Origin of the sequence: Stenotrophomonas sp. NLF4-10, from assembly GCF_022359915.1 — a bacterium.
GTDB classification, from domain to species: Bacteria; Pseudomonadota; Gammaproteobacteria; order Xanthomonadales; family Xanthomonadaceae; genus Stenotrophomonas; species Stenotrophomonas daejeonensis.
The window spans coordinates 1,126,097-1,574,467 of sequence record NZ_JAKSEE010000003.1 but is presented as its reverse complement, the minus strand read 5'-3'; the positions used below and the strand labels follow the sequence as shown (position 1 = coordinate 1,574,467).

General features: G+C 68.4%; 413 protein-coding genes, 6 tRNA genes and 4 pseudogenes (2 of these 423 only partly in view). 193 read left to right on the top strand and 230 right to left on the bottom strand.

The features are described 5' to 3' along the window. The 4 genes from MIC98_RS07480 to MIC98_RS07465 all read right to left on the bottom strand — a co-directional run. Positions 1–205, bottom strand: partial view of an adenylosuccinate synthase gene (locus MIC98_RS07480; protein WP_239736688.1) — the start only. Its footprint begins 1,088 nt before the window's first position; the window shows 205 of its 1,293 coding nt (coding positions 1–205); it begins with the start codon at positions 203–205; its stop codon lies off the left edge, out of view. Between the two features lie 222 nt (positions 206–427). Further along, on the bottom strand, positions 428–1,417 hold the full coding sequence (locus MIC98_RS07475) for an LLM class flavin-dependent oxidoreductase (RefSeq protein ID WP_239736687.1): 990 nt from the start codon (positions 1,415–1,417) through the stop codon (positions 428–430). A gap of 198 nt (positions 1,418–1,615) precedes the next feature. Further along, the gene (locus MIC98_RS07470) at positions 1,616–2,362 is read right to left on the bottom strand and encodes a sulfurtransferase (protein WP_239736686.1); all 747 of its coding nucleotides are present in this window, start codon (positions 2,360–2,362) and stop codon (positions 1,616–1,618) included. A 19-nt stretch (positions 2,363–2,381) separates the two neighbouring features. Then, positions 2,382–2,747, bottom strand: coding sequence for a DUF6164 family protein (locus MIC98_RS07465; RefSeq protein WP_239736685.1), 366 nt, complete (start codon positions 2,745–2,747; stop codon positions 2,382–2,384). Between the two features lie 62 nt (positions 2,748–2,809). On the opposite strand from MIC98_RS07465, the gene MIC98_RS07460 reads away from it, so the two are divergent. Together MIC98_RS07460 and MIC98_RS07455 are read left to right on the top strand one after the other, a co-directional pair. Beyond that, positions 2,810–3,241 (top strand): FKBP-type peptidyl-prolyl cis-trans isomerase, encoded by a 432-nt coding sequence (locus MIC98_RS07460; RefSeq protein WP_239736684.1) that lies wholly within the window; start codon positions 2,810–2,812, stop codon positions 3,239–3,241. Next, positions 3,225–4,472, top strand: a complete 1,248-nt coding sequence (locus tag MIC98_RS07455) for a TIGR03862 family flavoprotein (protein ID WP_239736683.1) — start codon at positions 3,225–3,227, stop codon at positions 4,470–4,472. Before MIC98_RS07460 ends, MIC98_RS07455 begins: the two co-directional genes overlap by 17 nt. A 144-nt stretch (positions 4,473–4,616) precedes the next feature. Here the strand turns inward: MIC98_RS07455 and MIC98_RS07450 are convergent, their stop codons facing one another. From MIC98_RS07450 to MIC98_RS07435, 4 genes are all read right to left on the bottom strand, one after another. Continuing rightward, positions 4,617–6,239 (bottom strand): FMN-binding glutamate synthase family protein, encoded by a 1,623-nt coding sequence (locus MIC98_RS07450; RefSeq protein ID WP_239736682.1) that lies wholly within the window; start codon positions 6,237–6,239, stop codon positions 4,617–4,619. Positions 6,240–6,264: 25 nt separating this feature from the next. After that, complete coding sequence (locus MIC98_RS07445; protein WP_239736681.1) at positions 6,265–7,554, bottom strand: nucleotide sugar dehydrogenase; 1,290 nt, start codon at positions 7,552–7,554, stop codon at positions 6,265–6,267. 23 nt (positions 7,555–7,577) lie between these two features. Next, positions 7,578–7,664: transfer RNA gene (locus tag MIC98_RS07440), tRNA-Leu, on the bottom strand. A 95-nt stretch (positions 7,665–7,759) separates the two neighbouring features. Further along, positions 7,760–8,173 (bottom strand): group III truncated hemoglobin, encoded by a 414-nt coding sequence (locus MIC98_RS07435; protein ID WP_239736680.1) that lies wholly within the window; start codon positions 8,171–8,173, stop codon positions 7,760–7,762. A 171-nt stretch (positions 8,174–8,344) separates the two neighbouring features. On the opposite strand from MIC98_RS07435, the gene MIC98_RS07430 reads away from it, so the two are divergent. After that, complete coding sequence (locus tag MIC98_RS07430) at positions 8,345–8,635, top strand: hypothetical protein (protein WP_239736679.1); 291 nt, start codon at positions 8,345–8,347, stop codon at positions 8,633–8,635. A gap of 44 nt (positions 8,636–8,679) precedes the next feature. Next, a complete protein-coding gene (locus MIC98_RS07425) occupies positions 8,680–9,732 on the top strand; it encodes a 4Fe-4S dicluster domain-containing protein (RefSeq protein ID WP_239736678.1) in 1,053 nt (350 codons plus the stop codon). Positions 9,733–9,743: 11 nt separating this feature from the next. Here MIC98_RS07425 and MIC98_RS07420 read toward each other — a convergent pair whose 3' ends face one another. From MIC98_RS07420 to uvrB, 12 genes are all read right to left on the bottom strand, one after another. Next, positions 9,744–10,769: a TraB/GumN family protein gene (locus MIC98_RS07420; protein WP_239736677.1), complete on the bottom strand. Its 1,026-nt coding sequence runs from the start codon at positions 10,767–10,769 to the stop codon at positions 9,744–9,746. 231 nt (positions 10,770–11,000) lie between these two features. After that, a tRNA-Pro gene (locus MIC98_RS07415) sits at positions 11,001–11,077 on the bottom strand. Between the two features lie 67 nt (positions 11,078–11,144). After that, complete coding sequence (locus tag MIC98_RS07410) at positions 11,145–11,501, bottom strand: MerR family transcriptional regulator (RefSeq protein ID WP_057640814.1); 357 nt, start codon at positions 11,499–11,501, stop codon at positions 11,145–11,147. Next, positions 11,482–11,781 (bottom strand): integration host factor subunit alpha, encoded by a 300-nt coding sequence (locus MIC98_RS07405; protein WP_054657702.1) that lies wholly within the window; start codon positions 11,779–11,781, stop codon positions 11,482–11,484. Before MIC98_RS07405 ends, MIC98_RS07410 begins: the two co-directional genes overlap by 20 nt. Positions 11,782–11,808: 27 nt before the next feature. Then, a complete protein-coding gene (gene pheT, locus MIC98_RS07400; protein WP_239736676.1) occupies positions 11,809–14,187 on the bottom strand; it encodes a phenylalanine--tRNA ligase subunit beta in 2,379 nt (792 codons plus the stop codon). 76 nt (positions 14,188–14,263) lie between these two features. Beyond that, positions 14,264–15,259 carry a phenylalanine--tRNA ligase subunit alpha gene (locus MIC98_RS07395; protein WP_239736675.1) on the bottom strand — a complete coding sequence of 332 codons (996 nt, stop codon included), beginning with the start codon at positions 15,257–15,259 and terminating at the stop codon, positions 14,264–14,266. Between the two features lie 290 nt (positions 15,260–15,549). Further along, positions 15,550–15,909 (bottom strand): 50S ribosomal protein L20, encoded by a 360-nt coding sequence (gene rplT, locus MIC98_RS07390; RefSeq protein ID WP_003484828.1) that lies wholly within the window; start codon positions 15,907–15,909, stop codon positions 15,550–15,552. A gap of 10 nt (positions 15,910–15,919) precedes the next feature. Beyond that, positions 15,920–16,117 (bottom strand): 50S ribosomal protein L35, encoded by a 198-nt coding sequence (rpmI, locus tag MIC98_RS07385; RefSeq protein WP_010342861.1) that lies wholly within the window; start codon positions 16,115–16,117, stop codon positions 15,920–15,922. 317 nt (positions 16,118–16,434) lie between these two features. Next, positions 16,435–16,959, bottom strand: a complete 525-nt coding sequence (infC, locus tag MIC98_RS07380; protein ID WP_239738080.1) for a translation initiation factor IF-3 — start codon at positions 16,957–16,959, stop codon at positions 16,435–16,437. Between the two features lie 65 nt (positions 16,960–17,024). Next, positions 17,025–18,929, bottom strand: a complete 1,905-nt coding sequence (gene thrS / locus MIC98_RS07375) for a threonine--tRNA ligase (RefSeq protein ID WP_239738078.1) — start codon at positions 18,927–18,929, stop codon at positions 17,025–17,027. A 370-nt stretch (positions 18,930–19,299) separates the two neighbouring features. Beyond that, positions 19,300–19,374, bottom strand: a tRNA-Val gene (locus MIC98_RS07370). A 112-nt stretch (positions 19,375–19,486) separates the two neighbouring features. Continuing rightward, a complete protein-coding gene (gene uvrB, locus MIC98_RS07365) occupies positions 19,487–21,505 on the bottom strand; it encodes an excinuclease ABC subunit UvrB (protein ID WP_239736674.1) in 2,019 nt (672 codons plus the stop codon). 160 nt (positions 21,506–21,665) lie between these two features. Here uvrB and MIC98_RS07360 point away from each other — a divergent pair, with 160 nt between their 5' ends. Beyond that, positions 21,666–22,217 (top strand): GspH/FimT family pseudopilin, encoded by a 552-nt coding sequence (locus MIC98_RS07360; protein WP_239736673.1) that lies wholly within the window; start codon positions 21,666–21,668, stop codon positions 22,215–22,217. Positions 22,218–22,290: 73 nt separating this feature from the next. Beyond that, positions 22,291–22,367, top strand: a tRNA-Asn gene (locus MIC98_RS07355). Between the two features lie 127 nt (positions 22,368–22,494). Here MIC98_RS07355 and MIC98_RS07350 read toward each other — a convergent pair. The 6 genes from MIC98_RS07350 to MIC98_RS07325 are packed head-to-tail and all read right to left on the bottom strand — an operon-like array spanning position 22,495 to position 28,967. Next, positions 22,495–22,914, bottom strand: a complete 420-nt coding sequence (locus tag MIC98_RS07350) for a type IV pilin protein (RefSeq protein ID WP_275584482.1) — start codon at positions 22,912–22,914, stop codon at positions 22,495–22,497. A gap of 5 nt (positions 22,915–22,919) precedes the next feature. Further along, the gene (locus MIC98_RS07345; RefSeq protein ID WP_239736672.1) at positions 22,920–26,360 is read right to left on the bottom strand and encodes a PilC/PilY family type IV pilus protein; all 3,441 of its coding nucleotides are present in this window, start codon (positions 26,358–26,360) and stop codon (positions 22,920–22,922) included. Between the two features lie 11 nt (positions 26,361–26,371). After that, positions 26,372–26,899, bottom strand: coding sequence for a PilX N-terminal domain-containing pilus assembly protein (locus MIC98_RS07340; protein ID WP_239736671.1), 528 nt, complete (start codon positions 26,897–26,899; stop codon positions 26,372–26,374). Further along, positions 26,896–27,915 carry a prepilin-type N-terminal cleavage/methylation domain-containing protein gene (locus tag MIC98_RS07335; protein WP_239736670.1) on the bottom strand — a complete coding sequence of 340 codons (1,020 nt, stop codon included), beginning with the start codon at positions 27,913–27,915 and terminating at the stop codon, positions 26,896–26,898. The genes MIC98_RS07340 and MIC98_RS07335 overlap by 4 nt, the downstream gene beginning before the upstream one ends. Beyond that, on the bottom strand, positions 27,912–28,424 hold the full coding sequence (gene pilV, locus MIC98_RS07330; protein WP_345772154.1) for a type IV pilus modification protein PilV: 513 nt from the start codon (positions 28,422–28,424) through the stop codon (positions 27,912–27,914). The genes MIC98_RS07335 and pilV overlap by 4 nt, the downstream gene beginning before the upstream one ends. Positions 28,425–28,445: 21 nt before the next feature. Next, complete coding sequence (locus MIC98_RS07325; protein WP_239736668.1) at positions 28,446–28,967, bottom strand: GspH/FimT family pseudopilin; 522 nt, start codon at positions 28,965–28,967, stop codon at positions 28,446–28,448. Between the two features lie 110 nt (positions 28,968–29,077). Between MIC98_RS07325 and MIC98_RS07320 the strand changes: the two genes are divergently transcribed. After that, the gene (locus tag MIC98_RS07320) at positions 29,078–30,121 is read left to right on the top strand and encodes a histidine kinase (protein ID WP_239736667.1); all 1,044 of its coding nucleotides are present in this window, start codon (positions 29,078–29,080) and stop codon (positions 30,119–30,121) included. An 82-nt stretch (positions 30,122–30,203) separates the two neighbouring features. Here the strand turns inward: MIC98_RS07320 and ppnN are convergent, their stop codons facing one another. The 5 genes from ppnN to grxD form a co-directional block, all read right to left on the bottom strand. Continuing rightward, positions 30,204–31,601, bottom strand: a complete 1,398-nt coding sequence (gene ppnN / locus MIC98_RS07315) for a nucleotide 5'-monophosphate nucleosidase PpnN (protein WP_239736666.1) — start codon at positions 31,599–31,601, stop codon at positions 30,204–30,206. A 107-nt stretch (positions 31,602–31,708) separates the two neighbouring features. Beyond that, the gene (locus MIC98_RS07310; RefSeq protein WP_239736665.1) at positions 31,709–34,924 is read right to left on the bottom strand and encodes a TonB-dependent receptor; all 3,216 of its coding nucleotides are present in this window, start codon (positions 34,922–34,924) and stop codon (positions 31,709–31,711) included. Between the two features lie 215 nt (positions 34,925–35,139). Next, on the bottom strand, positions 35,140–35,733 hold the full coding sequence (locus MIC98_RS07305) for a YhgN family NAAT transporter (protein WP_239736664.1): 594 nt from the start codon (positions 35,731–35,733) through the stop codon (positions 35,140–35,142). After that, positions 35,730–36,482 carry an SDR family NAD(P)-dependent oxidoreductase gene (locus MIC98_RS07300; protein ID WP_239736663.1) on the bottom strand — a complete coding sequence of 251 codons (753 nt, stop codon included), beginning with the start codon at positions 36,480–36,482 and terminating at the stop codon, positions 35,730–35,732. Before MIC98_RS07300 ends, MIC98_RS07305 begins: the two co-directional genes overlap by 4 nt. Then, positions 36,479–36,799: a Grx4 family monothiol glutaredoxin gene (grxD, locus tag MIC98_RS07295; protein WP_239736662.1), complete on the bottom strand. Its 321-nt coding sequence runs from the start codon at positions 36,797–36,799 to the stop codon at positions 36,479–36,481. The genes MIC98_RS07300 and grxD overlap by 4 nt, the downstream gene beginning before the upstream one ends. Positions 36,800–36,916: 117 nt before the next feature. On the opposite strand from grxD, the gene MIC98_RS07290 reads away from it, so the two are divergent. Then, the gene (locus MIC98_RS07290) at positions 36,917–37,495 is read left to right on the top strand and encodes a superoxide dismutase (RefSeq protein ID WP_239736661.1); all 579 of its coding nucleotides are present in this window, start codon (positions 36,917–36,919) and stop codon (positions 37,493–37,495) included. A gap of 295 nt (positions 37,496–37,790) precedes the next feature. Here the strand turns inward: MIC98_RS07290 and MIC98_RS07285 are convergent, their stop codons facing one another. Then, positions 37,791–38,933, bottom strand: coding sequence for a 5-(carboxyamino)imidazole ribonucleotide synthase (locus MIC98_RS07285; protein WP_239736660.1), 1,143 nt, complete (start codon positions 38,931–38,933; stop codon positions 37,791–37,793). After that, positions 38,930–39,433 (bottom strand): 5-(carboxyamino)imidazole ribonucleotide mutase, encoded by a 504-nt coding sequence (gene purE, locus MIC98_RS07280; protein ID WP_239736659.1) that lies wholly within the window; start codon positions 39,431–39,433, stop codon positions 38,930–38,932. Before purE ends, MIC98_RS07285 begins: the two co-directional genes overlap by 4 nt. Before the next feature lie 59 nt (positions 39,434–39,492). On the opposite strand from purE, the gene MIC98_RS07275 reads away from it, so the two are divergent. The 4 genes from MIC98_RS07275 (at position 39,493) to MIC98_RS07260 (ending at position 42,074) form a co-directional block, all read left to right on the top strand. Next, entirely contained in the window at positions 39,493–39,762 is a 270-nt protein-coding gene (locus MIC98_RS07275; protein WP_239736658.1) for a Trm112 family protein, read from the top strand. Next, positions 39,762–40,634, top strand: a complete 873-nt coding sequence (nadC, locus tag MIC98_RS07270) for a carboxylating nicotinate-nucleotide diphosphorylase (protein ID WP_239736657.1) — start codon at positions 39,762–39,764, stop codon at positions 40,632–40,634. The genes MIC98_RS07275 and nadC overlap by 1 nt, the downstream gene beginning before the upstream one ends. A 76-nt stretch (positions 40,635–40,710) precedes the next feature. Beyond that, on the top strand, positions 40,711–41,613 hold the full coding sequence (locus MIC98_RS07265) for a DUF2272 domain-containing protein (RefSeq protein WP_239736656.1): 903 nt from the start codon (positions 40,711–40,713) through the stop codon (positions 41,611–41,613). A gap of 110 nt (positions 41,614–41,723) precedes the next feature. Beyond that, entirely contained in the window at positions 41,724–42,074 is a 351-nt protein-coding gene (locus MIC98_RS07260) for a DUF3301 domain-containing protein (RefSeq protein ID WP_057640833.1), read from the top strand. 214 nt (positions 42,075–42,288) lie between these two features. Here the strand turns inward: MIC98_RS07260 and MIC98_RS07255 are convergent, their stop codons facing one another. From MIC98_RS07255 to MIC98_RS07230, 6 genes are all read right to left on the bottom strand, one after another. Continuing rightward, entirely contained in the window at positions 42,289–42,729 is a 441-nt protein-coding gene (locus tag MIC98_RS07255; protein WP_239736655.1) for a ClpXP protease specificity-enhancing factor, read from the bottom strand. 78 nt (positions 42,730–42,807) lie between these two features. Next, positions 42,808–43,443, bottom strand: coding sequence for a glutathione S-transferase N-terminal domain-containing protein (locus MIC98_RS07250; RefSeq protein WP_057640625.1), 636 nt, complete (start codon positions 43,441–43,443; stop codon positions 42,808–42,810). Positions 43,444–43,596: 153 nt separating this feature from the next. Next, positions 43,597–44,340 (bottom strand): cytochrome c1, encoded by a 744-nt coding sequence (locus MIC98_RS07245; RefSeq protein ID WP_239736654.1) that lies wholly within the window; start codon positions 44,338–44,340, stop codon positions 43,597–43,599. Continuing rightward, on the bottom strand, positions 44,333–45,595 hold the full coding sequence (locus MIC98_RS07240; RefSeq protein WP_057640623.1) for a cytochrome bc complex cytochrome b subunit: 1,263 nt from the start codon (positions 45,593–45,595) through the stop codon (positions 44,333–44,335). Before MIC98_RS07240 ends, MIC98_RS07245 begins: the two co-directional genes overlap by 8 nt. 2 nt (positions 45,596–45,597) lie before the next feature. Continuing rightward, positions 45,598–46,218, bottom strand: a complete 621-nt coding sequence (petA, locus tag MIC98_RS07235; RefSeq protein ID WP_057640622.1) for a ubiquinol-cytochrome c reductase iron-sulfur subunit — start codon at positions 46,216–46,218, stop codon at positions 45,598–45,600. A 183-nt stretch (positions 46,219–46,401) separates the two neighbouring features. Beyond that, positions 46,402–47,322 (bottom strand): lytic transglycosylase domain-containing protein, encoded by a 921-nt coding sequence (locus MIC98_RS07230; RefSeq protein ID WP_239736653.1) that lies wholly within the window; start codon positions 47,320–47,322, stop codon positions 46,402–46,404. Between the two features lie 136 nt (positions 47,323–47,458). On the opposite strand from MIC98_RS07230, the gene miaB reads away from it, so the two are divergent. Continuing rightward, positions 47,459–48,916, top strand: coding sequence for a tRNA (N6-isopentenyl adenosine(37)-C2)-methylthiotransferase MiaB (miaB, locus tag MIC98_RS07225; RefSeq protein WP_239736652.1), 1,458 nt, complete (start codon positions 47,459–47,461; stop codon positions 48,914–48,916). A gap of 241 nt (positions 48,917–49,157) precedes the next feature. On the opposite strand, the gene MIC98_RS07220 is transcribed toward miaB, so the two are convergent. Genes MIC98_RS07220 through MIC98_RS07205 form a run of 4 tightly spaced genes read right to left on the bottom strand, consistent with a single transcriptional unit; the run spans position 49,158 to position 52,890 of the window. Next, complete coding sequence (locus MIC98_RS07220) at positions 49,158–50,246, bottom strand: ABC transporter permease (RefSeq protein WP_239736651.1); 1,089 nt, start codon at positions 50,244–50,246, stop codon at positions 49,158–49,160. Next, positions 50,243–51,166 carry an ABC transporter ATP-binding protein gene (locus tag MIC98_RS07215; protein WP_239738076.1) on the bottom strand — a complete coding sequence of 308 codons (924 nt, stop codon included), beginning with the start codon at positions 51,164–51,166 and terminating at the stop codon, positions 50,243–50,245. The genes MIC98_RS07220 and MIC98_RS07215 overlap by 4 nt, the downstream gene beginning before the upstream one ends. A gap of 40 nt (positions 51,167–51,206) precedes the next feature. After that, positions 51,207–52,169 carry an HlyD family efflux transporter periplasmic adaptor subunit gene (locus MIC98_RS07210; protein ID WP_239736650.1) on the bottom strand — a complete coding sequence of 321 codons (963 nt, stop codon included), beginning with the start codon at positions 52,167–52,169 and terminating at the stop codon, positions 51,207–51,209. After that, positions 52,162–52,890: a TetR/AcrR family transcriptional regulator gene (locus MIC98_RS07205; protein ID WP_239736649.1), complete on the bottom strand. Its 729-nt coding sequence runs from the start codon at positions 52,888–52,890 to the stop codon at positions 52,162–52,164. Before MIC98_RS07205 ends, MIC98_RS07210 begins: the two co-directional genes overlap by 8 nt. A gap of 161 nt (positions 52,891–53,051) precedes the next feature. On the opposite strand from MIC98_RS07205, the gene MIC98_RS07200 reads away from it, so the two are divergent. From MIC98_RS07200 to MIC98_RS07170, 7 genes are read left to right on the top strand one after another with little or no spacing between them, the layout of a single operon-like run. Then, complete coding sequence (locus MIC98_RS07200; RefSeq protein ID WP_239736648.1) at positions 53,052–54,038, top strand: PhoH family protein; 987 nt, start codon at positions 53,052–53,054, stop codon at positions 54,036–54,038. Then, the gene (ybeY, locus tag MIC98_RS07195) at positions 54,035–54,520 is read left to right on the top strand and encodes an rRNA maturation RNase YbeY (protein WP_239736647.1); all 486 of its coding nucleotides are present in this window, start codon (positions 54,035–54,037) and stop codon (positions 54,518–54,520) included. The genes MIC98_RS07200 and ybeY overlap by 4 nt, the downstream gene beginning before the upstream one ends. Before the next feature lie 49 nt (positions 54,521–54,569). Next, positions 54,570–55,139, top strand: coding sequence for a hypothetical protein (locus MIC98_RS07190; RefSeq protein ID WP_057640890.1), 570 nt, complete (start codon positions 54,570–54,572; stop codon positions 55,137–55,139). A 58-nt stretch (positions 55,140–55,197) separates the two neighbouring features. Next, a complete protein-coding gene (locus MIC98_RS07185) occupies positions 55,198–56,076 on the top strand; it encodes a transporter associated domain-containing protein (protein WP_239736646.1) in 879 nt (292 codons plus the stop codon). A 29-nt stretch (positions 56,077–56,105) separates the two neighbouring features. After that, positions 56,106–57,278, top strand: coding sequence for a DUF4105 domain-containing protein (locus MIC98_RS07180; protein ID WP_345772171.1), 1,173 nt, complete (start codon positions 56,106–56,108; stop codon positions 57,276–57,278). Between the two features lie 14 nt (positions 57,279–57,292). After that, positions 57,293–58,300, top strand: coding sequence for a magnesium and cobalt transport protein CorA (locus MIC98_RS07175; RefSeq protein ID WP_057640888.1), 1,008 nt, complete (start codon positions 57,293–57,295; stop codon positions 58,298–58,300). A 29-nt stretch (positions 58,301–58,329) separates the two neighbouring features. Further along, positions 58,330–59,622 (top strand): Xaa-Pro peptidase family protein, encoded by a 1,293-nt coding sequence (locus MIC98_RS07170; protein WP_239736645.1) that lies wholly within the window; start codon positions 58,330–58,332, stop codon positions 59,620–59,622. Positions 59,623–59,692: 70 nt separating this feature from the next. On the opposite strand, the gene MIC98_RS07165 is transcribed toward MIC98_RS07170, so the two are convergent. The 6 genes from MIC98_RS07165 to MIC98_RS07140 form a co-directional block, all read right to left on the bottom strand. Further along, positions 59,693–61,060 (bottom strand): NAD-dependent succinate-semialdehyde dehydrogenase, encoded by a 1,368-nt coding sequence (locus MIC98_RS07165; protein WP_239736644.1) that lies wholly within the window; start codon positions 61,058–61,060, stop codon positions 59,693–59,695. A gap of 149 nt (positions 61,061–61,209) precedes the next feature. Further along, positions 61,210–62,055: an ABC transporter permease subunit gene (locus tag MIC98_RS07160; protein ID WP_239736643.1), complete on the bottom strand. Its 846-nt coding sequence runs from the start codon at positions 62,053–62,055 to the stop codon at positions 61,210–61,212. Then, entirely contained in the window at positions 62,052–62,963 is a 912-nt protein-coding gene (locus MIC98_RS07155; protein ID WP_239736642.1) for an ABC transporter permease subunit, read from the bottom strand. Before MIC98_RS07155 ends, MIC98_RS07160 begins: the two co-directional genes overlap by 4 nt. After that, positions 62,960–64,084, bottom strand: coding sequence for a polyamine ABC transporter ATP-binding protein (potA, locus tag MIC98_RS07150; protein ID WP_239736641.1), 1,125 nt, complete (start codon positions 64,082–64,084; stop codon positions 62,960–62,962). Before potA ends, MIC98_RS07155 begins: the two co-directional genes overlap by 4 nt. A gap of 212 nt (positions 64,085–64,296) precedes the next feature. After that, positions 64,297–65,421 (bottom strand): polyamine ABC transporter substrate-binding protein, encoded by a 1,125-nt coding sequence (locus MIC98_RS07145; RefSeq protein WP_239736640.1) that lies wholly within the window; start codon positions 65,419–65,421, stop codon positions 64,297–64,299. A gap of 150 nt (positions 65,422–65,571) precedes the next feature. After that, entirely contained in the window at positions 65,572–66,960 is a 1,389-nt protein-coding gene (locus tag MIC98_RS07140) for a glutamine synthetase family protein (protein ID WP_057640881.1), read from the bottom strand. A gap of 129 nt (positions 66,961–67,089) precedes the next feature. Here MIC98_RS07140 and MIC98_RS07135 point away from each other — a divergent pair, with 129 nt between their 5' ends. From MIC98_RS07135 to MIC98_RS07125, 3 genes are all read left to right on the top strand, one after another. Then, positions 67,090–68,382, top strand: coding sequence for an FAD-binding oxidoreductase (locus tag MIC98_RS07135; RefSeq protein WP_239736639.1), 1,293 nt, complete (start codon positions 67,090–67,092; stop codon positions 68,380–68,382). Positions 68,383–68,446: 64 nt separating this feature from the next. Beyond that, positions 68,447–69,748 carry a diguanylate cyclase gene (locus MIC98_RS07130; protein ID WP_239736638.1) on the top strand — a complete coding sequence of 434 codons (1,302 nt, stop codon included), beginning with the start codon at positions 68,447–68,449 and terminating at the stop codon, positions 69,746–69,748. A 107-nt stretch (positions 69,749–69,855) separates the two neighbouring features. After that, entirely contained in the window at positions 69,856–70,317 is a 462-nt protein-coding gene (locus MIC98_RS07125; protein ID WP_057640878.1) for a bacteriohemerythrin, read from the top strand. An 82-nt stretch (positions 70,318–70,399) separates the two neighbouring features. Here MIC98_RS07125 and MIC98_RS07120 read toward each other — a convergent pair whose 3' ends face one another. Further along, a complete protein-coding gene (locus tag MIC98_RS07120; protein WP_057640896.1) occupies positions 70,400–70,603 on the bottom strand; it encodes a dodecin family protein in 204 nt (67 codons plus the stop codon). 102 nt (positions 70,604–70,705) lie between these two features. Between MIC98_RS07120 and MIC98_RS07115 the strand changes: the two genes are divergently transcribed. From MIC98_RS07115 to hemE, 4 genes are all read left to right on the top strand, one after another. After that, a complete protein-coding gene (locus MIC98_RS07115; protein WP_239736637.1) occupies positions 70,706–71,248 on the top strand; it encodes a shikimate kinase in 543 nt (180 codons plus the stop codon). Continuing rightward, complete coding sequence (aroB, locus tag MIC98_RS07110; protein WP_239736636.1) at positions 71,245–72,354, top strand: 3-dehydroquinate synthase; 1,110 nt, start codon at positions 71,245–71,247, stop codon at positions 72,352–72,354. The genes MIC98_RS07115 and aroB overlap by 4 nt, the downstream gene beginning before the upstream one ends. Before the next feature lie 171 nt (positions 72,355–72,525). Then, the gene (locus MIC98_RS07105) at positions 72,526–72,777 is read left to right on the top strand and encodes a WGR domain-containing protein (RefSeq protein ID WP_057640875.1); all 252 of its coding nucleotides are present in this window, start codon (positions 72,526–72,528) and stop codon (positions 72,775–72,777) included. A 38-nt stretch (positions 72,778–72,815) separates the two neighbouring features. Beyond that, on the top strand, positions 72,816–73,889 hold the full coding sequence (gene hemE, locus MIC98_RS07100) for a uroporphyrinogen decarboxylase (RefSeq protein WP_239736635.1): 1,074 nt from the start codon (positions 72,816–72,818) through the stop codon (positions 73,887–73,889). Positions 73,890–74,034: 145 nt separating this feature from the next. Here hemE and MIC98_RS07095 read toward each other — a convergent pair whose 3' ends face one another. From MIC98_RS07095 to prmB, 8 genes are all read right to left on the bottom strand, one after another. Next, the gene (locus tag MIC98_RS07095) at positions 74,035–74,700 is read right to left on the bottom strand and encodes a phosphoribosylanthranilate isomerase (RefSeq protein WP_057640873.1); all 666 of its coding nucleotides are present in this window, start codon (positions 74,698–74,700) and stop codon (positions 74,035–74,037) included. Beyond that, on the bottom strand, positions 74,697–75,470 hold the full coding sequence (gene truA / locus MIC98_RS07090; protein ID WP_239736634.1) for a tRNA pseudouridine(38-40) synthase TruA: 774 nt from the start codon (positions 75,468–75,470) through the stop codon (positions 74,697–74,699). Before truA ends, MIC98_RS07095 begins: the two co-directional genes overlap by 4 nt. Before the next feature lie 40 nt (positions 75,471–75,510). Further along, positions 75,511–75,870, bottom strand: a complete 360-nt coding sequence (locus tag MIC98_RS07085; RefSeq protein ID WP_239736633.1) for a VOC family protein — start codon at positions 75,868–75,870, stop codon at positions 75,511–75,513. A 10-nt stretch (positions 75,871–75,880) separates the two neighbouring features. Then, positions 75,881–77,701, bottom strand: a complete 1,821-nt coding sequence (locus MIC98_RS17030; RefSeq protein WP_275584479.1) for a FimV/HubP family polar landmark protein — start codon at positions 77,699–77,701, stop codon at positions 75,881–75,883. Positions 77,702–77,889: 188 nt separating this feature from the next. Continuing rightward, positions 77,890–78,915, bottom strand: a complete 1,026-nt coding sequence (locus MIC98_RS07075; protein WP_057640869.1) for an aspartate-semialdehyde dehydrogenase — start codon at positions 78,913–78,915, stop codon at positions 77,890–77,892. Between the two features lie 82 nt (positions 78,916–78,997). Further along, on the bottom strand, positions 78,998–80,011 hold the full coding sequence (locus tag MIC98_RS07070) for a D-glycerate dehydrogenase (RefSeq protein WP_239736632.1): 1,014 nt from the start codon (positions 80,009–80,011) through the stop codon (positions 78,998–79,000). After that, positions 80,004–81,107, bottom strand: a complete 1,104-nt coding sequence (aroC, locus tag MIC98_RS07065) for a chorismate synthase (protein ID WP_239736631.1) — start codon at positions 81,105–81,107, stop codon at positions 80,004–80,006. Before aroC ends, MIC98_RS07070 begins: the two co-directional genes overlap by 8 nt. Beyond that, positions 81,104–82,030, bottom strand: coding sequence for a 50S ribosomal protein L3 N(5)-glutamine methyltransferase (gene prmB, locus MIC98_RS07060; protein WP_239736630.1), 927 nt, complete (start codon positions 82,028–82,030; stop codon positions 81,104–81,106). Before prmB ends, aroC begins: the two co-directional genes overlap by 4 nt. Before the next feature lie 156 nt (positions 82,031–82,186). Between prmB and MIC98_RS07055 the strand changes: the two genes are divergently transcribed. Both MIC98_RS07055 and asd read left to right on the top strand, forming a co-directional pair. Further along, positions 82,187–82,834, top strand: a complete 648-nt coding sequence (locus tag MIC98_RS07055; protein WP_239736629.1) for an SCO family protein — start codon at positions 82,187–82,189, stop codon at positions 82,832–82,834. Further along, positions 82,831–83,673, top strand: a complete 843-nt coding sequence (asd, locus tag MIC98_RS07050; RefSeq protein ID WP_239736628.1) for an archaetidylserine decarboxylase — start codon at positions 82,831–82,833, stop codon at positions 83,671–83,673. The genes MIC98_RS07055 and asd overlap by 4 nt, the downstream gene beginning before the upstream one ends. 45 nt (positions 83,674–83,718) lie before the next feature. Here the strand turns inward: asd and hflX are convergent, their stop codons facing one another. The 7 genes from hflX to rlmE all read right to left on the bottom strand — a co-directional run bounded on the left by hflX (position 83,719) and on the right by rlmE (position 90,444). After that, positions 83,719–85,029, bottom strand: coding sequence for a ribosome rescue GTPase HflX (gene hflX, locus MIC98_RS07045; RefSeq protein ID WP_057640863.1), 1,311 nt, complete (start codon positions 85,027–85,029; stop codon positions 83,719–83,721). A gap of 14 nt (positions 85,030–85,043) precedes the next feature. Next, positions 85,044–85,319: an RNA chaperone Hfq gene (gene hfq, locus MIC98_RS07040; protein ID WP_057640862.1), complete on the bottom strand. Its 276-nt coding sequence runs from the start codon at positions 85,317–85,319 to the stop codon at positions 85,044–85,046. An 85-nt stretch (positions 85,320–85,404) separates the two neighbouring features. Then, positions 85,405–86,358 (bottom strand): tRNA (adenosine(37)-N6)-dimethylallyltransferase MiaA, encoded by a 954-nt coding sequence (miaA, locus tag MIC98_RS07035; RefSeq protein WP_239736627.1) that lies wholly within the window; start codon positions 86,356–86,358, stop codon positions 85,405–85,407. After that, on the bottom strand, positions 86,358–87,254 hold the full coding sequence (gene folP / locus MIC98_RS07030) for a dihydropteroate synthase (protein ID WP_239736626.1): 897 nt from the start codon (positions 87,252–87,254) through the stop codon (positions 86,358–86,360). The genes miaA and folP overlap by 1 nt, the downstream gene beginning before the upstream one ends. Further along, entirely contained in the window at positions 87,254–87,433 is a 180-nt protein-coding gene (locus MIC98_RS07025; RefSeq protein ID WP_057640859.1) for a hypothetical protein, read from the bottom strand. The genes folP and MIC98_RS07025 overlap by 1 nt, the downstream gene beginning before the upstream one ends. 396 nt (positions 87,434–87,829) lie before the next feature. Continuing rightward, complete coding sequence (ftsH, locus tag MIC98_RS07020; RefSeq protein WP_239736625.1) at positions 87,830–89,752, bottom strand: ATP-dependent zinc metalloprotease FtsH; 1,923 nt, start codon at positions 89,750–89,752, stop codon at positions 87,830–87,832. 56 nt (positions 89,753–89,808) lie between these two features. Beyond that, on the bottom strand, positions 89,809–90,444 hold the full coding sequence (gene rlmE, locus MIC98_RS07015; protein ID WP_211258184.1) for a 23S rRNA (uridine(2552)-2'-O)-methyltransferase RlmE: 636 nt from the start codon (positions 90,442–90,444) through the stop codon (positions 89,809–89,811). A 59-nt stretch (positions 90,445–90,503) separates the two neighbouring features. Here rlmE and yhbY point away from each other — a divergent pair, with 59 nt between their 5' ends. Further along, positions 90,504–90,809: a ribosome assembly RNA-binding protein YhbY gene (gene yhbY / locus MIC98_RS07010; RefSeq protein ID WP_057640609.1), complete on the top strand. Its 306-nt coding sequence runs from the start codon at positions 90,504–90,506 to the stop codon at positions 90,807–90,809. A gap of 16 nt (positions 90,810–90,825) precedes the next feature. Beyond that, on the top strand, positions 90,826–91,209 hold the full coding sequence (locus MIC98_RS07005) for an Mth938-like domain-containing protein (protein WP_239736624.1): 384 nt from the start codon (positions 90,826–90,828) through the stop codon (positions 91,207–91,209). 121 nt (positions 91,210–91,330) lie between these two features. On the opposite strand, the gene MIC98_RS07000 is transcribed toward MIC98_RS07005, so the two are convergent. Genes MIC98_RS07000 through surE form a run of 4 tightly spaced genes read right to left on the bottom strand, consistent with a single transcriptional unit; the run spans position 91,331 to position 94,209 of the window. Then, positions 91,331–92,116: a peptidoglycan DD-metalloendopeptidase family protein gene (locus MIC98_RS07000; protein WP_239736623.1), complete on the bottom strand. Its 786-nt coding sequence runs from the start codon at positions 92,114–92,116 to the stop codon at positions 91,331–91,333. Next, complete coding sequence (locus MIC98_RS06995) at positions 92,095–92,709, bottom strand: YqaA family protein (RefSeq protein WP_057640606.1); 615 nt, start codon at positions 92,707–92,709, stop codon at positions 92,095–92,097. The genes MIC98_RS07000 and MIC98_RS06995 overlap by 22 nt, the downstream gene beginning before the upstream one ends. A 31-nt stretch (positions 92,710–92,740) precedes the next feature. Next, positions 92,741–93,433: a protein-L-isoaspartate(D-aspartate) O-methyltransferase gene (locus MIC98_RS06990; protein WP_239736622.1), complete on the bottom strand. Its 693-nt coding sequence runs from the start codon at positions 93,431–93,433 to the stop codon at positions 92,741–92,743. Further along, positions 93,430–94,209 (bottom strand): 5'/3'-nucleotidase SurE, encoded by a 780-nt coding sequence (gene surE, locus MIC98_RS06985; protein ID WP_057640604.1) that lies wholly within the window; start codon positions 94,207–94,209, stop codon positions 93,430–93,432. The genes MIC98_RS06990 and surE overlap by 4 nt, the downstream gene beginning before the upstream one ends. 176 nt (positions 94,210–94,385) lie before the next feature. On the opposite strand from surE, the gene MIC98_RS06980 reads away from it, so the two are divergent. Continuing rightward, on the top strand, positions 94,386–94,925 hold the full coding sequence (locus MIC98_RS06980; RefSeq protein WP_239736621.1) for a Smr/MutS family protein: 540 nt from the start codon (positions 94,386–94,388) through the stop codon (positions 94,923–94,925). 256 nt (positions 94,926–95,181) lie between these two features. Here the strand turns inward: MIC98_RS06980 and truD are convergent, their stop codons facing one another. The 8 genes from truD to MIC98_RS06940 form a co-directional block, all read right to left on the bottom strand. Continuing rightward, positions 95,182–96,213: a tRNA pseudouridine(13) synthase TruD gene (truD, locus tag MIC98_RS06975; protein ID WP_239736620.1), complete on the bottom strand. Its 1,032-nt coding sequence runs from the start codon at positions 96,211–96,213 to the stop codon at positions 95,182–95,184. Then, a complete protein-coding gene (ispF, locus tag MIC98_RS06970; protein WP_057641428.1) occupies positions 96,210–96,710 on the bottom strand; it encodes a 2-C-methyl-D-erythritol 2,4-cyclodiphosphate synthase in 501 nt (166 codons plus the stop codon). Before ispF ends, truD begins: the two co-directional genes overlap by 4 nt. A gap of 52 nt (positions 96,711–96,762) precedes the next feature. Further along, positions 96,763–97,461 carry a 2-C-methyl-D-erythritol 4-phosphate cytidylyltransferase gene (gene ispD, locus MIC98_RS06965; RefSeq protein WP_239736619.1) on the bottom strand — a complete coding sequence of 233 codons (699 nt, stop codon included), beginning with the start codon at positions 97,459–97,461 and terminating at the stop codon, positions 96,763–96,765. Further along, the gene (ftsB, locus tag MIC98_RS06960) at positions 97,458–97,808 is read right to left on the bottom strand and encodes a cell division protein FtsB (RefSeq protein ID WP_057641430.1); all 351 of its coding nucleotides are present in this window, start codon (positions 97,806–97,808) and stop codon (positions 97,458–97,460) included. Before ftsB ends, ispD begins: the two co-directional genes overlap by 4 nt. A 6-nt stretch (positions 97,809–97,814) precedes the next feature. Beyond that, positions 97,815–99,107: a phosphopyruvate hydratase gene (gene eno / locus MIC98_RS06955; protein WP_057641431.1), complete on the bottom strand. Its 1,293-nt coding sequence runs from the start codon at positions 99,105–99,107 to the stop codon at positions 97,815–97,817. 219 nt (positions 99,108–99,326) lie between these two features. Then, entirely contained in the window at positions 99,327–100,160 is an 834-nt protein-coding gene (gene kdsA / locus MIC98_RS06950; protein ID WP_239736618.1) for a 3-deoxy-8-phosphooctulonate synthase, read from the bottom strand. A 188-nt stretch (positions 100,161–100,348) separates the two neighbouring features. Then, positions 100,349–102,013, bottom strand: a complete 1,665-nt coding sequence (locus tag MIC98_RS06945; protein ID WP_239736617.1) for a CTP synthase — start codon at positions 102,011–102,013, stop codon at positions 100,349–100,351. 132 nt (positions 102,014–102,145) lie between these two features. Then, a complete protein-coding gene (locus tag MIC98_RS06940) occupies positions 102,146–102,403 on the bottom strand; it encodes a hypothetical protein (protein ID WP_057641476.1) in 258 nt (85 codons plus the stop codon). Between the two features lie 157 nt (positions 102,404–102,560). On the opposite strand from MIC98_RS06940, the gene parE reads away from it, so the two are divergent. Together parE and MIC98_RS06930 are read left to right on the top strand one after the other, a co-directional pair. Beyond that, entirely contained in the window at positions 102,561–104,450 is a 1,890-nt protein-coding gene (gene parE / locus MIC98_RS06935; protein ID WP_239736616.1) for a DNA topoisomerase IV subunit B, read from the top strand. A gap of 341 nt (positions 104,451–104,791) precedes the next feature. Further along, entirely contained in the window at positions 104,792–106,279 is a 1,488-nt protein-coding gene (locus tag MIC98_RS06930; protein ID WP_239736615.1) for a peptidase S10, read from the top strand. Between the two features lie 87 nt (positions 106,280–106,366). On the opposite strand, the gene MIC98_RS06925 is transcribed toward MIC98_RS06930, so the two are convergent. Then, positions 106,367–107,488: an inorganic phosphate transporter gene (locus MIC98_RS06925; protein WP_239736614.1), complete on the bottom strand. Its 1,122-nt coding sequence runs from the start codon at positions 107,486–107,488 to the stop codon at positions 106,367–106,369. A gap of 142 nt (positions 107,489–107,630) precedes the next feature. After that, positions 107,631–108,257 (bottom strand): DUF47 family protein, encoded by a 627-nt coding sequence (locus tag MIC98_RS06920; protein WP_239736613.1) that lies wholly within the window; start codon positions 108,255–108,257, stop codon positions 107,631–107,633. A gap of 273 nt (positions 108,258–108,530) precedes the next feature. Between MIC98_RS06920 and MIC98_RS06915 the strand changes: the two genes are divergently transcribed. Together MIC98_RS06915 and MIC98_RS06910 are read left to right on the top strand one after the other, a co-directional pair. Continuing rightward, on the top strand, positions 108,531–109,844 hold the full coding sequence (locus MIC98_RS06915) for a hemolysin family protein (protein ID WP_057641438.1): 1,314 nt from the start codon (positions 108,531–108,533) through the stop codon (positions 109,842–109,844). Continuing rightward, positions 109,828–110,481 (top strand): exopolysaccharide biosynthesis protein, encoded by a 654-nt coding sequence (locus MIC98_RS06910; RefSeq protein WP_057641439.1) that lies wholly within the window; start codon positions 109,828–109,830, stop codon positions 110,479–110,481. The genes MIC98_RS06915 and MIC98_RS06910 overlap by 17 nt, the downstream gene beginning before the upstream one ends. Before the next feature lie 114 nt (positions 110,482–110,595). Here the strand turns inward: MIC98_RS06910 and MIC98_RS06905 are convergent, their stop codons facing one another. Together MIC98_RS06905 and hflK are read right to left on the bottom strand one after the other, a co-directional pair. After that, the gene (locus MIC98_RS06905; protein WP_057641440.1) at positions 110,596–111,459 is read right to left on the bottom strand and encodes a protease modulator HflC; all 864 of its coding nucleotides are present in this window, start codon (positions 111,457–111,459) and stop codon (positions 110,596–110,598) included. Between the two features lie 143 nt (positions 111,460–111,602). Beyond that, positions 111,603–112,565, bottom strand: a pseudogene (gene hflK / locus MIC98_RS06900) (FtsH protease activity modulator HflK); the annotation flags it as partial. A 131-nt stretch (positions 112,566–112,696) separates the two neighbouring features. Between hflK and MIC98_RS06895 the strand changes: the two are divergent. Together MIC98_RS06895 and pilH are read left to right on the top strand one after the other, a co-directional pair. Beyond that, positions 112,697–113,692 carry a YhdH/YhfP family quinone oxidoreductase gene (locus MIC98_RS06895; RefSeq protein WP_239736611.1) on the top strand — a complete coding sequence of 332 codons (996 nt, stop codon included), beginning with the start codon at positions 112,697–112,699 and terminating at the stop codon, positions 113,690–113,692. A gap of 96 nt (positions 113,693–113,788) precedes the next feature. Continuing rightward, positions 113,789–114,172 (top strand): twitching motility response regulator PilH, encoded by a 384-nt coding sequence (gene pilH, locus MIC98_RS06890; RefSeq protein ID WP_239736610.1) that lies wholly within the window; start codon positions 113,789–113,791, stop codon positions 114,170–114,172. A 159-nt stretch (positions 114,173–114,331) separates the two neighbouring features. Here pilH and MIC98_RS06885 read toward each other — a convergent pair whose 3' ends face one another. Beyond that, positions 114,332–115,228, bottom strand: coding sequence for a DnaJ C-terminal domain-containing protein (locus tag MIC98_RS06885; protein ID WP_057641444.1), 897 nt, complete (start codon positions 115,226–115,228; stop codon positions 114,332–114,334). Positions 115,229–115,432: 204 nt separating this feature from the next. Between MIC98_RS06885 and MIC98_RS06880 the strand changes: the two genes are divergently transcribed. Both MIC98_RS06880 and MIC98_RS06875 read left to right on the top strand, forming a co-directional pair. Continuing rightward, a complete protein-coding gene (locus MIC98_RS06880) occupies positions 115,433–115,915 on the top strand; it encodes a peroxiredoxin (protein WP_239736609.1) in 483 nt (160 codons plus the stop codon). Positions 115,916–115,943: 28 nt separating this feature from the next. Continuing rightward, a complete protein-coding gene (locus tag MIC98_RS06875) occupies positions 115,944–116,522 on the top strand; it encodes a ferritin-like domain-containing protein (protein ID WP_239736608.1) in 579 nt (192 codons plus the stop codon). Between the two features lie 118 nt (positions 116,523–116,640). Here MIC98_RS06875 and pbpC read toward each other — a convergent pair whose 3' ends face one another. The 6 genes from pbpC to prpB form a co-directional block, all read right to left on the bottom strand. Next, entirely contained in the window at positions 116,641–118,998 is a 2,358-nt protein-coding gene (pbpC, locus tag MIC98_RS06870; protein ID WP_239736607.1) for a penicillin-binding protein 1C, read from the bottom strand. Between the two features lie 79 nt (positions 118,999–119,077). After that, positions 119,078–123,955 carry an alpha-2-macroglobulin gene (locus MIC98_RS06865; RefSeq protein WP_239738072.1) on the bottom strand — a complete coding sequence of 1,626 codons (4,878 nt, stop codon included), beginning with the start codon at positions 123,953–123,955 and terminating at the stop codon, positions 119,078–119,080. A gap of 223 nt (positions 123,956–124,178) precedes the next feature. After that, a complete protein-coding gene (gene prpF, locus MIC98_RS06860; protein ID WP_239736606.1) occupies positions 124,179–125,363 on the bottom strand; it encodes a 2-methylaconitate cis-trans isomerase PrpF in 1,185 nt (394 codons plus the stop codon). 106 nt (positions 125,364–125,469) lie between these two features. Beyond that, entirely contained in the window at positions 125,470–128,085 is a 2,616-nt protein-coding gene (gene acnD / locus MIC98_RS06855) for a Fe/S-dependent 2-methylisocitrate dehydratase AcnD (protein WP_239736605.1), read from the bottom strand. A 193-nt stretch (positions 128,086–128,278) separates the two neighbouring features. Beyond that, positions 128,279–129,436, bottom strand: coding sequence for a 2-methylcitrate synthase (prpC, locus tag MIC98_RS06850; protein ID WP_239736604.1), 1,158 nt, complete (start codon positions 129,434–129,436; stop codon positions 128,279–128,281). A gap of 162 nt (positions 129,437–129,598) precedes the next feature. Beyond that, positions 129,599–130,483, bottom strand: coding sequence for a methylisocitrate lyase (gene prpB, locus MIC98_RS06845; RefSeq protein WP_239736603.1), 885 nt, complete (start codon positions 130,481–130,483; stop codon positions 129,599–129,601). 104 nt (positions 130,484–130,587) lie between these two features. Between prpB and MIC98_RS06840 the strand changes: the two genes are divergently transcribed. Then, positions 130,588–131,826, top strand: coding sequence for a citrate synthase family protein (locus tag MIC98_RS06840; protein ID WP_239736602.1), 1,239 nt, complete (start codon positions 130,588–130,590; stop codon positions 131,824–131,826). Between the two features lie 109 nt (positions 131,827–131,935). Further along, entirely contained in the window at positions 131,936–132,922 is a 987-nt protein-coding gene (gene bla, locus MIC98_RS06835; protein WP_239736601.1) for a subclass B3 metallo-beta-lactamase, read from the top strand. Between the two features lie 253 nt (positions 132,923–133,175). Here bla and MIC98_RS06830 read toward each other — a convergent pair whose 3' ends face one another. The 3 genes from MIC98_RS06830 to pdxH are packed head-to-tail and all read right to left on the bottom strand — an operon-like array spanning position 133,176 to position 135,621. Then, the gene (locus MIC98_RS06830; protein ID WP_239738071.1) at positions 133,176–133,973 is read right to left on the bottom strand and encodes a cobalamin-binding protein; all 798 of its coding nucleotides are present in this window, start codon (positions 133,971–133,973) and stop codon (positions 133,176–133,178) included. A gap of 31 nt (positions 133,974–134,004) precedes the next feature. Then, positions 134,005–134,961, bottom strand: a complete 957-nt coding sequence (locus tag MIC98_RS06825; protein ID WP_239736600.1) for a hypothetical protein — start codon at positions 134,959–134,961, stop codon at positions 134,005–134,007. Between the two features lie 60 nt (positions 134,962–135,021). Further along, the gene (gene pdxH, locus MIC98_RS06820; RefSeq protein ID WP_239736599.1) at positions 135,022–135,621 is read right to left on the bottom strand and encodes a pyridoxamine 5'-phosphate oxidase; all 600 of its coding nucleotides are present in this window, start codon (positions 135,619–135,621) and stop codon (positions 135,022–135,024) included. Between the two features lie 42 nt (positions 135,622–135,663). Here pdxH and MIC98_RS06815 point away from each other — a divergent pair, with 42 nt between their 5' ends. Next, on the top strand, positions 135,664–136,494 hold the full coding sequence (locus MIC98_RS06815) for a kinase (RefSeq protein WP_239736598.1): 831 nt from the start codon (positions 135,664–135,666) through the stop codon (positions 136,492–136,494). A 159-nt stretch (positions 136,495–136,653) separates the two neighbouring features. Here the strand turns inward: MIC98_RS06815 and MIC98_RS06810 are convergent, their stop codons facing one another. Genes MIC98_RS06810 through MIC98_RS06800 form a run of 3 tightly spaced genes read right to left on the bottom strand, consistent with a single transcriptional unit; the run spans position 136,654 to position 139,026 of the window. Next, positions 136,654–136,935 carry a DUF4282 domain-containing protein gene (locus MIC98_RS06810; RefSeq protein WP_057641458.1) on the bottom strand — a complete coding sequence of 94 codons (282 nt, stop codon included), beginning with the start codon at positions 136,933–136,935 and terminating at the stop codon, positions 136,654–136,656. 34 nt (positions 136,936–136,969) lie between these two features. Beyond that, the gene (locus MIC98_RS06805; RefSeq protein ID WP_239736597.1) at positions 136,970–137,284 is read right to left on the bottom strand and encodes a hypothetical protein; all 315 of its coding nucleotides are present in this window, start codon (positions 137,282–137,284) and stop codon (positions 136,970–136,972) included. Positions 137,285–137,310: 26 nt separating this feature from the next. Then, positions 137,311–139,026: an ankyrin repeat domain-containing protein gene (locus MIC98_RS06800; RefSeq protein WP_239736596.1), complete on the bottom strand. Its 1,716-nt coding sequence runs from the start codon at positions 139,024–139,026 to the stop codon at positions 137,311–137,313. A 195-nt stretch (positions 139,027–139,221) separates the two neighbouring features. Between MIC98_RS06800 and MIC98_RS06795 the strand changes: the two genes are divergently transcribed. Continuing rightward, positions 139,222–141,837: a tetratricopeptide repeat protein gene (locus tag MIC98_RS06795; protein ID WP_239736595.1), complete on the top strand. Its 2,616-nt coding sequence runs from the start codon at positions 139,222–139,224 to the stop codon at positions 141,835–141,837. Between the two features lie 76 nt (positions 141,838–141,913). Here the strand turns inward: MIC98_RS06795 and MIC98_RS06790 are convergent, their stop codons facing one another. Next, positions 141,914–143,203: an MFS transporter gene (locus tag MIC98_RS06790; RefSeq protein WP_239736594.1), complete on the bottom strand. Its 1,290-nt coding sequence runs from the start codon at positions 143,201–143,203 to the stop codon at positions 141,914–141,916. 270 nt (positions 143,204–143,473) lie between these two features. Here MIC98_RS06790 and MIC98_RS06785 point away from each other — a divergent pair, with 270 nt between their 5' ends. Further along, a complete protein-coding gene (locus MIC98_RS06785) occupies positions 143,474–143,908 on the top strand; it encodes a PepSY domain-containing protein (RefSeq protein ID WP_239736593.1) in 435 nt (144 codons plus the stop codon). Positions 143,909–144,084: 176 nt separating this feature from the next. Here the strand turns inward: MIC98_RS06785 and dapA are convergent, their stop codons facing one another. Beyond that, positions 144,085–144,984, bottom strand: a complete 900-nt coding sequence (gene dapA / locus MIC98_RS06780) for a 4-hydroxy-tetrahydrodipicolinate synthase (RefSeq protein WP_239736592.1) — start codon at positions 144,982–144,984, stop codon at positions 144,085–144,087. 153 nt (positions 144,985–145,137) lie between these two features. Between dapA and MIC98_RS06775 the strand changes: the two genes are divergently transcribed. The 3 genes from MIC98_RS06775 to MIC98_RS06765 all read left to right on the top strand — a co-directional run bounded on the left by MIC98_RS06775 (position 145,138) and on the right by MIC98_RS06765 (position 148,629). Continuing rightward, on the top strand, positions 145,138–145,992 hold the full coding sequence (locus MIC98_RS06775) for a plasmid replication/partition related protein (RefSeq protein ID WP_239736591.1): 855 nt from the start codon (positions 145,138–145,140) through the stop codon (positions 145,990–145,992). A 277-nt stretch (positions 145,993–146,269) separates the two neighbouring features. Continuing rightward, positions 146,270–147,343 (top strand): DUF5671 domain-containing protein, encoded by a 1,074-nt coding sequence (locus tag MIC98_RS06770; RefSeq protein WP_239736590.1) that lies wholly within the window; start codon positions 146,270–146,272, stop codon positions 147,341–147,343. 62 nt (positions 147,344–147,405) lie between these two features. After that, positions 147,406–148,629 carry a DUF445 family protein gene (locus MIC98_RS06765; protein WP_239738069.1) on the top strand — a complete coding sequence of 408 codons (1,224 nt, stop codon included), beginning with the start codon at positions 147,406–147,408 and terminating at the stop codon, positions 148,627–148,629. Between the two features lie 191 nt (positions 148,630–148,820). On the opposite strand, the gene rlmKL is transcribed toward MIC98_RS06765, so the two are convergent. Both rlmKL and MIC98_RS06755 read right to left on the bottom strand, forming a co-directional pair. Next, positions 148,821–150,962: a bifunctional 23S rRNA (guanine(2069)-N(7))-methyltransferase RlmK/23S rRNA (guanine(2445)-N(2))-methyltransferase RlmL gene (gene rlmKL, locus MIC98_RS06760; RefSeq protein ID WP_239736589.1), complete on the bottom strand. Its 2,142-nt coding sequence runs from the start codon at positions 150,960–150,962 to the stop codon at positions 148,821–148,823. Positions 150,963–151,194: 232 nt separating this feature from the next. Beyond that, positions 151,195–151,722 (bottom strand): YqiA/YcfP family alpha/beta fold hydrolase, encoded by a 528-nt coding sequence (locus MIC98_RS06755; protein WP_239736588.1) that lies wholly within the window; start codon positions 151,720–151,722, stop codon positions 151,195–151,197. 50 nt (positions 151,723–151,772) lie between these two features. On the opposite strand from MIC98_RS06755, the gene MIC98_RS06750 reads away from it, so the two are divergent. Beyond that, the gene (locus tag MIC98_RS06750; RefSeq protein WP_239736587.1) at positions 151,773–152,375 is read left to right on the top strand and encodes an N-acetylmuramoyl-L-alanine amidase; all 603 of its coding nucleotides are present in this window, start codon (positions 151,773–151,775) and stop codon (positions 152,373–152,375) included. A 46-nt stretch (positions 152,376–152,421) separates the two neighbouring features. Here the strand turns inward: MIC98_RS06750 and MIC98_RS06745 are convergent, their stop codons facing one another. From MIC98_RS06745 to MIC98_RS06735, 3 genes are all read right to left on the bottom strand, one after another. Further along, complete coding sequence (locus MIC98_RS06745; RefSeq protein WP_239736586.1) at positions 152,422–153,327, bottom strand: sulfurtransferase; 906 nt, start codon at positions 153,325–153,327, stop codon at positions 152,422–152,424. Beyond that, positions 153,324–154,127 (bottom strand): CoA pyrophosphatase, encoded by an 804-nt coding sequence (locus tag MIC98_RS06740; protein ID WP_239736585.1) that lies wholly within the window; start codon positions 154,125–154,127, stop codon positions 153,324–153,326. The genes MIC98_RS06745 and MIC98_RS06740 overlap by 4 nt, the downstream gene beginning before the upstream one ends. 312 nt (positions 154,128–154,439) lie before the next feature. Further along, the gene (locus tag MIC98_RS06735; RefSeq protein WP_057641471.1) at positions 154,440–155,141 is read right to left on the bottom strand and encodes an FKBP-type peptidyl-prolyl cis-trans isomerase N-terminal domain-containing protein; all 702 of its coding nucleotides are present in this window, start codon (positions 155,139–155,141) and stop codon (positions 154,440–154,442) included. Positions 155,142–155,310: 169 nt separating this feature from the next. Between MIC98_RS06735 and MIC98_RS06730 the strand changes: the two genes are divergently transcribed. The 5 genes and pseudogenes from MIC98_RS06730 to MIC98_RS06710 all read left to right on the top strand — a co-directional run. Continuing rightward, positions 155,311–156,093, top strand: coding sequence for an enoyl-CoA hydratase-related protein (locus MIC98_RS06730; RefSeq protein ID WP_239736584.1), 783 nt, complete (start codon positions 155,311–155,313; stop codon positions 156,091–156,093). Between the two features lie 11 nt (positions 156,094–156,104). Next, on the top strand, positions 156,105–156,455 hold the full coding sequence (locus tag MIC98_RS06725) for a hypothetical protein (RefSeq protein WP_239736583.1): 351 nt from the start codon (positions 156,105–156,107) through the stop codon (positions 156,453–156,455). 80 nt (positions 156,456–156,535) lie between these two features. Beyond that, positions 156,536–157,171, top strand: coding sequence for an endonuclease III (gene nth / locus MIC98_RS06720; RefSeq protein WP_239738067.1), 636 nt, complete (start codon positions 156,536–156,538; stop codon positions 157,169–157,171). A gap of 67 nt (positions 157,172–157,238) precedes the next feature. Next, a pseudogene (locus MIC98_RS06715) lies at positions 157,239–157,340 on the top strand (endonuclease III); the annotation flags it as partial. Positions 157,341–157,407: 67 nt separating this feature from the next. Continuing rightward, a pseudogene (locus MIC98_RS06710) lies at positions 157,408–157,506 on the top strand (endonuclease III); the annotation flags it as partial. Between the two features lie 228 nt (positions 157,507–157,734). Here the strand turns inward: MIC98_RS06710 and MIC98_RS06705 are convergent. After that, a complete protein-coding gene (locus tag MIC98_RS06705) occupies positions 157,735–158,991 on the bottom strand; it encodes a porin (protein ID WP_057641473.1) in 1,257 nt (418 codons plus the stop codon). A 255-nt stretch (positions 158,992–159,246) separates the two neighbouring features. On the opposite strand from MIC98_RS06705, the gene pstS (MIC98_RS06700) reads away from it, so the two are divergent. The 6 genes from pstS (MIC98_RS06700) to phoU all read left to right on the top strand — a co-directional run bounded on the left by pstS (MIC98_RS06700) (position 159,247) and on the right by phoU (position 165,279). Further along, positions 159,247–160,260 carry a phosphate ABC transporter substrate-binding protein PstS gene (gene pstS / locus MIC98_RS06700; RefSeq protein ID WP_057641474.1) on the top strand — a complete coding sequence of 338 codons (1,014 nt, stop codon included), beginning with the start codon at positions 159,247–159,249 and terminating at the stop codon, positions 160,258–160,260. A gap of 378 nt (positions 160,261–160,638) precedes the next feature. Next, positions 160,639–161,721, top strand: a complete 1,083-nt coding sequence (gene pstS / locus MIC98_RS06695) for a phosphate ABC transporter substrate-binding protein PstS (RefSeq protein WP_239736582.1) — start codon at positions 160,639–160,641, stop codon at positions 161,719–161,721. Between the two features lie 64 nt (positions 161,722–161,785). Then, entirely contained in the window at positions 161,786–162,754 is a 969-nt protein-coding gene (pstC, locus tag MIC98_RS06690; RefSeq protein ID WP_239736581.1) for a phosphate ABC transporter permease subunit PstC, read from the top strand. Continuing rightward, complete coding sequence (gene pstA, locus MIC98_RS06685; protein WP_239736580.1) at positions 162,754–163,626, top strand: phosphate ABC transporter permease PstA; 873 nt, start codon at positions 162,754–162,756, stop codon at positions 163,624–163,626. The genes pstC and pstA overlap by 1 nt, the downstream gene beginning before the upstream one ends. A 32-nt stretch (positions 163,627–163,658) precedes the next feature. Further along, positions 163,659–164,489 carry a phosphate ABC transporter ATP-binding protein PstB gene (gene pstB / locus MIC98_RS06680; protein WP_239736579.1) on the top strand — a complete coding sequence of 277 codons (831 nt, stop codon included), beginning with the start codon at positions 163,659–163,661 and terminating at the stop codon, positions 164,487–164,489. A gap of 76 nt (positions 164,490–164,565) precedes the next feature. Continuing rightward, complete coding sequence (phoU, locus tag MIC98_RS06675; protein ID WP_239736578.1) at positions 164,566–165,279, top strand: phosphate signaling complex protein PhoU; 714 nt, start codon at positions 164,566–164,568, stop codon at positions 165,277–165,279. A 357-nt stretch (positions 165,280–165,636) separates the two neighbouring features. Here phoU and rlmB read toward each other — a convergent pair whose 3' ends face one another. Further along, positions 165,637–166,380, bottom strand: coding sequence for a 23S rRNA (guanosine(2251)-2'-O)-methyltransferase RlmB (gene rlmB / locus MIC98_RS06670; protein WP_239736577.1), 744 nt, complete (start codon positions 166,378–166,380; stop codon positions 165,637–165,639). 217 nt (positions 166,381–166,597) lie between these two features. After that, positions 166,598–169,054, bottom strand: coding sequence for a ribonuclease R (rnr, locus tag MIC98_RS06665; protein ID WP_239736576.1), 2,457 nt, complete (start codon positions 169,052–169,054; stop codon positions 166,598–166,600). 99 nt (positions 169,055–169,153) lie between these two features. Here rnr and MIC98_RS06660 point away from each other — a divergent pair. Continuing rightward, a tRNA-Leu gene (locus tag MIC98_RS06660) sits at positions 169,154–169,238 on the top strand. A 187-nt stretch (positions 169,239–169,425) separates the two neighbouring features. After that, positions 169,426–169,510: transfer RNA gene (locus MIC98_RS06655), tRNA-Leu, on the top strand. Between the two features lie 264 nt (positions 169,511–169,774). Here MIC98_RS06655 and MIC98_RS06650 read toward each other — a convergent pair. The 4 genes from MIC98_RS06650 to MIC98_RS06635 are packed head-to-tail and all read right to left on the bottom strand — an operon-like array spanning position 169,775 to position 174,480. Then, on the bottom strand, positions 169,775–171,349 hold the full coding sequence (locus MIC98_RS06650; protein WP_239736575.1) for a DHA2 family efflux MFS transporter permease subunit: 1,575 nt from the start codon (positions 171,347–171,349) through the stop codon (positions 169,775–169,777). Between the two features lie 11 nt (positions 171,350–171,360). Further along, positions 171,361–172,542, bottom strand: coding sequence for an HlyD family efflux transporter periplasmic adaptor subunit (locus MIC98_RS06645; protein ID WP_057641657.1), 1,182 nt, complete (start codon positions 172,540–172,542; stop codon positions 171,361–171,363). A gap of 10 nt (positions 172,543–172,552) precedes the next feature. Then, the gene (locus tag MIC98_RS06640; RefSeq protein ID WP_239736574.1) at positions 172,553–174,040 is read right to left on the bottom strand and encodes an efflux transporter outer membrane subunit; all 1,488 of its coding nucleotides are present in this window, start codon (positions 174,038–174,040) and stop codon (positions 172,553–172,555) included. Next, positions 174,037–174,480 (bottom strand): MarR family transcriptional regulator, encoded by a 444-nt coding sequence (locus MIC98_RS06635; protein ID WP_239736573.1) that lies wholly within the window; start codon positions 174,478–174,480, stop codon positions 174,037–174,039. Before MIC98_RS06635 ends, MIC98_RS06640 begins: the two co-directional genes overlap by 4 nt. A 199-nt stretch (positions 174,481–174,679) precedes the next feature. On the opposite strand from MIC98_RS06635, the gene parC reads away from it, so the two are divergent. Beyond that, positions 174,680–176,923, top strand: coding sequence for a DNA topoisomerase IV subunit A (gene parC, locus MIC98_RS06630; protein ID WP_239736572.1), 2,244 nt, complete (start codon positions 174,680–174,682; stop codon positions 176,921–176,923). A 342-nt stretch (positions 176,924–177,265) separates the two neighbouring features. After that, entirely contained in the window at positions 177,266–177,922 is a 657-nt protein-coding gene (locus MIC98_RS06625; protein ID WP_239736571.1) for a thiopurine S-methyltransferase, read from the top strand. A gap of 167 nt (positions 177,923–178,089) precedes the next feature. Here MIC98_RS06625 and bfr read toward each other — a convergent pair whose 3' ends face one another. Then, positions 178,090–178,578 (bottom strand): bacterioferritin, encoded by a 489-nt coding sequence (bfr, locus tag MIC98_RS06620; RefSeq protein WP_239736570.1) that lies wholly within the window; start codon positions 178,576–178,578, stop codon positions 178,090–178,092. A gap of 148 nt (positions 178,579–178,726) precedes the next feature. Here bfr and MIC98_RS06615 point away from each other — a divergent pair, with 148 nt between their 5' ends. From MIC98_RS06615 to MIC98_RS06605, 3 genes are all read left to right on the top strand, one after another. Further along, positions 178,727–181,147 (top strand): penicillin acylase family protein, encoded by a 2,421-nt coding sequence (locus MIC98_RS06615; protein ID WP_239736569.1) that lies wholly within the window; start codon positions 178,727–178,729, stop codon positions 181,145–181,147. A 147-nt stretch (positions 181,148–181,294) separates the two neighbouring features. After that, on the top strand, positions 181,295–181,558 hold the full coding sequence (locus tag MIC98_RS06610) for a type II toxin-antitoxin system Phd/YefM family antitoxin (protein WP_057640017.1): 264 nt from the start codon (positions 181,295–181,297) through the stop codon (positions 181,556–181,558). Between the two features lie 13 nt (positions 181,559–181,571). Continuing rightward, positions 181,572–182,033: a type II toxin-antitoxin system VapC family toxin gene (locus MIC98_RS06605; RefSeq protein WP_057640018.1), complete on the top strand. Its 462-nt coding sequence runs from the start codon at positions 181,572–181,574 to the stop codon at positions 182,031–182,033. A 105-nt stretch (positions 182,034–182,138) separates the two neighbouring features. Here MIC98_RS06605 and MIC98_RS06600 read toward each other — a convergent pair whose 3' ends face one another. The 9 genes from MIC98_RS06600 to map all read right to left on the bottom strand — a co-directional run bounded on the left by MIC98_RS06600 (position 182,139) and on the right by map (position 195,516). Next, positions 182,139–182,564: a Rid family hydrolase gene (locus MIC98_RS06600; RefSeq protein ID WP_239736568.1), complete on the bottom strand. Its 426-nt coding sequence runs from the start codon at positions 182,562–182,564 to the stop codon at positions 182,139–182,141. Positions 182,565–182,627: 63 nt separating this feature from the next. Next, on the bottom strand, positions 182,628–184,322 hold the full coding sequence (gene asnB / locus MIC98_RS06595; RefSeq protein WP_239736567.1) for an asparagine synthase B: 1,695 nt from the start codon (positions 184,320–184,322) through the stop codon (positions 182,628–182,630). Positions 184,323–184,525: 203 nt separating this feature from the next. Beyond that, positions 184,526–187,501: a GGDEF domain-containing protein gene (locus tag MIC98_RS06590; protein WP_239736566.1), complete on the bottom strand. Its 2,976-nt coding sequence runs from the start codon at positions 187,499–187,501 to the stop codon at positions 184,526–184,528. Positions 187,502–187,546: 45 nt separating this feature from the next. Continuing rightward, positions 187,547–188,674 (bottom strand): succinyl-diaminopimelate desuccinylase, encoded by a 1,128-nt coding sequence (gene dapE / locus MIC98_RS06585; protein ID WP_239736565.1) that lies wholly within the window; start codon positions 188,672–188,674, stop codon positions 187,547–187,549. Between the two features lie 91 nt (positions 188,675–188,765). After that, positions 188,766–189,125, bottom strand: coding sequence for a Spx/MgsR family RNA polymerase-binding regulatory protein (locus MIC98_RS06580; protein WP_239736564.1), 360 nt, complete (start codon positions 189,123–189,125; stop codon positions 188,766–188,768). Between the two features lie 16 nt (positions 189,126–189,141). Beyond that, complete coding sequence (locus MIC98_RS06575; protein WP_239736563.1) at positions 189,142–191,046, bottom strand: CocE/NonD family hydrolase; 1,905 nt, start codon at positions 191,044–191,046, stop codon at positions 189,142–189,144. Between the two features lie 35 nt (positions 191,047–191,081). Further along, positions 191,082–192,080, bottom strand: a complete 999-nt coding sequence (gene dapD / locus MIC98_RS06570; protein WP_239736562.1) for a 2,3,4,5-tetrahydropyridine-2,6-dicarboxylate N-succinyltransferase — start codon at positions 192,078–192,080, stop codon at positions 191,082–191,084. Then, positions 192,080–194,728: a [protein-PII] uridylyltransferase gene (locus MIC98_RS06565; RefSeq protein WP_239736561.1), complete on the bottom strand. Its 2,649-nt coding sequence runs from the start codon at positions 194,726–194,728 to the stop codon at positions 192,080–192,082. The genes dapD and MIC98_RS06565 overlap by 1 nt, the downstream gene beginning before the upstream one ends. Next, positions 194,725–195,516, bottom strand: a complete 792-nt coding sequence (gene map, locus MIC98_RS06560) for a type I methionyl aminopeptidase (protein WP_239736560.1) — start codon at positions 195,514–195,516, stop codon at positions 194,725–194,727. Before map ends, MIC98_RS06565 begins: the two co-directional genes overlap by 4 nt. A 316-nt stretch (positions 195,517–195,832) precedes the next feature. Here map and rpsB point away from each other — a divergent pair, with 316 nt between their 5' ends. From rpsB to MIC98_RS06475, 17 genes are all read left to right on the top strand, one after another. Beyond that, positions 195,833–196,636: a 30S ribosomal protein S2 gene (gene rpsB / locus MIC98_RS06555; protein ID WP_057640028.1), complete on the top strand. Its 804-nt coding sequence runs from the start codon at positions 195,833–195,835 to the stop codon at positions 196,634–196,636. 129 nt (positions 196,637–196,765) lie between these two features. Beyond that, entirely contained in the window at positions 196,766–197,647 is an 882-nt protein-coding gene (gene tsf / locus MIC98_RS06550) for a translation elongation factor Ts (protein ID WP_057640029.1), read from the top strand. A 160-nt stretch (positions 197,648–197,807) separates the two neighbouring features. Beyond that, a complete protein-coding gene (locus MIC98_RS06545) occupies positions 197,808–199,313 on the top strand; it encodes a GGDEF domain-containing protein (RefSeq protein ID WP_239736559.1) in 1,506 nt (501 codons plus the stop codon). A 109-nt stretch (positions 199,314–199,422) separates the two neighbouring features. After that, positions 199,423–200,151, top strand: a complete 729-nt coding sequence (gene pyrH / locus MIC98_RS06540) for a UMP kinase (RefSeq protein WP_057640031.1) — start codon at positions 199,423–199,425, stop codon at positions 200,149–200,151. Positions 200,152–200,304: 153 nt separating this feature from the next. Then, complete coding sequence (gene frr / locus MIC98_RS06535) at positions 200,305–200,862, top strand: ribosome recycling factor (RefSeq protein WP_239736558.1); 558 nt, start codon at positions 200,305–200,307, stop codon at positions 200,860–200,862. Positions 200,863–200,877: 15 nt separating this feature from the next. Beyond that, entirely contained in the window at positions 200,878–201,639 is a 762-nt protein-coding gene (gene uppS / locus MIC98_RS06530) for a polyprenyl diphosphate synthase (protein WP_239736557.1), read from the top strand. Continuing rightward, the gene (locus tag MIC98_RS06525) at positions 201,636–202,460 is read left to right on the top strand and encodes a phosphatidate cytidylyltransferase (RefSeq protein ID WP_239736556.1); all 825 of its coding nucleotides are present in this window, start codon (positions 201,636–201,638) and stop codon (positions 202,458–202,460) included. The genes uppS and MIC98_RS06525 overlap by 4 nt, the downstream gene beginning before the upstream one ends. A 1-nt stretch (position 202,461) precedes the next feature. Beyond that, positions 202,462–203,658 (top strand): 1-deoxy-D-xylulose-5-phosphate reductoisomerase, encoded by a 1,197-nt coding sequence (locus MIC98_RS06520; RefSeq protein ID WP_239736555.1) that lies wholly within the window; start codon positions 202,462–202,464, stop codon positions 203,656–203,658. Between the two features lie 26 nt (positions 203,659–203,684). After that, positions 203,685–205,034, top strand: a complete 1,350-nt coding sequence (gene rseP / locus MIC98_RS06515; protein WP_239736554.1) for an RIP metalloprotease RseP — start codon at positions 203,685–203,687, stop codon at positions 205,032–205,034. A gap of 71 nt (positions 205,035–205,105) precedes the next feature. After that, positions 205,106–207,571, top strand: coding sequence for an outer membrane protein assembly factor BamA (bamA, locus tag MIC98_RS06510; RefSeq protein WP_239736553.1), 2,466 nt, complete (start codon positions 205,106–205,108; stop codon positions 207,569–207,571). Positions 207,572–207,830: 259 nt separating this feature from the next. Then, positions 207,831–208,853: a UDP-3-O-(3-hydroxymyristoyl)glucosamine N-acyltransferase gene (lpxD, locus tag MIC98_RS06505; RefSeq protein WP_239736552.1), complete on the top strand. Its 1,023-nt coding sequence runs from the start codon at positions 207,831–207,833 to the stop codon at positions 208,851–208,853. After that, the gene (gene fabZ, locus MIC98_RS06500) at positions 208,850–209,308 is read left to right on the top strand and encodes a 3-hydroxyacyl-ACP dehydratase FabZ (RefSeq protein ID WP_057640039.1); all 459 of its coding nucleotides are present in this window, start codon (positions 208,850–208,852) and stop codon (positions 209,306–209,308) included. Before lpxD ends, fabZ begins: the two co-directional genes overlap by 4 nt. Positions 209,309–209,327: 19 nt before the next feature. Continuing rightward, positions 209,328–210,119, top strand: coding sequence for an acyl-ACP--UDP-N-acetylglucosamine O-acyltransferase (gene lpxA, locus MIC98_RS06495; RefSeq protein WP_239736551.1), 792 nt, complete (start codon positions 209,328–209,330; stop codon positions 210,117–210,119). Positions 210,120–210,172: 53 nt separating this feature from the next. Beyond that, positions 210,173–211,402 (top strand): lipid-A-disaccharide synthase, encoded by a 1,230-nt coding sequence (gene lpxB / locus MIC98_RS06490; RefSeq protein WP_239736550.1) that lies wholly within the window; start codon positions 210,173–210,175, stop codon positions 211,400–211,402. 14 nt (positions 211,403–211,416) lie between these two features. Then, complete coding sequence (locus MIC98_RS06485; protein WP_239736549.1) at positions 211,417–212,094, top strand: ribonuclease HII; 678 nt, start codon at positions 211,417–211,419, stop codon at positions 212,092–212,094. Positions 212,095–212,285: 191 nt separating this feature from the next. Then, positions 212,286–215,873: a DNA polymerase III subunit alpha gene (gene dnaE, locus MIC98_RS06480; RefSeq protein ID WP_239736548.1), complete on the top strand. Its 3,588-nt coding sequence runs from the start codon at positions 212,286–212,288 to the stop codon at positions 215,871–215,873. Positions 215,874–215,950: 77 nt separating this feature from the next. Further along, positions 215,951–216,910, top strand: a complete 960-nt coding sequence (locus MIC98_RS06475) for an acetyl-CoA carboxylase carboxyltransferase subunit alpha (RefSeq protein ID WP_239736547.1) — start codon at positions 215,951–215,953, stop codon at positions 216,908–216,910. 137 nt (positions 216,911–217,047) lie between these two features. Here the strand turns inward: MIC98_RS06475 and MIC98_RS06470 are convergent, their stop codons facing one another. Further along, positions 217,048–217,500, bottom strand: a complete 453-nt coding sequence (locus MIC98_RS06470; RefSeq protein WP_239736546.1) for a CopD family protein — start codon at positions 217,498–217,500, stop codon at positions 217,048–217,050. Positions 217,501–217,559: 59 nt separating this feature from the next. Here MIC98_RS06470 and MIC98_RS06465 point away from each other — a divergent pair, with 59 nt between their 5' ends. Next, positions 217,560–218,156, top strand: coding sequence for a class I SAM-dependent methyltransferase (locus MIC98_RS06465; RefSeq protein ID WP_239736545.1), 597 nt, complete (start codon positions 217,560–217,562; stop codon positions 218,154–218,156). A gap of 199 nt (positions 218,157–218,355) precedes the next feature. After that, positions 218,356–219,672: a polyhydroxyalkanoate depolymerase gene (phaZ, locus tag MIC98_RS06460; protein WP_239736544.1), complete on the top strand. Its 1,317-nt coding sequence runs from the start codon at positions 218,356–218,358 to the stop codon at positions 219,670–219,672. 112 nt (positions 219,673–219,784) lie between these two features. Here phaZ and MIC98_RS06455 read toward each other — a convergent pair whose 3' ends face one another. Both MIC98_RS06455 and MIC98_RS06450 read right to left on the bottom strand, forming a co-directional pair. Further along, positions 219,785–220,759 (bottom strand): sensor domain-containing protein, encoded by a 975-nt coding sequence (locus MIC98_RS06455; protein ID WP_239736543.1) that lies wholly within the window; start codon positions 220,757–220,759, stop codon positions 219,785–219,787. Further along, entirely contained in the window at positions 220,759–221,121 is a 363-nt protein-coding gene (locus MIC98_RS06450) for a PadR family transcriptional regulator (protein ID WP_057641695.1), read from the bottom strand. The genes MIC98_RS06455 and MIC98_RS06450 overlap by 1 nt, the downstream gene beginning before the upstream one ends. 158 nt (positions 221,122–221,279) lie before the next feature. Between MIC98_RS06450 and MIC98_RS06445 the strand changes: the two genes are divergently transcribed. After that, the gene (locus MIC98_RS06445; protein ID WP_057641694.1) at positions 221,280–222,188 is read left to right on the top strand and encodes a peptidylprolyl isomerase; all 909 of its coding nucleotides are present in this window, start codon (positions 221,280–221,282) and stop codon (positions 222,186–222,188) included. Positions 222,189–222,311: 123 nt separating this feature from the next. Then, complete coding sequence (locus MIC98_RS06440) at positions 222,312–222,605, top strand: hypothetical protein (RefSeq protein ID WP_239736542.1); 294 nt, start codon at positions 222,312–222,314, stop codon at positions 222,603–222,605. Positions 222,606–222,775: 170 nt separating this feature from the next. Here MIC98_RS06440 and MIC98_RS06435 read toward each other — a convergent pair whose 3' ends face one another. Both MIC98_RS06435 and MIC98_RS06430 read right to left on the bottom strand, forming a co-directional pair. Next, on the bottom strand, positions 222,776–223,555 hold the full coding sequence (locus MIC98_RS06435) for a DUF4349 domain-containing protein (protein ID WP_239736541.1): 780 nt from the start codon (positions 223,553–223,555) through the stop codon (positions 222,776–222,778). Continuing rightward, positions 223,555–223,911 (bottom strand): GFA family protein, encoded by a 357-nt coding sequence (locus MIC98_RS06430; RefSeq protein ID WP_239738065.1) that lies wholly within the window; start codon positions 223,909–223,911, stop codon positions 223,555–223,557. Before MIC98_RS06430 ends, MIC98_RS06435 begins: the two co-directional genes overlap by 1 nt. A gap of 104 nt (positions 223,912–224,015) precedes the next feature. Between MIC98_RS06430 and MIC98_RS06425 the strand changes: the two genes are divergently transcribed. From MIC98_RS06425 to MIC98_RS06370, 12 genes are all read left to right on the top strand, one after another. Then, on the top strand, positions 224,016–225,818 hold the full coding sequence (locus tag MIC98_RS06425; RefSeq protein ID WP_239736540.1) for a DUF885 domain-containing protein: 1,803 nt from the start codon (positions 224,016–224,018) through the stop codon (positions 225,816–225,818). 210 nt (positions 225,819–226,028) lie between these two features. Beyond that, positions 226,029–226,562, top strand: a complete 534-nt coding sequence (locus MIC98_RS06420; protein ID WP_239736539.1) for a DUF2812 domain-containing protein — start codon at positions 226,029–226,031, stop codon at positions 226,560–226,562. Between the two features lie 70 nt (positions 226,563–226,632). Continuing rightward, positions 226,633–226,890: a DUF1737 domain-containing protein gene (locus MIC98_RS06415; RefSeq protein WP_239736538.1), complete on the top strand. Its 258-nt coding sequence runs from the start codon at positions 226,633–226,635 to the stop codon at positions 226,888–226,890. 203 nt (positions 226,891–227,093) lie between these two features. Beyond that, a complete protein-coding gene (locus tag MIC98_RS06410; RefSeq protein ID WP_239736537.1) occupies positions 227,094–227,279 on the top strand; it encodes a hypothetical protein in 186 nt (61 codons plus the stop codon). 214 nt (positions 227,280–227,493) lie between these two features. Further along, entirely contained in the window at positions 227,494–227,958 is a 465-nt protein-coding gene (locus MIC98_RS06405; RefSeq protein ID WP_239736536.1) for a GNAT family N-acetyltransferase, read from the top strand. Positions 227,959–228,002: 44 nt separating this feature from the next. After that, positions 228,003–228,464, top strand: coding sequence for a GNAT family N-acetyltransferase (locus MIC98_RS06400; RefSeq protein ID WP_239736535.1), 462 nt, complete (start codon positions 228,003–228,005; stop codon positions 228,462–228,464). Positions 228,465–228,569: 105 nt separating this feature from the next. Continuing rightward, the gene (locus tag MIC98_RS06395) at positions 228,570–228,785 is read left to right on the top strand and encodes a hypothetical protein (protein ID WP_239736534.1); all 216 of its coding nucleotides are present in this window, start codon (positions 228,570–228,572) and stop codon (positions 228,783–228,785) included. 68 nt (positions 228,786–228,853) lie between these two features. Further along, positions 228,854–229,330 carry an OsmC family protein gene (locus MIC98_RS06390; RefSeq protein ID WP_239736533.1) on the top strand — a complete coding sequence of 159 codons (477 nt, stop codon included), beginning with the start codon at positions 228,854–228,856 and terminating at the stop codon, positions 229,328–229,330. A gap of 10 nt (positions 229,331–229,340) precedes the next feature. Continuing rightward, the gene (locus MIC98_RS06385; RefSeq protein ID WP_239736532.1) at positions 229,341–229,730 is read left to right on the top strand and encodes a hypothetical protein; all 390 of its coding nucleotides are present in this window, start codon (positions 229,341–229,343) and stop codon (positions 229,728–229,730) included. Continuing rightward, positions 229,684–230,172 (top strand): hypothetical protein, encoded by a 489-nt coding sequence (locus MIC98_RS06380; RefSeq protein WP_239736531.1) that lies wholly within the window; start codon positions 229,684–229,686, stop codon positions 230,170–230,172. Before MIC98_RS06385 ends, MIC98_RS06380 begins: the two co-directional genes overlap by 47 nt. 188 nt (positions 230,173–230,360) lie before the next feature. Beyond that, entirely contained in the window at positions 230,361–230,789 is a 429-nt protein-coding gene (locus tag MIC98_RS06375) for a hypothetical protein (RefSeq protein WP_239736530.1), read from the top strand. Positions 230,790–230,959: 170 nt separating this feature from the next. Continuing rightward, positions 230,960–231,430 carry a hypothetical protein gene (locus tag MIC98_RS06370; RefSeq protein ID WP_239736529.1) on the top strand — a complete coding sequence of 157 codons (471 nt, stop codon included), beginning with the start codon at positions 230,960–230,962 and terminating at the stop codon, positions 231,428–231,430. A 224-nt stretch (positions 231,431–231,654) separates the two neighbouring features. Here MIC98_RS06370 and MIC98_RS06365 read toward each other — a convergent pair whose 3' ends face one another. Together MIC98_RS06365 and MIC98_RS06360 are read right to left on the bottom strand one after the other, a co-directional pair. Next, positions 231,655–233,508 (bottom strand): ABC transporter ATP-binding protein, encoded by a 1,854-nt coding sequence (locus MIC98_RS06365; protein WP_239736528.1) that lies wholly within the window; start codon positions 233,506–233,508, stop codon positions 231,655–231,657. 181 nt (positions 233,509–233,689) lie between these two features. Further along, positions 233,690–235,240, bottom strand: a complete 1,551-nt coding sequence (locus MIC98_RS06360; protein ID WP_239736527.1) for a serine hydrolase — start codon at positions 235,238–235,240, stop codon at positions 233,690–233,692. A 209-nt stretch (positions 235,241–235,449) separates the two neighbouring features. On the opposite strand from MIC98_RS06360, the gene MIC98_RS06355 reads away from it, so the two are divergent. Next, positions 235,450–236,364 carry a DMT family transporter gene (locus MIC98_RS06355; RefSeq protein WP_239738062.1) on the top strand — a complete coding sequence of 305 codons (915 nt, stop codon included), beginning with the start codon at positions 235,450–235,452 and terminating at the stop codon, positions 236,362–236,364. A gap of 85 nt (positions 236,365–236,449) precedes the next feature. Here the strand turns inward: MIC98_RS06355 and MIC98_RS06350 are convergent, their stop codons facing one another. From MIC98_RS06350 to MIC98_RS06340, 3 genes are all read right to left on the bottom strand, one after another. Then, on the bottom strand, positions 236,450–237,172 hold the full coding sequence (locus tag MIC98_RS06350; protein WP_057641683.1) for a pseudouridine synthase: 723 nt from the start codon (positions 237,170–237,172) through the stop codon (positions 236,450–236,452). Positions 237,173–237,218: 46 nt separating this feature from the next. Continuing rightward, entirely contained in the window at positions 237,219–238,886 is a 1,668-nt protein-coding gene (locus tag MIC98_RS06345; protein ID WP_239738060.1) for a GGDEF domain-containing protein, read from the bottom strand. 153 nt (positions 238,887–239,039) lie between these two features. Then, positions 239,040–240,983, bottom strand: a complete 1,944-nt coding sequence (locus MIC98_RS06340) for a DEAD/DEAH box helicase (RefSeq protein ID WP_239736526.1) — start codon at positions 240,981–240,983, stop codon at positions 239,040–239,042. 160 nt (positions 240,984–241,143) lie between these two features. Here MIC98_RS06340 and MIC98_RS06335 point away from each other — a divergent pair, with 160 nt between their 5' ends. From MIC98_RS06335 to MIC98_RS06325, 3 genes are all read left to right on the top strand, one after another. Beyond that, positions 241,144–241,635, top strand: a complete 492-nt coding sequence (locus tag MIC98_RS06335; protein WP_057641680.1) for a sigma-70 family RNA polymerase sigma factor — start codon at positions 241,144–241,146, stop codon at positions 241,633–241,635. A 10-nt stretch (positions 241,636–241,645) separates the two neighbouring features. Continuing rightward, a complete protein-coding gene (locus tag MIC98_RS06330) occupies positions 241,646–242,302 on the top strand; it encodes a serine/threonine protein kinase (protein ID WP_239736525.1) in 657 nt (218 codons plus the stop codon). Positions 242,303–242,367: 65 nt separating this feature from the next. Continuing rightward, entirely contained in the window at positions 242,368–242,589 is a 222-nt protein-coding gene (locus tag MIC98_RS06325) for an RNA-binding S4 domain-containing protein (RefSeq protein ID WP_239736524.1), read from the top strand. Positions 242,590–242,724: 135 nt separating this feature from the next. Here MIC98_RS06325 and ubiM read toward each other — a convergent pair whose 3' ends face one another. Continuing rightward, positions 242,725–243,906: a 5-demethoxyubiquinol-8 5-hydroxylase UbiM gene (ubiM, locus tag MIC98_RS06320; protein ID WP_239738058.1), complete on the bottom strand. Its 1,182-nt coding sequence runs from the start codon at positions 243,904–243,906 to the stop codon at positions 242,725–242,727. An 80-nt stretch (positions 243,907–243,986) separates the two neighbouring features. Next, complete coding sequence (locus MIC98_RS06315) at positions 243,987–245,114, bottom strand: hypothetical protein (protein ID WP_239736523.1); 1,128 nt, start codon at positions 245,112–245,114, stop codon at positions 243,987–243,989. Between the two features lie 133 nt (positions 245,115–245,247). Here MIC98_RS06315 and MIC98_RS06310 point away from each other — a divergent pair, with 133 nt between their 5' ends. The 3 genes and pseudogenes from MIC98_RS06310 to MIC98_RS06300 all read left to right on the top strand — a co-directional run bounded on the left by MIC98_RS06310 (position 245,248) and on the right by MIC98_RS06300 (position 248,661). Next, positions 245,248–246,753, top strand: coding sequence for a DNA-3-methyladenine glycosylase 2 (locus tag MIC98_RS06310; RefSeq protein ID WP_239736522.1), 1,506 nt, complete (start codon positions 245,248–245,250; stop codon positions 246,751–246,753). Positions 246,754–246,836: 83 nt separating this feature from the next. Further along, positions 246,837–247,304 (top strand): annotated as a pseudogene (locus tag MIC98_RS06305) (methylated-DNA--[protein]-cysteine S-methyltransferase); the annotation flags it as partial. Between the two features lie 106 nt (positions 247,305–247,410). Continuing rightward, positions 247,411–248,661 carry an ectonucleotide pyrophosphatase/phosphodiesterase gene (locus MIC98_RS06300; protein ID WP_239736520.1) on the top strand — a complete coding sequence of 417 codons (1,251 nt, stop codon included), beginning with the start codon at positions 247,411–247,413 and terminating at the stop codon, positions 248,659–248,661. Between the two features lie 427 nt (positions 248,662–249,088). Here the strand turns inward: MIC98_RS06300 and MIC98_RS06295 are convergent, their stop codons facing one another. Together MIC98_RS06295 and MIC98_RS06290 are read right to left on the bottom strand one after the other, a co-directional pair. Then, positions 249,089–249,271, bottom strand: a complete 183-nt coding sequence (locus tag MIC98_RS06295) for a 30S ribosomal protein THX (protein WP_239736519.1) — start codon at positions 249,269–249,271, stop codon at positions 249,089–249,091. Between the two features lie 111 nt (positions 249,272–249,382). Next, a complete protein-coding gene (locus tag MIC98_RS06290; protein ID WP_239736518.1) occupies positions 249,383–249,793 on the bottom strand; it encodes a MerC domain-containing protein in 411 nt (136 codons plus the stop codon). Between the two features lie 137 nt (positions 249,794–249,930). On the opposite strand from MIC98_RS06290, the gene MIC98_RS06285 reads away from it, so the two are divergent. The 4 genes from MIC98_RS06285 (at position 249,931) to MIC98_RS06270 (ending at position 255,632) form a co-directional block, all read left to right on the top strand. Then, positions 249,931–252,132 (top strand): TonB-dependent receptor, encoded by a 2,202-nt coding sequence (locus tag MIC98_RS06285; RefSeq protein WP_239736517.1) that lies wholly within the window; start codon positions 249,931–249,933, stop codon positions 252,130–252,132. Between the two features lie 137 nt (positions 252,133–252,269). After that, positions 252,270–252,830: a TetR/AcrR family transcriptional regulator gene (locus MIC98_RS06280; RefSeq protein WP_239736516.1), complete on the top strand. Its 561-nt coding sequence runs from the start codon at positions 252,270–252,272 to the stop codon at positions 252,828–252,830. Beyond that, positions 252,827–254,479: an MFS transporter gene (locus MIC98_RS06275; protein WP_239736515.1), complete on the top strand. Its 1,653-nt coding sequence runs from the start codon at positions 252,827–252,829 to the stop codon at positions 254,477–254,479. Before MIC98_RS06280 ends, MIC98_RS06275 begins: the two co-directional genes overlap by 4 nt. Before the next feature lie 139 nt (positions 254,480–254,618). Next, entirely contained in the window at positions 254,619–255,632 is a 1,014-nt protein-coding gene (locus MIC98_RS06270) for an HlyD family secretion protein (RefSeq protein WP_239738056.1), read from the top strand. Between the two features lie 144 nt (positions 255,633–255,776). Here the strand turns inward: MIC98_RS06270 and MIC98_RS06265 are convergent, their stop codons facing one another. The 3 genes from MIC98_RS06265 to MIC98_RS06255 form a co-directional block, all read right to left on the bottom strand. Continuing rightward, the gene (locus MIC98_RS06265; protein WP_239736514.1) at positions 255,777–256,265 is read right to left on the bottom strand and encodes a transcriptional repressor; all 489 of its coding nucleotides are present in this window, start codon (positions 256,263–256,265) and stop codon (positions 255,777–255,779) included. 16 nt (positions 256,266–256,281) lie between these two features. Next, a complete protein-coding gene (gene gltX, locus MIC98_RS06260) occupies positions 256,282–257,685 on the bottom strand; it encodes a glutamate--tRNA ligase (protein ID WP_239736513.1) in 1,404 nt (467 codons plus the stop codon). Between the two features lie 117 nt (positions 257,686–257,802). Further along, positions 257,803–258,243, bottom strand: coding sequence for a copper chaperone PCu(A)C (locus MIC98_RS06255; RefSeq protein ID WP_057639606.1), 441 nt, complete (start codon positions 258,241–258,243; stop codon positions 257,803–257,805). A gap of 37 nt (positions 258,244–258,280) precedes the next feature. Between MIC98_RS06255 and MIC98_RS06250 the strand changes: the two genes are divergently transcribed. From MIC98_RS06250 to MIC98_RS06235, 4 genes are all read left to right on the top strand, one after another. Then, positions 258,281–259,063 (top strand): enoyl-CoA hydratase/isomerase family protein, encoded by a 783-nt coding sequence (locus MIC98_RS06250; protein ID WP_239736512.1) that lies wholly within the window; start codon positions 258,281–258,283, stop codon positions 259,061–259,063. 158 nt (positions 259,064–259,221) lie between these two features. Beyond that, entirely contained in the window at positions 259,222–260,121 is a 900-nt protein-coding gene (gene tesB / locus MIC98_RS06245) for an acyl-CoA thioesterase II (protein ID WP_239736511.1), read from the top strand. Between the two features lie 3 nt (positions 260,122–260,124). Further along, on the top strand, positions 260,125–260,607 hold the full coding sequence (locus MIC98_RS06240) for a DUF2007 domain-containing protein (RefSeq protein WP_239736510.1): 483 nt from the start codon (positions 260,125–260,127) through the stop codon (positions 260,605–260,607). A gap of 198 nt (positions 260,608–260,805) precedes the next feature. Next, positions 260,806–261,996: a sigma-70 family RNA polymerase sigma factor gene (locus tag MIC98_RS06235; RefSeq protein ID WP_239736509.1), complete on the top strand. Its 1,191-nt coding sequence runs from the start codon at positions 260,806–260,808 to the stop codon at positions 261,994–261,996. A gap of 159 nt (positions 261,997–262,155) precedes the next feature. Here the strand turns inward: MIC98_RS06235 and MIC98_RS06230 are convergent, their stop codons facing one another. After that, on the bottom strand, positions 262,156–262,722 hold the full coding sequence (locus MIC98_RS06230; protein WP_057639611.1) for an EF-hand domain-containing protein: 567 nt from the start codon (positions 262,720–262,722) through the stop codon (positions 262,156–262,158). Between the two features lie 150 nt (positions 262,723–262,872). On the opposite strand from MIC98_RS06230, the gene MIC98_RS06225 reads away from it, so the two are divergent. Further along, the gene (locus tag MIC98_RS06225) at positions 262,873–263,619 is read left to right on the top strand and encodes an arginyltransferase (protein WP_345772153.1); all 747 of its coding nucleotides are present in this window, start codon (positions 262,873–262,875) and stop codon (positions 263,617–263,619) included. A 93-nt stretch (positions 263,620–263,712) separates the two neighbouring features. Then, positions 263,713–264,915 (top strand): endonuclease/exonuclease/phosphatase family protein, encoded by a 1,203-nt coding sequence (locus tag MIC98_RS06220; RefSeq protein ID WP_239736507.1) that lies wholly within the window; start codon positions 263,713–263,715, stop codon positions 264,913–264,915. A 219-nt stretch (positions 264,916–265,134) separates the two neighbouring features. Here the strand turns inward: MIC98_RS06220 and purT are convergent, their stop codons facing one another. After that, a complete protein-coding gene (purT, locus tag MIC98_RS06215; protein ID WP_239736506.1) occupies positions 265,135–266,319 on the bottom strand; it encodes a formate-dependent phosphoribosylglycinamide formyltransferase in 1,185 nt (394 codons plus the stop codon). Positions 266,320–266,436: 117 nt separating this feature from the next. Here purT and MIC98_RS06210 point away from each other — a divergent pair, with 117 nt between their 5' ends. The 9 genes from MIC98_RS06210 (at position 266,437) to MIC98_RS06170 (ending at position 272,426) form a co-directional block, all read left to right on the top strand. After that, a complete protein-coding gene (locus MIC98_RS06210; RefSeq protein ID WP_239736505.1) occupies positions 266,437–267,303 on the top strand; it encodes an SPFH domain-containing protein in 867 nt (288 codons plus the stop codon). Positions 267,304–267,437: 134 nt separating this feature from the next. Then, positions 267,438–267,728: a hypothetical protein gene (locus MIC98_RS06205; protein ID WP_239736504.1), complete on the top strand. Its 291-nt coding sequence runs from the start codon at positions 267,438–267,440 to the stop codon at positions 267,726–267,728. Beyond that, positions 267,725–267,904, top strand: a complete 180-nt coding sequence (locus MIC98_RS06200) for an Arc family DNA binding domain-containing protein (RefSeq protein ID WP_239736503.1) — start codon at positions 267,725–267,727, stop codon at positions 267,902–267,904. Before MIC98_RS06205 ends, MIC98_RS06200 begins: the two co-directional genes overlap by 4 nt. Next, positions 267,901–268,083, top strand: a complete 183-nt coding sequence (locus MIC98_RS06195) for a DUF4177 domain-containing protein (RefSeq protein WP_057639618.1) — start codon at positions 267,901–267,903, stop codon at positions 268,081–268,083. The genes MIC98_RS06200 and MIC98_RS06195 overlap by 4 nt, the downstream gene beginning before the upstream one ends. 1 nt (position 268,084) lies before the next feature. Further along, on the top strand, positions 268,085–269,380 hold the full coding sequence (locus tag MIC98_RS06190) for an alpha/beta fold hydrolase (protein ID WP_239736502.1): 1,296 nt from the start codon (positions 268,085–268,087) through the stop codon (positions 269,378–269,380). After that, positions 269,377–270,174 carry a CPBP family glutamic-type intramembrane protease gene (locus MIC98_RS06185; protein WP_239736501.1) on the top strand — a complete coding sequence of 266 codons (798 nt, stop codon included), beginning with the start codon at positions 269,377–269,379 and terminating at the stop codon, positions 270,172–270,174. Before MIC98_RS06190 ends, MIC98_RS06185 begins: the two co-directional genes overlap by 4 nt. Before the next feature lie 21 nt (positions 270,175–270,195). Continuing rightward, positions 270,196–270,726 carry a PH domain-containing protein gene (locus MIC98_RS06180; RefSeq protein WP_239736500.1) on the top strand — a complete coding sequence of 177 codons (531 nt, stop codon included), beginning with the start codon at positions 270,196–270,198 and terminating at the stop codon, positions 270,724–270,726. A 145-nt stretch (positions 270,727–270,871) separates the two neighbouring features. Then, positions 270,872–271,672 carry a M15 family metallopeptidase gene (locus MIC98_RS06175; protein WP_239736499.1) on the top strand — a complete coding sequence of 267 codons (801 nt, stop codon included), beginning with the start codon at positions 270,872–270,874 and terminating at the stop codon, positions 271,670–271,672. Beyond that, positions 271,665–272,426 carry a DUF6508 domain-containing protein gene (locus MIC98_RS06170; RefSeq protein ID WP_057639623.1) on the top strand — a complete coding sequence of 254 codons (762 nt, stop codon included), beginning with the start codon at positions 271,665–271,667 and terminating at the stop codon, positions 272,424–272,426. Before MIC98_RS06175 ends, MIC98_RS06170 begins: the two co-directional genes overlap by 8 nt. Positions 272,427–272,685: 259 nt before the next feature. Here MIC98_RS06170 and MIC98_RS06165 read toward each other — a convergent pair whose 3' ends face one another. The 5 genes from MIC98_RS06165 to MIC98_RS06145 all read right to left on the bottom strand — a co-directional run bounded on the left by MIC98_RS06165 (position 272,686) and on the right by MIC98_RS06145 (position 277,058). Beyond that, positions 272,686–273,360, bottom strand: coding sequence for a DNA-3-methyladenine glycosylase (locus MIC98_RS06165; RefSeq protein WP_239736498.1), 675 nt, complete (start codon positions 273,358–273,360; stop codon positions 272,686–272,688). 7 nt (positions 273,361–273,367) lie between these two features. Next, positions 273,368–273,739 (bottom strand): DUF423 domain-containing protein, encoded by a 372-nt coding sequence (locus MIC98_RS06160; RefSeq protein WP_057639625.1) that lies wholly within the window; start codon positions 273,737–273,739, stop codon positions 273,368–273,370. 145 nt (positions 273,740–273,884) lie between these two features. Further along, the gene (locus MIC98_RS06155; RefSeq protein ID WP_239736497.1) at positions 273,885–275,018 is read right to left on the bottom strand and encodes an SRPBCC family protein; all 1,134 of its coding nucleotides are present in this window, start codon (positions 275,016–275,018) and stop codon (positions 273,885–273,887) included. Positions 275,019–275,220: 202 nt separating this feature from the next. After that, positions 275,221–275,862: a response regulator transcription factor gene (locus tag MIC98_RS06150; protein WP_057639627.1), complete on the bottom strand. Its 642-nt coding sequence runs from the start codon at positions 275,860–275,862 to the stop codon at positions 275,221–275,223. Beyond that, the gene (locus MIC98_RS06145; RefSeq protein WP_057639628.1) at positions 275,859–277,058 is read right to left on the bottom strand and encodes a sensor histidine kinase; all 1,200 of its coding nucleotides are present in this window, start codon (positions 277,056–277,058) and stop codon (positions 275,859–275,861) included. Before MIC98_RS06145 ends, MIC98_RS06150 begins: the two co-directional genes overlap by 4 nt. Positions 277,059–277,198: 140 nt before the next feature. On the opposite strand from MIC98_RS06145, the gene MIC98_RS06140 reads away from it, so the two are divergent. The 5 genes from MIC98_RS06140 to MIC98_RS06120 are packed head-to-tail and all read left to right on the top strand — an operon-like array spanning position 277,199 to position 280,173. Next, positions 277,199–277,789 (top strand): GNAT family N-acetyltransferase, encoded by a 591-nt coding sequence (locus MIC98_RS06140; RefSeq protein ID WP_057639629.1) that lies wholly within the window; start codon positions 277,199–277,201, stop codon positions 277,787–277,789. Between the two features lies 1 nt (position 277,790). Beyond that, a complete protein-coding gene (gene minC / locus MIC98_RS06135; RefSeq protein ID WP_152979474.1) occupies positions 277,791–278,540 on the top strand; it encodes a septum site-determining protein MinC in 750 nt (249 codons plus the stop codon). 32 nt (positions 278,541–278,572) lie between these two features. Continuing rightward, the gene (gene minD / locus MIC98_RS06130) at positions 278,573–279,382 is read left to right on the top strand and encodes a septum site-determining protein MinD (RefSeq protein ID WP_057639631.1); all 810 of its coding nucleotides are present in this window, start codon (positions 278,573–278,575) and stop codon (positions 279,380–279,382) included. Positions 279,383–279,384: 2 nt separating this feature from the next. After that, positions 279,385–279,645: a cell division topological specificity factor MinE gene (gene minE, locus MIC98_RS06125; protein WP_057639632.1), complete on the top strand. Its 261-nt coding sequence runs from the start codon at positions 279,385–279,387 to the stop codon at positions 279,643–279,645. A gap of 42 nt (positions 279,646–279,687) precedes the next feature. Continuing rightward, positions 279,688–280,173, top strand: coding sequence for a hypothetical protein (locus MIC98_RS06120; RefSeq protein ID WP_239736496.1), 486 nt, complete (start codon positions 279,688–279,690; stop codon positions 280,171–280,173). Between the two features lie 305 nt (positions 280,174–280,478). Here the strand turns inward: MIC98_RS06120 and MIC98_RS06115 are convergent, their stop codons facing one another. Then, positions 280,479–281,750 carry a HAMP domain-containing sensor histidine kinase gene (locus MIC98_RS06115; protein WP_239736495.1) on the bottom strand — a complete coding sequence of 424 codons (1,272 nt, stop codon included), beginning with the start codon at positions 281,748–281,750 and terminating at the stop codon, positions 280,479–280,481. Further along, on the bottom strand, positions 281,747–282,439 hold the full coding sequence (locus MIC98_RS06110; protein WP_057639669.1) for a response regulator transcription factor: 693 nt from the start codon (positions 282,437–282,439) through the stop codon (positions 281,747–281,749). Before MIC98_RS06110 ends, MIC98_RS06115 begins: the two co-directional genes overlap by 4 nt. A 254-nt stretch (positions 282,440–282,693) precedes the next feature. Here MIC98_RS06110 and MIC98_RS06105 point away from each other — a divergent pair, with 254 nt between their 5' ends. The 6 genes from MIC98_RS06105 to MIC98_RS06080 all read left to right on the top strand — a co-directional run bounded on the left by MIC98_RS06105 (position 282,694) and on the right by MIC98_RS06080 (position 290,845). Continuing rightward, positions 282,694–284,328 carry a glycosyltransferase family 39 protein gene (locus MIC98_RS06105; protein ID WP_239738054.1) on the top strand — a complete coding sequence of 545 codons (1,635 nt, stop codon included), beginning with the start codon at positions 282,694–282,696 and terminating at the stop codon, positions 284,326–284,328. Positions 284,329–284,500: 172 nt separating this feature from the next. Next, a complete protein-coding gene (locus tag MIC98_RS06100) occupies positions 284,501–285,232 on the top strand; it encodes a phosphatase PAP2 family protein (RefSeq protein WP_239738052.1) in 732 nt (243 codons plus the stop codon). Next, entirely contained in the window at positions 285,229–286,884 is a 1,656-nt protein-coding gene (locus tag MIC98_RS06095; RefSeq protein ID WP_239736494.1) for a phosphoethanolamine--lipid A transferase, read from the top strand. The genes MIC98_RS06100 and MIC98_RS06095 overlap by 4 nt, the downstream gene beginning before the upstream one ends. Before the next feature lie 142 nt (positions 286,885–287,026). Then, positions 287,027–289,027, top strand: a complete 2,001-nt coding sequence (locus tag MIC98_RS06090; protein ID WP_239736493.1) for a M2 family metallopeptidase — start codon at positions 287,027–287,029, stop codon at positions 289,025–289,027. A 90-nt stretch (positions 289,028–289,117) separates the two neighbouring features. Continuing rightward, positions 289,118–289,516 carry a hypothetical protein gene (locus MIC98_RS06085; protein ID WP_057639636.1) on the top strand — a complete coding sequence of 133 codons (399 nt, stop codon included), beginning with the start codon at positions 289,118–289,120 and terminating at the stop codon, positions 289,514–289,516. 351 nt (positions 289,517–289,867) lie between these two features. After that, on the top strand, positions 289,868–290,845 hold the full coding sequence (locus MIC98_RS06080) for an IS110 family transposase (protein WP_239736138.1): 978 nt from the start codon (positions 289,868–289,870) through the stop codon (positions 290,843–290,845). Between the two features lie 51 nt (positions 290,846–290,896). On the opposite strand, the gene MIC98_RS06075 is transcribed toward MIC98_RS06080, so the two are convergent. The 4 genes from MIC98_RS06075 to cysD form a co-directional block, all read right to left on the bottom strand. Next, positions 290,897–294,022, bottom strand: coding sequence for an efflux RND transporter permease subunit (locus tag MIC98_RS06075; protein WP_239736492.1), 3,126 nt, complete (start codon positions 294,020–294,022; stop codon positions 290,897–290,899). Beyond that, positions 294,019–295,089 (bottom strand): efflux RND transporter periplasmic adaptor subunit, encoded by a 1,071-nt coding sequence (locus MIC98_RS06070; protein WP_239736491.1) that lies wholly within the window; start codon positions 295,087–295,089, stop codon positions 294,019–294,021. The genes MIC98_RS06075 and MIC98_RS06070 overlap by 4 nt, the downstream gene beginning before the upstream one ends. Before the next feature lie 396 nt (positions 295,090–295,485). Continuing rightward, complete coding sequence (cysN, locus tag MIC98_RS06065; RefSeq protein WP_239736490.1) at positions 295,486–297,366, bottom strand: sulfate adenylyltransferase subunit CysN; 1,881 nt, start codon at positions 297,364–297,366, stop codon at positions 295,486–295,488. Next, the gene (gene cysD, locus MIC98_RS06060; protein ID WP_239736489.1) at positions 297,366–298,277 is read right to left on the bottom strand and encodes a sulfate adenylyltransferase subunit CysD; all 912 of its coding nucleotides are present in this window, start codon (positions 298,275–298,277) and stop codon (positions 297,366–297,368) included. The genes cysN and cysD overlap by 1 nt, the downstream gene beginning before the upstream one ends. A 192-nt stretch (positions 298,278–298,469) precedes the next feature. Between cysD and MIC98_RS06055 the strand changes: the two genes are divergently transcribed. The 3 genes from MIC98_RS06055 (at position 298,470) to MIC98_RS06045 (ending at position 302,873) form a co-directional block, all read left to right on the top strand. Beyond that, positions 298,470–300,314: an assimilatory sulfite reductase (NADPH) flavoprotein subunit gene (locus MIC98_RS06055; RefSeq protein WP_239736488.1), complete on the top strand. Its 1,845-nt coding sequence runs from the start codon at positions 298,470–298,472 to the stop codon at positions 300,312–300,314. A 76-nt stretch (positions 300,315–300,390) separates the two neighbouring features. Then, positions 300,391–302,133, top strand: coding sequence for an assimilatory sulfite reductase (NADPH) hemoprotein subunit (gene cysI, locus MIC98_RS06050; RefSeq protein ID WP_345772152.1), 1,743 nt, complete (start codon positions 300,391–300,393; stop codon positions 302,131–302,133). Then, positions 302,130–302,873: a phosphoadenylyl-sulfate reductase gene (locus tag MIC98_RS06045; protein WP_239736486.1), complete on the top strand. Its 744-nt coding sequence runs from the start codon at positions 302,130–302,132 to the stop codon at positions 302,871–302,873. Before cysI ends, MIC98_RS06045 begins: the two co-directional genes overlap by 4 nt. A gap of 24 nt (positions 302,874–302,897) precedes the next feature. Here the strand turns inward: MIC98_RS06045 and MIC98_RS06040 are convergent, their stop codons facing one another. The 4 genes from MIC98_RS06040 to MIC98_RS06025 form a co-directional block, all read right to left on the bottom strand. Further along, positions 302,898–303,338: a BLUF domain-containing protein gene (locus tag MIC98_RS06040; protein WP_239736485.1), complete on the bottom strand. Its 441-nt coding sequence runs from the start codon at positions 303,336–303,338 to the stop codon at positions 302,898–302,900. Between the two features lie 79 nt (positions 303,339–303,417). Then, positions 303,418–305,478: a TonB-dependent copper receptor gene (locus tag MIC98_RS06035; RefSeq protein ID WP_239736484.1), complete on the bottom strand. Its 2,061-nt coding sequence runs from the start codon at positions 305,476–305,478 to the stop codon at positions 303,418–303,420. 74 nt (positions 305,479–305,552) lie between these two features. Then, positions 305,553–305,933, bottom strand: coding sequence for a DUF2946 family protein (locus MIC98_RS06030; RefSeq protein ID WP_239736483.1), 381 nt, complete (start codon positions 305,931–305,933; stop codon positions 305,553–305,555). A gap of 191 nt (positions 305,934–306,124) precedes the next feature. Beyond that, a complete protein-coding gene (locus MIC98_RS06025) occupies positions 306,125–307,108 on the bottom strand; it encodes a LysR family transcriptional regulator (RefSeq protein WP_239736482.1) in 984 nt (327 codons plus the stop codon). A 176-nt stretch (positions 307,109–307,284) separates the two neighbouring features. On the opposite strand from MIC98_RS06025, the gene cysG reads away from it, so the two are divergent. From cysG to MIC98_RS06010, 3 genes are all read left to right on the top strand, one after another. Then, the gene (cysG, locus tag MIC98_RS06020; RefSeq protein WP_239736481.1) at positions 307,285–308,730 is read left to right on the top strand and encodes a siroheme synthase CysG; all 1,446 of its coding nucleotides are present in this window, start codon (positions 307,285–307,287) and stop codon (positions 308,728–308,730) included. Between the two features lie 21 nt (positions 308,731–308,751). Then, a complete protein-coding gene (gene cysK, locus MIC98_RS06015; RefSeq protein WP_239736480.1) occupies positions 308,752–309,711 on the top strand; it encodes a cysteine synthase A in 960 nt (319 codons plus the stop codon). A gap of 302 nt (positions 309,712–310,013) precedes the next feature. Beyond that, on the top strand, positions 310,014–310,595 hold the full coding sequence (locus MIC98_RS06010) for an O-acetyl-ADP-ribose deacetylase (protein ID WP_239736479.1): 582 nt from the start codon (positions 310,014–310,016) through the stop codon (positions 310,593–310,595). An 81-nt stretch (positions 310,596–310,676) separates the two neighbouring features. Here the strand turns inward: MIC98_RS06010 and MIC98_RS06005 are convergent, their stop codons facing one another. The 6 genes from MIC98_RS06005 to MIC98_RS05980 form a co-directional block, all read right to left on the bottom strand. Beyond that, positions 310,677–311,681: a class I fructose-bisphosphate aldolase gene (locus MIC98_RS06005; RefSeq protein WP_239736478.1), complete on the bottom strand. Its 1,005-nt coding sequence runs from the start codon at positions 311,679–311,681 to the stop codon at positions 310,677–310,679. A gap of 252 nt (positions 311,682–311,933) precedes the next feature. Beyond that, entirely contained in the window at positions 311,934–313,400 is a 1,467-nt protein-coding gene (gene pyk, locus MIC98_RS06000; protein WP_239736477.1) for a pyruvate kinase, read from the bottom strand. 222 nt (positions 313,401–313,622) lie between these two features. After that, positions 313,623–314,267, bottom strand: coding sequence for an HAD hydrolase-like protein (locus MIC98_RS05995; RefSeq protein ID WP_239736476.1), 645 nt, complete (start codon positions 314,265–314,267; stop codon positions 313,623–313,625). Further along, positions 314,264–315,439: a phosphoglycerate kinase gene (locus MIC98_RS05990; RefSeq protein WP_239736474.1), complete on the bottom strand. Its 1,176-nt coding sequence runs from the start codon at positions 315,437–315,439 to the stop codon at positions 314,264–314,266. The genes MIC98_RS05995 and MIC98_RS05990 overlap by 4 nt, the downstream gene beginning before the upstream one ends. A 153-nt stretch (positions 315,440–315,592) precedes the next feature. Next, positions 315,593–316,966: a DUF3999 domain-containing protein gene (locus tag MIC98_RS05985; RefSeq protein WP_239736472.1), complete on the bottom strand. Its 1,374-nt coding sequence runs from the start codon at positions 316,964–316,966 to the stop codon at positions 315,593–315,595. After that, positions 316,963–319,671, bottom strand: coding sequence for a DUF2339 domain-containing protein (locus MIC98_RS05980; protein WP_239736470.1), 2,709 nt, complete (start codon positions 319,669–319,671; stop codon positions 316,963–316,965). The genes MIC98_RS05985 and MIC98_RS05980 overlap by 4 nt, the downstream gene beginning before the upstream one ends. A 343-nt stretch (positions 319,672–320,014) precedes the next feature. Here MIC98_RS05980 and MIC98_RS05975 point away from each other — a divergent pair, with 343 nt between their 5' ends. Then, on the top strand, positions 320,015–321,148 hold the full coding sequence (locus MIC98_RS05975) for a PepSY-associated TM helix domain-containing protein (protein ID WP_239736467.1): 1,134 nt from the start codon (positions 320,015–320,017) through the stop codon (positions 321,146–321,148). Then, positions 321,145–321,330 carry a hypothetical protein gene (locus MIC98_RS05970; protein WP_239736465.1) on the top strand — a complete coding sequence of 62 codons (186 nt, stop codon included), beginning with the start codon at positions 321,145–321,147 and terminating at the stop codon, positions 321,328–321,330. The genes MIC98_RS05975 and MIC98_RS05970 overlap by 4 nt, the downstream gene beginning before the upstream one ends. Before the next feature lie 545 nt (positions 321,331–321,875). Here the strand turns inward: MIC98_RS05970 and MIC98_RS05965 are convergent. The 15 genes from MIC98_RS05965 to MIC98_RS05895 all read right to left on the bottom strand — a co-directional run bounded on the left by MIC98_RS05965 (position 321,876) and on the right by MIC98_RS05895 (position 335,631). Continuing rightward, positions 321,876–322,121, bottom strand: a complete 246-nt coding sequence (locus MIC98_RS05965; RefSeq protein WP_015476670.1) for a DUF2274 domain-containing protein — start codon at positions 322,119–322,121, stop codon at positions 321,876–321,878. Then, the gene (locus MIC98_RS05960) at positions 322,118–323,392 is read right to left on the bottom strand and encodes a TrbI/VirB10 family protein (protein ID WP_015476671.1); all 1,275 of its coding nucleotides are present in this window, start codon (positions 323,390–323,392) and stop codon (positions 322,118–322,120) included. The genes MIC98_RS05965 and MIC98_RS05960 overlap by 4 nt, the downstream gene beginning before the upstream one ends. Positions 323,393–323,394: 2 nt before the next feature. Further along, positions 323,395–324,387: a P-type conjugative transfer protein TrbG gene (trbG, locus tag MIC98_RS05955; RefSeq protein ID WP_015476672.1), complete on the bottom strand. Its 993-nt coding sequence runs from the start codon at positions 324,385–324,387 to the stop codon at positions 323,395–323,397. Then, entirely contained in the window at positions 324,384–325,088 is a 705-nt protein-coding gene (trbF, locus tag MIC98_RS05950) for a conjugal transfer protein TrbF (protein WP_005304512.1), read from the bottom strand. The genes trbG and trbF overlap by 4 nt, the downstream gene beginning before the upstream one ends. A 12-nt stretch (positions 325,089–325,100) precedes the next feature. Then, the gene (gene trbL, locus MIC98_RS05945) at positions 325,101–326,486 is read right to left on the bottom strand and encodes a P-type conjugative transfer protein TrbL (RefSeq protein ID WP_015476673.1); all 1,386 of its coding nucleotides are present in this window, start codon (positions 326,484–326,486) and stop codon (positions 325,101–325,103) included. After that, positions 326,483–326,803 (bottom strand): hypothetical protein, encoded by a 321-nt coding sequence (locus MIC98_RS05940; protein ID WP_015476674.1) that lies wholly within the window; start codon positions 326,801–326,803, stop codon positions 326,483–326,485. The genes trbL and MIC98_RS05940 overlap by 4 nt, the downstream gene beginning before the upstream one ends. Before the next feature lie 12 nt (positions 326,804–326,815). Further along, positions 326,816–327,541: a P-type conjugative transfer protein TrbJ gene (trbJ, locus tag MIC98_RS05935; RefSeq protein WP_239736463.1), complete on the bottom strand. Its 726-nt coding sequence runs from the start codon at positions 327,539–327,541 to the stop codon at positions 326,816–326,818. Continuing rightward, positions 327,538–329,991 (bottom strand): conjugal transfer protein TrbE, encoded by a 2,454-nt coding sequence (gene trbE / locus MIC98_RS05930; protein WP_239736449.1) that lies wholly within the window; start codon positions 329,989–329,991, stop codon positions 327,538–327,540. The genes trbJ and trbE overlap by 4 nt, the downstream gene beginning before the upstream one ends. Before the next feature lie 15 nt (positions 329,992–330,006). After that, positions 330,007–330,279 (bottom strand): VirB3 family type IV secretion system protein, encoded by a 273-nt coding sequence (locus tag MIC98_RS05925; RefSeq protein WP_003291752.1) that lies wholly within the window; start codon positions 330,277–330,279, stop codon positions 330,007–330,009. Further along, entirely contained in the window at positions 330,276–330,659 is a 384-nt protein-coding gene (locus MIC98_RS05920) for a TrbC/VirB2 family protein (RefSeq protein WP_003103996.1), read from the bottom strand. Before MIC98_RS05920 ends, MIC98_RS05925 begins: the two co-directional genes overlap by 4 nt. Beyond that, complete coding sequence (gene trbB / locus MIC98_RS05915) at positions 330,656–331,708, bottom strand: P-type conjugative transfer ATPase TrbB (RefSeq protein WP_015476677.1); 1,053 nt, start codon at positions 331,706–331,708, stop codon at positions 330,656–330,658. Before trbB ends, MIC98_RS05920 begins: the two co-directional genes overlap by 4 nt. Beyond that, positions 331,705–332,169, bottom strand: coding sequence for a ribbon-helix-helix protein, CopG family (locus MIC98_RS05910; RefSeq protein WP_003111089.1), 465 nt, complete (start codon positions 332,167–332,169; stop codon positions 331,705–331,707). Before MIC98_RS05910 ends, trbB begins: the two co-directional genes overlap by 4 nt. Then, complete coding sequence (locus MIC98_RS05905) at positions 332,166–334,175, bottom strand: conjugal transfer protein TraG (protein WP_015476678.1); 2,010 nt, start codon at positions 334,173–334,175, stop codon at positions 332,166–332,168. The genes MIC98_RS05910 and MIC98_RS05905 overlap by 4 nt, the downstream gene beginning before the upstream one ends. 236 nt (positions 334,176–334,411) lie before the next feature. Beyond that, on the bottom strand, positions 334,412–334,690 hold the full coding sequence (locus MIC98_RS05900; protein WP_015476679.1) for an EexN family lipoprotein: 279 nt from the start codon (positions 334,688–334,690) through the stop codon (positions 334,412–334,414). Next, the gene (locus MIC98_RS05895; RefSeq protein ID WP_015476680.1) at positions 334,687–335,631 is read right to left on the bottom strand and encodes a LysR substrate-binding domain-containing protein; all 945 of its coding nucleotides are present in this window, start codon (positions 335,629–335,631) and stop codon (positions 334,687–334,689) included. Before MIC98_RS05895 ends, MIC98_RS05900 begins: the two co-directional genes overlap by 4 nt. Positions 335,632–335,843: 212 nt before the next feature. Between MIC98_RS05895 and MIC98_RS05890 the strand changes: the two genes are divergently transcribed. The 13 genes from MIC98_RS05890 to MIC98_RS05830 all read left to right on the top strand — a co-directional run bounded on the left by MIC98_RS05890 (position 335,844) and on the right by MIC98_RS05830 (position 348,990). Further along, positions 335,844–336,452: a TetR/AcrR family transcriptional regulator gene (locus MIC98_RS05890; RefSeq protein WP_015476681.1), complete on the top strand. Its 609-nt coding sequence runs from the start codon at positions 335,844–335,846 to the stop codon at positions 336,450–336,452. Positions 336,453–336,519: 67 nt separating this feature from the next. Continuing rightward, positions 336,520–336,939 (top strand): hypothetical protein, encoded by a 420-nt coding sequence (locus MIC98_RS05885; RefSeq protein ID WP_015476682.1) that lies wholly within the window; start codon positions 336,520–336,522, stop codon positions 336,937–336,939. 27 nt (positions 336,940–336,966) lie between these two features. Beyond that, a complete protein-coding gene (gene hlyD / locus MIC98_RS05880) occupies positions 336,967–338,007 on the top strand; it encodes a secretion protein HlyD (RefSeq protein ID WP_041711865.1) in 1,041 nt (346 codons plus the stop codon). A gap of 1 nt (position 338,008) precedes the next feature. Then, positions 338,009–339,781, top strand: coding sequence for an ATP-binding cassette domain-containing protein (locus tag MIC98_RS05875; protein ID WP_015476684.1), 1,773 nt, complete (start codon positions 338,009–338,011; stop codon positions 339,779–339,781). Continuing rightward, on the top strand, positions 339,778–340,947 hold the full coding sequence (locus MIC98_RS05870; protein ID WP_015476685.1) for an ABC transporter permease: 1,170 nt from the start codon (positions 339,778–339,780) through the stop codon (positions 340,945–340,947). Before MIC98_RS05875 ends, MIC98_RS05870 begins: the two co-directional genes overlap by 4 nt. 4 nt (positions 340,948–340,951) lie before the next feature. Further along, positions 340,952–342,070: an ABC transporter permease gene (locus MIC98_RS05865; RefSeq protein ID WP_015476686.1), complete on the top strand. Its 1,119-nt coding sequence runs from the start codon at positions 340,952–340,954 to the stop codon at positions 342,068–342,070. Continuing rightward, complete coding sequence (locus tag MIC98_RS05860) at positions 342,067–343,605, top strand: efflux transporter outer membrane subunit (RefSeq protein WP_015476687.1); 1,539 nt, start codon at positions 342,067–342,069, stop codon at positions 343,603–343,605. Before MIC98_RS05865 ends, MIC98_RS05860 begins: the two co-directional genes overlap by 4 nt. Positions 343,606–343,625: 20 nt before the next feature. Further along, on the top strand, positions 343,626–343,835 hold the full coding sequence (locus MIC98_RS05855) for a DUF2892 domain-containing protein (protein WP_239736446.1): 210 nt from the start codon (positions 343,626–343,628) through the stop codon (positions 343,833–343,835). Between the two features lie 7 nt (positions 343,836–343,842). Next, positions 343,843–345,252 carry an MBL fold metallo-hydrolase gene (locus MIC98_RS05850; RefSeq protein ID WP_239736443.1) on the top strand — a complete coding sequence of 470 codons (1,410 nt, stop codon included), beginning with the start codon at positions 343,843–343,845 and terminating at the stop codon, positions 345,250–345,252. Then, the gene (locus MIC98_RS05845; protein WP_041110943.1) at positions 345,252–346,118 is read left to right on the top strand and encodes a TIGR00730 family Rossman fold protein; all 867 of its coding nucleotides are present in this window, start codon (positions 345,252–345,254) and stop codon (positions 346,116–346,118) included. The genes MIC98_RS05850 and MIC98_RS05845 overlap by 1 nt, the downstream gene beginning before the upstream one ends. Beyond that, entirely contained in the window at positions 346,115–347,314 is a 1,200-nt protein-coding gene (locus MIC98_RS05840) for a lipid A deacylase LpxR family protein (RefSeq protein WP_041110945.1), read from the top strand. The genes MIC98_RS05845 and MIC98_RS05840 overlap by 4 nt, the downstream gene beginning before the upstream one ends. A gap of 48 nt (positions 347,315–347,362) precedes the next feature. Next, entirely contained in the window at positions 347,363–347,824 is a 462-nt protein-coding gene (locus MIC98_RS05835; RefSeq protein WP_275584478.1) for a cytochrome C, read from the top strand. Positions 347,825–347,833: 9 nt separating this feature from the next. After that, positions 347,834–348,990 (top strand): IS3 family transposase gene (locus MIC98_RS05830; RefSeq protein WP_239734866.1). Its coding sequence is split into 2 segments (ribosomal slippage): positions 347,834–348,074 and positions 348,074–348,990, totalling 1,158 coding nucleotides; the frame shifts between segments, so codons are not numbered across the junction. Between the two features lie 336 nt (positions 348,991–349,326). Here MIC98_RS05830 and MIC98_RS05825 read toward each other — a convergent pair. Beyond that, positions 349,327–349,677, bottom strand: a complete 351-nt coding sequence (locus MIC98_RS05825) for a DUF2958 domain-containing protein (protein WP_015476702.1) — start codon at positions 349,675–349,677, stop codon at positions 349,327–349,329. Positions 349,678–349,995: 318 nt separating this feature from the next. Here MIC98_RS05825 and MIC98_RS05820 point away from each other — a divergent pair, with 318 nt between their 5' ends. Next, positions 349,996–350,289 carry a helix-turn-helix transcriptional regulator gene (locus tag MIC98_RS05820; protein WP_015476703.1) on the top strand — a complete coding sequence of 98 codons (294 nt, stop codon included), beginning with the start codon at positions 349,996–349,998 and terminating at the stop codon, positions 350,287–350,289. A gap of 70 nt (positions 350,290–350,359) precedes the next feature. Here the strand turns inward: MIC98_RS05820 and MIC98_RS05815 are convergent, their stop codons facing one another. The 4 genes from MIC98_RS05815 to MIC98_RS05800 all read right to left on the bottom strand — a co-directional run bounded on the left by MIC98_RS05815 (position 350,360) and on the right by MIC98_RS05800 (position 355,530). After that, positions 350,360–350,674: a DUF736 domain-containing protein gene (locus MIC98_RS05815; protein WP_014646114.1), complete on the bottom strand. Its 315-nt coding sequence runs from the start codon at positions 350,672–350,674 to the stop codon at positions 350,360–350,362. Between the two features lie 756 nt (positions 350,675–351,430). Then, positions 351,431–353,473 (bottom strand): ParB/RepB/Spo0J family partition protein, encoded by a 2,043-nt coding sequence (locus MIC98_RS05810; protein ID WP_239736439.1) that lies wholly within the window; start codon positions 353,471–353,473, stop codon positions 351,431–351,433. Positions 353,474–353,552: 79 nt separating this feature from the next. Next, complete coding sequence (locus MIC98_RS05805) at positions 353,553–354,380, bottom strand: DUF932 domain-containing protein (RefSeq protein ID WP_239736437.1); 828 nt, start codon at positions 354,378–354,380, stop codon at positions 353,553–353,555. A gap of 763 nt (positions 354,381–355,143) precedes the next feature. Beyond that, the gene (locus MIC98_RS05800; RefSeq protein ID WP_239736434.1) at positions 355,144–355,530 is read right to left on the bottom strand and encodes an ATPase; all 387 of its coding nucleotides are present in this window, start codon (positions 355,528–355,530) and stop codon (positions 355,144–355,146) included. Positions 355,531–355,912: 382 nt separating this feature from the next. Here MIC98_RS05800 and MIC98_RS05795 point away from each other — a divergent pair, with 382 nt between their 5' ends. Genes MIC98_RS05795 through MIC98_RS05775 form a run of 5 tightly spaced genes read left to right on the top strand, consistent with a single transcriptional unit; the run spans position 355,913 to position 360,878 of the window. After that, positions 355,913–356,104 (top strand): type II toxin-antitoxin system RelB/DinJ family antitoxin, encoded by a 192-nt coding sequence (locus tag MIC98_RS05795; RefSeq protein WP_015476707.1) that lies wholly within the window; start codon positions 355,913–355,915, stop codon positions 356,102–356,104. A gap of 28 nt (positions 356,105–356,132) precedes the next feature. Further along, positions 356,133–357,425, top strand: a complete 1,293-nt coding sequence (locus tag MIC98_RS05790; protein ID WP_015476708.1) for a DUF2130 domain-containing protein — start codon at positions 356,133–356,135, stop codon at positions 357,423–357,425. A 5-nt stretch (positions 357,426–357,430) separates the two neighbouring features. Beyond that, complete coding sequence (locus tag MIC98_RS05785) at positions 357,431–358,759, top strand: SIR2 family protein (RefSeq protein WP_201765468.1); 1,329 nt, start codon at positions 357,431–357,433, stop codon at positions 358,757–358,759. Further along, positions 358,740–360,644: an ATP-binding protein gene (locus MIC98_RS05780; RefSeq protein ID WP_015476710.1), complete on the top strand. Its 1,905-nt coding sequence runs from the start codon at positions 358,740–358,742 to the stop codon at positions 360,642–360,644. The genes MIC98_RS05785 and MIC98_RS05780 overlap by 20 nt, the downstream gene beginning before the upstream one ends. Before the next feature lie 24 nt (positions 360,645–360,668). Continuing rightward, positions 360,669–360,878: a KTSC domain-containing protein gene (locus MIC98_RS05775; RefSeq protein WP_015476711.1), complete on the top strand. Its 210-nt coding sequence runs from the start codon at positions 360,669–360,671 to the stop codon at positions 360,876–360,878. A gap of 22 nt (positions 360,879–360,900) precedes the next feature. Here MIC98_RS05775 and MIC98_RS05770 read toward each other — a convergent pair whose 3' ends face one another. The 6 genes from MIC98_RS05770 to gap form a co-directional block, all read right to left on the bottom strand. Then, a complete protein-coding gene (locus tag MIC98_RS05770) occupies positions 360,901–361,203 on the bottom strand; it encodes a DNA-binding transcriptional regulator (protein ID WP_015476712.1) in 303 nt (100 codons plus the stop codon). Further along, positions 361,187–361,516, bottom strand: coding sequence for a type II toxin-antitoxin system RelE/ParE family toxin (locus MIC98_RS05765; protein ID WP_239738051.1), 330 nt, complete (start codon positions 361,514–361,516; stop codon positions 361,187–361,189). The genes MIC98_RS05770 and MIC98_RS05765 overlap by 17 nt, the downstream gene beginning before the upstream one ends. Before the next feature lie 14 nt (positions 361,517–361,530). Beyond that, a protein-coding gene (locus MIC98_RS05760; RefSeq protein ID WP_239734866.1) for an IS3 family transposase occupies positions 361,531–362,687 on the bottom strand; the annotation gives its coding sequence in 2 pieces (ribosomal slippage) (positions 361,531–362,447 and positions 362,447–362,687; 1,158 coding nt in all). A 105-nt stretch (positions 362,688–362,792) separates the two neighbouring features. Beyond that, on the bottom strand, positions 362,793–363,110 hold the full coding sequence (locus MIC98_RS05755) for a hypothetical protein (RefSeq protein ID WP_157883313.1): 318 nt from the start codon (positions 363,108–363,110) through the stop codon (positions 362,793–362,795). Then, positions 363,107–364,306, bottom strand: a complete 1,200-nt coding sequence (locus tag MIC98_RS05750; RefSeq protein WP_239736431.1) for a site-specific integrase — start codon at positions 364,304–364,306, stop codon at positions 363,107–363,109. Before MIC98_RS05750 ends, MIC98_RS05755 begins: the two co-directional genes overlap by 4 nt. Positions 364,307–364,607: 301 nt before the next feature. After that, the gene (gap, locus tag MIC98_RS05745) at positions 364,608–365,609 is read right to left on the bottom strand and encodes a type I glyceraldehyde-3-phosphate dehydrogenase (protein ID WP_057639944.1); all 1,002 of its coding nucleotides are present in this window, start codon (positions 365,607–365,609) and stop codon (positions 364,608–364,610) included. Between the two features lie 241 nt (positions 365,610–365,850). On the opposite strand from gap, the gene MIC98_RS05740 reads away from it, so the two are divergent. Next, positions 365,851–366,495, top strand: a complete 645-nt coding sequence (locus tag MIC98_RS05740; protein WP_239736429.1) for an OmpW family outer membrane protein — start codon at positions 365,851–365,853, stop codon at positions 366,493–366,495. Between the two features lie 146 nt (positions 366,496–366,641). Then, positions 366,642–367,463, top strand: a complete 822-nt coding sequence (locus tag MIC98_RS05735; protein WP_239736427.1) for a S1/P1 nuclease — start codon at positions 366,642–366,644, stop codon at positions 367,461–367,463. Between the two features lie 165 nt (positions 367,464–367,628). Here MIC98_RS05735 and MIC98_RS05730 read toward each other — a convergent pair whose 3' ends face one another. Genes MIC98_RS05730 through MIC98_RS05720 form a run of 3 tightly spaced genes read right to left on the bottom strand, consistent with a single transcriptional unit; the run spans position 367,629 to position 369,836 of the window. Then, positions 367,629–368,195 carry a hypothetical protein gene (locus MIC98_RS05730; RefSeq protein WP_239736424.1) on the bottom strand — a complete coding sequence of 189 codons (567 nt, stop codon included), beginning with the start codon at positions 368,193–368,195 and terminating at the stop codon, positions 367,629–367,631. A gap of 2 nt (positions 368,196–368,197) precedes the next feature. Further along, complete coding sequence (locus tag MIC98_RS05725) at positions 368,198–369,478, bottom strand: TonB family protein (RefSeq protein WP_239736422.1); 1,281 nt, start codon at positions 369,476–369,478, stop codon at positions 368,198–368,200. Beyond that, entirely contained in the window at positions 369,468–369,836 is a 369-nt protein-coding gene (locus MIC98_RS05720; protein ID WP_057639959.1) for a BlaI/MecI/CopY family transcriptional regulator, read from the bottom strand. Before MIC98_RS05720 ends, MIC98_RS05725 begins: the two co-directional genes overlap by 11 nt. A 117-nt stretch (positions 369,837–369,953) precedes the next feature. Between MIC98_RS05720 and MIC98_RS05715 the strand changes: the two genes are divergently transcribed. Then, the gene (locus tag MIC98_RS05715; RefSeq protein ID WP_239736419.1) at positions 369,954–371,906 is read left to right on the top strand and encodes an acetyl-CoA hydrolase/transferase C-terminal domain-containing protein; all 1,953 of its coding nucleotides are present in this window, start codon (positions 369,954–369,956) and stop codon (positions 371,904–371,906) included. Between the two features lie 53 nt (positions 371,907–371,959). Here the strand turns inward: MIC98_RS05715 and MIC98_RS05710 are convergent, their stop codons facing one another. Together MIC98_RS05710 and MIC98_RS05705 are read right to left on the bottom strand one after the other, a co-directional pair. After that, on the bottom strand, positions 371,960–372,874 hold the full coding sequence (locus MIC98_RS05710) for an arginine deiminase-related protein (protein ID WP_239736416.1): 915 nt from the start codon (positions 372,872–372,874) through the stop codon (positions 371,960–371,962). A 32-nt stretch (positions 372,875–372,906) separates the two neighbouring features. Beyond that, positions 372,907–373,962, bottom strand: a complete 1,056-nt coding sequence (locus MIC98_RS05705) for an ornithine cyclodeaminase (protein WP_239736414.1) — start codon at positions 373,960–373,962, stop codon at positions 372,907–372,909. Between the two features lie 135 nt (positions 373,963–374,097). Here MIC98_RS05705 and MIC98_RS05700 point away from each other — a divergent pair, with 135 nt between their 5' ends. Beyond that, on the top strand, positions 374,098–374,517 hold the full coding sequence (locus tag MIC98_RS05700; RefSeq protein ID WP_057640165.1) for an Lrp/AsnC family transcriptional regulator: 420 nt from the start codon (positions 374,098–374,100) through the stop codon (positions 374,515–374,517). Positions 374,518–374,690: 173 nt separating this feature from the next. On the opposite strand, the gene tkt is transcribed toward MIC98_RS05700, so the two are convergent. The 13 genes from tkt to MIC98_RS05635 form a co-directional block, all read right to left on the bottom strand. After that, entirely contained in the window at positions 374,691–376,697 is a 2,007-nt protein-coding gene (gene tkt / locus MIC98_RS05695; RefSeq protein WP_239736411.1) for a transketolase, read from the bottom strand. Between the two features lie 195 nt (positions 376,698–376,892). Further along, positions 376,893–378,173 (bottom strand): dicarboxylate/amino acid:cation symporter, encoded by a 1,281-nt coding sequence (locus MIC98_RS05690; protein ID WP_239736409.1) that lies wholly within the window; start codon positions 378,171–378,173, stop codon positions 376,893–376,895. A gap of 159 nt (positions 378,174–378,332) precedes the next feature. Continuing rightward, positions 378,333–379,982 carry a BatD family protein gene (locus MIC98_RS05685; RefSeq protein ID WP_239738049.1) on the bottom strand — a complete coding sequence of 550 codons (1,650 nt, stop codon included), beginning with the start codon at positions 379,980–379,982 and terminating at the stop codon, positions 378,333–378,335. 11 nt (positions 379,983–379,993) lie between these two features. Continuing rightward, entirely contained in the window at positions 379,994–381,784 is a 1,791-nt protein-coding gene (locus tag MIC98_RS05680; RefSeq protein WP_239736407.1) for a VWA domain-containing protein, read from the bottom strand. Next, complete coding sequence (locus MIC98_RS05675) at positions 381,781–382,779, bottom strand: VWA domain-containing protein (RefSeq protein ID WP_239736404.1); 999 nt, start codon at positions 382,777–382,779, stop codon at positions 381,781–381,783. The genes MIC98_RS05680 and MIC98_RS05675 overlap by 4 nt, the downstream gene beginning before the upstream one ends. After that, positions 382,779–383,264, bottom strand: a complete 486-nt coding sequence (locus MIC98_RS05670) for a DUF4381 domain-containing protein (protein ID WP_239736401.1) — start codon at positions 383,262–383,264, stop codon at positions 382,779–382,781. The genes MIC98_RS05675 and MIC98_RS05670 overlap by 1 nt, the downstream gene beginning before the upstream one ends. Next, positions 383,228–384,130, bottom strand: coding sequence for a DUF58 domain-containing protein (locus MIC98_RS05665; RefSeq protein WP_239738046.1), 903 nt, complete (start codon positions 384,128–384,130; stop codon positions 383,228–383,230). Before MIC98_RS05665 ends, MIC98_RS05670 begins: the two co-directional genes overlap by 37 nt. 95 nt (positions 384,131–384,225) lie before the next feature. Beyond that, a complete protein-coding gene (locus MIC98_RS05660; RefSeq protein ID WP_239736399.1) occupies positions 384,226–385,236 on the bottom strand; it encodes a MoxR family ATPase in 1,011 nt (336 codons plus the stop codon). Positions 385,237–385,338: 102 nt separating this feature from the next. After that, positions 385,339–387,216: a type IV pilus secretin PilQ family protein gene (locus tag MIC98_RS05655; RefSeq protein WP_239736397.1), complete on the bottom strand. Its 1,878-nt coding sequence runs from the start codon at positions 387,214–387,216 to the stop codon at positions 385,339–385,341. Positions 387,217–387,235: 19 nt separating this feature from the next. After that, positions 387,236–387,769, bottom strand: coding sequence for a pilus assembly protein PilP (locus MIC98_RS05650; RefSeq protein WP_239736394.1), 534 nt, complete (start codon positions 387,767–387,769; stop codon positions 387,236–387,238). Then, positions 387,766–388,446, bottom strand: coding sequence for a type 4a pilus biogenesis protein PilO (pilO, locus tag MIC98_RS05645; protein WP_239736391.1), 681 nt, complete (start codon positions 388,444–388,446; stop codon positions 387,766–387,768). The genes MIC98_RS05650 and pilO overlap by 4 nt, the downstream gene beginning before the upstream one ends. Continuing rightward, complete coding sequence (locus tag MIC98_RS05640; RefSeq protein WP_239736389.1) at positions 388,443–389,180, bottom strand: PilN domain-containing protein; 738 nt, start codon at positions 389,178–389,180, stop codon at positions 388,443–388,445. The genes pilO and MIC98_RS05640 overlap by 4 nt, the downstream gene beginning before the upstream one ends. Beyond that, on the bottom strand, positions 389,180–390,238 hold the full coding sequence (locus tag MIC98_RS05635; protein WP_057640170.1) for a pilus assembly protein PilM: 1,059 nt from the start codon (positions 390,236–390,238) through the stop codon (positions 389,180–389,182). Before MIC98_RS05635 ends, MIC98_RS05640 begins: the two co-directional genes overlap by 1 nt. Positions 390,239–390,456: 218 nt before the next feature. Here MIC98_RS05635 and MIC98_RS05630 point away from each other — a divergent pair, with 218 nt between their 5' ends. Together MIC98_RS05630 and MIC98_RS05625 are read left to right on the top strand one after the other, a co-directional pair. Beyond that, complete coding sequence (locus tag MIC98_RS05630) at positions 390,457–392,883, top strand: penicillin-binding protein 1A (protein ID WP_239736387.1); 2,427 nt, start codon at positions 390,457–390,459, stop codon at positions 392,881–392,883. An 81-nt stretch (positions 392,884–392,964) separates the two neighbouring features. After that, positions 392,965–393,591, top strand: a complete 627-nt coding sequence (locus tag MIC98_RS05625; protein ID WP_239736385.1) for a hypothetical protein — start codon at positions 392,965–392,967, stop codon at positions 393,589–393,591. Positions 393,592–393,731: 140 nt separating this feature from the next. On the opposite strand, the gene MIC98_RS05620 is transcribed toward MIC98_RS05625, so the two are convergent. The 9 genes from MIC98_RS05620 to MIC98_RS05580 form a co-directional block, all read right to left on the bottom strand. Continuing rightward, on the bottom strand, positions 393,732–395,009 hold the full coding sequence (locus MIC98_RS05620) for a citrate synthase (protein WP_057640150.1): 1,278 nt from the start codon (positions 395,007–395,009) through the stop codon (positions 393,732–393,734). Between the two features lie 338 nt (positions 395,010–395,347). Further along, positions 395,348–395,590 carry a type B 50S ribosomal protein L31 gene (locus MIC98_RS05615; RefSeq protein WP_054657059.1) on the bottom strand — a complete coding sequence of 81 codons (243 nt, stop codon included), beginning with the start codon at positions 395,588–395,590 and terminating at the stop codon, positions 395,348–395,350. Between the two features lie 83 nt (positions 395,591–395,673). Continuing rightward, the gene (locus MIC98_RS05610; protein ID WP_239736381.1) at positions 395,674–396,615 is read right to left on the bottom strand and encodes a nucleoside hydrolase; all 942 of its coding nucleotides are present in this window, start codon (positions 396,613–396,615) and stop codon (positions 395,674–395,676) included. A gap of 149 nt (positions 396,616–396,764) precedes the next feature. Further along, a complete protein-coding gene (recG, locus tag MIC98_RS05605) occupies positions 396,765–398,876 on the bottom strand; it encodes an ATP-dependent DNA helicase RecG (protein ID WP_239736379.1) in 2,112 nt (703 codons plus the stop codon). Between the two features lie 9 nt (positions 398,877–398,885). Then, on the bottom strand, positions 398,886–399,269 hold the full coding sequence (locus MIC98_RS05600; protein WP_057640147.1) for a RidA family protein: 384 nt from the start codon (positions 399,267–399,269) through the stop codon (positions 398,886–398,888). A gap of 305 nt (positions 399,270–399,574) precedes the next feature. Beyond that, on the bottom strand, positions 399,575–401,734 hold the full coding sequence (locus MIC98_RS05595) for a bifunctional (p)ppGpp synthetase/guanosine-3',5'-bis(diphosphate) 3'-pyrophosphohydrolase (RefSeq protein ID WP_239736378.1): 2,160 nt from the start codon (positions 401,732–401,734) through the stop codon (positions 399,575–399,577). A 123-nt stretch (positions 401,735–401,857) separates the two neighbouring features. Further along, positions 401,858–402,157 carry a DNA-directed RNA polymerase subunit omega gene (gene rpoZ, locus MIC98_RS05590; protein ID WP_057640145.1) on the bottom strand — a complete coding sequence of 100 codons (300 nt, stop codon included), beginning with the start codon at positions 402,155–402,157 and terminating at the stop codon, positions 401,858–401,860. Between the two features lie 177 nt (positions 402,158–402,334). Beyond that, complete coding sequence (gmk, locus tag MIC98_RS05585; RefSeq protein ID WP_057640144.1) at positions 402,335–402,946, bottom strand: guanylate kinase; 612 nt, start codon at positions 402,944–402,946, stop codon at positions 402,335–402,337. Between the two features lie 85 nt (positions 402,947–403,031). Continuing rightward, positions 403,032–403,892: a YicC/YloC family endoribonuclease gene (locus tag MIC98_RS05580; RefSeq protein WP_239736377.1), complete on the bottom strand. Its 861-nt coding sequence runs from the start codon at positions 403,890–403,892 to the stop codon at positions 403,032–403,034. A 172-nt stretch (positions 403,893–404,064) separates the two neighbouring features. Between MIC98_RS05580 and rph the strand changes: the two genes are divergently transcribed. The 7 genes from rph (at position 404,065) to MIC98_RS05545 (ending at position 412,600) form a co-directional block, all read left to right on the top strand. Beyond that, on the top strand, positions 404,065–404,790 hold the full coding sequence (rph, locus tag MIC98_RS05575) for a ribonuclease PH (RefSeq protein ID WP_239736376.1): 726 nt from the start codon (positions 404,065–404,067) through the stop codon (positions 404,788–404,790). Beyond that, positions 404,787–405,386 carry an RdgB/HAM1 family non-canonical purine NTP pyrophosphatase gene (gene rdgB, locus MIC98_RS05570; RefSeq protein WP_239736375.1) on the top strand — a complete coding sequence of 200 codons (600 nt, stop codon included), beginning with the start codon at positions 404,787–404,789 and terminating at the stop codon, positions 405,384–405,386. The genes rph and rdgB overlap by 4 nt, the downstream gene beginning before the upstream one ends. Positions 405,387–405,394: 8 nt before the next feature. Continuing rightward, entirely contained in the window at positions 405,395–406,618 is a 1,224-nt protein-coding gene (gene hemW, locus MIC98_RS05565) for a radical SAM family heme chaperone HemW (RefSeq protein WP_239736374.1), read from the top strand. Between the two features lie 71 nt (positions 406,619–406,689). After that, positions 406,690–409,137 carry a DUF1631 domain-containing protein gene (locus tag MIC98_RS05560; RefSeq protein WP_239736373.1) on the top strand — a complete coding sequence of 816 codons (2,448 nt, stop codon included), beginning with the start codon at positions 406,690–406,692 and terminating at the stop codon, positions 409,135–409,137. Beyond that, positions 409,134–409,481: a PilZ domain-containing protein gene (locus tag MIC98_RS05555; RefSeq protein WP_239736372.1), complete on the top strand. Its 348-nt coding sequence runs from the start codon at positions 409,134–409,136 to the stop codon at positions 409,479–409,481. Before MIC98_RS05560 ends, MIC98_RS05555 begins: the two co-directional genes overlap by 4 nt. Before the next feature lie 81 nt (positions 409,482–409,562). Then, entirely contained in the window at positions 409,563–410,906 is a 1,344-nt protein-coding gene (gene pepQ / locus MIC98_RS05550) for a Xaa-Pro dipeptidase (protein WP_057640138.1), read from the top strand. After that, on the top strand, positions 410,903–412,600 hold the full coding sequence (locus tag MIC98_RS05545; RefSeq protein ID WP_239736371.1) for a tetratricopeptide repeat protein: 1,698 nt from the start codon (positions 410,903–410,905) through the stop codon (positions 412,598–412,600). Before pepQ ends, MIC98_RS05545 begins: the two co-directional genes overlap by 4 nt. 75 nt (positions 412,601–412,675) lie before the next feature. On the opposite strand, the gene MIC98_RS05540 is transcribed toward MIC98_RS05545, so the two are convergent. The 5 genes from MIC98_RS05540 to MIC98_RS05520 form a co-directional block, all read right to left on the bottom strand. Beyond that, positions 412,676–412,924, bottom strand: coding sequence for a hypothetical protein (locus MIC98_RS05540; protein WP_057640136.1), 249 nt, complete (start codon positions 412,922–412,924; stop codon positions 412,676–412,678). Beyond that, positions 412,921–414,267: a TFIIB-type zinc ribbon-containing protein gene (locus MIC98_RS05535; protein WP_239736370.1), complete on the bottom strand. Its 1,347-nt coding sequence runs from the start codon at positions 414,265–414,267 to the stop codon at positions 412,921–412,923. The genes MIC98_RS05540 and MIC98_RS05535 overlap by 4 nt, the downstream gene beginning before the upstream one ends. Before the next feature lie 21 nt (positions 414,268–414,288). Then, positions 414,289–415,440 (bottom strand): SPFH domain-containing protein, encoded by a 1,152-nt coding sequence (locus MIC98_RS05530; protein ID WP_057640134.1) that lies wholly within the window; start codon positions 415,438–415,440, stop codon positions 414,289–414,291. An 87-nt stretch (positions 415,441–415,527) separates the two neighbouring features. Next, the gene (locus tag MIC98_RS05525) at positions 415,528–416,085 is read right to left on the bottom strand and encodes a TlpA disulfide reductase family protein (protein ID WP_057640133.1); all 558 of its coding nucleotides are present in this window, start codon (positions 416,083–416,085) and stop codon (positions 415,528–415,530) included. Further along, positions 416,082–417,356 carry a YihY family inner membrane protein gene (locus MIC98_RS05520; RefSeq protein ID WP_239736369.1) on the bottom strand — a complete coding sequence of 425 codons (1,275 nt, stop codon included), beginning with the start codon at positions 417,354–417,356 and terminating at the stop codon, positions 416,082–416,084. The genes MIC98_RS05525 and MIC98_RS05520 overlap by 4 nt, the downstream gene beginning before the upstream one ends. Positions 417,357–417,433: 77 nt before the next feature. On the opposite strand from MIC98_RS05520, the gene wrbA reads away from it, so the two are divergent. The 4 genes from wrbA (at position 417,434) to ybaK (ending at position 419,409) form a co-directional block, all read left to right on the top strand. Then, entirely contained in the window at positions 417,434–418,027 is a 594-nt protein-coding gene (gene wrbA / locus MIC98_RS05515) for an NAD(P)H:quinone oxidoreductase (RefSeq protein ID WP_239736368.1), read from the top strand. Then, positions 418,024–418,359 (top strand): DUF2069 domain-containing protein, encoded by a 336-nt coding sequence (locus MIC98_RS05510; RefSeq protein ID WP_239736367.1) that lies wholly within the window; start codon positions 418,024–418,026, stop codon positions 418,357–418,359. Before wrbA ends, MIC98_RS05510 begins: the two co-directional genes overlap by 4 nt. Before the next feature lie 89 nt (positions 418,360–418,448). Next, the gene (locus MIC98_RS05505; protein WP_239738043.1) at positions 418,449–418,934 is read left to right on the top strand and encodes an asparaginase domain-containing protein; all 486 of its coding nucleotides are present in this window, start codon (positions 418,449–418,451) and stop codon (positions 418,932–418,934) included. A gap of 1 nt (position 418,935) precedes the next feature. Continuing rightward, positions 418,936–419,409, top strand: a complete 474-nt coding sequence (gene ybaK / locus MIC98_RS05500) for a Cys-tRNA(Pro) deacylase (RefSeq protein WP_239736366.1) — start codon at positions 418,936–418,938, stop codon at positions 419,407–419,409. 238 nt (positions 419,410–419,647) lie between these two features. On the opposite strand, the gene MIC98_RS05495 is transcribed toward ybaK, so the two are convergent. Then, the gene (locus MIC98_RS05495) at positions 419,648–420,745 is read right to left on the bottom strand and encodes a branched-chain amino acid aminotransferase (RefSeq protein ID WP_239736365.1); all 1,098 of its coding nucleotides are present in this window, start codon (positions 420,743–420,745) and stop codon (positions 419,648–419,650) included. 63 nt (positions 420,746–420,808) lie between these two features. Continuing rightward, positions 420,809–421,360, bottom strand: coding sequence for a putative Fe-S cluster assembly protein SufT (sufT, locus tag MIC98_RS05490; protein WP_057641735.1), 552 nt, complete (start codon positions 421,358–421,360; stop codon positions 420,809–420,811). Between the two features lie 107 nt (positions 421,361–421,467). Here sufT and MIC98_RS05485 point away from each other — a divergent pair, with 107 nt between their 5' ends. After that, positions 421,468–421,893, top strand: coding sequence for a hypothetical protein (locus MIC98_RS05485; RefSeq protein ID WP_239736364.1), 426 nt, complete (start codon positions 421,468–421,470; stop codon positions 421,891–421,893). Between the two features lie 277 nt (positions 421,894–422,170). Here the strand turns inward: MIC98_RS05485 and MIC98_RS05480 are convergent, their stop codons facing one another. Continuing rightward, a complete protein-coding gene (locus tag MIC98_RS05480) occupies positions 422,171–423,625 on the bottom strand; it encodes an NAD(P)(+) transhydrogenase (Re/Si-specific) subunit beta (protein WP_239736363.1) in 1,455 nt (484 codons plus the stop codon). Beyond that, the gene (locus MIC98_RS05475) at positions 423,622–423,930 is read right to left on the bottom strand and encodes an NAD(P) transhydrogenase subunit alpha (RefSeq protein ID WP_239736362.1); all 309 of its coding nucleotides are present in this window, start codon (positions 423,928–423,930) and stop codon (positions 423,622–423,624) included. Before MIC98_RS05475 ends, MIC98_RS05480 begins: the two co-directional genes overlap by 4 nt. 136 nt (positions 423,931–424,066) lie before the next feature. Here MIC98_RS05475 and MIC98_RS05470 point away from each other — a divergent pair, with 136 nt between their 5' ends. From MIC98_RS05470 to MIC98_RS05460, 3 genes are read left to right on the top strand one after another with little or no spacing between them, the layout of a single operon-like run. Next, positions 424,067–424,606, top strand: coding sequence for an RNA polymerase sigma factor (locus MIC98_RS05470; protein WP_239736361.1), 540 nt, complete (start codon positions 424,067–424,069; stop codon positions 424,604–424,606). Beyond that, positions 424,603–424,959, top strand: coding sequence for a hypothetical protein (locus MIC98_RS05465; protein ID WP_239736360.1), 357 nt, complete (start codon positions 424,603–424,605; stop codon positions 424,957–424,959). Before MIC98_RS05470 ends, MIC98_RS05465 begins: the two co-directional genes overlap by 4 nt. A 5-nt stretch (positions 424,960–424,964) precedes the next feature. Beyond that, a complete protein-coding gene (locus MIC98_RS05460) occupies positions 424,965–425,372 on the top strand; it encodes a DUF3106 domain-containing protein (protein ID WP_239736359.1) in 408 nt (135 codons plus the stop codon). A 375-nt stretch (positions 425,373–425,747) separates the two neighbouring features. Here MIC98_RS05460 and MIC98_RS05455 read toward each other — a convergent pair whose 3' ends face one another. The 3 genes from MIC98_RS05455 to MIC98_RS05445 all read right to left on the bottom strand — a co-directional run bounded on the left by MIC98_RS05455 (position 425,748) and on the right by MIC98_RS05445 (position 429,725). After that, complete coding sequence (locus tag MIC98_RS05455; protein WP_239736358.1) at positions 425,748–426,176, bottom strand: hypothetical protein; 429 nt, start codon at positions 426,174–426,176, stop codon at positions 425,748–425,750. After that, complete coding sequence (locus MIC98_RS05450; protein WP_239736357.1) at positions 426,173–427,261, bottom strand: NAD(P) transhydrogenase subunit alpha; 1,089 nt, start codon at positions 427,259–427,261, stop codon at positions 426,173–426,175. The genes MIC98_RS05455 and MIC98_RS05450 overlap by 4 nt, the downstream gene beginning before the upstream one ends. A 157-nt stretch (positions 427,262–427,418) precedes the next feature. Then, the gene (locus MIC98_RS05445; RefSeq protein WP_239736356.1) at positions 427,419–429,725 is read right to left on the bottom strand and encodes a DUF1631 domain-containing protein; all 2,307 of its coding nucleotides are present in this window, start codon (positions 429,723–429,725) and stop codon (positions 427,419–427,421) included. Positions 429,726–430,024: 299 nt separating this feature from the next. Between MIC98_RS05445 and MIC98_RS05440 the strand changes: the two genes are divergently transcribed. The 4 genes from MIC98_RS05440 to MIC98_RS05425 are packed head-to-tail and all read left to right on the top strand — an operon-like array spanning position 430,025 to position 432,889. Continuing rightward, positions 430,025–430,600 (top strand): nitroreductase, encoded by a 576-nt coding sequence (locus tag MIC98_RS05440; protein ID WP_057641744.1) that lies wholly within the window; start codon positions 430,025–430,027, stop codon positions 430,598–430,600. Then, complete coding sequence (locus MIC98_RS05435) at positions 430,597–431,535, top strand: 5'-3' exonuclease H3TH domain-containing protein (RefSeq protein WP_239736355.1); 939 nt, start codon at positions 430,597–430,599, stop codon at positions 431,533–431,535. Before MIC98_RS05440 ends, MIC98_RS05435 begins: the two co-directional genes overlap by 4 nt. Further along, positions 431,532–432,083, top strand: a complete 552-nt coding sequence (locus MIC98_RS05430) for an NUDIX hydrolase (RefSeq protein WP_057641746.1) — start codon at positions 431,532–431,534, stop codon at positions 432,081–432,083. The genes MIC98_RS05435 and MIC98_RS05430 overlap by 4 nt, the downstream gene beginning before the upstream one ends. Continuing rightward, positions 432,080–432,889: an N-formylglutamate amidohydrolase gene (locus MIC98_RS05425; protein WP_239736354.1), complete on the top strand. Its 810-nt coding sequence runs from the start codon at positions 432,080–432,082 to the stop codon at positions 432,887–432,889. Before MIC98_RS05430 ends, MIC98_RS05425 begins: the two co-directional genes overlap by 4 nt. Positions 432,890–433,084: 195 nt before the next feature. Here MIC98_RS05425 and pip read toward each other — a convergent pair whose 3' ends face one another. The 4 genes from pip to MIC98_RS05405 all read right to left on the bottom strand — a co-directional run bounded on the left by pip (position 433,085) and on the right by MIC98_RS05405 (position 441,428). Then, positions 433,085–434,026, bottom strand: a complete 942-nt coding sequence (gene pip, locus MIC98_RS05420; RefSeq protein ID WP_239736353.1) for a prolyl aminopeptidase — start codon at positions 434,024–434,026, stop codon at positions 433,085–433,087. Positions 434,027–434,089: 63 nt separating this feature from the next. Then, positions 434,090–437,023: a ligand-binding sensor domain-containing diguanylate cyclase gene (locus MIC98_RS05415; RefSeq protein ID WP_239736352.1), complete on the bottom strand. Its 2,934-nt coding sequence runs from the start codon at positions 437,021–437,023 to the stop codon at positions 434,090–434,092. Between the two features lie 117 nt (positions 437,024–437,140). Beyond that, the gene (locus MIC98_RS05410; protein ID WP_345772150.1) at positions 437,141–440,302 is read right to left on the bottom strand and encodes an efflux RND transporter permease subunit; all 3,162 of its coding nucleotides are present in this window, start codon (positions 440,300–440,302) and stop codon (positions 437,141–437,143) included. A gap of 4 nt (positions 440,303–440,306) precedes the next feature. Further along, complete coding sequence (locus MIC98_RS05405; RefSeq protein WP_239736351.1) at positions 440,307–441,428, bottom strand: efflux RND transporter periplasmic adaptor subunit; 1,122 nt, start codon at positions 441,426–441,428, stop codon at positions 440,307–440,309. Between the two features lie 100 nt (positions 441,429–441,528). On the opposite strand from MIC98_RS05405, the gene MIC98_RS05400 reads away from it, so the two are divergent. The 3 genes from MIC98_RS05400 (at position 441,529) to MIC98_RS05390 (ending at position 444,361) form a co-directional block, all read left to right on the top strand. Continuing rightward, positions 441,529–442,194: a TetR/AcrR family transcriptional regulator gene (locus MIC98_RS05400; RefSeq protein ID WP_239736350.1), complete on the top strand. Its 666-nt coding sequence runs from the start codon at positions 441,529–441,531 to the stop codon at positions 442,192–442,194. Between the two features lie 130 nt (positions 442,195–442,324). Further along, complete coding sequence (locus MIC98_RS05395; RefSeq protein WP_239736349.1) at positions 442,325–442,972, top strand: protein-L-isoaspartate O-methyltransferase; 648 nt, start codon at positions 442,325–442,327, stop codon at positions 442,970–442,972. Positions 442,973–442,993: 21 nt separating this feature from the next. Beyond that, positions 442,994–444,361 (top strand): TolC family outer membrane protein, encoded by a 1,368-nt coding sequence (locus tag MIC98_RS05390; protein ID WP_057641927.1) that lies wholly within the window; start codon positions 442,994–442,996, stop codon positions 444,359–444,361. 134 nt (positions 444,362–444,495) lie between these two features. On the opposite strand, the gene waaA is transcribed toward MIC98_RS05390, so the two are convergent. Then, positions 444,496–445,782: a lipid IV(A) 3-deoxy-D-manno-octulosonic acid transferase gene (gene waaA / locus MIC98_RS05385; RefSeq protein WP_239736348.1), complete on the bottom strand. Its 1,287-nt coding sequence runs from the start codon at positions 445,780–445,782 to the stop codon at positions 444,496–444,498. 122 nt (positions 445,783–445,904) lie between these two features. Here waaA and MIC98_RS05380 point away from each other — a divergent pair, with 122 nt between their 5' ends. Then, complete coding sequence (locus tag MIC98_RS05380) at positions 445,905–446,846, top strand: LpxL/LpxP family Kdo(2)-lipid IV(A) lauroyl/palmitoleoyl acyltransferase (protein WP_239736347.1); 942 nt, start codon at positions 445,905–445,907, stop codon at positions 446,844–446,846. A 34-nt stretch (positions 446,847–446,880) separates the two neighbouring features. Here the strand turns inward: MIC98_RS05380 and MIC98_RS05375 are convergent, their stop codons facing one another. Together MIC98_RS05375 and MIC98_RS05370 are read right to left on the bottom strand one after the other, a co-directional pair. Further along, complete coding sequence (locus tag MIC98_RS05375) at positions 446,881–448,197, bottom strand: O-antigen ligase family protein (RefSeq protein WP_239736346.1); 1,317 nt, start codon at positions 448,195–448,197, stop codon at positions 446,881–446,883. Further along, positions 448,178–448,371, bottom strand: the end of a protein-coding gene (locus MIC98_RS05370) for a glycosyltransferase (protein WP_239736345.1). Its footprint extends 919 nt past the window's final position; 194 of the gene's 1,113 nt are visible here — the last part of the coding sequence; its start codon lies off the right edge, out of view; its stop codon occupies positions 448,178–448,180. Before MIC98_RS05370 ends, MIC98_RS05375 begins: the two co-directional genes overlap by 20 nt.

The window sequence follows — 448,371 nt, the reverse complement described above, 5'->3', positions numbered from 1 at the left end:
TCAGGCACAGCGCGCCGTCGCGCAGGATGCCGGACGGGATCAGGTGCAGCACGGTCTTCTTGCCGTTGATGACCAGGGTGTGGCCGGCGTTGTGGCCGCCCTGGAAACGCACGACCGCACCGATTTCTTCGGTCAGCAGATCGACGATCTTGCCCTTGCCTTCATCGCCCCACTGGGCGCCGAGAACAACAACTGATTGACCCATGACGGGTGACTCCTGTTTGGCTGCGGCCATCGGGGCCGCGGATGGGTAGACCGTGGCCGGGGCGGAGCCGGCGCGGTTGGCGGCCCCATCGGGGGGCGGCCGGCGCAGGCAGGGCCCGGACACGGAAAAAGCCGGCGGGGTCACCCCACCGGCTTTGCGAGATTATCCGGGTTTTCCGCGGCAGCCGCCAGCGCGGCCGGGCCGCGGTTCAGCCAGCCGTCGTCAGTGCCGCGACTGCCACGCCCGCATCGCCAGCTCGAAGGAACGCAGCCGCGCGGCGTGATCGAAGACGTTGGCGGTGATCATCATCTCGTCCGGGCGGTGGCGCGCGGCAAATGCCGCCAGCCCCTCGCCGACCTGCGCCGCATCGCCCAGCACGGTGCAGGCCAGCGCCCGCTCCACGCTGGCCTTCTCGTGCGGCTCCCAGAACGCCTCGATGTCGTCCACCGGCGCCGGGATGCGCCCCGGCCGGCCGCGCCGCAGGTTCACGAAGCTCTGCTGCTGGGTGGTGAACAGCCGCCGCGACTGCGCTTCCGATTCGCTGGCCACCACGTTCAGCGCGAGGATCACCCAGGGCTCGGCCAAACGCGCCGAGGGGCGGAAATCACGGCGATACAGCGCCACCGCCTCGTCCATCGCATCCGGGGCGAAATGCGAGGCGAATGCGAACGGCAGGCCCATCGTCGCCGACAGGCGCGCGCTGAACAGGCTGGAGCCGAGCAGCCACACCGGCACCTCGACACCCGCCCCCGGCACCGCCTGCACACCCTGCCCTGGCTGCGCCGGCTCGAAGTAGTGCAGCAGTTCGGCCACATCCTGCGGGAACTGGTCGGCGCTGTCGAAATAGCGGCGCAGGGCCCGCGCGGTGGGCTGGTCGGTGCCCGGCGCCCGGCCCAGGCCGAGGTCGATGCGCCCCGGGTACAGCGAGGCCAGCGTGCCGAACTGCTCGGCCACCTGCAGCGGCGAATGGTTGGGCAGCATGATGCCGCCGGCACCGACGCGGATGGTGGAGGTGCCGCCGGCGACGTGGCCGATCAGCACCGAGGTCGCCGCGCTGGCGATGCCCGGCATGTTGTGGTGCTCGGCCAACCAATAGCGGCGGTAGCCCCAGCGCTCGGCATGGCGGGCCAGGTCGAGCATGTTGGCGAAGGCCTCGCGGGGCGTGGCACCTTCGCAGACCGGGGCTAGGTCGAGGATGGAAAGGGGGATCATGCGGTGGTTTCCGGCGGACGTCGGAAACGACATGGGGTCCGCCGGGGCGTTTCCCAGCCATCCGGAACGGCCATCACCCGGACACTGTTTTCCGCGGTGGTTCCACCCTCGCCCACGGGGGCAATGCTCTCGCAGGTGCCGGGCTTGCCCGGCACAGGGGCATTACCGGGAGAGCCACATGCGGGGCAAGCCCCGCATCTACGGAGTTGCTGCGTCCACCAGCGGCTGCAACTGCGGGTCCAGCGCCACGCGCTCGTCGAACACGAAGCAACGACCTTCGTAGCCTTCGCCGCCGACGTCCTCGAAATAACCGAGGATGCCGCCGTCCAGCTGCAGCACGTTGTCCATGCCGTCGTTGCGCATCCACAACGCGGCCTTCTCGCAGCGGATGCCACCGGTGCAGAAGCTGACCACGGTGGCATCGGCCAGCCCGGCGCGGTGCGGTTCCAGCGCCGCCGGCAGGTCGGTGAACCTGGCGATCGGCAGGGTCAAGGCGCCGGCGAAGGTGCCGTGCGCGAACTCCTGCTCGTTGCGGGTGTCGAGCATCACCACCCGCCTGCCATCGTCGTCATGGCCCTGCCGCAGCCAGCGCCGCAGCGTGGCCGGGGCCACGGCCGGGGCGCGCGGATACTCCAGCGGCTGGCCGTCGTCGCGGCGGAAGCTGATGATCTCCTGCTTGACCTTGGCCTTGAGCCGCGCGAACGGCTGCATCCGGCTGTGGCTGTGTTTCACCCGCATGCCGGCGAAGCGTTCGTCTGCCTTCAGTTCGGCATAGAACGCCTCGATGCCCTCGCTGCCGCCGGCCAGGAACAGGTTGATGCCCTCGCCCGCGACCAGGAGGGTGCCGCGCAGTTCCAGCGCCTGCGCCCGCTCCAGCAGCCGGGCGGCCAGCGCTTCGGCATCGGCGATGGAAACGAAGTGGTAGGCAGCGGTATTGACGATCATGCCGCCATTTTACCTGCACTCAGCCACGCAGCAGCACGAACGGCAGCAGCACCAACGCCGCCGCCGCGAGCATGCCCAGCAGCATGGCGAGCACGTACAGCGGCCGCCGGCGGAACAGCGTGGCGAAGGTTTCGGCGGTGCCGTCGCGCAGCCCGGCTTCGCGCTCGGCGCGCACGCGCTGCGAGCGCTCGCGCTGGTAGGCGTCCATCAGCGCCTTCGCGCGCGGGTGGTCGCCACGCTCGCGCAGCCAGATGCCACCGAAGGAAATGCCCCACGGGCTGGGTTCGGTGCGGTACCAGGCGATGCCGTTGCGGTCGAGCAGTTCGCCGACTTCGCGGCTTTCGTCTTCCTCGACGTTGCGCAGGTTGAGCAGCAGTTTGGCCATGCCGCCATGATACCCGCAGGCGATGCGCTACCCTTGCGTGTTTCGTATCCGTGAATACCGCCATGCGTCGTCTTTTCGCCAGCTTGCTGCTGTCCCTGTCCCTTGCCGGCTGCACCCCGCCCGGCCCGCCGCCGGGAGGCAGCATCGCGGCTTTCGAGCGCATCGACACCGTGCCGGGCAACGGCGCCGAGGCCGTGCCCGGCAGCAAGGTCACCGTGCACTACACCGGCTGGCTCTACGACGAACGCGCTGCCGACAGGCACGGCGAGAAGTTCGACAGCTCGCTGGGCCGCGACCAGCCGTTCACCTTCAACCTCGGCGAGAAGCAGGTCATCCGCGGCTGGGACGAGGGTGTGGCCGGCATGAAGGTCGGCGGCAAGCGCACGCTGCTGATCCCGGCCGAGTACGGCTACGGCAACCGCCGCACCGGCCCGATCCCGGCGGGCTCCTCGCTGGTGTTCGACGTCGAACTGCTCGATGTCCAGCCCCGCTGAAACCCGTCCCACGGGAAAGCGCGTCGCGGTGATCGGCGGCGGCCCGGCCGGGCTGTTCGCCGCCGAACGCCTGCGTGGCGCCGGGCTGTCGGTCGATCTGTACGAGGCCAAGGGCTCGCCGGGACGCAAGTTCCTGATCGCCGGCAAGGGCGGGCTGAACCTCACCCATTCCGAACCGCGTCCCGGGTTCGACGCCCGCTACCGCGAGCGTGAGGCGGCGGTCGCCGGCTGGCTGGACGGGTTCGACGCCGACGCGCTGCGCCGCTGGGCGCAGGGGCTGGGCGTGGAGACCTACGTGGGCAGCTCCGGGCGCGTGTTCCCGCTGGACCGCAAGGCCGCGCCACTGCTGCGCGGCTGGGTGCGGCGCTTGAAGGAACAGGGTGTGCGCTTCCACGTCCAGCACCATTGGCTGGGCTGGAATGACGATGGCAGCCTGCGCATGCGAACCGCCGCCGGCGAAACCGCCGTGCAGGCCGACGCCACCGTGCTGGCACTGGGCGGCGGCAGCTGGCCGCAACTCGGCTCCGATGGCGGCTGGGTGGAGGCGCTGCGTACACGCGGCGTCGAAATCGCACCGTTGCAAGCGGCCAACTGCGGTTTCGACATCGACTGGAGCACGCACTTCCAGCAGCGCCACGCCGGCAGCCCGCTCAAACCGATCATCGCGCATTGGCGCGACGCACATGGCACCGCGCATACATTGCAAGGCGAATGTGTGGCCAGCGGATACGGCATCGAAGGCAGCGTGATTTATGCCATCGCCGCCGATCTGCGCGAGGCGATCAACCGTGATGGCCACGCGATGCTGGAACTGGACCTCGTCCCCGGCCGCGAGCTGCAACGCCTGCACGCCGACCTCGCACGCCCGCGCAAAGGCCGCAGCTTCGGTGAACACCTGCGCCGCGCCGCCGGTGTGGATGCGGCCAAGGCTGCGCTGGTATTCGAAATACTCGGCAAGGACGCCGGCAACGACCTGGATGCGGTGGCGCGCACGCTCAAACGCCTGCCGCTGCGCCTGCTGCGCCCGCGCCCGATGAGCGAGGCCATCAGCACCGCCGGCGGCGTGCGGCTGGAGGCGATGGACGCGCGGCTGATGCTGCGTGCCCTGTCCGGCGTGTTCTGCGCCGGCGAAATGCTGGACTGGGAAGCCCCGACCGGCGGCTACCTGCTGACCGCCTGCTACGCCAGCGCCCTGCGTGCCGCCGAAGGCGCGGTCGATTGGCTGCGGTGAGCGCATCCCCATGGATGCGGGGGGCCTGCCCCGCATGAAGCGTTCCCGGTGAAGCCTCCGCACTGTCCGCTCGCCCCGCACGAAGCTTCACCGGAAAAGCCTCCGTACGGGGCGAGCCCCGTGCCTACGACTCCTGCTCGGGCCTCAGCACAGCTTGGTTCCCCGCAATGCCGCGATCCGCGGCGGCGGGCCGAACGAGTCGCTGCGCGCATCCGCCCAGTATTCGCGGAACACCGCATGCTCGGGCACCCGGTCCAGCAGCTCGCCGGGGGCCAGGTAGCGGTACAGCGTCGCCATCGAGCGGATCTCGGTGGGCGAGACGCGGCGCAGGATGTGCTCGGGCCCGAGTTCGGAAGGATGCTGCAGCCCGGCCGCCCCCAGCAGGTCGCGCAGCGCGCGCAGGGTGTTGTCGTGGAAGCTGGCCACGCGGTGCGCCTTGTCTTCCGGTTCCAGGTGCTTCCAGCGGCTCGGGTCCTGGGTGGCGATGCCGGTGGGGCACTTGTCGTTGTGGCAGCTCAGCGACTGGATGCAGCCCAGCGCGAACATGAAGCCGCGCCCGGCATTGCACCAGTCCGCGCCCAGCGCGATGGTGCGGGCGATGTCGAAGGCGCTGGTCACCTTGCCGGCGGCGCCGATGCGGATGCGCTCGCGCAGGTTCAGCCCCACCAGCGTGTTGTGCACCAGGATCAGGGCTTCGTTCATCGGCACGCCGACGTGGTCGATGAACTCGGCCGGCGAGGCGCCGGTACCGCCCTCGGCGCCATCGACCACGATGAAGTCGGGCAACAGGCCAGTCTCGTGCATGGCCTTGGCGATGCCGAACCATTCCCACGGGTGGCCGATGGCGAGCTTGAAGCCGGTCGGCTTGCCGCCGGACAGCTCGCGCAGCCGCGCCACGAACTGCAGCAACCCCACCGGCGTGGAGAACGCCGAGTGTTGCGCCGGCGACACGCAGTCCACGCCCATCGGTACGCCGCGGGTAACCGAGATTTCCGCACTGACCTTGGCCGCCGGCAGCACCCCGCCGTGGCCGGGCTTGGCGCCCTGCGACAGCTTGACCTCGATCATCTTCACCTGATCGTGGTTGGCGTTGGCGACGAAGCGCTCCTCGCTGAAACCGCCCTGCTCGTCGCGGCAACCGAAATACCCCGAGCCGATTTCCCACACCAGGTCGCCGCCATGCTCGCGGTGGTAGGGCGAGATCGAACCCTCGCCGGTGTCGTGGTAGAAGCCGCCCAGCTTCGCGCCCTTGTTCAGCGCGCGGATGGCGTTGGCCGACAGCGAGCCGAAGCTCATCGCCGAGATGTTGAACACGCTGGCCGAGTACGGCCTGGCGCAGCCGGCGCCGATCACCACCCGGAAATCATGGTCGGCGGCGTGGGCGGGCGCCAGCGAATGGTTGATCCATTCGTAGTCCACCGCATAGGCGCTGCGCAGCGTGCCGAACGGCACCACGTCCATCACGTTGCGCGCACGCTGGTAGACCAGCTGCCGCTGCTGGCGCGAGAACGGCACGTCGTCCAGGTCGCTCTGCACGAAGTACTGGCGGATCTCCGGGCCGATGGATTCCAGCCCGTAGCGGAAGTGCGCCAGCACCGGGTAATTGCGCCGCAGCGTGCTGCGCCGCTGCAGCATGTCCCACGTGCCCAGCAGCGACATCGCGCCGAACAGGCCCACGCCCCAGTACCAGGCGGGCCAGTGCAGGGCCAACGCCAGCGAGACCGGCAACAGGACCAGGGCCAACACGTAAACCAGATAGCGATGCATTGCCGTCCTCTTGCGATTGCGGAAATTACAGGCGGTCGTCCACAACGTGGCGCGGCCATGCCGACTTCACGTCGTAGACCACCATGTCCGGCACGCCCAGCGCGCGGATCCGGGCCTCGTCGAACGCGCGGAACTGGCGGTGCGCCACGGCCAGCACCACCGCGTCGTAGTGGTTCTGCGCGGGCGCGTCGCACAGCGCCACGCCGGATTCGTGCGCGGCCTCGGCCGCATCGGCCCACGGGTCGAACGCATCCACCGCCGCGCCCTGCCCGGCCAGCAGCCGCACCAGGTCCAGCGCGCGGCTGTTGCGCAGGTCCGGGCAGTCCTCCTTGAAGGTGACGCCCAGCACCAGCACCTTCGCGCCGCGCAAAGACTTGTTCCTGCCTTCCAGCAACACGCGCACGCGTTCGACCACGTGCGCGACCACGCGGTTGTTGACCTGCCGCGCGGTGTGGATCAGGTCCGGGTGGTAACCGACGCTCTCGGACTTGTGCAGCAGGTAATACGGATCGACGCCGATGCAGTGGCCGCCGACCATGCCCGGCCGGAACGGCAGGAAGTTCCACTTGGTGCCGGCCGCTTCCAGCACGTCCAGCGTGTCGATGCCGAGCCTGTCGAAGATCAGCGCCAGCTCGTTGACCAGCGCGATGTTGACGTCGCGCTGGATGTTCTCGACCACCTTGGCCGCCTCGGCCACGCGTAGCGACGGCGCGCGCCAGGTGCCGGCGGCGATGATGCGCCGGTACAGCGCGTCCACCGCCTCGGCCGCCTCCGGCGTGGAGCCGGAGGTGATCTTGCGGATGTCCGGCAGCCGCCGCTGGCGGTCGCCCGGATTGATTCGCTCGGGGCTGTAGCCGCAGTAGAAATCGATGTTGAAGCGCAGCCCGGAGCCCTGCTCCAGCAGCGGCACGCAGACTTCCTCGGTGGTGCCGGGGTAGACCGTGGATTCGTAGACCACCAGGTCGCCGCGCTTGAGCGCGCCGGCGATCAGCCGGCTGGCACCACGCAACGGCTCCAGGTCGGGTTGCTCCCAGGCGTCGATGGGCGTGGGCACAGTGACGATGAAGACGTTGCACTGCGCCAGCTCGGCGGGATCGGCGCTGTAGCGCAGCCCGGTGGCGGCAGCCAGTTCGGCATCGGCCAGCTCCAGCGTGCGGTCATGGCCGTTGTGCAGCTCGGCCACGCGCGCCACGTCGATGTCGTAGCCCAGCACGTCCAGCACCTTGCCGAATTCCACCGCCAACGGCAGGCCCACGTAGCCCAGGCCGATGATGGCGATGCGCGGCGCAGTGGCTGCGGTGATGTCGGCGCTCATGCCATCCCTTCGTGGTTGCGAACTGGTGCCCGGAGCCGGAATCGAACCGGCATGGCCTCGCGGCCGGCGGATTTTAAGTCCGATGCGTCTACCAGTTTCGCCATCCGGGCATCACGATAGCGTGCCTGATCGGCGCGCGCTTGTGAATCGCGCCTCTCCCGTGGCGGCATGCGCGCCCCCACTTCCCCGGCCATCGCCGCCACGTTCACCCCAGCATCTGCAGGCTAGGCCAGCGCGACATCTGGAAGCGCCGCCAGAAATTCTCCGCGATGCGTTCGGCGGCGTCATCGGCCAGCCGCTGCATCGGCGGGTTGCCCAGCTCGGCGGTGGTCTGCCGGAACAGGACCAGCCAGCGCTCGAACAATTCCTCGCGCAGCTCGTCGATCACCATGTGCTTCTGCACCGGCGCACCGCGGAAACGCCGCGTGCCGCGCAGCAGGGCCGACCAGAAATCGACCAGGTGCAGCATGTGCTCCTCCCAGTCGTGGACATGGGCCTCGAACACCGGCCCGAGCATGTCGTCCTCGCGCACACGGCCGTAGAAGCGCCGCACGAGGCGGTCGATCTCCTCCTCGCTGCACAGGTCGAGTGCCGGCTGCGGCAGGCGTTCTTCATTCATTCGCGGTTCCTCGTTGCACGGGCTGCGCGTGCCGGCTGCGGGTACTTGATCCAGATCAAGGCCCGCCATCGCGGGGCCACCTAGTCTGGCGGCGCGGCACTCCCGCACCGCCGACGTTGCCGCAGCGGCAGCCTTGCCATTGTACGCCCCGTGCCCGTTCCGGACGCTCGCATGAACGACCCCGACAACCCCGTTCGCCCACGCCTGCTTCCGGTACAACGGCTCGGCGCGGTGCTGTGGCCGAGCTTCTTCCTCGCGGCCATCGGATCGGTGCTGTTCTTCGCCTTCGTCGACCCGCTGGAACTGCAGCGCATCAGCTTTCCCGGCCACGCCATCAGCCGCGAATTCGGCTACAGCGTCGGCTTCCTGCTGGCATGGCTGGGCGCTTTCCTTGGCTGCGGCACCACCGCGCTGCTGCTGAACCCGCCCGACCACCTCGACGGCGAGCCACCGCTGGAATGACGACGCCACGGCCGGTCATTGATTCCGTCACCATCGCGCCATCCATGCACAACGACACGGCGCGGCACCGGCAGACCCTGCGCCTGTCCGCGATGCTGCTGATGCTGGGCCTGTTCCACGGCCTGCCGTGGCTGCGGTGGAATGGCATGCCGCTGTTGCTGTTCGACATCGACGCAAGGCAGCTCCACTTCTTCGGCCTGCAACTGCGCCCGGAAGGCATGTTGCCGCTGCTGTGGCTGGCATTGGCGGCAGTCGCGGCGCTGTGCCTGGTCACCAGCATCGGCGGCCGGCTGTGGTGCGGTTACGCATGCCCGCAAACGGTGCTCACGCGGCTGCACCGCGGGCTGCAACGCTTGTTCACCTTCAAGGGTGCCCCGCGCTGGCTGGCCGCAACCATGCGGCACGCGGCGTGGGCGCTGGTGGCGGCGTGGACCGGCATCACCTTCGTCGGCTACTTCGTGCCGATCCGCGAGCTGGTCGGCGGGCTGTACCCGTTCACGCTCAGCGGCTGGGAAACGTTCTGGATCGGCTTCTACGCACTGGCCACCTGGGCCAACGTGCTCTACCTGCACGAACAGGTCTGCACCTACCTCTGCCCGTACAGCCGCGTGCAGCCGCTGCTCACCGATGCCCTCACCCCCACCCTGCACTACGACGCACGGCGCGGCGAACCCCGTGGCCCGCGCGCGCCCGGCAACGGCAGCGTGATGCAACGCGCACGTGGGCTGCTCGACCCGATGACCGCGCGCGACTACGTGTTCCGTGCCTCGCACCCGACCAGCGCCGGTGCCCGCGCCACCTTCAAGGACACGCACCTGGGCGACTGCACCGATTGCGGCGATTGCGTGCACGCCTGCCCCATCGGCCTGGACATCCGCAACGGCCCCACCACCTCGTGCATCGAATGCAATGCCTGCATCGACGCCTGCGACGCCAGCATGCAGCGCAACGCCTTTCCCGAAGGGTTGATCCTGCGCACCAGCAGCGCACGCATCAACCAGCTGCCGCGCACCGGCATGCGCACCAAACCGCTGCTGTTCGCCGCATTGTCGCTGCTGTTCCTGACGTTGGCGGCGGCGGGACTGGCATCGGCCTGAGGCAGCCCCCATCAGGGAGCGTCCACCTCACAGCCACGCGCCTGCAACCGCGCCAGATAACCATCCTCCGCCAGCAGGTCATCGACCGGCAGCACCGCAAACGTTTCGTCGTTGTCATGCAGCGCCTGCTCGGCGACCTCCAGCCAGTGCTGCCGCACCTTTTCCCGCAGGTTGCCGTAACCGTGGTCGCGCGCATAGCCGGACTCGGCAAACGCCTGCATGCAGGCGCCATCGACATCCTCCAGCGGCAGTCGGCGCAGGGCCTCGACATCGCCCACCGCCCAGGCATTGGCACGCTCCACCAGCCTCGGCAGGTCATGCTCCACCGATGCCAGCGTCCGCTCGAAACAGGCGGTGTCGTCCATGCCGCCGGCACGGAACTCACGAATCGCGGCCTTCGGGTCGTCGATGGTGAACTTCAATCGGGTCGCGGTGGGTTCGATACCGGCCGCCTTGAACGCCCGTTCCAGCACCGACCACAGCACGGGCTTCTGCCCGAGGCCAATGGACTTGATCGCCGCCGCACGCAGCTTCTCCGCCGCGATCATCGGCCGCTTGCGCTCGATGCCGCCGTCCCGGCCAAGGTAACGGCGTTTCTGTACCTGCCAGCGTGCGTACAATCCGGCAGGCAGCACGTCCTCAAGACTGGCCCCGCCCTCGTTGCGCGTCGCCTTCCACATTGCCGGCGCCAGCCCCAGCATCCCGAAGAAACCGACATCGGCATGCAACGCGAACGAAGGCGGCGACAGCACCTGCTGCGAGCGTGCGATGGCCGCTTCCACCTCGCCCGATTGCCATTCGATCCCGTCGGGCAACGGTCGGACCGTACCGAGCACCCACATCACGTGCCCGTCCTTGCTGATCTTCCACAGCCCGGGACCCGGCTGCGCACCGTGCACCACCAGCGTTTCCAGATCGCGGATGGGCGCCGCATCAGCCGCCACCACAACCGCCGGCGGCTCTTCCCTTGCCCATGCGGACATGCTCACCACCAGCAACAGACAAGCTGCCAGCCGACTCCATTCCATGCTGCGCATGCGCCTTCTCCGTGACTCCGCGAAGGCGCGACATTAGCCATTTCCCCGGGCATCCGCGTTAGCGAATCGTTGGCTCGCGCGGCATGTTGACTGTCAGGCTGCAGGCACAAGAAACCACCGGGAGCAGTTTTTGACATCGCTTGTCGATGGCCCGAAGGGTTGCCGCCACGGATGGCGGCAACAAAAAAGCCCACACTGTGAAGCGCAGGCTTTCTGTTGTTTCCCAGCAAGTGGTCGGGACGGCCGGATTCGAACCGACGACCCTCTGCCCCCCAGGCAGATGCGCTACCAGGCTGCGCTACGCCCCGATCTCTGCTGCAACCCGCCGGCACGCCGGCGGGCTGGCGATTATAGCGGCTTTGTGCGCGGAAGTGTTCAGCGCCGCAGCAGCTGCAGCACTTCTTCCAGTTCCATCCGCACCTGCCGGATGATCTGGTTGCTCAGCGCCGACTCCTGCCGCGCGCCCTCGCCTTCCAGCTGCAGGCGCGCGCCGCCGATGGTGTAGCCCTGTTCGTACAGCAGGCTGCGGATCTGCCGCACCATCAGCACGTCATGGCGCTGGTAGTAGCGGCGGTTGCCGCGGCGCTTGGCCGGCTCCAGGCTCGGGAACTCGGTCTCCCAGTAGCGCAGCACGTGCGGTTTGACGTCGCACAGCTCGCTGACCTCACCGATGGTGAAATAGCGCTTGGCCGGAATCGGCGGAAGTTCGCGGTTACTGCCCGGATCCAGCATATGCCTCCACCCGCTCCTTGAGCTTCTGGCCCGGACGGAAGGTGACCACCGTGCGGGCGGAAATCGGAATTTCCTCGCCGGTCTTGGGGTTGCGGCCCGGGCGCTGGTTCTTGCGCCGCAGGTCGAAATTGCCGAAACCGGACAGCTTCACCTGGCGTCCCTGCTCCAGGGCATCGCGCAGCACGTCGAAGAACGCATCGACGAACTCCTTGGCCTCACGCTTGTTCAGGCCGACCTCGTCGAACAACCGGTCCGCCATCTCCGCCTTGGTCAATGCCATGCCTGCCTGTTCCCTGTCGCTTCCGCCTCAACCCCGGATCCTGGCGCCGTGCTCGCGCTCGACTGCAGCCACCACCGAGGCGACCACGGCTTCCACATCGCGGTCCGTCAGAGTGCGCGAGGTGTCCTGCAAAATCAAGCCCATAGCCAGACTCTTGAAACCCGGTTCGACGCCCTGGCCGACGTAGCGGTCGAACAGCACCACCTCGCGCAGCAGGCCGCCAGCCGCTTGGCGGATGGTGGCCGACAAGGCCCCCCATTCCACCGGCTCGGCCACCACCACGGCCAGGTCGCGGCGCACCGCCGGGAAGCGCGACAGCTCGCCGGCACGCGGCAGGCTGCGTGCGGCCAGCGGCTCCAGGTCCAGCTCGAACGCCAGCACCTCCACGTCGATGTCGATCATTGCGGCCAGGCGCGGGTGCAGCTGGCCGATCCAGCCGATGCGCCGGCCATCGCGGCAGACGTCGGCCGAACGTGCCGGGTGCGCGAACGGATGCTGTGCGGCGCGGAATTCCAACCGCGCGCCGGAGGCCGCGGCCAGCGACTCCAGATCACCCTTCAAATCGTGGAAATCGACCTTGCGCGTCTTGTCGCCCCATTGCAGCACGGCGGCGTCGCCGCACACGGCGGCGGCCACGCGCACGGTTTCGCATGGCGCTTGCCCGGCTTCGCCCTGCTGCGCGAACACGCGGCCCAGCTCGAACAGGCGCACGCGCCCGGCCTGGCGCGCGACGTTGCGGCCCAGCGTGGCCACCAGCCCCGGCAACAGCATCGGCCGCATCACCGCCAGTTCCGCCGACAGCGGGTTGGCCAGCGCGACGCGGCCGTCCTTCAGCTCCCACTGGTCCAGCAGACCGGCATCGACGAAGGCGTAGTTGATGGTTTCCAGCAGGTCACGCGCCACCAGTTGGCGGCGCACGCTCAGGTCGTCGAGGCGGGTTTCGCTGGGCATCGCGATGCGCGCGGTGCCTCCCGGCAGCGTGGTCGGGATCTTCTCGTAGCCGTGGATGCGCGCCAGTTCCTCGATCAGGTCCTCTTCGATGGCGATGTCGAAGCGGCGGCTCGGCGCGGTGACGCTCCAGCCCTCGCTCGTCGCCGCGACCGCCATGCCCAGCGCACGCAGGATGCGCTCGACCTCGGCATCGTCGATGCGGATGCCGAGCACGCGTGCGATCCGCGCACGGCGCAAGGCAATCGTCGCCGCCTTCGGCAGGTCGGCCTCGCGTACCGCTTCGGTGACCGGCGACGGCGTGCCGCCGGCCAGCTCCAGCACCAGCGCGGTGGCGTATTCGATCGCGGTGCGCGGCAGCTGCGGATCGACGCCGCGCTCGAAGCGGTGGCCGGCATCGGTATGCAGGCCCAGCTTGCGGCCACGGCCCATGATCGCGGCCGGGGCGAAGTGCGCCGCTTCGAGGAACACGTTGCCGGTGGCATCGGTGACGCGGGTGTCGAAACCGCCCATCAGGCCGGCCAGGCCGACCGGACGATCCGCGTCGGTGATCAGCACAAAGCTGTCGTCCAGCGCGGCATCACGGCCGTCGAGCAGCCTGAGGGTTTCGCCATTGCGCGAGCGGCGCACGCCGATCTCGCCCTTGAGCGTGTCCAGGTCGTAGGCGTGCATCGGCTGGCCCAGCTCCAGCATCACGTACTGGGTGATGTCCACCAGCAGCGACACCGGGCGCACGCCGCTGCGGCGCAGGCGCTCGGCCATCCACAGCGGCGTCGGCGCGGCGGCGTTGACGCCCTCGATCACGCGGCCGAGGTAGCGCGGCGCTTCGGCACCGGCATTCAAGCTGATGGACAACTCGCGGCTACCCACCGCGGCCACCGACTCCGCGGCGAACGGCTTTACCTCGCTGCGGGTGGCCGCGGCCACGTCGTAGGCGATGCCGCGCACGCTGAAGCAGTCGGCACGGTTCGGCGTGAGCTTGATCTCGATGCTGGCGTCGGGCAGGCCGAGGTACTCGACCAGCGGCGTGCCGACCGGGGCGTCATCCGGCAGTTCCAGCAGGCCGGAAGCGTCGTTGTCCAAACCGAGCTCCTTGGCCGAACACAACATGCCGTTGGACTCGACGCCACGCAGCTTGGCCGGCTTGATCTTCAATTCGCCGATCTGCGCGCCGACCATCGCCAGCGGCGCGACCAGCCCGGCGCGCGCGTTCGGTGCGCCGCAAACGATCTGCAACGGCTCGCCCTGTCCGGCATCGACCTTGCACACCTGCAGGCGGTCGGCCTCCGGGTGGCGCACCGCTTCGACGATGCGTGCCACCACCACGTGCTGCAGGCCATCGCCCAGCGCGGTGACGTCTTCGACTTCCAGGCCAATGGCGGTCAGCACCGCGCTCAGTTCGTCGCGCGAGGCCTCGGTGGGGACGTGGCTGCGCAGCCAGCTTTCGGAGAATTTCATCGTCGTTCGATCCGTTGTGCGGGCCGGCGCCCGCCGTGTGTATGCCTGTGGAACCCGCTGTCGCCCGCGCCGCGCGTCAGGCGAACTGGCGCAGGAAGCGCACGTCGTTGTCGAAGAACGCGCGCAGGTCGTTCACGCCATAGCGCAGCATTGCGAAGCGTTCCACGCCCAGGCCAAAGGCGAAGCCGGTATGGCGCTCCGGGTCGATGCCGCAGTTGCGCAGCACGTTCGGATGCACCATGCCGCAGCCCAGCACTTCCAGCCAGCGGGTGCTGCCGTCGGGCTGCTGCCAGGCGATATCCACTTCCGCGCCCGGCTCCACGAACGGGAAGTAGCTGGGGCGGAAGCGCATCTCGAAATCGCGCTCGAAGAAGGCGCGCACGAACTCACTCAGCGTGCCCTTCAAGTCGGCGAAGGTCGAATGCTCGTCCACCAGCAGGCCCTCGACCTGGTGGAACATCGGCGAGTGGGTCTGGTCGCTGTCGCTGCGGTAGACCTTGCCGGCGGCGATCATGCGCAGCGGCGGTGCGTGGTCGTCCATGTAACGCACCTGCACGCCCGAGGTGTGGGTGCGCAGCAGGCGGCCGTCGCCGAAGTAGAAGGTGTCGTGCATGGCGCGCGCCGGGTGGTGCGGCGGGAAGTTCAGCGCCTCGAAATTGTGCCAGTCGTCCTCGATCTCCGGGCCTTCGGACAATTCGTAGCCGAGCCGGCCGAAGATCTCGGTGATGCGTTCCAGCGTGCGCGTGACCGGGTGCAGGCCGCCACGGCCGCCATCGCGGCCTGGCAGGGTGACGTCGATGCGCTCGGACGTCAGCCGCGCATCCAGCGCCGCGCTTTCCAGCAGCGCCTTGCGCTCGCTCAGCGCGGTGGAGACGGCATCACGGGCACGGTTGATCGCCTCGCCCGCCGCCTTGCGCTCCTCGGCCGGCAATGCGCCCAGCTGCTTGAGCTGGGCGGTGATGCTGCCGCTCTTGCCGAGCAGGGCCACGCGCAGGTTTTCCAGCGTTTCCGGGTTCTGCGCCGCGGCCACATCGGCCAGCGCCTGTGCGGTCAGGGATTGGATGTCACTCATGGATCGACGGACCTCGGATCGGTTTGCCTCGTCACATTCCCGACGGAGCCCAAGCCCCTCTCCCATCGGGAGAGGGGTTGGGGTGAGGGGCAACGGGGTCCCGATGGCGCGGACGTCATGGACTCCGATCCCCCTCATCCGCCCTTCGGGCACCTTCTCCCGAGGGAAGAAGAGAGCAGCAAGGCTTTGATGCTGAACCACAAAAAGAAATGGGGAAGGACTTGCGCCCTTCCCCATGCATTGTCTCATTCACCACCACCGCGGGTGAACCGCGCCGGCAGCGGAAGGACTTATGCCGCCAGCGCGCCCTTGGCCTTCTCGGCCAGCGCGGCAAAACCGGCCGCGTCGTGCACGGCGATGTCCGCCAGCACCTTGCGGTCCAGGGTGATGCCGGCCTTGAGCAGGCCGTTCATGAAACGGCTGTAGCTCAAGCCGTTGATGCGGGCAGCCGCGTTGATGCGGGTGATCCACAGCGAACGGAAATTGCGCTTCTTCTGCTTGCGGCCGATGTAGGCGTACTGCTGCGCCTTGATGACCGCCTGCTTGGCGACGCGGAAGACCTTGCGGCGGGCGTTGTAGTAGCCCTTCGCCAGGGTCAGGATTTTCTTGTGGCGGCGGCGCGCCTGCACACCACGCTTTACTCGTGCCATGTGTCAGTCCTCAGAGGTAGGGAAGCATGCGGTCCAGACGGCCTGCGTCTTCTGCGCGGACGTGGTTCGTCTGACGCAGGTTGCGCTTCCGCTTGGTCGCCTTCTTGGTGAGGATGTGGCTACGGTTGGCATGGCCGGCCTTGTACTTGCCGGAGGCGGTCTTGCGGAAACGCTTGGCCGCCGCCCGGTTGGTCTTGATCTTGGGCATTGCGTATGTCCTTGATTGGGTCTTTTGTCACTGGCCGGGCGGTGTTTCACGGGCTTTGCGACTGCGTCGCCAAGCACACGAACCACGCTTTCCATCCTTGCCCCTTGCCGGTTTGAAGCCCACGCTCCCGATGGAGGCAGGCAGGTCCTGGGTGTCGCAAACAGCAAACCCGGCAGAACCGGGCCGCCCATTATGCCTGCCGGGCCTGGCACTTGCAAATGCAGGCCAGCGGGCTGCCCGGGCAAGGGCACAAACAAACGGGGAGGAGGCCTTCGCCCCTCCCCGCCTGGTGAAGCCACGGCCATGCGGCCGCGGGCTTACTTCTTCTTCGGCGCGATCATCATGACCATCTGCCGGCCTTCCAGGCGCGGGCGCGACTCGATCACGATGTCCTCGCCCAGGTCCGCCTCGATCCGGCTGGCCATCTCGCGGCCCAGCTCCTGATGGCTCATTTCGCGGCCACGGAAGCGGATGTTGACCTTGATCTTGTCGCCATCCTCAAGGAAACCGCGCATCTTGCGCAGCTTGATCTGGTAGTCGCCCTCGTCCGTGACCGGACGGAACTTCACTTCCTTGATCTCGACCTGGCGGGTCTTCTTCTTGGCCTCGTTGGCCTTCTTCTGCATCTCGAACTTGAACTTGCCGAAGTCCATGATCTTGCAGACAGGCGGGTCGGCCTGCGGCTGGATCTCGACCAGGTCCAAATCCTCGTCCTCGGCCATCGACAGCGCTTCGTCGCGCGACATCACGCCGATCATTTCGCCGTCGCTGCCGATCACGCGCACGCGCGGCACGCGGATTTCGTGGTTGCGGCGATTCTGCTTGTTGTCAGGGGTACTGATATTGCAATCTCCGGATGGAATCGAACCGGCCCCGGCGGATCATCCGCGGGGCCGGGGCTTGGTGCTTACTGCCGGTGCTCGGCCCGCAGGCGTTCGACGAAAACCGGCAGCGCCATGCTGCCCAGATCCTCGCCCGAACGGGTTCGTACCGCGACCGCGCCGTTTTCCTTCTCGCGGTCACCGACGACCAGCAGGTAGGGCACCCGCTGCAGCGCATGCTCGCGAATCTTATAGCCGATCTTCTCGTTCCGCAAATCGGCCACCACCCGGAAGCCTTGCTCCGCAAGGGTTTGCCGCACCTGGCTGACGTAATCGGCCTGCGCGTCGGTGATGTTGGCCACCACCACCTGCACCGGGGCCAGCCATGCCGGGAAGGCGCCGGCGTGGTGCTCGATCAGGATGCCGATGAAGCGCTCCATCGAGCCGACGATGGCCCGGTGCAGCATCACCGGGTGCTTGCGCTGGCTGTTTTCATCCACGTATTCCGCGCCCAGCCGGCCCGGCATCATGAAATCCACCTGCATGGTGCCCAACTGCCACGTGCGGCCGATGGCGTCCTTGAGGTGGTATTCGATCTTCGGGCCGTAGAACGCGCCCTCGCCCGGCAGCTCCTGCCACTCCACGCCGGAAGCGCGCAGGGCCGAACGCAGCGCGTCCTCGGCCTTGTCCCACGTGGCGTCGTCGCCAAGGCGGGACTCCGGGCGCAACGCAATCTTGATCTGGATGTCCTCGAAGCCGAAATCCGCATAGACCTTGAGCGCCTGCTCGTGGAAGGCACGCACCTCGGATTCCACCTGCTCCGGCGTGCAGAACACATGCCCGTCGTCCTGCGTAAAACCACGCACGCGCAGGATGCCGTGCAGCGCGCCGGACGGCTCGTCACGGTGGCAGGAGCCGAACTCGCCGTAGCGGATCGGCAGGTCGCGGTAGCTGTGCAGCCCCTGGTTGAAGACCTGGATGTGGCCCGGGCAATTCATCGGCTTCACCGCATAGGTCCGCTTCTCGGACTCGGTGAAGAACATGTTGTCCTTGTAGTTGTCCCAGTGGCCGGACTTCTTCCACAGCTCGACGTCAAGAATCTGCGGGCAGCGCACCTCGCCGTAGCCGGTATTGCGGTACACGCGGCGCATGTGCTGCTCGACCACCTGCCACAGCGCCCAGCCCTTCGGGTGCCAGAACACCAGGCCCGGCGCCTCCTCCTGCAGGTGGAACAGGTCCTGCTGCTTGCCGATGCGGCGATGGTCGCGCATCTCGGCTTCCTCGATGCGCTTGATGTAGGCGTCGAGCTGCTTCTTGTCGGCCCATGCGGTGCCGTAGATGCGCTGCAGCTGCTCGTTCTTCGCATCGCCGCGCCAGTAGGCGCCGGAAATGCGGGTCAGCTTGAACGCCTTGAGGAAGCGCGTGTTCGGCACGTGCGGGCCGCGGCACATGTCCACGTATTCCTGGTGGTAGTACATGCCCATCGCGGTAACGTCCGCCGGCATGTCCTCGATCAGCCGCAGCTTGTAGTCCTCGCCGCGGGCCTTGAATATCTCGACGACCTCCGCGCGCGGCGTCATCTTCTTGATGACGTCGTAGTCCTGCGCGATCAGTTCGCCCATGCGCTTCTCGATCGCCGCCATGTCCTCCGGCGTGAATGGGCGCTCGGACCAGATGTCGTAATAGAAGCCTTCGGCGATGACCGGGCCGATCACCATCTTCACGTCCGGGTACAGCTGCTTGACCGCATGGCCGACCAGGTGCGCGCAGGAATGGCGGATGATCTCAACGCCCTCCTCGTCCCTGGCGGTGATGATGCGCAGGCTGGCATCGTGGTCGATCACGTCGCTGGCATCGACCGGCACGCCATCGACCGTACCGGCGATGGTGGCCTTGGCCAGCCCGGCGCCGATGGACTGGGCCACGTCCATGACGCTGACCGGATGTTCGAACTGACGGACGCTGCCGTCGGGGAGGGTGATGTTGATCATGTCGGTATCTGCGTTGCTGGCAGGAGTGGCGTGGCCACGGCGGGTCATTGGCGACCGGCTCCGTCGTGGGCTGCCCCGTTCCTGCGCATGTGAAAATCAAAAGGCGCCGCAAGGGCGCCTTTTCGGGGGCCTGCGGGAGCGGTCAGCGATGGGCGATGGTAGTGCTCATGTCGCACGCTGGGCCGGCGTTTCCGCGGGCCACCTTGTCTGCCGGGATATCGGGGGCGATGGTAAACCAATTCCGGCCATTGCGCCCCTGCGGATACCGGCTGCGCGCCGACGCAACCATCCCTGCCCGGTGGCGGTGTCGCCAATGCCAAAACGAAAAACCCGGCTTGGAAGCCGGGTTTCGGGGCCACTCCGTCCGGAGTGGTGGGCGGTACAGGGTTCGAACCTGTGACCCCTACCATGTCAAGGTAGTGCTCTACCGCTGAGCTAACCGCCCTTCGCGCCGCGGCGAGTTGCTCGCTGCGAGGGCGCGTATCTTAGTCCAGCTGTTCTGGCAGGACAATAGGGTTCCGTGAATTTGTTCGCGGGCCGGTTCCCGCGCGCCAGCCTCATCCCAGGCTGGCCTCCTTCAGCTGCCGGATCCGGTCGCGCACGCGGGCGGCATCCTCGAACTCCAGGTCGCGGGCGTGCTGGTACATCTGCTGTTCCAGTGCCTTGATCCGCGCCGCCAGCTGCGCCGGGTCCAGCACCGCGTAATCGGCCTCGACCTCGGCGACACGCCGGGCAGCCTTGCCCTTCCCGCCCGGCCGGGACGCCGATTCCTCGTGTGCACCCTCGAGGATGTCGGTGATCGGCCGCGCCACCGACTTCGGCACGATGCCGTGTGCTTCGTTGTATTCGACCTGCTTCTGCCGGCGGCGGTCGGTTTCGTCGATCGCCGCCTGCATCGAGCGGGTGATCCGGTCGGCATAGAGGATCGCCTTGCCGCGCAGGTTGCGCGCGGCGCGGCCGATGGTCTGGATCAGCGAGCCGGTGGAGCGCAGGAAGCCCTCCTTGTCGGCATCGAGGATCGCCACCAGTGACACCTCGGGCATGTCCAGTCCCTCGCGCAGCAGGTTGATGCCGACCAGCACGTCGAACTTGCCCAGGCGCAGGTCGCGGATGATCTCCACGCGCTCCACGGTATCCACGTCCGAGTGCAGGTAGCGCACGCGGATGCCGTGCTCGCCGAGGTAGTCGGTGAGGTTCTCGGCCATGCGCTTGGTCAGCGTGGTGACCAGCACGCGGTCGCCCATCGCGATGCGCGCGTTGCACTCGCTCATCAGGTCGTCGACCTGCGTTGCCACCGGGCGGATTTCCACCTGCGGGTCGATCAGCCCGGTCGGGCGCACCACCAGCTCGGTGATGTCCTCGCCGGACTCGCGCAACTCATACGGCCCCGGCGTGGCCGAGACGTAGATGCTGCGTGGCGAACGCGCCTCCCATTCCTCGAAGCGCAGCGGGCGGTTGTCCAGCGCCGACGGCAGGCGGAAGCCGAATTCCACCAGCGTCTCCTTGCGCGAACGGTCGCCCTTGTACATCGCGCCGATCTGCGGAATGGTCACGTGCGATTCGTCGATCACCAGCAGCGCGTCCGGCGGCAGGTAATCGAACAGCGTCGGCGGCGGCTCGCCGGCGGCCTTGCCGGTGAGGTGGCGCGAGTAGTTCTCGATGCCGCTGCAATAGCCGACCTCGGCCATCATTTCCAGATCGAACTGCGTGCGCTGCGCCAGCCGTTGCGCTTCGACCAGCTTGTTCTGCGCGTACAGAATCTCCAGGCGTTCCTTCAGCTCGGCCTTGATCGTCTCGATCGCCGCCAACACCCGCTCGCGCGTGGTGGCGTAGTGGGTCTTCGGGTAGATGGTGTAGCGCTGCATCTTGCGCAGGCTTTCGCCGGTGAGTGGATCGAACATGCTGATCTGCTCGACCTCGCCGTCGAACAGCTCGATGCGCACCGCCTCGCTGTCCGACTCAGCCGGGAACACGTCAATCACCTCGCCGCGCACGCGGAAGGTGCCGCGCTGCAGTTCGTATTCGTTGCGGGTGTACTGCAGTTGGGTGAGGTGGTTGATCAGGTCGCGCTGGTCGATGCGCTCGCCCTTGGACAGGATCAGGCGCAGCGACAGGTAGTCTTCCGGCGCGCCCAGACCATAGATCGCCGACACCGTGGCCACCACGATGGCATCCGGGCGCGACAGCAGGGTCTTGGTCGCGGCCAGCCGCATCTGCTCGATGTGCTCGTTGATCGAGCTGTCCTTCTCGATGAAGGTGTCCGAGGACGGCACGTAGGCCTCGGGCTGGTAGTAATCGTAATAGCTGACGAAGTACTCCACCGCGTTGTGCGGAAAGAACGCCTTGAACTCGCCATACAGCTGCGCCGCCAGCGTCTTGTTCGGCGCCATCACCAGCGTCGGCCGCTGCACCTGCTGCACGACGTTGGCGATGGTATAGGTCTTGCCCGAACCAGTGACGCCCAGCAGCGTCTGCTTGGCGATGCCGGCCTCGAAGTTGGCGACGAGCTTCTCGATGGCAGCCGGCTGGTCGCCCGCGGGCGAATAGGGGGAGACGAGCTGGAAACGGTCGGACATGGCGGCACGGACAAGGTTGACTGGCAAGTATAGCCATCGCATGGATGACGACTGCCTGAGCGGGTTCCTTACATTGCGGCAGCCCGAGAGCCGACATTCCCCGCCCGTGGCAGGGGGGGAAGATGCTGGCGTGGCCCTTCACGGAACAGGAAGGAAAAACATGGCAAGGATGCCAACCACCCCACCCAACCGGCATGCCGGCATCACGCTCGTGGAAGTGATCGTCTGCGCCTGCGTGCTGTCGATCACCGCTGCCATTGCAGCACCGTCCATGGCCAACCTGGTCGAGCGCCAGCGTGCCACCGCCGCCAACCACAGCCTCATCACCCACCTTGCACAGGCGCGCATGACCGCTATCACCCGGCGCGTGCCTGTCATCCTCTGCCCCTCCCACAGCGGCAGCACCTGCAATGCAGACACGAACTGGGGCGATGGCTGGCTGCTGTTTCTCGATCGCGATGGCAACCGCCAACCCGATCACCCGAACGACATCGTGCTGGTGGACAATGCGCCCATCTCAAGCCATATGAAACTGACGAGCACCGCCGGGAGGAAGCATGTCCGCTACCTCCCGGACGGCCGCAGCCCCGGAACGAACCTGACAATCTCCATCTGCAACAAGAAAGGCGAACTGCTGACCGCAGTGGTCGTCAACAACACCGGCCGCGCACGCAGCACCCGCCCGCGCACGCCCACCACCTGCCCCAACTGACATGCATTCCGGCTGGAACACCCCGCCACAAGGCTTGCGCCCTGTGTCGGCACTACGTAGAATGCGCGTCCCCGCCCGAATAGCTCAGCCGGTTAGAGCACTTGACTGTTAATCAGGGGGTCGTTGGTTCGAGTCCAACTTCGGGCGCCAAAACACCGAGGGCTTGCGATCATTCGCAAGCCCTTTTTCATTCTCCGGAGCCACGCAACCCGGTGATGTCATTCAGGCAACATGCCAAGCCCGTGAGGCAGGAAACCCCACCTCACGAACTGCTTGATTACCAACACTCGGCAACGGTGCCGGACCCGCTCTTGCCGCGCACACCCTGGGCATTCAGGGTCAAGGTTCCACAGCTCGAATCCGGCTGGCGGCTGGTTGGAACGGCACGGATCGTGTAGCTGCGCGCCGCCACCGCTCCGTCAAAACCCACGACATAGAAATTGGCCAGGTTGGCCTCGCACGCGGGGGCAGCCGCCCCCACGTAGGTGAGATTGGTCGTGTAATGGCGCTCCATGAGCTGCGCATGCTGTTGCAGGCATGCTGCCACGGCCGCTCGCCGGGACTTGATGACATACCGCTGGTAGCTGGGATACGCAATGGAGGCCAGGACCGCGATGATGACCACCACGATCATTATCTCGATCAAGGTAAAGCCTGCCTGGCCTTTTTTCCGCTGCATCCGATTCATCAAATCCATGAGATTCAGCCCCCCCTCTTGATTTCGCGCCAGGAAACCCGGCCAAGGTTGCGGATGTCGTTGCACTTCAGCGTTCTCACTTCACCATTCGAGCCCGTCACGGTTACCAAGCAGGGATCTTCAGGCTCACCACCACCCACCAAGTCAGGCATGGTCGGCATGCCAACCCCTGTATCCACCGAGCCAATGGGCACATCCTTGCCACCACTGGTCAGCACATCATCCTTGAAGCCGCCATCCTTGTTCACATCGAAGAACGATGTGAACAGACTGGTGCCAGTGAAAGCATCCAGCGCATTGATGTAACCACGACCATCGGACTGACACGCACTGGCGGTGGGAATGGCGCTGGCAGTTATCAATGCCGTCTGCCTGCCATCACTCAGCAACTGTGCATCGGTAACGATACGCTCACCTTCGGGCAAATTTGCCGGGGGCGTCAGCAAGTCCAGATACCACCCCTTGGAAGATGCTGGCAAATTCTCGTTATCCTGAAAAGAGCGCACAGGCATACCGTTACGCGTACCAGCCACTATCGTGTTGCGCTTGGTGAGATTGGCATTGACACCATTACGTACCAGTGTGGTGCCATCATCAACGAAGCCATACATGCTCTGCACATCCATGTTCTCCATGTCACCCGTGGTCAACAGACGGCCGGTACCAAAAAACAACCAAGTCCTGTAAGTCGTTGGATGCATCGCCAAGGTCAATGCACCGGTAATCGGCTGACGCACCACGGTGCCATCGGCCTTGACATAACTGGCAGAGAAGATCGGATTACCACTGTTGGCAAGCCCCCAACCGGCGGCCAATCCCCCACTCAAATCGAACTTCCAGACATTACCCAGCATGTCACCGGCATACACGTAATCCAGCGTGCCATTGCCATCGGCATCCCAGCCCGTAGGAGCCGACAAGCCATTGGAATCGGCATGATCAAGGACGGACGACCCTGAACCGGTGTCGATCTTCTTGATCAAATTTCCAGTCTCCAGGTTATAGGCGAGCAAAACGGCATGACCATTACTACTATTGACGCCGTTACTGACGATCAACGCGGTGACGCCGTTATTTAGCTTGGCTATGATTGGCCGGCTCTGCACCAGCCCCATGTCCGCATCGGAACCGGTGACCTCCCACTTAAACTGGCTTTGGTTGAAGCTCGCCGGATTGGTCACATCCAACACGAACAGCCCCTTGCCCCCCTTGCCCAGCCCAGCCACCAGCAAGTTCTTGCTTGGCGTCTGCGTACGAGTGGATACCACGATGGGGCCATCGACGAAATAACGGTGAGTGTAATCCGGGCGGCTGAGGCTGCCCAAGTCGGCCCAACTGATGCCATTGGGTATGAAACCGAAGAGCTCGACGCCTGTATCCGCATTGATGGCGTGCAACATGCCGTCGTTGGCCCCCACATACAGCGTGTTCGTATCGGCCACATGGGCCGGCGAAGAACCCACGACATCACCCAGCAGATGTTTGCGGTTGCGCAGGGTGCCGCCATTTGCGGCCTCCAAGGTCCTCGCCCCAGCCAGATAGGCAGCGTTGTCGGCACCGGTGACGGGGTAATTGATGATGCCTGTACGCGTCAGTGCAGCCAGCTGACCGGCCGTAGCATCGGCCGGAAACGCTCCGGTGGAAGTGAACACCTTGCGGTTGGTGGCAGGAATTTTCCCTGACGCCTCCCACGACGGAGTAGTGCCTACGCCATCACTGGTCAGCGGGTAGGCAGCCACCTCACCTTCCCAGACACCGGGGACATACTTGGCCTGGAACACCCTGGAGCCGGCATTGAGTGTTGCCGAGTTGTTGCTGACGTTGGAGAACGATCCTGTGCGGCCAGTAATGTCCGCCAGCGCCGTGGTCAGCCCGTTGACAAAGGCCTCCGGATCCGCGGCCGAGACAAAATTGCCACGACTATTGACTGCCGCATGCAGCAAATCATCGATGCGGTCACCATCCTCCGCATCCATCGGATTGGGCCAACCGCTGAAATTGGCTGGCACCTCGGCCACCGAGCCATAACCGGTGGTGCCGGCCAAACCCAACGAAATACCAAAGGTCACCATGTGCTGCCAGAACGCAGGATCCTTTTCGCCAGCGCGAACATTATTATCCAGATCGGTGCGCAAATCGTTCTTCCAATAGCGCATGGCCACATCGGCCAAGGTATTGGAGTTGCCACTCGCATACGGGGCACTCGGTTCGTAGCTGTAACTCGTTCCATCCGTCCCGGTGATCGTGGCGCCGCTGCTGTTGTCCTGCTCGCCAACATCGATATCGAGATTGTTCCAGTAACCATCGGTGGTCAGGATGGTGAAGTTCTGCCGGCACGACAACTGGTCACTCACGACCCCCGGGCCATAGGGACCCGTGGTCGCATTGGAAGAAAAATATTTCCCGGCATCATCAAGCGCCTTGTGCAACGGCGTACCGTTGTAACCAATGGTGCCATACAGGCGCTGGTACCACCGGGTACGATTATTGTTGTCGCCACCAAGACCATTGGGATTGTCAAACAGCCCCTGATTGTTCCCTACCGGGATTGGCACTGCCTGATTTGGCCAATTGCCGTTGGTTTCCGCACCATTGCGCCCCCAAATGGTACGAAAGCCAACGCGCACATTGCTTCCCAATTGGCTGAAGGCCAGACCGGCTCCCGCCTTGGCCGATTTCATGCGCGTGCGGTGGTAGGAAAACCAAGTGGCGTAATTGGTCCGCTCATCTGCCTCGCTGCGGCCCGTGGGCGTGACGTACTCACAACTTCCCCAGTCACTCGACTTCGTTCCACAATCCCTGTTCGCCTCCCCTCGCACACGAGTGCCATAGCGTGAGCGCACCACTCTGCCATCGGTGTGAATTTGGTAGCGATAAACCTCACTGCGATCGGTAACCAACGTGGTCGCCGTGGAAATGGGGACGTAGAAGGTCTGCGTACCACCGCAAACCTCGGTACCCTTGTCCATATCGGCGGACGTGGCATTGTTGTTCCTATTGTAGGAACGGCAACTATTATCCTTGGCCAGGTCGATGGTCTTGCCCGAAGCAAGATTGAAATCACCGTAGACCGCGTTGTAGCTGGTACCTCCGGTCATCAAGGTGCCATCCGGATTGACCCACGCGGTATAGGTGCGACGAGGATCGTAATAAACCGTGTTGTTCACATAGGTCTGCCTGTCCCACGAACTGGCGTTATCCACCGACTTGGTGATATCGCGCGACGGCATGCCCTCGAACGCCATCGAGCCGGAATCATCGATGATGAACAGGATATTCGGCGGCACCCGCGCGCCGGTAGTCAGCGGATCGGTCGGCAAGGTAATGCCGGCGTTTGCCGGAGACACCATCAACGTGATGCCAAAGGCCACCAGCATGGGCAGGACACGCGGGGACACATGACGATGCGGGACTGGCAACGAATTGGGGAATGGAGGCATGCGCATGGCGGGTTTCCTCACTGGATGTTATAGGTGGTCTGGAGCAAAACGGCAGAGCGGCCGTCGTCATCCGAAATGGCGGTAATGCGGAAACGCGGAACCAGGCACAGCGCATCGACCGGAAGCTTGCGATCGCAAGATGGCCAGGCCGGGGTCATGCCCATGTATTCGACGATATACCTCGCATCCGGCATCGGGGTATTGTCATCGGCAAGGTCATTACTGGCAGCCCGCCAACCGTTGAAGCCGGTATCCAGCCAGCGGTCGGCAGCCGTGGGATCCGGCAAGCTGCACACGCCATCGCTGCAGCCGTTGGCCGGCACCGAGGAAACCGCAGTTGCCCTTGCAAGCGCTTCACCTTGGCGCAATGCTGATTCGACGGCCTGGAAGCCAAGACTGCGGTCGTAGAGGTTGGCGGTCATGCGCTCTTCCATCGTGGTCCCGCGCAATACCGCCAAGCCCATCACCGTCATCAGCAGCAACAGGATCAACACGACGAGCAGCGAGGCGCCCTGCTGCCGCCCAAAGGGAGCAAAGGTATTCATGGGTTGCGGTTCCGCAGGCTGACGACGTGGATCAACTGGCGCTGGATGGTCTGGCCATTGGGGCCAACGCGATCATTACCGGCCAAGGTGAGGGTGATGCGCGCGGAAGTGACACTGCCCCAGTTCCCTCCTACCGCCGCGCCCCCCTGATAGACGCTCTGGCCATCGACCAGGTACAGGACGCTCAGGTTGGACACGCCCTCGGCCACTTCCTGTGTGGCAACGTTGCCATTGGCGGTGGCGACTTGCTGGTACAGCGAGGGCCCATTGCCTCCATTGCCGATGTACCAACGTGACACGCGCAACCGTGCCAGCACCGATACCGACTCGCTACCGGCAACGGCACCTGGGCTGTAGTTGAAGTTGCTGACACCATCGACATTGAGGCCGATGCGAGCATTGCCGGGCGTACCCGCACTGACTGCATGGGAAATATTGGTGCCGGTGCCATCGACCGATGACACCTGGAAGATGGAGGCTTGCTTGCCGTTGCAGACCAGTGCCAAGTCGCCAGCGCCGATACCGTGGTTGCCGCTGTTGACGGAAAAGGTGGCACCGGCTGTGTCATGCGCACTGACCGTGACCACATTGTCGTCGGCGCTGAACAGTTGCAGGGCCTCGGTACCTGCAACCCGCTGGCCGGCACCCGTGCCGGTGACCAGTCCAGCAGCCGCTTCGCCGGCGCCATAACCACGGAAAGCATCCCCCCAGGACTGGATGTTGCTCCACCAGTTGCTGCCGAAGTTGTTGAGCACATTGGCCACAGGCAGGTTGTTGACGCAGGGATTGCCGGCAGCTTCGCGCAAATCACGTGACATCAACTCGAAGGCGACGCGCGTGCCCTCCTGCAGCCGCCCCACGCCCTCCGTGGCGCGATAGACCTGCCGGTTGGAAAGAAAGATGCCAACGGCAGCCCCCACCACCAGCAAGCCGATGAGCATGGCGACCATCAATTCGATCAGGCTCAAACCCGCCTGCTGACGCACATGCTGGCGTCGGATATTTTTTGCCGTCATAGCTGCACCTTGGTTCGGAAAGTCCTTGCCGTACTGCCCGCCACCCTTTGTCCGGCCGCCGCATCGCTGGCATGGCTTTCATCCCAGCGCAAACCGATATCGCAAATACCCGTGGCGGCGTTGCAACTGATGCTGCCGCAGCCGGAATTCACATCGGCAGCATCCAGCCCCAGCGCGGTGCGCCAGCCATTGATCCAAGCGGTGGTGTCTGCGGCAGCAAGCGAGCCGGCCCCCGGGCCGGTACAGATGAAGCCGCCGGTGTTGTATCCACCTGCCAGCGCCGTATCGCGGTTGGCCCGCATGGCTTCCAGCGCCGCATAGGCCGAAATGACCGCTTGACTGCGTTCCAGCGACCCTTGGCTGTTGCGCAATGCCACGGTTTGCATGGCGGCAATGCCCAGCAATCCGATGGCCATGACCAATACCGCAACCATGACCTCGATGAGGCTCATGCCCTGCTCGCTTGCCGGGCGACGATACAGCCTGCGCCCACGGGAATTCTGATTCACCTGAACCACCTCGTTCCGTTGTCAGGGGCAGGCGCCGGATGCCTGCTGGATGGAAACACGGGAGCCACTGGCCAATTGCACCACCCTCTGGTTGTCGGGCGGGCGGGTCGTGTCGATGCAGACCGTGACATTGGCAGTGGCCAGCAGGCCACTGCCGTCGCGGGCCAGCCCGTCGGCGCTGAAAGTGACGTCGTTGACATCCGCGCTGATCGCCGCCCTGCCATTGCCCGAGAACTGCCTGAGAACCGCATTGTTCCGGGTAGCCAGCACGATGGACCGGGACCAATCGCTGCCGGAACAGGCAGCACCGTCGGCAGAGGGACACAGCGTCACCGGGCCATTCAGGCGCACCGCCTCTGAACGCGCGTATTGGATGACTGCCACCAATTCATTGGCTTGGGAAGTCAAACGATCACGATTGATGAGCGCGGAAAAGCCGGGCACGGCAATGGCCATCAGGATGGCCAACACCGCCACGGTCACCATCAACTCCAGCAAGCTGAAGCCGCGCGCACGCCCGGTGCCGCTTTTCATCCACTGCATGGAGTCCCCCACCTCGGTTTCGATCCCTGTACGCTAATGAAACCCCGCATGCAATCACCAGTACACGCCGACAAACGGCAGCATTCCAGCCACCAGCGGCTCCCGACTCCATGCCTCTCCCCACCGACGCCCACACAACCGAGCGTACCCGCCCCCCTCTGGAAGTGTTGTGGCAGTCGTCCACACTCATTTTCATAGTGCTGGCCGGCGAGCTGCTGGCGGTGATTCTGGCACTCGCCCCAGGTATCGCTGGGAGCCGTTGGGTGCACTTCGGCCTGACCTCCCTGTTGATCCAGTGGATCAGCCTTCTGACCCTGGGCGTACTTGCCGTGTTGCGCCGTTCACTAGGCATGCTACGTCCCCTGGGCGTGGCCTATTTCACGCTCGCCACCTTGCTGGTGACCACCAGCGGCGTGTGTTCGCTGGTATGGCTGTTGCTGCACCGGCAGCTGATGCTGCCCCATGAAGCCTGGCGCGCATTGTGGCTTCAGTTCAGTGGTATTGCCTTGGCCGTGGGCTTGATCGGCGTGGCGATCTTCCGCAGCTACTGGAATGCACGACAACTGGCCATACATGCCAAACAGGCGGAACTGGAGGCGCTGCAGGCACGCATCCACCCCCATTTCCTGTTCAATACGCTGAATACAGGCGCCGCGCTGGTACACGAGCAGCCGGAAAAGGCCGAGCAATTGCTGCTGGACCTGGCCGACCTGTTCCGCGCCGCACTGGCGGGGCCAAGCCTGATTTCCCTGCATGAAGAACTGCTGCTGGCGCGTCGCCATGCCGAAATCGAGCAACTCCGTTTCGGTCCGCGCATGCGTGTCGAATGGGCATTGCCGGAAGTGCTGCCCGACTTGCCGGTGCCCACGCTGTCAATCCAACCGCTGGTCGAGAACGCGATCCATCATGGCGTGGAGCCCTCCACCACAAGCTGCCTGCTGCGTATCGCCGTGGAATCCAACCCCACGCAAGTACGGATCAGCGTGAGCAACGATCTTCCCGCGCCTCCCGCATCCACGCGCGCCGGGCATGGCGTGGGCCTGCGCGCGGTGCGCGAGCGCGTGACAGCAATGGGGGGGCGCGTGGAAACACGCGCCGATGATGGGCGATATCAGGCGACCATCACGTTCGTCACTCACCACGAAGTGCGGTAGGAGCGCAGCTTGCTGCGCGATGAAACTTTCCCGGTGAAGCCCATCGCGCAGCAAGCTGCGCTCCTACGGGTTGCCCGTTCCCTCAGGTCACCACCTGGTAACAGGGGCGATACTCGCCGGAAATCTTCATCCGGCGCTGCTCGACGAAGGCACGCAGCAATGCATCCAGCGCCTGCATCATGTCCGGGTCACCGTGGATCTTGAACGGGCCGAATTCCTCGATGCGGCGCATGCCATCTTCCTTGACGTTGCCAGCGACGATGCCGGAGAACGCGCGGCGCAGGTCGGCGGCCAGTTCCGGGGCCGGGCGGCCGTGGTGCAGGTCCAGCGCCGCCATCGCCTCGTGGCTGGGCACGAACGGCTGCTGGTAGTCCGCGGGAATCTCCACCGACCAGTTGAAGAAGAACGAATCCTTGTGCGCCAGCCGGTACTCGCGCACGCGCTTGATGCCCTGCGTCATCCTGCGCGCCACCGTCACCGGGTCGCCGATGATGATCTCGTAGCGGCTGGCCGCCTGCTCACCGAGGGTCAAGCGGATGAAGCGATCGATCTGCTCGAAGTACGGCGCGGCGATGGCCGGGCCGCTGAGGATCAGCGGGAACGGCAGCGCCTTGTTCTCCTCGCGCAGCAGGATGCCCAGCAGGTACAGGATTTCCTCGGCCGTGCCGACGCCACCGGGGAACACGATGATGCCGTGGCCCATCCGCACGAATGCCTCCAGGCGCTTCTCGATGTCCGGCATGATCACCAGGTGGTTGACGATCGGGTTCGGCGACTCGGCGGCGATGATGCCCGGTTCGGTGATGCCGATGTAGCGGGTGTTGGCCTTGCGCTGCTTGGCATGGGCGATGGTGGCGCCCTTCATCGGCCCCTTCATCGCACCCGGGCCGCAGCCGGTGCAGATGTCCAGGCCGCGCAGGCCCAGCTCGTAGCCGACCTGCTTGGTGTAGAGATATTCGTCGCGCGAAATCGAGTGCCCACCCCAGCACACCACGAGGTTCGGTTCGCTGGGCTGCAGGATGCGCGCGTTGCGCAGCACGCCGAACACGGCGTTGGTAATGCCTTCCGAAGTCTCCAGATCCGAGGCGTATTCCGGGCCCAGCTCGATGGCCATGTAAGCCAGGTCCCGCACCACCGAGAACAGCAGCTCCGAGATGCCGCGGATGATCTCGCCATCGACGAAAGCAACCGCCGGCGCATTGCTCAGGTCGATGCGGACGCCGCGGTCTTGCTGGGCGACCTGGATGTCGAAATCCGGGTAGAGGTCGCGCGCGGCACGCGGGTCGTCCGAGGCGCTGCCGCTGGTCAATACCGCCAGCGCGCAACGCCGCAGCAGTTCATGCATGCCGCCGCTGGAAGCGTCCCGCAGCCGCGCGACTTCCGCCCGCGACAGCACGTCCAGCCCGCCGCGCGGGTAGATCCGCGCATCCTGTACCGGCAGCGCCCTCGCTGCCGTTTCTTCTTTGCTCTTCATTTCCATGATCGTTTCCGGTTCACAACTGGTCGAATGTAGCGCTGCCCCCATGAAAAGGAAAACGGCCGGGTTGCCCCAGCCGTTTTCAGGTTCAGCGCTGATCCGTCAAGGCATCAGAACTCGTAACGCAGGGTCAGCATGGCCGACCAGCGCGAAACCACGCGGGACGGGTAGCCGGAGTTGTAGTCGTAGTCGACCAGGTTCTGCGGCGCGTTCTTTTCCAGGTTGTACACGTAGGTACCATCCGGATTGACCGCGCTCAGGCCGGCCAGATAACGGGTATCGAAGCCGCCAACGTTCTGGGTGATGCCCCAATCCTTGTTGAGCATGTTCAGGAAGTTGTAGATATCCAGGCGCAGGATCGACTTGTGCTCCCGGAAGAAGCCCGGCAGCTCCTGCTGGATGGCCACGTCGAACTGGTTCACCCACGGATTCCGGGCGCCATTGCGGTTGGCGATGGTGCCGCGGCGGGAGGCCAGGTACGGATCGGCATCGATGCGGGCCTGGAACTTGGCGATTTCCTCGGCGGTGGCGTCACGCGAACCGTTGACGTAGCTGACCTTGGAATCATTCAGCAGCGGGATGTACGCCGGATCCTGGTAGATGCCGTCGCCATTCGGGTCGCCATCGACAATCCAGGTGTACGGCAGGCCGTCATGACCGTTGTAGAAGCCGGTGAAGCTGGTCTTGTAGTTGCCGAAGAACGCATGTTCCCAACCCAGCGACAGCTTGACCGAATTGCGGATTTCGCGGGTGGCGGTGCCGGCGAATTCCTCGTTCGGGTTCAGGCGCGACACGTACTGGTAGCTGGACCAGGCCTGCGAGCTGGTATCCGAGCCCACTTCCGTGGCCTTGGTGTAGGTATAGGACAGGTTGCCGTACCAGCCGTTGGACATCGGCTTGTCCAGCGAGAAGGTCACCGCGGTGGAGGCGCCCTTGTCGGAGTTGGTCAGCACGGTCGAGTTGGTGGCGAAGCCCGGCTTGGCGCCGCAGTTCTTGGTGTTGCCCGGGGTGCACCAGTAGCTGTCGCGGCCGTCGGCCAGCTGGCCTTGGGCCTCGCCGATGTTCAACGCGTTGTAGAACACCGCATCCTTGTTCTTCAGGTACTGGACTTCCACGGTACCCACCAGGCCCCACCACGGCAGTTCCTGGTCATAGCCCAGGCTCACCTTCCACACGGTCGGCAGCTTGAAGTCCGGGTCGATGCTGTCCATCTGGGCGGTGCCCGAGGCGGTCGCATTGTCGGGGAACGGCTGGTCGAACGCATCCGGGCTGAACGGGTATTCCCCGTTGTTCTTGACGCAGTTGCGGATGTCGACGTCGGCCCGCGAGGCGCAGAACGAGGTCGAGGTCATGCCGTTGTTCTGGTACGGGTTGGCCAGCCACACGAACGGCGGGACGCTCTGGAACAGGCCGATGCCGCCCCGCAGCTGCGAGTAACGCTCGCCGTCGAAGGTGTAGTTGAACGAGAAGCGCGGCAGCACGACCTTGTTGCTGCTGCCCAGCTTGTAGTTGTTCGGGAAACCGAAGGCTTCCTCGAAGCCCGGCTTCGCCGGCGGCGCGGCATCGGCCTTCGGAATGTTCACGCGCACGCCGTAGGTCATCGACAGATTGTTGTTGACCTGCCACGTATCCTGCAGGAACGGGCTGATCTGGCTGAACTTGATGGCTGCGGCGGTATCGGCCTCGCTGAACCCGCCGATCGGGCGACGCACGTCGTAGCGGTAGTAGTTGCCGGTACGGAAGTCCTCGATGCTGTCGAACGTGTACACGCCATGCAGGTCGCGGCCGTACAGGTTCAGAGCGTCGGTATCCTGGTAGTCGAAGCCACCCTTGATGGTGTGGTCGCCTGCGTAGTAGGTGCCGAAGATCGAGGCCGTGATCTTCTTGGTCTCGATCGCATTTTCGTGGCGGTTGCGGTCTTCGCCCAGGCGCACGCCGTTGCCGGCGCCGGACGAGCTGCCGGCGAGGCCGACGTTGATGGTCGGCAGGTTCTGCGAGGCACCGGCGATCTGCTCGAACTTCTGGTAGCTGACCTTGGCTTCGGTCGAGAAATTCTCGGTCCAGTCGCTGAACAGCTGCAGCGAGGTGTTCTTGGTGGTGCTGTTCTTCTGGAACCAGCGGCTGGTCAGGATTACCGAGTTGGCATTGCTGTCATACGGCTGCGGCAGCGATTCTTCGGTCTGCTGGTAGGTCAGGCTGGCGCGGTGGTAGTCGCTGATGTTCCAGTCGATCTTGCCCAGGTAACGCTTGGTTTCCAGGTTGACGCCGGCCGCACCGTAGGTACCCGGATCGAAGCCCCAGACGTTCTTGGCGATGTCGATGACTTCGTTGATGTCGGCCTGCGAGACGATCCCGTTGGTGAAGCCGTCCGACGACGCGGCGCCACCGAAGTTGGTGATCTTCTGCTCTTCGTACGAACCGAAGAAGAACAGGCGGTCCTTCAGGATCGGGCCACCCAGGGTGAAGCCCTTGGTGGTGTCCTTGTCGAAGGCCGAGTAGTCCTTGCCATCGCGCGAACCGACCATGTCCTTGGCGTCCTTGTAGACGTAGTACACCGAACCATGGAATTCGTTGGTGCCCGACTTGGTGACGGCATTGACCGCCGCGCCGACGACGTCCTGCGAGACATCGAAATCGCTGACCTTGATGTCATAGGCGGCAATGGTGTCCACCGAGATCGGCGAACCGGTGTACGGCATGCCGTTGGCGTTCAGGCCGAACGGGTCGCCCTGCGACAGGCCGTCCACGGAGATGCTGTTGTAGCGGTTGTTGACGCCCGCAACCGAGATCGCGCCGGTGGCCTGGTCGGTCACCGTGACGCGCGGATCGAGGCGAGCAACGTCGTCGAGCGAGCGGCTGCCCTTCGGGGCCAGCTCCAGCTTGCGGCCATCCACCGAGGTACCCACGCCCTTGTTGTCCGAGCTGAAGACGTTCGGGACGGCGGCGGCAACCACGGTCACGCCTTCCAGCGAGGTGATGTCGCCTGCCAGCGCCGCATTGACGGTGTTGACCTGGTTCAGCGACAGGTACACGCCGTCTTCGGTCCTGGTGCCTTCGCCCGGCTTGGTGATGGTGATGGTGTACGGACCACCCACGCGCAGGCCGCGCGCGTTGTAGCGACCCGAGGCATCGGTCATGGCGCGGCTGACCGTGCCCGACTCGGTGTGGGTGATGGTGACTTCGGCACCGGCCACCGGCGAACCGCCGTTGTTGGTGACAAGGCCGCCGACGCCGGCAGAGGTGCTCTGGGCAAAGGCGGGGGCGGCCGCAAGGGCCGCGACAAGACCAAGGGCGAGCTTGGACATCCGGATACGGGGATGATTCATGGGTAGCCTCGATTACGAGTTGGCGATTGGAAAAAAACGCGATCCATCAGCCCCGGGATCAACCGGGCGCCTGATCGGCTTGAATCTGAGGTGCCTTCCGTCAGCGGTTTCGGTCGCAACGGTTAACATCAGATTAACACGTTAGGTGACGAATATGACGGGAGCATGACCGTCTTCCCACGGCGTAACAAAAAGCACTTTTCCGAATCAATGACTTACGGCAGCGACACCAGATAGGCGCCGACGCCATCGAGCAGCATCTGCACCGAGATGGCCACCAACAGCATGCCCATCAGCCGCTCCAGCGCGGTCAGCGCACGGGCGCCCAGCAGCTTGTAGAGCAAGGTGGCCGACATCAGGATCGCCGCCGTGGCGCCCCACGCCAGCAGCAGCGCCAAACTCCATTCGCCCAGCCGGCCCGGCTCGTTGCTGCCCATCAGCATGACCGCGGCCATGCCCGACGGCCCGGCGATCAGCGGGATCGCCATCGGCACGATGAACGGCTCGCCGTCCGGCACCGCGCCCATCAGCCCTTCCGGCCTGGGGAAGATCATGCGGATACCGATCAGGAACAGCACGATGCCGCCGGCGATGGCCACCGACTCCTGGCGCAGGTGCATTGCCTCCAGCGCGTACTTGCCGAACCACAAAAAGCCCATCAGCACCGCCAGCGCGATCAGCAGCTCGCGCACCAGCACCACGCGCTGGCGCCCGGCCGGCAGCGGCTTGAGCAGGCTGAGGAACACCGGGATGTTGCCCAGCGGGTCGAGGATCAGGAACAGCAGCAGCGCGGCGGAAAGGACGGTCACGCCAGCAGGTCCCGGACCTGCCCGCGCCATGCGGCGCCCCCGGCGGACAGCAGCTGCACGCAGGCCTCGGCATAGGCGGCCGGTTCGACCGGCGCAAAGTCGTTCTCGTGGGTATAGGCGCGCGCGCGCAGGTGGGTGCGCATCGGTCCCGGCTGCACGCCGCTGACCCGCACCGGGCTGTTGCGCAGTTCATGGTGCAGCGTGTCGATCAGGCCCCGCAGCCCGTGCTGGGCAACGCCATACCCTCCCCAGTAGGCCTGCCCGACCCGCTGCGGGTCGTCGAGGGCGAACACCACGGCCGCGTCTTCGCGCCGGCGCAACAGCGGCAGGCAGGCCTGGGTGAGCCAGGCGCGGGCGGTGAGGTTGACGTGGATGGCGCGGGCGAACGCCGCCGGGTCGCCCAGCTCGAACGGCGTCAGGCCGGCAAAATCGGCGGCGCAGTGCAGCAGGCCGTCCAGCCGGCCGACCTCGCCCTCCAGCCGTTCGGCCAGCGTGGCGTAGTCGTCCGGGCCGGCACCTTCCAGATCCAGCGGGTACAGCAGCGGCTCGGGGCCGAGCTGCGCCGCGCTGTCGTAGACGCGGTTGAGCTTGGCGATCTTGCGCCCGAGCAGCACCACCGTGGCGCCGGCGGCGGCGCAGGCACGGGTGGCGGCGGCGCCCAGGCCACCGGCGGCGCCGGTCACCAGCACCACCCGCCCGTCCAGCGCCCCGGCCGGCGGGGCGTCCTGCATCGTCGGCTGTGCGCTCATGCCTGCCCCGCCTCGGCGACGATGCGCTTGAGCTCGCCCGACTCCAGCAGTTCCAGCAGGATGTCGCAGCCACCGATCAACTCGCCGTGCATGAAGAACTGCGGGAAGGTCGGCCAGTTGGAATAGCGCGGCAGGTTGGCGCGCACTTCCGGCAATTCGAGCACATTGACCGTGCGCAGGTTGCTGGCGCCGGCGGCCAGCAACGCCTGTACCGCGCGGCTGGAATAGCCGCACATCGGGTATTGCGGCGTGCCTTTCATGAACAGTACCAGCGGGTGCTGTTCCACCTCGGCCTGTATTTGCTCCATCACCGCCATCCGGTACTCCTGCTGCTGCGAAAGAACGGCCCGCCGTGGTCGGCTAGACTCTGCGGGGTTGATGATTGTAAGCCGAGCCGGCCAACTCCCGGCGCTTCGCCCCGAAAGAAACGGACCATGCCCGTCGAACTGCCCGACCTGCCCTACCCCCGCACCGCCCTGCAGCCGCACCTTTCGGCCGAGACGCTGGACCTGCACCACGGCGGCCACCACCGTGCCTACGTGGATGCCCTCAACGCGCGCATCGCCGGCACCGAGCTGGACGGGCTGCCGCTGGAGGACATCGTCCGCGGCAGCCAGGGCAGCCTGTTCGAGGTGGCCGCGCAAGCCTGGAACCACGCCTTCTTCTGGCAGTGCCTGCACCCGCGCGCCGGCGGCGAGCCGCATGGCGCGCTGGCCGAGCGCATCACCCGGCAGTTCGGCGACGTGCAGAAGCTGCGCGAGGAGTTCAACCGCGCCGCGCTGGCGGTGTTCGGCTCCGGCTGGTGCTGGCTGGTGCAGCACCCGGACGGCCGCCTGGCCATCGCCACCACCCGCAACGCGAATACGCCGCTGACCGGCGACAGCACGCCGCTGCTGGCCTGCGACCTGTGGGAACACGCCTACTACACCGACTACCAGAACGACCGCGCGCGTTACCTGCAGGCGTTCTGGAAGCTGGTGAACTGGGATTTCGTCGGCGCGCAGTTGCAGTGACTGCACTCGTGGATGCGGGGCTTGCCCCGCATGAAGCGTTACCGGTGAAGCCCGTGCCGTTGTAGCGACGGGGCTTGCCCCGTCGGGGCCTTGCCGGTGAAGCCCCGTGCCGGGCAAGCCCGGCACCTACGTGCAGCCACGGTGAGGCGGCTTATGTAGATGCGGGGCTTGCCCCGCATGGGGCTTTCCCGGTGAAGCCATGTGCCGGGCAAGCCCGGCACCTACGGTCATGGGGCTTTCCTGCAACGCCCTGTCGCGACTCACGTCGCTCCTACGGCCGGCTGCCGTGGTTGGCTCAACCGCGCAGCACGCGGACCACCGGTTCGACCTGCGCCTGCCGTCCCAATGCATTGCCGATACGCTCCAGCGCATCGGCCAACGCCACCGCATCGTCGGCGCGCAGGTTGGCATGGCCGACCTTGCGGCCTTCGCGCGGCTGCTTGCCGTAGTCGTGCCAGTGGCCGGCCGGCTCGGCCAGCACCGCATCGGCATCGGGCATCGCCCCGATCCAGTTCAGCATGCAGGCCCTGCCGAGCACGCGGGTATCGCCCAGCGGCAGGCCCAGCACCGCGCGCAGGTGGTTCTCGAACTGCGAGGTTTCGGCGCCGTCGCTGGTCCAGTGGCCGGAGTTGTGCACGCGCGGCGCCATCTCGTTGGCCAGCAGTTCGTCGCCGCGACAGAACAGTTCCAGCGCGAACACGCCCACGTAGTCCAGGTGCTCGGCCACGCGGCGGGCGTAAGCGATGGCGGTGTCGTGCTGCGCGGCCGTCGCCACGGCCGGGGCCAGGCTGGCCGACAACACGCCGTCCACATGCCAGTTGCCGGTCAACGGCCAGGCGCGGAACTCGCCATCGCGGCCACGCACGGCCACCACGCTGACTTCGCGGTCGAAGGCGACGAAGCCTTCGAGGATCAGGCCGGTCGTTTCGACCTGCGCCCCCAGCGCCTGCCATGCGGCATCGACGTCGGCCGCGCCGCGGATGCGGAACTGGCCCTTGCCGTCGTAGCCCAGGCGGCGGGTCTTGAGGATGCACGAGGTGCCGAACCCGGCCACCTTCGCCGCCAGTTCGTCGCGGCTGCGGATATCGGCGAACGGCGGCAGCGGGATGCCCAGCTCGCGGAACAGGGTCTTCTCGCTGAGCCGGTCCTGCGCCACGGCCAGCGCCGCCGGGTTCGGGAACACCGGCTTGCGCTCGGCCAGCCAGCGCGCGCTGGCCGCCGGCACGTTCTCGAAATCGAAGGTGACCACGTCCACCTTGCCGGCAAATTCGGCCAGCGCGTCCAGGTCGTCGAACGCCCCCACCTGCAAGGGCGCCAGTTGCCCGGCGCAGGCGTCGGCGGCCGGGTCGAACACCACGAAACGCAGGCCCAGCGGCGCGCCGGCCAGCACCATCATGCGGGCCAGTTGCCCGCCCCCCAGGATGCCTACCGTGGTCATTGGCGCGGGTCGTCCGCGGCCATCACGTCGGCGGTCTGGCGCGCGCGGAAGGCCGCCAGCGCCCCGGCGATCGCCGGTTGTTCCGGTGCCAGCATCGCCGCGGCGAACAGCGCCGCATTCGCGGCGCCGGCATTGCCGATGGCGAAGGTGGCCACCGGGACGCCGGCCGGCATCTGCACGATCGACAACAACGAATCCATACCGTTCAGCGCCTTGGACTGCACCGGCACGCCCAATACCGGCACCGCGGTCTTGGCCGCGAGCATGCCCGGCAGGTGCGCGGCGCCACCGGCGCCGGCGATGATCGCGCGCAGCCCGCGCGGGCCGGCTTCATCGGCATAGGCGAACAGCACGTCCGGCGTGCGATGCGCCGACACCACCTTCACTTCGTAGGGAACGCCCAGCGCGTCGAGCTTCTGCGCCGCATGCTGCATGGTCTCCCAGTCGGAGCGGGAACCCATGACGATGCCGACGAGCGGCATGGGGGAATTGGGGGTCATTGGCCGTCACCTGCTGCAAAGACGTATTCTAGCCGCCTTCCACGCAAGACCACGACCCGATGGACCGCAAACTGCTCGACCTGCTCGTTTCGCCCGACACCCGCCAGCCGCTGGCCCTGCTGGACGGCGCCGGACTGGAAACGTTGAACGCGGCCATCGCCGCCGGCGGCGTCGTTCGCGCGGACGGCAGCACGCAGGCGCAGCCGCTGCGCGAGGCGCTGGTCACCCGCGACCGCAAGCAGGTGTTCCGCGTCGAGGACGGCATCCCGGTGCTGCTGGCCGAGGAGGCCATCGCCACCGCGCAGATCGACGGCTTCGCGGGCAAGTGATGCCGCCGCGACCACCGGCCGCGCCGCCGCAGGAACAGGTCGACGCCGACGTCGCCCGCGCCCTGGCCGAGGACCTCGGCAGCGGCGACGTCACCGCCGCACTGCTGCCCGACGCCGCCGACTGCGCCTACCTGCTGTGCAAGCAGGACGCGGTGATCGCCGGCCGCCCGTGGTTCGACGCCACCCACCGCGTGCTCGACCCGCAGGTGCGGATCGACTGGCGGGTGCGCGAAGGCGACCACGTCGGCGCCGGCACCGTGCTGGCCACGTTGCAGGGCCGCAGCCGCGCGCTGGTCAGTGCCGAGCGTACCTCGCTGAATTTCCTGCAGACGCTGTCGGCCACCGCCACCACCACCGCGCGATACGTCGCGGCCGTGGCCGGCACCAGGGCGCGCATCCTCGACACCCGCAAGACCCTGCCCGGCCTGCGCGTGGCGCAGAAGTACGCGGTGCGCTGCGGCGGCGGCGACAACCACCGCATGGGCCTGTTCGACACGGTGATGCTGAAGGAAAACCACATCCGCGCCGCCGGCTCGCTGGCCGCCGCGGTACGCGCCGCGCGCGCGCAGCAGCCCACCCTGCCACTGGTGGTGGAAGTGGAAGACCTCGAACAGTTGCAGCAAGCCCTGGCCATTGGCTGCGAGCGCATCCTGATCGACGATTTCACCCCGGCGATGCGCCGCGACGCGGTGCGCATCGTTGCCGACCTCGCTCCCGAAAAGCGCATCCCGCTGGAGGTCTCTGGCAGCGTCGGGCTGGACGGCCTGCGCGCGATCGCCGAAGACGGCGTGGACTGCATTTCCATCGGCGGCCTGACCAAGCACGTGCAGGCCATCGACCTGTCGCTGAAGCTGGGGCCGCCACCGGGCTGATGCGCACAGCCGCGCATGCACGCACCATCGCGCCGCGCCCGTTAGGATGCACCGGCCTCCAGGTTTGGAATACGACGTGTTCCCACGCTTTCTGTCCTGCTGTTTCCTGCTGTTGCTGCCCTTCGCCGCACATGCGCTGGAGGTCTGCGACCTCCCGCCACGCCATGGCACCAGCCGGACAGCGCAAGCCATCGTCCGCACCGCCTGCAACGAACACCGGCTGTGGCAGCGCGCCTTCATCGACCGCGATGGCCGCATCGCCCACCTCGGCACCACCGAAGCGGAGAACGAGAACCTCGCCGACGATGGGCTCGTCGCCTGGCAGCGCGTGGCCGGCTACTGGCGCGAGAGCGGCACGCTGTCGGCAATGGCGGCCCATCCCGGCGCACAGAGCTGCCTTGCCCCGCCCGGCGAGCGCGCCACCGACAACGACTGCCGCGCCTTCCTGCTCGACAACCCGTGGTCGGCCGCCTTCGTCGCCTGGGTGATGACCCGCGCCGGCGTGCCCGGCTTCCTGCGCTCGCCGCGCCACATCGACTACATCCGCGCCGCCTACGGCGGTGGCGCCGGCGCCATTCCGTACCGCTTCGGCGACCCGGCAACGGACAAGCCCGCGCCGGGCGACCTGTTGTGCTTCCTGCGCGACCGCGACGGCGTCCTGAGCCATGCGGGACTGGTGCAGGCACTGGCGGCCGGCCGTACCGACCGCTGGAAGTCGCATTGCGAAGTGGTCGTCGCCGCCAATCCCGGGGGCGACCGCACCCTGTACCTGATCGGCGGCAACGTCGCCAACACGGTCATCATGCGCAAGCTGCCGCTGGAACGCACCGGCAGGCTCGACCTGCCCCCGCTCCCGGCAAGCGGGCCGGAGCCGCAACCGGGATGTTCCCCCGGCCGCGAGGAAGCCTGCGACTTCAACCGGCAGGACTGGGCGGCGCTGCTGAAGCTGTCCGTCCCCGAGCCGGCAGAAACTCCGTAGCATCCCGGGACATCCGGCGGACACCCGCATGCCCCAGGCCGCGTCTGTACCGGACCGGGCTGCATCCCCGCATGGTTCCGCTTCGCCGCGCCGCCGCCTAAAGTAGCGCCATGCCCACCCTGCTGCTCCTGATGATCTTCGGCGCCCTTGCCTATGCCTTCTGGGATTTCTCCCGGGCAGCGGCCGAACGCGCCACCGAACTTGGCCGCAATGCCTGCCAGGCCGCCGACGTGCAGTGGCTGGACCAGAGCGTGCATGCCACCGGGCTGCGCCTGTGCCGCCTGCCCAACGGCTGGCTGGGCTTCGAGCGCACGTTCCGGTTCGACTATTCCCATGACGGCATCGAGCGCCACAGCGGGCGCATGGTGCTGCGCGGCCGCGAGCTGGTCGCATTCGTCGGCCCGGCCAGTGCCCGGATCAGCACGCTGCGCCAGGGCACCGAAGAAGCCGAAGACGTGTAAGTGCCGGGCTTGCCCGGCACGGAGCTGTACCGGGAGAGCTTCATGCGGGGCAAGCCCCGCATCTACGTGGCGCGCGTGGGCCGTTGCTCGTTCGTGGATATCCGTAGGTGCCGGGCCTGCCCGGCGCGGGGCCTTCCCGACAATGCGCCATGCGGGGCAAGCCCCGCATCCACGCCCCAATGAAAACCGCCGCCTTGCGGCGGCGGTTCCCGGCTTACTTAACCACCCGCAGGAACGGGCGCTTGCCCGAAGGCGCGGGCGGCTCCGGCGGTGCGCTCGGTGGCGGCGTGTCGTCATCGTCCGGCGCCGTGTTGTCCGTACCGGGCAGGTCGTCCGGCAGCGCCATGCCCTGTCCCGTCTCGCGCGCATATACCGCCAGGATCGCGGCGATCGGCACGCTCACCGGAAAGCTGATGCCGGAGAAGCGCGCGGTGAAGCTCACCCCCTCGTTGTCGATGTGCAGGCGCATCACCGCCCGTTCGGCGATGTTGAGTACCACCCGTTCGTCCTTGACCGCGCTGGCCGGCACCTGCACGCCCGGCACGCCGGCGTCCACCATGATGTGCGGGGTCATGCCGTTGTCGTTGATCCACTCCACCAGTGCCCGCAACAGGTACGGGCGGTGGCTGCTCATGCGGAAAGTTTCTTCACTCATGCGGCAAGTCTACGCGTCTCGGATACGCGATCACCGCCCGCAGGCGGTGATCGTCAAGTCTGCATACAGCCGCTGGGATCAGGCCGGCAATTCGCGCAGCTTCTTTTCCTGGTCGGTGAGGCTGCGGATGAAACCCGGGTTGCGGAAGATGCGGTTGCCGTAATCCTCGATGGCCTTGCCGTCCTTGGGCAGCGGGATGCCCAGCGCTTCCAGGCGCCAGACGATCGGCGCCATCGCGCAGTCGGCCAGGCTCATTTCCGGGTTGAGGAAGAACTTGGAGGCCTTGAACAGCGGCACCGACTGCGCCACAAGCTCCTTCAGGCGCTTGCGCGCGGCCTCGGCCTGGGTCTTGTTGCCCAGCTGGATGGCCTGCACCTGCGGCACCCAGTCATGCTCGATGCGCAGCATCGCCAGCCGCAGGCGCGCCCGCGACAGCGGGTCCACCGGCATCAGCGGCGGGTGCGGGTAGCGCTCGTCGAGGTACTCGCTGACCACCGAGGCGGCATACAGCACCAATTCGCGCTCGACCAGGGTCGGCACCGAATGGTAGGGGTTCAGGTCGATCAGGTCTTCCGGCGGATTCTGCGGATCGACCGGGACCAGGTCGTAGGTGACGCCCTTGGCGGCCAGCACCAGCCGCACCCGATGGCAGAGGACGTCATCGTTGGCAGAGAACAATGTCAGGGTATTTCGCATGCGCACACTCGCTGCCATCAAGGACTCTCCAGCAGCCGGAATGCTCCGGCCTCACGGCGCCGCCCGCCCATTGCCGGCGGCCGCCAAGGTGTACCGAGTGTGCAGCCAGCGGGCGCGGATGCCAAGCGTTTGCCCGTCCCGCGCCCGTGCACGCCCCGGTTCACCCGTGCATCAATGCACGTCCTTCCAGTATTCGTTCTTGAGCAGGTAGGCCAGGAACGCCAGCAGCGCCAGGAACAGCACCACCCACACGCCCATGCTCTGCCGCTTCAGCACCGCCGGCTCGCCGGCATATTCGAGGAAATTGGTGATGTCGCGGACGGTCTGGTCGTACTCGGCCGCGCTCACGCTGCCCGGGCTGGTGACGACCAGCCGCTCCGGGTGGCGCTCGCCGGCCACGTCGGGCTCGCCGAACTCGGCATGCTGCAGGCCCTGCAGCTCCCACAGCGGGTTGGGCATGGAAGCGTTGGGGAACAGCTTGTTGTTCCAGCCCAGCGGACGCGATTCGTCCAGGTAGAACGACTTGAGGTAGGTGTAGATCCAGTCGGTGCCACGCACGCGGGAGATCAGGCTCAGGTCCGGCGGCATCTTGCCGAACCACTTGTCGCCCTGTTCCTTGGACATGGTCACGAGGATCTGCTCGCCGACCTTGGCGCCGGTGAAGTTCAGGTTCGCCATCACCTGGTCTTCGCTCAGGCCGAGGTCCGAGGCCATGCGCGAGTAACGCAGGTACTTGAGCGAGTGGCAGCCCGAGCAGTAGCTCATGTAGGCCTGCGCACCGCGCTGCAGCGATGCCCGGTCGGTCAGGTCGTTGCCGGCCTGCTGCAGCGAGCCGCCGCCCGATGCCAACGCGGCGGTGGAGAACAGCAACGCGGTGCCGGCGGCAGCCAGCAAGGCAAACCATTTCTTAGTCATGCGTCGTCACCCGTTCCGGCACCGGCTTGGTCTTGTCCAGCTTGGTCCACACTGGCATGGTCAGGAAGAAAAGGAAGTAGTACCCGGTCAGGAAGCGGCCGATGATGGTCTCCACCGGGTCGGTGCCAGGGCCGGCGCCGATCTTGCCCAGCCACACGAAGCTGATGGCGAAGGCGAACAGCAGCACCTTCGACAGCACGCCACGGTAGCGGTACGACTTGACCTTGGCGCGGTCCAGCCACGGCAGCGCGAACAGGATCGCGATCGCGCCGAACATCACCAGCACGCCGCTGAGCTTGTGCGGCACCACGCGCAGCATCGCGTAGTACGGGGTGTAGTACCACACCGGCTTGATGTGCTCGGGCGTCACCAGGCGGTTGGCCTCGGTGAAGTTGTCGTGCTCGAGGAACCAGCCGCCGAACGCCGGGGCGAAGAAGATGATGAAGGCGGCGATGCCCATCATCGCGAACACGTAGAAGGTGTCCTTCACCGTGTAGTACGGGTGGAACGGCACGCCGTCGGCCGGCGCGGTCGGCGACCAGCGGTTGCCCTTCGGGCCCTTCTTGATCTCCACGCCGTCCGGGTTGTTGGAACCCACCTCGTGCAGCGCGCCCAGGTGCAGCACCACCAGCAGCAGCAGCACCAGCGGCAGCGCGATCACGTGCAGGGCGAAGAAGCGGTTCAAGGTGGCGTCGGACGGCAGGTAGTCGCCCATGATCCACTCGGTCAGGCCGTTGCCGATCACCGGGATCGCGCCGAACAGCGAGATGATGACCTTCGCGCCCCAGAACGACATCTGGCCCCACGGCAGCACGTAGCCCATGAAGGCCTCGGCCATCAGCACCAGGTAGATCAGCATGCCGAGGATCCACACCAGCTCGCGCGGCTTGCGGTAGCTGCCGTACATCAGCCCGCGGAACATGTGCAGGTAGACGACGATGAAGAACAGCGAGGCGCCGGTGCTGTGCATGTAGCGGATCAGCCAGCCCCACTCGACGTCGCGCATGATGTACTCGACCGAGGCGAAGGCTTCCGCCGCGCTGGTCTTGTAGTGCATCGTCAGGAAGATGCCGGTGACGATCTGGTTGACCAGCACCACCATCGACAGCACGCCGAAGATGTACCAGATGTTGAAGTTCTTCGGCGCGTAGTACTCGGACATGTGCTTCCGGTACATCGGCATCAGTGCCGGGGCGCGTTCGTTGACCCAGTCCATCACGCCGTTGGCAGCGCGAACGAGGATGTTGTCAGCCATGATTATGCTGCCCCCTGCGGATCGACACCGATGATGATGGTGTTGTCATCGGCATAGTGATGCGCGGGCACGACCAGGTTGGTCGGCGCCGGCACGCCCTGGAACACGCGCCCGGACATGTCGAAGCGCGACTTGTGGCAGGGGCAGAAGTAGCCGCCCTTCCATTCCGGGTCGTACGGCTCGGGCTTGATCTCGGCGGCCATTTCCGGCGAGCAGCCCAGGTGGGTGCACAGGCCGACCAGCACCGAGATTTCCGGCTTGATCGAGCGGAACTCCGGGTTGCCCTTGAGCACGTAGGCCGGCTGCTGGTCGAGGTTGCCCGACTGCGGGTCGCGCAGGCGGTTGTCCAGGGTGGGCAGTGCGTCGAGGATCGCCTTGGAGCGCTTGACGATCCAGATCGGCTGGCCGCGCCACTCCAGGACTAGGCGCTGGCCTTCCTGCAAGGCGCTGATGTCCGCGGTCACCGGCGCGCCGGCCAACTTGGCACGGGCGCTGGGATTCCACGACTTGATGAAAGGAACCGCCGCGAAACCGGCACCGACCGCTCCAACCACAACCGTGGTGGCGGTCAGAAACCGCCGACGCCCGGCGTTGACTGGATCGTTTACCCCATCGTTGGCCATCCGGCACTCCGACTCATTGACTTTAGGTAGCTTGAGGCTGCCAGCGGCCGGGGTCCGTGAACCTTCGACCGCCACTTATCTGAACCGCTCCCGAGTTTAGCTGAACGCATGCAGCCCAGACAATGCGCTCAAACAACCACCCGGTTTTCCATCACGGCGATCCGCAATATGCGGCCCATCGCCTCACTGGTGCGACCTCAGCTCGCTGCGGTAACGCTCGGCCAGCTGCGCCACGCGCTTCACGTAGTACTGCGTCTCGCTGTAGGGCGGCACGCCGCCGTGCCGGGCCACCGCGCCCTCGCCGGCGTTGTAGCCGGCCGCGGCCAGGGTCAGGTCGCCATTGAAACGGCGCAACAGCCAGGCCAGGTACTGCACGCCGCCACGAATGTTCTGCGGTGCGTCATAGGCATCGGCGACCCCGAAGCGGCGGGCCGTCGCCGGCATCAGCTGCATCAACCCCTGCGCGCCGGCACGGCTGAGCGCGGTCGGGTTGTAGGCCGACTCGGCGTGGATCACCGCCCGGACCACCGCCTCTTCCACGCCGAATTCGCGCGCCGCGGCGGCGATCTCGTGCTGGAAAGCGGTGGTGTTCAGGCGCACCGTGCCGAAGTTGACGCCGTTGTTGGCGCCGCAGGCATAGCAGCGCTCGATGTAGCTGTAGCGGATGGTGCGCACTTCGCCGAGGCTGGCCACCTGCGCCGGCCGGGCGCTGGTGTAATGGCGCACGCCGTCCTTCATGTAGGAATAGACCTGCCCGCTGACCACGCGCTGTGCGGGGCCGGTACGCGCCGGGGCCGGCGGCGCACTGACGGCGATGGCGGAAGGGGCGATGCTGGCGGCGGTGGCCTTCGCGGCCGATGCGGCTGCATCGGCAGGCGGCGGCGGGACGACCGGAGCCGGAGCCGGCGGCGGCACCCGCGGCCTCGAAGCCGGGGTTGACGCACGGTAGTTGCTGACCACGCTGCAACTGGCACCGCGGATGCGCTTGCTGACGTAGTTGGAAACCCCGTCGGCGCCGACGCACTTGTACAGGGTGCCCGCGCTGGCCGGCATTGCCGCCAACGAAGCGATCAACAATCCCCCGAGCCCCAATGCAGTCTTCATTGCGGCCGCGAGTGTCCCAGTTTCCCGGCATGAATGCCAACCCGCCGGCGCCAGTTGGACGCGCCACCGGTACAATCGCCCCCTTCGCCGCAGCCCGCCGGGCTGCCTGCCCGCCCACCCGTCTGGAATAAGCACCATGCCCGGGACGCCAGCTTCCCCTTTGCCGACAACGGCCGGCCCCGCCGTGCCCGCCCCCGCCACCACGCCCGCCGCCGGGCTGGTTCCCCTGCCGGGCCTGCGACGAAAAGTCGCAGGTCAGGTGCGCGGCAAGCTCTACATAAAGACCCACGGTTGCCAGATGAACGAGTACGACTCGGCCAAGATGGCCGACGTGCTGGCCGAGCACGAGGGGCTGGAGCTTACCGACAACCCGGAAGAAGCCGACGTGGTGCTGGTCAACACCTGCTCGATCCGCGAGAAGGCGCAGGAGAAGGTGTTCAGCCAGCTCGGCCGCTGGAAGGAGCTGAAGGCCGGCGGCCGCGAGGTCATCATCGGCGTCGGCGGCTGCGTCGCCTCGCAGGAGGGCGAGGCCATCGTCAAGCGCGCGCCGTATGTCGATCTGGTGTTCGGCCCGCAGACCCTGCACCGCCTGCCCGAGCTGATCCGCGCCCGCCGCGAGCAGAACCGGCCGCAGGTGGACATCAGCTTCCCCGAGATCGAGAAGTTCGACCGCCTGCCCGAGCCGCGCGCCGAGGGCCCCTCGGCATTCGTGTCGATCATGGAAGGCTGCTCCAAGTACTGCTCGTTCTGCGTGGTGCCCTATACCCGCGGCACCGAGGTCAGCCGCCCGTTCGAGGACGTGGTGGTCGAGTGCGCGCAGCTGGCCGCGCAGGGCGTGCGCGAGATCAACCTGCTCGGGCAGAACGTCAACGCCTATCGCGGGCCATATGGTGATGGGGAACTGGCAGACCTGGGGCTGCTGATCCGCACCATCGCCGAGATCGACGGCATCGGCCGCATCCGCTTCACCACCTCGCATCCGCTGGAGTTCTCCGACTCGCTGGTGGACGCCTACCGCGACGTGCCCAAGCTGGCCAACTACCTGCACCTGCCGGTGCAGGCCGGCAGCGACCGTGTGCTCAGCGCGATGAAGCGCGGCTACACCGCGCTGGAGTTCAAGGCCAAGATCCGCAAGCTGCGCGCGGTGCGCCCGGACATCTCGATCAGCTCGGACTTCATCGTCGGCTTCCCCGGCGAGACCGAGGCCGACTTCGAGAAGACGATGAAGCTGATCGAGGACGTGGGCTTCGACCAGAGCTTCTCCTTCATCTATTCGCGCCGCCCGGGGACGCCTGCCGCCGACCTGGAGGACACCACCTCGGAGGCCGAGAAGCACGCGCGGTTGTCGCGCCTGCAGGCACACATCAACGAGTACGCCGCCGGCATCTCGAAGAAGATGGTCGGCAGCGTGCAGACCGTGCTGGTCGAGGGCCCCTCGCGCAAGGACGCCAATGAGCTGACCGGCAAGACCGAGAACATGCGCTCGGTGAACTTCCCCGGCCACCCGCGCCTGGTCGGCCAGTTCGTCGACGTGGTCATCACCGAGGCGTTGAGCAACTCGCTGCGCGGGCGGGTGGTGACCGACCAGGCTTGAATCGCGAGCTTGGCTCGCTCCCACATCCGTAGATGCGGGGCTTGCCCCGCATGGAGCTTCCCCGATAAAGCCCCGCACCGGGCAAGCCCGGTGCCTACGAGAGGCGCTCGTACCGACCTTCGTCGCGGTCAATTTTTCACCACGCGACCCAAACCCTTGCCGCACCTGCCCCGCACGCGGTTATCCACAACTTCGTCGCGCGCGCATCCACATGCGATGTGGAAAACCCCTTGTCGCCCGATCAGTCCAGCCGCTTGCGGAAACGCAGGATCGCCCCGGCCATCATCACCGCGCTGAAAGCCAGCAGCGCCAGCGCGTCCGGCCACAACTCCCACAGGCTGGCGCCGCGCAGCATCACGCCGCGGATCAGGCGCAGGAAGTGGGTCAGCGGCAGCACTTCGGCCAGCCATTGCACCGGGCGCGGCATGCCGGCGAACGGGAACATGAAGCCGGACAGCAGGATCGACGGCAGGAACAGGAAGAAGGTCATCTGCATCGCCTGGAACTGCGATTGCGCGCGGGTGGAGATCAGCAGGCCCAGCGCGAGGTTGGCGACGATCAGCAGGGCGGCGGCGACGAACACGTCCAGCAGGCTGCCACCCAGCGGCACGTGGAACAGCCACGTGCCCAGCGCCAGCACCATGCTGGTCTGCACCAGCCCGACGACCACGTAGGGAACGACCTTGCCGACCATCAGCTCGGCGCTGGTCAGCGGCGTGGCGATCAGCAGCTCCATGTTGCCGCGCTCGCGTTCGCGCACGATCGCCACCGCGGTGAACAGCACCATCGTCATGGTCAGGATCACCCCCACCAGTCCCGGCACGATGTTGGCCGCCGAGCTGCGCTGCGGGTTGTAGAAGCCGACCACGCCGATGCTGCCGGCCGCCAGCGGATTGAAGCCGCTGCCATCCAGCGGCATCCGCGCCAGCTGCGCCGCCGCGCTCTGCACCGCGTTGTCGCTGCCATCGACAAGGATCTGCAGGGCTTCGCGGCCTTCGGTGCGGCGCCGCTCGTAATCGGGCGGGATGACGATGCCGATGCTGATTTTCCCGCGCCGCATCGCCTCCAGCAGTTGCTGCGGCGTTTCCGCCTCCAGTACGGGCGTCACCACGCCGGTGGCTACGATGTCGCGCGCCAGCATGCGCGAGGCCGAGGTGCGGGCCTGGTCGGCGAAGCCGGCGGACAGGTCGCGCAGGTTGGTGTTGATCGCATAGCCGAACAGCAGCAACTGCATCACCGGGATGCCGATGATCATCGCCAGGGTGATGCGGTCGCGCCGCATCTGTCGCACCTCCTTGGCCATCACCCCGAGCAGGCGCCGCAGCTTCATGCGTCCTCCCCGGCGGCATGCCGGCGGCGGGTGGTGGCGACGAACACGTCTTCCAAGCTGGCGGGTTGCGGATGGATGCGGGCGGCGATGCCTGCCGCGCGCAGCGCATCGGCCAGGGGCGCTTCGCTCCCCTCCTCGGCCAGCAGCACGCGCAGGCTGTTGCCGACCTGCGCCACGCTGGCAACGCCCGCGCAGGCGGACAAAACATGCGCCGCCTGTCGCGGCAGCTCGGCCTCGACTACCAGCGCGCGCCCGGCCAGTCGCGCAGTGAGTTCGGCCGGCGTGCCATCGGCGACCAGCACGCCGCGGTCGAGGATGGCGATGCGGTGGCAGCGCTCGGCCTCGTCCATGTAATGCGTCGATACCAGCAGCGTGGTGCCGGCATCGGCCAGCTCGAAGAGCTTCTCCCAGAAATCGCGGCGCGATTCGGGGTCCACCGCGCTGGTGGGCTCGTCGAGGAACAGCAGTTCGGGCTGCTGGATCACCGCTGCGGCCAAGGCCAGGCGCTGCTTCTGGCCGCCGCTCATGGTGCCGGCCAACTGCTTCTGCCGGTCCTGGAAATGGTATTGCTCGACCAGTTCGTCGATGCGCCGGCGCGCCGGCGCCCTGGGCATGTCGTGCACGGCGGCGAGGAATTCGAGGTTCTCGCGCACGCTCAGGTCGTCGAACAGCGAGAACTTCTGCGTCATGTAGCCGATGCGGCTGCGCAGCGCCTCGGCCTGTTCGGGAATGCGCAGGCCCAGCACGTCGATCTCGCCCGCGCTGGGCGTGAGCAGGCCGCACAACATGCGGATGGTGGTGGACTTGCCCGAGCCGTTCGGGCCGAGGAAGCCGTAGACCTGCCGGCGCGGCACGTCCAGGTCGACGCCATCCACCGCGGTGAGTGCGCCGAACCGCTTGCTCAGGCTGCGCGCGCGGATGGCGAGATCGTCGGCGAGGTCGTCCGCCATCGCGGCATGCTCAATGCGCGGCATCGGCCACGACCTGCACCGGCGCGCCCACCGGCAGCATGGCCGCGTCCTTGCCGAGACTGATTTCGGCCAGGTAGCTCAAGCGCTCGGCGTCCTGCCCGGTCAACGCGAAATACGGGGTGAACACCGGCTCGCTGCGGATCATGCGCACGCGCCCGGCGAACACCTGTTCCGTCGCTTGCCCCTGCACCTGCACGCGCAGCGTGTCGCCCACCTGCACGCGGTTGCGCAGCGCCTGCGGCAGGTAGACGCGCGCATAAGGCGCCTCGCCGACCAGCAGGACCACCAGTGGCGCGCCCGCGGCCGGCTGGTCGCCGAGCTTGTACGGCAGGCTGTCCACCCGGCCGGCGCGCGGCGCGACCAGCGCCAGCTTGTCCAGCGACACCGTCTGCGCTGCCGCGCTGGCTTCGGCCGATGCCACGGCGGCCTCGCCCTGCGCCACCTGCTCGGAACGGCTGCCGTGCAGCAATTCGGCCAAGGCCGCCTCGGCCTGCCGCACCTGCGCCTGCGCGCTCTGCGCGGCGGCGCGGGCACGGTCCAGCTCCGCCGCGGCGACCAGTTGCCGCGGGGCCAGCGGTTGCAGGCGCGAATGGTAGGCCTGCGCTTCGCGCGCCTGTGCCTGCGCGGCGGCCAGGGCGGCGCGGGCCTGGGCGATGTCTTCCGCACGCGGGCCGTGGCGCAGTTCCGACAACGCGGCGCTGCGTTGCGCCGTTTGCGCCTGCAGTGCCGCCAGCTGCGATGCGGTGTGCGTCGGTTCGAGTTGCAGCAGCGGTGCGCCCGCGGCGACCTGCTGGCCTTCGCGCACGTCGATCCGCACGATGCGCTCCGAAGCCGGCGCCGGCAGCGTCACCCGGTCCCATTCCAGCGTGCCCAGCGCCTGTGGCGGCTGCCGCGAACAACCGGCCAGCAGCACGGCCAGCAACGCCGTGGCGGGGATGCATCGATCAGCCATGTTCCAGCTCCAGTCCCTGCGTCAACAATGCCAGCGCATGGCGTTGCACCACGTCGGCCCCCAGTTCGCCCGTGCCGAACAGCTGCTGCCAGATCGGCGCACTGGCCAGCGGGAACATCGTCAGCCCCACCATCGACACCACCATCAGGCGCGGGTCCAGCCGCGGATTGAGCTGCTCGGCCCGTTGCGCCGCCGTGAAACGCTCGGCCAGCAGCTGTGGCAGCAGCGGGCCGATCCGTTCGATCATCACCTCGCGCAATGCACCGCCTTCGCAGAGGATTTCGCGCACCCACAACGTCGGCAGCCACGGATGCGCGGCCACCGCGCGGGTGATGCCGTTGACGAAGGCGGCCACCAGCGCGGCCACGTCGTCGCCTGCCTCGCCCACCCCGGCATGCACCTGCGCCATCACCGGCCACAGCCGCTCGGCCACCACCGCCTGCTGCAGTTGCAGCTTGTCGCCGAAGTAGTAATGCACCAGCGCCGGCGTCACCCCGGCGCGGCGGGCGATGTCGCGCAGCGAAGTGGCACTTATGCCCCGCGCGGCGAAGCAGGCCAGCGCCGCGTCCAGCAGCCGTTCGCGCAGGTCGACGGCATCGGCGGTGGGCCGCCGCCCCGGCGTGCGCTTGCGCGGGGAGCGGGCAACGGGTTTTGCCGGTGCTTCGAGCGGGGCCGCCGCGCGTCTGCCCGGGCCGGAGGTCGTGGGTGTGGATCGCTTCATCGCATCATTTAATTCAATGAACAATTAAATTTCAATGATCGAAAATGAGCCCTGTTCATGGATACGCACCGCCCTGCCTGAGGGGCCACGGCGGAAGTGAGACAATGCCGCCTGCGCGCCGCGGCATTGATACCGTGCGCACCGGCACCATCTCCTTGCCCATGACCGCCATCACCCACCACGACTTCACCCTGGAACCGGCCGACAACGAACGCCTGGCCAACCTTTCCGGCCCGTTCGATGAACACCTGCGCCAGATCGAACTGGCACTGGGCGTGGAGATCGCCAACCGCGGCCACGTATTCCGCGTCAGCGGCCCCGGCAGGACCGCCGCCGAAGCCGAGAAGCTGCTCGAGGCGCTATATGCCGAGGCCGGCGAAACCGTGTTCGACAGCCACGCCATCCACCTGCGGCTGAACCGCGCCAACGTCGCGCAGGTGGCCGAACGCGCCTACGAGGCACAGGAAGTGGCGATCAAGGTCAAGCGCGGCACCGTGCGCGGGCGCGGCGCCAACCAGTCCAAGTACCTGCACCAGATCGCCACCCACGACATCAACTTCGGCGTCGGCCCGGCCGGCACCGGCAAGACCTTCCTTGCCGTGGCGATGGCGGTGGAGGCGTTGAACGAATCGCGCGTGCAGCGGCTGATCCTGGTGCGCCCGGCGGTGGAAGCCGGCGAGAAGCTCGGTTTCCTGCCCGGCGACCTTTCACAGAAGGTCGATCCCTACCTGCGCCCGCTGTACGACGCGCTGTACGAGATGCTCGGCGTGGAAAAAGTCGCCAAGCTGCTGGAAAAGAACGTCATCGAGATCGCGCCGCTGGCCTACATGCGCGGGCGCACGCTCAACGATGCCTTCGTGATCCTCGACGAGGCGCAGAACACCACCATCGAGCAGATGAAGATGTTCCTGACCCGGCTCGGCTTCGGCTCCACCGCGGTGGTCACCGGCGACCTCACCCAGACCGACCTGCCCAAGCATGTCAAGTCCGGCCTGCGCGATGCCATCGAGGTGCTGCGCGGCGTGGAGGGCGTGAGCTTCACCTTCTTCGAATCGCGCGACGTGGTGCGCCACCCGCTGGTGGCGCGCATCGTCAGCGCCTACGACCACCGCGACCTGCAGCGGGTCAAGCCCGGAGCGGAAGAATGACAAAAGGCCCCGTGCAACTGGACGTCGCCGTCAGCTATGCCCTGCCCCGCGCCGGGCTGCCGGCGGCGGCGAGTTTCCGCAAGTGGGTGGCGGCGGCGCTGGCCGGCCGCATCCGCGAGGCCGACCTGGCCATCCGCCTGGTCGATGCGAAGGAAGGCCAGGCGCTGAACCACCACTACCGCGGCAAGGACTACGCCACCAACGTGCTCAGTTTCCCCGCCGAGCTGCCCGAAGGCCTGCCCAAGGGCGTCAAGTTCCCGCTGCTGGGCGACCTGGTGATCTGCGCGCCGGTGGTGGCGCGCGAGGCCGCCGAACAGGGCAAGCCGCTGCGCGCCCACTACGCGCACCTGACCGTGCACGGCGTGCTGCACCTGCTGGGCTGGGACCACGAGGACGACAGGGAAGCCGAGGCGATGGAGCAACTGGAGCGCGAGATCCTCGCCGACCTCGGCATCGCCGACCCGTATGCCGGCGAGCGCTGAGCGCGTCCCCGCATTTTCCTTCCTGCCGCCTGATCCGGACGCCAGACCGATGAAAAACCTCTTCTTCCCCCTCGCCCTGCTCGCCGCCCTGCCGGCCACGGCCCGGGCCGAACCGGCCATCGACCTGCCGGCGCTGATCGAGTGCCGGCAGAGCGTCAGCGAGTTCACCGCGCTGGCGCCGATCGCCGCCGACCCGCTCAAGGCGGTGGCGCTGGGCTGGCGGCCGCTGCCGCAGGGCAACCTGTTCATGAACGAGTACGTGCTGAACGAGCCCATCAGCGTGTTCGGCCGCCGCGCCGACCACATCGCGATGGCCGGCGCCAGCATCGTCGCCCTGCTCGACCTGCCCGACCCGCACCCGCTGGCCGACGAACTGAAGCTGGAAACCGGCTACGACGCCGACGGCAAGTTCATGGCCGGGCGCGAGCTGGTCAGCCGCGACGTGGTCGATGCCGAAACCGGCGAGCCGATGATCGAATCGGTGATCCTGAGCGTGTCCAACGTCAAATCGCACCCCGGCAAGACCCTGGCCGGCTGCACCTACAGCCTCGACCTGCCGGCCGAGGACGAAGCGCCGGATGCCGCGTCAGGCGCGGCCAAGGCCACGCCGCCGGCCTGAACGGCCTCCTGCTAGACTTCCCGCCACCGCCCGCGCACCGGGCGCAACGACCGAAGCAATGTCCGAAGACGACAGTAGTACCGCGCCGGAACCTGGCGAGAAGAAGCGCAACTGGCTCGAACGCCTGAGCGCGGCCTTTTCCGGCGAACCCCACACCCGCGACGAACTGGTGGCCGTGCTGCAGACGGCCCAGCAGGACGGCCTGATCGCCGCCGATACCCTGCGCATGATGGAAGGCGCCATCGCGGTGGCCGAGCTGACCGTCGGCGACGTGATGATCCCGCGCTCGCAGATGGTGTCGCTGCCGGCCGAACGGCCGTTCCCCGAACTGATGGAGCAGGTGGTCGAGTCCGGCCACTCGCGCTTCCCCGTGCACGGCGAGAACAAGGACGACGTGCTCGGCATCCTGCTGGCCAAGGACCTGCTGCGCGGCGCCCTCGCCGATGACCGCCACGGCAGCCTGCACGAACTGCTGCGGCCGGCGGTGCTGATCCCCGAGTCGAAGAAGCTCAACGTGCTGCTCAAGGAGTTCCGGCTCTCGCGCAACCACATGGCGATCGTGGTCGACGAATACGGCGGCGTGGCCGGGCTGGTCACCATCGAGGACGTGCTGGAGCAGATCGTCGGCCAGATCGACGACGAGCACGACGAGACCGAGGACCATACCGCGCAGATCGCGATACAGGCCGACGGCCGCTACGTGGTCGACGCGCTGACCGCGATCGAGGACTTCAACGAGCGTTTCGGCGCGACCTTCTCCGACGACGACTACGACACCATCGGCGGGCTGGTTACCGAGGCCACCGGCCACCTGCCCGAGATCGGCGACGAGCTCACCCTGGACCGCTTCGTGTTCCGCGTCGCCCGCGCCAACGCGCGGCGGGTGCAGGCATTCCACGTCACCGTGCTGCCGCCCGACACCCGGGATGACGAGTGAACGCCCGCCTGCACCGCCTGCTGCCGTGCCTGTTGCTGCTGGCCACGCTGTTCGCCGGCAACGCCTGCGCCGCCGATGACGACGCCGCGCCACGCATCGGCGTGGTGACGATGCAGCCGGGCGAGGTGTTCTTCGAGCGCTTCGGCCATGACGCGCTGGTCGTGGCCGACCCGGACGGCAGCCGCGCCACGTCCTACAACTTCGGCTTCTTCGATCCTTCCGAAACGGATTTCGTCGGCAACTTCGTGCGCGGGCGGATGATGTACTACCTCGTCGCACTGCCGCTGGAGGAAGACCTGGCCCAGTATCGCGACGCCGGGCGCGGCGTCTCCATCCAGTGGCTGGACCTGCCGCCGCCGCAGGCGCGGGCACTGGCCGCCGACCTGGCCGAGCGCGCGCGCCCCGAGAACGCGCGCTACCGCTACGACTACTTCACCGCCAACTGCTCGACGATGGTGCGCGACGCGCTCGACCGCGCGATGGGCGGCAGCCTGCGCGCGCAGCTGGCCGGCCGTTCGCGCGGCAACAGCTACCGCAGCGAGGCGGTACGGCTGGCCTCGCCGTCGCCGTGGATGTGGCTGGGCTTCGACCTCGGGCTGGGGCCGTGGGCCGACCGGCCGCTGTCGCGCTGGCAGGAGGCGTTCGTGCCGATGCGGCTGGCCGACGGCCTGCGCGAGGTCCGCAACGCGGCCGGCCAGCCGCTGGTACGCGACGAGCAGGAACTGCTGCCGCAGCGCCTGCCGCCGGAACCGGCCGAACAGCTGCGGCCGTGGTGGCCTTGGCTGCTGCTCGGTCTTGCCGGCGCCGGGCTGGTTTTCGCCGCGCGCGGCCGCCGCCGCGTGCTGGGCGGCTTCGCGTTGCCGTTCTGGCTGTTCTGCGGCGGCGCCGGCCTGCTGCTGGCCTGGCTGTGGGGCTTCAGCGAGCACCGCGCCGCCTGGGCCAACCGCAACCTGCTGCTGCTCTGCCCGCTGGCGCTGGCGCTGCTGCCCGGCGCATGGCGCCTGCTGCGCGCGCGCCAGCCGGGGCGCTGGTTCGCGCGGCTGCTGTGGGCGGTGGCCGCCATCGCCACGCTGTCGCTGCCGCTGCACTGGCTGTCGCTGCAGGCGCAGTTCAACATGCAGTGGATCGTGCTGCTGCTGCCCGTCCACCTGGCATTGGCGCTGGTGCTGGGCCGGCGCGGCTTGGCGGCCGGCACCGGCTGAGGCACGATGCCGGCATGGAAACCGGCACCGCTTCGTCCTCCAGCAACCCGCCCTGCGTCATCAACTGCATCTGCTACGACGCCGCCGGCAAGCCGCGGCCGATCGCGCTGGACGACATCGGCGAAACCCTGCGCGATCAGGCGCAGGGTTTCGTCTGGATCGGCCTGTACGAGCCGGACGATGCGGTGCTGGCCAAGGTGCAGGAGGAGTTCGGCCTGCACGACTTGGCCATCGAGGACGCCCTCAAGGCCCACCAGCGGCCCAAGGTGGAGGTCTACGGCGACTCGCTGTTCGTGGTGGTGCAGACCGCGCAGGTGCTGGACGAGCGCATCCATTACGGCGAAACCCATGCCTTCCTCGGCGCGCGCTACCTGGTGACGGTGCGCCACGGCGCCTCGATGTCGTATGCCCCGGTGCGCGCGCGGCTGGAACGCGAACCGGCACTGCTGGCGCTGGGGCCGTCGTTCTGCCTGTATGCGGTGCTCGACGCCATCGTCGACAACTACCTGCCGATCACCGACAGCTTCCGCGACACCCTGGATCTGCTGGAGAAGGACATCTTCGCCGAGAGCTACCGGCGCCGCACCGTGGTGCGCCTGTACGAACTCAAGCGCGAGCTCAACAAGATGCGGCTGGCGGTGGCGCCGCTGCAGGACGCGCTGGCGCAGTTGCAGCGCAACCCGGCGCAATTGCTGCACGAGGAGGCGCGGCTGTACCTGCGCGACGTGCAGGACCATGCCGCGCGCGTCAACGACGCCATCGACACCCTGCGCGAAATGCTCGGCACCGCGCTGAGCGTGAACCTGTCGCTGGTCACGCTGGCGCAGGGCGAAACCGTCAAGCGGCTCGGCGCCTGGGCCGCGCTGCTGGCCGCGCCGACGCTGGTCACCAGCTGGTACGGCATGAACTTCGCCGACATGCCGGAGTTGGCCGGCCGCTACGCCTACCCGTTGCTGATCGTGGTGGTCGGCGCGGCCTGCGTGGTGCTGTACCGGCTGTTCAAGCGTTCCGGCTGGCTGTAGCGCCCTGTCTTCCACACCGGGAAACCCACATGCAAACCGCCCCCCCCCACCCGCGCCGCCGCTTCCTGCGCAACACGCTGGCGCTGGGCGCCGCCCTGCCCCTGCTCGGGCAGGCGCGGGCCGCCAATGGCAACGACGACCGCGCCGACGCCGCACTGCCCACCTCCATCCGCGCCCTGCAACCGGTCGCGCAGCGGGTGGTGCCGATCACCGTCGCCGAGCGCGCGCAGCGCCTGGCGCGGGCGCAGCAGTTGATGGACGAACAGCGCATCGACGCCGTGTTCATCGGCGCCGGCAGCTCGCTGACCTATTTCACCGGCATGCACTGGTGGAACAGCGAGCGCCTGACCGGCGTGATCCTGCCGCGCAGCGGCGCGCCGGTGTACGTCACCCCGGAGTTCGAGCGCGGCCGCACGCTGGAGCAGATCAAGTTCGGCGACGACGTGCGCGGCTGGCAGGAGGACGAGGACCCCTACGCGCTGGTCGCGCAGGTGCTGCGCGGCTTCGGCGCCGGCAGCGGCAGCGTCGGCATCGAGGAAACCGTGCCGTTCTTCCGCAGCAAGGGGATCATGGATGCGCTGCCGCACGCGCGCTTCGTCGATGCCTGGCCGGTCACGGCCGGCTGCCGGCGGATCAAGAGCCCGGCGGAAATGGCGCTGATGCGGCTGGCCAACCAGACCACGCTGGCGGTGTACGAGGCGGTGTGGAAGGCGCTCGCGCCGGGCATGACCGAGGGCGACATCGCCGCGCTGGTCGCCGCCGCCTACGCCCGCACCGGGCTGCGCGGCAGCGCCGACGTCAACATCGGCAAGTACACCGCCTCGCCGCACGGCTCGGACGCGCCGCAGCGCCTGGTCGAAGGCACGCCGGTGATCTTCGACGGTGGCTGCCGGGCCGACGGCTACACCAGCGACATCACCCGCACCGTGGTGCTGGGCCAACCCGGCGACGACATCCGCCGCGTGTTCGACATCGTGTTGCAGGCGCAGACCGCCGCGCTGGAGGCTGCGCGCCCCGGCGTGGCGATGGAGGCGCTGGACGCGGCCGCGCGCAAGGTCATCACCGACGCCGGCTACGGCCCGGACTACCGCTATTTCAGCCATCGCCTGGGCCACGGCATCGGCATGGACATGCACGAGTGGGACTACCTGGTACGTGGCAACAAGCACCTGCTGGAACCGGGCATGACCTTCAGCGACGAGCCCGGCATCTACATCCCGGAAAAGTTCGGCGTGCGGCTGGAGGACATCCTGCACGTCACCGCCGATGGTGCCGAGCTGCTGACGCCGCAGAGCCCGTCGATCGACCATCCCTTCGGTTGAACCGTAGATGCGGGGCTTGCCCCGCATGCGGCTTCACCGGGAAGGCCCATGTACGGGGCAAGCCCCGTATCTACGCCACATAGATGGTCTTGATGTTGGTGAACTCGCGGATGCCGTGCTCGGCCAGCTCGCGGCCGAAGCCCGAGCGCTTGCTGCCGCCGAACGGCAGGCGTACGTCGCTCCTGACCACCGCGTTGACGAAGGCCGCGCCGCATTGCAGCTGCGCGGCGACCTGCTCGCCGCGCGCGGCATCGCGCGTCCACACGCTGCCGCCGAGGCCGAAGCCGGTGTCGTTGGCCACCCGCACCGCCTCGGCCTCGTCCTTCACCCGCAGGATCGCCGCCACCGGACCGAACAGTTCCTCTTCATAGGCCGGCATGCCCGGCGCCACGTGGTCGAGGATCGATGCCGGATAACCGGCGTGGCTGCCGGCAATAGGCTCGCAGCCCAGCAGCACCTTGGCGCCCTTGTCGATGCTTTCGCGCACCTGCCGGTGCAGCCCGTCGCGCAGGTCGGCGCGCGCCATCGGCGCCAGCGTGGTGGCCGCGTCCCGCGGGTCGCCGTACACGCGCGCCTTCGCCGCCTCGACGAAGCGCTGCACGAAGGCGTCGGCGATGGCTTCGACCAGCACGAAGCGCTTGGCGGCGATGCAGGTCTGGCCTGCATTGTCGAAGCGCGACTTCACCGCCGCCGCGACGGCCACGTCGAGGTCGGCATCGTCCAGCACCACGAAGGCATCGCTGCCGCCCAGCTCCATCACGCACTTCTTCAGCTGGTCGCCGGCATTGGCGGCGATCGCGCGCCCGGCGCGTTCGCTGCCGGTCAGCGTCACCGCCTTGACCCGGCGGTCGCGCAGCACCTCGGCGGCCTGCTCGTTGTCGATGTGCAGCACGTCGAACACGCCGGCCGGCACGCCGGCATCGGCCAGCACCGCGGCGATCAGGTCGGCGCAGCCGGGCACGTTGCTGGCGTGCTTGAGCAGGGCGACGTTGCCGGCCATCAGCGACGGCGCCAGGAAGCGGAACACCTGCCAGACCGGGAAGTTCCACGGCATCACCGCCAGCACGCAGCCGATCGGCTGGTAGACGACATGGCTGCGCTGCGCCTCGGTCGGGATCGCCTGCGGCGCGAGATAATCGGCGGCATGGTCGGCGTAGTACTCGCAGGCCGCCGCACTCTTCTCGATCTCGCCCAGCGCCTCGCCGCGCAGCTTGCCCATCTCGGCGGTCATCGCGTGCTGGATGTCGTCGCGGCGCGCGCGCAGCCCGGCGGCGACCTTGCGCAGCAGGGTGTCCCGCTCCGGCAACGTCATCGCCGACCAGGCAGGGAACGCCGCTTCGGCGGCGGCCAGGCGCCGCTCGATGGCGGCCGCGTCCATCAGCGCGATGGTGCGCCCGGCGCGGCCGGTGAAGGGATCGACTGTTTGGTACGAAGCCATGTCGGCACACCTGCATCCATCGAAGGCCCGCAGGATAGCGCCGGCCATGTTGCGATTGCGTCGACTGCGTGCGTGCCGTGCAAGCCCGGCACCTGCAAAGCAGCACGTAGATGCGGGGCTTGCCCCGCATGAAGCTCGACGCGCCTCACTCAGCCGTTGTCCTGCAACGCCAGCTGCATGTCGCGCTGGCGGCGCTTCTCGGCGCGCGCGGAAATCCACCAGCCCAGCACCGCCACCAGCGACACCGCCAGCACCAGCAGGCTGGCCAGCGCGTTGATCTTCGGGCTCACGCCCATGCGCACCGAGGCGAAGATCTTCATCGGCAGCGTGGTCGAGCTGGGGCCGGCGACGAAGCTGGCGATCACCACGTCGTCCAGCGACAGGGTGAAGGCCAGCAGCCAGCCGGACAGCAGCGCCGGGGCGATGATCGGCAGGGTGACCAGGAAGAACACCTTGACCCGGTTGGCCCCCAGGTCCATCGCCGCCTCTTCCAGCGAGCGGTCCAGCTCCTGCAGGCGCGAGGACACCACCACCGTCACGAAGGAAAGGGTGAAGGTGACGTGCGCGATCCAGATCGCCACCACGCCCTTGGACGGCAGCCCGAACAGCCCGCCCATCGCCACCAGCATCAGCAGGATCGACAGGCCGATGATGACCTCGGGCATCACCAGCGGCGCGGTGACCAGCGCGCCGAACACGCTCTTGCCGGGGAAGCGCCGGAAGCGGGTCATCGCCATCGCCGCCAGCGTGCCGAGTACCATCGCCGCGGTGGCGGTCCAGAACGCCACCTTCAGGCTGATCCACGCCGCCTCCAGCAACTGCCGGTCGCGGAACAGCTCGCCGTACCACCTGGTGGAGAAACCCGCCCATACCGTCGCCAGCCGCGAGGAATTGAACGAGTACAGCATCAGCAGCAGGATCGGCAGGTACAGGAAGGCGAAGCCGAGCAGCAGCACGCTCCAGCCCAGCCAGCGGTGGTTGCGCACCATGCTCATGCCAGCTTCCCTTCCAGCTCGCGCTGCTGGAAGCGGTTGAAGATGACGATCGGGACCAGCAGCAGGAGCAGCATCACGATCGCCACCGCCGAGGCCAGCGGCCAATCGCGATTGTTGAAGAACTCGCCCCACAACACCCGGCCTATCATCAGCGTGTCCGGGCCGCCGAGCATCTCCGGGATCACGAACTCGCCCACCGCCGGGATCATCACCAGCATGCAGCCGGCGACGATGCCGCCGCGCGACAGCGGTAGGGTGATGCGCACGAACGCCTGCCACGGCTTCGCGCCGAGGTCGTAGGCCGCCTCCAGCAGGCGGTGGTCGAGCTTGACCAGGTTGGCGTACAGCGGCAGCACCATGAACGGCAGGTAGCAGTAGACGATGCCGATGTAGGCGGCCAGCGGGGTGTAGAGGATGCGCAGCGGCTCGTCGATCAGGCCCATGCCGATCAGTGCGCGGTTGACCAGGCCGTTGCTGTCGAGGATGCCGATCCACGCATACACGCGGATCAGGAACGAGGTCCACGATGGCAGCACCACCAGCATCATCGCGATGTTGCGCGCCGACGGCGACATGCGCGCGATCACGTAGGCCATCGGGTAGCCGATCAGCAGCGTCAGCAGGGTCGAAATGACCGCGATCCTGATCGAGCTGAGGTAGGCGACCACGTACTGGCTGTCGGTCAGCAGTTGGGCATAGTTGCCGAGGTTGAGCTTGACGCTGAACGCGTTGTCCACGTATTCGACGATGGACGTGTACGGCGGCATCGCCACGGCCATCTTCGCGAACGAGATCTTCAGCACGATCAGGAACGGGATGGCGAAGAACAGCAGCAGCCACAGGTAGGGCGCGCCGATCACCGCCGCGCGGATGCCGGGCAACCAGCGTTTGGCGGCGGGCGCGTTCATGCGGTCAGCACCACGCCGTCGTTGTCGTCCCAGCTCACCCATACCTCGTCGTTCCAGGTGATGCCGTCGCTGTCCCAGCGCTTCATGTTGGCGAAGTTGGACATGATCCTGGCGCCGCTGGGCAGGCGCACGTGGTACACGGAATGGCTGCCGAAATAGGCGATGTCCTCGACCACCCCGCGCGCCTTGTTGGTGTCGCCTTCCGGCTCGTCCTTGCCGATGTGCACCTTCTCCGGGCGCAGCGCGAACGCCACCGGCTGGCCTTCGTAGCAGGTGATGCCGTGGCCGACGTAGATCGGCGCCGGGAAATCGGCGGTGCGCACGGTGACGTATTCGGGCAGGTCCTCGTCGATCACGCCCTCGATCAGGTTGACCGAGCCGATGAAGCCGGCGACGAAGCGGTTGGCCGGCTGTTCGTAGATGTCGTCGGGCTTGCCGATCTGCTGGATCCAGCCCTGGTCCATCACCGCGATGCGGGTGGCCATCGTCATCGCCTCTTCCTGGTCGTGGGTGACCATCACGCAGGTCACGCCCAGCTGCTCGATGATGTTGACCAGCTCCAACTGCATCTTCGAGCGCAGCTTCTTGTCCAGCGCGCCCATCGGCTCGTCCAGCAGCAGCAGCTTCGGCCCCTTGGCCAGCGAGCGTGCCAGCGCCACGCGCTGCTGCTGGCCGCCGGAGAGCTGGTGCGGCTTGCGCTTGCCCAGTTTCTGCAACTGCACCAGCTCCAGCATCTCGCCGACGCGGCGGGCGATGGCGTCCCTGGCCATGCCGTCCTGCTTCAGGCCGAAGGCGATGTTCTGCTCCACGGTCATGTGCGGGAACAGCGCGTAGGACTGGAACATCATGTTGATCGGCCGCTCGTAGGGCGGCAGCGTGCCGATCGGCTGCCCGTCGAGCAGGATTTTTCCCTTGGTCGGCGTCTCGAAGCCGGCCAGGCAGCGCAGCAGGGTGGACTTGCCGCTGCCCGAACCGCCGAGCAGCGCGAAGATCTCGCCCTTGCGCACGTCGAGGTTGACGTCATCGACGGCGATGAAGCCGTCGAACTCCTTGCGCAGGTCGCGGATGGACAGGTAGCCGGGCTCGCCGGTCAGGGCGGCGGTGGGCGCTTCAACGGGCATCGGTGGCTCCGCGTGGAAAGTAGGCCGGGGCCACGCCCCCGGCGCCTTGGCATGGCAGGTCGGAATTCCCTTCTCCCTCCGGGAGTAAGGTGCCCCGAAGGGGCGGATGAGGGTTCGGGACGAAGCCTCGCATGGCTGGACATCGGGAGGGCTTCGCCCCGACCCTCACCCCAACCCCTCTCCCGCAGGAGAGGGGCTTCAAAGCCGGCGGGTCACCGGCCTGTCTTGATCTCGGTCCACAAGCGCGTATAGAGCTTGTCCACGTCCGGCGGGTTGATCGCGTAGGTGAACATCTTCGCCGCCACCTCTTCCGGCGGATAGATGGTCCTGTCCTCGCGGATCGCCTCATCCACCAACGGCGTGGCCGGCGTCACCGGGTTGGCGTAGTGGGTGACGTTGGTGTTGTTGGCCGCCACCTGCGGTTCGAGCAGGTAGTTGATGAACGCATAGGCGTTCTCCGGGTGCTTGGCGTCCTTCGGGATCGCCAGCATGTCGAACCACTGCGGCGCGCCCTCCTTCGGGATCGAATAGGCCACTTCCACGCCATTGCCGGCCTCCTCGGCGCGGTCGCGGGCCTGGATGATGTCGCCCGACCAGCCCACCACCAGGCAGGTGCTGCCGTTGGCCAGCGAACCGACGTACTGGCTGGAGTGGAAGTTCTGCACATAGGGGCGGATCGACTTGAGCAGGTCGGCGGCCTTGCCGATCGTGGCCGGGTCGGTGCTGTGCGGGTCCTCGCCGAGGTAATGCAGGGCGATGGGAATCATGTCCGAAGGCGTGTCGAGGAGGGTGACGCCGCAGTCCTTCATCTTGCCGATGTTCTCCGGCTTGAACACCAGGTCCCAGCTGTTGGCGATGTCGGTGCTGCCGCCGAAGCGTTCCTTCAGCTTGGCCACGTTGTAGCCGATGCCGGTGGTGCCCATCATGTACGGCACGCCGTACTTGTTCTCCGGGTCCTGCCCGGCGATGCGCGCCATCACCCCGGCGTCGAGGTTGGCGAGGTTCGGGATCCTGCTCTTGTCCAGCGGCAGGAACACGCCGGCCTGGATCTGGCGGCCGAAGAAGTTCAGCGTCGGCACCACGATGTCGTAGCCGCTGTCGCCGGTGAGCAGCTTGGTCTCGACCATCTCGTCGCTGTCGAACACGTCGTAGGTGACCTTGATCCCGGTCGCCTTCTCGAAGTTCGGGATGGTGTCCTCGGCGATGTAGTCCGAATAGTTGTAGACGTTGAGGACCTTGGCCTCGCCGCCCTCGGCGCCCGCGGCGCCGTCCTGCGTGCCGCCGCAGGCGGCGAGCAGGGAGGCGGCGACGGCGGCGGTCAGGATGCGCAGATTCATGGATTCTCCAGGGATGCGGGAGCGGCCAAGGGCCGGTGGGTGGGCATTGTCACATGGGGGACCGGTAGGAGCGACGTGAGTCGCGACGGGGTTTTGCCGGCAAGGCTTCGGTCGCGACTGGCGTCGCTCCTGCAAAAGCAAAAGCCGGCTTTACACATTGAGCAGCAGGAACTCGCGCTCCCACGAGCTGATGACGCGGAAGAAGGTTTCGTATTCCTTGCGCTTGACCGAAACATAGGCGCGGCAGAAGCGCTGGCCCAGCAGCGCCTGCAACGGCTGGCAGCCTTCCAGCCCATCCAGCGCCTCGCCCAGCGAGCGCGGCAGGTCGTAGCCCGGTGCCTTGGCGTTGCCGCTGACCGGCTCGCCCGGCTGCAACTGCTCGCGGATGCCGAGCAGGCCGCAGGCCAGGGTGGCGGCCATCGCCAGGTAGGGATTGGCGTCGGAACCGGCGAAGCGGCTCTCCACGCGGCTGTTCTCGGCGCTGTCGATCGGCACGCGCAGGCCGCAGGTGCGGTTGTCGAAACCCCACTCCACGTTGCTCGGCGATACCTCGCCGAACACCAGCCGGCGGTAGGAATTGACGTTCGGGGCGAAGAACGCCATCGCCATCGGCACGTACTTCTGCAATCCACCCAGGTAGTGCATGAACAGCGGGCTGTAGCCGCCCTCGCCTTCGCCGGCGAACACGTTGGCGCCGTCGCTGGCGCGCAGCAGGCTCTGGTGGATGTGCATCGCGCTGCCCGGCTCGGTTTCCATCGGCTTGGCCAGGAAGGTGGCGTAGACGCCGTGGCGCATCGCCGCCTCGCGCATGGTGCGCTTGAACAGGAACACCTGGTCGGCCAGCGCCATCGCGTCGGCATGGGTGAAGTTGACCTCCAGCTGCGCCGCGCCGGATTCGTGGATCAGCGTGTCCACGTCCAGCTTCATCGCGTCGCAGTAGTCGTACATCAGGTCGAGGATGGGGTCGAACTCGTTGACCGCGTCGATCGAGTACGACTGCCGCGCCGTCTCCGGGCGCCCGGAACGGCCGGCCGGCGGCAGCAGCGGGAAATCCGGGTCGGTGTTCTTCTGCACCAGGAAGAACTCCACCTCCGGCGCCACGATCGGGGTCAGCCCCAGTTCGTCGTAGGCGGCCAGCACCCGCCGCAGCACGTTGCGCGGGGCCAGTTCGTGCGGCTGGCCGTCGCGGGTATGGCAGTCGTGGATGACCTGCGCGGTGGGGTCGGTGGCCCACGGCACCATGCGCACCGTGTCCGGGTCCGGGCGCAGCACCATGTCCGAATCGGCCGGCGCCACCAATTCGTAGTAGTCGTCGGGGAAGTCGCCGGTGACAGTGGTGGCGAATATGCCCTCGGGCAGGCGCGTGCCGTAGTCGTGGCGGAACTTGTCGGCCGGGATGATCTTGCCGCGCGCGTTGCCGGTGATATCCGGCACCAGGCACTCGACCTCGGTGATGTTGCGTTCCTTCAACCAGCGCAACAGGGCGCTGCCTTCCTGCACGGCGGGGACGGTCTTGCGGTTGCGCGGGCGCGGCTTCATGACGGTTCCGTTGCGTTTCCGTGGCAGCCGGCGACAGGGTGGCCGTGGCGATGCCGGGCACGATGATTGCGCTGGCACGCTACCGCCGCGGTGACGTTTAGGCAACAACACCGCGGCTACACTCCGCGCATGCCCGACGCCCCCGCCCGGCCCGATCATCCGCCCAGCTGGTACGCGGCCAGCCTGCCGCCATCGGCGCTACGCGCACCGCTGCAAGGCGCAACCCGCGCCGACGTGGCGGTGCTCGGCGCCGGCTACACCGGGTTGACCGCCGCGCTGGCGCTGGCCGAAAAGGGCTACCGGGTGACGGTACTGGAGGCCGCGCGCGTCGGCTGGGGCGCCTCCGGCCGCAACGGCGGGCAGGCGCTGGCCGGCTATGGCTGCGACCTGCGGGTACTGGAGGCGCGGCTGGGTGCGGCCGATGCACGGTTGCTGTTCGACTTTTCCCGCGACGGCCTGCGCATGCTGAAGGAACGCATCGCCCGCCACCGCATCGACTGCCATTGGCGCGACGGCCACGCCAACGTGGCGATCCGCCCGCGCCAGCAACGCGCCCTGCGCGCCGACACCGAACGGATGGCGCAGCGCTACGACTACCCGCTGCAATGGTGGGACCGCGCGCAGCTGCAACGGCAACTGGCCAGCGAACGCTACCTCGGCGCGCAATACGACCCGGCCGGCGGCCACCTGCATCCGCTGGCCTATGCGCAGGGGCTGGCCCGCGCCGCCGAGGCGGCGGGCGTGGTCGTGCATGAGCAATCGCCGGTGACGCGGCTGCAACACGGCCCGCGGCCGGTGCTGCACACCGCATGGGGCCGGGTCGATGCCGACTTCGCGGTGCTGGCCGGCAACGCCCTGCTGCGGGGCATCGCGCCGGAGCTGGAGACGCGGATGATGCCGGTCGGCACCTGGATCGGCGCGACCCCGCCCCTCGGCGCCGAACGCGCGCACGCCCTGATCCGCAACGACATGGCGGTGGCCGACGTGAACTGGGCGCTGGACTACTTCCGCCTCAGCCACGACCACCGCCTGCTGTTCGGCGGGCAGGCCAGCTACTCGGCGCTGCCGCCGCCGGGCCTGCGCACGGCGATGCTCCGGCGCATGCGCAGGGTGTTCCCGCAGTTGGCCGACGTGGGGCTGAATCATCTGTGGGGCGGCTGCATCGATATCACCCGCAACCGTGCCCCGCACTGGGGCCGGCTCGCGCCCAACGTCTATTTCGCGCAGGGCTTCTGCGGCCACGGCGTGGCCAGCACCGGGCTGGCCGGCGAGGTCATCGCCGCCGCCATCGCCGGCCAGGCGCAGCGGCTGGACGTGTTCGAGCGCATCGGCCACCGCCGCTTCCCCGGCGGGCCGGCGCTGCGCATGCCGCTGCTGGTGGCGGCGATGAGCTGGTACAAGCTGCGCGACCGGCTATGGTGAACACCCGGCTGAAGAATCGGCGCCAGCTGCCGCTATCCACAGGTTGAGAACTCCCGCGCCTGCCATGTCTCCCTACCCGCACGCCACGCCGACGCTCACGCCGCTGCCCCAGCGCATCCTGCTGGTCGAGAACTCGCGCACCTTCACCACGATGCTGCGCGAGGCCATCGAGCAGCGCCTGGAGCTGCCGGTCAGCGTGGCCACCACGCTGGCCGAGGCCGGCGAACTGCTCGACCGCGAGGACGGCTGGTTTCTGGTGCTGACCGGGCTGGTGCTGGCCGACGGCGACCGCGACCAGGTGGTGGAGTATTTCGTCGGCCGCGGCCTGTCCACCATCGTGGTCAGCGGCGTCTACGACGAGGACCTGCGCAAGCGCGTGCTGCAGCAGGACATCATCGATTACGTGCTGAAGAACACCCCCGGCAGCCTCGACTACCTGGTCTGGCTGGTGCAGCGGCTGGAACGCAACCGCCGCATCGCCGCGCTGGTGGTGGACGACTCGCCGTCGGCGCGCGGCTACGCCGCCTCGCTGCTGGGCCTGTACGGCTACCAGGCCATCCAGGCCGGCGACGGCCCCTCCGCATTGCAGGCGCTGGAGGCCAACCCGGCCATCCGCCTGGTGGTGGTGGACCAGGAAATGCCCGGCATGGACGGGGTGGAACTGACCCGCCGGCTGCGCACCCTGCGTGCGCGCGACAAGGTGGCGGTGATCGGCATTTCCGGCAATTCCGACCCCTCGCTGATCCCGCGCTTCCTCAAGAACGGCGCCAACGACTTCCTGCGCAAGCCGTTCTCGCGCGAGGAATTCTTCTGCCGCATCTCGCAGAACGTGGACCAGTTGGAGCTGATCGGCACCCTGCAGGACCTGGCCACCCGCGACTTCCTCACCGGCCTGCCCAACCGCCGCAACTTCCTCGAACAGGCCACGCACCGGCTCGAAGGCCACGCACCCGGCGACGGCAGGCTGGCCGTGGCGATGCTGGACATCGACCACTTCAAGCACATCAACGACAGCCACGGCCACGAGGCCGGCGACCAGGCCCTGCGCGCGGTGGCCGCGGTGCTGCACGCCTACACACGCCCGCGCGACATCAGCGCCCGCTTCGGCGGCGAGGAATTCTGCCTGCTGCTCAACGGGCTGGACGAGGACGCCTGCGCCGCGCACCTGGAGCAGTTGCGCGCCGCCATCGCCGCGCTGGAAGTGCCGCTGGGCGAACACACCCTGCGCATGACCGTCAGCATCGGCGCCTGCCACCTGCAGGCCGGCGGCAACACCCTGCACGAACTGCTGGGCGAGGCCGACCGCCAGCTCTACCTGGCCAAGGCCGGCGGCCGCAACCGCGTGCACATCGCGGCCACGCCCTGAGCGGCCCGGCAAGCTGAATCGCCGCAACCGGCCGTTGATCCTGATCAACGCCGCGCGCCGCCATCGCCCCTAGAGTCCCGCCCGAAACACAGGGCGGAGAAACAACGATGGCACTACTGGTATGGCAGGACGACCTCAACACCGGCGTGGAGGTCATCGACCACCAGCACATGCGCATCGTGGAAATGCTCAACCACCTGCACGCGGCGCAGAAGAGCATGCAGCGCATCGCCGTCGGCGAGGTGATCGACGAGCTGATCGACTACACCCTGTCGCACTTCGCCTTCGAGGAAGAACTGATGGAGGAAGCCGGCTACGCGTTCTGCGCCGCGCACAAGCGCGTGCACGAGGTGTTCATCAAGCGCGTCTCCGAATACCGGATGCGCTTCGAGGCCGGCGAGGACATCACCGACGAACTGCGCAACATGCTCTCGCGCTGGCTGTTCAACCACATCCGCGGCGACGACAAGGCCTATGCCGAACAGGTCAAGCGCCACCTGAACAAGTTCGCCCGCGAGCACGAGGAAGGCGGCTGGCTCGGCCGCACGCTCAAGCGCCTGTTCCACTGACCCACGCGGCGGCGGCGCCGGCCGCGATGGCGTTGCGCCCGGCGGGCGCCATCGCGGCGGACGCCTCCGCCACGCCCGGTATTCACTCGACCAGGAAGGTCACCCGCATGTTCACCCGCCACTCGGTGACGTTGCCCTGCGCGTCGGTGACCGCCTTGGTCTCGTTGACCCACGCGCCCTGGATGCCCTTGACCGTCCCGGCCACCTTCTTCAAGCCACCGCGGACCGCGTCCTCGATGCTGGTCGTGGACGACGCGCTGACTTCGATGATCTTTGCCACTGACATGATTGGCTCCTCGTTGGTTGCACCACGAACCATTCGTGGCAGCCCGCAGCATGGCCGCAGCCGTGTTAAAGCATTGACACGAGGTGCTAGCATCGCAGCGCAATGAACCCCGCCCCCAACCTCATCCTCGTCGGCCCGATGGGCGCCGGCAAAACCAGCATCGGCCGTCGCCTGGCCGAGCGCTTCGGTCTGGAATTCGTCGACGTCGACCAGGCCATCGTCGAGGACGTGGGCAGCGGCATTCCCGCCATCTTCGAGAACGTCGGTGAGCACGGTTTCCGCGCGCACGAGAAGCGCGTGCTGGCCGCCCTGCTCGAACGCGGCGGGCAACTGGTGTCCACCGGCGGCGGCGCGGTGCTGGACGCCGGCAACCGCCAGCGCATCCGCAGCCGCGGCTTCGTGGTCTGGCTGCGCGTTGGCGTACCCGCGCAGTTGCAGCGCCTGCAGCGCGACAAGTGCCGCCCGCTGCTGCAACGCGAGGACCGCGAACAGGTATTGCGCGACATGGCCGCGCTGCGCGACCCGCTGTACCGCAAGGTCGCCGACCTGATCCTCGATACCGACGCCCACTCCCCCGTCGAAGCCACCGCGCAATTGGTGGTGCGCGTGGCCGCGCAGTGGCAGAACCCGGAATTCTCCGCATGAACGCATCCCCGCGCAGCGTCGCCATCGGTGGCGAACGCCCGTATTCGATCCACATCGGCCCCGGCCTGCTGGGCGACGCCGGCCTGCTCACCGCCGCCCTGCGCGGCCGCCACGTGCTGCTGGTCAGCGACGACACCGTGGCGCCGCTGTACCTGCAAGGTGTGCGCGAGACCCTGCAGGCCGCGCGCCCGCAGCTGAAGATCGGCCAGTACCTGATCCCCGCCGGCGAGGCCTCCAAGACCCTGCACAATTTCGGCGGCGCGATCGACGCGTTGGCCGCGCTCGGCGCCACCCGCGACGCCTGCGTATTGGCGCTGGGCGGCGGCGTGGTCGGCGACCTGGCCGGCTTCGCCGCGGCCTGCTGGATGCGCGGCGTCGATTGCGTGCAGCTGCCCACCACCCTGCTGGCGATGGTGGATTCCTCGGTCGGCGGCAAGACCGCCGTCGATATTCCGCAAGGCAAGAACCTGGTCGGCGCCTTCCACCCGCCGCGCGCGGTGATTGCCGACACCGGCGTGCTGCGCAGCCTGCCCGCGCGCGAACTGCGCGCCGGGCTGGCCGAGGTCATCAAGTACGGCTGCATCCGCGACCCGCTGTTCTTCCAGTGGCTGCAGGCCGAACGCGCCGCACTGCTGGCCGGCGACGATGCCGCGCTGGCGCAGGCCATCGCCCGCAGCTGCGAGCACAAGGCCGAGATTGTCGAACGCGACCCGCTGGAGAAGGGCGAGCGCGCCCTGCTCAACCTCGGCCACACCTTCGGCCACGCCATCGAGACCGCGCAGGGCTACGGCGCGCCGGGCAACGACAACCTCAACCACGGCGAAGCGGTGGCGGTGGGCATGGTGCTGGCGGCAAGGCTGTCGGCGGCGCTGGGCATGGCCGATGCCGCCGATACCGAACGCCTGCGCACGCTGCTGCAGGCGTATGGCCTGCCCACCGCGATCCCCGCCGGACTGGCGCCGGAAACCCTGCTGCAACACATGCGTCTGGACAAGAAGAACATCGCCGGCCGCCTGCGGCTGGTGCTGTGGCGCAGCATCGGCAAGGCCGAGGTGGTGCCCGACGTGGACGAGGCCGCGGTGCTGGACGTGCTGCGCGGTGGCTGACTGACGCCATGACCGGGTAGTGCCGGCCGCTGGCCGGCAGTCGTAGGTCGGGGCTACGTCCCCGACGCTTCGGCATCCGGCGCAAAACGTCGGGGACGTAGCCCCGACCTACGGCAGACATGGCCTGCCCGGATCCCGCCGATGCAACCCGCAGCGGCTACAATCGGCAGCATGCGCGTCTACCTGCAGCAGCCGCCCAGCGGCAACGAATCCCCCCGCTACGTGCAGCTCTCGCTGATGCCCGACCTGCTAGGCGGCTGGGAACTGCTGCGCGAAACCGGCCAGACCGGCGGCCGCTCGCAACTGCGGCGCGAGCTGTTCCTGCAGCAGGACGAGGCCCGCCACGCCTTCGAGAAGGCGCGCGACACCCAGATCAAGCGCGGCTTCCAGGTGGTGTTCACCAGCGGCGAACCGCATCCCTGACCGGCCCTGCAAGGCCGGCCCCGTTCCAAGGAGTACCCGTGACCAGCCCCCTTCGCAACGACCGCTTCCTGCGCGCCCTGCGCCGCGAGCCGGTGGACTGCACCCCCGTCTGGCTGATGCGCCAGGCCGGCCGCTACCTGCCGGAATACCGTGCCACCCGCGCCAGCGCCGGCAGCTTCCTGGGCATGGCCAAAAACCCGGAAATCGCCTGCGAGGTGACGCTGCAACCGCTGCGCCGCTTCGACCTGGACGCGGCCATCCTGTTCTCCGACATCCTCACCGTGCCCGATGCGATGGGCCTGGGCCTGTATTTCGCCGACGGCGAAGGCCCCAAGTTCCACCATCCGGTGCGTGATGCCGCGGCCATCGCCAAGCTGGCGGTGCCGGACATGGAAACCGAACTGCGCTACGTGATGGACGCGGTGCGGCTGATCCGCCGCGAGCTGGACGGCAAGGTACCGCTGATCGGCTTCTCCGGCAGCCCGTGGACGCTGGCCTGCTACATGATCGAAGGCGGCGGCAGCAAGGACTACGCGCGGATCAAGGCGATGGCGCTGAACGAGCCGCAGGCGCTGCACAAGCTGCTGGAGGTGGTGACCGACGCGGTGATCGCCTACCTGTCGGCGCAGCGCGCGGCCGGCGCGCAGGCGCTGCAGGTGTTCGACACCTGGGGCGGCGTGCTGGGGCCGGCGATGTACCGCGAGTTCTCGCTGCGCTACCTCAACCGCATCGCGCATGGACTGGAGCGCGGCGAAGGTGCCGGCCGCACCCCGCTGATCCTGTTCGGCAAGGGCACCGGCCAGTACGTGGCCGAGCTGGCCGCCAGCGGCGCCGAGGGCGTCGGCGTGGACTGGACCATCACCCTGGAAGACGCTGCGCGCGCGGCCGGCGGCAAGGTCGCGCTGCAGGGCAACCTCGACCCGGCCACGCTGTATGGCTCGCCCGAAGCCATCACCGGCGAGGTGGGCAAGGTGCTGGACAGCTACGCCGCCGGCAACGGCGGCTCGCGCGAGGGCCACGTGTTCAACCTCGGCCACGGCATGTCGCCGGACATGAACCCCGAGCACGTCGCCGTGCTGGTCGATGCCGTGCACCGCCACAGCCGCCGCTGAAAACCCGCTCCCACGTAGATGCCGGGCTTGCCCGGCACGGGCTTCACCGGGAAGGCTCCATGCGGGGCAAGCCCCGCATCCACGGTGATCGCGGATCAATCGACATTCGTCCCGCCTGCATGGGCGGGACGACGCGCGGCAACGCCTAGATCGGTTCGTCCGGCGCTTGCAGGTCCGCGCGCCGCACTTCCTCGACGAAGCGGCGCATCTTCTCGCCGTCCTTCAGGCCGGGCTCCGACTCGATGCCGCTGGACACGTCCACGCCCCACGGGCGGGTGGCGACGATGGCGTCGAACACATTGTCCGGGCGGATGCCGCCGGCCAGCAGGAACGGCCGGTGCAACCCGCCCGGCACCTGCGACCAGTCGAAGGTCATGCCGCTGCCGCCGCTGCCGCCCGGCGCATGGCTGTCCAGCAGGAAGCCGGCCGCCTGCGGGTGCGCCTGCTGCAGCTCGCGCGCGGCGACGTCTTCGGCCCCGCCCATCGCCACCGCCTTCAGGTAGGGCATGTTGAACGCACGGCAGAAGGTGTCGTCCTCCTCGCCGTGGAACTGCAGCAGGTCCGGCCGCACCGTGCGCATCACCTCGCGCACCTCCTCGCGGCTGTTGTTGCGGAACAGCGCCACCACGTCGACCAGCGGCGCGACCGCCAGGCGCATCGCGCGCGCCTCGGCCGGCGCCACCCGGCGCGTGCTGCCGCGGGCGAAGACGAAGCCCACCGCGTCCACGCCCAGCTCGCCGGCCAGGCGGATGTCGCCGGCGCGGGTCATGCCGCAGAACTTGATGCGGGTACGGAACAGGACGCGGCTCACAGGGTCACCTCCGCCGGCAGTTGCCACTGGTCGGGATACAGCGGGCCGACGAACACCAGCCCCTGCGGCGGCGCGGTCGGGCCGGCGCGGTTGCGGTCGCGCAGGGCCAGCACCTCGCCGATCCAGCCTTCGGGTTTCTCGCCGGCTCCCACCAGCAGCAGCGAGCCGACGATGTTGCGCACCATGTGGTGCAGGAAGGCATTGGCCTGCACCTCCACCTCCACCACCTCGCCGTGGCGGGTAACGGCGATGGACTGCAGTTCGCGCCGTGCATGCAGGGCCTGGCACTGCACGCTGCGGAACGAACTGAAGTCGTTCTCGCCCAGCAGCGCCTGCGCGGCGCAGTGCATCGCCCCGGCGTCCAGCGCGCGCCGCTCCCAGCTCAGCGTCTGCCGGTACAGCGCCGGGCGCACCTGGCGGTTGAGCAGGCGGTAGCGGTAGCGCCGCGCCCGCGCCGAGAAGCGCGCGTGGAAATCATCAGCCACCGGCACGCACCAGCGCACGCACACCGACGGCGGCAGCCGCGTGGTGGTGCCCAGCGTCCAGCCGCGCGGGTCGCGCACGGCGTCGCTGTCGAAATGCACCACCTGGCATTCGCCATGCACGCCGGCATCGGTGCGGCCGGCGCAGACCACGCTGACCGGCGCATCGGCGACGGAGGACAGCGCCTCCTGCAAGGTCGCCTGCACGCTGGGGCAACCGCTTTCGCCCAGTTGCTGCCAGCCCTTGTAGTCGCTGCCGTCGTATTCCACGCCCAGCGCGTAGCGCATGTTCGAACCTCTGATCGTTGCGTGCCGTGGCGGCGGGCGGTCAGTCGCTTTCGCGCTCGGACCACACCGCCAGTTCGTTGCCGCCGGGCTCGACGAACTGGAAGCGGCGGCCGCCGGGAAACGCAAATACCGGTTTCACCACGGTGCCGCCGTGCGCTTCCACCGCGGACTGCACCGGCGCCAGCTGCGCCGCATACAGCACGACCAGCGGCGCGCCCGTCTCGCTGGTGGCCGGGTTGCCGCGAAAGAAGCCCCCCTGCAGTTCGCCGTCGTCGAAGGCGACGTAGTCCGGGCCGTAGTCCTCGAACCGCCAGCCGAACGCCTGTTCGAAAAAGCGCTGGCTCGCGGCCGGGTCGCGCGAGCCGAACTCCACGTAGTCGATGCGGCCCTCGCGCTTCATCGTCCCCGCCTCAACCCAGCCGCGCCAGCAGTTCCAGCGCCTCGTCGCGGGCCTTCGGGTCGGCGCCGGTCACCACTTCGTTGAGCAGCGTGCGCGCGGTTTCCGCATCACCCAGGTCCAGGTAGGCGATGGCCAGCTCCAGCCGCTCGCGGCCGGCAGGTGCCGGGTTGAGCGGGGCGACCCGGGCCATGCTGTCCACGACCGCCGCGGGGCGCGGCGGGGCGGCGGCTTCCGGGGCCGTCTCCGCGACGCCGCCGGTCGGGCGCGAGGCCTCGAACAGCAGCACCGGCGGCTGCGGTTCGTCCTGCTCCGGTGCGGCCTCGGCGGCGGGGGCCGGCTGCGACCAGAACGGGGCCGCTTCGGCCTCGGGTTCGGGCGATGTTTCCTCGACCGCTTCGTGCTGCTCGTCGTCCAACGCCTCGTCCACGGCCGGCTCGGCCGCCGGCATCGCCAACGCGAAACTCGGCGTCGGCCGCGCGCCACGCGCGGCCGGCGGCAGCGGCGACGGCTTGCGCCGGCGCGACAGCCACCACCCCGCACCGGCCAGCAATACCAGCACCAGGCCCAGCCATGCCCACGGCATCGACGCCGGGGACTCCTGTTTGGCCGCATCGGCCAGGCGTTGCTGCGCGGCGGCCAGGTCCGAGTCCTTCATCTCGATCAGCGATTGCTGCTGCTCCTGCAGCTTTTCCAGCGCGGCGACGCGCTCGCGCAGTTCCTGCAGTTCGGCATCGCGCGTGGCGACGTCTTCCCGAGCCTGCCGCAGTTGTTCGTTTGCCGCCATGTCACCCTCGCCACCGGCATCGAGCCCGGTCATCGTTCCTGCGCTCTGCTGCCCCCCGGCCACGGCCGGGGCGATCTCCAGCCGCGCGCCGCTGGCCACTGGCGCCGCGCCCGCGTCGCCGCCGCTGGCCGTTGCCGTACCCGCCACTTCCGGCTGCGGAATCGGCGCGCGCGCTTGCCGCCACTGCGCGGTGTGTTCGCGCACGATGGCGCGCGCCTCGGCGGCGCTGACCTGCTCCAGCTCGTCCTGCCCCGGCACGCGCAGCACCGCGCCCTGCCGCAGCAGGTTGACGTTGCCGCGGATGAACGCGTCCGGGTTGGCGCGCAGCAGCGCGAGCATGGTCTGGTCCAGCGAATGGCCGTTCTCGCGCGCCAGTTCGCCAGCAATCCGCGACAGCACCTGCCCCCGCTGCACCGGCGCCAGTTGCCCATCCACACGCGTCGCCGCTGGCGCCGGCATGGGGGCCGGCGGCGCCATTGCCGGCGTGGCCGGCTGGGCCTGCACCGGCGAGGTCGGGACCGGAGCCGGGGTTTCGGCGGGTTCGGCCGGCAGCGGCTCCGGCTCGCGCACGATCAGGTTGTCCGGCGTCGCCGGTGCCTCGACCACCGGTTCGGCGACGGCCGCCGCCGTTTCCGGCGCGGACACCAGCGCCGAGTATTCGCGCACCAGCCGGCCCTGCCCCCAATCGACCTCGATCAGGAAGCCGACCGCCGGCACCTGCACCGGCGTGGCGCTGGTCACCCGCACCACCGCCCGCCCTTGCGCATCCTGGGCGAAGGCGAACTGCAGCTCGCTGACCAGCCCCTCCGGGGGCGCCAGCCCGACCCGCTCGAAGGTGGCCGGCGAGGCCAGCCCGACGCGGGCGTTGGCCAGCTCGTCCGGGTCGCTGGAAATCACCGGGATCTCGGCCAGCAGCGGCTGGCCCGGCCGGGAGAGCACGCGGATGTTGCCCAGCCCCAACGCCATCGCGGCGCTGCTGGACAGCATCAGCAGCAGCGCGAGCACCGTTTGTATCGGGCGCATCGCGCCCTTGCCCCGTGGTTTCATGCGGCGAACTATAACGGCAGACCCGGATTTGGAATACCGCACAGGCACGCAGCCGGCATCGGTGGGTGTGTCGAGAGCGGTGGGTGCCGACCCTTGGTCGGCACTGCCGGCCCGGTTGCGGCAATGTTCCGGCGTCGTGCGGCGCCCGACCACCGGCCGGGCGCCGCCAAGCGCCTGTCAACCGCCTGTCAACCGCCGTTGGCGACCAGCTCGGCCAGCTGCACCGCGTTCAATGCCGCGCCCTTGCGGATGTTGTCGGCCACCACCCACAGGTTCAGGCCGCGCGGATGCGAGAAATCCTCGCGGATGCGGCCGACGTATACCGGGTCGGTGCCGGAGGCATGGGTCACCGGGGTCGGGTAACCGCCGGCCTTGCGCTCGTCCACCACCTTCACCCCCGGCGCGGCGGCCAGCAGTTCGCGTGCCTGCTCGACGCCGATCTTGGTCTTCGTCTCGATGTTCACCGCCTCGGAGTGGCCGTAGAACACCGGCACGCGCACCGCGGTGGGGTTCACCTGGATGCTGTCGTCGCCGAGGATCTTGCGGGTTTCCCACACCAGCTTCATCTCCTCCTTGGTGAAGCCATTGTCGAGGAATTCGTCGATGTGCGGGATCAGGTTGAAGGCGATCTGCACCGGGAACTTGCCCGGCTCGATTTCCTGGAAGCCCAGCAGCTGCGCGGTCTGCTTGCCCAGCTCCTCCATGCCGCTCTGGCCGGCGCCGGACACCGACTGGTAGGTGGCCACGTTGATGCGCTCGATGCCGTATTCGCGATGGATCGGCGCCAGCACCGGCATCAGCTGCATGGTCGAGCAGTTGGGGTTGGCGATGATGCCGCGCGGGCGGTTCTTCGCCGCTTCCGGATTGACCTCGGACACCACCAGCGGCACGTCGTCGTCGTAGCGGAACGAGGACGAGTTGTCGATCACCACCGCGCCGGCGGCGGCGAACTTCGGCGCATATTCCTTCGAGATGCCGCCACCAGCGGAGAACAGCGCGATCTCGACGCCGGCCGGGTCGAAGCTGGCCAGATCCTCGACGGTGATCTTTTCGCCATTGAATTCGACGGTGTTGCCGGCCGAACGGGCCGAGGCCAGCACCGACAGCTTGCCGACCGGGAACCTGCGCTCGGCCAGGATGGCCAGCATGGTCTGGCCGACCGCGCCGGTGGCGCCGACGACGGCTACGTGGAAACGACGGGCTTCATTGCTCATGGGGAGTTCTCGAAAGGGGGGAGAGGGAGGACACGCGTCGGGCCAGGTTCGGGGAACCTCCGGCAGGACAACCGGAAGCTCCCTATCGTTTTTCGGTTTTGCCGCCGGCGATGGCGTTGAGCGCATTGGCGGGACGGCCGGCGTCCGCGCCGATGCCCAGCCCGGCCAGCAGGTTGTCCACCGCCACCTGCACCATCGCCCGGCGCGTGGCCAGCGAGGCGCTGCCGATGTGCGGGGTCAGCACGATGTTGCGCAGGGCCAGCAGCTCCGGCCGCACCGCGGGTTCGTTCTCGTAGACGTCCAGCGCCGCCGACGCCAGCCGGCCGCCGGCCAGCGCCTCGGCCAACGCCAGCTCGTCGACGATGCCGCCGCGGGCGATGTTCACCAGCGTGGCGGTCGGCTTCATCTTCGCCAGCGCGGCGGCGTCGATGACGTGGTGGTTCTGCGCGGTGTATGGCAGCACCAGCAGCAGGTGGTCGGCGCTGGACAGCAGTTCGTCGAAACCGGCGTAACGCGCGCCGACGTCCCGCTCCGTTTCCTGCGGCAACCGCGAGCGGTTGTGGTACAGCACCTTCATGCCGAAACCGTGGTGGCCGCGGCGGGCGATGGCCTGGCCGATGCGGCCCATGCCGAGGATGCCCAGCGTGCTGCCGTGCAGGTCGGCGCCGAGCATGGTGGTGAACGACCACTGCCCCCAGTTGCCCTCGCGCAGCCAGCGGTCGGATTCGACGATGCGCCGTGCCGCCGCCATCAGCAACGCGAAGCCGAGGTCGGCGGTGGTCTCGGTGAGCACGTCGGGGGTGTTGGTGGCGACGATGCCCGCCGCGCTCAATGCCGCAAGGTCGAGGTTGTTGTAGCCGACGCCGATGTTGGCGACGACCTTCAGTGCCGGCGCATTGGCGATTTCCACCGCGCCGATGCGTTCGTTGAGGGTGACCAGCGCGCCGTCGGCGCCGGACAGGTGCGCCGCCAGCGCGGCGCTGTCATGCGCGGTGACAGCGGGCGTGGCGACCACGTCGCAGTACGCGGCCAGCTGCGCGACGGTGTCGTCGAACAGCGGCTGCGATACCCAGACGCGGGGCCGGCGCTCAGCCATCGAGGCTTCCGGGGATGCGCGGGGAAACATCGCCGACGTCGCCGCACTGCGCGCGGTGGCGCAGCGCCTGGTCCATCAGCACCAGCGCCAGCATCGCCTCGGCGATCGGGGTGGCGCGGATGCCGACGCAGGGATCGTGGCGGCCGGTGGTGATGACGTCGACCGGGTTGCCGGCCACGTCCACCGTCGCGCCGGGCAGGCGCAGGCTGGAGGTGGGCTTGAGCACCATCGAGGCGACGATCTGCTGGCCGGTGGCGATGCCGCCGAGGATGCCGCCGGCATGGTTGGACTGGAAGCCTTCGGGCGTGATCAGGTCGCGGTGTTCGGTGCCCTTCTGCGCGGCGCTGACGAAGCCGTCGCCGATCTCCACGCCCTTGACCGCGTTGATGCTCATCAGCGCCGCGGCGATCTCGCCGTCGAGCTTGCCGTAGATCGGCTCGCCCCAGCCCGGCGGCACGCCGTCTGCGACCACGTTGACGCGCGCGCCGACCGAATCGCCGGACTTGCGCAGCGCATCCATGTACGCCTCCAGCTCCGGCACCTGCGGTGCGTGCGGCCAGAAGAACGGGTTGTCCTCGACCGCGCTCCAGTCGAAACCGGCCGGGGTGATCTCGCCCAACTGCGACAGCCAGCCGCGCACGCTCACGCCATGGCGTTGCTTCAGCCACTTCTTGGCGATGACGCCGGCAGCCACGCGCATGGTGGTTTCGCGCGCCGAGGAACGGCCACCACCACGCGGGTCGCGGATGCCGTACTTCTGCCAGTAGCTGTAGTCGGCATGGCTCGGGCGGAACTGCGCGGCGATGCTGCCGTAGTCCTTGCTGCGCTGGTCGGTGTTGCGGATCAGCAGCGCAATCGGGGTGCCGGTGGTGCGGCCTTCGTAGACGCCGGACAGGATCTCCACCTCGTCGGCCTCGCGCCGCGCCGAGGTGTGGCGGCTCTTGCCGGTGGCACGCCGTTGCAGGTCATGGGCGAATTCCTCCGGCGCGATCTCCAGCCCCGGCGGGCAACCGTCGACCACGCAGCCGATGGCCGGCCCGTGCGATTCGCCGAAGGTGGTGACGGTCAGCAGCCTGCCGAAGGAATTGGAGCTCATCGCTGCGCCGCCAGCTCGGCGATGCGCGCGTGGTGGGCACGCAGCTCGGCGGCCTCGACCGCGAAGATGCCCATCTGCCCGACCTTGAACTCGATCCACGCCAGGTCCAGCTCCGGCAGCAGGCGCGTCACGTGCTGCTCGCTGTCGCCGACCTCGCAGATCAGCAGGCCGTCCTCGGTGAGGTGGTCGGGCGCGTCACGCAGGATCTTCAGCACCAGGTCCAGGCCGTCGTCGCCGGCGCGCAGCGCCAGTTCCGGCTCGTGCGCGTATTCGCGCGGCAGCGCGTCGGTCTCGTCATTGGTGACGTAGGGCGGGTTGGTGACGATCAGTTCGTAGGTGCGGCCGGCCAGCCCGTCGAACAGGTCGCTCTTGACCAGCTCGACGTTGTGCGCGAGCAGGCGTTCCTTGTTCTCGGCGGCCAGCGACAGCGCGGCGTCGTTGATGTCGCTGCCGTCCACCTGCCAGTTCGGATGATGATGTCCCATCGCGATGGCGATGCAGCCCGAGCCGGTGCACAGGTCCAGCGCGCGGGTGACCTCGCGCCCGGCCAGCCACGGCTCGAAGCCCTCCAGGATCAGCTCGGCGATCGGCGAACGCGGCACCAGCGCGCGCGCATCGCTCTTGAAGCTCAGCCCGGCGAACCACGCCTCGCCGATCAGGTAGGCGGCCGGCACGCGCTCGGCGATGCGGCGCTCGAACAGCGCCAGCACCTGCAGTTTTTCGTCGCCCAGCACCCGCGCCTGGCCGTAGGCCGGGCCCAGGTCCGGCGGCAGGTGCAGCGCGTGCAGCACCAGGCTGGTGGCTTCGTCCAGCGCGTTGTCGTAGCTGTGTCCGAAGGTCAGGCCCGCGGCGTTGAAACGGCTGGCGCCGTAGCGGATCAGGTCGATGATCGTGTGGAGTTCGGCGGCCGCCTGGGCAGTCATGGGGATACGGAAAGGCTTGAATGGACTGCGATTATAGGCACGCACCCGGTATATTGAGCGCCGGTTGCAGCCGAAACTTCGGCAATCGCCCGGCATCCTGCCCGCACCGCCACGCACCGGCGCCACCCCACCGCCCCCGCCACGGAGAATCGGCCCATGTTCAACCGCAATACCGGCATCGTCCTGGCCATCGCGCTGGCGGCGGCACTGGGCCTGCTGCTGGCGCAGAAGGTGTTCGGCCCGGCCGGCGCAGGCAAGCGCGACACCGGCTCGATCATCTTCTACCCCACCCCGCGCGCGCTGCCGGATTTCAGCCTGAGCCAATCCGACGGCACCCGCCTGATCCCCGGCGAGCTGCGCGGGCACTGGACGCTGGTGTTCCTCGGCTTCACCTCCTGCCCCGACGTGTGCCCGACCACGCTGGCCGAGCTGGCGCGTGCGCAGAAGCAGTGGGAAACCATCCCCGAAAGCCTGCGCCCGCGCGTGGTGTTCGTCTCCGTGGACCCCGAGCGCGACACCCCGGCGCGGCTGGGCGAATACGCCCACGCCTTCCACAAGGACACCCTCGCCGCCACCGCCGACGTGCCGTCGCTGGAGCGCTTCGCCACCCCGCTCGGCCTCGTGTTCCAGAAGGCGCCGGGCAAGAACTTCAAGGCCAACCCGAACGACTACAGCATGGACCACTCGGCCAGCATCGCCGTGCTCGACCCCGAGGGCCGGCTGGCCGGACTGATGCGCCCCCCGTTCGACCCGCAGGCCATCGCCCGCGACCTGACCAAGCTCACCGGAAAATCCGCTCCATGACCCTGCTGACAACGCTTACCTACGCGCTGCCGCACCGCCTGCTGTCCTCGCTTGCCCGCTCGCTGGCCTATTCGCAAAACCCGCGCATCTCGCGCTGGCTGATCGACACCGTGACCCGCAAGTTCGGCGTCAACCTCGCCGAAGCCGCCGACGCCGACCCGCGCAGCTACGCCAGCTTCAACCGTTTCTTCACCCGTGCGTTGAAGCCCGGTGCGCGCGTGGCCGACGCCGACCCGCGCACGCTGCTGATGCCCGCCGATGGCCGCATCAGCCAGCTCGGCCCGATCGAGGACGGCCGCATTTTCCAAGCCAAGGGCCAGTCGTTCACCGCCGCCGAACTACTCGGCGACGCGGCCGCTGCCGAACCGTTCGCCGACGGCCTGTTCGCCACCGTGTACCTGTCCCCGCGCGACTACCACCGCGTGCACATGCCGTGGACCGGCACCCTGCGCGAAACCGTGCACGTGCCGGGGCGGCTGTTCAGCGTCGGCCCCGCCGCGGTGGCCGGGGTGCCGCGCCTGTTCGCCCGCAACGAACGGCTGGTATGCCACTTCGACACCGATTTCGGGCCAATGGTGCAGGTGATGGTCGGCGCACTGCTGGTCAGCGGCGTGGAAACGGTATGGAGCGGCGAGGAAATCCCGGCCTATGGCGACCGTATCACCCGCAAGGACTGGCGCGGCAAGGGCATCACCCTGGAAAGGTTCGCCGAGATGGCGCGCTTCAACTACGGCAGCACCGTGATCGTATTGCTGCCGCCGGGCGTGGCGGCATTCGACCCGGCGCTGAAAGCCGAAAGCCCCGTGCAACTGGGCCAGCGGCTGGCGACACTGCAATAAACCCGTAGGAGCGCACCAAGGTGCACTCCTACGGATTGCGGTTGCTCACCACTCCGGCTCACGCTCCGGCAGCAGCGCGCGGATCACCTGCCCATCGGCGCCGGCGGCCAGCTTCTCGGCTTCGGCGATGGGGATGTCCACTTCGACCAGCCAGCCTTCCTCGTCGGCCTGTTCGCTGCGGATGACCTCCAGCTGGTGCAGGCGCGAGCGCAGCCGCCCGGCTTCGGGCGGCAGGCGCACGCTGCCGGTGACGTGCTGCAGGCCCAGGCGCTTGCCCAGCACCGATTGCAGCAACTCCAGCCCGCGGCCGTCGCGCGCAGAAATCCATACCCGCTCGCGGCGGGCCTCGTCCGGCACGCCGTCCTGCGCGTCGTGGCGCACGTCGGCACCTTCGATGCGGTCGATCTTGTTGAATACCAGCAGTTGCGGCAGCTCACCGGCACCCACCGCCTCCAGCACCTCGTCCACCTGGGCGATGCGTTCCTCGCGCAGCGGGTCGGCGGCATCGACCAGGTGCAGCAGGAAATCCGCCTCGCGCGCTTCGCTCAGGGTGGAGCGGAACGCGGCCACCAGTTCGTGCGGCAGGTCGCGGACGAAGCCGACGGTGTCGGCCAGCATGGCGTTGCCGCCGGGCAACGCGATGCGGCGCACGGTCGGGTCGAGGGTGGCGAACAGCTGGTCGGCGGCATAGGCGCCGGCACCGGTCAATGCGTTGAACAGGGTGGACTTGCCGGCATTGGTGTAGCCGACCAGCGCCACCCGCGGCATCTCGCTGCGCACGCGCGCGCGGCGCATCTGGGTGCGCTGCACCTCCACCTTTTCCAGCCGCTTCTGCAACTGCTCCACGCGCTTCTGCAACAGGCGGCGGTCGGTTTCCAGCTGGGTCTCGCCGGGACCGCGCAGGCCGATGGAACCGCCGCGCTGGCGCTCCAGGTGGGTCCAGCCGCGTACCAGCCGGGTGGCGAGGTGGCGCAGCTGCGCCAGCTCCACCTGCAGCTTGCCTTCATGGCTGTGCGCACGCTGGGCGAAGATGTCCAGGATCAGCCCGGTGCGGTCGATCACGCGCCGTTCGAGGAAGCGTTCGAGGTTGCGCTCCTGCACCGGGGTGAGCGGGTGGTTGACCAGCACCAGGTCGGCGCCGGTCGCCTCGGCGGCCGCCTTCACTTCGTCCAGCTTGCCGCTGCCGATCAGGGTCGAGGGATTGGGACGGTCGATGCGCGCGGTCACGGTGGCCGCGATGCCGGCGCCGGCCGAGCGGGCCAGGTCGGTGAACTCTTCCAGCACATCCTCTTCCAGCCGGCCGAAGTGCGGCTGGATCAACAGCGCGTGTTCGCCCTTCTTCGAACGGTCAAACACGCGCCACGTCCTGCTTATTCGTTGTCGTCATCGCCTGCCTGGCCGTTGTCCGCCGACTGCACGTAACCACCGCCCGGCCCGACCTTGACGTTGCGCGCCGGCACCACGGTGGAAATGGCGTGCTTGTAGACCATCTGGCTGACGGTATTGCGCAGCAGCACCACGAACTGGTCGAACGACTCGATCGTGCCCTGCAGCTTGATGCCGTTGACCAGATACACCGACACCGGCACCCGCTCGCGGCGCAATGCGTTCAGAAAAGGATCCTGCAGGGATTGCCCCTTGGACATGTCAACTCCTCGTTATTGTTCTTATGGGCCGAAGCAGCTCCCCCCGCCGCTCCGGAGTGCCGATGGTACACCGCCGCACGTCCGCTCACCTTGCCAGAAACAGCGAAACCGCCTCGCGCAGGCGCGGCATGTCGCCGGCCGGATCGAACCAGCGCGCGTCCAGCTCGCCGCGCAGCCAGGTGAGCTGGCGCTTGGCCAACTGCCGGGTGGCGAAGATGCCCCGGTCGCGGAACTCGGCGGCACTGCCCTGCCCGTCGAGGAACTGCCACGCCTGGCGGTAGCCGACCGCGCGGATGGCCGGCAGGTCCAGCGGGTTTTCCACCTCGGCCATCCGCGACAGTGCGCGCAGGCGGCGCACCTCGTCGAGGAAGCCCTGCGCCAGCATCAGGTCGAAACGCGTTTCGATGCGCCGGTGCAGCACCGCACGCTCGGCCGGCGCCAGCACCAGCTTCAACACGCGCGCCGGCAGGCGGGCGAGGCCGGGCTGCGCCTGCCAGTAGCTGATCGGCTTGCCGGTCAGGCGATGCACTTCCAGCGCACGCTGGATGCGCTGCGGATCGGTGGCGTGGATGCGTTTGGCTGCCACCGGATCGATTCGCGCCAGTTGCGCATGCAGTGCCGGCCAACCATCGGTATCGGCCTCGGCGCTGATCTGCGCGCGAATGGCCGCATCGGCTTCCGGCATCGGCGACAGACCTTGCAGCAACGCACGGAAATACAGACCGGTGCCACCGGCCAGGATCGGCAGCTTGCCGCGCGCGACGATGCCGCGCACCGCCGCGGCCGCATCGCTGGCGAACTCGGCGGCCGAATAGGCCTGCCACGGGTCGCGCAGGTCCAGCAGGTGGTGGGCGATGCCGGCGCGCTCGGCCATGTCCGGCTTGGCCGCGCCAATGTCCAGCCCGCGGTACACCAGCGCCGAGTCGACGCTGACGATTTCACCGCCATGCGCCTGCGCCAGCTCGATGGCCGCCGCGGTCTTGCCCGAGGCGGTCGGGCCCATCAGGGCAATCGCCAGCGGGCGGGTATCGGCCGGCATCAGTCCTCGTCCGGCCAGCGTGGCATTGCAGGCTGGTCGATACGTGGCGCCGGCACCGCGTCGAGCGCGGCCAGCACCTTGAGCGCATCGATCGTGGCGGCCACGTCGTGCACGCGCACGATCTTCGCCCCGCGCTGCACCGCCAGCAGGTGCGCGGCCACGGAACCGGCCATGCGTTCGCCGGCCACCGCACGCCCGGTGGCCTCGCCGATGCAGCGTTTGCGCGACAGGCCCGCCAGCAGCGGCACGCCCAGCGCCAGCAGCTTTTCCTGCGCCGCCAGCAGCGCGAAGTTCTGCGCGGTGTCCTTGTTGAAGCCGTAGCCGGGATCAGCCACCAGCCGGGCGCGGGCGATGCCGGCCATTTCCGCGGCGAAGATGCGCTCGGCCAGGAAGCGCTGCACCTCGCCGGCCACGTCGTCGTAAGCGTGCGCCATGCCGGCATCGTGCGGGCCGCCCAGCGCGTGCATCAGAACCACGGCGGCACCGGAACCGGCCACCACCTCCAGCGCGCCGGGTTGGCGCAGGGCCTGCACGTCGTTGACCATGCCGGCGCCGGCGGCCAGCGCCGCGCGCATCACCTCGGGCTTGCAGGTATCGACGCTGACCGGCACGCCGGTACGCGCCACCAGTGCCTCGATCACCGGCACCACGCGCTCGATCTCCTGCTGCGCCGACACCGGCGCGGCGCCGGGGCGGGTGGACTCGCCGCCCACGTCCAGCAGGTCGGCGCCCTGCTCCACCAGCGCCAGCCCGTGGGCGATGGCCGCGTCGGTATCGAAATGCAGGCCGCCGTCGGAGAACGAATCCGGGGTGACGTTGACGATGCCCATCACCCGCGGCCGGTCCAGCCGCAACAGGCGGCCCGCGCAATCCAGTACCGGGGAAGTATCGAACATCAGCGTTTGCTCCTTGCGCGGATGGCGGTGCCGACCAGGCTCAACACCACGCCCAAGGCGATACCGAGGAGGATGCCGGTCAGGTAATGGCCGGTTTTCATCGCGAAGGCGACGCCGGCCACGGTGGCGATCACCATTTCGGGGATGTGGGTGGAAGTGTTGGGCGAAGGCTGGTTCATGGGTACGAAGGTTGCTGCGTGATCAGGAGATTTTCTACCGGGCGACAAAATGCAAGATTAAAGCCCCTCTCCCTGCGGGGTGAGAGGGGCAGCTTGCGAACCACCGGTTCGCTGCCCCTCGAACGCCCTTGCGCCAGCGCAAGGGCCGGGGCGCAGAGCGGGGGTTGGGGTGAGGGGCGAACGGAGTACAGGTGGTTAACCATCATGGACTTCGTTCGCCCCTCATCCGCCCTTCGGGCACCTGCATTCGGCACATCCCTGTGCCTCACCCTTCGGGCGGCTTCGCCGCGCAGCCCGGCAGTCCTGCCGGGCTGTCTCCCGCAGGGAGAAGGAATCGACATGAAAGCAAACGGGCCGGAAAATCCGGCCCGTTCCATTTCATCGCAGCGGCAGGATTCAGTGCTGCCCGGCCGGATCGCTGATCGGCGCGACCGGATGCTCGTCGCCCCCCTTGTCGCTGTCCGACGGGTCGCTCTTGGGCTTGTCCACCCAGCCGGCCGGCGGTTCGGGCTTGCGCCCTTCCATGATCGCCTTGACCTGCTCGGCGTCGATGGTTTCCCACTCCAGCAGCGCGGCGGTCATCGCCTCGACGATGTCGCGCTTGTCTTCCAGGATGCTGCGCGCGACGTGGTACTGCTCGTCGAGGATGCGGCGGATCTCCGCGTCCACCTTCTGTTGAGTGGCCTCGGAGATGGTCTTGCTGTGCATGCCATAGCCGCCTTCGTCGTCGGCATAGACCATCGTGCCGAGCACGTCGGACATGCCGTACTTGGTGACCATGCCGCGGGCCAGCTTGGTGGCGCGCTCGAAGTCGTTGGAGGCGCCGGTGGACATCTGCCCGACGAAGATCTCCTCGGCGATGCGGCCGCCGAACAGGATCGCCAGCTCTTCCAGCATGCGGTCCTTGTACTTGCTGATGTGGTCGTGCTCGGGCAGCTGCCAGGTCACGCCCAGCGCCCAGCCGCGCGGCATGATCGTCACCTTGTGCACCGGGTCGGCCTTGGGCAGGGTCATGGCGACCACCGCATGGCCCGACTCGTGGTAGGCGGTGTTGCGGCGCTCGTCCTCGCGCATGACCATGCTGCGGCGCTCCGGACCCATGTAGATCTTGTCCTTGGCGTCCTCGAAGTCCTGCATGCCCACTTCCTGCTTGTTGCGGCGTGCGGCAAACAGGGCGCCCTCGTTGACCAGGTTGGCAAGGTCCGCGCCGGAGAAACCCGGGGTACCGCGCGCCAGCACTTCCGGCTTGACGTCGTCGGCGGCCGGCACCTTGCGCAGGTGCACGCGCAGGATCTGCTCGCGGCCCTTGATGTCGGGCAGGCCGACCATGACCTGGCGGTCGAAGCGGCCCGGACGCAGCAGCGCCTTGTCGAGCACGTCGGGGCGGTTGGTGGCGGCGATCACGATCACGCCCTCGCCGCCCTCGAAGCCGTCCATCTCCACCAGCATCTGGTTCAGGGTCTGCTCGCGCTCGTCGTGGCCACCGCCCATGCCGGAACCGCGATGGCGGCCGACCGCGTCGATCTCGTCGATGAAGATGATGCACGGCGCATGCTTCTTGGCCTGCTCGAACATGTCGCGCACGCGGCTGGCGCCGACGCCGACGAACATCTCCACGAAATCCGAGCCGGAGATGCTGAAGAACGGCACCTTGGCTTCGCCGGCGATCGCGCGCGCCAGCAGGGTCTTGCCGGTGCCGGGCGGGCCGACCATCAGCACGCCGCGCGGGATCTTGCCGCCAAGCTTGGTGAAGCGCGACGGGTCGCGCAGGAACTCGACCAGCTCGCCCACTTCCTCCTTGGCCTCGTCGCAGCCGGCGACGTCGGCGAAGGTCACCTTGATCTGGTCCTCGCCCTGCAGCTTGGCCCGCGACTTGCCGAAGGACATCGCGCCCTTGGCGCCGCCGCCACCGCCCTGCATCTGCCGCATCATGAAGATCCAGAAACCGATCAGCAGCAGCACCGGCAGGAACTGCAGCGCGATGCTCCAGAAGCTCGGCCCGGTGGCCGGCTTCATGCGCACGATGTCGACCTTCTTGGTGTACAGCTGGTCGATCAGCTTCTCGTCGCGCGGCGCGTACAGCGAGCCCTCGGTGCCGTCGTTGCGCCGGTAGCGGATGGCGTTGGTGGTCAGGGTGGTGTCGTCGGTGAACTCCACCGACTTGATCCGCCCGGCGTCCACTTCCTGCAGGAACTGGGTGTAATTGCTGGCGTCGCCGACGGTCGGCGTGCCGCCGCGCGGGGCGAAGCTCTGGAACACCACCATCAGCACGACGGCGACAACCACCCATAGCAGGAGGTTCTTGGTCAGGTCGTTCATCCTCATCGGCTCCGGTGTTCCTCTGGCTTTCTGACGCGATTCGTATGGGGTCGAGCTTACTTTATCTGCGCGCGCTTGCTCTGGCCCAGGGCATAAACCTCGGGTGAACGCTTGCGCGAGGCCTCCGGCTTGCGGATCACGACCTTGTCGTAGCGGCGGCGCATCTCCCGCACGTAGTCGTCGAAGCCGACGCCCTGGAACAGCTTGATCAGGAACGCACCACCCGGCTTGAGGTGGTTATCGGCAAAATCCATTGCAAGTTCAGCCAGATGCATCATCCGCGGCTGGTCCACCGCGTCCATGCCACTCTTGTTGGGGGCCATGTCCGACAAAACAAGGTCCACCGGCTGGTCGCCGAGCATGGCCTCGAACCGCGCCAGCACCTCGTCCTCGCGGAAATCGCCGTGCAGGAACTCCACCCCGGCCAGAGGCGGCATCTCCAGGATGTCCAGCGCCAGCACCCGGCCGGTATCGCCCATCTGTCGCCGTACCTGCTGCGACCAACCGCCCGGCGCCGCGCCCAGGTCGACGACCACCATGTGCGGCTTCAGCAGGCGGTCGCGTTCGAGCAGCTCCTCCAGCTTGTAGGCCGCGCGCGAACGCATGCCCTCGGCCTGCGCCTTCTTCACGAAGGGGTCGGAAAAATGCTCCTTCAACCAGCGTTGACTGCTCTTGCTGCGGGACATCGGCAATGGGGCTCTGAGGGGCCGGCATGATACCCTGAACCCCCTTGATGACCCGTAAACCCTGCATGTCCATCGTCCTCACCCCGGCCCAGAACCGATTCCTGCGCGGCATGGCCCACGACCTGAAAGCGCTGCTGCAGATCGGCGGCAAGGGGGTCACCCCCGCCTTCCTGGCGGAACTGGACGAGGTGCTGGAGCGCCACGAACTGATCAAGGTGAAGGTGGCCGCGGAAGACCGCGAAGCGCGCGAGGCGATGGTGGACGAACTGGTCCGGACCAGCGGCGGCGCACTGGTGCAGCGCATCGGCCACGTCGCCGTGCTGTACCGCCCGGCGAAGGAAAAGCGCCAGATCATCCTGCCGCGCAACTGAGCGGCCGGGGCACGCCATGCAGCTGAGCCGCGAACTGCCCGACTACACCTACAGCCTGCGCGCGGCCAGCGGCCGGCAGGCGCGGGTCAACGACCTGCTGCTGACCCGCAGCTTCCTGCTCGCCCCCGATCAACTGGTCGAGGACTGGCCGGTCACCTCGGCCCGGCAGCTGACCGTGGGCGACCTCGCCCCGGTACTGGAGCAGAACCCGGCGGTGTTCATCCTCGGCACCGGCGAGCAGCAGGTGTTCCCGCCGGCGGAAATCATGGCCGCCTGCCTGACCCGCGGCATCGGCATCGAGGTGATGAACAACGCCTCGGCCGCGCGCACCTTCAACGTGCTGGCCAGCGAGAACCGCCGCGTGGTGGCGGCGTTCATGCTCGAAGCGGGCGGCGGCTGAGGCCATGCCGTCGGGGGCGTAGCCCCGACCTACTCACCCGGTGAAGGCAATCGTAGGCATGGGGCTTGCCCCATGCGGGTTTTCCCGGCGAAAGCCCCGCAACCCACGCAGCTACCGGGCCTTATTTCTTCGGCAGGTAACCCAGCGGGTCCACCGGCTTGCCGTTGTAGCGGATCTCGAAGTGCAGCATGTCGCGGGTGGTGCCGGTGCGGCCCATTTCCGCGATCTGCTCGCCGGCCTTGACGCTCTGGCCCTCGTTGACCAGCCGCTTGCGGTTGTGGCCGTAGGCCGACAGCCACTGGTCGTTGTGCTTGATGATGATCAGCTCGCCGTAGCCCACCAGCCCCGCGCCGGAATAGACCACCACGCCCGGCCCGGCCGCGCGCACGCTGTCGCCACTGGCACCGGCGATGTCGATGCCCTGTTTGGTGGTTTCGCCGGCGGCGAAACGCCCGACCAGCACGCCGTCGGCCGGCCAGCGCCAGCCGATGCCGCTGTTGACCGGCGCCGGGGTCGCCGGCGCCGGCGTCCGTGCGGGAGTCGCCGTGGTGCCGCCGACCGCCGGCCGCGTGGCAGCGGTGCCGCTGCCCGGATACAGCCGCAACGACTGCCCCGGATAGATGGTGTAGGGCGCGGACAGGCCGTTCCAGGCGGCCAGGTCGGCCGGGGTGATGTTGTGCAGGCGGGCCAGCGCATACAGCGTGTCGCCGCGGCGCACCACCGCGGTCTGCCCCGGCTTGGGCACCGAGGTGCGTGGCGTGGTCCTGGATGCCGACGAAGCGGCGCCCGTCGGCTTGACCACCGTGGCGGTGCCACATGCGGCCAGGGTCACCGCCAGCGACGCTGCCAGCGTGTTGCGGATTGCCTTGGACATCAGGTCTACGCTCATGCGAATTTCGCCCTCCATATCAACCAGCCCGCCAGCAGGGCGACCAACGCGGTCGCCACCCAGCCCAGCGGTTCGATCCAGCGCCGCAGCGCTTCGGCCGCGCGCGCGCCGCCGAAGCGGATCACCGCGGCCAGCAGGTAGACCCGCTTGCCGCGCCCGACCAGCATGCTCAACACGTATTGCGGCAGCGGCACGCCGACGATACCGGAAGCCCAGGTGAATACCTTCATCGGGATCGGCATGAACCCGCCCAGCACCAGGAAGGTGAACACCGCCCACGGCGACTCGGCCATCTTCGCCTGCAGGGTGGCGATGCCCGATTCGATCGCCGGCAGCATGCCCAGCATCGCGAACAGCGGCTTGAGCGCCTCGAACGCGTAATGCCCCAGTGCGTAGCCCACCAGCGCACCCAGCATCGAGGCGGCCAGGCTCATCGTCGCCAGGCGCCAGCCCTTGCGCGGCTGCGCCACGCACATCGGCATCAGCATTACCTCGGGCATCACCGGGAAGATGATGGCCTCGACGAAGCTGAGCACGGTCAGGTAGGTGGGCGCGCGCTCGTGGCCGGCCCAGTACAGCGCGCGGTCGTACAGCGGGCCGAAAATCTTCATCGTCAATGCGTTCCCGTACCGTTGCGCGCGTTCAATCCAGCATGCCCGACAGCAACGGCACGAAGCTGACCGGGGCCAGTTCCTCCTGCACGATGCCGCCGTCGGCCTGCCGGGTGAGCTGCAGCAGCGCCTGCCCGCCGGAGCCGCCCACCGGCGCCACCAGCCGGCCGCCGATGGCGAGCTGTTCGATCAGCGCATCGACCAGCGCCGGCGCGGCGGCGGTGACCACGATCGCGTCATAGGGGCCATGCTCCGGCCAGCCGATGCGGCCATCGTCGTGCTTGCTGCGGACGTTCATGCCCAACTGCCGGAAGCGCTTGCGGGCCTGCCGCAGCAGGTCGCCGATGCGCTCGACGGTGAACACCTCCAGCCCCAGCGCAGCCAGGATCGCGGCCTGGTAGCCGGAGCCGGTACCCACCTCCAGCACGGTCTTCGGCGCAACCGCCAGCACCGCCTCGGTCATCCGCGCCACCACCCACGGCTGTGAGATGGTCTGGCCGTGGCCGATCGGCAGCGCGGTATCCTCGTAGGCGCGCGAGGCCAGCGCTTCATCGATGAACAGGTGGCGCGGCACCATCCGTATCGCGTTGAGCACGTTCTCGTTGCCGATGCCGCCACCGCTGTGGGCGCCGTCGCGCAGGCGCTCGACCAGCCGGTCGCGCACCCGCTGCGAGGTCATGCCGCTGCCGACCGCCTCGGGGGAAAGACGCAGGCGTGGCGTCATGCCGGCCGCCCCAGCGTCGCCGACAGCCCGCCCACCCAACTGGCGACCTTTTCCAGCGCTTCGTAGCGGGTCAGGTCCACCTGGATCGGGGTGATGGAGACGTGGCCGCTGCGCACGGCATGGAAATCGGTGCCGGGCCCGGCATCCTGCTCGGAACCGGCCGGGCCGATCCAGTAGACGGTGTTGCCGCGCGGGTCGGTGGCGGGGATGCAGCCCTCGGCCCGGTGGCGGTTGCCCAGCCGGGTGACCTCGAAGCCGCGGATTTCCTCCCATGGCAGGTCCGGCACGTTGACGTTGAGGATGGTGTCGGCCGGTAGCGGGTCGGCCTTCAGCCGCGCCACGATCGCCACCGCCGCGCGCGCCGCGCTGCGGAAATTCTTCGCCTCGTGCCGGTGCGTGACCAGCGACACCGCCACCGACGGCAGGCCGAGGAAGCGCCCTTCCATCGCCGCCGACACGGTGCCGGAATAGATCACGTCGTCACCGAGGTTGGCGGCATCGTTGATGCCCGAGACCACGATGTCCGGCTCGTGCTCCAGCATGCCGGTCAGCGCCAGGTGCACGCAGTCGGTGGGCGTGCCGGCCACCGCGCAGGTGTAGTGGTCGATCCGGCGCAGCCGCACCGGCCGGTCGAGGGTGAGGGAATTGCTGGCGCCGGAGCGGTCGCGGTCCGGGGCCACCACGGTGACCTCGTGCCCGGCCGCGCGCAGCTCGTCGGCGAGCATCCTGATGCCGGGGGCGTCCACGCCGTCGTCGTTGCTTACAAGTACGCGCATTGAAGACCTGAATCGGTGAATCGATGGCGGCGCCCTCCTGCCTCGCCGCCTGCTGCCGTGCCGGTGGTGCATGGAGCACCGGCCGGCCCGACCGTGATTGCCCATGATACCGGAATGCGCCACCCGGCTCCCCCGCGATGGCGGCGGCGCGCGGGCGCACGCGTTACGCTGTGCCCATGTCAGACCCGCAGGACGAAGACGATGGCGCCCTGTTCCGCGCCGCCATCGGCGCAGTGACGCCATTGCGCAAGGTGGAAACGCCGGCCGTCGAAAAGCCGCGCCCGAAGCCGCGCGCGCGCATGGCCGAGCAGGACGAGGCGCAGGCACTGGGCGAGTTCGCCCGGCTGCTGCATTCGAGCGCGCCGCTGGAAGCCGGCGACGTCGCCAGCTACCGCCGCGACAACCTGCCGCCGCGCATGTTCCAGCGCCTCAAGCGCGGCCAATACTCCGTGCAGGACGAACTGGACCTGCACGGCGCCAACACCGTGCAGGCCGAGCAGTTGCTGCGGCAGTTCCTGCTGGAGGCGCACGACCACGGCCATGGCTGCGTGCGCATCATCCACGGCAAGGGCCTGCAGGCCGACGGCGGCGTACCGGTATTGAAGAACCTGGTCGACCGCCTGCTGCGCCAGCGCAACGACGTGCTGGCCTTCCATTCGGCCCCCGCCGCGCAGGGCGGCACCGGCGCGGTGCTGGTGTTGCTGGCGCAGCGCTGATCCGTGCACCGCACATGCTCCGTAGGCCGGGGCTACGCCCCCGGCGCTCTGGAATGTAAAACAACAGGCCTTGCGCAGCCCGTCGGAGCGCCGGGGGCGTAGCCCCGGCCTACCCTCGTCCCAGCGGGGGCCACTTCGGGGCTTGCCGATGAAGCCATGTACCGGGCAAGCCCGGCACCTGCAAAGGCGCCCACATCTTCCGTAGATGCGGGGCTTGCCCCGCATCCACGACCCATGTCGTCGCCACCACGAGCGGCTATGGACGTTGGGCTTCAACCACGCTGCCCAGTTCGTGCAGCACCGCAGTGGCGTAGCACCCGGGTGGCAATGCGAAGGACAGCTCCAACGCGTCGTCCTGCAACCATGCGTGCTGCATCGATGCCGGGCGCAGCCGCAGGGCGCGGCGTTCCTGCTTCAGGTCGGCCTGTTCCAGCCCCACGCGCAATGCCAGCGCCTGCTCGTCGGCCAGTGCCGCCTGCTCCAGTTCCAGTGCCTTGCCGGTGCTGCGCAGCTCGCCCGCGCCCCACAAGGGTCCGCTGGGATGGATGTCGAAACGCGCCAGCCGCTCGGCCAGCGCGTCGTTCATCGGCTCTGGGCCGAAGACCGAGCGGCTGCCGTCCAGCATCCACACCTCTCCATCCAGCGCGACATCCCAGCAGCCCTGCTCCACCCGCGCGGCCAGCACCCGGTTGAACAACGCCGAACGCGCGGCGGACAGCAGCATCGAGCGCTGGTCCCTGCGCATGCGGCGGCCGGCGAACATCTGCAACGCGGCCGGCACGTTGCCGCCGTCGCGGCCGAAGCGCTGTTCGCCGAACCAGTTGGGCAGGCCGCGCGCGGCAATCGTCCGCAGGCGTTCGTCGATTGCCCCGCGCTCGCCCTGCACTTGCCGCAGTACCAGCCTGAAACGGTTGCCGGCCAGCGCGCCACGTTGCAGCTTGCGGTTGTGCCAGGTCGAGGCGAGCACGTGGATTTCGTCCGATTCCAGCAGCGCCAGGTCGGGCGCGACGCGCTTGGGCAGGTGCACGCTGAAGCGCTGCGTGGTCACCGCATGGCGATCCTTCTGCCCGGCGTAGCTGACGCCCATCTCCGCCACGCCGGCCCATTGCGCCAGCCGCTTCGCGACGGCCACGGTATTCGCGCCGCGCTTGCGGATCTCCAGCAGCAGGTGCTCGCCCTCGCCGCTGGCCTCGAAGGCCGGCAGTTCGTCCACCTGGAAGTCCTCCGGTACGCTGCGGATGACGGCATCCAGCAGCGGCGCGCCGAACGCCAGCGGCAGTGCGGTCATGCCGCCACCAACAGCACCACCGCCTGCGCGGCGATGCCTTCCTCGCGGCCGGTGAAGCCCAGCTTTTCGCTGGTGGTGGCCTTGACGCTGACCCGGTCCGGTTCCACGCCCAGCAATTGCGCCACTTTCCCGCGCATCGCCAATGCATGCGGACCGACCTTGGGCCGTTCGCAGATCACGGTGACGTCGGCATTGCCCACCTGCCAGCCGCGTTCGCGCAGCAGGCCGTTGCAATGGCGGACGAAATCGCTGCTGTCCGCACCCTTCCAGCGCGCGTCACTGGGCGGGAAATGCTGGCCGATGTCGCCCAGCGCCAGCGCGCCGAGCATGGCATCGCACAGCGCGTGCAGGATCACGTCGCCGTCACTGTGCGCCAGCACGCCGCAGCGGTGCGGTACGCGCACGCCGCCGAGCATTACGTGGTCGCCCTCGCCGAAGGCATGGACGTCGTAGCCCTGTCCTATGCGGATGGGCGGAAAAGGAGCGGAGGCATTCATCGCGGTCGTGTACGTCATGTCGGGCCCGGCATTCTCGCACCGGGCGGAGGAATCAGCCGCCGCGGCGCGACAGCTCGAATTCGAAGCGGGCCAGGTCGGCCGGCGTGGTGACCTTGAAGTTGCATTCGTCGCCCTCGACCAGCAGCGGGCGCGCGCCCTGCCGCTCCATCGCCATCGCCTCGTCGGTGACCGCGATGCCGGCGCCGGTCGCATCGAGCAGGGCCCGGGTCAACTGGTGGCGGCGGAACAACTGCGGGGTCAATGCGCGCCACAGGCGCTCGCGCGGCTCGGTGCGGTCGATGCCGCCGTCATCGCCGGCGCGCTTGAGGGTATCGCGCACCGGCGCGGCGAGGATCGCGCCGACCGGGTCGATGCGCCCCACTTCCAGCAGGCGCCCGAGGTCGGCCGCTGGCAGGTTCGGGCGTGCGGCATCGTGCACCAGCACGAAGTCGTCGGCGCGCACGCTGTCCGGCAATGCCTGCAGCCCGGCCAGCACCGAGTCGGCGCGGGTGGCGCCGCCGGTGCAGGTCAGCACCGGCTTGCCGGCAAGTTCGGTCCAGCCGGGCCAGTCGGCGTCGTTTTCGGCGATGGCGACCATCACCCCGGCCACGCCCGCGTGCGACAGCAGGGCGTCCAGCGTGTGCGCCAGCAGCGGTTCGCCCGCCGCCAACAGGTACTGCTTGGGCAGCGGCCCGCCGAAGCGGGTACCGCGCCCGGCAGCCGGCACCACCGCCCACACCTGCGTGCTCACGGCAACGGCTCCGTCGTCGCGGCACCGTGCGCGCCGCTGCCGGCCGGCGCCGGCGCTGCGACCGGCGCGTCCTCGACCACGCGGTAGAACTTCTCGCCGGGCTTGATCATGCCCAGCTCGCTGCGCGCGCGTTCCTCGATCGCGGCCTCGCCTTCCTTCAGGTCCTTGACCTCGGCGGCGAGCGCGTCGTTGCGCTGCTGCAGGCCTTCGTTGTCGCGCTTCTGGTTGGCGACCTGGGCCTCGAGCATCATCACCTCGCCCGAGTTGCCCGGGCCGAACCAGAAGCGGTACTGCAGGCCGGCCAGCAGTACCGCCAGCACCAGCAACAGCCAGCGCCAGTTGCGCATGGGCCGTCAGCGCTTGAGCGAGACGAACGCGTCACGCCCGGCGTAACGCGCGCCGGCGCCGAGGGCTTCCTCGATGCGCAGCAGCTGGTTGTACTTGGCCACCCGATCGCTGCGGCACAGCGAGCCGGTCTTGATCTGGGTGGCGGTGGTGGCCACGGCGATGTCGGCGATGGTGGTGTCCTCGGTTTCGCCCGAGCGGTGCGAGACGATCGCCGCGTAGTGCGCCTTGTCGGCCATCGCGATGGCCTCCAGCGTCTCGCTCAGGGTGCCGATCTGGTTGACCTTGATCAGGATCGCGTTGGCGGTGCCCGACTCGATGCCCTCGGCGAAGATCTTCGGGTTGGTGACGAACAGGTCGTCGCCGACCAGCTGCACCTTGCCGCCGATGCGCTCGGTCAGCAGCTTCCAGCCGGCCCAGTCGTTCTCGGCCAGGCCGTCCTCGATGGTGATGATCGGGTACTGCGCGCTCCAGTCGGCGAGGAAATCGACGAACTGCTCGGAGGTCAGGCGCTTGTTCTCGCCGACCAGGTTGTACTTGCCGTTCTCGTAGAACTCGCTGGAGGCCACGTCCAGGCCCAGCAGCACGTCCTCGCCGGCGGTGTAGCCGGCCTTGCCGATGGCTTCGAGGATGGTGTCCAGCGCCTCGACGTTGCTGCGGAAATCCGGGGCGAAGCCGCCCTCGTCGCCGACCGCCGTGCTCAGCCCGTGGCCCTTCAGCACCGACTTCAGCGAGTGGAAGATCTCGGTGCCGGCGCGCAGCGACTCGCTGAACGAGGTGAAGCCGACCGGCAGCACCATGAATTCCTGGAAGTCGACGTTGTTGTCGGCATGCGCGCCGCCGTTGATGATGTTCATCATCGGTACCGGCAGCGACGGCGTGGCGCCGGTCATGCCCGCCAGGTACTGCCACAGCGCCTGCTTCCTCGACGCGGCGACCGCATGGGCGGCAGCCATCGACACGCCCAGCAGTGCGTTGGCGCCGAGGCGGCCCTTGTTCTCGGTGCCGTCGAGGTCGATCAGGCGGCGGTCCAGCCCGGCCTGGTCGGCGGCGTCGAAGTCCTTCAGCGCAGTGGCGATGGCGCCGTTGACGTTGGCCACCGCGTCGCGCACGCCCTTGCCCAGGTAGCGGGTCTTGTCGCCATCACGCAGTTCCACTGCCTCCTTGGTGCCGGTGGAGGCACCCGAGGGCACCGCGGCGCGGCCGAACGAGCCGTCGGCCAGGGTAACTTCGGCCTCCAGCGTGGGGTTGCCGCGGCTGTCGAGGATTTCACGGGCGTGGATCTTGGCGATATTGGTCATGGTCGGCAGGATGGACTCGTAGGGGACGGAATGTGAAACCGCCCCGCAGTTTAAACGATGCACCAGCAGGCGCGGCGCGTTGCTTGCGGCTGAAAGCGCCGGGGTAGTGCCGGCCGCTGGCCGGCATCTGCATGAATGCTGGAAATGCGAGGTTGCCGGCCAGCGGCCGGCACTACCGTGAAAACCAATGGCCCGCGCGGGGCGGGCCATTGTTCGGGTTCAGAGCGTGGTTTCGAGAAACCCGTTTTTCTTGGTGATCGAATCCAGCGCCAGCAGGGTTTCCAGCAAGGCTTCCATCTTGCCCAGCGGCCACGCATTGGGGCCGTCGGACAGGGCCTTGGACGGGTCCGGGTGGGTTTCGGCAAACAGGCCGGCCACGCCCACCGCCACCGCCGCGCGCGCCAGCACCGGCACGAACTCGCGCTGGCCGCCGGAGCTTCCGCCCTGCCCGCCCGGCAGCTGCACCGAGTGGGTGGCGTCGAACACCACCGGGCAGCCGGTGTCGCGCATCACCGCCAGCGAGCGCATGTCGCTGACCAGGTTGTTGTAGCCGAAGCTGGCGCCGCGCTCGCAGACCATGATGTCGGCATTGCCGGTGGACTTGGCCTTCTCGACGACCGGCTTCATGTCCCACGGCGACAGGAACTGGCCCTTCTTGATGTTCACCGGCTTGCCGGCGCTGCACACCTTCTTGATGAAGTCGGTCTGGCGCACGAGGAAGGCCGGGGTCTGCAGCACGTCCACGACCGAGGCCACCTCGTCCATCGGCGTGTATTCGTGCACGTCGGTCAGCACCGGCACGCCGATCTGCTTCTTCACCTCGGCCAGCACCTTCAGCCCTTCCTCCATGCCGGGACCGCGGAAGCTGGTGCCGGAGGTGCGGTTGGCCTTGTCGAAGCTGGACTTGAAGATGAAGTTCATCCCCAACTTGCCGGTGATCTCCTTGAGCTGGCCGGCGACGTCGAGCTGCAACTGCATCGACTCGATCACGCACGGGCCGGCGATCAGGAACAGCGGCTGGTCCAGGCCGACTTCGAATCCGCAGAGCTTCATTCAACTACCTCGTGATTGAAGCCTCTCTCCCATTGAGAGAGGTTCGGGACAAGTGAAGCCCCTCTCCCACCGGGAGAGGGGTTGGGGTGAGGGGAAACGAAGTCCGGATGATTCAAACATCATGGACTACGCCGCACCCTCATCCGCCCCTTCGGGGCACCTTCTCCCGGAGGGAGAAGGAAAAAGCATCAGGCCCGCGCTTCCTTCAGCAACTTGCCGCCGGCCTTCTTCTCGCGCGCCGCGCGGATGAAACCGATGAACAGCGGGTGGCCGCCGCGCGGGGTGGACAGGAATTCCGGATGCGCCTGGCAGGCCAGGAACCACGGGTGCACGTCGCGCGGCAGTTCCACCACCTCCACCAGCGTGTCGTCCATCGACTTGCCGGAGATCACCAGCCCGGCATCCTCCAACTGGGTGCGGTAGCGGTTGTTGAACTCGTAGCGGTGGCGGTGGCGCTCGGCCACCACGTCCTTGCCGTACAACTCGCGCGCCAGCGTACCCGGCTTCAGCCGTTGCTCCTGCAGGCCCAGGCGCATGGTGCCGCCGAGGTCGGACTTCTCGTCGCGCTTCTCGACCTCGCCGCTGGCGGTGCGCCATTCTGTGATCAGGCCGATCACCGGGTGCGGCGTCTGCCGGTCGTTCTCGGTACTGTTGGCGCCGTCCAGCCCGGCCACGTGGCGGGCATGGTCCACCACCGCCGCCTGCATGCCGTAGCAGATGCCGAAATACGGCAGCTTGTGCTCGCGGGCATGGCGGGAGGTGAGCACCTTGCCCTCGAAACCGCGGTCACCGAAGCCACCCGGCACGAGGATGCCGTCGACGCCGTCCAGCGCGGAAAGGTCCGAGCCTTCCAGTTCCTGCGCTTCCAGCCACTTGAGGTTGACCTTGGTGCGCTGGCGCAGGCCGCCGTGCTTGAGCGCCTCGCCCACCGACTTGTAGGCGTCCTGGTGATCGACGTACTTGCCGACCACGGCGATGGTGACCTCGTCCAGCGGGTGCAGCGCCGCATCCAGCACCGCCTCCCACTCGGACAGGTCGGCCGGGCCGGCCTTGTCGGCGAGCTTGAGCTGGTTGACGACGATATCGTCCAGGCCCTGCGCATGCAGGCCCATCGGCACGCGGTACAGCACGTCCACGTCCGGCACGCTGATCACCGCGCGCTCGGAGACATTGGTGAACAAGGAGATTTTGCGCCGCTCCGAATCGGGGATGGCCTGCTCGGAACGGCACAGCAGCACGTCCGGCTGGATGCCGATCGAGCGCAGTTCCTTGACCGAGTGCTGGGTCGGCTTGGTCTTCAGCTCGCCGGCGGCGCCAATGTACGGCACCAGCGTCAGGTGCATGAACAGCGCCTTCTCCGGGCCGCGCTCGGTGCGCACCTGACGGATCGCCTCCAGGAACGGCAGCGATTCGATGTCGCCGACGGTGCCGCCGATCTCCACCAGCGCCACGTCGAAGCCCTGGGTGGCCTCGTCGATGCAGCGGCGGATTTCGTCGGTGATGTGCGGGATCACCTGCACGGTGGCGCCGAGGTAGTCGCCGCGGCGCTCCTTGCGGATCACGTTCTCGTAGATGCGCCCGGTGGTGACCGAGTTCCTGCGGCTCAGCCGGGTGTGGACGAAGCGCTCGTAGTGGCCCAGGTCCAGGTCGGTCTCGGCACCGTCGTCGGTGACGTAGACCTCGCCGTGCTGGAAGGGACTCATGGTGCCCGGATCGACGTTGATGTACGGATCCAGCTTCATCATCGTGACCTTCAGGCCACGCGCCTCGAGGATGGAGGCCAGCGACGCGGCGGCGATGCCCTTGCCAAGCGAGGACACCACGCCGCCGGTAACGAAAATAAGGGGGGTCATGGCTCACTTGCCTCCCGGAAAGCCCTAGTTTAAAGGTTGTCGCGCGAACACCCAAGCGCGGGATGCGGCGACCTCAAAAAAAAGACGCCCCGGCCAGCGCCGGGGCGTCCATCCACCATCGGGAAACCCGCGTCAGCGACGCTTGCGGGCTTCCTCTTCTTCCTCTTCCTCGCGCGGGGCCGGCTGCTCGCCCCGGGCCTTCTGCTGCGCGGCGGCCGCGGCACGGCGCCGGGCCTTCTGCTCGGCCTCGGCCTTCGCCTTGTCGGCGGACGCATCCTGCGCGGCTTCGGCCGTCTTGCCCTTGTTGGCGGCGCTCTGCGCCATCACCAGCGGTACCGCCACGACGGCGGCGGCGGCCACTGCCCAGGCCAGCAATTTCGACGATTTCATCATCATCCTCCGGGTTCGCACCGGCGCACGGGGCCGGTTGCATGCCTCTCGACCGGTGCAGGATACCCACGCCCGCCCCTCCCGGCACTGAATGCCCGGCGTGCAAATTCCGCCGGCAGACCGCAAACTTGCCCGTCGCACTGCCTCATCGAGATACATGAACGCCCGCTACAACGCCGCCGACATCGAAGTCCTCTCCGGCCTGGACCCGGTCAAACGCCGTCCCGGCATGTATACCGACACCACCCGCCCGAACCACCTGGCGCAGGAGGTCATCGACAACTCGGTGGACGAGGCGCTGGCCGGGCACGCGAAGACCGTCGAGGTCGTCCTGTTCAAGGACGGCAGCTGCGAGGTCAGCGACGACGGCCGCGGCATGCCAGTTGACATCCACCCGGAGGAAAAGATCCCCGGCGTCGAGCTGATCCTCACCCGGCTGCATGCCGGCGGCAAGTTCAGCAACCGCAACTATACCTTCAGCGGCGGCCTGCACGGCGTCGGCGTGAGCGTGGTCAACGCGCTGTCCACGCTGGTGGAGATCCACATCAAGCGCGAGGGCAACGAGCACCGCATCACGTTCCGCGACGGCGACCGCGCCAGCCCGCTGGAAGTGGTCGGCACGGTGGGCAGGAAGAACACCGGCACCCGCCTGCGCTTCTGGCCCGACCCGAAGTATTTCGACACACCGAAGTTCAACCTGCGCGCGCTGCGCCACCTGCTGCGTGCCAAGGCGGTGCTGTGCCCCGGGCTGACGGTGAAGCTGACCGACGAGGCCACCGGCGAAACCGAGAGCTGGCATTACGAGGACGGCCTGCGCGATTACCTGAAGGCCGAGCTGGGCGAACGCGAGATGCTGCCGGCCGAGCTGTTCGTCGGCAGCCTGAAGAAGGAAACCGAAGTCGTCGACTGGGCCGTGGCCTGGCTGCCGGAAGGCGAGCTGGTGCAGGAGAGCTACGTCAACCTGATCCCCACCGCCCAGCACGGCACCCACGTCAACGGCCTGCGCACCGGCCTGACCGAGGCGCTGCGCGAGTTCTGCGACTTCCGCAACCTGCTGCCGCGCGGGGTCAAGCTGGCGCCGGAGGACGTCTGGGACCGGGTGTCGTTCGTGCTGTCGCTGAAGATGACCGACCCGCAGTTCTCCGGCCAGACCAAGGAGCGCCTGTCCTCGCGCCAGGCCGCCGGTTTCGTCGAGGGCGCCGCGCACGATGCCTTCAGCCTGCTGCTGAACCAGAACGTGGAGGTCGGCGAGCGCATCGCCCAGATCGCCATCGAGCGCGCCAGCGCGCGGCTGAAGACCGAGAAGCTGGTGGTGCGCAAGAAGGTCACCCAGGGCCCGGCGCTGCCCGGCAAGCTGGCCGACTGCATTTCGCAGGACCTGTCGCGCACCGAGTTGTTCCTGGTGGAAGGTGATTCGGCCGGCGGCAGCGCCAAGCAGGCGCGCGACAAGGACTTCCAGGCGATCCTGCCGCTGCGCGGCAAGATCCTGAACACCTGGGAAGTGGCTTCCGGCAGCGTGCTGGCCTCGGAGGAAGTGCACAACCTGGCCATCGCCATCGGCTGCGACCCGGGCAAGGAGGACATCTCCGGCCTGCGCTACGGCAAGATCGTGATCCTGGCCGACGCCGACTCCGACGGCCTGCACATCGCCACCCTGCTCTCGGCGCTGTTCCTGAAGCACTTCCCGGCGCTGGTCGATGCCGGCCACGTGTTCGTGGCGATGCCGCCGCTGTTCCGCGTGGACGTGGGCAAGCAGGTGTTCTACGCGCTGGACGAGGAGGAAAAGCGTTCGCTGCTGGAGAAGATCGAGCGCGAGAAGGTCCGCGGCCAGGTCAGCGTCACCCGCTTCAAGGGGCTGGGCGAGATGAACCCGGCGCAGCTGCGCGAATCCACCATCCACCCGGATACGCGCCGGCTGGTGCAACTCACCGTGGACGACGACGAGCAGACCCGCTCGCTGATGGACATGCTGCTGGCGAAGAAGCGCGCGTCGGATAGAAAGGGGTGGCTGGAGAACAAGGGCGATCTCGCCTCCCTGGAGGTTTAACCTCGGCTATTCACCGCCATCAGCCGTGGCGACGGCGCAGGCATGGCTACCCCGGTGGGGACCCCTTGGCGCGGCTTCGCTGGAAGTCTGATCCCGGCCATTCGAGCACGAGATTTACGTAGATGCGGGGCTTGCCCCGCATGGGGCCTTCCCGGCAAACCCCGTGCCGGGCAAGCCCGGCACCTGCGGGAGGCGGGGTATCCACGGCATGCGGAATTGATTTCCCCGCAATCGGGCGAGGAGCCTTGAATCCTCCCGTACATGCCCGGCATGGCTTTACGCACATCCGGCCGATCAGGATCGCGGTCTAGCATCGGGCATCCCTTCACCCGGTGCCTTCCATGCCACTGCTACGCAACCTCGCCTTTGCCGGCGCCCTGGCGCTTGCCACACCCGCCGCCTTCGCCGCCGACAAGCCCGAAGGCGAAGACAAGGCCGCCGCAACCGCCCCCGCCCCGCTACCGGCCGATGCCTCGGTGCGCCAGAGCATGCGGCTGGAAGGCCGTACCCTCGACTACACCGCCACCGTCGGCTCGCTGCCGGTGCGCGACGCGCAGGGCAAGGTCATCGGCGACGTGGTGTTCACCGCCTACACGATGCCCGGCAAGGACCGGCCGGTCACCTTCGCCCTCAACGGCGGCCCCGGCGCCTCCTCGGTCTACCTGAACCTCGGCGCGATCGGCCCGCAGGTGGTCGCCTTCGGCAGCGAGGGCGACAGCGCCTCGGCGCCGGCCACGCTGCACGACAACCCCGGCACCTGGCTGGATTTCACCGACCTGGTGTTCATCGACCCGATCGGTACCGGCTTCAGCCGCTCGCGCATTCCCGACGACGAGGCCAGGAAGCAGTTCTTCACCCCCACCGCCGACGTCGAATACCTGTCACGGGTGGTCTACGACTGGCTGCTGAAGAACCAGCGCCTGACCTCGCGCAAGTACCTGGCCGGCGAGAGCTACGGCGGCTACCGCGGCCCGCGCATCACCCATTACCTGCAGACCCGGCTGGGCGTGGCGATGAACGGGCTGGTGCTGGTCTCGCCGTACCTGAGCCCGACGCTGGAGGACAACAGCGACGTCTCGCCGATGGCATGGCTGCAGACCCTGCCCTCGATTGCCGCCGCGCACCTGGAGCGCCAGGGCCGGCTCACCGACGAGGCGATGCGCGAGGTGGTCGAATACACCCGTGGCGACTACGCCACCGCGCTGATGAAGGGCCGCTCCGACCCGCAGGCGACCGAGGCGATGATCCGCAGGGTCACCGAACTGACCGGGCTGGACCCGGTGTTCGTGCGCCGCGCCGGCGGCCGCCTGGAGACGCAGGCCTACCTGCGCGAGGTATTCCGCGACAAGGGCACGCTGGGCAGCCGCTACGACTCCAATGTCACCGCCTTCGACCCGTTCCCCACCGATCCCGAGCAGCGCGCCAACGACCCGCTGCTGGACAGCATCATCGCCCCGACCACCACCGCGATGGTGGATTTCGTCACCCGCGTGGTCGGCTGGAAGGTCGACGCCCGCTACAACGCGCTGAGCTACGAGGTGAACCGGCTGTGGGACCGCAACGGCGACCTGCGCGCCGGCGCGGTCACCCAGCTGCGCCAGGCCGTGGCCATCGACCCGCGGCTGCGGGTGCTGATCGCGCACGGCTGGAACGACCTGTCGTGCCCGTTCATGGGCTCGATCCTGACCGTGGACCAGATGCCGAGCATGGGCGAGGACCCGCAGCGGGTGCAGGTGCGCGAATACCCCGGCGGGCACATGTTCTACAGCCGCGCCGACAGCCAGGCCGCGTTCCGCCGCGACGTGCAGGCGATGTACCAGCGCAACTGAGAAATCGCCGGCCACCGGCCGCCGCCTCTCCAACGCAAAGGCCCGCCGTCTCCGGCGGGCCTTTCTTCATGCGTTCCGGAAGGGCGGTCAGGTCCAGCCGGCCATCTCGAACAGGCGCAGGGCGAAATAGCCGCAGGCACCGGCCGCCGGGATGGTCAGGATCCACGCCCAGACGATGCGCTCGATCACGCCGATGCGCAGCGACTTCGGGTTCTTGGCGAAGCCCACGCCCATGATCGCGGTGGAGATGCTGTGGGTGGTCGACACCGGCATGCCGAAATGCGCGGCCAGGGTCAGGATCGTCGCCGAGCTGGTTTCCGCGGCGAAGCCGTGGATCGGGTGCAGCTTGACCATCTTGTGGCCCAGGGTCTTGATGATCTTCCAGCCGCCCGAGGCGGTGCCGGCGGCCATCACCACCGCGCAGGTCAGCACGATCCACATGGCGATGCCGTCGCCGCCGTGCGCGTCCGGGTGCATGAACGCCAGCCACGACGGCAGGTCGTCCAGCGCGCCGGTGGCCTCGGCGCCGATCAGGGTCATGGCGATGATGCCCATCGTCTTCTGCGCGTCGTTGTGGCCGTGGGCGAAGCCCATGTAGGCGGCCGAGGCGATCTGCGCCTTGCCGAAGAAGGCGTTGACCCAGCGCGGCCGCGCCAGCCGCCGCAGCACGCCGCCGACGCGCGCCATGCCGGCGATGATCGCCCACAACAGGCACATCACCACGATGCCGAGCGCGAAGCCGGCGATCGGCGAGGTGATCATCGGCACGAACACCTTCCACAGCAGGCCCTTGTTCTGCGCCCAGTTGCCGAGGTTCTGCGACCAGATCAGCGCGTCCCAGTTGTTGTGCGCGGCGGCCAGGCCGGCGCCGCACAGGCCGCCGATCAGCGCGTGCGAGGACGAGGACGGCAGGCCCTTCCACCAGGTGATCAGGTTCCAGACGATGCCGCCGAGCAGCGCACACAGGATCACCTGCGGGGTCACGTCGACCACCTCGGCGTTGAGCAGGCCGTTGGCGATGGTCAGCGCCACAGCGGTGCCGGTCAGCGCGCCGATCAGGTTCATGCCCGCGGCCAGCATCACCGCCCAGCCGGGCGAGAGCACCTTGGTCGCCACCACGGTGGCGATGGAGTTGGCGGTGTCGTGGAAGCCGTTGATGAACTCGAAGACGAGCGCGGCCAGCACCACCACCAGCACTAATGTCAGCATCGCGATTGCCCCCTTGAGTCAAGGGGGCAGGCCCGCCGCCCTGCGGCGGGACGGGGGATGTGGAAGTACGGCCTGCGGGTACCGGCACAGCCGGTGCCCTTGCCGCCGAAGCCGGAAATGCCCGAGAACCCCATCATGGCGATCACGAATTCTTCAATACGATCTGGTAGACCACCACGCCGGCCTCGCGGCAGCGGTCGATGGCCTTTTCCAGGATCTCGAAGAACTCCTTGAGCAGGAACATCTGCAGGTGGTCCAGGCGCCCGGAATAGATTTCCCGGTACAGCTCCAGCATCAGCCGGTCGGCCTCGTTCTCCAGCGCGCGCAGCTTCTCGTTCATCGCCGTCATCCGGTCGATGTTCATGTGGCGCAGGTCCTTGACCATCTCCACCACCACGTCGGCGGCCTGCTCCAGCATCGCCGCGCGCGGGGCGAAGTCGATCTGCGCCAGGTGCTGGGTGGCCAGCGAGTAGCGGTCGGCGAACTTCTCGATCTGCTTGGGGATCTTGTAGAGGGCCGAACCCAGCGCCTCGATGTCCTCGCGCTCGATCGGGGTCATGAAGCTGTCCACCAGCGCCTGGCTGATCTTGTCCGAGGCCGCGCGCTCGCGCAGGCGGGCCAGCTTGAACGCGTCCAGCGCCGGCTGGCGGTCGGCCTCGCGCATCATCGTGTGCAGCGCCTTGGCGCCGTCGGCGGCAGCCTGGGCGGCCTCGTCGAGATAGGTGTAGAACTGCTTGCCGGAGCCGAAGATCGTCTGCAATGAAAACATGGGGAACCTGTTCGCCGTCGCGGAAGGGGCGGCATCGAGGGGGAATTATGACGGCTGAATGACCGCTCGGGTATTCCCGGCGTCCCGTCCCCATACACATGAATGGGCGGTTGCCGGCTCCTCACGACGGTTTGCTAAGATGCGCCGGCGCCCGTGCGGCGCAGCCTATGGACGACGACCCTTATCCCCCCCCGCCGCGCCAGGCCCCGTTTGCCGGTCCCTGCCGCCCGCGCCAGCCCTTCCCCTCCCCGCCACCAACCCGGGGAGTGACCCGTGCTTGAGTTCCTGATCGTCCTCGCCCTGATCCTGCTCAACGGCTTCTTCGCCATGTCCGAGATGTCGGTCATGACCTCGCGCAAGAGCCGGCTCAAGCAGATGGCCGCCTCCAGCAAGCGCGCCGCGCGCGCGCTGGCGCTGTCCGAGCGCCCGGAGAACTTCCTGTCCACGGTGCAGATCGGCATCACCCTGATCGGCATCCTGACCGGCGTCTACGGCGGCGAATCCATCGGCCTGCGGATTGCCGACTGGCTGCGCCAGGTAGCACCCGGCTTCACCTATGCCGATGCCACCGGCAAGGTGCTGGCGGTGGCGCTCATCACCTACCTGACGCTGATCTTCGGCGAACTGCTGCCAAAACGGCTGGCGATCACCCGTTCGGAGGACATCGCCGGCGTGGTCGCGGTACCGATGGGCTGGCTGGCGCGCATCGCCGCGCCGGGCGTGTGGCTGCTGTCACGCTCCACCCAGCTGATGCTGCGCCTGCTGGGGCTGGGCAAGAGCGAATCGGCCACGGTCAGCGAAGAGGAAATCCGCATGCTGGTGGCCGAGAGCCACGAGGCCGGCGTGATCGACAGCCACGAGCGCGACATGATGAACCGGGTCATGCGCCTGGGCGACCGCACCGCCGACAGCCTGATGACCCCGCGCAACCGCATCGCCTGGCTGGACACCACCGCCGATGCGGGGAAGAACCTGGAAACCATGCGCGAGCACGCGTTCTCGCGCTACCCGGTGTACCGCGGCAACGACCAGGACATCGCCGGCATCCTCGAGGTGAAGACGCTGGTCACGCACGGGCTGGACGGCATCGGGCCGTCGATGTTCGCCGGCCTGCGCGAGACCCTGTACGTTTCCGAATCCACCCACGCGATGAAGCTGCTGGAGATCTTCCGCGAAGAACACCAGTCGATGGCGCTGGTGGTGGACGAATACGGCGAGATCCAGGGCCTGGTGACGATCAGCGACCTGATGGGCGCGGTGGTCGGCCGCCTGCAGGCGGTGGAGAACACCGACGAGGACGCGCTCGTGGTCACCCGCGAGGACGGCTCGCTGCTGGTGGACGGCTCGCTGCCGGTCGACGACCTGCGCGAGCTGATGGAAGGCGCCGAGCTGCCCGACGCCGAGGAAGGCGACTACTACACCCTGGCCGGCATGTGCATGCACAGCTTCGGCCGCATCCCGCGCGCCGGCGAATACTTCGACTGGGCCGGCTGGCGCATCGAGATCGTCGACCTGGACGGCGCCCGCATCGACAAGCTGCTGCTGCGCAGGCTGCCGGAAGAAGACACCGATGACATCGTCGACTGAGCCGCAAGGCGACGCCGGCCGCTACCGCAACGAGGGTATCCGCACGCTGCTGGCGATGTTCGAGCACGGCGACCCGGAGCAGCACCAGCCGGTGGGGCAGATCCTGCACGGCCTGCGCGAAGGCGCGTTCGGCGTGTTCCTGTTCGTCGCCATCCTGCCCGCGTTCATCCCGATCCCCGGCATCGGCGGCGCGGTCAGCGGCCCGCTGGTGCTGCTGATCGGCGCGCAGATGATGTGCGGGCTGTCGCGCCCGTGGGTGCCCGGCTTCATCGCCCGGCGCGGGCCGAAGCGCGGCACCATGCAGCGCTTCCTGGGCCGGATCGACCGTCCGCTGCGGCTGCTGGACCGCCTGCTCAGGCCGCGCCTGCCGGCGCTGGTGTGCCCGCTGCCGGCACGCCTGTTCAGCGGCGTGCTGTTGCTGCTGCTCGGCGTGCTGCTGTCGCTGCCGATCCCCTTCACCAACTACCTGTTCGGTTTCCAGCTGCTGCTGTTCGCGCTGGCGCTGATCGAGCGCGACGGCGTGCTGATGCTGTTCAACTGGCTGGCCGGCATCGCCGCGGCGGCCTTCTTCGGCCTCGGCTCGGGGCAGTTGCTGGGTCAGCTTTCAACGCTGTACCAACGCTGGAGTGGCGGCTGACCCCTGCAGGAGCGCTCGTAGGAGCGCACCTTGGTGCGCGATGGAGCTTTCACGGTAGAGCCCCATCGCGCACTGAAGTGCGCTCCTACGACGACGGCAAGAGCCGCCGTTCCGTCAGCGGTCGTTCTTCAGGTACTGCAGGAACGGATCGTTCTTGTCGAGCACGATCACGCCGTTGCCGTCGGTCATCGAGCCGCGGTAGGCCTCCAGGCTGCGGTAGAACGCGTAGAACGCCGGGTCGGCCGAGCCGGCCTTGCCGTAGATCGCCGCGGCCCGGGCATCGCCCTCGCCGCGCAGCTGCTGCGCGTCGCGCTCGGCCTCGGCCACCAGCACGGTGCTCTCGCGGTCGGCCTGGGCACGGATGGTCAGCGACTGCTCCTCGCCCTCGGCGCGCAGCTTGGCCGCCTCCTGCTTGCGCTGGGCGCGCATGCGTTCGTAGACGTCGGTGATGACCTGGCTGTCGGTGGGCAGGTCGATCTGCTTGATGCGCAGGTCGACGATCTGCATGCCCAGCGTCCCCACCGCCTCGTTGATCGCGGTGAGCTGGTTGGCGATCAGCTCGCTGCGGTCGCCGGACACCAGCTGCTGCAGGGTGCGCGAGTTGATCTGGTTGCGCAGCGAGTCGGTGATGATCGGCGCCAGCCGCGCATTGGCGACCTTGCCGTCGCCGCCGGTGGCGCGGTAGTAGGCGCGCACGTCGGAGATGTAGCCGATGGCGAAGAAGTCGACGCTGACGTCCTTCTGCTCGGCGGTGAAATAGCGCGCCGGGGCGGTGTCCAGCACCTGGAAGCGGCGGTCGAACACCCGCACCGTCTCCACCAGCGGCACCTTGAAGTGCAGCCCGGGCTTGATGTCCGCGCGCACCACCTTGCCGAGGTTCAGGACCATCGCGGTCTGGTCCTCGCGCACCACGTAGACCGAGCCCATCAGGCCCAGCAGCACCACGACCAGCAGGCCGATAACAAGGGAGTTCTTCATCGGCCGGCCTCCTGACGCGTTGCCGAGCGCGAAACCGTGCGGTCCGCGTTGCGAATGCTGTCGGTGATGCCCGGCAGCGCCGGCACCATTGCTTCGGGCGCCGGCTGCGCCGCATTGCCACCCGGTTTGGCGGCATCGGCCGGCATCGGCACGTAGATCAGCTGGCGGCCATCGCCGCCGATGACCTTGCGGTTCTCGGCCAGCACCTGCTGCACGGTTTCCAGCCACAGCCGCTTGCGGGTGACTTCCGGCGCATTCCGGTACTCGGCCTGCAGCAGGCTGAAGCGGCTGGCGTCACCCTCGGCGCGGGCGATCACCGCCTGCTTGTAGCCCTCGGCGGTGGTGCGGGTGCGCGAGGCCTGGCCGCGCGCCTCCGGCACCACCTTGGCGGCATAGGCCTGGGCCTCGTTGATCAGCCGTTCCTTGACCTGCTGGGCGCCGTTGACCTCGTCGAAGGCCGGCTTCACTTCCTCCGGCGGGCGGGCGTCGGGCAGGGTCAGGCCGGTGACCGACAGGCCGGTGCGATAGGCCTCCAGCGAGGCCTGCAGGCGCTGCTCGGCGGCGGCGGCCAGCGGGCCGCGGTTGTTCAGCACGGTGTTGAGGTCGGCGCGGCCGACCTGCTCGCGCACCGCGCTCTGCGCCGACTGCTCCAGCACCTGGTCGGCATCGACCGAGCCGAACTTGTACAGGCGCGGGTCGTCGACCCGGTACTGCACGTTCAGCGAGACGTTGACGATGTTCTCGTCGCGGGTCAGCACCGGCACCTGGCTGCTGAAGGTCTTGATCTGGGTGGCGTTGACCTTGGTCACCGACTCGATCGGCCACGGCAGCTTGAAGTTCGGGCCCGGCTGCAGGATGCGCGAGAACTGGCCGAAGCGCAGCACCACGCCGCGCTGCTGTTCGCCGATCAGCTGGAAGCTGGAGAGCAGCACCAGCAACGCCAGCGCCACCAGCACCCAGCGCCATGCGCCACCGTCGAACAGGTCGCGCAACGGGCCGGGCAGGCCGCCCCATCCGCCGCCGTTGCCGCCTCGTGGCCGGCGCGCGCCGCGCCGGTTGTCGGCGGGGCCGTCTTTGCCATTGCCGCCAGGTGTGTTCCAGGCCATGCATGCTCCATCTGTCAGGGCCGGGTGCGGGACAACCGGCCGTCAATCGAATCCCGATTCTACTAGATGGGGCAAGACCTGCCGTTTCGCAACGGTTATCTTGATCGGCCCGCTTCCGCGCAGGCAACGCCATGACCGCCACCCCGTCCTTCCCCGCCTTCCGCATCCACAACGACGACGCCGGCTACCGCGCCGGCATCGAGCAGGTAACGCTGGACCAGCTCGACCCCGGCGAGGTGGTGGTACGCGCGCGCTGGTCGTCGGTGAACTACAAGGACGCGCTGGCCGGCACCGGCCAGGGCAAGATCCTGCGCCGCTTCCCGCTGGTGGGCGGCATCGACGTGGCCGGCGAGGTGGTGGCCTCGACCGACCCGGCATTCCGCGAGGGCGACGCGGTGCTGGTCACCGGCTGCGGCCTGAGCGAAACCCGCGACGGCGGCTACAGCCAATATGTGCGGCTGGAAGCGAAGTGGGTCATCCCGCTGCCGGCCGGGCTGTCGCTGCGCGAGGCGATGGTGCTGGGTACCGCCGGCTTCACCGCGGCGCTGGCGCTGCTGCGGATGAAGGACAACCGGCAGGCGCCGGAGCACGGCCCGCTCGCCGTGACCGGCGCCACCGGCGGGGTCGGCTCGCTGGCAGTGGACATCTTCAGCCGCGCCGGCTTCGAGGTGCATGCGATCAGCGGCAAGACCGGAGCAAAGGAGTACCTGACCACGCTGGGCGCCACGCAGGTGCTGGGCCGCGAGGCGCTGGCCACCGCCCGGCCGATGGAGTCGGCGCGCTTCGGCGGCGGCCTGGACAACGTCGGCGGGCCGATGCTGACCAGCCTGCTGGCGCAGACCGCGCCCTACGGCAACGTCGCCTCGGCCGGGCTGGCCGCCAGCGCGCAGCTGGACATGACGGTGATGCCGTTCATCATCCGCGGCGTGTCGCTGCTGGGCGTGGCCTCGGCCGGCACCGCGCGCGACATCCGCGAGCAGGTCTGGCAACACCTGGGCGACGACTGGAAGCCGCGCCACCTGGACACCGTGTGCACCCGCGAGGTCGGGCTGGCCGAACTGCCGGACGTGTTCGCCACGATGCTGGCCGGGCAGTCGTTCGGCCGCACCGTGGTCAGGATCGACTGAAGCCGGTTGCGCGCAGCGTGACGCAAGCGGCTTCACGCCGCCACGGCGGCGGCCTACACTGCCCGGATTCTTGGGGAAGAATTCTTGGGGAGAACCATGGCACGCATCCTGATCGTCGATGATTCGCCATCGCAGTTGCTGGGCATCCAGCGCATCGTCGAAAAACTCGGGCACGAGACCTTCACCGCCACCGATGGCGCGGCCGGCGTGGAAGCGGCCAAGGCGGTGCTGCCCGATCTGGTGCTGATGGACGTGGTGATGCCCAACCTCAACGGTTTCCAGGCCACCCGCACGCTCAAGCGCGAGGCCAGCACCACCCACATCCCGGTGGTGCTGGTGACCACCAAGGACCAGGACACCGACCGCCTGTGGGGCATGCGCCAGGGCGCCAAGGCCTACATCACCAAGCCGTTCTCGGAGAGCGATCTTTCCGAAGTGATCGCGCGGGTGTTCGAGGGCAGCGAGCCACCGGCCGCCTGACCCGTACGGACGGGCTGATCCTGTAGATGCGGGGCTTGCCCCGCATGAAGCTTTCCCGGGAGAGCCCCGTGTGGGGCATGCCCCACACCTACGCAGCCGTGGGTCGGGGCTACGCCCCCGACGCGTCCGGCCCATCGCCATCGGGGCCGTAGCCCCGACCTACACCTTCTCGCCGAAGGCCTTGGCCAGCGCGCGGTAGGCCTTCTGCTGCGCTTCGTTGGTCGCCACCGGCGCGACGACCTCCAGTTCCACGATCTGGTCGCCATCGGGCTTGCCCGGCAGGCCGCGGCCGCGCAGGCGCAGCTTGCGGCCGCTGTCCGAGTCGGCCGGCACCTTCAGTTCCACCGCCCCGCCCAGGGTCGGCACGCTGATGCCGGTACCCAGCGCGGCCTGCCACGGCGTCACCTGCAGGGTGTAAAGGATGTTGCGGCCATCGACCTCGAACTGCGGGTGCGCGGCGTATTCCACTTCCAGCATCAGGTTGCCGCCGCCGCTGCCCTGCCCGGCCAGCCGGATCACCTGCCCCGGGCGGATGCCCTTGGGCACGCGCACGTCCAGCTGGCGGCCATCGACGTTGATGCGCAGCGAGTCGCCGGCGTAGGCGGCCTCCAGCGGTACCGACAGTTTGGCGCGGGTGTCGCGCGGCGGCTGCGGGCCGGCGCTGCCGCCGAAACCGTCGAAGCCGCCCCGCGCGCGGCCGCCGCGCTGGCGCGCGAACAGGCTCTCGAAGAAGTCGCTGAAACCGCCGCCGGCGCCACCGCCGCCGAACACCTCCTCGAAGTCGAAGCCCTGCCCGCCACCGAAATCCGGCGGCGCCTGGAACTCCTCGCCGGGCCGGTAGCCGCGCGCGCGCAGCTGGTCGTAGGCCTGGCGCTTGGCCGGGTCGCGCAGCGCCTCGTAGGCTTCGTTGACCGCCTTGAACTGCTCCTCGGCGCCGGCTTCCTTGCTCACGTCCGGGTGGTACTTGCGCGCCAGCCGCCGGTAGGCGGTCTTGATCTCGGCGTCGCCGGCCGTGGGTTCGACGCCCAGCGTCGCGTAGTAATCCTTGAATTCCATCCAGACACCTTTCGGAAAAGTCGGGTCGATCGCCCCGCGACGATGGCCGCCACATGTTCGGCAGGCACAGGAGTGCCATTCTAGCGGTCGCGGCGCCGGCCTCGCCCCCATGCCGGGAAATGCTGCGTGAAGGCGGTCTTTTCAAGCCGTTGACGCCACCCTTGCACCCGACTACTAGACTGCACCCAGACCCAGGAGCCCCCCATGACCATCCACGTCGGCGACACCATTCCGGAAGTGACCCTCAAGCGCATCCGCGAGGGCATGGAAACCATCGACACGCACGCCCTGTTCGACGGCCGCAAGGTGGTGCTGTTCGCCGTGCCCGGCGCGTTCACGCCCACCTGCTCGGCGCGCCACCTGCCCGGCTTCGTCGAGCACTTCGAGCAGTTCCGTGGCCGCGGCATCGAGGTGTACTGCATGGCGGTGAACGACCCGTTCGTGATGCAGGCCTGGGCGCAGGCGCAGTCGGTGCCCGATGGGCTGCAGATGCTGTCCGACGGCAACGGCGACTTCACCCGCGCGCTGGGGCTGGAAATGGACGCCAGCGGCTCGGGCATGGGCATGCGCTGCCGCCGCTTCGCGCTGTATGCGGAGAACGGCACCGTCCGCGCCATCCATGTCGAGGAGCCGGGCAAGTTCGAGGTGTCCTCGGCCGAATACATGCTCGCCCATCTCCCCGAATAGCGATTCCCGACCCAAGGAGCAGCCAGCCATGAGCAAGCCCTCTCCCACCAGGACCACCGCCAAGGCCACCGGCCCGGCCGGCATCAGCGACCGCAGGACCCTGCGCGCCAATGCCCGCAAGCGCATCGAGGACGGCGCGGTCACCCCGACCTACAGCGCCGACCGTACGGCGGTGGTCAAGCTGCTCAACGACGCGCTGGCCACCGAGTGGGTGTGCGTGCTGCGCTACTACCGCCACTACTACATGGCCAAGGGCATGCTCGCCGACGCGGTGAAGGCCGAGTTCCTGGAGCACGCGCAGCAGGAGCAGGCCCACGCCGGCATGCTGGCCGAGCGCATCGTGCAACTGGGCGGCGAACCGGACTTCGACCCGGACACGCTCACCGCGCGCTCGCACGCCGAATACAAGGAAGGCGGCAACCTGCGCGACATGGTGCGCGAGAACCTGGTCGCCGAGCGCATCGCCATCGACAGCTACCGCGAGATGATCAACTTTATCGGCGACAAGGACACCACCACCAAGCGCATCCTCGAACACATCCTCGCGCAGGAGGAGGAGCACGCCGACGATTTCGCCGACATGCTCGAGGGCTGGATCGGCGAGTAGCAACGCCGCCGCCAACGAATGCTTTCGTAGGTGCCGGGCTTGCCCGGCACGGAGCCGTTCCCATCACCGGCCACGGAAAGCGTGCGGGGCAAGCCCCGCACCTACGGCGCCGCGCCGCTCAACGCACCACGCGGAAGCGCACCCGCGTCCACGCGCCATCGGCGGCCAGCGCGGTGAGCACGTGCTCGCCCGGTTCGTCGAAGTCGCGCACGAAGCCGCGCGCGCCCTGGGTCTGCGCGATCCAGCGCCCGTCCAGCAGCCATTCCACCGTCGCCTCGCTGCCCAGCGCGCGCAGTTGCAGGCGCGGGCCATGCGTGGCGCCGGGCGCGCGCGCCAGCGTGGCGCGGTCGTTGAGGCCATCCACGTGCAGCACGCCGTCGTTGCCGCGTTCGTCGGGCGGGCACCCCGGCGCCAGCGGCGGCAGGCGCTGTGCCTGCCGTTGCGCCTGCGACAACCACGGCGAGGCCAGCGCCGGCCAGCGCGCCAGTTCGCGTTCGGCGCGTTGCGCATGTCCCTCGCATCCAGCCGATACCCGCAACCCGCTGCGCGCATCGACCTCGAAACGCACGCGGCCCGACTGCCACAGCCGCGCCTCGCGCTCGGCGAAGGTGGGCGGCACCGCCTCGTCCAGCACCAGCGCCTGCATCCGCCGCTGGCACATGGCCGGCGGCGTTTGCGCGGCGGCGATGCCCAGCGGCCAGCACACCTCCACCTCGCCGACGCTGGCCGGCATCGCGCGCGCGGCGGCGTCGCCGGGCTGGCGCGGCAGGCTGTCGATCACCTCGAACATCAGCGGCAAGGCGGTGACCGCACCGTACTGGCCGGGCAGCGGCGTGCCGTCCGGCCGCCCTACCCACACCCCGACGGTGTAGCGGCGGGTGCCGCCGATCGCCCAGGCATCGCGGTAGCCGTAGCTGGTGCCGGTCTTCCACGCCACCGGCGGGCGCCCGCCGGTATCGAAGGTGCCTGCGCCGTAGCCGGGGCGCGGATTGGATTCGAGGATGTCGCGCACGATCCACGCCGCGCCCGGCGACATCAGCCGGCGTTCGACCAGCGGGTCGTCCGGGGTATAGCGCACGCGGCCGGCGATACCCTCGCGGTTGAGCGCGGCGAAGGCGCCGACCAGATCCTCCAGCCGCGCGCCGGTGCCGCCGAGGATCAGCGCCAGGTTCGGCTGCGTGCCACGCGGGAAGCGCAGCTTGATGCCGGCGTTGTTCAGGCGCGCGGCGAAGCGTGATGGGCCAACGCGGTCGAGCAGGTCCACCGCCGGCACGTTCAACGACAGCCGCAGCGCGGTGGCCGCGCCCACCGGGCCGTTGAACGCGGCGTCGAAATTGCCCGGGCGGTAGCCGCCGAAGCTCTGCGGCGCATCGACCAGCAGGCTTTCGGAATGGATCAGGCCGTCGTCCAGCGCCATGCCGTACAGGAACGGCTTGAGCGTGGAGCCCGGCGAGCGCCACGCCTGCACCATGTCCACGTGGCCCAGCCGTTGCTTGTCGCCGAACGCGACCGAGCCGACGTAGGCACGCGCCTCCAGCGTGGCGTTGTCCATCACCAGCAGCGCGGCGGAGGTGCGCTCGGGCAGTTGCGAGAAATACGCGGCCACCCGTTCCTCCAGCGTGCGTTGCAGGCCGCTGTCGAGCGTGGTTTCGATATGCGCCGCGCGCGGCTGTTGGCTGCGCAGCCGCTGCGCCAGCAGCGCCGCATGCAGCGGTTGCCGCAGCGAGCGCGTCACCACCGGCTCGATGCGCGCGTCGGCTACTTCCTCGGCCGGCCACACGCCGAGTTCGGCCATGCGCGCCAGCACCTTGTCGCGGGCTTGCCGCGCGGCTTCCGGGTGGCGGTCCGGGCGCAGCCGGCTGGGCGATTGCGGCAGCACCGCCAGCAGGGCCGCCTCGGCGTGCGACAACCGCGCCGCCGGTTTGCCGAGGTAGGCCCAACTGGCCGCCTCCACGCCTTCGATGGTGCCGCCATAGGGTGCGCGTTCCAGGTACAGGTCGAGGATCTGCGTCTTGCTCAGGTGCGCTTCCAGCTGCAGCGCGCGCAGCACCTGCTTGAGCTTGCCCCACGGCGTGCGCGTGTGCGGGTCGAGGATGCGCGCCACCTGCATGGTCAGGGTGGAACCGCCGGAGACGATGCGGCGTTCGCGCAGCATCTGCTTGCCAGCGCGCAGCAGCGCCCACGGGTTGATGCCGGGGTGGCGCCAGAACCAGCGGTCCTCGTAGGTCAGCAGCGCCTGCAGGTACAGCGGGGAAATGGCGTCCGCATCGGCCGGGTAGCGCCACACGCCCTCGGCATCGGCGAAGGCGCGCAGCGGGGCGCCGTCGCGGGCGACGACCAGGGTGCTGGTGTCGCGCGATTGCGGCAGTGGTGGCGGGAAGGCGAGGTCGAGGACCAGCAGCAGCGTCAGCAGCGCTGCCGTGCCCCAGCGCAGCCAGGGCAGGAAGCGGGACAGAAGCCGGGGCTTTGCCTGCATTTCCGCATGATGGCTGCGTTCGCCCCTCACCCCAACCCCTCTCCCGGTGGGAGAGGGGCTTTTCTCCCGCGCCCTGTCGTCATGGCTGCACGACGGTGATCGTGCTCGGGTTGGAGCGCCCCACGCCACGCAGCTCGGGGCGGTACATGTCCTCGGCCAGCGGCGGCGGCACGGTGTAGGTGCCGGGGGTGACCGCGCGCACGAGGTAGAACACACGCGCGGTGCGGCCGCGGCGCAGGTTCAGCGCGGTCACGTAGCGGTCGTCGCGGAACTCCTCATGGCGGGCGTCGGCTTCGCCGGAGCGGTCGCTGACCCGGATGCCGTCCACCACCACGTCGGCCCACTGCTTCGCATCGCCGAGGTTGAAGTTCTCGATCTCCAGCCCGGCCGGCAGCAGGTCGGTCAGCAGCGCGTCGGGCATGGCGGTGTTGGCGGTGACGCTCAACCGCACGATCAGCGCCTCGCCTTCCTTCAGCGGGCGCGGCGTCCACGGCTTGCCGTCGGTGGTGTACCAGGCGCGCTCGATGCCGATCACGCTGTTGTCCGGCGCCGGTGCCTGCCGCGGGATGCCGGCCACTTCCAGGCTGGCGAACATCGGCGCCTGCCCCTGCGGCGCGAAGCGCACGCCCTGCGCCAGCTGCGCGGCATCGAACACGCGCGCGAACGCCTTGCGCTCGCCGATGGCCTCGCGCTCGCCACCCACCGCCAGTTCGCCGGATACCAGCTTCTTCTGGTCGGCCATCAACGCCTTGCCCAGCCGCGCCAGCGCCACCTTCTCCTGCGTGCTCAGCCACAGCCAGCCGCTGTTGCGGCGCGCATCCAGCTCGCGGCCCAGCGCGACCGCGCGGGCGTCGTAGGCGGGCTTGGACAGGCCGCGTTCGTGCAGCAGCGCGATCATCAGGGCGTCATCGCGCAGCCGGCTGCCGTAGTCGCCGAAGTACGCCGGGCGGTCGCTGCCGTCCCTGGCGAAGCCGGCGGCGATGGCGGCCTGCCCGCGCTTGCCGTCGCCCTGCAACGACAAGGCCATGCCCAGGTGCACCAGCGACAGGCCGGTGACCGCCTTGTCGCGCTCGTTGTCGTACAGCGCGCGCAGCGTACCCAGCGGGGCGCGGTTGACGCGGGCCAGCACGTAGCCCGAATACGCCTGGTTGGCGAACTTCAGCGCGTCGCGGCGATCCTGCCCGTAGAACTGGTTGCCGCCGCTGAGCAGGTCCTCGCTGATCCGGTTCAACGCCTTCTGCAGCACGGTGTCCGGCACCGCGAAACCGGCGTCCTTGGCGTCGAGCAGGAACTCGGCGATGTACGGGGTCAACGCCGGGTTGACGTAGTCGTCGTTGCCCCACATCGAGAAGTTGCCGTTGGCCACCTGCATCGAGGCCAGCCGCCCGAACGCGCCCTCCATGCGCTCGCGGCGGGCCTTGGCGTCCAGCCCGTCGGCACCGAGCATCGTCGAAGTGGCTTCGTCCAGCAGCAGCGCGGCATAGCCCTTGCTGGTGGTCTGCTCGGCGCAGCCGTAGGGGTAATTCAACGCGCCCTGCAGGGCGCTGGCGAACGGGATCGGCGGCAACGCGCTGACCAGCATGCGCGCGTTGACCGAGCCGGCCATCAGCCCGCTGGCGGAACCGCTGTCCAGCGTGACCGGCGCCAGCGGGTCGAGCGTGCGGGTCTGCGCACGCAGCACCTGCGGCCATGCCGCGCGCACCGGCAGGTCGTAGCGGCGGTCGACCTTGAAGCCGTTGCCGTCCACGCGCACCCGCACCTTGGCGACGGTATAGCCCTCCTGCGCGTTGAGCGGGAAGCTCAGGGTCTGCTTGGCATCGGCTGCCAACTGCACCTTGCGAGAGGCTTCGCCGATCGCCAGCGGGCCTTCGCCATCCACGCGCACGCTGAATTCGCCCGGCTTGCCGGTGAAGTTCTGCACGTCCAGCGTCACCGTGCTGCGGTCGCCCGGCGCCATCACCCGCGGCATGCTGGCCTCGGCCAGGATCGGCGCGCGCACCAGCGTCTCGACGTCGCGGTTGCCGTAGCGGTCGTCCGCATACACCAGCGCCGAGACGCGCAGCGTGCCGTTGAAATCCGGCACCGGCAGCTCGATGCGGGCATTGCCCTTGGCGTCCAGCTTCACCGGGCCGGAGAACAGGTCCACGGTCTGCACCCTCGCGGTCGGCCGCTTGGCCTGCGGCAGCGCCTGCAAGGCCATGTCGCCGCCGAACTTGAGCTTGCCGCTGTTGCCCTCGAAGCTCTCGATGACGCGGCCATAGATATCGTAGGCATCCACGCCCAACCGCCGTTGCGCGAAGAAATGCGCAGGGGCATCCGGCACCGGGAAGCGGGTGATGTTGAGGATGCCGACATCGACCGCCGAGACGGTGACGTGCGCCGGCTTGCCGGCCAGTTCCGGCACGCTGACGGTCACGGCCATCGGTTGCTCGGGACGCATCTGCTTCGGCGCGACCAGGCCCACCTCGACGCGGCGGTTGCCACGTTCCATCGGCACGTGCGCCACGCCCACCGCGCGTGCGGGGGTGATCCTGCTCGGCGCGCTGCCGCCGCGGAACACCAGCGCGGTGACGTAGACGTCGTGCCGCTCCCAGTCCTGCGTGACCGGGATCTCGAAGCTGCTGCCGGGCTTGGCCTCGATGTCCTGCACGTACAGCATCTTGTCGCTTTCGACCATCAGCACGCCGCGGCCGGCGTGCGGCGGGGTCAGCGTCACCTTGAGCGTGTCGCCGGCCTTGTAGCCGGTCTTGTCCAGCGCCAGCTTGACCTTGTCCGGGCGCGCGTCGAGGCCGCGGTTGTCGTCGTTCCAGCTCCAGCCGGCGCGGAACGGGTAGCGCATGGTCAGGCCGGTGGCCGGGTCGAACACGTCGACGCGGTACTCGCCCCACTCCACCGGGAAATCGAATTTCGCCGACGTCTCGCCGGCGTCGAGGGTGCGGGTTTCCTTGTTCTCGAAGCGGCGGGTGAAGTCGTAGTCCCAGCGGTTGTCGTTGAAGCTCCAGTGGTAGTCGCGCAGTTCGCGCACCAGGGTGACCTTCAGCCCCTTGGCCGGCTGCGGCTTGCCGTCGGCATCCACGCGCAGCAGCTCGAAGCGCGCGTTGGCATTGGCGTCGGCGCCGTCGGCGTCGCTGAACAGCGGGCGCACCGCGACCAGCGCCGGCGCCGGCCACAGCACGCGCTTGAGCGTGCGGGTGACGGTGCGGCCGCCGGTCTCGTAGACGCTGCCGGACACCACCGCCGCCACCGGCGTGCCCTTGCCGGTTTCCTCGGGCAGGGCGATGTCCTGGCGCAGCTTGCCGTCCTTGGGCAGGGTGGTATCGATGACGTCGTTGGCTTCGCGCGGCAGCTCCACGGTGGGGTCGCCGAAGAACCAGCCGGCCATCGACTCGACCGGGTGCTGCTCCACCGCCACCGCCAGCCGTGCGGTGAAGCGGTTGCCGTCGGCCGGTGCGCCGTACAGGTAGGCCGCATCGGCCTGCAGTTTCAGCGGCTCGCCGGGCTTGAGCGTCTTCTGCGCGCTGTCCAGGTCCAGCTTCATGCGCTCGGGCAGGAACTCCTCGATGCGCAGGGTCATGCCCTGCACCGCTTCCTTGCTGGCCGGGTCGGTGCGGAATTCCACCTGCCAGCGGCCGGTCGGCGCCTCGGCGGGAATGGCCTGCTCGAACGCGAAATAACCCTGCTCGCCCGGTTGCAGCCGGGTTTCGCGGAACACCTTGCCGTCGGGCTGCTTCAGGCGCAGGAACACTGGTTGTGCCTTGACCGGCTTGCCGTCGTTGTCGCGCAGCAGCGCCGACACGCGCACGGTCTCGCCGGGGCGGTACAGGTCGCGGCCGGACCAGGCGAACACGTCGAACCACGCGTTCTGGCGCCCGGCCACGGCGAATTCGCTCAGGTCCAGCGCCGGCTGGTTGAACGGCAGCATCGTGGTATCGCTGCCGCTGGCGGCCACCAGCACGTGGCCGGCGTCGAGCGTGTAGTTCAGCAGCGCGTTGCCGTTGGCGTCGGTCTGGCCCTTGAGGATGGTCTCGCCCTTGGCGTCGATGACCCGCAGGTCCACCTTCTTCGCCGCCGCGCCGCTGGCCAGCGAGGCGGTGTGCACGAACAGCGTGTCCTTGTAGGCGCGGGTGTGCAGGCCGATGTCGCTGACGGTGAAGAACGCGGTGTCGTACTCGTTGTCGAAGCTGCCGGTGCGCTTCATCACCGCGAAGTACAGCCCCGGCTGCTGCAGTTCCTTGACGTCCTGGATCGGCAGGTAGGTCAGCATCCGCTCGTTGGGCTTGCCGCCGAGCACGAAGCGGTTGACGTAGACCGGCTCGGCCAGCTGCGAGATCGGCGTGTGGTTGCCGTAGTCGCTGTCCAGCTCCCAGCTGCCGCGGCGGCCGCCGCGCTGGTACTGGCTGAAGAACGCCGGCAGGTTCTTTTCGGTCACCCGCAGGAACTCGACGTCGACCTCGGGCACGTTCACCGACACCACCGGCAGGCCGCGGCTGTCGCGCGCCGGCAGCACGCTGCCCTGCGAGGCGAAGCCGGCCGCGGGCGTCAGTTCGCCGGTGAACACCTGCTGGCGCACCTCCTTGCCGAGGCGGCTGCCGTCGGCGGCGAGCAGGTCGGCCGACACGACCAGGGTGTAATCCTTTGCCGCCTCGACGTAGGGGTAGCGCAGGGTCTTGCCGTCGTCGGACAGCGACCAGCTGCTGTCCTCGGTGCCGACCTTCTCCTCGAAGCGCAGCAGGTTGTCGAAGTCCTGGGTACCGACCAGCGGCCGGGAGAACTCCACCGCCAGCGCCAGTTCGCCGCCCTTCTGGTCCGGCCAGGTGCGCACCAGCGCGAATCCCTTGACCTCTTCCTGCTTGGCCTGGATCGCCTCGCCGCTGGCACCGGGGAGCTGGCCGGTTTCGTTGCGTTTGCAGCCGGCCACCAGGGCCAGCGCCGCCAAGGCGACCATTGCCCAGCGCATGGGCTTCCACTTCCTGTTGTTCATGGCGTTCTCCGATGGACGCCTGAAGTATAGGGAAGCGAGAGAACCGTAGCTGCGGGGCTTGCCCCGCAGGGGGTTTGCCGCGCATGCCCCGTGCCGGGCAAGCCCGGCACCTACGGGTTGGTTTCGCCGCGAATGCCCTGCGCTTCCTCCCTTTCGCGCAGCGCAAAGGGAGAGGAGGCAAGCAGCACTCGTTAGTGGGTCAGCCCTGCGGCACCCGCACCGCGCCTTCCATCAGCACCCGTGCCGAGCGCGACATCACCGCCTTGGTCACGGCCCACTGACCATCGACCTGCGCCACCGCCGCGCCCACCCGCAAGGTACCGGAGGGATGGCCGAAGCGCACCGCCTCGCGGGTGCCTCCGCCGGCGGCGAGGTTGACCAGCGTGCCGGGGACGGCCGCCGCCGTGGCGATGGCCACCGAGGCCGTACCCATCATCGCGTGGTGCAGCTTGCCCATCGACATGGCGCGCACGTTGAGGTCGATGTCGCCGGCCCCGATGCTCTTGCCGCTGCTGGACACGTAGGGCTTCGGCGGCGCGACGAATGCCACCTTCGGCGTGTGCTGGCGCTTGAGCGCCTCTTCCGGCGTTTTTATCAGCCCCATGCGCAGCGCGCCGGCCACGCGGATGGTTTCCAGCTTCGCCAGCGCCGCCTTGTCCTCGTTGATCGCCGGTTGCAGCTCGGTGCCGTCGTAGCCGATATCGGCGGCGTTGACGAACACGGTGGGAATGCCGGCGGTGATCATCGTCGCCTTCAACGTGCCGATGCCCGGCACGTCGAGATCATCGACGAGGTTGCCGGTGGGGAACATGGAGCCACCCTCGTCTTCGCCGTCATCGGACGGGTCAATGAACTCCAGCACGATTTCCGCCGCCGGGAAGGTCACCCCGTCCAGCTCGAAGTCACCGGTTTCCTGCACCTGCCCGTCGCGCACCGGCACATGCACGAGGATGGTCTTGCCGATGTTGGCCTGCCACACGCGCACGGTGACGGTGCCGTCGCGCGGAATGCGTTCGGCGGGAATGAAGCCGTTGGCGATGGCGAACGGCCCCACCGCGGTGCTGAGGTTGCCGCAGTTGCCCGACCAGTCCACGAACGCGGTGTCGATGGACACCTGCCCGTACAGGTAGTCCACGTCGTGGTCCGGCACCGAGGCCGGGGCGACGATCACGCACTTGCTGGTGCTCGACGTCGCCCCGCCCATGCCGTCGGTGTGCTTGCCATAGGGATCGGGCGAGCCGATCACCCGCATCAGCAGCGCGTCGCGCGCCGCGCCGGGTATCTGCGCCGCTTCCGGCAGGTCTTCAAGCCGGAAGAACACGCCCTTCGACGTGCCGCCACGCATGTAGGTGGCGGGAATCCTGAGTTGCGGCGCATGTTTCATGTTCGTCTCCTTGTTCCCTATAGGAGCGACGTCAGTCGCGACAGAGGGATTTACCGGGAAAGCCCTGTCGCGACTGACGTCGCTCCTACAGGAAGGGGCAGCATGATCAGATGGCGCTGGCTTCGAGGAAATCCTGCGCGAAGCGCTGCAGTACGCCGCCGGCCTCGTAGGTCGCCACGTCGTCGTCCGAATCCAGCCGACAGGTCACCGGCACCTCCACCGTGCTGCCGTCCCTGCGGTGGACCCGCAGGGTCAGGTCGGCGCCCGGCCGGCGCTCGCCGACGACGTCGTAGGTCTCGGTGCCGTCGATGCCCAGCGTGTTGCGGTCGGTGCCGGGCTTGAACTCAAGCGGCAGTACGCCCATGCCGACCAGGTTGGTGCGGTGGATGCGCTCGAAGCCTTCGGCGACGATGGCTTCCACGCCGGCCAACCGCACGCCCTTGGCCGCCCAGTCGCGCGAGCTGCCCTGGCCGTAGTCGGCGCCGGCGATGATGATCAGCGGCTGCTTGCGCTGCATGTAGGTTTCGATCGCCTCCCACATGCGCATCACCTTGCCTTCCGGCTCCACCCGCGCCAGCGAGCCCTGCTTCACGCTGCCGTCGTCGTTGCGCACCATCTCGTTGAACAGCTTGGGGTTGGCGAAGGTGGCGCGCTGTGCGGTGAGGTGGTCGCCGCGGTGGGTGGCGTAGGAATTGAAGTCCTCCTCCGGCAGGCCCATCTTCGCCAGGTATTCGCCGGCGGCGCTGGAAGCCAGGATCGCGTTGGACGGCGAGAGGTGGTCGGTGGTGATGTTGTCCGGCAGCACCGCCAGCGGGCGCATGCCGGTGAGCGTGCGTTCGCCGGCCAGCGCGCCTTCCCAGTACGGCGGGCGGCGGATGTAGGTGCTCTGCGGCCGCCAGTCGTACAACGGGCTGGCCTTGCGGCCATGCTCGACGCGCACGTTGAACATCGGGTCGTAGACGCTGCGGAACTGTTCGGGCTTCACCGATGCCTTCACCACCGCGTCGATCTCGGCGTCGCTCGGCCAGATATCCTTCAGCCGCACCGCGTTGCCATCGGCATCCACGCCCAGCACGTCCTTCTCGATGTCGAAGCGCACGGTGCCGGCGATGGCGTAGGCGATTACCAGCGGCGGCGAGGCCAGGAACGCCTGCTTGGCATAGGGATGGATGCGGCCGTCGAAATTGCGGTTGCCCGACAGCACCGCCACCGAGTACAGGTCGCGCGCGATGATCTCCTGCTGGATCTTCGGATCGAGTGCGCCGCTCATGCCGTTGCAGGTGGTGCAGGCGAAGCCGACGATGCCGAAGCCCAGCTGTTCCAGCTCGGGCAGCAGGCCGGCCTCTTCCAGGTACAGCTGCACCGCCCTGGAACCGGGCGCCAGCGACGACTTCACCCACGGCTTGCGCAGCAGCCCGCGCGCGTTGGCGTTGCGCGCCAGCAGGCCGGCGGCGATCACGTTGCGCGGGTTGGAGGTGTTGGTGCAGGAGGTGATGGCGGCGATGATCACCGCACCGTCGGGCATCAGGCCCTGCGCTTCCTCGTCCTTGCCGCTTGCCAGCTTGGCCTCGTCGGCGACGCCGCGCTCGGCCAGGTCGGACACCGGCAGGCGGCGGTGCGGGTTGCTCGGGCCGGCCATGTTGCGCACGACGCTGGACAGGTCGAACTCCAGCACGCGCTCGTACTGCGCGGTAGCCAGCGCATCGGCCCACAGGCCGGTGGTCTTCGCGTAGTGCTCGACCAGTTGCACCTGCGCTTCCTCGCGGCCGGTCAGGCGCAGGTAGTCGACGGTCTGCTGGTCGATATGGAACATCGCCGCGGTGGCGCCGTACTCCGGGCACATGTTGGAAATGGTGGCGCGGTCGCCGATGGTCAGCGCCGAGGCGCCCTCGCCGAAGAACTCCAGCCACGCGCCGACCACGCGCTCGGTGCGCAGAAATTCGGTCAGCGCCAGCACCACGTCGGTGGCGGTGATGTTCGGCTGCGGCCTGCCGGTCAGCTTGACGCCGACGATATCGGGCAGGCGCATCCACGAGGCGCGGCCGAGCATCACGTTCTCCGCTTCCAGCCCGCCGACGCCGATGGCGATGACGCCCAGCGCATCGACATGCGGGGTGTGCGAATCGGTGCCGACGCAGGTATCGGGGAACGCCACGCCGTCCTGCACGTAGACCACCGGCGACATTTTCTCCAGGTTGATCTGGTGCATGATGCCGTTGCCGGGCGGGATCACGTCCATGTTCTCGAAGGCCAGTTTGGTCCAGTCGATGAAGTGGAAGCGGTCCTCGTTGCGGCGATCCTCAATGGCGCGGTTCTTGGCGAACGCATCCGGGTCGAAACCACCGCACTCCACCGCCAGCGAGTGATCGACGATCAGCTGCACCGGCACCACCGGATTGACCTTGGCCGGGTCGCCGCCCTTGTCGGCGATGGCGTCGCGCAGGCCGGCCAGATCGACCAGCGCGGTCTGGCCGAGGATGTCGTGGCAGACCACGCGCGCCGGGAACCACGGGAAATCCAGGTCGCGCTTGCGTTCGATCAGCTGCTTGAGCGACTCGGTCAACATGGCCGGGTCGCAGCGGCGCACCAAGTTCTCGGCCAGCACCCGCGAGACGTAGGGCAGCGTGGCGTATGCACCGGATTGGATTGCATCGACGGCGGCCTGCGCGTCGAAGTAGTCCAGCGTGGTGCCGGGGAGGGATTTGCGGTGCTGGCTGTTCATGGCTGGCTCGAAAAGCTGGGAGTTGGGAATGGAGCGGTGGCCCGCTTTTCCTTCTCCCTTCGGGAGAAGGTGGCGCGAAGCGCCGGATGAGGGTGCGGGCGAAGCCTTGTGCAATCGAACATCTAGAAGGCTTCGCCCCTACCCTCACCCCAACCCCTCTCCCGGCGGGAGAGGGGCTTTCAAGCTTCAAGCATCAAGCGCGCTTGTCGATCGGCACGAACGCCTGGTCTTCCGGCCCGGTGTAGTTCGCGCTCGGGCGGATGATCTTGCCGTCGATGCGCTGCTCGATGATGTGCGCGCTCCAGCCGGCGGTGCGGGCGATGACGAACAGCGGGGTGAACATCGCGGTCGGCACGCCCATCATGTGGTAGCTGACGGCGCTGAACCAGTCCAGGTTCGGGAACATCTTCTTGATGTCCCACATCACCGATTCCAAACGCTCGGCGATGTCGTACATCTTCATGCTGCCCTGCTCGGCCGACAGTTCGCGCGCGACCTCCTTGATCACCTTGTTGCGCGGGTCGGACACGGTATAGACCGGGTGGCCGAAGCCGATCACCACTTCCTTGGCGGAAACGCGCGCCTTGATGTCGGCCTCGGCCTCGTCCGGCGTCTCGTAGCGCTTCTGCACCTCGAACGCCACTTCGTTGGCGCCGCCGTGCTTGGGTCCGCGCAGCGCACCGATGCCGCCGGCGATGCACGAATGCATGTCGCTGCCGGTGCCGGCGATGACGCGGCAGGTGAAGGTGGAGGCGTTGAACTCGTGCTCGGCGTACAGGATCAGCGAGGTGTGCATCGCCTTGACCCACGATTCCGGTGGCTGCTCGCCATGCAGCAGGTGCAGGAAATGGCCGCCGATGGAGTCGTCGTCGGTCTCCACGTCGATGACGCGACCGTTGTGGCTCCAGTGGTACCAGTACAGCAGCATCGAACCGAGGCTGGCCATCAGCTTGTCGGCGATGTCGCGCGCGCCGGGGTGGTTGTGGTCGTCCTTCTCCGGCTGCACGCAGCCCAGCACCGACACGCCGGTGCGCATCACGTCCATCGGGTGCGCCGACGGCGGCAGCTCTTCCAGCGCCGCCTTGACCGCCGCCGGGATGCCGCGCAGCGACTTCAGCTTGGCCTTGTAGGCGCGCAGTTCGGCGCGGGTCGGCAGCTTGCCGTGCACCAGCAGGTGGGCGATTTCCTCGAACTCGCTGGTGTTGGCCAGGTCGAGGATGTCATAGCCGCGGTAGTGCAGGTCGTTGCCGGAACGGCCGACCGTGCACAGCGCGGTGTTGCCGGCGGCGGTGCCGGACAGGGCGACGGATTTCTTCGGCTTGAAGCCGGGGGCGGTGGTGGATTCAGACATGACATGAACCTCGGTGTAGTCAGGTTTTTTGAAGCCCCTCTCCCATCGGGAGAGGGGTTGGGGTGAGGGGCGGGCGGAGTCCTGATCGTTCAGACGCTTCCACTTCGTTCGCCCCTCATCCGCCCTTCGGGCACCTTCTCCCGGAGGGAGAAGGGAACAGGCTTACTTCTTCGCGGCGAACAACGCATCCAATTGCTGCTCGAACGCGTGGTAACCAATGCGGTCGTACAACTCCTCGCGCGTCTGCATCGCCTCCACCACGCCCTTCTGGTGGCCGTCGCGGCGGATCGCCTCATACACGTTCTCCGCCGCCTTGTTCGCGGCGCGGAACGCCGACAGCGGGAACAACTGGATGGCGACGCCGGCCGAGGCCAGCTCGTCGCGCGTGAACAGCGGGGTCTTGCCGAACTCGGTGATGTTGGCCAGCACCGGCACCTTCACCGCATCGACGAAGCGGCGGTAGGTGTCCAGGTCGTAGGCGGCCTCGGCGAAGATGCCGTCGGCGCCGGCCTCGACGCAGGCGATGGCGCGCTCGATGGCCGCGTCCACGCCGTCCACCTGGATCGCATCGGTACGCGCGATCAGGAAGAAATCCGGGTCGGTCTTGGCATCGGCGGCGGCCTTCACCCGGTCCACCATCTCGCCCTGGGTGACGATCTCCTTGCCCGGGCGATGGCCGCAACGCTTGGCACCCACCTGGTCCTCGATGTGGCAGGCGGCCGCGCCAGCCTTGATCAGCGACTTCACCGTGCGCGCGATGTTGAACGCGCTGGGGCCGAAGCCGGTGTCGATGTCCACCATCAGCGGCAGATCGCAGACGTCGGTGATGCGGCGCACGTCGATCAGCACGTCTTCCAGCGTGTTGATGCCCAGGTCCGGCAGGCCCAGCGAGCCGGCGGCAACGCCACCGCCCGACAGATAGATGGCCTTGTAGCCGGCGCGCTTGGCCAACAGCGCGTGGTTGGCGTTGATCGCGCCGATCACCTGCAAGGGTTTCTCGGCGGCGAGGGCGGCGCGGAAGTGGGCGCCGGCGGAAGAAAGGCTCATGGCTTGGCTCCTGATCGGGCGGCGACGGCGGGGCCGTTCCGCGATGGCGCACAATCTGGCACCATCGCACGCATTGATCAATCTTGATTCAAAAAATCAACATATTGAATACGCCACCTGACCCCACCGACCCGGAACTGATCCCGGCCAGCGACGCCTGCGCCCTGCTCGGCATCAGCGCGGCCACCCTGTACGCCTACGTCAGCCGCGGCCAGCTCAGCTCGCGCCCCGGCCCCGACCCGCGCAGCCGGGTCTATCTGCGTGCGGAAGTGGAACGGCTGGCACAGCGCAAACGCGCTGGTCGCGGCGCGGCGCGCGGGGCGGCGCAGAGCCTTGACCGCGGCCTGCCGGTGCTGGAGACACGCATCTCGCTGATCCGCCCCGACGCGCCCTATTACCGTGGCCGTTCGGCGGTCGCCGCAGCGCGCGGCGGCGCCACGCTGGAAGACATCGCGCGGCTGCTGTGGGAGTGCGAGGAACAGGATCCGTTCGCGGCGACGCCGCCCAACGCGTGGCCGCAACGCATCGCCACGCTGGCACTGGACGCCACGCTGCCGCCGCTGGAACGGACGATGGCCTGCATCCCGCTGCTGGCGCTGGAACAGCGGCAATCACTCAACGCCGCGGCCCCGGTGCGGCGCGAAGTGGCCGCGCTGCTGCTGCGGCAGAACGCCGCGCTGCTGGTCGGCACCCAGCCCGACGCGCGCCCGGTGCATCGCCTGCTCGCCGACGCATGGCGGCCGGGCGACGCCGGTTTCGCCGAACTGCTGCGCTCGGCGCTGGTGCTGTGCGCCGACCACGAACTGAACGTGTCGGCCTTCGCCGCGCGCGTGGTCGCCTCCACCGGCGCGCACCTGCACGCCACGGTCAGCGCCGGGCTGGCCGCGCTGTCCGGCCCGCGCCACGGCGGCGCCACCGCGCGCGCGCATGCGCTGCTGCTCGATGCGCAGGCCAGCGGCAAGCCGGCCGCGTTCATCGCCGAACGCTGGCGGCGCGGCGACGACCTGCCCGGCTTCAACCACCTGCTCTACCCCGATGGCGACCCGCGTGGCGCCGAGGTGCTGCGCCAGTTGCGCGAACTGCGCGGCGGCACGCCACGCATGCAGCACGTCGAAGCGGTGCTGGCGGCCACCGCCGAGCACAGCGGCCAGCCCCCCAACATCGACGGCCTGCTGGCGGCGATCTGCTACGTCCACGAACTGCCGGCCGCGCATGCGCTGGTGATGTTCGCCACCGCGCGCCTGACCGGCTGGTTGGCGCACGCGCTGGAACAGCAGGCACTGGGCACCCTGATCCGCCCCCGCGCGCGCTACACCGGGCTGGCGCCGGGCCGGCCCCTGTAGCCTGCGAGGCATTCATCCAGCTCATGGCTGGGCCCGGTTTTTCGCGTTGGTGCCGGCACACGGGCCCTCCATACACTCCTGCGCTTGCCGGGAGAGACAAGAGATACCGATGACGACTTCGCCTGCACTACCGAACCGCATGACCCGCCGCCTGCCGGGCATCGCCGCCCTCGCCGCCACCGTGGCCCTGGCCGCCTGCCAGGCCGGACCACGCCAAACGGCCTCCGCACCGGACGCGACAGGGCCAACGCATGCCGGTGGCACCACTGCCGCAATCCCGGCCTGCCCCGCAGACGCAACGGTGATGGAAGGCTGGAATGACCGCGCGCCGCCACGGCGCATCTTCGGCAACACGTGGTATGTCGGCACCTGCGGCCTGAGCGCGTTGCTGGTGACCTCGGACCGCGGCCACATCCTGATCGACGGCGCCACCGAGGCGGCCGGGCCGCTGATCGAAGCGAACATCCGCGCGCTCGGCTTCGACCCGAACGACGTGGAGTACCTGCTGAACTCGCACGAGCACTACGACCACGCGGCCGGTCTGGCCTACCTGCAGGGCGTCACCGGCGCCACCCTCCTCGCGCGCGAACCCGCCGTCGCCACCCTGCACAGTGGCCGCAGCGGGCGCGACGACCCGCAGCAGCTCGAACCGCATCCGGCCTTACCGCCGGTGCCGTGGGTGGAGGCCATCGGCGATGGCGACGTCGTCCGGGTCGGCCCACTGGCGCTGACAGCCCATGCCACGCCCGGCCACACGCCCGGCGGCACCAGTTGGACATGGCGTTCCTGCGAGGGCACGCGCTGCCTGGACATGGCCTATACCGACAGCACGAGCGCGATTTCCGACCACGCATACCGCTACCTCGACCACCCGGCGATGGTCGCCGCGTTCCGCCGTGGACTGGACACGCTGGCCGCGCTGCCCTGCGACATCCAGATCACCCCGCACCCGCTGGCCGCGGACCTGTTCGACCGCCTGCAAGGCACGCCCGGCAAACCGCTGGTCGATGCCGGGGCCTGCGAACGCTACGCCCGGGCCGGGCGCGCCAATCTGGAGAAAAGGCTGGACGATGAAACCCGCGGCCTGAAGCCGTGAGGCGACGACCACCCAACCCGTAGGAGCGCACCTTGGTGCGCGATGGGTTTTACCGGGAAAGCTCCATCGCGCACCAAGGTGCGCTCCTACGGGCGCTGCTGCGCTCAACGCTGAACGATGGCCGCGATCGCCTGCACATCATCCGGTCAGCGCCGCCAGCCCCGGCCACAGGCATCGACCAGCATCCCGTAGATGCGGGGCTTGCCCCGCATGAGGCTCTACCGGCAAAGCCCGTGCGGGGCAAGCCCCGCACCTACGGCTTCCGCTGCGCCCAGCGCTGGATGATGGCCGTGATCGCCTGCACGCCATCGGTCAACGCCGCCGGCCCCGGCTGCAGGATGATCGGCGACTTGACCTCGTGCAGCTCGCCGTCGCGCACCGCGTTGATCGCCGCCCAACCCGGCCTTGCCGCCACCCGTTCGGGGCGGAACTTCTTGCCGCACCATGAGCCGATGATGATGTCCGGGTTGCGCGCGACCACCGGGTCGCCGTCGGCGAGGATGCGCGCCTTCGCCAGCGGTTCGCGCGACAGCTCGGGAAACACGTCGATGCCGCCGGCGATCTCCACCAGCTCGGCGCCCCACTGGATGCCGGTGATGATCGGCTCGTCCCACTCCTCCACGTAGACGCGCGGGCGCCGCGGCAACCGCGCCGCCTGCGCGGCGATGGCGTCCAGCCCGCGCTGCAGTTCATCGGCATAGGCTTCGGCGCGCGCGGCCACGCCGACCAGCGCGCCGAGCCGGCGGACGTAGTCGAGGATGCCGGCGACGCTGCGGTGGTTGGCGATCCACACCTCCACCCCGCGGCGGATCAACTCGGCGGCGATGTCGGCCTGGATGTCGGAAAAACCGATCGCCAGGTCGGGCTGGAGCTTGAGGATTTCCTCCACCTTGGCGCTGGTGAAGGCGCTGACCTTCGGCTTCTCGCGCCGCGCCTGCGGCGGGCGCACGGTGAAGCCGCTGATGCCGACGATGCGATCCTGCTCGCCCAGCGCGTACAGCGTTTCGGTCGGCTCCTCGGTCAGGCAGACGATGCGGCGCGGGCCGGTCATGGCGCCCACGCGGCCACCGCACCGGCCGCCATCAATGCTGCTCCCGCGCCGATTGGATCAATCGCTGGCGCGCGGTATTGCCCGGCACGGCGATATGCAGCGAGGGGTCGAACTCGCGGCCAATTGCCACGCTGTCTTCCGGCACCCAGATTTCCAGGCGGGTGGAGGAATAGCTCGACGGCAGGTAGCGCACCCAGTAGCCATCCGGGTGCCGCGACCAGCGCCCGGCCGGCACCGCCTGGCTGCCCTCGCCCACAGGCGCCATCCCGGCCAGCACCGCCACCTGTTCGATCTGTGCGTAGCTGCCGCCCGCCGAACCCAGCATCGAGCGCAGCTGCGCCTCGGCCTCCAGCACTTGCCGCAGCTGCGGCGAAGCGTGCTGCATCAGCGCCTGCACCGCCTTCTCGCGCAGCATGTCGAACGCCGCCCCGCGCATCCACGCCGCGTATTGCTCCGGCGACAGCAAGCTGGCGGCCGCACGCTGCAGCTGCGGGCTCATGTCCTGCAATCTGGTACGCGCCAGGATGGCCCACAGCAGCAACTGAATATCGCGCTGCTCGATTTCCGGGTGCTGCACCGAATTGCGCACGATGGCGGTGACCAACTCCCGCCCCTTGCCCAGCGGCGGCGCGTACAGGTAACCCTCGCCACCGCCCGGCCCGTAGGTGCCGGCGTGCAGGCAATAACTTTGCACCTGCATGCCGTAATACCCGGGCTGCAACAACAGCGACGCCTGCGCCGAGGTGCGCAGCGAAGCCAGCGGTTGCACCGGCGGCAACTGCACGTCGTCGCGCGAAGGGTCGGCATACACTGCATCGGCCAGCGAGGTGGTGATGACACCCTCACCCTTGCCCTGGAGCAGGGCCGCGGGGTTGCCCACCTTGTCCAGCAGGCTCCCAAACCGCAACTGGGCCTGCGCCGATGCCGACAGCATCAACGTGGCGACGGCCAACAACGGAAGCAAACGAAAACGGACAGTCTTGCGCATGACAACTCCATTCATCATCGGACAGCAAAAGGAAAAACCGCGCAGGCGCGCGGCGGCGGCTCACGGATAGAGCAACCGCTTGCTCCATGCGCCGGCCGCATCGGCCTCGTAGCACCAGCGCTCGTGCAGGCGGAAGTTGGCGCCGTACCAGAACTCGATGCGCCGCGGCACCACGCGGATGCCGCTCCACCCGTCCGGGCGCGGCACCTCGCGGCCCTCGAACTGTGCCTCGAAATTCCGCAGGCGCTGCTCGAACTCCTCGCGCGAAGCCAGCGGCTGCGACTGCACCGACGCCCACGCGCCGATCTGGCTCATGCGCGGCCGCGTGGCGAAATAGGCATCGGCCTCGGCCTCCGCCACCAGTTGCGCGTCGCCTTCCACCCGCACCTGGATGCCGGCCTCGCGCAGGCTGCGCCACAGGAACAGCAGCGCCGCCTGCCGGTTCTCGTGCAGCTCGCGGCCCTTGCGGCTGTGCAGGTGGGTGTAGAACACGAAACCACGCTCGTCGAAGTCCTTGAGCAGCACGGTGCGCGCCGATGGCCGGCCGTCGGTGTCGGCGGTGGCCACGGTCATCGCGGTGGCGTCGATCTCCTTGCCGGCCTTGGCCTCCTCGAACAACTGGGCAAAGGTCGAAAGCGCTTCTGCGTACAGGTCGGTCATGGTTCCGGTTCGATGGAGCGGGATTCGGGCTATTGTCGCGCGATGAAGCCCCCATCGCACCCCGCCGGTTTCGCGCAGGCACTGGTCGCCGAGGCGCTGGACGCGACGCTGGCGCTGCGCGTCGGCCACGTGCCGGTGCTGGGCATCAGCGGCCTGCAGGGCACCGGCAAATCCACGCTGGCGGCGCAGGTTGCCGCATCGGCCGCGGCACGCGGATTGCGCGCGGCGACCGTCTCGATCGACGATTTCTACCTGCCCCGTTCGGAACGCCAAGCGCTGGCCCGCGACGTGCACCCGCTGCTGGCCACCCGCGGCCCGCCCGGCACGCACGACCTCGCCCTGGCGTTGCGCACGCTGGACGCCCTGCGCGCCGGCGAAGCAATCGCGTTGCCGCGCTTCGACAAGCTGGCCGACGAACGCCTGCCGCAGGCGCAATGGCCACGCAGCGACGTCCGTGCCGACCTGGTGGTGTTCGAAGGTTGGTTCCTCGGCACCCCCGCCGAGGACGAGCCGGCACTGGACGAACCGGTCAACGCGCTGGAACGCGACGAGGACAACGGCGGCGAATGGCGCCGCTGGTGCAACCGCACCCTGGCGCGCGACTACCCGGCACTGTGGGCGCGCATCGACACCTTGTGGTTCCTGCAACCGCCCGGTTTCGAGGTGGTGCCGCAGTGGCGCTGGCAACAGGAACAGGGCCTGCGACAGGCCTCCCCCGGCCGCACCGGCATGAACCGGGCGCAGGTGGAGCACTTCGTGCAGTTCTACGAACGCATCAGCCGGCAGGCGCTGCGCACGCTGCCGGCCATCGCCGGGCGCGTCGTCGCGCTGGATGCGCGGCGGCAGCCATTGCCCGCAGCCCTTCCACGATGAACCGCCGGCGCCCCGATCCACCCGGCATCAGCGGCCATGCCTGCCGGAAAGCGGAATCCGCCCATGCGCCCCATGCCTGCAAGTCTCCCGATGGCCACCGGGCCGGAACGAGGGCCGCGCCCGCGCGCCGCCCTCCGCCGATACCCGAAGGCGGCTGCCTCACGGCTTCCTGCGGATGTCCTGCAGGGCCTCGTTGATCTTGAACAGCACGATCATGATCTCGCAGTAGATGCGCGCCACCAGCACGCCGAGGATGACTACGAACGGCGAGACCACCAGCATGCCGAACCCGGCCCAGCCGTTGTAGCGGAACATGCCGAAGGCAGTGACCACCGTGCTCAGGCCGCCCAGCACGGCGGCGGCCAGCAGCAGCCAGTAGATGAAGGTGATGATCTTCGGCGTGACCATCGAGTCGAAGAAAAGCAATTCGCGTACGTTCATGGTGGTGTCCCCCTTGTCCGGTCGTTGGTGGTCTTCACTGCTTCCTGCACATCGTGCCGAACAGCATGCCGCCGTCGATGCAGCCCTGCTCGTCGATGCGGAAGGCCTGCGTCTGCCCGCCCTTGCCGCCGGTGATGTAGACCTTGCCGTCCTTGACCTCGTACTTGCCGACCATGGTGTTGCCCATCATGTCCAGCTCCACTTCGCCGTTGCCCTTGAAGGTCATGATGGTTTCCCACTTGCCGTTGACGGAATGGCCGTACTCGCCGGCAAAGCCGTTGCCGCATGCGGCAAGCACGGAAACCAGCAGCACGGCGACGGTGTTTCTCGCAAAGCGTTTGATAGTCATGCGGATGCTCCGGTTGGTTGAGGAAATCACGGTTGCGCCGGCCTGGCCTGCTGTTCGATCACCCGCACCACGTCGATCAGGCCGTGGCGCACGGCCAGGTCGCGCAGGGTCACCGGCTGCCCGTCCCAGTCCAGCGGGGCGTTGGCGTCGGCGCCGGCTGCCGCCAGCAGCGGCAACACGTCGGCGACGAAATCGCCGCGGATGTTGTAGCGGTTGGTTTCGTCCAGGAATACCCAGTGCACGGCCTTGGTATCGCCGGGGCCGGGGCCGTCTGCGCGCGCGCCGGCGGCGAGGACCGCCTTGACCAGGTCGACGCGGCGCGACTTCAGCGCCCGCACCAGCGGCGTCCAGCCTTCAGCGTCGGCGGCGTTGATGTCCGCGCCCGCCTTGGCAAGCGCCGCCAGCAAGTCCACCCGCGTCTGGCGCTGCTCGTCAGCGCCGCGGCCGAACACGTCGCCCCTGTCGTCCAACGAACCGACGTTCAACAGGTAATGGAGCGCGTTGCGCCCTTGCCGATCCACGACCCCGGCTTTCGCGCCCTGGGCCAGCAAGGCCCGCAATTGCGCCGGCGTGCAGACGTAGGCCGGGCTGCTTCCCGCATCGGGGCGGTAGCGCCGGGCGCAGCGCAACAGGCGCGTGGTGCCCTCGCTGTCGGCCTGATCGATGTCCGCGCCTTTTTCCAGCAGCAGCGGCAACACCGCGTCGTCGGCGAACACCACCGGATAGGTCCAGGTGTGCAGAGGGAAATCGTAGGCGCGTCGGCGGCCATAGGCCGGGCCGCCGTCGCAGCAATCCGCCGGCAAGGCATCGCTCAACTTGAGCTTGCCCTCGCCCAGGTAGAAGGCCACCACCTGCGGATCGGGGCGCGTCAGCGCCGATATCCACGCCTCCAGCAATTCCACCGGCACCAGGCCATCGGGCCCGTAATGCAGGGTGACGCTGTCATCGCCAATTTTTTCCAGCCACATGCCGGTCTTGTTGCCGTCGGCGCCGTAGCTGCCCGCTTCCATCAGGCGGCCATCCTCGGCCCAGGCTTCATGGCGGCCAACGGGTTTGCCGTCGGCATACTCTCCGCGGCGGGCGGGCTTGCCGCTGGCGTACCAGGCTTCCTGCAAGCCCTGCTGCTTGCCGCCACGGTAGCGGGCATGCTCCACCAGCGTGCCTTCCGGCGTCCAGGTCTGCTTGTCGCCATCCAGGACACCAGCCTTCCAGGACGCCTGCTCGACCAGCGTGCCCTCGGGCGTCCATTCCTTCTGTTCGCCGTCGTTCCGGCCCTCGGCATCGAACTTCGTCTCGGCCACCAGCTTGCCGGTTTCGCAATCCCAGCTCCTTCGCAGTTGCTCCGTTCCCTTGCGGCTGTACTCGGTCAGCGAGCGGCGCTCGCCGTTCTCGCACCAGCTTTCCGAATCGCCGGTGTGGCGCGTGCCGTCCTTTTCGTCCCAGGCCACCTTCTCGCGGCTTCGCGGCTTGCCGTTGTCGTAGAACAATTCCTGCACACCCTGCTTGCGCCCGTCGCGCATCTGCGCGCGGAACACCACCTGCTCGCCCCTGCGCCCCACCACCACCCCGGAAAACGGTTCGCCATCCACCAGGTAGGGGCGGTCGACCCTGTGCGAGGTATTGATCCGGTAGACCTCGTCGCTGGCCCCGCCATTCCTCGGCAGGGTGATTTCATGCTCCTTCGCGCACGCGGCCAGCAGGGAAACGGCAACGGCGGTGACGACAAGTCTTGCGGCTTTCATGCACGTGGCTCCTCGGCGACGGGACGGGGCGATGCTGGGCACCGGCCTCGCCCCAAGTCCTCACGCCACTTTCAAGAAACCTTCAAGGCATTCAACGCCCTCACGCACGGCCTTTCGAATCAACAACTTGAACTTCAACCCGGGATCCGGAGCGGTATTGCCCCTCGCCGTCCGCGCCGCCCATACTCCGGTCACATGAACACTTCCTATACGCCGCCCACCACCCTGTACCGCTGGCGTTTCGGCCCGGTGGAGTACGACGAGGCCCAGCGCGAACTGCGCATCGCCGGGCTGGCGGTGGAAATGGAGAACCGGCCGCTGGAAGTGTTGTCGCTGCTGTTGCGCCACGTCGGCGAGGTGGTGACCAAGCAGGAACTGTTCGACCAGGTCTGGGTCGGGCGGCCAACGGTGGATCACGTGCTGTCCACCGCCGTAGGCAAGTTGCGCAAGGCACTGGAGGCGGCCGGCGAGGCACGCATCGTCACCGTGCCGCGTATCGGCTACCGTTTCGACGGCCCCATGGAGCGGGTCACTGTGGGCCAGCGCACCGCCAGCGGGCTGGAACTGGTCGCCGGACAGGCGGTGCCGGAGCGTCCCCATTTCCTGCTCGAACGCCTGCTCGGCCGTACCCTCGGCAGCGAGGTCTGGCTGGCGCGGCACCCGCGCAGCCGCGATGGGCGGGTGTTCAAGTTCGCGCTGGACGGCGAGCGGCTGTCCTCGATCAAGCGCGAGGCCACGCTGGCGCGGGTATTGCGCGACAGCCTCGGCGAGCGCGACGACCTGGCACGGGTGCTGGACTGGAATTTCGAATCGCCACCCTTTTTTCTCGAATGCGAGTACGGCGGGCAATCGCTGCCCGAGTGGGCCGAGCAGGACGGCAGACTGGCCGCGTTGCCGCGCCAGCAGCGGCTGCAACTGTTCCTGCAAATCGCCGACACCGTAGCCGCTGCGCACGGCGTGGGCGTGCTGCACAAGGACCTCAAGCCCTCCAACGTGCTGGTGGCCGCACAGGGCGAAGGCTGGCGCACGCGCCTGACCGACTTCGGCAACAGCCGCCTGCTGCACCCGGAACGGCTGGCAGAGCTGGGCATCACCTCGCTGGGCCTGACCACCACCCGCACCGACACCTCCGGCACGCCGCTGTACCTGGCCCCGGAACTGATTGCCGGGCAACCGGCCAGCATCCGCAGCGACTTGTATGCATTGGGCGTGGTTCTCTACCAGCTCGTGGTCGGCGACCTGCACCAACCGCTGGCGCCGGGCTGGGAGCGCGCGATCGATGACCCTCTGCTGTGCGAAGACATCGCTCGCGCCACCGACCTGGACCCCGCCCGCCGCCACGCCAGCGTGGCCGAGCTGGCGCAGCAATTGCGGCAACTGGAAACACGTCGCTCCGAACAACAACGACAGCAGCAGGCCGAGCGCGATGCCGCTGCGCTGCGGCAGGCGCTGGAACGTACCCGCGCGCGGCGACCATGGGTGGTCACCGCCTTCGCCACGCTGGTGCTCGGACTGGGTTTCAGCCTGTATTTCTGGCGGTACAGCGAACAGCAGCAACGCATCGCCAAGCAACAGCGCGACATTGCCGAAAAACAGGCGGCGCGGGCCGAGGCAGTGGTCGCATTCCTCAGCAACGACCTGATTGGCATGGTCGCGCTTGGTGGCGCCGCCTTCCAGGGCAACCCCACCATCAAGGACATGCTGGACGTGGCTTCCCGGAAAATCGACTACAAGTTCGGGCGCGACCCGGCAACCAACGGCAGTATCCACGCCGCGCTGGGGCAATCGTGGGGCGCGCTGGGTAATGGCGAGCGCAGTGCCGAAGAATTGCGTGCGGCACTACGCGATTTCACTGCCGCCTTCGGCGCGGATAACGAATTGTCCCTGCGTACCGCTTACGCGCTTGTGCGTACGCTGGCCTACACCAGCCGCAACACCGATTTCGGAGAAGCCAGCAGGTTGCTGGAAGAAACCGACGCCAAGGCCGGTGCGCGGCTGCGGCAGGATGGCGAACTGGCATTGTCCGCAGCCATCGCCCGCGCTGCATTCCATCACCAGCAAATGCAGATCAGTCAGGCGTTGCCCGCCTGGGTACGCGCCGATGCATTGCAGCGCCGCTTGTTCCCCATGGACGAGCAGCGTGCCATCACCATCCGCGACAATCTGGCTGATGCACTGTCCCGTTCCGGCGAAACGGACAAGGCCATCGTCCTGATGCGGTCGATACTGGCCGATCCCTTGTTCGCCAGGGACCGCATCGGCGAGACCCTCGTCGCCAACGTACAGATGAACCTGGCCCGCGCATTGCGGAACCAGGGGAAGTACGGCGAAGCGCTCCCCTTGGCCGAGGCGGCAGCGGCCACTTCGGAAAAGGTCTACGGTCCCGACAACTACCAGACGCTGGTGCAGCGCTCCACCATCGCCAGCATCCACGACATGGCCGACAATTGCCCAGCTGCCCTCCCGATCCAGCGTGACGTGACGCGACGCATGGCGGCGCGCTATGGCGAAGACAAGCAGGCCACGCTGGTCGAAATCGGCAACCTCGGGCTGAAGGAATACAACTGTGGCGAACAGCGCACCGGCATCGCACTGCTGCGCAAAGCCGAGCATGGCCTTCGCCAGCGTTTCGGCGAGAACAATGCCGCCGCGCAAAGTTTCCGCATGTCGCTGGCGGAAGCGTTGATCGAACAGGGGCAACGCGAAGAAGCTCGGCATCTGCTGGATGGCCTTGCCGAGCAGGCAATGGAAGCCGCTGGCGGCGACAAGGCGGAACTGGCGCGCATACGCGGGCTGCTGGCGACACACTGAGGGGAATCCGGGCCCTCTCGCCTGCAATCACGCCACCGCGTGCGTGCCCCGCCCCAGGCTCCGCCAGACAAGCCGCCTATGCCTTGCTGGCGGCATTGCGCCGCCCTATCGCCCACAACGCCAGGCCGGTCACCAGTGCCGTCGCGCACAGGTACCAGCCCACCGCGGCAATGCCGAACTTCCCGGCCAGCCACGTCGCCGCATAGGGGGCAGGCGCGGCGCCGAGGATGCCGGCCAGATTGAACGACAGCGACGCGCCGGTATAACGCACCTGCACCGGGTACAGGCTGGCCAGCATGGTGCCGCACGGGCCGTAGGTCAGGCCCATCAGGAACAGGCCCAGCGACAGGAAGCCGATCACCTGCCACGGGTGCGCGGCCTGGAACAGCGGTTGGAACAACAGGCCGAACGCGAAGATCGCCAGCGTCGCCAGCAGCATCGTATGCACCGTGCCGCGACGGTCGCCGTACCATGCCGACAACGGGATGCCGGCGGCGAAGAACAGGATGCCGACCATCTGCATCAGCAGGAAGTCCTCGCGGGTGTACCCCAGCTTCGTGGTGCCGTGGCCCAGCGTGAACACGGTCATCAGGTAGAACAGCACGAAGGTGGCGAACGCGGCCAGCGTGCCCACCGCCACCGCGAAGCCATGCCCGGCCAGCACCTCGCGCATCGGCAGGCGCACCCGCTGCCCGGTTGCCATCGCCTTGCGGAAATCCGGCGTCTCGTGGATGTTCAGGCGCACCCACAGGCCGACGACCACCAGCAGCGCGCTGGCGATGAACGGCACGCGCCAACCCCATGCGAGGAATGCCGCATCGTCCATCGCCTTGCCCAGCAGCAGGAAGATGCCGGCCGACAGCAGGAACCCCAGCGGCGCCCCCAGCTGCGGGAACATGCCGTACCACGCGCGCTTGCCCGGCGGCGCGTTCTCGGTGGCCAGCAGCACCGCCCCGCCCCATTCGCCGCCCAATCCCAGGCCCTGCCCGAACCGGCACAGCGCCAGCAGCGCCGGCGCCGCCAGGCCGATGCGGTCGTGGGTGGGCAGCAGGCCGATCGCCACCGTGGACAGGCCCATCGTCAGCAACGCCGCCACCAGCGTGGCCTTGCGGCCGATGCGGTCGCCGTAGTGGCCGAACAGCGCCGAGCCCACCGGCCGCGCGATGAAGGCCACCGCGAAGGTCGCCAGCGACTGCAGCATCGCCGCGTTCTCGCTGCTCTCGGGGAAGAACAGTTTCGGGAACACCAGCACCGCCGCGGTGGCGTAGATGTAGAAGTCGAAGAACTCGATGGTGGTGCCGACCAGGCTGGCCGCCAGTACGCGGCCCGGGGAGTTGGCGACGGGGGTGGCGGTGGAAGGCGTCATCGGATTGCCAGCGGGAAAGTGGCGGTGATTCTGGCACGGCGCCGCGTCGCGACCGGCATTGGTTGCAAGCGCCACCAGCGCGTGCCGCCTTCACCCCGCGCCGACGGAATACCCACGTCCGCCGAACGTTTTCTTCCCCTGCCGTCCACGTCGGTTAACCGCCCCGGACCGCGGCACGGCATATCCACGCCGGTTCACGGCCGGGTACAGGAGGACACCGCCAGGATCGGGGCTGCGTGGAAAGCGCGACGAAACCACAGGAGCAGACCGATGAACGATCGACCGCTACATACCGCCCTTCTTGCCGCGGCCCTGGCGCTGGCCGCCACCGGCGCCGCCCGGGCGCAGGACGCGCTCACCGCGCCGCAGGTGCGTGCGCAGCTGGAGGCACAGGGCTATACCGAGGTGGAGGATCTGGAGTTCGAAGACGGCATGTGGAAGGCCGAGGCGACCAGCGCCAATGGCAAGCACGTGGACGTGCGCCTGGACCCGACCAGCGGCACCGTATACCCGGCCAAGGCGGTCCCGCAGCTGGGTGAAGCCGACATCCGCGCGCAGCTGGCCGCGGCCGGCTACAGCGGCGTGCACGACGTGAAACTCGACGACGGCCTGTGGAAGGCCAAGGGCCGGACCGCCGAGGGCTCCAAAGTGAAGGTGCGCCTGGACCCGACCACCGGTGAAGTGGTCGCGCTGGAAAAGGACTGATGCCCGGCGCGTGACATGACGCTGCCCCGGCCGATCCGCGGCCCGTGGGCGGTACCGGCCGGGATCGATCCGGCGGATCGATCCCGGCCGCCTTTCCCGATGCTTTCAGCGAAGATGCGACCGGTCGGCACCCGCGCCCGGCAACACGCCGGGCCCGCCTTCCAGGCAGCAGGCGCTCAGGCCAGCAGGCCCGCCTCGCGCAGCGCTGCCTCGAGCTTGGCCTGATTGGCCGGCTCCAGTTCGGTCATCGGCAACCGCAGCGTGCCGCCGCAACGGCCCATGCGCGCCAGCGCCCACTTCACCGGGATCGGGTTGGCCTCGACGAACATCTGCCGATGCACCGGCAGCAGCCGCCGCTGGATCGCCATCGCCGCCGCCACGTCGCCGGCCAGCGCCGCTGCGCACAGTTCGCGCATCAGCCGCGGCGCGACGTTGGCGGTCACGCTGACGTTGCCGTGGCCGCCGCAGAGCATCAGCGCCACCGCGGTGGCGTCGTCGCCCGAATACACCGCGAAGCCCTCCGGCGCCTCGCGGATCAACCACTGCGCACGCTCCAGGTTGCCGGTGGCCTCCTTGATGCCGACGATGCCCGGCACCTGCGCCAGCCGCAGCACGGTGTCGTGCTGCAGGTCGGCCACGGTGCGGCCCGGCACGTTGTAGAGCACGATCGGCAGATCGCCGGTGGCCTCGGCGATCGCCTTGAAATGGCGGTACTGCCCCTCCTGCCCCGGCTTGTTGTAGTACGGCACCACCTGCAGTTGGCTGTCGGCGCCGACCTCGCGCGCGAACCGCGCCAATGCGATCGCCTCGGCGGTGGAATTGCCGCCGCAGCCGGCCATCACCGGCACCCGCCCGGCGGCCTGCTCCACCGCCACACGGATGATCTGGCAGTGCTCGTCCACGTTCACCGTCGGCGATTCGCCGGTGGTGCCGACCACGCCGATGCAGTCGGTGCCCTCGGCCACGTGCCAGTCGATCAGGCGGCGCAGTGCGTCGTAATCGACGCTGCCGTCCTCGTGCATGGGCGTGACGAGCGCGACGATGCTGCCGCGCAGCGGGGCGGGGGAAGAAGTCATCTGGGGAATACCGGAGGCCGTCGTGGGGAACGCCGATTCTAAGCAAGAAAGCAGCCGCCGGTGGCCTGTCGGAGCGGCATTCCCGGTTGCCGCTGCAACCATCGGGGAAGCATCCTCACTACAATGCCGGCCCACGTTTCACCGTCAGCATGCATGGACATCATCGTCAACGAAGAACTCAAGGCCTACATCGACCCGCTGACGCCGGACGAGCACGACGCGCTGGAGCGCAGCCTGCTCGCCGAGGGCTGCCGCGATGCGCTGGTACTGTGGGGCAACGTGCTGATCGACGGCCACAACCGCTACGGCATCTGCATGAAGCACGGCCTGCCGTTCAACACCGTGCAGAACACCCGCTTCCGGACGATGGAAGACGTGCACCTGTGGATGATCGAGCAGCACCTGGGCCGGCGCAGCGTGTCCGACTTCCAGCGCGGCGTGCTGGCGCTGCGCAAGCGCGCGATCCTCGATGCGCGCCACGCCGCCGAACAGGAACAGTTGCGCCGCGAGAGCGAAGGCGAGGCCGCGCCCGCCGCATCCGGCACCGACGCCGACATGCCGCCGTGGGAACCGGCGCCGAAGCTGTCCAAGGCCGAACTGGCGCGCGAGGCCAAGCTCAGCGCCGGCCAGGTGGCGATGATCGAGAAGATCCACAGCCACGCCGCGCCGGAAGTGGTCGAGGCGGTGAAGACCGGCGCGCTGTCGATCAGCGCCGCGGCGGTGGTCGCCAGCCTGCCGGAAGAGGAACAGCGCGCGGCGGCGCAAGGCGGCAAGGAGGAACTGAAGCAGGCGGCCAGACGCGTGCGCGAAGCCCGGCGCAAGCCAAAGGCCGAGCCTGCGCCGGAAGAAGCGGCAACACCAACTGCCAGCGTGGTGGACGACGGCGAACTGGAAGCGCTGCGCCAGCGCGTGGCCTCGCTGACCGCCGAGAGCCAGGCGCTGCGCATGGAGCTGGACGCGCTGCGGGCGCGGCTGGCCGCCACCGCAACGGAGAACGTCGAAACCTGATTGCCCCAGGCCTCACCGGGAAAACCCCAGCCGCAGGTCGGGGCTACGCCCCCGACAGCTTCGCGCCGGATGCCCAGGGCGTCGGGGCAGTAGCCCCGACCTACGCCGCTGCTCGTCCAGCCCCCGTGGATGCGGGGCTTGCCCCGCATGAAGCTTTACCGGGGAGGCCCCCGTGCGGGGCAAGCCCCGCACCTGCGCATGATCATCGTGCGGCCGTGGAATTGCGCTCGCACCGGCAAGCCGGTAACCATGCGCCATCTCCCACGAGGAACCCGCGATGGCCTCCGCATCCCCGGAACTGGAGCAATTCGTCCGCGACGCGCTGATGCGCGGCCACGACCGCGAACAGGTGACGCAGGCCCTGCTGGCCGCCGGCTGGAGCGCCGAGCAGGTCCGCGGCGTGCTCGACGGCTGGGCCGAGGTGGACTTCGCGCTGCCGGTGCCGCGCCCGCGCGCCTCGCTGTCCGCGCGCGAAGCCTTCCTCTACCTGCTGCTGTTCAGCGCGCTGTATTTCTTCGCCTGGAACCTCGGCAGCCTGCTGTTCGCGCTGCTCGAACACCTGCTGCCCGACCCGGCCGACGCGCAATGGCAGGTGCTGCGGCGCACCGGCTCGATCCGCTGGTCGCTGTCGGCGCTGGTCATCGCCTTCCCGGTATTCGCCTTCGTCGCCCGCCATCTCGCCCACGACGTCGCCAGGCATCCGATCAAGCGCCTGTCGCCGATCCGCCGCTGGCTCACCTACCTGACCCTGTTCGTCGCCGCCGCGGTGCTGATCGGCGACCTGACCACGCTGGTGTTCAACCTGCTCGGCGGCGAACTGAGCCTGCGCTTCGTGCTCAAGGTAGGCGTGGTCGCCGCCATCGCCGGCACGGTGTTCGGCCACTACCTGCGCGACCTGCGCCGCGAAGAGGTCGCGGGCGCCGACCAGAAGGCCTCCGGCCGCCGCGTGCTGTGGGCCGCCGGCATCGCCACCGCCCTGTCCATCGCCGCCGGCGTGTGGGTGATGGACTCGCCCGCGCAGCAACGGCGGCTGCGGCTGGACGAAACCCGCACCGGCGACCTGCAGACGCTGGAGATCGCCGTCAACCAATGGTGGCAGGAGCACAAGGCGCTGCCGGCCGACCTCGACACGCTGGCCGCGCAGCCGGGCGTCAACCTGCCGCGCCACGACCCGGCCGGCGGCGGCGATTACCGCTATCGCCCGCTCGACGCCGCGCATTACGAGCTGTGCGCCGATTTCGCCACCGACAGTGGTGAACGCCGCGCGCGCTGGCGCCTGCCGCAAGCCGGGCAATGGGCGCACCCGGCCGGCGCGCACTGCTTCCGCCGCGGCGTGGACGACGGGGACTGAACGTGGGTGCCGCCGATCCACGCCGCGCGCAGCTGCGCCGGCTCAAGCTGTACGCGCTGGCGATGCTGCTGGCGATGCTGGCCGGTTTCGTCGCCAGCCACCTCAACGGCGAGCGCGGCGCGTGGGCGTGGGTGGGCGCGTTCTGCGAGGCGGCCACGGTCGGCGCACTGGCCGACTGGTTCGCGGTGGTGGCGCTGTTCCGTCGCCCGCTGAACCTGCCGATCCCGCATACCGCGATCATCCCGCGCAACAAGGAACGCATCGCCGACAGCCTGGCGGTGTTCGTGCGCGACCACTTCCTCGAACCGGAAGCGCTGCTGGCCAAGCTGAAGGTGTTCGACCCGGCCACGCGGCTCGGGCACTGGCTGGCGCAGCCGCAGCAGGCGCGGATGCTGGCCGGCATGGCGCGCGGCTGGGCCGTGCAGGCGCTGGACCTGCTGGATGAAACCGCCGTGCGCGCCGCCATCCAGCGTTTCGTGGTCGAACAGCTGCGGCAGTGGAACGCCGCGGCCACCGCCGGCGACCTGCTCGGCCTGCTCACCGCCGACAACCGCCACCAGCGCGTGCTCGACGAAGGCCTGACCCGCATCGCCCGCTGGCTCGACGACGACGCCGTGCGCCAGCGCGCATCGATGCTGATCGTGCGCTACATCCGCAAGGAATGGCCGAAGCTGGCCAGTACCGTGGACTGGGTGAAGCCCATCGACGAGATCGGCGATTCACTGGCCGAGCGGCTGGCACGCGCGGCGCTGGAGGAATTGCAGGACGTGCTGTCGCAGCCCGCACACCCGCTGCGGCAGGATTATGCGCGCTGGCTCGGCGACTACATGCAGCGGCTGCGCCACGACCCGGCGCTGGCCGAACGCGTCGATGCGCTCAAGCAGCAGGTGATCGACCACCCGGCGGTGCAGGACTACGTGCAGGGCCTGTGGCAGCGCATCCACCGGCACCTGCGCGAGGACTTGTCGCGCGAGGATTCGGCATTGGCCGGGCACCTGGAGCGCAGCCTCGGCAAGCTCGGCGCCGCCATCGGCGACGACCCGGCGCTGCGCGACGCGCTGAACCAGCACATGCTGGCCGGCGCGGAGAAACTCACCACGCGCCTGCGCAGCGGCGTGACCGCGCACATCGCGCAGACGGTCAAGGGCTGGGACGAGGCCAAGCTGGTCGAGCAACTGGAACTGAGCGTCGGCCGCGACCTGCAATACATCCGCTTCAACGGCACCCTGGTCGGCGGCCTGATCGGCCTGCTGCTGCACGCGCTGACCCACGGATTGCCGTCGTAGGTGCGGGGCTTTCCCCGTACTGGGCCTCATCGGGAATGCCCCATGCGGGGCAAGCCCCGCATCTACAAGAGTCGCGACAGGCCTTCGGCAGTCCTCGTAGGTCGGGGCTACCGCCCCGACGGCTTCCATGATGCGAGGCGTCGGGGACATAGCCCCGACCTACCGGATGTATCTGGAGGAAAGCTCCCGAGTCAGGAGGCGCGCCGCAGCTCCCACGCGCGATGGATGCGCGCATTGCGCTCGAAATCCGGGCCGATGGTCTGCGCGCTGATCTCACGGCACTGCGCAAATTCGGCGATCGCGTTTTCTTCCAGCTTGAAGCGGCGGAAGTTGTTGGAGAAATACAGCACGCCGCCCGGCGCCAGCCGCGCCACCGCCGCGCGCAGCAGCCGCAGCTGCTCGCGCTGCACGTCGAAATCCTCGGCGCGCGCGGAATTGGAGAAGGTCGGCGGGTCGCAAAAGATCACATCGAACTGACCGCGCTCCGCTTCCAGCCATTGGATCGCATCGGCCTGCACCAACTGGTGAGCGCTGCCGCCCATGCCGTTGAGTGCAAGGTTGTCGGCGCACCATTGCAGATAGGTGCCGGACAGATCGACGCTGGTGGTCGAAGCCGCACCGGCCACCGCCGCCTCCACGCTGGCCACGCCGGTGTAGCAGAACAGGTTGAGGAAGCGCTTGCCACGCGCCTGCCCGGCCATCTGCCGGCGCAGCGGGCGGTGGTCGAGGAACAGACCGGTGTCGAGGTAGTCGAACAGGTTGACCCGCAGCAGCGCATCGTTCTCGCGCACGAGGATGAACTCGCCGCGCTGCTCGAAGCGCCCGTACTTGCTGCCGCCCTTGCCGCGCTCGCGCGTTTTCAACGCCACCTGTTCGGCCGGCACCGCGAACACTTCGCGCGCGGCGGCCAGCAGTTCGTTGCGGCGGCGGCGCACGTCGGCGTCGGGAATCGCCGCCGGCGCGGCGTATTCCTGCACGTGCAGGAAGGTGCGGCCCTTGCCGCCGTCTTCCTGATAGACGTCGATGGCCGCCGCATATTCGGGCAGGTCGGCGTCGTAGGCGCGGAAACAGGTAACGTCCTCGCGCGCGCGCCAGCTCTTGAACTTCTTCAGGTTCTTGCGCAGGCGGTTGGCGACCATCTGCGCGCCTTCGCTCAGTTCGCGCGGCGCGCCGTCGTGCTCGCGTGCCGGCACCGCAACCGGGTCGCAGACGATCAGCGCGCACTCGATCGCACCGTTGAACAGCTGGTAGGTCTTGCGCGCGCGCAGGCCGGTGGCGAAGGCCAGTTCGGCGTTGCCGCACAGCAGGCTGGCGCGCCACTGCGGCACCGTGCGCTTGAGCGCATCGCCGAGCCGGCGGTACAGCGCCGCGTCGGCGAACAGGCGTTCGTCATAGGGCGGGTTGCAGACCACGCAACCGGTTTCCTGCGGCGGCACCTGCAGGTCGGCGACGTCGCGCGCGCCGAACCAGATCGCCTCGCCGACGCCGGCTTCCTCGGCGTTCTGCCTGGCCGCGCGGATCGCCTGCGGGTCGATGTCGCTGCCGTGGATGACCTGCTTCAACGCGGCGCGGCCGGCGCGCTCGCGCTCGCGCGCCTCGGCCAGCAGCTCGCGCCACTGCGCCTGGTCGAAACCGCGCCAGCGGCTCGGCGGGATGCTGCCGTGGCGTTGCAGGCCGGGGGCGACGTCGGCGGCCATCAGCGCGCCTTCGATCAGCAACGTGCCGCCGCCGCACATCGGGTCGAGCAGGCCGCCGCCTTCGGCGTGGATCTTCGGCCAGCCGGCGCGCAGCAGCACCGCGGCGGCGAGGTTCTCTTTCAGCGGCGCATCGTTCTGCGCCAGCCGCCAGCCGCGCTTGTGCAGCGAGCCGCCGCCGAGGTCGATGGAAATGCTGGCCCGGCCCTTGCGCAGCGACAGGTTGATGCGCACGTCCGGGAACTCGACGTTCACCGACGGCCGCTCCATGCCCTGCCCGCGCAGGCGGTCCACCACCGCGTCCTTGATCCGCTGCGCGGCGAAGCGCGCGTGGGTGATGGCGGTGCCGGAAACATGGGCATCCACCGCCAGCGTCAGGTCGGCATCCAGATGCTGTTCCCACGGCATCGCCAGCACGCCCTGGTACAGCGCCACCTCGTCCGGGCAGTCGAACTCGGCCAGCGGCCACAGCACGCGGCTGGCAAGGCGCGACCACAGCACCACGCGCTGCGCATCGCGCAGTTCCCCTTCGGCATTGACCCCGGCGATGGTGGCGGTGGCGCGGGGCAGGCCCAGCGCCAGCAGTTCATCGGCCAACAGGTATTCCAGGCCCTTGGCGCAGGAGACGAAGAATTTCACGGGGATACCACGGGGGAACGGCAGCGGGCCGGGGGCCGCCATTGTACGGGCCATTCGCGGCAGACCCGCGGGAACGGGCGGCCTTGCCGGCAGATCGGGGCTATGCCCCCGGCGCCCTGCATATCCGGCATCACGCGTCGGGGGCATGGCCCCGACCTACCCATGTGGTTCCTGCGGGCCCCGCCGCATGGGGCTTCACCGGGAAAGCTTCATGCGGGGGCAAGCCCCGCATCTACAAGGTCTGGAGCAGCGCCTCGAATTCGCGGGCCGAGGCCTCGACGTGATTCTCCAGCCGGTGGCCGTCATCGACCAGCAGCAGCCGTACCGCGCGCGCACGGGCCCAGTCGATGACCTCGGCCGGCGCGATCAGTTCGTCATGCCAGGCGTGGACGACGCTGGTCGGCACCGCCGCCGCGTCCAGCGCCGGCATCGGCCCCATCTTCGTCGGCGGCACCATCAGGAACAGCGCGCGCACCGGCACGTGCAGCGAGGCGATGGCCGAGACGTAGGCGCCGAGGCTGGAACCGGCCAGCACCACCGGGCCATGCCGCGCGGCTTCGCCCGCCCGCTGGACCAGGCGTTGCAGGCGCGCGGGCACGTCGCCGACTTCGCTGACCTCGCGGCGCGCGTCCAGGTCGGTGTAGTCCGGACGTTCGTGGCTCCAGCCCAGCCGCTGCGCCACCTCGGCCAGCGCAGTGACCTTGGTCGCGTCGGGGCCGCTTTCGAAACCGTGGGAAAGGATGCAGTGGCCGCGGTTCATCGCAGGTATTCGGGCAGAAGCACTCGGGGGCGCAATGCTAGCATCGGCCGATGCCCGCCATGCCCGCCATCCACGCCGCGCCCCTGCCCTACGAACCGCTGCTGCCATTGCGCGAGCCGGCGGCAATCGACCTGGTGGTGATCCACTGCACCGAGCTGCCGGACCTGGCGACGGCGCGCGAATACGGCGAGCGCGTGCTCTACGACAGCGGCACCGGCAACAGCGGCCATTACTACATCGACCGCGACGGCAGCATCCACCAGTACGTGGACGTGCTGCGCGTGGCCCACCACGTGCGCGGCATCAACCCGCGCTCGCTCGGCATCGAACTGGTCAACCGCGGCCGCTACCCGCACTGGCTGGATTCGCGCCACCAGGCGATGGACGAACCCTATCCGCGCGCGCAGACCGATGCATTGGTCGCGCTGCTGCGCTGGCTGCCGGCACGGTTGCCGTCGCTGCGCTGGATCGCCGGCCACGAGGAACTGGATGTCGAGCAGGTGCCGGCCAGCGACGACCCGGCGCTGCGGGTGCAGCGCAAGCGCGACCCGGGGCCGCGGTTCCCGTGGGAGGACGTGCTGGCGGCGGTCCCCCTGCAACGCATGCCACGCCACTCGCAGGAGCGACGTGAGTCGCGACCGGGGTTACCGTGAAAGCCCGGTCGCGACTCACGTCGCCCCTGCATCAATGTCCCCGTGTCTATGCCCGCGCCACCGGGCGCGAGGGATCGGACGACCAGCCGCTCCACGAATCGGCGAACACCCGCGCACCGCCCAGGCCGGCCACTTCGAAGGCCAGCAGCAGGTGGCAGGCGGTGACGCCGGAGCCGCACATCATCACCGCCTCGCCGGGCGCATGCGTGCCCAGCAGCGGTTCCAGTTCCGCGCGCAGTTCCGCCGCCGGGCGGAAGCGGCCATCGCGCAGGTTGAGTGCGAGCGGGCGGTTGAGCGCGCCGGGGACGTGGCCGGCGACGCGGTCCAGCGGTTCCACTTCACCGCGGTAGCGCTCGCCGGCACGCGCGTCGAACAGCCAGCCGGGCGATTGCGACAGCCGCGCGGAAATCTCGTCGACGCCGGCCACCTGCGCCAGGTCGAACCGGCCCGGGTATGGCGGCAGCGCCGGTACCTGCTCCACACCGGCTTCCAGCCGCCCGCCGGCGGCCTGCCAGGCGGCCAGTCCACCGTCGAGCACGGCCACGTTGCGATGGCCGATCAATCGCAGCAGCCACCACAGCCGCGCGGCGGCCATGCTGCCGTCGCCGGCGTCGTAGGCCACCACCTGCGTGTCCGCGTCGATGCCCCAGCGCCCCAGCGTGGCGGCGAAGGCGTCGCTGTCCGGCAGCGGATGGCGGCCGTGGCCCTGCCTGGACAGGTCGGACAGGTCGCGGTCGAGATCGGCATATACCGCGCCGGGAATGTGGCCGACGGCATGGCACGCGGCGCCGGACTGCGGATCGGCCAGCGAGAAGCGCGCATCCACCAGCCGCAGCGCGGTGCTGGCGGTGGCGCGCGCATCGACCATGCGCGGTGGCGCGGTGGAGAAGGCGGCGGCCAGCGAGGCGGCATCCACCAGCGTGGTCCACGGCGGGGCGATCGGCGTGTTCATGGGCTCTGCTCCAGGCGGCGACGCAGGTTGTAGAGGATGGCCGCGGTGGCGCCCCAGATGCGCTGCCCCGGCCAGCTGTATTCGAGCACGTGGCGGATGCGGCCGGCATGCTCGATCTCGACCTGGCGCAGGTTGGCCGGGTCCATCAGGAAATCCAGCGGCACCTCGAACACCTCGGCCACTTCCGCCGGCTGCGGCACCGGCACGAAGTCGGGGTCGATCACCGCCACCACCGGCGTGACCCGGTAGCTGGAAATGGTGAGGAACGGGTCGAGGTAGCCCAGCACCTGCACCTGTTCGCGCGGCAGGGCGATTTCCTCATGGCTCTCGCGCAGCGCCGCCATCGCCGGGCTGCGGTCGTCCGCCTCGATGCGCCCGCCGGGAAAACCGACCTGGCCGCCGTGGCTGCGCAGGGTCTCGGTGCGCCGGGTGAGCAGTACCTGCACGCCCTGCGGCCGTGGCACCAGCCCGGCCAGCACCGCGGCCTCGGCGAGCGGCCCGGCCGGCAGCAGGTCGGCCAGTTCGCTGCGGTTCCAGCCCTGTCCGGTCGGTGCGGCGGCCAGCGGCTCCAGCGCGCGCAGCAGCCGCTCCCGGCCCGGCAGCGCGGCGGCCAGCGAGCCGGACGCCAGCGCGCGCGCGGGCAACACTTCGTCCATCAGCTGCCGGCGCTGCAGCTCGTTCATGCGCAGCCAGCCGCCGATCTCCTCGCCCGTGCGCAGGCAGCCACGGCAACGGCCGGCACTGTCCAGCGAACAGATTCCGATGCAGGGGCTGGGTATGGCACGGAAGGGGGCATTCATCGGGCGGGGCTCCGGGCAAGCCTACTCCACGAAACAACATCGTGGATGCAGGTTGCCGCGTATCAGGGGATTGCCGGGAGAGGCCCATGCCACGCGGCAACCTTGTAGATGCGGGGCTTGCCCCGCATGGGACTTTCCCGGCAAAGCCCCGTGCTGGGCAAGCCCGGCACCTACGGTGGAAATGCCGGCATGGATGCCGGGTTTGCCGCGCATCGGGGGAACCGCCGGGCGGGCCAGGCACCTGCGCCGGTGCTTGCGGAAACGAAAACGCGCCGGTGGAAGCCACCGGCGCGTCCAGGTCATCGCAGCGGATTACTTGACGCTGACCAGCTTGACTTCGTACTGCACCGCCACGTTCGGCGGGAAGCCGGTGCGCGGGTCGGCGCCGAACGCCTTGTCCGGCGACAGGGTGATTTCCCACTTGGCGCCGGGCTGCATCTGCAGCAGGGTTTCACGCATGGCCTGCATTTCCACTTCGCTCAGCTTCAGCGCCGGCACGTCGTGCGGCTGCACGGTCTCCGGGCGCTGGCCATAGGGGAACGGGCCGGCGACCTGCAGGGTCACGGTGCTGGCCTGGGTCGGCTTGCTGCCGCCGCTGCCGGCCTCGATCACGCGGTACTGCACGCCGCTGGGCAGGGTCTGCACGCCGGCCTTGGCCTTGTTGGCGGCCAGGAACTGGTCGCTGCGGGTCTTGTTTTCGGCGGCGGCCTTCTCGTACTCGGCCTTGGCGGCGGCGGCACGGGCCTGCTCGCGCTTCTGGAACGCTTCGACCGCCGGCTTCAGCTGCTCGGCGGTGATCGCCGGCTGCTGCTTGGCGAAGGCGTCCTGCAGGCCCTTGACCACCGAGGCGATGTCCAACTGCTCGCCGCGGGCGGTGAGCTCATTGAGGTTGTTGCCGTAGTCGTAGCCGAAGTAATAACTCAACTTGCCCTTCTCGGACGAAACGTCCTGGGCGAATGCAGTGCCGGTGAGGGCCAGGGCGGCCACGGCGACCGCGATAGAACGCAACTTCATCAAACAGTTCTCCAGGAAGGGTGTCTCAGGGCAACCATGCCGCTTGAGGCGACGGGTTAGGATAGCCGTCGCCAAGGCGCTCCGCCACCGACGACACCGGACTCGGACCGGCGGCCGTGGCGGGAGTTCCCCGCTTACTTTTTCTTAACTTTTCCCTGGAGTCAGCCGCATGTCCGACCTACCGGTTTCGATCAGCACCCGTGATGGCGTCCGCACCATCACCGTGCAACGCCCGGAAAAGCTCAATGCGCTGAACCGGCAGACCCTGCAGGCGCTGGACGCGGCCTTCGCCGAGGCCGCCCAGGCCGAGGACGTGCGGGTGGTGGTGCTGACCGGCGCCGGCCCCAAGGCCTTCGTCGCCGGCGCCGACATCGCCGAAATGAATGCGCTCACCCCGGTTCAGGGCCGCGACTTCTCGCTGCTCGGCCAGCGCCTGATGCGCCGCATCGAGCGCCTGCCCAAGCCGGTGCTGGCGATGGTCAACGGCTTCGCGCTGGGCGGCGGGCTGGAACTGGCGATGGCCTGCCACCTGCGTGTCGCCGCCGACAGCGCCAAGCTCGGCCAGCCGGAAATCAACCTCGGCCTGATCCCCGGCTTCGGCGGCACCCAGCGCCTGCTGCGGCTGGCCGGGCGCGCGGCGACGCTGGAACTGTGCCTGCTCGGTGCGCCGATCGACGCCGCACGCGCGCAGCAACTGGGCATCGTCAACCGCGTGGTGCCGGCCGCCGAACTGGAAGCGGAAACCCTGAAGATCGCCACGCAACTGGCCAATGCCGCGCCGCTGGCGCTGCGCGGCATGCTCGACGCGGTCAACGTCGGCGGCGAATGCGGCATCGCCGAAGGGCTGGAATACGAGAGCGCGCAGTTCGGGCTGATGTTCTCCACGCAGGACATGCGCGAAGGCACCGCCGCCTTCCTCGAACGCCGCAAGCCGGAATTCCGCAACTGCTGAACCGCATCGCAATGCCCGCCCCTTCCGCATCGCCCCGGCAGTTGCTGCAGTACGTGCTGGACGATGACATCGACGCGGCGCTCGATGCCGGCCTGATGGACTACGTGCCGCAGCCCGGCGACGCGGCGCTGGACCCGCGCCTGCCGCAGTTGCTGCAGGACACCCAACGACGCCTGCGCGATGCCTGGGCCGCGCGCGAACGCCACCGCGCCCGCGCCGCGCGCCTGGCCCGCCGCGCCGCCGAGCGCGAGGCGCGCCGTGCGCCGCCGCCGGCCGTGAACACCAAACCCGCCCTGCCCCCGGCGGCGGCCGCCATCCTCGCCCGCGCCAAGGCACGGGCCACGGGAAAGCCCTCCGCATGAATGCGAAAGCAGTGAACAAGACCACGCCGAAAAAACCGGCCGCGGCGAAGAAGCCGCCGGCGCCGCGCAGCAGCAAGCGCATGACCGGCGCCGAAGTGCGCGAGATGTTCACCCGCCTGCGCGAGCTCAACCCGCACCCGACCACCGAGCTGGAATACACCTCGCCGTTCGAGCTGCTGGTGGCGGTGACGCTGTCGGCGCAGGCCACCGACGTCGGCGTCAACAAGGCCACGCGCAAGCTGTTCCCGGTGGCCAACACCGCGCAGTCCATCCTCGCGCTGGGCGAGGATGGACTGAAGCGCTACATCTCCACCATCGGCCTGTACAACGCCAAGGCGAAGAACGTGATCGCCGCCTGCGCGATCCTGGTCGAGAAATACGGCGGCGAAGTGCCGGCCGACCGTGCTGCGCTGGAAGCCCTGCCCGGCGTCGGCCGCAAGACCGCCAACGTGGTGCTCAACACCGCCTTCGGCGAACCGACGATGGCGGTGGACACGCACATCTTCCGCGTCGCCAACCGCACCGGGCTGGCGCCGGGCAAGGACGTGCGCGCGGTGGAAGATGGTTTGCTGAAGGTGATCCCCGGGGAATTTCTGCAGGATGCACATCACTGGCTGATCCTGCACGGCCGCTACGTGTGCAAGGCGCGCAAGCCGGATTGCCCGCAATGCGTGATCCGCGACCTGTGCCATTACAGGGACAAGACCATCGCCTGATGCGGCCGCATTGCCTGCCGCGGGCGCGGCTTCAACGCAATGGCGCCGATCCGCCGCTGCGGGCCGGCTGATCCTGCACGGCCGCTACGTGTGCAAGGCACGCAAGCCGGACTGCCCGCAATGCGTGATCCGCGACCTGTGCCATTACAGGGGCAAGACCATCGCCTGATGCGGCCGCATTGCCTGCCGCGGGCGCGGCTTCAACGCAATGGCGCCGATCCGCCACTGCGGGCCGGCTGATCCTGCACGGCCGCTACGTGTGCAAGGCACGCAAGCCGGATTGCCCGCAATGCGTGATCCGCGACCTGTGCCATTACCGGGACAAGACCGTCTGAAGTGCGCGCAACGCGTAGGTCGGGGCTACGCCCCCGACATGCTCCCGGCCCGTCGCCCGCATCCTGATACGCCGGGGGCGTAGCCCCGGCCTACGCGTGGCTGCCGCACGCGCTCCACCGACAGGGCACATGCGGGGCAGGCCCCGCATCCACAGGCCCGGAGCGCTGCAAGAAAAAACGGCGGGCCGAAGCCCGCCGTCGCGCGATTCCATCGAAGGGCGCGGGGCCTCAGAACTTCACGTCGCCCCAGATGCCCAGCTCCCTGGTCTCGGTCCGGACCGGGCTGGCGAGCGAGCCGGCCAGCGCGTCGGTGTCCTTGTACACCGCGGCCAGCTTGAAGTTCTTCAGCACCGGGAACTCGACGCCGACGTTCCAGTACTTGTCCTCGCGGAACGGGTTGAGCGTCTTGCTGGTATCGGTGTTGTCGTAGCGGGCGAACAGGCTGACGTCGCCGTTGGCCACCTGCGCCACGTTCACGCTGCTCCACAGCGACCAGCCGGTGGCCTTGTCGCTGACCGCCGGCACCGCGGCCTGCTGGACGTAGCCCAGGTTCCTGGCGGTGAAGTATTCGCCGCCCACGCGGAACGCCGGGCCGGCGTAGGCGACCATCACGTCGCCGCGGCTGTAGCGCTTCTCGGCCCCGTCGTTCTGCTTTTCCTGGCCCAGATGGCCGCTGTAGGCACCGACGGCGACGCCGAATTCCGGCGTGATTTCCCAGGCCAGGCGGCCTTCCACGTCCACGCCCTTGCTGCGGCCCGGGTTCTTGTAGCCGGCGCCGTTGACCACGGACACCGCGTAGTTGACGCCGCCGCCGAAGTCGCCGCTGGCGTGCACGCCCCAGTCGGCCGAGTTGGCGTACTTCAGGCGGTCGGTCAGGGTGTTCTCGACGTAGCGGTAGCCGTAGTACTTCTCGACGTAGCCGGTCCACGGCATGCCCGCCGCACCGATCTTCAGCACGAAGGCCGGGTCGAAGCTGCCCTGCACGTAGGCGTTCTTGACGAACAGTTCGGTGTTGCCGATCGCCGAGCTGTACTGGAAGTCGGTGGTCAGGTTGGCCGACCAGGTGTCGTTGAACTTGTGGTCCACGGTCAGGTAGAAGCGCTTGACGTCGAAGCCGGTGCCGGTGGCGTCGGTCTTCCGGCCGTTCTGCTTCTGGTCGACGCTGCTGACGTCGAAGAACATGCGGCCGCCGATCTTGTTGTCGTTGACCAGCTTGGCCAGCTTGTCGACGCCGGACTGTGCCTTCTGCGCGGTCTCGATCGCCTGCGCCTGGGTCACGTTCACTTCCGACTGCGCGTCGGACTGCGCCTGCAATGATTCGGACTGGCTCTGCAACTGCTGCACCTGCGCCTGCAACGCGGCGATCTGCGCCTGCAGCTGTTCCAGCTGCGCCGGGGTCACGGCGGGGTTGCTGGCGGCGAAGGCCGGGGCCACGGCCATGCCGAGGCTGGCGGCAACCGCGAGGGCGAGCGAATGGGGACGCATCTGGGTTCTCTCCAATGAGGGTGGAAGGGCTTTGCGAAAGCGCCGTTCCGGCAGCGGCCAGGCAGGCGTTTTGCGAAGGTTCCGTTAATTGGATGACAGTCATGCGACACCTCCATGACATTCCGAAGACGCCGGAGCCCGCGCCGCGATGTCATCCAACCGTCACCGGAAAGTCGCAAAAGATTCATCCGCGGGCGCTGCAATGGCGCCCTGCCGGCCCCACCGGCCACACCACCCTTCAGGAGTCACACTGCGATGCGTTCCTTCAAACTCCGCCTGCTCACCGGCGCCGCCATTGCCTCGTTCGCCCTGGCCGCGCAGGCCGCCGACATCACCGGCGCGGGCGCCTCGTTCGTCTTCCCGGTGATGTCCAAGTGGTCGGCCGACTACGCCGGCGCCACCGGCAACCGGGTCAACTACCAGTCCATCGGCTCGGGCGGCGGCATCGCCCAGATCAAGGCCGGCACCGTCGATTTCGGTTCGTCCGACGCGCCGCTCAAGTCCGAAGACCTCGCCACCTCGGGCCTGGCGCAGTTCCCGTCGGTGATCGGCGGCGTGGTGCCGGTGGCCAACGTGCCGGGCCTGCAACCGGGCGCGTTGAAGCTGGATGGCCCGACCCTGGCCAACATCTTCCTCGGCAAGATCGGCAAGTGGAACGACCCGGCCATCGTCGCGCTCAACGGCGGCCTGGCCCTGCCCGACCTGAAGATCACCGTCGTGCACCGCTCCGACGGCTCGGGCACCAGCTTCAACTACACCAATTACCTGTCCAAGGTCAGCCCGGAGTGGAAGGCACAGGTCGGCGAAGGCACCACCGTGCAGTGGCCGGTGGGCATCGGCGGCAAGGGCAACGAAGGCGTGGCCGCCTACGTCAAGCAGATCCGCGGCGGCGTCGGCTATGTCGAACTGGCCTACGCGCTGCAGAACAAGCTGGCCCACGCGCAGCTGAAGAACGCCGCCGGCCACTTCGTGCAGCCGGGCGACGAAACCTTCGCCGCCGCCGCGGCCAGCGCCGACTGGGCCGGCGCCCGCGACTTCAACCTGGTCATCACCAACGCGCCGGGCGCCAATGCGTGGCCGATCACCGCCACCAACTTCATCCTGGTGCGCAAGAACTCCAGGCCCGGCAGCCTGAAGAACACCACCGACTTCTTCCGCTGGGTCTACGCCAGCGGCAGGAGCCAGGCCCGCGAACTGGACTACGTGCCGCTGCCGGACGCGCTGGTGCAGCAGATCGAGGCCTACTGGAACCAGCAGAACCTGAAATAAGCAGGAGCAAGGAGGCGCGAGTCCCTCTCCCTCGTCGCCTCGGGCGCGGATCAGGTGATCCGCGCTTTTTTTGTTGCCGCCATCCATGGCGGCAACCCTTCGGGCCATCGACGGGCGATGTCAAAAACCGCTCCCGGTGGTTTTTTGTGGGGCGGGGAAGGGCGAACAGGGAACGGGGAATGAAGGCTCAATGGCGGATTCGAGTTTCGTGATGCAACCGTGGAAGGCAGGGAACACCGTCAGCGCAACGCATACGGCTTTCTTCCATTCCCCGTTCCCTGTTCCCCATTGCCCGCCGTCATCAGTCTGTAACAAAAACATCATTTCATAGCGTCATCCGCCGGCAGCGCCGGCCCTTCTCCCGCTATGGAGCGACGCATGAAGCTGCACACCACCGGCCTTGCCGCCCTTTCCCTGGCCATCGCGCTGGGCCTGTCGGCCTGCGGCGACAAGCAGGCCGCCCCGTCGGCCAATGCCGACACCAGCAACCCGGCAGCCGCCGGCGACAAGGTCAGCGCGGAGATCTCCGGCGCCGGCGCGTCCTTCATCTTCCCGCTGGTGTCCAGGTGGTCGGCCGACTACAACGCGGCCACCGGCGCCAAGGTCAACTACCAGTCCATCGGCTCGGGCGGCGGCATCGCCCAGATCAAGGCCGGCACCGTCGACTTCGGTTCCTCGGACAAGCCGCTTTCCAGCGAGGAACTGGCGCAGGCCGGCCTCGGCCAGTTCCCTTCGGCGATCGGCGGCGTGGTGCCGGTGGTGAACCTCGAAGGCATCCAGCCCGGCCAGCTGCGCCTGAGCGGCCCGCTGCTGGCCGACATCTACCTTGGCAAGATCGGCAAGTGGAACGATGCGGCCATCGCCGCGGTCAACCCCGGTCTGGCCCTGCCCGACACCCGCATCACCCTGGTGCACCGCTCCGATGGCTCGGGCACCACCTTCAACTTCTCCAACTACCTGTCCAAGGTCAGCGGCGAGTGGAGCAGCAAGGTCGGCGAAGGCACCTCGGTGCAATGGCCGGACGGCGTCGGCGGCAAGGGCAACGAGGGCGTGGCCTCCTACGTGCAGCAGATGAAGGGCTCGCTGGGCTACGTCGAGCTTGCCTACGCGCTGCAGAACGACATGCCGTATGCCTCGTTGCAGAACGCGGCCGGCAACTGGGTGCAGCCGAGCGCCGAAACCTTCGCCGCCGCCGCGGCCAGCGCCGACTGGGCCGGCGCCCGCGACTTCAACCTGGTCATCACCAATGCACCGGGCGCCGGCGCATGGCCGATCACCGCCACCAACTTCATGCTGATGCACAAGCAGCCCAAGGATGCCAAGCGCAACCAGCAGACGCTGGCGTTCTTCAAGTGGGCCTTCGAAAACGGCCGGCAGCAGGCCGACGAGCTGCACTACGTGCCGCTGCCGGCCGAGCTGGTGACGCAGATCGAAAGCTACTGGGCCAGCGAGTTCAAGTAAGCGGCATCGGCGGGGGCGGCCGGCGCCGCCCCCGCAACGGCTTGTCCACTTTCCCCGGACCCCCATGAACACCATCGCCCCGCCCCTTGCCCTGCCCAGCCCGCGCGACCAGCGCGATGCCCGCAACGACCGCCTGTTCCGCTGGTTCCTGGTCGCCACTGTGGTGCTGGTGCTCACCGCACTGGCCTGCGCCGCGCTGTCGATGCTGTGGGGCGGCCGCCACGCCCTGCAGGAGCAGGGCCTGAGCTTCTTCTACACCGCCGACTGGAACCCGGTGGAGAACCGCTTCGGCGCGCTGGCGCCGATCTACGGCACCATCGTCACCGCCGTGATCGCCATGCTGATCGCGGTGCCGGTCAGCTTCGGCATCGCCTTCTTCCTCACCGAGGTGGCGCCGCGCTGGCTGCGCGGCCCGGTCGGCACCGCCATCGAACTGCTGGCCGGCATCCCCTCGATCATCTACGGCATGTGGGGCCTGTTCGTGCTGGTGCCGGTGATGACCGAATACGTCACCCCGTTCCTCAACGACCACCTCGGCGAGCTGCCGCTGGTCGGCCCGCTGTTCCAGGGGCCGCCGCTGGGCATCGGCATGCTCACCGCCGGCTTCGTGCTGGCGATCATGGTGATCCCGTTCATCTCCTCGGTGATGCGCGAGGTGTTCCTGACCGTGCCGACGCGGCTGAAGGAATCGGCCTACGCGCTGGGCTCGACCCGATGGGAAGTGAGCTGGGACATCGTGCTGCCCTACACCCGCTCGGCGGTGATCGGCGGCATCTTCCTCGGCCTCGGCCGCGCGCTCGGCGAGACGATGGCGGTGGCCTTCGTGATCGGCAACAGCGTGCGCCTGACGCCGTCGCTGCTGGAGCCGGGCACCACCATCGCCGCGCTGATCGCCAACGACTTCGGCGAGGCCACCGAAACCTACCGCTCGGCGCTGCTGCTGCTCGGCTTCGTGCTGTTCATCGTCACCTTCGTGGTGCTCGCCCTGGCCCGCCTGATGCTGCTGCGCCTGTCCCGCAAGGAGGGCAACTGATGTCCACCACCCCGAAAACCGCCGAGGCGCTGTACCTGCGCCGCCGCGCCACCAACGTGCTGGCGCTGCTGCTGGCCTGCGCCACCGCGCTGTTCGGCCTGTTCTTCCTCGGCTGGATCCTGTGGACGCTGCTGGCCAAGGGCCTGCCCGGCATCAACCTCGACCTGTTCACGAAGATGACGCCGCCGCCGATGCAGGAAGGCGGCCTGCTCAACGCCTTCTTCGGCAGCGCGGTGATGTGCGCGCTGGCCATCGCCATCGGCACCCCGCTGGGCGTGGCCGCCGGCACCTGGCTGGCCGAGTACGGCAACGCGCGCAAGGCCGGCACCGTGGTGCGCTTCGTCAACGACATCCTGCTGTCGGCGCCGTCGATCGTGCTCGGCCTGTTCGTCTACACCCTGTACGTGATGCAGACCGGCGGCAACTTCTCGGCCTTCGCCGGCGCGCTGTCGCTGACCTTCATCGTGCTGCCGGTGGTGATCCGCACCACCGACGAGATGCTGCGACTGGTGCCGGTGCAGATGCGCGAGGCGGCGCTGGCGCTGGGCGTGCCGCAGTGGAAGGTGATCATGCAGGTGCTGTACCGCAGCGCGATGGCCGGCATCGTCACCGGCGTGCTGCTGGCGCTGGCGCGCATCTCCGGCGAAACCGCGCCGCTGCTGTTCACCGCTTTCGGCAACCAGTACTGGAACAGCAACGTGTTCCAGCCGATGGCCTCGGTGCCGGTGGTGATGAACCAGTTCGCCGGCAGCCCCTACGAATCGTGGCAGGTGCTGGCCTGGGCCGGCGCGCTGGTGCTGACCCTGTTCGTGCTGCTGGTCAGCCTCTCCGCCCGCGGCCTGCTGCTGCGCAACCGCATTTCGAACGACTGAACTCGAACGACTGAACCCACATGGACCTCGCCATGAACGACCTCAACAATGCCGTGCCGATGCAGCGCATCAGCGTGCCCGCCGCACACCAGGGCCTGGACGCACCGGCACCGGTCAAGCTCGCCGCGCGCGGGCTGGACTTCTACTACGACAAGTTCCATGCGCTGAAGGACATCCACCTGGAAATCCCGGAAAAGCGCGTCACCGCGCTGATCGGCCCGTCCGGCTGCGGCAAGTCCACCCTGCTGCGCATCTTCAACCGCATCTATGCGCTGTACCCGAAGCTGGAAGCGCGCGGCGAGGTGCTGCTGGACGGCGAGAACATCCTCTCGCCGAAGTACCCGATGAACCGCCTGCGTTCAAAGGTGGGCATGGTATTCCAGAAGCCGGTGCCGTTCCCGATGACCATCTTCGAGAACGTGGCCTACGGCATCCGCCACCACGAGAAGCTGTCCAGGGCCGACATGAACGACCGCGTCGAGCATGCGCTGCGCCAAGGCGCGTTGTGGGACGAGGTGAAGGACAAGCTCGGCCAGAGCGCGCTGGGCCTGTCCGGTGGCCAGCAGCAGCGCCTGTGCATCGCCCGCGCGGTGGCGCTCAAGCCCGACGTGCTGCTGCTCGACGAGCCGACCTCGGCGCTGGACCCGATCTCCACCAGCCGCATCGAGCAGTTGGTCGAAGAGCTGAAGAACGACTACACCATCGCCATCGTCACCCACAACATGCAGCAGGCCGCGCGCGTGAGCGACTACACCGCCTTCATGTACCTGGGCGACCTGATCGAGCACGACCGCACCGAGGTGATCTTCTCCAACCCCTCCAGGCAGCAGACCGAGGACTACATCACCGGGCGCTTCGGGTGAGTGGCCGTGCCCGGCCGCAGCCGGCAATGCAATGCCATGGACGGCCGCGGCAACATCGAACGAATCCATCGGACCCATGACCATGAACCTCCCCAACGACCACATCGTGAAAAGCTACGACGAAGAACAACACCGGCTGGTGGCCGAGATCATGCGCATGGGCGAAATGTCCGTCGCCCAGCTCATCGCTGCGCTGGACGTGATCGAACGCCGCGACGAGAAGGCCGCCCGGCGCATCGTCGCCAACGACGAGGCCATCGACACGCTGGAACAGCAGATCAGCCATGACGTGATGCGCCTGGCCCTGCGCGGGCCGATGGCGCGCGACCTGCGCGAGATCCTCGCCGGCCTGCGCATCCCCGCCGACATCGAGCGCATCGGCGATTACGCCGCCAACGTCGCCAAGCGCTCTATCGCGCTGGTGGCGATGCCACCGATGCCGCAGGTACAAGGCCTGCGCGCACTGGGCAGGCTGGCCGCGCAGCAAGTGCAGCGCGCGCTGGTGGCCTACCGCGACAACGACGCCGAGGCCGCGCTGGCGCTGCGCCAGGACGACGCACGGCTGGACGCGCAGTACACCGCGCTGTTCCGCGAGCTGCTGACCTACATGATGGAAGACCCGCGCAACATCACCCCGTGCACGCACCTGCTGTTCATGGCGAAAAATCTGGAGCGCGTCGGCGACCACGCCACCAACATCGCCGAGAACGTGTGGTTCCTGGTACACGGCGACGCCCCTCTGCCACCGCGTGAAAAGCGTGACGAGACCAGCACGGTGGATCACGCCTGAGTTCTTGCTTGAAGCCCCTCTCCCACCGGGGCGAGACTGCACGGCTTGCGCGCCACTGGCGCGCGTGCGGTCGAGCGCCCACGCCGCTGGCGTGGGCCGGGGCGCGGAGCGGGGGTTGGGGTGAGGGTACGGGGCGAAGCCCTCGCAATGTTTGATTGCATGAGGCTTCGCCCCGTACCCTCATCCGCCCCTCCGGGGCGCCTTCTCCCGGAGGGAGAAGGGAAAGCATGTTGCCCTACCAACCAAACGGTCGCCATTGTAGATGCGGGGCTTGCCCCGCATTGGGCTTTCCCGGTGAAGCCATGTGTGGGGCAAGCCCCACACCTACGGCCGCCCCGCTGCTTCTCATTGTTTGCCTCAAAGCCGCTGCCGCACCACCTCGAACAGCGCCACGCCGGTAGCCACCGATACGTTCAGGCTCTCCACGTCACCCGGCATCGGGATGCGCACCAGCCCGTCGCAGGTTTCGCGGGTCAAGCGGCGCAGGCCATCGGCCTCGCCGCCCATCACCAGCGCGACGTTGCCGCGCAGGTCGAGCTGGTGAATGGTCTGCTGCGCTTCGCCGGCCAAACCGTAAATCCACACACCCAGCTTCTGCAGGTCCTTCAAACAACGCGACAGGTTGGTCACCGCCACCACCGGGATGCGGTCGGCGGCGCCGGCGCTGGTCTTGCGCACGGTGGCGTTGACCGGCGCGCTCTTGTCCTTGGGAATCACCACCGCGGTGACGCCGGCGGCCGCGGCGCTGCGCAGGCAGGCGCCGAGGTTGTGCGGGTCCTGCACCTCGTCCAGCACCAGCACCAGCGCCTTGCCCTCGGCGGCCTCGACCAGCCCCTGCAGTTCGTTCTCGCCCCACAGCTTGGCGGCGGCATAGCGCGCGGCCACGCCCTGGTGGCGCACCTGCCCGGCCACGCCGCCCAGCGCCTGTGCATTGACCTTGCGCACGTCGATGCCCTTGCGCAGCGCGTTTTCCTCGATCTCGACCAGCCGCGGGTTCTTGCTGCCGGCCTCGATCAATACTTCACGGACGTTCTCGGCGTCCTTCTCGATCGACGAGGCCACGGCGTTGACGCCGACGATCCATTGGTTTTGTTTGCTCATTGCGGGGAATGGGGAGTTGGGAATGGGGAATGGTGGGCTTGCGGCCGGAAACGCGTGCAGAGGAAAGAGGAACGAGTAAAGCAAAGGCAGAAACAAAAGTAGTGCCGACCAACGGTCGGCACCCACCGGCACCAGGCTTCATCTTGTCCGGTGGTGCCCGACCGTTGGTCGGGCAAGGCTGTTGCCTTCACTCGTTCCTCTGCACTCGTTCCCGCTTTCAATACTTCTGCTTCACCCGCTTGGCCGGCTTGCCGCGTGGCGGCAGCGGCGGCAGGCCGTCGTCGATCACGCCGCCATCCAGCCGCTCGACCAGCCGGAAGTCGATCTTGCGCTCTTCCATGCTGGCCTTGAGTACGAGGATGCGCACGCGGTCGCCGAGGCGGAACTGGTTGCCGTGGCGGTCGCCGGTGAGCGTCTTGCGGATCGGGTCGAACTGGTAATAGTCGTGTGGCAGCTGAGTGACGTGCACCAGCCCGTTGACCTTGGAGTCGTCCAGTTCCACGAACAGGCCGAAGCTGGTCACGCCGCTGATGACGCCGTCGAACTGGCCGCCGACGTGCTTTTCCATCCACGCCGCGCGGAACCGCTCGTCGACCTCGCGCTCGGCCTCGTCGGCGCGGCGCTCGCGCTCGGAGCATTGCAGCGCCAGCGCCGCCATCTCGCGCGGGGTGTAGAGGTACTTGTCCGGCGCGCCGCCGGTGAGCGCGTACTTGATCGCGCGGTGCACCAGCAGGTCCGGGTAGCGGCGGATCGGCGAAGTGAAGTGGGCGTAGGCGTCCAGCGCCAGGCCGAAGTGGCCGTTGTTGTCCGGCGAATACACCGCCATCGACTGGCTGCGCAGCAGCACCGATTCCAGCAGCGCCGCATCCGGGCGCTCGCGCACCTTCTTCAGCAGCTTGGTGTAGTCGCCCGGCTGCACCTTGCTCCACGCCGGCAGGCTCAGCTTGAACTCCTTGAGGAATTCCAGCAGGTCGGCGTACTTGGATTCCGGCGGGCGCTCGTGCACGCGGTACGGCGCCGGGACGTGCGCGGCCAGCAGGTGGCGCGCGGCCTGCACGTTGGCGGCGATCATGCATTCCTCGATCAGCTTGTGCGCGTCGTTGCGCACCAGCATGCCGGCCTGGGTGACCTCGCCGCGGTTGTCCAGCACGAAGCGCACTTCGCCGGATTCGAACTCGATGGCGCCGCGCCGCGCACGTGCCTTGGCCAGCACTTCGTACAGCTGGTGCAGGCGCTGCACCTGCGGCAGCTGCGCGCCGATTTCGGCCTGCGCCTGTGCATCGTCCTCGCCCACCGCCTTCCACACCTGCGTATAAGTCAGGCGCGCGTGCGAGTTCATCACCGCCTCGTAGAAGCGCGAGCCGACCACCTCGCCCTTGCGGTCCACCTGCATGTCGCAGACGAAGCACATGCGGTCTTCCTTCGGCCGCAGCGAGCAAATGCCGTTGGACAGCGTCTCCGGCAGCATCGGCACCACGTAGCCGGGGAAATACACCGAGGTCGCGCGTTTCTGTGCTTCATCGTCCAGCGGCGTGCCGGGGCGCACGTAATGCGACACGTCGGCGATGGCAACCACCAGCCGGAAGCCGTCGCGGTTCGGCTCGCAATACACCGCGTCGTCGAAATCCTTGGCGTCCTCGCCGTCGATGGTCACCAGCGGCATCTGCCGCAGGTCCACGCGGCCGCCGATCATCGACGGCTCCACCATCATCGGGATGGCGGTGGCTTTGTCCAGCACCTCCGGCGGGAATTCGTGCGGCAGGTTGTGGCCGTGGATCGCGGTTTCCACCACCAGCGACGGGGTCAGCCGGTCGCCGAGCACGGCGATGATCCTGCCGATCGGCGGGCGGCGCGAATCCGGGGCATGGATCAGTTCGCAGACCACCAACTGGCCATCCTTCGCACCGCCGGTGGCGTCCGCCGGGATCTGGATGCTGCGCTGGATGCGCTTGTCGTCGGGTACCACGTAATTGATACCCAGCTCGACGCTGTAATGGCCGATCAGGCGGCTGACGCCGCGCTCCAGCACGCGCGCGATGCTGCCCTCGCGGCGGCCACGGCGGTCGATGCCGGTGACGTTGGCCAGTGCGCGGTCGCCGTGCATCACCTTGCGCATTTCATAGGGCGGCAGGAACAGGTCGTCGCCGCCCTCGTCCGGGCGCAGGAAGCCGAAGCCTTCCGGGTTGGCGATGACCGTGCCGGGGATCAGGTTGGTCACCAGCACCGGGGCGAAGCCGCCGCGGCGGTTCTGCACCAATTGCCCGTCGCGCACCATCGCGCCCAGGCGCTTGGCCAGCGCGTCGGCGCGGTCCGGTTCGGTCAGGCCCAGCAGTTCGCCGATCTCCTGCGCGTTGCGTGGGCCGTCGCAGCGGTCGAGCAACTGCAGGATCGCCTCGCGGCTGGCGATGGGGTTCTCGTAGCGCTCGGCCTCGCGCGCGGCCTGCGGGTCGTCGAACAAGGGCTTGGCACGGCGGCCGCGCACGAAGCTCTGCGGCGGCGCCCCGTCCCCGGGCTTGTTCCTGCCGCTCTTGGGCTTGGCCGGGGCGGCCGCGACATCCGGCATCCACGGCGGCAGTTTGGTGGCCTTGCGTGGTTTGGCCGGCGCCTTGCCCGGCGTGCTGCCGGCGGCGGACGTGGGGGCCTTGCCGGCCCCGGTGGTCTTTTTGTTCTTCATTGCCGGCCATGGTAGCGCCTGCATCCGCACCGCAGCGTGTACCGGCCGAAAAACCGTTGACACCCCCCTGCCCAACCCGCACAATGCGCGCCCTGAGTCGCCCAGGTGGCGGAATTGGTAGACGCACTAGTTTCAGGTACTAGCGGGTAAAACCGTGGAGGTTCGAGTCCTCTCCTGGGCACCATGACTCAAGCAGACGAAAACCCGCGAAAGCGGGTTTTTTCGTTTCCGGCATTCCTTGTGCCGACACCTGCTGCCGCAGGAGCGACGTGAGTCGCGGCCGGGGCTTTGGGGCGTCGATGCCGCTCTCCAGCATGAGCACCACCTGTTGACGCCAGCCGCCGGCACCCGCATAATTCCCCTCCTGAGTCGCCCAGGTGGCGGAATTGGTAGACGCACTAGTTTCAGGTACTAGCGGGTAAAACCGTGGAGGTTCGAGTCCTCTCCTGGGCACCACGACTCAAACAGACGAAAACCCGCGAAAGCGGGTTTTTTTTGTTGCCCGCCATTCGTGGTGGCAGCCTTCGGGCCATCGGCCAGCGATGTCAAAAACCGCTCCCGGCGGTTTTTCCGTTTCCGGCTTCACTCCATTTGCCGCCCCCCTGCGCCCTGGTGGCGCCCGACCGTTGGTCGGGCGGCGGCGCGCAGCGCCGGCAGGTTCGGTGCAATGGACAAAAAGCAGTGCCGACCAACGGTCGGCACCCACCATCGCGGGGCGCGTCAGTGGCCGCCGGCCGAGGCGGCGCTGCCGGCACCCGCGCCGAACGGCGGCCTGGCCAGCCACAGGAAGGCGATGATCGCCAGGAACACCCAGCCCAGCAGGTAGAAGATGTCGTTGAAGCCCATCTGCGAGGCCTGGTGGTTGATCATCGTGTTGAGCAGCGCCGCGCCGTGCTGCAGGTCGCCCTGCCCCATCGCCGCCACCTGGTCCTGCATGCCCGGCGTGTAGGCCGAGATGTGCTCGGTCAGGTGCGCGTGGTGCTCCTGGGTGCGGTGCGCCCACAACCAGGTGGTCAGCGAGGCGGCGAAGCTGCCGCCCAGCGTGCGCAGGAAGGTGGCCAGGCCGGAACCGGCGGCGATCTCGCGCCCGTCCAGGTCCGACAGCAGGATCTGCAGCACCGGCATGAAGAATAGCGCCACGCCCACGCCCATCAGCAGCTGCACCCCGGCCACGTGCTGGAAGTCCACCTGCAGGTTGAAGCCCGAGCGCAGGAAGCTGGTCAGCGACAGGAACACGAAGGCGATGGATGCCAGCATGCGCATGTCGTAACGGCCGGCGTACTTGCCGACGAACGGGGTGAGGATCACCGGCAGGATGCCGATCGGCGCGGTCGCCAGGCCCGCCCAGATCGCGGTGTAGCCCATGTCGCGCTGCAGCCACAACGGGATCAGCAGCGCCACGCTGAAGAACGCCGCGTAGGCCACCACCAACGCCAGCGTGCCGGCGCGGAAGTTGCGGTGGCGGAACAGGCGCAGGTCGACGATGGGGTCCTTGTCGGTCAGCTCCCAGATCAGGAACACCGCCAGCGCCACCACCGACACGCAGCTGAGCACCACGATCTTCGCCGAGGAGAACCAGTCCTCGTCGTTGCCCAGGTCCAGCACCAGTTGCAGCGCGCCGACGCCGATCACCAGGGTGACCAGGCCGACGTAGTCCATCTTCGGCTTCTCGATCTGCTCGGGCCGGCCCTTGAGCTGGCTGCCCACCACCAGCGCGGCGAACACACCCAGCGGCACGTTGATCAGGAAGATCCATTCCCAGCTGTAGTTGTCGGTGATCCAGCCGCCGAGGATCGGCCCGGCGATCGGCGCGACCACGGTGACCATCGCCAGCAGCGCCAGCGCCTGCCCGCGTTTCTCGCGCGGGTAGATCGACACCAGCAGCGACTGGGTGATCGGGTACATCGGCCCGGCGACGAAGCCCTGCAAGGCGCGCGACACCACCAGCATGCCCATGCTCTGCGCCAGCCCGCATAGCAGCGAGGCGACGGTGAAGGCCAGCGTCGCCCACACGAACAGCCGGGTCTCGCCGAAGCGGCGGCTGAGCCAGCCGGTCAGCGGCAGCGCGATGGCGGTGCTGACCGCGAACGAGGTGATGACCCAGGTGGCTTGCTGCGAGCTGGCGCCGAGGTTGCCGGAAATGGCCGGCAGCGAGACGTTGGCGATGGTGGTGTCGAGCACCTGCATGAACGAGGCCATCGCCAGGCCGATGGTGCACAGCGCCACGCTGGGCGGCGCGAAACCGGCGGCCGGCGCGCCCGGCATGGCGGGCGCGGCTGGAGCTTGAGCGGACATCGGGCGTCGCCTCAGCCGGCCCTGGCCTGCCGCGGCAGGTTGTCGTGGATGATGCGGCCGATCGCCGCGTCGGCGTCATGCAGCTGCTTGGCGTAGACGTCGGTGTCGAACACGTTGCCCGCGGCCGGCTTGGCCGGCAGCACCTCGCCGTTCTGGTCGCGCAGGCTCACCTCGGCTTTCATCGACAGGCCGATGCGCAGCGGGTGTTCGCCCAGCTGCTTTTCGTCGATGGCGATGCGCACCGGCACGCGCTGCACGATCTTGATCCAGTTGCCGCTGGCGTTCTGCGCCGGCAGCAGCGAGAACGCCGAGCCGGTGCCCAGCCCGAGGCTGGCGATGCGGCCCTTGTACTTCACCTCGCCGCCATACAGGTCCGAGCGCAGCTCCACTTCCTGGCCCAGGCGCATGTGTCGCAGCTGGGTTTCCTTGAAGTTGGCCTCGACCCACATCTGCTCGGTCGGCACCACCGCCATCAGCGGGGTGCCCGGCTGCACGCGCTGGCCCACCTGCACCGAGCGCCGCGCGACGAAGCCGGCGACCGGCGCGACGATGCCGGCGCGGGCGTTGTTGAGCCATGCCTGGCGCAGCTGCGCGGCGGCGGCCTGCACGTCCGGCTGGGTCGCCACCACGGTGTCGTCGACCAGCGCGCGGCTGCGCTCGAAGGTCTCGCGCGAACCGGCGACAGCGGCTTCGGCCGCGGCCAGTTCGTCGCGGGCGTGGGCCAATTCCTCGTTGGAGATCGCCCCGGTGGCGGCCAGGTCCTTGCGCCGGGCGAAGTCGTCGCGGGCGCGCTTCAGGCTGACCTGGCGCGCGTTCAACTCGGCCTGCGCACCCTCGACGCTGCGGTACAGGCCACGCACCTGGCGCACGGTGCGGGCGAGGTTGGCTTCGGCCTGCTGCAGCGCCACTTCAGTATCGGCCGGGTCGAGCTGCACCAGCAGCTGGCCCTGCTCCACGCGCATGCCGTCGTCGGCGGCGATGGCGACCACGGTGCCGGCCACCTGCGGGGTGATCTGCACCTGGTTGCCCTGCACGTAGGCGTCGTCGGTTTCCTCGAACCAGCGGCCGAAGGCGAAATACCACAGTGCGAATGCCGCCAGCAGCAGCACGACGATGGCCAGCAGCCCGCGCAGCAGGCGGCCACGACGGCTGGGCGCGGCGGGGGCTTGGGGAGTTGCGGAGGTCTGAGTCATGGGAGAACTCTCAGGAATGCGGTGATACGGAGGAATGGGAAAGGCGCGCGTCGGCATCCGGCTCGAAGCCGCCGCCCAGTGCCTGGCTCAGCCTTGCCGCGGCCAGCAGGCGCTGGGCGTGCAGTGTGGCCTGCAGCTGTTGCGCGGCCAGCAGCTGCGCCTGTGCGCCGAGCACGTCGAGGTAGTTGCCGATGCCGGCGCGGTAGCGCTGGCTGGCCAGGTCGAAGGCCGCGCCGGCGGTCTCCACCGCCTGCTGCTGCGACTGCACCTGCTGCTCCAGCGAGCGCACCGCGTTGACCTGGTCGGCCACCTCGTGCAGCGCATCGACCACGACCTGGTTGTAGCCGGCCACGGCCAGGTCGTACTGCGCGTCGGCGCCGGCCAGGTTGGCGCGCAGGCGGCCGCCGTCGAAAATCGGCAGGCTCAGCGCCGGGCCGAGGTAGGCGAAGGTGGAGCTGCTCTTGAGCAGGTCGCCGACGCCGGGGGCGACCACGCCGGCCAGCGCGGTGAGGTTGAAGCTGGGATAAAAGCGGGTTTCGGCCACCTTGACCTGCTTACCGGCCGCTTCCACCCGCCAGCGCGCGGCCACCACGTCCGGGCGCCGGCCCAGCAATTCGCTGGGCAGCACGCCGGGCAGTTGCAGCGCGGCGGCGTCCAGCGCCTGCGGGCGCTCGATGCGCAGGCCACGGTCCGGTCCCTGCCCGAGCAGCGCGGCCAGCGCGGTACGGGCTGCGTCTATCTGCTGCTGCGCCGCCTGCAGCTGCTGCTGCGCGGCGGGGATGCGGGCTTCGGCCTGGCGCACCTGCAATTCGCTGTCGATGCCGGCGGCACGGCGCTGGCGCACCAGTTGCAGCGTCTTCTGCGCACGTTCCAGTTCCTGCTCGGCAACGTCGTTGGACTGCCAGGCACGGTCGAGCTCGACATAGGCGCGGACGACGCCGGCCGACAGGTTCAGGCGCGCGGCCTGGGCATCGACGGCGGCGGCATGCACGCCATCCACGGCCGCTTCCCAACTGGCGCGCTTGCCGCCCCACAGGTCGAAGCCGTAGCTGAAATCGAACGCCACCTGGCCGCTGCCCATGTAGTGGCCGCCCATCTCGTCGCCGACCATCGACTCGGGCAGGCGTACGCCGGTATAGCCACCGGACACGGACAGGCTCGGCAGGCGGTCGGCATGGGCGATGCCGGCCTGCGCCTGTGCCTGGCGCAGGCGCGCGTCGGCCGCGTCCAGGCTCGGGTGGCCGGCCAGCGCCTCGGCGACGAGCGCATCGAGTTGCGGGTCGCCGAAACCGCGCCACCAGTCGCTGGCCGGGAAACCGGCCACGGCCAGGTCGCTGGTGGCCAAGGTGCGTTCGCTGTGCAGGGCATCGGCATCGAGCAGCCGGCCCTGCGGTTGCAGGCCGCCGCTGCTGGCGCAGGCGGCCAGCGCCAACGCCAGCGCCGACGGCAGCAACGACCGGGCACGGCGCGGCAGGGTATGGAGCGGGAAAGTGGTCATGGGGGTGTCAGGGAGTCGCGGATCCGGGTAAGGAGGGACATCAGCAGGGCGCGCTCTTCGGGGCTCAGGTCGCGCATGGCGTAATCCATCACCGCGTCGCCGCGCTTCTTCAGCCGCGCGCACAGCTCGCTGCCCTGCTCGGTCAGCACGATCTGCAGGGCGCGCCGGTCCTGCGCATGCGGCTCGCGGCGGACACACCCGAGGGATTCGAGCTTGTCCAGCAGCCGGGTTACCGCGCTGGGCACCTGGTCCAGTGCCTGCGCCAGTTCGTTGGCGGTGCACGGGGCCATGTGCGCCAGCGTTTTCAGGCCGACGAAATGGGTGAAGCCGATGCCGAGGTTTTCCTCGACCAGCGACAGGTCGAGCTGGCGCGCGAGGTTGTCGCGCACCTGCCGCAGCAGCAGGCCGAAGCTGGGGGGATTGGCGGAGGCGCAGATCATGGGCGCGCATTTTCATTCCGAAAGGAATATTTCTCAACGGAAATATTTCACCCGGCATCAAATGCTGTGTTGCACCAATGGATCGATCCCCGACCTCCACCAAACGCCTGCGGCTTGGCATCCCCGGGCGCATGCGGATAATCAACCGTTTGCGGGGGCGGCGGCCGTCGCCTCCCCCAGCCACAGGTAACAGCCCCGCATGACCGAACTCGTACGCACCACCTTCCACGGCTACGAACAGCAGCCGTTGCGCGAATACGCCGAACGCGCCTACCTCGACTACTCCATGTACGTGGTGCTGGACCGCGCCCTGCCCTTCCTCGGCGACGGCCTCAAGCCGGTGCAGCGGCGCATCATCTATGCGATGAGCGAGCTGGGCCTGAACGCGGCGGCCAAGCCTAAGAAGTCCGCGCGCACCGTGGGCGACGTGATCGGCAAATACCACCCGCACGGTGACAGCGCCTGCTACGAAGCGCTGGTGCTGATGGCGCAGCCGTTCTCCTACCGCTACCCGCTGATCGACGGCCAGGGCAACTTCGGCTCCAGCGACGACCCCAAGTCGTTCGCGGCCATGCGCTACACCGAGTCCAAGCTGACCCCGATCGCCGAGGTGCTGCTGGGCGAACTGGGCCAGGGCACCACCGACTGGGCGCCGAACTTCGACGGCACGCTGGAAGAGCCGAGCTGGCTGCCGGCGCGGCTGCCGCACCTGCTGCTCAACGGCACCACCGGCATCGCCGTGGGCATGGCCACCGACGTGCCGCCGCACAACCTCAATGAAATCGTCAGCGCGCTGGTGCGGCTGATCGACGATCCCGCGGCCGGCGTCGCCGAGCTGTGCGAGCACGTGAAGGGGCCGGACTACCCGACCACCGCCGAGATCATCACCCCGGCCGCCGACCTGCGCACGATGTACGAAACCGGCTACGGCAGCGTGCGCGCCCGCGCCACCTTCGCCCGCGAGGGCAGCAACATCGTCATCACCGCGCTGCCGCACCAGGTGTCGCCGTCCAAGGTGATCGAGCAGATCGCCCAGCAGATGCGCGCCAAGAAGCTGCCGTGGCTGGAGGACATCCGCGACGAATCCGACCACGCCAACCCGGTGCGGGTGGTGCTGATCCCGCGCTCGAACCGCGTGGATGCCGAACAGCTGATGGGCCACCTGTTCGCCACCACCGACCTGGAAAAGAGCTACCGGGTCAACCTCAACGTCATCGGCCTGGACGGCCGCCCGCAGGTCAAGAACCTCAAGCAGCTGTTGAGCGAATGGCTGCGCTTCCGCCAGGACACCGTCACCCGCCGCCTCAACCACCGCCTGCAGAAGGTCGAGCGCCGCCTGCACCTGTTGGAAGGCCTGCTGGTGGCCTTCCTCAACCTGGACGAGGTGATCCGCATCATCCGCACCGAGGATGATGCCAAGGGCGCGCTGATCGCCCGTTTCGCATTGAGCGAGGACCAGGCCGACTACATCCTCGAAACCAAGCTGAAGCAGTTGGCGCGGCTGGAGGAAATGAAGATCCGCGGCGAGCAGGACGAGCTGGCCGCCGAGCGCGAGGAGATCCTGTCCATCCTCGGCAGCGCGGCGAAGCTGAAGAAGCTGGTCAAGGACGAGCTGCTGGCCGATGCGAAGAAGTTCGGCGACGAGCGCCGCTCGCCGCTGGTGCAGCGCAGTGCCGCCCATGCCATCGACGAAACCGAGCTGGTCGCCAGCGAACCGGTCACCGTGGTGCTGTCGGAAAAGGGCTGGGTGCGCGCGGCCAAGGGCCACGACGTCGATGCCGCCGGCCTGTCCTACCGCGAGGGTGATGGCCTGCTGGCGGCGGTGCGCGGCCGCAGCACCCAGCAGGTGGCCTTCCTCGACAACACCGGCCGCGCCTATTCCACCCCGGCGCATACCCTGCCCTCGGCGCGCGGCAACGGCGAACCACTGACCGGCCGCTTCTCGCCGGCCGCCGGCAGCGCCTTCGTCACCCTGGCCAGCGGCGACAACGACACCCGCTTCGTGCTGGCCTCCAGCCACGGCTACGGCTTCGTCACCCGCTTCGAGAACCTCACCGGCCGCAACAAGGCCGGCAAGGCGATGCTGAACCTCTCGACGGGCGCGGCGGTGCTGCAACCGGCGGTGGTGGCCAGCACCGAAAGCGACCGCATCGTCGCGGTCACCAGCGCCGGCAACATGCTCGCCATCCCGGCCAGCGAAGTGCCCGAGCTGGACAAGGGCAAAGGCAACAAGATCATCGAGATTCCGAAAGCCAAGCTCGCCACCGAGCGCGTGGTGGCGGTGGTCGCGGTATCGCCCGGCAACACCCTGCAGGTCCGCAGCGGCCAGCGCACCATGAACCTGTCGTTCAAGGAACTGGATGCCTACATGGGCGCGCGGGCCAGCCGCGGGCATCTGTTGCCGCGTGGGTGGCAGAAGGTGGAAGGGCTGGACGTCCAATAACCCACTTCACCGGCGCGCGGCGGCGCGGCCGGCATTGTCGTCACCATGCGCATGCATGGCGCGGCAGAAGGTGGAAGGGCTGGACGTCCAATAACCCACTTCACCGGCGCGCGGCGGCGCGGCCGGCATTGTCGTCACCATGCGCATGCGTGGCGCGGCAGAAGGCGGAAGGGCTGGACGTTCAATAGACAGGGCACCGGTAAGGCCTCATGCGGGGCAAGCCCCGCATCTACAACTCGCCGTAGGTGCCGGGCTTGCCCGGCACGGGCTTTCCCGGGAAAGCGCCATCGCGCACCAAGGTGCGCTCCTACAATGGCGCTCCCTGCACACCGCGAGTTCCCCATGCAACCCGACTTCTGGCTGCAACGCTGGCAACAAGGACAGATCGGCTTCCACCGTGGCGAAGTGATGCCGCTGCTGGAAAAGCACTGGCCGGCACTGCAACTGCCCGCCGCCGGCAAGGTGTTGGTGGCGCTGTGCGGCAAGACGCTGGACATGCACTGGCTGGCCGCGCGGGGCCACCGCGTGCTCGGCGTGGAGCTGTCGCCGCTGGCGGTGGAGCAGTTCTTCGCCGAAGCCGGGCTAACGCCCGAGCGCCATGCCAGCGGCAATGGCGAGCACTTCACCGCCGGCCCGATCGAGATCATCCGTGGCGACGCCTTCGCGCTCGACGACGCGCTGCTGGCCGACGTCGCCGCCGTCTACGACCGCGCCGCGCTGATCGCGCTGCCGCCGGAACTGCGCCGGCGCTACCGCGACACGGTGTACGCGCGGCTGCCGGCCGCCTGCCAGGCGCTGGTCATCACCCTCGAATACCCGCAGGCGGAAAAATCCGGCCCACCGTTTTCGGTGGACCAAGGCGAAATGCAGGCGTTGTTCGCCGCAGCTTGGCAACTGGAACTTCGGGAGCGGCGCGACATCCTCGCCCAGGAACCGCGCTTCCGCGAAGAAGGCGTGAGCGCGCTGTCGACCGCCGTGTACCGCCTGCGGCGCCCGTGAACCTGTAGGAGCGACGCGAGTCGCGACCGGGGCTTTCCCGGGAAAGCTCCGGTCGCGACTCGCGTCGCTCCTGCATACGCACGCCGAAGGCCGGGAATCCCCGGCCTTCGGCGTTTGCAAGTGTCGGCTGGCTGGCGCGGAGGCTGGCTGGCGACGCAACCCTCTGCTCAGTGCGCGGCGCCGCCCTTGGCGTCGAGCTTGCTGGCCTGGTACAGCTCCAGGCCGATGCGCTTGATCAAACCCAGCTGCTGCTCCAGCCACCAGGCGTGGTCTTCCTCGGTATCGCGCAACTGCGCCAGCAGGATGTCGCGGCTGACGTAGTCGCCATGCTCCTCGCACAGCTTGATGCCGGCGGCGAGGTTGGCACGCACCTGGTACTCGACCTGCAGGTCCTTCTCCAGCATCTCCACCACGGTCCTGCCCGGCTCGAAGACATGCGGGCGCATGTCCGGGTCGCCGCCCAGGAACAGGATGCGGCGCAGCAGCGCGTCGGCGTGCTGGGTTTCCTCCTCCATCTCGTGGCCGATGCGCTCGTACAGCGCGTGCAGCCCCTGGTCCTCGTAGCGGCGGGAGTGGATGAAGTACTGGTCGCGCGCGGCCAGTTCGCCGCGCAGCAACTCCTTCAGGTATTCGATGACGTCGGGCTGGCCCTGCATGGGGAGGCTCCTGCTGGTTCGTGATGGCGCATAGCGTGCCCTATCCGGCGCGGCGATGATCTAATCGGAATCAGTTTCAGTTGCGCTCTCCCTCCCCGGCCGCCGACGCCCCCTACAATCGCCGGCGGACCATCACGGGGAGACACCCATGTCGCGTTGGCTGCTGCGTCTGTCGGGAATGCTGCTGATGCTGTTGCTGCTCGCACTGGGCACGCTGTGGCTGCTGTTGCGCGGCAGCCTGCCGCAGCTGCAGGGCGAGCTGGCCCTGCCCGGCCTCGACGCGCCGGTTTCCATCGCGCGCGACGGCAACGGCATGGTGACGGTGGAGGCGGCCAGCGAACGCGACATGGCCCGCGCACTGGGCTACGTGCACGCGCAGGAACGCTACTTCGAGATGGACCTGATGCGCCGCGCCGCCGCCGGCGAGCTGGCCGAGCTGTTCGGTCCGGCCGCCCTGCCGCTGGACCGCCGCATGCGCGTGCATCGCCTGCGCGCCCGCACCCACGCCAACCTCGATGCCGCGCTGGGCGGCAAGCGCGCGGTGCTGGAAGCCTACCGCGACGGCGTCAACGCCGGCCTCGACGCACTTAAGGTGCGCCCGTGGCCCTACCTGCTGCTGCGCCAGCAGCCACGCCACTGGGAACTGGACGACTCGGTACTGGCCGGGCTGGCGATGTACGCCGACCTGCAGGACCCGGCCAACACCCGCGAACTGGCGCTGGCGCGCATCCGCGAGGTGGCGCCGCCAGCACTGTACGCGCTGCTCGTCCACGACGGCAGCCAGTGGGACGCGCCACTGTTCGGGCAGCCACGCGGCGATGCGGACCTGCCCGACGCCACCGCGCTGGACCTGCGCATAGCGGAAAAGCAACCGGGCATTTCCACGATGGCGGCACCCCTCACTCCACCATCCGCTCCGCGGATGGTCCCCCTCTCTCCCGAAGGGGAGAGAGGCATCGGCTGGCCGCCGGTGGCGGCCGATTCATTTCCGGGCAGCAACAACTTCGCCGTCGGCGGCGCACTGACCGCAGACGGCCGCGCCATCGTCGCCGACGACATGCACCTGGCCCTGCGCGCGCCCAACATCTGGTTCCGCGCGCGCCTGCGCTACGCCGATGCCGGCGCGCCGGGCGGCAAGGTCGACGTGGCCGGCTTCACCTTGCCCGGCCTGCCTGCGGTGATCGTCGGCAGCAACACCCACGTCGCCTGGGGCTTCACCAACAGCTACATCGACACCACCGATTTCAAGCGCATCGACGCCGCCGATGCGGCCAGCCTGCGTACCTTCGACGAAACCATCGCCGTGGCCGGCGCGCCGGCCGAAACCCTGGCCGTGCGCGAAAGCGACTGGGGCCCGGTGCTGCACGAAAACGCCGACGGCAGCCTGCTGGCGCTGCGCTGGGTGGCGCAGCTGCCCGGTGCGGTGCGGCTGGATTTCGCCGACATGGCCACCGCCGCCGACCTCGACGACGCACTGGCGGTGGCCGACCGCTCCGGCATCCCCGCGCAGAACCTGATGCTGGCCGACAGCCACGGACGCATCGCCTGGCGCCTGATCGGTGCGCGCCCGGACCGCGGCGAAGGCTGCGCCACCGGCGCCATCGCCGATCGCCATTGCGCGCCTTGGGCGATCCGCAGCGACGATGCGCCGAGCCTGATCGACCCGCCCGACCACCGCCTGTGGACCGCCAACACCCGCGTGCTAGATGGCGACGCGCTGGCCGTGGCCGGCGACGGCGGCTACGACCTAGGCGCCCGCGCCCGGCAGATCCGCGAGGGGTTGTTCGCACGCGAACGCTTCGACGAACGCGACCTGCTGGCGATCCAGCTCGACGACCGCGCGGTGCTGATGGAACGCTGGTGGAAGCTGCTGCGCGCCGCCGTCGAACACAGCGACGACCCGGCCCTGCAACGGCTGGAGGTCGCCAGCCGCCACTGGGACGACCATGCCGCGGTGGATTCGACCAGCTACCGCATCGCCCGCGGCTTCCGCGGCATCACTCTGGATACCCTGCAGGCCGGCCTGCTCGCGCCGGCCCGGCAGGAACTGGGCGGGGACTGGATCGAACCCAACCTGCCGCAGTTGGAGGGCATCGCCTGGCCGCTGCTGCAACAACGGCCGCCGCACCTGCTGCCATCGCCGTTCGTGAGCTGGGACGAGCTGCTCGCGCACAGCGCCCGGGAACTGGAAACCGACCTCGCCGCACAAGGCACCGACCTCGCCGCCCGCACGTGGGGCGAGCGCAATACCGCTGCCATCTGCCACCCGGTATCGCGCGCGTTGCCGGCGCTGTTCAAGCGCTGGCTGTGCATGCCGGCGCAGGCCCTGCCCGGCGACGGCAACATGCCGCGCGTGCAGGGCCCGTCCTTCGGCGCCTCCGAACGCATGGTGGTATCGCCCGGCCACGAAGCCGATGGCATCGTGCACATGCCCGGCGGCCAGAGCGGGCACCCGCTGTCGCCCTACTGGGGCGCCGGCCACGACGACTGGGCGCAGGGCCGGCCGACACCGTTCCTGCCGGGGGCGGCCCGGTACACGCTGAAGCTGGAACCCGCGGCCGTCCGCTGACGCGCCTCTCCTTGTCCGCCGGCGGCCGCGCCCGTCGCGTCCGTCGCGCCCGCAACCCGGTGGTCGGCAAGCAGCACACGGGCATCGTTCGAATCTCCCCTCCAGCCAATGTAGTAACATATCCACAACTAGCCATCGGGAGCCACCATGACCACTACGCTCTCCAGCCGTGAACTCAATCAGGATCTGGGCCGCGCCAAGAAAGCCGCGCTGGACGGGCCGGTGGTCATCACCGACCGCGGCAGGCCGGCGCACGTCCTGCTCAGCTATGCCGACTACCAGCGCCTGACCGACAAGCCGCGCACGTTGCTGCAAGCCCTGGACATGCCCGGAATGGGCAGCACGGAAGGCATCGCATTCGACCCGCCCGGACTGCGCTTGGGCCTGCGCATTCCCGATTTCGACGACTGAGCCAGGCCACCCCGTGTACCTGCTCGATACCAACGTCATCTCCGAGTCGTACAAAGCGCTGCGTGGCCGTGCCGACCCCAGCGTGGCGGCATGGCTGGCGGACGTGGCGCTGGCCCATTGCGCCATTTCCAGCCTGACGCTGATGGAACTGGAAATCGGCGTGCTGCGCATGCAACGGCGCGATGCCGCGCAAGGCGCCCTGCTGCGGGCATGGCTGGAGCAGCGCGTGATCCCGGAATTCAGCGGCCGCGTGCTGGCAGTGGATGCAGGCGTGGCCTTGCGTTGCGCGCGCCTGCACGTGCCCGACCCGGCCTCGGAACGCGATGCGCTGCTCGCCGCCACCGCGCTGGTGCATGGCCTGACCGTGGTGACGCGCAACGTGGCGGATTTCGCCGCCACCGGCGTGCCGCTGTTCAACCCTTGGCGGCGCTGGGCCGTGCAGGAAAATCGTGGGCGCTACATCGCCGCGCCCTGAGCATGGGCATCACCGGAAAACCGCTGCACGGCGCATGCACTCACTCCGGCAGCCGGCGCTTTCGCAAGAGCGATGCGACACGAATGCCGGCCCCGGCCGCTGGTTTCACTCCAGGCGCACCGTCCACTCCACTTCCAGCAGGTGCTTCGGGCCATACAGGCGGGCGACCTGCACCCACGTCGCCGCCGGGTAACGCGCATCGGCGAAGAAGGTCTTGCGCTCCGGGATCGCCGCGATCAGCGCGTCCATGTCGGTGGTGTAGAGGGTTTCCTTCACCACCTGGCTGCTGTCGGCGCCGAAGCGCCGCAGGATGCCGGTCAGTTCGCGATAGCAGGCCTGCACCGCCGCCTGCATGTCCGCACCTTCGCAGGCGATGCCGGAGACATGCAGGATATCGCCGTCGCGGACCACGCCCGCATAGCCGATGTCCGCCTCCCAGCTACCCAACGAATGCCGTTCCAGCGGTGCTTCATCGGCGGCAAGCGCCGGGGCGGACAACAGGCCAAGCAACAACAATGGATGCATGCGCATCGAAGCTCCCGTATGTGCGAAGGGGTGCCACGGCCCGCCGCGCAGCCGGCCGTGGCGTGTCGTTCAACCGGCCAGCGCCTGCTCATGCACGCCGGCCACGGCGCGGCCCGACGGGTCGGCCATCGTCGCGAAGCTGGCATCCCATGCAATCGCCGCCGGCGAGGAGCAGGCGATCGACTTGCCGCCCGGCACCGTCTCGGCCGCCGCCGGGGTCGGATAGAACTGCTCGAACAGGCTGCGGTAGTAATACGCTTCCTTGGTCTGCGGCGAGTTCACCGGGAAACGCTTGTCGGCGGCGGCCAGCTCGCGGTCGCTGACCTGCGCGTCGGCATGCGCCTTCAAGCCGTCGATCCAGCCGTAGCCGACGCCGTCGCTGAACTGCTCCTTCTGCCGCCACAGGATCTGTTCCGGCAAGTAGCCGTCGAATGCCTCGCGCAGCACGCCCTTCTCCATCCGCTGCGGGCCGGCATCGCCCTTGCGCACCATCTTGTGCTGCGCGTCCATGCGCATCGCCACGTCGAGGAACTCGCGGTCGAGGAACGGCACCCGCGGTTCCACGCCCCAGGCCATCATCGACTTGTTGGCGCGCAGGCAGTCGTAGTTGTTCAGCGCGTCGAGCTTGCGCACCAGTTCCTCGTGGAACTCGCGCGCGTTCGGCGCCTTGTGGAAGTACAGGTAGCCGCCGAAGATCTCGTCGCTGCCCTCGCCGGACAGCACCATCTTCACCCCCATCGCCTTGATCCGCCGCGCCAGCAGGAACATCGGCGTGGACGCGCGGATCGTCGTCACGTCATAGGTTTCGATGTGGCGGATCACCTCCGGCAGCGCGTCCAGCCCTTCCTCGAAGGTGTATTCGAAGCCGTGGTGCACGGTGCCGAGCATGTCGGCGGCAATCTGCGCGGCGGCCAGGTCGGGCGAACCCTTCAGGCCGATGGCGAAGGAATGCAGGCGCGGCCACCACGCCTCGCTCCTGTCGCCGTCCTCGATGCGGTGGCGGGCGTAGCGCGCGGCCACCGCGGCGACCAGCGAGGAATCCAGCCCGCCGGACAGCAGCACGCCATACGGCACGTCGGTCATCAGCTGGCGGTGCACCGCGGCCTCGAACGCTTCGCGCAGTTCCTGCGGCGACACCTGCACGCCCTGCACCGCATCGTAGTCGCGCCACGGGCGCTCGTAGTACTTGCTCAATTGGCCGGTGGCGGTGTCGTACCAGTGGCCGGGCGGGAACTGCGCCACGTCGGCGCAGGTGTCGGCCAGCGACTTCATCTCCGAGGCCACGCACAACCGCCCCTGCTTGTCGTGGCCCCAGTACAGCGGCACCACGCCGATCGGGTCGCGGGCGATGATCGCGCGGCCGCTGGCCTTGTCCCACAGCGCGAAGGCGAAGATGCCGTTGAGGCGGTTCAGAAAGCTGGCCGGCGTGTCTTGGCGATACAGCGCGTTGATGACCTCGCAGTCCGAGCCGGTCTGGAACGCATAGGGCTGCTTCAGCTCGGCCTTCAGTTCGCGGTGGTTGTAGATCTCGCCGTTCACCGCCAGCGCCAGTTCGCCGTCCTCGGACAGCAGCGGCTGCGAACCGCCGGCCGGATCGACGATGGCCAAGCGTTCGTGGACGAGGATGGTGCGCTCGTCGAGGTAGACGCCGCTCCAGTCCGGGCCGCGATGGCGCTGCCGCTGCGATTGCTCAAGTGCCTGGCGGCGCAGTGCCTGCGGGTCGTCACCGGGTTGCAGGCCGAAGATGCCGAAGATGGAACACATGGGGGAAGCTCCTGGGTTGTGGGGGCAAGCGTTGCAGGCGAGGATCGGCAACAAAAAAACCCGCATCGGCCGATGCGGGTTTTCTGGTCACTGGGCGTATGGTGCTCTGGCTCAGTCGCAGACCCGCATCGGCCGCGCGCGATTGTTCGCAATCGCGTTGTTGCGATTGTTCGACAGGTTCGCGTGGGTGCGGGCGTCGCGGATCATGGGGCCGACGATAGCGTGGGGTCCGGTGGCGGCGCAACAGTTTCAGCGGCAATCACGCCGGCCTGCGCGACGCTGGCGAAATCCGCCTCGCCGGCGCATTCGACGCGGTTGCGGCCGGCATGCTTGGCCCGGTACAGCGCCAGGTCGGCGCAGTGCACCAGTTGCGCGGGGTCGCCACCGGCGGCCGGTATCCGCACCGCCACGCCGAGGCTGATGCTGCCGGGCATCCCGGCCTCGGCCATGGCCCGCGCGGCGCGTTGCCGTACCTGTTCGGCCCGCTGCAATGCGTCCTCGCGGCCGACCCCCGGCAGGATCAGCACGAACTCCTCGCCGCCGTAGCGCACGGCCAGTTCGTCCACGCCCGACACCTCGTCGGCAAGCGCGGCAGCCACCCGGCGCAGTTGCATGTCGCCGGCCTGGTGGCCGTGGTTGTCGTTGAAGTCCTTGAAGTGGTCGACGTCGGCCATCACCACCGCCAGCGGCTCGCCGCGCTCGCCGCAGCGCTGCCAGCCGCGTTGCAGCGCGCGCTCCATCGCGTGGCGGTTGGCGATGCCGGTCAGGCCATCGACGACGGCCAGTTCGGTGAGCCGGCGGTTGGCCGCTTCCAGCTCGCCGGTGCGCTCGGCGATGCGGCGTTCCAGTTCACGGGTGCGCGCATTGACGCCACGGTTGCGCAGGTGCACCGCCAGCACCACCAGCAACAGGCCGGCCACCCAGAACAGGGCCTGCACCACCCCGCGTTCGTACCAGAACGGCTCCACCCGCAGCCGGTACAGCAGTGGTTCGGCCTGGCGGCCGCCGCGGATTCGGGCCTGCAGTTCGAAGCGATAGTCGCCCGGCGGCAGCAGCCGGTAGCCCAGCTCGCGGTTCGCCCCCCACGGCGACCACGCCTCGTTGTAGCCCTGCATGCGGTAACGGAACTCGACCTCCGGTTCCATCGTCCCCAGCCCGAAGCGCAGCGCCAAACCGGAACCGGGTGGCAGCACCTGCACCTGCGCCGATTGCAGCGGCAGCAGCGCATCGTCCCGGTCCGGTTGCCGCAGGCGGATCTGGTCCAGGCGCGCCTGCAACGGCGCCGGCGACGGGTTGCCGATGTCGGGATCGAACTGCAGCAGGCTGTCCCAGGCCACCAGCCGCAGGCGGCCATCGTCCTGCAACCCCAGCCCGGCGAAGCCCGGCACCCGGCTGTTGCTGACCTGCTGCAGGTGGAAGGCGCTTTCGCCCTGCCGCCGCCACCACAGTTGGCGCGTGGTCCAGACGAAGCTGCCGAGCGCGGTCGTCGCCGCCTCCAGTTCCCACGGCCGCCCCAGGCCCGGCAGCACCGGGAGCGACGCGGGCACGAAGTACCCGCTGGCGAGCTTGCGCACGTCGTCACCGGTTATCGCGTACACGGCTTCGTCGATGCGGACCAGATGGGTGCCCTGCCCATTGTCGGCAAGCGGCGCCTGCTCCACGTCGAAATGCTGCTGGTCGCGCAGTTGCCCGGTCCGTGGGTCAAGGCGCCAGCGATGCACGCCGCCGCGTTCATCGCCCACCCAGAACTCGCCGGGTGCGACCTGTGCGATGCCGCTGATGGCGCCGACACGGATGGGCCAGCGGGCGGCCAGCTGCCAGCGGCCGTCGCGCTGCGCCAGCCATCGCACCTCGCTGCCGCCCAGCGCCAGCATGCGTTCCGGGTCGAACGCCGAGGGCAGCAGCCGCAGCGTGCCGCTGCCCATCCGCGGGCCGACCAACCGCCGCGGCGATTTCGTACCGGGGTCGAGCACCATCAGCCCGAGCCGGTCGCCGACCAGCAGGCCGGCCGCGGTTCCCTGCAACGCGAACACCTCCAGCTTCGTGTCCACCCACGGCTGCGGCAGGAAGCGCGGCACGCCGCCCGTCACCGGCCCGGCGCGCCACAGGCCCAATGCCCCCACCCACAGGCTGCCGTCGTACCACGCGCTGTCGTGGAGCTGGTTGAACAGGCCGTGCCGTTGGTCGTACACGGTCCACGGCGAGGGCAGGCGCAACCGGGTCAGCCCGGATTCGCCCACCGTCCACAGGCCGCCGTCGCGGTCCAGGCCGAAGCCGTCCAGGTTGCCGCGGGCCGGCACGAAGCTGTCGAGCAGGCGCAGTTCGGGCGAGAAGCGCATCAGCGTGCCGTCGTAGCTGCCGAAGGCGAAGCCGCCATCGGGCAGGCGGATGCTGCTGTACGGCACGTGCGCGGCGAAGGCCGCGTCCGCGTCGCCGGGCAGCTTGCGCACGCCCCCGGCATCGCCGAAATGGAAGCCGTCATTGGCCGCATACAGCAGCCCATCCTCCCATTCCCACAAGCCGGAGAGGCGCAGGCCGTCGAGCGCCGCGGTGCCCGGCAGCGGCACCGGGCCGGTCGCATCGAGGCGGCACACGCCGGTGCCGGCGATGCGCACGTAAAGCTCGCCGCCGGCCACGAACAGCAGTTGCGCGGCGCCCGCGGGCAGCGGCTGGCGCGTGCCGCCGCCATCGCGCCGCAGCAGGTACAGCATGCGCCCGTCGTTCGCCACGACCCCGCGCGCCGTTTCCAGCAGCCCGTAGAAATCCACCGGCGGCAGCGGCTTGCCGTCGTCGCCGGTGAACTCCGGCAGCAGGTCGATGAAGCGCAGGTCGCCGTCGGGTTCGCGCCGCAGTTCGCCCAGCGTGCCGCTGCCGCCCACGTAGACCCGGCCATCGGACGTGGCCAGCACCGTATAGGTCGCCGCCCGGTGCGGCAGCTCGAACAGTTCCCACAGGCCACTGTGGAACACCATCACGCCTTCGCTGCTGCCGGCATACAGCGTGCCCTGCGCATCGACCGCGATGTCCGAATAGAACGGCGCGGCCGGCAGGTCGCCGGCGCCGAAATGGCGCATCAGCGGCAGGCCGTGCATCGCCGCCGCGGCCTGCGCCGCCTGCAGCAGCAGCCACAACCCGCAGGCGGCCAGCACCCGCGGCCAGCGGGGCCGTCCTGTCTTCATCCCGGTTGCGTCTCGGCGAAGCGTGGCAATCCGGGTGGGCATGGGTCAGGCCAGCAGGTTCCCGATCAGTTGCCGGTAAAGATCGGGCAAAGCCCGCAATTCGTCCACCCGCACGTTTTCGTCGACCTGGTGGATGCTGGCGTTGACCGGCCCGACCTCGATGCACTGCGCGCCCAACGGGGCGATGAAGCGCGCGTCGGAGGTGCCGCCGCCGGTGCTTTCCTGCGGCGGCGCGCCGGCGAACCTGGCCAGCACCTCGCGGGCGACGCTGCGCAGGCGGCCTTCGGGCGTGTAGAACGGCTCGCCGCTGCGGTGCCAGTGCAGCTCGAAGTCGAGCGCGTGGCGGTCGAGCAGCGCGGTGATCTCCGCTTCCAGCCGCGCCGCATCCCAGTGCGGGTTGTAGCGCAGGTTGAACATCACCTGCAGTTCGCCGGGAATGACGTTGCTGGCGCCGGTGCCGGCGGCGATGTTGGAGATCTGCAGGCTGGTCGGCGGGAAGCTCTCGTAGCCGTCGTCCCAGTGCCGCGCGGCCAACTCGGCCAGCGCCGGCGCCGCCAGATGGATCGGGTTGCGCGCCTTCTCCGGGTAGGCGACGTGGCCCTGCACGCCCTTGACCCGCAGCTTCGCCGACAGGCTGCCACGGCGGCCGACGCGCAGCAGGTCGCCGAGCTTCGCGGTCGAGGACGGCTCGCCGGTGATGCACCAGTCGATGCGCTGGCCACGTTCGCGGAAAATCTGCGCGACGTGGCGCACGCCGTCGATGGCGTCGCCCTCTTCGTCGCTGGTCAACAGCACCGCCAGCGTGCCGGGATGGTCGGGATGGGCGGCGACGAACTGCTCGGCGGCGACCACGAACGCGGCCACGCTGCCCTTCATGTCGGCCGCGCCACGGCCGTACAGCACGCCGTCGCGCACCTCGGGCCTGAACGGATCGCTGGCCCACGCATCGAGCGGGCCGCTCGGCACCACGTCGGTATGGCCCAGCAGCACCAGCACCGGCGCGCCGCTGCCGTGCGTGGCCCAGAGGTTGTCCACCTCGCCCAGGCGCAGGTGTTCGCAGGCGAAGCCGGCCGCCTGCAGGCGGCCGGCGAGCAGTTGCTGGCAGCCTGCATCCTCCGGCGTCACCGAAGGGCGGGAGATCAGTTCGCAGGTCAATTCGACCACGTCGTTCATTCAATCCTTCTCCTGCAGGAGCGCACCTTGGTGCGCGAGGGGCTTTACCGGCAAGGCCCCATCGCGCACCAAGGTGCGCTCCTACGCGCCGTCATGCGATGCCGAAACGCTGCTTGAAGCCATTGTCGGAAAAGCCCTGCGTCACCTGCCCGTCGTCGGTGACCACCACCGGCCGTCGCACCAGCTGCGGGTATTCGCGCAGCAACAGCTTCCACTCGGCCTCGGAGCCCGGCGCCCTGCGGCTGTCCGGCAGCTGCCGCCAGGTGGTGGACGATTTGTTGACCAGCGCGTCGAAGCCGCCGACCTTGCCGGCCCATTCCACCAGCGTCTCCGGGGCGGGCTTGTTGTCGCGGTAGTCGACGAAGGCGTGGGCCACGCCGAAACGGTCCAGCCACTTGGTGGCCTTCTTGCAGGTGTCGCAGTTCTTGAGTCCGTAAATCGTCGTCGTCATCGTCGTGGTCATGTCGTCAGTGCTTCACTACCGGCAGTTCGATGTAGCTGGCCGCATCGGCCGAATGGTGGACGGCGTTGTCGGCCACCACCGGCGCATCCTCGCTCTCGTTCGCGCCGCCGGTGTTGAGGTTGCGCGCGAACTTGGGAAAGTTGGAGCTGGTCACCTCGACGCGGATGCGATGGCCCTTGCCGAACTGGATCGAGGTGGTGATCGGGGTCGGCTTCAGTGCGTACACCTGCCCCGACTGCATCGGCGCCGGCGTGGCGTAGCCGTCGCGGTAGCGCGCGCGCAGCATGGTGTCGCCGATGATCCAGGCGGTGCCGTCCGGCGCCACGTCCACCAGCTTGAGCGCGAAGTCGGTGTCCTTCGCGCTGGAGGACACCTGCAACACCGCATCGACGAAACCGGACACTTCCAGCGGCTGCTCCAGCGGCTCGCTGGTATAGACCAGCACGTCGTGGCGCGCCTCGATCGGGCGCTGGTCGAAGGCACCGGCGGTCACCAGCCCGCCATTGCAGCAGTCGCCGCCGCCGATGGTCTGCACCGGGTTGGTCGGGTCGTAGCGATAGGCGTCCTGCGGCTCGCCGGCCGCCGGGGCCTCGAAGCTCAGCCGCCCGTCGCCGTACATCGAGTTGGCGTTGCCGCCCGAGCGCAGGTACATGCGCACCGGCGTGGCCGCCTTGGGCGGCCACTGCACGTCGGACTGCCAGCGGTTGGCACCCATCGTGAAATAGCGCACGTGCGGGGTGGAGGCCGGGAACGCCTTGGGCTGGCCCTTCAGCCAGCGGTCGAAGAATGCCCAGATCTGCTCGCCCACCGGGAAGCTGGCATCGCCCATGTCGCGGTCGCCGACCTTGTAGTCCTTGCCCAGTTGCCAGAACTGGCAGTGCGGGTTGGGGCCGATCACCACGTACTGGTTGGCGCTGGCCTCGGGGTCGGAGTTCACCGTACGCGCATGGTTGAACAGCGCCATGTTCGGGCCGATCGACACGTCGTACCAGCTGTTGAACCACAGCGCCGGCACGCCCCAGCCCATCGAGTCGTGGTACAGCCCGCCCTGCTCCCAGAACGGGTCGGCCGGGCCGCGCCCGATCATCGATTCGAACGTGCCCGGCGGCTCGCCCAGCGAGGACAGCAACTGCGCATACGGCAGGTGCCGGATATGCTTCTGCCAGTCCACCCTGGGCTTGCTCGCGTCCAGGTCGTTGTACTGCGCCACGCGCGCGCGCATCGGCCCGGACAGGTCCTGCGGCAGCTCGGCGCGCAGGGGGTTGTCCACGCCGTACATCCACACTGCGAACAAAGTACGCGGCACGCCGCCGGTGTAGAAATTGCCCTGCTCGCGGAACGGGCCGACCTTGCCGATGCCGGCGCCGGCCGCCATCGGCACCATCGCCGCGTGCGCCGGGTGGTTCATCGCCGCCAGCGCCAGCTGCCATTCGGCCGAGGACGAGCAGCCCACGGTGCCGACCTTGCCGTTGGACCACGGCTGCTCGGCGATCCAGCTCAGCGCGTCGTAGCCGTCGGTCTGCGGGTAGCCGAGGATCTGGTACTTGCCCTGGCTGAAATAGCGGCCGCGCTCGTTCTGCACGATGAAGGCGTAGCCGTGGCGCACCGCCTCGATCGCCAGCCGCGCGGTGGTGCCGCGCGGGGTGTGCTCGTTGTACGGGGTTTTCCACAGCACCGTCGGCAGCGGGCCGGTCGCGCCCTTGGGCCGCCAGATGTTGGTGGACAGGCCGACGCCGTCGCGCATCGGCACCAGCACCGCGCTCTCGACGTCGGCGATGCCCGCAAGCTCGGCGCGCAACCCGTCTTCGCTGTAGCGGCCGAGGTCCTGCGCGGAAGCGCCGGCGGCCAATGCCAGCGCCGTGCCGAGCAGGAGGGTGGGCAGCCTGGTGGCCACGGTGCGTGCCTTCATCGCGTTCTCCCCGGTTTGATGTGGTGGAACCTGCCTCAGTCTGCCAGCCCGCGCAGCAGGTCGTTGACGCTGGTCTTGCCGCGGGTGCGCGCATCGACCTGCTTGACGATCACCGCACAATACAGCGAATGCGTGCCGTCCTTGCTCGGCAGCGAGCCGGACACCACCACGCTGTACGGCGGGATGTAGCCATAGGTCACCTCGCCGGTGGCGCGGTTGTAGATGCGGGTGCTCTGGCTGAGGAACACGCCCATGCCGATCACGCTGTGATGGCCGACGATGACGCCTTCCACCACCTCCGAGCGCGCGCCGATGAAGCAGTGGTCCTCGATGATGGTCGGGCTGGCCTGCAATGGCTCCAGCACACCACCGATGCCAGCGCCACCGGACAGGTGGCAATGCTTGCCGACCTGCGCGCACGAACCCACCGTGGCCCAGGTATCGACCATCGTGCCCTCGCCCACGTGCGCGCCGATGTTGGTGAAGCTCGGCATCAGCACCACGTCCTTGCCGAAGTGCGTGCCGCGGCGGGCGATGGCACCGGGCACCACGCGCACGCCGCTCTGGCGGAAGCGGGTTTCGTCGTAGCCGGCGAAGCGCGATTCCACCTTGTCCCAGAACGGCGCCGGGCGCGCGTCCACCACCGCCATGTCGTTGACGCGGAAATACAGCAGCACCGCCTTCTTCAGCCATTCGTTGACCTTCCAGCCGCCGTTGCCGTCCGGCTCGGCGACGCGGAATTCGCCGCTTTCCAGGCCGTCGATGGCGCGGTTGACCAGCAGCCGGGTGGAGCCTTCGATCTCGTCCACGGTCAGCATGGCGCGGCGCTCGAACGCGCTCTCGATGCCGAACTGCAGCTCGGCCACGCCCGCAGCCGGCGGCTTGCGCAGGCTGCGCGGGCCAACCGCCACCGGCTTCTTCGGCTTGCCGACGGCGGCGGATTTCTTCGCTGCGGCGGCCGGCTTGGCGACCTTCTTTACAGCAGGCTTGGGAGTGGCGGCCTTGGTTGCGGCCTTCTTCGGCTTGGTTGCCATCAGCGGGGGTCTCCTGGCGTTTTCTCGGGCTCCAGGCAGGCCAGCAATGCGATGCGCAAGGCCTGCCGGGAGGATTCGGTAAGCGGTTGGTCGTGGCGGTCGGTGAGCCGGAACTGGTCCTCGGCGCGCTCGCCGAACGTGGCGATGCGCGCATCCTGCACGCGCAGGCGCTGGTCGCGCAGCACGTGGGCGACGTCGGCCAGCAGGCCGGGGCGGTCCGGCGCGACCAGGTTCAGCACGGTGCGGCCGTGGTCGGCGCCGTCGATGAACTCGATGCGCGGCGCGAAGCGGAAGTGCCTGAGCTGCCGCGGCATCACCCGCCGCGCCGGCCGCAGGATCTGGATGTTGCCGGCCAGCGCCTTGCGCAGCAGCGCTTCCAGCCGCGCGGCGTCGCCATCGGCGAAGCTGCCGGCCGGGGTCACCTCGAAGGTGTCGAAGATGGTGGCGTCGGGGCCGTCGAGCACCCGCGCGCGGTGGATGCCGTAGCCGGCGCGGTCCAGGGTCATCACGATCGCCGCGAACAGGCCGTCGCGGTCGGGCGAATGCACGAACACTTCCAGCGCATCGCTCTCCGGCGCGATCCGCCGCACCTTGGCCAGCGTGCCGCCCTTGCGCACGTCCATCAGCGAGGAGGCCTGCCACACCAGCTGTTCGGGGCGGAAGCGCACGAAGCTCTCGTCGGGCATCGCCGCGAACTGGCGCTCGATAACCCCGTCGTCATGGCCGAGCAGGCGCATCTGCATGCGCACGTTGTCGCGCGCCTCCTGCACCCGCTCGGCCTCCGGCAGCGCGAACTCGGCCCCCTCCTGCAGCGCGCGGCGGGTGGCGAAGTACAGGTCGGCCAGCAGCCGGTCCTTCCACGCGTTCCACAGCTTCGGGCTGGTGCCGGCGATGTCGGCGCAGGTCAACAGGTACAGGTAGTCGAGGCGCTCGCGCGTGCCCACCAGCGCGGCGAAGCGCTGGATCACCTCCGGGTCGGTGATGTCCTGCTTCTGTGCGGTCACCGACATGCGCAGGTGCTGCTCCACCAGCCATGCCACCAGCGTGGTGTCGGCCGTGCTCAGCCCGTGCGCGCTGCAGAATTCACGGGCATCCACCGCGCCGAGCTCGGAATGGTCGCCGCCGCGGCCCTTGGCGATGTCGTGGAACAGCCCGGCCAGCAGCAGCAGTTCCGGCTTGCGCAGCCGCGGCCACACTTCATGGGCGATGGAGAAGCGCTCGTCGGCGCGCGCACTGGCGAAGATGCCGATGTTCCGCAGCACCATCAGCGTGTGCTGGTCCACGGTGTAGACATGGAACAGGTCGAACTGCATGCGCCCGGACACCTGCGCGAACGCCGGGATCCACTGCCCCAGCACGCCCAGCCGCGCCATGCGCGCCAGCGTGTCCACCGCGCGCGGGCCGCGCAGCAGGGCGATGAACTGCCCGCGCACCGCCTCACCCACCTCGGTATAGGCGGGAATCTCGTCCAGCATCTCGGCCAGGCCGCGTGCGGTCAGCGAATGCAGACCGCGCACTTCCGGCGTGCGTGCCCAGCAGGCGAACAGCGCGAACAGGCGGCGGACGTCGCCATGCGGCCACAACGGGTCGTCGGCGGACAGGTAGCCACGGCGCAGCGAGAAACCATCGCCGACCGGCTCGGGCACCGCTTCGCCGTCGAACTGCTCCTCGAAGCGCTGCAGCAAGCGGTCGCTGATGCGGCGGATCACCGCGGCGCTGCGGTAGAAGCCCTGCATCATCTTTTCTACGCCCAGGCTTTCGGCGTCGTCGGCGTAGCCCATGCGCTCGGCCAGCGCCTTCTGGTAGTCGAAGCGCAGGCGTTCCTCGGCGCGCTGCGCGACCAGGTGCAGGCCGAAGCGCAGCCGCGCCAGCACCAGCCGCTCGCGCTTGAGCGCGGCCGCCTCGTCCAGGCCGAGGTGGCCCAGCCCGGCCAGCGCGTCGATGTTGCCGACGCCGAAGGTGCGCAGCGCCATCCAGCCCAGCGTGTTGAGGTCGCGCAGGCCGCCGGGGCCGTCCTTGATGTCCGGCTCCAGGTTGTCGGCGGTGTCGCCGAAGCGCTGGTGGCGTTGCAGCAGTTCCTCGCGCTTGGCGAGGAAGTAGTCGCGCGCCGGCCAGATCAACGTCGGCGACACCGCCCGCGCCAGCCCCTGCACGGCAGCCTCGCCGGCGCACAGCGGCCGCGCCTCGATCAGCGCGGTCAGCACGGTCTGGTCGGCGGCGGCCTGCGCGCATTGCGCGGCCGAGCGCACCGCATGGCTGGCCGGCAGGCCGGCGTCCCACAGCAGTGCGAACAGGCGCGCCAGCGCAGGTTCGTGCGCCTGCTGCACCGCCGGTTCGCCCAGCACCAGCAGGTCGATGTCCGAGCGTGGAAACAGCTCGCCGCGGCCATAGCCACCCACCGCGAACAGGGCCAGGCCGGCATCGGCCGGCAGGCAGCGTTGCCATGCCTGGCCGATCAGTTGATCGGCGCAGCGCGCGCGCAGCGCCAGCAGGCGCTCGATGTTGTCGCCCTGCTCGAAGCGCCGGCACAGCCGCGCATCGGCATGGGCCAGTTCCTGCCGCGCCTGCGCGGCCCACCCGGCATCGGCCGCGGGATCGGCCGGCGTGTCCGCTTCGTGCTCGAACGGGCCCGCCGGCAGTCGCGTCATGCCTGCGCGGAGCGTGCTTGTTCGGCTTCGGCCGGCGACAGCGTCAGCACTTCGACGCCGTCCTCGGTCACCGCGATCATGTGCTCCCACTGCGCCGAGAGCTTGCGGTCCTTGGTGACCACGGTCCAGCCGTCGGGCAGCACCTTGGTGTGGCGGGTGCCTTCGTTGATCATCGGCTCGATGGTGAAGGTCATGCCCGGCTTCAGCACCAGGCCCTGCCCCGGGCGGCCGTAATGCAGCACCTGCGGCTCGTCGTGGTAGACCTTGCCGATGCCGTGGCCGCAATACTCGCGCACCACGCTGAAACGCTCGGATTCGGCGTATTCCTGGATCGCGTGGCCGACGTCGCCCAGCGTCGCGCCCGGCTTGACCGCGCGGATGCCGCGCCACATCGCTTCCTTGGTGGTTTCCACCAGGCGCCTGGCCATCACCGACGGCGTGCCGACGTAGTACATGCGGCTGGTGTCGCCGTGCCAGCCGTCCTTGATGACGGTCACGTCGATGTTGACGATGTCGCCGTCCTTGAGCACCTTGGCCTCGCTGGGGATGCCGTGGCAGATGACGTTGTTGACCGAGGTGCATACGGTCTTGGGGAAGCCGCGATAACCGACGTTGGCCGGGATCGCGCCCTGCACGTTGACGATGTGGTCGTGGCAGATGCGGTCCAGTTCCTCGGTGGTGACACCGGGGCGGACGTGTTCGCCGACGAGGTCCAGCACCTCCGCGGCCAGCCGGCCGGCGATGCGCATCTTGGCGATTTCTTCGGGGGTTTTCAGGTTCACGCTCATGCCCTCCATTATCACCCAAGTGGCCCTGCCCCGGTACGGCGGCCGGGCACGCCCCGGCCATCGCGGCCGGTCGATTTGCACGCGGCCCCGGCCCCGCCTATAATCCCGCGGCTTCGCAGCCGGCCTTGCGGCCTGCGCGTACCGCCCACGCCGGGCGTCACCGGTGAATCCACACCCTTCGCCCCCATCCGTGCCGGGGTGCCTCGCTTGCGGGGTTCGGCCACGGAGGCGTCGGGGAAGCCCAACCCCGGAACCCACCGCTTCAGTGCGGACCGCCCAATTCCACGGCGGCCGGTTCCCTGTCAGGAGTTCTGCAATGCCCCAGATCACCATGCGCCAGATGCTGGAAGCCGGCGTCCACTTCGGCCACCAGACCCGCTACTGGAACCCCAAGATGGCGCCGTACATCTTCGGCGCCCGCGGCAAGATCCACATCATCAACCTGGAAAAGACCGTCCCGCTGTTCAACGACGCGATGAACTTCATCTCGTCCGTTGCCCAGAAGCGCGGCACAATCCTGTTCCTGGGCACCAAGCGCAGCGCGCGCGAGTCCATCAAGGAAGAAGCCGAGCGTTGCGGCATGCCGTTCATGAACCAGCGTTGGCTGGGCGGCACCCTGACCAACTTCGCCACGGTGAAGAAGTCGGTGGCGCGCCTGAAGGAACTGGAAGCCGGCGAGACCGACGGCACCTTCGACAAGCTGGTCAAGCACGAAGTGCTGGGCCTGCGCCGCGAGCGCGACAAGCTGGAAGCCTCGCTGGGCGGCATCAAGGACATGAACCGCCTGCCGGACGCGATCTTCGTCATCGACATCGGCCATGAAGACATTGCCATCAAGGAAGCCCGCAAGCTCGGCATCCCGGTGATCGCCGTGGTCGACACCAACTACAACCCGGACCTGGTGGACTACGCCATCCCGGGCAACGACGACGCCATCCGCGCCGTGCAGCTGTACGCCCGCGCCGCCGCCGACGCCGTGCTGGAAGGCAAGGCCGCCGCGCCGAACGCCGCCTCGGTGCGCGAGGAAGAGTTCGCCGAAGGCGCCGCCGAGGAAGCCAAGCCGGCCCGCCGCGCTCCGGCCAAGAAGGGCGCCAGGAAGGGCGACGAGGCTTCGGCCTGACCCACCCGGGCGGGCGCCCCAGCGCGCCCGCCGTCCCTGCAGCCGCGCCCGACGGCGCCTGACAGGGCCACGTAACAACGGCCGGCAACCATTGCCGGCCTGCCCCTTTCTATAGTCGAGGTAATCCCAATGGCTGAAATCACCGCCTCCCTGGTCAAGGAACTGCGCGAGCGCACCGGCGCCGGCATGATGGAGTGCAAGAAGGCACTGACCGAAAGCAACGGCGACATCGACGCGGCGGCCGAGGCCCTGCGCAAGTCCGGCGCCGCCAAGGCCGACAAGAAGGCCGACCGCGTCACCGCCGAAGGCCGTGTCGGCGTCGCCGGCAACGGCGGCAAGGCCGTGCTGGTCGAGGTCAACTCGGAAACCGACTTCGTCGCCAACGACGTCAACTTCAAGGCGTTCGTCGACGCCGTCGCCGCCGCCGCGCTGGCTTCCGGCGCCGCCGACGTCGAGGCCCTGAAGTCGGCCAAGCTGCCGTCCGGCGAGACCGTCGAGGAAACCCGCGCCACCGCGATCCAGAAGCTGGGCGAGAACATCCAGATCCGCCGCCTGGTCAGGATCGACGGCGGCAACACCGTCGGCACCTACGTGCACAGCAACGGCAAGATCGGCGTGTTGGTGGAACTGGCCGGCGGCAACGCCGAGCTGGCTTCGGGCCTGGCCATGCACATCGCCGCGATGAACCCGCCGCACAACAAGGCCGCCGACGTCCCGGCCGACTTCGTCGCCAAGGAAAAGGAAATCGAGCTGGCCAAGATGAGCGAGAAGGACAAGGCCAAGCCGGCCGAAATCCTCGAGAAGATCATCAGCGGCAAGATCAACAAGATCATCAACGAGGTGACCCTGTACGGCCAGAACTACGTGCTGGACAGCGACAAGTCGGTCGAGGCGGTGGTCAAGGCCGCCGGCGGCGACGTCGTCGGCTTCCAGCGCCTGGTGGTCGGCGAAGGCATCGAGAAGGTGGTCGAGGATTACGCCGCCGAAGTCGCCAAGGCCATGCAGGTCTGATCCGTCCGCCGACGGATGCAAAACGGAAAGCCGCGGGCAACCGCGGCTTTTTCATGGCCAACCGCAAGACATCCGCTTGCGTACGGTAGCGGGCCGGCCTGCAGCCCCACTCCCGTCCCCCGCCCTGTATTCTTGCAGCACTGTCGTCCTCCACCCCGTCATGTCCCCCGAGCTGAATACCGCCCTGTCGCTTTGCCGCAACCTGCCCTCGCCGGCAGGCATCGCCGTTCGCATCATCGAACTGGCGCAGGACCCGGAAACCGACATCGCCACCGCGGCGGACGTCATCTCGATGGACATGGCGCTGAGCGCGCGGATGATGCGCATCGCCAATTCGCCGCTGTACGCCAGCCGCCGCCGCATCGAGAACCTGGGCCAGGCGCTGACCATGCTCGGCCTGCACGCCACCTTGCAGCTGGCGCTCGGGTTCTCGCTGGCGAACATGCTCGACGGGGACGGCCAGGACCGGAAACAGCTGGAGCGCCTCTGGCGCCGCGGCGCCCTGTGCGCGCTGGCCGCTCGCTACCTCGGCCTGGGCTGCGGCGTGCGCCGGGTCGAGGAGGTGATGCTGGCCGGGCTGCTGCAGGACATCGGCATCCTGGCCCTGCTGCAGGCGCGCCCGGACGCCTACCCGGCCCTGCTCGACGCCGCGACCGACAACGACGACCTGCTGGCGCGCGAACGGGCGCTGCTGGAATGTAGCCATGCCGACGTCGGCGCCCACCTGTGCGAGCAATGGCACCTGCCGCGCTACCTGGCCAACGCCATCGGCGTCAGCGAGCCACCGAGCGAACCGACCGACCTGTTCCAGCGCTGCGTGGCCCTGTCCGGCCGTGTGGCCGAAATCTGGCTGGCCGAAGACGCCGATGCCGCCCGCAACGCCGCCCTGCAGCAGATCCACCGCGAGCTGGGCATGGACAGCCAGGGCTTCGAGCTGATGCTGCAACGCATCGACCAGGCATTGCCGGACCTGTGCGCCCTGCTGGACGTGGCCGTGCCCAGTTCGGCGCGCGTGCGCCAGCTGCTCGACCACGCCAGCGAGCTGAAGGAGCTGCGCAACCTGCGCGAGCTGCAGGACATGGCCACCGCGCGCCAGCGCGCCGAGGCCTTCGAATCCCAGGCCCGGCAGCTGTCCGAGCAGGCGCACCTGGACGGCCTGACCGGCGTGCTCAACCGGCGCCAGTTGGAAACCGTGCTGCAGCAGGAGTTCTCCCGCGCCCTGCAGCGCGACCGGCCGCTGTCGCTGGCGTTCATCGACCTTGACGACTTCAAGAAGATCAACGACACCCACGGCCACCTGATCGGCGACCAGGTGCTCAAGTCCTTCGCCGGCCACCTGCAGGAACAGCTGCGCGGCACCGACACCGTGGCCCGCTTCGGCGGCGAGGAATTCGTGGTGCTGTTCCCCGACACCGACGAACTGGAAGCGCTGATGGTCGTGCGGCGTGCGCTGAACACCATCGGCAGCACGCCGATGGCCCACGTCCACGGCGACGCGCTGCACGTCACTTTTTCCGCAGGCGTGGCCACCCACGGCGGCTACGAGCGCTTCGCCAACGTGCAGGACCTGCTCAAGGCCGCCGACGACGTGCTCTACCGGTCCAAGAGCCTCGGCCGCAACCGGGTCAACGCGCGCGCGCCCGAGCCGCTGCCGGCTTCGGCCTGAACCGGGGATGGCCGCGGCGGGAAAACTTTGCCGCGACGCAACAAGAACGCTGCCCGGCCACTGGCCCATCCGGTAGAATCGCCGCGTTTTCCAGCCACCCGAGGTCGCCATGTCCCAGCTTGCCCACCACCGCATCCTTCTGAAACTTTCCGGGGAGGCGCTGATGGGAGACGAGGACTACGGCATCGACCCGAAGGTCATCAACCGCCTGGCCGCCGAGGTGATGGAGGCGCAGCAGGCGGGCGCGGAGATCGCGCTGGTGATCGGCGGCGGCAACATCTTCCGCGGCGCCGGCCTGGCCGCCGCCGGCATGGACCGGGTCACCGGCGACCACATGGGCATGCTGGCCACGGTGATCAACGCGCTGGCGATGCAGGACGCGCTGGAAAAGCTCGGCGGCAAGGCGCGGGTGATGAGCGCGATCAAGATCAACGACGTGTGCGAGGACTACATCCGCCGCCGCGCCATCCGTCACCTGGAAAAGGGCCGGCTGGTGATCTTCGCCGCCGGCGTCGGCAGCCCGTTCTTCACCACCGACTCGGGCGCTGCGCTGCGCGCCATCGAGATCGGCGCCGACCTGCTGCTCAAGGCCACCAAGGTCGACGGCGTGTACGACAAGGACCCGAACAAGCACGCCGACGCGGTCCGCTACGAAACCCTGACCTACGACCAGGTCATCAACCAGGGGCTGGAAGTGATGGACACCGCGGCTTTCGCGCTGGCGCGCGACAGCGACCTGCCACTGCGCGTGTTCGACATGGGCCAGCCGGGCGAGCTGCTGAAGATCCTGCGTGGCGAGAACATCGGCACCCTGGTCAAGGGCCGCGACGCGCATTGAGCGCGCAGGTCGGGGCCACGTCCCCGACGCCCTGCACATCCGGCATCAGGCGTCGGGGATGTAACCCCGACCTACGATCTGCCGCCGACATGCCGGCCGGCGAGGCTGTTCGCCTATAATCGGCCGATTCCAGCACCATCCAGGATTCCGGCGATGATCAACGACATCAAAACCAATGCGCAGGCGCGCATGGCCAAGAGCATCGATGCTCTGCGCCACACCCTCACCACCATCCGCACCGGCCGCGCTTCGCCGGCCCTGCTGGACGGCATCAAGGTCAAGGCCTACGGCACCGACACGCCGCTGAACCAGGTGGCCAGCATCAGCGTGTCCGAGGGTCGTTCGCTGGTCATCACCCTGTTCGACAAGAACATGATCAAGGAGGTGGAAAAAGCCATCTACGCCTCCGATATCGGCATCACCCCGACCACGATGGGCACGGTGATCCGCCTGAACCTGCCGCCGCTGACCGAGGAGCGCCGCAGGGAGCTGGCCAAGTCGGTAGGCAAGGAAGGCGAGGAAAGCAAGGTCGCCATCCGCAACATCCGCCGCGACGCCAACCAGGAGGTGGCCAGGCTGCTCAAGGACAAGAGCATCTCCGAGGACGAGGACCGCCGCGCGCAGGAAGAAATCCAGAAGCTGACCGACAAGGCGATCAAGGACGTCGACGACGTGGTCAAGCTGAAGGAACAGGAACTGATGGCGGTCTGACGGGTGCCATCCGCCATGCCCGGCGACATGCCCGCACCGTACCTGCCGCGGCACGTTGCCATCATCATGGACGGCAATGGCCGCTGGGCGCAGCAGCGGCGGCGGCCGCGCATGATCGGCCACCGCGCCGGCGCGCGCGCGGTCAACCGCAGCATCGACTTCTGCCTCGAACGCGGCATCGCCGCGCTCACGCTGTTCGCGTTCTCCAGCGAGAACTGGGGCCGGCCGCAGGAGGAAGTGGACGCGCTGATGAAGCTGTTCCTCGGCGCGCTGGACCGCGAGGTCGACGAACTCGACCGCCGCGGCGTGCGCGTGCGCTTCATCGGCGAGCGCTCGCGCTTCGCCGCCGGCATCGCCCAGCGCATGGAAAATGCCGAACGGCGCACCGCCGGCAACGCCGCGATGGCCCTGAACATCGCCGCCAGCTACGGCGGCCGCCAGGACATCGCCCACGCCGCGCGGCAACTGGCCGAACAGGTGGCCGCCGGCACCCTCGCGCCGGAGCAGGTCGACGAACAGGCGCTGTCGCGCCATGTCGCGCTGGCCGACCTGCCGGCCCCCGATCTTTTCATCCGCACCGGTGGCGACACCCGCATCAGCAACTTCCTGCTGTGGCAACTGGCCTACACCGAGCTGTGGTTCACCGACGTGCTGTGGCCGGATGTCGATGCCGGCCTGCTGCAACAGGCGCTGGACGACTACGCGCGGCGCGAGCGCCGCTTCGGCCTGACCAGTGCGCAGGTGGCCACCGCGCCCACGAAGAGCAACTCCCAATGACCAAGACCCGCGTCATCGCCGCACTGATCATGGCCCCGGTGGCCATCTGCGCGATCCTGCTGCTGCCCACCCAATGGCTGGCCGCCGCCGCCGCGCTGGTGTTCCTCACCGGCCTGTGGGAGTGGCTCAAACTCACCGGCGTGGACGGCCTGCCGCGCACCGTGCTGCTGGTGCTGAACCTGCTGCTGATGGTGCTGATCGTCTGGGCCTCCCCTGCCGACAACCCGGTGCTGTTCCAGCTGGCGACGCTGATCGGCGTCGGCTTCTGGCTGCTGGCACTGCTGTGGCTGCGCTGCTACGGCTTCGGCGCGCACGAGGAAAGCGCCGCGCGCATGCTCAAGCTGGCCGCCGGCACCCTGGCCATCGTCCCGGCATGGGCGGCGCTGGTGCTGGTCCACCACGGCGAACCCAACGGCCACCGCTGGCTGCTGACCGCGCTGGCCATCGTCTGGGCGGCCGATTCGGGCGCCTATTTCGCCGGCCGTGCCTTCGGCAGGCGCAAGCTGGCCCCGCGCATCAGCCCCAACAAGACCGTCGAGGGCCTGCTCGGCGGGTTGGCGGCCGGGCTGGTCGTCGCGCTCGGCTTCGGCTGGCTGGCTGGCGTCGCCGCCGCCGACATCGGCTGGCTGCTGCTGGTGGCCGCGCTGGCGGTGCTGGCCTCGGTGCTGGGCGACCTGTTCGAAAGCCTGCTCAAGCGCCATGCCGGCGCCAAGGACTCGGGCAGCGTGATCCCCGGCCACGGCGGCGTGCTCGACCGCATCGACGGCGTGCTGGCGGCGTTGCCGGTGTTCGCGCTGGGCAAGGAAATCTTCGGTTTCTGACATGAACACCGCGCAGGACATCCGCCGGGTCGCCGTGCTCGGCGCCACCGGCTCCATCGGCGCCTCGGCGCTGGACGTGATCGCCCGCCACCCGCAGCAACTGCAGGCCTGCGTGCTGGCCGCCGGCAGCAACGTCGACGCCCTGCTCGACCTGTGCCGCATTCACCGCCCCGCGCATGCCGTCATCGCCGACCCGGCGCTGTTCACGCGCCTGCGCGACGGCCTGCGCGAGGCCGGGCTGGGCACCGAGGCCCATGCCGGTGCCGACGCCCTCGACACGCTGGCCGCCGGCGATGCCTGCGACACCGTGGTGGCCGCCATCGTCGGCGCCGCCGGGCTGTCCTCCACGCTCGCCGCCGCCCGCGCCGGCAAGCGCCTGCTGCTGGCCAACAAGGAATCGCTGGTGCTGGCCGGCGAACTGCTGACCCGCGAGGCGGCCACCGCCGGTGCCGAGATCATCCCGATCGACAGCGAGCACAACGCCATCTTCCAGTGCCTGCGCTCGCGCGATGCCCGTGTCGAAGCCGGCGTGCGCCGCATCATCCTGACCGCCTCCGGCGGCCCGTTCCGCGGCCGCAGCCGCGCCGAGCTGGAAACGGTGACGCCGGCGCAGGCGGTGGCGCACCCGAAGTGGTCGATGGGGCCGAAGATCTCGGTCGATTCGGCCACGCTGATGAACAAGGGGCTGGAGGTCATCGAGGCCCACCACCTGTTCGGCGTGCCCGGCGCGCGCATCGACGTGCTGGTACACCCGCAGAGCCTGGTGCACTCGCTGGTCGAGTTCATCGACGGTTCCACCCTGGCCCAGCTCGGCCTGCCGGACATGCGCACCACTCTGGCGGTCGGCCTGGGCTGGCCGCGGCGCATCGAATCGGGCGTGGCCGGGCTGGACCTGCTGCGCCAGGGCCGGCTCGATTTCGAGGCCCCCGACCTGGACGCCTTCCCCTGCCTGCGCCTGGCCTGGCAGGCGATGGAGGCCGGTGGCAGTGCCCCGGCGATCCTGAACGCCGCCAACGAAGTGGCCGTTTCAGCCTTTCTTCAGGGCCGCACAGGCTTCCTGTCGATCCCTGCGCTGGTGGAACACGCCCTGTCCACGCTGCCCCACGCCGCGGCCGATACACTGGACACCCTGCTGGCCGCCGACGCCCGCGCCCGCCAGATCACCGAAACCGCCATCGCCCGCCTGCCGCATGCCTGATCCCGACTTCCAACCGAGCCGCCTGCATGGCTGATTTCATCGGGTCCGTGTGGTGGATGATCGTCAGCCTCGGGGTGCTGGTGACCTTCCACGAGTTCGGCCACTACTGGGTGGCCCGGCGCTGCGGCGTGAAGGTGCTGCGTTTCTCGGTCGGCTTCGGCAAGCCGCTGTGGAGCCGCCGCGGACGCAACGGCACCGAGTTCGCCATCGCCGCCCTCCCGCTGGGCGGTTACGTGAAGATGCTCGACGAGCGCGAGGCCGAAGTGCCCGCCGGCGAGCGCATGGCCGCCTTCAACAACAAGAACGTGTGGCAGCGCCTGGCCATCGTCGCCGCCGGCCCCGCCGCCAACCTGCTGCTGTGCATCGCCCTGCTGTGGGCGATGTTCGTGGTCGGCAACCGCGACTACTCGGCCACCGTCGGCCAAGCCGGCGGCATGGCCGCCAGCGCCGGTTTCGCCAGCGGCGACCGCATCCTCGACGTGGACGGCCGCGCCGTCGCCACCTGGGCAGAGGCCGGCATGGCGCTGACCACCGCGGCGATGGACCGCAGCGACGCCCGGGTGCGGGTGCGCGACCGCCAGGACAACGAGCGTACCCGGGTGCTGCCGCTGTCCACCCTGCCGGCCGGTTTCGATGAACACGGCGTGGCGGCGCAGGCCGGGCTGGCATGGCAGTTCCAGGTCCAGCCGGCGCGGCTGGACTCGGTGCTGGAAGGCTCGGCCGCCAGCGGCGTGCTGCAGCCGGGCGACCTGATCCTGGCCATCGACGGGCAGGCCGTGGCGAGCGCCGGGCAGGTGGCCCCGCTGGTGCAGCAACTGGGCCGGCGCGGCGGCCCGGGCATGATCGAGGTCGAGCGCAGCGGCCAGCGCCTGGCGCTGGAAATCACCCCGCGCCAGGCCAGCAACGGCAAGGGCCCGTGGCTGCTCGGCACCGGATTCGCCAGCGGCCGCCCGGCCTACGACGCCCTGCGCCAGTACGGGCCGCTGGCGGCGCTGCCGGCCGCCCTGCGCGAGACCGGCAAGCTCGCCGGGGATTCGCTGGGCATGATGCGGCGCATGCTCACCGGGCATGCCTCGGTCAAGAACATTTCCGGCCCGATCACCATCGCCCGCGTCGCCAACGCCTCGGCCGAACGCGGCATGGACTGGTTCCTGTATTTCCTGGCGCTGCTGTCGCTGAGCCTGTGCATCATCAACCTGCTGCCCATCCCCGTCTTGGATGGGGGCCACCTGCTGTATTACCTTATCGAGTTGGTCAAGGGCAGCCCCTTGAGCGAACGGGTCATGGCCGCCGGGCAGTACGTCGGCCTGGCACTGCTGGCCGGGCTGATGGGGCTGGCGTTCTACAACGACATCCTCGGCCTGGTCCTGCGATGAACTTTCTTCCACTGTCGTCGTCATACGCCGGCACCCACGCAACAATGAAATCGACTCCCTCCGGACGTGACATGACGCGACTTTTCCATCGCCGCCCGCTTGCCCTCGCCCTTGCCGCGGGCATGGCCCTGCCCGCGCTTGCACAGGCTGCCGAACCCTTCACCGCCAGCGACATCCGCGTCGACGGCCTGCAGCGCATCGCCTCCGGCACGGTGTTCACCTACCTGCCGGTGGAGCGTGGCGACACGGTCGACGACGCCAAGGTCGGCGACACCATCCGCGCCCTGTACAGGACCGGCTTCTTCGAGGACGTGCAGCTGGACCGCCAGGGCGACATCCTGGTGGTGACGGTCAAGGAGCGCCCGGCGATCAACAAGCTCACCGTCACCGGCAACAAGGACATCAAGAGCGAGCAGCTGCTCAAGGGCCTTTCCGACATCGGCCTGAGCGAGGGCGGCACCTTCGACCGCCTGAGCCTGGACCGGGTGACCCAGGAACTGCGCCGCCAGTACAACGACCGCGGCAAGTACAACGTCGAGATCACCCCGACGGTGAGCCCGCTGGACCGCAACCGCGTCGACGTGGCCATCGCGGTCAAGGAAGGCAAGGCGGCCAAGATCCGCCACGTCAACCTGATCGGCCCGGAGAAGTTCGAGACGGCCGACATCCTCGACACCTGGGAATCGAAGGAGCACAACTGGGCCTCGTGGTACCGCCGTGACGACCAGTACTCCAAGGAAAAGCTGTCCGGCGACCTGGAGAAGCTCAACTCCTGGTACCTGGACCGCGGCTACGTGGACTTCAGCATCGATTCCACCCAGGTCTCGATCAGCCCCGACAAGCGCGACATGTTCATCACCGCCGGGGTGACCGAGGGCGAGCAGTACAAGATCTCCGAGATCAAGGTCACCGGCGAGACCATCCTGCCGCAGGAGGACGTCGAGCGCATGGTGTTCCAGAAGGCCGGCGACACCTTCTCGCGCGCATTGCTGGAATTCAGCGCCGACGGCATCACCAACAGCCTGTCCAACATCGGCTACGCCTTCGCCAAGGTCAACCCGATCCCGACCAGCAACCGCGCCGAGCGCACGGTGGAAGTGAACATGCAGGTGGTGCCGGGCCCGCGCGTGTCCGTGCGCCGCATCGTGTTCAAGGGCAACAGCCGTACCGCCGACGAGGTGCTGCGCCGCGAGATGCGCCAGTTCGAGAACGCCTGGTACTCGCAGGCGGCGATCGACCGCTCCAAGATCCGCCTGCAGCGGCTGGGCTACTTCGAGTCGGTGGACGTGGAAACCACCCCGGTCACCGGCAGCAACGACCAGGTAGACGTGGTCTACAACGTCAAGGAAACCACCTCCGGCAGCTTCGTGTTCGGCCTGGGCTACTCGCAGTCCTACGGCATGACCACCTCGGTGCAGCTGTCGCAGAACAACTTCCTCGGCGGCGGCAACCGGGTGTCGGTCGAGGCCTCGCGCAGCAGCTACCTGCAGCGCTACGGCTTCTCGTACATGAACCCGTACTTCACCGACGACGGCGTGTCGCTGGGCTACAACCTGTCCTGGCGCGAGCTGGACTACTCGGACTTCAACACCGCCCAGTACAACAGCACCAACGGCGCGGCGCAGGCGATCTTCGGCATACCGATCACCGAGAACGACAGCTTCTCGCTGATGTTCGGCATCGACAGCAACCAGATCACCACCTACAGCGGCTATACCCCGAAGGCGATCATCGACTACATCGACGCGATGGGCACGCGCACCTTCCATTCCTGGCGCACCGAGCTGGGCTGGGCACGCGACACCCGCAACGACTACTTCATGCCGACCCGCGGCACCTACCAGCGCCTGGGCCTGGAGGTCACGCTGCCGGGCTCGACCGCCGAGTACTACAAGCTCAACTACCAGTACTCCAGGTATTGGCCGATCATCCCGTCGCTGGTCATCAACACCCGCATCGAGCTCGGCTACGGCGACTCCTACGGCAGCGACACCGTGCGCGACATCTGCTGGAACGACATCCCCGCCGTTCCCGGCACCCCGGCCGACGGCGACACCCCGGCGGTCCCGGGCCGGCCAGCCACCACCGAAGTGGTGGACTGCGCCACCAACCCCACCGCCAACCACCGCCAGGTCAAGGCATCGGGGCTGCCGTTCTTCGAGAACTTCTATGCCGGCGGCACCAACTCGGTGCGCGGCTTCCGCGACAACACCCTGGGCCCGCGCTCGGAAATCATCGGCGGCTACTATCGCGGCCAGCCGCTGGGCGGCTCGGTGAAGACGGTCGGATCGATCGAAGCCTATTTCCCGAAGCTGTTCGACAGCCCCTCGGCACGCGTGTCGGCGTTCGTCGACTTCGGCAACGTCTACAGCAGCACCGACGACTTCGACGCGGGCGAACTGCGCGCCTCGGCCGGCGTCGCCCTGCTGTGGCGCGCGCCGGTCGGCCCGATCTCGATCAGCTACGCCTTCCCGTTCAAGAAGAAGGAAGGCGACGAGCTGGAGCGCCTGCAGTTCACCTTCGGCGGGCAGTTCTAGGAACTGCCCGCCGCACCCGGGGCTGTGCCCCGGGTACCCATCGTTCCGCCATGGCGGAACGATGGGTCGCGCTCTGGCCTTCCGATTCCCCCCGCCTTCGGCGCGCCCCCTTTGCCAAAGGGGGCTCTCCTCCAGAACGCCCCCGCATGCTTCATGCCCGCCCTCCGGCGCCCACAGCATGCGCACCCGCCATGCCCTGCGCGCATGTCTTCCGCTCCGGCCGCATGACCGCGCCACTTCCAGACGCTAAACTCCCGGCGTGAATACTCCGACCCATACCGCTCAGGAACTGGCCGACCGCTTCGGTCTGCAGGTCCACGGCGACCCATCCGTGGCCATCCACGGCGTGGCCACGCTGGCCCATGCCAGCCCGGGCCAGCTGACCTTCCTCGCCAATCCACGCTATCGCGCGCAACTGGCCGACAGCCACGCCTCCATCGTGGTGCTGCGCGCCGAGGACGCCGAGGCCGCGCCCGGCACCGCACTGGTGGCGAAGGATCCGTACACCGCCTTCGCCAGGATCGGCGCGCTGTTCGAGTCGGTGCCGCTGCGCGAACCGGGCATCCATCCGAGTGCCGTGATCGATCCCTCGGCGCAGGTCGCCGCCAGCGCCCACATCGGCCCGTTCGTGAGCATCGGCGCGCGCAGCATGGTCGGCGAGAACTGCATCGTCGGCGCCGGCAGCATCATCGGCGAGGACTGCACGCTGGACGCCGGCTGCGAACTGATCGCCCGCGTCACCCTGGTCACCCGGGTGAAGCTGGGCAAGCGCGTGCGCATCCACCCCGGCGCGGTGCTCGGCGCCGACGGCTTCGGCCTGGCGATGGACGGCGGCCACTGGATCAAGGTGCCGCAGCTGGGCGGCGTGCGCATCGGCGACGATTGCGAGATCGGCGCCAACACCTGCGTGGACCGCGGCGCGCTGGAAGACACCGTGCTGGAAGAGGACGTGCGCCTGGACAACCTGGTGCAGATCGCCCACAACGTCCACATCGGCGCACACTCGGCCATCGCCGGCAGCACCGGCATCGCCGGCAGCGCGAAGATCGGCCGCTACTGCCTGCTGGGCGGCGCGGTCGGCGTGGTCGGCCACCTGGAGATCTGCGACCGCGTGGTCGTCACCGGCCGCTCGGTGGTGCGCAACTCGATTACCGAGCCGGGCGAATACTCGTCCGGTACCCCGTTGACCGACAACCGCACGTGGCGCAAGAACGCCGCGCGCTTCAAGCAGCTGGACACCCTGGCCCGCCGGGTTCTGGCCGTGAGCAAGGAGAAGGAATGAACTCGCCCCTGTCGCTGCCCATCGACGTCACCACCATCCGCACGCTGATCCCGCACCGTTACCCGTTCCTGCTCGTGGACAAGGTGGTCGCGCTCGACACGGAAGCCAAGACCATCGTCGCGCACAAGAACGTCACCATCAACGAGCCGTTCTTCCAGGGCCATTTCCCGACCCAGCCGATCATGCCGGGCGTGCTGATCATCGAGGCGCTGGCGCAGGCCGGCGGCGTGCTGACCCAGCTCACGCTGGGCCGCGATGCGCAGTCCAAGCTGTTCTACCTGGTCAAGGTGGACAACGTGCGCTTCATGAAGCAGGTGGTGCCCGGCGACGTGCTGGAGCTGCACGTGCAGGTCAAGCGCGTGATCCGCAACATGGCCGTCTACTACGGCGAGGCCAAGGTGGACGGCGAAGTGGTGGCGCACGCCGAAGTGCTGTGTGCCGGCACCCGCGAATGACGCCCACCGGAGCCCGCGTATGAGCGACAGCGCCCCCCTGATCCATCCCACCGCAGTCGTCGACCCCGCCGCGCGGTTGGCCGACGACGTGCGCGTGGGGGCGTTCAGCCTGATCGGCGCTGGCGTCGAGATCGGCGCCGGCAGCGTGGTCGGCCCGCATTGCAGCATCCACGGCCCGACCCGCATCGGCCGCGGCAACCGCTTCGTCGGCCATGCCGCGATCGGCGGCGAGCCGCAGGACAAGAAGTACGCCGGCGAACGCACCGAACTGGTGATCGGCGATGGCAACGTGATCCGCGAGTTCGTCACCATCAACCGCGGCACCGGCGGCGGCGGCGGCATCACCACCATCGGCAACGACAACTGGCTGCTGGCCTATACCCACGTGGCGCACGATTGCCACGTCGGCAACCACTGCGTGTTCTCCAACAACACCACCCTGGCCGGCCACGTCAGCGTCGGCGACTGGGTGATCATCAGCGGCTTCGCCGGCGCCCACCAGTTCTGCCGCATCGGCGACCATGCCTTCCTCGGCATGGGTGCGCTGGTCACCGGCGACATCCCGCCGTTCACGATGGTCGGCATCGATGGCCACGGCCGCCCGCGCGGCATCAACGCCGAAGGCCTCAAGCGCCGCGGCTTCGATGCCGAACGCATCAGCGCGATCAAGCGTGCCTACCGCACCCTGTACGTGGCCGGCGTGCCGCTGGCCGAGGCCAAGCAGCAACTGGCCGAACAGGCGCAACACAGCGACGACGTGCGGCAGCTGCTGGATTTCATCGAACACGGCGACCGCCCGTTGCAGCGATGAATGCCGGGAGCAACAGCGGGAACGGGGAACGGGGAACGGGGAATGAAGGCGCCATGCCCATCAAACCCTCAGCTTCCTCCACTCCCCATTCCCCAGCACCCGCTCCCCGCGCCCCGCGCGTGGTGCTCTGCGCCGGGGAGACCTCCGGCGACGGCCTCGGTGCCGGCCTGATCATCGAGCTGCGCCGGCGTTTTCCCGATGCCGAGTTCGCCGGCATCGGCGGCGACGCGATGCGCAACGCCGGCTGCCAGACCTGGTTCGACGCCAGCGAGCTGGCGCTGATGGGCTTGGCCGAGGTCCTGCGCCACCTGCCGCGCCTGCTGAAGCTGCGCAGGGCCTTCCGCCAGCGCGTGCTGGATTGGCAGCCGGACGTGTTCATCGGCATCGACGCACCCGACTTCAACCTCGGCGTCGAGCAATGGCTCAAGCAGCGCGGCGTGCGCACCGTGCATTACGTCAGCCCCTCGGTATGGGCGTGGCGCGAGAAGCGCGCCGAGAAGATCGGGGCCAGCGCCGACAGGGTGCTGTGCCTGTTCCCGATGGAGCCGCCGATCTATGCCCGCCACGGCATCGACGCGCGCTTCGTCGGCCACCCGATGGCCGACGCGATCCCGCTGGAAAGCGAGCGCAGCGAGGCCCGTGCCACGCTCGGCCTGCCGGGCACCGCGCCGGTGCTGGCGGTATTGCCCGGCAGCCGGCTGGGCGAGGTCGGCCGGCTGGGGCCCGCGTTCTTCGAGGCGGCATGGCAGGCCTGCGAGCGCATGCCGGACCTGCACATCGTGGTGCCGGCGGCCAACGCGAAGTGCCGGCAGCTGATCGACCAGCAGATCGCCGCCTCGGCACTGCCCGGTGCGCGCCTGCGCGTGCTTGACGGCCGCGCGCGCGAGGCGATGGTGGCCGCCGACGTGGTGCTGCTGGCCTCGGGCACCGCGACGCTGGAAACCATGCTGGTCAAGCGGCCGATGGTGGTCGGCTACCGCGTGTCCGCCCTCACCGCGCGCATCGTCAAGCTGCTGGGGCTGATCAAGGTCGACCGCTATGCCCTGCCCAACGTGCTGGCCGGCCGCGACCTGGCGCCGGAGCTGATCCAGCAGGACTGCACGCCCGACCGCCTCGCCGCCGCCGTGCTGCAGTGGTTCGAGCACCCCGACTGCGTGGCCGGCCTGCAGGACGACTACCGCCGCCTGCACCTGGAGCTGCGCCAGGACGCCTCCGCCCGCGCCGCCGATGCGGTGGCGGAATTGCTGGAAGGCGGGGGACGGGGAACAGGGAACGGGGAATGACCGGAAGCCGGCGCATGCCCCCTCCCCGATCCAACGGCAAGGCAGCAGTGGAACAGCCCTCCCTGTTCTCCCATTCCCCGTCCCCCGTTCCCCATCCCCCGCTCTACGCCGGCATCGACGAGGCCGGCCGTGGCCCGCTGGCCGGGCCGGTCGCGGTGGCGGCGGTCGTGTTCGACCCGCAGCGCCCGCACATCAACGGGCTGGACGATTCCAAGGCGCTGACCGCCGCGCGCCGCGAGCAGCTGTTCGAGCGCATCGTCGAGCGCGCGCTGGCCCACTGCATCGTGATGGTGGACGTGGCCGAGATCGACGGCATCAACATCTTCCAGGCGACGATGCAGGGCATGCGCCGGGCGCTGGAAGGCGTGGCGCATGCGGCGCAGTTCGCGCGCATCGACGGCAACAAGGTGCCCAAGGGCCTGCCCTGCCCGGCCGAGGCGCTGGTCGGCGGCGACGCCATCGACCGCGCGATCATGGCCGCCTCGATCCTGGCCAAGGTCAGCCGCGACCGCTACATGCTGGACCTGCACCAGCTCCACCCCGAATACGGCTTCGACCGGCACAAGGGCTATGGCACCCCGGTGCACCTGGCCGCGCTGCGCATGCATGGCCCCTGCCCCGAGCACCGGCGCAGCTTCGCCCCGGTACGCGAGGCACTGGCCGCGCACGCGCCGTTATCCACCCCTCCGTAGATGCGGGCTTGCCCCGCATGTGGGCCTTCCCGATGAAGCCCCGTGCCGGGCAAGCCCGGCACCTGCGGCTTCCCGGTAAAGCCCCATCGCGACTGGCGTCGCTCCTGCACGTTCCTGCATGGACGCTGGCGTCAAGCCTTGTCCGCTTCCGCCCCCGCCGCTACCCTGCCCTGTCACCGCAGTGATCCGGCATGAGCACTCCCCGCTTCGTCCATCTCCACGTCCACACCGAGTTCTCGATGGTGGACTCCACCATTCGCGTACCGGCCAAGCCGGACCAGGCCGATCCGAAGAAGGCCAAGCAGCCCAACATCCTCAGCCGCTCGGTGGAGATGGGTGCGCCAGCGCTGGCGATCACCGACCTGAACAACCTGTTCGCGCTGGTGAAGTTCTACAAGGCCGCCGAGGGCGTGGGCATCAAGCCGATCGCCGGCGCCGACGTGCTGGTCGCCGAGGACGGCCACGCCCCCTGGCGCATGACCCTGCTGTGCCGCGACCGCGAGGGCTACCTGAGCCTGTCGCGGCTGCTGACCCGCGCGTGGATGGAAGGCCACCGCAACGAGGGCGGCGTCGCCGTGCACCCGCAGTGGCTGAAGGACGGTTGCCACAACCTGTTCGCGCTGGCCGGGCGCGACAGCCTGGCCGGGCGGCTGGCCGCCGAGGGCCGCCATGACCTGGCCGAGCAGCAGCTGGCCGACTGGCAGCGCGTGTTCGGCGACGGCCTGCACCTGGAACTGACCCGCACCAAGCGCGACGGCGAGGAGGCCTTCAACCAGTTCGCGCTGATGGCCGCCGGCCAGCGCGGCCTGCCGGTGATCGCCAGCAACGACGTGCGCTTCCTCGATGCGGCCGACTACGACGCGCACGAGGCGCGCGTGTGCATCTCCACCGGTCGCGTGCTCGACGACCCCAAGCGCCCGCGCGAGTACAGCCGCGAGCAGTACCTGAAGACGCCGGAGGAAATGTGCGCGCTGTTCGCCGACATCCCCGACGCCATCGACAACACGCTGGCGCTGGCGCAGCGCTGCAACGTCGAGATGCGGCTGGGCACCTACTTCCTGCCGAACTACCCGGTGCCCGACGAGGAGACGCTGGACACGTGGATCCAGAAGCAGTCGCGCGAGGGCCTTGAAGAGCGCCTGCAGAAGAACCCGCTGGCGCCGGGCATGACCCGCGAGGACTACTTCGAGCGGCTCGAATTCGAGCTGGACACCATCATCAAGATGGGCTTCCCCGGCTACTTCCTGATCGTGGCTGACTTCATCCAGTGGGGCAAGAACCAGGGCATCCCGATCGGCCCGGGGCGCGGCTCGGGTGCCGGCTCGCTGGTGGCGTGGGCGCTGAAGATCACCGACCTCGACCCGCTGCCGTACAACCTGCTGTTCGAGCGCTTCCTCAACCCGGAACGCGTGTCGATGCCCGACTTCGACATCGACTTCTGCATGGACCGCCGCGACGAGGTGATCGACTATGTCGCGCGCAAGTACGGCCGCGAGCGGGTCAGCCAGATCATCACCTACGGCACGATGGCGGCCAAGGCGGTGGTGCGCGACACCGGCCGCGTGCTCGGCTTCCCCTACGGTCTGGTCGATGGTGTTTCCAAGCTGATCCCGAACATCCTCGGCATCCACCTGAAGGACGCGCTGGGCCGCGGCAAGGAAGGACCGGATTCGGAAATGGCCTCGGCCGAACTGATCCAGCGCTACGAAACCGAGGACGACGTCCGCGACCTGATCGACCTGGCGCTGCAACTGGAAGACCTCACCCGCAACGCCGGCAAGCACGCTGGCGGCGTGGTGATCGGCCCGGAGCCGCTGTCCGAGTTCTGCCCGCTGTACGCCGAACACGACGAGGGTGGCATCGGCAGGAACCCGGTCACCCAGTTCGATAAGAACGACGTCGAGGAAGTCGGGCTGGTGAAGTTCGACTTCCTCGGCCTGCGCACGCTGACCATCATCGACTGGGCGGTGAAGGCGATCAACGCACGCCATGCCCGCGCCGGCATCCCGCCGATCGACATCGCCGCGATCCCGCTCGACGACGCGCCCACCTACAAGGACATCTTCGCCAACGGCAATACCGGCGCGGTGTTCCAGTTCGAATCCTCGGGCATGCGCCGGCTGCTGAAGGACGCGCGCCCCGACCGTTTCGAAGACCTGATCGCGCTGGTGTCGCTGTACCGCCCCGGCCCGATGGACCTGATTCCCTCGTTCAACGCGCGCAAGCACGGGCAGGAGGAGATCATCTACCCCGACCCGCGCACCGAGGCCATCCTGAAGGACACCTACGGCATCATGGTGTATCAGGAGCAGGTGATGCAGATGGCGCAGATCGTCGGCGGCTACTCGCTGGGCGGTGCCGACCTGCTGCGCCGCGCGATGGGCAAGAAGGTGCCGGCCGAGATGGCCAAGCACCGCGAAATCTTCCGCGAGGGCGCGGCCAAGGGCGGTGTCGAAGGCCCGAAGGCCGATGAAATCTTCGACCTGATGGAAAAGTTCGCCGGCTACGGCTTCAACAAGTCGCACGCCGCCGCCTACGCGCTGGTCAGCTACCAGACCGCATGGCTCAAGCGCCATTACCCGGCCGAGTTCATGGCCGCTACGCTGTCCTCGGACATGGACAACACCGACAAGGTGGTCGGCTTCCTCGCCGAGGTGCGCAACCTCGGCCTGAACGTGTTGCCGCCGCGCGTCAACGACTCGGCCTACATGTTCGAGGCGTCCAGCGCCGACACCATCCGTTACGGGCTGGGCGCGATCAAGGGCGTCGGCCAGGGTGCGTGCGAGGCGGTGGTCGCCGAGCGCCAGCGCGGCGGCGAATACGCCTCGCTGATGGATTTCTGCGTGCGCGTCGAATCGGCCAAGCTCAACCGGCGCACGCTGGAGGCGATGATCCAGTGCGGCGCGCTCGACGGCCTCGGCAAAAACCGCGCCTCGCTGATGCTGCAACTGCCCGAGGTGGTCAAGGCCACCGAGCAGATGGCGCGCGAGAAGGCGTCCGGGCAGAACTCGCTGTTCGGCGCGCCCGACCCGGTCAACACCGCCGCGCAGCTGGACCTGCCTGAAAGCCGCGAATGGCCGGTGGGCCAGTTGCTGAACGGCGAGCGCGAGACGCTGGGCTTCTACCTCAGCGGCCACCCGTTCGACCCCTATGCCGACGACGTCAAGGAACTGGTCGGCACCGACCTCGGCGCGCTGGACAAGCTGGTCGCGCCCGCCCCGCCGCCGCGCGACGGCGAAAAGCGCGGCTGGCGGCAGGAAGCGCAGGTGATCCTGGCCGGCATGGTCGTGGGCGTGCGCCGCAAGGGCGACAGCCAGGTGTTCGTGCAGTTGGAGGACGGCAAGGGCCGGGTGGAATGCAGCGCGTTCTCCGACGGGCTGGCCGAGTTCGGCCCGCTGATGACCAAGGACCGCATCCTGGTGGTCAAGGGCGGCCTGCGCGAAGACGAGTTCAACGGCGGCTACGCCCTGCGCATCCGCCAGTGCTGGGATTTCGAGCAGCTGTGCGCCGACCACGCGGTGCGGCTGTCGCTGCGCGTGGACGGCCGCGGCGGCCGGGTCTGGCAGCGCATCGAGCCGATATTGGCGTCGCACCGCCCCGGCCGCACCCCGATCCGGCTGGACCTGCTGCTGCAGGGCAAGGATGGCGGCGTGGCCGGCATGCTCGACCTTGGCAGGGAAGGCGCGGTGCGGGCCAGCCCGCAGCTGCTCGACGCCCTGCGCGAGGACCCGGCGGTGCGCAAGGTCAAGCTGGCCTACAGCCCGCCCTGGGCCAGCTGACCCCACCGGACGGCCGCGTACGGGTTGCCGCAACCCGTTCGGCTACACTTTCCCACTTTCATTCAAGACGGTTTCCGATGAATCCGAATTACCTCGATTTCGAGCAGCCCATCGCCGATCTGGAAGCCAAGATCAAGGACCTGCGCAGCGCCAGCGCCGGCCCGGCGGTCAATGTCGAAACCGAAGTCAGGGCGCTGGAGGACAAGCTGCGCCTGCGCACCGCGCAGATCTTCCGCAACCTGTCCTCGTGGCAGGTGCTGCAGGTGGCGCGCCACCCGCAGCGTCCGTATCCGCTGGACTACATCGGCATCTTCTGCGACGAGTTCCAGGAACTGGCCGGCGACCGCGCCTTCGCCGACGACAAGGCCATTGTTGGTGGCCTGGCCCGCATCGGCGGCCGCCCGGTGATGCTGATCGGCCACCAGAAGGGCCGCGACACCAAGGAGAAGATCCGCCGCAACTTCGGCATGCCCAAGCCCGAGGGCTACCGCAAGGCGCTGCGGCTGATGAAGATGGCCGAGCGCTTCAAGCTGCCGGTGCTGACCCTGATCGACACCGCCGGCGCCTGGCCGGGCATCGATGCCGAGGAGCGCGGCCAGTCCGAGGCCATCGCCCGCAACCTGATGGAAATGGCCGAACTGAAGGTGCCGGTGATCTGCACCGTGATCGGCGAGGGCGGCTCCGGCGGCGCGCTGGCACTGGGCGTGGGCGACCGTACCCTGATGCTGGAATACAGCGTCTACTCGACCATCAGCCCGGAAGGCTGCGCCTCGATCCTGTGGAAGGACGCCGGCAAGAACAAGGAAGCGGCCGAGCAATTGGGCATGACCGCCGCGCGGCTGAAGGGCCTGGGCCTGATCGACAAGGTGATCCGCGAGCCGATCGGCGGCGCCCACCGCAACCCCACGCAGATGGGCAGGCGCCTGAAGGCGGTGCTGCTGGGCGAGCTGGACGCGCTGGAGAAGCTGAGCATCGACGAGCTGCTGGACAAGCGTTACAAGCGCCTGCGCGGCTACGGCACCTACGAAGCGGCCTGAAACCCGGCAAGCCCCATTGTAGGAGCGACGCAAGTCGCGATGGGGCCGTACCAGGAAAGCCTCTCGCGACTTGCGTCGCTCCTACGAAAAACAAAGACGCAAGGCCGGCATTGCCGGCCTTGTGCATGTTCAAGCCATCAGAACGGCTTGGCGATCACCAGCCATACCACCGCGATGAACAGCAGCAGCGGCAGCTCGTTGAACCAGCGCAGCGCGCGCGACGACGGCAGTGCGCGGCCCTTGGTCGTGCCCTTCAACCAGCGCCCGCTGACGATGTAATAGACGAACAGCAGCACCACCAGCGTCAGCTTGGCATGCAGCCAGCCGGAGCCCTGCGCCACCATCGTCGGAAAATCCGGCAACACCCGGTAGCCCAGCCACAGCACCAGCCCCAGCACGAAAGCGATGCCGAACATCACGTGGCCGAAGCGGTACAGCCGCCGCCCCATCAGTTGCAGCCGCTCGGCCACCTGCGCCTGCCCGGCGGCCTCGGCGATGTTGACCAGGATGCGCGGCAGGTAGAACACCGCCGCCATCCATGCCACCACGAACACGATGTGGAAGGTCTTGACCCAGAAATACGACTGCATGCGCTGGCTCCGGCGGCGGGCGTTAGGATGGTCGCCATTTTCGCCCATCCTTGATGCCCATGCAGGAAAAACACTACGACGCCGCCTACTTCCAGCGCTGGTACCGGCGCGGCGACATCGGCGGCGCGGCGCGGCTGGCGCGCAAGGTGCAGCTGGCCGTGGCGATGGCCGAGTACTACCTCGAACGCCCGGTCCGCAGCGTGCTGGACATCGGCTGCGGCGAAGGCGCATGGCGCGCGCCGCTGCTGAAACTGCGGCCGAAGCTGCGCTACATGGGCTTCGACGGCAGCGAATACGCGGTGCAGCGCTACGGCCGCACGCGCAACCTGCACCTGGCCCGTTTCGGCGATTTCCAGTGGCTGCGCCCCTGCGCGCCGGTGGACCTGCTGGTGTGCTCGGACGTGATGCACTACGTGCCCGACCGCGAGCTGCGGCGCGGGCTGGAAGGGCTGGCCGAGCTGTGCGGCGGCGTCGCCTTCCTGGAAACCTTCACTGCCGAGGACGACTTCCACGGCGACCACGAGGGCTTCCAGCCGCGTCCGGCGCGCTGGTACCGGCGCCAGTTCCAGGCCGCCGGCTTCCGCGCCACCGGCTCGCATTGCTGGCTGGGGCCGGCGTTCGACGACGATGTGGCCGCGCTGGAAGGCAACGGCTGAAACCTTGCGGGCGTGCTGCCGGGCAAGCCCGGCAGCTACGGATCAACCGTAGGTCGGGGCTACGCCCCCGACGCTCCAGGCATCAGGTGCAAAGCGTCGGGGCCGTAGCCCCGACCTACGGTTGCCCGTGGGCTTAACTCCCCGCCTGCCGGTTTGCGCTATGCTGCATAGCGTCATATGACCATACATATTGCCCGGCATGCTCTACCAACTGCATGAACTGACCCGCAACCTGATGGCGCCGTGGGTGCACCAGGCGCAAGCCAACGCGGCGTTCTTCAACAACCCCGGGCACTGGTGGTCGTCGATGCCGGGCGCGGACCGGCTGGCGGCGATGAACGAGTTGTTCCACCGCCTCGGCAAGGACTACGAAAAGCCGGAGTGGAACATCCACGAGCTGGAGCTGGACGGCGAGATCGTCCCCGTCGCCCAGCTCACCGAGCTGGAAAAGCCGTTCTGCAGGCTGCTGCGCTTCAAGCGCCACAGCAACGACGGCGCACGCGTGGAGGAACTGCTGGCGCAGCCGGCGGTGCTGGTGGTGGCGCCGCTGTCCGGGCACCACGCCACCCTGCTGCGCGACACCGTGCGTACCCTGCTGCAGGACCACCGCGTCTACGTCACCGACTGGATCGACGCGCGCATGGTGCCGGTGGCAGCCGGCGAGTTCGGCCTCGACGACTACGTCGAATACGTGCAGGAATTCATCCGCCACCTCGGCGCCGACAAGCTGCACGTGGTCAGTGTCTGCCAGCCCACCGTGCCGGTGCTGGGCGCGGTGTCGCTGATGGCCAGCCGCGGCGAGACCACGCCGCGCTCGCTGGTGATGATGGGCGGCCCGATCGACGCCCGCTGCAGCCCCACCGCGGTCAACAACCTGGCCACGCGCAACCCGCTGTCGTGGTTCGAGAACAACGTCATCCACAGCGTGCCCGCGCCCTACCCCGGCCAGGGCCGCCGCGTGTACCCCGGCTTCCTGCAGCACGCCGGCTTCGTGACCATGAACCCCAGCCGCCACCTGATGTCGCACTGGGACTTCTACACCGACCTGGTCAAGGGCGACCTCGACGACGCCAACGCCCACCGCCGCTTCTACGACGAGTACAACGCGGTGCTGGACATGCCGGCGAAGTTCTACCTGGACACCATCCGCGTGGTGTTCCAGGAATTCCTGCTACCGCGCGGGCAGTGGCACGTGCGCGGCGAGCGCGTGGACCCGTCGGCGATCCGCGACACCGCGCTGCTGAGCATCGAGGGCGAGCTGGACGACATCGCCGGCCTCGGCCAGACCGAGGCCGCGCAGGCGCTGTGCACCGGCATCCCGGCCGCGCGCCGCAGCCACTTCATCGTCGAGGGCGCCGGCCACTACGGCATCTTCAGCGGCCGCCGCTGGCGCGAGGTGGTGTACCCGAAGGTGCGCGACTTCTTCCATGCGCAGGCGCAGGTGGCGCCGGCGAAGAAGGGCCGCAAGGCCCCCGCCAGCAACGTCACCCCGCTGCGCCGCCGCGCCCAGCGCTGAGAGGTGCCGCGCTTGCCCGGCACGACGTCTTCCCGGTGAAGCCCATGCGGGGCAAGCCCCGCATCTACACGCATTCGTAGGTGCCGGGCTTGCCCGGCACGGGCCCTCCCGATTACAGCCGCACCAGCAGGTGCTTGGCCATCGCTCCGTGTACCTTGCCGATGCCGCGTGCCAGGTGCAGGGTGGCGAACAGCAGCAGCACACCCACCAGCACCGTCAGCGGCCACAGCCAGAGCGCGCCGGCCACGTTCACGCCGTCGATCCAGATGCCGACCGGCTGGTCGAACAGCAGTTCCGCCAGCGGCGCGAAGACCAACGCCAACGACAGCGACAACAGGGTGGTGGCGATGCTGAAGTAGGCCACGCCCAGCGGCAGCATCAGCAGGAAATACAGCATCGTCAGCCAGGTGCGGCCGTCGGTGAACATCGTGCCGATCCGCACCGTCCAGCCCTGGCTCCTGTCGGTATAGGCCGGCCGGCGCGGCATGCGCACGCCCAGCATGGTCTCGATGATGCGGCCCTCCACCAGCGACAGCACCCGCACCGAACCCAGGAACAGCAGCAGCACCGGGATGCCGATTATCAGGATCAGCAGCGACATCGACAGCGACAGCCCGGTCACCACCCAGCTGAAGAAGAAGATGCCGGTGGCCAGCGACAGCAGCATGTAGAACAGCGCGCCATAGGTATGCGGGTCCAGCACCACGCCGAAGAAGCGCGCCAGCCACGAGCACGGCCTGGCCGGCACCGCGGCGGCGGCCGCCGCCGTTGCCGCCAGCGCCGGGGCAACCGGGGCCGACCGCGCTGCCGGGCCGGGTGCGCGCAGTGCGCGGTTCACCGTCACCTCGGTCTCGCGGTAGATTTCGGCCACTTCCTCCGGTGCGCCGTAGCTGCCGGCCACGCCGGCGATCACCTCGGCCTCGCTCTTGCCGGCCTGCTCGGCCAGCTCCGAGCGCAGGTATTCCTCGGCGTCGTACAGCGCGTCCTGGATCATCGCCGGGTCGGCGCCGGCCAGCGCCGCGCGCAGCTGCTCCAGGTATTCGGGAATCGTGGTCGGCAGCGGCCGCGCATGGATGTCGTTGTTCATCAGTTGATTCCCTCCAGTACCGACTCGACCGAGTCACGGGTGGCAGTCCAGGCCGCGATCCACTGCCGCAGCGCGGCGCGGCCATCGTCGTTGATGCGGTAGTAGCGCCGCGGCGGCCCGGCTACCGACGGCTCCACGTGGCTTTCCAGCAGGCCGGCGCCTTCCAGATTGCGCAGCACCGGGTACAGCGCGCTCTGCTTGCCGCTGAGCACGCCGTCGCCGACGCGCTCCAGCTCCTTGGCGATCAGGTAGCCGTACATCGGCTCCGGCGCCCTGGCCAGCACCGCCAGCAGCGCCAGCGACACCGTGCCGGTGCTCAACTCCTTCTGGAACTTGCGCAGATGGACATCGGGATCGGACATGCCCTGTTCCTGCCAACTAGCCTGAAGCGAACACTATTGCGAAGTTCGCTATAGCGAATGTGCCGGTAGTCACCCCCGCCACGGTCATGTGCTGGCCGCCGGTACCCGCGTTCACGCAGAATCGGGATACCACCACCACCGCCAACGGACCCGCACCCATGACGTTCCGCCCACGCCTGCTCGCCCTTGCCCTGCTGCTGTCGCCGCTGCCGCTGCTGGCCGCCGACGCCCCCGCCAAGTACCGCAGCGCGCAGGAAATCATCGACGCCGCGCCGGACGGCGACTGGCACACCCCGGCCGCCGAGAACCTGCTGTACATGGAGCTGGACGGCGGCCGCGTCATCATCGAGCTGGCCCCGCAGTTCGCCCCCGAGCACGCCGGCAACATCCGCACGCTGGCGCGCGAGGGCTTCTGGGACGGCACCAGCGTCTACCGCTCGCAGGACAACTTCGTGGTCCAGTTCGGCGACGCCGATGCCGACGAGGCCGGCAAGGCCAAGCCGCTGGGCAGCGCGAAGACCCATCTGCCGGCCGAGTTCCAGCGCGCGGCCGCCGGGCTGGATTTCACCGCCCTGCCCGACCGCGACGGCTGGGCCGCGAAGACCGGCTTCGTCGGCGACTTCGCCGTGGCCGGCGACGGCGAGCATGCCTGGCTGGCGCACTGCTACGGCACCGTCGGCGCCGGCCGCAACAACGCCGACGACAGCAGCATCGGCGCCGAACTGTACGTCGTCACCGGGCAGTCGCCGCGCCAGCTCGACCGCAACATCACCGTGGTCGGGCGCGTGCTCGAGGGCATGGAACTGCTGAGCACGATCAAGCGCGGGCCGCCGCCGATGGGCTTCTACGACGACGCCGCGCAGCGCACGCCGATCCGCGCCATCCACCTGGCCAGCGAACTGCCGGCCGGCGAGCGCGTGCCGCTGCAGGTGCTGCGCACCGATTCGAAGAGCTTCGCCGATGCGGTGGAAGCACGCCGCAACCGCGTGGACGGCTTCTACAAGCGTGCGGCCGGGCACATCGACCTGTGCAACATCCCGCTGCCGGTGCGGGTGCTGCCCAACTGACACCACGCTCCCTGCCGTGGCCGGCCATGCGCCGGCCGCGGCAGGTGCGCCGCACCGCGGCGTTTCACGCTTCCTTGCCCGGCGGCTGCCCAAGCTGGACCTCCCCCATACGCGGAGACCGCCATGTCCCTGCTGCGCATCCGCATCACCGGCAGCGCCGACGATGCCCTCGCCGTGAGCGACCTGCTGCATGGCCTGGAAGGCATCGAGCACGTCGAGGAAACCGACGACCTGATGGCCCACATGGACGACGAGGATTCCAGCTCGGCGGGCCTGTCCGACGACATTGGCCCGGGCATCCACGAAGTGGAAGTCGAAGTCGGCAACGCCGCCACCGCGCAGAAGGCGCGGCAGGCCGTGGAACGGCTGGCGCAGGAGCGCGGGCTGGTCATCGAATACGAACACGACGAAGGCTGAGCCACCGCGGCACCGGGTACATGCAGTCGGGCGTGGCCCTGCCGGAAAAGCCGCGCCCGGAACATCCCAGCTCCGCCGAGGGCTTCACCACCGCTTCGCAAGTGGGCGCCAGCGACTACTGGCGTGGGTGGAAAACGCCGGGGCACGCCTTGACGTGCCCCACATGACGATCAACCCCGCTTCCGCCGCCCGCGCCGCCACAGTTTCAAACCACCCCACAGCACGCCTCCGCCGATCAGCGCCACCGGCAGCAAGCCCGCGAACAGGCGGATCAGCCACGCCAGGCTGGCGGTGAAAATACCGCCGAACTCGGCGAAGGCCCGGCCGATCTCGCTGCGGTTGCGCTGGCCATTGGTGGCTTCCATGTGGATCGCCAGCTTCTGCGTGTCGATGCGCCGGTGCTGCTGCGCCGCCTCGCGGTTGGCCTGCTCCAGCCCTGCCTCGATCTCGGACAGGCGCTGCGAAATGGTCAGCAGATCGGCCACCGCCAGATCCTTGCGCTGTTGGTAGTCGAGCAGGCGCGCGTGTTCGTTCTTCAAACGCGCCTGCGTCAACTGCGTATCGGCCACCTGCTGCGCCAGGTCCTCGGCATGCGTGCTGCGCGCGGTCACTTCGCCCTGCTCGCCGGCAAGCGCGACCAGCGGCTCCACGCCCTTCGGCGCAACGCGCACTTCGATGGAACCAGAGGCGCCATCGCCGCCAGCTTGCGACAACTGCAACACCGCGCAATCACCGAACCTGCCGCTCTGGCACGCCTCGGCCACCGCCTTCAGGCGCGGCGCGATCCGCTCACCCGGCAGCCGCAGCTGCACGGTGTGTTCGTAAGCGAGGAACGCCCCCTCCGGCGAAGCCAGCGCCATCGCGTCGGCCGCGCCCAGGCGCTCCTGCTTCGCGCAACCGGCAACGGCCAGCAGCACCAGCATCCCACCCACGATCCGGCGCGGGGGCATCAGCGGCCGGCGCCGTCGTAATGGGTCACCGCCAACGCATCCAGGTCCAGCGCCGGCACGCAGCGCAGGTTGACCGCCACCGTCGGCACGCCGGTGCGCGGGTCCTGCGCCTCGCTGAAGGGCGCCACGCCGCACACGCGGCAATGGTGGTGGTCGATATGGCCGGTGTTGAAACGGTAGCTTTCCAAGTCGGCCGGATCGCTCTTCAGCTCGAACGCATCGCGCGGCCCGAACCACAGCAGCGAACCGCGCCGCCGGCAGATCGAGCAATTGCAGGACAACGCGCCGCTGATCGGCTCGCCGGACTCGAACGCGAACGCAATGCGCCCGCAATGACAACTGCCTTCGTAATGCATCGCCATGCTCCGTGGATACCTGCGGCGATGGTAAGCCAATGGCAGGGGCACCGACGTGGCCGCCGGCCCATACTCGGGCTTTCCCCGCCACAACAGGATTCCCGATGCGCAAGCACCTGCTCGCCGCCGCCCTGCTCGCCAGCCTGGCCGGCTGCCAGAACAGCGACGCCCCGAATACCCCGCCAACCGCCACCGAGCAGGCCGGCGAGAGCCAGGCCGATGCGCAGTTCGCCGAACTGTCGAAGAAAGCGCTGGACACGTGGATGCAACTGTCCCCGGTCGGCGCCACCCAGATCGGCGATCACCGCTTCGACGCCGAGATCGACGACCTCAGCGCCGCCGGCCAGCAGAAGGGGCTGGATGCCAGCAAGGCACTGCTCGCCGAACTGGACAAGATCGACGTCGCCAAACTCAACCGCGAGAACCAGGTGGACGCGGCCATCCTGCGCAACCAGCTGCAGTCGGACATCTGGAACAGCGAAACCCTGCAGTCGTGGCAGTGGGACCCGCAGGTCTACAACGGGCTGGCCGGCAGCGCCATCTACGGGCTGATGGCGCGCGAGTTCGCACCGCTGCCCGAGCGCCTGAAATCGGCCACCGCACGCATCGAGAAACTGCCGCAGGTCTTCGCCGCCGCCCGCGCCAACCTCGACCCGACGCGTGTGCCGAAGATCCACGCCGAAACCGTGGCCAAGCAGAACAAGGGCATCCTCAGCCTCGTCGATGCCTTCATCACTCCCAACATCGGCCAGCTGGAAGCCGCCGACCAGGAGCGGTTGAAGGCCGCCATCGACACGCTCAAGACCGCCGTCGCCGAGCAGCAGGAATGGCTGGACAAGACGCTGGTTCCGAATGCCAAGGGCGACTTCCGCATCGGCGCGGACCTGTACGACCAGAAGCTGAAGTTCTCGCTCAACTCCTCGCTGTCGCGCGCAGAGATCGGCGAGCGCGCCCGCGCCGAACTGGCGCGCGTGCGCAAGGACATGTACGGCATCGCCCAGGTGGTGCTGAAGGACAAGCCGGGCGCCCCGGAAATGCCGGCCGAACCAAGCGACGAACAGCAGCAGAAGGCCATCGAGGCCGCGCTGGAACTGGCCTACGCCGACAAGCCCGCCCGCGACAAGGTGGTGGAAGACGCCAAGGCCTCGCTGGCGCAGTCCACCGAGTTCGTGCGCACGCACGACCTGATGACCCTGCCCGACGCGCCGGTGGACATCATCCTGATGCCAGAATTCCAGCGTGGCGTGGCCGTGGCCTATTGCGACTCGCCCGGCCCGCTGGACAAGAACCTGAAGACCTTCTACGCGGTATCGCCGATTCCCGACGACTGGAACGACCAGCAGGTCGATTCATTCCTGCGCGAATACAACAGCCGCATGATCCACCTGCTGTCCATCCATGAAGGCACCCCGGGCCATTACCTGGAAGGCTGGCACTCGGGGAAATTCCCCTCCACCCTGCGCGCCGTGCTGCGCTCGGGCCTGTTCGCCGAAGGCTGGGCGGTCTATACCGAGCGCATGATGCAGGAGCAGGGTTACCTCGATAACGACCCGCTGTTCCACCTCGTGCAATTGAAGTTCTACCTGCGCACGATTGCCAACGCCATCCTCGACCAGGGCGTGCACGTGGATAACTGGAGCCGCGAGCAGGCCATGCAGTTGATGACCCACGACGCCTTCCAGCAGGAAAGCGAAGCAGCCGGCAAATGGGTGCGCGCGCAGCTGACCTCGGCACAGCTGCCGACCTATTTCGTCGGCGCGCAGGAGCATTTCGACACCCGCAAGGCGGTGCAGGAGAAACTCGGCGACACGTTCGACCTGAAGGCCTACCACGACCAGATGCTGTCCTACGGCGCCCCGCCGGTACGGTTTGCGCGGCAGCTGATGCTGGAGCAGCCGATCGAGTAAGCCAGCTCATGGCCTCCCCTGCCATGTGGGGAGGATTGGCAGAAGGTTGATGCTGCCGCCAACACTTGACAATGCACACGACGAAGGCCCGGGGAAACCCGGGCCTTCGTCGTCAGGCACATGCAACACCGTCAACTTTTTATTGACAGAAGGAACCCGTCAACATACGATTGGCTTGTCAACTTCTTGTTGACGAAATGGAATACCCCGATGGATGACACCGACCTTTCCTCCCTCAAGGATTCCCTGGAAGCCGCCATCCTGGTGCATGCACACCTTGCCCGGGCCGAATCCGGCGACACGGAATCACTTCTTCAACTCGTGCGGGTCACGGGAAAGGCCACTCGTATCTGTTCCGATTTCCAGCGCTCGGCGGTTCAGCAAGCTCGCCGGTCGGAAGTCTCGTGGGTGGAAATCGGCGATGCATTGGGGGTATCGAAACAAGCGGCCCAGCAGCGTTTCGGCTTGTCGGATATCGAAACCTCAGGGGATATCCGCGTAATCAAGGACGTAACTGCCTTTGACGAAATGGCCGTCCTTGCGGAAGAAGGAAAGTCCGGATTCCATCTGGTCGGCTTCGGCGCTTTTACCCTCCTTCTCAAACCATCGGGGAAGACCTGGCTCCACAGCCGCGAGCTGGGGATCAATGTCAAGAGGATCCGCCGGCAGAAAGAAACGGCAGGTTGGGAATATGTAGGTTCGTGGTTCCCTTTCCACTACTTCAAGAAGCCGACGGCAGCCTGACCTTCCCCCCGACGATTCGGCTCAGACATCCGCTTGCGAAAACTCGATACAAGCAATCAAGGTCAATCTCATGCCATATCGGAAAACTCAAGCCCAACCACCCGATGGGCTGCCCATCTACCGCATCCTCACGGGCCCGGATGACGCCGGGTTCTGCCACAGAGTCAGTGAAGCATTGGCGTTGGGCTATCGCCTGCATGGTTCACCCGCCGCAACTTTCAATGGAGAGCGCGTTATCGTCGCACAGGCCATGATCTGGCCATCTGTGCTCACTCCGTTTGACGGCGGGAATAGTCGGCGGGCGAGCAATGGCAACCCGATCCAGTAAATACGCCGCAAGCACCCCTGATTTGAGGCCGCCGATTGTTCCACGACCCGAGCCTCGGATTCAAAGCCACAACCTTTGATACCAAATGCATGCCAGTTGGTGGCGCAGCCCTGATCTTTTCACCACCCGGCAACTCGTCCAGACCTGCGCCACTTCATGGCGCCAATCAATCCAGACATCAAAAACAAAGGAGCCATTGAGACATGAAAAACATTCAGAATCGAAAGCTCAGCGGCTACCTCTTCATGTTGGCCGGCAGCCTCTTTTTCGTCGCGGCCATCATCGGGGTTTTCATCGCCAGGAAACACGCTTTTTACGGTTCCTTTGGCCTTGGTGCCGCGAATATCGCCATCGGAGCCGCCATGTGGCATGGAGCCAAACGCACCTAGGCGCGGTACGTGGTGCCCCCCTTGTCCCGGCCGCCCCATGTCGTTGGAGCGTACGGCGCGGCAACCGTCCAGCAGTCCCCGCACAGGGCGGACAGCCTTGCCGTCGTTTGACTCCAGCATCCGACAACCGCGCCGGCAGCCTGCGGCCGCTCCGGGTCCACATCGTTTCGCCGCGCAGCTTGTCCATGCTCCAAACCAGCCAAAGACCACCTTCATGATCATTCACAGAGCCACCACTCAGAACGCGCGCCAGGTTGCCGAAATGGTGGGCGAACTGCTTGCAGAAATAATGGAAGCGATCGACATCCAGGCATTCAACTTCGATCTCTCCGCGACGGTCGATCGCCTTGCAGACCTCCTCGACAAGGAGAAATATTTTGTCTTCGCCGCCTGGGACGGGACCTCGCCCGTCGGGTTCATCGCCCTTTACGAAAGCCATGCGCTCTATGCCGAAGGAGCCTTTGGCACGATTCCCGAGTTGTATGTCCGCCCTTCGTATCGCTCGCACCAGGTGGGGCGCCAGCTCCTTTCCCAGGCAAAAATTTTCGGCCGTTCACGCAACTGGACACGTCTGGAAGTCACGACACCGCCCCTCCCCCAGTTCGACAGGACACTGGCCTTCTACGAGCGGGAGGAGTTCTCCATCAGCGGTGGCCGCAAGCTCAAGGTGTCGTTGTGAAGCACGCAAACCAAGACGGCGACTCACCCAGGGGAGACAGTGACATGCGCCTTGAATTTAGATGGAGCCGACTGGAGGCCTTCTCCGCGTTGGAGATACACAGAATCATCAAGGCTCGCGAGTCGGTTTTTGTCGTGGAGCAGCGTTGTCCCTATCAGGAAACCGACGACATGGATATTCACGCTTGGCACCTTTCCGTTTGCCTGAAAGGTGAGCTCGCGGCTTATGCAAGAGTTGTTGACCCTGGGATCAAATACCACCAACCTTCCATCGGCCGGGTCATGACGCTCAAGAACTTCCGCAAAATGCGGATAGGCCACCAGTTGATGGAAGAAGCCATAAGGTTCACCGAGCAGAAGTTCCCCAATCGCGGGATCAAAATAGGGGCGCAGGTCCATTTGCAGAAATTCTACGGATCATTCGGCTTCCAACCTGTCGGAGAACCATATGATGATGATGGAATACCTCATCTCGACATGGTCAGGGAATCCATCAGTGCAGCCTAACGATTCATCCCCTTCTGCTTCGCAACACGATTCAATTCAGGCACCCGCACTCGATCCCCGGTCAACCAAGGGGGTCTCTCAATGCACGCTTCCAAGGAGATCATGATGAACTTGAACAAATTCATTCGACAAAGCCATCGCTGGCTGTCCATCGTGTTCACGGCTACCGTCATTGCCAACTTCATTGCCCGTGCCAATGGCACGGAGCCCCCGCCCTGGATCACCTATGCGCCACTGCCACCGCTCGCACTCATGCTGCTGTCGGGACTGTACCTGTTCTTCCTGCCTTACGCCTCCAGGCGGCGCCCCCTTGGCCCCTGAAAATCCATTCAGGCCGGCGCCACTTGGCGGCATGGCCTGACTCGGACGTTGCACAAACAGGAGACTCCATGACTATCCACAGTGCAAAGATCCACTGGCAGCTCAAAGACGGAGAGAGCTTCGCGGACAATCGATACAGTCGAGCACATATATGGAGCTTTGACGGCGGCACGGTCGTACCAGCGTCCTCTTCGCCGGCCGTCGTCCCCATCCCCATGTCATCCGCAGATGCCATTGATCCAGAGGAAGCCCTCGTAGCTAGCCTGTCGAGTTGCCATATGCTCTGGTTCCTGTCGGTGGCGGCAAAGCGCGGTTTCACTGTTATCAACTATATGGACAAGCCACGAGGCACGATGGGAAGGAATGCCGTCGGGAAGTTGGCGATGATCCGCGTGGACCTTGCACCTGCGGCCGAATTCAGCGGTGAAAAATACCCAACAGCTGAAGAAATAGAAGCGATGCATCATATCGCTCACGAAAGCTGCTTCATTGCGAACAGCGTCACCGCCGATGTTGCATGCCGGCCTATCCATGAATCCAACTAAGGCGCAGCCCATGCAGGACGTTTCCATCCGATTGGAAAACAAACCAGGCACATTGGCAAAAATGGGGGAATGCCTCGGCCGGGCCGGAGTCAGCGTCGAAGGTGGAGGCGCCTGGGTAGTTGGCGAAGATGGAGCCGCACACTTCCTGTTTCAAGACGGCAAAGCAGCGCGTGCGGCACTTGAGGCTGCCGGATTCGAGGTACTTGAAGTCCGGGATGTCGTAGTCCAGCGCCTCAAGCAAGAGGTACCGGGACAGTTGGGCCAGTTGACACGTCGAATGGCCGATGCAGGAATCAACATCGAAGCGCTCTACAGTGACCATGACCACCAACTCGTCCTTGTCGTGGACAAGCTTGAAGAAGCACGTGCTGTTTCTGCCATCTGGGCAAACGAGATTTGAGTTTTCCCGGCATTCCGCTGCAGCCGGCGGCCAATCCACCACAACGCTTGCCACGGACCGCGCACGGATGCCAGGCAGCACTGGAGAATTAATGCACATTCGCTCGAAAGTCTTGCTGCACTCCATTTGCACCATGTTTCTTGTTTCATGTTCGTCCAAGACGGAATTTGAAATTCCCGCACCTCTGCTGGCAACGCCAAAGCTGTGCTCCATTTCCACGACCCTTCTTGTTTCATGTTCCTCCAGAATGGAATTTGAAGTTTCCGCACCTCTGCCGCCGGCATCAAGACAGCCAAGCATTGAACAGGCCCATCAGGCATTGGCCATGGCCGCAAAGGATATCTGCCCGGCTGGCCATGTTTTCGATGATTCCAGGGTCACCTATGGGGCCGTCCAGGATGACAAGCCGCATACTGTCACCATGAAGATTCGATGCAAGTGATTACCGTCCAATCACCATTCGGCCGGCACCATTGCGCGGCACGGCCCTGGCTCGACACTGCCCCCGGGTCAACGGTGAACAAGTCAATCAGTCTACGACCAACAGCATGAGACAGGCTCTGCGGCCCGACCAGTCAAGCACCCGCATGCATGCCAATCGGATCAACCCTCACGAAAATGGAGACAGCAATGCGCTGGTGGACACTACTTCTCGTCGCGGCAGGGCTGGCGGGCGCCTGCAACTGGTGGAGCAAGCGCGCCCCGGCCGCTGACATTGCGGTGGCGGCCGAGGCCGATGGATTCATCCCGGTGGAAATGCCGAGTGGCATACCGCGCAACATGGTGCTGGTGCTGGCGCCGCCCAACTGCCCTTCCGAGCAGGCGCAGCGGGCCGAGGCCCTCATCCGGGAGCTGACCGACATCGGCATCCCGGTGAAGCGAGGCAGTTCCTTCTCCTTCGATCTCGAAAATCCCTCACGGGAGCAGCGCGCTGCGGTGGACCGCACCGTCGCGGTGTTCAAGCAGGGCGCACCGGCGGTCTTCATCAACGGCATGGGCATGTCCAACCCCAGCACGTCGCAGGTCGTGGCGGTCTATCGCAGCACGCGCCGCGGCTAGGGACCCACGGGGCAGATGCCGCGTTGTCGAAGCCAGCCAATCCAACGATCGGTTCCGCCGACCTCGACGGGGGACGATTTCCCAAGCCGTGCATAACGGCGGGAGCCCGCAATCCGGCATCATGTCCGGACCGGTCGGGCCAGCTCCGGCCCCGACGAGGAGCGCTCCGGATGAATGCAGGCATGTTCCGGCTGGCCGCCGTCGCCGTCATCCCGCTGTTCGCCGCATCCGCTGCGACGGCAACGGCACTGGCGGATGGGGAAACACCGAATGCCGGGCTGGTGGTGTCGTTGCCGCCGGGCGGCTGCACGTTGCTGGTGCACCCGGACGGCTCCGGGAGCATCCATTACGGCGCGGCTCCGCGAACCGTGCAGGTAGCCGCGCAGGCTTTCGACTTCGATCGGGTACTGCAGTCGCTGCGCGAGAGCGTGCAGGGCGAGGATGCGGAAGCACCTGCCGGCACCCAGCCTGGCGCCGGCGTCGTTTTCCCCGGGACCAACGTGGTCAGGCGCTTCGACGACATAGCCCTGGCCCGCAGCCTGCTTGAAACCGGCTGGAAGTCGCGGCTGCCACCAACGGATCTGTGGCATGGCAACGACGAGGCCCATGCCGTGATCCAGAGAACCTGCGGGTTCGATTGAGGGGCTTGGCCGGCCTTCTCCGCCAGCCCGGCCCCGACTCCCTCCCCCAACCGGCCGCCATCGTCATCCCCGCGCAGACGGAAGTGCTTTTCAGCAGCCCGAAGAGCAGGTCAATCGCTCATGGGCTTTATTCGCAGGGCATCAGCAAGAGCGATCCCCGCCTGCGCGGGGATGACGGTTTGACGGGTACACCCCAGCCTGCTCACCCGAAGGCGGCGCCTGCGTCAGGGCACTACCGGCTCGTCATGCGCATCGGCGGCGACGAAGCCGCCGGTCTGGCGTGCCCACAGCCGCGCATACAGGCCATTGGCGGCGATCAGCTCGGCATGGGTGCCGCTCTCGACGATGTGCCCCTGGTCCATCACCAGCAGCCGGTCCATGCGCGCGATGGTGGACAGGCGGTGGGCGATGGCGATCACCGTCTTGCCGGCCATCAGCCCGTCCAGGCTTTCCTGGATGGCGGCTTCCACTTCCGAATCCAGCGCCGAGGTGGCCTCGTCCAGCACCAGGATCGGCGCGTCCTTGAGCAGCACCCGGGCAATGGCGATGCGCTGGCGCTGGCCACCGGACAGCTTCACCCCGCGCTCGCCGACGTGGGCGTCGTAACCGCTGCGGCCCGCGCTGTCGCGCAGTTCGGCGATGAAGCCGTCGGCGCGCGCCTTGGCGACCGCCGCGCGCAACTGTTCCTCGCTGGCATCGGGGCGGCCGTAGAGCAGGTTGTCGCGGATCGAGCGATGCAGCAGCGAGGTGTCCTGGGTGACCACGCCCACCTGCGCGCGCAACGAATCCTGCTGCACGCCGGCAATGTCGATGCCATCGACGAGGATGCGGCCACGCTCCACGTCATGAAAGCGCAGCAGCAGGTTGACCAGGGTGGATTTGCCGGCACCGGAGCGCCCGACCACGCCGATTTTCTCGCCGGGGCGCACGTGCAGGTCCAGCCCTTCGATCACGCCGCCGGCCTTGCCGTAGTGGAACGACACGCCCTCGAAGCGAATGTCGCCGGCCTGCACCGCCAATGCCGGGGCGCCGGGGGCGTCGTCCACGGTGGGCGGCAGCGAGATCGAGTTGATGCCGTCATGCACGGTGCCGATGTTCTCGAACAGCGCCGACAGTTCCCACATGATCCACTGCGACATGCCCAGCATGCGCAGCACCAGCGCCACGGCCACCGCCACCGCGCCGGCACTCACCGAGCCGCCGTGCCACAGCCACAGGCCCAGCGCCACCGCCGAAAACAGCAGCAGCATGTTCAGCGCATACAGCAGCGAGTAGATGCGCGTGGCCAGCCGCATCTGCGGGTGCACCTTGTCGAGGAAGCCGGCCATCGCCTCGCGCGCATAGGCCTGCTCGCGCCGCGAGTGCGAGAACAGCTTGACCGTGGCGATGTTGGTGTAGCTGTCCACGATGCGCCCGGTCATCTCCGAACGTGCATCGGCCTGCTCGCGCGAGATGCGTTCCATGCGCGGCACGAAATGCCACATCAACAGGGCATAGCCGAGCAGCCACCCCACGAACGGCAGCATCATCCGCCAGTCGGCGGAACCGGCCACCGCCAGCGTGCCGATGAAGAACACCAGCACGTAGTTGCCGATGTCGAACAGCTTGACCACCGTCTCGCGCACCGCCAGCGAGGTCTGCATCAGCTTGGTGGCGATGCGCCCGGCGAACTCGTCCTGGAAATAGCCCATCGACTGCCGCAGCAGGTAGCGGTGCACGCTCCAGCGGATGCGCATCGGGAAATTGCCGAGCAGGGTCTGGTGCTGCACCAGCGCGTTGACCAGCACAAGCAGCGGCAGCGCGACCAGCACCAGCGTACCCATCCACAGCAGGCGCGGGCCCTCGGCGGCGATGAAGGTGGCCGGCGTGGTGGTGCCGAGCCGGTCCACCAGCGAGCCGACGTAGGCATAGAGCGCCAACTCGGCCACCGCGATGCCGGCGGTGGTCAGCGCCATCAACAGCAGCCACTTCTCCGCGCCGCGCGTGTAATGGCGGCAGAACGCATACAGGCCGCGCGGCGGCTGCGCGGGCGGATCGCAGGGAAACGGATCGAGGCGGGATTCAAACCAGCGGAACATGGAGGCGGCCAACAAGCGAAACCGGCGGCGATTGTCCCATCGCCGCCGGTTGCGTGCATGTTCCCGTGCGGGGCGAGCCTCGCATCCATGTTCACAATGCGCGACAACCCACAAGCGTAGGTGCCGGGTTTACCCGGCACGGGCGTTCCCGGCACAGCCACATGCGGGGCAAGCCCCGCATCTACATTTCCAGCGGCTTCAGCAGCAGGTCCTGGAAGTCGAAGCTGAAGTCGGTCAGCGACGAGATCGCCTGCATGCGCACCTCGCGCACCTTGCCGTCCGGGTCGAGGCTGAAGTTGACGAAGGCGTCGGCATTGAGCGAGCGGTTGTCCCAGCGCACGATGAAGGTGTCGTGCTGCCAGTGCTCCAGCGTGCCCTGCAGGTCGGCGGTGGCGCCGAAGCGCAGGCGCAGCTTGCCCTTGACCTGTTCGACGAACACGTCGCCATACCACGCGTCACGATAGCCGCCGGCGTAACCGGACAGCGGCAGCGAAGGTTTGCTCTTCGCATCGCGGGCGGCGACGTGCTTCTGCCAGCCTTCGTCGGCGTTGTCCTGCGCCTTGGCGACGGCAGCGGCATAGGCGGCCACCCAGTCGTGCCCGGGCGCACCCAGCATGGCGTCGAGCACGCTCAGGGTGATGGCATTGAACGCCGCGCCCACTTCCTGGTTGGTCAGCACCACCACGCCGAGGTTCTGCCCCGGCACCAGGGTCAGGCGCGACACCTGCCCCGGCCAGCCGCCGGTGTGCCACACCAGCTTCTGCCCGCGGTAGTCGCTCAGGCTCCAGCCTTCGCCGTAACCGGCGAAGTTGGGCACGGCGTCGGCCAGTTCCGGCACCGACGGCTTGGCCACCACCTGCGGGATCTGCATCTGCCACATCTGCTGCTGGGTCTTGTCCGAGAACAGCGGCGTGCCGTCGGCGAGCTTGCCGCCGGCCAGTTGCACGTTCATCCACCTGGACAGGTCGTGCACGCTGGAATAGATGCCGCCGGCGCCGGCGTTGTTGGACCAGGTCAGCGGCGCCACCGGGCGCAGTTCGGCGTAGTCGTACTTGGCGTGGCCGATGGCGGCCTTGTCGCCCGGCCGCAGGTGGTCGGCGTTGTAGCGGGTGCCGGCCATGCCGACCTTGTCGAAGATGCGCTGCTGCAGGAAGTCGGCATAGCTCAGGCCCGACACCTTCTCGATCACCTGCTGCGCCACCGCGTAGAGGATGTTGTCGTAGGCGTAGCGGTCACGGAAGCCGCCCTTGAGCGGCACCTGCGCCAGCCGCGCCACCACCTCGGCATTGCTGTAGGTGGTGGTGGGCCAGAACAGCAGGTCACCGGCGCCCAGGGTCAGCCCGCTGCGGTGCGAGAGCAGGTCGCGGATGCGCATTTCGCCGGTGACATAGGGGTCGGACATGCGGAACGACGGCAGGTGATCGATCACCCGGTCGTCCATCTTCAGCTTGCCCTCCTCGGCCAGCAGGTTCAGCGAGGTGGCGGTGAAGGCCTTGGTGTTGGAGGCGATGGCGAACAGGGTGTCGGCCTGCACCGGCTCGGGCTTGCCGATCTCGCGCACGCCCCAGCCGCGCTCCAGCAGCACCTTGCCGTCCTTGACCACGGCCACGGCGATGCCGGGCACGTCGAACTGCTGGCGCACCCGTTCCACGGTGGCATCCAGTTGCTGCAACTCCGCCGGCACCCCGGCCTCCTGCGCGTTCGCCTGCACCGCCACGCTCATCGCGAGCATCAATCCGCTCCCCAGCCACTTGTTCAATGCACCACCCTCCGGTTCGGTAGCGGCCGATGGTAACGCGAGCGCCGTGCGGTTGTAGGAGCGACGCCAGTCGCGATGTGGCTTTACCGGTGAAGCCCGGTCGCGACTGGCGTCGCTCCTGCAACGGCGTGGCGAAGGTTTCCGTGCGCCGCAACCGCGGGGACTTCGGCGACAATCCGCGCATGCCGAACGCCGCCACCCGCACCGCCCTGCTGCAAATCCACTTCTGCGTGCTGCTGTGGGGCGTGACCGCCATCCTCGGCAAGCTCATCACCCTGCCGGCGCTGCCGCTGGTGTGGTGGCGCATGCTGCTGGTGGTGGCGATGCTGGCGCTGCTGCCGCGCATGTGGCGCGGGCTGGCGGCGCTCAGCCCGCGGTTGGTGTTGGGCTACTGCGGCGTCGGCGCGCTGGTGGCGCTGCACTGGCTCACGTTCTACGGCGCGGTGAAGCTGGCCAACGCCTCGGTGGCGGCCACCTGCATCGCGCTGGCGCCGGTGTTCACCGCCGTCGTCGAGCCGTGGATCGCCAGGCGCCCGTTCCGGCCGCGCGAGCTGGCCTTCGGCCTGGCGGTGCTGCCGGGCGTGGTGCTGGTGGTCGGCGGCGTGCCCGACGGCATGCGCCTGGGCGTGCTGATCGGCGCGTTGTCGGCCCTGCTGGTGGCCCTGTTCGGCTCGCTCAACAAGCGGCTGGTCAGCCATGCCGATCCGCTGACCGTCACCGCGCTGGAACTGGGTGCCGGCACGCTCACCCTCACCCTGCTGGCGCCGGCCCTGCCGTTGCTGCTGCCGGCGCTGGCCAGCCCGTTGTGGGTGGTCCCGAACCTGCACGACGGGGTGCTGCTGCTGGCACTGGCGGGCCTGTGCACGCTGCTGCCGTTCGCGCTGGCGCTGGTGGCGCTGCGCCACCTCAGCGCCTACACGGTGCAGCTGGTGACGAACCTGGAGCCGGTGTACGCCATCGTGCTGGCGATGCTGTTCCTCGGCGAGCAGCGCGAGCTGACGCCGCTGTTCTATCTGGGCGTGGCGATCATCCTCGGTGCGGTGTTCCTGCATCCGCTGCTCAATCGCGGGCGGAAGGCGGAGTCCGCCGGGCTGTAACCGTAGGAGCGCACCTTGGTGCGCGATGGGGCTTCACCGGGAAAGCCATCGCGCACCAAGGTGCGCTCCTACAGGTTCCGGTACATCAGAACTGCTGCTGTTGCGGCAGCAGCCCGCGCAGTTCCTGCTCGGTGAGGTTGCGCCACTGGCCCGGCTTGAGCGCACCGAGCTTGATGTTGTCGATGCGCACGCGGCGCAGCTGGGTGACGCGGTAGCCGAAGGCGGCGGCCATCAGCCGGATCTGCCGGTTCAGGCCCTGCTGCAGCACGATGCGGAAGCCGAACTTGGCGATGCGGGTGGCGCGGCACGGCAGCGTCGTCTGCTCGTGGATGCGCACGCCGCGCGCCATGCCGCGCAGGAATTCGTCGGTGACCGGCTTGTTCACCGCCACCAGGTATTCCTTCTGGTGGCCGTTCTCGGCGCGCAGGATCTGGTTGACGATGTCGCCGTTGCTGGTCAGCAGGATCAGCCCTTCCGAATCCTTGTCCAGGCGGCCGATCGGGAAGATGCGTTGTTCGTGGCCGACGAAGTCGACGATGTTGCCCTTGACCGCGCTCTCGGTGGTGCAGGTGACGCCCACCGGCTTGTTCAGCGCGATGTAGACGTGCTTGCGGCCGGTGCTTTTCTGCACCGCGCGGGCGCGCAGCGGCTGGCCGTCGACGCGCACCTCGTCGCCCTCGCCCACCACCGCGCCGGTGCCGGCGACGACGCCGTTGACGGTGACCCGGCGCGCGCCGAGCAGGCGGTCGGCCTCGCGGCGGGAACAGAAGCCGGTTTCGGCGATGTGCTTGTTGAGTCGGGTCGTCATCGGCGGATTATCCGCCATCGCCCCGGCGCCGGACAGCGCGGGGGCGTCAGATCACGTCCGGCTCGGTGCGCGCGTCGACCACGCGGTTGCGGCCGCCACGCTTGGCCCGGTACATGGCGTTGTCGGCGCGGCGCAGCAGCGCGGCCATGTCGTCGTCCGGCTGCATTTCCGCCAGGCCGATGCTGGCGGTGATCACCAGCCCGTCATGGCGCAGCTCCAGCGCCTGTTGCCCGATCCGGTCGCGCAGCTGCTCCAGCCGCGGCAGCGCGGTATCGGCGCCGGCGCCCGGCAGCAGGATCAGGAATTCCTCGCCGCCCATGCGGATCACGTCGTCGCGGCTGCGCACCGCGCCGAGCAGGGCGTTGGCCACCGACACCAGCACTTCGTCGCCGACGTCGTGGCCGAAGCGGTCGTTGATCTGCTTGAACAGGTCGATGTCGAGGAAGCCGATGGCCAGCGGCTGCGCGTCCTTCCGGCTCTGCTGCATGTGCCGCTCGAGCTGGCGCAGGCCGGCGCGGCGGTTGGGCAGGCCGGTCAGCATGTCGGTGTCGGCAAGCTGGCGCATCTCGTCGCGCTGCCGGCGCAGCAGGTCCAGGCTGCGGTTGAGGCTGAAGGCGCTGATGATGAGGAACCAGCTCACCGCCAGCTGGATGACCTCGATGCGGTAGCGGACCAGCCATTCGGCGTGGAGCCAGTCGGCCAGCACCATCGCCAACAACGGCAGCAGCGCGATGATGCCGTCCATCGCGTTGTAGTCGCGCCGCCGCAGCAGCCACACGCCCACCGCGAAGGACAACAGGCAGGCCACCGCGAAACCGTGGTCCAGCCAGACCGCCACCACCGACAACGCCGCGAACGGCAGCCACGGCGCCAGCAGCGCGATGCCCAGCAGCAGCGCCGACAGCCAGCGCAGGCCGGTACGCAGGGCCGGGAAGCGCCGCCAGCCGCCGCAGATCCACCACATCAGCCAGACCAGCGCCGCGTAGGCCAGTGCCGACATCGCCACCAGCCATTGCGGGGCGGCGTTGCCGATGGGCAGCCACGGCCGGGGATAGCCGCTCAGGCCGCTGAACACCGCCTGCCACAGCATCATCAGCAGGCACACCAGCGCATAGAACAGGAAGTCGCGGCTGCGGGTGGACAGGAACCCCATCACCGCCGACAACGCCAGCGCCAATGCGACGGCCAGGCAGCTGGTGCGCACCAGCAGCCGCGCGGTGTCGCGCTGCTGCACCGGGCTGGGCGCGCCCAGCCGCAGCACCGGAATCCAGCCGGGCTTGAGCGGGCGTTCCCATGACACCTCGATCGGCGCCATGCTGCCGGCCGGCGGCACCGCCACCATGCCGGTGCCGGCACGGAAGCGCGAATCGCGGGTGCGCGCGTCCTGCGCATGGCCGCATACGGTGCGCTCGCCCTGGTGGATCATCACTTCGCCGTGGAAGGCGTTGAACACTTCCAGCGCCTGCGGCGCGCCCGACCAGCCGCCGGCCGGCGGCGGGATCTCGATGCGCTCCTGCAGGCGTTCGCGCATTTCGGGGGTACAGGCGCGCACCGGCGCCTGCTGGTCGGTGGCATGGCCGAACAACAGGTAGTCCCTGCCCTGCAATGGCGACGCGGACAGCGCCGGCGCCACGGACAGCAGCAGCGCGGCCAGCAGCCACGCTCCCCATCGCCATCCCGTGCAACCGCGCACGACTTCCTGCCGCTCCGGCATCTGCCCCACCCGCTGTTCCCGTGTCAGCCGGTGATTATCACATTGCCCGGCCCCCCGCCCGGCACTGCATCAAGCAAACGGTGGTTTCCGGACGTGGCCCGGCATCGGCGATGCCGCCCATGCACGGGCCTGCAACGGCAGGCCCGCGCTGGTTCAGCCGCCGCGCGGGCCGCGTGGCTTGAAACCGTCGCGGTGCGGGCGCGCGCCGGGGCCGCCGTTGCGCGGGCCGCCGGGCCGGCCGGCCGGCTTGGGGCCCTTGCCGAAGCGCGGCTTGAACGCGGGCCCGGCGCCCTGCATTTCGCCCGGCTCGACCCTGCGCATGCGCAGCTGCTGGCCGGACACCCACACCTTCTGCAGGTGCTGCAGCGTGTCGGCCGGCATTTCCGCCGGCAGGTCCAGCACCGAGTGGTCGTCGTGGATGTCGATGCGGCCGATGTAGCGGCTTTCCAGCCCGGCCTCGTTGGCGATGGCGCCGACGATGTTGGCCGGCTTCACCCCATGCGCGTGGCCCACTTCGATGCGGTAGGTCTCCATGCCGAATTCCGGTGCGCTGCGCGGCGGCATCTCCCGGCGCGGGCGTTCACTGGACTCGCCTTCGCCACGCGGCGGCCGCGGGCCGCGCTCGCCGTCGTCGTGGCGCGGGCCACGCTCGAAGCGCGGCTCGAAACGCGACGGACGTTCGCCACGCTCCTCGCGCTGGCGCGGGAAGCCGCCATCGCGCTGCGGGCGCTCGTTGCGGCCCGCCTGCGGCTCGCGGCGCTCGCGCACCGGCGGGGTCAGCAGGAACGGGGTATCGCCCTGCAACAGCTTGGCCAGCGCGGCGGCGACGTCGATCGCCGGCACGTTGTGCTCGCCCTGGAAACGCTCCAGCAACTGCCGGTAGAAATCCAGCCCGCCCTGGCCCAGGGTGTCGCTGATGCGCGCGGTGAACTTGTTGATGCGGTTGTCGTTGACCGCCTCCACGCTGGGCAGCTGCATTTCCTCGATCGGCTGCCGGGTGGCGCGCTCGATCTGGCGCAGCATGCCCTTCTCGCGCGGGGTCGCGAACAGGATCGCCTCGCCGCTGCGGCCGGCGCGGCCGGTGCGGCCGATGCGGTGCACGTAGCTTTCGGTGTCGTAGGGGATGTCGTAGTTCAGCACGTGGCTGATGCGCTCCACGTCCAGCCCGCGCGCGGCCACGTCGGTGGCCACCAGGATGTCGAGCTTGCCTTCCTTGAGCTGGCCGATGGTGCGCTCGCGCTGGGCCTGCTGCATGTCGCCGTTGATCGCGGCGGCGGCCAGGCCACGGGCCTGCAGCTTGCCCGCCAGTTCCTCGGTGCCGGCCTTGGTACGCGCGAAGATGATCATCGCGTCGAACGGCTCCACCTCGAGGATGCGGGTCAGCGCGTCGAGCTTGTGCATGCCGCTGACCCACCAGTAACGCTGGCGGATGTTGGCGCTGGTGGTGGTCTTGGAGGCGATGGTCACTTCCACCGGATCACGCAGGTAGGTCTGCGCGATGCGCCGGATCTGGGTCGGCATGGTCGCCGAGAACAGTGCGACCTGGCGGGTTTCCGGCAGCTTCTTGAGCACCGCTTCGACGTCGTCGATGAAGCCCATGCGCAGCATTTCGTCGGCTTCGTCCAGCACCAGCGTCTTCAGCTCGGACAGGTCCAGCGTGCCGCGGTCGAGGTGGTCGATGACGCGGCCGGGGGTGCCGACGACGACGTGCACGCCGCGGCGCAACGCCGACAGCTGCTGGCCGTAGGGCTGGCCGCCGTACACCGGCAGCACGCGGAAGCCGGGCATCGCCACCGAGTAGCTCTGGAAGGCTTCGGCGACCTGGATGGCCAGCTCGCGGGTCGGCGCCAGCACCAGTACCTGCGGCTTGCTGGCGTTGAGGTCGATGTTGGACAGCACCGGCAGCGCGAAGGCGCCGGTCTTGCCGGTGCCGGTCTGCGCCTGGCCGAGCACGTCGCGGCCGGCCAGCATCGCCGGGATGGTGGCGGCCTGGATCGGCGACGGGGTTTCGTAGCCGACGTCGGCCACCGCTTTCATCACAGGCTGGGAGAGGCCGAGATCTGCAAACAGCAGCGGCGCGGGGGATTCTTGGGACATTGGGGAACTCCGGGGGCGGCACCGCCGCGAACGGGCGGGCGCAAGTTGTCTATTGTGCGCCCTGGCGGGCCGGCTGTCGAAAATGCCGATGGACGCCATTCAGGTGTGATATCCCGCCCCTGCCGGCGAATCACCCGGCAACTTCCCCGCGAAACCGCCCATGCCGCCCACCCCGCCCCCTTTCGCCGAATTGCTGGAACGGCACCGCGGCATCCTCGCCAAGGTGGCCGGCAGCTATGCCCGGCAACGCGAGGACCGCGAGGACCTGATGCAGGAAATCGCCGCCCAGCTGTGGCGGGCATGGCCGTCCTACGACCCGGCGCGGCCGTTTTCCACGTGGATGTACCGCATTGCGCTGAACGTGGCGATTTCGCAGCTGCGCGGGCGGATGCGCGCACCGGCGCTGGCCGGAACCGCCGAAGGCACGCTCGATGCACTGGCCGACCCCGCGCCGCACGACCCCGAGCGCAGCCAGCAACTCGAACGCCTGTACCGCTTCATCCACGCGCTGCCGCCGCTGGATCGCGCGCTGATGCTGCTCTACCTGGAAGAACGCCCGCAACGCGAGATCGCCGAGGTGCTGGGGCTGAGCGAAACCAACGTCGCCACCAAGATCGGCCGCCTCAAGGCGCGGCTGCGCAACGAACTGTGAGGAGTACCACATGGAAACCGACGAACTGAAAGACCTGTGGCGGCAACTGGGCCGGCAGATGGAGCGCCAGCAGTCGCTGTCGCTGCAACTGCTGCGCGAGCAGACCGGCCGACGCCTGCGCCACAGCCTTGCGCCGCTGCGGCTCGGGCAATGGCTGCAACTGGCGCTGGGCGTGGCGCTGGTGCTGCTGGGCATCGCCTGCTGGAAACGCAACCTCGACGTCCCCGGCTATTTCGCCGCCGGCGTGGCGCTGCACGCGTTCGGCGTGGCGAGCGCGGCGCTGGCCGGCATCGCCCTCGCCCTGATCTCCCGCATCGACTATGCCGCCCCGGTGCTGCGCATCGAAAAACAGCTCGGGCTGCTGCGCCGGTTCCACGTGTTCAACGGCATGCTCGCCGGCTGGCCGTGGTGGGTGATGTGGATCGTGGTGGTGGTCGCCATTGCCGGGTTGACGCGGGCCCCGGCTTCCGCGGGCGCGCAGGCGTGGGTATGGGCCAGCCTTGCGCTCGGCCTGCTCGGCTGGCTGGGCACCGCCTGTTTCCACCGCTGGGCGCGCAACCCCGTGCGGCCGCGGCTGGCCCGCAGGGTGGAGGATGCCGTCACCGGCTACAGCCTGCGCAGGGCGCGGGCGCTGCTGGAGGAAGTGCGCCGGTTCGAGCGGGAATGAGGCCTGCCGCGGCCACGACGGCCGCGACGGGTGATAATCGCGCCCTTCTCCATTGCGTTGCCCCCATGCAGACCGTCGACTTCGAACTGGATCGCGACTACGTCGAACTGAAGCAGTTGCTCAAGCTCACCGACCTGGTCGGCAGCGGCGGCGAGGCCAAGGTCATCATCGGCGAAGGCCACGTGCGCGTGGATGGCGTGGTGGAACTGCGCAAGGCCTGCAAGATCCGCGCGGGCCAGCGGGTGGAACTGGGCGAGGTGTGCATCCGGGTGCAGGCCTCCGGCTGAAGCCCCCGTAGGAGCGCACCTTGGTGCGCGATGGAGCTGTCATGCGGATCCCTCTGCAAACAGTCCACACATCCATGTACGGTGATTCGAACGGGAAGGCCCCATCGCGCACCAAGGTGCGCTCCTACAAGAGGATCAGGCCGTCACGCGCTGCGTCAGGTGCGCGGCGATCATCCTGCGGAACGGCGCCACGCCATGTGCCACGCGCAGGGCGGCGTTGCGCAGCACCCGCGCCGGCAGGCGGCCATCGTTGTACAACGCGGCGATGGCGTTGGTGGCCTCGTACAGCGGCCGCGTCGCCAAGCGGTGGTTGCGCTCGTAGCGGGCCAGCAGCGGGGCCGCGCCGATGTCGCCGCCACGCGCGGCCGCTTCCTCCAGCAACTTCGCCAGCCGCTGCTGGCTCTGCAGGCCGAAGTTGAAACCATGCGCGGTGACCGGGTGCATGCCCACCGCGGCATCGCCGACCAGCACGTAGCGCGGCCCGGCGAAGCGGTGCGCGTACACCCCCACCAGCGGGTAGACGTGGCGCGTGCCCACTGGCTGCATGCGGCCCAGGCGCTGCTCGAAGAAGCCGCCGACGGCCTCGCCGAAGCCGTCCTCGTCCATCGCCATCAGCTCCTGTATCTGCTGCGGCGGCAAGGTGATCACCGCCGAGCACTGGTCGCCGGGCAGCGGCAGCATCGCCAGCGTGCGCCCATAGCCGAACCACTCCCACGCCTCGTGCCGGTGCGGGCGCTCGTGGCGCAGCCGGCACACCAGCATCGACTTGCCGAAATCGCGCATCTGCGCGCCGATGCCCATCATCCGCCGGGTCGCCGAGAAGCGGCTGTCGGCGGCCACCACCAGCCGCGCGGCAAGGCGGCGGCCATCGTCGAGCACCACGGTATTGGCCTGGGCGTCGGTTTCGATCGCGGTCACCTTGGCGCCATCGACCAGCTCCAGCCCCGCCTGCCCCTGCACCGCCTCCCACGCGGCGCGGCGGATCAGGTGGTTGGGGACCAGCCAGCCCAGTTCTTCCACGCCTTCTTTGGCCGCGGCGAAGCCGAGGGCGAACGGCGAGGCGCCGTTCATCACCTTGGCGCTGCGCAGCGGCGACACCTGCGCCGGGTCGATGCGCTGCCACAGCCCGAGCGCCTGCATGATCTGCCGCGAGGCGTGGGTCAGCGCGATCTCGCGGCCGTCGAACGCCGGCTCGGCCAGCGCCGCCGCCGGCTGCTGCTCGACCAGCGTCACCGACAGCCCGGTATCCGCCAGCCCGCGCGCCAGGCTCAGCCCCGCCGGCCCGGCCCCCACAATCACTACATCGACATCGCGCATCTTCATGGCTCCCGCGCCATCCAGTAATCGCCACAGCCTACGCAGCGGCGGCAGTGGCGGCCTTGATCCGGGTCAGGAACTCAGGTGCCGGCCTCGTGGCTGGCGACCGGGGCGTCCGGCAGCGCGATCACCGGCGGCTCGGCCGGGGCCGGCGGCGGCTCCAGCGACGCGTTGCCGATTTCCGACAACGGGCTCTCGTCCGGGCAGGTTTCGTCGGGGAAGCCGTACTGGTCCTTCAGCGCCTGCCCGCAGGTGGTGACCGCCTCCAGGTCGGCGCCTTCGCGCTTGCACTGGCGGTCGAAGGCGACCAGGAAGGCGTCCTTGCGCCGCACGAAATCGTCGCCGCACTTGCGCATCTGCTTGATCCGCTCCAGGTCGTCCTGCACCGCGTTGGTGCCGTCCAGCCCGTACTGCTTGAGCTCGGCGTTGCCGAGCAGGCGCAGGCTGCGGTTGGGCACGGTCATCATCAGGTCGGCCACGCCCACCGCCACGCCGTTGCGCTGCAGGTAGTCCTTCACGTTGTCGTAGACCTGCTGCAGCTCCTTGTTCAGCTCGGCGCGCGAGGTGGCGGTGGAGCTGATGCGCATCATCCGATGGATGCCGACCTTGCCGGAGATCAGCCGGTTGTCGCCGGCGGCCAGCACGAACACGCAGGCGCTGTGGCAGATCGAGCCTTCGCGCACCCAGATGGTCCAGCCGGACTCGCCGATGCTGTCGCCGGCGACGATCGCCGCCTCCACCTGGCCACCGCTGGAGTCCAGGTCGAGGATGCGCTTGCCGATATCCATCACATCGGCCACCACCGCCAGCCGCGACACCATCGCCGCGAACGCGGGGTTGATCTTGCCGACATAGCGCACCCGCACCAGCCCGCGCTCGCGGCAGGGTTCCAGCGCGGCGTCCAGGCTCTGCCGGTCCAGCGCTTCCAGCTCGGTGCCGTCGCCGGTCTCGCCGGTGTAGTCGGTGTCGCAGCCGATCCACGCCCTGCCGTTCTCCAGCGCCACCTCCGGCCACGGCTTGTCCTTGGCCGGCTGCACCGGCGCGGGTGGCGGCGGCGCGTCGGCGGCGTTGATCGACACCATGTGGTCGCCATCGGCGGCCAGCGCCGCGGCCGGGTCGGGCACGGCCAGCGGCTTGTCCTTGTCGGCGGGGTGGCAGGCCAGCAGCCCGAGGCACAACAGCGGCGACCAGCAGAATCTGCGCAGCATGGGGAACCATCGCTTGAGTGGGCCCCCAGTCTAGTTCGCCTTGCCGGCGCCCACCCGAATGCCACCTGCACGCGCGGCATTGATGTCCGGAAATGGCCAGTACCCATCGCCGGCACGGCCTAGACTGGGCCCCATGCAGCTCTCCATGCCCAGCCACGACCAATGCGAACAGGCCCGCCTGGCCCGCGACGCGCGCTTCGACGGCCTGTTCTTCACCGCCGTGCGCAGCACCGGCATCTATTGCCGGCCGGTGTGCCCGGCGCCGGCGCCGCGGCGCGAGAACGTCAGCTACTACCCCACCGCGGCGGCGGCAGCCGCGGCCGGCTACCGGCCCTGCCTGCGCTGCCGGCCCGAGCTGTCGCCGGACGACGCCAATTTCATGCAGGACCACACCCTGCACCGTGCGCTGGCGCTGCTGGACGAAGGCATCCTGCAGGAGCGGCCGGCCGCCGCGCTGGCCGACGCGATGGAGCTGAGCGCACGCCAGCTGCAACGCCTGTTCGTGGCCAGGCTGGGCGCCACGCCGGCGCAGCTGCACGCCACCCGCCGCCTGCTGCTGGCCAAGCAGTTGCTGACCGAAACCGCCCTGCCGGTCACCGAAATCGCGCTGGCCGCCGGCTTCAACAGCCTGCGCCGGTTCAACGGCGCCTTCCTCGAAGGCTGCGGCATGCCGCCCAGCGCTCTGCGCCGGCAGCACGGCGCGGTGCCCGGCGGCGAGCCGGTGCTGCGGCTGGCGTACCGGCCGCCGCTGGATTTCGCGGCGATGCTCGGCTTCCTGCGCAAGCGCGCGATCCCCGGCATCGAGCGCATCGACGAGCACAGCTACCAACGCGTGATCGTCGCCAATGGCCGCGCCAGCCTGATCCGGGTCAGCGCCGACCCGAAGCGGCCGGAACTGCGCCTGCAACTGGGTACCAGCGACGCACGCACGATCCCGGCGATCGTCGCCAGGGTGCGGCACGTGTTCGACCTCGACGCCGACCTCGCCACCGTCCACGCCTGCCTGAACCACGAACCGCTGCTGGCGCGCGGCATCGCCGAGCGCCCTGGCCTGCGCATTCCCGGTGGCTGGGACGGTTTCGAGATCGCGGCGCGAGCGGTGCTGGGCCAGCAGGTCAGCGTCGCCGCGGCGACCACGCTGGCGCGGCGGCTGGTAGACCGTTTCGGCGAACACCTGCCCGGCCTGCCGGAAGGGCTGGACCGGCAGTTCCCTGCCCCGGCCGCGCTGGCCGACGCGCCGCTGGAAAGCATCGGCCTACCGCGCACCCGCGCCGCCACGCTGCGCGCGGTGGCCCGCGCCTGCGCCGAAGGCCGGCTGGATTTCAGCCGCGCGCAGACGCTGGAGCAGTTCGTGCGCAACGCCACCGCCTTGCCCGGCATCGGCCCGTGGACCGCGCACTACATGGCGCTGCGCGCGCTGGGCATGCCCGACGCCTTCCCGGCCGGCGACCTGGTGCTGCAGCAGGTACTGGGCGAAGGCCGGCGCCTGAGCGAACGCGCCACCGAGGCCCGCTCGCAGGCATGGCGGCCGTGGCGCGCCTACGCCGTCCTGCATCTGTGGCATCTATCGCAGGCCGGGGCCACGTCCCCGGCGGCGCACGGTGCCCCCTCCCGCACTCCCCGCGCGTCGGGGACGTAGCGTTGACCCTGCGTACCGCGCCGCGCTCTTCGACCGCACTCCCCGCGCGTCGGGGACGTAGCCCCGACCTACAGGCTCCCACCATGACCCTCTACTACGACCGCTTCGACACCCCCATCGGCCCGCTCACCGTGGCCGCCGACGCCACCGGCCTGCGCCACATCCTGTTCGCCGAGAACCGCCACGATGCGAAGGACCGCGGGCACTGGCAACACGACCCGGATGCGGTCGCCGAGCCGCGCCGGCAGTTGCTGGACTACCTGCACGGGAAGCGCCGCGATTTCGATCTGGTGCTGGCCCCGGTGGGTACCAAATTCCAGTTGCAGGTCTGGCACGCACTGGCCGAAATCCCGTTCGGCAGCACCTGGAGCTACGGCCAGCTGGCGCAGCGCATTGGCCGCCCCAGCGCCACCCGCGCCGTCGGCGCCGCCAACGGCCGCAACCCGCTGCCCATCGTGCTGCCCTGCCACCGGGTAATCGGCAACGACGGCTCGCTGACCGGCTTCGGCGGCGGCCTGCCGACCAAGGCCGCGCTGCTGCGGCTGGAAGGCGTCGGCAACGACGGCGCGCAGGTCGCCGACCTGTTCGGCTGATCCGGCCGGGTCATCTGCCAAAAGTCGTATTCGTGGCGTCACGATCGGCCTCTATCATGGCCCGATGATTTCCTTCCGCCTTCCCGCCGCGGTACTGGCCTGCGCCCTGCTCGCCGCCTGCGCCTCCGCGCCCCGCTCCACGCCGGCGACACCGGCGCCACCGACCGTCCTGCTGCTGTCCATCGATGGCCTGCGCGCGGACATGGTCGAGCGCGGCCACAGCCCGAACCTGGCGCGGCTGGCGCACGAGGGCGTGCACGCCACCGGCATGCACCCGTCCTATCCGTCGCTGACCTTCCCCAACCACTACACCCTGGTCACCGGCCTGCGCCCCGACCACCACGGCATCATCCACAACAGCATGAGCGCCGAGGACCTGGGCGCCTTCCGCCTCAGCGACCGCCAGGCGGTGAGCAACCCGGCCTGGTGGGGCGGCGAGCCGATCTGGGTGGGCGTGGAGAAGGCCGGCTACAAGAGCGCCACCTGGTCATGGCCGGGCAGCGAGGCCGCCATCCACGGCGTGCAGGCCAACCAGTGGCACGCCTACGACGAAAGCGTGCCGCTGTCCGAGCGCATGCAACTGGTGCTGTCGTGGCTGGAAGGTGCCCCCGACGGCCGCAAGCCGCGGCTGATCGCCGCCTACATGGAACACGTGGACAAGGCCGGCCACCACCACGGCCCGGATTCGCCCGAGTACGCCGCCGCGCTGCAGGACGTGGACCAGGCCATCGGCCTGCTGCTGGACGGCATGGCCCGCGACGGCCTGCTCGAGACGACCAACGTGATCGTGGTGTCCGACCACGGCATGGCCAACGTGCCGGAAGGCCAGGTCATCGCCACCGAGGACATGGTCGCCCCGGAGATCGCGCGCGAGGTATCGGTCGGCCAGTCGGTCGGCTTCGCCCCCGAGCCGGGCCGCGAACGGGAAGCGGAGAAGGCGCTGCTGGGCGCGCACCCGCACTACGACTGCTGGAAGAAGGAACAACTGCCGGCGCGCTGGCATTACGGCACCCACCCGCGCATCCCGCCGATCATCTGCCAGATGCACGAAGGCTGGGATGCCCTGACCCGCGCGGCGATCGCCGAGCGCACGCCGGGCAACCGCGGCTCGCACGGCTACGACCCGGCATTGCCGTCGATGCAGGCGGTGTTCATCGCCCGCGGCCCGTCGTTCCGGCAGGGCATGCAGCTGCCGGCCTTCGACAACGTCGACGTCTACCCGCTGCTGGCGCGGCTGACCGGCATCGTCCCGGCGCCCAACGACGGCAACCCGCGGACCCTGCTGCCGGCACTGCGCGACAAGCCCGCCCCGTAGGTCCCGGGCTTGCCCGGCACAGGGGCCTCACCGGCAAGGTTCCATGCCGGGCGAGCCCCGCATCTGCAGGTCGGGACCACGCCCCCGACGCCTCGTGGATATCGCAGTCGGGGGCGTAGCCCCGACCTACGTACTCAACCATCTCGAAGTCGCGCCGCAACGTCCGTAGGTGCCGGGCTTGCCCGACACCGGGCCCTCCCGGACGGTAGCGCCCGACCGTTGGTCGGGCGGCCAGGGCCCGTTCAAGTCGCAAGTCCCCGTACCGACCAACGGTCGGTACCCACCCCCACCACCGACGGCAGGCACAAAAAACCGCCAGGAGCGGTTTTTGACATCGCTTGTCGATGGCCCGAAGGGTTGCCGCCACGGACGGCGGCAACAAAAAAAGCGGCGCAAGCGCCGCTTTTTCGCAGATGCCGAACCGGGATCAACCGGCCTTGGCCACCGTCTTCTTGGCCACGGCCTTCTTGGCCGGCGCCTTGGCAACGGTCTTCTTGGCAACCGGCGCAGCTGCGCCCACGGCCACCTTGCTCACCGAATGCAAACGCGCGTTGCCGTAGCTGGCGTTGTAGCGCTTGCCCTTGGCGGTCTTGCGGTCACCCTTACCCATGTCGTCTAACTCCTCAAGTGTGAAATCCAGATTGCCCCGTACTGACACGGGTACGGCGAGGCCGCTGCTACAGCGCCCCCGCGCATGAAGCGAAAGCCTACCACGCGCCCCTCAATGTGCGCAGCTGGCGTCGTGCACGTGCTGGTGGTTCAGGCGCAGGTTCACCACATGGGCCAACCCCACCAGCACCCCGCCCAGCGTCATCACCACCGCGTGCGGCACCGGCGAATGGTGCAGCCCGGAATGCAGCAGCCCGGCCCAGAGCAGCGCGAGCCCGGGGGCCAGCAGGGCCAGCGCATGCACCGCGCGGTGGCGGCGGTAGCCCCAGATCAGGCTGAACAGGCCGAGGAAGGTGACGAAGACCACCACCGACTGCTCGACCCCATCGCCCAGCCAGAACGACAACCCCAGCGATGGCGCCAGCGCCAACAACGCCGGCAGCAGCGCGCAGTGGATCGCGCACAGCAGCGAGCCGGCGGCGCCGAAGCGGTCGAGGAACTGGCGGAACGGGTTTGGCGGCATGACTTCCAGCAGGGGCGGCGGAGCGTTATGGAATAATATAACATTGTCGCGACGCCCGCTCCTGCTTTCGCTCCCCAGCTTCCACAGACACTTCCCACGGGCATTGCCACGCCCCTCCATTGATACAAAGTAACAATATGACCCGACCAATCACTCCCCGCCCCGTCCGCCGCGCCCTGTTCCTGGCGCTCGCCACCGCCCTGCCCGCCGCGCACGCGGCCGATGCCGCCGACAAACAGAGCCACCACCTGACCGAGCTGTCCGCGGTCAAGGTCACCGCCTCCCCGCTGCAGAACGACGCCGAATCGCTGGCGCGCCCGGTCGCGGTGCTGACCGGCGAGGAACTGGACGCGCGCAAGGGCGCCACCCTCGGCGACACCATCTCGCGCATGCCAGGCGTGCAGACCACGTATTTCGGCCCCGGCGTCGGCCGCCCGGTGATCCGCGGGCAGGAGGGCCCTCGCGTGGCGGTGGTCGCCAATGGCGTCGGCAACATGGACGCCTCCACCGTCAGCGCCGACCATGCCACCAGCATCGAGCCGTTCCTCGCCGACCAGATCGAAGTGCTGAAGGGCCCGGCGACCCTGCTGTTCGGCAGCGGCGCCATCGGCGGCGCAGTCAACGTGGTCGACGGCCGCATCGCCGGCGAGCTGCCCGACCGCCCCCTCAGCGGCCGTGCCGAGCTGCGCGGCAACAGCGCCAACGACGAGCGCAGCGGCATGTTCCGGCTCGATGGCCTCAACGCCGGCAACCTCGTGCTGCACGTCGATGGCCTGGTGCGCAACGGCGACGACTACCGCATCCCCGGCCACGCGATCGATCCGGCGGCGCTGGACGACGACCACGACCACGATCACGACCATGACGAGCACGACGACGAACTCGGCCCGCGTGGCCGGCTGGACAACAGCTCGCTGCGCACCCGCGCCGGCGGCGTCGGCGCCACCTGGTTCGGCGAGAACGGCTACCTCGGCGCATCGCTGGGCACCTACCGCAGCAATTACGGCATCCCCAACGGCGCCCACGTGCACGGCGACGACGAGCATGACGACGACGATCACGACCACGAGGAGGAGGAAGGCGACGAGCACGACGTGCGCATCGACATGGTGCAGAACCGCTTCGAGCTCAAGGGTGGCCTCAACGACCCGCTGCCGTTCCTGCAGAGCCTGACCGTGCGCGCGGCCTGGACCGACTACGAACACACCGAGCTGGAAGCCGGCACGCCGTCCACCCGCTTCACCAACAAGGGCATGGAAGGCCGCATCGAGGCGGTGCAGCGCCCGCTGGCCGGCTGGAACGGCGCGTTCGGCCTGCAGTTCGGCAACAGCGACTTCGGCGCGCAGGGCGAGGAAGCCTTCGTGCCGAACACCGGCACCGACACGCTGGGCCTGTTCGTGCTGCAGGAAAAGCAGTTCGGCCCGCTGAAGCTGGAGCTGGGCGGCCGCCACGACCGGATCAAGCTCGATCCGGACGACGGCCAGCGCAACCGCGACTTCGGCGCCACCAACCTGTCCGCCGCCGGCATCTGGACACTCAGCGACGGCTTCGACCTGCGCTTCGGCATCGACAGCTCCGAACGCGCGCCGACCAACGAGGAGCTGTACGCGGCCGGCGCCCACATCGCCACCCGCTCGCTGGAAATCGGCGACGCCGACCTGAAGACCGAGCGCGGCCAGCGCGTCGAGCTGGGCATGCACGCCCACGGCGACCGCGTCGACGTTTCCGCGTCGATCTACCAGACCAGGTTCAAGGACTTCATCTACCTGGCCGACACCGGCGTGGTCGAACACGGGCTACCGGTGCGGGCGTGGACCCAGCACGACGCCACCTTCAAGGGCGCCGAGGCCGAGGCCATGTTCCACCTGGTCCAGAGTGACAACGGCGGCGACTGGGACCTGCGCGTGTTCGGCGATTACGTGAAGGCCGAACTCGACGGCAACGGCAGCCGCAGCGCCGACATCGCCGTGCCGCACGGCGACCACAGCCACCACTACAACGTGGAGCTGGCCAATGGCGGCTACCTGCCGCGGATCTCGCCGGCCCGGGTCGGTGCCGACCTGCGCTGGGCGCGCGACGGCTGGCGCGCCTCGGTCGGCGCCATCCGCTACGGCAGCCAGAAGGATGTGGCGCAGAACGAAGCGCCCAGCGATGGCTACACGCTGGTCGATGCGCACCTGGCCTACCGTTGGGACCGCAGCGGCGGCAACAGCTACGAGCTGTTCCTGGACGGCAGCAACCTCACCGACCGCGAGGTGCGCCCGCACACCTCGCTGCTGCGCGACTATGCGCCGCTGCCAGGCCGTGGCGTCGCCTTCGGCATCCGCGCCTGGTTCTGACGGGCATGGCCACGGGAGCGCAGCGTGCTGCGCTCCTGCCTGCCTCCTTGCCGGCGCCTGAACGGTAATTCCGCAGCGCAGCAACCTTCACGCCGCGTCCATTGAAACCGGACATTTTTGTCCGGATCATGGGTGCCATGACCTCGATCCGTTCCGATGCCGCCGCGCGTCGCGCCCAGTTGCTGGACGCGGCCGACGCCGTGTTCGGCGAGCACGGCATCACCGCGCCGCTGGACCTGGTGGTGGAACGCGCCGGCGTCGGCCGCGCCACGCTGTACCGCAACTTCCCCGACCGCGCCGCGCTGATCGAGGCCATGCTCCAGCGCACGGTCGAGAAGATCCGCGCCCACGTCACCGAGCTGGGCGAGCGCGACGACGCGCTGTTCGAGCTGATCGGTGGCATGGCCCGCCGCATCGTGCATTCGCCGGCGCTGGCCGACTACTGGCGCGCGGTGGACCAGAACGACCCGCCGATCCGCGCCGCCCGCCAACGCGTGCTGAAGCTGATGGAACCGGCGCTGCTGCGCGCCCGGGCCGCCGGCCTGTGCCGGGCCGACCTGGAGCTGGCCGACCTGTCGCTGGTGTCGAGCATGCTCGGCGCCGCGCTGCGCGGGCGCACCCGCGCCGACCGCGCCCGCCTCGCCGCGCGCGCGTTGCAGCTGCTGCGCCCCGGGTTGCAAGCCGGAGCCGGCGCATGAAGCCGCTCAAGCCGATCCCGGACTGGGAGGACCACGAGAAACCCACCCTGCCCGGCTCCGCGTCGATGCCGTGGCACCCGCCGCACCGGCGCGCGGCGTATGCCGCGGTGGCGGTGCTGGTGGCGATCACCGGCGGCCTAGGCAACGCGCTGATCAGCGCCAACCTGCCGTGGATCCAGGGGCAGATGGGCCTGCAACCGGCCGAGGCCAACTGGCTGGTGGCGGCCTACATGATGGTCAACGTCACCACCAACCTGCTGGTGTTCAAGTTCCGCCAGGAATACGGCATCCGCCTGTTCGCCGAGCTGGGGCTGGGCGTGTACGCCGCGCTGGCGGTGCTGCACCTGGCGGTGGGCGGGCTGGCCACCACGGTGCTGGTGCGCGCGGCCAGCGGCTTCGCCGCCGCGGCCTGCACCACGCTGGGCACGCTGTACATGCTGCAGGCGCTGCCGCGCAAATACGTAGGCAACCTGCTGGTGGTCGGCATGGGCCTGCAGCAGCTGGCGGTGCCGCTGGCGTGGCTGCTGTCGCCGGGCCTGCTGGACCTGGGCGAGTGGCACAACCTGTACCTGTTCGAGGCCGGGCTGGCGCTGTGCGCGTTCGCCGCAGTGGTGATCCTGAAGCTGCCGCCGGGCATCCAGATCAAGGCGTTCGAGCGGCTGGACTTCGTCACCTTCGCCCTGCTCGCGCCGGCGCTGGCGATGCTGGTCATCGTGCTGGGACAAGGCTTCCTGCACTGGTGGTTCGACACGCCGTGGCTGGGCGGCCTGCTGGCCGCGGCCACGCTGCTGGCGCTGGCCGCGTTCCTGGTCGAGCACCACCGCCGCAACCCGCTGCTGCAACTGCGCTGGCTGATGGGGCCGACCATGCTGCGCTTCATCATCGGCGCGTTCCTGCTGCGCTTCCTGACCAGCGAGCAGTCCTACGGCGTGGTCACGATGATGCGCACGCTGGGCATGGGGCCCGACCAGATGGCGCCGCTGTTCGCGGTGATCCTGCTCGGCGTGCTGGTCGGCATCGCCGCCGGCGCGCTGACCTTCGGGCCGAAGGCGGTGATGCCGCAGTTGATGGCCTCCATCGTGCTGCTCGGCAGCGCCGCCTTCCTCGACCAGCACCGCACCAGCATGGACCGGCCGATGGACTTCGCGCTGAGCCAGTTCCTGGTGGCGGTAGGCAGCGGCATGTTCATGGGTCCGCTGATGCTGATGGGCCTGCGCCGGGCGATGGAGCGCGGGCTGGACCACATCGTGTCCTTCATCGTGGTGCTGTCGCTGACCCAGACCTTCGGTGGGCTGGCCGGCTCGGCGCTGCTGGCCAGCTACCAACTGCATCGCGAGCAGGTCCATTCCAGCCAGCTGGTCGCCCGGCTCGACCCCGCCGATCCCGTCGTCGCCCAGCGCCTGCGCGTGCAGCAGCAGGCCTACGCCGGCCTCGTCACCGACCCGCAGCAACGCCAGGCGCAGGCCGTTTCGGCGCTGGCGCAGGCGACCCGCCGCGAAGCCAACGTGCGTGCGTTCAACGACGTGTTCGCGCTGAGCGGATGGATCGCGATGGGCTTCCTGAGCTGGCTGCTGCTGGAAGTGACGCTGCGCAACCCTTCCGTAAAAAAGGCGATGCGACCGGCGCTGGCCGGCCCGCCCTCCAAGTGAAGCAACCACCATGAGCGACAAGCAGGAAACCCCGGCAGCGGCCGGGGAACAGATCACCGATGCCAGCGACGGCAAGCCCGTCGCCGCGCCCGAGCCGGTTTCCAAGTACCTCACGCCCAGCCGCGGCAGCGTCGTGGTGATGGTCGTCATCGCCCTGATCGGGCTGACCCTGATCCTGCGCGCCTGGCAGCTGTGGCCGTTCAACAGCAGCCACATGCATACCGACGATGCCTACGTGCGCGGCCAAGTGACGGTGCTGGCGCCGCAGGTCAGCGGCTACGTCACCGAGGTGCTGGTCACCGACTTCGATCACGTCAGGCAGGGCCAGCCGCTGCTGCGCATCGACGACCGCATCTACCGGCAGAGGCTGGAACAGGCCGAGGCGGCGCTGGCCGATGCCCGCGCGCAGTTGGCCAACTCCGACCAGAGCCAGGCGCAGGGCCTTGCGCAGATCGCCTCGGCGCGCGCCAACCTCTCGGCCGGGCAGGCCGAGCAGCGGCGCAGCCGCGCCGAACTGCAACGCTACGAGACATTGGCCGCGCAGCAGCTGGTGTCCAGCAGCGACCGCGACAAGCTGCGCGCCGGCACGCAGGCAGCCACCGCCGGCGTGGCGCAGTCGCAGGCGGCCATCCGCATCGCCGAGGAAAACCTCGCCGCCACCCGCGTCGCCCGGCAGGGGCTGGAGGCCAAGGTCGCCGGCGCCGAGGCGGCGCTGGAACTGGCGCGCATCGACCTGGACAACACCGTCATCCGCGCCCCGCGCGACGGCCAGCTGTCCGAGGCCACGGTGCGGCTGGGCCAGTACGTCACCGCCGGCAGCCAGTTGCTGTTCCTGGTGCCGGACGCCCTGTGGGTGGTCGCCAACTACAAGGAAGGGCAGACGTGGAAGATGGCGATCGGCCAGCCGGCCACGTTCAGCGTCGATGCCTTCCAGGGCCAGCGCCTGCATGGCCACGTCGAGCAGATCGCCCCGGCCACCGGCTCGGAGTTCGCGGTGCTCAAGCCGGACAACGCCAGCGGCAACTTCACCAAGGTCGTGCAGCGCCTGCCGGTACGCATCGCCATCGACCCCGGCCAGCCGCTGGCCGCGCGGCTGCGGCCGGGCATGTCGGTGGTGGTGGAAGTGGATACGGCGGCGGAACCTCGCCAGTGAGCAAAGCCCCTCTCCCTGCGGGAGAGGGGTTGGGGTGAGGGTACGGGGCGGAGCCCTCCCACATGTTTGGCTGCACCGGGCTTCGCCCGTACCCTCATCCGGCGCTTCGCGCCACCTTCTCCCGGAGGGAGAAGGAGAGAGCAGCTACCCCGCGCACTCCGCGCACAGGCCGTGCACTTCCAGCGTCTGCGCCTGCGGCTTGAAGCCCAGCTCGCGGGCGCGGGCTTCGAGCTGGCGGACGATGTCGCGGTCCTCCAGTTCCACCGCGCTGTGGCAGCGGTCGCAGATCAGGAACGGCACCGAGTGCTGGTTGCTGCTGGGGTGGTGGCAGGCGACGAAGGAGTTGACCGACGACAGCTTGTGCACAAAACCATTAGCCATCAGGAAATCCAGCGCGCGGTACACCGTGGGCGGGGCGTCGGCACCGACGCCCTTGCCTTCGCGCACCAGCTCCAGCAGCTCGTAGGCCTTGACCGGCTTGCCGGCCTCGGCGATCAGCCGCAGCACGTTGGCGCGGATCGGCGTCAGCCGCAGGCCGCGCTCGCGGCACACCCGTTCGACCACCGCGATGAAATCCGCCGCGTCGTCGACGTGGTGGTGCGGGGCGGTACAGCTGTGCTCGTGTGCGGTCATGGCGGCCCTCCGGCAATCAGGCGTTCGCTACCTTGATGCATGCGGCGTCGATGCGTTTCAAGGCTTCGTCACGACCGGCCAGATACACGGTATGGGAAATGTCCGGGCTGACCTGGGTGCCGGTGATCGCCACGCGCAGCGGCTGGGCGACCTTGCCCATGCCGATTTCCAGCGCGGCGGCGGTGTCGTGCAGCGCCACGCCGACCGCCTCGGCGGTCCACTGCGGCAATGCGGCCAGCAGCTCGCGCGCCTTGCCCAGCGCCACGTCCGCGCCGGGCTTGAAGTGCTTGGCGACGGCGGCTTCGTCGTATTCGGTAAGCGGCTGGTACCAGACCACCGCCTTCTCGGCCATCTCCTTCAGGGTCTGCACGCGCTCGCGCAGGGCGACGACCACGTCGGCCGGGGCCGGGCCGGCGGCCACGTCCAGCCCCAGCTTTTCCAGCTGATAGACCAATTGCGGTGCGATGGAAGCCGGATCTTCGCTCTTCAGGAAGTGCTGGTTGACCCAGCCCAGCTTGGCCATGTCCAGCCGCGAGGCCTTGGAATTGCAGTGGGTGACGTCGAACAGGTCGATCAGCTCCCGGCGGCTGAAGATTTCCTGATCGCCATGCGACCAGCCCAGCCGCGCCAGGTAGCTCAGCAGCGCCTCGGGCAGGTAGCCGGCGTCCTTGTACTGCATCACGTCGGCCGCGCCGGTGCGCTTGGACAGCTTGGCGCCGGCCTCGTCGAGGATCATCGGCATGTGGCCGAACTTCGGCACCGCCGCGCCCAGCGCTTCGTAGATGTTGATCTGGCGCGGAGTGTTGTTGATGTGGTCGTCACCGCGGATGACCTCGGTGATGCCCATGTCCCAGTCATCGACGACCACCGCGAAGTTGTAGGTCGGGTAGCCATCCGGGCGGAAGATCACCATGTCGTCCAGTTCGCTGTTGGCGATCTCGATGCGGCCCTTGATCAGGTCGTCGAACACCACGCTGCCGCCCTGCGGGTTCTTGAAGCGGATGACGCGGTTCGGGTCGTCGCGGTACGGCAGGTTCAGCTCGCGCGCGGCGCCGTTGTAGCGCGGCTTTTCCTGCTTGGCCATCGCCGCCTCGCGCATGGCGTCGAGTTCCTCGCGGGTTTCGTAGGCGTAGTAGGCCTTGCCGGCGGCGAGCAGTTGTTCGGCCACTTCCCTGTAGCGGGCGACGCGGTGGGTCTGGTAGACCGGGCCTTCGTCGTAGTCCAGGCCCAGCCAGTCCATCGCTTCGAGGATGGCGTCGATCGCCGCCTGGGTGCTGCGCTCGCGGTCGGTATCCTCGATGCGCAGCACGAACTCGCCGCCGCGGTGGCGGGCCTCCAGCCAGCAGTACAGCGCGGTGCGGGCACCACCGATGTGCAGGTAGCCGGTGGGACTGGGGGCGAAGCGGGTACGGACGGTCATGACGGGCGCGGAAGTGGGAATCCGCGCATTTTACCGCGTAGGCCGGGGCTACGCCCCCGACGCCTGGGGTTCATGCTCGTCGGGGGCATGGCCCCGACCTACCCGCCTGTACAAGCATCAGGGCTTGCGCACCACCAGTTCGCCGCGCACCTCGGTGCCGTCGGACAGGCCCAGCACCACTGGCACGCGCTGGCCCTCCTGCAACGCCGCCTTGCCATCCATCAGCATCAGGTGCAGGCCGCCGGGCTTGAGTTCGGCATGCTGCCCGGCCGCCACCGGCAGGCGTTCCACTTCGCGCATGCGGCTGACGCCATCGACCAGCGTCGTCTCGTGAAGGGACACGTCCGCGAACGCTTCGCTGCGTACCGAAGTCACCGCCACCTCCGCCTTGCAGGCGTTGTCGATGCGGCCGAAGCCGCCGGCCATGTGCGCCATCGCCGGGAAACGGATCCAGCCGTCGCTGAAACGCACGCACGCAGCCTCCGCCGCCTGCGCCGGGGCCGCCATCACCGAGGCCACCGACATCAACAGTACGCACGCGAATGGTTTGGTTATCATCGAAACATCGACTCCCTGCCGTATCCGAGGCCGCAGCATGACAACGCTCATCGACACGATCAACCACGGCCCCATCCGCGAACTGCGGCTGGCGCGGCCGCCGGTCAACGCGCTCGATACCGAACTGTGCCGGGCGCTGATCGCCACGCTCAACCAGTGCATGGCCGAGGACGTGCAGGGCGTGGTGCTGTCCGGCAGCGAGCGCATCTTCACCGGCGGCATGGACGTGCCCTACCTGCTGCGCCACGGCGAGGACAAGCACAAGCTGCTCGACAGCTGGCAGGCGTTCTTCGGCGCGGCGCGCACGCTGGCCGAAAGCCGCATCCCGGTGGTGGCCGCGCTCACCGGGCACTCCCCGGCCGGCGGCTGCGTGCTGGCGTTGTGCTGCGACTACCGGGTGATGGCGCGCAGCGTCGACCCGGCCAAGCCCTACGTGATCGGCCTGAACGAGGTGCAGGTGGGGCTGGTGGCGCCTGAGGGCATCCAGCGGTTGCTGCGGCGGGTGGTCGGCATGCACCGCGCCGGCGTGCTGCTGGCCGGCGGACAACTGGTCAGCGCCGAGCGCGCGCTGGAGATCGGGCTGGTGGACGAACTGGCCGATGGCGCCGGCAACGTGGTCGAACAGGCCATCGCCTGGCTGCAGGCGCAATTGAAGCTGCCGCGCCAACCGATGCTGCAGACTCGCGCCATCGCCCGCGCCGACCTGCACGAGGCCATGCAACCGCAGCACATCCAGCTGGATCGTTTCGTCGAGGCCTGGTATTCGGCCGATGCGCAGGCGGCGTTGCAGGCGCTGGCGGCGAAGCTCGGCAAAGCCTGAATTTCCGTAGGAGCGCACCTTGGTGCGCGATGGGGCTTCGCCGGGAAAGCTTCATCGCGCACCAAGGTGCGCTCCTACGGGCAGGGCCTTGTCCCTCGCAGCAGTCCGCCCGGCCCCGCCCGCTATAATCGCGGCCTGTCGAAATCAGGCCCGTCCCCTTGTCCGCCCATCCCGAACCCGTGGTCCCCGAACTGATCGACCTGCTGTCGCTGGAACGGCTGGAAGACAACCTGTTCCGTGGCCAGAGCCGCGACATCGGCACCAAGTACGTGTTCGGCGGGCAGGTGCTGGGGCAGGCGCTGGCCGCCGCCCAGGCCACGGTCGACAACGGCCGCCATGTGCATTCGCTGCATGCCTATTTCCTGCGCGCCGGCAACATCGACCACCCCATCGTCTACGACGTGGACCGCACCCGCGACGGCGGCAGCTTCTCGGTGCGCCGGGTCACCGCGATCCAGCACGGCAAGGTGATCTTCTTCTGCGCGGCCTCGTTCCAGCAGGCCGAGCGCGGCGCCGAGCACCAGCACAAGATGGCGGAGGTGCCGCAGCCGGAGGACATCGAGCCCAACCGCCCGCTGGCGCCCGAGGTGCTGGAACGGCTGCCGGTGAAGGTGCAGCGCTGGCTCTCGCGCGGCGGCCCGTTCGAGTTCCGCCACGTCATCGCTCCCGGCGAAAGCCTGCGCGACGAACTCAACCCGACCAAGCGCCCGCCCTACCACCAAGTGTGGATGCGCCTGAGCGAGCGGGTCGGCGACGCACCGGAGCTGCACCAGGCGCTGCTGGCCTACGCCTCCGATTTCCATCTGCTCGGCACGGCCACCTTCCCGCACGGCATCAGCTACTACCAGCCGCACGTGCAGATGGCCTCGCTCGACCACGCCATCTGGTTCCACCGCCCGTTCCGCGTGGACGACTGGCTGCTGTATTCGCTGGACAGCCCCAGCGCGCAGGATTCGCGCGGGCTGGCGCGCGGCCAGTTCTTCACCCGCGACGGCGTGCTGGTGGCCAGTACCGCGCAGGAAGGCCTGATCCGCGTCGCCCCCGGCGACAAGGACTGAGGCATGCGCAAGATCTTCAGCAGCCAGCGCGTGGAGAATGCCGAAGGCGTAGCGCAGATGCTGCGCGAGGCCGGCATCGAGGTGCGCCTCACCAATGGCCGCTCCTACCACAGCAAGCGCCGCGGCCAGTTCAGCTACCTCGACAACACGCTGGGCGATGACAAATTGCCGACGGTGTGGGTCGTGCGCGCCGACGACCAGACCCGCGCGCGCGAAATCCTGCGCGACGCACGCCTGCTCGACACCACCCGCCGCGACCATCCGGTCGCCGAATACGCCTTCCGCGAAGCGCCGGGCGAAGGCAACGGCCGCCGCTGGGCATGGCGCATCCGCATCGCGCTGCTGTTGGTGATCGCCGGACTGGTCCTGATGATGGTGCTGCGCCACCGCGCCGCGCCGGTGCCGCCGGTGCCCGAGCCGGCGCAGCAGGTGCAACCAGCGCAGGACGACGGTGAGTTCCGCGTGCGTGTGCAGCCGGCGAACTGAAGTGATACCGGCCGCCGGCGGGTATCTGCACGATGCTGCGTAGGTGCCGGGCTTGCCCGGCACGGGGCCTGGCCGGGAAGGCTTCATGCGGGGCGAGCCCCGCATCTACGGAATGGTAGGCGCGCGAGGTTGCCGGCACTACCGGTCACATCCGCTGGCGGCCTTCGTCATGGCCTGCATCCACACGGGAGCCGCTGCATGACCGCCACGACGCTCGAATCCATGCTGCACCGCGAACTGCCTGCCGCCCGCGGTGGCTGCACGCAGTCCTACGGCCGCATCGTCGTAGCCTGCCAGAACACCGTCACCGCCATCGCGCTGGCCATCACCCGCGACGTGCAGGCCAGCGAGGACATCGCCCAGGAGGCCTTCATCAAGGCCTGGCAGCAGCTCAACCAGCTCAACAACGCGGCCAGCTTCCTGCCCTGGCTGCGGCAGATCACCCGCAACCTCGCCCGCGACTGGCTGCGCGCCAACCGCAACCGGCCGCTCAGCGGCGAGGCGGCCGAAATCGCCATCGGCATGGCCGCCGATCCCGCGCCCGGCGCCGCCGAGGCGATGGCACGGGTAGAGGAAGAACTGGCCGCCGAGGAAATCATTTCCGCCCTGCCCGAAGACAGCCGCGAAACTTTGCTGCTGTTCTACCGCGAAGGACAAAGCTCGCAGCAGGTGGCCGCGCTGCTGGGCCTGAGCGACGCGGCGGTGCGCAAGCGCCTGTCGCGCGCCCGCGCCACGGTGCGCGAGGAAATGCTCAAGCGCTTCGGCGAATTCGCGCGCGGCAGCGCGCCGTCGGCGGCATTCGCGCTGGTGGTGGTCGGCGCGCTGGTCGGCGCGACCCCGGTGGCCAGCGCCGCCACCGTGATCGGCTCGGGCGTGCTCGGCGGCGGCCTCGGCAAGCTCGGCACCGGCGGCATCACCGGCGGCATTGCCGGCGGTTCGCTGGGCGCGATCGTCCAGCACCTCACCGATCACCCGGTGGTCCTGCTGGGCATCCTCGGCGGCGTGCTCGGTGGCGTCGTCGGCTATGGCCTGACCTGGTGGTATCTGGTGCGCTTCTGCGCCGGTGCCCGCGAGCGCGCGCAGGTGCAGCGCTTCATGCTCCTCAACATGACGACCGGCACGACGATGCTGTTCTGCATCATGCTCGCGGTGGTGCTCACCCCGGGTTGGCAGGCGACGCTCGCGACCTTCGCCATCGGCATCTCCATCGTCAACTACCAGTACCTGGTCACGCTGCCGCGGATCATGGACCCGATCCTCGCCCGCGCCGACAACGCCCGGCGCCGTCGCGGATACGCATGGGTGATCGGCAAACCGGCGGTGGTGGCCAGCACGCTGGTGGCGGGGACCTGCCTGCTGCACGCGCTGCACAACGCCGGGCGGTTGTAGCTTCGGTACCGCGACCAGGCGCAGGTCGGGGTTACACCCCCGACGCACGGGACATCGGCATGCCTCTGTCGCGGAGGTAACCCCGACCCGTGATCGATGGCTCGACTCCGCAAGCCAGCCCCTCCCACCTGCAAGGTGGGAGGGGCTGTTTCCTCCCGCTTACTTCGCGACCGGCGCCGGCGCACGCGGACCGCGCGGGCCAGCCTTGGCGCGGGCGGCATCCAGCTCGGCCTGGCTCAGCTTGCCGTCCTTGTCGGTGTCGGCGTTGACGAACCATTCGTCGCGGCGCTGCTTGGCACGGGCCTCGCGGTCGGCACGGTCGATGTAGCCGTCCTTGTTGACGTCCATGCGCTCGAAGAAGGCCTGGTGTTCGGCGGCGCTGATGCGGCCGTCATGGTCGCTGTCCATCATCGGCATGAAGCCTTCGCCGCGATGGCCGCGGTGATGGCGGCCCATGCCGCGGTGGCCGTCGCCGCCGCGCGCGTGCCAGCGCGGCAGTTCGTCGCGCGAGAGCTTGCCGTCCTTGTTCTTGTCCAGCTCGTCGAAGCGCTGCGCGAGCCACGGCTGCGCGGCGGCCTCCTGGCGGTCGACCACGCCGTCGCCATTGGCGTCCGGCCGCTGCATGGCGGGCTTCGGCTGCGGTGCGGTGGCGGCGGCCAGCGCAACGCCGGTGGTGGAGGTCGCCAGCAGCACGGCCAGCAGGATCAGGGATTTGCGGTGGGTCATGGGGTGGCTCCTGTAGTGGACGAAAGGTCGCAGTACCTGCGCCTCGTTGACATCAACGCGCCACCGGTGCCGGCGTTGACCGCGCGGCGGGCGCATTCATCAACCGGACAGGCGCAGGTACTGCGACCACGGGCGGCTATGCTTGCGCGCATGGCTTTGCACGGCGACTCCAACGAAGAACTGCGCCTGTTCCAGACCGGCGAGCACCCTTGCGGCTATTTCCCCGAGCGGCAGGCGCGCGACCTGGTGCTCGACCCGCAGGACAGCCGCCTCGGCGAGCTGTACCCGATGGCGCTGGGCTGGGGCTTCCGCCGCTCCGGCGACCTGGTCTACCGCCCGCATTGCCAGCAGTGCCGCGCCTGCGTGCCGGTGCGCATCCCGGTGGCGCGCTTCATGCCCGACCGCAGCCAGCGCCGCTGCCTGGCCCGCAACGCCGACCTCGATTGCCGCGTGCTGCCGGCCGAGCGCAGCGACGAGCAGTTCGCGCTGTACCAGCGCTACCTCGCCGCGCGCCATGCCAACGGCGGCATGGACGACCACGGCCCGCACGAGTTCGACCAGTTCCTGGTCGGCCGCTGGTCGCACGGGCGCTTCCTCGAAATCCGCACGCATGCCGACCACGGCGCACCCGGCCGGCTGCTGGCGGTGGCCGTCACCGACGTCACCCCGTTGGGCCTGTCGGCGGTCTACACCTTCTTCGACCCGGACGAACAGGCGCGCGGGCTGGGCACGCTCGCGATCCTGCAGCAGATCGCCTGGGCACAGCGTGCCGGCCTGCCGCACCTGTACCTGGGCTACTGGATCGACGGCCACCGCAAGATGGACTACAAGCGCCGCTACCGGCCGCTGGAATATTTCGACGGCCGCCATTGGCGGGAAGACCCCGCGGCCCGGTAGGCCGGGGCTACGCCCCCGGCGTTCATCGCCGGTTGCGCCGAGGTCATGGCCCCTGCCATGACGACTTCATCAAGCCGATGCGAGAATGCCGGCATGAACAAGCACATCCTGCTCCTTGGCCTCGCCATGCTCTGCGCCGCCTGCACCAGCACCGCCACCACCACGCCGGACGACACCGCGGCCACGCCGCGCCTGCGCCTGGCCACCTACAACACCTCGCTGTATTCGGACGAGGCCGGCGGCCTGATCCGCGAACTGCAGGGCGACAGCGCGCACGCACGCAAGATCGCCGCGGTGCTGCAGCAGGTGCGCCCGGACCTGGTGCTGCTCAACGAATTCGACTACGACGACGCCCACCGCGCCGCCGACCTGTTCCAGCACCGCTACCTGGAAACCGCGCAGCCCGGCGGCGGCGAACCGCTGCACTACGCCTACCGCTACCTGGCGCCGGTCAACACCGGCGTGCCGAGCGGGCTGGACATCGACAACGACGGCACGGTCGGCGGCGAAGGCCGCGCGCACGGCAACGATGCGTGGGGCTACGGCCTGCACCCCGGCCAGTACGGCATGCTGCTGCTGTCGCGCTACCCCATCGACGACGCCGCGGTGCGCAGCTTCCGGCTGCTGAAATGGAGCGCGATGCCCAACGCGGTGCGCCCGCTCGACCCGGCCAGCGGCCAGCCGTTCTGGAGCGATGCGGTGTGGTCGCAGCTGCGGCTGTCGTCGAAGTCGCACTGGGACGTGCCGGTGCGGACCCCGCTGGGCACCCTGCACGTGCTGGCCTCGCATCCCACGCCACCGGCTTTCAACGGCCCAGAAAAGCGCAACGTCGCGCGCAACCACGACGAGCTGCGGCTGTGGAAGGAATACCTGGACGGCGGCGACACGCCGTGGCTGTGCGACGACCAGGGCCGCTGCGGCGGGCTGGCGGCGGATGCGCGCTTCGTGATCGTCGGCGACCTCAACAACGACCCGGTCGATGGCGACGGCCGCCACGAGGCCATCCTCGAACTGCTCGAACACCCGCGCGTGCTGCGCTACCCCACGCCCACCAGCACCGGCGCCGAACAGACCAGCCTCGCCTATGCGGAAAAGGGCGTGGCCCGGCGCGGCGCCCCGCGGCAGGCCACCGGTGATTTCGGCCCGCGCTCGGGCACGCTGCGGCTGGACTACGTGCTGCCGTCAGCCGGCTTCATCCACCTCGGCAGCGGCGTGTTCTGGCCGGCCGATGGCAACCCCGAAGCCGGGATCGCCGATGGCAGCGACCACCACCTGGTATGGGTGGACGTGCGCTGAGCCGGCACGTCCCATGAACCCGCCGCCATAGGGCGGAGCCTGCCCGGCCAAAGCCCCTCTCCCCTTGGGAGAGGGGTTGGGGAGAGGGTTCGGGCGAAGCCTTCGCGGTGTTTGACTGCACGAGGCTTCGCCCGAACCCTCATCCGCCCCTTCGGGGCACCTTCTCCCAGAGGGAGAAGGAAAAGCCTTCGCTGGGCCACGGTCAGCCAGCGTCCACCATCAGCGCAATTCGATGCCGATGGCCGCGGCCGCCTCGCGGGCGATCGCACGCGCCTGCTCCACGCCGGTCGCGCACGCGAGGGTGACGCCGACCCGGCGGTGGCCTTCCACCACCGGCTTGCCGAACAGGCGCAGCGCGGTGTCCGGCGCACGCAACGCGGCGTCGATGCCGTCGAAGAACGGCACGCCGTACCCCTGCGCCAGCAGCGCGCACGAGGCCGAAGGGCCGTTGTGGCGGATGTGCGGGATCGGCAGGCCGAGGATCGCGCGCGCGTGCAGCGCGAACTCGCTCAGCTCCTGCGAGGCCAGCGTCACCAGCCCGGTGTCGTGCGGGCGCGGCGAGACTTCGCTGAACCACACTTCGTCCCCCTTCACGAAGAACTCCATGCCGAACACGCCCCAGCCGCCGAGATCGTCGGCGATGGCGCGCGCCACGGCCTGCGCGCGTTGCAGCGCCTCGGCCGACATCGGCTGCGGCTGCCAGCTTTCGCGGTAGTCGCCGTCCTGCTGCAGGTGGCCGATGGGATCGCAGAACGACGTGCCACCGGCATGGCGCACGGTCAGCAGGGTGATCTCGTAGTCGAAGTCGATGAAGCCCTCGACGATGCAGCGGCCGGCGCCGGTGCGGCCGCCGGTCTGCGCGTAGGCCCACGCCGGGGCGATGTCGGCCTCGCTGCGCACCGTGCTCTGGCCCTTGCCCGAGGACGACATCACCGGCTTGACCACGCACGGCAGGCCGATGGCCGCCACCGCGTCGCGGTACTCGGCCTCGGTATCGACGAAGCGGTAGGGCGAGGTCGGCACGCCGAGGGTTTCGGCGGCGAGCCGGCGGATGCCCTCGCGGTCCATCGTCAGCCGCGCCGCGCGCGCGGTGGGGATCACCCGGGTCGCGCCCTCGGCTTCAAGTTCCTCCAGCGTGGCGGTGCTGATCGCCTCGATCTCCGGCACCACGATGTGCGGGCGCTCGCGCTCGACCAGTGCGCGCACCGCGGCGCCATCGAGCATGTCGAGCACGTGGCTGCGGTGCGCCACCTGCATCGCCGGGGCGTCGGCATAGCGGTCGGCGGCGATGACTTCCACGCCGAAACGCTGCAGTTCGAGCGCCACTTCCTTGCCCAGCTCGCCCGACCCAAGCAGCAGCACGCGGGTGGCGGAAGGCGACAGCGGGGTACCGAGCGAGGTCATCGGGAAAATCCGGGCAGGGACGGGGCCGCACATTCTAGCCGCCGGTCCCCGCCACACCCTCTTGCACATTGATATCAATTTGATATCTTTCATCGCAACCACCACGGAAGACGCGCCATGAAAGAGAAAGCCCTCGGTTCCCTGCCCGGCATCCCCACCCTGCTCGGCGCAATCGTCCTGATGCTGGCCGGTGCCGGCGCCCTGGTCCTGGCCGCCGCCCACGGCGCCGGCGGCCTGTCGGCCATCGCCGGCATCGTGCTGGTGGCGCTGGGCATCTTCACCGTCACCGGCCTGTACATGGTCCAGCCCAACCAGGCCGCGGTGCTGAGCCTGTTCGGCAAGTACACCGGCACGGTCAAGGACAACGGCCTGCGCTGGAACAACCCGTTCTTCAGCAAGAAGAAGGTCAGCCAGCGGGTGCGCAACTTCGAGAGCGGCAAGCTCAAGGTCAACGAGCTGGACGGTTCGCCGATCGAGATCGCCGCGGTGATCGTGTGGCAGGTGGTGGACGCCTCCGAGGCGGTCTACAACGTCGACGACTACGAGAGCTTCGTGCACATCCAGTCCGAATCGGCGCTGCGCGCGATGGCCACCAGCTACCCCTACGACCAGCACGAGGAAGGCCAGCTGGCGCTGCGCAGCCACGCCAACGAGATCTCCCAGCACCTGAAGGACGAGCTGGCCGAGCGCCTGGCCGACGCCGGCGTGCAGGTGCTCGACGCGCGCATCAGCCACCTCGCCTACGCCCCGGAAATCGCGCAGGCGATGCTGCAGCGGCAGCAGGCCAACGCGGTGATCGCCGCGCGCCAGCGCATCGTCGCCGGCGCGGTGGGCATGGTCGAGATGGCGCTGGCCGAACTGCAGCGCAGCGGCGTGGTCGAGCTGGACGAGGAACGCAAGGCGCAGATGGTCGGCAACCTGCTCACCGTGCTGTGCTCGGACCGCGGCACCCAGCCGGTGGTCAACACCGGCTCGCTGTACTGATCCCCGCCCCGACAGGAGCAAGGCCGTGAATCCCGCCCATCCCGCCATCGTCACCTTCATCATCCCCGCTGTCGACATCGGCGCGCGCCGCCGCCGGCACCGGCAGGCAGGCCGCAACCACGGGAACGCCGCGCATGGGCAATGAAGTGATCGCCGCCCTGGTCATCGCCCTCACCGGCGTGCCGGCGCTTGGCATCGCCGCATGGAGCGGCCGCGACGGCAGCGCCCACGCGCGCGGCACCGGGCTGCGCTGGGCATTGATCGCGCTGTGCAGCTTCATCGCCGCGATCGCGCTGTATTTCTCCGGCGGCAACCGCAGCGCGGCGCTGGCCGTCGGCATCGGCTTCGCGGTGGCGGTCAACGCACTGGCGGTGTCGATGGTGCTGCACCTGCGCCGCGGCAATGACGGAGCACCACGCAAGTGAGCGAGAAGAAGGCCTACCCGCTGCGCATCAACGCCGAGGTGCTGGCGGCGGCGCAACGCTGGGCCGACGACGAGCTGCGCAGCCTCAACGCGCAGATCGAATACGTGCTGCGCGACGCGCTGCGCAAGGCCGGGCGCCTGCCCAAACCGAAAACCGAGCCAAGGGAAGAGCCATGAACAAGCAATGGAAGTACCTCGTCGTCAAAGTGAACACCAGCGTGTTCGGCGGCTTCAAGATGGAGACGCTGCAGGAGGAACTGGACAAGCACGGCCGGCAGGGCTGGGAGCTGGTCAACGTGGTGCATTCCATGCCCGGCTATTCCTCGCCGACCCTGCTGTTCAAGAAGGAAGCCTGAGATGAAGCGGATGCAGGCATGGCTCGCCGCCGCGGCGATGATGGTTTCGGCCACGGCGTCCGCCACCGACGCCCCCACCACGCTGGCCACGCGCCTGCTCGACCAGCTCGACGCCGGCCAGTACGCCGCCGCCGAGGCGTCGTTCTCGCCGCAGATGAAGACCGCCGTGCCCGCCGACAAGCTCAAGGCCGTGTGGGAGTCGCTACCCGCGCAATTGGGCGCGGCTGGCAGCCGCGGCGAGGCGACGACCAGCGAGGCCGATGGTTTCCGCATCGTGGCCGTCCCGCTGCACTACGCCCACGGCGACGTGCTGGCACGCGTGGTGCTGGACAGGGACGACCGCATCGCCGGCTTCATGGTGCAGCCGGCGCCGCCCCCGCCGCCCGTCGCGCCTGCCGATGCGCCCTTCACCGAGCAGGACCTCACCCTGCCCGCACCCACCTCGGGCAAACCGGGGCTGCCGGGCACGCTCACCGTACCCAAGGGGCAAGGTCCGTTCCCGGCCATCGTGCTGGTGCACGGCTCCGGCCCGCAGGACCGCGACGAAACCATCGGCGCCAACCGTCCGTTCCTCGACATCGCGCGCGGCCTTGCCGCGCACGGCATCGCCACGTTGCGCTACGACAAGCGCACGCAGGCCCGGCCACAGGATTTCACCAGCGAATCGGGCATTGACGACGAAACCACCGACGATGCCGTCGCCGCGGTCACCGCGCTCGTCGGCAACCCCCATGTCGACCGCAGGCACGTCTACGTGCTCGGCCACAGCCAGGGCGGCCTGCTCGCCGGCCGCATCACCCGCAACAGCCACGGCGAAGTGGCCGGGCTGATCCTGCTGGCCGCGCCCGCGCGCCCGATCCTCGACCTGCTCGGCGAACAGAACCGCTACCTCGCCAATCTCGACGGCAGCATCAGCGCCACGGAACAGGCGCATCTGGATGCGCTCGACGCCGCCATCACCAAGGTGCGCCACGACCCCGAAGCCAGGCTGCTGGAACTGCCCGGGCGCTATTGGCAGCAGTTGGAAAAAGTCGATCCCGTCGCCGATGCGCGCGACAGCCAACTGCCGGTCCTGCTGCTGCAAGGCGGCCGTGACTTCCAGGTGGTCGACGCCGACTGGCAACGCTGGCAACAGGGCCTGCAAGGCCCGCGCTACCGCTTCCATCGCTACCCGGCGCTCAACCACCTCGGCATCGCCGGCGAAGGCAAGGGCACGCTGGACGAATACCAGAAACCCGGCCACGTGGACGCCACGCTGCTCGACGACATCGCCAACTGGGTGAAGGAACGGCAATGACCCCGTCCTCGCCCGCACCGTGGAAACCCGACCTGAAGCTGGCCGGCGTGCTGGGGCTGGCCGCGGCGCTGGCCACCGCCGCGCTGTTCCCCTACCTGCTGCAGTTGATGCCGGACAAGCTGGCACGGATTCCACTGCCCTTGCCGGTAGTGGTCATGGCGCAGTCGCTGCAGGCGCTGGTGCTGCTCGGCGGCATGTCGTTGCTGGGCCTGCGCATGGGGCACCGTATCGGCCTCGGCGCACCGCTGCTGCAGGCATGGCTGGGCGGCACGCCGGCTGCGGCACGGCCGCGCCCGCAGCCGTGGCTAGCGGTCGCGCTGGGTGCGGCAATGGCGTTGCTGGTGGTGCTGGCAAGCCAATGGATCGACCCGCTGCTGCCGGCCATGCGCAACCCGCCGGCGCACGCCGATGCCGCGGCCTCGGCATTGAACGGCCTGCTGGCCTCGTTCTACGGCGGCATCGTCGAAGAGCTGCAACTGCGGCTGTTCCTGATGACGCTGCTGCTCTGGCTGGTCGCCCGCGTGCGCGGCCGCATGCCCGGCAACACCACGTTCTGGCTGGCGATCCTGCTTGCCGCGCTGCTGTTCGGCGTCGGCCACCTGCCGGCGGCGGCGCACATCTGGGGGCTGGATACCATCGTCGTGCTGCGCACCCTCGCCCTCAATGCGGTGGTCGGCATCGCCTGTGGCTGGCTGTACTGGCGGCGCGGGCTGGAGATGGCCATGCTCGCCCACTTCAGCGCCGACCTCGTGCTGCACGTGCTGATGCCGTTGCTTGGCAGCGGCACACCCTGACCACAAGGAAGACCCGAGCCGATGACCACCGCGTCCACATCGAAGTCCTACGCCGTTGCTCCCGCTTCACCGTGGTTGCTGCTGTGGATATGGCTGCCGCTATTGCTGGCCTGCGGCCTGACCCTTGCCAGCGCATGGCGCAATCCGCCCGTGCCGCCCGGCATCTGGCTGGTGCTGGCGCACCTGCCGGTGGTGGGCATCGTCCTGCAATGGGCCTTCAACCGCCGCCGCATCAACGTGCAGGGCCGGCAACTGGACGTGGTTTCGACCTTCTACCGCAAGCGCGTGGACGTTTCCGAACTGCGGCTGGAACAGGCGCGCGTGGTCGACCTGGCCGAACACCACGAATACCGCCCCGGCTTCAAGACCAACGGTTTCGGCATGCCCGGCTTCCAGTCCGGCCACTTCCGCATGCGCGGCGGCGGCAAGGCATTCTGCCTGCTCACCGACCGCAGCCGCGTGCTGGTGCTGCCCCTGCGCGGCGGCGCGATGCTGCTGCTTTCGCCGGAGCACCCCCGCGCCCTGCTCGACGACCTGAAACGGCTGGCGTAGGTCGGGGTTGCGCCCCCGACGCTCCATACCCGGCACCTCGCGCATATCGCCGTCGGGGATGTAACCCCGACCTATTGGCGGACGAAGCGCCGGGGATGCAGCCCGGGCATTAGACAGCCCCGCATCGATGCCCCAAGCTGCCTCCATGCGCAACGCCCCGTACCTGCTGCTCAACACCCCCGACATCGAACTCTGGCCCGGCGGCCTGCTGCGCGCGCGCAGCAACCACGACGCGCGCCTGCTCGCCCGCGCCAGCCACGTGCTGCGGCGCAAACGCGACGGCCGCTACCTGGCCGTGCAACTGCGAGGCGGCCTGATGCCGCTGGTCACGCGCCTGCCCGAAGAGCCCGGCGTCGAACCGGCACTGGCGCTGCTCGATGCCCGGCTGTCGCAACCGGCGCGCATGCCCCCGCCCTCCGGTCCGCTGCCGCTGGACGGGTTGCAGCAGCGGCTGGACCGGCTCGGGCTGGATGCCAGCGCCTATGCCGCGCAGACCGGCCTGCCGCTGGTCGCCGAGCCAGCATGCCTGCAACTGGCCGGCTTCGACCGCTACCGCCGCCCGCTGTGGCTCACCCGCGGCGCCGCGCGCGCATGGCAGCGCCTGCATGCGGCCGCCGCAATCGACGGCATCGCGCTGGACGCGATCTCCGGCTACCGCAGCCATGCCTATCAACTGGGCATCTTCGAACGCAAGCTCGCCCGCGGCCTGGACGTGGCCGCGATCCTCACCGTCAACGCCGCGCCGGGCTACAGCGAGCACCACGGCGGCAATGCGCTGGACATCGGCACGCCGGGCGAGCCGCCCGCGGAGGAATCCTTCGAGCGCACCCCGGCCTTCGCCTGGCTGCAACGCCGCGCGGGCGAACTCGGCTTCCACCTGAGCTACCCGCGCGACAACCCGCACGGCATCGTCTACGAACCGTGGCACTGGTGTTTCCGTGGCTGAGGGCGGCCTGCCCGGACTGGCCGACATCGAGACCCTGCTGGCGGCGTGGCAGGCACTGCACCACGCGCCCCGGCACGAAGCGGCAGGCGCCTTCTTCGCCCTGCTGGCATGCCCGCCGTGGTGCGACACCGGCTACGACCCGGCCGCCGCGGGCAAAGCCATCGACGACCCGCAGCGGATCGAAGACGCCACGCTGGCCGAACTGCGCCCGCTGCTGACCTGGTGCGAGCGTGGCGAACGCTTCAACGCAGGCCACCATGCCGCCCTGCTCGCCGATGGCCGCCTGCAACGCCTGATGCAACGCCTGTCGCGCATCGCCGCGGCGATGGCGCAACGGCAAGCGCATGTTCCCCTCGAACCGGTGGCCTATGCCGCGCTCAACAGCCGCCAGCGCGAGAACCACAACTTCCAGAAAGTCTCTGCGCGGCTGGCCGACTACGGCTACGTCACCCTGCGCCTGAGCGACGACTGGCAGGGCGCCGATTTCATCGCCCAGCACATCGACGGCCGCACCTTCCTGCGCGTGCAGCTGAAAAGCCGCATGGGTGTGGCGCGCAAATACCGCCACCGCGGGTTGTGGCTATGCTTCCCGCATGCGGGTCAGTGGTACCTGTGCCCGCACGATGGCCTGCTCGAATACCTGCTGGCCGAGTGCGGCATCGGCCATACCGCGTCATGGAGCGACAAGGGCGAATACACGCAATCCGCGCCCGGCAGGAAGCATCTGGACTACCTGCACCGCTATCGGCTGTAACCCGCCGGGACCGAGTCGGGGTTCTTCGGGCACCTTGTAGCTGCGGGGCTTGCCCCGCATGGAACCTTCCCGGTGAAGCCGTGCCGGGCAAGCCCGGTACCTACGAAGCAATCTTGTAGATGCGGAGCTTGCCCCAGCATGAAACCTTCCCGGAGAGGCCCCGTACCGGGCAAGCCCGGTACCTACGAGACAGAAGGCCATTCCACACGGTACGGGAAAGCACCGTCATCCCCCCGGGGCGCAGCTCCTGCTCCGGAAATCAATCCTGCGAACGATTGGTCTTCGCGCCACCGGCGTCGGCGGCATCGGCGATCCGCCACAGGTACAAGCTGGCCCAGGTGCGGTACGGCCCCCAGCGTTCGCCGCGGGCCTGCAGCTCCTTCGGCGTGGGCATGGCGTCGGCGCCGTCCACGCGCTGGGCGCCCTTGCGGATGCCGAGGTCGTCGACCGGCAGGATGTCCGGCCGCCCGAGCCGGAACATCAGCATCATCTCCACCGTCCAGCGGCCGATGCCGCGGATCGGGACCAACGCCTCGACGATGGCGTCGTGGTGCATCCACGCCATCTGCCGGGTCGAGGGGATTTCCCCGGCCTGCTCGCGCCGGGCCAGGTCGCGCAGCGCCAGCGCCTTGTTGCCGGAGACGCCACAGGCACGCAGGCCGGCGTCGTCGATGCGGGCCAGCGTGTCGGCATGCAGGCGCGGGCTGCCGATGGCCGCCTCCACCCGCCCGACGATGGTCGAGGCGGCCTTGCCGCTGAGCTGCTGGAACAGGATCGCGCGCGCCAACGCATCGACCGGGTCGAACGGGCACCGCCAGCCCGCCGGGGTTTCCAGCGGCCCCAGCCGGCGCATCCAGGCGGCCAGCCGCCGGTCGCGGCGCTGCAGGTGCGCCAGCGCCTGTCCGACGTCGAATCCGCGCGCGTAACGGGGCATCGCCGCGTTACCGCCGCAGCGAGCCCAGCGCGAACAGCAGCCAGCCGGCGATCATCGCCATGCCGCCGGCCGGGGCCAGCGTGGTCGGCCAGCCCATCAGCACGCCACCGGCCACGCTGCCGGAGAACAGCAGCACCCCCAGCAGCAGCACGTACAGCGCCACCCGCCCGAAGCCGTTCAGCGAGGCCGGGCCCAGCACCGCCAGCACCACGCCGTGGCCGAAGGCGTGCAGCGCGGCGGTTTCCAGCCGGGACTGCAGCAGGGGATCGCCGACGCCATGCGCGGCATAGGCCGACAGCGCCACCGCGGCGGCGGCCAGCAACGCGCCGCAGAACGCCAGAAACGAAGGTTTGCGTACACGCCGTTCCAGACCCAGCATCGTCTTCCCTCGGTTTTTGCGGGGCGCGGGCCGGGCCCGCGCGGGTGTGCGGCCCGCCGCCGGGCCTTGGTGGGGGCCAAAGAAAAACGCGCCGCAGGAGGCGGCGCGTTTTTCGTCGATCACTGCATTCGTCGCAACCGGTCGGTTACTTGATCGACCAGTACACGTCGTAGGTGCCGTCGGTGGTGAACGCCTTGTCCACGCCGCCCGTCCACGATTCGTACGGGCGGTCGGTCACCTCGTTGCCGTTGGTGGTCGCCCACGCGCGCAGCGCGTTGCGGGCCACGTCCAAACCCGCCATGTGGCCGGTGTAGGAAGCGAACGCGGAGCGGTGCGGCGCGACGTGGCTGTAGGTGGCCGGGTTGCCTTCCGGGATCTTCACCTTCAGCTCGCCATCGGCGGCGGCGACCGGGGCAGCCTCGGCGGCGTCGGCCTTGTCGCCGTCCTTCTTGTCCTTGTCGGCGGCGCTCTTCTTGCGGACCGGCTGGACCACGTCGAAGGCGTACTTCTCGGCGCCGAAGTCGGTGGTGACGATGCGCACCGGGCCGGCGGCCTCCAGGCCGTTGGCCTCCATCGCGCGCTTGATCCACTCCTGGTTGTCCTGGATCGACTTGCGGATGGTCTCGTTGTTGCGGTCGATGTTGCCGGCGTTGACCGCCAGCAGGTCCTCGGCCGGCACGTCCACGACCTTCAGGTCGGTCAGCGGGGCTTCGGCGGCGCGGTAGTCCACGTTCGGCACCGAGGCCAGCATGTTGGCCATGCGCGACAGGCCCAGCTTCAGGTCGTCGCCGATGTGGCGGCTGACGTACAGGCCGGCGTAGCGGCCGAACAGGTCGAAGCCGTACTTGACGCTGTAGTCTTGGGTGATCTTGACGTTGCGGTCGTTCTTGCCGGTCGGCTGCAGGGTGAAGGTGGTCACCTTGTCATGGCCGCGGGTCTGGTCCTCGATGGCGATGGAGACGCGCCGGTTCTCCTCGCTGTCGGTGATCTCCCAGCTGCCCTGGCCCAGCACGTCGTTCTTCGAATTGAATTCCAGGCGCGCACCCTTGCCGGCGTCCGGACCCTTGAGCGTCAGCTCGACGGCGGGATCTCGCAGCACCAGCGGGTTCCAATCCTTGAAGCGGCGCAGGCTGTTGACCGTGTCGTACACGATCGTCATCTTGCGGTTGGTCTCGACGCTCTCGGTGATGTGACGCTCGCCCGGCAGCAGCACGCCGATGAGGACGAACAGGCCAGCCACGATCCCCAAGGCGATCAGGAACTCGATAATACGGGTCATTCAGGAGTCTCCGGGGCCGATCCCACGGCCGGGTTGATTGAAGCGAAGCCCCCATCCTATCAGGCTTTGCGCGGGTTGTTGACAGGATTGGCGCACCGGTTTCCCTGCCGGATGCGAAACTTCCTCGACGGGTTCCAAGGGTAACGCATCACCCCGGCCCCGGCAGCGTGGCCGCGGCGGTTTCCGCCTCCGGCCGGCCCGTTCAGACCAACTGCAGCTCGAACGCCTTGAGCACCGCGCGGGTGCGGTCGCGCACCCCCAGCTTGCTCAATATGTTGGAGACGTGGTTCTTGATGGTGCCCTCGGCCACGCCCAGCGAGTTGGCGATCTCCTTGTTGGAGAAGCCCGAGGCCATCAGCCGCAGGATCTCGGTCTCGCGGTCGGTCAGCGGGTCCGGGCGGTCGAGGCTGACGAATTCGTTGCGCATGTGCTCCAGCCCCGACAGCAGGCGCTGGGTCACCGCCGGCTGCACCAGCGAGCCGCCCTCGGCCACGGTGCGGATGGCGCCGACCAGCTGCTCCAGGGTCACGTCCTTGAGCAGGTAGCCCTTGGCCCCGGCCTTGAGCCCGGCCAGCACCAGCTGGTCGTCGTCGAAGGTGGTCAGGATGATCGACGGCGGCAGCTGGCCGCGCTGGGACAGGGTCTGCAGCGCCTCCAGCCCGGACATCACCGGCATGCGCATGTCCATCAGCACCACGTCCGGCGCCACCTCGGGGATCAGCTCCACCGCCTGGCGGCCGTCGGTGGCCTCGGCCACCACCTCGATGCCGTCATCGAGCGCCAGCAGCGAGCGGATGCCCTGCCGCACCAGGGTTTGGTCGTCGACCAGGCAGACGCGGATCATCGGTTCACTCCTTGTGGCCCGGAGGCCAGCATCATGTTGGTTGCCACCGGCAGCCACAGGCGAAGGCGGAAGCCCCCGCCGCGCGGTGCCGACACGTCCAGGTCGCCGCCATGCTGGGCCAGCCGTTCGCGCATGCCGCGCAGTCCGTTGCCGGGCAGTATCCGCTCCACCTCGCCGCCAATGCCATCGTCATGCGCGTCGATGACGATGCGCTCGCGCTCCCGCCCCACTTTTATCCACAGGTTGCGGGCGCCGGCATGACGAACGGCGTTGGTGATGATCTCCTGGGTGCAGCGCAGCAGCACGTGGGCGCGCTCGGGGTCTTCCACGCTCAGCGGGTCGTCCATGTCCAGGTGGATGTGCAGCGAGGGCACCCGCTCGGCCAGCGGCCGCAGCGCCGCGGCCAGGTCGATCGCGCCGCTCTCGCGCAGTTGGCTGACCGCCTCGCGCACGTCGGTGAGCAGCAGCTTGGCCAGCGTGTGCGCCTGCCGCACGTGGTCCTGTGCCCGCCCCTCGGTGATGTGGCCGGCCACCTCCAGGTTCAGGCTCAGCGCGGTCAGGTGGTGGCCGAGCAGGTCGTGCAGCTCGCGGGAGATGCGGGTGCGCTCGTTGACGCGGGCGCTCTCGGCCAGCAGCAGGCGGGTGGCGCGCAGTTCGGCATTGAGCCGGCGCTGCTCCTCGCGGGCCTGGGTCTGCTGCCGCGCGACCAGGCTGGTCACGAAGATGAACATCGAGAAACCGCCGTACAGCAGCGACTGCATCAGCGCCTCGAACAGCGAGAAGCCCAGCGCGAAATACACCGGAAGCACCGCCAAGTGGCTCACCAGCAACCAGAACACGCCCAGCCGCACCGGCAGCAGCCACGGGATCACCCCGGCCGCGACCATCAGCAGGATGCTGCCCAGCCCCGAGCCGTTGAGGTAGCTCACCGCCAGCGCGCAGATGGTCAGCACCACCAGCAGCAGGCGGTCGTACCAGTGCGCGTGGCCGCCGCTGTTGAGCCGCCGGGTCAGCCAGAAATAGCAGCCGCCGAAGGCCACGTAGAACGCGAACAGCCACAGCTCCTCGCCCGGCCGGCCGGGCACGGCTTCTTCGTCCAGCGCGTACTGGCTGTAGATCAGCGGCAGGCTGACGATGGCCCAGGTGAATAGGCCGGCCAGGCGCAGGACGCGGGTATGGCTGAGTTTTCCCAACATGCGTGCATGGTAAGGAGCCCGGCGCGCGCGCGCCCTCCCACGGAAGTCATGGCTCGCCGGGCTCCGGCCGGCCATGCGATAATCGCCGCCCTGCCCCCTTCCCCCATCCGGGGCCGACTGTTTCACCCCACGGAGTCACAATGTCGATCGTCATCCGCGACGTGCGCGAGCACGAGCTCGATTCCGTCCTGGCACTGAACAACAACGCCGGCCTGGCCATCCTGCCGCTGGATGCCGCCAAGGTCCGCCGCTTCTACGAAACCGCCGAGTATTTCCGTATCGCCGAGCGCGACGGCAACATGGCCGGCTTCCTGGTCGGCTACGGCAGCGACAGCGCGCACGACAGCTGCAACTTCGCCTGGTTCCAGCAGCGCTACCCCAGCTTCTTCTACATCGACCGCATCGTGGTCGCCAGCCGCCGCCGCGGCGGTGGCGTCGGCCGCGCGTTCTATGCCGACGTGCAGAGCTACGCCGAACTGCGCTACCCGCAGATGGCCTGCGAGGTGTTCCTCGACCACGGCGCCGACGCCGCCCTGCTGTTCCACGGCAGCTTCGGCTTCCGCGAGGTCGGGCAGAACACCATGCCGGAAGTCGACGTGCGCACCAGCATGCTGCTCAAGGACCTGTGCAGCCACGAATGGGTAAAGGAGACCTATGGCGACAACCTGCCCGACGTCCCGTGGGTGGGCCATGCACGCCGGCCCCTGCAGCAGCGGCCGACGGGAACCTGAGATGGCAGCGAATCCGGATTACGAACAGGCAGGCGAACTGAAGATCGGCCAGGTGGGCGTGGCCAACCTGCGCATCCGCACCCTCGACGTGGCGCGGCTGGTCCAGGAAATGCGCGAACGCGTGGCCCGTGCGCCCAGGTTGTTCGGGCGCGCGGCGGTGATCCTCGATTTCGGCGGCCTCAGCCACACCCCGGACACCGCCACCGCGCGGGCCCTGCTGGACGGCCTGCGCGAGGCCGGCGTGCTGCCGGTGGCGCTGGCCTACGGCACCAGCGAGATCGAGCAGCTCTCGGTGCAGTTGGGCCTGCCGCTGCTGGCCAAGTTCCGCGCCCAATACGAATCGATCGACGCCGCGCCCGCCGCGCCGCCGCGCCGCGCACCTGAACCGGCACCGCCGCCCCCCGCCCCGGCCGCCGCACCGCAGCCCGGGCGCATGCAGCTGGGCACGGTGCGTTCGGGCCAGCAGCTGTACGCCGAGAACTGCGACCTGACTGTCATCTCAACGGTGGGTGCCGGCGCCGAGGTCATCGCCGATGGCAGCATCCACATCTACGGTACGCTGCGGGGCCGCGCCCTGGCCGGCGCCAAGGGCAACGAGGGCGCGCGCATCTTCTGCCGCGACTTCCACGCCGAGCTGGTCGCCATTGCGGGACGCTACAAGGTACTGGACGATATTCCCGACAACCTGCGCGGCAAGGCCGTGCAGGTCTGGCTGGAGCAGGACCAGGTCATGATCGCCGCGCTGGATTGACGCGGCCCACCCGAACATTCAGGAGAAATCCTTTGGCTGAAATCATCGTAGTCACCTCCGGCAAGGGCGGCGTGGGCAAGACCACCTCCAGCGCCAGCATCGCCTGCGGCCTCGCGCGCCGCGGCAAGAAGGTCGCCGTCATCGACTTCGACGTCGGCCTGCGCAACCTCGACCTGATCATGGGCTGCGAGCGCCGGGTGGTGTACGACTTCGTCAACGTCGTCCACGGCGAGGCCACGCTGAAGCAGGCCCTGATCAAGGACAAGCGCTTCGACAACCTGTTCGTGCTGGCCGCCTCGCAGACCCGCGACAAGGACGCACTGAACAAGGAAGGCGTGGAGAAGGTGCTCAAGGACCTGGCCGCCGACGGCTTCGACTTCATCATCTGTGACTCGCCGGCCGGCATCGAGAAGGGCGCGTTCCTGGCGATGTACTTCGCCGATCGCGCGGTGGTGGTGGTGAACCCGGAAGTGTCCTCGGTGCGCGACTCGGACCGCATCATCGGCCTGCTCGACTCCAAGACCGCCAACGCCGAAGCCGGCAAGAGCGTGCCTGCCTTCCTGCTGCTCACCCGTTACAGCCCGGCGCGGGTGGAGAGCGGCGAGATGCTCAGCATCACCGACGTGGAGGAAGTGCTGGGGCTGAAGGCGATCGGCGTGGTCCCCGAGTCCGGCGACGTGCTCAACGCCTCCAACAAGGGCGAACCGGTGATCCTGGACACCGAATCGCCGGCCGGCCAGGCCTATGAAGACGCCGTGGGGCGCATCCTCGGCGAAGAGCGCCCGATGCGCTTCACCACCGTGGACAAGAAGGGCTTCTTCAGCAAGCTGTTCGGAGGGTGACGATGGGTATTTTCTCCGACCTGTTCAAGAGCAAGAAGACCACCGCGGAAACCGCCAAGAACCGCCTGCAGATCATCATCGCGCAGGAGCGCAGCGCCCGCGGTGGCCCGGACTACCTGCCGCTGCTGCAGCGCGAGCTGCTGGACGTGATCAAGAAATACGTCAACATCGACGCCGACGCGGTTAAGGTGGACCTGGTCAAGGACGGCGAGCACGACGTGCTCGACATTTCCGTGGCCCTGCCCGAAGGCCCGCAGAACTGAACCACCACGGAGCCGCCGGCGCGGCCCCGGACGTCTCCGCCCATGCCCTCCTCCACCTCCGCCGATGCCCCCGCCGTGCTGTGCGTGGGCGACATCCAGTGGGATGACGCCGCCGCGCTGCTGGCCCGCCACGGCCTGCGCCTGAACCGCGTCGCCGATGGCGCCGCCATCCCCGGAAGCTACTGGGGCGAGCCCGAGGCCGGCATCATCGCCAGCGACGTCCATGTGCGCGCCGACACGCCGGTGCATTCGATGCTGCACGAGGCCTGCCACCTGATCGTGCTGCCGCTCGAGCGCCGCGCCCAGGTGCATACCGACGCCACCGACTCGGTACCGGAGGAAGACGCCACCTGCTACCTGCAGATCGTGCTGGCCGGGCAGTTGCCCGGCGTCGGCAGCGCGCGGCTGATGGCCGACATGGATGCCTGGGGTTATACGTACCGGCTGGGGTCCACCAAAGCCTGGTTCGAGCAGGATGCAGAAGACGCCAAGGCATGGTTGATCGAACGCGGGCTGCTGGCTACGTAAAGCCGCAAGCGCGGCACGACTTGGGCGCGTGGCGACGCGCCAAACATCCTCGGCGCCTTCCGGCCAGCTTGGCGCGGTTCGAGCAGGACGCCGCGGACGCGAAGCAGTGGCTGCTCGAACGCGGCCTGTTGCCGGCTCCTGATGGCCAACCCCGCCATGCCGCGGCTTCCTCTGCGTAGATGCGGGGCTTGCCCCGCATGAAGCTTTCCCGGTAAATCCCCGTACCGGGCAAGCCCGGTACCTACGCGGTGGAACCTTCCCCGCCAACCCCGTGCCGGGCAGGCCCGGCACCTGCGGGAACAGCGTCACGGCAGCGAACTGCCCATGTCCAGGGTGACGCGGGTGCCGCGCTCCGGGCCGGAATGGATGTCCAGCTTCCAGCCCAGGTGCTCGCACAGGCGGCCGATCAGCTCCAGCCCGATCCCCGCGCCCATGTTGCGCTCGCCGCGGGCGACCTTGGCGTAGGCGGCGGCCACTTCCTCCGGGTTCATGCCGTGGCCCGGATCCTCGATGGTCACCACCGCGCGCGGTGCGAGCGTCATCCGGATCACGCCGCGGTCGCTGTTCTCCATCGCATTGCGCAGCAGGTTGCCCACCGCCGCCTGCACCACCCCCACCGGCGCCAGGATCGTGCAGGCCGCCAACGCCGCCGTTTCCACGGCCAGTTCCTTGCCGGCGGCTAGATGCGCATGGTCGGCGGCGATTTCAGGCAACAATTGCTCCAGCGCCACCGGCTCGCTCAACGTGGCCAGCCGCGCCGGGTCCCGCGCCAGCATCAGCAGCAGCTGGATCAGCTGCTCCACCCCCAGCGCGGTGGTGCGCACGCGTTGCAGCTGCTGCCGCGCACGCGGTGGCAGCCCCGGTTGCTCCAGCGCCAGCTCGGCGGCGCCGCTGATCACCGCCATCGGCGTGCGCAGCTCGTGGCTGGCGGCGCCGATGAAGGCCTGCTCGCGTGCGACGAAACGCTCGTTGCGTTCGAGGTAGTCGTTGACCGAACCGGCGATCACCTCCAGTTCGACGCTGCCGCGGGCATCGACCTGCAACCGCTGTCCGCTGCGCTCCGGCTGCAGCCGGGCGATGGCCGCGGCCAGGCTCGACAGCGGCCGCACCAGCCGGTTGCTGCCCACCCACGCCATCAGCAGGGTGACGACCGCCATCGCGATGCCGGCCAGCACCGCCCAGCGGGTGATGAAGTTTTCCAGTTCGGCGAAATCGCCGATGTCCAGCGCCAGCATCACCCGCCCGAAATCATCGGTATCGCGCACCATCACCGCGCTGTTGCGTCCTTCCAGCCATACGTCGTCGTGCAGCCCCGGGGCCAGTTCGGCGGGCAGGCCGCGTGCGTCGCGTGCGCTGAAGAAACGCAGGGTGTCCGAATCCTGCCAGCGGTAGTCCGGCCCGCTGCGCGCGTTGTGGAGGATGCTGTCCAGCTCGGAATTGAGCAGCGCGCGCCATACCGCATGCTCGGCGCGTTCGTGCACGTAGTTGGCGGCGCTGAACACCACCAGCGTCAGCAGCGCCAGGTACAGCGCCAGCCAGCCCAGCAGCTTGCGGCGCAGGGTCCGGCGCGCCCTCACCGCGCTTCGCCCGCCGCCGGCGCGCACAGCCGGTAGCCCACGCGCGGCAGGGTGTGCAGCAGCTTCTGCTCGAACGGGCCATCGACGCTGCGGCGCAGTTCGTAGATGTGGGAGCGCAGCATGTCGCCGTCCGGCGGCTCGTCGCCCCACAGCGCGTATTCGAGCTGGCCGCGCGGCACCGCCGCCGGGCTCGCGCGCATCAGCACCTCCAGCAGCTTGCGGCAGGCCGGGTACAGGTGCAGCGGCTTGCCGGCGCGCTGCGCCTCCAGCGTGGCCAGGTCCAGCCGCAGGTCGTGCACTTCCAGCAGCTTGTGCGGGTTGCGGCCACGGGTGCGCGCCAGCACCGCCTCCAGCCGCACTTCCAGCTCGGGCAGGGCGAACGGCTTGGTCAGGTAGTCGTCGGCGCCGGCGCGGAAGCCGGCGATCTTGTCGGGCAGCTCGTCGCGCGCGGTGAGCATGATTACCGGCACCTCGCTGCGGTGCTCCTCGCGCAGCCGCCGCAGCACCTCCGGGCCGTCCATGCGCGGCAGCATCCAGTCCAGCAGGACCGCGTCGTGGGCCTGGCTGGCGGCCAGGTGCAGCCCGGTCACGCCGTCGGGCGCGACGTCCAGCACATGGCCGCGCGCCTCGAAATAATCGAAGAGGTTGGCGACCAGGTTGCGATTGTCCTCGATGACCAGCAGCCGCATGCGCATGCCCTCCGTCCGGTTTCCCGTGAGCGGGAAACACGCTCCGGCCATCGTAGCGGCATGGCTGTCGCAGGAACGTCGGAAACGGCGACAATCCGCGCCACGACACGTTTCCCACGGCGGCGGCGTGATGATTTCTCTTTTCCCCAAGCGAGCCGCGCGTGCGCCCATCCAGCCCCCGCCTTTCGATCAAATCCCCGTGGTTCCCGTTGCTGCTGGCGCTGGTCGCCCTGAGCCTGCTGGCCGGGCTGGGCATGCGCCAGCCCTCGCCGCCGGACGAGCCGCGCTTCGTGCTGGCCGCGCGGCAGATGGTGGAAACCGGGCAATGGCTGCTGCCGCACCGGGGCAGCGAGCTGTATGCGGAAAAGCCGCCGACCTTCATGTGGATACAGGCCGCCACCTACAAGCTGGTCGGCGACTGGAACCTCGCCTTCCTGCTGCCGTCGCTGCTGTCGGCACTGCTGACCCTGTGGTTGACCTGGGACCTGGCGCGGCGGCTGTGGAACCGGCAGGTGGCGCGCTACGCGGTGCTGGGCCTGTTCGTCATCGTCCAGTTCGGGCTGATGGCCAAGCGCGCGCAGATCGACATGGTGCTGGTGGGCATGACCACGCTGTCGCTGTGGGCGCTGCTGCGGCACCTGCTGCTGGGGCCGGACTGGAAACTGCTGGCGCTGGGTGCGTTCGCCGCCGGCCTCGGCACCGTGACCAAGGGCGTGGGCTTCCTGCCGCTGCTGGTGCTGCTGCCGTGGCTGGCATGGCGCTGGCGCCACCTCACCGCGGCCGGGCCGGGGCGCAGCTGGAACTGGTGGCTGATCCTGCCGCTGTTCGTCGCCGGCGCCGCGGTATGGCTGGCGCCCCTGGGCATCGCGCTGCTGCGCAACCCGGACCCGCACCTGCAGGGCTATGCCCATGAACTGCTGTTCAAGCAGACCGGCACCCGCTACGCCAACGCATGGCACCACCACAAGCCGGCCTGGTATTACCTGCAGGTGATGGCCACGCTGTGGCTGCCGGGCAGCCTGCTGCTGCCGTGGTTGTTGCCGGCATGGTGGCGCCGCCTGCGCCGCGCCGACCCGCGCTACGTGCTGCTGCTGGGCTGGGCGCTGCTGGTGCTGCTGTTCTTCAGCGCCAGCCCCGGCAAGCGCGAGGTCTACATCCTGCCGATGCTGCCGGCGCTGGCGGTGGCCGCAGCGCCGCTGCTGGCGGGCCTGCTGCGGCGCACCGGCGTGCGCCGGGTGCTGCTGCTGTACGTACTGCTGCTGGCCGCGGCGACGCTGGCCATCGGCTACGGCGCGCTGCATGGCGACGGCTGGGCGCAGCAGCACGCGGCCAGGCGGGCGATCGATGCATGGGTGCTGCCGCGGGTCGGTGCGTGGCTGCTGGGCTTCGGCATCGCCGCACTGGCGCTGGTGGCGTGGCTGCGCCTGCGCCGCGCCGGGCTGGCGGTGGTGCTGGCCAGCGTGCTGCTGTGGGCGATGTACGGCGTCGGGCTGATGCCGGCGCTGGACCCCTACAGCTCGGCATCGGCGGTCATGGACAAGGTGCGCCAGCGCATCGGCGATGCCGAGCTGGGCATGGTCGCCTGGCGCGAGCAGAACCTGTTGCAGACCCATCCGCAGGCGCTGGACTTCGGCTTCAAGCGTCCCGTCGCCGAACAGTGGGAACAGGCCGCGCGCTGGGTCGCCGCCGCACCCTCGCACCGCTGGCTGTTCGTGCGCGACACGGCAATGACGCCCTGCGCCGACCGCGCGCAGGTGATCGACATCGGCAGCGCCAACCGCAACAACTGGCAACTGCTGCCCGGCACCGCGCTGGACACCGCCTGCGTGGCGCGCAGCCACGGTGGCGTGGCCGACGTGGCGCCCGCCGATGCGGACGAAGAGGACTGAACGCGGGTCACTGCGCCACGGCCGCGGCGCCCTTGCGCGGGCACCGCGGCTGAACCGTTAACACGGTTCGGACATCCCTCCGACCCACCTCCGACAACGGCATCACGACGATGCGCCCACCTCCCGTCGGCGTATCCGTTCCGTGTCCGTTTCGCCCCCTTCGTCACAAGTTCTGCCCATCACCGGCGGCACCGTCCATCGACGCGGCTTCCTCGCCCGCCATCTGCTGCTTCCCGCCTTCGCGTTGACCGCCGCCAGCCTGCTGCTGATGGCCGGCAACGGCGACCAATGGCTGGCCGACCTGATCTATCGCGCCGAGGGCGGCCAATGGGCGCTCCGGGATGCGTGGTGGACCAGCCATGCGCTCCATCGCGGCGGCAAGCACCTGAGCACCTTCGCCGCCGGGCTGGTGCTGCTGGCGCTGCTGCGCGCCTGTATCGACCGCCGCTGGAAGCCACTGCGGCGACCCCTGCTGTACCTGCTGCTGGCGGTGGGCCTGTCCACCGGCATCGTCGCCCTGCTCAAGTCGTGGACGCAGATGGATTGCCCGTGGGACCTGCGGCGCTATGGCGGCCTGCGTCCGTTCATCGGCCTGTTCCAGCCGCGTCCGGCCGCGCTCGGCCATGCCGCCTGCTTCCCCGCCGGCCACGCCAGCGCCGGCTACGGCTGGGTGGCGCTGTACTTCTTCGCCCTGCGGCTGCGCCCGCAGTGGCGCTGGCCGGCACTGGCGGCGGCACTGGCCGCCGGGCTGGTGTTCGGCATTTCCCAGCAGCTGCGCGGCGCGCACTTCCTCTCGCATGACCTGTGGTCGCTGATGATCAGCTGGACGGTTGCGGTGCTGCTCTACCCGGCGATGTTCCCGCCGGCGCAGGCAGGGACCTTCCACCCGGAGGGCCGGGCATGAACACCATCGCCCCGTACCTGCCGGCACCGGCCGCGCTGTTCGCGCGCCTGCGCCAGTGGCGCCCCCGGATCACCACCGAGGCATTGATCCTGCTCGCCAGTAGCTTCTTCGCGCTGGCCTGCAATGGGCTGTTCTGGCGCAACGCGATGGCGACCAACCCCGGCGGCGTGCTGTTCGCGTTGTCGCTGTTCGTACTGCTGGCGGGCGTGCACGCCCTGCTGCTGGGCCTGCTGCTGTGGCACTGGAACGCGAAGGTGGTGCTGGCGGTGCTGTTCATCGCCACCGCCTTCGCCACCCATTACATGGACAGCTTCAACGTCTATCTCGATGCCGACATGCTGCGCAACGTGCTGGCCACCGACCACAAGGAGTCGCGCGAGCTGATGACGCCCGCGCTGCTCCTGCCGCTGCTCGGCCATGCGCTGCTCCCATGCATGCTGCTGTGGCGGTTGCGGCTGCGCCGGCATGCGTGGGGCCGGGCGCTGGCGCGGCGGGCGTTGTTCCTGCTCGGCGTGGCCGTGGTCACCGCCGCCGGCACGCTGGCCTCGTTCCAGGACGTGTCGGCATTGATGCGCAACCATCGCGAAGTGCGCTACCTCGCCACGCCGATCAATTACCTGGTCGCGCTGAAGCAGAACCTGTCCGCCTCCAACCCGATCGGGAACCCGCCAAAACTGCCGCTCGGCACCGACGCCACGGCCACCCCGCGCGCGGCCGGCGGCAAGCCGCGCCTGCTGGTGCTGGTGGTCGGCGAAACCGTGCGTGCGCGCAACTGGGGCCTGAACGGCTACGAGCGCCAGACCACGCCCGAGCTGGCGCAGGCCGGCGTCATCAACTTCCCCGACATGCACGCCTGTGGCACCAGCACCGAGGTGTCGCTGCCATGCATGTTCTCGCCGTTCGGCCGCCACGACTACGACGCGAAGAAGGTCCGCGCGCACCAGTCGCTGCTGCACGTGCTCGAACACGCCGGCATCGCCACGCTGTGGCGCGACAACCAGTCCGGCTGCAAGGGCGTGTGCGACGGGCTGGAAATCCAGCGTCTGGACGACGCCACCACGCCTGGCCTGTGCGCCGACGGCCGCTGCATGGACGAAATCCTGCTCGACGACCTGCCCGCGCAGGCCCGCGCCAAGCCCGGCGACCGCGTCATCGTCCTGCACCAGCTGGGCAACCACGGCCCCAGCTATTTCCAGCGCTACCCGGTGCAATTCCGCCAGTACACGCCGACCTGCGACACCCCGGACCTGGGCAAGTGCAGCCGCGCGCAGATCGTCAACAGCTACGACAACGCCGTGCGCTACACCGACCACTTCCTCGCCCGCACCATCGCCACCCTGCGCGGCATGGACGACTACGACACGGCGATGGTCTACCTCTCCGACCACGGCGAATCGCTGGGCGAGAAGGGCCTGTACCTGCACGGCATGCCGTATGCGATCGCGCCGGAGGAACAGACCCGGGTACCGATGGTGATGTGGTTCTCGCCGCAGTTCGCCGCAGCTCGTGGGTTGGACCTGGCCTGCCTGCGCCAACGCGCTACGCAGCGCGCCGACCAGGATAACCTGTTCCCGTCGGTGCTGGGGCTGATGCAGGTCCGCACCTCGGTGCATGCGCGCGAGCGCGACCTGTTCGCCGGCTGCGCAGGGTAAATCCCCTCTTCCTGCAGGAGCGACGCCAGTCGCGACGGGGCACTCCCGGCAAAGCCCCATCACGACTGGCGTCGCTCCTGCACTTGCGGGGGCCGCGGCGGCCCTCTAGCCTTCCGCCGGTCCATCACCACCGGGGAATCGCGTGAAACATCGTCACCTGCTGCTGGCCCTTGCCGTGAGCGCAGGCGTGCTGTCGCTGGCCGCCTGCCAAAAGGAAACCGCGTCCGAAACCACCGCCACCGGTGCCGCCGCACCCGCCCCGGCGGAAACCGCCGACCAGTTCATCGCCCGCGTCAACGCCGAATACAAGGCCATGTACCCGGAGATGACTTCGGCGCAGTGGCTGTCCTCCACCTACATCAACGACGACTCCGCGCGCGTGGCGGCCAAGGCCAACGAACGCTGGCTGACCACGCTCAACGGCTGGATCGAGCAGGCCGGCCAGTACGACGGCCAGCCGATGAGCGAGGACAGCAAGCGCGCCCTGCAGCTGCTCAAGCTGATGACCGCGATGCCGGCCCCGCGCGACCCCGCCAAGCTGGCCGAGCTGGCCACCATCGCCACCAAGCTGGAAGGCGACTACGGCGCCGGCACCTACTGCACCGGCGAAGGCGACAAGCAGAACTGCCGCCAACTCGGCGACCTGGAGCAGGTGCTGGCGCGCTCGCGCGACTACGACAAACAGCTCGATGCCTGGCAGGGCTGGCACTCCACCGCCGTCGCCTCGCGCAAGCCATACCAGCGCTTCGCCGAGCTGGTCAACGAAGGCGCGCGCGAACTGGGCTACGACGACGCCGGGCAGATGTGGCGCAGCGGCTACGACATGCCCGCCGAACAGGTTGGCCCGGAAACCGATCGCCTGTGGGAGCAGGTCAAGCCGCTGTACGAGCAACTGCACTGCTACACCCGCGCGAAACTGGACAAGGCCTACGGCAAGGACAAGGCCGAAGTGGGCGGCGGCATGATCGCCGCGCACCTGACCGGCAACATGTGGCAGCAGGACTGGAGCAACCTGTGGGACATGCTCGAGCCCTACCCCGGCGCCGGCAGCCTGGACATCACCGCCGCGCTGGAAAAGCAGTACCAGGACAACCTGAGCGCGGCGCTGCGCAAGCTCGACGGCAACGCCGACGTCGCCGCCCGCTTCAAGGCCCAGCGCGAGGCCGAGCTGGCCACCGCCCGGCAGATGACCGAGCGCGCGCAGGATTTCTACGTGTCCCTCGGGATGCCCAAGCTGCCGCAGGGCTACTGGCAGAACACCCAGTTCATCAAGCCGCTGGACCGCAACGTGGTCTGCCACGCCAGCGCCTGGGACATGAACATGGGCGGCGACGGCAAGGACGCCGGCGCGGACGTGCGCACCAAGATGTGCATCACTCCTACCGAAGAAAACTTCACCACCATCTACCACGAGCTGGGCCACATCTATTACGACCTGGCCTACAACCCGCTGCCGCCGCTGTTCCAAGGCGGCGCCAACGACGGCTTCCACGAGGCCATCGGCGACACCATCGTGCTGGCGATGACGCCGAAGTACCTCAACTCCATCGGCCTGGTCGGGCAGCCGCAGGAAAGCCGCGAAGCCACCATCAACGCGCAGATGCGCATGGCGCTGAGCGGCGTGTCGTTCCTGCCGTTCGGGCTGATGATCGACCGCTGGCGCTGGGGCGTGTTCGACGGTTCGATCACCCCCGAGCAGTACAACCAGAAGTGGTGGGAACTGAAGGCGCAGTACCAGGGCGTGGCCCCGGCCAGCGCGCGCGGCGAGGACTACTTCGACGCCGGCGCCAAGTACCACGTACCGGGCAACACCCCGTACCTGCGCTACTTCCTGGCCCGCATCCTGCAGTACCAGTTCTACAAGGGCCTGTGCGACGCTTCCGGTTACACCGGCCCGCTCAACGAATGCACCTTCTACGGCAACAAGGAAGCCGGGCAGAAGTACTGGGCCATGCTCAGCAAGGGCGCCAGCCAGCCGTGGCAGGCCACGCTGAAGGAGCTGACCGGCACCGGGAAGCTCGACGCCGCGCCGATGCTGGAATACTTCGCCCCGCTGCAGGAATGGCTGAAGCAGCAGAACGAAGGGCAGATGTGCGGCTGGCAGGCCGACGCCGCGGCGCCCGCCGGGCCGGCGGCACCGTAACCGCCACACACGCAGGACGAAGGGCACCGCAAGGTGCCCTTCGTTGTGGCGCCCCTGCATCTTGAACACATGGCCTGACGGACGACGCCCATGCCCGACATCTCCACGAAAACAGTTCCCGAATTGCCACCTATCGCCGCAGCGCGAGCATCCTCACCTGGCATCGCCTGGCTGATTGTCGGGCTGGCGTGCAGCATCGTCGCCGCCAGCGCCATCACCCTGATCGGCTTGCTGATATTCCCGCAGTTTGCCGAGGTGTTCGCCGGCTTCGGCATCGACCTGCCGCTGTTCACCCGGTTGGTCACCCGCTATTACCCAGCCATCTGGCTCGCGCCCCTGCTGGTCATGCTGCTCTATCTGTTCTGGCCCCAGCGCAGGCACCGCGCACGGGCTGCAGGCATCGTCGGCCTGCTCGCGTTTGTCGCCGGAATACCGCTGGCCTTTCTCAGCGTGTACCTGCCGATCTTCAACCTCGCAGCAACGGTGTGACTCAGGGTATGGGTAGTGCCGGCCGCTGGCCGGCAATTGCACCATGTTGCGCAGGTGCCGGGCTTGCCCGGCACGGGGCCTGATCGGGAAAGCTTCATGCGGGGCAAGCCCCGCATCTTGTGTCTTGAAGCCTGCCCCGATCAGGCAGACTTCCCCGGAGTGATCCGGGAGGTTCCGATGATGCCGTCTCCGCACTTGAGCCTTCGAGCTCGCACCGTAGATCCGGCACATCGGAACCCTTTTCCGCCCTGGAGCTTGAACGGTATCTTCGGCCCGCTTTTGCGAGAGCCAGCACGAACAAGGGTAAGCCAGGCGGTCACTGGATCCGGTTCGACAGCAGGAGACAGAGACATGCAGGTGATAGGCATCGACGTGGCCAAGGCCACCTTCGACATCGCCCTGCCACTGGGGCAGGGCAAGTACCGCACCCGGGGCAAGCTCGGCAACACCGCCGCGGGTTGGGAACAACTGCTGGCCTGGAGACAGGCTCACGCCCCGGAAGCGGCGGTGGGCATGGAAGCCACGGGTATCTACCACGAGGCGCTGGCCGAGCGGCTGGTCGCGGCCGGGGTCACCGTCTACGTGGTCAATCCGGCGCAGATCAAGGCTTACGGCCAGAGCGAGTTGCTGCGGACCAAGACCGACCGGACCGATGCCAAGCTCATCGCCCGGTTCTTGCAGTCGCGCCTGCAGGAGCCGGACCGGCTTCATCCCTACGTGCCGCCGACACCGGTCGAGCGCACGTTGCGGGCCTTGGTGCGCCGACGGGACGAGCTCAAGCAGATGCGGCAGATGGAGCTCAATCGGCTGGAGAGCACCCATGCGGCGTTGGCCGCGAGCATCGGCCAGGTCGTGGCGACGCTGGAACAGCAGATCACCCAGATCGAGAAGGCGATCAACGAGCACATCGACAATGACCCGGACCTGCGCGGACGGCGTGACCTGCTTACCACCATCCCGGGCATCTCCGGCACCACCAGCGCCTTCCTGCTGGCGTGTCTGGGCGAGCTGAACCAGTACAGCGACGTGGGCCAGATCGTGGCCCATGCCGGGCTGAATCCAGCCCGCCGGCAGTCCGGCACGCACGAAGGCAAGGTCCGCATCTCGCGTGTCGGCAATGCCACACTGCGCGCCAAGCTCTACATGCCGGCCCTGGTGGGCAAGCGCCACACCCCCGTGCTGGCCGCCTTTGCCCAGCGACTGGCCGAACGGGGCAAGCCACCCAAGCTCATCCTCTGCGCCTTGATGCGAAAGCTCCTGCACATCGTCTGGGGGGTGCTCAAGTCCGCTACGCCCTTCGATCCCCGAAAGGCCATTGCACACGCCTAAGCAAGACGGTATCTACGGTGCCGGCCAATGCCGGCGCCCGCCACGGCGCGTTCAAGCATGCCCGCCCACCGACGGTGTTTCCCGTTCCTGCCGCGCCAGCTCGTTGGCCACGGTTTCCGGCGAGCGGGTGTACGGCGCCAGCAGCGCGTAGAACGCCGGCACCACGAACAGCGACAGGAAGGTGGACACGGCGACGCCGAAGATCACCACGATGCCGATGGTGCCGCGGCTGGCCGAGCCGGGGCCGCCGGCCAGCACCAGCGGCACCGCGCCGACGATGGTGGCGATGGAGGTCATCAGGATCGGGCGCAGGCGCACCGTGGCCGATTCGACGATGGCCCGGTGCACGTCGCGGCCCTCGTCGCGCAGCTGGTTGGCGAACTCGACGATCAGGATGCCGTTCTTGGCCGCCAGACCCACCAGCATGACGATGCCGATCTGGCTGAACAGGTTGAGCGTGCCGCCGCTGAGGTACAGGCCGACGAAGGCGCCGAGCACGCCCAGCGGCACGGTGAGCATGATCACCAGCGGGTGGATGAAGCTCTCGAACTGCGCGGCCAGCACCAGGTACACCACCAGCAGCGCCATCGCGAAGGTCAGCAGCACCGCGCCGCCGGCCTTCTGGTATTCGCGCGACTCGCCCTTCCAGTCGATCTGCGCGTATTCGGGCAGTTCCTCGCGCGCGACCTGCTGCACCCAGTCGATGGTTTCGCCCAGGGTATGGCCGGGGGCGATGCCGGCGCTGATGGTGATCGAACGCAGCCGGTTGAAGCGGTTCAGGGTGCCGGCCTCGGCCACCTCGCTGAGCGTGACCAGGTTGGACAGCGGCACCAGTTCGCCCGAGCGCGCGCGTACCTGGATGGCCGACAGGTCGGCCGGCGAGGCGCGGCCGTCGCGGCTGGCCTGCACCAGCACGTCGTACTCCTCGCCGTTGTCGACGAAGGTGGTGACGCGGCGCGAGCCCATCATCGTCTCCAGTGCGCGGCCGATGTCGGTGACGCTGATGCCGAGGTCGGCGGCGCGCTGGCGGTCGATGTTCACCCGCATCTGCGGGCGGGTTTCCTTGTAGTCCGAGTCGGCGCCGACCAGGCCGGGGTAGTCGGCCATGCGCGCCAGCAGGCGGTCGCGCCACTGCGCGATCTCGGCGTATTCCGGCCCGCCCAGCACGATCTGGAACGGCTGGCCGAAGCTGCGCACCAGTCCGCCGCCCACTTGGGTGCGCACGCGCACGCCGCTCAGGCCGTTGAGCTCGCCCTGCAGCGCGTTGGCGACGTCGGCGGTGGCCTGGTGGCGCTGCCGCCACGGTTGCAGGAACACGCTGATGCGGCCGGTATGCATTTCCTCGCTGTTGCCCCAGCCGCCGGGCACGCGCGGGTTGGCGCGCACGATGGGCTCGTCGGGGCCGACGAAGCGGCCGACGATCTGCTCCACCTGCTGCACCTGGCCGACGGTGTAGTCGAAGCCGGCGCCCTCGGGGCCGTCGATCATGACCTGGAACGAGCCGCGGTCCTCGGCCGGCGCCAGTTCCGAGGGCAACTGCGTGAACAGGCCCCAGCTGGCGCCCAGCGCGGCCAGCATCACCAGCCCGAACACCAAGCTGCGCTGCACGTGGCGGTCGAGCACGCGCCCGTAGGCCGCGGCCAGCCGCGCCAGCTGGCGGTTGATGAAGCCATTGAGGCGGCTGCCCTTCCGCTCGCTGTGCGGGCGCAACAACTTGGAAGCCATCATCGGCGTCAGCGTCAGCGCGACGAACGCCGACAGCGCCACCGCCGCGGCCAGCGCGACGGCCAGCTCGCGGAACAGGCGGCCGGTGTTGCCTTCGAGGAAGCCCACCGGCAGGAACACCGCCACCAGCACCGCGGTGGTGGCGATCACCGCGAACGCCACCTGCGCGGTGCCGCGGCGGGCGGCCACCAGCGGCGGTTCGCCCAGGTCGATGCGGCGTTGCACGTTCTCGACCACGACGATGGCGTCGTCGACCACCAGGCCGATGCACAGCACCAGCGCCAGCAGGGTGAACAGGTTGATCGAGAAGCCGAAGGCGAACAGCGCGATGAACGCGGCCACCAGGCACACCGGCACCGTCACCGCCGGGATCAGCGCCGCGCGCAGGCTGCCCAGGAACAGCCAGATCACCACCAGCACCAGCACCATCGCCTCGATCAGGGTGGCGTAGACGCGCTCGACCGCCGCCTCGATGAAGGTGGTGTTGTCGAAGGCGACGAAGATGCTGGTGCCCTGCGGCAGGGTCGCGGCGATGCGCTCGGCCTCGGCGCGGGTGGCGCGGGCCACGTCCAGCGCGTTGGCGGTGGAGGTCTTGACGATGCCCAGGCCGATGCCCGGCTCGCCGTTGCTGCGGTAGTAGGCGCGGCGCTCGGCCGAGGCCAGCTCGACCTTGGCCACGTCGCCCAGCCGCACCACGTAGCCATCGGCGCCCTTGCCCAGCGGGATGCTGGCGAAGTCGGCCGGGGCCACGTAGCTGCGCTCCACGCGCAGGGTGAAGTCGCGGTCGGCCGATTCGATGCGCCCGGCCGGCAGTTCCACGTTCTCGTTGCGCAGCGCGGTCTCCACCTCGGCCACGGTCAGGCCGCGCGCGGCCAGCTGGTCGCGGTCCAGCCAGATGCGCATGGCATAGCGCTGGCGGCCGCCGATGCGCACCTGGGCCACGCCGTCGATGCTGGAGAAGCGGTCCACCACGTAGCGCTCGGCGTAGTCGCTCAGCTCCAGCGTGTCCATCGCCGAGGACGCCATGTTGAACCAGATGATCGCGTCGGCGTCGCTCTCGACCTTGGCGATCTCCGGCGGCCGCGCCTCCTCGGGCATGCGGTCGGCCACGCGGCTGACCGCGTCGCGCACGTCGTTGGCGGCGGCCTCGATGTCGCGGTTGGCGGTGAACTCGATGCTCACCGAGGCGCGGCCGTTGGTGCTGCGCGCGTTGATGGTGTCGATGCCCTCGATGCCGGCCAGCGCGTCCTCCAGCACCTGGGTGATGCGGCTTTCGATCACCGCCGCCGAGGCGCCGGTGTAGTCCACCGACACCGAGACGATCGGCGGGTCGATGGCCGGCAGCTCGCGCAGGGTGAGCCGGTTGAACGACATCACCCCCAGCACCACCAGCAGCAGGCTCATCACCACGGCCAGCACCGGCCGCTTGATCGACAGGTCCGACAGCTTCATCCGGCGCTGGCCTCCGTGGCCGGCGTGGCCGCGGCATCCTCGATGCGCAGGCCCGGGCGCAGCTTGCCGGTGCCGTCCACGACGATGCGGTCACCGGCCTCCAGCCCTTCGACGATCTCGACCACGCCGGCGCGGCGGGTGCCGGTGCGCACGTCCACCCGCTCGACCGCGGCGTCGTCCCCGACCCGGTAGACGAACGAATCGCGCCCGACCTGCACCACCGCGATCTCGGGGATCACCAGCGCCTGCCGCTCGGGGCGGAACACGCGCACGTCCAGCAGCATGCCCGGGCGCAGCGCGTGGTCCGGGTTGGGGAAATCGGCGCGCACGGTGACCGCGCGGCTGCCGGGGTCGACCCGCGCATCGACGGTGCTGACCTCGCCGTCGAAATTGCGCCCGGGCCAGGCGATGCTGCTGCCGCTGACCTTGTCGCCGGGCTTGAGCGAGGCCAGCTCGGCCTCCGGCACCTGGAAGTCGACGTGCATGCGCGACAGGTCGTCCAGCGTGGCGATCACCGTGGTCGGGGTGACCAGCGAACCGGGGCTGACCTGGCGGATGCCGAGCACGCCGGCGAACGGCGCCCGTACCTGGCGGTCGGTGACGTCCGCGCGCATCTGCCGCACCCGCGCCTCGGCGGCGTCGCGGATCGATTTCTGCGTATCCAGCGTGGAACTGGCGACCAGCTGCTGGGTGGCCAGCTCGCTCTGCCGCCGGTACAGGCGGTCGGCCTCGTCGAAGGTGGCCTGTGCCTGCGCCAGCGCAGCCTGCTGCGCGTCCACCCGCAGCGTCACCAGCGGCGCCCCGGCGGCCACTTCCTGGCCGCTGCGGAAATGCACCGTGTCGATGATCTCGCTGACCTTGGCGGTGACGACCACCGATTCGCGCGCCTTGGCGGTGCCGATGGCCTGCAGGGTGTCGTTCCAGGCCGAGGCCCGGACCACCTGGGTGGTGACCGGCACCGCGCCCGCCTGCGCGCGCGGCGCTTCGTTCCCCTCCTTGCCGCAACCGGCCAATGCCAGCGCCAGCACCATGCCACCGGCCACGGTGGCGGCAAAACGTCGCAACATGCCCAATTCCGTCAGATACCCGATCCGGCAGTCTAGCTGGGCCATGTGACGACCGGATGTGCCATTGGGTGGGGCGCTCCCTTCCCCTTCCTGATGAATCCGGTGGGTGCCTGAACCCGGCGAGAGCCGACCGTTGGTCGGCACTCTCGGCCGGTTCGCGGCAAGCCCCACGGCGCTGCGCGCCGCCACCCGGCCAACGGTCGAGCGCCACCGGGGTGAGGTGCCGTAGGTCGGGGTTACACCCCCGACGCCCGGGATACGGGAGTACCGACGTCGGCGGAAGATGCCCCGCAGGAGTGGATGCGGGGCGAACGTCGTCAGTGACGGTGAACCCTCTGGACTCCGTTTGCCCCTCACCCCAACCCCTCTCCCGGGGGGAGAGGGGCTTTCAAGGCCTCAGCGCAGCACCAGCCGCACTACCTGGTCGACCATCGCGTCCAGCGCCTCGCCATCGGCGTACAGGTGCAGCTCCGGGTTCTCCGGGGCCTCGTAGGGCGAATCGATGCCGGTGAAGTTGGGGATCTGCCCGGCGCGTGCCTTGCGGTACAGGCCCTTGACGTCGCGCGATTCGGCCACCTCCAGCGGCACGTCGACGAACACCTCGATGAACTCGCCTTCGGCGAAGCGCTCGCGCGCCATCTGTCGCTCGGCGCGGAACGGGGAGATGAAGCTGACCAGCACGATCAGCCCGGCGTCGGCCATCAACCGCGCCACCTCGGCGACGCGGCGGATGTTCTCCACCCGGTCCTCGTCGGTGAAGCCGAGGTCGCGGTTCAGGCCGTGGCGGACGTTGTCGCCGTCGAGGATGAATGTATGGCAGCCGCGCGCGTGCAGGCGCTTTTCCACCAGGTTGGCGATGGTGGACTTGCCGGCGCCGGACAGCCCGGTGAACCACAGCACCTTCGGCGCCTGCCCCTTGATCCGCGCGCGCGCGGCCTTGTCCACGTCCAGGTGCTGCCAGTGCACGTTGCCGGCGCGGCGCAGGGCGAAGTCCAGGGTGCCGGCGGCGACGGTGGCGTTGCTCTGGCGGTCGATCAGGATGAAGCCGCCCAGCGCATGGTTGACGGCGTACGGCTCGAAGGCGATGGGCTCGTCCAGCGACAGGTTGCAGTAGCCGACCTCGTTCAGCTCCAGCCGTTTGGCCGCCAGCTTGTCCTGCGTGTTGACGTCGATGCGGTGCTTGATTTCGCTGATGCTGGCGGCCACGGTGCGGCTGCCGATCTGCAACCAGTACGGGCGGCCGGGCAGCAGCGCGGCGTCGTCCATCCACAGCACGTGCGCGGCGAACTGGTCGGCCACTTCCGGCGGGTCGCCGGCGGCGGCGATGACATCGCCGCGGCTGATGTCGATCTCGTCAGCCAGGGTCAGCGTCACCGCCTGCCCGGCGCGGGCCACGACGACGTCGCCATTGGCGTCGAGCACGCGCGCCACGGTGCTGCGGCGGCCCGAGGGCAATGCCACCACCGCGTCGCCGGGGCGCACTTCGCCGGCGGCCAGGGTGCCGGCGAAACCGCGGAAATCCAGATTGGGGCGGTTCACCCACTGCACCGGCAGGCGCATGCCGGTGGCCGCGCCGGTGGCGTCGATCTGCACGCTTTCCAGGTGCTGCAGCAGCGCCGGGCCTTGGTACCACGGCGTATTGGGCGAAGGCTGCAACAGGTTGTCGCCTTCCAGCGCCGACAGCGGGATGACCTGCACGTGGGCGATGCCCAGCTGCGCGGCCAGCGCGCGGTATTCATCGGCGATGCGCTCGAACACGCCCTGGTCGTAATCGACCAGGTCCATCTTGTTGACCGCCAGCACCACCTGGCCGATGCCCAGCAGCGAGATGATGTAGCTGTGGCGGCGGGTCTGCTGCAGCAGGCCCTTGCGCGCGTCCACCAGCACCACCGCCAGGTCGGCGGTGGAGGCGCCGGTGGCCATGTTGCGGGTGTACTGCTCGTGGCCAGGGCAGTCGGCGACGATGTACTTGCGGCGGTCGGTGTCGAAGTAGCGGTAGGCCACGTCGATGGTGATGCCCTGCTCGCGCTCGGCGGCCAGCCCGTCCAGCAGCAGTGCGTAGTCGATGCGCTCGCCCTGGGTACCGTGGCGGCGGCTGTCGGCCTCCAGCGCGGCCAGCTGGTCGTCGAACAGGCGCTTGCTCTCGTACAGCAGCCGCCCGATCAGCGTGCTCTTGCCGTCGTCGACGCTGCCGCAGGTGATGAAGCGCAGCAGCGGTTTGGATTCGTGTTGCTGCAGGTAGGTGGAGATGTCGGAAGACGTGGCGACCGCGTTCATCAGAAATAGCCCTCCAGCTTCTTCTTCTCCATCGAGGCGGACTGGTCGTGGTCGATCAGCCGGCCCTGCCGCTCGGAACTGGTGGACACCAGCATCTCGGCGATGATCTTCTCCAGCGTGTCGGCTTCCGATTCGATGGCGCCGGTCAGCGGGTAGCAGCCCAGCGTGCGGAAGCGCACCTTGCGCAGCTGCGGTACTTCGCCCGGGCGCAGCGGCAGGCGTTCGTCGTCGACCATGATCAGGCTGCCGTCGCGCTCGACCACCGGGCGCTCGGCGGCCAGATACAACGGCACCACCGGGATGTTCTCGCGGTAGATGTAGAGCCAGATGTCCAGCTCGGTCCAGTTGGACAGCGGGAAGGCGCGCACGCTCTCGCCGGCGTGGATGCGGGCGTTGTAAAGGTTCCACAACTCCGGGCGCTGGTTCTTCGGGTCCCAACGGTGGCGGTCGTTGCGGAACGAGAACACCCGCTCCTTGGCCCGCGACTTCTCCTCGTCGCGGCGCGCGCCGCCGATGGCCGCGTCGAACTTCCACTTGTCCAGCGCCTGCTTCAAGCCCTGGGTCTTCATCACGTCGGTGTGCACGGATGCGCCGTGGGTGACCGGGCCGATGTCCCGGGCGATGCCGTCCGGGTTGATGTGCACGCGCAGGTCCACGCCGGTCTCGGCGGCGCGGCGGTCGCGGAAGGCGATCATCTCGCGGAACTTCCAGCGCGTGTCCACGTGCAGCAGCGGGATCGGCGGCACCCCCGGCGCGAACGCCTTGAGCAGCAGGTGCAGCAGCACCGAGCTGTCCTTGCCCACCGAATACAGCAGCACCGGGTTGGCGAAGCCGGCCGCGACCTCGCGCAGGATGTGGATGCTCTCGGCTTCCAGCCGGTCCAGGTGCGACAGCGAGGCGGTAACGGTCATTGCAGAGGCGATCTATACGAAGGGAGAAAGGATAGCAGTGCGGCCGGGCAGCTCCCCGGCAGGGCGGCCAGTGTGGGCATTGGCCGGCGGCGGAAGAAATAAACGCATGGCATGAAGCGATAACCGTCCATCCTTTCCGCCACGCGCGACGGCTGCCTAGCATCGGCCATCCACCTCCAGACCGGACAGGACATGACCGCCGCCGCTGCCACCGTGCCACCCAGCCCCCTGCCCGAAGACCGCCGGGTCCTGCTGACGCGCCTGGTGGACGGCCTGGACGGCAACAGCCTGTGGTGGCTGTCCGGCTTCGCCGCCGGGCTGGCGCAGGGCCACCCGCCGCCGTCGCTGGCGCTGGTCCAGCCCGCCCAGCCGGCCGCGCAGGCCGCCGGGCGGCTGACCATCGTCTACGGCAGCCAGACCGGCAACGCGCGCCGCAGCGCCGAACAGCTGGCCGCCGAGAGCGAAGCCGCCGGCCTGTCGGTGCGCCTGCTGCGCGCCGATGCCTACCCGACCCGCGAGCTGGCCGGCGAGCGCCTGCTCTACGTCGTCATCAGCACCCAGGGCGAAGGCGACCCGCCGGACGACGCCATCGGCTTCGTCGAGTTCCTCAACGGCCGGCGCGCGCCCAAGCTGCCGGAGCTGAAATACGCGGTGCTGGGCCTGGGCGATTCCAGCTACGCCGATTTCTGCGGCATCGGCCGCAAGCTGGACGCGCGGCTGGCCGAACTCGGCGCCCAGCGCCTGCAGGCGCTGGGCGAGGCCGACCTCGACATCGACACCGTGGCCACGCCGTGGCGCGCCAAGGCAGTGGCCGACGCCCGCGAGACGCTGGGCAACGCCGCCGTGCCCGCCGCCAGCAACGTCACCCCGCTGCGCCACGGCCAGGCCAGCGCGTGGAGCGCGCAGCATCCGTTCAACGCCGAGCTGCTGTCGCGGCAACTGGTCAGCGGCCGCGACTTCAAGGGCCCGGCGTTCGCCGTGCAGGCCGGCATCGACAAGCGCGTGCACCACCTCGAGCTGTCGCTGGAAGGCAGCGGCCTGCAGTACGAACCGGGCGATGCGCTGGGCATCATCCACCGCAACCCGCCGCGGCTGGTCGATTCCATCCTCGCCGCCACCGGGCTGGATGGCGACGCCACGGTCGAGCACGATGGCCACGCGCGGCCGCTGGCGCAATGGCTGGCCGAACACCGCGAACTGACCCGCATCTCGCGCCCGCTGCTGGCCACCGTGGCCGAGCGCGGCGGCAACGCCGAGCTGGCCGCGCTGCTGGAACCGGCGCGCGCCGGCGAGCTGGCTGCCGTGTTCGGCGACCACCAGCTGGTCGACGTGCTGCAGCGCTGGCCGGCCGACTGGGACGCCGCCGCGCTGGTGGCGGCGCTGCGCCCGGCCGCGCACCGCCTGTATTCCATCGCCTCCAGCCGCAAGCGCGTGGGCGAGGAAGTGCACCTGACCGTGGACGAGCTGGCCTACGCCGCGCACGGCCGCGACCACCTCGGCGCCGCCAGCGGTTTCCTCGCCGCACTGGAAGAAGGCGCGCCGGTGCCGGTGTTCGTCGAACCGAACGAACGCTTCCGGGTGCCGGCCGACGCCAGCCGCGACATCATCATGGTCGGCCCCGGCACCGGCGTGGCGCCGTTCCGCGGCTTCGTGCAGGAGCGCGCCGAAAGCGGCGCGGCGGGCCGCAACTGGCTGTTCTTCGGCGCGCGCCACTTCAACAGCGAGTTCCTCTATCAGGTCGAGTGGCAGGAAGCCCTGCAGAAAAAGGAACTGCACCGCCTCGACCTGGCCTTCTCCCGCGACCAGGCCGAGAAGATCTACGTGCAGCACCGCCTGCGCGAGCAGGGCCGCGAACTGTACGACTGGCTGCAGAACGGCGCGCACTTCTACGTGTGCGGTGCCATCGGCATGGGCAAGGACGTGCACGCCGCGCTGCTGGAGATCGTCGCCAGCCACAACGGCGGCGACGCCGAGGCGGCGACCGAGTACCTGTCCAGCCTGCAGCGCGAAGGCCGCTACGCCCGCGACGTCTACTGACCCCCTCCAGATTCCCCGTAGGAGCGCACCTTGGTGCGCGAGGGGCTTCACCGGGAAAGCTTCATCGCGCACCAAGGTGCGCTCCTACGAAAAACGCAGACAGCCAAAGACCATGAGCCACCCCTCCGTCGAAGACATCAAGATCAACAGCCACCGCCTGCGCGGCACCCTCGCCGAAGGGCTGCTCGACGCCACCACCGGCTCGCTGAACTTCGAGGACCAGCGCACCATCAAGTTCCACGGCAGCTACCAGCAGGACGACCGCGACCTGCGCGACGAGCGCCGCCGGCAGAAGCTGGAACCGGCGCACCAGTTCATGATCCGCATCCGCGCGCCGGGCGGCGTGTTCACGCCCGCGCAATGGCTCGGGCTCGACGAGATCGCCACCACCTACGCCAGCCATTCGCTGCGTGTGACCACGCGGCAGACCTTCCAGATCCACGGCGTCATCAAGCGCGAGCTGAAGGCGACGATGCAGGCGATCAACGCCGCGGCAATGGACACCATTTCCGCCTGCGGCGACGTCAACCGCAACGTGCTCGGCGCCAGCAACCCGTTGCAGTCGGCGCTTCATGCGCAGGTGCATGACTGGGCGCAGCGGCTGTCGCTGCACTTCAAGCCGGCCACCCGCGCCTACTACGAAATCTGGCTGGACGAGGAGAAGGTCGCCGAGAGCGGCGTCGAGCACGAGCCGATCTACGGCGACGCCTACCTGCCGCGCAAGTTCAAGATCGCCGTGGCGGTGCCGCCGTACAACGACGTGGACGTGTTCGCCAACGACCTCGGGCTGGTGGCCATCGTCGACGACGCCGGCCAGCTCGCCGGCTTCAACGTCGCCATCGGCGGCAGCATGGGCGCCAGCCACGGCATCGCCGCGCACTACCCGCGCGTCGGCAACGTGATCGGCTTCGTCACCCCGGAACAGGTATTCGCCATCGCCGAGGCAGCGGTGACGGTGCAACGCGACCTCGGCGACCGCGAGGACCGCAAGCACGCGCGCTTCAAGTACACCATCGACGACCACGGCTCGGACAGGATCGTGGCGATGATGGAAGCGCGCGCCGGCTTCACCCTGCAACCGGCGCGGCCGTTCCATTTCGAGCACAACGGCGACCGCTTCGGCTGGGTCGAGGGCGAGAACGGCCTGTGGCACCTGACCCTGTCGCTGCCCAGCGGGCGCATCGCCGACACCCCCGGCCGCCCGCTGCTGACCGGCCTGCGCGAGATCGCCAAAGTGCACGAAGGCGAGTTCCGCATGACCTGCAACCAGAACGTCATCATCGCCGGCGTGCCGGCCGCGCAGCGCGCGCGGATCGACGCACTGGTGGCGCAGCACGGGCTGGACCGCGAGAACAACGCGCCCACCGCGATCGCACGCAGCGCCGTGTCCTGCGTGGCCCTGCCCACCTGCGCGCTGGCGATGGCCGAGGCCGAGCGCTACCTGCCCGGCTTCCTCGCCGCGCTGGAACCGCTGCTGGACAAGCATGGCCTGCGCGAGGCGCCGATCCTGCTGCGCATCTCCGGCTGCCCCAACGGCTGCTCGCGGCCCTACCTGGCCGAGATCGCGCTGGTCGGCAAGGCGGTGGGCCGCTACAACCTGTTCCTCGGCGGCGACCACCGCGGCATGCGCATGAACACGCTGTACCGCGAAAACATCACCGAGCCGCAGATCCTCGAAGCGCTCGACCCGCTGCTGGGGCGCTATGCCGCCGAGCGCGAAACCGACGAACGCTTCGGCGACTTCCTGCACCGCGCCGGCATCGTCGAACTGCCGCCCTACCCCACCAACCGCCAGGTTGCACTGGAACTGCACGCATGAGCGCCCTGTCCGTTTCCTCCTTCGCCGCCGCCGATACCGAAACCGCCGCGCTGCCCGACGACCTGGCCGGGCCCAACGCGCAGCTGGAAACGATGGACGCCGGCCAGCGCGTGGACTGGGCGTTGCGGCACCTGCCCGGCACCCACGTGCTGTCCTCCAGTTTCGGCGCGCAATCGGCCGTGACCCTGCACCTGCTGACCCGCCAGCGCGCGGACATCCCGGTGATCCTGGTCGACACCGGCTACCTGTTCCCGGAAACCTACCGCTTCGCCGACGAACTGACCGGCCGGCTCGGCCTGAACCTGAAGGTCTACCGCCCGCTGGTCAGCCGCGCCTGGATGGAGGCGCGCCACGGCCGCCTGTGGGAGCAGGGACTGGTCGGCATCGAGCAGTACAACAACCTGCGCAAGGTCGAGCCGATGAAGCGCGCGCTGGAGGAACTGCACGCCGGCACCTGGTTCACCGGCCTGCGCCGCGGCCAGTCGGCCAGCCGCGCCGGCACGCCGATCCTGCAGAAGCGCGGCGAGCGCTGGAAGTTCAACCCGATCGCCGACTGGAACGACCGCGACGTGTGGAAGTACCTCAAGCAGCATGACCTGCCCTACCACCCGCTGTGGGAGCAGGGCTACGTCTCCATCGGCGACACCCACACCACCCGCCGCTGGGAGCCGGGCATGCGCGAGGAGGACACCCGTTTCTTCGGCCTGAAGCGCGAGTGCGGGTTGCACGAGGAAATCTGAGCGGCCGGCGGCAACGCCAGCGGGTCAATCATCCATCGCTTGCTGTCGTTCCCAGAACGCGAGCAATTCGCGCAGGCCGGGCGGGTTGCCGGCCAGGGCCACGTCCTCGCGCAGGTAGCCGGCTTCCTGCCGCCACTGCCGGCTGCTCAATTCCTGCAGCACGCTGCCCTCGGTGTGGCTGCAGCCCATGTGCCAGCGGGTGAAATACAGCCGTTCCACCGGGCCGTTCCGCAGTTCCTCCAGCCCCACGTGCATGCGCGAGGCGCAGATGCGCGCGTAGATGCGCGCCACACCGTCCTGCGGGCCTTCGAAATACTGGAAGAAGCGGTGCTCGTCGTGGAGCAGCACGCCGGTGACGCCCTCCAGGCGATTGTGCGCCCGGGCATCGACCAGCAGGTGGTCCAGGTCGGCGGGCGTCAAGCTGGCCACGGCGACACTGACGTAGGCCACCGCATACTGCGTCATCTGCATTCTCTCCGACCGGACCGGCCAAGCATGCCACAGGCGTCCCGCTGCCAGCCGACCGGCAGCGGGAGGAGCCGCGTCAGTAGCGGTAGTCCAGCTTCAACCACAACGTGCGGCCGGGCTCATTGATCCGCACCGGGTCGGCGGGGAAGCCGAAGTCGGCGCTGCCGGCCAGGTTCAGGTGCTCGGCATAGGCGCGGTCGAACAGGTTGTCGACGCCGGCACTGGCACGCAGGTGGTCGTTGATGCGGTAGGCGGCGTTGAGCGCGAAGGTGGCGAAGCCGGCGGTGGGGCCGAGGTCGCGGGCGACGACGTTGCCCGCGTCCAGCGCCACCCGGTCCTGCCGGGCCACCACGCGCAGCAGCGCGCCGGCCGACCAGCGTTCGCGTTCGTAGGCCGCGCTCAGGCGCGCTTCCAGCGGCGGGATCTGCGGCATCGCGCCGCCATCGCTGCGGTTCTCGCCCCACGCCCAGGCCAGCGTGCCGCCCAGCTTCCATGCCTCCTGCAGGCGCCATTCCACGCCGGCCTCGGCACCGGCGATGCGCGCATCGACATTGGCCGCGCGGGTGCTGTCGCCCATCATGCCGCCGCTGGAATAGGTGAACAGGATGTAGTCCCGCACGTAGCCGGCATAGGCCGACACCCAGGCGCTGCCGCGCTTGCCGCGGAACTGCGCGCCGACGTCCAGCTGCGTGGTCTTCTCCGGCTTCACCCCGGCGAAGGCGTTGGCGGCGCCGGCCGGGCCGGCGTCGGCGGAGAACAGTTCCCAGTAGTCGGGCATGCGTTCGGCATGGCCGAGGCCGGCGTACCAGGTCCAGTCCTTGCCGTGGTCGCGCTCGTAGCGCAGGAAGCCGCTGCCGAGGTCTTCGCTGCGGGTCCGGCCGGCGGTCGGGTTGGGCATGGCCATCATGCCGCTGGTCTGGCGCAGGTCGGTGGCTTCGGCATGGTCGATGCGCAGGCCACCGATCCAGCGCGCCGGGCGCTCTTCGCCCAGGGTCAGTTCGGCGAACACGCCGCGGTTGTCGAGATCGGCATCGCGCGTCCACGCCTTCTGCTGCCACATCCCGCGCATGCCACTGCGCTTGCGGTGGCGGCTGTCCTGCGCGTCGATGCCGGCGACGACGGCCACGTCCTGCCAGCGCCATTCCGCGGCGATGCGTCCGCCGCGGGTGCGCCGCTCCACGTTCGAGGCCATCGCCATCGGCATGCTGCCGTGCGGGTTGGGCTCGCGCAGGCTGTAGTTGTCCATCACGTGGTCGGCGGTGTTGGCGTACAGGTTGGCCTGCAGCTTGTCCCACGCGCCGGGCAGGTTGCCGCGCTCGAAGCGCAGGCCGTAGCTGCTGCGCTTGAACGCCGCGCCATCCATGCCGCGGCCGGCATAGCGGGCCAGCGCATCGCCGGTGCCGGCGCTCAGCTCCAGCACGGTGTCGGCGTCGGGCGTCCAGCCGATGGCGGCGTCGGCGTTCCACTTGCGCCAGCGCGAGGGCACCACGTCGCCGTTGCCGTCGCGGTAGTCGTCGGATTCGGAACGGTTGCCGTTCACCCGCACATAGCCGGGGGCGCTGCCGAAGGTGGCGTCGAGCACCTGGTCGTTGCGGTTGTTGGAGCCGGCCAGCGCGCTGGCTTCCAGCTCCATGCCCGGCGCGCTGAAACGCGGGGTGTCGCGCTCGAAGCGCACCGTGCCGGCCGAGGCACCGGCGCCCCAGCGCACGCTCTGCGGGCCCTTGATGACGGTGAGCCGGTCGAAGGTTTCCGGGGCGACGTAGGACAGCGGATTGTCCATCCGCGACGGGCAGGCGCCCATCAGGTTGCCGTCGTTGGTGAGGATGTTCAGGCGCGAACCGGACATGCCGCGCAGCACCGGGTCGCCATTGGTGCCGCCGTTGCGGATCGCGGAAAAGCCAGGGACGGTCTTCAGGTAGTCGGCGCCGTCGCTGGCCGGCACCGGCTGCCGCGGCAGGCTCGGGTCGGTGACCCATTGCAGCGGCGAGGACGGCGCGCTGGCGGTGACGACCACCGTTTCCAGGGTGATCGGGGAACCCGGCGCGTCGGCATGGGCCGCGGCCGGGAACAGGGCAAGCAACAGGCAGGAGGACAGGCACGCCGGTACGACCGGCTTGCGGGGGGAAGCGGGCAACATGGGATTCTCCGTGGGACACAGCCGCGCCACGCCATCGGGGGCGCAGGTCACGCGGCAAAAAAAGGGGGGTGTCGTCAGGAGAAACGCGGCGGCCCGCGGGCCAGGTGCGCGGACCAGCGCAGGCTGGCGGGAACATCGACCCGGCGCGGCGAAAACGGTGCCAGCCGGTACGGTAGCGGCGCCAGCACCAGCAGCAGCGCCATCCACGGCAGCAGGCGCATGGCCAGCACGCAGTATTCGCAGGCTTCGGCGTGGTTGGCGTGGGGGCCGGCGGGCGCATCGTGCCCATGCTCCGGCATCGACGGCGCGTGGCCGGCGTGATCCATGCCCGGCATTGCATGCGACAGGTGTTCGGCCATCACCACGGCCATCGCCACCGGTTGCGCCTGCAGCGCGCGGCTGACCAGCGGCGCAAGCAGCATCAGCAGCGTCGCCACCACGGCGAGCCGGGACATCCAACGGTGCAGGGGCAGTGAACGGATCACGCCGCGATTTTAAGCTGCCGCTCCATTCACCCACGTGCGACACATCGCCGCAGTGGGCGGCGAGGAACGAATGGAGAGGAACGGGGAACGAGGGAAGGAAGAAGCAAGGACATCGCGCAAGCGCTTCAATCCACAGCTTTTTCTTCCAGTCGTTGCTGGCTTCAACTGGTGATGGTCTGGGTCAGTTCTTCCCAGCTCGGCGGCGGCGGCCAGCCGGCTTCTTGATTTCCGTCAAGTACCCGGCGCAGGTCGCGCTTGTCGATCTGCGGGGCGAGCACGTGCACCAGTTCCAACGCGTAGTCGCGCAGCACGCGCTCGCGCGGCAGCACCGCCCAGGCGATGCACTCGGGCACCGCGTCCGGCGCCGGCCATGCGCGCAGGTCGGCATCGTTGCTGTTGACCGCCATTTCCGCCAGCAGGCCCACGCCCAGACCGGTGCGCACGTAGGTCTTTATCAGGTCGGCGTCGAGCGCGGTCAGGGCCAGGTCCGGTTCCAGCCGCTTGGCGGCGAAGGCGCGGCGCAACGAGGAGTTGGGACGGGTGGAGGATTCGTAGCTGATAAGCGGATGCGCGGCCAGCGCGGCCATGTCCGGCACCTTGCCGGCACGGTCGAGCGGGTGGCCCTTGGGCACCACCACCAGCCGCCGCCAGCGGTACAGCGGCACGGCGATGCCGGTGGTCGGCTCGCTGCCGGCGGTGCTGACGATGGCCATGTCGGCGTCGCCCTGGCCGAGCAGGTCCAGCGCGTCGCTTTCGGCGGCCTGCTGCAGGTGCACGCTGACCTGCGGGTAGGCCTGCTTGATCCGCGCCACCGCCGGCGGCAGCACGAAGCGCGCCTGGGTGTGGGTGGTGGTCAGCACCAGCTGGCCGTGGCTCTCGCGGCGCTGGTTGGCGGCATAGGTGCGGATGTTGTTGGCCTCGGCCAGCACCGCGCGGGCGCGGCCGATGACTTCCTCGCCGGCCGGGGTCACCGATTCCAGGCTGCGGCCCTTGCGCACGAACAGCAGGAAACCCAACTCGTCCTCCAGCTGCTTGAGCTGCTTGGACAGCCCCGGCTGGGTGGCGTGCACGCGGGTCGCCGCCAGCGTGATGTTCAGCTCGGCGTCGGCAATGGCGACCAGGTAGCGCAGTTGGGTGAGGGTCATCGCAGGGTCGGGGAAGCGCCGCTCGGAAAGGATGATGAATGTAGGCCAGATTGCCCCCACCACTTATAACCGAAAGGAATCTGAATGGCGGCGCAAGTCATTTCCGGGCGTTCCGGTGCGGGGCTACGGTCATCGTCCCTTCCACCTACCCTTCCCTTGCCGCCTTGAACGCCCCCTTGTTTCCGTTGTTCGCCGATCTGAACGGCCGCGCCGTACTGGTGGTCGGCGGGGGGGCGGTGGCCGCACGCAAGGTCGAGGCGCTGCTGCATGCCGGCGCGCGGCCGCGGGTGGGCGCACCGGAACTGGCACCATCGCTGCGCGCGCTGGCCGACGCCGGGCGCATCGAATGGCTGCCCGGGCGCTTCACCCCCGACTGGCTGGCCGAGGACATCTGGCTGGTGGTCGCCGCCACCGACGACGTCGCGGTCAACCAGGCCACCGCCAGCGCCGCCGGGGAACGGCGGCTGTTCGTGAACGTGGTCGACGACGCCCAGCTGTCGCGCTTCCACCTGCCGGCGGTGGTCGAACGCGGGCCGCTGCAGATCGCCATTTCCAGCGGTGGCGGCGCGCCGATGGTGGCGCGCCACGTGCGCCGCCGCATCGAGGAACTGTTCGACGACAGCTGGGGCCGGCTGACCGAGCTGCTCGGCCGCAAGCGCGCGCACATCCGCGCCCGCTTCCCCGATACCGCCACGCGCCGCCGCTTCTTCGATCGCCTGCTCGAAGGCCCACTGCCGGGCCTGCTGCGCCGCGGCCAGCGCGCCGCGGCGGAAGACGCGCTGCGCCACGCACTGGCCGGCGAAGCCCCTGCCGCCGCCGGCTCGGTGGTGCTGGTCGGCGCCGGTTCCGGCGACCCCGGCCTGCTGACGCTGGGCGCGCTGCGCGCGCTGAACCAGGCCGACGTGATCCTGCACGACCGGCTGGTCAGCGCCGAGGTGCTGCAACTGGCACGGCGCGACGCCGAGCGCATCGAAGTGGGCAAGTCCGCGCGCGGCCACAGCACCCGGCAAGAACACATCCATGCGCTGATGCTGGAGCACGCCCGCGCCGGCAGGCGCGTGGTGCGGCTCAAGGGCGGCGACGCCTTCGTGTTCGGCCGCGGCGGCGAGGAACTGCAGTTCCTGCGTGCCCACGGCATCCCCTATGAAGTGGTGCCCGGCATCACCGCCGCGCTGGCCTGTGCCGCCCACGCCGGCATCCCGCTCACCCACCGCGACCACGCCCAGCAACTGCGGCTGGTCACCGCGCACTGCAGGGATTCGCTGGACACGCTGGACTGGCCGGCGCTGGCCGCGCCGCGGCAGACGCTGGTGTTCTACATGGGCGTGGCCGCGCTGGCGCAGATCCGCACGCAGTTGCTCGACGCCGGCCTGCCCGCCGCTACGCCGTTCGCACTGGTGGAAAACGGTTCGCGCGCAGAGCAGCGCGTGGTCACCGGGCAGCTGCGGCAACTGGCCGAGGCGGCCGAACGCCACCGGGTGCAATCACCGGCGCTGCTGGTCGTCGGCGACGTGGCCGCGCTGGCCGACGAGCTGCACTGGTTCGGCGACGCCCCGCTGCACGCGGCCGCCCCCTCACTTTCCGCACCCACGACGACGCCGACACTGGCCGACGCCGCCTGATCCCATCCCCAGGAGAACCTCATGGCCATCTACAACAGCATCCTCGACACCATCGGCAATACCCCGATCATCAAGCTCAACCGGCTGGCGCCGGCCGGCGTGGACGTGTACGTCAAGGCCGAGTCCTTCAACCCCGGCAGCTCGGTCAAGGACCGCCTGGCGCTGGCGATCGTGCTCGACGCCGAGCAGCGCGGCCTGATCAAGCCCGGCGACACCATCGTCGAGGCCACCTCCGGCAACACCGGCGTGGCGCTGGCGATGGTCGCCGCCGCGCGCGGCTACAAGTTCGTCGCGGTGATGACCGAGACCTTCTCGATCGAGCGCCGCAAGGCGATGCGTGCCTATGGCGCCAAGGTCATCCTGACCCCGGCCGCCGCGCGCGGCACCGGCATGGTGGAGAAGGCGAAGGAACTGGCCGACAAGCACGGCTGGTTCCTGGCCAGCCAGTTCGCCAACCCGGCCAACCCGGCCTACCACCGCAACACCACCGCCGCCGAGATCCTGCGCGACTTCGCCGGCAAGCGCCTGGACTTCTTCGTCAGCGGCTGGGGCACCGGCGGCACCCTCACCGGCGTGGGCGAGGTGCTGAAGGTCGCACGCCCGGATACCCGCATCGTCGCCACCGAGCCGGCCGGCGCATCGCTGCTCAAGGGCGACGAATGGAAGCCGCACAAGATCCAGGGCTGGACCCCGGACTTCGTGCCGGAAGTGCTCAACCGCGCCGCCTACGACGAACTGCGCTCGGTGCAGGACGAACGCGCCATCGAGACTTCGCGCCGGCTGGCCGCCGAGGAAGGCATCTTCGTCGGCATCTCCGCCGGCGCCACCGCCGCCACCGCGCTGGAGCTGGCCGCCGGCGCTCCGGCCGGCACGGTGATCCTGGCGATGCTGCCCGATACCGGCGAGCGCTACTTCTCCACCCCGCTGTTCGCCGATGTCAACGAAGGCTCGGACGACGACTGGCTGGCCGGCCTGCCGTAAGCCACGGTTTCGACCACCGGGGATTCCCCGGCGGACCGCACCAAGACCGGGGGACGCCCCGGTCATCCCCGGTGCCCGCGGCTATTCCATCCCCCGCATTTTCTGCTGCATCCCATGTTCCTCCCCCGGTACGAAGGCCGCCCCGCGCGGCCTTCGTGCTGTCCACCGTGCGGAAATCCGCACGTGCCGGCATCCGGCTTCCGTCGCAGCTGCCGAGACCCGGAGCGGACAGACTTGCCGCCCACGAAGGGCGCCCCTGCCCTCACGCTCCGCTCACCTCACGGCACGGGAAGATCAGCGCCATGAACATCGACATCCGGCAAGGCGACATCACCACCCTGGCCGTGGACGCCATCGTCAACGCCGCCAACGAAAGCCTGCTCGGCGGTGGTGGCGTCGACGGCGCCATCCACCATGCCGCCGGACCGGGCCTGCTGGCCGAATGCGCGCGCCTGCCGGAACTGCGCCCGGGCGTGCGCTGTCCCACCGGCGAGGTACGCGCCACCGCCGGCCACGCACTGCCCGCACGCCACGTGTTCCACACCGTCGGCCCGGTCTGGCACGGCGGCGGCCGCGACGAGGCCGCGTTGCTGGCCAACTGCTACTGGAATTCGTTGCAACTGGCCGAACGGATGCAGCTGGAGTCGATCGCCTTCCCGGCGATCAGCTGCGGCGTCTATGGCTACCCACTGCATCAGGCCGCCAGCATCGCCGTCACCGAGACCGTCACCTGGCGCAGGAGCCACGCCCGCCCGCTGCGGATCATCCTGGTGGCCTGGAATACCGCCACCTTCAAGGCCTACCAGCAGGCACTGGCGGTGGCCGGGCAGGGCGCTGCCCCGGCAACGGCCATGCCGCCATCTGGATTCGCCGCCGCGCACTGAAGCGACGGCTTTCTCCCACGCTGAAAATGGAAACGCCGGCTCAAGGCCGGCGTTTCCACGATCAGCAAGGGCAGTCGGCGATCAGCCTTCCCACTTGCCCAGCGCGGCCAGGCCATTCTCCCTGGCGCGCTCGTACACGGTCTTCTGCGCGGCGTCGTAGTTGCCCTTCATGTCCTTGGCCCACAGCTTCAGCGCGGCCTGCTGCATCGCGCGGCCGTAGGAGAAGCTCAGCGGCCACGGCAGCCTGTCGAGCTGGTTCATGGCGTTCAGGTGCGCGGTGGACTGCTCGTCGCTCTGCCCGCCGGACAGGAACACCACGCCCGGCAGGATCGCCGGCACGGTGCTCTTCAGGCACATCACCGTGGCCTCGGCCACTTCCTCGACGTCGGCCTGCTCGTCGCAGTCCTTGCCGGAGACGACCATCGAGGCCTTCAGGATGGTGCCTTCCAGCAGCACGTTCTGCTGGTACAGCGCGTCGAACAGCGAGCGCAGGGTGGCTTCGGTGACTTCGTAGCAGGTCTCGATGTCGTGGTCGCCGTCCATGATGACTTCCGGCTCGACCATCGGCACCAGGCCGCACTCCTGGCACAGCGCGGCGTAGCGGGCCAGCGCGTGGGCGTTGGATTCGATGCAGGTGCCCGACGGGATGCTCTCGCCGATGTTGATCACCGCGCGCCACTTGGCGAAGCGCGCGCCGAGCTTGTAGTACCCCTGCAGGCGCTCGCGCAGGCCGTCCAGACCCTCGGTGACCAGTTCGCCCGGGCAGCCGGCCAGCGGGTGCGCGCCCTTGTCCACCTTGATGCCCGGGATCATGCCGTGGTCGGCCATGTACTTGGCGAATGGCACGCCGTCGCGGGTTTTCTGGCGGATGGTTTCGTCGTACAGGATCGCGCCGGAGATGTGCTCGTTGAGCTTGGGCGTGGTCAGCAGCAGTTCGCGGTAGGCGCGGCGGTTCTCTTCGGTGTTCTCGATGCCGACGCTGGCAAAGCGCTTGGCAATGGTGCCGGTGGATTCGTCGATGGCGATGATGCCCTTGCCCGGGGCGACCATTGCCTGTGCGGTTTCAGCCAGCAGTTCGATGCTCATGAAGTTCCTGTCACGGGGTGCGGAGAAACCCGGATTATAGCCCGCACCCGTCGTGGACCAGCCGTGAGGCTGGCCTGGAAACGCTTACAACCTGTCCGTTCGGGACAGGATTTGTCCTTGGCGTGTCCGGTAGTGCCGGCCGCTGGCCGACGACCTCGCAGCACTCGACCTTCTTGCAGTTGCCGGCCAGCGGCCGGCACTACCGAAACAGCCGCCCGACCAACGGTCGGGCGCTACCGAGGCGGGTGTCGCTTACAGCTCGCCCAGGCCGTTGGCATGGCCGTCGCTGCCCACTTCCAGCAGCCGCAGGGTGTTGGTGGCGCCGTGGGTTTCCATGTGCTCGCCGCTGGTGAACACCACGCGGTCGCCGGCCTCCAGCAGGCCGGCCTCGACCAGCAGGCGGATGCTGCCGCGCGCGGCCTCGCGCGGGGTGAAGCCGCGGCTGTCGAAGTTGATCGGGAACACGTCGCGCATCAGCGCCATGCGCCGGCGCGCGCTGTCGTGGCGGGTCACCGCGAACACCGGCGCCTTGGCACGGAAGCGCGACAGGTAGCGCGCGGTGCCGCCGGATTCGGTCATCGCCACGATCGCGCGCACGCCCACGTGCTGGGACAGGAACATCGTCGCCATCGCGATGGCCTGGTCGGCGCGCTCCAGATTGCGCGGCGAGGCGTTGAAATCGGTGTCGATCTGGAACTGGCGCTCGGCGCCGAGGCAGATGCGCGCCATCGCCTCGACCGCCTTCACCGGCCACGCGCCGGCGGCGGTTTCGGCCGACAGCATCACCGCGTCGGTGCCGTCGATGACCGAGTTGGCCACGTCCAGCACCTCGGCGCGGGTCGGGATCGGGCTTTCGACCATCGACTGCAGCATCTGCGTGGCGGTGATGACCACCTTGTTGTGCGCCAGCGCGGCCTTGATGATCTTCTTCTGCAGGCCCGGCAGTTCGGCGTCGCCGATCTCCACGCCGAGGTCGCCGCGCGCGACCATCACCACGTCGCTGGCCTCGACGATCTCTTCCAGGTTCTCGATGGCCTCGGTGCGCTCGATCTTCGACACCAGCGCCGCGTCGCAGTCGTGCTGGCGGGCGACGGCGCGGGCGTCGTGCATGTCCTGCGCGTTGCGGCAGAACGAGACGGCGATGAAGTCCACGCCGATCTTGGCGACGATGCCGATCAGTTCCTTGTCACGCTCGGTCAACGCGCCCAGCGACAGGCCGCCGCCCTGCTTGTTCAGGCCCTTGCGGTCGGACAGCACGCCGTCGTTGAGCACGGTGTTGACGATGCGCTCGCCCTGCACTTCGACCACCTGCAGCTGCATCAGGCCATCGTCGAGCAGCAGGACGTCGCCGGGGACCACGTCCTGCGGCAGGCCGAGGTAGCTCACGCCGACCTGGGTGGCGTCGCCCGGCACGGCGTTGGCATTGGCGATCAGGTCGAAGCGGTCGCCGGCCTTGAGCTGCACCTTGCCTTCGGCGAAGCGCTCGATGCGGATCTTCGGCCCCGGCAGGTCGGCGAGGATGCCCACCTCCACGCCCACGCGCTGCGCGGCGGCGCGCACTTCGGCGGCGCGCTTGGCCTGGCCGGAGGGATCGCCGTGGGAGAAGTTCAGGCGCACCACGTTGACGCCGGCGCGGAACAGATCGTCCAGCACCCCGGGGGCGTCGGTCGCCGGGCCAAGGGTGGCGAGGATCTTGGTGCGGCGCTGGCGTTCGATCATGGTGTGCTGTCTCCGTATGGAACCGGCGAAAGTAGCACATCCGTTGCATGACAACGATGTCGCATACGATTTCAGAAGACACCATTCGCGCTGTCCGGGAGACAGCCGGGACAGGCCATCCGGACAGTGTCCTGACAGGACAACCGCAGGTCGGGGGCATGCCCCCGACGCTTGATGTTCGGATGCACGGAGCGTCGGGGGCATGGCCCCAACCTGCGGCGATCAGGCCGACAGCAGTCCCTGCAGTTCCAGCGGCGTCGCGGCCAGCACGTCGGCGCCGGCCGCCTGCAACTCTTCGCGGCCACCGAAGCCCCACAGCACGCCGACGTTGCGCATGCCGTGGTGGCGCGCACCCTCGATGTCCATGTGCCGGTCGCCGATCATCCGGCACCGGGCCGGCGACAGCGACAGCCGGCGCAGCGCCTCGGCGATCAGCTCCGGCTTGTGGCTGCGCGAGCCATCGGCAGTGGCGCCGACGATGTCCGCGAAGCAGCCGCCGAACGGCAGGTGCTCGACGATGCGCCGCGCATGCGGTTCGTTCTTCGCCGTCACCACCGCCAGCCGGTGGCCGGCCGCGTGCAGGCCCTGCACCACTTCGCCAATGCCGGCATAGACCTCGTGCTCCTGCCAGCCGAGCACGTCGAAACGCTCGCGGTACAGCTCCACCGCCTGCTCCACTTGCGCCGCATCGCCGAATACCGGGGCGAAGCTGGTGCGCAGCGAGGGGCCGATCCACTTGCGCAGTTCGGCCATCGCCGGCACCGGTTGCTGCATCTTCTCCAGCGCATGGGCCACGCAGCGGGTGATCCCGACGACCGAATCGATCAGGGTGCCGTCGAGGTCGAAGAACAACACGTCGCGGCTCACGCGCCGCGGGCCTCCAGCGCGGCCACCGCCGGCAAGGTCTTGCCCTCCAGGAATTCGAGGAACGCGCCGCCGCCGGTGGAGATGTAGCTCACCTCATCGGCGATGCCGTACTTGTCCACCGCCGCCAGCGTGTCGCCGCCGCCGGCGATCGAGAATGCCCTGGAGCTTGCGATCGCGCGCGCCAGCGCTTCGGTGCCCTTGCCGAAGGCGTCGAACTCGAACACGCCGACCGGGCCGTTCCAGACCACGGTGCCGGCCTTGGCGATCAGCCCGGCATAGTGCGCGGCGGTGGCCGGGCCGATGTCGAGGATCATGTCGTCGGCGGCCACTTCGCCCACCGGCTTGACCGTGGCCGGCGCGTCGGCAGCGAACGCCGGGGCCACCACCACGTCGCTCGGCAGCGGGATTTCGGCGCCGCGTGCCTTGGCATCGGCGTCGATCCTGCGCGCGGTGTCGAGCAGGTCGTTCTCGACCAGCGACTTGCCCACGCCGTGGCCCTCGGCGGCGATGAAGGTGTTGGCGATGCCGCCGCCGACGATCAGTTGGTCCACCTTGCCGACCAGGCTGGACAGCAGTTCCAGCTTGGTGCTGACCTTGGAGCCGGCGACGATCGCCAGCAGCGGCCGCGCCGGGTTGGCCAGCGCCTTGTCCAGCGCGTCCAGCTCGGCCATCAGCAGCGGACCACCGGCGGCGACCGGGGCGAAGCGGATCACGCCGTGGGTCGAGGCCTGCGCGCGGTGCGCGGTGCCGAAGGCGTCCATCACGAACACGTCGCACAGCGCGGCATATTTCTTCGACAGGGTTTCGTCGTCGGCCTTCTCGCCGACGTTCATGCGGCAGTTTTCCAGCAGCACGATCCTGCCCGGCGCGACATCGACGCCATCCACCCAGCCTTTGACCAGCGGCACATCCACGTCCAGCAGCTCGGACAGGCGCGCGGCCACCGGAGCCAGCGAATCGGCCTCGCTCCACACGCCTTCCTTCGGCCGGCCGAGGTGCGAGGTGACCATCACCGCGGCCCCCTTTTCCAGCGCCAGCTTCAGCGTCGGCAACGAGGCGGTGATGCGCTGCTCGGAGGTGATGCGGCCATTGTCGATGGGGACGTTGAGGTCTTGCCGGATCAGGACACGCTTGCCGGAAAGGTCAAGGTCGGTCATGCGAACGATGGACATGGCAGCACGGCTCCGTGGCGGTGGGGAAACCGCGATTCTCGCCCGCGCCGCCAGCGCGGGCAAACCGGCACCTGTCCCCGGTAGCGCCGGCCGCTGACCGGCAGCCCCATGAACCTTCGGCGGGGTCCCGCAGTTGCCGGCCAGCGGCCGGCACTACCCGGCTTGCCTGCCGCGCAGCAGGCTGACCGCAAAACCGGCCACTGCCAGCGCACCCGCCACCAGCACCGCCCACAGCACCAGGTTCTTCCAGTCGCGCGGTGCCGGCGCCGGCCGGTAGGCGACATCGCCGGCGCGCTGCACGCCGGCACCGAGGCTGGCGGCGGCCGGCTGCCACTGCGCGCCATTGCGGGTACGCAGCGCGGCCAGCATCGGATCGAGTGCGGCCGGACTCTCAATGGCGTTGGCGCTGCCGGCCACCAGCAGGTATGGCGCGCGGCCCTGCGCGAGGAACACCACGCTGCCGGGGCGATAGCCCAGCCGCAGCACCGGGGCCGATGCCGGCAGCCCGCCCGGTTCGGCCTGCAACCGCCACTGGCGGTCGTCCACCGTGCCGGGGATTTCCAGCGGCGCCGAACGCTGCTGCCCACCTGCTTCGCTCAGGTTCCAGGTGTTCCAGCCGCGGGCCAGCACCCGCCAGACGGGAGCACCGCCATCGGCTGCCGCGCGGTCATCGTCGCGGCTGGACACGGTCCAGCCCATCGCGCTGTTGGCCGGCAACGCCACGTCCAGCCGCTGCACCGGGAAACGCCCCTGCAGGCGGTACAGGTAGCCGTCCTTGCCATCGCCACCGGCCTCGGCCTGCAGTTCCTGCCACTGCCAGTCACCGGTGTCGACCGCATCGTCCATTTCGCCGGCGATGCCGCGCAGGCGCGGCGCACCATTGCGTTGCAGCGGCACCAGCCGCAGGTAGCGCAGCGATGTCGCCACCTCGATGCGGTTGCTGCGCAGTTCGCGCTCCCGGTTGCGCAGCTGCACCAGCCGCACCTGCGGGTCCAGCACCTGCCAGCCGCGCAGGTCGTTGCTGGCTTCCAGCCGGTAGCCCAGGTCCAGCGTCGCGCCGGCATCGTCCCATTCCACGTCCAGCGCGCGCAGCTTGCCGGCGTCGTTGCCCAGGTCGAGCAGCCACGCCGGGTCCGCGGCAGCGGCCGCGTTGGAGGCCGCCACCGCGTTGCGGATCGATACCACCCTGCCACCGGCATCGCGCTGCACCACCACGCTCAGGTCGTCGCCAGCGGCAACCGTTGCCGGCGGCAACGCGAACCATTGCAGCGCCTGCCGGCGCAGCGGCCCCGGCAACGGCGTCGCCGCCGCATACGCCACGCTGGGTACCAGCTTGCCGTCGGCGTCGAGCACGCGCACGTCGCGCAGGTCGCGCCGATGCGCAGCCTGATGGACCGACGCATCCAGCGGCACACGGTAGGCGCCGGCATCGGACCGCGACAGCTGCAACGGCCACTGCCGCGCAAATTCATCATTGGCCTGCGCCGCCAACGGCAGCAGGGCCAGCACCAGCAGGCGCTTGATCATGCGGAAGTCTCCTCGTTGTCCGCGGTAACCGGCACCCGCCGCGGCGGCGCCGGCGCCAGCCAGCCGACCAGCGTGCACAGCAGGCCATAGGCGATGAACGCGCCGATGCCGAGCAGGTCGCCCAGGTTGCCGCGGTCGATCAGCAGCAGCTTGGCCAACACCACGCCCATCAGGATCGCGCCGGCCAGCCACAGCCCCCACTGCCCGCGTCGCGAGCCGGTCACCCAGCCGAGCACACCGAGCAGGCTCCACACCACGGTCAGGCTGGTCTGCGCGAGGCGGGTGTCGAGCAGGCGTCCGTTCCACGGCTCGCCGCCCCAATGGTGCACGGCGCGCAGCGTCATCACCGTCACCAGCACCAGCGCGGCCAGTGCCGCCCCCACCCACAGCCACGGCGGCGTGTGTTCGTCGCGGCCCCGCCACAGGCACATCGCGGCCAGCACCAGCACCGCCACCTGCGCCAGTTCCAGCGGATTGAGCAGGGCGACCCACGGCAGCGGCGTCGCAGCCGCAGGGTTGCCCAGCGACAGCAGCCACCACACGCCCAGCACCGCGAACACCGTCACCTGCAGCGCCATGCGGTAGCGGTCGAATGCGTCGCCCAACGGCTGCGCCAGCCAATGCCAGCGGCGCATGGACAGCCACGCCAGCAACAGCCACGGCAGCGCCAGCAGCATGCCGACCCAACCGCCGGCCAGCTCGAAATGGCGGCCGACATGCCAGGCCAGCAGCGAGAACACCGTCGGCCACAGCAGCCACCATGCCAACTGCGCCAGCCCGGCGACGGCATCGCCGGCCACGCGCAGGCACAGCAGGCTGCGCACACCCAGCACCGCGAACAACAGCCACGTCCATGCACCGATGCCGGCAAACGGCTGGCCGTCCCGGGCCACCTGCATGAACGCCAGCGGGAACGCCAGCAGCAAGCCGCCCAGCGTGGTCAGCGACAGGGCCAGCGCCGGCCGGCGCCGGTGCACTTCGGCCGCCAACCAGCCGGTGACACCCAACAGCAGCAACAGCCCGTGCAAACGGCTGTTCGGCTCGACGAAGCGCTCGATTTCGGTGGCGACGTTGCCCAGCCACCACGCCAGGCCCCAGCCATAGGCCGCCACCGCCAGCGGCGCGTTGCCGGCATTGCGGTACAACCATGCCGTGGCGAACCCGGCCAGGGCGATCAGCAACGCCCCCATGAACACCGCATTGGCAATCGCCACCGCGCCGCCCTGCACACCGCCGACGCCCACCACGAAAGCGAACGCCGCCGCCAACTGCAGGCCGATGCCGCTCCAGCGCGCCAGCCGGCGCTGCTGCACCAACCCCAGCCACACCAGCCCCGCGCCTTCCAGCGCAAACACCGAGGCGGTGGCCTTGGCCGACAGCGCCAGCGGCACCGCCAGCGTGGCGAAACCCACCGCCAGGATCGCGTAGCCCTGCGCCAACATGTGCAGGCGCCCGCGCCCCAGCAGCAAGCGTGCCAGCGCCGCGTACAACACCGCCACGCCCAGCGCGCACAGCGCCAGCGGCATACGCTCGCCCTGCAACAGGCAGGCCTGCAGCGAAAACGCCACCAGCGGCGTGCCGAACAGCAGGCAACCGTCGATGCGCGCACTGCCCGCCGTCGCCGCCTTGCGCGCGTACAGCAACGGCAGCAGCAGGTAGAAGCCGAAGAACAGCAGCAGGAACGGCTCGGTGCTGGCGAACTTGGCCGGCGAATACTGCAACACGCCCCACGCCGTGCCGATGCCCCAGGTGAAGGCGAAGCCAAGCAGGTTGAGGACGCGCCACGGCCGCACCCATGCGATGGCGAAGATGCCGGCGTTGAGCACCGCGTAATACGAGAACAGGCCGACGTGGTTGCCGCTGCCGTCGGACAGCCAGATCGGCGCCATGAACCCGGCCAGCACGCCGAGGATCGCCAGCGTGCGCGACTCCTGCAGCACCGCCATCACGCACAGCCCGGCGATCAACACCACGCTGATCGCGAACGCCGGCAACGCGTCGATCATGCCGTAGTTCTTGAACGCGGCGAACACCACCAGCAGCAGGATGCCGATCATGCCGCCCTGCACGGCCAGCGCGAAGCTGCGGTGGCTCTCGCGCCTGCGCCAGGCGAACACCAGCCCGGCCAGTGCCGCGGCGCTGATGCCGGCCAGGCGCAATTCCATCGGCACGCTCAACCAGCCCGCGTCGCTGGCGTATTTCAGCAACGCCGCCACGCCGGCCAGCATCACCAGCATGCCGACCTTGATCGGCACGTTGCCGGAGGTGAACCACTGTTTGACGCGCTCGACGCCACGCTCGATGAAATTCGGCTCCGGCGGCTCCGGCGGTGTCCAGGTCGTCCGCTGCCGGTATTCCGGCTCGGCGCGGGCCGCGGCGGGACGGGCTGGGCGCTCCGGCAACGGCGGCAATGGCGGCGGTGGCGCCACCGCCGCGGATGCGGGTGTTTCCGGCTCCGACACCGGTTCCGGCACGGCCGGCCCGACATCCTCCACGACCGCCACCGGCTCGGCCACGGCGGCAGCCCGTGGCGAAACCGCCGCGGTGGCTTCCGACTCCCCGGCCCGGTGCGCGAATGCCTCTTCCAGCGCCGCCACCCGCCGCTTCAGCGCGGACACCGATACCAGCGCCATGACCAGCAGCACCGGCACCGCCAACAGCAGGGCCACCACCAGCAAACCCAGGACCACCCACATCTCGTCCATTCCTCGTCCTTGTCCCCGCGGGGTGCCGCACATCCTTGACGGCATGCCCCGGAAACGCAAGACGGAATGCGCCCGCCAACGGCAGCAACCATGCGCGATCGGCGCCGGCGTGCCCGGAGCGGCCCCGGGCGTCAGGCCCGGCGGGAAGCAAGGAAACGACCAAGGGTGCAGGGCTTTCCCCGGCACGGCCACACTCCGGATAAAACGAGAATTGTTTTCATTTACAATCCACACCCTCGCCAACCTTCATCCCTGCCGAGAGTCCCGTGCCGCACGTTCCCGCCATGCCAACCGGTTGCCTTCCCGCGCCAGCGCCGGCGCGGTTCGCCCGGTGACGGCCGCCATGACCCCACACCGCCCGACCCGCTGGTATCGCCTGAACCTGTGGCTGCACCGCTGGTGCAGCCTGGTGGCGACGCTGCCGTTCCTGATCCTGTGCCTGACCGGCACGGTGCTGATCTTCCACGAGGAAATCGACGCGGTGATGGGCGTGGTGCCGGCCAGCGTGGACGACGTGCGCCCGCGGATGCCGTTGCAGGCGTCCATCGACGGGATACTGGCGGCCAACCCCGGCGAGCGCGTGGCCAGCATCGGCATCGACCCCAAGGAACACCCCGGCCTGTTGCTGCTGGTGACGGTGCCGACGCAGGCGCACAGGTTCGAGGACATGAAGCTGCGCTTCACCGAACTGGCCACCGCGCTGCCGACCGAACACGCCTTCGACCCCACCTCCACCCTCACCGGCTTCCTGCTGGAACTGCATGCGCACTGGTTCCTCGGCGTGCCGGGCGAGCTGATCGGCGCGCTGATCGCGCTGCTGGTGCTGATTTCGCTGCTGTCGGGCGTGGTGGTCTACTGGCCCTACGTGAAGAAGGTCGCGCTCGGCCTGCTGCGGCGCGGACGCGGGCCGCGCCTGCGCCAGCTCGACCTGCACAACCTGATCGGCGTGGTGGTGCTGGGCTGGGCGCTGGCGGTCAGCCTGACCGGGTTCCTGCTCGGCTTCGGCACCGTCGCCACCAGCGCCTGGTCGTACACCGCCTTCGCCGAACTGCGCGGGCAGCACGACGACGCCGCGGTCGATGCGCGCCGGCCGCCGGTGGACGCGGACACGGCGATGGCGGCGGTGCAGCGCCAGCTTCCGCCGGACTGGCACATCGCCTCGCTGATCTTCCCCGACACCGAGTTCTCCACCCGCCACCACTACACCGCGCTGGCGGTCGGCCCTTCCGGGCTGGAAGAGCGCCTGTACCGCGTCGGGCTGGTGGACGCCGGCAGCGGCGAGGTCGTCAAGTTGACCGAAATGCCCGGCTACATGAAGGCCATCGTGCTGTCGCAGCCGCTGCACTTCGGCGACTACGGCGGCCTGCCGTTGAAGATCCTGTGGACGCTGTGCACGTGGCTGACGCTGTTCATCACCGCCAACGGCGCATGGCTGTGGTGGGACCGGCGCCGCAGGCGCAAGGCGGGTGCGCGATGACCGGCGCGCGCGCGATGTGGCTGGTGGTGGCGCTGGCGCTGGTGTCCGTCGCCGGCATCGTCGGCATGCTGCTGGCCGAAAGCGGTTGGGACGGGTTGTTCTTCGCGATGACGGCGCTGCCGCTGGCGGCCGGTTTGTGGTTTTGGCGGCGAACTGGCAGGCACTACCGAGGTCATACGTAGGTGCCGGGCTTGCCCGGCACGGGGCGTGGCCGGTAAAGCCCCATGCGGGGCAAGCCCCGCATCTACGCAGTGCGGGGTTTTATCGGCAATGCCTCATTCGGGGCAAGCCCCGCATCCACGAGGGGCGATGCGCCCGGTCAATGCGATGCCCGGTGGGTGCCGACCGTTGGTCGGCACTATCGCTCTCGCATGAAACCCACCGGCGCTGCACGCCGTTGCCCGGCCAACGGTCGGGCACCACCGATGCCGCAAACAAAAAAGTGCCGGTGTCAAGTCTTGCGTGCAAAGCACGTAAGGCTTGAAACCACATATGGGACAGTAGGTTAGCTCTTTTCGGCGCCGCTTTGCAGAACCACGGCTTCGTCGGCTAGGAGCCACATAAGAGCGTCTGGGGAGAAAGCCGCATCGCACTGCGTCGTGCTGGATTGCCGGGGAACGGCGGGCCTGTCGCGTCATCATAGCCCAAGAGGTATAGCGGCATCCAGAATGAAGAACGCGCAGCCTGGGGCTGCGCGTTCGATGGATGCCGTTGGATTGCGAAGCCATCATGTCGGCTTCGATGGCGCGCTCCTGGCTGTCGTGCCCTTCCTGAATCCCCGATCCCCCGCCATGAACGCCTCCAGCATGTGCGGGATCAACTTCTCTGCATCGACTGCTTCGCCATATGCCTGCGCGTGCAGCGCGGCGTAGCGGTCGAGGTCGGCTTTCAGGCTGGCCGGGCAGGCAAAGGTCAGTTTGACGCTTTCGGTCTTGGGCAGCGGCCCGAGCCGCAGCTTCTTGGTCGCGCTCATTGCGAAGCTCCCCGATTGAAGAACAGCGGCTGGTAGGGCCGCAGCACCAGATCGCGGTTGACGATGATCCGCACCGGCAGGCCGGGCCGCTCGGTCAGCGTCGGCTGGATGTTCATGTTGCGCCGGGTGATCTCCTGGCCGACCTGATTGATGCTGTCCTGGGCGCTGTCGCGTCCGGCGATGACGATGCGGTTGCCGTCCTGGCGATTCTCCGGCGCGGCCAGCTCGGCGCCGACGCCCAGCAGCGTCGTCAGCACCGCGCCCGCGACGATGCGCTTCCAGTGCCAGTCCACGTCGTCTTCCAGGCCGGCGTAGCCGGCCGGGTCGGTGCCGACAAGATTGTCGAGCGTCAGCGAGGACGTGTCGGGCAGGATGATCCGGTTCCACACCACCTGCACGCGGCTCTGTCCGTAGCTGACCTGGCTGTTGTAGCGCCCGAGGATGCGCGACCCCTGCGGAATCAGCAGGAACTTGCCCGTGGCCGTGTCATAGACCGGCTCCGTCACAGTGCCGATCACGTCGCCCGGCAAGTCCGACTTGATGCCTGTCACCAGTGCGCCCGCGATCACCGTTCCAGCCATCACCTGATACGGCGACGCGGGCAGCGCCAGATTGCCGGAATTGCGGGTTTCCGTAGAACCGGCTTTCAGGAACGCCTCTTTCTGGTCTTGCCGGTTCTGCACGGCGGTCGGGTCGGCGGGCTGGGCCGCCGTCGAGGCAGGCCCAGCAGCGAGCGGATCGAAGGCCGCGAGCGCGTTTGCACCACCAGGCGCACTCGGCGTCGCCTGCGCCGCCGTGGCGGCGGCTTGGCCTTGGCCACCCGAGCGGAAGAACACCGACGAAGCCGCAGCGGCTTCCGCCTCCTTGTGCAAGGCATCGTTGGGATCGTGGCCGGGGGCCGCATAAGCGGCCACGGCCGGCTGCTGCGAGTTCACGATGGCAGGGCCGAGGTCGCCCGGCAGCGGCGGCCCCAGCTCGGGCACTTGCGGCGGCAGCTTCGAGTAGTCGGCCGGCAGGCCGTCCAGCCCTTCGGACTTCGAGACGCGATCGACGTTGTAAAGCTCGGTTTGCTCGTCGGCGCTGCGCCGCTGCGGTTGCAGCGACCAGATCGTGGCCCCGAGCACGGCGACCGCCAGGCCGCCGACGAGGATGGCCAGCGTGCGCCGGTTCAGGCGAGTGACCGGGCGCGGTTGGGCGCGCAGCGCCACCGCTTCCGGCGCGACCTTGCCTGCCTGCGGCGTGGCGAGGTCGGGGGTGTCGTCTTGGCTCATGGTCAGTTCCTCCGCGCAACGCCGTCCGTGCGCTCGATTCGCACCACGTCGCCCTTGTCCCCGCCCAAGCGCAGTTCGGCGGCGCCGAACAGCCGATCCACGATGTAGTACGGCGAGCGGAAGCGGTAATTGACCAGTTGCCCGTCGCCTTCCGGCCCGATCACGAACAGCGGCGGCAGCTCGCCTTGCGCGATGCCGGCGGGGAACTGGATATAAACCTTCTGCCCATCGTCGAAGGCGCGCAGCGGCTTCCAGGGTGGGTTGCTGCCGCTGACCGCGTAGCGGAAGCGCAAGTTTTCCAACGACAAGCCGGAGTCCACCGGCGCGGCGGCGCTGGCCGCCTGCGCCTGGCGCTGCAAGGCCAGCATCCGGTCACGCGGATACTCCCAAGAAGCCGACGCCATCCACGTCTTTTCTGTCGAAGCCAACTCCAGCAGGTACGTCCTGCGGTTGGTGGTGATGACGAGATTGGTCTTGAGGCCCGAGCGGATCGGCTTGACCAGCACATTGACGCGCAGGTCAGCACCGCTGCCGCTCGACGTATCGCCCACGATCCAGCGCACGGTATCACCAGCGGCCACCGTCACCAGCTCCTCGCCCGGCTGGAGCGAAATCACGGTCACGCGGCCCACGGCCGCATAGACCTGATAGAGCGCACCATCGGTGAAGGGCCACACCTGAATCGCGTTGACGTAGCCCTCGCGCGTCGGTGCGACGCGGGCCTCGGCATTGGCGCGCGAGACGCGCACCTTCTCGTCGGCTGGCTCCGGTGCAGGTTTGGCGTCCTCGGCTTCGGGCAACGGCTTCAACTGCGCCGGCATCGGCAGCACCTCGGGCACGGCCACCACCTCCACCGGCGCAGGCGGCTCGGGCAGCGGCTGGGCCTGCACCGGCTCATCGAGCGAGATGGTCGGCGGTGGCTTGCCCTGCGTGGCGCAGCCCGCGAGGGCAAGCAAGATCACCGGCAAGGCGGATTTACGGAAAAGATCATTCATGGCTTGGCTCCTTCGGAAGAATCCAGTTCGCGGCTCCACGACAGGCCGTTGACGTAGATGCCCAGGGGGTTCTTGCGCAGGCGTTCTTCGGTGCGCGGCGGCTGAAGCACGATGGACACCACGGCCGTCCACCGCTCCAAACCCGCCGCGGCACCGTTGACGTACCGGCGTTCCGTCCAGCGCACGTTGAAAGACGTGTCGCTGGCGCGCACGACGCTGGTGATCTGCACCGTCACCGACTCCTTGCCGATGCGCGCGAACGGGTCGTTGACCCGTGCGTAGTCGTTGAGCACCGCCGCGCCCTTGTCGGTCGTGTAGTCGTAGGCGTCGAGCCAGTTCTGGCGGACGACGATGGGGTCGATGGACAGCGAGCGCACCAGCGTCACGAAGCGCGCGATGTGGTGCGCGGTCTGCGCATCGTTGGGCCGGTATGGCGTGGCGGCTTCGCCCACGGCGCGTACCTGGCCCGCGTTGTCCACCTCCACGACGTAGGGCGTCACGATGGACTGCGCCGACCGCCACACCAGGCCGCCGGCCATCAGCAGCGCGAGCGTCAGGCATCCGAAGGCCATCAGCCGCCAGTTCTTCGCCTGCACGCGCGGCGAGCCGATGCGCTCGTCCCACACCTGGCCGGCAGCTTGATACGGCGTGGCAGGCTGCGGCGTGTCGGCGTAGCGCACCTGCGGTTTCTTGAATCGCATGGTCAGTTCTCCTTATGAATCGGAATCGCGCAGGCTCGGGCCTTGCCCGGAGCCGCCGCCATCGCCACCGCGCAGCGCGTGGGCGGTGGTGGTCGCGGCATGGGTGAGTTGCTGGCGGCGATGCAGGCGCTTGGCCCAAGCGGGCTGTTCCTGCGTCTGCGCGGTAGCGGTGCCGGATGCGGCCTCGCCTGCGGCACCCTGACCGGATGCCGCGCCCGCGCCGCCATCGGCAGCAGCGCCATTCCAGCCAGCGCGGAAGGGAGCGGCCATCCGCTGCCCGGCAGCGGAAGCACGGGATGCAGCCGCACGTCCGGCGGACTGCGCGCCGGTCTTGGCGACGTTGCCCAGGCCGGCCATCGCGCCCTTCGCGCCACCGCCTGCGGCGGCGGAACCGGCCTGGAACGCCGACCGGGCGCTGCTGGCCGTCGAGGCGGCAGCACGCGCGCCGCTGCCGGCGAGCTTGGCGGCGGCAGGCGCCATGCGCGCCCCGGCCATGACCGCGCCGCCCACGCCCGTCGCGGCAGCGCCTACGGCAACGGCCGTGCCGGCTGCGCCTACAGCAGCGCCGGCCATAGCGCCGGCGCCGAGCTGCGGCGCACCGGACACCAGGCCCGTAGCGATGCCAGGGCCGAAGATGCCCAGCGCCAGCAAGGTGAGCGAGGCAAGCATGATGACCAGCGCGTGGTCGATGGACGGCTCATCGGGATGAACTTGGAACTCGGCGAACAGGCCCGAGCCGATGCCGACGATCACGGCCAGCACCAGTACCTTGACGCCGGACGACACCACGTTGCCCAGCACCTTCTCGGCGAGGAACGCCGTCTTGTTCCACAAGGCAAACGGCACCAGCACGAAGCCCGCGAGCGTCGTCAGCTTGAACTCGATCAGCGTGATGAAAAGCTGGATTGCCAGCACGAAGAAGCACAAGACCACGACCAGCCAAGCGAGGAACATCACCGTGATGGCATCGAGGTTCACAAACACCTCGGGGAAACCGGCCATCTCGCCGACTTGCTCCAGAATCGGAGCGCCTGCGTCGATGCCGGTTTTCGCCAGTCGGCCCGGCTGCAAGAAGTTCTCCATCGTGATGGTCGAGCCGGTGGCCGTCAGGCCCAGCCCGGCGAAGGAGCGGAACACGATGCCGGCCAGCCAGTTGAAGTTGCCGATGATGTAAGCGAAGGCACCGACGTAGAGCACCTTGCGCAGCAGCTTGGCGATCACGTCCTCGCCCTGGCCGGTGGCGTGACTCATCGCCCAATACAGTCCGGCGATCGTCATGTCGATGACGATCAGCGTGGCGGTGAGGAAGGCCACTTCGCCCTGCAACAGCCCGAAACCCGAGTCGATGTAGGTGGAGAAGATGTTGAGGAAGCGGTCGATGATGGTCACGTCATTCATGGCGTGTCCTCCGGTACGGCGGCCAAGGGCGGCGCTTCGCCATCGGCCGGTTCATCGAAGCTCGGCGGGATCGGCGGCAGGTCGGCCAGCGTCTGGTATTCATCCGGCCCGGCCTGGCCGGAGAAGAAGCGCCGCCGGAAGGCTTCGGCGGCGGCGCGGCAGGCGTCCTCGCCCGTGGCCTGCCGGTCGGCTGCGCATTGCGCGCGCAATGCCTTGAGCCGCACGGGATCGGCGGCCAGGGCATCGGCAAGGTGGTCGGCCGGCTGCTCGCTGCACGCGGCCAGCAGCGCGACACACAGGACGAGGACGCATCGCATGGCGGCCTCCCGTCAGTTGCCGTAGAAGTTCACGGACTGCGGCGTGTACGGCGTGCCGTCGCCCAGGAAGCGCCGCCGCACCTCGCGGGCGCGCTCCGTGGCTGCCGCCTGCCGCGCCAGCTCCAGCGCAGTCGCTCGGTCTTGCGTGATCTGGAGCCGCTGCGCCTGGATCGACTGCTTGGCTTGCAAGGCCAGCAACTGATTCATAGCCTGCATTGCTTGCAGCGCGCCTTCGGCCGACTGGCTCTTGCCCACGAGGTCGGCCAGCACGCTTTCGTCTTCGCCCAAGTTCTGCGACACCTGCGCCTGCATCTGCATCGTGGTCTGCAAGCCGTTGAGCGTGTTTCGCCAACGCTCCTGCGCGTCGCGGTACATCTGGTCGCCGCTGATCGTGGCGGCGTACTGCTCGGGATACAGGCGCGCGAACTCCCGATCCAAATTCGTCACGTCGTAGGCCAAGCCCCTGGCCTGGGCGATCAGTCGTTCGGTCGTCGCCAGATTGGCGCGCAACTGGTTCACCACGCTGGACGGCAGGCTGGCGAGGTTGCGCGCCTGGTTCATCAGCATCTGCGCTTCGTTCTGAAGCTGCTGGATCTGGTTGTTGATCTGCTCCAGCGTGCGGATCGCGGTTAGCGTGTTCTGCACGAGGTTCGTCGGATCGACCACGACCCATTGCGCATGGGCGGTGGCAGTGCAAAGCATGGCCGCGATAGCGGCGGCGATAAGGCGCTTTTTCATGACAGGTTCTCCAGGGATTGGTCAGCGAGGGAACCCGGCGCGAGGCCGGGGAACGAGGGCAGCAGGTCGGCCGCCCAATCGAGGCCGCGATGGCGCAGCCAGGCGTCCGCGAAGCCGGGCACGCCGGCGTCCAGCAGCACGCGGTCTATGTCGCGCTGGTCTTGCGGCGTGGAAGCGCCCGCAAACGCCAGCGCTGCCGGCCCCAGATCGAGGTCGAACAGGCGGTTGCCGAGGCGGGATTGGTAGTAGTAGTCTCGCTTGGGCTGCGCAGTGGCGACGATTTCGATCTGCCGCCTGTTGAGGCCGAAGCCCTCGTAGATCGTGCGAATCTGCGGCTCTGTCGCCTGCGGGTTGGGCAAGAAAATCCGACTCGCGCAGCTCTCGATGATCGCGGGCGCGATGCTCGAATCCTTGATGTCGGCGAGGCTCTGCGTGGCGAAGATGACGCTGACGTTCTTCTTGCGCAGTGTCTTGAGCCACTGGCGGATACGCGCGGCAAACACCGGGGCATCGAGGAACAGCCACGCTTCATCGAGGATCAGCAGCGTGGGCGCCCCGTCGAAGCGTTCATCGGAACGCGCAAAGAGGTAATGCAGCACGGCCATGACGGCGGCCTTGCTGTGCATCAGCTCCTCCATCTCGAAGCACTGCACGTCGGCCATGCCCAGCCGGTCATGGTCGGCGTCCAGCAGCTTGCCGTGGGCGCCACCCAGCACATAGGGCGACAGCGCCTGCCGCAACGTGTTCGATTGCAGCAGCACGGAAAGCCCCGTCATCGTGCGCTGCTCCACCGGCGCACCGGCGAGACTTCCCAGCGCCGACCAGATAGCCGCCTTCTCGTCGGGGCCGACCGCCACGCCTTCGTGCAGCAAGCGACCTTCGATCCATTCGGCGGCCCAGGTGCGGTAGCCCTCACGGTCGATGCGCGTGAGCGGCTGGAAGGCGATTTCGCCATCCGTGCCCAGGTCGTAGTGCTCGCCGCCCAGCCCGAGGATCGCGGCGCGCATGGAACGGCCCATGTCGAAGGCGAAGATGCGCGAGCCGCAATAGCGGCGAAATTGCATCGCCAGCGTGGCGAGCAAGACCGACTTGCCCATGCCAGTCGGCCCCGCGACCAGCGTGTGGCCCACGTCGCCGATGTGCGTGACCAGCCGGAACGGCGTGGCGCCATCGGTGCGCGTGACGATCAGCGGGGGGCCGTCCAGGTGTTCGTTCTTCTCCGGCCCGGCCCATACCGCCGACACCGGCATCATGTGCGCCAGATTCAGCGTCGAGACGATGGGCTGGCGCACGTTGGCGTAAGCATTGCCGGGGAGCGAGGACAGCCAGGCATCCACGGCATTGAGCGTTTCAGGGATGGTGACGAAGCCCCGACCCTGGATGACGCGCTCTACCATGCGTAGCTTCTCGTCTGCGATGGCGGCGTCCTCGTCCATGACGGTGACGGTCGCCGTCAGATAGCCGAAGGCGACTTGATCGCTGCCCAGCTCCTGCAAGGCCGCGTCGGCGTCGGCCGCCTTGTTGCTGGCGTCGGTATCGACCAGCGGGCTTTCCTGCTGGAAGATCGTCTCGCGCAGCAGCGCGATGACGTTCTTCCTTTTCGCAAACCACTGGCGGCGTAGGCGCCCCAACTCCCGTTCCGCCTCGGCTTTGTCGAGGCAGAGAAAGCGCGTGCTCCAGCGGTACGCAAAACCGAGGCGGTTGAGGTCGTCCAGAATCCCCGGCCAGGTCGAGGTCGGGAAACCCCGCACCGACACCACGCGCAGGTGCTGGTCGCCCAGCATGGGCGCCAGGCCACCGACCAGCGGCGAGTCTGTCAGCAGCGCGTCGATGTGGAACGGCACTTCGGGCACGCCCACGCGATAGAGCCGCGTCGAGATGGTCGCGTGCAGGTAGGTCAGCGTCTGCGCGTCATCGAGCCAGTCAATTTCCGGCATCACGCCGTCGAGCAGATCAAAGACGCGATCCGTTTCCGCGACGAAGGCTTGCAGCCGCTCGCGCCAGCCCACGCCATTCGTCGGCGTGTTCTCGTAGAGCATCTTGGCTGCACGGGCACGGGATTCTTCCGGCGGCAGGTAAAGCAGCGTCAGGTGATAGCCGCTCTCGAAGTGATTGCCCGATTCCTCGAAGGCGGCCCGGCGTTCTTCCTCCACCATCCACGAAAGCGGCTCGGGAAACTCCGAGTGCGGATAATCGGCCGCAGGCCGGCGCTCGGCTTCGATGAATAGCGCCCAGCCCGATCCCATGCGGCGCAGCGCGTTGTTCAACCGCGCCGACGTGGCGATCAGCTCGCCTTGCGTCGCGCTGTCGAGGTCAGGCCCGCGAAACCGGGCCGTGCGCTGGAAACTGCCGTCCTTGTTCAAGACGACGCCCGGTGCGACCAGCCCGGCCCAGGGCAGCCAGTCGGCAAGCAAGGCCGGGCGCTGGCGGTATTCGGCGAGGTTCAGCATCGCGGCGTCCTCCCCTCACACGTCCAGCAGCGGGCGGTGCTTGATGTGCCGGGCGAAGACCTGCATGAACTGCGGATCGACGCGCGCACCCCATACCGCCAGCGAATGGCCGACGATCCAGAGCACCACGCCGGGAATCCACAGTTGCAGGCCCAGGCCAACAGCGGCGGCCAGCGTGCCGTTGGCGATCGCCACGGTGCGCGGCGCACCGCCCAGCAGAATCGGCTCGGTCAGCGAGCGATGCAGCGGCACCTCGAACCCGGCCGCGAAGGTATCCGGGGCGCTCATACGACGGCCCCGCCTGAGAAGCTGAAGAACGACAGGAAGAAGCTCGAAGCCGCGAACGCGATGGACAGACCGAACACGATCTGGATCAGCTTGCGGAAGCCGCCCGACGTGTCGCCGAAGGCGAGCGCGAGGCCCGTGGCGATGATGATGATGACCGCGACGATGCGCGCCACCGGACCCTGGATGGATTCGAGGATGGATTGCAGCGGGCCTTCCCACGGCATCGAGGAACCGGCGGCCTGCGCGGTTCCGGCCAGGAACAGCAGCAGAGCGGCCAGCAGCAGCCCTTGCCCCGCAGGGCGGGCCAGGCAGCGCAGCCGCGCAAGACGCAAAGCCGGATTTGCAGAAAAACGGAAAGCAGGAATGGTCATCTGCGTCATGGCAGTTCTCCAAGTGAGTCAGGGGATGGGGAAGTCGCCGCAGCGGGTGCGGCATTGGGAAGTGGCGGCAGCTCGGGAAACGGCGTTTCCAGCGCGTCCGCCAGTTGGTAGCCCACGCCGTCGAAGCCGACGACGCGGGCGATGCTCTCGATGCGGCGCTTGCGCCCGCGCCCGGCGATGTGGATCACCACGTTGACCGCCTCGGCGATCAGCGCACGGGGCGGATTCACCGCCACTTCGAGAATCAGTTGCTCCAGGCGCAGCAGCGCGCCGAGCGCGGAGCCGGCATGGATCGTGGCGATGCCGCCGGGGTGGCCCGTGCCCCACACCTTGATGAGATCCAGCGCCTCGGCGCCGCGCACTTCACCGACGACGACGCGATCAGGCCGCAGGCGCATGGACGAGCGCACCAGCTCGGTCATGGACACCACGCCTGCGCGCGTGCGCAGCGGAACGTGGTCGCGGGCCGCGCATTGCAGTTCCACCGTGTCTTCGAGCACCAGCACGCGGTCGCCCGTGGCGGCGATCTCGGCGAGCAGCGCATTGGCGAGCGTGGTTTTGCCGCTGCTGGTGGCGCCGGCGATCAGCACGTTCTGCCGCTCGCGCACGGCGCGAACGAGAAAGCCCGCTTGCGCGCTGGTCATCATCCCGTCGATGACGTACCGCTCCAGCGGAATCACGCCGATGGCGCGCTTGCGCAGGGCGAAGGCCGGCCCCGGCGCGGCGGGCGGCAAGATGCCCTCGAAGCGCTCGCCCGTTTCGGGCAGCTCGGCGGATAGCAGCGGCTGGCCGCGATGCACTTCTGCGCCGACGTGGGCCGCGACCAGTCGGATGATTCGCTCGCCGTCCGCCTCGGGTAGTTCCACGCCCATCGGCGCGCGCCCACTGGAAAGCCGATCCACCCAAAGCGTGTGATCAGGATTCAGCATCACCTCCACCACGTCCGGGTCTTCGAGCGCGGCGGCGATCAGCGGCCCCATCGCCGTGCGCAGCATCTGGATGCGGCGGTCGAGCGACGTGGCACCCATGGACTGTGGAACGGCGCTCATGACGCACGCTCCTGCGCTTGCGCGGCTGCCGCCGCGTCCTCCATCCGCATCGGGTCGGGATGCAGTTCCTCCACCACGTCGCGCACCAGACTGCGACCGCGCAGCAGGTGGCGGCCAAGCTGCTCGGTGAACTGCTCGAAGCGTGCTTTGCCCTGCGCGCGTGCCGCGTCTTGGTGCGCCTCGGGAACTGGCGTGCTGACGGTCAGGTAGTAACGGATGAACAGCGCCAGCGTTTCGATGGCGATGTTCTGGTCGCGCTCCATGCGCTCGGCCTGGCGAGACAGGCGATCCAGCCGCTTGGCGATGGCCGCCTCGCGCTGGTCGGCGGCATCGGGCGACAACCACGATGCGAGCGCCGCCGCGACGATGGACGACTTGGACACGCCTTTCTTGGCGGCCAGCTCGTCCAGGCGCTTGGCGTGCTCCGGCTGGATGAACAGGTTGAGGCGGTAGTGGCTCATAGCTCGATTCCGTCGTTGGGGTCGAGGGAAGCCAGCCGGGCCGTGCGCTGCATGGCTGGATCGAGCTGGCGCGGAAGGGGAAGCGGCAGGTCGTCGTCGTCATCGAGCAGCGCAAGGTCGGCCGCGGGAGCGGCCAGCTCGGGGTCGTAAGCGACGGTTTCGGAGAGTTCGGGCTGACGGCGCGGACCGCCGTCGTCGACCGAACCCAAGTTCTCCAGGCCATCGGCGGATGCCGTGGCAGGCGCAGCGGGCACGGACGGAATCGCCAGCCCGCTCCAGTCGTCGGGCCGCGACGGCGGCGCGTCGGCGTACTGCCCTTCCGCCAGCATGGGCGGTGGCAGCACGCGACGCTTGAAATTGGCGTCCGTGTAGTAGCGCAGCTTCTTCGCCTTGATCGGCGCCACGCTGGACACCATCACCACGGCCTCGTCAGGCGGAAGCTGCATGACTTCGCCCGGCGTCAGCAGCGGGCGCGCGGTTTCCTGGCGCGACACCATCAGGTGGCCCAGCCACGGCGCGAGCCGGTGGCCCGCGTAGTTGCGCTGGGCGCGCAGCTCGGTGGCCGTGCCCAGCGTCTCGGAGATCCGTTTGGCGGTGCGCTCGTCGTTCGTGGCGAACGTCACGCGCACATGGCAGTTGTCGAGGATGGAGTGGTTTTGCCCATACGCCTTGTCGATCTGGTTGAGCGACTGCGCAATGAGGAAGCTGCGGATGCCGTAGCCCGCCATGAAGGCCAGCGCCGTCTCGAAGAAGTCCAGGCGCCCCAGCGCCGGGAACTCATCGAGCATCAGCAGCAGCTTGTGGCGGCGCTCGATGCCATCGGAGCCATCGAGCGATTCGGTGAGGCGCCGCCCGATCTGGTTGAGGATCAGGCGAATGAGCGGCTTCGTCCGCGAAATGTCCGAAGGCGGTACCACCAGGTACAGCGACACCGGATGCTCGGCAGCGATCAGATCGGCGATGCGCCAATCGCAGCGCGAGGTGACTTCGGCCACCGTCGGGTCGCGGTACAGGCCGAGGAACGACATGGCGGTGCTCAACACGCCAGAACGCTCGTTGTCCGATTTGTTGAGCACTTCGCGCGCCGCAGAGGCGACGACCGGATGCGGCCCATCGCCCAGGTGCGGCGTGGTCATCATCCGGTGCAAGGTCAGCTCGAACGGGCTGGCCGGGTCGGACAGGAAGTTGGCGACGCCGCGCAGCGTCTTGTCCTCGCCGGCGTAGAGCACATGCAAGATCGCACCGACCAACAGCGCGTGGCTGGTCTTTTCCCAATGGTTGCGCTTCTCCAGCGCACCTTCGGGATCGACCAGAATGTCCGCGATGTTCTGCACGTCGCGCACTTCATGCGCGCCGCGCCGCACTTCCAGAAGCGGGTTGTAGGCAGCCGACTTCGCATCGGTCGGGTTGAACAGCAGGCAATGCGAGAAGCGCGAGCGCCAGCCTGCTGTGATCTGCCAGTTTTCGCCCTTGATGTCGTGAACGACGGCCGAAGCCGGCCAGGACAGCAGCGTCGGCACCACGAGGCCCACGCCCTTGCCCGAGCGCGTAGGCGCGAAGGTCAGGACGTGTTCCGGGCCTTCATGCCGAAGGTACTGGCGATCGTGCTGGCCCAGGAACACGCCGGCCGGCTGCGTGAGGCCCGCCTTGCGCATGTCCTGCGCGTTAGCCCAGCGTGCAGAGCCGTAGGTGGTGACGAGGCGCGTTTGGCGCGAGCGCCAGACCGACATGGTGATGGCAACGCCCACGGCGACCATGCCGCTGGCACCGGCAATGGCGCCGCCCGTGTCGAATACTTCCGGCGCATAGGCGCCGAAGAAGAACCACCACTCAAACAGTTTCCACGGGTGGTAGATCGACGTGCCAAGAAAGTCGAACCAGGGCGAGCCAAGGCGTACTTGATAGCCAAGGGCCGATGCTGTCCATTGTGTGGCGCCCCACACGCCGGCGATCACGATGCCGAATACCACGGCGATCTGACCGAACAGCACGTTCGTCCCTTGCATGACCCGGCCTCCGATTTCTCCTGCGCTTTTTCCTCATGGAAAGAGCGGCACAAGGACGTGCCGCAGGCGTCAGGTTCGGTGCCGGGTCAGTGCCGGTCAAAGACCGTTTTGAGCAGAAAGGTCGAGCAAGAAGAAAGAATGAGTGCAGCGTCGAACCAAAGCAAAACGCCGCAAGCGCAGGCGCATTGCGGCGTATCGAGCAGAAAAATGAAGGCGATGCGGCTATCTGCCAACAATCAGAACTTGGGCGGTTCCTTCGGCGGCGTGTAAGGGGTTTCGCCATCGCCATAGAACCGCTTGCGCGTGGCTTCGGCCACCCGGTTGCACAACACGTCGCCGAGCTTCGGGCGGTCGGTTTTGCACTGCTGGCGCAGTTCCTTGAGTCGTTCGGGATTGGCCGCCAGTTCTTCCACCGTCGGGATATTCGCTTCCGACGTGTTGGCATTCTGAGGCGTTTCGGACTGGCCGCAGGCGGTCAGAATGGCCGTCAACAAGAATGGGATGATCTTCTTCATGGCATCAATTCCTCCGGGGGATCAGGGTTGCGGCCTCGTATGGCCCTGGGAGTTTCCTGCGACTCGATGGTCTGCACGCGCTCAATAAAACGTGTCAGTTCGTCAGACGGATCGCCGTCGAGACGGAGCAAGTAGGTCGTCAGTGGCGGCACTCGCGACGCCAGCGGCCGAGCTACGACGCCCGGTTCACGGCTGGCGGCAATGTGTGCAGCGCCCGCTAGTCCAAGCGCGAAGCCGGCCGATACCAGTGCCATCATCAGATCGCACGTGGCAACCCGTTCTGCGATCAGCGGTTCCATGTCAGCACGACGCAGCACTCGTTCAACGTGCTTGGCGTGGCCCTCACACACTTGCGGATCGCACAAGACCAGCGGGTAGCGCAGCAACTCGTCCAAGGGAATACGCTTGTGGGCCAGCAGTGGATGCCGGGCCGGCACTGCCACCATGAGTGCATCGCTCCAAGCGGGCAAAGTGACTATGCCGTCGCCCACCTCGTCGGATTGGGCAAACCCCACGTCGTACAGATCATCATGCAGCCCTTTGATCTGCTGCGATAGTGACACCTCGAAAAAGCGGATCTCGACCTCGGGTTCTTCCTGGCGACACAACGCCAGTAAGGTCGGCAGGCGCGACGGCGTGATGCCGTCCGACAAGGCCACGCGCAACTGCCCGTGAAAACCGTTTGCCGCTGCTTTCACGCTCTCTCGCGCTTGCTCCAAGGCAGCAAACACACGACGCACATGTTCCAAGAACAATGTTCCGGCATGGGTCAGCCGCGTACTGCGCGTGGTGCGGGCAAACAGCATCACGCCGAGTTCTTCTTCCAGTTCCTTGATGGCCCGCGACAGCGGCGACTGCTCGATGTGCAGCCGCTCGGCGGCGCGCGCGAAGTGGAGTTCTTCGGCGACGGCGACGAAGCACCGAAGATGGCGCAGCTCCATTTACACCCCGCCGGACTTGTGATGAACCGGCTCCCCTCCGCCAATGAGGCGCGGAGAGCGACGTTTGCGTCTGCCCGAAATCGACCGTTGCCCGTCGTCTGAGATCACGGTTCTGTTGTCCATTGCGGCCTCCTTTTCGCGCTTCCCCTCTTGCGGCAAGCTTGCATGGTGCTAAGATAGTAATAGATTACTCACTTTCGAAGGCGCAAGCAATGAGTGGACACTCCAAGCATCTACCGGCCGATGAGCGGCGCGCGGCCACAGTCGAGGCGGTGGTCGACTTGGCCGCCGAGCAGAACCCCAGCGACATCACGACCACAGCCATCGCACAGCGTATGGGGCTGACCCAGGGGGCGCTGTTTCGTCACTTCCCGACCAAGGACGCCATCCTGCAGGCGGTGATGTCCTGGGTCACGGAACGCCTGCTGGCTCGGGTGGACAAGGCAGCAGAAGGCACTACGTCTCCGGTCGCAGCCCTTGAGGCGGTCTTCATGACGCATATCGACTTCGTGTCCGAGCACCCGGGTGTGCCGAGGATGCTCTTCGGCGAATTGCAGCGACCTGGAGAGACCCTGCCCAAGCGAATGGTGCAGACCTTGATTCAGCACTACGGCGAGCGGTTGCATCGCCTGCTCGAAGCCGGCAAGGCGCAGGGCGAACTGGATGCGGGACTGGATGTGGATGCCGCCGCCGTGTTGTTCATCGGCACGATCCAGGGACTGGTCATGCAGTCGCTGTTGGCGGGCAAGGTCTGTCGCATCCGCCGTGACGCACCAGCCGTGTTTGCCATCTATCGCCGTGGCATCGAAAGCAACACATGAAACACCTGTCTTCTCCGCAAGCGCGACTGCGACCTCCAAACCCTTCCACAAATCGGGAGCAACGAACATGACGGCACACAGCGAACGCGCGATCTGGATGCGCGTGGTCTCCTTGATTGCGATCGGTTTTGGCCTGATGACTATCAGGGAAGGCGGCGCAGTCCTGTTTGTCGACGGCGCCGCGCGCCAAGCCGCCGGCCACTATGTGCCTTTCGTGCTCTGGTTCAATTTTCTTGCCGGGTTCGCCTACATCGTCGCCGGCGTCGGCTTGTGGATGCGCCGGCGCTGGGCCGCGTGGTTGGCGATTGTCATCACGGTGGCGACCGCGCTCGTGTTCCTGGCTTTCGGAGTGCATGTGGCTCTGGGTGGCGCCTGGGAGCGGCGCACGGTGGTCGCCATGACGCTGCGCACGTTGGTGTGGGCTGGCATAGCGGCCATAGCCTGGCGCCGGTCAGCGGCGAATGCGCCGGTCGCACGCGAGCACTGAGCACCTTTATCCAGCGGAAACCCATCGATGAAAACTCCAAACCTCCTTTCCAGAAAAACCCGTTGGGTCGTGATCGCCGTTGTCGTGCTCGCTCTTGGCGGCGCACTGGCGTTCTGGCTGTCGCGCGACCATGGACAACAAGATGCATTGCGCCTCTACGGCAACGTCGACATCCGCGAGGTGCAACTGGCCTTCCGTCAGCCCGGGCGCGTGATGCAAATGGCTTTCGATGAGGGCGATGCCGTCAGTGCCGGTGCGCGGCTGGCGACGCTCGACGCGCAGCCGTATCGGGAAGCCCTTGCGGCAGCGCAGGCCCAGGTGCAAGTGGCGCAGGCGGAACTGGCCAAGCTTCGCCGCGGTCTGCGACCGCAGGAAATCACCCAGGCGCGCGAGGCCCTCAGGCAGGCCCAGGCGCTCGCCACCGAAACCGAGCGCAATTTCAAACGCCAGAGTGGCCTGCTGGCATCGGGCGCCAGCAGCCAGCGTACGGTCGATGCCGCCCGCACGGCGCGAGACCAGGCAGCCGCTGGCGTCGAAGCAGCGAAGGCGGCCCTGTCGCAAGCATCCGAAGGTTTCCGCAAGGAAGACATCGCCGCGGCAGAAGCTCGCCTTGCGGCCGCACAGGCCGCCGCAGCGCAAGCCACGACAGCCTTGGCGGACACCGAGTTGATGGCGCCCAGTAGCGGAACCGTCATCGCACGGGTGCGCGAGCCCGGCAGCATGGTTGCAAGCCAGAGCGCGGTCTACAGCCTGAGCCTGGACAAGCCAGTTTACGTGCGCGCCTACGTGGGCGAGTCGGACTTGGGACGCATCGCGCCCGGTACTGTGGTACGCGTCAAAAGCGATTCATCAGAGAAGGTCTATCGCGGCCAGATCGGCTTCATCTCGCCACGCGCCGAGTTCACCCCCAAGACGGTGGAAACGACGGATTTGCGCACGGATCTGGTGTACCGCCTGCGCATCGTCATCGACGAAGCCGACAGCGACAGTGCCTTGCGGCAGGGCATGCCGGTGACGATATCGGTCGATGCCAAACCAGGCCTCAGCGGGCGCGTGGGGGAACGTTAAGATGCAGGCGAACGCCGCCACGCCGACAAGCGCAAGCGCGGATGTCGCTGCCGCTGCCGTCGTCATCGAAGACGTGGACAAGCATTTCGGCGACGTAAAGGCGCTGCGGGGCTTGAGTGCGCGCATCCACTATGGGCGGCTGACGGGTCTGGTCGGCCCCGACGGCGCTGGCAAGACGACGCTGATGCGGATTCTGACCGGCCTCCTGGTGCCGAACGCCGGCCACGTCACCTTGGCAGGCTATGACGTGGTCAAGGACAACGACGCCATCCACGTCGCCAGCGGCTACATGCCGCAACGCTTTGGCCTGTACGAAGACCTGTCGGTGATGGAGAACATGCGCCTGTATGCGCAGTTGCGCGGCATGGATGCGGACCGCAACGCCGATCTGTTTGCCGAGCTGCTGGACTTCACGCGGCTCGGACCCTTCACCAAGCGCTTGGCCGGCAAGCTTTCCGGCGGTATGAAGCAGAAGCTGGGCCTTGCCTGTGCGCTCATGGCGCGGCCCAAGGTGCTGCTGCTGGACGAGCCGGGCGTGGGTGTCGACCCGGTAAGCCGCCAGGATTTGTGGCGCATGGTGCAGGCGCTGACCGACGAGGGCATGGCCGTGGTCTGGTCCACCGCCTATCTCGACGAAGCCGAGCGCTGCGAGAGCGTGCTGTTGCTGAACCAGGGACAGCTCCTGTTCGCTGGCCCGCCGCAGCAACTCACCGCGCAGCTCGAAGGCCGCAGTTTCCGTCTGGAAGACGTCGGTGCCGAGCGCCGAGCGGTCCTGACCCAGGCACTCGACCTACCCACCGTGAGCGATGGCGTGATCCAAGGCGCCGGCGTGCGCGTGGTGTTGCGCGAGGGCGCGGACGCAGGGCAGCTCCAGGCCCTGTCCGATCAGGCGCAGGTGCGGCTGGCGCAGGTGCCTGCGCGCTTCGAAGACGCCTTCATCGATCTGCTCGGTGGCGGCCCCGGCGGCACGTCGACGCTGGCCGAGCGTCTGCCGCCGGTTGAGCTGGGTTTCGACATTGCCGTGTCGTGCCGAAACCTCACCAAGCGCTTCGGCGAGTTCACCGCCACCGACAACGTCAGCTTCGAGGTGCAAAAGGGCGAAATCTTCGGCCTGCTCGGCCCCAACGGTGCCGGCAAGTCCACCACCTTCAAGATGCTGTGCGGCCTGTTGAAACCCACTGCTGGCGAAGCGCATGTGGTTGGCCATGATCTGCGCCGCGCCACCGGCGCAGCCAAGAGCCGGCTCGGCTACATGGCGCAGAAGTTTTCGCTCTACGGCCTGCTCTCGGTGCAGCAGAACCTGGAGTTCTCGGCCGGCGTCTACGGGCTGGAAGGCAACACCCGGCGCGAGCGCATCGAGGAAATGATCGCCACCTTCGATCTGGGCGACTGGCTGTCCGCCACGCCTGATTCCCTGCCGCTGGGACACAAGCAGCGCCTGGCCTTGGCCTGTTCGCTCATGCACCGGCCGCCCGTGCTGTTCCTGGATGAGCCCACGTCGGGCGTGGACCCCATTACCCGGCGCGAATTCTGGACCCACATCAACGGCCTGGCGCGCAAGGGCGTGACCATCATGGTCACCACCCACTTCATGGACGAGGCCGAGTACTGCGACCGCGTCGCCATGCTGTCGCGTGCGCAACTGATTGCGCTGGATACGCCGGACGCACTCAAACGTTCGGCGATCAGCCCCGAACGACCCGACCCGACGATGGAGGACGCCTTCATTCACCTGGTGGAGTCCGCTGACCGCGAAATGGAGGCCGCCATATGAGCGCCGCTGCACCTCACAAGGACGCGGGTGGTTCGATGCAGGCCGACTTGCGCCGCTTTGACCTGCGACGCCTCATCGCCCTGGTCACCAAGGAAAGCTACCAGGCGCTGCGCGATCCCTCGACGCTGCTGATCGCGTTCGTGCTGCCGGTGGTATTGCTGCTGCTGTTCGCCTATGCGGTGTCGCTGGATGCGAAGGATGTCCGTGTCGGCGTGGTCCTGGAGTCGCCCGGCGCATCGGCACAGTCGCTGGCCGCAGCGTTTTCGGGCACCCGCTTCCTGGATACGCACTTCGCTCATGACCGACGCGAAGTGGCCGACCAACTGGTCTCAGGCGACCTGCGCGGCTACGTGGTGATCCCGCAGGATTTCGAGCAGCGCCTGGCCCTCCGTGGCAGCGAGCCGCTGGTGCAGATCGTCACCGATGGCTCCTACCCCAATACCGCCAACTACGTCGAGAACTACGCCCGTGGCGTGGTCCAGTCGTGGCGTGCCGGGCTGGACGTCGGAGCACCAGCGCAGTCCGTCATGCTGGAGCCGCGCTACTGGTTCAACCCCGAGCTGGAAAGCCGACGCGCACTGATTCCCGGCGCCATCGCCATCGTCATGACCATCATCGGCACCATGCTGACTGCACTGGTGGTGGCGCGTGAATGGGAGCGCGGCACCATGGAGGCAGTGCTGTCCACGCCGGCCTCGGTGGCTGAAATCCTGGTCGGCAAGCTGCTGCCGTACTTCGCGCTCGGCATGCTGTCCACGCTGGGCGCAGCGGCGCTGGCGGTGTTCGTGTTCGGCGTCCCGATGCGCGGCTCCTTGCTGTCCCTGTTGCTCTTGTCGGCGGTGTTCATGGTGCCGGCGCTGGGTCAGGGTCTGCTGATCTCGTCGCTGGCACGTAACCAGTTCCTGGCCGCGCAGATCGCGCTGTTCACGGGCTTCCTGCCGGCCTTCATGTTGTCGGGCTTTCTGTACGAGATCGACGCCATGCCGGCACCGATCCGCGCCATCACCTTGGTGGTTCCGGCGCGCTACTTCGTCGATTCGCTGAAGACGGTGTTCCTGGCCGGCGACATCTGGGCCCTGTTCCTGCCCAACCTCGCCGCCATGGCGGCGATCGGGGTGCTGTTCTTCGTGATCGCCAAGCGCGCCACGCGCAAGAACCTGGAGTGACGCGATGTTGACTTCCGCATTCTCGTTCACCCGCCTGCGCGCCCAGTTCATCAAGGAAGTGCTCAGCGTCCTGCGTGACCCGCGCAGCCGCATGGTGGTGTTCGTGCCGCCGATCCTGCAGTTGCTGGTGTTCGCCTTTGCCGCGACGCTGGAAGTGCGCAACGTCGATATCGCCGTCTACGATCAGGATGCGGGGCGGTGGTCGCACGAGTTGGTACAGCGCCTGGACAGCGCCCGCTTCATCACCCGCGTGCGGCATGTCGACAGCCAGCAGCAGCTCCACGAGCTGATCGACCGTGGCGAGGTGATCGCCGCGCTCGCCATTCCCGTGGATTTCTCGCGCTCCATCGCCGCCGGCGAAAGTGGCCGCGCGCAGGTACTGGTCGATGGCCGGCGCAGCAACTCCGGGCAGATCACCGTGGCCTATCTGTCCACCATCGCCGCCGATGTCGGCGCCGAGGTCGTTCCCGACGCCCAGGCACCAACGCCCGTGGTCGTGCGCCACTGGTTCAACCCGAATCTGGTCTACCGCTGGTTCATCGTGCCCGGCCTCACGGGCATCCTGGCGCTGTTCAGCGCGCTGCTCATCACCTCGCTGTCGATCGCGCGCGAACGTGAACTCGGCACCTTCGACCAGTTGCTGGTATCGCCCACCTCGACGCCCGAGATCATCATTTCCAAGTCACTGCCGGCACTCGCAATTGGCACCGCGCTGGGCCTGTTCATGATCAGCGCGGGCGTATTCCTGTTCGGCATCCCGTTTACGGGCTCGTTTGCGCTCCTGCTCGCTAGTCTGGTGCTGTTCATCCTGTCGGTGGTCGGCATCGGTCTGATGATTTCCGCGGTCAGCATGACGCAGCAGCAGGCCATCCTGGGGGCGTTCGCCATCGGCGTGCCGGCGGTTCTGATGTCCGGTTTCGCCACGCCGGTTGAAAACATGCCCGTCGTCCTGCAATGGCTGGCCCAGGCCATTCCGCTGACCCACTTCCTCATCATCGTCGAAGGCAGCTTTCTCAAGGCCATGCCGCCCGGCGACATTCTCGCCAGCCTGTGGCCGCTGGCGGTCATCGCCCTAGCCACGCTGACGATGGCCACCGTATTCGTCCGAGGACGCCTGCAATGAAATCCAAGCCCTGCACTCCCTTTCTTCGCGCAACCATCACCGGCCTGACCCCTGGGCGCGCGCGTCCGCTCGCGCTGGCCTTGTCCTGCGTGCTGCTGACCGCCTGCGCAAGCGTGGGCCCTGACTACCGCGAGCCGCCGCCGGTCGACGTCGGCAGCGGCTGGAGCTTGCCGTTGGCAAGCGAATCCCAGTCCACAGACTTGAGCCAATGGTGGTCTGCACTGGACGATCCCATCCTCGATCGCCTGATGGCCACGGCGCTGGCACAGAACCTGGATCTGCGCCAGGCTGCGGCACGCATCGATGAGGCACGCGCCCTGCGCGATCGTGTGGCCGGCGAGGCATTGCCCACCGCCGCCGCTGGCGCGAGCGTCAACCGGCGCCGTCAAAGCGAGAACGGACCCCTGCCCGTAGGCTCCATCCCCGGTCTTGACGCCACGCAGACCATCTACGACGCGGGCTTCGACGCGGCCTGGGAGGCCGACTTGTTCGGGGCCAGGCGGCGCGCCCTGGAGGGCGCCAGCGCTCGCCTGCAGGCGACCGAAGCCGATGCACAGGGAGTACGCATGCGCATCGTGGCCGAGGTCGCGCGCACCTGGTTCACCGCCGTCGGCGCCCGCTACGAGTTGCACGCACAACAGGCCACACTGGATACGCTGCAGCAAACCTTGGAATTGGTGCGCCTGCGGCATGCGCTGGGCGACGCGTCGGCCGCCGACGTGGAGGCGGCGTACGCCCAATGGACAGCAGTCAACGCGCTCATCCCGGATATCCAGGTGCGTCAGCGCGCCGCAGTGCTCGGCCTGGGCGTGCTGCTGGGCGCGCCGCCGGAGCGGGAGCTGGCACTGCTGGATGGCCCCTTGACGCCGAGCACGCTGCGGGCGCTGCCGGTGGGCGAGCGCGCAGAGATGCTGCGCCGGCGCCCGGACGTGCTGGCTGCGGAACGTCGCCTGGCAGCGAGTTCCGCCGACATCGGCGTGGCCACGGCCGAACTGTTCCCCAAACTCTCCATCGGTATCGGCGGCGGGTTCCAAGCGCTCAGCACGGGCGATTGGTTCGATGCATCCAGCTCGCGTTTTTCCATCCTGCCGCTGATTTCCTGGCGCCTGTTCGACGGCGGCCGTGTGCGCGCCGAAATTCGGGCACGCGAGGCGGCCGAGCGGCAGGCCGCGCTGGCCTATGAGCAGGCGGTGCTGACGGCGCTGGGCGACGCCGAGCGCGCGCTGGGCGACTACCACGGCGGGCTAGACACGCTTGAGCGCCGCGGTATGGCACTGGATGCCGCGCGCACCAGCTACGGCCACGCCAAGGCGCGCTATGCGGCAGGCGACATTGCGCTGGTCGAACTGCTGGCTGCCCAGCGCAGCCTGCACGAGGCCGAAACCGCAGCCGCACGCGCGCATACCAACGCCGCCGTGCAACTGGTGGCGCTGTACAAGGCCCTTGGTGGCGGCTGGGACGTATCCACGACGGCATCGACCGCAACCCATCCGCAGCGGGGCGCTGCCGCCACCGTCGCGTTTTCAAGCCGTTGACTCAACACAAGGAGACCGTCATGCAAATCAACGTTGGAAGTCTCGACCGCATTGTCCGCATCGTCGTCGGACTGGTTCTGCTCAGCCTCCCGCTGTGGCTGGATTCATCCTGGCGTTGGCTGGGACTCATTGGATTCATGCCGCTCATCACCGGCCTGGCTGGCCGCTGTCCGGGCTACCGTCTGCTTGGCCTGAGCACTTGCCCGATACAAGAGAAAAAACCGGAGTGAGCATCCCATGAAACTGCATTTTCTGGGCGCTGCGCGCGAAGTCACCGGGTCGTGTTTCTTGGTGGAAGCGCTCAACGTACGCTTCCTGGTGGATTGCGGCATGGTTCAGGGCGGCCGCACGGCGGCGGCGCGCAACCATGGGCCATTCCCGTTCGACCCGGCGTCGATTGATTTCGTGCTCCTGACCCATGCCCATATCGACCATAGTGGGCTATTGCCCAAACTCACGCGCGCCGGGTTCAAGGGGGCCATCTACGCCACTCCCGCCACGGTTGATCTGCTGGGCGTGATGCTGCCCGACAGTGCCCACATCCAGGAGAGCGATGCAAAACGCAATGCGCAGCGACTCCGCGGAAAGGACGCACTGCCGCCGCTGTATACGCTGCAGGATGCCAGCGACTGCTTGCAGCAGGTGCGAGGCATCGAATACGACCGGGAGTTCGCGCCCCGCGTCGGGGTGCGCGCCCGATTCCGCGATGCCGGGCACATTCTTGGGTCGGCCATCATCGAGGTCTGGGTCACCGAACATGGCGACCCGACAAAGCTCGTTTTCAGTGGCGACCTCGGCCAGCCGGGGCGCCCGATACTGCGCGACCCGACAACCATCGAGCACTCCGACATCCTCGTCATCGAGTCCACCTACGGCAACCGCCAGCACAAGGATTTCTCGGCGACCGAAGAGGAAATGATCGGCATCGTCGAAAAGACATTGTTCGAACGCGGCGGCAATGTCATCGTGCCGGCCTTCGCGGTCGGCCGAACCCAGGAAATCCTTTATCACCTGCACCGACTCACCTGCGAGGGGCGGCTGCGGCAACCGAAGGTATTCGTCGATTCGCCGATGGCCACGCAGGCCACGCGCATCACGCGCGAGCATCTCGAATTGTTCGACGAACAGGCGAAGCGGTTGGCCGGCTGGCACGCGCGCGGCGAGAACCTCCCATACCTGAATTTCACAGCGAGCGCTGAGGAGTCCATGGCGCTGAACCGGATCCGCTCCGGGGCCATCATCATTTCTGCCAGCGGCATGTGCGATGCGGGACGCATCCGGCACCACCTGCGGCACAACTTGCCACGCCGCGAATGCAGCATCTTGTTTCCCGGTTTCCAGGCGCAGGGGACGCTTGGCCGGCGCCTGATCGAGGGGGCCGAACGCGTGCGCATCTTCGGTGAGGACATTCCGGTACGTGCTGCGATCCACAGCGTGGATGGCCTCTCGGCGCATGCCGACCAAAAGGCGTTGCTGGATTGGGCTCGGGGTTTTATTCACCCCCCGGCGCAAACCTTCGTGGTGCATGGGGAACTGTCCGCCGCCCAGACCTTCGCCGAACTCTTGCAACAGCAACTCGGCTGGCAGGTCACGGTGCCCGAGTATGGTCATGCGCTGCGCCGGCCGGACTTTCTGGCGCACGAGTGATGAAGCCCGCCGAAGATCTCGATGAACGCCTGCGCGCCATCCGCGAGTCGCCAACGTACCGTCTTGCGTACGAAGACATCGAGCTGCTTGGCCAGGAAGAACTGCGGCCGCTGCGACTGCAGCTCGAACTGCTCAAGCCTGACCGCATCCTGCACGAGCAAGGCATTCGCTCGACGGTAGTGGTCTTCGGCAGCGCACGCGTGAGCGATGCCGAGACGGCAGAAGCCCGTCTTGGCGCGCTGGAGCGTCAGGCGCGCGTCACTCCGGAGGATGTCGGGCTGAGGCAAGAGCTTGCCCGAGCCAATCGCCGGGTCGAACAGGCACGTCACTACGAGCAAGCGAGGCGTTTCTCGGGCCTTATTTCGGCGCGTTTCCAGCAGCAAAACCGCCGTGATTTCGTCGTCGTCACCGGGGGTGGGCCCGGCATCATGGAGGCCGCCAACCGCGGTGCTTTCGAGGTCGGCGCACGTTCGATTGGCCTCAACATCACGCTGCCCCACGAACAGGCACCCAACCCCTACATGTGCCCAAATTTGGCGTTCCGATTCCACTATTTCGCGCTGCGCAAGATGCACTTCTTGTTGCACGCCAAGGGCTTGGTGGCCTTCCCCGGTGGCTATGGAACGCTCGATGAGCTGTTCGAGGTGCTCACCTTGATCCAGACCGGAAAGATGCAGCGTATTCCGGTGGTGCTGGTTGGCCGTGCATTCTGGCGTCGCGTAGTTGATTTCGATCTTCTGCTCGACGAAGGCTATGTCTCTCCATCCGATCTCGACTTGTTCACCTGCGTAGACGAAGCCGAGGAAATCGTTAGTGCCCTCGAACGCTTCTACGTCAACAGGGCGGCAGGCGATAGGGCAACATGATTGGCATCGACGGGTATCACTGGAGCCTGCGCGGCAACAAGGTGCAGCAGCCGATGCAGTGCGCCGCCTTGTTGATTGCGGGTGCATTGTTCAGCCCGATTTCTGCTTTCGGTTCCGACTTCTCGCTCTCTGCAGATCCTCCCTCCTGCTCGCCAGGGCAATCCCTGCGCTGGCGGGGTGGCACCCTGCGCCTGGAGAACGATCTATTCACCGGCTCCGACCGCAACTACACCAACGGTGTCGCGCTAACAGCAGTCTCACGTGATCTGCAAGGCGAGCTCCGTCCCGAGTGCCTGCCACAGCCGATTGGTTTGTACGCCCGCTTCATCGGCTGGGCCGATCCCGGCTTCTGGCGCGATACCGGCGACCAACCGGCATCGCAGAACCTCGTCGTTCGCTTTGGCCAGTCTATGTACACACCCGAGGACAAGACGCGCACCGATCTGATTCCCGACGATCGGCCGTACGCTGGCCTGCTCTACCTGAGCCTGGCGTGGAATCGCCGAATCCACCCACAGGCTGCCAGCTATGAAATGCTGGACGTACGCGAACTAACCCTGGGCTTGATCGGCCCCTGGTCGCTGGCAGAGAAGTCGCAGGATCTGGTGCATCGGGTGCGTGGCATCGAGCGATTTCGCGGCTGGGACAACCAGTTGCGCAACGAGCCGGCATTTCAGATGGCCATGGAACGCAAGTTCAAGCCGTACACGGAGGGTGCGGTCCGCCCTGGATGGGGCAGCGACGTGATCGGCAGCTATGCCCTGCGGGTCGGAAACATCGAAACCGCCGCCAGTACCGGCGTGGAGTTTCGCGCGGGCTGGAACATACCGAACGACTTCGGCAGCTATCCGATCCGCCCTGGCGCGGAGAACCGCCCGCCCTCTGGTGTTGCCGATCTGCGCACGACAACGCCGCAATCGGTCCTGGCGCCCAAACCTGGGGCACATGTCTTCCTGAACCTGGAGGGTAAAGCCGTCGCCTGGGACTTCTCACTCGACGGAAACATGTTCCGGAATAGCCACCATGTCAGCCGGCGGCCTTGGGTCGCGCAAGCAGCTCTCGGCATCAGCAGCCAATGGATCGTTGCTGGACGTGGCGTGCGGCTTGCCGTGATGCGCGTTTGGAGAACCCGCGAGTTCGACCAGCAGGCGGGCTATCACGCATTCGGATCGATCGCGCTGAGCTTGGAATTTTGAGGACACCTGCAACCATTCGTTAGACCCAAAGCATTCGTCACAACATCAATGGAGAAATTCGTGAACCAGCCCTTGAAACCCAGATCGTTCTTCACAGTCTCGCTGTCCGTGCTCTTGGCAACCTTCGCCACGGCACTCGGTGCGCAGTCCGTAGAGGCGGCAAAGCCAATGGCGCTTCGTACCATAATGGAAAGACTCGGGCGCGACATGCAAGTCGTCACGGGCGCGATCTCCAAAGAAGACTGGCCACTGGTCGCCGAGCTAGCACCACGAATTGCCAAGCATGCCGAGCCGCCCATGTCGGAAAAGATGCGCATCCTTGCCTGGCTTGGGGCAGACGCTGGAAAGTTTCGGGGTCTTGATGGACAGGTTCATGACGCCGCGACCGCCATGGGCGAGGCTGCACAGCGGAATGACGGCCAAGCAGTCATCGCGGCTTTCTCCAAAACCCAGCAAAGGGGTTCACCCCCGTTTTCACGGACACTTACGAGAAGGCCGATCGAGGCCTGAGGAGTGTTCATGTCGAAGCGAAGGAAGTTCAGCGCCGAGTTCAAGCGCGGTGCTATTGAGCAGGCCAGCCAGCCGGGTGTGAGCTGTGCCCAAGTGGCTCGGGAGTTGGGGATCCGCGACACCCTGTTGACCCGCTGGAAGCGGGAAGCCCAGAGCCAGGGGGTGGTGGCTTTCGGCGGCAGCGGGACGCCCCGGGACGAAGAGCTGGCCCGCCTCAAGCGCGAGCTGGCCCGGGTGAGGAAGGAACGGGATTTTTTGCGAGAAGCGGCGACGTTCTTTGCCAAGGGATCATCCTGAGGTATCAGGTGATCGAACGTTGCCGCGACGCGTTTCCGGTTCGACTGATGTGCCGCTGCCTGAAGGTGTCGGCCAGCGGTTACTACGACTGGAGCCAGCGACTGCCCAGCGCCCGACAGCGCGACAACCAGCGCCTGGCCGCGCGAATCCGCGAGATGCACGAGGACAGCCGTGGCACTCTCGGCGCCGGTCGCATGCACGAAGACCTGGTCGATCAGGGCGAGTCGGCCAGCTTGAACCGCGTGGCGCGACTGATGGCGGCCGAGGGTTTGCAGGGCTGGCCGCGCCCGAAGCGGCGCGGTCAGCGCGGACGGCCGGCGCTCACGCCTCCGGGCGTGCGCAACCTGCTGGAGCGGGACTTCACCGCACTGGAGCCGGAGACCAAATGGGTCACCGACATCACTGAGATCAAAACAGGACAAGGCAAGCTGTATCTATGCATCGTGCTGGATTTGTTCGACCAGCGCGTGGTGGGTTGGTCGATGCACCACAGGCAGGACCGGCACATGGTGATCCGGGCGGTGCAGATGGCGGTATGGCAGCGGCAAGGCGCGGAGCCGGTGATCCTGCATTCCGATCGCGGCAGTCAATTCCGAAGCGGCGACTACCAGCGGTATCTGTCGAGAAACGGCCTGGTCTGTTCGATGAGCGCGGTGGGACACTGCGGCGACAACGCGGCCTGCGAAGGGTTTTTCGGCGTGCTCAAGCGCGAGCGGATCTACCGCACGAAGTACCTGACACTCGATGCAGCGAAGACTGATGTGTTCGAATACGTCGAGCGGTTCCATAACCCGAGGATGCGGCGAAGAGTCGCCAGGCGCGATCGGGAGTTCCAAGCTCTTTCACAACCGTCCGTGATTTCGGGGTAGAACCCCAGCCTCCTGTCATTCAGCATGAACGTCGCCACGGATTCCGCTGTGCGGGAGCTATCGAGTCGCCATCAAGTCGTCATCGAAATCGGGGTACTCTGTAACTGCGGTGTCAAGACCGATTGGCTCCAGGGCATTGCGGAAATCGTCTGAATGCGACGGTTGCGCGCCACAAAAATGGTGCGCAGCATGGAGCACCGTGCAGCAGCCCGCGCCATAGATCATGACTGTTTGCATCAGAAGCGCACCGCTTCGGTGCAAGAGTGCGGATTCAGAGCAATCAGGTCTTGGGTAAGACTGAAATAGTCAGAATGCGCCGTCGTTGGCTGGGACTGCTCAGTCGGTGATCGAACCGTTTTCCTCGGCCAGCCGCAGGTACTCCGACAGCCGCCGCACGGGCTGGAAGTAGCGATCGCGCATCACAGGTTGCTTGTGCGGCCCGACGATGGACGCCAGATCGGACAGCTTCACATGGCCCAGGCCGGGCATGCCTATTCCCAGGTCGATCAGCCCCCATGCCGTATCGCCATCGGCCGGGTCGAGCGCGGCCAGCAGCCAGGTGGCGTGCGCGTCGGGGGTGAACAGTCGCACCGCCGGCATTGGGTCGATGCTTCGGCCAGCGGCGCGTGCCGCGCCGACGGCGAGCAGTTGCGCCCGCTGTTCAGCGGTGACGAGCGGCTGGGTCATGGCCCGAATCCCCACGCATCCGAGGATGCACGGATACGATTTTCCACCGAAGCGCGGAACCGCCGAAGCGGATGCGTGCTTTGGCGGGAAAGCGCGAAGGCGCAAGCCATCGAATCCGTACATGCACGGAAACGCGGAAGCGGAATTGCGCAGGCCAGGAAAGACACAGATGCGGTTCCCAGATTCTGTCGGAATCCGCCCATGCGGATTTCTGCAAAGGCACGAATACGGAAATCAACGACACCAAATGCGCACTATAGTTTGTAGCCCTATAGTGCGCAATCGGCTGTCATCTTGGTTTTCTAAGGAAAACCATAGGTGGCGGCGAAAGACTCATTGGCGACGGCAATACGGACGGTCAGGAAAGCGCGCGGCTTGAGCCAGGAAGCGTTCTCCGACGTGTCCAGCCGTACCTACCTGAGTTTGCTGGAGCGCGACCTGAAAAGCCCGACCATGCACAAGCTGACCGAGCTGTGCGAGGTCATGGACGTGCATCCGCTCACGTTGCTGACGCTGGCCTATGCCGGCGACAGCACGCGCAGGGCCGATCAGCTTCTGGCGCAGGTGCGCCAGGAGCTGGAGGCGGTGTTGAAGGAACGCGACACGCCGTAGGCGCGTGCGTGACGTGCTGCGCCAGCAGCACGGCGCCCCGCCGCAATGGACGGGGCGCGGTGGGCGGCCGTCAGGCTGCCTTGGGCTTGCTGCGCGACCAGATCAGGTCGTGCGTGCCGTCCTCGTTCTCGATCAGGCGGGCATAGACCGTCGCCGGGAACGAAGGGTCGTCGATGCTCACGGACAGGTACTCGCGCCCGGCCTCACTGGTCTTCTTCCACGCCGCGCCGATCTCGTGGCCGGCCGCCTGAAGGTGGAAGTCGGGGGCGTTCTCGCTGTCGCCCTTGTCGTTGGGAACCAGCTTGACCTTGACGTTCAGGGTCAGGGTGCGGAGCTGGCCGGTGAAGCCGTCTTTCTCTGCGGTGAAGGTGCCGATGTTAGCCATGATGTTTCTCCTTTCGGGTTGAACAAGGTCGCGCCAGTGCGTCCTTGTTGTGATCCGGCCGGCGGGGGATGGGCTGGCCGCACCGCGCAGCGGTCGCAACACCGTGGAGAACCTGGAAGCGAAAAGAATTTGCTGCGCGAGGAAGCCGCGCAGCGGCGGGGAAATTGTTTTCGCTGGAAGGTTGCGGCCATGAAGCCCAAGGCGCAGCCGCGCCCCCGCCAGGATTCACGACAAGCCAAGGACGCACGGGCCGCCTGTCCCGAATGGAGACATGGCCGACTCGGCATCCCCGCGTGACGGCTTCACCGGCTTGCGCCCTGACGCGGGCAAGGCCAATCCCCCAACGACAGGCGAGAACGCCCCCGCCGCAGCTTGCGGTGACGTGCGTGAGGCGTGGTGTGGAAGTTCCATAGGCAAGACCGGGCGGCGTGTCGGTGAACCGTCCTTCGTGACGTGGTTGCTCTGAACCGCCAGCGTCGAGGCCGGCACGCTTTGGCACAACCTGCCGCAGCAAGCCGGGGCGTAGCCCCACAAGCCCCGCCCATTGCGGCGGGGCGCCATCGAAATCTTGCCCGCGTCAGCGGGCACCGATCGCCGTACCGCGCGCAAGGCCGTTGCGCGCCCGCCCCGTCGCCGCCTGGCCGAAGGCGGCGACGGGGCGGTTTTGCGGTGGACGTTGAAACCGGGCGCGGCAGGTCTGCCGCGCCCGGTTTGAGGTGAAACCCCGGCGCTGTGCGCCGGGGCTATGCTGCTATGTCACGCGGCGAGCGCGTGGGCTTCCACTTCGTCGGCGGCATCTTCCGGTGCATCCACGTCCTGCGCGCCTTCCTGCGGCTCCGTGTGGTGTCCGCTCTTGAACACGGCGGGCATCCAGCCCGTACCCTCGGCCAGCCGTTCCGCCTCGCTGGCAATGTCGGCCTTCTTCAACTTCGCCAGCCGGGTAGCGTGCGACGGCGCGAACTCGCCCACGGCTTCCAGAATCACGGCCTTCGGCACATGCTGGAAATATCCGTCTGCGGTGGGCTGCCACCATGCGGCCATGTCCAGCCCCACGGCCTGCGCTAGTTCCGCGCCCGGCTGGTGCGCCGTGGCGCGGGGCGTCACCACATCCACGGTCGCCGCCACGCATACCGCCAGCAACCGCACCAGTTCGCCTTGCTCCATCGCCAGCAGCGCGGCGAACAGTTCAGCGCTGTCCTGCGGCAACGCTTCGCCCGCGACTTGCTGCAATTCGCGCAGGGCTATGGCGGCGAGCGAATCGGGCCAGTCCGGGGCCATGCTTTCCAGCCGGTCTTTCACGGTGAGGCGCACGCCGAGCGGCAGGCCGTCGTGGTAGTGGCCGTCCTGCAGGACGGTCTGCACCATGCCATGCACCAGCGCAGCCAGCGCGACCTGCGGATGCCGGGCCACTTCAATTTGCAGCGCGGCGGTGCGGTGCGCGCTCAAGCGCTGCGCCAGCCGGTCGGACAGGATCGCGGCCTTGGGCTGCTCGGCGTCCTCGCCTTCGTCGTCGTTCCCGGCTTCGCCCTCCGCGTTGCCGAACCCCTGCCGCAAGCGTTCCAGCGTGCGCAGCGCCTTGGCTTCGGCTTCGCGCAGCAGCCCGCGATGAATCACGGCTTCGCCCTCGCGGTCGAGCGTGACGATGGCACCGGCCACGGCGCACACGTCCGGGGCGTAGCCCTGCAAGGCTTCCTCCACGGCTTGCAGTTCCCCGGCGACCTGTTCGCGGCGCGGTTCCAGCGCCTCGGTCTTGTCCTCGTCCTCGGCGTCGTAGGCGTCTTCCAGTTCGGCGTCGATCTTGTCGAGGCGGGTTTGCAGCGATGCGATGCGGCGGGCTTCGCGGGCGCTCGGTTCGCGGCGCTGGCGCGGTGCGTTCTGGAACGCCTGCCGCTCGGCGTAGCTCATGTGCGGCACGGCTTCCACCCACGCCCAACCCTCGGCGCGCACGTCCCCGGCCAGCGCATCCAGCTTGCCGCGCACCAGCGTTTCCAGCAGCGCGGCGTCGGTCAGGTAGGTTCCGGCATCGCCTTCCGCGAACAGGTCGCGGCGGATGCCGCCACCCGCCGCCGTGTAGGCGTCCAGCCCGACGAAGCGCACCAGCGGATGCGTGGCGTCGATTTCGCGTTCGGTCAGGCGTTCGCGCAGCGCGGATGCGCCGCGCTGCCATTCCGGCGCACCGTAGAACGCGGCTTCCTGTGCGGGGTGGTCGTCGGTGATGGTCAGGGCCATCAACTGTTCCAGCGTGACATTCCCGGCCCGGTAGTCAGCCAGCAGGCGCGGCGAGACGTTGGCCAGCTTCAAGCGCCGCTGCACCACCAGCGGGGTCACGCCGAAGTCGGCGGCAATGTCCTCGATGGGGCGGCCTTCCTTGACCAGTGCGGCGAACGCCTCGAACTGGTCGGCCGGGTGCATCTGCTCGCGCAGCAGGTTTTCCGCGAGGCTGACGGTACGGGCCGAAGCGTCCGGCACCAGCAGGCAAGGCACTTCGTAGTCGGCGGCGATGCGCTTTTTCTTCGCAAGCAGCTTCAAGGCGGTCAGTCGGCGGTCGCCGGCCACCACTTCGTACTGCTCGCCATCGGCGGCAAGGATGACAACGAGGTTTTGCAGCAGACCGATGCGGGCGATGCTCGCGGCCAGTTCGGGAATGGACAAGCGCGGGGTCTTGCGTGCGTTGCGCTTGGAGCGGCGCGGCAGCAACTGCGAGAGCGGAACCAAAATCAGGTTCTTGGTCGGGTCGGCCACTTCCAGCGGCGCGGCGGTTTCGATGGCACGGGTTTCGATTTGGGTAACGGCGTTCATGGTGATAACTCCTTGCGGTTAGGGATGCAGCAGCGAGAGAAGCGGCAAGGGCTGCTGCCTGCCCCTGCCGCGTGGGGATTCAGGCTTTCAACTGGCGCATGCCATCGGCCAGCAGCCAAAGCGCACGGTTGAGGCGGATGTTTGGGTCGATGCCCTGCACCGGGCGGGTTTGCTGGCGGCGTCCGTTGGCGCTGCGCCCGCGCAGGCCGCCTTGGGTCAGGTTCTCTTGCGTGCGGTTGAACACGCTCCACAAGTCCGGGCGGCGGTCGTCGAAGCGGCGCGGCATCAGGATTTGCGATTCCGTGATGGGCGCGGGTTTGTCGGGGTCGTCGTACTTGAGGGCCAGCGCGGCGCGGGCGAACACTTCGGATTCGCCATCGTTCAAGGTGATGGCGCGCATGGAATCGCGGGATTCCTGCACGCGGTCGAAGCCGCGCAAGACTTCGTAAGCGCCTTCGATGACGGAACCGGCCACGTCGCCTTTGTGGGGCACACGCACATCGGCTACCGTGTCGCCGCACACAAGGCCATTGCTGCACACGAACCGGAACATGCCCGCGAGCATTTGGTAAGAACTGGTGCCGTCGTGCGAATTGAGAAGCACGATTTCATTTGCTTCCGCGCCGTTGATCTGGCTGGCGTGGCGCAGGCGCAGCATGTGTTTGGTGTAGTCGCGGCGGTCGTCGTGGCGGACGCGGGTCTGTGCTGCCATGAAGGGTTCAAACCCTTCCTTGCGCAGTTCCGCCAGCACGGCGGCGGTCGGGATATAGGCGTACCGCTCGGAACGGCTTTCATGGGGGGCGTCCGCGAAGATGGATGGCGCGACCTTGCGGATTTGATCGTCGGACAGCGGGTAATCGCTGCGCAGCGACGGGGAACGGGAAGCGAATCGGGATGCGAGTTGCATTGCATTTCTCCTGACGAAAAGGGTTTGCTGTTCAAACCGCACACCGGATTCCTAGATTCGGAGCCCAGCCTTTCGGCTGTTCGGTGCGGTTGGCACGAGGAACCCGGTTGGCCCTGTTGCCACCGTCTTTCCTGAGTTCATCGCCCGCGGCCAAAGGAGCGCGCGGACGGGGGCCGTCAAGGAGACAAGCGCAGGGTTGGTGCGGCCCGCAGGCGCAGCCGAGGACACGGCCCTGCGCGCCTTGACGGCACACGGAAGCGGGCTACGGTCGCGGGTAAGGTGATGAAGTCAGGGGAGACGGCTGGACAAGGCAACGGCCATCCCTATGTGCTGACCGCACGGCAAGCGAAGCGCGCAGGCCCGAAGCTGGAAGCCGGGCCGAAGGCGTCAGCCGAGCGGAGCGAGGGAACGATGGAAGCCCGAAGGGGGGCGAGACGCCGCAGGCGGCTCGATGCGAAGCACGACAGCGCGACCGGCCATGCTTCTTGGCCGGGGACGCCCATGCAGTCGTGGAGATGCAGCGTGGATCTTCTGTGGTGGACAAGCAGCCTTTGCGGCATCGGTATTGCCGCGCCGGCGCAGCCGGGGCGGCGGTGTTGCAGGGGCGCCAAGCGAAGCGCGGCGGGGATGTGCCGCAGGCACTTCCCCCGGAGTGCAAGCGCCAGCGCGCAGCGCCGCAGGCGCGAAGTCATCGGCACCAGGGCGCAGCAGAAAAAAGGTGCGCCGCCCCGCAGGGCAGCGCACCGGATGGCGCCAGGCGCGATCAGTTCGCCGTCATCGTCTGCAACTGCTCGATCACGCCGGGTTCGACGAAGACGCACGGCTGGTCGGCCGCGATCGGCACGTTGAACACCAGTGAGAAGGCTTCGCGCTTGAGGTGCGCCAGGCGGCCCGTCCGGTACGCCTGTTCGGGCTTCACGCGGCCACCGCCCGCCGGCGAGCCGCTGCGCTGCGGGTCGCACTCGACCAGCGCGACAAAGCCGTCGTCGGACAGCTTCTGATGCTCGGGGCACAAGCCCCAGCCGGTTGCCGTGTGACGCTCCATGCTCGCGCGCAGGCGGCGATCCAGCAGGATGGCGCCGGTGTCGAAGCGAGTACCGCAGACAAGGCAAACGTGTTGTTCAAGCGAAACGTGCGATTTGTCGTTCATGACGATCTCCGGTTGCACGGGCGGAATTGCCCGGAACCGTCGCCAGCACGGCGCAGCGCAAGCAGTCAGGGGTCGCAGACGGCCGCCAGGACGCAAGCGCGCAAGGCGCGTGCAGCCCTTGACGGCGAGACCGCCGTGATACGGTGAAGGGAACAGCAAGACCGCCCTCAACCTCACAACGAAGGCGCGGACAGGCAAGCGGAGCGCGCAGGCCCGCCAGGGCCGAAGGCGTTAGGGATCAAAGCCGAATGGCCACGACTCGCAGAGGCGTGGGGCGCAGCCCGCGAGCCCGACGGCGGAACGACGGGACGCCCCCGCGGATCGGTTACACGATGGCACAAATGGGCTACGATGTGGCTACACTTTTCCAGAGTCTGTGTCCATGGCAAGCAGTGATGTCGTTCGCGCCCGAATTGATAAAGAAATCAAGGAGGAAGCCAGCCATGTCTTATCCGGAATGGGGCTGTCGATTTCGGATGCGATTCGCATGCTGCTAACACGCATCGCGACCGATAAGGCCTTGCCTTTCGATCTGAATCGTGTCGCTTCTCCGCTGAAGCGCAAGACTCCATGAGTATGCGAAATATCTTTCAGGACTCGCAATGACAGAGCCAACAATCATTTGCCCAAACTGCAAGACCGAGATTCGCTTAACAGAGTCTCTCGCAGCTCCGCTTATCGCTGCGACGCGTCAGCAATACGAACAACAAATCGCACAAAAAGACTTGGATTTCGCCAAGCGCGAACAAAGCCTGCGGGAAAAGGAAAAACAGGTTGCCGAGGAAAAACGCGCGCTCGATGACCAAATTGCAGATCAGGTTGCAGCACAACTAAAGACCGAGCGCGCACGAGTCATAGCCGATGAAGCCAAGAAAGCGAAGCTCGCGAGCGCGGCAGAATTGGACGCGAAAGCACGTGAGCTAGTTGAGCTTCAGGAGGTATTGAAGTCACGCGATGAGAAGTTGGCCGAAGCCCAAAAGGCGCAGGCTGACTTGATCAAGAAACAGCGTGAACTCGACGATGCTAAACGCGAACTGGAATTGACTGTTGAGAAACGTGTTCAAGAGGGCTTGACCGAAGTGCGAGCTATGGCACGGCGAGAGGCCGAAGATGGTTTGAAGCTCAAGGTAATGGAGAAAGATCAAACCATCGCGTCGATGCAACAGAAGATCGAGGAATTGAAGCAAAAGGCAGAGCAAGGCTCGCAGCAACTGCAGGGCGAAGTCCAGGAAATGGATCTTGAAAACCTACTGCGCGCGAAATTCCCATTTGACTCTATCGAGCCTGTTGCAAAGGGCGAGTTCGGTGGGGACGTGCTGCAACGTGTTATCAGCCAAACTGGACAACCAAGCGGCGAAATACTCTGGGAGTCAAAGCGAACCAAGAATTGGAGCGACGGCTGGCTCTCCAAGTTGCGCGATGATCAGCGAACCGCTAAAGCGGAGGTGTCGGTTCTCGTGAGTCACGTATTGCCAAAAGGCATTGAGACTTTTGATGTTATTGATGGTGTTTGGGTAACCAGTCCACGGGCGGTTCTGCCAGTAGCAACGATACTCCGCCACACTCTGCTTCAGGTAAGCATGGCTAGGCAGGTCAGCGAGGGGCAGCAAACCAAGACCGAAATGGTTTATCAGTACCTGACCGGACCGCGATTCCGTCATCGCGTGGAAGCGATCGTTGAAGCGTTCTCCTCGATGCAGCAAGACTTGGATAAAGAACGAAAGGCCATCATGAAACAATGGGCGAAGCGTGAAGAGCAGATCGAGCGTGTAATGGGCGCCACTGTTGGTATGTATGGGGATCTGCAAGGCATAGCAGGTAAGTCACTGCAGGAAATCGAAGGCCTGAGCCTGGTGGCTCTGCCCGGCCCAAATGATGAAGAACAGGGAAGCTAAAAGCCGTGACTCAAAATTCAAATACGAATGATGCGCCAGTCCCATCACCTGCTGACGTCGTGCCTGCAAAAACACCGCCTTTACCCGCCATACACGATGCAGCGCAGCAGGCACGAAATCTTCGGCTGGTACTTCAAGACGACAAGCAGCGCATAGGTTGCTTCCTTGGGGCTGGCTGCCCTCTTGGCGTCTACGATGCTGAAGGAAAAAATAGCATCGTGCTGATTCCAGCGGTTGTGGAATTGACAAAACGTATTGCTGCTGGACTGTTGTCGGCAGATGAAGCACCTGAAGCTACGTCAAAGTTCAAAAAGCACTGGGACGCATTGTGTGAAGAATGCAAGCCAGCAGATGGCAAAGACCCTACCGTAGAAGACGTGCTGACGGAATTGCGTACTTTGGCGAATCGCCGAGGAAGTGCGGAAATTCTGGGGATGACGAAAAAGGACTTGAGCGACCTTGACGAGAAGGTTTGCGCGTTAATCGCAACGGAAATACGGAAACCATTGCCTCTGTATCGCAACGCGTACAACCGTTTTGCGTCTTGGATAGGTGGGGTATATCGAAGCTCACCTGCTGAAATATTTACTCCAAACTACGATGTTCTCTTCGAGCAGGCATTTGAGCAGCACCCGCTCCCACACTTCGACGGATTTGTTGGTTCCCACAAGCCTTGGTTTGATTTGGCATCGATAGAGCACGACGTTATCCCCTCAAGATGGACGAGGTTGTGGAAGCTTCACGGATCAATCAATTGGGAGAAAAGCGAAGAGATCGTAAATGGGGCGAAGGTAACCCGTGTCGTTCGTGTGACCCGTGAGGCAGAGGCGGGCAAGGTCATGATCTTTCCATCTCATCTCAAGTATGACCAAAGCCGTCGCATGCCGTACCTCGCGATGCTTGATCGACTAAGAGCCTTCTTCCATGGGAAGGATGCTCCTAGATTAGTGGTGTGTGGATATTCTTTTCTTGACGATCACTTGAATGAAGTCTTGCTTGATGGGTTGAGGGGGAATCGCAATGCCCAGTGCTTTGCGCTGATGTATTCAGGACTTGGACAGCACTCTAGAGCTGTGGACTATGCAGTAAAGCAAAGCAATCTCACCGTTCTTGCTTGGGACGGAGCGGTCGTAGGAACACGAGTAGGCCGATATCGACCCGGAACCATTGGTGGCAATGAGCACACTCCTTGGCTCACTGAAGAAGAGACCGAGGTTGGGGATGGCTCCAAAGAGCAGCAACCGCGCAGTCGTTTAGGCGATTTCCACTACTTTAGCCTTTTTCTTGAACAGCTTTGCGGTGGGGGCACTCACGATGCACAACCAGCCGGGTAACCCAGACCCATCACGGCTCGGAACCGTTGAAGATGTCAATGGTTCGAGTGTGAGCGTGAAGCTCTCAGAGAGCACGCCCGGTGGCCTTCTTTTTGTTAATGGGGAGGCATACCGTGTTGGACAAGTTGGAGGGTTCGTTCGTATTCCATCAGGATATGTCGATCTGTATGGAGTGATATCTCAGGTCGGCGCCGGAGCTGCACCCGGGCCGCCCGAGCTTGCTCCTCAGCTCGGTAATCGGTGGCTCAGAGTTGAACTTGTTGGTCAAGGACGACGGGGAACAAAGTTCGAGCGAGGGATAGCCCAGTACCCCTCGATCGGAGACTCGGTTCACGTAGTCACTGAGTCGGATTTGAAGACGGTGTATGCACCAGGGGACGATGATGGCTACGTCGCCGTAGGACGCGTTGCCAGCGCCGAGTCGATCCGTGCGTACCTGGATATGAATCGGCTTGTTACTCGCCACTCTGCTGTCGTTGGGAGCACCGGCTCCGGAAAGTCGAATGCCGTTGCAAATCTGTTGGGAGCAGTTTCTGACCAAGCACGCTTCAAGTCTGCACGCGTTGTACTGTTTGACCTCCACGGGGAGTACGCAAAGGCCTTTGGCGATCAAGCTAGGGTATTCAGAGTCGGAGCGGATACGGCCATAGGCGAGCGCGAGCTGCATGTCCCATTTTGGGCGCTGACGGCCGAGGAATTCATTTCCATAACGATGGGTGCAGTCTCAGGGACACCTTTGACCTTGCTGCAAGAAAAGCTGCTATCAAGCAAGCGCGCGTCAAAGGCGGCAGGTGTCGCACATGGCCTTCCAGACCTCACGATCACGATCGACACGCCGCTGCCATTCTCCGTTTACCAACTCTGGCATGATTTGTATTCGCTACATTGCGCAACTCACAGCGTAAGTAAGAACCAAAACCAGACTGACGCTACGCGCACGTACATTGAGGAAGGTGCGCCCCCAGTCAAAGCAGTTGGCGATGGCGACCAGCTTGTTCGTCCGAGATTTCGTCCGCTCAAAGACGAAAAGAATGATCCTGACAAGGTGTATGCGGGGATCTACGGTGATTTGCCGCGCGGACACCTCGATAGTTTGGAAAGCAAACTTCGAGATCCTCGCATGCAGTTTCTGTTTCGTCCTGGCCAGTGGGCACCCGACAAGGACGGAACAACGGGCGCTGATCTAGACGCGTTGCTTGAGGCATGGATAGGCGCAGATAAGCCGATCTCTGTTTTCGATTTATCAGGTATTCCTACCGCTGTTGTGGATGACTTGGTAGGGGCCGTGTTGCGTATTCTGTATGACGCAATTTTTTGGGGTAGAAACAAGCAAGAAGGCGGTAGAGAGCGGCCCCTTCTTGTCGTCCTTGAAGAGGCACATGTATACCTTGGCCCTCAGTCAAAGAATAGAGCTGCGATTGCAGCACGGCGCATCGCCAAAGAGGGCCGGAAGTACGGCGTTGGCTTGATGCTAGTCAGTCAACGACCATCCGAAGTGGACACCACAATTCTTTCTCAATGCGGTACGGTTGTGGCCTTACGTTTAACCAACGACTCTGATCGATCCCAAGTAACCTCCTGCGCATCGGACAATCTCAAAGGGCTGTTTTCAATGCTTCCGGTTCTCCGAACTGGTGAAGCATTGGTCGTGGGTGAAGCCGTCAATATGCCAATACGGGCAATCATTGACCGTCCGCCTGAGGGCCGACGCCCGGAAAGTGACGATCCGATGGTCGTTGTGCCCAAGGGGGAAGGCGGTAAGCGTATAAGGTCTGGCGGATGGACAGAACCTGTCAAAGATGAAAATTACAAGCCTCTAGTCGAGGCGTGGCGCAAGCAAGATCCTAATGCTGGAAAAACACAGGCAACGGATTCAGAAACCTGATTTTCAACCGAAGGAGACGACACTATGGAACGCACCTCCGTTACTTCAAGCAACATCAACTCCATTGGCTATGATGCCGATAGCCAGACACTGGAGATAGAGTTCAATAATGGCGCTGTTTACGAATACTCAGGGGTTCCTGAGGGCGAGCATACTGGGCTTATGAACGCGGACTCCAAAGGGACGTACTTCAATGCCAACATTAAGAATCGGTATCCCTTTTCGAAGCACTGATAGTGACCGCGGTCAGTAGGCATCAGATGATGGCCTGCAAGCCCTTATCAGCGATAACGTTGAGCAGCTTGAGCGCAGGGCCGGTGGGGTGAGTTTCGCCTTGCTCCCACTTGCGTACGGTCGAGGCCGACGTATGCAAGTGGAGCGCGAACACCGGCTGGCTGAACTTTAAGGTTTCGCGCAAGCGCTTGATATCCGCCGCGCCGAACTCGCGCACCGGCGGCGGGCAAATCGCGTCGAACTCGCGCATCGTCACCTTGCCGATGGCTCCCGCCTCAACGAGCGCCGCCAGGTCGCCACGCAGCGATTCAATGATCTTGCTCACAATGCACCTCCACTAAAACACCCAACTGCAACGCCTTCGACAAGGCTTCAGCAGACAGTTCCAAGAACACCTTGCCGGCGAATTGCAGCGCCTTCTTTTCGTCCTGCGTGATGTTCGCCTTGTCGTTCTTCGGGAAACCATGCAGGAACACGTAGCGGCTGCCGATCCTGGCCGATACCAGCGTGCGGTAGCCGCCGCTCTTGCCTCCGCCGGCGCGGGCCACCCGCTTCTTGTAGAGGGAGCCGCCCAAGTCCGCGTCGATCAGACCGCTTTCCATCTCTTGAACCGCCTTGCACAACGCGGCATCGGGCAGCTTCTCGCCGGGTTCTACCCCGAAATCACGGACGGTTGTGAAAGAGCTTGGAACTCCCGATCGCGCCTGGCGACTCTTCGCCGCATCCTCGGGTTATGGAACCGCTCGACGTATTCGAACACATCAGTCTTCGCTGCATCGAGTGTCAGGTACTTCGTGCGGTAGATCCGCTCGCGCTTGAGCACGCCGAAAAACCCTTCGCAGGCCGCGTTGTCGCCGCAGTGTCCCACCGCGCTCATCGAACAGACCAGGCCGTTTCTCGACAGATACCGCTGGTAGTCGCCGCTTCGGAATTGACTGCCGCGATCGGAATGCAGGATCACCGGCTCCGCGCCTTGCCGCTGCCATACCGCCATCTGCACCGCCCGGATCACCATGTGCCGGTCCTGCCTGTGGTGCATCGACCAACCCACCACGCGCTGGTCGAACAAATCCAGCACGATGCATAGATACAGCTTGCCTTGTCCTGTTTTGATCTCAGTGATGTCGGTGACCCATTTGGTCTCCGGCTCCAGTGCGGTGAAGTCCCGCTCCAGCAGGTTGCGCACGCCCGGAGGCGTGAGCGCCGGCCGTCCGCGCTGACCGCGCCGCTTCGGGCGCGGCCAGCCCTGCAAACCCTCGGCCGCCATCAGTCGCGCCACGCGGTTCAAGCTGGCCGACTCGCCCTGATCGACCAGGTCTTCGTGCATGCGACCGGCGCCGAGAGTGCCACGGCTGTCCTCGTGCATCTCGCGGATTCGCGCGGCCAGGCGCTGGTTGTCGCGCTGTCGGGCGCTGGGCAGTCGCTGGCTCCAGTCGTAGTAACCGCTGGCCGACACCTTCAGGCAGCGGCACATCAGTCGAACCGGAAACGCGTCGCGGCAACGTTCGATCACCTGATACCTCAGGATGATCCCTTGGCAAAGAACGTCGCCGCTTCTCGCAAAAAATCCCGTTCCTTCCTCACCCGGGCCAGCTCGCGCTTGAGGCGGGCCAGCTCTTCGTCCCGGGGCGTCCCGCTGCCGCCGAAAGCCACCACCCCCTGGCTCTGGGCTTCCCGCTTCCAGCGGGTCAACAGGGTGTCGCGGATCCCCAACTCCCGAGCCACTTGGGCACAGCTCACACCCGGCTGGCTGGCCTGCTCAATAGCACCGCGCTTGAACTCGGCGCTGAACTTCCTTCGCTTCGACATGAACACTCCTCAGGCCTCGATCGGCCTTCTCGTAAGTGTCCGTGAAAACGGGGGTGAACCCGCCCGACTGCCAGCGTGCAAAGTCCTTGCGCTTCAGGATGTCCGTCATTTCGACGTCCAAACTATACCCGAAACGGGCATACTTTTCCAGTCTCCGGTGTAGCACCTAGATAGAAGGGATGACCCGCCCGATTGTCGTGACGCCGGCACGACAATCGGAGCCGACAGGACGGGATGCCGGCCACCGGTCACGCGGGCACCCTTGGCCGAAATCAGCAGCGCATAGGCCGACCACGGCAGCGTGAAGACCTTGGCCAGCTCGGCGAGGCCGAATTTCCCAGACACTGTCTCGGAAATTGCAGAACAGGGATAGTCGGTCGGCAAGGCAGCGGGGGACGCCACCGAAAGCGTCCTCTTGCTCATGCCGTGGCCTCCGCAGGGCGCCGCGCGCCCGTGATGGCCTGCCGCCTGCTGGCCACCAGCTCGGCCGCATCGCGCACCGGCTTGTCCTCGGTGTGGACATAGTGCATGAACATCGCCACGGTCTTGTGGCCGGTGAGCTTCATGCCTACCTTGGTCGGCACGCCCGAATTGGCAATGTCGGTGGTCGAGCGATGGCGGATGCCGTGCGTGCCGACGTGCGGGACGCCGGCGGCCTTGAGCACCCGGCACCAACCGCCGTAGTGCTCGCCAAAGGTTAGGTGCTTGGTCGGGTCGTTGGGCGACGGCAGGACGTAGGGGCAGCCCTCCCGGCGCGGAGTCGTCGAAAACAGCCGATAGGCTTCCGCGCTCATGGGCTTTGAAAGGCCGCCGGTCTTGCTGTCGGGCCAGGCCACACGCCGGTTCTCCAGATCGACCCAACCCCATTCGAGCATGCAGATTTCGGAGCGGCGTCCGGCGAACTCGAATTGCAGGCGGATCGCCAGCGGGATGACGTAGTTCTCCAGTCCTTCCGCCTCCAGCTTCGCCAACTGGCGGAAGATGAGCGCCAGCTCGTCGTCCACGATGAGCCGGGTTTCCTCGCCGGGCGGGTACATCGGGACGTGTCGGCACGGGTTCGTGCCATCCGGGCGGTAGCCCCACACTTCGGCCAGGTTGAACATCTTGCGCAGCACGCCGAAGGCGTTGTTCGCTTCGGCCGGCTTGTAGGCCAGCTTCTCCATCAGCCCGGCAATGTCGGGCCGCTTCACGTCCTGCACCTTCTTGCGGCCGATCAGCGGGACGATGCAGCGGTCGATGACCGCCTGATAGCCGCGCTGCGTGCTCGGCTTGTTGCGCTTCTTGGAGTAGTCCTCCATGAACTTCTTGCACAACGCTTCGACCGTGGGCGCCTTGCGCGCCTCGGCCTTGGCGCCACCGGGGTCGCCGCCCCGGCGAACCTCGGCCAGCCAGTCCTGCGCCATGACGCGGGCCTGCTCCACGGTCAGTTCCCCGAACAGGCCCAGCGAGGGCTTGCGGGGTTGCCCGGAGTTCGTGCGGTACTGGAGCATGAACACCCGGCGGCCCTTCGGGGTAATCTTGCACAGGAAGCCCGGCACCACGGTATCCCGTAGTTCGATGTCCTTGGCCTGGGGTTGCGCTGACTCTACGGCGGTCTTGGTGAGCTTGATCTTTGCCATGATGACTCCTTGGAACGACCCGGATTCCAAGAGCCAGATAGGAGCGGCGCGAGGGAAAACCGGGTCAAGTTTCAGAAAGCACCGGCATATGATGGACGCGCGTAAGTTCTTGATAAACCTGCTGTATCGAGCTGCGACGCAGTCCAGCGAAGTACCGGGCTGGAGTCATCGTCAAACAAAAAACCGCCGGGAGCGGTTTTTGACATCGCTTGTCGATGGCCCGAAGGGTTGCCGCCACGGACGGCGGCAACAAAAAAGGGTGCCACTGGCACCCTTCTTCGTCATCCAACCGTGCTGCGGATCAGGCCGCGACCACGCGCACCATTTCCAGGCACTTGTTGGAGTAGCCCCACTCGTTGTCGTACCAGCTGACCAGCTTGACGAAGGTGGAATCCAGCGCGATGCCGGCGTCGGCGTCGAACACCGAGGTGTGGGTCTCGCCGCGGAAATCGGTGGCCACCACCTTGTCCTCGGTGTAGGCCAGCACGCCCTTCAGCGCGCCCTCGCTCTGCGCCTTCACCTCGGCGCAGATCTCGGCGTAGGTGGCCGGCTTTTCCAGCTCGCAGGTCAGGTCGACCACCGACACGTCCGAGGTCGGCACGCGGAAGCTCATGCCGGTGAGCTTCTTGTTGAGCTCCGGGATCACCACGCCGACGGCCTTGGCCGCGCCGGTGCTGGACGGGATGATGTTCTCGAGGATGCCGCGGCCGCCGCGCCAGTCCTTGTTGGACGGGCCATCGACGGTCTTCTGGGTGGCGGTGGCGGCGTGCACGGTGGTCATCAGGCCGCGCTTGATGCCCCACTTGTCGTTGATCACCTTGGCCAGCGGCGCCAGGCAGTTGGTGGTGCACGAAGCATTGGAGACGATGGCCTGGCCGGCGTAGGTGGCGTGGTTGACGCCGTACACGAACATCGGCGTGTCGTCCTTGGACGGGGCCGACAGGATCACCTTCTTCGCGCCGGCATCGAGGTGCTTCTGCGCGGTTTCCTTGGTCAGGAACAGGCCGGTGGATTCGATCACCACGTCCACGCCCGCCTCGTCCCACTTCAGGTTGGCCGGGTCGCGCTCCTGGGTCAGGCGGATCTTCCTGCCGTTGACCAGCAGGTGGCCGCCCTCGACAGCCACGTCGGCCTTGAAGCGGCCGTGCACGGAGTCGTACTTGAGCATGTAGGCCAGGTAGTCCGGCTCCAACAGATCGTTGATGGCGACGACTTCGATGTCGCTGCCGAAGTTCAACACCGCCGAGCGCAGCACGTTGCGCCCGATGCGACCGAAACCGTTGATGCCGACCTTGATTGCCATGTTCGAGAACTCCTGCGGCCGCAGATGCTGCGGCGGGGTGGAAGGGGACTCCCATTGTAGCAGCCGGGCTTGCCCGGCTGGCCTGCCCGGCTGGCCGCGGCGCACATGACGAAAGCCGCGTGCGGCACACGCGAAATCATGAACCCGTTCTGAGTGCAAACGCCTGTTTGATCCGGATCAAGGCGAGCGCGCGATGCCGTGCGGAGACTGGCTCCACCCCACCACGCAATGGAAACACGCAATGCGCAAGACCCCCGCCCTGCTGCTCTCCGGCCTCGCCGCCGCCATGACCCTGGCCGCCGCTCCCGTCATGGCCCAGTCCAAGGGCGACTGGACGCTGGGCGTCGGCGTCCACGCCGTCGACCCGAAGTCCGACGCGGGCGACCTCGACGGCTCGGCGCTGGGCCTGGGCGCGTTGCCGACCAAGGTCGACAGCGACGTCAAGCCGACCGTCACCGCCGAGTATTTCGTCGCCGACAACCTCGGCATCGAGGTGCTGGCGGCGTTGCCGTTCAAGCACGACGTGAGCATCGACGGCGTCGGCAAGGTCGGCCAGACCAAGCAGTTGCCGCCGGTGGTGTCGCTGCAGTACCACTTCGCCAACGGCAGCAAGGTCACCCCGTTCGTCGGCCTCGGCGTGAACTACACCAAGTTCTTCAGCACCGACGCCAAGGGCGCGCTGGAAGGCACCCGGCTCAAGCTGGAAGATTCGTGGGGCCTGGCCGCCCATGCCGGCCTGGACTTCGCCGTCAGCGAGAAGGGCGCGCTGCGCGTGGACCTGCGCTGGGCCGACATCGACACCCGGGTGAAGGTGGACGGCAACGCGCTCGGCACCGCCAGCATCGACCCGCTGGTGTACGGCGTGGCCTACGTCTTCAAGTTCTGATCCACCGGCACCCTCCCGCCATCGCGGGAGGGTGGCTTCCCCCCGGGCCTGCATGCGATCCGCCGCGAGCCAAGCGCGACGGGGGTGCATGCAGGCCCGCCTCTTTCGGCACATGGCTGCGATGATGCCGCCGCTAGAATGCGGCGATGAATACCGCCACCCGCCTTCCCGTCTTTTTCTCCGGTCTGGTCCTGGCCGCAACCGCCCTGCTCCCCGCCCCGGCCTCGGCCTGGGGTGCGCAGGGCCACCGCCTCGTCGCGCGCATCGCCGAAACCCGGCTGGAACCGCGTGCGCGGGCCGAAATCGACCGCCTGCTGGCCACCGAGCCCGGTGCGACATTGGCCGACATCGCGCCGTGGGCCGACCAGCTGCGCGCCGAAGACCCCGACCTGGGCAAGCGCTCGGCCGGTTGGCACTACGTCAACATGGCCGAGGACGACTGCATCTACGACCCGCCCAAGCATTGCCGCGACGGCAACTGCGTGATCGAGGCGTTGAAGGCGCAGAGCGCCCGCCTTGCCGACCGCAGCCTGTCCGACGCCGAGCGCCTGCAGGCGCTCAAGTTCGTCGTGCACCTGGTGGGCGACATGCACCAGCCGATGCACGCCGGCTACGGCCACGACAAGGGCGGCAACACCTACCAGCTGCAGTTCGACGGCCGCGGCACCAACCTGCACTCGCTGTGGGACAGCGGCATGCTCAACACGCAGAAACTGGACGACGACCACTACCTGCAACGCCTGCAGGTCCTGCCCGCCCCGGCCGGCATCGCCGTGCCGGACCTGCAGCGCGACCCGGCACGCTGGGCCGAACAGAGCTGCCGCATCGCCATGCGGCCGGGCGTCTACCCCGCCGGGCACACCGTGGGGGATGCCTATGCGAACAGCTGGCGCCCGGTTGCCGAAGCGCAGTTGCGGCTGGCCGGCGAACAGTTGGCGGCGCTGTTGAACGAGCTGCTGGGCCCGTAGATGCGGGGCTTGCCCCGCATGTGGCCTTGCCGGGAAAGCCCCGTGTGGGGCAAGCCCCACACCTGCCCGGCGCGACAAGCGCAGATTCCTCGTGGATGCGGGGCTCGCCTGGCATGAAGCTTTCCCGCTGAAGTCCTTACCGGGCGCCCGCGACCGCATGCTCCATCAACGCGGCGGCCTGCCCACCCGCACCTGCGCCTGCCCCTGCACCACCTCGAAGGTGAACGCATAGGGCAGCGTCACCGGCACTTCCTCCACCTGCGCGGCGCCGGTGCAATCCCCTGCCGTCACCGGCACGGTGCCCGGGGCGAAACGGCAGATCGCCGCCGGGCGGAAGCGCCAGCCGCGCACGGCATCGGCCGCGGCCTGCAACAGCGCCCCGTTGCGCGCCTCGTTGCCCGCGCCGCACTGGCTGTGCGCCAATAAGGGGAAACCGCGCTGCACCTGCCCCCGCGCATCGACGACGACGTTCAGGCATACCGTCACCGGTGGCAGTGTTTGCCGCGACGCGGTGGCCGGCAATTCCGGCAACGGCGCATGCAGCGGCTCGGGCATGCGGAACACCTCCCTCCCCGACAATTCATAGGGCTGCACCTGCCCCGCCTGCCCGCCGGCGGATTCCGGCGCCAGCAGGCGCTGGCCGATGGAGGAAACAGGTTCGGCTTCCTCCACCATCGGCGACGTCGCGCAGCCCGCCAGCAACAGCGCCGGCAGCACCATCGACAAACGCATGCTCAGCTTCCGCCATTTGCATCGGCGTGGTCGGCATCCTCGTCGAGGTCGTACCAGATCGGTACCCGCACCTTGCCGGCCACCGGCTTGCCGTCCTTCATTGCCGGGGTGAATTTCCACTGCTTCGCGGCGGCCACCGATGCGGCATCGAACACGCCCTGCGGCTGCGCGCTTTCCACCCGTACGTCGGTGGGCGTGCCATCGGCAGCGACCTCCACGACCAGCACCACCTTGCCGGTGATGCCGTTCTGGTAGGCCTCGCGCGGATAGGACGGCGGCGGCATGCGGTCGACCACAGGAATCTGCGCCGGGGTTCCGGCGAATTCGGGCTCGACCGAAATCCTCCCTTTGTCGGGCACCGCACTCCCTGCATCCTGCGCCACGGCTTCCATCGGCTTGGCCGGCTGCGCCGCCCAGGCCGCATAGCCCACCATCGACGACAGGCCTGCCGACAACAACACCATCGCCAACCACTGCTTTTTCCCTGGAACCGGACGCTTCAACATGGCAATACGCTCCTTCAACGGGTGGTGGTCCTGCCAGTGGCAACCCACCGGCAGGGGAGATTCCGCCAGCCCGGTCTTGAGCATGGCGTTGGCATAACTGCGGCGTGCGCCATCGCCCCGGGCGATCACGCGCTCGTCGCAGGAAAGCTCCTGGTCCTCGCGGCAGCGGCGCAACGCCAGCGGCAGCAGCGGGTTGAACCAGTACAGGCACTGCAGCAGCGCCAGCAGCGCATTGATGGCGATGTCGCCGCGGCGCAGGTGCACCCGTTCGTGCAGCAGCACCAGTTGCCGCTCGCGGTCGCTGTAGCGCTGTTCGAAGCCGGCCGGCAGCACGATCCGCGGCCGCCACAGGCCGACCACCGCCGGCAAGCCCGCGGTGCTCCGCGCCTGCCACAGGCCGTCGCCGCGGCGCTGCAACCGGCCGAGCCCGCGCACGAAACGACGCTGCTGGCGCAGCAGCCAGAGGGCGACCGACGCTGCGCCAAGCAGCCAGAACGCCCCCAGCAGCAGCGGCCACGGCAGCATCCGCGCACCCGGTTGCAAGGCCAACACGTCGGCCTGCATCAGGTTGCCGACCGCCGCCATCGCCACTGCCTCGACGCGGGGCGCCGGCAACAGCACCGCCACCAGCGCCACCGGCACCGCCAACCACAGCAGGTAGGCGGCACTGGCGCCCAGCCAGCGCCGCACCGGTACGCGCAGCGCCAGCACCAGCGCCATCGCCGCGCTGCTGGCCAGCGTGGTTTCCAGCAGCAGGCGCAGGACGTCAGCGTTCATCGTCGAGCTCCTCCAGCAGCCTGCGCAGTTCGGCCACGTCGTCGCGGCTCAATTTCCGGTGCTGGCTGAAGTGCGCCACCAGCGGCGCGACGCGGCCGTCGAACAGGCGTTCGAGCAGGCTGCTGCTTTCCTCCAGCACCCAGTCCTCGCGTGCGACCTGCGGCGAGTACAGGTAGCGCCGCCCATCCTTCTCCGCGCTGATCGCGCCCTTGTTGAGCAGGCGGTTGAGCAGGGTCTTGATGGTCGGCTCGGCCCAGTCGCGCCCGGCCAGCGCGGCGACCACTTCATCGGCCGCAAGCGGATGGTTGCGCCACAACACCTCCATCACCACGGCTTCGGCAGCACTGATCTGGATCATCGTTTACGTCCGTAATTTTTATTGATTACACGGGTAAACGGAACGTCTGTCAAGCACCTGATCCCGGCTTCATGGCCGCCATGCTGCAATGCCCGCTCCCGTGCACATCACTGCGCCATGCCCCACCACCTGACCGATACCGACGCCGCCGTCGACTGGCTGCTGCAACGCATCGACGGCCCGCTGCGCATCGCCGCGCCGCTGGCGCTGGGCAAGCCACACCGGTTGCTCAATGCGCTGTACGCGCGGCTCGAACATGACGCCACCCGACCGTTGCAGCTCTACACCGCGCTGTCGCTCAACCCACCGCTTGCCACCGGCGACGGCCTGCAGGCGTGCTTCATGCGGCCGTTCATCACGCGCCACTTCGGCGCGGACTTCCCGCGCCTGGCCTATGCCGATGCGATGGCGCGCGACGCATTGCCCGCGCACGTGCAGGTGGAGGAGTTCTACATGCAGTCCGGCGCCCTGCTCGGCTCATCGCAGGCGCAACGCTGCTACACCAGCCTCAACTACACCCACGCCGCCGACGCGGTGGCACAGCGCGCACCGCAGGCCATCGTGCAGAAGGTGGCCCGCCGCGAGGGCAGCACGCGGCTGTCGTTGTCGTGCAACAACGACATCACCCAGGACACGCTCGACGCGATCGCCGCGCGTGGCCTGCCGCGCCCGCTGCTGGTCGCCGAGGTCGATCCCGAACTGCCCTGGCTGGGCGGCACGGCGACGGTGGATGAAACGTTCTTCGATGCCGTGGTGACGCCGCCGGGGCCGCATCCCCGGCTGTTCGGGCTGCCGCGGCAGCCGGTGGCCGACGCCGACTACGCCATCGGCCTGTACGCCAGCACGCTGGTGCGCGACGGCGGCACCCTGCAGATCGGCATCGGCACGCTGGCCGACGCGCTCAGCCATGCGCTGGTGCTGCGGCACACCGACAACGCCCGCTACCGCCGGATCATCGACGCACTCGACCCGCGGCTGGCGGACAGCCCGCTGGTGCGCGACATCGGCGGGCTGGAGCCGTTCGCGACCGGGCTGTATGGCTGCTGCGAGATGCTCAACGAAGGCTTCCGCATGCTGGTCCAGAGCGGCGTCATCCGCCGCAAGGTGCACCACGATCCGGCGCTGATGCAGCGCCTGGCCGACGGCGGCGCCAGCGGCGAGGACCATGCAAGGCTCGACGCCGAGGGCGAATACCTGCACGGCGCGTTCTACCTCGGCTCACCGGAGTTCTACGACTGGCTGCGGCACCTGCCCGGGGACGAATGCCGCGCCATCGGCATGCGCCGCATCAGCGAGATCAACAAGCTCCACGGCGACGAAACGCTGCGGCGGCTGCAACGCCGACAGGCGCGCTTCTTCAACTCCTGCATGATGGCCACCGCGCTCGGCGCGGCGGTGTCCGATGCGCTGGACGACGGCCGCGTGGTATCCGGCGTCGGCGGCCAGTACAACTTCGTGGCGATGGCGCACGCGCTGGCGGACGCGCGCGGCGTGCTGATGTTCCGCGCACTGCGCGAGGACGGCGCCGCCACGCAGTCCAACGTGCGCTGGAACTATGGCCACACCACCATCCCGCGCCACCTGCGCGACATCTACATCGACGAATACGGCATCGCCGACCTGCGCGGGCGGACCGACGAGGACTGCGTGATCGCCATGACCGGCATCGCCGATGCCGCGTTCCAGCGGCCCCTGCTGCAACAGGCACGCGCCACGGGCAAGCTGGCGCGCGATTTCCAGCCTCCCGTGCACTGGCAGCGCAATCGCGCCGACGACCTCGCCGCCCGGCTGGCGCCGTTCCGCCGCGACGGCAGCCTGCCCGACTATCCGCTGGGCAGCGATTTCACCGCCATCGAGCAGGACCTGCTGCGCGCCCTGACCTGGCTGCAACGAAATACCCGCACCCGCGGCGGGAAACTGCGCACGGTGGTCGCCGCGCTGCGCCACCCCGCAAGCGATGGCGATGCCGACCACCTGCTGCGCATGGGGCTGGAGCAACCGGGGACGTTTGGTGGGCGCTTGAATGCAAGACTGCTGCGACTGGCGCTGGCACGCACCGCGAAGCCTTGAGGCGTTGCCGCCGGGACAGGCCGACGGGGCGGGGTTTGCGCCCGCCTGCGGTGTCAGAAAATCTCGGCCACGCAACAGCGCAGCGACCCGCCGGCCGCCTCGATGGCATCCAGTTCCACGCCTTCGGCCACGAAACCCGCCGCCGCCAGCGCCTGCAGGCTTGCGTCGGAAAGCGCATCGCGCGCCTGCCGGCTCATCCACACCCGCTGCGCCGACAAGGCGATGGCATTGCCGGCGAAGGCGGCCTGTTCGGCCGCCGAAAGCCGGATCAGGTGCGGGCCGTACAGCGCTTCCAGCACCGCCTCCACCCGCGCCGGTTCGGCGAACCCGTCCGCGCAGGACAGCGCCGCGCGCCCGACCAGCAACGCCAACAGCACGTTGGTGTGGTACTCGCCGGCAGCCAGGTCGAACAACCAGGTGGCGCGCAATCCCAGCGCGCGGTGCATCAAGGCCGCACCGGCCTCGTCGCAGCGTTCGGACAGACCGCAGAAGCCCAGTCCGCGCGCCCGGTCGATGACCAGCGCACCGGTCAGTTCACACGGATGCTCCTGTGTGGACAGGTCGATTTCGCCATAGCCCAGCACCTTGGCGAAGAACCCGCGGATGTCCCCGCGCGTGGCCTCGCGCCGGCGCACCGGGTGGCGCATGCGGCCCACCACCAGCCGTTGCGGCGCGGTGGCGAACACGTTGTTGGGGAACACGCCATCGGGCATGCCGGGGTGGCCGGGGAAGCACACCACCGGCACGTCCGCCGACAACGCCGCCTGCAACTGGCGGTGCTGGTGCAGCGCGCGGGTGCGGTCGAAGCCGTCCGGCGCGGCCATGTAGCGGTTGTCCCCGGCCGATTCGGCGGCATGGGCGAAACCGTCGGGCGCGACCAGGAACGCCGCCTTGGCCGTGGCCGGGCCGAAGTCCGGCGCGCACCGGCGTGCGGCGTCGAGGAACGCGGCGGCATCGCGGGTGATCATTCCGGCGCCCTCCTCCCGGTCACCGGGTTGCATCACGCGGCCTTGCTGCCGGGCGCCGCCGCGGTGGCGGTCATGTAGCCGAACAGGTTCTTGGGGTCGGCCATGTCCGGGATCAGGCCGGCATCGCGGCCCATGCCCAGCTCGCGGGCGTAGTCGCGCATCAGTCGCAGCGAGGCGTAGTCCTCCAGCGCGAAGCCGACCGAATCGAACAGCGTCACCTCGGCGGCGTCGCGGCGGCCGGCCGCTTCGCCGGCCAGCACCCGCCACAGTTCGCACACCTGGAACCCGGACGGCATCTGCTGCAGTTCGCCCTCGATCCGGCTCTGCGGCTCGAACTCGACGAACACGCTGGCCCGCTCCAGCACCGCGGCCTCCAGCTCGGTCTTGCCCGGGCAGTCGCCGCCCACGGCATTGAGGTGCATGCCCGGGGCGATCATGTCGGCGCTGATGATGGTGGCGTTGGTCTTGTCGGCGGTGGCGGTGGTGACGATGTCCGCACCCGCGGCCGCCTCGGCCGCGCCGGCGCAACGCACCACGCGCAGCGCCGGCGCCGACAGCGCCAGGTTGGCGGCCAGCTTTTCGGTGGCGGCCGGATCGACGTCGAACAAGCGCACCTCCTCGATGCCCAGCAGGTGGTGGAAGGCGTTGGCCTGGAACTCGCTCTGCGCGCCGTTGCCGACCAGCGCCATCACTTTGGATTCGGCCCGCGCCAGCAGGCGCGCGGCCATCACCGAGGTGGCCGCGGTGCGGATCGCGGTGGTCAGGGTCAGTTCGCTGACCACCGCCGGGTAGCCGGTGGCCACGTCGGCCAGCACGCCGAAGGCAACCACGGTGGACAGGCCCTTGGCCGGATTGCCGGGGTGGCCGTTGACGTATTTGAAGCTGTATTCGCGGTCGTCGCAGATCGGCATCAGCTCGATCACGCCCACCGGCGAGTGCGAGGCCAGACGCGGGGTCTTTTCGAAGGCCTGCCAGCGGCGGTAGTCGGCTTCGAGGTAGTCCACCATCCGCGACAGCACCGCCGGCAAGCCGTGGACGGCGACGATGCGGGCGATGTCGGTGGTGGTCAGCAGGGTGGTGGCGGTCATGGAAGGCTCCTGGCAATGGGCGGCAACCGCCCCGATGCCCCATTCTGCCGACGGCAACGGCAAGGCGATATGGCACTATTGCCGGCGAATCGCCATCCTGCTGCCATAACGCCACCTATTCCTGCCACTTTGCCAATGGACGACCTCGACCATCGCCTGATCGCCAAGCTGCGCCATGACGCACGCACCCCGCTGGCCGAGCTGGCCAAGCAGTTGCAGGTATCGCGCGGCACGGTCGGCAACCGCCTGGCCCGGCTCGAACGCGAGGGCATCATTTCCGGCTATACCGTACGCCTGCGCCCGGACAGCACCCCGGACGACATCCGCGCCTGGGCCTGCATCGCGGTGGAGGGCAACCAGCATGCGGTGATCCGCGCCCTGCTCGGCGAGCCGGGCGTGGCCGAGCTGCACGACACCAACGGCCGCTGGGACCTGCTCGCCGGCCTGCAGGTGGCCTCGCTGGCGGAGCTGTCGAACGTGCTCGAACGCATCCGCGGCATTCCCGGCATCACCGCCACCGAGACCAGCGTGCACCTGAAGACGCTGCGCGGCTGACGGCCGCGGGAGTCCCTTCGTGGATGCGGGGCTTGCCCCGCATGAAGCTTTGCCGGGAACGCCCCATGCGGGGCAAGCCCCGCATCTACAGGACGTCCCCGGTGGACCGTGAAGCAAATGAAAAAGGCCGGGGACAACCCCGGCCTTTCTCGTTCGCTCGAAACCCGCGGCCGTTACCTGCCGACCTGCGCCTTCGCCGCGGCCACCACCGCCTCGGTGGTGATGCCGAAGTGCGGGTACAGCTTGTCGGCCGGAGCCGAGGCGCCGAAGCTGTCCAGGCCGATCACGGCACCGTCCAGGCCGACGTAGGCACGCCAGAAGCCGGTGACGCCGGCCTCCACCGCCACGCGGGCACGGACTGCGTTCGGCAGCACCGATTCGCGGTAGACCGCGTCCTGGCGCTCGAACACATCGGTGCACGGCATCGACACCACGCGGGCCTTGATCCCGGCCGCGTCCAGCTCGGCCTTGGCGGCCACGGCCAGCGCCACTTCCGAGCCGGTGCCGATCAGGATCACGTCCGGCGTACCGGCCGAATCGGCCAGCACGTAGCCGCCACGCTCGATCTGCTTGACCTGCTCGGCGCTGCGCGGCTGCGGCGCCAGGCTCTGGCGGCTGAACACCAGGCAGCTCGGGCCATCCTTGCGCAGGATCGCCGCCTTCCAGCTCACCGCCGACTCGGCCGCATCGCAGGGGCGCCACACGTCGTTGTTGGGGATGTAGCGCAGCGAGGACACGTGCTCGACCGGCTGGTGGGTCGGGCCGTCTTCGCCCAGGCCGATCGAGTCGTGGGTGAACACGTGGATGACATGCGCCGGGATCAGCGCGCTCATGCGCAACGCGTTGCGGGCATAGTCGCTGAACACCAGGAAGGTGGCGTCGAACGGCAGGAAGCCGCCATGCAGGGCCAGGCCGTTGGCGATCGCGCTCATGCCGAACTCGCGCACGCCGTAGTGCACGTAGTTGGCGTCCGGGTCGTCGCCGACCACGGTCTTGCTCGCCTTCCACAGGGTCAGGTTGGAACCGGCCAGGTCGGCCGAGCCGCCGATGATTTCCGGCAGCAGCGGCGCGAAGGCGCCGATCGCGTTCTGCGAGGCCTTGCGCGAGGCGATGTTCGGCGCCTCGGCCTGCACCTGGGCGATGTAGGCGTCGGCCCGGGCGACGAAGCCGGCCGGCAGCTCGCCGTGCGAGCGGCGGGTCAGCTCGGCGGCTTCGGCCGGGAACTGCGCGGCGTACTTGTCGAACAGCTGCTCCCACTCGGCCTGGCGCAGGGTGCCGGTGCCGCCGGCGCGCCAGCCGGCGTAGATCTCTTCCGGAATCTCGAACGGGCCGTATTCCCAGCCCAGCGCCTTGCGGGTGGCTTCCAGCTCGTCCTTGCCCAGCGGCGCGCCGTGGCTGGATTCCTGCCCGGCCTTGTTCGGCGAGCCAAAACCAATCGTGGTCTTGCAGCAGATCAGGGTCGGCTTGTCGAACTGCGACAGCGCCGCGTCGATGGCCGCCTTGATGCTGGCCGGGTCGTGGCCGTCGACGCCGCGCACCACGTTCCAGCCATAGGCCTCGAAGCGCGCCGGGGTGTCGTCGGTGAACCAGCCTTCCACTTCGCCGTCGATGGAGATGTTGTTGTCGTCCCAGAAGCACACCAGCTTGCCCAGGCCCCAGGTGCCGGCCAGCGAGGCGGCTTCGTGCGAGATGCCTTCCATCAGGCAGCCGTCGCCCATGAACACCCAGGTGCGGTGGTCGACGACTTCGAACTCGGGGCGGTTGTAGCGCTGCGCCAGCAGCTTCTCGGCCAGCGCGAAACCGACGGCGTTGGCCAGGCCCTGGCCGAGCGGGCCGGTGGTGGTTTCCACGCCGGGAGTCTCATGGTGCTCCGGGTGGCCGGCGGTCTTGCTGCCGAGCTGGCGGAACTGCTTGAGCTGCTCGATCGGCAGGTCGTAGCCGCTCAGGTGCAGCAGCGCATACTGCAGCATCGAGCCGTGGCCGTTGGACAGCACGAAGCGGTCGCGGTTGAACCACTTCGGGTTGTTCGGGTTGTGGCGGAGGTAGTCGTTCCAGAGCACTTCGGCGATGTCGGCCATGCCCATCGGCATGCCGGGGTGGCCGGAGTTGGCGGCCTGCACGGCATCGGCGGCGAGGAAACGGATGGCGTTCGCCAACTGGCGGCGGGTGGGCTGCGTCATGATTTCGTCGGGTAGGGAGGCTCCCGCGGAGCTGCGGGCCGCCCATTGTCCCACATGGGACGCGGGCGGGTCAGGCCATGACCCGCCCGGCACCGCAGGTTTCCGTAGGTGCCGGGCATGCCCGGCACGGGCTTCGTCGGGAGAGCCCCATGCGGGGCAAGCCCCGCATCCACGACCGTGCGAGTCCGCCGCCGGTTACTCCTCGCCTTCGCCGCGCGCGACCAGCGCGGTCAGGGCCAGGTCGCCGGTGACGTTGAGTGCGGTGCGGCACATGTCCAGGAAGTGGTTGACGCCGAGGATCAGGCCGATGCCGACCGGGTTGACCCCGACCATGGCGCAGATCAGCGCCACCACCGGCAGCGAGCCGGACGGCACGCCGGCGGTGCCGATGCCGCCGAGGATGCACACCACCATCACCATGAACTGCTGGCCGATGCTCAGGTCCACGCCGAAGAACTGCGCCAGGAAGCTCACCGTCACCCCCTCGAACAACGCGGTGCCGTTCTGGTTGGCGGTGGCGCCCACGGTCAGCACGAAGCGCGAGACCTTGCGCGGGAAACCCATCTGGTCGGCCACCCGCAGCGCGGTGGGCAGGGTGGCGTTGGACGAGGCGGTGGAGAACGCCATCAGCGTGGCTTCCTGGGTGTCGCGGAAGAAGCCCCGCGGCGAGCGCCCGGCCAGCCTCACCGCCAGCCCGTAGCTGACGAACATGTGCAGCGCCAGCGCCAGCACCACCACGCCGACGTAGGCGCCGAGCTTGACCAGCAGGCTGAAGCCGAAGATCGCCGCCAGGTTGAACATGAAGCAGGCCACCGCGTACGGCGCCAGGCGGATGACCAGGTTGATCAGGGTCATCGAGATCTCGAACAGGCCCTCGATGCCACGGCGCAGGGTTTCCACCTTGTCCGCCGGCGACAGCACCATGCCGACGCCGAACATCAGCGCGAAGAACATCAGCGACAGGATCATGCCGTTGTCCGAGGCCGCGTGCATGACGTTGGACGGCACGATCGACAGCAGCATGTCCATGCCCCTGGGCTGGTCGCCGATGCCGGCCACGATCTCCTTGCTGCGCTCGGCGTTGTCGGCCAGCAGCTGCGCGGCGGTGCCCGGGTCCACGCCGGCGCCGGGCTTGAGCAGGTTGACCAGCAGCAGGCCGATCAGCACCGCCACGCCCGACAGCACCACGGTGAAGGCCAGCGACTTCCAGCCGATGCGGCCCAGCGAGCGGATGTCGCCCATCTCCGACACGCCCATCACCAGCGCCGAGAAGATCAGCGGCACGATCAGCATGAAGATCAGGTTGAGGAACAGCCCCGAAACCGGGTTGGTCAGGTAGGTGGTGACAAGGTGCACCCAGTCCGCGCCGGGGCTGGCCATGTGCACGATCAGGCCGAACAGCAGGCCGATGCCGAAGCCGATGCCGATCTTCCAGTGGAACGGCATGCCAGCCGAGGTCGTCGCTGCGTTGGTCATGCGGGTACTTCCTTTGCAGAGAAGCGGCGAAGCTTAGCAGAGGGGTTTCCGGCCCCACCCTGCCATCGGTTCATGCCCTCCGGGCCGCCATCGGCCCGCGCCGCAGACGGTTGCCGCCCCGGCCAGGCGGCGGGCGGGCAGCCGCAGGCCGCGGCCCGGTTACCGGTCCCCCGGATACAGGGGCGCCAGCACCGGTGCTTCCGGCGCGGCGGCGCCGCGCCAGCGCGGCCCGCCGCGGAACGCTTCGCGCAACCGTTCGCGCACCTGCGCCAGGTCGTCCCCGCCGCCCCAGCGGGCGCGCTGCATGCGCTCCAGCGCCTGCCGCTGGGCCGGGTCATCGAGGCGGGCGATTACCTCGTCCACGCTGCCGACCCCGCCCATCCCGACAAGGATGTGGGCGACCTCGTCCAGCGCGCCGACGTCCAGCACGCGGCGCAGGTCGGCCAGTGCATGGCGCCCCCCGGGTACCGGTGCGGTTCCCCTGCCGGCCGGCACCGCGGCCGGGCGCCGCCGCGACAGACCCCACAGCAGCGTGGCCAGCCACAGCAGGGCGAAGCCGGCGGCCAGGCCCGGCCACAGCCACGACGGCCGCGCCGGCACGGCCACCGCCACGGCATCGCCACCGGCCACCGGCGTCGCAACCGGGGGGTGCGCCAGCGGCGGCGCGGCGACTGCACTGCCCGGTGCCACCTGCAGCTCCAGCGCCGGCAGGCTGGCCACGCGCTCCTGCCCGGCGGTCACGTCCCACCAGCGCAGGCGGATGCCAGGCACGGCCAGCGCCCCCGGCTGGCGCGGCACGATGGCGTAGCGCCGGGTCAGCGTCAGCTGCGGGCTGGCGCCGTCGAAACGTTCGTCGTACTGCACCGGCTCGGCGAACACCTGCGCCGCATCGCCCAGCGACGGCACCGGCAGGTCCGGGAACTGCGCGCGCGTGGCGCCCACCGCGCGCGCTTCCACCTCCAGCGTCAGCGCCTCGCCGGCCCGCGTCGCCTGCGGCTGGGTCAGGTAACGCAGCTGCAGCTCCTTCAAGGGCAGCCACGGTTGCGGCGCCGCGGCCGGCAGCGGCCGGACCTGCAGGACCTGGTCCGGCGCGCGGGCGCTGAGCCGGCCGTTGTCACGGCCGAAGAAATCGCCGAACAGGCCGCCCACGCCACGGCCACTGAAGCGGGCACCGGCCAGCTGCAGCGGCCCGCTGCGCTCGGGCACCAGCAGGAAACGGCGCTCGACCACGTTGTAGCGGCGCCCGCCGACCTCGCGCACGAAGCTGCGGTCGTTGCCAACGCGCTGCAACGACGCGTTGGCCGGCGTATCCAGGTCCAGCTCGCCGGAAGCCAGCTGCGCGGCGTAGTACAACCGCACCACCACGCCCACGCTCTGCTGCACGTAGGGATGGGGGTCGTCCACCTCGGTTTCGACGAAGGCCGGCGCATTGCCGTCGCGCCCGGCCACCGGCGCGTCCTGCACCGTCAACCGCAACGGGGCGGTGACCTGCGCACCCACGCGCAATGCCGGCACCGCCAGCACGCCGCCGCGGCGCGGGGTGAGGACGACGCCGAACAGGGCGATGTTGCCGACGCGGCCATTGGCCATGCGCACCTGCCGCCCGCTGCTGCGCTCGCCGAGGATGAAATCGGCCTGCAACGGCGCGTAGTCCGGCTCCGCGCCGGGCTGGTCGGTTTCGATGTTCAGGGTGACACTGTCGCCCGCGTCGATCGCGTCGCGGTCCAGCCACGCGCGCGGTTGCGCCAGCGCGGTACCCGCGCACAGCAGCAGCCATGCCAGCAGCAGGTAGCGCGCGCCGGTGCGCATGTCGTGCCCGTTCATCGTCCTTCCCGCCTGCGTCGTTCGTGTTCGAGCTGGAATTTCGCCTTCAGCAGCGCGCCCGGCTCGTCGGGCACGCGCTGCATCCATGCTTCCACCGCCTGCCGCCGCTCGCGTTCCTGCGGGTCCATCGCCGCCTGCGCGGCGCGGGCGTCGGCCGGCGCGTTTTCGCCTTCGCGCACCTGCTGCTGGCGCATTGCTTCGGCCATGCGCTGGCGCTGGGCCTGGTCGGCCTGCTGCTGTTTGCCGGGGTCTTCGGTTTGCGGTGGCTCCGCCGGTGACGGTTGGCCGCTGTCCGAGGTGGGCTGGCCATTGCGGCCCTTGTCCTGCGCGTCCGGGTTTTGCGGTTTGTCCTGCTGGCCCGATTGCGGCTGGCCTTGCGGTGGCTGCCGGTCATCCTGCCGCGATGGATCGCCCTTGCCCTGCGAATCCTTGCCCGGTTGCGGCCTGGACGGGTCCTGCTGTCCGCCGCCCTGCTTGCCATCGGGTTGCTGCCGGCGCTTGCGCGCGGCATCGACCATCGCGCGGTTGGCCAGCGCGTCGGCCATGCCCGGTTGCAACCGCAGCGCATGGTCGTAGGCGGCAATCGCTTCGTCGTACTGCCCCTGCTGCGCCAGTGCATTACCGAGGTTGTACCAGCCCTGGTCGCTGTCGATGCCTTCGAAACGACGCTGCGCGGCGGCGAAATCGCCATTGCGGTATGCCGCCACGCCCGCGTCCAGTTGCCGGTGTTCGCGCTGGTCGGCGCGTTGCCACCAGCCGCCCTTTTCCACGGCCTGCACCGGCAGCGCCAATGGCAGGGACAGGCACAGCAGCAGCGCCGCCGCGCCGCGCGTGGGCCGGCGGAAGGCGAGCAGCGCCAGCAGCATCAGCGGCGGCAGCAGCCAGTAGCCTGCGTCCTGCCAACTGCGGCCGGTATTTTCATCGCGGCGCTGGTCGTTGCCGCTGCGCGCCTGCAATACGCCCAGCGCACGCAGGTCGGCATCGTCGGCGGTGATGCGCGCATAGTCGCCGCCGCCGGCGGTTGCCAGTGCGCGCAGCGAGGCTTCGTCCAGCCGGGCCTGTTCGATGCGGCCATCGCGGCGGCGGTAGGCCGTGCCCTGCGGCGTGCCCAGCCCGATCACCGAAACCCGGTGGCCGGCGGCGCGGATGCGCAACGCCTCGGCACTGGCGGCGGCATCGGCCCGGTCGCTCAGCAGCAGGATGTCGCCATCGTGCGCGCCGGCCTGTTGCAGCAGGCCGGCAGCCCACGCCAGCGCCCTGCCCGCGTGCTGGCCGTCGGCCGGCATGATCTCCGGCGCCAGCGCGTCCAGGAACAATGCGACATTGCCGGCATCGTCGGTGAGCGGGGCCACGGTGAATGGGTCGCCGGCATAGACGACCAAAGCAACCTCCCCGCCCTTGCGTTCGTGCAGCAGCGTGGCCAGCTTGGCGCGCGCCTGCAGCAGCCGCGAGGGCGGCAGGTCGGTGGCGCTGCTGCGGCTGGACAGGTCCAGCACGATCACCAGTGGCGTCCGCGTTTCCCACAGCGGCTGTTCGATTTGCCGCCAGCTCGGCCCGGCCAACGCCAGCACGGCCAGCAGCACGCCGGCGAGCAGCGCCAGCGCGCCACCGACGTGACGACCGCGGCCGCCCTCCAGCAGGTGCGCGAGCAGGTGGGGGTCGACCGCCGCCTGCCAATCGGCGCGACGCCGCTGCCGGTACACGCCGGCGATCACCGCCGCCGGCAACAGCAGCAAGGCCCACAGCCAGTGCGGGCGCAGGAAATGCAGGGAATCGAACAGGGTCATCGCCGCGGCCCCGGCCAGATCAGCGCGGCGACGCCCAGCAACAATGCCGCCGCCAGCGGCCACGGGTAGCGCTCCAGCCACGGCCGCAGCGCGGGGCCGGCGCTCTTCACCGGCTCCAGTCGGTCCAGCTCGGCATAGATGCCGGCCAACTCGTCGGTATTGCGCGCGCGGAAGAAGCGGCCGCCGGTTTCCCTGGCGATGCGCGCCAGCGTGTCCTCGTCGATCGGGTCCTTGCTGCCGGGCAACGTCATGCCGAACAGCGAGAGCCCGCCGCTGCCGCCGAAAGCGATGGTGTGCACGCGCACGCCCTCGGCCTTGGCCAGCTCGGCGGCCTTCAGCGGTTCCAGCACGCCAGCGGTGTTGACGCCGTCGGTAAGCAGGATCAGCACGCGCTGGCCTTCGGGCTGCTCGCGCAGGCGCTTGACCGCCAATCCGATGGCGTCGCCCAGCGCAGTCTCGCGCCCGGCCAGGCCGACCACGCTGTCGCGCAGCTGCTCGCGCACGCTGGCGCGGTCGGCGGTGAGCGGCGTCAACGCATAGGCGTGCTGGCCGAACACCAGCAGGCCGATGCGGTCGCCTTCGCGGCGTTCGAGGAAATCGGCCAGCACCGCCTTGGCGGCGGTGAGGCGGTCCACCACCCGCCCACCCAGTTGCATGTCGGCCTCGCTCATGCTGCCGGACAGGTCCACGGCCAACATCATCTGCCGCGCCTGCCGCGGCGGTTCCACCGGCTCACCCGCCTGCTGCGGGCGCGCGGCCGCCGCGCACAGGGCGATCCATGCCAGCCACGACAACAGCAGGCGCAGCGAAGGCCCGCGGCGCACCGTCATCTCCACCTGCAGGCGCTCCGGCTCCCAAGGCACCCGCAGCGCCGGTACGCGGCGTGCCGACAGCGGCCACCAGCGCATCAACAATGGCAACGGCAATGCCAGCCACATCCACGGCCAGGCGAAGGTCGGCAGCAGGCCCGACAGCAATTCGCGCGCAGCGTCCATCAACGCCGCGCCTCCATCAGTGCGAGGAAGCGGATGCGTGCCAGTGCGCACAGCCGCGTTGCCTGCCCCGCCTCCACGTCGCGACGATAACCGCCATCGAGCAGCAGGCGGCCGTCGCCTTCGCTGAAGGCGTGGCCTTGCCTGCCGTCGAGGAAACGCAGCCATTGCTCACCTTGCAGGTGCACCGCACGCGGTGCGGAACGGCGCGCGGCACGGCGCAACAGCTCCGAAGCGGCGGCAATCCGCGCGACAGGCGTGTCTGCGGCGGCCAAGGCCGTATCGAACAATGCCAACCAACGCTGGCGGCGGCGCCGACGCCGCCCCCGCAGCCATGCCAGCAGCAGCAACGCCACGGCAATGGCTGCGGCCAGCAGCCACCAACCCGGCGCCGGCGGCCACCAATCCGGCGCAGCGGGCAGGTGCACGTCCCGCAGCGGCAACGGCGCGCTCACCGGCCTCCCCGTTGCACGCCGGCCGCCAGCCATGCATCGCTGGGGTCGTCGCTGGACAGCACCTGCACCTGGATGCGCCGGCCCGGCAGGCTGCCGCACAGCGCCTCGATCGGCGCGACGAAGGCAGCATCCCAGGCTTCACGCGCCGGCGTGCTGGCAAGGTCCAGCTGCATCCGCCCATGCGGCGTGGACAGCGGCAGCACGCAGTCCGGCGGCTCCAGTTCCAGCGGGTCGACCAGCAGCAACAGGCGCACGTCCACGTGCATCGACAACGCCGACCAGACGGCCGGCGCGACGGCCAGCGCACTGGCCGGGTCGGCCAGCACCAGCGCACGCGCGCCCGGGTGCAGCAAGCGTGCGGCCTGCTCCAGTGCGGCCTGCAACCCACTACTACCGCCGGCCGGCGGCGGTGAGCAGTACCAGCGCGCCAGCGCATCGAGCACGCGTAGGACCCCGCGCGTTCCGCCTGCCGGCGGTACCAGCCCGCCCTGCCCGCCATCGCGCAATGCCGCCACCCGGTCGCCATCGCGCAATGCCGACCACGCCGCCACCGCTCCGGCGCGCGCGGCCTGCACCGACTTGAAACGCACGCGGGTACCGAAGTACAGCGCCGGCGCGGTATCGGCCACGATCAGGCTGACCCGCTCGCGCTCGCTCTGGAAGGTCTTGGTGTGGGTGAAACCGGTGCGGGCACTGAGTTTCCAGTCGATATGCCGGGCATCGTCGCCAGCCACGTACTCGCGCGACTCGGCGTACTCCATGCCACGCCCGCGCTGGACCGCCGCGGCACGACCGACCGCCCCGCGACGGCCACGCCGTGGATCGATGCCGCGCGACGCCAGTCGCCGCAGTGCGATCAGTTCGGGCAATCCGGGGACAAGGCCATCGGAAGCAGGAATCGACGAGCCGGGAGCGGGGAATGAAGCGTCGCCACGAACGGGCGGCCCACCGGGTACGGCTATTTCCCGTTCCCCATTCCCCGTTCCCCGCTTCATCACGGCAACGGCACGCAATCGAGCAGCGCGGCGACCAGGCGTTCGCCATCCCAACCTTCGGCGGCCGCTTCGTAACTGGGCAGCACGCGGTGACGCAGTACGTCCGGTGCCACCGCGCGCACGTCGTCCGGCGTCACGTAATCACGCCCGGCCAGCCAGGCCTTCGCCCGCGCACAGCGTTCCAGCGCGATGGAGCCGCGCGGGCTTGCGCCCCAGGCGATGCGCCGCGCCAGCGCAGGGTCATGCGCGCCAGCATCGCGCGAAGCCAGCACCAGTTCGACCAGATAGCGCTCCAGCTGCGGTGCCACGTGCAGTTCCAGCACTGCGCGCCGCGCCTGTTCGACCTGTTGCAGCGACAGCTTCCGCAGCACCGCGGGGCGGGCGTCCATCGCCTGCAGGGCGCGCTCACGGGCCAGACGCAGGATCTCGACTTCGGCGCCGGCATCGGGATAGCCGATGCGCACGTGCATCAGGAAGCGGTCCAGTTGTGCCTCAGGCAGCGGGAAGGTGCCTTCCTGCTCGATCGGGTTCTGCGTCGCCATCACCAGGAACACCGGCGGCAACGGGTAGGTGGTGCGCCCGACCGTCACCTGCCGCTCGCCCATCGCCTCCAGCAACGCCGACTGCACCTTGGCCGGGGCACGGTTGATCTCGTCGGCCAGCAGGATCGGGTGAAACACCGGCCCCGGCTGGAATTCGAAACGGCCTTCCTGCGGCCGCCAGATGTCCGTGCCGGTAAGGTCGGCCGGCAACAGGTCCGGGGTGAACTGGATGCGCGCGAAACCGGCATCGATGCGGGTGGCCAGCTCGCGGATCGCGGTGGTCTTGGCAAGGCCGGGCGCGCCTTCGACCAGCAGGTGGCCATCGGCCAGCAACGCGATCAGCAGGCGTTCGACCAGCAGCGACTGGCCAACGATTTCGGTGGCGAGCGCGTCACGCAGGGCAATGAAATCGCCGTGCAATCCGTTTCCGGCAGCCGGCTGTTCCGGCGGAGTGGGAGGCAGGTTCATGGCCGCAGTTTGACCGATCCATCGTGAAATGGTTCACCGCTGGCGCGGGCAACGAAAAGGGCCGCCTCGCGGCGGCCCTTTCCAGACACCCTGTGGCCCGGCTCAGTTCGGCTTGGCCACGCGCAGGATCTTCGGCGTCACGAACACCAGCAATTCGGCCTTGTCCTTGCTGCGGCCGCGCTTCTTGAACAGGTTGCCGAGGAACGGGATGTCGCCCAGGAACGGTACCTTGCTCACGCTGCTGCGATCGCTGAATTCATAGACGCCGCCGATCACCACGGTCTGGCCATCGTCAACCAGCACCGCGGTATTGACCTCACGGCGGTTGATGACCGGTACCGTACCGTAGTCGGTCACTTCGAGCATCTGATCGACCTCATCCTTCTTCACGTTCATGTTCAGGAAGACACGGTTGTCCTGGGTGATGGTCGGGGTGACCTTCAGCTCCAGCACCACTTCCTTGAACTGCACGTTGGCGGTGGCCGCACCACCGGCGCCGCCGCCACCGGAAATGGTGACGTAGCCGATTTCCTTGCCCTGCTTGATCACGCCCTCGCGCTGGTTGGCGGTGACGATGCGGGGGTTGGAAACCACCTCGCCACGTCCCTCTTCCTGCATCGCCGACAGCTCCACGTCCAGCGAGAAACCGCCACGCAGCAGGGTGTAGGCGATCGCGCCGGGCGTGCCCGAGGTGAAGGTGCCGGCCGGCAGGTTCACGTTGAGCCCGCGGTCGGTAACGGTGTTGCCATTGGTGCCGAGGGTGCCGCCATAGGCATCACCCCTGCCGGTGCTCGGGTTCATGTTGTTGACGTTGACGCCGAACCTGGCGCCCAGGTCACGCGCGAAGGTATCGGTGGCGATGACGATGCGGCCCTCGATCAGGACCTGGTCCACCGGACGGTCGATCACCGCGATCAGCTCGCGCATCTGCGCGACCTTCTTCGGGATGTCGCTGATCATCAACGTGTTGGTGCGTTCGTCGGCCACGATCATGCCGCGCGAGGACAGGAAGCCGTTCTCGCGCTGGCCACCACCGCCACCCGAACCACCGCCGCTGTTGCCGATGCCCTTGGCCTCGGTCAGTGCCTTGAAGATCGCATCGGCGTTGTGGTAATTGATCTGGATGTAGTCGGTGACCAGGTTCTCTCGCTCCTCGAGCGCGATGCGCGCGTCCTCCTTGTCCTGCTCGAACTTGGCCAGCTCCGCCTGCGGCGCCACCCAGATCACGCCGCCGTCGCGGCGCTTGTCCAGGCCCTTGGCGCGCAGCACGATGTCCAGCGCCTGGTCCCACGGCACGTTGACCAGGCGCAGGGTCACGCTGCCCTGCACGGTGTCCGAAGCCACCAGGTTCAGTCCCGATTCCTCGGCGACCAACTGCAGCACCGTGCGCACCGGCACGTCCTGGAAGTTGAACGTCACCGGCTTGCCGCTGTAGCCGCGCGCGGCTACCGCCGCGGCGGCCTGCGCCACGGTCTTGGCGGTCACCGAACCGGTAGCCGATGCTTCCTGTCGTGGCGCGATCTCCACCACGTACTCGTTGCCGGTCTGGTAGGCCAGCGACTCGAACGCACCCTGCGTGCTGAGCACCAGCTGCGAGCCATGCCCGGAGGGCCGGGCATCGATGCGCTGCACCGGCGTGGCGAAATCCACCACGTTGAGCGGGCGCTGCAACTCGGCCGGCAGGGTCGCGTTGCCGACATCGACCACGACGTCGTTGCCCTGCGTGCGCAGGTCGGGGCTCGCGCCCTGCCCGTCGAACTGCAGGATCAGGCGGCCGGCGCCGTCGTCACCGCGCTTGAAGTCGACCTTGGTGACCGCCACCGTCGCCGCCGGCTGCACCGCAGCGTCGGGGACGGTATCGGCCGCGAAGGCCATGAACGGAGAGCCGCAGGCCAGTGCCAGCGCAACTCCCAGTGCGCGGGCATGGACCATCGCTTGGCGCCGGGCGGGACGCAGGCTCAGGGCTTTGGAAAAAGTCATCGTGCTATCCCCTAATCAATCAACGATCGTCCAGTGCCAGCGAGGCCGGGCGCTCCAGCCAGCCGCCAGCACCGTCCGACACCAGTTCAATCAGCTCAATGCCGTCTTCACGCACGGCGGTGATACGGCCATCGCTCTGCCCCAGGTACACCCCCGGGCGGACGCGGTAGGTCACCTTGTCCGGCCCCATTACCAGCGCGACCATGCCCGCTCCCTTGCCGATGGTGCCGACCATGTCCAGGCTGTCGAGCGGGAAGGCTTCCAGCGGCTCCTTGCGTCGGTTGGGATCCGGGCGCAAGCCGCTTCCCCCGTCCGGATTGACCCAAGCATCGCTGAACGGATCGCGCAGCCCCTGCGCCGAGTATTCGAACGTCTCGAACTGCTGCATCACCGGCAGCGGCTCCAGCGGCTCGGCCGGCCGTGCACGCACGTCGGCCATCCACTTTTCCAGGTTGGGCGCATCGCCCGGCGTGCTGCTGATGCCGCGCGTGCAGCCGGTCGCTACCAGCAGCAGCGCAAGAACGCCGCATGCATTGCGAAGGGAACGTGTCATCGCTTGCCCCCCTTCTTGCGCGCGGCCTCTTCGGTAGCGGCCTGCTTTTCCTGCTCTTCCAGCTCGGTATCGTCAAGATAGCGGTAGGTCTTGACCGTGCCGGACAGCTCCAGCGCGCCACTGCGCGCGGAAATGCTGCCCTTCCCGCCCTTGGGCTTCAGGTTGATGTCGTGCATGGTCAGGATCACCACTCGCGGCAGCGAAGCCACGCCGCTGACGAACGCCCCGAACTGGTGGTAGCTGCCCACCAGACGCAGGGCGATCGGCTTCTCGGCGTAGAACTCCTTGGGCACTTCCGCGCCGGGCTGGAACAGCTCGTTGTTGAGCCCGCTGGACAATGCGGTCTGCGACACGTCGATGATCAGGTCCGGCATCTCGGTCTTGCTGGGCAGCTGCCGCAGCATCTGCTGCAACACCTGTTCCATCTGTGCCAGCTGCTGCTTCAACGGGTCCAGGTTGACCGCGCGCTTCTGTTCCTTTTCGAACTCCTGGCGCAGGGTGACTTCACGCTGCTCCAGTCCCTCCAGTTCCTCGGTCATGCCGCGCACGACGAGCAGGTAGGAAAGAACGACGATCAGCAGCGCCAGCAGTACGCAGAACACCAGCTTCGCCTGCTTCGGCCAGTTGCCGATGTTGTTGAAGTCCAGGTCCTTGAGGTTGGTTTTCTTCTGGCTCACGAGCGGGCCTCCTTCTGCGCCGCGGCGGCGGGCGTGGCCGGTTCCTGCGGCTCACCCGCGGCCGGTGTGGCAGCGGCCGGCGCCTCCGCCTCGCTTGCCGGTGCCGCAGCCGGTGTAGCCGCATCGGCGGACTCCGGCTCGACCTCCGCCGCAGCGACCTGATTTTCACCCGGCGCCGGCAGCTTCACCCGCAGCACGAACACGTAGGGCAGCGACTTGATGTCCACCCCGCTGCCGGAGGATTCCTGTGCCTTGGCCTCGATGACCGACAACTCCGGGTTGGTCATCCAGCCCGAGCCTTCAAGGTTGCGCATGTAGGTACTGATCCGGGCGTTGGACTGGGTGCGTCCTTCCAGGGTCAACAGGTCGCCTTCCTGCTTGAGCGAGGTCAGCACCACGCCATCCGGGATGGTCCGCACCAGCGAGTCGAACAGGTGCACCATCTGCGAGCGCTTGCCCTGCAGCTCCTCGATCACCTTCTTGCGATCGAGCAGGCGCTTCTTCTGGATGTCCAGCCGGTCGATTTCCTTGTTCTGCTCCTTGACCTTGGCGATCTCGGCCTGGAGGTAGCCGTTGCGCTCGTTCTGGCCGCTGATCTGCTGGCTGTAGTAGAACCACAGCAGCAGCGACAGCACCACGCCGGCCACCGCGGCCAGGCCGAGCATCGAATAGAACTCGCGCTGCCGCTGTTTGCGCCGCTCGGCGCGCCACGGCAATAGATTGATCCGTGCCATCAGTCGAACCCCCGCATGGCCAGCCCGGTGGCGATCATCAGTGCCGGTGCGTCCTGGGCCAACGCGTGGGCCTGCACCTTCTGGCCCAGCGTCATCTGCGCCAGCGGGTTGGCCACCGAAGTGGCCACGCCCAGCTGCTCCTCCACCATCGCCGGCAGGCCCGGCAGCGAGGCACAGCCGCCGGCCAGCACGATGTGGTCGACGCGGTTGAATTCGCTGCCTGCGTAGAAGAACTGCAACAGGCGGCCGATCTGCTGCACCGTGGCCTCCTTGAACGGCTCCAGCACCTCGACCTCGTAGCTCTCCGGCAACCCGCCCTGGCGCTTGGCCAGGCCGGCCTCCTCGTAGCTCAGGCCGTAGCGGCGCATGACCTCGTCGGTGAGCTGCTTGCCGCCGAACACCTGTTCGCGGCTGTACAGGCTGCGCCCGCCGCGCAGCACGCTGAGCGTGGTCATGCTCGCGCCGATGTCGACCAGCGCGACGACGCCGTCGCTGGCCACCGGCAGTTCGCTGGCCACCAGCGCGAAGGCGTTCTCGATGGCGAACGCTTCCACGTCCATTACCTTGGCCGTCAACCCGCCCAGCTCCAGCGCCGACTGGCGCAGCTCGACGTTCTCCGAGCGCGAGGCCGCCAGCAGCACCTGCACCATCTCCGGATTGTTCGGGACCGGCCCGAGCACCTCGAAGTCCAGGCTCACTTCGTCGATCGGATACGGGATGTAGTTCACCGCCTCCAGTTCGACCTGGGCCTCCATGTCGTTCTCGTCCAGCTCGGCCGGCATCGGGATCACCTTGGTGATCACCGCCGAACCGGCCACGGCCGCGGCGGCACTCTTGGCCTTGCTGCCCGAACGCGCCACCGCGCGCCGGATCGCCTCGCCAACCGCCTCGACCTCGACGATGTTCTTTTCCACCACCGCATTGGGCGGCAATGGTTCCACCGCGTAGTGTTCCACGCGGAAACGGTTACCGCTGCGGGAAAGCTGAAGCAGCTTCACCGCAGTCGAACTGATGTCGACACCGATGATCGGTGTCTGACTTTTTGGGATAAGCCCCACGGTTTCTCCCCTGCCGACGGGCACTTGGACGCTAGTGTTGCGTCCGCGCATTAATAATGAATTTGTGGCGGTTGGCAACTCCTCTGCGTGCAGGCCGAGAAATCCGTCACGCCAGCAGAGCCGCTTCCCACCGATTTGTCCCCTGGGAGCGCCCCCAGCCGCTCCCGGACATAATCTATACTCTGCGGCCACGAAATCCGCAATCTGGACCTCGCTTGATGCCACGTTTCCGCCGCTGGCTGCGCTGGCTGCTGGCCCTCTCCGTCGCCCTGGCCCTGGTGGGCGCGATTGCCGCAGGCGCCCTTTATTACGTCGTTTCCTCGAAATTGCCGGACGTGCACGCGCTGCGCGAGGTGGAGCTGCAGGAGCCTATGTACGTCCACGCCCGCGACGGCCGGCTGATGGCGGTGTTCGGCGAAACCCGCCGCTACCCGGTGCAGATCAAGGACGTGCCGCTGCGCCTGAAGCAGGCCTTCCTGGCCACCGAGGACGCCAATTTCTACGAACACGGCGGCGTGGACTACAAGGGCGTGGCCCGCGCGATCTGGCTGATCGCCAAGACCGGCTCCAAGGATGGGGTGCCCGGCGGCTCGACCATCACCCAGCAGGTGGCCCGCCAGTTCTTCCTCAGCAACGAGGTCAGCTACACCCGCAAGCTGGCCGAAATGCTGCTGGCGCGCAAGATCGAGAGCGAACTGAGCAAGGACGAGATCTTCGAGCTGTACCTGAACAAGAGTTTCTTCGGCAACCGCGCCTATGGCATCGGCGCCGCCGCCGAGTACTACTACGGCAAGAAGCTGGCGGAGCTGGAGCTGGACGAGATGGCCTCGCTGGCCGGCATCCCCAAGTTCCCATCCAGCGGCAACCCGATCAGCAACCCCGAACGCGCGCGCCAGCGCCGCGACAACTACGTGCTGCAGCGCATGGCCGAGCTGGGCTTCGTCAGCCAGGCCGAGGCCGATACCGCCAAGGCGGTGCCGATGCACGCCGCGCCGCACGAACCGCCGGTGGAGGTCCACGCCCCGTACGTGGCCGAGATGGTGCGCCAGGAGATGATCGCCAGGTACGGCGGCGACGTGCTCAACAAGGGCTATCACGTCACCACCACCATCGACGGGCAGATGCAGGACGCGGCCACGGCCGCGGTGCATGCCGGCCTGATCCAGTACGACCATCGCCACGGCTGGCATGGCGCCGAGCAGCATTTCGACGTCGATGCCGGCGACGATGCCGCGGCACTGGCGCGGCGCATTGCCAGCATCCCGGCCCAGTCCGGCCTGTTGCCGGCCATTGTCGCTGCCGCCAATGCCGACGGCAGCCTGGCCGTGGTGCTGGCCGACCGCACCGAGCTGGTGCTGGCGGCAGCTTCCAGCCGCTGGACCTCGCGGGCGCCGGCCAAGCTGGCCGTGCGCGGCGACCTGATCCGGGTGCGCGCCGGCGACAAGGAAGGCGAGTGGCTGATCGACCAGATCCCGCGCGGGCAGGCCGCGCTGGTGTCGCTCGACGCCGACAGCGGCGCGCTGCGGGCGCTGGTCGGTGGCTTCAGCTTCGCCGGCAACAAGTTCAACCGCGCCACCCAGGCACGGCGCCAGCCCGGCTCCAGCTTCAAGCCGTTCCTGTACGCGGCCGCGTTCGACAAGGGCTTCAACCCGGCCTCGATCGTGCTCGATGCGCCGGTGGTGTTCCGCGACCGCCGCGGCAAAACCTGGCAGCCGCAGAACGACGGCGGCGGCTTCCGCGGCCCGATGCGCCTGCGCGAGGCGCTGGTGCAGTCGCGCAACCTGGTGTCGGTGCGCCTGCTGGACAGCATCGGCGTGGATTTCGCGCGCAAGTACATCAGCGAATTCGGCTTTCAGGAGGCCGAGTTGCCGCCGAACCTGTCGATGTCGCTGGGCACCGCCTCGCTGACGCCGCTGTCGGTGGCGCGCGGCTACGCCACCTTCGCCAACGGCGGCTCGCGTGTGGATACCTGGGTGATCGACGAGGTCAGGGACCGCGACGGCATCGTGCTGTTCAAGGAAAACCCGGCACTGGCCTGCCGTGGTTGCGGCGGCGTCGCCCCGGGCGCCGCGCCGGCCAGCCAGGTGGTGGACGGCTTCAATTTCGGCTCCGCGGCCCGGCCCGTGGCACCAAAGGAGGTTGCCGGAGCGGAAGCCGAGGCACCGGCGGCCACGCCGGTGAACCCCGATGCCCGCACCGCGCCACGCGCGATCGACGAGCGCACCGCCTACCAGTTGGTGTCGATGATGCGCGACGTGGTCCGGCGCGGCACCGGCGCCGCGGCCCGGGTACTGGGGCGCGAGGACGTGGGTGGCAAGACCGGCTCTACCAACGACCACCGCGACGCCTGGTTCTCCGGCTTCGGCGGGCCGCTGGCCACCACCGTGTGGGTCGGCCGCGACGATTTCCGCTCGCTGGGCTACCGCGAATATGGCGGCCGCGCGGCATTGCCGATCTGGATCGACTACATGCGCGTGGCGCTGAAGGATGCCCCCGTCGCCCGCAACGACCCGCCGTCGGGCATGGTCGAGGCCAGCGTCAACGGCGCCACCGAATGGATCAAGGTCGAGGACCTGGACCGCCTGCAGGAATTCGACTTCGACCAGAACGAACAGGCCGACGACGCCGCGTTCGACATCTTCTGACGAGGTTCCCACCGGGGCGGGCATCCGTGCGCGCCCCGGCACCGGCCTGCGGCCGGCTCATGCACTGACGGAGGCAGCCCGATGCCCCACCCCGGCCAGCAGGTACAACGCGGTGAGCGCGAGCGCCAGCGGATCGCCCAGGAAGCGGCCCGGCTGGTCCGTGAGAACGGCATCCACGACCTCGACCATGCGCGGCGCAAGGCTGCCCTGCGGCTGGGCATCCACGACGAATCGCGGTGGCCGCGGCAGGCGCAGGTGGAAGCCGCGCTGCGCGAGCAGCAGCGATTGTTCGATGTCGGCTCGCAACCCGAAGCACTGCACCTGCGCCGCGAATCGGCGCTGCAGGCCATGCGCTTCCTGCATGCCTTCAAACCGCGCCTGACCGGCGCGGTACTGGCCGGGACCGCCGACGCCAACAGCCCTGTGGTCCTGCACCTGCACTGCGACGATGCCGACGCGGTGCAACGCTTCCTGCACGAGCAGCGCATCCCCGCCGAAGCCCGCACCCGCGGCATGCGGATCGACGCGCATGCGTCGCCGCAACGCGTTCCGGCCTGGGAGTTCGCCGCCGACGGCATCGCCTTCGAACTGGTGGTGCTGCCCGAGGACGCGTTGCGCAACCCGCCGCTGTCCGCCGAAGACGGCAAGCCGCTGCCGCGCGCGGGCCTGGCGCAAGTACAAAGCCTGATGCATACAGAACAACCGTAGGAGCAACGCAAGTCGCGACCGGGGCCTTCCCCGTGGAGCCTTGGTCGCGACTTGCGTCGCTCCTGCAGTGGCCATCCCTGCTCCGGAAACGACAAGGCCCCGCAATGCGGGGCCTTGTCGGAAAGCAGCCGTCGCCGCGATTACCTGGCGTAATCGCGCACGTCGTGGCCGGTGTAGACCTGGCGCGGACGGCCGATCTTCATTTCCGGGTCGACCTGCTGCTCCAGCCAGTGCGACACCCAGCCGGCGGTGCGGCCGAGGGCGAACATGACGGTGAACATCTCGGTCGGGATCTGCAGCGCCTTGTAGATGATGCCGCTGTAGAAATCGACGTTCGGGTACAGCTTGCGGGCGACGAAGTAATCGTCTTCCAGCGCGGCCTTCTCCAGCTTCACCGCCACGTCCAGCAACGGGTCGGTGACGCCCAGCTGGCCCAGCACCTGCCGGGTCATCTCGCCGATGACCTTGGCGCGCGGGTCGAAGTTCTTGTAGACGCGGTGGCCGAAGCCCATCAGGCGGAAGCCCGAGGTCTTGTCCTTGGCCTTGAGCACGGCGGACTCGACGTTGTCGGCGCTGCCGATCTCTTCGAGCATCTTCAGCACCGCCTCGTTGGCGCCGCCGTGGGCCGGGCCCCACAGCGCGGTGACGCCGGCGGCGACCGAGGCATACGGGTTGGCGCCGGTGGAACCGACCAGGCGCACGGTCGAGGTCGAGGCGTTCTGCTCGTGGTCGGCATGCAGGATGAACAGCAGGTCCAGCGCCTTGACCACGTCCTTGTTCAGCTCGTACTTGCCGTCGGCCGACTCGAAGGTCTGCTTCAGGAAGCGGCTGACATAGTCCAGCGAGGTGTCCGGGGTGTTGGCCGGCAGGCCCTTGCCGTGGCGGTAGATCAGCGCCGACAGGGTCGGCACCTTGGCGATCAGGCGCACCGCGGCCTTGCGGCGCTGCTCGGCGTCGGCCAGGTCCAGCGAGGCGTGGTACGTGGCCGACAGCTGCGCGATCGAGGCAGCCAGGATCGCCATCGGATGCGCATCCTTGGCGAAGCTGCCGATCAGCGTGTTGATCGATGCGTCGACGCCGGCTTCGGCGGTCAGTTCGGCTTCGAACGCCTTCAGCTGCTCGGCCGACGGCAGCTCGCCGTTGATCAGCAGGTAGGCCACTTCGACGAAGCTGGACTTCGCGGCCAGCTGCTCGATCGGGTAACCGCGGTACAGCAGCACGCCCTTGTCGCCATCGATGTAGGTGATGGCCGACTTGCAGCTGGCGGTGGCGGTGTAGCCGGAGTCGTAGGTGAAGAGACCGGTTTCCTTGGTCAGCTTCGAGATATCGATGCAGCCATTGCCCAGCACGGGTTTGACTACGGGCAGAACGACCGACGTGTCGCCGGCGTTGAGCGTGACCTGATCTAGATCGGACACAGTGCGCTCCTCAGTGGGGAAAGGCGCCCAACCCGACGAGGAATGACGGCATGGACGCGTGAACAGAGTCCGCGGCCTCGCCACGGATCAGGCCATTATCGCACAGCAGCATTTGTTGATCGCACAGACCAAAGTTCTATGGACCTGCGGATGCGGGACACTGCATCGCGAGCACGCGGGATGCGCGTTGCGAATGGTTCAGGCAGACGGCGCGGCCGACAGCGGAGGAACCTCCGGCATCGCTTGCCCGTGACTCACGGGGTCGCCCGTTCCGATGGACGGCACAAAGCAACGGCCGCGCGATGCGCGGCCGTTGCCAAGGCAGGACAACCGTTCGATCAGCGCGCGTAGCGCTTCTGGAACTTGTCGATGCGGCCGCTGGTGTCGATGACCTTGTGCTTGCCCGTGTAGAACGGATGCGAAGCCGAGGAAATTTCGACCTTGACCAGCGGGTACTCTTCGCCGTCTTCCCATTTGACCGTTTCCTTGGAGGACATGGTCGAACGGGTCAGGAACTTGAAATCGGAGGTGACGTCGTGGAACACGACGTTGTGGTAATCGGGATGAATGTCGGCCTTCATGGGCTCACACCGTGTGGGCTGGTGGTCAAGAGCGGCATTATAGGCACGGCCGCCCACCGGGGGCAAGCCGTGCCGCCGCCGGCTCAGGCCGGTAGCCCCAGCGCCCGGCGCACCTGTGCCTCGAAGCGCGCCTGTTCGTAGCCCAGCAGCAAGGTGGTGTTGTCCGGCGCGCCGGTCTGGCGGTTCCAGTCCACCACGGTGGCGCCACGGGTATGGGTGCCGGCCAGTTCGACCGACAACGGGCGCTGTTCGAGCCGGGTGGCGCCTTCCGGCTGCAGCGCCCACGCCATCGCCAGCGCGTCGGCGGCGTACCAGCGCTCGCCGCGGCTGTCCTCGGACCACAGCCGGGTCTGCCGCGAGATCAGTTCGTAGAAACGCGCCTTGCCGGTGTCGGCAGCCAGCCACTGCTCCACGTCCCGGTGCAGCAGGCCGTGGGCGACGGTGGCCTCCCAGTCCGCCACTTCGATGTGCGGGAAGCCGGTGAACACGATGTGCGCCGCCTCCGGGTCGAAGGCGATGTTGAACTCGGCCACCGGGGTGATGTTGCCGTGGCCGGTGATCGCCCCGCCCATCACCAGCATGCGCTTGACCCGCTGCGGCAGGGTCGGGTCGAGCTTGAGCGCCAGCGCGATGTTGCTCAGCGGCGCCAGCGCGACCAGCACCAGTTCACCCGCGTATTGGTGCGACAGGCGCAGGATCGCCAGCGCCGCGTGCTCGGCTTCGGCAGCGCGCGCCGCGGCCGGCAGGTCGACGTCGCCGAAGCCGTCGCGGCCATGCACGTGCGCGGCGTCTTCGGCCGGATGCACCAGCGGGTCGGGCGTGCCGGCAAACACCGGCACGTCCTCGCGCCCGGCCACTTCGCACAGTTTCAGCGCGTTGCGCACGGTGTGATCGAGGCCGACATTGCCCGCCGCCACGGTCAGGCCGACCACTTCGTGGCGTTCGTCGGCGAAGGCCATCAACAGCGCCAGCGCGTCGTCGACGCCGGGGTCGGTGTCGATCAGCAGGGGAATCTTCTTGCTCATCATCTACTTCGTTTCTGGTTGGGGACCGAGTCTGGCACCTCCGTCATGGCAGGGGAAGCGCGTGGCCCCTAGGAGCGCACCTTGGTGCGCGATGGGGCATTACCGGCAAAGCCTCTCGCCGCACCAAGGTGCGCTCCTACGGCGGGGCTTCAGGCGGCGGCATAGCGCGCCGCGCCGCCCACCCAGCGCGCCACCACGCGGTCGGCCACGGCAGGCGATTCGCGCAACAGGCGGTCGGCCAACGCATGCACCGCCGGCAGCAGGGCCGCGTCGCGGGCAAGGTCGGCGATGCGGAAGGCGGCCAGGCCGGTCTGGCGGGTGCCGAGCAGTTCGCCGGGGCCGCGCAGCTCCAGGTCCTTTTCGGCGATCAGGAAGCCGTCGTTGGTCTGGCGCATGGTCTCCAGCCGTTGCCGGGCCATCGCCGACAACGGCGGCTGGTACATCAGCACGCAGCTCGACGCCGCCGCACCGCGGCCGACGCGACCGCGCAACTGGTGCAACTGGGCGAGGCCGAGGCGCTCGGCGTTCTCGATGATCATCAGCGAGGCATTCGGTACGTCCACGCCGACCTCGATCACCGTGGTGGCGACCAGCAGGTGGGTTTCGGCGGCCTTGAACGCGCGCATCGCCGCCTGCTTCTCGGCGGCCTTCATGCGCCCGTGCACCAGCCCGATGCGCAGCTCCGGCAACTGTGCCGACAATGTCTCGTAGGTGTTCTGCGCGGCGGTGGCCACGACTTCATCGCTCTCGTCGATCAGCGTGCACACCCAGTACGCCTGCCGCCCCTGCGCGCAGGCCAGGCGGATGCGCTCGACCAGCTCCGGGCGGCGCTCGGCGCTGAGGACGCTGGTCTGCACCGGGGTGCGGCCGGGCGGCAGTTCGTCGATGGCCGACACGTCGAGGTCGGAATACGCAGCCATCGCCAGCGTGCGCGGGATCGGCGTGGCGGTCATCACCAACTGGTGCGGCACCACGCCGGCGGCGGCGCCCTTGTCGCGCAGGGCCAGCCGCTGGTGCACGCCGAAGCGGTGCTGTTCGTCGACGATGGCCAGCGCCAGGTCATCGAACACCACGTTGTCCTGCATCAGCGCATGGGTGCCGACCACCACCTGCGCATGGCCGGAGGCCACCTCCTCCAACACCTTGCCGCGCGCCTTGCCGGTGACCTTGCCGGCCAGCCACGCCACGCGCACGCCCAGCGGTTCGAGCCAGCCGCGCAGGTTCGCCAGGTGCTGCTCGGCCAGCAGTTCGGTCGGCGCGGCCAGCGCCACCTGCTTGCCGCGCTCCACCGCCAGCATCGCCGCCAGCGCCGCGACCACGGTCTTGCCGGAACCAACGTCGCCCTGCACCAGCCGCAGCATCGGATGCGCGCGCGCAAGGTCCTTGCGGATTTCGTCGAACACGCGCCGCTGCGCGGCGGTGAGGCGAAACGGCAGCGCGTCGAGCAGTGCCTTCGCCAGTCCATCGCGCCCGCGCAGCGCGGGTGCGCGCTGCCGTTGCAGGGCGATGCGCTGGCGGCGCTGGCTGAGGTGGTGCGCCAGCAATTCCTCCAGCGCCAGCCGCCGTTGCGCCGGGTGGGTGCCGGCGGCGAGCGCGGCCAGGTCGGCGTCGGCGGGCGGGCGGTGCATGGTCAACAATGCCTGCCGCAGCGATGGCAGCGCCATGCCGGCCAGCAGTGCCGGCGGCAGCACTTCCAATGCCGTTTCATCCGGCAAACGTTCGAGCGCCTGCCCGATCAGCTTGCGTAGCGTCGCCGGGCCGATGCCCTCGACCGCGGGATAGACCGGGTCCAGCGCCTCGCCGAGCCCGGGTTCTTCGCCCTCGCCCAGCACGCGGTAGCTGGGATGGACGATTTCCAGCCCATGCTGGCCGGGGCGCGGCGTGCCGTAGGCACGCAGGCGCGTGCCGATGGTGAACTGCGCCACCTGCGCGGCGCGGAAGTGGAAGAAACGCAGTACCAGCGTGCCGCCGGAGCCATCGCTTACCGCCACCCGCAGCATCGGCCGGTAACGGAAGCCGCGTTCGACCGCCTCCACCCTGCCCTCCACCTGCGCCGGCAGGCCGGGCTTGAGCGCACGGATCGGCAACAGGGTGGTGCGGTCCTCGTAGCGCAGCGGCAGGTGCAGCCACAGGTCCTGCAGGCTGCCGATGCCGCGCGCTTGCAGCTTGGCGGCCACCGATGCGCCCACGCCGGGCAGCACCGTCACCGGCGTTTCGCCGCTAGCTGCCAGTACCGGGGTGGACGCCCGCGTGCGCGCCATGCGTGGCGGTCAGTCGAGGATCATCACCGCATCGACCTCGAACGCCGCGCCCTTGGGCAGGCCCGATACCTCGATGGTGGAGCGGGCCGGGAACGGCGCCTGGAAATATTCCTGCATCACCGCGTTGACCTTGGCGAATTCGCCCAGGTCGGTCAGATACAGGCCCAGGCGCACGATCTTGTCGAACGAACCGCCGGCCTCCTCGGCCACCGCCTTGAGGTTGTCGAAGGCGCGGCGCGCCTGCACCGCGACGTCGCCGGCGACGATGTCGCCGGTGGCCGGGTCCAGCGGGATCTGGCCGGAGAAATACACGGTGTTGCCGGCACGCACGGCCTGCGAATACGGGCCAATCGCGGCCGGTGCCTTGGCGGTGTTGATGATCTGGCGGGACATGGAAAGCTCCGGTTGGGATGAAGGCGGAACATTGTACCGCCCGCCTTCGCGTCGCCGGTTGCCATGACATGACGGGGAATGCCGCGGCTGGACAAAAATTCACCAGCGCTTGCGGAGGCACGCCGGGAAAGGGCCGCAGCGGGTTATCCACAAGTTGTCAGTGTGGCGTTGCACACCGGTTGTGGAGAAATCGAACCGTGCCACCGGGATACCGGTGGGTGTCGACCGTCGGTCGGCACTGGCCCTCCGCGCACATTGGAGCATCCCGCCGCCCGACCCACGGTCGAGCGCCACTCCCACGATGGTTATTGCCGGCGCACCGACTGCACCACCGACAGCCTTCGCAGCCGGCGCATCACCTCGGCCAGGTGGGTGCGGTCGCGCACCTGCAGGTTGAAGCACAGCACCGCGGCGTTGAAGTCGCGGTCCAGGTAGTCCACCCGCTCGATGTTGGAATGGCTCTGGGCGATGGCCGCGGCCAGTTGCGCCAGCACGCCGGTGCCGTTCTCCACCTCCACGATCAGCGCGGTGTCGTAGTCGCCGACCACGCTGCTGTCCCAGCCGATCGGCACCCAGCGCTCGGGCGACTTGCGCAGTTCGGCCAGGTTCGGGCAATCCATGCGGTGCACCACGATGCCCTTGCCGGCGGTGTGGTAGCCCATGATCTCGTCGCCGGGGATCGGCTGGCAGCAACCGGCGAAGCTGATGACGCCGCGCTCGCTGCCGTTGATGAGGATCTTCTCCTGCACGCGCCGGGTACCGCCGTCGGCGCGCGGCTCGCCATGCGCCATCAGCGCCTGCGCGGCCTGCGTGGGCATCCAGTTGCCCAGCGCGACGTCGGCCAGGAAGGCCTCCAGCCGCGGGTAGCGATGCTCGGCGAGGAAGGCGTCCAGCCGGCCCTTGGGCAGGCGTTCGATCGAGCTGTCCATCGCCTCCAGCGCACGGTCGAGCATGCGATGGCCCAGCTGCACCGCGTCCTCGTGCTCGAGCTGCTTGAGCTGGTGGCGGATGGCGGTGCGCGCCTTGGAGCTGACCACGAACTCCAGCCATTGCGGCTTGGGCGCGGCCGACTTGGCGGTGATGATCTCCACCGTCTGCCCGCTGGCCAGCCGGGTGCGCAGCGGCACCAGCTTCTTGTCCACGCGCGAAGCCACCGCGCGGTTGCCGACGTCGGTATGCACGGCATAGGCGAAGTCCAGCGCGGTGGAGTTGCGCGGCAGGGCGAGGATCTTGCCCTTGGGCGTGAACAGGTAGACCTCGTCGGGGAACAGGTCGACCTTGACGTTGTCGAGGAACTCCAGCGACGAGCCGGCCGAGCGCTGCGAGTCGATCAGCTCGACGATCCACGCATGGGCGCGGCTCTGCGCGCTGTTCGGCGATTCGCCGCCGAACTTGTAGGTCCAGTGCGCGGCCACGCCGCGCTCGGCGATCAGGTCCATTTCCTCGGTGCGGATCTGCACCTCGATCGGCGAGCCGTAGGGCCCGAACAGCACCGTGTGCAGCGACTGGTAGCCGTTGGCCTTGGGGATGGCGATGTAGTCGCGGAAACGGCCGTCCAGCGGCTTGAACGCCGCGTGCACCGCGCCCAGCGCGTGGTAGCAGCTGGGCACCGAGCGCATCACCAGGCGGAAGCCGAACACGTCCATCACCTGGTCGAAGGTTTTGTTCTCCTCGTGCATCTTGGTGTAGATGCTCCAGGGGGTCTTGATGCGGCTGACCAGGCGGTGTTCCAGCCCCTCGCGCGCCAGCCGCTGCGACAGCTGCACCTCCACCTGCGCCATCGCCTCGCGGCGCACCACCGGCTGGCTGCGGATGTGCTTTTCGAGGATGGCGTGGCGCCACGGGTACAACGCCTTGAAGCCGAGGTTCTGCAGCTCGGACTTGATCAGGCTCATGCCCAGGCGCTGGGCGATGGGCGCGTAGATGTCCAGCGTTTCCAGCGCGATGCGGCGCCGCGCCTCGGCGCTCTGCGCGCCCAGCGTGCGCATGTTGTGCAGGCGGTCGGCGAGCTTGATCATGATCACCCGCAGGTCGCGCGACATCGCCAGCAGCATCTTGCGGAAGCTCTCGGCCGCCGCTTCCTGGCGGTCGCGGAACTTGAGCTTGTCCAGCTTGGTGACGCCATCGACCAGCTCGGCCACGGTCTCGCCGAATTCCCCGGCCAGTTCCTCGCGGGTGAGCGGGGTGTCCTCGATGGTGTCATGCAGGATCGCCGCGACCAGCGCCTCCACGTCCAGCCCGAGCTCGGCGAGGATGCCGGCCACCGCGACCGGATGGGTGATGTAGGGCTCGCCGGACTTGCGGGTCTGCCCGGCGTGCGCCGATGCCCCCACTTCCCAGGCACGGCGCAGCATCGGCAGCTGCTCGGCGGGCAGGTAGCTGGCTGCGCGTTCGAGTTGGAGTACGTATTCCGGCACCATGCCACCCGCGGGCACGGCGACCTGGGCAGAGGGGCCTGGGTTCATGCCCGGAAGACTATGCCAGCGCGGAGAACACGGCAATTGCCCGCGCATTGGCCGCCACCGCCCGCAAATGCAAACAGCCCGCACGGGGCGGGCTGTTCGCTGCGAAGCCGATGACCGCGTGGATCAGTCGTCGTTCTTCGACATGTCCTCGTCGGCGACCACTTCGGCCGCGGCCCACTCCAGCGCCTCGCGCTCGATGCGCTCGCGCTCGGCCTTCTCGACTTCCTCGATCAGCTCGTTGTCGATCCTGCGGGCGGCGATCTCGCGCAGCGCCAGCACGGTCGGCTTGTCGTCGGTCTCGCTGTTGTCGAGGGTGGCCTGCACGCCATTGGCCAACTGGCGCGCACGCTTGGAGGCCATGATGACCAGTTCGAAGCGGTTGTTGACCACTTCCAGACAATCTTCGACCGTGATACGGGCCATTGAACGGACTCCCGACGGCGGTGGCCGTCATGCATTGGGGTGGGGAAAGGCGGGGGAGGATACGGCATGCCGCCGGGGCACGCAAGGTCGCGCAGGCAACATCACTTTCAAATCAGCAACTTGCGCAATTTTGCCGGACCTGCCGCCACTGCCGCTGGCACCTGGGTCCGAAAGGGCTCAGGCCAGCAACGAGCGGATCAGGCCATCGTGGCGCAACTGCTGCTGCGCCCGGCGCAGGCGGCTGGCGGTGAAGATGGCGCACATTTCATCGACCGCGGTGTCGAACACCTCGTTGACGATGACGAAATCGAATTCGTCGTAATGCAGCATTTCCTCGCGCGCGGCGGCCAGGCGCTGGGCCATCACCGCCTCGCTGTCCTGGCCGCGCTTGCGCATGCGCTCGTCCAGCGCCTGCTTGGACGGCGGCAGGATGAACACGCTGACCGCGTCGGGCACCTTGGCCCGTACCTGGCGCGCGCCCTGCCAGTCGATTTCCAGCAACACGTCCTTGCCGGCGGCCAGCTGCGGCTCCACCGACTGCCGCGCGGTGCCCTTCCAGTCGCCATGCACCAACGCATGCTCGAAGAAATCGCCGGCGGCGATCATCTCCTCGAACGCCGCGGCGCTGACGAAGTGGTAGTGCTTGCCGTTCACCTCGCCCGGGCGCATCGCCCGCGAGGTGAAGGAAATCGACAGCGCGACCTGCGGGTCGCGCGCCAGCGTGGCGTTGACGATGCTGCTCTTGCCGGCGCCGGAGGGGGCCGCGACGATGTAGAGGGTGCCACGCATCGCTCGGTTCTCCGGGTCGATGAAAGTCGGGCGGCGCACGATAACCAGCCGCGGGCGCCACTGCAAATGCCGCGGACGGGCGCGGTCATTCCAGGTTCTGCACCTGCTCGCGGATCTGGTCGATCAGCACCTTCAGCTCGACCGCGGCGTTGGAGGTGCGGCTGTCCACCGACTTGGAACCAATGGTGTTGGCCTCGCGGTTGAACTCCTGCAGCAGGAAATCCAGCCGGCGGCCGACCGGCTCGCGCTGGCGCAATACGCGGCGGATCTCGCCGATATGGCTACCGAGCCGGTCCAGCTCCTCGTCCACGTCGAGCTTCTGCAGCCACATCACCAGTTCCTGCTCGGCGCGGCCGGGATCGACCGGGTGCGGCAGGTCGGCCAGGCGCGCGGCCAGCTTGGCGCGCTGGCCCTCGCGGATGGCCGGGATCAGCGTGCGCACCTCGGCGGCGATGCGCTCGACCGCATCCACCCGCTCGGCGATCGCCGCGGCCAGCGTGTCGCCCTCGCGCTCGCGCGCGGCGACGAAACCGTGGATCACCTCGTCCAGCAGCACCAGCGCCTCAGCGTGCAGGGCCGCCGTGTCGGCCGCCTCGCCGCGCAGCACGCCCGGGTACTGCAGCAGGTCGGTGAAATTGATGCGCATGTCGGGGAAGCGCGAATGCAGCCGCCGCGCGAGGTCGCCCAACTGCTCGACCAGCGCTTCGTCGACCGCCAGCGAAGACGCCGCTTCCGGCGCACGCAGGCGCATGACCAGGTCCAGCTTGCCGCGGCTGATGCGCCCGGCCACGCGTTCGCGCAGTTGCGGCTCCAGCGCGCGCAGTTCCTCCGGCAGGCGCACCCCTACTTCGAGGAAACGGTGGTTGACCGAGCGCAGCTCGCAGCCGAGGGTGCCCCAGGGCGTGGTGCGTTCGCCGCCGGCATAGGCGGTCATGCTTCGGATCATGCGGGTTTCCGGTGCGTGGCAAAGAGGGCAAATGGTACCCTAGCGCCCCTTCCAGATCGGCACCGGCGCAGCGTGCGGCTCATTGCCGCGTGGCTTCGCCCGTACCCTCATCCGCCCCTTCGGGGCACCTTCTCCCGAGGGGAGAAGGGACCCCCAGCAATCCGGACTTTCCATGACCTTTTCCCGCCCCAGCGGCCGCCAGGCCGACCAGCTGCGCAGCGTCACCCTCGAACGCGCCTTCACCCGCCATGCCGAAGGCTCGGTGCTGGTGAGCTTCGGCCACACCCGCGTGCTGTGCACCGCCAGCATCGAGAACCGGGCGCCGGCGTTCCTGCGCGGCAAGGGCGAAGGCTGGGTGACCGCCGAATACGGCATGCTGCCGCGCTCCACCCATACCCGCAGCGACCGCGAGGCCGCGCGCGGCAAGCAGGGCGGGCGCACGCTGGAGATCCAGCGCCTGATCGGCCGCACCCTGCGCGCCTGCATCGACCGCAACGCGCTGGGCGAGCGCACCATCACCCTCGACTGCGACGTGTTGCAGGCCGATGGCGGCACCCGCACCGCCGCGATCACCGGCGCCTACGTGGCGCTGGTGGACGCCGTGAACCTGCTGCTCAAGCGCGGCGAGATCAAGCGCAACCCGATCTTCGGTGCGGTCGCGGCGGTATCGGTCGGCGTCTACAAGGGCGTGCCGGTGCTGGACCTGGACTACGCCGAGGACAGCGACTGCGACACCGACATGAACGTGGTGATGAACGACGGCGGCGGCTTCATCGAGCTGCAGGGCACCGCCGAGGGCCACGCCTTCCGCCGCGACGAGCTCGACGCGCTGCTGGCGCTGGCCGAAAAGGGCATCGGCGAGCTGTTCGCCGCCCAGCAGCAGGCGCTGTCGGCATGAAGCTGGTGCTGGCCAGCGGCAACGCCGGCAAGTTGAAGGAACTGCAGGCAATGCTGGCCGGCCTGCCGCTGCAGATCGTGCCGCAGCGCGAGCTGGGCGTGGGCGACGTGGCGGAAACCGGGCTGACCTTCGTCGAGAACGCGCTGATCAAGGCGCGCCACGCCTGCGAGGCCACCGGCCTGCCGGCGCTGGCCGACGACTCCGGCCTGATCGTCGATGCGCTCGACGGCGCGCCCGGCCTGTACAGCGCGCGCTATGCCGGCAGCCCCACCGACGATGCGGCCAACAACGCCAAGCTGCTCGACGCGCTGCGCGAGGTGCCGGCCGAACGCCGCAGTGCCCGCTTCCACGCGGTGATCGTGCTGCTGCGCCACGCCAACGATCCGCAGCCGCTGATCTGCGAAGGCAGTTGGGAAGGCCGCATCATCGACACCCCGCGCGGCCACCACGGCTTCGGCTACAACCCGGTGTTCCTGGACGAGGAACTGGGCCTGACCGCCGCGGAGATGACGCCGGAACAGAAGAACGGCCGCAGCCACCGCGCCAAGGCGCTGCAGCTGCTGTTGCAGAAGCTTTCCGGCCAACGGGTGCGCTGAACCCGACCATGACCGCGCATTCCCACGCCCACGGCGACGCCTGCGGTTGTCCCGGCCCGACGGACCACGCCCCACCGCTGCAACTGGTGCCGCCGCCGCTGGCGCTGTACGTGCACCTGCCGTGGTGCGTGCGCAAGTGCCCGTACTGCGACTTCAACTCGCATGCGGCCAAGGGCGCGCTGCCGTTCGATGCCTATGTCGACGCGCTGATCCGCGACCTCGACCAGGACCTGCCGCTGGTCTGGGGCCGGGTGGTGAACAGCGTGTTCTTCGGCGGCGGCACCCCCAGCCTGTTCCCGCCCGAAGCCATCGACCGCTTCCTGCAACAGGCCAGCGCGCGGCTGCGCTTCGCACCAAACCTGGAAGTGACGCTGGAGACCAACCCCGGCACCACCGAGCATGGCCGCTTCGACCGCTACCGCGCCGCCGGCGTGAACCGCATCAGCTTCGGCATCCAGACCTTCGACGACGCCGCGCTGCAACGGCTGGGCCGCATCCACGACAGCGCCGAGGCCGAGCGCGCGGTGAAGCTGGCGCAGGATGCCGGCTACGACAACTTCAACATCGACCTGATGTACGCGCTGCCGCAGCAGACGCTGGCGCAGGCCGAGCACGACCTCGAACGCGCCTTCGCGCTGGCCCCCACGCACATCTCGCACTACCAGCTGACGCTGGAGCCGAACACGGTGTTCTTCGCGCGGCCACCGCAGGGCATCCCCGACGAGGACGGCGCCTGGGACATCCAGGAACACTGCCAGGCCCTGCTCGCCGCGGCCGGCTACGGCCAGTACGAGGTCAGCGCCTACGCCCGCGACGGCTGGCAATGCGCGCACAACCTGAACTACTGGCGCTTCGGCGACTACCTCGGCATCGGCGCCGGCGCGCACGGCAAGATCAGCTCCGGGGCCGAGCAACACGTGCTGCGGCGCTGGAAGCACAAGCACCCGCAGACCTTCATGGACACTGCCGGCACCCCGGCCAGCATCGGTGGCGACGACGTGATCGACGCCGCGCGCCTGCCGTTCGAATACATGCTCAACCTGCTGCGCCTGCACGAGGGCTTCGGCCTGCGCGACTTCGAATCGCGCACCGGGCTGGCGCGCGGCGTGCTGCAACCGGCGCTGGCCACCGCCGTCGAGCGTGGCTGGCTGCTGGCCGAGGGCGGGCGCGTCACGCCCACCGAGCTGGGGCGGCGCTTCACCAACGACGTGGTCGAGCTGTTCCTGCCCTGACCCGCGCAACTGGCACCACCTTCCCCGAAATGATAGAAATCGCCCCATCAGGGGACGCGGACGTACAACGGATGTCAGGCACTGCAGCAACTTCGTCCAACCAGGCGCTGGCCTGCATCGCCGCCGCGCCGGTCCCGCCCCGCGTGCGCCAGCTGCTCGAAGCCATCCACGGCGTCGCCGCGCAGGTGCTGGCCCCGCACCTGCAGCTGACCACCGTCCAGCTCGAGCGCGAGCTGTTCAGCCAGGCCGAGAAGGCGCGCAACAGCCAGATCCAGTCCGATATCTACGCCCAGATCCGGCAGCTGGGCGTGCATGCCACGCAGTTCCCCGCCTGGTTCCTCGATGCGCTGGCCACGGCGATCGCCGGCCTGCGCGAGCCGGTTGCCGCCGCCCGGGTGCCCACCCCGGCGCGGACGATGACGCTGGTGAACGACACCGACATCGACCGTGACATCGTCCTGCACGAGATGGCGCGGCGCGAAAGCCTGCGCGCGCAATCGCACCTGCAACTGCTCGGCCAGCGCTTCGGCGTGCTGGCCGCGCAACCGGCGTTCGATGTCGAACGGCTGCCGGTGGGGCCCTATGGGCTGTGCCGGATCCTGCGCGAATGCGGCGAACGGCTGGAGCTGGACACCTTCGCGCAGTTGCAGCTGTACCACGTGTTCGAGCGGCAGGTGCTGGACCTGCTGGTCGAGCTGCTGGACCGGCTGAACATCCTGCTGGCACGCGAGGGCGTGCTGCCGGGGCTGGTCTACATCCCCTACCTGCCGCGCCCCTCCGCACCGCGCCGCGGCGGCGTCGGCACCGCGCCCGGTGGCGACGCACCGGCGGCGACGCAGCGGCCGCTGACCCAGTGGCAGGGCCAGGCGCCGGCCATGTCGTGGTCGGCCGCCGCGCTGGCCGCGGACGTCGTCCCCGGTGGCGATGCCCCGCCGGCAGGCGCAACCGGGCCGGTTGCCGACACCGGCATGGCCGCCGTGCACGAACTGCTCAACAGCGCGCGGCAACTGCTGGCCCGGAACCTGCAGGCCGGCGGCGCCGCGACCGGTGGCGCCACCGCCGGCGACCTCGGCGAGATGATGGCGGCACTGGGCAACCTCGCCAGCCAGGCCGCGGCGGCCGGCGGCGTGCCCACGGCCGGCCCGCGTGCCACCGGCACGGCATCCCCCGCTGCGCCGGCGGCTCCCGCGGCCCCCACCCATCCCGTGCCCAGCGAGGCGGTGGCGAGCGTGCTCGGGCGCCTGCAATCGCAGGCCCCGGTACCCGGTACCCGGCGCAGCTTCGGCGACATCCACGCCGCGCTGCTGTCGCAGGTCCGCGCCGAACACGGCGAGGGCGCGGTGCTGTCGCCGCGCGACGGCAACACCCTGGACCTGCTCGGCCTGCTCTACACGCAGATCCAGCACGAAGTCCGCAGCACCGGCCCGGCGGCGGACCTGCTCACCCGCCTGCAGGTGCCGCTGGCGCGCGCCGCGCTCGGCGACGAGGCCTTCTTCGTCCGCGAACAGCACCCGGCGCGCGAGCTGCTCAACACCGTGGCCGAAGCCGGCGCCGTCTGGCTCGGCGAGGATGACGACGACCCGGTACTGCTGCAGAAACTGGACGAGGTGGTCGAGCAGGTCGTCAACGACTACCAGGGCGACGAGGCGGTCTTCGCCGAGGCCAACCAGAAGGTGCAGACCCACCTGCACTCGGCCGCGCGCAAGGCCGAGCTGGCCGAGCGCCGCCAGATCGAGGCCGCGCGCGGCAAGGAACGGCTGGAAGCGGCCAAGCAACTGGCCGGCCGCACCATCGGCCAGCTGTGCCAGAGCGCGGAACCGCCCAAGTTCGTGCAGACCCTGCTGCAGGAAGCCTGGAGCGACGTGCTGACCCTGACCCTGCTGCGCCGCGGCGAGGATTCCGAGGAGTGGCAACAACAGCAGCAGGCCACCCGGCGCATCGGCGAGATCACCGCCAACCCGGCCGGCGAGGCCGACGCCGCGCTGGGCGAGCAGATCGAGGAATCGCTGCTGCAGGTCGGCTACCACCAGGACGAGGCCAGCGCGATCGCCCGGCGCCTGTCCGCGCCCGGCGGCGAGGACGCCATCACCTCCAAGACCGAGCTGGCCAGCAAGCTCAAGGCGCGTGCCCGGCTCGGCGCCGGCGGCAGCAAGGGCGGCGCCGGCGAGGACAGGGAGCGGCCCGTCGCCGCGCGCACCGCGGACGAGGAAGCCCGCTACCGGCAACTGCGCATGCTGCCGTTCGGCACCTGGTTCGAATTCGTCACCAACCAGCAGGGCGACAGCCGCCGCCTGCGCCTGTCCTGGTACAGCCTGATCACCGACCACGCCCTGTTCGTCAACGCACGCGGGCAGAAGGTGGCCGAGCACACCCTGGACGCGCTGGCGCGGCTGATGGCGCACGGCCAGCTGCGCATCGTCACCGAAGACCGCGCACGCTTGATCGACCGTGCCTGGCAGGCCACCCTGCGCGCCCTGCGCTCGCTCACCCGTGGCGCCACCCCGGAGCCGGCCGCATGATTACCGAAACCCGGCGCGCCCAGCGCCTGCAGGTCCCCGCACTGGTGCCGGTCACCGACCAGATGACCGGCACCGGCATCGGCCGGCTCGGCAACATTTCCGAAACCGGCATGTTGCTGATCGCCTCCGAACCGCTGGTGGAGGACGCGCTCTACCAGTTGCGCTTCCCCATCACCGACGACCGCGGCGGCGAGCTGTCGATCGACGTCGGCGCCCACCTGCTGTGGCACGAAGCCACGCGCGCACCCGGCCATGCGTGGGCCGGCTTCCGCTTCATCGCCCTGGAGAAGAGCCAGCGCGAGCAGCTGCGGCAATGGATAGAAGCCCAGCTCCCAGCGGCCTGAGTGCCGGAAACGGCACAGCGGCCGCTGCCTGATTGCGGCAAAATCGTGGCTTCGCCTTCCTTCACCCGAGCGAGCCCCACGATGAACCCGCAAGATCCCGGCGCCCTGTATCCCGACCATCTGGGCGTGCTCGCCCGCCGCGCGGACGAAGCCCTGGCCCGTGGCGGCTTCGACCACCTCGTCGTCCCCAGCGGCCGCCTGCACTACCAGGTGTTCGACGACCGCGACTACCCGTACGCGGTCAACCCGCAGTTCAAGAGCTGGCTGCCGCTGACCCGCCTGCCCGACAGCTGGCTGGTGTACACGCCGGGCAAGCGCCCGCAGCTGGTCTACCACCAGCCGCACGACTACTGGCACGTGGTGCCGGCCGCACCCGGCGGCTGGTGGGTGGAGCATTTCGACATCCACGTCATCCGCACCCCGGAACAGGCGCTGGCGCTGCTGCCGAAGGACCCGGCGCGCTGCGCCATCCTCGGCGAGCCGCAGAGCGCGCTGGGTGCGGCTTCCGACAGGCAATTCGTGCCCAACAACCCGCAGCCGGTACTCGATTACCTCGACTACCACCGCGCGTTCAAGACGCCCTACGAGATCGCGCTGATGCGCCAGGCGCAGGCGCACGCGGTACGCGGCCACCGCGCCGCCGAGGCCGCGTTCCGCGCCGGCGCCAGCGAGTTCGCCATCCACATGGCCTATTGCAGCGCGGTCGGGCAGGACGCCAACGAGCTGCCCTACGGCAACATCATCGCCCTCAACGAACACGCCGCGGTGCTGCACTACACCGATCTTGGCCAGCGCACGCCGCAGCCGCTGCGCAGCTTCCTGATCGATGCCGGCGCCTCGGCCCACGGCTACGCCAGCGACATCACCCGCACCTACGCCGCGGCCGGCCACGACGAGTTCCAGGCGCTGATCGACGCGGTCGATGCCGCGCAGCAGAAGATGTGCGCGGCGGTGCGCGCCGGCTTCGACTACAAGCAGCTGCACGTCGATGCACACCTCGCGCTGATGGGCATCCTGAGGGACTTCGGCGTCATCACCGTATCGCCGGAAGCGGCGCTGGCCAGCGGCGTCAGCGCGGCGTTCTTCCCGCACGGCATCGGCCACCTGATCGGCGCGCAGGTGCACGACGTGGCCGGCTTCGCCGCCAGCGACCGCGGCGGCCGCATCGAGCGCCCGGCCGGCCATCCCTACCTGCGCATGACCCGCGTGCTGGAACCGGGCATGGTGGTGACCGTCGAGCCGGGCGTGTACTTCATCGACATGCTGCTGGACGAGGTGAAGAAGGCCGGCAACGCCGCCAGCGTCAACTGGGAGCGCGTGGACTTCTTCCGCCCCTACGGCGGCATCCGCATCGAGGACGAGGTGCTGTGCACCGGCGGCGACGCCGACAACCTCACCCGCCCGGTGTTCGCGGCGCAGGCGTGAGCGCAGCGCCCGACGAACGCCGGCAACTGCGCCAGGCGGTGCAACGGCAACCGGCCGATTTCATCGCCTGGGTGATGCTGGCCGATGCCGAGCTGGGCGCCGGCGACGTGGCCGCCGGCGAAACGGCCGCGCAACGCGCGTTGCAGCTGCGCGCCGACCACCCCGAGGCGCTGGCACGGCTCGGGCGCGCCCGCTGGATGCAGGGCCGCCACGACGAGGCCGCCAGCCTGTTGCAGCACGCCTCCATGCAGGCACCGCAGCATCCGGGCATCGCGCTGTGGCTGGGCCATGCGCTGGAAGACGCCGGGCAACCGGAAGCCGCCGCCGATGCCTACCGCCGCGCCCACGCGTTGCTGCCGGACGAGGCCTACATCGCCGCGCAACGCCTGAACTGGCAGCGGCGGCTGTGCGACTGGCGCGGACTGGACGCGCTGTCGCGGCAGGTGCGCGATGCCGTCGCCCAGGGCAACCCCGCGGTGGAACCGTTCGCCTTCCTCAGCGAGGACGCTGGCGCCGCCGAGCAACTGGCCTGCGCCCGCCAGCGCGCGCAGGCGGTCGCCGGCTCGTTGCGGCCACTGCCGCCGGCACCGGTGCGCCTGTCCGGCCCGCTGCGCGTCGGCTTCCTGTCCAACGGTTTCGGTGCGCACCCCACCGGCCTGCTGACGGTGGCGCTGTTCGAGCAGCTGCGCATGCAGCCGGCACTGCAGGTGCACCTGTTCGCCCTGAACCGCGGCGACGGCAGCGCCATCCGCCGGCGCCTGCAGGCCGCCGCGCACACGCTGCACGACGTGGCCGGGCAGCCCCACGCCGCCATCGCCGGGCACATCCGCGCGGCCGGCATCGACATCCTGTTCGATCTTCGCGGCTGGGGCGGCGGCGGTGCGCCCGAAGTGCTGGCGCTGCGTCCGGCGCCGGTGCAGGTCAACTGGCTGGCCTATCCCGGCACTTCCGGCGCGCCATGGATCGACCACGTGCTGGCCGACGCTTTCGTGCTGCCGCCGGCACTGGAACCGGCCTTCAGCGAAAACGTGCTGCGGCTGCCGCGCGCATTCCAGCCTTCGGACAACACCCGCATCGTCGAGGAGCCGCCGGCGCGCGGCGATTGCGGCCTGCCCGAGCGCGGCGAGGACGGCGGTGGCATCGTGTTCTGCTGCTTCAACAACAGCTACAAGCTCAACCCGCGCAGCGTCGGCCGCCTGCTGCGGGTGCTGCATGGCGTACCCGGCAGCGTGCTGTGGCTGTTGGCAGGCCCCGGCCATGCCGACGAGCGGCTGCGCGAGGTCGCCCGCCAGCAAGGCGTGGAACCGGCGCGGCTGGTGTTCATGCCGAAACTGCCGCATCCGCACTACCTGGCGCGCTACCGCCACGCCGACCTGTTCCTCGACACCCATCCCTACAACGCCCACACCACCGCATCCGATGCGCTGTGGGCCGGCTGCCCGGTGCTGACCGCCCCCGGCGCGACCTTCGCCTCGCGCGTGGCCGGCAGCCTCAACCACCATCTGGGGCTGGACGAAATGAACGTGGCCGACGACGAGGCCTTCGTCGCCACCGCCATCGCACTGGGCAACGACCCGGCCGCGCTGCACGGCCTGCGCCAGCGGCTGGCCGCGGCGCGCCGCGACAGCGGCCTGTTCGACATGGCCGGCTTCGCGAGGGACTTCGCCGTGTTGCTGCAAAGCCTGCACCCGTAGATGCGGGGCTTGCCCCGCATGTGGCTTTCCCGGCAATGCCCTGTGCGGGGCAAGCCCCGCACCTACGAGGGCGGCTCAGCGCACCCGCTTCACCCGCTGCCGGTGCGCGCCCACGTTGTCGCCGTCGATGCGCCGCCGCTGGGTGCCCTTCACCTCGCCGACCTTGGTATCCGCGCCGGTCACCGGCCTGGCCTCGATGTCGGTCTCGCGCTCGAAGGCATGCGATTTGTCGGTGTTGCGGTAATACCGGTACAGCGCCCAGTACAGCGCGGTCGCGCCGGCCGGGCCTGCGGCCAGCAACCAGAGTCCACTGTCTTCGCTCATGTCGTGGCTACCAGGAATGCGATGGCGAGGGCTTCGATGAAGGTGCCGGCGGTGAGCGCGGCCAGCAGCAGCTTCCACTGCTGCACCGGCACGCTGCCCATCGTCTCGCCGGTGCGGCCGTTCACCGCGATGTAGTGCAGCAGGCCGCCGTTGCGGCCCGGCTGGTGGTAGGAATACAGCCACACCGGCAGGTACATCGACACCCAGCGGGTGCCGTGCACTTCCAGCCGCTCCTGTTCCCAGCGCACGCCGCGGCCGTAGCGGCGCACCGAGCCTTCGACCTGCGAGCGGGCGATGGACAGCAACTGGTCCTCCAGGCGCGGGCGCAGGTGCTCGACGTCGCGGTCGCGCTTTTCCGACGTGAAGCCGACCAGGTACGAGGCATTCCACTTCACCGCGTTCTTGGTGTCGAACGGCAGGATGGTGTTGATGATGTTGTTGGTGTTGGCGTTCACGTCGAGGTTGCCGCGCTCGCCGGAGGATTCCAGCGGCAGGTCGTCGACGGTGAAGTCCACGTGCCGTTCCACGCGGTAGACGTCGGCGTCGTAATAGGTCCGCTTCTTGTCGCCCGTGCCCACGGTGTAGCTGCGCGTCTGGATCTCGCCCTGCCCGGCGACGTCGGCGCTGGCGTTGCCATCGACGATCATGTACGGCAGGTACACGCCGACCACGTTCTCCGGCGTGAACTGCTCCTTGAACGCCTTGAGCGCGAACATGCGGCGCTTGTCCACGAACTGGCGGATGCGCGCGACCGCATCGTCCTTCCTGATGTGGAACGGCAGCACCGCGTCGGGCACGGCGCCATTGGCGATCTGCTCGTTGACGCCGAACACGTGGCGGCACCAGTGGCAGCGCGCGGTCATCGCGTTCTCGGTGTTGACCGCCACTTCCGCGCCGCAGCCGCCGCACTTGAAGGTCATCAGGCTGGCGGCGTCGGCGGCGATGTCCTGCGCGCCGGAGGCGACCACCGTGCCCGTCAGCTGGTCGATGCCTTCGCCGAAACCGAAGGCCTCCTCGACCCGCTCGCCATGCCATTCGTGGCGGCAATACAGGCAGACCAGCACGTCGCTGCCGGGCTTCTGGCGGATCTCGGTGGCGCCGCATTTCGGGCAGCGGTTGAGGCCGTCCTTCAACTCGGTGGCGGAGGTGTCGATGGCGACCGGATCGGGCGCCTCGATCTCCTCGCGGATCGCCTTCGGCAGCTTCGCGGTATCCAGCGGGAAGCTGCCGGGCAGCGGCGGCACTTCCTGCGGCGACCCCGGTCCGGCCGGCGCGGCCGTCGGCAAGGGCGGCGGCGCGGCGGAGGACGGCAGCGGCGGCGGGGTGGTTCCGGGATCTGGCATGTTCGCGGCGCGTCCTGCGGGTTACAGGCCCAGCGCCTTGGCCTTGAGCGCGTCGTAGTCGCCCTGCGTGATCAGGCCGAGGTCGAGCATCTCCTTGGCCTTCTTCAGCCGCGCGACCGGGTCGTCCGCCGCCGGCGCAGCCGGCGCCACCGGCTGCTGCAGGCCACCGATGCCGCCCATCATGCCCGAAGCCATGCCGATGCCCATCAGGCCCGCCGCGCCGCCATTCTCGCCGGCCGACTGGATGCCCTGGGCGACGCTGGCCTGCAGGTTGGAATTGCCGCGCGCGCCGGACAGCGCATCGGCGCGCTGCACGGTCTTGAGCAGTTCGCGGGTGTTGGCGTCGTACTCGATGGAGACGATGGCGGTCTTGACGATGGCCAGGCCGCGCTCGGTCTTCCACTGGTAGGCGTTTTCCACCGCCGCGGACAGGCTCTGCGCGAAGCCCACCGAATCCTGCTGCAGGCGGGCGATGCGGTTGCCCTTGGCCGGGTCGTTCGAGTACAGGCTGAACGCCGGCGCCAGCGAGCCGACCACTTCGTTGAACAACTGGCTGGCCGCGGCGTTGTCCAGATCGGTGAAGTCGAACACCTTGCCCGGCTGCAGGTAGGCCGCCGGCACGAAGTTCTTCACGAACAGGATCGGGTCGACGATCTTCAGCGTGTACGAGCCGCGCGTCACCGCGCCGACCTGGGTGTTGAGGAAGGCGTCGTCCCAGTAGATTTCCGACTGCGTGCCGAAGCGGTTGTCGGGCAGTTCCTTCAGCGAGACGAAGAACGCGGCCTGCTGCGCGCCGGGCTGGCCACCGAACTTGAAGCGCTCCCAGCTCTGCTTTATCAGCGACGAAACGAGGCCGTCGCCGGCGAAGATCGAGGCCGAGTTGACGTCGTCCGAACGCCATTCGTAGGCGCCCGGCTCGGCGGCGAAGCCGGTGACCGCGCCGTCCTGGAACAGCAGCAGGCCGTAGCCCTCGGGCACGACGATCCGCGAACCGTTGCTGATGATGTTCGACGAGCCGAGCGTGTTGGCACCGCGCCCGGCATTGCTGCCGCGCGGCACCGCGGCGAACAGCGCCGCCGTGGCCGGCAGGCCGTCCGGCACCGTGAGGAAGTCCTTCCACTGGTCGGCAAGCGCTCCGCTGATCGCACCCTTTGCTGCCTGAACAAGCCCCATGACACCACTCCTTGTTTCGTTGCCGGGCACCACGCCCGGCGCGTCCGCAAAACTACATGAAAACCGATGGCGGAGACATCGCCCCGCTCAACCCGCTTCGCCGCCGGCCTCGGCGATGGCCTGCTCGACCTGCCGCGCATCGACCGGGCCGACGAACTGCCGGGCCACCTTGCCGTCCGGCGCGATCAGCCAGGTCATCGGCAACCCGCGCGGGGTGGCGAAATCCTGCGGCGGGTCGTAGGGGTCGAGGATGGCGATCGGGTAGGCGACCGGGTGCTTGTCGAGGAAGGCCTGCATGTCCGCCGGCTCGATGTCCTCGTAGGCCAGGCCGACCACGTCGATGTTGCCGCGCATGGCGTGCAGCGCCGACAACTCCGGCATCTCCTGCAGGCACGGGCCGCACCAGGTGGCCCAGAAGTTGACCAGCACCCATTGCCCACGGTGGTCGGCCAGGTCGTAGGACTTGCCGTCCACGGTCTGCACCTGCAAGCGCGGCATTTCCGCGGTGTGCTCCACCGCCCCGGCGCTGGCCGGCTGGGTGGCCGGCGACGGCGCATCGACTTCGGGTGCGACGGTTTCGGGCTGCGGCTTGCAGGCCGCCAATGCCAGCGCCAGCAGCGCCAGGCAGGGCAATCGGGGGGTCATCGGCTTTCTCCGGCATGGGTGTAGATATCGTCCACGTTGCGCTTGAGCTGCGCGCGCAATGGCACGCGCAGTTCGTCCAGCGCCGCGCAGGCGGCCTGGCCCAACGCATCCTCGCGGAACGGCAGATACTCCTCCGCCACCGGGATGCGCAGCTGCGCACTTTCGTACAGCTCGTGCAGGGTGATGCCGCCCAGGTCGCGTGCCAGCAGCCATTGCCCGCGCTCGTCGCGGCGCAGCAGGCCGATGCCTTCCATCTGCTCCAGCATCTGCTGCAGCAGCGAGTCGGTGAGCATCGGCTCCAGCGTCAGCAGTTCTTCCTCGTCCAGCCCTTGTCCGCTCCGGCGCGCCTCGCGGAAACGGCCGAGCAGGCGCAGCAGCGCATACAGCTCACAGCCCTGCGGCAGGCGCAACGCCAGCGGCTGGTAGCGGAACGCGGCGACGGAGGAAGCCAGCGAGGCGCCGAGCAGCACCGACACCCAGCCCAGATAGATCCACAGCAGCAGGATCGGCACGAACGCCACGGTGCCGTAGAGCTTCTGGTAGGCCTGGAAACTGCCCAGGTACAGGCCCATGCCCCACTTCACCAGTTCCAGCATCACCACCGCCAGCAGCGCGCCGGGCACGGCATGGCGCCACTTCACCGTGTGGTGCGGCACCACCCGGTAGACCAGCATCACGCAGGCGAACTCGATCAGCACCGGCGCCAGCCGCAGCGACAGGTCGGCCAGCCAGCGCCCCTCGGCGGTGCCGAACAGCGGCAGCGCGAACACCTTGGCCGACACCGCCAGCGACGCGGCGGCGAGCATCGCGCCCAGCGTCAGCACGGTCCAGTAGACCAGGAAGCGGGTCAGCCGCGGCCGCGCCGAGGCGACCCGCCAGATCCGGTTGAAGATCTGCTCGACGCTGTTGAGGGTGATCAGCAGCGAGGCCACCAGCGCGATGAAGCCGGCCGCGGTGAGCTGGCCGACGCTGGCCGAGAACTGGCGCAGGTAGCCTTCGGCCGCGCGCGCCGCCGATGGCACGAAGTTGGAGAACACGTAGTCGCTGAGCGCCTCGCTCCAACGGTCGAACATCGGGAACGCCGACAGCACGCCGAACACCACGATGGCCAGCGGCACCAGTGCGAACACGGTGGTGTAGGCCAGCGCGCCGGCCGCCTCGAACAGGCGGTCGTCGAGGAAACGGCACCACAGGAACCGGGCGAAACTGGCCCGGCGGCCCCGGTCACGGATGCGTTCCATCCACAGATTGAGCGAATCCAGAGGCTGCATGCGGCAAGGGTACCCGATGCAAAGCGCGGCCCGCATCGCCGATACTGCCGCCTCCCGTGTGACGTGTGGATGGTGCGATGGCGGAAATCCTGGTGCTGTACTACAGCCGTGGCGGCTCGGTGGCGCGGCTGGCGCGGCAGATCGCCCGCGGCATCGGCGAGGTTCCGGGTATGAGCGCGCGCCTGCGCACGGTGCCGCCGGTGGCCGCCGTCACCCAGTCCAGCGCGCCGCCGGTGCCGGAAGACGGCGCACCGTATGTCGAGGCGACCGACCTGGCCGAGTGCGACGGCATCGTGCTCGGCAGCCCGACCCGTTTCGGCAACATGGCCGCGCCGGTCAAGCATTTCCTCGACGGGCTCGGCGCCGAGTGGGTCAACGGCACCCTGGCCGGCAAGCCGGCGGCGGTGTTCACCTCCACCGCGTCGATGCACGGCGGGCAGGAATCCACGCTGCTGTCGATGCACCTGCCGCTGCTGCACCACGGCTGCCTGATCGTCGGCATCCCCTTCACCGAGCCCGCGCTCAGCCACACCACCGGCGGCGGCACGCCCTACGGCGCCAGCCACGTCGCCGGCGCGCAGGACGACCCGCAGCCCAGCGCCGACGAAGCCCATTTGGCGCGCGTGCTGGGCCAGCGCGTGGCCGACGTCGCGCGGAGGCTGGCGCGGTGAACGCACGACGCCCGACCCTGCTGCTGGCCTTGATCGCGCTGGCCGCGCTGTACACGTACTGGTTCCTGCACGACAAGCACTGGCTGGCCACGCAGCTGGTGTTCACCGCACCGCCGCTGCTGCTGGCCATCGGCCTGCGGCTGGGCTGGCGGCGCGCGCCGTTCTGGTCGGGGGTGCTGGCGCTGTTCTGGTTCAGCCACGGCGTGATGAGCGCCTGGACGCACCGCGAAACCGCATTGCTGGCGTGGGTGGAGATCGTGCTGGCGCTGCTGGTCGTCGCGCTTGCCAGCCGGCCCGGCCTGCGCGCGCGGTTCGGCAAGCGCAAGCCCTGATTCCCTCGCAGGAGCGCACCAAGGTGCGCTCCTGCGACAAAGCATGCGGCTTATCATCTGCACCATTACCGTATGGATTCACCGCAATGATGGAAGACCTCCTGATCGTCACCACCGGTGGCACGATCGACAAGATCTATTTCGACGACAAGTCCGACTACCAGATCGGCGACCCGCAGATCGGCATGATCCTGCGCGAGCTGGGCGTGACCTTCCGCTTCAACGTGATCCCGATCCTGCGCAAGGACTCGCTGCACATCACCGACGACGACCGCGAGCTGATCCGCGCCACCATCGCCGCCCAGCCCACCCGCCACGTGCTGGTCACCCACGGCACCGACTCGATGGTCGCCACCGGCAAGGTGCTCAAGACCATCCCCAGCAAGACCATCGTGATGACCGGCGCGCTCAGCCCGGCGCGCTTCCGCGGTTCGGACGCCGAGTTCAACATCGGCTGCGCGATTGGCGCGGTGCAGTCGCTGCCCGAAGGCGTGTACATCGCCATGAACGGCCGTGTCTGGAACCCGGACAAGGTGCGCAAGAACGTCGAGGCCAACCGCTTCGAGTCGCTCTGACGTGGCCAGGGGCACCCGCGCCACCGCCGCGCTGGACAAGGCCGGCATCGCCCACGGCCTGCACGCCTACGATTACAGCGCCGAGGTCGAGAGCAAGGGCGTGGCCGCGGCGCAGGCGCTGGGCGTCGAACCGGCGCGGGTGTTCAAGACGCTGATGGCATGGGTGGACAAGCAGCCGCTGGTGGCGGTGATCCCCTGCGACCAGCGGCTGTCGCTGAAGAAGCTCGCCGCGGCCTGCGGCGGCAAGCATGCGCAGATGATGGAAGTCGCCGAAGCCGAGCGCCGCAGCGGCTACAGGGTCGGCGGCATCAGCCCGTTCGCGCAGCAGCGGCCGGCGGCCACGTGGTTCGCCGAACAAGCCCAGGGCCACGAACGCATCTGGATCAACGCCGGCCAGCGCGGCCTGCTGCTGGACATCGCCCCGGCCGACGCGCTGCGGTTCCTGCAAGCGCGCCATGCAGATATCTGCGAGTAGGCCAGGGCTACGTCCCCGGCGCCGGTCCGCGAAACAGGCATGCATGCAGGGGGAGCGCCGGGGGCGTAGCCCCGGCCTACCTGGTCGAACCCGCTTTCTGTAGGAGCGACGTGAGTCGCGATGGGACTTCCCCGGAAAATCCCCTGTCGCGGCTCACGCCGCTCCTACAGACAAGGAGTACAGAAAGCAGAAAGCCCCGCGTTTGCGGGGCTTTCCTTCTGCAATCTGCGACGCGAACTCAGCCGTCCAGCCGCACCAGCCAGCCGTGGCGGTCCGGCAGGCGGCCGTACTGGATGTCGGTCAGCTCCTTGCGCAGCGACATCGTGACCTCGCCGGCCGGGGCATCGAGGTTGCCGACGGCGAAGCCCTCGCCCTTGAGCTGGCCGATCGGGGTGATGACCGCGGCGGTGCCGCAGGCGAACACCTCGGTGATCTCGCCCGAGGCCACCCCCTGCTTCCACTCGTCGATCGACACCTTGCGCTCTTCCACGTCCATGCCGCGGTCGCGCGCCAGCTGCAGGATGGATTCGCGGGTGATGCCTTCGAGGATGCTGCCCGACAGCGCCGGGGTGACCAGCTTGTTCTGCTTGCCGTAGACCAGGAACACGTTCATGCCGCCCAGCTCTTCCAGGTACTTGCCCTCGACCGGGTCGAGGAACAGCACCTGCGAGCAGCCCTGCGCCTGCGCCTGCTGCTGCGGCAGCAGCGAGGCGGCGTAGTTGCCGCCGCACTTGGCCGCGCCGGTGCCGCCCTTGGCCGCGCGCGCGTAGTCGGTGGACAGCCAGATCGCCACCGGCGCCACGCCCTTGGCGAAGTACGGGCCGGCCGGGCTGGCGATGACGTAGTAGCTGGCCTTGTGCGCGCCACGCACGCCGAGGAACGCTTCGTCGCCGATCATGAACGGGCGGAAGTACAGGCTGGCCTCGTCGGCATCGGACACCCAGTCCTTGTCCAGCGCGATCAGCTGCTTCAGCGACTCGACGAAGATATCCACCGGCAGTTCCGGCAGCGCCAGCCGTGCGGCCGAGCGCTGCAGGCGGCGGCCGTTGGCGTCCGGGCGGAAGGTCCACACCGAACCATCGGCATGGCGGTAGGCCTTGATGCCCTCGAAGATTTCCTGCCCGTAGTGCAGCACCGCCGCGGCCGGGTCCAGCGCGATCGGGCCGTAGGGCATCACCGCCGCGTCATGCCAGCCGGTGTCCTTGTCCCAGCGCACGGCCACCATGTGGTCGGTGAAGTGCAGGCCGAAGCCCGGCTTTTCCAGGACCTTGGCGCGCTCTTCCGCGCTGCGCGGGTGGTCCGAACGGGTGACGCGGAAACTCAGGGACTGGGACACCGGTAATTCCTTCCAGATTGCGGGTTTGGAGCCGGCCTGCATGCAAACCGGCCAGTTGGGACCTTACAGCATGCCGGTTTCGAGCCGCGCCGCCTCGGACATCATGTGCTTGCCCCACGGCGGGTCGAACACCAGGTCGACGTCGGCCTGGGCCACGGTCGGGATCATCTCCAGCTTGCTGCGCACGTCGTCGACCAGGATCTCGCCCATGCCGCAACCGGCCGCGGTCAGCGTCATCTTGACGTCCACCTCGCGCTGGCCGTCGTCCAGGTGCTTGATGTCGACTTCGTAGATCAATCCGAGATCGACGATGTTGAACGGGATCTCCGGGTCGAAACAGGTCCGCAGCTGCTGCCAGACCAGCTTTTCCACGTCCTCGTCGCCAGCGTCGGCGGGCAGGTCAAGCCCCCCCGTCACTTCCTTGCCGATGGCATCACCGTCCTTGCCGGCGATGCGGAACAGGTTGCCCTCGACGAACACCGTATAGCTGCCGCCCAGCGCCTGGGTGATGTAGCCGTAGCTGCCGGCGGGCAGGGTCACGCTGTCGCCCTGCGGCACCATCACGGCCGGGCAATCGCGTTCGAAGTGGACGGGTTCGCTGCTGCGGGAGTACATGGCGTGCGATATGGGGGCGCCGGGAAGACCGGCAAGGACCCCATTTTATCCGACTGCGCGCCCCCGGCGCCGAAACGCTATGCTGCACGCCCTTTCGCGGAACGCTCATGGCCCCTCTTTCCCCGCCGCCGGCCGGTCGCACCCAGCACTGGCTCTGGCCGCCGCTGTTGCTGCTGGGAAGCATCACCGTCGCCATCGCCTGGCTGCTGGCCGCCCTGGCCACCGGCACCCCGGCGGGCTGGATGGCGGTCGTCGCCGCGCTGGAAGCGGCGTGGATGCTGCGCCTGGGCACGCTGCGCGGCGGCAGGCTGCGCGTGGCCGTCGCGCTGCTGGCGACCATGCTGATCGCACTGGCCGCCAACTGGGGCATCGCCGCGGCCTGGATCGGCGGCCCGATGGGGCTGACACCGTTGGAATCGGCGCTGCGCCTCGGCCCGCATCTGGCCTGGACCCTGATCGGGCTGGGCAACGGCGTTGCCGAAATCATCTGGCTGCTGGCCGGCCTGTTGCTCGCATGGTGGCTGGCGCGCTGAACACGCTGGGTCGGCGTGTCCCGTGAACGCATCCGGTAGTGCCGGCCGCTGGCCGGCAACCCCGCATGCATGACCTTCCGTAGCCAGGTAGGCCGGGGCTACGCCCCCGGCACTTGGGGTTCATGCCGCCGGGGGTGTAACCCCGGCCTACGGGGCTGCAGACCTCCCATGGATGCGGGGCTCGCCCCGCATGAAGCCTTCCCGGTCAACCTCCGTGCCGGGCAAGCCCGGCACCTGCGCAAACATTGTGCAGTGCCGGCCACTGGCCGGCACTGCCTCAATGCCCGCCGTCCAGCGCCTTCAGTTCGCTGACCAGTGCGCTGGCCATTTCCGCGCCATCGCCGTACAGCATGCGGGTGTTGTCCGCATAGAACAGTGCGTTCTCGATGCCGGCGAAACCGGTACCCTTGCCGCGCTTGATGACGATGGTGTTCTTCGAGTCCACCACGTCCAGGATCGGCATGCCGTAGATCGGGCTGGTCGGGTCGGTCTTGGCCACCGGGTTGACCACGTCGTTGGCGCCGATCACCAGCGACACGTCGGTGGTGGCGAACTCCGGGTTGATGTCGTCCATGTCGGCGATCAGGTCGTAGGGCACGCCGGCCTCGGCCAGCAGCACGTTCATGTGCCCCGGCATGCGCCCGGCGACCGGGTGGATGGCGAACTTCACCTTGACCCCGCGATCGATCAGCCGCTGCGCCAGTTCCCATATCTTGTGCTGGGCCTGCGCCACCGCCAGGCCGTAGCCGGGCACGATCACCACGCGCTCGGCGAAGGCCATCATCGCCGCCACGTCGGCGGCCTCGATCGGCTTCTGGCTGCCGCTGATCTCCGCACCCTGCCCGCCACCGCCGAAATTGGAGAACAGCACGCCGCTGATCGGCCGGTTCATCGCCTTGGCCATCAAGCGCGTCAGCAGGATGCCGGCGGCGCCGACCATCATGCCGGCGATGATCAGCGCCTCGTTGCCGAGCACGTAACCTTCGAACGACACCGCCAGGCCGGTGAACGCGTTGTACAGCGAGATCACCACCGGCATGTCGGCGCCGCCGATCGGCAGCGTCATCAACACGCCCAGCGCCAGCGCGACGACGAAGAAACCGATGATCGCCAGCGGCTGCAGCGTGATCCCCGCCCACACGCCCAGCGCCACCATCGCCACCGCCACCAGCAGGTTGAACACCTGCTGGCCGGGGAAGGTGACGCGCTTGTCCAGCCGACCGTCGAGTTTGGCCCAGGCGATGATCGAACCGGACAGCGACACCGCGCCGATCGCCGAACCAATGACCGCCAATGCCAGCACCGTCGCCGACGGCTGCCGCGCAGCCAGGTCGGCGATGGCCTGCGCGCTCCAATGGCTGGTGTCGCGGTTGGCCAGCGCGGAAAAGCGCAGCAGTTCCACCGCGCCGATCGCCGCGGCCGAACCGCCGCCCATGCCGTTGTAGAGGGCGACCATCTGCGGCATGTCGGTGATGGCGACCTTCTTCGCCGACACCCACGCCAGCCCGGTGCCCAGCACCAGCGCCACCAGGATCAGCGCGATGTTGTGCAGCCCCGGCAGGAAGAACGTGGCGGCGGTGGCGATCAGCATGCCCAGTCCGGCCCAGCGGATGCCGCTGCGCGCGGTCATCGGCGAGGCCATGCGCTGCAGGCCCAGCAGGAACAGCGTGGCGGCGACCAGGTAGCTGGTGCCCACCAGCCACGAAAGCAGTTGCGCGGTGGTCACGTTCAAGCCTTGTCCTCCGCCTTGGCCGGCTTCCTGCTGGACTTGAACATCTCCAGCATGCGCTCGGTGACCACGTAGCCGCCGGCCGCGTTGCCCGCGCCCAGCGCCACGGCGACGAAGCCGATGGCCTTCTCCAGCGTGGTGTCGGCATGGCCCAGCACCACCATCGCGCCGATCAGCACGATGCCGTGGATGAAGTTGGAACCGGACATCAGCGGGGTATGCAGGATCACCGGCACCCGCGAGATGATCACGTGGCCGGCGATCGCCGCCAGCATGAAGATGTACAACGCCACGAACCCGTCGCTCATTGCCGCTTTCTCCAAGGCGTGAAACCGTCTGTCCCGCATGATAACCACGGCAGCGAAGCCGGCGCGACGGTTGCGATGTCAACCGTTTCCGCGCCCGTGCGTTGTTACTGGCAGTCCCCTTGCGAGCCGCTACCCTGTGCTGGTGACCAGCCCGCCCCTGCCGACCGCCGCGCCCGCCTCGCTCGATGCCTTCCTGGCCGGCATCGGCCCGCGCGCGTTCCGCTTCGCCGAAGCCGGCCTGCGCCAGCGCGACGATGCGCTGGACGCGGTGCAGGACGCGATGGAGCGCATGCTCGGCTACCGCGACCAGCCGGCCGAAGAATGGACGCCGCTGTTCTGGAGCATCCTGCGCCGGCGCATCATCGACATCCAGCGCCGCCGCAGCTTCCGCCTCAAGTTCTGGGCGCCGGCGCAGGACGAGGACGGCCCGATCGACTGGGCCGACGAAACGCCCGGCCCGGCGCAAACGCACGAGCAGCGCGAGGACTACGCGCAGTTGGTGCAGGCGCTGCGGCAACTGCCTGCGCGCCAGCGCGAGGCGTTCGGCCTGCGCGTGTTGCAGGAACTGGACGTGGCGACCACCGCCCGGGCGATGGGCTGTTCGGAAGGCTCGGTAAAAACCCACCTGTCGCGCGCCCGCGACGCATTGCAGAAACAACTGGAGGCCACGCGGTGAACCGCCTGCCCACGACCAAGCACGACGATTTCGACCACTCGGTACGGCACCTGCAACGGCAGGCCGAAGCCGCGCTCTCGCCGGCCACGCTGGCCCGGCTGCGGCAGGTGCGCCAGCAGGCCACGGCCAATGGCGCGCCTTCGCCGTGGCGCCGCCGCGGCTGGTGGCTGGCCAGCGCCTGCTCGGCGGTGCTGGCGGTCACCGTGGCACTGCAATTTCCCACGACGCCCACGCCTGCGCCCGCCGACATCGCGGCCGCAGCCGGCGCCAGCGACGACGACGTTTCCCTGCTGTTCGACGAAAGCCCCGAGCTGTACCTGTGGCTGGGTTCGGATGCCCTGGCGATGGAGTGAGAACGATGAACACCCGCCCGTTTTTCCTGTTGCTGCCCCTGCTGCTCGCCTGCGCCGCTCCCGTTGCCGCGCAGCAGGCATTGCCCGAATGGGACCAGCTCACCCCGGCCCAGCGCGAAACCCTGATCGCCCCCGTCCGCGAACGCTGGAACGACGCCCCGCCCGAACGCCGCCGGCACATGTATGAGCATGCCCGCAGCTGGCAGCAGATGACGCCCGAGCAGCACGAACAGGCGCGGCGCGGCATGCGCCGCTTCGAGAGCATGTCCCCGCAGCAGCAGCGCGAGGCCCGCGCCCTGTTCGGAAAGATGCGCGGCATGGACAAGGCACAGCGCGAGCAACTGCGCGAGCAGTGGCGGAAGATGACGCCCGAGCAGCGCCGGCAGTGGGTGGAAGCCAACCCGCCGCGTTGAGCGGGAGGCGGCAGCGCGCAACGTCTTTGATCTTCCTTCTCCCTGCGGGAGACAACTCGGCAGGATTGCCTAGTTGCGCGGCGAAGCCGCCCAAAGGGGGCGGCATATGGATGTGCCGCATGCAGGTGCCCGGAGGGCGGATGAGGGTCAAACGGAGTCCGTGATGGTTAACCACCCCGATCCGTTTGCCCCTCACCCCAACTCCTCTCCCGGAGGGAGAGGGGCTTCAAGCCCGCGCTCCAGCCCATGCCACTTCGCAGGCTGGGTTGAGCGCAGCGAAGCACTTTTCAACAGCCGAATGGCCGGTCAGCCCAGCGCCATGAAATATCCCAAAGGCAAAGTCGGCCTTCCTTCGCCGGCCCAACCTGCATGCCGTCAATCATTCGGCAGGATCGACAATCGCGTCACATCGGACACCGATTCGGCACGCAACAGGACGCGGTTGTCCAGACAGCATTGCGGCAGAGCATCGGGCCGCCACTCGAACACGCCCGAAACCGTGGCCGCTGCCCGCCGCACCCTCAACATGTCGCGCGTGCCGAACAGTTCTTCCAGAATCATGGAGGGGCCTGCCAACGTAATGATCCGCACATGGGAATCATCACAGTCATACAGATAGACACCATGATGCATGGCCGTCGCGACACAGGCCGGCACCTGCACGCGCTTGCCCGCATATTTGTCCGGGTTTTCGGCCAAGTGCCGGTACGCAACACGTAGCGGTTCGTCATCCGCGAAAGCAAGGCCACTGCCAAAACCCGCAGCGACCAACCACGCAACTGCAATCCCGGCACGCAACCTCATGCGTCGGCCGGCCGCTCCGGCCACACCGTCTTCGCCAGCAGTTCGTCGTTCCAGTCGAAGGCCAGCGCGCCGTCCTTCAGGAACAGCGAGACGAAGTTGAGCACGTTGCGCGCGTACATCTCGCTGGCGTGGACGGCGCCCATGCTGGCCAGGTCCAGCGGGCCGGCGACGGTGACGCCGCCGACGCCGATGGTTTCGCCCGGCTTGGTCGCCTCGCAGTTGCCGCCGGTTTCGGCGGCCAGGTCGACGATGACGCTGCCCGGCTTCATGCCCGCCACCATCGCCGCAGTCACGATCTTCGGCGCGGGCCGCCCGGGCACCGCGGCGGTGCAGATCACCACGTCGATGCCCTTGAGGTGCTCGGCCAGCCGCTGCTGCTGCTCGGCGCGCTCTTCGTCCGTCAGCTGGCGCGCATAGCCGCCCTCGCCGGCGGCGCTGACGCCGAGGTCGAGGAACTTGCCACCCAGCGATTCGATCTGCTCGCGGGTTTCCGGGCGCACGTCGAAGCCTTCCACCTGCGCGCCCAGGCGCCTGGCGGTGGCGATGGCCTGCAACCCGGCCACGCCGGCACCGACCACCAGCACCTTCGACGGGCGGATGGTGCCGGCGGCGGTGGTCAGCATCGGGAAGAAGCGCGGCGCCAGCTGCGCGGCGATCAGCGTGGCCTTGTAGCCGGCCATGCCGGCCTGCGAGCTGAGTACGTCCATCGCCTGCGCGCGGGTGGTACGCGGCAACCGCTCCAGCGGGAAGGCGGTCAGCTGCCGTGCCTGCAACGCGGCCGCGCGCGCCGCGTCGGCCTGCGGGTGCAGCATGCCGACCAGCACCGCGCCGGACTTGAGGCTTTCGATCCGTGCCGGCGCCGGTGCCTGCACGCACAGCACCAGCTCGGCGTCGCCGATGGCGTCATCGATCCGGGCGCCGGCTTCGGCATAGGCTGCATCGGTGAAACCGGCGGCGCTGCCGGCACCGGCCTGCACCCGCACCTCGGCGCCGGCCGCCCGCAGCTTCTTCACCGTCTCCGGCGTGGCCGACACGCGCCGCTCGCCGCTCGCGGTTTCCTTCAACACCAGTACATCCACGGCCATTGCCCGTCCTCGATGCGCAGTTGAATACGCGTCGGATCGTAGCAAAGCCGGGCCTTGCGGCGGCACATGCGTGCGGATGAAAACATCCGGCGATCGGTTTCCGCGGATACGAACGCGGCGGGGCAAGCCCCGCCGCCGCAACGGGTGGAAAACCGCGTCAGTGCAGCGTGGGCTGCTGCGGGTCGAGGCGGTCGATCACGCCCTGCATCGCGGTGTCGAATGCGCCGTCGTCCAGGTGCGGGCGCAGCCGGCCCAGCCGCTCCATCACCACCAGTTCCTCCGGCGAGGCGACGCAGAAACGCACGCCGCGGCGGTTGACGAACAGCAGCCGCGAGGAAATCGGGCTCACCCACGACAGCTTGCCGGCCTGCACCTTGCCGTCCTTGTCGACGAAGTCCAGCCAGGTGCCCACGGCCATGCCGCGGTAGCGCTCGGCATCGGCGACGTCCACGCTTTCGGTCTTCTCGGCACCGAGGTCGAGCGCCGGCGATTCCTGCACCGGCGCCGTCGGCAGCGCCACCTGCGGCAGTTCCGGCAGCGCGCGCTCCAGCTCCGGGCGCGCTTCGGCGATGGCCTGCAGCGTGTCGTGCAGCGCGTCGATCGCCGCCACGCTGCCTTCGCCATGCAGGCCGACGCTGGCGAACACCTTGCGCAGCGCCGGCTGGCAGGATTGCAGCCACGGCTTGCCGACGATGTGGCGGTGCGCCTCGGCCACTTCCTCCAGCAGCGTGTCGGCCAGCTGCAACGCCTCGCCGACCGCGGCGCCGTCCTCGCCTTCGCGCAGCAGGCCGAGGGTCAGATGGTGGTTCCACGGCTGACGCAGGAAGTCGCCGATCGCCGCCGGCAGCGGCGCGCCGGCCTGCAGGCGCTTGTCCAGTTCGGCGGCGGCGCGGCTGCGCGCCATTTCCAGCTTTTCCTGGCCGCGCTGGGTTTCGGTCGCGCGGCGCTCGGCGATCTCGATGCGGCGGCGGTGCTGGGCGAGGAAGTCCCGGAACTCCTCTTCCAGGGTCAGGAAGATCGCCAAGTTCTCGTTGAATTCAGCGATCAGCCGGTCGATGATCTCCTCGACCTTGCCCATCAGCGCGCGCTCGGCCTGGCTTTCGCCGGCATTGCCTTCGCAGGCCTCGGCCAGCGAGTTGAGCAGCTTGCGCGCCGGGTGGGTCTTCTGCACGAACATGCGCCGGTCGAGCATGGCGACCTTGACGAACGGCACCACCAGGCGGCCGATCAGTTCGCGCGAGCGGCCTTCCAGTTCGCGCTCGTCCAGCATCACGTCGAACAGCATGCCGACCAGGTCGATGGCGTCCTCGTCCTGCGGGTCCAGCCGCGCCTGCGACGGATCCACGCCCAGCCGGGTGGCGCCGGAAATCACTTCGTTCTTCAGCCGCTGCGCCAGCGATTCGGTTTCGTCACCGACCGCCGCGCGCAAGGTGGCCGTTGGCGTGGCCTGCAGCAACGACAGCACCGACATCATCTCGTGCTGGCTCAACGGCCGCTGCTGGCCCACCGCGACCTGCGCGGCGGCGGTGGCGTCCTCGCGCACGTGGCGGGTCTGCGCCAGCAGTTCGTGCAGCGCTTCAAGCACCATGTTCTGCCCGTTCGGCGCCGGCTCGTCGCCGAGGGCGCCATGTGCGCCGGCCTGCAGTTCGCTGCGGTGCCGGGCCCAGCGCTCGGTGAAGCGCCGCGCCCATGCCGGCGCGCCCTGCGGGTCCTCCGGTTCGGCCTCGCGGGCCGGCTCCGGCTCCGGCTCCGGCTCGTGCCGCGCCTTGGCCGCAGCCCGCGGCGCGGCGGGACGGCCCGGCTGGGAGATGCCCGGCATCACCCCGGCCTCGGCCAGGCCTTCGTCCACGTCGCGGTAGATGCGGCCGACCTGTGCAGCGAATTCGCGCTCGCACAGCTTGATCAGCACCAGCCGCACCTCGGCCACCAGGTCGCAGGTGGAGAACGCCTCGTGCAGGGCGACGCCGATGTGCTCGGGGCCGACCGGGTTGCTGCTGGCGTCCATCTCGTCCACGCCGGCCACCCACGCCAGGCGGCGGTCCAGCCGCGCCAGCACCGGCTTCCAGTCGCGCAGCACCACGCTGGCGAAATTGCGCACCGCCAGCCGCGATTCGAGGTCGTGCTCGGACAACAGGCTCAACCCGCCGTCACCCTGCGCGGCCTGGGTCAGCACCAGCTCGGCGGACAGCGGCGTGCCGCCTTCCAGCGATTCCCATGCCTGCTTCAGGTGCGCGCCGAAGCGCAGGGTGATGTCCTCGCGGCGGCGGCGCAGCTCGCGCATGCCGTCGAGGAACACCAGCTGCGAGGCGCCGGCAGTCTCGGCGCGGTTGAACAGTTCGTCGTCGAATCCGGCCAGGGCCTTGTCGAAGGCACTGGACAGCGCCGGCAGCGCGGCGTCGCGGGCAAGCGCCAGCAGACCCGGGTTGTGCCCGGGGTGGCCTGATGGATGCGGACTGGACTTCATGCGCAACTGCTCCACACCCGGCGGGAGGCCGGAATGCCGGAAAACGGAAAGTGGGATACGGCTGCTCCCCCAAGCACCGCCCGTGCATGGTAAGGAGACTCGCTGAACAGGGTCAGTGATGCAGTCCGCACTTTGTACCTCGCTGCCGGCAACCCGGCATCCAGCGCCATGCTAAGCACCCGCCGTCGAATTGGCGAGAAAACCGCCGCTGCCGTGGCAGAACGCAGATTTCCCGCCGCCTGAAGCAGGGCATCGGCCGATGTCTATAATCCTTGATTCCCCGTCGTCTGCGATGAACCATGCCCGACCCCGGTTTCCTGCACGCCCTGGAACAGCGCCGCTCGGTCCCGTCCCTGCAGTTGGGGGAGCCCGGCCCGGACCAGGCCACCCTGCTGAAGATGCTGGCCGCGGCGGTGCGGGTGCCCGACCACGGCAAGCTGGTGCCGTTCCGCTTCCTGCGCCTGCAGGGCGATGCCCGGCACGCGCTGGGCGAATTCGTCGCCCGTCGCAGCCATGAACGCGACCCACAGGCGGCCACGGCGGTGGTCGAAAAGGACCGCAAGCGCTTCTCGCATGCGCCGCTGGTCATCGCGGTGGTCGCCCGGTTGCAGGACCACCCCAAGGTGCCCGAGCAGGAACAATTGCTGAGCGCCGGCTGCGCCTGCTTCGCCCTGCTGCAGGCCGCGCAGGGCTTCGGCTTCGGCGCACAGTGGCTGACCGCGTGGATGGCCTACGACGCCGAGGTCGCCCGCCACCTTGGCCTGACCGGCAACGAGCGCATCGTCGGCTTCGTCCACATCGGCACGCCGAAGCTGCAGGTGCCCGAGCGCGAGCGGCCGGACCCGGCCGCGCTGCTGGAAGACTGGCGGCCGTGAACGCGCTGGCGCCGCGCCGGCCGCTGTACCTGGTCGACGCCAGCCTGTACGTGTTCCGCGCCTGGCACTCGATGCCCGACGAATTCCAGGATGCGCAGGGCTGGCCGACCAACGCGGTGCACGGCTTCGCCCGCTTCCTGCTGGAACTGCTCGAACGCGAGCGCCCGGCGCACATCGCCATCGCCTTCGACGAGGCGCTGGACAGCTGCTTCCGCCACCAGCTGTACCCGGCCTACAAGGCCAACCGCGAACCGGCGCCGGAAGCGCTGCGCCGCCAGTTCGCGCACTGCAAGGCGCTGTGCGCGGCGCTGGGCCTGGGCGTACTGGCCGACCGCGACTACGAGGCCGACGACCTGATCGGCAGCGCCCTGCACGCCAGCCGCGGCGACGCATCGCGCGGGGTGATCGTGTCGGCCGACAAGGACCTGTCGCAGCTGCTGGGCGAACACGACGAGCAGTGGGACTACGCGCGCAACCAGCGCTGGGGCGCGGCCGGGGTCAAGGCGCGGCACGGCGTGCACGCGCACCAGATCGCCGACTACCTGGCGCTGTGCGGTGATGCGGTGGACAACATCCCCGGCGTGACCGGCATCGGCGCCAAGTCGGCGGCGGTGCTGCTGGCGCACTTCGGCAGCCTCGACGCGATGCTGCAGCGGATCGACGAAATCCCGTTCCTGCGCCTACGCGGCGCCGCGCAGATGGCCGCGCGGCTGCGCGAGCAGCGCGAACAGGCGCTGCTGTTCCGGCAATTGACGACCATCGCGCTCGATGCGCCGCTGGCCGCGGCCACGCCCGGCTTCGCGCGCGGCGCGGCCGATGCCGACATGCTCGCCGGGCTGTGCCAGGCGCTGCGCTTCGGCCCGCTGACCCGGCGCCGGCTGCTGGCCGCGGCCGGGCTGGACCTCCCTTCCCCTCCCGCCAGCGAGTTCGCATGAGCCACGACAACACCTCCGAACCCCGCGTCGTCTACGAAGGCAGGTACCAGCGCATGCTGGTGCGCGGCAGTTGGGAATACAGCGAGCGTACCCATGCCGGCGGGCTGGCGGCGATCATCGTCGCGGTCACCCCGGAGGACGAGGTGCTGTTCGTCGAGCAGTTCCGCGTGCCGCTGCAGGCGCGCACCATCGAGATGCCGGCCGGGCTGGTCGGCGACATCGACGCCGGCGAATCCATCGAGGACTCGGCCGTCCGCGAGCTGGAGGAGGAAACCGGCTGGACCGCCGACCATGCCGAAGTGCTGATGATCGGCCCCACCTCCTCCGGCGCCAGCAGCGAGAAGATCGCCTTCGTCCGCGCCACCGGCCTGCGCAGGGTCGGCGCCGGTGGCGGCGACGACAGCGAGGACATCACCGTGCATGCCATCCCACGCGCCCGCGCCGCGGCTTGGCTGGTGCAAAAGATGGCCGAAGGCTACGAGCTGGACGCCAAGCTGTGGGCGGGGCTGTGGATGATCGAGCATCACCTGGACGGCCGCCCACGATGAACCTGCACGCAAACCCGGCCGGAAGTCCGATCACGGCCGTCGCGTCCCTGCTTGGCCGCGACGACCCGCCGCCGTTTACCGTGCACAACCCGCACGGCGCCTCGCCGTTCATGCTGCTGGCCGACCACGCCGGGCAACGCGTGCCCGCGGCGCTGGGCAACCTCGGCCTGCCGCAGGCGGAGCTGGACCGGCACATCGGCTGGGACATCGGCATCGCCGGCACCACCGTCGAACTGGCACGACGGCTGGATGCGTTCGCCATCGAACAGACCTGGTCGCGGCTGGTGATCGACTGCAACCGGCCGCTGGCTTCGCCCACGCTGATACCCGAAACCAGCGACGGCACCCTGGTGCCGGGCAATGCCGGGCTGGATTCCGCGCAGCGGCAGCAACGCATCGACGCCATCCATGCGCCCTACCACGCGCGCATCGCCGCCGAACTGGACCGCCGCCGCGACGCCGGCCAGCCCACCCTGCTGGTGATGATGCACAGCTTCACCCCGGTGATGAACGGCCATCCGCGCCCGTGGCATTGCGGCGTGCTGTACCACCGCGATGCGCGCTTCGCCCACGCATTGCGCGACGCGCTGCGCGCCGAGGGCGACCTCGACGTCGGCGACAACCAGCCGTATGCGGTCAGCGACAGCAGCGACTATGCGGTGCCGGTGCACGGCGAGGGCCGCGGGCTGCTGCACGTGGAGCTGGAAATCCGCCAGGACCTGATCGCCGACGCCGCCGGCCAGCAGGCATGGGCGGCGCGGCTGGAACGGTTGTTCACGGCCCTGCAGCCGGCATTGCCGGCGTAGATGCGGGGATTGCCCCGCATGGGGCTTTCCCGGTGGAGCTTCATGCGGGGCAAGCCCCGCATCTACGGAAGCGCATGGTCGTAGGTCGGGGTTACACCCCCGACGCACGGGATACCTGGAGGTGCGCGTCGGGGATGTAACCCCGACCTACGTGCGTGCGCCCTCCCGGCGAGAGAGGGCCACGCGTCGATCGGATCAGGCGAAGCCGTCGGTCGCGCGCACCAGCGCATCCACGTTCTCGGCCTCGAACGCCGAATGGCCCGAGGCCGGGGTGATGTGCAGCTGCGCCTTCGGCCAGGCCTTGTGCAGGTCCCAGGCGTTGGCCAGCGGGCACACCACGTCGTAGCGGCCGTGCACGATCACGCCGGGGATGTCGGCGATGCGGTGGGCGTCGCGCAGCAGTTGGTCCTCGACCTCGAAGAAGCCGCCGTTGACGAAGTAGTGGTTCTCGATGCGTGCAAAGGCCAGCGCGAAACGCGGGTCGGCATGGCTGTCGGCGAAGTCGGCGTCCACGTGCAGGAAGCTGGTGGCGCCTTCCCACACGCTCCATGCCTTGGCCGCGGCCAGCCGGGTGGCCTCGTCGTCGCTGGTCAGGCGGCGGTGGAAGGCCGAGATCAGGTCAAAGCGCTCCACTGCCGGGATCGCACCCACGTAGTGCTCCCACGCATCCGGGAACAGGCGGTTGGCGCCTTCCTGGTAGAACCACTCCAGTTCCCAGCGGCGCAGCATGAAGATGCCGCGCAGCACCAGCTCGGTGACGCGCTGTGGGTGGGTTTGGGCATAGGCCAGCGCCAGCGTCGAACCCCAGCTGCCGCCGAATACCTGCCACCTGTCGATGCCCAGATGCCCGCGCAGCTTCTCGATGTCGGCCACCAGGTCCCAGGTGGTGTTGTCCACCAGGTCCGCGTGCGGGGTGGAGCGGCCGGAGCCGCGCTGGTCGAACAGCACGATGCGGTACTTCGCCGGGTCGTGGAACTGGCGCATTTTGTCGGTGCAGCCGCCGCCGGGCCCCCCGTGCAGCATCACCACCGGCTTGCCGTCGGGGTTGCCGCATTGCTCGTAGTACAGCACGTGGCGGTCGTCGACCTTGAGCGTGCCGGTGTCGTAGGGGGCGATTTCGGGATAAAGCGTGCGCATGCGCGGCCTCGCGGTTGAACGAGCGCTGATTGTAGGCGGCGGGGGCGCGGCGCGGGCGCGCGCTCAGCCCACTACGCGGTTGCGGCCTTCGCGCTTGGCCCGGTACAGCTGGCGGTCGGCGGCAACCAACAGGCTGCGCGCGTCGTCGCAGCCCGGCTGCAGGTGGGCCGCGCCGATGCTGATGGTCACCGGCACGGGGCTGCCGTCGGGCGCGCCGACCTGCATTTCGGCGACGCGGGCATGCAGTTCCCGCAACCGGCGCAGCGCATCGTGGCGGCCCATGCCTTCCAGCACCAGCAGGAATTCTTCGCCGCCGTGGCGCGCGGCGAACACCATGCCGGCACAGTCGTCGTCGCCGCGCAGTACCGTGGCGATCCGCTGCAGCACGTGGTCGCCGACCTCGTGGCCGTGGTTGTCGTTGATGTGCTTGAAGTGGTCGACGTCGGCCAGCGCCACGCACAGCGGCGTCACCGCGCTGCGGGCGCGGGCCACGGCCTGCTGCAGGCGGCGGTCGGCGGCGCGGCGGTTGGGCAGGCCGGTGAGCTCGTCATGCGTGGCCTGGTGCTCCAGCCGCTGCATCAGGCTGCCGCGCTCGCGGTCGGCCGCCTCCAGCGCGCGGTTCTTCTCGCTCAGCTCCTCGGTGCGGACGCTGATCTCGCGATGCAGCCGGCGCTGGTTGCGGCGGTAGCTGGCGGTATGCAGCCAGAAGCCCAGCGCCACCGCGCCGGCCAGCAGCAACAGGCCGAGCAGACGCGAGGACGGGCGCTTCCACAGCGGCGGCACCACTTCCAGCGCCATCACCGCCGAACCGATGGACTCCTGCCGCGTCCAGTCCAGCGGCAGGGTCATGGCCTGCACTTCCAGCCGGTAACGGCCCGGCGGCAGGTTGGTGTAGAGCGCCTCGGTACCGGCGCCGGCCTCCACCCAGCCGGCGTCGAAGCCGTGCAGGCGGTAGCGGTAGCGCAGCTTGTCCGGGGCGCGGAAGTTCAACGCGGCATAGCCGACGGCAAGCCGGCGGGTGCCCGGACCAAGCTGCAGGCCGGCCTGCAGCGGTTGCTCGACCCCATCCACCGCCAGGCTCTCGAACACCACCGGCGGCACCCGGCCGTCGTCGTGGCCGGCGATCCGCGGGTCGATCAGGCCCAGGCCGGCCGAAGTCGGGAACAGCAGCGCGCCGTTGTCGGCACGCCAGCCGGACGGCATCGAGGCGCCGTTGCCCTGGTTGCCGGGCATGCCGTCGCTGCGGTCGACCACGTGCACCGCCAACAGCCGCCGCGTGCCGGCATCGATCTGGTCGAACTCCCCGCGCGCCACCCGGAAGATGCCGTGGTTGCTGGACAGCCAGAAGTTGCCGCGCTGGTCGTCGAGGATGCGGAACAGCTTGTCGCGCGGCAGGCCGTGGCGGTGGTCGTAGACATGGAACGTATCGCCGCGCATGCGCAGCAGGCCGCGGTCGCTGGCGATCCACAGGTCGCCGGCCGCGTCGCGCAGGAAATCGAACACGTACTGGGCCGGCATGTCGCGCCCGCCGGCCCAGCGACGGATGGCGCCGGTGCCGTCCAGCGCCGCCATGCCGCCGGTGGTGCCTATCCACAAGGTGCCGTCGACATCGCGGTACAGCGCCTGCACCACCGATTGCGGCTGGCCCTGGCTGTCCAGCCATGATTCAAGGTGGCCATCGTGGTAACGGGCCAGGCCGTGGGTACCGCCGATCCACACGCCACCCCCGGCGTCGGCCAGCACCGCCCGCACCATCGGTTCGGTGTGCTCGCCCAGGCGGATCCGCTCGCGCACCCGGCCCTGCATGTCGAGCCGCAGCACGCCCCGGTCATAGGTACCGGCCCACAGCATGCCGTCGCGGTAGTCCAGCGACAGCACCGAGGGATCGCGGCCGCCGTCCGGCACCAGTCCGATCGTCTGCATCCTGCCCTGGTACCAGCGGTTCAGGCCGCCGGCGTGGCCGATCCACAACGCGCCGTCGTCGCTCTGCAGTACCGAGCGGACGTAATCGCTGCCCAGCCCGTCCTCCTGGGTGAGGCCGACCGCGGCCACCTCCGCCACCCGGTACAGGCCATCGGTGCTGCCCACCCACACCAGCCCCTCGCGGTCCTCGAGAAGCGCCTGGCCGACGGTGCCCGGCACCTGCAGCCGTTCGTCGCCGCCATTGCTGCGCCGTACCAGCTGACCGCTGGAGAAATTCATCCAGATCGCGCCGAGGCGGTCGCGCAGTACCGCGTCGACCCGCTGCCCGGGCCGGAAGTGCTCGACCCGGCCATCGGCATGGCGCCAGCGCACGCCATCGTCGCCGCCGGCGAGCCAGCCGCCCTCGCCGTCGCGGGCGAGCGCACGCACCAGTTCCGTACCCAGCCAGTCCACGCCCCAGCCACTGGCCTGCCCGTCGCGCAGGCGCGTCACGCCGCCCGCTTCGGTGGCGACCAGCAGGCCGCCTTCGCCATCGGCCACCAGGGTGATGACGCGCGCGGCCGGCAGCCCGGCCGCGGCGCCGGCATCGTGCAGGTAGCCATCTCCGTCCATCCGCAACAGGCGCTTGGCCGAGGCGATCCACAGCACGCCGTCGCGGTCGCGCAGCATCCCGGACACCGGCAGGTGGTGCGCCTCCTCCTCCGCGCCCAGTGGCTGCCAGCGTCCCCGGTAATAACGGAACACGCCATCGGCGGCGGTGCCGAACAGCACGCCGCCATCGTCCTCGGGCAGGATGCTGAACACGCCCGACAGCTCCGCTCCCGGCGTGTTCTGGCGGTCGAATGCGGTGAAATGGCGGCCGTTGAAGCGGACCACGCCTTCCCAGGTGCCGGCCCACATGAAGCCGTCGCGGTCCTGTGCGACGACGTGCACCATGTTGTGCGGCAGGCCGTCGTCCATCGTCCAGCCGCTGACCATGTAGTGGCGGCCGTCGTTGCCCCACGCGGCCGGGAGCAGCAGGCACAGGCACAACAGCGCCAGCCGGCGGCACGAGCGAATGGCCCTTCCCGTCATGTGACCGCGACCGCTCGACAAAGCCAACCCTCCGGCGACCGCGGCCGGTGCCCCCTGCACCGGCCGTCGCGCCAATCTACCATCCGCGGCCCCGGCACGGCGCCGCGGCGGTGGGGGTCAGGCGTCGGCTTCGTCCGGGTGCACCCGGAACCAGGCCGCATACAGCGCCGGCAGGAACACCAGGGTCAGCACCGTGCCGACGATCAGCCCGCCCATGATCGAGATCGCCATCGAGCCGTAGAACGCGCTGCGCGACAGCGGGATCATCGCCAGCACCGCGGCCAGCGCGGTCAGCACGATCGGGCGGAAGCGGCGCACGGTGGCATCGATGATGGCGTGCCAGCGGTCGTGGCCGGCGTCGATGTCCTGCTGGATCTGGTCCACCAGGATCACCGAGTTGCGCATGATCATGCCGGCCAGGGCAATGGTGCCGAGCAGCGCGACGAAGCCGAACGGCACCCGGAAGATCAGCAGGAACAGGGTCGCGCCGATGATGCCCAGCGGTGCGGTGACCAGCACCATCGCCGCGCGCGAGAAGCTGCGCAGCTGCAGCATCAGCAGGGTGACCACCACGATCAGGAACAGCGGCATGCCGGCCTTGATCGAGTTCTGCCCGCGCGCCGAATCCTCCACCGTGCCGCCCACTTCCAGCAGGTAGCCGTCCGGCAGCGCGGCGCGGATGTCGTCCAGCGTCGGCAGGATCTGCGCGGTCACCTCCGGCGGCAGCAGGCCGTCGCCGATGTCGGCGCGCACGGTGACGGTGGGCAAGCGGTTGCGGTGCCAGATGATGCCGTCCTCGAACACGTACTCCAGCCGGGCCACCTGCGACAGCGGCACCGCGGTGCCGCTGGGCGTGGGGATGGCCAGGCTGCCCAGCAGCTCCAACTGCGCGCGCTCGGCGTCCGCGCCGCGCAGCAGCACGCCGATCTGGCGGTTGCCCTCGCGGTAGGTACTCACTTCCAGCCCGGTCAACGCGCTGCCCAGGAACTGTGCGATCTGCGCGCTGCTCACGCCCAGCACGCGGGCGCGGTCCTGGTCGACCACCAGCCGCACCACCTTGCTCGGCTCGCTCCAGTTGAGGTTGACGTTGGTGGTGTGCGGGTTCTGCCGCACCTTGTCGGCCACCTGCCGCGCCAGCGCCTGCACCCGCTCGGGGTGTTCGCCGGAAACCCGGAACTGCACCGGGTAGCCTACCGGCGGGCCGTTCTCCAGCCGGGTCACGCGCAGCTGCACGTCGGCGAACTGCGGCACCACCTCCTTCAGCAGCCAGTCGCGCACGGCCTCGCGCGCATGGATGTCCTGTGCCAGCACCACGAACTGGGCGAAGTTGGTGGCCGGCAGCTGCTGGTCCAGCGGCAGGTAGAAGCGCGGCGAGCCGGTGCCGACGTAGCCGACGTAGTTGGCGATGCCCTCGCGCTTCTCCAGCAGCGCCTCAAGCTTGCGCGCCTGCGCCTGCGTGGCGGTCAGCGAGGCGCCTTCGGCCAGCTCGATGTCCACCATCAGCTCGGGCCGGGTGGAGTCGGGGAAGAACTGCTGCGGCACGAAGCGGAACATCGCCAGCGAGAACACGAACAGGCCGACGGTGGCCAGGATCACCAGCCAGCGCCGCCGCAGGCAGGCGTCGAGGAAGCGGCGGAAGCGCTGGTAGAACGCGCTCTTGTACGGGTCGTGGTCGTGCGCCAGCTGCTTGGGCGCGATCAGGTTGGCCAGCGCCGGGTTGCGGTCGGCCCAGCGCAGGCGCAGCGCGTGCCAGCGCCCGGCGAGGCTGCCCGGCTTCGGGGCCGTGCGGTTGTGCAGGTCCGGCAGCATCTTGTCGCCGAGGTACGGGATGAACAGCACCGCGGCGATCCACGACACCACCAGCGCGATGGTCACCACCTGGAACAGCGAGCGGGTGTATTCGCCGGTGCTGGAGGCGGCGGTGGCGATCGGCAGGAAGCCGGCGGCGGTGATCAACGTGCCGGTCAGCATCGGGAACGCGGTCGACTCCCACGCGAAGCTGGCCGCGCGCATCCGGTCGTAGCCCTGCTCCATCTTGGTCGCCATCATCTCCACCGCGATGATCGCGTCGTCCACCAGCAGGCCCAGCGCCAGCACCAGCGCGCCGAGGGAAATCTTGTGCAGGCCGATGTCGAACTGGTGCATGATGAAGAAGGTCATCGCCAGCACCAGCGGAATGGTCACGCCCACCACCAGCCCGGTGCGCAGGCCCAGCGAGAAGAAGCTGACCAGCAGCACGATCACCACCGCCTCGGTCAGCACCTGCACGAACTCGCCGACCGAGTCCTCCACCGCGTGCGGCTGGTCGGACACCTTGCGCAGCTGCATGCCGGCCGGCAGCGTCTGCTGCAGGCGCTCGAACTCGGCATCGAGGGTGGCGCCGAGCTTGAGGATGTCGCCGCCGTCCTTCATCGCCACGGCAATGCCGATCGCATCCTCGCCCATGAAGCGCATCTTCGGCGCGGCCGGGTCGGCGAAGCCGCGCCGGACCTCGGCAATGTCGCCCAGCCGCACGGTGCGGTCGCCGGCATGGATGGGGAAGGCGCGGATGTCGTCGACCGACTGGAACTGTCCGCTGACGCGCAGCTGCACGCGGTCGCTGGGCGTCTCGAACCAACTGGTGGGGACGATGGCGTTCTGCTCGGACAGCGCCTGTTGCACCTGCTGCATCGACACGCCCAGCGTGGCCAGCTTGGTGTTGGACAGCTCGACCCACACCTTCTCGTCCTGCAGGCCGACCAGGTCGACCTTGCCGACGTCGGCCACCCGCTGCAGCTCCAGCTGGATGCGGTCGGCGTAGTCGCGCATCAGCGCGTAGTCGAAGCCCTTGCCGGTGAGCGCGTAGATGTTGCCGAAGGTGTCGCCGAACTCGTCGTTGAAGAACGGCCCGACCACCTCGGCCGGCAGCTGCGAACGGATGTCGCCGACCTTCTTGCGCACCTGGTAGAACAGCTCGGGCACGTCCTTGGAGCGCATCGAGTCGCGCGCCATGAAGATCACCTGCGACTGGCCCGGGCGCGAGTACGACTGGATCGACTCGTACTGCCCGGTGTTCATCAACGCCTTCTCGATCGGCTCGGTGACCTGCCGCGACACCTGCTCGGCGGTGGCGCCCGGCCAGGCGGTCTGCACCACCATCGCCTTGAACGTGAACGGCGGGTCCTCGGACTGGCCGAGGTGCTTGTACGACCAGGCGCCGATGACCGCCATCGCCAGCATCGCGAACAGCACCAGCGGGCGGTTGTTGAGCGCCCATTCGGAAAGATTGAAGCGGCGCACGCGCTTACTCCTTGTCCGTGGTGGACGTGGCCGGCTTCAGCACGGGCCGGTTCTGGCGATCCACCGCCGTCACCGGCTGGCCTTCGCGCAGCAGGTGGCCGCCGGCGGCGACCACCCAGTCGCCAGCCTTCAACCCCGACAGTACCGGCACGCTGTCCGCGCCATAGGCGCCCAGCGCCACCTCGCGCAGGTGCACCGCGCCCTTGGCCGGGTCCACGACCCACACGCCGGCCTGCCGTTGCGACTTGCCCGGCTGCACCGCCGCCAGCGGCACGCTCAACGCGCCGCCCTCGGCATGGGCGGCGAACACGCGCGCGCTCTGCCCCAGCTCCACCGCGTCCAGCGCTTCGGCCGCCAAGCTCACCCGGGTGGCATAGGTACGCGCCTGCGCGTCGGCGGCCGGGGCGATCTCGCGGATCGTGCCGGGCCAGCGCCTGCCCGGCTGGTTCCACAATTCCACTTCCACCGCCTGCCCCACCGCGAAGTCGCGGATGCCGCTCTCCGGCAGCGCGATGGCGACCTCGCGGGCGCCGTCCGCGGCCAGCGTGTAGACCGGCTGGCCGGCGGCGACCACCTGCCCGGCCTCGGCCTGGCGGCTGGCGATCACCCCGTCGGCCGGCGCACGCAGTTGCGCGTAGCCGGCCTGGTTGCGGGCGACGTCGAGGTTCGAGCGGGCCGCGTCGGCCTGCCCCTGCGCCGCCTTCAGCGCGGCGTTCTGCGCATCCAGCGCCGAGCGGCTGACCAGTTGCTGCTCGGCCAGCGCGGCGTAGCGCTTCTGGTCGTCGCGGGCCCGCACCAGGTCGGCCTCGGCGGCGGCGTACTGCGCCTGCGCCGCGCGCGCCTGCAGGGCGTAGTCGGCCACGTCCAGTTCGGCCAGCAACTGGCCCTTCTTCACCCGCTGCCCGGCATCGACGTGGCGCCGCAGCAGGTTGCCGCCGACGCGGAACGACAATACCGCTTCCTCGCGCGCCCGCACTTCGCCGGGATAGGCGGTGGTGGCAACGTCACCACCACCGGGGTGGACGACCAATACCGGGACGGCAGCGGCGGGAGGGGTGTCCGGCTTGCCGCAGGCGGCCAGCAGCGTCGTCAGCAGGGCGGTGCCAATCCATCGAGCAGTATTCATGGGCGGGGGTCGCTTGGAGGGAGGGGGATGGCGTCAGCCATCATTATTGAACGCCCCGGTATGGTATAAATATCGAACTGATTGGTCTAGTATTGCCGCCATGTCTTCGCAGCACTCCACCTCCCCTGCCGCAAAGGCCACCACGCGTGGCGCCGGTCCCGGCCGCCCCAAGGACCTGGGCAAGCGCGCCGCGATCCTGGACGCGGCCAAGGAGATGTTCATCGAACTGGGCTTCAACGGCGTGAGCATGGACGGCATCGCCGCCCGCGCCGGCGTCTCCAAGCTCACCGTGTACAGCCACTTCGGCGACAAGGAAACGCTGTTCACCGAGGCCATCCAGGCCAAGTGCGCGGAAATGATGCCCGACGAGCTGTTCGTCACCGACAGCGAAGGCCCGTTGCGCGACCAGTTGCTGGGCATCGGCCATGCCTTCTTCGCCCTGATCGGCAGCGACGCGGCCATCGCCACCCAGCGCATGATGCTGACCCCGGACACCGACGACCGCATCCGCCAGATGTTCTGGCAGGCCGGCCCGCAGCGCACCACGTCCGCGCTGGCCGAGTTCCTCGGCGCCCGCGTGGCCCGCGGCGAGCTGGCCATCGGCGACCTGCAGCTGGCCGCGCGCCAGTTCTTCTGCCTGATCAAGGGCGAACTGCACACCCACATGATGTGCGGGCTGTGCCGCACGCCGGAACAGCACGACACCGACGCCCACATCGCCGCCAGCGTCGATTTCTTCATCCGTGCCTATGTTCCCCGCCCGTAACCTGAACGAACCGGAGGTCCCGATGACTTCCGGCACTGCGGGGCCGGCGGGGCCACGGCGATGCTTGCCCCGCAGCGCCTGCGCCAGCGGCTAAAATGGCCGGCCCACCGCGCCCGAACGACGAGAACCCATGACGATCGATTACTCCCACGCCCGCGAAATGATGGTCGAGCAGCAGGTACGTCCCTGGGACGTGCTGGATCTGCGCGTGCTGGACGTGCTGGCGCGGCTGCCGCGCGAGGCCTTCGTCGCCGAGTCGCACAAGGCACTGGCCTATGCCGACATCGAGCTGCCGCTGGGCCACGGCCAGAAAATGATGAAGCCGGTGGTCGAAGGCCGCATGCTGCAGGCGCTGGACCTGCAGCCGGGCGACGAGGTGCTGGAAATCGGCAGCGGCAGCGGCTTCGTCAGCGCCTGCCTGGGCGAACTGGCGCGCGAAGTGCTGAGCCTGGAAATCCAGCCGGAGCTGGCCGAAGGCGCCCGCCGCAACCTCGACGCCGCCCGGCTCGGCACCAACGTGCGCATCGAAGTGGCCGACGCCCTGCAGTGGCAGAGCCCGCGCCAGTTCGACGCCATCTGCGTCACCGCCGCGGTGGACACGCTGCCGGCGCAGTGGCTGCAGTGGCTGCGCCCCGGCGGCCGCCTGTTCGTGGTGCGCGGCCACTCGCCGGTGATGGAGGCGGTGCTGGCCAAGGCCGACGGCAGCATCGAATCCCTGTTCGAAACCGACATCGACTACCTGCGCGGCGCCGCCCCGGCCCCGCAGTTCCACCTCTGAAGCACACCCAAGGAAGCCGCAATGATCCGCCGATCCCTCGCCCTTGCGCTGGCTGTCGCCCTTGCCCCCCAGGCCGCCAACGCCGCCGACCTGATGCAGGTCTACGAAATGGCCCGCAACGGCGACCCGCAGCTGTCCGCGGCCGAATCCAACCGGCTGTACACCAAGGAAGGCCAGGTGCAGGCGCGCGCCGCGCTGCTGCCCTCGCTCAACGGCGAAGCCTCGCTGACCCGTTCCCGCGCCGAGGCCGACCACTCCCGGAACACCGGCTCGGTCGAATCGCGCCGCCGCAACTACAGCATCCAGGGCAGCCAGACGCTGTTCAACTGGAGCCAGTTCGCCAACCTGCGCGCGCAGCGTGACGTCAGCAAGGCCGCGGATTTCACCCTCGACTCGGCCAACGACGAGCTGATCGTGCGCACCGCCACCACCTACTTCAACGTGCTGGTGGCGATCGAATCGCTCAGCGCCGCGCAGACCAACGAAGCGGCCGCCAAGAAGCAGTTCGACTATGCCGACAAGCGCCTGGAAGTGGGCCTGGCCCCGATCACCGACGTGCACGAAGCGCGCGCCCAGTACGACCAGGCCCGCGCCGACACCATCCTGGCCCGCAACGCGCTGGAAGACGCCTACCAGGCCCTGACCGAACTGACCGGCCAGCCGGTGCGCGACATGCGCGGCCTGCCGGAGGATTTCCGCCCGGAACTGCCGGCCAACCGCGCCAACGTCGACCAACTGGTCGCCGACGCCATCACCCGCAACCCGGCGCTGAAGGCGCAGGAACTGCAGGTCAGCGCCGCCGAGGCCAGCGTCTCGGCCGCCCGCGGCGGCCACTACCCGACCCTGTCGCTGGGCGGCAGCTGGGGCAAGAGCGCCACCTGGGGCGACAGCGTCGGCAGCGGCTCGCTGAGCCCGGATGCGCGCAGCAACAGCATCGGCCTGACCCTGAACGTGCCGATCTTCGCCGGCGGCGCCACCCAGTCGCAGGTGCGGCAGGCACTGGCCCAGCGCGACATCACCCAGGACACCTACGAGCAGCAGAAGCGCGCGCTGGACCGCAACACCCGCAACGCCTATCAGACGCTGGTGGCCGGCGTCAGCGAAGTGGAAGCGCGCCGCTTGGCGGTGGTTTCCGCACAGAGCGCCTACGATGCCTCGCAGGTTGGCCTGGAAGTCGGCACCCGCACCGTGCTGGACGTGGTGCAGAACCAGCGCACCCTGTTCCAGGCGCAGCTGTACTACGCGCAGTCGCGCTACAACTACCTGCTCAGCCGCCTGCAGCTGAGCCAGGCCGTGGGCGACCTGGAAATCGACGAAGTGCAGGACATCAACCGCCTGCTCACCCAGAACGCCGAAGCGCGGCTGGAACCGGACGGCAGCGCCCAGTAAGCGCGCATCCATGCAACGAAGGGAAGGCGGGCACGATGCCCGCCTTCTTTGTTTCCGATGATGCGGTAGTGCCGGCCGCTGGCCGGCAACCTCGCATCACCCGACACCTTGCGATTGCCGGCCGCCGGCCGGCACTACGGCAGGCGCGGCTCGATCAATGCTAGCGTCCGCTCCAGCGCGCCACGGCCATTGGTGACCAGTTGCTGCCCGGCCTCGACCATGCGCTCGCGCGTGGCCGCGTCATCCAGCAACTGCAGTACCTCGCCGGCCACGCCATCGGCGTCGGGCTGGACGCGCAATGCGCCGGCCTCGTTCATGCGCCGCGAGATCTCGGAGAAGTTGTGCAGGTGCGGCCCGGTGACCACCGCCGTGCCCATCGCCGCCGGTTCCAGCAGGTTGTGCCCGCCGATGGCCTGCAGGCTGCCACCGACGAACGCCACCTGCGCGCAGGCGTAGAACTGCATCAGCTCGCCCAGCGTGTCGATCACGAATACCCGGGCATCGGCCGTTGGCCACTGCTGCGCGCCACGCGTGGCCACGTGCCAGCCCTGCTCGCGCGCCAGCGCCTCCGCCCTGGCGAAGCGCTCCGGGTGCCGCGGCGCCCACAGCAGCAGCGCATCCGGATGCTGCGCCAAAACCCGCGCATGGATGTCGACCACCGCCTGCTCCTCGCCCTCGTGGGTGCTGGCGGCGATCCACACCTTGCGCGAAGACGGCACATGCGCACGGAACGCCTGCAGCACCGCCGTCGGGTCCGGCGGATGGATCTCGAACTTCAGGTTGCCCAGCGCACGCACCTGTTCCGCCCGCGCGCCCAGTGCGATGAAGCGCCGCGCATCTTCCCGCGACTGTGCCGCCACGCAGGTCACGCCATGCAGGGCACGCGCGATCAGCGGACGCAGGAGACGATATCCCTTCAACGACCGCGCCGACAGCCGCGCATTGAGGATGTAGAGCGGGATGCCGCGGTCGCGGCAGCCGAACAGCAGGTTCGGCCACAACTCGGTTTCCAGGATCAGCGCCAGGCTCGGTTTGAAATGCCCCAGAAAGCGGTTGACGCTGTCGGGCACGTCATAAGGCAGGTAGACGTGCTCCACCGCCTCGCCCCACAACGCCCGCACCCGCTGCGAACCGGTCGGGGTGATGGTGGTGATGATCCAGCGGATGTCCGGGTGACGCTCGCGCAGCGCATTGACCAGCGGCGCGGCGGCATTGACCTCGCCCACCGACACCGCGTGCAGCCACACCCGCGGCTCCCCCGCACTCTGCGGATAGGAGGCGTAGCGCTCGTCCCAGCGCCTGAAATACTCGCGTACGCGGAAACCGCGCCAGATCAGGTGGTACACCGTGATCGGCAGCAGCAGGTAAAGCACGGCCGAGTACAGGCCGCGCAACAAAGTTTCGATGAAGTCCTTGCGCATGCCGCCAAGGATACGGGCAGGAGCGAGTGGAAAGGAGTAAGGGGTGGGGAAAGCCCGGACGCAGACTCTTTAGCCGTCCCCCCACCCGCACGCCTCCTCGCTCACTCATCTAAACTTCACCCATGTCCGATTCCCCCACCACCGCCACCCGGCCCTCGCCCTGGCAGCCACGTCATTGGCCAAGCTTCGCCGGGCTCGGCGTCGCGATGCTGGCCGCGCGCCTGCCGTGGATGCTGCAGCGTGCGCTCGGCCGCGGCATCGGTTGGCTTGCCCTGCACCTGGCACGCACCCGGCGGCGGGCGGCGGAAGTGAACCTGAGGCTGTGTTTCCCGGAACAGGACGAAGCCGGGCGGCAACGGCTGCTGCGCGACAGCTTCGATGCGCTGGGCGTGGGCATCTTCGAGTTCGCCCGCGCGTGGTGGGGCAGCATCGACACGATCCGCCCGCGGGTGCGACTGGAAGGATTGGAGCACCTGCAGGCCCTGCAGACCGAGGGACGCGGCGTGCTGCTGGTCTCCGGCCACTTCATGACGCTGGAAATGTGCGGGCGCCTGCTGTGCGACCACGTGCCGCTGGCCGGCATGTACCGTCGCTACCGCAACCCGGTGACCGAGTGGGCGGTGAAGCGCGGGCGCCTGCGCTATGCCTGCGCGATGTTCGCCAACGAGGACATCCGCGCCAGCGTGCGCCACCTCAAGAAAGGCGGCCTGCTGTGGTACGCACCGGATCAGGACATGCGCGGCAAGGAATCGGTATTCGTGCCGTTCTTCGGCATGCCCGCCTCCACCATCACCGCCACCCACCAGCTCGCGCGCCTGACCGGCTGCGCGGTGGTGCCGTATTTCCACCGTCGCGAAGGCGACCGCTACGTGCTGAGGATCGCACCGCCACTGGTGGATTTCCCCGGCGATGACGCCGTGGCCGATACCGCCCGCGTCAACGCCGCCATCGAGGACATGGTGCGCGAGGCCCCCGCGCAATACCTGTGGATCCACCGGCGCTTCAAGCGCCAACCGGAGGGACGCAGCACGTTCTATGCGAAAGAGGGAAACGGAAACCGGTAAGCATCGTTTCCATGCCTGCCTCCGCGTCCGTGCTTCACTCGTTCCTCGCCGTCAGCGCACCCGCATACAACGCCGCCAGCAACAGCAGCACGCTGCCCCAGAACGCCGAGTGGAAGGCCAGGTGGGTGTTGAATGGGAACACCGTGACCAGCAGCGCCAATGCCGCCGGGCGTGCGCGATCGCGCGCCGCGGCGTCGGCATAGCGCCAGGCGCGCCACGCCATCGCCGCGCCCATCAACCACAGCAACAGGCCCAGCAGGCCGGTTTCGCTGAGGATTTCCAGCACCAGCTGATGCGCATGCAGCGCCGGGCCATCGCCCCATTCGGTTCCCTGGCCGTGGGTCGGGTCGCACTCCGGCCAGGCATTGCGGAAGCCGCGCACGCCCACGCCATTGACCGGATGTTCGCGCACCATGCACAGCGCACCGCTCCAGATACGGCCGCGCCCGGCCAGGGCGGTGTTGATGTCGGCGGCCTTGCCGCTCAGCGCGGGCAGGGTCGCGGCGATGCGCTCGCGCACCTGCGTCGACCCCGTTCCCAATGCCGCCACGCCCAGCACGGCGGCCAGCACCGCCAGCGCCATCCAGCGCGCGCCCAGCAGGCGCCAGCCGGTGAACAGCAACACCAGCGCATAGGTGATCCACGAGGCACGCGAACCGGCCAGCAGTATCGCGACGCCGGCAAACATGGCGGCCACCGCCCAACCGATCCGCCCCCAGCACCGGCCCGCCAGCAGCAACAGAAACGGCGACAGGCTCGCCAGCACCTGCCCCAGCTTGGGATTGCAGGCGCCGAACACGCCATTGACGCGGCCGGAGCCGATCATGTCCTGCGGCAGGCACAGCGCATGGCCGGACAGCAACTGCTTGAGCTGGTCCAGCGACCAGAACAGCGGGCTGGCTGCAAACAGGGCCTGCAACAGCGCATCCAGCGACCAGATGCCTGCGATCACCGCCAGGCCGGCAAAGGTCACGCGCCGTCGCGCATCGTCGGCCACCGCCATCGCCACCAGCCACATGAACGGCAGGTAGCGCAGCCCGCCGGCCACCTTGCCCAGCGCCCGCCCTGGTTCCTGCGCATCCAGCGCGGACAACAACTGCGGCAACCAGTAGGCAAGGAACAGCACGCTGGTCAGCGCCCAGACCGGCACGCCCAGCGTCGCGCCAACGGCGCCACGCATGCGCGGCTGCAGCAACCGCACCACCGCGAACAGCGCCGCCAGTACCAGCACCGCCTCGGCAATGCCCGGCAGCGGCCACAGCGCGACGAAGGCCAGCACCCATGCCGGCGCCCAGCGCCCGGCAAGCGGCGCGGAAATGCGGGAAGTCGAGTCAGCCGGCAAGTTCGCCATAAACATCCAGGGTGGCGCGTTGCATCGCCTGCAGGGTAAAGGGAATCCGGCCGGGCAGCGCCGGGGGCGATTGCAGCAGTTCCTTCGCCCGTTGCACCAGGGCGGCCATGTCGCCCTGCATCACCGCGCCGGAAGGCTGCAGTTGCGCCAGCAGCTCGCCGACACCGCCGTGGT

Excerpts from the sequence above, each read along its gene's own strand:
- MIC98_RS06920 (WP_239736613.1), bottom strand. The coding sequence starts at position 108,257 with ATGTTTTCATTGCAGACGATCTTCGGCTCCGGCAAGCAGTTCTACACC.
- MIC98_RS06160 (WP_057639625.1), bottom strand. The coding sequence starts at position 273,739 with ATGCTGGGTCTGGAACGGCGTGTACGCAAACCTTCGTTTCTGGCGTTC.
- pstC (WP_239736581.1), top strand. The coding sequence starts at position 161,786 with ATGAACACCATCGCCCCGCCCCTTGCCCTGCCCAGCCCGCGCGACCAG.
- MIC98_RS06370 (WP_239736529.1), top strand. The coding sequence starts at position 230,960 with ATGAATGCAGGCATGTTCCGGCTGGCCGCCGTCGCCGTCATCCCGCTG.
- MIC98_RS06330 (WP_239736525.1), top strand. The coding sequence starts at position 241,646 with ATGGAAACCGACGAACTGAAAGACCTGTGGCGGCAACTGGGCCGGCAG.
- MIC98_RS06650 (WP_239736575.1), bottom strand. The coding sequence starts at position 171,349 with ATGTCCGCTCAAGCTCCAGCCGCGCCCGCCATGCCGGGCGCGCCGGCC.
- MIC98_RS05750 (WP_239736431.1), bottom strand. The coding sequence starts at position 364,306 with ATGGCAAAGATCAAGCTCACCAAGACCGCCGTAGAGTCAGCGCAACCC.
- MIC98_RS07310 (WP_239736665.1), bottom strand. The coding sequence starts at position 34,924 with ATGAATCATCCCCGTATCCGGATGTCCAAGCTCGCCCTTGGTCTTGTC.
- MIC98_RS05415 (WP_239736352.1), bottom strand. The coding sequence starts at position 437,023 with ATGACGGGAAGGGCCATTCGCTCGTGCCGCCGGCTGGCGCTGTTGTGC.
- MIC98_RS05845 (WP_041110943.1), top strand. The coding sequence starts at position 345,252 with ATGAAGCCCGCCGAAGATCTCGATGAACGCCTGCGCGCCATCCGCGAG.
- MIC98_RS05925 (WP_003291752.1), bottom strand. The coding sequence starts at position 330,279 with ATGAGCGCCCCGGATACCTTCGCGGCCGGGTTCGAGGTGCCGCTGCAT.
- MIC98_RS06360 (WP_239736527.1), bottom strand. The coding sequence starts at position 235,240 with ATGCTCGCGATGAGCGTGGCGGTGCAGGCGAACGCGCAGGAGGCCGGG.
- MIC98_RS05485 (WP_239736364.1), top strand. The coding sequence starts at position 421,468 with ATGGCCCCTCTTTCCCCGCCGCCGGCCGGTCGCACCCAGCACTGGCTC.
- MIC98_RS07210 (WP_239736650.1), bottom strand. The coding sequence starts at position 52,169 with ATGGCTGATCGATGCATCCCCGCCACGGCGTTGCTGGCCGTGCTGCTG.
- lpxB (WP_239736550.1), top strand. The coding sequence starts at position 210,173 with ATGCCCATCAAACCCTCAGCTTCCTCCACTCCCCATTCCCCAGCACCC.
- MIC98_RS05445 (WP_239736356.1), bottom strand. The coding sequence starts at position 429,725 with ATGAAGTCCAGTCCGCATCCATCAGGCCACCCCGGGCACAACCCGGGT.
- MIC98_RS07170 (WP_239736645.1), top strand. The coding sequence starts at position 58,330 with ATGCAAACCGCCCCCCCCCACCCGCGCCGCCGCTTCCTGCGCAACACG.
- MIC98_RS07245 (WP_239736654.1), bottom strand. The coding sequence starts at position 44,340 with ATGACTAAGAAATGGTTTGCCTTGCTGGCTGCCGCCGGCACCGCGTTG.
- trbJ (WP_239736463.1), bottom strand. The coding sequence starts at position 327,541 with ATGAAAAAGCGCCTTATCGCCGCCGCTATCGCGGCCATGCTTTGCACT.
- pbpC (WP_239736607.1), bottom strand. The coding sequence starts at position 118,998 with ATGCAGGCAAAGCCCCGGCTTCTGTCCCGCTTCCTGCCCTGGCTGCGC.
- MIC98_RS06865 (WP_239738072.1), bottom strand. The coding sequence starts at position 123,955 with ATGCGCTGGGCAATGGTCGCCTTGGCGGCGCTGGCCCTGGTGGCCGGC.
- MIC98_RS07160 (WP_239736643.1), bottom strand. The coding sequence starts at position 62,055 with ATGAGCATGGTGCGCAACCACCGCTGGCTGGGCTGGAGCGTGCTGCTG.
- MIC98_RS06925 (WP_239736614.1), bottom strand. The coding sequence starts at position 107,488 with ATGCTGACATTAGTGCTGGTGGTGGTGCTGGCCGCGCTCGTCTTCGAG.
- minC (WP_152979474.1), top strand. The coding sequence starts at position 277,791 with ATGGCAGCGAATCCGGATTACGAACAGGCAGGCGAACTGAAGATCGGC.
- folP (WP_239736626.1), bottom strand. The coding sequence starts at position 87,254 with ATGTTCGATACTTCCCCGGTACTGGATTGCGCGGGCCGCCTGTTGCGG.
- trbE (WP_239736449.1), bottom strand. The coding sequence starts at position 329,991 with ATGCTGAACCTCGCCGAATACCGCCAGCGCCCGGCCTTGCTTGCCGAC.
- MIC98_RS06035 (WP_239736484.1), bottom strand. The coding sequence starts at position 305,478 with ATGTTGCCCGCTTCCCCCCGCAAGCCGGTCGTACCGGCGTGCCTGTCC.
- MIC98_RS07135 (WP_239736639.1), top strand. The coding sequence starts at position 67,090 with ATGCCCGACGCCCCCGCCCGGCCCGATCATCCGCCCAGCTGGTACGCG.
- MIC98_RS07300 (WP_239736663.1), bottom strand. The coding sequence starts at position 36,482 with ATGAGCGCACAGCCGACGATGCAGGACGCCCCGCCGGCCGGGGCGCTG.
- MIC98_RS05675 (WP_239736404.1), bottom strand. The coding sequence starts at position 382,779 with ATGGACGCTGCGCGCGAATTGCTGTCGGGCCTGCTGCCGACCTTCGCC.
- rseP (WP_239736554.1), top strand. The coding sequence starts at position 203,685 with ATGGCTGATTTCATCGGGTCCGTGTGGTGGATGATCGTCAGCCTCGGG.
- aroC (WP_239736631.1), bottom strand. The coding sequence starts at position 81,107 with ATGAGCTCCAATTCCTTCGGCAGGCTGCTGACCGTCACCACCTTCGGC.
- MIC98_RS06995 (WP_057640606.1), bottom strand. The coding sequence starts at position 92,709 with ATGAAGATTTTCGGCCCGCTGTACGACCGCGCGCTGTACTGGGCCGGC.
- MIC98_RS07190 (WP_057640890.1), top strand. The coding sequence starts at position 54,570 with ATGAAAAACCTCTTCTTCCCCCTCGCCCTGCTCGCCGCCCTGCCGGCC.
- MIC98_RS06405 (WP_239736536.1), top strand. The coding sequence starts at position 227,494 with ATGATCATTCACAGAGCCACCACTCAGAACGCGCGCCAGGTTGCCGAA.
- MIC98_RS07340 (WP_239736671.1), bottom strand. The coding sequence starts at position 26,899 with ATGAATACCTTTGCTCCCTTTGGGCGGCAGCAGGGCGCCTCGCTGCTC.
- MIC98_RS05850 (WP_239736443.1), top strand. The coding sequence starts at position 343,843 with ATGAAACTGCATTTTCTGGGCGCTGCGCGCGAAGTCACCGGGTCGTGT.
- MIC98_RS05860 (WP_015476687.1), top strand. The coding sequence starts at position 342,067 with ATGAAATCCAAGCCCTGCACTCCCTTTCTTCGCGCAACCATCACCGGC.
- MIC98_RS07455 (WP_239736683.1), top strand. The coding sequence starts at position 3,225 with ATGTCCAGCCCCGCTGAAACCCGTCCCACGGGAAAGCGCGTCGCGGTG.
- MIC98_RS06345 (WP_239738060.1), bottom strand. The coding sequence starts at position 238,886 with ATGCCGGAGCGGCAGGAAGTCGTGCGCGGTTGCACGGGATGGCGATGG.
- ispF (WP_057641428.1), bottom strand. The coding sequence starts at position 96,710 with ATGAATGCCTCCGCTCCTTTTCCGCCCATCCGCATAGGACAGGGCTAC.
- MIC98_RS06055 (WP_239736488.1), top strand. The coding sequence starts at position 298,470 with ATGACCGCCGCCGCTGCCACCGTGCCACCCAGCCCCCTGCCCGAAGAC.
- MIC98_RS07200 (WP_239736648.1), top strand. The coding sequence starts at position 53,052 with ATGACCGCCATCACCCACCACGACTTCACCCTGGAACCGGCCGACAAC.
- bamA (WP_239736553.1), top strand. The coding sequence starts at position 205,106 with ATGACGCGACTTTTCCATCGCCGCCCGCTTGCCCTCGCCCTTGCCGCG.
- MIC98_RS06230 (WP_057639611.1), bottom strand. The coding sequence starts at position 262,722 with ATGACCCACCGCAAATCCCTGATCCTGCTGGCCGTGCTGCTGGCGACC.
- MIC98_RS05755 (WP_157883313.1), bottom strand. The coding sequence starts at position 363,110 with ATGAGCAAGAGGACGCTTTCGGTGGCGTCCCCCGCTGCCTTGCCGACC.
- MIC98_RS06150 (WP_057639627.1), bottom strand. The coding sequence starts at position 275,862 with ATGATCCGCGTCTGCCTGGTCGACGACCAAACCCTGGTGCGGCAGGGC.
- MIC98_RS06805 (WP_239736597.1), bottom strand. The coding sequence starts at position 137,284 with ATGACTATCAAACGCTTTGCGAGAAACACCGTCGCCGTGCTGCTGGTT.
- gap (WP_057639944.1), bottom strand. The coding sequence starts at position 365,609 with ATGGCAATCAAGGTCGGCATCAACGGTTTCGGTCGCATCGGGCGCAAC.
- pstS (WP_239736582.1), top strand. The coding sequence starts at position 160,639 with ATGAAGCTGCACACCACCGGCCTTGCCGCCCTTTCCCTGGCCATCGCG.
- wrbA (WP_239736368.1), top strand. The coding sequence starts at position 417,434 with ATGGCGGAAATCCTGGTGCTGTACTACAGCCGTGGCGGCTCGGTGGCG.
- pyk (WP_239736477.1), bottom strand. The coding sequence starts at position 313,400 with ATGATCGAACGCCAGCGCCGCACCAAGATCCTCGCCACCCTTGGCCCG.
- minE (WP_057639632.1), top strand. The coding sequence starts at position 279,385 with ATGGGTATTTTCTCCGACCTGTTCAAGAGCAAGAAGACCACCGCGGAA.
- MIC98_RS07130 (WP_239736638.1), top strand. The coding sequence starts at position 68,447 with ATGTCTCCCTACCCGCACGCCACGCCGACGCTCACGCCGCTGCCCCAG.
- rpoZ (WP_057640145.1), bottom strand. The coding sequence starts at position 402,157 with ATGGCCCGTATCACGGTCGAAGATTGTCTGGAAGTGGTCAACAACCGC.
- MIC98_RS06085 (WP_057639636.1), top strand. The coding sequence starts at position 289,118 with ATGCCCGACATCTCCACGAAAACAGTTCCCGAATTGCCACCTATCGCC.
- MIC98_RS05920 (WP_003103996.1), bottom strand. The coding sequence starts at position 330,659 with ATGACGCAGATGACCATTCCTGCTTTCCGTTTTTCTGCAAATCCGGCT.
- tsf (WP_057640029.1), top strand. The coding sequence starts at position 196,766 with ATGGCTGAAATCACCGCCTCCCTGGTCAAGGAACTGCGCGAGCGCACC.
- MIC98_RS07260 (WP_057640833.1), top strand. The coding sequence starts at position 41,724 with ATGCCCACCCTGCTGCTCCTGATGATCTTCGGCGCCCTTGCCTATGCC.
- surE (WP_057640604.1), bottom strand. The coding sequence starts at position 94,209 with ATGCGCGTACTTGTAAGCAACGACGACGGCGTGGACGCCCCCGGCATC.
- eno (WP_057641431.1), bottom strand. The coding sequence starts at position 99,107 with ATGACCAATATCGCCAAGATCCACGCCCGTGAAATCCTCGACAGCCGC.
- MIC98_RS06105 (WP_239738054.1), top strand. The coding sequence starts at position 282,694 with ATGCGCCAGCCCTCGCCGCCGGACGAGCCGCGCTTCGTGCTGGCCGCG.
- MIC98_RS06580 (WP_239736564.1), bottom strand. The coding sequence starts at position 189,125 with ATGACGACGACGATTTACGGACTCAAGAACTGCGACACCTGCAAGAAG.
- MIC98_RS07460 (WP_239736684.1), top strand. The coding sequence starts at position 2,810 with ATGCGTCGTCTTTTCGCCAGCTTGCTGCTGTCCCTGTCCCTTGCCGGC.
- MIC98_RS05975 (WP_239736467.1), top strand. The coding sequence starts at position 320,015 with ATGACCCCACACCGCCCGACCCGCTGGTATCGCCTGAACCTGTGGCTG.
- MIC98_RS06365 (WP_239736528.1), bottom strand. The coding sequence starts at position 233,508 with ATGTTCCGCTGGTTTGAATCCCGCCTCGATCCGTTTCCCTGCGATCCG.
- purT (WP_239736506.1), bottom strand. The coding sequence starts at position 266,319 with ATGACCTCGCTCGGTACCCCGCTGTCGCCTTCCGCCACCCGCGTGCTG.
- MIC98_RS06240 (WP_239736510.1), top strand. The coding sequence starts at position 260,125 with ATGCGCAAGATCTTCAGCAGCCAGCGCGTGGAGAATGCCGAAGGCGTA.
- MIC98_RS06910 (WP_057641439.1), top strand. The coding sequence starts at position 109,828 with ATGACATCGTCGACTGAGCCGCAAGGCGACGCCGGCCGCTACCGCAAC.
- MIC98_RS06800 (WP_239736596.1), bottom strand. The coding sequence starts at position 139,026 with ATGAAAGCCGCAAGACTTGTCGTCACCGCCGTTGCCGTTTCCCTGCTG.
- MIC98_RS06250 (WP_239736512.1), top strand. The coding sequence starts at position 258,281 with ATGACAACGCTCATCGACACGATCAACCACGGCCCCATCCGCGAACTG.
- MIC98_RS05855 (WP_239736446.1), top strand. The coding sequence starts at position 343,626 with ATGCAAATCAACGTTGGAAGTCTCGACCGCATTGTCCGCATCGTCGTC.
- MIC98_RS05780 (WP_015476710.1), top strand. The coding sequence starts at position 358,740 with ATGCACAACCAGCCGGGTAACCCAGACCCATCACGGCTCGGAACCGTT.
- MIC98_RS05640 (WP_239736389.1), bottom strand. The coding sequence starts at position 389,180 with ATGGCACGGATCAATCTATTGCCGTGGCGCGCCGAGCGGCGCAAACAG.
- MIC98_RS06400 (WP_239736535.1), top strand. The coding sequence starts at position 228,003 with ATGCGCCTTGAATTTAGATGGAGCCGACTGGAGGCCTTCTCCGCGTTG.
- yhbY (WP_057640609.1), top strand. The coding sequence starts at position 90,504 with ATGTCCATCGTCCTCACCCCGGCCCAGAACCGATTCCTGCGCGGCATG.
- MIC98_RS05685 (WP_239738049.1), bottom strand. The coding sequence starts at position 379,982 with ATGCGCACCGGCGCGCGCTACCTGCTGCTGGCATGGCTGCTGCTGTGC.
- MIC98_RS06235 (WP_239736509.1), top strand. The coding sequence starts at position 260,806 with ATGACCGCCACGACGCTCGAATCCATGCTGCACCGCGAACTGCCTGCC.
- MIC98_RS06310 (WP_239736522.1), top strand. The coding sequence starts at position 245,248 with ATGCAGCTCTCCATGCCCAGCCACGACCAATGCGAACAGGCCCGCCTG.
- MIC98_RS06470 (WP_239736546.1), bottom strand. The coding sequence starts at position 217,500 with ATGCAGTCGTATTTCTGGGTCAAGACCTTCCACATCGTGTTCGTGGTG.
- MIC98_RS06120 (WP_239736496.1), top strand. The coding sequence starts at position 279,688 with ATGCCCTCCTCCACCTCCGCCGATGCCCCCGCCGTGCTGTGCGTGGGC.
- phoU (WP_239736578.1), top strand. The coding sequence starts at position 164,566 with ATGACCATGAACCTCCCCAACGACCACATCGTGAAAAGCTACGACGAA.
- map (WP_239736560.1), bottom strand. The coding sequence starts at position 195,516 with ATGAGCGTGAACCTGAAAACCCCCGAAGAAATCGCCAAGATGCGCATC.
- MIC98_RS06450 (WP_057641695.1), bottom strand. The coding sequence starts at position 221,121 with ATGTCCGATCCCGATGTCCATCTGCGCAAGTTCCAGAAGGAGTTGAGC.
- MIC98_RS06905 (WP_057641440.1), bottom strand. The coding sequence starts at position 111,459 with ATGAAGAACTCCCTTGTTATCGGCCTGCTGGTCGTGGTGCTGCTGGGC.
- MIC98_RS06375 (WP_239736530.1), top strand. The coding sequence starts at position 230,361 with ATGCGCTGGTGGACACTACTTCTCGTCGCGGCAGGGCTGGCGGGCGCC.
- asd (WP_239736628.1), top strand. The coding sequence starts at position 82,831 with ATGACCCTGCTGACAACGCTTACCTACGCGCTGCCGCACCGCCTGCTG.
- MIC98_RS05610 (WP_239736381.1), bottom strand. The coding sequence starts at position 396,615 with ATGAGCAAGAAGATTCCCCTGCTGATCGACACCGACCCCGGCGTCGAC.
- MIC98_RS05425 (WP_239736354.1), top strand. The coding sequence starts at position 432,080 with ATGAACCTGCACGCAAACCCGGCCGGAAGTCCGATCACGGCCGTCGCG.
- MIC98_RS06140 (WP_057639629.1), top strand. The coding sequence starts at position 277,199 with ATGTCGATCGTCATCCGCGACGTGCGCGAGCACGAGCTCGATTCCGTC.
- MIC98_RS06885 (WP_057641444.1), bottom strand. The coding sequence starts at position 115,228 with ATGGAATTCAAGGATTACTACGCGACGCTGGGCGTCGAACCCACGGCC.
- MIC98_RS06410 (WP_239736537.1), top strand. The coding sequence starts at position 227,094 with ATGAAAAACATTCAGAATCGAAAGCTCAGCGGCTACCTCTTCATGTTG.
- rpsB (WP_057640028.1), top strand. The coding sequence starts at position 195,833 with ATGCCCCAGATCACCATGCGCCAGATGCTGGAAGCCGGCGTCCACTTC.
- hlyD (WP_041711865.1), top strand. The coding sequence starts at position 336,967 with ATGAAAACTCCAAACCTCCTTTCCAGAAAAACCCGTTGGGTCGTGATC.
- MIC98_RS05775 (WP_015476711.1), top strand. The coding sequence starts at position 360,669 with ATGGAACGCACCTCCGTTACTTCAAGCAACATCAACTCCATTGGCTAT.
- MIC98_RS05715 (WP_239736419.1), top strand. The coding sequence starts at position 369,954 with ATGCCCCACCACCTGACCGATACCGACGCCGCCGTCGACTGGCTGCTG.
- MIC98_RS05790 (WP_015476708.1), top strand. The coding sequence starts at position 356,133 with ATGACAGAGCCAACAATCATTTGCCCAAACTGCAAGACCGAGATTCGC.
- potA (WP_239736641.1), bottom strand. The coding sequence starts at position 64,084 with ATGCCCGTTGAAGCGCCCACCGCCGCCCTGACCGGCGAGCCCGGCTAC.
- MIC98_RS05910 (WP_003111089.1), bottom strand. The coding sequence starts at position 332,169 with ATGAGCCACTACCGCCTCAACCTGTTCATCCAGCCGGAGCACGCCAAG.
- MIC98_RS07230 (WP_239736653.1), bottom strand. The coding sequence starts at position 47,322 with ATGAAGACTGCATTGGGGCTCGGGGGATTGTTGATCGCTTCGTTGGCG.
- MIC98_RS07220 (WP_239736651.1), bottom strand. The coding sequence starts at position 50,246 with ATGAAGCTGCGGCGCCTGCTCGGGGTGATGGCCAAGGAGGTGCGACAG.
- prpC (WP_239736604.1), bottom strand. The coding sequence starts at position 129,436 with ATGTCTGAATCCACCACCGCCCCCGGCTTCAAGCCGAAGAAATCCGTC.
- MIC98_RS05835 (WP_275584478.1), top strand. The coding sequence starts at position 347,363 with ATGGAGAAATTCGTGAACCAGCCCTTGAAACCCAGATCGTTCTTCACA.
- rplT (WP_003484828.1), bottom strand. The coding sequence starts at position 15,909 with ATGGCACGAGTAAAGCGTGGTGTGCAGGCGCGCCGCCGCCACAAGAAA.
- MIC98_RS07420 (WP_239736677.1), bottom strand. The coding sequence starts at position 10,769 with ATGCGCAGCATGGAATGGAGTCGGCTGGCAGCTTGTCTGTTGCTGGTG.
- MIC98_RS06810 (WP_057641458.1), bottom strand. The coding sequence starts at position 136,935 with ATGAACGTACGCGAATTGCTTTTCTTCGACTCGATGGTCACGCCGAAG.
- rdgB (WP_239736375.1), top strand. The coding sequence starts at position 404,787 with ATGAAGCTGGTGCTGGCCAGCGGCAACGCCGGCAAGTTGAAGGAACTG.
- trbB (WP_015476677.1), bottom strand. The coding sequence starts at position 331,708 with ATGAGCGCCGTTCCACAGTCCATGGGTGCCACGTCGCTCGACCGCCGC.
- MIC98_RS07155 (WP_239736642.1), bottom strand. The coding sequence starts at position 62,963 with ATGAACGCGCCCGCCGCCAAACGCTGGTTGCCCGGCATCCGCGCGGCG.
- MIC98_RS05970 (WP_239736465.1), top strand. The coding sequence starts at position 321,145 with ATGACCGGCGCGCGCGCGATGTGGCTGGTGGTGGCGCTGGCGCTGGTG.
- MIC98_RS07425 (WP_239736678.1), top strand. The coding sequence starts at position 8,680 with ATGCACAACGACACGGCGCGGCACCGGCAGACCCTGCGCCTGTCCGCG.
- MIC98_RS05890 (WP_015476681.1), top strand. The coding sequence starts at position 335,844 with ATGAGTGGACACTCCAAGCATCTACCGGCCGATGAGCGGCGCGCGGCC.
- MIC98_RS06445 (WP_057641694.1), top strand. The coding sequence starts at position 221,280 with ATGACGTTCCGCCCACGCCTGCTCGCCCTTGCCCTGCTGCTGTCGCCG.
- MIC98_RS07445 (WP_239736681.1), bottom strand. The coding sequence starts at position 7,554 with ATGAGCGCCGACATCACCGCAGCCACTGCGCCGCGCATCGCCATCATC.
- MIC98_RS06145 (WP_057639628.1), bottom strand. The coding sequence starts at position 277,058 with ATGTTGGGAAAACTCAGCCATACCCGCGTCCTGCGCCTGGCCGGCCTA.
- MIC98_RS06940 (WP_057641476.1), bottom strand. The coding sequence starts at position 102,403 with ATGAAATCGTCGAAATTGCTGGCCTGGGCAGTGGCCGCCGCCGCCGTC.
- MIC98_RS06520 (WP_239736555.1), top strand. The coding sequence starts at position 202,462 with ATGAACACCGCGCAGGACATCCGCCGGGTCGCCGTGCTCGGCGCCACC.
- cysN (WP_239736490.1), bottom strand. The coding sequence starts at position 297,366 with ATGAACGCGGTCGCCACGTCTTCCGACATCTCCACCTACCTGCAGCAA.
- MIC98_RS05805 (WP_239736437.1), bottom strand. The coding sequence starts at position 354,380 with ATGCAACTCGCATCCCGATTCGCTTCCCGTTCCCCGTCGCTGCGCAGC.
- MIC98_RS06220 (WP_239736507.1), top strand. The coding sequence starts at position 263,713 with ATGAACAAGCACATCCTGCTCCTTGGCCTCGCCATGCTCTGCGCCGCC.
- MIC98_RS05660 (WP_239736399.1), bottom strand. The coding sequence starts at position 385,236 with ATGAACCTGCCTCCCACTCCGCCGGAACAGCCGGCTGCCGGAAACGGA.
- MIC98_RS05985 (WP_239736472.1), bottom strand. The coding sequence starts at position 316,966 with ATGATCAAGCGCCTGCTGGTGCTGGCCCTGCTGCCGTTGGCGGCGCAG.
- MIC98_RS06075 (WP_239736492.1), bottom strand. The coding sequence starts at position 294,022 with ATGAAGCTGTCGGACCTGTCGATCAAGCGGCCGGTGCTGGCCGTGGTG.
- MIC98_RS06005 (WP_239736478.1), bottom strand. The coding sequence starts at position 311,681 with ATGAGCATCGAACTGCTGGCTGAAACCGCACAGGCAATGGTCGCCCCG.
- parC (WP_239736572.1), top strand. The coding sequence starts at position 174,680 with ATGACCGAACTCGTACGCACCACCTTCCACGGCTACGAACAGCAGCCG.
- pepQ (WP_057640138.1), top strand. The coding sequence starts at position 409,563 with ATGAACCCGCAAGATCCCGGCGCCCTGTATCCCGACCATCTGGGCGTG.
- MIC98_RS06635 (WP_239736573.1), bottom strand. The coding sequence starts at position 174,480 with ATGATCTGCGCCTCCGCCAATCCCCCCAGCTTCGGCCTGCTGCTGCGG.
- MIC98_RS06295 (WP_239736519.1), bottom strand. The coding sequence starts at position 249,271 with ATGGGTAAGGGTGACCGCAAGACCGCCAAGGGCAAGCGCTACAACGCC.
- thrS (WP_239738078.1), bottom strand. The coding sequence starts at position 18,929 with ATGATCAACATCACCCTCCCCGACGGCAGCGTCCGTCAGTTCGAACAT.
- MIC98_RS05720 (WP_057639959.1), bottom strand. The coding sequence starts at position 369,836 with ATGATCCAGATCAGTGCTGCCGAAGCCGTGGTGATGGAGGTGTTGTGG.
- MIC98_RS06640 (WP_239736574.1), bottom strand. The coding sequence starts at position 174,040 with ATGACCACTTTCCCGCTCCATACCCTGCCGCGCCGTGCCCGGTCGTTG.
- recG (WP_239736379.1), bottom strand. The coding sequence starts at position 398,876 with ATGGCGCGCACGCGGGCGTCCACCCCGGTACTGGCAGCTAGCGGCGAA.
- MIC98_RS06335 (WP_057641680.1), top strand. The coding sequence starts at position 241,144 with ATGCCGCCCACCCCGCCCCCTTTCGCCGAATTGCTGGAACGGCACCGC.
- MIC98_RS07000 (WP_239736623.1), bottom strand. The coding sequence starts at position 92,116 with ATGGAGGGCGAAATTCGCATGAGCGTAGACCTGATGTCCAAGGCAATC.
- MIC98_RS05870 (WP_015476685.1), top strand. The coding sequence starts at position 339,778 with ATGAGCGCCGCTGCACCTCACAAGGACGCGGGTGGTTCGATGCAGGCC.
- MIC98_RS05940 (WP_015476674.1), bottom strand. The coding sequence starts at position 326,803 with ATGCGATGCGTCCTCGTCCTGTGTGTCGCGCTGCTGGCCGCGTGCAGC.
- aroB (WP_239736636.1), top strand. The coding sequence starts at position 71,245 with ATGAACGCATCCCCGCGCAGCGTCGCCATCGGTGGCGAACGCCCGTAT.
- uppS (WP_239736557.1), top strand. The coding sequence starts at position 200,878 with ATGCCCGGCGACATGCCCGCACCGTACCTGCCGCGGCACGTTGCCATC.
- MIC98_RS05460 (WP_239736359.1), top strand. The coding sequence starts at position 424,965 with ATGAACACCCGCCCGTTTTTCCTGTTGCTGCCCCTGCTGCTCGCCTGC.
- MIC98_RS06080 (WP_239736138.1), top strand. The coding sequence starts at position 289,868 with ATGCAGGTGATAGGCATCGACGTGGCCAAGGCCACCTTCGACATCGCC.
- hemW (WP_239736374.1), top strand. The coding sequence starts at position 405,395 with ATGACCGCGCATTCCCACGCCCACGGCGACGCCTGCGGTTGTCCCGGC.
- ftsH (WP_239736625.1), bottom strand. The coding sequence starts at position 89,752 with ATGAACGACCTGACCAAGAACCTCCTGCTATGGGTGGTTGTCGCCGTC.
- bla (WP_239736601.1), top strand. The coding sequence starts at position 131,936 with ATGACGACTTCGCCTGCACTACCGAACCGCATGACCCGCCGCCTGCCG.
- MIC98_RS06565 (WP_239736561.1), bottom strand. The coding sequence starts at position 194,728 with ATGACGCGACTGCCGGCGGGCCCGTTCGAGCACGAAGCGGACACGCCG.
- MIC98_RS05980 (WP_239736470.1), bottom strand. The coding sequence starts at position 319,671 with ATGGACGAGATGTGGGTGGTCCTGGGTTTGCTGGTGGTGGCCCTGCTG.
- ubiM (WP_239738058.1), bottom strand. The coding sequence starts at position 243,906 with ATGCGCGATGTCGATGTAGTGATTGTGGGGGCCGGGCCGGCGGGGCTG.
- MIC98_RS06455 (WP_239736543.1), bottom strand. The coding sequence starts at position 220,759 with ATGAACAACGACATCCATGCGCGGCCGCTGCCGACCACGATTCCCGAA.
- MIC98_RS05530 (WP_057640134.1), bottom strand. The coding sequence starts at position 415,440 with ATGGGGCTTGTTCAGGCAGCAAAGGGTGCGATCAGCGGAGCGCTTGCC.
- MIC98_RS07360 (WP_239736673.1), top strand. The coding sequence starts at position 21,666 with ATGGCAAGGATGCCAACCACCCCACCCAACCGGCATGCCGGCATCACG.
- MIC98_RS07175 (WP_057640888.1), top strand. The coding sequence starts at position 57,293 with ATGGAAACCGGCACCGCTTCGTCCTCCAGCAACCCGCCCTGCGTCATC.
- purE (WP_239736659.1), bottom strand. The coding sequence starts at position 39,433 with ATGACCCCCAATTCCCCCATGCCGCTCGTCGGCATCGTCATGGGTTCC.
- MIC98_RS07275 (WP_239736658.1), top strand. The coding sequence starts at position 39,493 with ATGGACCGCAAACTGCTCGACCTGCTCGTTTCGCCCGACACCCGCCAG.
- MIC98_RS06930 (WP_239736615.1), top strand. The coding sequence starts at position 104,792 with ATGCCACTGCTACGCAACCTCGCCTTTGCCGGCGCCCTGGCGCTTGCC.
- pdxH (WP_239736599.1), bottom strand. The coding sequence starts at position 135,621 with ATGACCGACCTGTACGCAGAAGCGCTTTCGACCTTTGCCCAGTTGTTC.
- MIC98_RS07285 (WP_239736660.1), bottom strand. The coding sequence starts at position 38,933 with ATGACCACGGTAGGCATCCTGGGGGGCGGGCAACTGGCCCGCATGATG.
- MIC98_RS06040 (WP_239736485.1), bottom strand. The coding sequence starts at position 303,338 with ATGACGCAGTATGCGGTGGCCTACGTCAGTGTCGCCGTGGCCAGCTTG.
- MIC98_RS05875 (WP_015476684.1), top strand. The coding sequence starts at position 338,009 with ATGCAGGCGAACGCCGCCACGCCGACAAGCGCAAGCGCGGATGTCGCT.
- cysK (WP_239736480.1), top strand. The coding sequence starts at position 308,752 with ATGGCCATCTACAACAGCATCCTCGACACCATCGGCAATACCCCGATC.
- MIC98_RS06300 (WP_239736520.1), top strand. The coding sequence starts at position 247,411 with ATGATTTCCTTCCGCCTTCCCGCCGCGGTACTGGCCTGCGCCCTGCTC.
- MIC98_RS05450 (WP_239736357.1), bottom strand. The coding sequence starts at position 427,261 with ATGGCCGTGGATGTACTGGTGTTGAAGGAAACCGCGAGCGGCGAGCGG.
- MIC98_RS05700 (WP_057640165.1), top strand. The coding sequence starts at position 374,098 with ATGGACGACCTCGACCATCGCCTGATCGCCAAGCTGCGCCATGACGCA.
- MIC98_RS05990 (WP_239736474.1), bottom strand. The coding sequence starts at position 315,439 with ATGTCCATCGTTCGCATGACCGACCTTGACCTTTCCGGCAAGCGTGTC.
- MIC98_RS07005 (WP_239736624.1), top strand. The coding sequence starts at position 90,826 with ATGCAGCTGAGCCGCGAACTGCCCGACTACACCTACAGCCTGCGCGCG.
- MIC98_RS06770 (WP_239736590.1), top strand. The coding sequence starts at position 146,270 with ATGGCCTCCGCATCCCCGGAACTGGAGCAATTCGTCCGCGACGCGCTG.
- MIC98_RS05430 (WP_057641746.1), top strand. The coding sequence starts at position 431,532 with ATGAGCCACGACAACACCTCCGAACCCCGCGTCGTCTACGAAGGCAGG.
- MIC98_RS05815 (WP_014646114.1), bottom strand. The coding sequence starts at position 350,674 with ATGGCTAACATCGGCACCTTCACCGCAGAGAAAGACGGCTTCACCGGC.
- MIC98_RS05440 (WP_057641744.1), top strand. The coding sequence starts at position 430,025 with ATGCCCGACCCCGGTTTCCTGCACGCCCTGGAACAGCGCCGCTCGGTC.
- MIC98_RS05520 (WP_239736369.1), bottom strand. The coding sequence starts at position 417,356 with ATGCAGCCTCTGGATTCGCTCAATCTGTGGATGGAACGCATCCGTGAC.
- MIC98_RS06265 (WP_239736514.1), bottom strand. The coding sequence starts at position 256,265 with ATGACCGCACACGAGCACAGCTGTACCGCCCCGCACCACCACGTCGAC.
- MIC98_RS06610 (WP_057640017.1), top strand. The coding sequence starts at position 181,295 with ATGACCACTACGCTCTCCAGCCGTGAACTCAATCAGGATCTGGGCCGC.
- fabZ (WP_057640039.1), top strand. The coding sequence starts at position 208,850 with ATGAACTCGCCCCTGTCGCTGCCCATCGACGTCACCACCATCCGCACG.
- MIC98_RS06990 (WP_239736622.1), bottom strand. The coding sequence starts at position 93,433 with ATGACGCCACGCCTGCGTCTTTCCCCCGAGGCGGTCGGCAGCGGCATG.
- phaZ (WP_239736544.1), top strand. The coding sequence starts at position 218,356 with ATGCTCTACCAACTGCATGAACTGACCCGCAACCTGATGGCGCCGTGG.
- MIC98_RS07395 (WP_239736675.1), bottom strand. The coding sequence starts at position 15,259 with ATGAGTGACATCCAATCCCTGACCGCACAGGCGCTGGCCGATGTGGCC.
- MIC98_RS07165 (WP_239736644.1), bottom strand. The coding sequence starts at position 61,060 with ATGGCTTCGTACCAAACAGTCGATCCCTTCACCGGCCGCGCCGGGCGC.
- MIC98_RS06420 (WP_239736539.1), top strand. The coding sequence starts at position 226,029 with ATGGATGACACCGACCTTTCCTCCCTCAAGGATTCCCTGGAAGCCGCC.
- MIC98_RS06875 (WP_239736608.1), top strand. The coding sequence starts at position 115,944 with ATGAGCAAGCCCTCTCCCACCAGGACCACCGCCAAGGCCACCGGCCCG.
- MIC98_RS06285 (WP_239736517.1), top strand. The coding sequence starts at position 249,931 with ATGACCCGACCAATCACTCCCCGCCCCGTCCGCCGCGCCCTGTTCCTG.
- cysD (WP_239736489.1), bottom strand. The coding sequence starts at position 298,277 with ATGACCGTTACCGCCTCGCTGTCGCACCTGGACCGGCTGGAAGCCGAG.
- MIC98_RS06270 (WP_239738056.1), top strand. The coding sequence starts at position 254,619 with ATGGTCGTCATCGCCCTGATCGGGCTGACCCTGATCCTGCGCGCCTGG.
- MIC98_RS07125 (WP_057640878.1), top strand. The coding sequence starts at position 69,856 with ATGGCACTACTGGTATGGCAGGACGACCTCAACACCGGCGTGGAGGTC.
- MIC98_RS06980 (WP_239736621.1), top strand. The coding sequence starts at position 94,386 with ATGTCAGACCCGCAGGACGAAGACGATGGCGCCCTGTTCCGCGCCGCC.
- MIC98_RS06280 (WP_239736516.1), top strand. The coding sequence starts at position 252,270 with ATGACCTCGATCCGTTCCGATGCCGCCGCGCGTCGCGCCCAGTTGCTG.
- MIC98_RS07205 (WP_239736649.1), bottom strand. The coding sequence starts at position 52,890 with ATGAAGCGATCCACACCCACGACCTCCGGCCCGGGCAGACGCGCGGCG.
- MIC98_RS06030 (WP_239736483.1), bottom strand. The coding sequence starts at position 305,933 with ATGTCCCGGCTCGCCGTGGTGGCGACGCTGCTGATGCTGCTTGCGCCG.
- MIC98_RS07345 (WP_239736672.1), bottom strand. The coding sequence starts at position 26,360 with ATGCGCATGCCTCCATTCCCCAATTCGTTGCCAGTCCCGCATCGTCAT.
- MIC98_RS06575 (WP_239736563.1), bottom strand. The coding sequence starts at position 191,046 with ATGAAGGCACGCACCGTGGCCACCAGGCTGCCCACCCTCCTGCTCGGC.
- MIC98_RS05650 (WP_239736394.1), bottom strand. The coding sequence starts at position 387,769 with ATGACACGTTCCCTTCGCAATGCATGCGGCGTTCTTGCGCTGCTGCTG.
- MIC98_RS05710 (WP_239736416.1), bottom strand. The coding sequence starts at position 372,874 with ATGATCACCCGCGATGCCGCCGCGTTCCTCGACGCCGCACGCCGGTGC.
- MIC98_RS06290 (WP_239736518.1), bottom strand. The coding sequence starts at position 249,793 with ATGCCGCCAAACCCGTTCCGCCAGTTCCTCGACCGCTTCGGCGCCGCC.
- MIC98_RS05505 (WP_239738043.1), top strand. The coding sequence starts at position 418,449 with ATGGAAGACCTCCTGATCGTCACCACCGGTGGCACGATCGACAAGATC.
- MIC98_RS07255 (WP_239736655.1), bottom strand. The coding sequence starts at position 42,729 with ATGAGTGAAGAAACTTTCCGCATGAGCAGCCACCGCCCGTACCTGTTG.
- MIC98_RS07120 (WP_057640896.1), bottom strand. The coding sequence starts at position 70,603 with ATGTCAGTGGCAAAGATCATCGAAGTCAGCGCGTCGTCCACGACCAGC.
- MIC98_RS06645 (WP_057641657.1), bottom strand. The coding sequence starts at position 172,542 with ATGACTCAGACCTCCGCAACTCCCCAAGCCCCCGCCGCGCCCAGCCGT.
- MIC98_RS05740 (WP_239736429.1), top strand. The coding sequence starts at position 365,851 with ATGCGCAAGACCCCCGCCCTGCTGCTCTCCGGCCTCGCCGCCGCCATG.
- MIC98_RS05725 (WP_239736422.1), bottom strand. The coding sequence starts at position 369,478 with ATGAACGCTGACGTCCTGCGCCTGCTGCTGGAAACCACGCTGGCCAGC.
- petA (WP_057640622.1), bottom strand. The coding sequence starts at position 46,218 with ATGGCCAACGATGGGGTAAACGATCCAGTCAACGCCGGGCGTCGGCGG.
- MIC98_RS07070 (WP_239736632.1), bottom strand. The coding sequence starts at position 80,011 with ATGGCTGAGCGCCGGCCCCGCGTCTGGGTATCGCAGCCGCTGTTCGAC.
- MIC98_RS06045 (WP_239736486.1), top strand. The coding sequence starts at position 302,130 with ATGAGCGCCCTGTCCGTTTCCTCCTTCGCCGCCGCCGATACCGAAACC.
- grxD (WP_239736662.1), bottom strand. The coding sequence starts at position 36,799 with ATGGCGGTGATGGAGCAAATACAGGCCGAGGTGGAACAGCACCCGCTG.
- MIC98_RS06765 (WP_239738069.1), top strand. The coding sequence starts at position 147,406 with ATGCTGCTGGCGATGCTGGCCGGTTTCGTCGCCAGCCACCTCAACGGC.
- MIC98_RS06425 (WP_239736540.1), top strand. The coding sequence starts at position 224,016 with ATGCGCAAGCACCTGCTCGCCGCCGCCCTGCTCGCCAGCCTGGCCGGC.
- MIC98_RS05615 (WP_054657059.1), bottom strand. The coding sequence starts at position 395,590 with ATGAAGGCCGACATTCATCCCGATTACCACAACGTCGTGTTCCACGAC.
- MIC98_RS05960 (WP_015476671.1), bottom strand. The coding sequence starts at position 323,392 with ATGAGCCAAGACGACACCCCCGACCTCGCCACGCCGCAGGCAGGCAAG.
- MIC98_RS06225 (WP_345772153.1), top strand. The coding sequence starts at position 262,873 with ATGGCTTTGCACGGCGACTCCAACGAAGAACTGCGCCTGTTCCAGACC.
- MIC98_RS06465 (WP_239736545.1), top strand. The coding sequence starts at position 217,560 with ATGCAGGAAAAACACTACGACGCCGCCTACTTCCAGCGCTGGTACCGG.
- prpF (WP_239736606.1), bottom strand. The coding sequence starts at position 125,363 with ATGAAACATGCGCCGCAACTCAGGATTCCCGCCACCTACATGCGTGGC.
- acnD (WP_239736605.1), bottom strand. The coding sequence starts at position 128,085 with ATGAACAGCCAGCACCGCAAATCCCTCCCCGGCACCACGCTGGACTAC.
- MIC98_RS07105 (WP_057640875.1), top strand. The coding sequence starts at position 72,526 with ATGCGCGTCTACCTGCAGCAGCCGCCCAGCGGCAACGAATCCCCCCGC.
- parE (WP_239736616.1), top strand. The coding sequence starts at position 102,561 with ATGAACGCCCGCTACAACGCCGCCGACATCGAAGTCCTCTCCGGCCTG.
- MIC98_RS06315 (WP_239736523.1), bottom strand. The coding sequence starts at position 245,114 with ATGCTGCGCAGATTCTGCTGGTCGCCGCTGTTGTGCCTCGGGCTGCTG.
- sufT (WP_057641735.1), bottom strand. The coding sequence starts at position 421,360 with ATGTACTCCCGCAGCAGCGAACCCGTCCACTTCGAACGCGATTGCCCG.
- MIC98_RS05395 (WP_239736349.1), top strand. The coding sequence starts at position 442,325 with ATGACGATCGATTACTCCCACGCCCGCGAAATGATGGTCGAGCAGCAG.
- MIC98_RS05655 (WP_239736397.1), bottom strand. The coding sequence starts at position 387,216 with ATGACTTTTTCCAAAGCCCTGAGCCTGCGTCCCGCCCGGCGCCAAGCG.
- MIC98_RS06590 (WP_239736566.1), bottom strand. The coding sequence starts at position 187,501 with ATGAAGACAGGACGGCCCCGCTGGCCGCGGGTGCTGGCCGCCTGCGGG.
- MIC98_RS07025 (WP_057640859.1), bottom strand. The coding sequence starts at position 87,433 with ATGAACCAGCCTTCGCCCAACACTTCCACCCACATCCCCGAAATGGTG.
- MIC98_RS05625 (WP_239736385.1), top strand. The coding sequence starts at position 392,965 with ATGCCCCACCCCGGCCAGCAGGTACAACGCGGTGAGCGCGAGCGCCAG.
- MIC98_RS05535 (WP_239736370.1), bottom strand. The coding sequence starts at position 414,267 with ATGCCAGATCCCGGAACCACCCCGCCGCCGCTGCCGTCCTCCGCCGCG.
- MIC98_RS06815 (WP_239736598.1), top strand. The coding sequence starts at position 135,664 with ATGAAGCCCCCATCGCACCCCGCCGGTTTCGCGCAGGCACTGGTCGCC.
- MIC98_RS05800 (WP_239736434.1), bottom strand. The coding sequence starts at position 355,530 with ATGAACGACAAATCGCACGTTTCGCTTGAACAACACGTTTGCCTTGTC.
- pstB (WP_239736579.1), top strand. The coding sequence starts at position 163,659 with ATGAACGACCTCAACAATGCCGTGCCGATGCAGCGCATCAGCGTGCCC.
- truD (WP_239736620.1), bottom strand. The coding sequence starts at position 96,213 with ATGACCGCACTGCCGCTGGCGTTCGGCGCGCCGCTGCTGGATGCCGTC.
- MIC98_RS06945 (WP_239736617.1), bottom strand. The coding sequence starts at position 102,013 with ATGACCCCCCTTATTTTCGTTACCGGCGGCGTGGTGTCCTCGCTTGGC.
- MIC98_RS06775 (WP_239736591.1), top strand. The coding sequence starts at position 145,138 with ATGGACATCATCGTCAACGAAGAACTCAAGGCCTACATCGACCCGCTG.
- MIC98_RS05540 (WP_057640136.1), bottom strand. The coding sequence starts at position 412,924 with ATGAGCGAAGACAGTGGACTCTGGTTGCTGGCCGCAGGCCCGGCCGGC.
- MIC98_RS07185 (WP_239736646.1), top strand. The coding sequence starts at position 55,198 with ATGTCCGAAGACGACAGTAGTACCGCGCCGGAACCTGGCGAGAAGAAG.
- MIC98_RS05455 (WP_239736358.1), bottom strand. The coding sequence starts at position 426,176 with ATGAGGTTGCGTGCCGGGATTGCAGTTGCGTGGTTGGTCGCTGCGGGT.
- MIC98_RS06185 (WP_239736501.1), top strand. The coding sequence starts at position 269,377 with ATGACCCCGTCCTCGCCCGCACCGTGGAAACCCGACCTGAAGCTGGCC.
- MIC98_RS06725 (WP_239736583.1), top strand. The coding sequence starts at position 156,105 with ATGCCCGCCCCTTCCGCATCGCCCCGGCAGTTGCTGCAGTACGTGCTG.
- MIC98_RS06600 (WP_239736568.1), bottom strand. The coding sequence starts at position 182,564 with ATGCGCATGCATCCATTGTTGTTGCTTGGCCTGTTGTCCGCCCCGGCG.
- MIC98_RS07325 (WP_239736668.1), bottom strand. The coding sequence starts at position 28,967 with ATGCAGTGGATGAAAAGCGGCACCGGGCGTGCGCGCGGCTTCAGCTTG.
- MIC98_RS07435 (WP_239736680.1), bottom strand. The coding sequence starts at position 8,173 with ATGAATGAAGAACGCCTGCCGCAGCCGGCACTCGACCTGTGCAGCGAG.
- MIC98_RS06255 (WP_057639606.1), bottom strand. The coding sequence starts at position 258,243 with ATGATAACCAAACCATTCGCGTGCGTACTGTTGATGTCGGTGGCCTCG.
- MIC98_RS07470 (WP_239736686.1), bottom strand. The coding sequence starts at position 2,362 with ATGATCGTCAATACCGCTGCCTACCACTTCGTTTCCATCGCCGATGCC.
- pip (WP_239736353.1), bottom strand. The coding sequence starts at position 434,026 with ATGCGCACGCTTTATCCCGAAATCGCCCCCTACGACACCGGCACGCTC.
- rnr (WP_239736576.1), bottom strand. The coding sequence starts at position 169,054 with ATGAAGAACAAAAAGACCACCGGGGCCGGCAAGGCCCCCACGTCCGCC.
- MIC98_RS06880 (WP_239736609.1), top strand. The coding sequence starts at position 115,433 with ATGACCATCCACGTCGGCGACACCATTCCGGAAGTGACCCTCAAGCGC.
- dapA (WP_239736592.1), bottom strand. The coding sequence starts at position 144,984 with ATGACTTCTTCCCCCGCCCCGCTGCGCGGCAGCATCGTCGCGCTCGTC.
- dapD (WP_239736562.1), bottom strand. The coding sequence starts at position 192,080 with ATGGCAACCAAGCCGAAGAAGGCCGCAACCAAGGCCGCCACTCCCAAG.
- MIC98_RS06735 (WP_057641471.1), bottom strand. The coding sequence starts at position 155,141 with ATGAAGTTGCGTTCTATCGCGGTCGCCGTGGCCGCCCTGGCCCTCACC.
- MIC98_RS07450 (WP_239736682.1), bottom strand. The coding sequence starts at position 6,239 with ATGCATCGCTATCTGGTTTACGTGTTGGCCCTGGTCCTGTTGCCGGTC.
- trbF (WP_005304512.1), bottom strand. The coding sequence starts at position 325,088 with ATGCGATTCAAGAAACCGCAGGTGCGCTACGCCGACACGCCGCAGCCT.
- MIC98_RS07145 (WP_239736640.1), bottom strand. The coding sequence starts at position 65,421 with ATGAATCTGCGCATCCTGACCGCCGCCGTCGCCGCCTCCCTGCTCGCC.
- MIC98_RS06440 (WP_239736542.1), top strand. The coding sequence starts at position 222,312 with ATGTCCCTGCTGCGCATCCGCATCACCGGCAGCGCCGACGATGCCCTC.
- MIC98_RS17030 (WP_275584479.1), bottom strand. The coding sequence starts at position 77,701 with ATGAAACCACGGGGCAAGGGCGCGATGCGCCCGATACAAACGGTGCTC.
- dnaE (WP_239736548.1), top strand. The coding sequence starts at position 212,286 with ATGAGCACTCCCCGCTTCGTCCATCTCCACGTCCACACCGAGTTCTCG.
- rph (WP_239736376.1), top strand. The coding sequence starts at position 404,065 with ATGACCTTTTCCCGCCCCAGCGGCCGCCAGGCCGACCAGCTGCGCAGC.
- MIC98_RS05400 (WP_239736350.1), top strand. The coding sequence starts at position 441,529 with ATGTCTTCGCAGCACTCCACCTCCCCTGCCGCAAAGGCCACCACGCGT.
- MIC98_RS07115 (WP_239736637.1), top strand. The coding sequence starts at position 70,706 with ATGAACCCCGCCCCCAACCTCATCCTCGTCGGCCCGATGGGCGCCGGC.
- MIC98_RS05475 (WP_239736362.1), bottom strand. The coding sequence starts at position 423,930 with ATGAGCGACGGGTTCGTGGCGTTGTACATCTTCATGCTGGCGGCGATC.
- prpB (WP_239736603.1), bottom strand. The coding sequence starts at position 130,483 with ATGAGCCTTTCTTCCGCCGGCGCCCACTTCCGCGCCGCCCTCGCCGCC.
- frr (WP_239736558.1), top strand. The coding sequence starts at position 200,305 with ATGATCAACGACATCAAAACCAATGCGCAGGCGCGCATGGCCAAGAGC.
- MIC98_RS06705 (WP_057641473.1), bottom strand. The coding sequence starts at position 158,991 with ATGCGTCCCCATTCGCTCGCCCTCGCGGTTGCCGCCAGCCTCGGCATG.
- MIC98_RS05595 (WP_239736378.1), bottom strand. The coding sequence starts at position 401,734 with ATGAACCCAGGCCCCTCTGCCCAGGTCGCCGTGCCCGCGGGTGGCATG.
- MIC98_RS07290 (WP_239736661.1), top strand. The coding sequence starts at position 36,917 with ATGCCCGTCGAACTGCCCGACCTGCCCTACCCCCGCACCGCCCTGCAG.
- MIC98_RS06385 (WP_239736532.1), top strand. The coding sequence starts at position 229,341 with ATGCAGGACGTTTCCATCCGATTGGAAAACAAACCAGGCACATTGGCA.
- MIC98_RS07430 (WP_239736679.1), top strand. The coding sequence starts at position 8,345 with ATGAACGACCCCGACAACCCCGTTCGCCCACGCCTGCTTCCGGTACAA.
- MIC98_RS07405 (WP_054657702.1), bottom strand. The coding sequence starts at position 11,781 with ATGGCATTGACCAAGGCGGAGATGGCGGACCGGTTGTTCGACGAGGTC.
- MIC98_RS07475 (WP_239736687.1), bottom strand. The coding sequence starts at position 1,417 with ATGATCCCCCTTTCCATCCTCGACCTAGCCCCGGTCTGCGAAGGTGCC.
- nth (WP_239738067.1), top strand. The coding sequence starts at position 156,536 with ATGACCGGCGCCGAAGTGCGCGAGATGTTCACCCGCCTGCGCGAGCTC.
- MIC98_RS05965 (WP_015476670.1), bottom strand. The coding sequence starts at position 322,121 with ATGAGCGCGACCAAGAAGCTGCGGCTCGGGCCGCTGCCCAAGACCGAA.
- gmk (WP_057640144.1), bottom strand. The coding sequence starts at position 402,946 with ATGCGTGGCACCCTCTACATCGTCGCGGCCCCCTCCGGCGCCGGCAAG.
- MIC98_RS06325 (WP_239736524.1), top strand. The coding sequence starts at position 242,368 with ATGCAGACCGTCGACTTCGAACTGGATCGCGACTACGTCGAACTGAAG.
- MIC98_RS06180 (WP_239736500.1), top strand. The coding sequence starts at position 270,196 with ATGACCACCGCGTCCACATCGAAGTCCTACGCCGTTGCTCCCGCTTCA.
- pstS (WP_057641474.1), top strand. The coding sequence starts at position 159,247 with ATGCGTTCCTTCAAACTCCGCCTGCTCACCGGCGCCGCCATTGCCTCG.
- MIC98_RS06165 (WP_239736498.1), bottom strand. The coding sequence starts at position 273,360 with ATGCCCCGTTACGCGCGCGGATTCGACGTCGGACAGGCGCTGGCGCAC.
- trbL (WP_015476673.1), bottom strand. The coding sequence starts at position 326,486 with ATGAATGACGTGACCATCATCGACCGCTTCCTCAACATCTTCTCCACC.
- MIC98_RS06025 (WP_239736482.1), bottom strand. The coding sequence starts at position 307,108 with ATGACCCTCACCCAACTGCGCTACCTGGTCGCCATTGCCGACGCCGAG.
- truA (WP_239736634.1), bottom strand. The coding sequence starts at position 75,470 with ATGCGCTACGCGCTGGGCGTGGAATACGACGGCAGCGACTACAAGGGC.
- MIC98_RS06415 (WP_239736538.1), top strand. The coding sequence starts at position 226,633 with ATGCCATATCGGAAAACTCAAGCCCAACCACCCGATGGGCTGCCCATC.
- ftsB (WP_057641430.1), bottom strand. The coding sequence starts at position 97,808 with ATGCGCAACTGGCGCTGGCTGTTGCTGGTGCTGGCGGTACTGCTGGCC.
- MIC98_RS07055 (WP_239736629.1), top strand. The coding sequence starts at position 82,187 with ATGTTCAACCGCAATACCGGCATCGTCCTGGCCATCGCGCTGGCGGCG.
- MIC98_RS05380 (WP_239736347.1), top strand. The coding sequence starts at position 445,905 with ATGTCCGATTCCCCCACCACCGCCACCCGGCCCTCGCCCTGGCAGCCA.
- MIC98_RS06395 (WP_239736534.1), top strand. The coding sequence starts at position 228,570 with ATGAACTTGAACAAATTCATTCGACAAAGCCATCGCTGGCTGTCCATC.
- MIC98_RS05670 (WP_239736401.1), bottom strand. The coding sequence starts at position 383,264 with ATGGCTGGCGGCCGGCGTGCAACGGGGAGGCCGGTGAGCGCGCCGTTG.
- MIC98_RS06155 (WP_239736497.1), bottom strand. The coding sequence starts at position 275,018 with ATGACCCGTATTATCGAGTTCCTGATCGCCTTGGGGATCGTGGCTGGC.
- pilH (WP_239736610.1), top strand. The coding sequence starts at position 113,789 with ATGGCACGCATCCTGATCGTCGATGATTCGCCATCGCAGTTGCTGGGC.
- MIC98_RS05730 (WP_239736424.1), bottom strand. The coding sequence starts at position 368,195 with ATGCGTTTGTCGATGGTGCTGCCGGCGCTGTTGCTGGCGGGCTGCGCG.
- MIC98_RS06755 (WP_239736588.1), bottom strand. The coding sequence starts at position 151,722 with ATGAACCGCGGCCACTGCATCCTTTCCCACGGTTTCGAAAGCGGCCCC.
- waaA (WP_239736348.1), bottom strand. The coding sequence starts at position 445,782 with ATGCGCAAGGACTTCATCGAAACTTTGTTGCGCGGCCTGTACTCGGCC.
- MIC98_RS06175 (WP_239736499.1), top strand. The coding sequence starts at position 270,872 with ATGCGCAACGCCCCGTACCTGCTGCTCAACACCCCCGACATCGAACTC.
- MIC98_RS07350 (WP_275584482.1), bottom strand. The coding sequence starts at position 22,914 with ATGGATTTGATGAATCGGATGCAGCGGAAAAAAGGCCAGGCAGGCTTT.
- MIC98_RS06070 (WP_239736491.1), bottom strand. The coding sequence starts at position 295,089 with ATGTTGCGACGTTTTGCCGCCACCGTGGCCGGTGGCATGGTGCTGGCG.
- pyrH (WP_057640031.1), top strand. The coding sequence starts at position 199,423 with ATGTCCCAGCTTGCCCACCACCGCATCCTTCTGAAACTTTCCGGGGAG.
- MIC98_RS06275 (WP_239736515.1), top strand. The coding sequence starts at position 252,827 with ATGAAGCCGCTCAAGCCGATCCCGGACTGGGAGGACCACGAGAAACCC.
- MIC98_RS05690 (WP_239736409.1), bottom strand. The coding sequence starts at position 378,173 with ATGACCAACGCAGCGACGACCTCGGCTGGCATGCCGTTCCACTGGAAG.
- MIC98_RS06435 (WP_239736541.1), bottom strand. The coding sequence starts at position 223,555 with ATGCCCCCGCGCCGGATCGTGGGTGGGATGCTGGTGCTGCTGGCCGTT.
- MIC98_RS05905 (WP_015476678.1), bottom strand. The coding sequence starts at position 334,175 with ATGCAAGGGACGAACGTGCTGTTCGGTCAGATCGCCGTGGTATTCGGC.
- MIC98_RS06615 (WP_239736569.1), top strand. The coding sequence starts at position 178,727 with ATGTCGCGTTGGCTGCTGCGTCTGTCGGGAATGCTGCTGATGCTGTTG.
- MIC98_RS07075 (WP_057640869.1), bottom strand. The coding sequence starts at position 78,915 with ATGAGCAATGAAGCCCGTCGTTTCCACGTAGCCGTCGTCGGCGCCACC.
- MIC98_RS05705 (WP_239736414.1), bottom strand. The coding sequence starts at position 373,962 with ATGACCGCCACCACCCTGCTGACCACCACCGACATCGCCCGCATCGTC.
- miaB (WP_239736652.1), top strand. The coding sequence starts at position 47,459 with ATGCCCGGGACGCCAGCTTCCCCTTTGCCGACAACGGCCGGCCCCGCC.
- MIC98_RS07085 (WP_239736633.1), bottom strand. The coding sequence starts at position 75,870 with ATGAAGCGCGAGGGCCGCATCGACTACGTGGAGTTCGGCTCGCGCGAC.
- MIC98_RS06545 (WP_239736559.1), top strand. The coding sequence starts at position 197,808 with ATGTCCCCCGAGCTGAATACCGCCCTGTCGCTTTGCCGCAACCTGCCC.
- gltX (WP_239736513.1), bottom strand. The coding sequence starts at position 257,685 with ATGACCGTCCGTACCCGCTTCGCCCCCAGTCCCACCGGCTACCTGCAC.
- pheT (WP_239736676.1), bottom strand. The coding sequence starts at position 14,187 with ATGAAATTCTCCGAAAGCTGGCTGCGCAGCCACGTCCCCACCGAGGCC.
- MIC98_RS05735 (WP_239736427.1), top strand. The coding sequence starts at position 366,642 with ATGAATACCGCCACCCGCCTTCCCGTCTTTTTCTCCGGTCTGGTCCTG.
- MIC98_RS05795 (WP_015476707.1), top strand. The coding sequence starts at position 355,913 with ATGGCAAGCAGTGATGTCGTTCGCGCCCGAATTGATAAAGAAATCAAG.
- MIC98_RS05390 (WP_057641927.1), top strand. The coding sequence starts at position 442,994 with ATGATCCGCCGATCCCTCGCCCTTGCGCTGGCTGTCGCCCTTGCCCCC.
- MIC98_RS06195 (WP_057639618.1), top strand. The coding sequence starts at position 267,901 with ATGAACAAGCAATGGAAGTACCTCGTCGTCAAAGTGAACACCAGCGTG.
- MIC98_RS06190 (WP_239736502.1), top strand. The coding sequence starts at position 268,085 with ATGAAGCGGATGCAGGCATGGCTCGCCGCCGCGGCGATGATGGTTTCG.
- MIC98_RS05825 (WP_015476702.1), bottom strand. The coding sequence starts at position 349,677 with ATGACCCAGCCGCTCGTCACCGCTGAACAGCGGGCGCAACTGCTCGCC.
- MIC98_RS05885 (WP_015476682.1), top strand. The coding sequence starts at position 336,520 with ATGACGGCACACAGCGAACGCGCGATCTGGATGCGCGTGGTCTCCTTG.
- MIC98_RS05865 (WP_015476686.1), top strand. The coding sequence starts at position 340,952 with ATGTTGACTTCCGCATTCTCGTTCACCCGCCTGCGCGCCCAGTTCATC.
- hfq (WP_057640862.1), bottom strand. The coding sequence starts at position 85,319 with ATGTCCAAGGGGCAATCCCTGCAGGATCCTTTTCTGAACGCATTGCGC.
- uvrB (WP_239736674.1), bottom strand. The coding sequence starts at position 21,505 with ATGTCCGACCGTTTCCAGCTCGTCTCCCCCTATTCGCCCGCGGGCGAC.
- rlmB (WP_239736577.1), bottom strand. The coding sequence starts at position 166,380 with ATGAGCAAACAAAACCAATGGATCGTCGGCGTCAACGCCGTGGCCTCG.
- MIC98_RS07240 (WP_057640623.1), bottom strand. The coding sequence starts at position 45,595 with ATGGCTGACAACATCCTCGTTCGCGCTGCCAACGGCGTGATGGACTGG.
- MIC98_RS06740 (WP_239736585.1), bottom strand. The coding sequence starts at position 154,127 with ATGAATGCCCCCTTCCGTGCCATACCCAGCCCCTGCATCGGAATCTGT.
- MIC98_RS06340 (WP_239736526.1), bottom strand. The coding sequence starts at position 240,983 with ATGTCCCAAGAATCCCCCGCGCCGCTGCTGTTTGCAGATCTCGGCCTC.
- MIC98_RS06625 (WP_239736571.1), top strand. The coding sequence starts at position 177,266 with ATGCAACCCGACTTCTGGCTGCAACGCTGGCAACAAGGACAGATCGGC.
- nadC (WP_239736657.1), top strand. The coding sequence starts at position 39,762 with ATGCCGCCGCGACCACCGGCCGCGCCGCCGCAGGAACAGGTCGACGCC.
- MIC98_RS07320 (WP_239736667.1), top strand. The coding sequence starts at position 29,078 with ATGCCTCTCCCCACCGACGCCCACACAACCGAGCGTACCCGCCCCCCT.
- rpmI (WP_010342861.1), bottom strand. The coding sequence starts at position 16,117 with ATGCCCAAGATCAAGACCAACCGGGCGGCGGCCAAGCGTTTCCGCAAG.
- MIC98_RS06355 (WP_239738062.1), top strand. The coding sequence starts at position 235,450 with ATGCCGAACGCCGCCACCCGCACCGCCCTGCTGCAAATCCACTTCTGC.
- MIC98_RS06110 (WP_057639669.1), bottom strand. The coding sequence starts at position 282,439 with ATGCGGCTGCTGGTCATCGAGGACAATCGCAACCTGGTCGCCAACCTC.
- MIC98_RS05405 (WP_239736351.1), bottom strand. The coding sequence starts at position 441,428 with ATGAATACTGCTCGATGGATTGGCACCGCCCTGCTGACGACGCTGCTG.
- MIC98_RS07465 (WP_239736685.1), bottom strand. The coding sequence starts at position 2,747 with ATGGCCAAACTGCTGCTCAACCTGCGCAACGTCGAGGAAGACGAAAGC.
- tkt (WP_239736411.1), bottom strand. The coding sequence starts at position 376,697 with ATGACGCAGCCCACCCGCCGCCAGTTGGCGAACGCCATCCGTTTCCTC.
- MIC98_RS05555 (WP_239736372.1), top strand. The coding sequence starts at position 409,134 with ATGATTACCGAAACCCGGCGCGCCCAGCGCCTGCAGGTCCCCGCACTG.
- MIC98_RS06010 (WP_239736479.1), top strand. The coding sequence starts at position 310,014 with ATGAACATCGACATCCGGCAAGGCGACATCACCACCCTGGCCGTGGAC.
- MIC98_RS06730 (WP_239736584.1), top strand. The coding sequence starts at position 155,311 with ATGTCCGACCTACCGGTTTCGATCAGCACCCGTGATGGCGTCCGCACC.
- MIC98_RS06430 (WP_239738065.1), bottom strand. The coding sequence starts at position 223,911 with ATGCATTACGAAGGCAGTTGTCATTGCGGGCGCATTGCGTTCGCGTTC.
- MIC98_RS06785 (WP_239736593.1), top strand. The coding sequence starts at position 143,474 with ATGAACGATCGACCGCTACATACCGCCCTTCTTGCCGCGGCCCTGGCG.
- MIC98_RS05525 (WP_057640133.1), bottom strand. The coding sequence starts at position 416,085 with ATGACCCCCCGATTGCCCTGCCTGGCGCTGCTGGCGCTGGCATTGGCG.
- MIC98_RS05580 (WP_239736377.1), bottom strand. The coding sequence starts at position 403,892 with ATGATCCGAAGCATGACCGCCTATGCCGGCGGCGAACGCACCACGCCC.
- MIC98_RS05375 (WP_239736346.1), bottom strand. The coding sequence starts at position 448,197 with ATGGCGAACTTGCCGGCTGACTCGACTTCCCGCATTTCCGCGCCGCTT.
- MIC98_RS05810 (WP_239736439.1), bottom strand. The coding sequence starts at position 353,473 with ATGAACGCCGTTACCCAAATCGAAACCCGTGCCATCGAAACCGCCGCG.
- MIC98_RS07335 (WP_239736670.1), bottom strand. The coding sequence starts at position 27,915 with ATGACGGCAAAAAATATCCGACGCCAGCATGTGCGTCAGCAGGCGGGT.
- MIC98_RS06750 (WP_239736587.1), top strand. The coding sequence starts at position 151,773 with ATGCCCGCCATGCCCGCCATCCACGCCGCGCCCCTGCCCTACGAACCG.
- MIC98_RS06790 (WP_239736594.1), bottom strand. The coding sequence starts at position 143,203 with ATGACGCCTTCCACCGCCACCCCCGTCGCCAACTCCCCGGGCCGCGTA.
- MIC98_RS05630 (WP_239736387.1), top strand. The coding sequence starts at position 390,457 with ATGCCACGTTTCCGCCGCTGGCTGCGCTGGCTGCTGGCCCTCTCCGTC.
- MIC98_RS06825 (WP_239736600.1), bottom strand. The coding sequence starts at position 134,961 with ATGCGCAAGACTGTCCGTTTTCGTTTGCTTCCGTTGTTGGCCGTCGCC.
- MIC98_RS05840 (WP_041110945.1), top strand. The coding sequence starts at position 346,115 with ATGATTGGCATCGACGGGTATCACTGGAGCCTGCGCGGCAACAAGGTG.
- dapE (WP_239736565.1), bottom strand. The coding sequence starts at position 188,674 with ATGAACGACGTGGTCGAATTGACCTGCGAACTGATCTCCCGCCCTTCG.
- MIC98_RS06210 (WP_239736505.1), top strand. The coding sequence starts at position 266,437 with ATGAAAGAGAAAGCCCTCGGTTCCCTGCCCGGCATCCCCACCCTGCTC.
- asnB (WP_239736567.1), bottom strand. The coding sequence starts at position 184,322 with ATGTGTTCCATCTTCGGCATCTTCGGCCTGCAACCCGGTGACGACCCG.
- MIC98_RS07140 (WP_057640881.1), bottom strand. The coding sequence starts at position 66,960 with ATGAAGCCGCGCCCGCGCAACCGCAAGACCGTCCCCGCCGTGCAGGAA.
- MIC98_RS06795 (WP_239736595.1), top strand. The coding sequence starts at position 139,222 with ATGAACACTTCCTATACGCCGCCCACCACCCTGTACCGCTGGCGTTTC.
- MIC98_RS06525 (WP_239736556.1), top strand. The coding sequence starts at position 201,636 with ATGACCAAGACCCGCGTCATCGCCGCACTGATCATGGCCCCGGTGGCC.
- MIC98_RS07410 (WP_057640814.1), bottom strand. The coding sequence starts at position 11,501 with ATGCTGGATCCGGGCAGTAACCGCGAACTTCCGCCGATTCCGGCCAAG.
- MIC98_RS05895 (WP_015476680.1), bottom strand. The coding sequence starts at position 335,631 with ATGGAGCTGCGCCATCTTCGGTGCTTCGTCGCCGTCGCCGAAGAACTC.
- MIC98_RS06350 (WP_057641683.1), bottom strand. The coding sequence starts at position 237,172 with ATGACGACCCGACTCAACAAGCACATCGCCGAAACCGGCTTCTGTTCC.
- MIC98_RS07250 (WP_057640625.1), bottom strand. The coding sequence starts at position 43,443 with ATGGCAGCGAGTGTGCGCATGCGAAATACCCTGACATTGTTCTCTGCC.
- MIC98_RS05900 (WP_015476679.1), bottom strand. The coding sequence starts at position 334,690 with ATGAAGAAGATCATCCCATTCTTGTTGACGGCCATTCTGACCGCCTGC.
- MIC98_RS06205 (WP_239736504.1), top strand. The coding sequence starts at position 267,438 with ATGGGCAATGAAGTGATCGCCGCCCTGGTCATCGCCCTCACCGGCGTG.
- ppnN (WP_239736666.1), bottom strand. The coding sequence starts at position 31,601 with ATGGAAATGAAGAGCAAAGAAGAAACGGCAGCGAGGGCGCTGCCGGTA.
- trbG (WP_015476672.1), bottom strand. The coding sequence starts at position 324,387 with ATGAATGATCTTTTCCGTAAATCCGCCTTGCCGGTGATCTTGCTTGCC.
- MIC98_RS05680 (WP_239736407.1), bottom strand. The coding sequence starts at position 381,784 with ATGACCCTGTTCGATTCCCTGCATTTCCTGCGCCCGCACTGGCTGTGG.
- miaA (WP_239736627.1), bottom strand. The coding sequence starts at position 86,358 with ATGCCGGCCGATACCCGCCCGCTGGCGATTGCCCTGATGGGCCCGACC.
- MIC98_RS06095 (WP_239736494.1), top strand. The coding sequence starts at position 285,229 with ATGAACACCATCGCCCCGTACCTGCCGGCACCGGCCGCGCTGTTCGCG.
- ybeY (WP_239736647.1), top strand. The coding sequence starts at position 54,035 with ATGACAAAAGGCCCCGTGCAACTGGACGTCGCCGTCAGCTATGCCCTG.
- MIC98_RS06830 (WP_239738071.1), bottom strand. The coding sequence starts at position 133,973 with ATGACCGGCCCGCGCCGCATCGTCTGCCTGACCGAGGAGCCGACCGAA.
- MIC98_RS06475 (WP_239736547.1), top strand. The coding sequence starts at position 215,951 with ATGAATCCGAATTACCTCGATTTCGAGCAGCCCATCGCCGATCTGGAA.
- MIC98_RS06745 (WP_239736586.1), bottom strand. The coding sequence starts at position 153,327 with ATGAACACGCCGATCGCCCCGCCGTGGACCACGCTGGTGGATGCCGCC.
- prmB (WP_239736630.1), bottom strand. The coding sequence starts at position 82,030 with ATGACTGCCCAGGCGGCCGCCGAACTCCACACGATCATCGACCTGATC.
- bfr (WP_239736570.1), bottom strand. The coding sequence starts at position 178,578 with ATGCAGGGCCAGCCCGACGTCATCGAATACCTGAAGGAGTTGCTGCGC.
- MIC98_RS05600 (WP_057640147.1), bottom strand. The coding sequence starts at position 399,269 with ATGTCCCGCCAGATCATCAACACCGCCAAGGCACCGGCCGCGATTGGC.
- MIC98_RS06390 (WP_239736533.1), top strand. The coding sequence starts at position 228,854 with ATGACTATCCACAGTGCAAAGATCCACTGGCAGCTCAAAGACGGAGAG.
- pstA (WP_239736580.1), top strand. The coding sequence starts at position 162,754 with ATGTCCACCACCCCGAAAACCGCCGAGGCGCTGTACCTGCGCCGCCGC.
- lpxA (WP_239736551.1), top strand. The coding sequence starts at position 209,328 with ATGAGCGACAGCGCCCCCCTGATCCATCCCACCGCAGTCGTCGACCCC.
- MIC98_RS05560 (WP_239736373.1), top strand. The coding sequence starts at position 406,690 with ATGTCAGGCACTGCAGCAACTTCGTCCAACCAGGCGCTGGCCTGCATC.
- MIC98_RS06895 (WP_239736611.1), top strand. The coding sequence starts at position 112,697 with ATGACCGCCACCCCGTCCTTCCCCGCCTTCCGCATCCACAACGACGAC.
- kdsA (WP_239736618.1), bottom strand. The coding sequence starts at position 100,160 with ATGAAGCTCTGCGGATTCGAAGTCGGCCTGGACCAGCCGCTGTTCCTG.
- MIC98_RS06485 (WP_239736549.1), top strand. The coding sequence starts at position 211,417 with ATGCCCCCTCCCCGATCCAACGGCAAGGCAGCAGTGGAACAGCCCTCC.